Genomic DNA, 455795 nt, shown 5'->3' on the forward strand with positions numbered 1-455795 from the left:
ACCACGCACGCCGTTCTCCCACACCTAGTTTTGATCTTCGACAATCAAAAACCTAGGCCGGAAAGAACGGCGTGCGCTGCTATGACACGCTCAACCCACCCACGGATAAGTCAGAAGAGCCTCATTTAGGTACGTGGTGTTCGAACCAGTCGCCGGCGAGCCGGGAGACTTCTTCTAGGGCTCCGGGTTCCTCGAACAGATGGGTGGCGCCGGGGATCACGGACAGATCCCGCTCGGTCTGCAGCTGCTCGAGAGCGTCCCGGTTGAGCGCGAGCACCGTCGTATCCAGTCCGCCGACGATCAGCAGCGTGGGAGCACGGACCTGCGCCAGGGCGTCCTGCGCCAGGTCGGGCCTGCCGCCGCGGGAGACCACCGCGTACACCCGCTCGGGGTCACTCTGCGCGGCCGCCGACAGCGCGGCAGCGGCGCCGGTGCTCGCGCCGAACAGCCCCAGCGGGAGGTGTTCTGTGCTCGGGTCGTGGGCCAGCCAGTCGCTTGCCACCAGCAGCCGCTCGGTGAGCAGCCCGATGTCGAATCGCAGATGCCGGGTGGTCGCCTCAAGCTGCTCTTCGGCCTCGGTCAGCAGATCGGTCAGCATGGTCGCCAATCCGCGTTCGTTCAGCGCGGCCGCGACCGCCTGGTTGCGCGGGCTGTGCCGGCCGCTTCCGCTGCCGTGCGCGAAGAGCACCACGCCTCGGGCGTCGTCAGGGATCGTCAGGTCACCGGGCGAGCTTCCCCGCCCCATGACATCTACCTCGAAGGACCTCACGACAAGGCGGCTACCCAGCCCGCTCGGGCGCAAACACGGGGCCGTGCTCGTCCGCCGGGGGAAGCGGACGCGAGGTTTCGCCTCCGGCTGGCTGGGTAGCGGCCGGGACATGCGCGTACTACTCACCGGGGCGACCGGCAACGTCGGAACGAGTCTCATCGAAGCGCTGGCTGCGGATGCCGGCGTGGAGGAGATCGTCGCCGTCGCGCGTCGTGCCCCCGAAGACTGGGCACCGGACAAGGTGCGCTTCGTCCCGATGGATGTGCGCTCCGACGGGCTCGTCGAGCTCTGCCGTGGGATGGATGCGGTGGTCCACCTGGCGTGGGCCTTTCAGCCGACCCACGGGCCGGTGAAGACGTGGGACGTCAACGTCGTCGGGAGCATCAACGTGTTCGAGGCGGCGGCAGCGGCCGGTGTCGACGCCGTGGTGTACGCGTCGTCGGTGGGGGCGTACTCGCCCGCACCTGGCCGGCAGGTGGACGAGTCATGGCCGACCCACAGCATTCCCACCGCCGCGTATGGGCGCGAGAAGGCCTACCTGGAGCGGTACCTCGACGCGTTCGAGCTCAAGAAACCCGGAATCCGGGTCGCGCGGATGCGGCCGTGTTTCATCTTCAAACGGGAGTCGGGCAGCGAACAGCGCCGGATCTTCGGCGGGCCGTTGCTGCCGAGAGCGCTGATGCGGCGAGGGCGGCTGCCGGTGATACCGCTGCCCGCAGGCCTGCGGTTCCAGGCATTGCATGCGGCGGACGCGGCGGACGCGTATCGCCGGGCGATCACGGGGGACGCCCGGGGTGCGTACAACGTGGCCGCGGACCCGGTCATCGATGCGGCGGAGCTCGCGGACCTGCTGGGTGCGCGGGCGGTCACGGTTCCGGCCGTCGCGGCGCGGATGGCCGTCGGGGGAGCGTGGCGGCTGCGGCTGGCCCGGGCGGACGACGCGCTCCTGAATCTGATGCTCCAGCTGCCCACGCTGGACGCCGGACGGATCCGGCGTGAGCTCGGATGGGAACCACGGCACTCGGGCCGCGAGGCGCTGCGCGAGATGCTCGACGGGCTCGCCGACGGCGCGGGCGGACCGACCGAACCGTTGCATCCCGACCATCCCCGGCGGATGGCAGCCACCTCAACGTGAGAACGGGAGTGACGACCATGCAGCATGATGAGTTCATCGGCCATGTTCAGCACCGGGCGCAGCTGTCGTCGCGCGGCGACGCGGAACGGGCGACCCGCGCGACACTGGAGACGCTGGGTGAACGTGTGACCGGCGGGCTGGCGACCAATCTGGCGGCGCAGTTGCCGGAGGAGATCGGCGAACATCTCCGGAGGACCGTCCCGTTCGGCGCCGACGACGCTCCGGGCGAGCGATTCGAGGCGGACGAGTTCATCCGCCGGGTGGCGGCGCGGTCCACGACGGACGAACCCCAGGCCGCCTATCTGGCCAGGGTCGTCTTCGAGGTCACCGATGAGGCGACGCAAGGATCGGTGACCTCGAAGGTCGCGGAGACCCTGCCGGACGACATCCGGAGTCTGATCACCGCCGGAAGCTCCGGCCACGCCTAAGCAGCCGCACTGAACGTGAGCGTCGGCGGATGGATCCCTCCAGGGCTTGGCCGGGCATCGGCGTGGGAGGAGCCCCGCGACGACCTCGCCGCCTAGGCGGGTCATGCCACTCCGGCGGCGAGAGGGGGCCGAAGGCCTCCACGAGCCGCCGGAAGACAACAGACGGCGCGCGGAAGCGATCAGCGCTCGTGGCATGACCCGACAACGACATGTGATGGCGGGGAGGGATCCATCCATCGACGTGGTGGCGTGCGTCAGGCGCTGCGCTGGTAGGCGCGGAAGGCCCGGCTGGCCAGCCAGCCCATGACGACGGCGACGCCGACGAGTAGGGCCGTCTGCCCGGCGACGACGCTCCAGTCGGTGTCGCCGTGCAACGCCTCCCGGCTCGCCGTCGCCGCCCAGTCCACCGGGTTGAACGACGCGACCGTGTCCACCCAGTCCGGCACCAGCTGCGGCGCCATCAGCACCGACGACAGGAAGGTGAGCGGCAGGGCGAGGAACATGGACATGCCGATCAGCGACTCCTGGGATCGGACCAGCAGCGCCATCGCGCAGGACAACGCGGCGAAGAAGATCGCGAGCAGGGTCGCCGCGGCCAGCACCACCAGCACGCCGGCGAGCCCGCCGTCGTACCGGGCACCCATCAACAGGCCGACACCGAAGATGATCAGCGACTGCGCGACGGTCACCACCGTCTGGTAGGCGAGTATGCCGTTGACCAGCGCACCACGGCTGAGCGGTGAGGTGAGGTTGCGGTCCATCACCCCGCGGTTCATGTCGTCGATGAAGCTCGTGCCGGCCCAGTTCGCGGTCATGATCGCATTCATGACGATGACGCCGGGCGTCAGGTAGGTGATGTAGGAGACGTCACCGAAGCCGGGGATATCCGTCACCCGCTGGAACAACTGGCTGAACAGCAGCAGCCAGACCATCGGCTGGATCAGGGTGAAGGCGAGGTAGACCGGCTCCCGGCGGAGGATCCGCAGCGAACGGCCGGTCAGATACAGCGAGTGCGTCATGATCGTGCTCATCGGGCGGCCTCCGCGAACTCCGGGCGGTCGGTGGCGGAGCCGGCCGCGCGCTCGGCGGCACGGAACGAACGTCCGGCGTGCCGGAGGTAGACGTCGTCCAGGGACGGCCGGGCGACGGTCACCGAGGTGAGTCCGATGCCATCACTGTCTAGGGCAGCCAGGACCCGGGGCAGGGTGGCCGCCCCGTCGCCGACGCGGGCCAGCAGGGTCGCGTCGTCGACGCTGACCTGGCGGACGCCGTCGGCGGATCCGACCGCCGCCCGGGCCCGGTCGCGCGCGGTGGGATCGGCGAGCTGAACCTCGATGGTGTCGCCGTCGAGCGTCCCCTTGAGCTGCTCCGGGCTCCCGGAGGCGACCACCCGGCCCCGATCGACGATGACCAGCTGGTCGGCGAGGTTGTCGGCCTCTTCCATGTAGTGGGTGGTGAGGAGGACGGTCAGCCCTTCGGTTGCGGTGAGGCCGGAGATCTCCGCCCACATCTCCGCCCGTGCCTCCGGATCCAGGCCGGTGGTGGGCTCGTCCAGGAAGAGCACCTGCGGGCGGTGGATCAACGCGAGGGCGACGTCGAGCTTGCGCTGCATGCCACCGGACCAGGTCTTGCTCACCCGGTCCGCGGCCTCGGTGAGGCCGAACCTGGTCAGTAGCGCGTCGGAGCGCTGCCTGATCTCGTGGGCGGGGAGGCCGTGGATCCGGCCCTGCAAGGTGAGGTTCTCCCGGCCGGTGGCGGTGGGGTCGAAGCATGGCTTCTGCGGGACATAGCCGATGGCGCACCGGACCGCGGCTCCCTCCCGGGCGACGTCGTGACCGGCCACGGTGGCCGTGCCGGAATCCGCGGCGGCGAGCGTGGTCAGGATCTTCGTCGTGGTCGATTTGCCGGCGCCGTTCGGTCCGAGCAGGCCGAAGACGGTGCCGGCGGGCACGGAGAAGGTGACACCGTCGAGCGCCCGCACGGCGGCATCGCCCTTCCCGTAGGTCTTGGTCAGCTCGACGGCCTGGATGGCGGCACCGGATCCGGTGGGTGGCGGCGCCGTGTGACTCTTGTCGAATGTGGGCATGGATCCTCTCCTGGTGTGTGCGGCCGGTGACGGCCGGACGGGGAGGAGCCGAGGCCCGGATCTGCGTGACCTATCCTGAGGAGTGCAGGTCCATGAGGCAGGTCTGGCAGAGCGGGATCGGTCTCCTGGGATGACGGCGGCCCTTTGCGGTGGTGTTGGCGCACCCCGCGAGGGGCCGTTTTGTGTTCCCGGCGGCTGTTCGCCGCCGTGGTCACTGTTCATCGAGCCACGGATACTCCTCGGCGAACTCGTCGCGGATTCTGGCATCGACCTCGTCCATGGACAGGCCGGTCGAACGGAGCTCGTGGATGCGGCGCCAGATCTGAACGCCCGGGAAGGCGCCGGACTTCAGCTCGTCCAGCAGCTCGTCCACGAACTCGATCTCCGCGGTCTGCAGGGCAAGCTCGTATTCGTGCTCGATCGAGAACAGCCTCGGCAGGCCCAACTCCGATGCCTGACGAAGCATGCGGCGGCCGACTTCGTGTTGCCGGCGCAGCTGGTCCAGGCGGCGCTCGAGTAGAGCGATCGCCTGGTCGACCCCGAGCGCGGGCATGAGCGACAGGCCGGCTTCGAACTGGGGGAATTCCTTGGCCGGTGTGCTGAGCAGCTCGCTGAGCCAGTCCACCATGACGTCCCGGCCTTCATCGGTGACCGCGTAGACGGTCCGCTCGGGCCGCTTGCCCTCCCGGGTGGTCTGCTGCACCTCGATCAGCCCGCGCTTGAGCAATGACTCGATGACCGAATACAGCGAGCCGTAGTTGAGCTTGATGCTCTCCTGCTTGCTGCGCTCCTTGAGGGTGCTGGACATCTCGTACGGGTGCATGGGCCGCTCGACCAGGAGCGTCAGGACGGCCAACGCCAGAGGGTTGTTCAGCCGTCGCGCTGCCATTGCTCGCTCCCGAGTGCTCTGAGTCAATTACTCGACTTCGAGTATTCGATGCTGAGCAACGATTGTCAAGTGGGGCGAGCTGGTCCGGAGCGGTAGGTGTGACCGGTCAGCGGTTGGTGTGCAGCGACTGCAGCAGCTCCAGGTCCTTGCCGGTGACCCCGGTCACGCCCAGGCGTCGTGCGTCGGCGAGATCCTCGGCCGTGTCGACCGGCCAGGTGATGACGTGCTCGACGCGGCGTCGCAGCTCCGTCACGATCTCCGGGGTCAGCAACGTGCGATGGACCGAGCAGCCGAATACGCGCCGCTGGTTCGGCCACGCCGGCTGGCCCTTGTGGACGAGTTCGCGCAGCCGCTCGACCATCGGCCAGCTGCCCGCGGAGAGCACGGTCCGGATGTGCGGAAGATCGGCGAACGCCTTGAACATCCACCAATGCGGTGTGCACACCGTGACCGGCACGCCAGGGGCGTGTTCGCGCAGCGCGGCGGCGACGGCAGGAGCCAGGCCCGGCCGGAAGCCTTTCAGGTCCAGCATCAGCCGGTGTGCGTCCTCGGGAAGCGACTCGAGCACCTCGGACAGCGTCGGTACCTCCAACGCATCCCGGCGGATCAGCTCCCCTGGCTCCCAGAGGAGTCTGGGGCCGAGTGTCTTGGTGTGCCGGACCTCCGGAGTGCCTTTGAACAGCCGGACATCCGCTTCGACCAGGTCGACTCGCGCATCCAGCGCGGCCCGGAGTGTGTCCACGTCGTTCGCCGCCCGGTGGGCGATCGTCAGCAACGCTCCGCCGCTGTGACTCTTCGGTTCATTATGCCAGGTCATGACGTTGATCGGCTCCTCTTCCAGTGCCGTCTGCGTTCATTATCACCCCGCGGATGACCGCAGCAAAGACCACCGGCGCACGCAGGTGTCGCCGCTGTGTCGGGCGGCCACACGACGGCGAGCCCAACGAGGGTCAACGGTTGGGGATCGAGGGAGTGAATGATCAAGATCGGCAAAGTCGATGGGCAACTCCGCCCCTATGGCGGGTGCCGCGGAAGAGGCGACCCGGGCCCGGGTATTACGCGCCGGTAGTTTATAGAAGCGGTCTCACTAGGCTCTCGGCAACATCACGATAAGGCTCTTGTGGCACTGCCGGGATTTCATCTGAAGCGTTGCGGTGGAAAGCGAACGCATTCCTCCGGAATGTTGCACGAGCAACGCCGTCGGGAGGAAGATTTTCGGTACCGTCCCGGAATGTCTTCATTTGCGTAACAGAATAGTATCGGTTAGGAAACGGTGTCCGAATGCCGATACGAGGCCTGCTGACGGCCATTTCCGGCTGTCCCGGAGGGGTCTGCGGCCGGTCCGGTCTGTACACGTGTGCGAGCACACCAGGGCCCCCTGCTGCCGAAGGGGGCCCTGGGTCGAGTGCTGGCGCCGGAAGCCCTGAGCGGGCTGGCTGTGTCGGTTATCCGAGCAGGCCAGCGCGGTGAACAACCGGCATGGAACCAGGCCAGTACGTCAGATCGGGCGAACCTGATCGGCCTGCGGCCCCTTCGGGCCCTGGGTGATCTCGAACTCCACCCGCTGGTTCTCATCCAACGTGCGGTAGCCGTCGATCTGGATGGCCGAGTAGTGCACGAAGACGTCGGCGTCGCCGTTGTCCTGCGCAATGAAGCCGAAGCCCTTCTCGGCGTTGAACCACTTGACGGTTCCCTGTGCCATGTGCTTTGTCCTCCTAGGGGACGGTGTGTTGGAGCCGCACCTTGCGACTCCGGCTGCTGCTGCCGTCTCCCGCTACCGTGCTAGGCACAGAGAAGCGAAAAACGCCCGCTATAACAATCCACGGGCTCATCAAGGACGTACGAGGAACTGTTACTGCAACCGCGGAAACAGTACCACCTTGTGCCCGCGACCCGCAGCATACGATGTTCGCTCTATTTGTCAAAGGGCCCTTCCGAACCGTGAGCATCTGCGCCGGTGAGTATGCCCGGCGTTAGCCGATCAGGTTAGGGTAGTTTCCAGTCGACCGGTTCCACTCCGAGCTCACTCAAGAGGCGATTAGCGCGGCTAAAGGGGCGGGAGCCGAAGAAGCCGTTGTGCGCCGACATCGGGCTGGGATGCGCCGACTCAACGAGTGGTGTGTTACCGAGCAGCGGCGCCAGATTGCGGGCGTCGCGCCCCCAGAGAATGGCGACGAAAGGCCTTTCCCGAGCGGCCAGTGCCCGGATCGCCTGTTCGGTCACCGTCTCCCAGCCCTTGCCCCGGTGCGACGCCGGACGGCGTGGAGCGACCGTCAACGCCCGGTTGAGCAACAGCACGCCGTTGTCGGCCCATCGGGACAGGTCGCCGGTGCTCGGAGTCGGGAGGCCGAGGTCGTTGCTGTACTCGGTGAAGATGTTGACCAGGCTCGGCGGCAGCGGACGAACATCCGGCGCCACCGAGAAGCTCAAACCGACAGCGTGGCCCGGAGTCGGATACGGATCCTGTCCCACGATGAGTACCCGCACGTCGTCGAACGGGGTGCCGAAGGCTCGCAGGATGTTCTCGCCCGCGGGGAGATAGGAACGACCGGCGGCGATCTCCTGTCGAAGGAACTCGCCCATGGCCGTGACCTGCCCCGCTACCGGCTCCAGGGCCTGTGCCCAGCCCGGATCCATCAACTCGTGCAGCGGTCGTGCGTCGCTCATGCCCACACACTAGTGCGGCCGAGCGGTTGTGATACGGCGAGGGGCGAGACGCGCGAAGGCTACCCTGGGCGGCGCCTCGGCTCATCCGTGCATCCGGTGCACGGCTTCGAGTACCGGCGGCTTGACGACCAGTGCCGCCAGCGCGATGGCCACCGGGATGGCCGCCGTCACCACCAGCACGTCGGAATACGATCCGGTCCAGTCATGCGCGGTGGCGTAGATCAGCGGGCCGAACGCGGTGGAGCCCACCGACACCGAGACCACGATCCCGCGGATGGAGCCCAGATGTGCGGTGCCGAAGTAGCGCGGGAAGGTGGCCGCCTCCAGCACCCGCATCGAGCCGCCCGCAGCACCGAGGAGTGCACCGAAGGCTACCGCCGTCAGGCCGGGGGTGACGTAGGCGCCGAGGACCAACCCGCCGGTCAGCAGCGCCATGGCGGCGAGGATCAGCCAGCGTGGGTGCGCTCGGTCGACCAGTGCGCCGGTGGCCAATGTGGCCAGCAGCATGGCGATCGTCTGCCAGAGGAAGTTCCCGGCGGCCTCGCCGGGCGTCAGGCCGCGCTCGCCGAGCAGGCTGATCTGGTGAAAGTTGACGGCCGTGGAGAGCAGGCCGCAGGCCGCGACGCCGGCGGTCACCACCCAGAAATACGGCGACCGCACCGTGTGAGCGAGCGTCGCGCCCCACTCGACGTGTGCCCGATCGCCGTCCTCGGGTTTGCGCGCACCATCGGGGATCTGACCGAGTTGAGCGGGCCGGTCTCGCATGCCGAGCAGAGCGATCGGGATCACCACCAGCCAGATGGCGACACCCTCCACCAGCCACGCGGTGCGCCAGCTATGACTGGCGATGAACCCCTCCATCACCAGCGGTGTCATCGAGATGCCGATGGCACCGACTGCGGAGACGATGCCGGTGGCGAAGCCACGCTTCTTGGCGAACCACAGGGCGGTCGCGGTGGTCGCGGTCAGCCCCAGTGCTCCTTGCCCGGCCATGCGGATCCCGGCGAATCCGGCGGTCAGCCCCACGATCTCGGTGACGGCCGACAGCGCGATCAACACCGCGCCGAACACGGCGCCGATGACCGCCATGGTGCGCCGCACACCGAACCGGTCCAGTGCCCGGCCGACCCACGGCATGGCTACCGCCCCGCAGAGCGTGCCGATCAGATAAGCCGTGGAGATCGCGGACCGGGAGACGCCGAGGTCCGCGATCATCGGATCGATGAAGACCGACACCGCCGCGGTCTGGCCGGGGCCGGTAGCCGCCAGCGCGATGGTCGAGTAGACCACGATGTGCCAGCCGTAGAAGCTGTCCGGCTTGCGGTACGAGGAAGGGCGATATGACGACGGGCGGGACAGGGTCGAGTGCGCGGACAACCTGCTGCTTCCTGATCGCGTGCTGCGGACGAGACACCGGTTCACACCGCGTTGTGCGAACGGGCTACCGGAACCCCCGATGCGGAGGTGGTGGGGAACCGATACCCATGTTACGCCATCGTTATGAACGCGAGCGCGGTCGCGTGCGCCAGGGGCGCGGCGCCCGCGCCATGTCCAGCCGACCGGTCGCCCCTGTTGAGATCACCGGCGAGCCAGCGCAGGGATGGCGGATAACAGCAGCTCACGCACCCGATCCAGGTTCGCTTCGAAAACCCTGAAGACCGTCTCCTGAGTGACCGGTTCCACCTCCGGGGCCTCGTCCAGACCGGCGTCGTAGTCGGTGACGAGTGCAATGCCCGCGAACGGGATACCGGCCTCGCGAGCCAGTGCGGCCTCCGGGTACTGGGTCATGTTCACCACATGCCAGCCGGCGGCGCGGTGCCACTGGGATTCCGCGCGGGTGGAGAACCGGGGACCGTTGGTCACCACCACGGTGCCGCCGTCGTGCGCGGTGACACCGGCCGCGGCCGCCGCGTCGAGCAGGATGGCCCGCAGCTTCGCGTCGTACGGCTCGGCCAGCGGCGCGTGCCGGGGCCCCTCGTCGAACTGGTCGTAGAACGTGTCCGCCCGCCCGGAGGTGCGGTCGACGAACTGGTCGACGACGACGAAGTCGCCGGGCTTGATCTCCGGGCGCAACGATCCCGCCGCGAACGGTGACACCAGCGCGCGCACACCGAGCTGCCGCATCGCATCCACGTTGGCGCGATAGTTCACCCGGTGCGGCGGATGCCGATGATCGGGGCCGTGCCGGGGGAGGAACGCGACCCGCACGTCGTCATCGGCGCTGACATGGTCGTCTCCGGAGGTCGCGAGGCCGGCCCTGCCGATCGGCACGCGTCCGATGGTGATCGGGCCGGACGGAGCACCCCAGGCCGTCGAGACCTCGACGCTACGGGCGTCCTCCAGAAACGTGTAGAAGCCGGAGCCCCCGAACACGCCGACATCCGCGACCGGTCCGGCCACTCCGGCCACTCCGGCCGCTCCGGCTCGTCCGGCCGGCGCGGTCTCACCCTCGTGGTCGCCGCTCACCTGAGTCTCCTCGTTCACGCGGTACCTCCTCGCCAGATGCCGCCCGGGCGACCTCGCTGCGCCGCCGCCCGGGCCCGGCGCAGCTGCGTGCGCATGTCCACGATGGCGCGTAGCGTGCCGCGGACCGTACCGGTGACCTTACTCCGGCCGACCCTGCGCCGATAACGGACCGGAACCTCCTGGACGCGCCAGCCGGCCTGGCCGGCGCGGAGTACCATCTCCAGCGGCCACCCGGACCGGCGATCCCGCAGGCCGAGCGCGAGCAGAGCGTCCCGGCGCGCGGCGCGCATCGGGCCGATATCGCTGACCGTGACCCCGCACGTGCGCTCGACCTGCCGGGCGAGGTAGCGGTTGGCGAGCAGGCTGTGCGTGGCGAGAGCGCCGTCGTCGTCCGGGACGCGTGCGCCCAGGACGAGATCGGCGGCGCCGGAGAGCACCGGGTCCGCCACGCGGGGCAGTTCGGCCGGGTCGAGTGAGGCGTCGCAGTCCATGAAGCACACCACGGGTGCGGTCGCGGCGACCAGCCCGGCGTAACACGCAGCCCCGAAACCTCGTTGCGGTTCGTGCGCCACCGCTGCACCGTGTGCGGTCGCGACCTCGGCGGAGCCGTCGTCCGAGCCGTTGTCCACGACGATCGCCCGGTATCCGGCAGGCATCCGCGCCAGCACCCATGGGATGGCGGTCCGCTCGTTCAGGACAGGAAGTACGACGTCGATCACCGCGACTCCTCGCTCCGGCCGCCGACGGCCTCGACCGCCGGCGTAGCCCCGGTTGCCGCGGTTGCCGCCGTTGCCGCGGTGGTCCCGGTCGCTGCGGCGGCGTCGGCCGCTGCGACGGCCGACGCGGTCCGCGAACCGGGGATGATCCGCGCGAGCGCACGTGCGTCGTCGATGTCGTCGAGATCGCGCAACGTGGGCAGGTCGACCACGCGGAGGCCGAGCGCGGACAACTGATCGCGTTGCCGGCGGCCGGTGTCCGGCCGGCTCATCGGAACCCCGCGGAACGCCTCGGGATGCGGACGCCGCAAGGCGAGCGCCCACCACCCGCCGTCCTCGGCCGGCCCGAGCGCGGCGTCGGTACCGCCGCCCGCCTGCCCGCCGGGACCGGCGTCGTCCAGGACCAGGGCAAGCGAATCCTCGAGCAGCTCGGGCGTCACCTGCGGGGTGTCCATGCCGATCTGCACGCCGGGAGCACCGGCATGCGTCCAGGCGGCCGTGAGCCGGTCATTGAGCGACCCGGAGACCTGAGCGATCACCTCGAAACCGGACGGCAGCCACGGCCCCGGCGGCCCATCCAACGCGATGATCTTGCGCGCCGCCCCGCAACCGGCGACCGCCTCCAGGGTGTCGGCGAGCGCCGCGGTTGCGATCGCCGCGGCCTGGTCGGGCCCGAACTCCGGGCTCAGCCGGGTCTTCGCCCGGCCCGGCTCGGGTGCCTTGGCCACCACGAGGATGTGCTCGGCGTGTCCGCCGTGCGGCGAGCCGGCTCGCATCCGCCTGGGGTTCAGCGACATGCCGTGAGAGTAGCCACGGGATGGTCGGGGCAATCATTACGAAGCGCGAAAGTCTGTGCTGCCGAGGCGACGCGGCGTGCGGCGATGCGTCATCGTTGTAGCCATGGACGTCGGTAAACCACCCTCCCCACCGGTGGAAGATCTACGATGAGCGCCGAGTCCGGCTCGCGCGTACTGGTCATCGACGACGACCCCGCACTGGCCGATGTGGTCGGACGCTACCTGCGCCGGGACGGATTCGACGTCGCGTTCGCCACGGACGGCGTCGACGGTCTGAAGCAGGCGCTGGCGACGCTGCCCGACCTGGTGGTGCTCGATCTGATGCTGCCCGGCATGGACGGCCTCGAAGTCTGCCGGCGGCTGCGTCAGGTGGCGCCGATCCCGATCGTGATGCTGACCGCGCTGGGGGAGGAGAGCGACCGGATCGCCGGGCTGGAGATCGGGGCGGACGACTACGTCACCAAGCCGTTCTCGCCCCGGGAACTGGCCGCGCGGGTCCGCGCCGTGCTGCGTCGGTCCGCGGGTGGGGTACGGGCCACCTCCGCGGAGACACTCTCCGGGGGCGGCGTGGAGATCGACGTCGTCGGGCATCAGGCTCGTCGCCACGGTCACGAGGTGCAACTGACCGCGAAGGAGTTCGACCTGCTGGTGCATTTCCTGGCCAACCCGGGCCGGGCGTTCCGCCGGGAGGAATTGTTGGAGGAGGTCTGGGGGTGGCGGTTCGGCGACGTCTCCACCGTGACGGTCCACGTGCGCCGGCTGCGGGAGAAGGTGGAGGACGACCCGTCCGAGCCGAAGCACCTGCTGACCGTCCGCGGCGTCGGATACAGGTTCGAGCCATGACCCGTCGACGATGGCCGACCATCGGGCTGATCACGCTGCTCGGGCTCGCCGCGGCGGGGATCGCGGCGTGGGTCAACGGTGTACCCGCGGACGAGGCGGCGATCCTCCTCGGCACGGCGCTGCTCGGGTCGGGCGCTGCCGGTGTGGTCGGCGCGATGATGGCGCGGCTCTTCCGCGGCCGCCCCATCCACGCTCAGGTTCTGGTGGTGGCGCTGGCGGCGGTGCTGGTCACGGTCGCCGGGGTGGTGGCGGCGGCGCTGGCGATGTTCATCTCCGCCCACGACCTGACCGCGCTGTTCATCGTCTTCCTGGTGGCGGCCGCGGTGGCGATCGGCGCGGCGGTGCAGCTGGGCGACGATATCGACGCCGGTGCCCGTCAGGTGGGCGACTTCGCCCGAACCATGGTGGGTACCGACGGCGCGGTGGTGACCGGGCACGCCCCATATGTGACCGGTCCGGGCGAGCTGACGGCCCTGGCCGAGGAACTGGCGCGTGTCTCCCGGCGGCTCGAGGAGTCGCAGCGCAGGGAGCGTGCGTTGGACGCGTCGCGGCGGGAGCTGATCGCATGGGTCTCGCATGACCTGCGCGCCCCGCTGGCGACGATCCGCGCCATGGCGGAGGCACTCGACGACGACGTGGTCGAGGACTACGCCGCCGTCGCCCGCTACCACCGCCAGATCCGGAACGACGCCGAGCGGCTGACCGGGTTGGTCGATGACCTCTTCGAGCTCTCCCGGATCAACAGCGGCGTGATGCGGCTCGGTGAGGAGCGGGTGGGTCTGGCCGACGCGGTCGCGGACGCTCTCGCGGGTGCCAGCACGCACGCCGAGGTGGAGGGCGTCGAACTGGTCGAGCGGCTGGGCCGGCTACCGGCGGTCGAGGTCTCCGCCCGCGAGTTCTGCCGCGCGCTGGACAACCTCCTGGACAACGCGATCCGGCACACGCCGGAGGGCGGCCGGGTGGTGGTGGAGGCCGCGAGCGTCGACGGTCACGCCGTGCTGAAGGTCTCGGACGAATGCGGCGGGATCCCGGAGCCGGACCTGCCGCGCGTCTTCGACGTCGCGTTCCGCGGGGACAACGCGCGCGGCCGGAACGACGGCGGCGGCGGTCTGGGCCTGGCGATCGCCCGTGGCCTGGTCGAGGCGCACGCCGGTTCGGTCTCGGTGGCGAACCACCCGACCGGCTGCGTATTCACCATCCGGCTGCCGGACGGTTCGGATCGGTGACCTCGCCGCCCTCGCGCGACCGACGCCCGGACGTTGGGATGCGAGTTCAGGGCGCCATAGCGCCCGAAGGCCGCATCCCATCGCGAAGGCCCGAACTGGGCCGGCGCACCGTCGTCGCGCTCGTGGTGTGGGCCGTGCTCTTGATCGGTGTCCGGATCTGGGGTCTGCACATCGTCGCGACCCGCGAGGCGGACCTGAAACTGCGGGCGATTCCCCTGTTCGGGCGGTGGGCCTGGGATCTGACCTGGTGGTTGTTGGTTCCGGTGCTGGTCGGCGCGCTCCTCATCGCCGTGCTGCCACGGATCTCGTCCTTCCGGCCGTGGCCGGCCGTGCTGGCGTCGACGGCCGCCGCGGGAGTGGCGTTCAGCCTTGCCCTTGCCCTGGCGCAGACGCACCCGGAGGTCTGGACGAACATCGACCTCTCGTACGCGCGGCACATCGGCTTCATCGAGACGCAGGGCGTCGGCGGCTTCCTCGGCGACTACACCGAGCGTGCTCCGACCTATCCGGTCCACCTCCAGGGCCATCCACCCGGCCTGGTGCTGCTGTTCTGGGCGGCGGCACAGGCGGGCGTGGCCGGCGTCGGCTTCCAGAATGCGCTCGCGATGCTGGGGGTGGCGGCCGCGGCGGTGGCCGTGCTGGCGGTGGTGCGCGACCTCGCCGGCGAGCGCCCGGCGCGGTCCGCGGCGCCGTTTCTGGTGATCGCGCCGGCCGCCGTCTGGCACACCAACGCCGACGTGATCTTCGGCGGGTTCGGCCTCGCCGGTGTCGCATGCCTGATCCTGGCGACCGATCCGGCGACGAGCCGTGGCCGCCGAGCGGTTCTGACCGGAGCCGGCGGCCTGCTCTTCGGAGCTGCGCTGCTGCTGAGCTTCGGGCTGGCGCTGCTGGTGGTGCCGATCCTGCTGGTGGCCGGGTGGCGGAGTAGAGAGCGGGCGCGCGGCGCGGACGGGTATGAGGGCGAAGCGGGGCGTGGGGCGTGGCGGGACCCGTGGTGGCCGGTGCTGGCCGGCGGGGCCGTGGCGGCCGCTGTGGTGCTGGCCCCGCTGGCCGGCGGCTACTGGTGGCTGGAAGGTCTGCAGGTGACACGCGAGCGGTACTACGCCGGGGTGGCGAGTGCGCGCGGTTACTGGTATTTCCTGGTGGCGAACCTGGCCGTGTTCGCGCTGGCGCTGGGGCCCGCCATCGCCGTCGCTTTGTCTCGGCTCTGGCATCGCCGGCGCCGGGACTACCGGGTCTGGCTGGTGGTCGGTTCCGGCCTGGCCGCCGTCGCCCTGGCGGACCTCTCCGGGATGTCGTCGGGCGAGACGGAGCGGATCTGGCAGCCGTTCATGCCGCTGGTGCTCGCCGCCGGTTGCGCCCTTCGGGACCGTGCGCCCCGCAGGTCGAGCGCCGGGGGTGAGGAACCGCGGGACGTTGCGCGGTGGGGAGGAGCGCGGGCCTGGCTGACGGTGCAACTCGCGGTGGCCGTGCTGCTGGTGGCCGCGCTGAAGGTGCCATGGTGAACGTGTCGTGGCGAAGGTGCCTCGTGACCCGGACCACGATCGTGATCATCGACGTGGTTCCGGTCACGATCGGCCCAACCGTTGACGATCGTGGGAATGGAGGGAGGCGCCGATGCGGGTGCTGGTGACCGGCGGGGCCGGGTTCATCGGGAGCCATGTCGTAGAGCAGCTGGTCGGGCAGGGAGCCGACGTCGTCGTTCTGGACTCGCTCGCCGCGCACGACGACGTCCCGGACTACCTGCCGCCGGGTGTGGATCTCCGGGTCGCGGACCTGACGGACGAGGCGGCGGTCCAGCGCGCGGTCGACGGGGTCGACGCGGTCTGCCACCAGGCGGCCCGGGTGGGACTCGGTGTGGACCTCGAGGACATCACGGCCTACGTCGACGACAACGACGGCGGCACGGCGACGCTGCTCCGGGCGCTGTGGCGACGCTCCTTCCGCGGCCGGCTGGTGGTCGCCTCCTCCATGGTCGTCTACGGAGAGGGCCGCTACCGGTGCCCGGAGCATGGCGACGTCCGTGCGGAACCCCGGCATGTGGAGGACCTGCGAGCCGGCCGGTTCGATCCCCGGTGTGGCCGCTGCGGCAGCCTGCTCGACTGGGCCACCGTCTGTGAGGATGCCCCGCTCGACCCGCGCAACGTCTATGCGGCCACCAAGGTGCATACCGAGCACCTCGCCGCCGTGTACGGGCGCGAGGCCGGAGCCGCCGTCTGCGCCCTGCGCTACCACAACGTCTACGGCCCCCGGATGCCGCGGGACACCCCCTACGCCGGGGTGGCCAGCATATTCCGCAGCGCATACGAGACCGGGCAGGCGCCGCGCGTCTTCGAGGACGGCGGGCAGATGCGCGATTTCGTGCACGTGCGGGATGTCGCCCGGGCCAACCTTCTGGCACTCGACTCCGGTTGGGCCGGCTCGTGCAACATCGCCAGCGGGCAGCCGCACAGCATCCTCGACATGGCCCGCGCCCTACGGAACGGGATGGCAGGGCTGGTGCGCGGGCAGCCGTCCGGACCGGTGCGCGTGCCGGCTCCGGTGGTGACCGGCGAGTTTCGGTTGGGTGATGTCCGTCACGTGGTGGCATCGCCTGATCTTGCCGCCGACGTGCTCGGTTTCCGTGCGCAGGTAGGCTTCACCGAGGGAATGGCGGCCTTCGCTGGTGAACCGCTGCGCTAGTGTTCACCTCGACGCTCTAGCATGCGACCATCGGGCGGCGGAGCTTCGCGCTCCGACACCCGGCCGCTGAGAGGACGACGAAGTCCTCCAGTCTGTGGGAGCCTTATATCGATCTGCTCCTAGTCCAGGTGACCGCACAGTGAGGGAGAAACTCGTGCGATTGCGCATGCGCCTCTCACAGGGTGACAGCGTCTACTATGACCTCTTCACCGCCGCCGCCCAGAACGTGCGGAACGGGGTGGGCGTGTTGTCGGAGGCGCTGGTTCCGGACGCCGATCGCGCGGCGCTGGTTCCTGTGCTGAAGGACATCGAGCACACCGGCGACGAACACACGCACGACATCGTCCGCCGGGTGAACTCGGGGCTGAAGCCACCGTTCCACCGCGATGACATCTACCGGCTCGCGGGCGCACTGGACGACGTGCTCGACGATGTCGAGGCGGCGTTGGATCTGATGGTGCTGTACCGGATCCGGGAGCTTCCGAACGGTATCGCGGCCATGATCGACGTGCTCGACCGCGCGGCCGATCTGACCGCGGAGGCGATGCCGCGGCTGCGGGCGGCGAATGAGCTGACCAAGTACTGGATCGAGATCAACCGCCTGGAGAACGAGGCGGACCAGACTTACCGGCGGCTGCTCGCCAGGATCTTCTCCGGCGAGTACGACGCGCTCACGGTGCACAAGCTCAAGGACGTGATCGAGACCCTGGAATCCGCGGTCGACGGTTTCGAACGGGTCGCCAACGTGGTGGAGCAGATCGCGCTCAAACAGTCGTGAGGTGACGCTCCGCCCTGGCGGCGGAGACCAGCGCCTCGTGCAGGGCGAGGTACCGGGCCGAATCGAGCAGCTCCGGGATCGAACGCGCCGGATCGGTGCCGTGCCGGCGGGCCGCCAGCGCATCGGTGAGCCAGGTCAGCTCGCCGCGGAGCATCTCCGCCTGATCCGCGCCCACGAGTTCGTGGAGTCCGCCGGTCCGGTTGTGCACCTCGTCGCGCAGGCGGGTTGCGGCCGTGCGGAGCCCGTCGCCCCGCGGCCCGTCGTCGTCCCGCGGCCCGTCGTCGTCGACGCGCTCCGCCGACGCCGCGCCGGCTCGCCGATAGGACAGGTCGGCGGCGCGCAGCCCGCGCACGCCGGGCGCGAGCCAGCTCTCGGGATGCGGCGCGGATGCCTCCGCCGTCGGCGGCGGGACCTCCGGCGGACCGGATGCCGCCGGACCGAGCGCGCGTACCACCTTGGCGACGAACTCGCCGCTGACGGCGCCGGCGCCGACGAGCGCGTCGGCCACCGCCGGCACCACCTCGCCACCCGCATGCGCACGGCGGAGCTCCAATTCGCGGAATCGTGCCGTGACGGTCTCGTCCGTGCCCACCACGTGCACCGTGTCGTCCACCACCTCGGCGACCGCGCGATCGGCGTGGTCCCGCAGCTCCCAGGTGCGGCGATGGGTGCGCAAGGTGGAGACACCGACGACCTCGGACGTGCGCACGATCACCCGGACGATGCCGATCAACTTCTCCGGTGGGCGGTCCTGCGCTGCGGACAGCGGCAGCCGGAGCTCGTCCCGCACGCCGGCGACCGACGTGTCCGCGGGGAGCTTCAGGTGCCACCCTTCGTCGTCGCCGCGTCGCCGCCGCAGCGTGATGCCTTCCCTGGCCAACCGCAGATCAGCCGTGTCGAAGTATGCGGACTCCAGATCGACCGCACCGCGATCCAGCACCTCCGCGACGCCGTCCACCTGCCGGAGGTCGGGGAACCGGAACAGGCCATGGACACGGAACTTCTGCTCGATCTCGCGCTCGACGCGGGGCTGTAACGCGGGCTCGGCGGAGTTCACGTAGTGGTCTTCCGACGTCGTTTACGCTCGATCAGTTCGTGCTGCAGATCGGTCAAGGGTGCACCATCGGCGTCGAGGTGGTGCCGCTGCCACGAGCCGTCCGGGCAGAGCTGCCACCGGGACGTCTGCGGGTCGAGCGCGAGATCGAACATCGCCTCCAGCTCACGGTGGTGCTCGGGACGTCTGAGCTGGACCATCGCCTCCACCCGCCGGTCGAGGTTGCGGTGCATCAGGTCGGCCGAGCCGATCCAGTACTCCGGATCCCCGCCGTTCTCGAAGGCGAGGACGCGAGAGTGTTCCAGGAAGCGACCGAGGACGCTGACCACCCGGATGTTCTCCGACAGCCCCGGCACGCCGGCGCGCAGGCTGCAGATACCGCGGATCCACACGTCCACCGGCACCCCCGCCTGGGACGCCTCATAAAGCGCGTCGATGGTCGCCTCGTCCACCAGAGAGTTCAGTTTGAACCGGATCTGGGCGGGCCGTCCTGCGGCGTGGTGCTCGATCTCGCGGTGGATGCGCTCGATGATCCCGGATCGCAGCGCGTGCGGGGCCACCAGCAGCCGCTGGTAGTCCGACTCGATCGAGTAGCCGGAGAGGGTGTTGAACAGCTGGTTGACGTCCTCGGCGACGTCGGTCTCGGCGGTGAGCAGGCCGAGATCCTCGTAGAGCCGGGCGGTTTTCGGGTGGTAGTTGCCGGTTCCGATGTGGGTGTATCGGCGGATTCCGGTGCTCTCGTCCCGGACGACCAGGCACAGCTTGCAGTGTGTCTTCAGCCCCACCAGACCGTAGACGACGTGCACGCCGGCCTGCTCCAGTTTGCGCGCCCAGGTGATGTTCGCCTGCTCGTCGAACCGGGCCTTGATCTCGACGAGCGCCAGCACCTGTTTGCCGGCTTCGGCCGCGTCGACCAGGGCGTCCACGATCGGCGAGTCACCGCTGGTGCGATACAGGGTCTGCTTGATGGCCAGCACTCGCGGGTCGGCCGCCGCCTGCTCGATGAATCGCTGCACGCTGGTGGAGAACGAGTCGTACGGGTGGTGGACCAGCACGTCGCCTTTGGAGATGGCGGCGAACATGTCGGCCGGCGCCGCGGACTCGACGTCGGGGAGGTCCCGGTGGGTGGCCGGCAGGAACGGCCGGTACTTCAGTTCCGCGCGGTCCAGGTCGGCGATGCCGCTCAGACCGGTCAGATCCAGCGGCCCGGGCAGCGAGAACGTCTCGTGGTGGCTGACCCCGAGCTCGCGCTGGAGCAGATCGAGCACATGCGGATCGACCGTCTCCTCCACCTCCAACCGGACGGCGGGCCCGAACCGGCGGCGCATCAGTTCGCGCTCCATCGCGGTGAGCAGGTTCTCGGCGTCGTCCTCCTCGACCTCGACGTCCTCGTTGCGGGTGACCCGGAACGTGTGGTGCTGCTGGATCTCCATCCCGGGGAAGAGCAAGGACAGGTGCGCGGCGATGACGTCCTCCAACGGGACGAAACGCTGCTCGGCGACGGGGAGGAAACGCGGGAAGTTCGGCGGGACCTTCACCCGGGCGAAGTGTTCGGTGCCGTTGCGCGGGTTGCGGACCATCACGGCGAGGTTGAGAGATAACCCCGATATGTACGGGAACGGGTGGGCCGGGTCCACGGCCAGCGGTGTCAGCACCGGGAAGATCCGCTCGCGGAACAGTGTGCGCAACTCCAGATGCTCGGAGTCGGCGAGATCGTCCCACCGGACCAGCTCGATGTCCTCCTTGTGCAGCGCCGGGAGGACGTCGTCCCGGAAGCACCGGGTCTGCCGGGTCATGAGCTCGCGGGAGCGTTCCAGCGTCCGCTCGAGCACCTCCCGCGGGAGCAGCCCGCTGACGGCGGGTACGGCGACGCCGGCGGCGATGCGCCGTTTCAGGCCCGCGACCCGCACCATGTAGAACTCGTCGAGGTTGCTGGAGAAGATCGACAAGAACCGAGTCCGCTCCAGCAGCGGCACGTCGGAGTCCTCCGCGAGCTCGAGGACGCGAGTGTTGAACGCCAGCCAGGACAGCTCGCGATCGAGATACCGATCCTCTCCGGAGTTCTGTTCACCGGCCATACGCCCCATGGTGTCACGGAGATGTGAACTCCGGGTAGCTCACAGGTGCAGGCTCAGCGGCGCCGGAAGACACCCATGATCATGAACGTTTGCCGTGCTATGTGAACGGTAAGTGTTCATGATCATGGGGACCGGCGGTAGGCGACGTCGATGGCGTGGCGGGTGAAGCCCAGCCGCTCGTACACCTTGAGCGCCGCGGCGTTGGCACCCTCGACGTAGAGCATGATCTCCCGCACACCTGGCTGGGCCGCCAGATGGTTCAGGCCCACCGCGGTCAGGTGGGTGCCGAGCCCGTCGGCGGAGCGGGGTCTCGGTATGCCCAGGTGAGCCCAGAGCCGCTCGCCCTGCGCGTGCGGCGCCACACCAAGGACGTACACCTCGCCGACGGCCGAACCGTCCTGCCGGTGGATCTTGGTCCAATGGAAGCCGAGCACCTCGTCGTCCGGGCCGACGGCGAGGAAGAATCCGTCGGGATCGAACCAGGGCTCCGCCTCCGCCGCGCGGATGTCGTCCAGCGTCTGCGCGCCCTGCTCCGGGTGCCAGGCGAAGGCCGCCGCATTGACCGCGACCCAGGCCTGCTCGTCCTGCCCGGGTACGAAGGGGCGGACCCGCACGCCGGGCGGCGGCTGTGTCTCGGGCACCGGCGCTGCGGCGCTGCGGCGCAATTGAAGGAGCTCCCGGGCGCGTTCCAGACCGGCGCGCGCGGCGAGTCGTCGTGCGGCCGGGTGGTCGCCGTGCGACCACAGCCAGAGCTCCCCCGGCACCGCCTCGAGCAACTCGTTCAACAGCGCAGTGCCGTATCCCTGGCCGCGCCGGTCCGGGTCGACGAGCAGCTCGGCGGCGCGCCGGGTCCCTTGCCGTGCAGCGAAGGCGGCACCGACCAGCTCGTCGGCCTCGCCGGTCAGCGTCACGACGACGTCGGCCGCTCCCGACGTGGCGCTGCGCTCGAGATCCTCGGCGAACGGCGGCCTGCCGTCGGTGCGCCGGGCACGTTCGGCGAGGGCGCCCAGCTGCTCGATCTGCCGGGTGCTCAGAGCCGGGACGCGAGAGATCCGCACGCTGGGGTCGATAGAGGCGTTCACACCGGCATCATCGCCGATGCGTCCCGTGCCCGCGATGTCCGGGCACCGGGCGGCGTGCGGACGTCAGGCGTCGATGCGAACGGCGTCGAGTGAGCTCGGCGCTTCGGCGCGAGCGTTGACGCCCTGTGAACGAGCGTCGACGCCCTGTGAATGGGTGTCGTCGGGCAGCTCCACGGGAGGCGTCGTCGTGGTGGTGGTCTGCCGGGAGCCACGCTGCTGCGGTGGTACGAAGCGGTAGCCGACGTTACGCACGGTGCCGATCAGCGCCTCGTGCTCCGCACCGAGCTTGGCGCGCAGTCGCCGGACGTGCACATCGACGGTGCGCGTGCCGCCGAAGTAGTCGTATCCCCACACCTCCTGCAGCAGCTGCGCGCGGGTGAAGACCCGGCCCTGATGCTGCGCGAGGAACTTGAGCAGTTCGAATTCCTTGTACGTCAGCTCCAGCGTGCGCCGTCCCACCCGGGCGGTGTAGGTCGCCTCGTCGATGAGAAGGTCGCCGGATCGGATCTCGTGTGGCTCGTCACTGGTCGCCGCGGCCAGCTTGCCCTGTGCCAACCGGAGCCGAGCCTCCACCTCCGCCGGCCCGGCCGTGTCGAGCAGCACGTCGTCGATGCCCCATTCCGCGGTCACCGCCGCCAGGCCCCCTTCGGTGACGACCGCGAGCAGCGGAGCGTCGACGCCGGTGGTGCGGAGCAGCCGGGTCAGGCTCCGTGCCTGCGAGAGGTCACGGCGTGCATCGACGACGACCACGTCACCGGTGGGCGCGTCGACCAGCGCGGACCCCTCCGCGGGCATGACTCGAACATCGTGCAGCAGGAGCCCCAGCGCGGGGAGAACCTCTTCGGGTGGCTGATGTGCCGGGCTGAGCAGGACGATGGTTGCCATGTCGAGTTCTCCTTCGCCGCCGTCCCTATGAACGCGAAAGGGCCCGGGAGCGTCATCGCCCAGGCCCAACTTGCGGTTAAGAATAGCGGACAATGGTGAATCTGAGGAAACTCGGGTGAGTGTCGTGTGCCTACCCGGGTGAGTACATTGGAGTGATGGGGTTCGTGTGGCAGGGGTTGACATGGCCAAGGTGACGCTGCGCTACTGGGCCGCGCTGCGGGCGGCGGCGGGTGTGAGCGAAGAGTCGTTCGACGCGACGACCTTGGCCGAAGCGCTGCAGGCCGCTCGATCGGCACACGGCGAGAACTCGCGGTTCGGCTCGGTGCTGAGCATCTGTGCCGTGGTGGTGGACGAGACTCCGGCGGGGAGCGCCGATCCGGCGCACGTGGCGCTGCGTGACGGTGCGGTCATCGAGCTGTTACCACCCTATGCTGGCGGTTGACTCAACCGATCGGGCATGGACATGTGGCCGGCATCACGTCGGGCTCGCCAGTGATCGGACTGTTGCCGAGTTGTTGCCGAACCGGCCGATGGCGCGGGCGCGGGTCTGTAAGTATTGACGGGTGCCTTCCTCCCGATTCTCTATGGTGACCGCTGCCTTGGCGGGCGTGCTGGCCTTGGCCTCGGCCTCGGGTGCGTGGTTGCTGGCCGGGGGGATCGCGATCGTCCAGGTGGTGTTCGCGCTGGGTGCCATCCGCTCGTCCGGGGTCGCCTCCGCGCGTCCGGCGGCCTGGCTCGGACTGGTGGTCGGTGCCGGTGCACTCGGCTGGACCCTCGTTGACGAGACGTCCACCCTGACGCCGGTGGCCGCCATCCTGGGACCGGCCGTGCTGGCCGCCTTCATCACCCAGCTGCTGCGCCGGGACGGGCGTCCGCGGTTGAACGCCGCGTTGAGCCTGACCGTCGTGTCCTGCGTGTTGACCGTTCTGCCGGTGATGTGGCTGTCGCTGCGGGCGACGTCCGAAGGGGTGCATGTCGTCGGGCTGGCGCTGCTGGGGGTCGGTGCGGTCGGTGTCACCGAGGCCCTGCCGATATCCCGCGCCGTGCGGAGGGTGCTCGGTGTCCTGGTCGCCAGCATCGCGGCGGCCGTGCTCGTCGTCGCCGTGGAGGGGATCGACGACGCCGTCCCGGCAGTGAGCGCGGTGGTTCTGGCCGCGTTCGCAGGGGTGATGGCGGCGGTCGCCTACGCGATCGAGGATCGGCTGGCCGGCGAGGCCGGTGCCGTTCCTGATCACGTGTTGGTGACCGTGCCGGAGCGGACCCCGGCCACAGGGGGCGGTGCCGATGAGACGGCCACGCTCGGGGACCCGGCGGCCGGATCGCCGGCCGGATCGCCGGCCGGATCGGGTGAGCCGGTCACTGAGTCGCGGGTCCGCCAGGAGGCGCTGGTCCCGCTGCGCATCGCGGCGCCGTTCATCGCCGCCGCACCGGCTGCCTACGTGCTCGGCCAGCTGCTCGTCGGCTGAATCCCGGGCGCTCGATGGCGGGGTCGGACAACTGCCCGGTGGGTTGAACAGTCAGCCGCGCAAGGTTACCGGCGGACGGTTGTCATGTGTTCCGGCCCGCCCGCCGCGCTGCCTTCCAGGTCCGCATGTCACCGTGTGTGCCGCGTGTCACCGGGTGTGCCGCGTGTCACCGGGTGTACCGCGAAAGCCCCGGGCTAAGCGCCAACGCGATACGCACGGTGACATGCGGCACGCACGGTGACATGCAGGAGGCAGACGGGTGTGACGTGAACGCATCAAGGCGAGAGTGATCAGCAGGTGTGATCCGATCCAGCGGTAGCGGAACAATGGAGCCGGGTTGTGCTGTTGTGGTTGCTGTGATCGGTGTCCTCGTCGTTGTCGTCGTGCTGGTACTGGCCACGGGTTTCGGCCTGTGGTGGAAACGGCGCGACGGAAGGGTGCGTGCCATGCCGGACGCGGCTGCTGAGGGTTTGATGATCGGCTGGGACGAGCTCGGGCAGGAGCCCGGCCGGCGAGCCACGCTCGTCCAGTTCTCCTCTGCGTTCTGCCAGCCGTGCCGGGCCACTCGCGGAGTTCTGGCGCACGTCGCCGGCAACGCCGACGGTGTGGCGCACATCGAGGTGGACGCCGAGTCGCGGCTCGATCTGGTCCGCCGGTTGGGCGTGTCCCGCACTCCGACGACGCTCATCGTCGACGCGCAGGGTCGCGTCGTGGGCCGCGCCACGGGTGTGCCGCGGCCGGCGGATGTGTATGGCGTGCTGGAAGCGATCTGAGACGCCGACGCGCGCTGCCGCGGACGTATCCCGCCATTCGGGCACCGATCGGACCGCGACGTGAGACAATAATCTCAACATTTGATACAGACCGTGACGCGGGCGGAATTGGGATTTAACCTCGTAGACGTGTTCCGCACAGAGCTGACTCGCAGGCGCGCCATCGACTATCGGCGCGTCTCCACCATGCTCTGTCGAATGTCCTGACGGGAACGGCCGTCGCCGTGCCATCTGCCGCGGTGCCGTAGCGCCTGTTCCCCACGTGTGCGCCTTTGTACCACTCGTCCGTGTCAGGAGCTTCCCATCATGATCGACCCGCGAGGTCCCCGGTTCGCTGCGGCGGTCACCACCGTCGTGCTGGCGGCCGTTCTCATCACGGGCAGCGCCTGGCTACTGGCGTTGCAGGCCGCCGTCTTCGCACTCGCTGTACTCCGTGGCCCATCCAGGTCGCCGTACGGCTTGCTCTACATCCGGCTGATCCGGCCTCGTCTGAAGCCGCCGGCCGAGCTCGAGGACCCCAGACCACCCCGGTTCGCGCAAGCGGTCGGGTTGGGGTTCAGCATCGTCGGTCTCCTCGGTTACCTGTCCGGCGGGACCGTCATCGCGTATGTCGCAGTCGGCGCGGCGCTGGCTGCGGCGTTCCTCAACGCTGCATTCGGCTTCTGCCTCGGCTGCGAGGTCTATCTGATGTACCGCCGCATCGTTTCCGCCCGCTCCAACAGATCACCGGAGGTCACTCCATGAGCCGCGAATCCGCGCTCGTCTCGGCCGATTGGGTCGAACAGCATCTCGACGATCCCAAGGTCGTCCTGGTCGAGGTCGACGAGGACACCACCGCGTACGACAAGAACCACATCCGTGGCGCGGTCAAGGTCAACTGGAACGAGGATCTGAAGGATCCCGTCCGTCGCGACCTGGTCAACAAGGAGCAGTTCGAGGCGCTGCTCTCCCGCCTCGGCATCTCCAACGATGACACCGTCATCCTCTACGGCGGCAACAACAACTGGTTCGCCGCCTACGCCTACTGGCAGTTCAAGCTCTTCCAGCACCCCGACGTCCGGCTGCTCGACGGAGGCCGGAAGAAGTGGGAGCTGGACGCCCGCGAGCTGGTCGAGGAGGTGCCGGAGCGCACGCCCACCCAGTACCAGGCGCAGGAGGCGGACAACTCCATCCGTGCCTTCCGCGACGAGGTGGTCAACGCCATCGGCAGCAAGAACCTGGTCGACGTACGCTCGCCAGACGAGTATGCCGGCCGGCTGCTCGCCCCGGCGCACCTGCCGCAGGAGGTCTCGCAGGTTCCCGGCCACATCCCGACCGCGGCCAACATCCCGTGGAGCAAGGCGGCCAACGACGACGGCACCTTCCGCTCCGACGACGAGCTCCGCGAGCTCTACGGCGAGCAGGGTGTCGACCTGGACAAGGACACCATCGCGTACTGCCGGATCGGGGAGCGGTCCTCGCACACCTGGTTCGTGCTGCGGGAGATCCTGGGTGTGCAGAACGTGAAGAACTACGACGGTTCGTGGACCGAGTACGGCTCCCTGGTGGGCGTGCCGGTCGCCGTCGGCGACGAGCCCGGGGAGGCCTGAGCACATGTGCGGAGCGACTACCGGCGGCGTCTCGATCGAGGGCGTCGACCTGGCGAAGGAGACCGTGATCCAGGGCGTCGTCTCGCGCGACGACGCACCGCTGGCCGGCGCGTACGTCCGGCTGCTCGACTCCTCCGGTGAGTTCACCGCCGAGGTTCCGACCAGCACCACCGGGCAGTTCCGGTTCTTCGCCGCGCCCGGCACGTGGACCGTGCGCACGCTGGCACCCGGTGCGGAGACCGTCGATCGGTCGATCGTGGCTTCTCAGGGAGCCATCAACACGGTGGACGTCACCGTCGTCTGACCGATGCCGTGGACTCCGGCTGTCTGGAGCACGAGCGGCTATCGGAGCCCTACGACGCCCTCGCGACCTGTGTCGTGGTGGCGTCGTAGGGCTTCTCGCTATCCGCCGTCCGCCGTCCGCTATCCGCTGTCCGCGCGGCCGTACTCGTCCACCTGTGTAGTGAACACGCCCGCTCGTGCGGCGGCAACGGCGGCCTGAGCGGCGCGGTCCGCGTCCGCTTCGACCGGGGCCTGCCCGACGGTGAGGAGCCGGTAATAGAGCGGAGCGGAGACCGCGCGGATGACTTCCCTGCAGTCCGTGCCGGCCAGGAGTTCCCCGCGATCGACGGCTTGTTGTACGCAGGGTGCCCACTCGTCGATGCGCACCTCGTAGAAACGCCGCAGCGCCTCGGCGGTGCGCGTGTCGCACGTGGCCGCCGCGATGATCGCGGTGAACAGCCGACCCTGACGGGGGTCGCTGAGCGTGCGCTGCACAAGCCGCGCGTTGGCTTGCAGGTCGCCCTCGAGCGCTCCGGTCTCGGTGCGCGGCACGGATTGCTCCGCCATCTCCGCCAGGAGGTCGGCGACCAGATTCGGCACGCTTCCCCAGCGTCGATACACGGTGGTCTTGCCGACCCCGGCGCGCCGCGCGATGTCGGCGAGGTCGAGGCGATCGAAGCCCTGCTCCGCCAGGAGATCTCCGGCTGCTGTCAGGACGGCCGCCCGCACCCGGGCGGTGCGCCCGCCCGGTCGCACACGTCCCGGGTCGCCTTCCGCGCTCAAATGGGCCTCCAGTTCCGTTAAGGGCTCGGCAAACTGCTACAGTCCATCTTAACGGAACTACAGAGCCATTAAGGGAGTCCGCATGGAATACCGCAGGCTGGGCGAGTCGGGTCTACAGGTCCCGGTGCTGAGCTTCGGGGCCGGAACGTTCGGCGGTCGAGGGCCACTGTTCTCCGCGTGGGGGAACACCGATGCCGCGGAGGCACGCCGGCTGGTCGACGTGTGCCTGGATGCCGGGGTCACGATGTTCGACACGGCCGACGTCTATTCCGACGGCGCGTCGGAGACCGTGCTCGGTGCGGCGATCAAGGGCCGTCGGGATCAGGTGCTCGTCTCGACCAAGACCACCCTGCCGATGGGTGACGGCCCGGACGACGCGGGCTCATCGAGATCGCGATTGATCAGAGCGTGCGAGGACGCGCTGCGACGGCTCGACACCGACTACATCGACCTGTTCCAGCTGCATGCGTTCGACGCCGGTACGCCGGTCCAGGAGGTCCTGTCGACCCTCGACGATCTGGTCCGGGCCGGGAAGGTGCGTTATGTCGGCGTCTCCAACTTCGCGGGGTGGCAGCTGATGAAGTCACTCGCGGTCGCCGAGCGGCGCGGCTATCCGCGATACGCGGCGCACCAGGTCTACTATTCGCTGGTCGGCCGAGACTATGAGTGGGAGCTTATGCCGCTCGGTGCCGACCAGGGTGTCGGTGCCATCGTCTGGAGTCCGCTCGGCTGGGGCCGGCTGACCGGCAAGATCCGCCGTGGCCATCCGATTCCGGCCGGAAGCCGATTGCACGAGACGGCGGACTACGGGCCGCCGGTGGACGACGAGCATCTCTTCGACGTCGTCGATGTGCTGGAGCAGGTGGCAGCGGAGACCGGCAAGGCCATCCCGCAGGTCGCCATCAACTGGCTGCTGCAGCGTCCCACCGTCTCGTCGGTCATCATCGGCGCCCGGAACGAGGAGCAGCTCCGGCAGAACCTCGGGGCGACGGGCTGGTCACTCACGTCCGACCAAGTGGCCAGGCTCGACGCGGCGAGCACGCGGACGGCCCCCTACCCGTACTTCCCGTACTACCGGCAGGACGGCTTCGCGCGGGTCAACCCGCCGATGGGGCGGCGGGCCGCGTGATATCAGTACACCAGCGCCTGAACGCCGTCGCCGAGGATCTCCTCGACGAACGTCGCCGCTCCGGCGATGCGGACGCCGGGAAGGAGGTCGTCGGGGCCGATCTCGCGGCGGGCGGCACACTGCGTACACAACGTGACGCTGCCACCGGCAAGCAAGGCGTCCAGCAGGTCGGCCAGCGGGGCGGCGTGCGGCAACTCGAACTCCTCGGCCCGGCCGGGCAACGCGAACCACGCCGACTCTCCGGTCAGCCACAACGAGACTGACACGCCGTTGGCCAGCGCGGTCGATGCCACGGTGAACGCCTGCGAGCACCGTTCGGGTGCGTCCGCCCCGGCAGTGACCTTGACCACCAGTGTGTGTGCCATGCGACCAAGCGTACGGAGTCGACGGGGAGAACCGGCGGCGACCGGTGTGCCGCCCGCGGCAGCCGGGCCGCTACACTCGCGGTGTGCTGGAAATCGTCTTTACCTCGCTGATGGTGCTGGTTGCCGTCGGGTCGGGCCTGATGGCCCTGCTCGTCGTGCTGAAGCTCTTCAAGGGCCAGGCCTGACCATCCGTTGAAGAGCCGTATCGAAGGGGATAGAGGCCGTCTACCGTGATCGAGATCCCGAGCGACCTGCATCCCGACTGTGTCCAGCTGGCGTGGCTGCTGGGACGGTGGGAGGGCGCCGGACTCGGTGACTATCCCACCATCGAGGCCTTCCGGTTCGGGCAGGAAGTTCAGTTCGGCTACGTGCCGGGCAAGCCGTTCCTGTCGTACGAAAGCCGCAGCTGGATCCTGGACGACGACGGCAACCTCGTCCGCCCGGCCGCCCGCGAGACCGGGTACTGGCGCCCCCAGCCGGACGAGGAGGTCGAGGTGCTGCTGACGCACCCGACGGGGTTCGTCGAGGTGTATCTCGGCCGGATCGAGTCCGCGCGAGTCGAACTGGCCACCCGTGGCGTGCTGAAGACCGAGACCGCCAAGGACTATCGCAGCGGCCACCGTCTCTACGGCCTGGTCAACGGCAACCTCATGTATGTCTACGAGATGGCGGCCATGGGGCATGATCTGCAGCCGCACCTGTCCGCTGAGCTGAAGCGGGTGGCCGGCGCAGGAGAGGCCGCCGACCAGTAGGCACTAGTGCGTATCGTGCGTTCCGGTTGACCTGCTGGCTCGCTGCCGGGTCAGTCCGGCCGGATGTTCTGGTTGAGCCGGAAGAGATTGCCCGGATCGTAGGTCCGCTTGAGCGCCTTGAGCCGACGATACTTGGCGGAGCCGTAGGCCTGCTCGACCCTCGCCTCGCCCTCCTCCATCAGGAAGTTCACGTAGACACTGGTGTGATACGGCGCCAGCGCCGTCCAGAAGGCACGCGCCCATTCGCGCTCGGCCTCGAACCCCGCGGCGGTCTCGGCGTTGCCGTTGATGTTGAAGCTGTGGCCCGCGCCACGGCCGTTGAACGCGGTCTCGTCGTCGCCGACCCTGGCCACTGCGCCGCCGAGCTGCCACAGCGCCAGACTGGACACGCTTGAGCCGATGCGGCGCCCGAACTCCGCGGTGATCTCGATGACATCGTCGTTGAGCCCGGCGACGTCGCAGGACCTGACGTAGTACCAGCAGCCGGGCCGGAACGACGGATCGAACGTCGCCTGGTGGTCGACGTAGGGCTTCGGGACGCAGAGATCGAGAATCGGTGCGCCGAAGGCCTTCAACGGCGCGAGAGCGGCGGCGCCGTCGTCGACCGGGCCGGCATAACATGCGGCGATGCCGATCAGATGGCGTCCGACCCACTCGGGCGGAACCGCGGGGAGGTCCGGCGCACGCCGCAGGACCGCGATGGTCATCACCTCATCCGGGCACTCGGCTATCCAGTCCCGATAGAACCGAAGCACCCGAGTGGCCTGCTCGATCGGCCAGAACACCGGCCCGGCCATGACGTACGGACCGAGCGGGTTCAGCCGGAACTCGAACTCCGTCACGATGCCGAAGTTCCCACCGCCGCCCCGCACGCCCCAGAACAAGTCCGTGTTGACGTCGTCGCTCGCCGTCACCGACTCGCCGTCGGCCGTGACGACGTCGACCGAGAGCAACTGGTCGATGGTCAGCCCATACTTGCGCATGATCCAGCCGATCCCGCCACCCAACGTCAGCCCGGCCACACCGGTGTGCGTGACGATCCCCGCCGGTACGGCCAGCCCGAACGGCTGCGTCGCGCGATCGAGCTCGCCCAGGAGCGCCCCGGCCTGCACGCGGACGGTCCGGCGTTCCGGATCGACCCGGATGTCCTTCATCATGCCGAGATCGATGACGAGCCCGTCGTCGCAGACCGACAGGCCCGGAAAGCTATGCCCGCCGCCTCGCACGGCGGTGAGCAGCTGATGCTCCCGCGCGAACCGGACCGATTCGATGACGTCCGCGGCGCCGGCGCAACGAGCGATGAGTGCCGGGCGGCGATCGATGGATCCGTTCCAGACCCGGCGATGACGGTCGTAGCTCGGATCGGACGGCCTGACGAGCTCTCCACTCAGCAACGTGGAGAAGTGGCTGACCGATGTGTCGTCGGCCGGAAACGCGGTGGCGAGATCCCCCATGGTGCCCCCTCACAGATGGTGTTCAGCGTGATCCGCCCCGAGCATGAACGCAACGGCCGGGCGTCACGGGCAGGGCCGGCAGCCGTCCCTCAGCCCGAAAACCGCTGCACGTCGGCGGAATCGGACGGCCGGGATGGTCCGCACCACTGTGAGCGTTGACTACTGTCGTGTGTATGGATCCGACGTATCGCAGCCCTCTGCTCGACCTTCCCGGCGCGGTGGCGGCCCAGGAGCCGGACGCCGGTGTGGCCGCACACTACGGCGATCCGCTGCGCGAGCAGCGGCAACTCGTCTCCGGCACCGGCGCGATCGACCTGTCCCACCGGGACGTGGTGCGGGTCAGCGGGCCGGACCGGTTGACCTGGTTGCACCAGCTGACCACTCAGCATCTCGAGCGACTGCAGCCCGGAGAGGCGACCTCCGCCCTGATCCTGGACGTGAACGGCCGGGTCGAGCATGCCCTGTACGGGGTGGACGACGGCGAGGCGATCTGGTTCCACCTGGAACCGGGTGGCGCCGCACCGCTGGTCCAGTACCTCGACTCGATGCGGTTCTGGTCTCAGGTGGAGGTCGCCGACGCGACCGGGGAGGTCGCAGTCGTGTGGCTGCCCGGCGCGTCGTCGTACCCGGACGACGTGGGCGGTGCGTCAGTGGCGGTCCGGGTGACCGACCGGGGCAGGGACGTGTTCGTCCGGCGGGAGCGGCTGCGCGAGTTCGTCGCTGGTGCCGGTTCCCCGGCCGGCGTCTGGGCGCATGAGGCGCTGCGGATCGCAGCGCACGAGGCGCGGCAGGGACGCGACACGGACGAGCGCACCATTCCGCACGAGGTGGGGTGGATCGGTGCCGCGGTCCATCTGGACAAGGGCTGTTACCGCGGTCAAGAGACGGTGGCACGGGTACACACACTCGGCCGGCCGCCGCGCCGGCTCGTCATGCTGCATCTCGACGGCTCCGTCGACTACCTGCCCGAGCACGGGGAGGACGTGGTGGCGGACGGCCGTACCGTGGGGTTCGTCGGCTCGTCGGCCCGGCATTACGAACTGGGTCCGATCGCGCTGGCCGTGGTGAAGCGGAACGTTCCCACCGACGTCGCCCTGACCGCCGGCGGCGTGGCCGCGGCACAGGAGGTCGTCGTCGACCCTGAGATCGGGCTGCACGTCCGCCCGCAGCTGCGCTAGCGCTCCTCTCGCCAGCCGTACCGCGGTTCGTAACCGAGGACGCGGCGCGCCTTGTCGATGGCCAGCAAGGTGTCGTGCACGCCCACGTCGCGTCGGCGCGGCACATCCGGGAAGACGGCGTCGAGCAGCTTGTCGTTCGGGGCCTGCATCACGGTGTCGGCGTTGGCGATCACGAACACCTCGGCGCCGGTGATCTCCGATTCCAGCGCGAGCCGGATGGCCTGGGCGGCGTCGCGCGCGTCGATGTAGCCCCACAGGTTCCACTTGCGCAGCGCCGGGTCGTCTTGGAAGCCGGGGAAGCGTGCATAGTCATCGGGGAGCATGACATTGGACAACCGCAAGCCGATGATCTTCATCTCCGGTTCCCATCGGCAGAACTGCTCCGCCATCTGCTCACCGAGGAGCTTCGACAGCGAGTAGGCGCTCTCCGGACGGCCCGGATACTCCTCGTCCACCGGCACATACGGCGGCGGCACGTCGAACGGCAGGCCGAGCACGGTCTCGCTGGACGCCCAGACGACGTTCCGGATCCCGAGCCGGCGGGCCGCCTCGAACACGTTGTACGTGCTGACCGTGTTGGTGGCGAATGTGACGTGGTTGGGGGCCAGTCCCGGTGCCGGTATGGCGGCAAGGTGGACGACGCCGGTGACGTCGCTGGTCCGCTCGTCGATTCCGGCTAAGGCGGCCATGGTCTGTCCGAAATCGGTCACGTCGGCCACGGTGTGCGGCACGTCGAGATCGGTGGGCTTGGCGACGTCGACCGAGACGACGTCGTATCCGTGCTCCATCAGGTCGGCCATGCAGGCGCGCCCCGCCTTGCCGCTACCGCCGGTTACGACGATCATGCTCGCCTCCGTTGCCGATCAGGCGTCCAGGATAAGGGTGACGGGGCCGTCGTTGACCAGGCTGACCTCCATCTGCGCGCCGAACACTCCGGTCTCGACGTGCGCTCCGAGCGTGCGCAGCGCGGTGGCGAACGATTCCACCAGCGGCTCGGAGATCGACCCGGGCGCGGCCGCGCTCCAGGAGGGACGTCTGCCCTTCCTGGTGTCCGCATACAGGGTGAACTGGCTGACCACGAGCAGCGGCGCGGACACGTCCGACGCCGACCGTTCGCCGTCCAGGATGCGCAGCTCCCACACCTTCCGGGCCAGTTTGGCCGCCGTCGAATCGTCGTCGTCATGGGTGACGCCGAGCAGCACCAGCAGCCCTTGACCGGTGCCGCCGGACCCATCGGCCGCTCCGCCTGGGTCGATCGCCCCGACGGTCTCCCCGTCGACGCGGACGGCGGCGGACGTCACTCGCTGAACCACTGCACGCACACCCCAAATCCTGCCAGCCCCCACCGCCCCACCACCCCCACCCGCCCTAAATGATCATGTGAAGTGGGTTTTCTCGTGCCCTACCATGCCTGCAGACCTCTTACGGCACGAGAAGTCCTGGTGACGCACGACGCACGGACGCCTGCCCGACGCACGGACGCGGGGCCGGACGCACGGATGCGGGGCCGGACGCACGAATGCCGGTCCGGGCATGCGGAGGCGGACCGGAGACGCGGACGCCGTCCGGAGAGGTCCGGACGCGAACGCGATGGCGGATAACCGCCAGCCCTAGGCGGCATCCGCGGGCAGCATCGAAGGCATGGACAACGTTCTCACGAGCAGGCTAGAAGGCAAGGTCGCATTCGTGACGGGTGGCAGCCGAGGGATCGGTGCCGCCACGGTGCGGCGGCTGGCGTCCGAAGGCGCCGACGTCGCGTTCACCTACCTCCGCAACGACGGCAAGGCGGCGGAGGTGGTGGAAGCGGTCAAGGCATACGGCCGCCGGGGCATGGCGTATCGCATCGACAACGCCAACGCCGCCGCGGTGGTGGACACCGTGAACGGGGTGGCGGACACGTTCGGAAGGCTGGACATCCTGGTCAACAACGCCTCGCTGTTTCCGACCGGGTCCATGGTCGACACCGGCCTCGACGATTTCGACCACACCATCGCGGTCAACGTGCGGGCGCCGTTCGCCGCTAGTGCCGCTGCCGCCAGGAGGATGACCGACGGCGGCCGGATCATCACCATCGGCAGCAATGTGGCCGAGCGAGCCCCGGTACCGGGCCTGGGTCTGTACACGCTCAGCAAGACGTCGCTGATCGGCATGGTCAAGGGGCTCGCACGCGAGCTCGGGCCGCGTGGGATCACCGTCAACGTGGTGCACCCCGGGCCCACGGACACCGACCTGAACCCGGCCGACGGCCCGAACGCGGCGTCGTTCGCCGAGCACACCGCACTCGGACGCTACGCCGACCCGGCCGAGGTCGCGGCCACGGTGGCCCACCTGGCGAGCGCGGACGCGGCCTACATCACCGGTGCGTCGATCCTGGCGGATGGCGGCTTCAGTATCTGATCGCCCGGAACGCCGGCAGCGACGATGCGCATGCCCAGGCGGCATCGACGGCGCGTCTGCCTGGGCGACTGCGCCACGGACGGCGGCTCGTGCGACGATCGCCACCATGTCGACACAGACGGTGGTGGTCGCCGAGGTCGTCCGGTCCGGTCTGATCGAATCGAGGCATCACGGTTCGGTCGTCGCGCTCGACGCGGACGGCTCGGTCGCCTTCGCGGCGGGCGTCACCGACAAGCCGATGTACCCGCGTTCGGCGAACAAGCCCGCCCAGGCGGCGGCGATGGTGCGGATGGGGCTGGAGGTCGACGACGAGTCGCTCGCCTTGGCCGCTGCGAGCCATTCCGGGGAGGACTTCCACCTCAAGGGCGTGCGTCGCATCCTCGCCGACGCCGGACTGGACGCGTCGATGTTGCAGAACACGCCGGACTGGCCGCTCGACGAGCAGAGCCGGCACGCGTCCATCCGACGCGGCGACGAACCGTCGTCGCTCGCCGCGAACTGCTCGGGCAAGCACGCCGCCATGCTGGCCACCTGCATGGTGAACGGCTGGCCCACGGACGGCTACCTGGCCCCGGACCACCCGCTGCAGGTGCGGATCGCCGCGACCGTGGGCGAACTCGCGGGCGAACGCATCGCGCACACGGGCGTGGACGGGTGCGGGGCACCCCTGTTCGCGCTGACCCTCACCGGGCTCGCCCGGATGTTCCGGTCGATGGCGGTGGCCGTGCCGGGTACGGCCGAGCGGCGCGTCGTCGGTGCGATTCAGCGGTACCCGGAGCATGTCAGCGGCACCCGGCGCGACGAGGCCACGCTGATCAGGGCTGTGCCGGGGTTGTTCGGCAAGGGCGGCGCAGAAGCCGTGTACGCGGTCGCCCTCGATGACGGACGTGCGGTCGCGGTGAAGATCGACGACGGCGGAGGTCGCGCGCGTCCCGTCGTGATGGCGGCGGTGCTGCGAGTGCTAGGAGTGAGCGCGCCCGGGCTGGACGAGCTGGCGACGGCACCCGTCCTCGGCGGCGGTGCGCCGGTGGGGCAGATCAGGTCCTGCCTGTGACCGGGCGGAACCGGACGACGACGGCACGGAGCAGCAGCAACGCCGCGAGCGTCCCGGCGCCCAGTACCACCATGCGAGCCGGCAGCGAGAGCGCCAAGCCGACGCATAGCACCAGGCCGAGGCCTGCGAGCCAGCGTGGCCAGCGGCGTTGCTCCGGAGCCAGCCGGAGCGCGGAGAGATTCGCCACCGCGTAGTACACGAGCACGGCGAACGAGCTGATCGACAGGGTCTGGACCAGATCACCGGACAGGACGGCGACCGCGGTGATCACTCCGGCGCCGAGTTCGGCCAGGTGCGGCACTCTCCGGGTGGGATGGACGGCGGCGAATGCTCGGGGCAGGTCACGTTCGGCGGCCATCGCGAACGACGTGCGTCCGACGCCGGCGAGCAGGGACAGCAACGCGCCCAAGGCGGCGACGCCCGCGCCCACGGTGACAACCGGGATCAGCCAGTCCGCTCCCGCGTTCTCCACCAGGGTGTGCAACGGCTGGTCGGTGGCGGCGGCTCCCTCGGGGCCGAGTACGGCCAGCACGGTGGCCCCGACGACGAGGTAGACGCCGAACACGATGAGCAGCCCGATCGTGACGGCGCGGGGGATCGTGGTGGGCTCCCGGACCTCCTCCCCGAGCGTGGCGATCCGGGCGTAGCCGGCGAAGGCGTAGAACAGGACGGCCGCTGAGCCGAGCACTCCGAGCGGACCGACGTCGTCGATGGCAACGGTGGCCGCCGGGTCGTTGCCGGCGCCGGCCAGGCCGGTGACCACGGTGACCAGCAGGACGCCGGCTACTCCGGCCAGGATGATCCGGGCGGCGCGTGCGGTTTTCTGCACCCCGGCGAGATTGACACCGGTGATCAGTGCGACGGCGGCGAGCGCGACCGGTGTGGCGTGCTCGGGCCAGAGGTAGGTGCCGACGGCGAGCGCCGCCGTGGCGCATGACGCGGTCTTGCCGACGACGAACGCGTAACCGGCGAGCGCACCCCAGTGCGGACCGAGCCGCTCCCGTCCGTAGTGGTAGGCGCCGCCCGCCTTCGGGTGGACGGCGGCCAGCTGGGCTGTCGACGTCGCGTTGCAGAACGCGACGAGGGCGGCGAGGGCCAGCCCCAGTAGCAGCCACGAGCCGGCCTGTTCCGCGGCCGGTTGCCACACCACGAACACGCCGGTGCCGATCATGGCTCCGACGCCGATGACGACGGCATCGCCGGTGCCCAGCCGGCGCGACAGCCGAGATTGAGGTTGGCTCACGGCGCCATCATGCCCCGCCCAGGTGAACATCGGCACGAGCGGCACGCGCGGTCACGAGCGGCCACGAGCGGCACGTGTTCTCGTTGCCCCATCTCGCGCTCGGGGATACCGCCGCCGCGGGCATGGTGCGGTGAGTGCGCGTCGGCATGCGCTTGCCTCGGCGATCCGGCGGTCACTCAGCGCACCATGGACGACGACTCGGCGCACCATGCTGGCAATCCGTGCGCAGGCGGACCCGGGGCGAGAGGCGTGATCGGGTTCGGAAATAGTGCGCTTGTTTGCAAAACGCTTGCAATTGTTAGCTATAGTGGAGGTATGGCGAAGACGAACATCGGAGAGTTTCTCCGGGAGCAGCGGCGCACAGCCCAGCTCTCGCTGCGGCAGCTCGCCGACATGGCCGGCGTGAGCAACCCTTACCTCAGCCAGATCGAGCGGGGACTGCGCAAACCCTCGGCTGATGTTCTCCAGCAGATCGCCAAGGCGCTGCGGATCTCCTCTGAGGCGCTGTACGTCCGCGCCGGCCTGCTGGACGAGCCGGCGGGGGGTCACAGTGTCAGCGATGCCATCCTGGCCGACCCCTCGCTGAGTGAGCAGCAGAAACGGGCGCTGCTCGAGGTGTACATGTCATTCCGGGCTGCCAACGGCGGCGGCGCGGCCGGTGCCGACGGCAACGGCATGGCTGCCGGAGCGGCTGATGACGAATCCCTCGAGGACGGCACCGTGACCGATGACGCGGGCGAAAGCCCGACAACCAACGACGACGAGAGGTGAGGACCATGTCCCCCGACTCCACCCTTGAATCCAAGCCGGTCCGTGCCCTGGCCGGCGCCGCGGACGCAGCGGTCTCCGGCATCCGCGACCTGTCAGTGCGCGTCGCCGACGCGGTATCGGATGAGCAGTTCAGAGCAGATGTGCGGCGGCGGTTCGAGGAGCTGACGGGACGGGTGTCGTCCGCCGTCAGCGATGAGAACGTCCGTGCGGACGTCCGGCAGCGCGTCGCCGGGCTTCCAGCGGAGGCCCGTACGTGGGGCGAAGATCTGCCTGCATTCTTCAAGCAGCTGCCGGAGAAGGCCGCAGGCCTGTCCGACCGTGCGCGCGAGGCGTTCACCTGGGAGCGCCGGCATGAGCTGATGACGCAGATTCCGGCCCGCGTGCGTGAGGTCGCTGACCAGGCTACTCAGCAGGCGTCGCGGACCTATGACGACTTCGCTGGGCGAGGCGCGGGTGTCGTGACGCGGCTGAAGGATGAGTACGAGCACACCCTCGGTGACCGGGTCGTGGCCATCCGCGGCCGCGTGGCCGACGCCGCCGACGACGTGGCGGACGCCGCGGATAAGGTCGCCGACGACCTGAAGGAGCATCAGCAGTAGGGACGACCTGCCGAGTGCCCTGGCCCTGGCCCCGCGCAAGGATCGATCTTCGCGCGGGTCCAGGGCCTCGTGCGGTCTCCGTCTGCAGGGTGGTCCGTACGGATCTGACGGGGGCGGTGTCCGTCGCTGTACCAGGCGCCGGACGGCGTTCTCATTCGCGTTCCCCGACCGCGTAGAGTGGGTGCTGTGTTCGGCGACTTCCAGGCGCTGTTGATGCTCGGATTGGCGATCGCCGCGTTGGCCATGAAGGCGTACGCGGTGTTCGACGCCATCCGGGTACCGACTGATGCCTTCCCTGCGGCGGGCAAGCTGACCAAGCCGATCTGGCTGGGCATTCTCGCGGTAGCGCTCATTATCGAGCTCGCGGTCTTCCCCAGTCCTCTGTTCTTCGGTAACTTGCTCGGCACGGTCGGGGCCGCGGTATACCTCGTGGACGTGCGGCCGGCTGTACGCGCCATGGGCGGCGGCCGGCGGGGGTCCTCGAACGATGGTCCGTACGGCTCGTGGTAGTGGCGGATCGTCACGCAGAATGACCTGATGCTTCGCCAGCAGCGAACGTGGGCATGTGAAGGGCTCTGGAGTGGAACATCGGGGACCATGCGTGGTGTTCTTGAAGCACCAGACCAGCAGACTGGTACAAGAGTTGGAAGACCACCGCCTGCTCACTCTTAGTGAACAACTGAAGGTATGGCGGGTAGACGGAGATAACATCGAGGGGTCAGCTGGGGGCAAGCCCTCCACAGCCGGCCACTCGGCAAGGGAGCGCCACTGATGTTCGAGAGGTTCACAGACCGCGCAAGGCGCGTCGTCGTCCTGGCTCAAGAAGAGGCCAGGATGCTCAACCACAACTACATCGGCACCGAGCACATCCTCCTCGGGCTCATCCACGAGGGCGAGGGTGTCGCGGCCAAGGCGCTCGAGAGTTTAGGCATCTCGCTTGAAGCCGTGCGCCAGCAGGTCGAGGAGATCATCGGCCAGGGCCAGCAGGCACCGAGCGGGCACATCCCGTTCACTCCGCGCGCCAAGAAGGTGCTGGAGCTCAGCCTGCGTGAGGCCCTGCAGCTTGGCCACAGCTACATCGGTACCGAGCACATCCTGCTCGGACTGATCCGCGAGGGCGAGGGCGTGGCCGCGCAGGTGCTTGTGAAGCTCGGAGCCGACCTGAACCGGGTCCGGCAGCAGGTGATCCAGCTGCTCTCCGGTTACCAGGGAGGCAAGGAAGCCGCCACCGCAGGTGCCGGCCCGCAGGGTGAGGCGCCGTCGAGTTCGCTCGTGCTCGACCAGTTCGGACGTAACCTGACCCAGGCCGCCCGCGAGGGCAAGCTCGACCCGGTCATCGGGCGCGAGAAGGAGATCGAGCGGGTCATGCAGGTGCTGTCCCGCCGCACCAAGAACAACCCGGTGCTGATCGGCGAGCCCGGCGTCGGGAAGACGGCGGTCGTCGAAGGACTGGCGCAGGCCATCGTCAAGGGTGAGGTGCCCGAGACGCTGAAGGACCGGCACGTCTACACGCTGGACCTCGGCGCTCTGGTCGCCGGTTCCCGCTACCGCGGTGACTTCGAGGAACGGCTGAAGAAGGTCCTCAAGGAGATCCGCACGCGTGGTGACATCGTCCTGTTCATCGACGAGATTCATACGCTCGTCGGTGCGGGTGCTGCCGAGGGCGCGATCGACGCCGCGAGCATCCTGAAGCCGATGCTGGCCCGGGGCGAGCTGCAGACGATCGGCGCGACCACGCTGGACGAGTACCGCAAGTACGTCGAGAAGGACGCCGCGCTGGAGCGGCGGTTCCAGCCGATCCAGGTGCAGGAGCCGACGCTTGCCCATACCATCGAGATCCTGAAGGGTCTCCGGGACCGCTACGAGGCTCACCACCGGGTCTCGGTCACCGACGGTGCGTTGGTGGCCGCTGCGCAGCTGGCCGACCGGTACATCTCGGACCGCTACCTGCCGGACAAGGCGATCGACCTGATCGACGAGGCCGGTGCCAGGCTGCGGATCCGCCGGATGACGGCGCCGCCGGACCTGCGCGAGTTCGATGACCGGATCGCCGACGTCCGCCGCGAGAAGGAGGCCGCGATCGATTCGCAGGACTTCGAGAAGGCGGCGTCGCTGCGGGACAAGGAGAAGCAGCTCATCTCGCAGAAGATCGAGCGCGAGAAGCAGTGGAAGGCCGGCGACCTCGACGTGGTCGCCGAGGTCGACGACGAGCTGATCGCTGAGGTGCTGGCGTTCGCCACCGGCATCCCGGTCTTCAAGCTGACCGAGGAGGAGACCTCCCGGCTGCTGCACATGGAAGACGAGCTGCACAAGCGGATCATCGGCCAGGAGGACGCCATCGGGGCGTTGTCCAAGTCGATCCGTCGTACCCGCGCCGGTCTGAAGGACCCGAAGCGTCCCGGAGGTTCGTTCATCTTCGCCGGTCCGTCCGGTGTCGGTAAGACCGAGCTGTCCAAGACGCTGGCGGAGTTCCTCTTCGGTGACGAGGAGGCGCTGATCCAGCTGGACATGTCCGAGTACTCGGAGAAGCACACGGTCTCCCGGCTGTTCGGTTCGCCTCCTGGCTACGTCGGCTACGAGGAAGGCGGTCAGCTGACCGAGAAGGTCCGCCGTCGCCCGTTCTCGGTGGTGCTCTTCGACGAGGTCGAGAAGGCGCACCCGGAGATCTTCAACTCGTTGCTGCAGGTGCTGGAGGATGGGCGCCTGACCGATGCCCAGGGTCGAGTGGTGGACTTCAAGAACACCATCATCATCATGACCACGAACCTCGGTACGCGGGACATCGCCAAGGGCGTCAACCTTGGCTTCTCGGCAGCGAATGACGAGGAGGCCGGCTACGACCGGATGAAGGCCAAGGTGACGGAGGAGCTCAAGCAGCACTTCCGGCCCGAGTTCCTGAACCGTGTGGACGACATCATCGTCTTCCACCAGCTCACGCCGGAGGAGATCATCCGGATCGTCGACCTGATGATGACCGGCGTGGACGAGCGGCTGCGGGACAAGGACATGGGGCTGGAGCTCACTCAGGGCGCCAAGGAGCTGCTCGCGAAGCACGGGTTCGATCCGGTGCTGGGTGCTCGGCCGCTGCGCCGCACCATCCAGCGCGAGATCGAGGACACACTGTCGGAGAAGATCCTCTTCGGCGAGCTGCGCTCCGGACAGATCGTCGTCGTCGATGTCGAAGGTGAGGGCCGCGAGGCCAAGTTCACCTTCACCGGCACGGAGAAGTCCGAGCTTCCCGACCTCGCACCGGTGGAAGCCGGTGCGGCGGCGCCGGGCTCCGCCACCGCCGGGGAGTCCTCGCCGGCAAGCGGCGAGCAGACGAGCTGACGGGTTCACTCTCAACGGTCACTGACTCGGGCCCTCGCCATCCGATCGGATGACGAGGGCCCGAGACGTTCCGGGACTCCGCCGTGCGGCGGCATGGGCCCGATGGACGCTTAAGCGTCTTCCTGAAGGTCGATGTCGCACTCCTCGAGCACGTGTGTTTCGACGCTCTCAGTCGCTGGGTCCATCTGCTCCGACAGTTCCGTCAGTTCGTCCTGGTCCATTTCCGCCATCCCTTCGGGATCGGCGAACGCCTCCATACCGTCGACCAGCGTCTGCCAGTCCTCTTGGACATCGCTCGGCGCGGCGTCGGCGATCTCCTGGAACCTGTCGAGTGCCTCCTGCATGTCGTCGCCTTCCGGCGCATCCGTTCCGCTGTAATCGTCGCGGACACCGCTGATGAGGTCGCAGTAGTCGCCGTCGTCTCCGCCGCATGCGACGAGAGGCAGCGCCAGCGCAGCAGCTCCGGCAACGGCAGTGAATCGCTTCACAATGGTCATGTTCGTCCTTTGCTTCAATCGTTGTGTTGGTCGACCGCAGAGCACCCTACCTGAGGCCTTCAACTGGATTCGGGGGGTCCGGGCGGCCGCCACGGCGCATGTTCCGGTATGCGCTCATGCGCCAGGTTGATCTATTCGCCGAGAGTGATGTCACACTCGGCCTGGACGTGTTCCTCGACGCTCGTACTGGCCGGCTCGGCGTCCGCGCGGAGCTGCACGAGCTCCTCGTCGTTCTCGACCTCCGCCCACGCCTCCGGATCACTGGAGTCGATCTCGGAGTACGCTTCGACCCAGTCGGCGAGCGTCTGCCATTCCGGGGCGATGTCCCCCGGTGCGGCGTCGGCGATGTTTCGGAACGTTCCCACCGCGCCTTCGATCTGTTCTGGGCTCGCGTTGTCCGAGCTGGCGAAGCTGTCCTGCATCTCCTGCACGAGCTCGCAGTAGTCGCCGGTGCTGGCGTTGTCACTGTCATCGCCACAGGCGACCAACGGCAACGCGAGAGTCGCGGTGCCGACGAGCGCGGCGAACCGCGTCATTGTGGTCATTCTCATCCCTTGTCAACGTCGTGCGTGTTAGTGGCCACGGGTGGCCGCAGAGAACCATATATGAGATCGCGGGTGGCGCACCCGGTGTTTCTGACCATGAGACGGAATCTTGTGTGGATCGGGGTGGCCCTCCGTCGTCGTTCAGGAGCGACGTGACCCAGTGTTCACAGCGGCGTTCGGTCTGGCTGCACGACAGCCCGTAAGGTTGACACAGTGAGCGACCACGAGATTGAGTGCTGGCTGACCGACATGGACGGGGTTCTCGTCCACGAGGAGCAGGCGATCCCCGGTGCTTCGGAATTCCTGCAGCGGTTGATCGAGCGCGAGCGGCGATTCCTGGTGCTGACGAACAACTCCATCTTCACCCCGCGCGATCTGGCCGCGCGGCTGGCCGCGACCGGGCTGGAGATCCCGGAGGAGTCGATATGGACGTCGGCTCTGGCCACGGCTCAGTTCCTCGCCGACCAGCAGCCGCGGGGCAGCGCCTACGTCATCGGTGAGGCCGGCCTGACGACGGCGTTGCACGAGATCGGATACGTCATGACCGACGCCAAGCCGGACTACGTCGTGCTCGGGGAGACCCGCACGTACTCGTTCGAGGCGATCACGAAGGCGATCCGGCTGATCAATGGGGGCGCCCGGTTCATCTGCACCAACCCGGACGCCACCGGGCCGTCGCAGGAGGGTCCGCTGCCCGCCACCGGTGCGGTGGCGGCGCTGATCAGCCGGGCGACCAAGCTGGACCCCTACTACGTCGGCAAGCCGAACCCGATGATGTTCCGCAGCGCGCTGAACCGTATCGAGGCGCATTCGGAGACGACCGCCATGGTCGGCGACCGGATGGACACCGACATCGTGGCCGGGATGGAAGCCGGCTTGACCACGTGGCTGGTGCTCACCGGCTCCACCCGGCGGGAGGAGATCGAGCGGTACCCGTACCGGCCCAACCACGTCGTCGATTCCGTCGCCGACCTGATCGACCACGTCTAGCCAAATGATCATGTGAAGTAGGTTTTCTCCAGCACTACCATGCCTGTAGACCTGTTACGGCACGAGAAAACCCACTTCACATGATCATTTAGGTCCCGCCCGGGGTTTAGTTGTCGGTGGGTGGGGTCTGAGTGTCGTCCTCGGGGGCGACGTCGTCGCCGGACTCGGTTCCGCCGGAGAAGTCGATGCCGCATTCGTCCTGCACGTTGGTGGAGATCTCGTTGAAGGCGCTTTCGCTGGTCTCCATCAGCTCGGCGAACTCCCCGTCGCCTTCGAGCTCCTGCAGCGTCTCCGGATCGCTCCAGTCGATCTCCGCGTACTGTTCCATCGCATCCGCGACGTTCGTCCACTGATCCTGGACCTCGCTCGGTGCGGCGTCCCCGATCTCGCGGTAACGGTCGGCGAGATCTTGCAGGACATCGGGATCGGCGGCCGACTCGGCGGAGGCGTCTTCGTACTCTTCCTGGGCATCCTCGATCAGGCCGCAGTAGTCGCCACCATCGGCACTGTCGCTGTCGTCTCCGCAGGCGACGAGCGGAAGTGCGAGAAGGACGGAGCTGGTCAGCGCGGCACGGCGGATCGGTGGAGTCATGGCTTTCCTTGTCACATCGTCAGCAGTAACAGTTTCACCCGCACGTTACCTGAAGTCAGATCTCTAGTTCGGGCCGGTTCGCGGTGATCGACGACGCGGGCCGACGACGGTGCTGACCGCACGGCGACGACACCGACCACACGACGACGACGCGGCTGACGGTCGGCGGCGGGGTGGCGGCGGGGAGGGATCCCGGGGGACTTGATCAGTCAGGATTGCAGGAGGCCAGCACGGTGCCGAGGTATCCGACGTCGGGACGGTAGAGCTCGAGATTCCAACTCGGCTTGTCCGGTTCGGCGATCCGGGCGAACTCGACATGACAGCGGAACTGATCTCGCATGTGCGGGTAGTCGGCGCCCGGTTCCATCCGGACGACCTCGTCCCAGGCTTCCGGCCACTGCGCGGCCGGTGCTTCGTAGCGGCCGTGGTCGGTCGGGTAGACAGCCAGCCGCTCTCCGGCCGGGTCCGGGATCCAGCTCACCCGTTCGATGTAGGTGCCGGCCGCGGCATCGGCGGTCTGGCCGGACTCGATGTCACTCGATTCGATGTCATCGGAATCGATCGAGCCGGCGAGGCGAGCCTCCGCGGAGACGACGCGAGCGCCGATGCGGTGCACAGGGCTGGTGTCCGGCCGCGCAGCCGGCCCCTGGTTCGCATCCGCGACGCCGGCGTGGAGACCGGAGAGCATCAGCGTCAGCAGGCATACACCACCCGCAATGGTGCGTCGCGGCGTGCGCTGCATGCGTGCCTCCCTCACCACGAGTGTGTCGCCGGTACGTCTAATCACAGCATGCCGTAGCGCCGGTTCACGCCGGACCACTGGGCAGCCGGTAGTAGCCCTGCGCCAGCGGCTCGACGAGCCCGTCGGCGACGAGTCCGTCCAAGGCGCGTTCGCGTTGCACGCCGTCGGCCCACACGGCGTCCAGCCGCTCCTTTCCGACCGGTCCGTCGGCGTCGCGCAGGACAGCCATCAACCGACCGCGCACCTGCCGGTCGGTGCCGGCCCAGGCCTGGCCGCGTCGCGGTGGCCCATCGTGCTCCGGAGAACCGGCCAGCCGCCATGCACATGTCTCGGTGAGCGGGCAGTCCCGGCAGCGCGGCGCGCGGGCTGTGCACACCAGGGCGCCCAGTTCCATGATGGCCACCGACCAGGTCGGCGCGTCGTCGTATGGCAACAGCTCCTCGGCGAGCCGACGCTCGGCGGCGGTGGTGGCGTTCGGTGGGTATCGCCGCCCGCTGACGGCGCGAGCCAGGACGCGACGGACGTTGGTGTCCAGCACCGGATGCCGGTGGCCGAACGCGAACGACGCCACCGCCGCCGCGGTGTAATCGCCGATGCCCGGCAGCTCGATCAGCTCCTCGTACGACGACGGGACCCGCCCGTCGTGCTCGTCGACGATGGCCCGAGCAGCACCGTGCAGGCGCAAGGCACGACGTGGATAGCCGAGCCGGCCCCAGGCACGGATCGCCTCGCCCGGCTCCTCCTTCGCCAGATCGGCCGGTTCCGGCCAGCGGCGCACCCACGCGTGCCAGACCGGCTCGACCCGGGCTACCGGGGTCTGCTGCAGCATGATCTCGCTGACGAGCACGCCCCACGGCGTCCGATCCTCGGCACGCCACGGCAGGTCGCGGGCGTGCGTCGTATACCAGGGAATCAGGGCATCAAGCATGGTTCGTCGATGATGGCACATGGTCCGGCGGCGTCGGAGGAGCGCACAGCTAGGGTTATCGGATGGGCGAACGGGAGTTGCGGATCGGGATCGTCGGCGCCGGTGGCATTGTCCGGGAGCGTCACGTGCCGGGGTTCGGTGCGTTATCCGGTGTGCGGCTGGACGCGCTGGTCAACCGTACTCCGGAGTCGAGCCGACGGGCGGCCGCCGAGTTCGGTGTGCCGCGCGTCCACGCGAACTGGCGTGACCTGGTGACCGATCCCGACCTTGACGCCGTCCTCGTCGGAACCTGGCCGTATCTGCACGCGCCGGTCACGCTTGCGGCGCTCGACGCGGGCAAGCACGTGCTCCTTCAGGCTCGCCTGGCGATGGACGCGGAGGAGGGCAGGGCCATCCGGGCGGCTGCTCTCGCTCATCCCGAGCTGGTCACCATGGTGGTGCCGGCGCCCTTCACGCTCTGGGCCGACGCGGCCATCCAGGAGCTCCTCGCTGACGGCGCGATCGGCGAGCTGCGCCTGGTACGTGCGTTCTGGGGCGGTGGCGACGGGGCGATGCGCACCTACCCGGGCTGGCGCCGGCAGCGCCGCTACAGCGGGAACAACGTGATGGAACTCGGGATCGTCTACGAAATGCTGGCGCGCTGGGTCGGCCATGCAGCCTGGGTGCAGGCGAGTGAGCAGACCTTCTCCGCGCGCAGCGAGCTCGGACCGGCGGACGTGCCCGATCTGGTGTCGGTGCACGCAGGCCTGCCGGGCGGAGCGCTGCTCAGCCTGGACATGAGTCCGCATGCGCGGTTCGCGGGGTCCAACGCCGTGCATCTGTTCGGCAGCGACGGCACGCTGGTGGTAGACATCGGCGGGCAGCGTCTCGTGCTGCGCCGGGAGGGTGACACGGGCCCGGTGGAGGAAGACGTCACCCCGGAACCGGATCGGCGTGGCGGCTGGCGCGTCGAAGAGGAATTCCTCGGAGCGGTCCGCGGGACCGAGCAGGTACGGCTCACCGATGTCGACACGGCGGTGCGCTACATGGAGTTCACCGATGCGGCGCGCAGATCGGCCGCCGAGGGGAGACGAGTCACAGTATGACGATGAACGGTGACGACGAGTGGCTGATCGACTGGCGGTGCAAGAGCTTCCCGCCGTTGGCGGAGGGCACGCCCGCGTCGCAGATCGGCGAGGCGAAGTGGGATCTCTTGACCGACTTCACCACTCCGGTGGCGGCCCTCCAGGAGAGCGCGCTGGCGCACAATCTTGACCGCATGCGGAGCTACTGCGCGGAGCATGGCGTCCGGATCGCTCCGCATGGCAAGACCACGATGTCGCCGGAATTGATCCGCCGCCAGCTGGAGCATGGTGCGTGGGCGATGACGGCGGCGACGGCATGGCAGGCGCGCGCGATGCTGACCTTCGGTGTGCCGCGGGTGATCATCGCCAATGAATGCATCGATCCCGTGGGTCTGCAATGGATCGTGCACTACATGTGGGTCAACCGCGACGCCGAGGTCTACGTCTTTGTGGACTCGATCGATGCCGTTGAGGCGATGCGGACGGCGATCCAGGAGAGCGTTGCGCGAGCGCGACGGCCGCGCAACCTGTCGTCCGCAACACCGTCGGAGCTGGCGACGAGCGCTACGGACGGTGCGCGTTCCATGCTGGACCGGATCTCAGCACCGTCGGGCGATCCTGCGTCCGGAGGTTTTCCCGGCTTCCCGGGTTTTCCGCCGGTGGCGCGGCCGATTCCGGTGCTGGTGGAGGTCGGCGTCGTCGGCGGACGGGCTGGGGTGCGGGATGTCAGCACGGCTGTCGCCGTGGGGAGGGCCGTCGCACACGCGCCGGAGCTGGAGCTGGCGGGCGTCGGATGCTTCGAGGGCGTCCTCGGTGGCCGCCGGGTTCCCGAGGTGGTCGAGCCGGTCCGTGAGTTTCTCCGGACGACGCGACGCGTCGGCGAAGAGCTGATGGACGCCGACGCGTTCCGGGCGGAGCGGCCGGTCATCCTGACCGCGGGCGGCAGCGCGTTCTTCGACCAGGTGGTGGACGTCTTCACCGCTGATCGCGAGCAGTACCGGCGGCCGGTGGAGGTGGTGATCCGTTCCGGCTGTTATGTCACGCACGATCACTCGACGTATCGCGAGGCGTCACCCTTCCGGTCCGCCGGCGAGAGCGATTTCGTCCCGGCGATGCAGGTGTGGTCCCGGGTGTTGTCGACGCCCGAACCCGGACTGGCGATCATCGACGCCGGTAAGCGAGACATCTCCACGGACGCGCGGATGCCGCTGGTGCTCGGGCGGTGGCGAGACGGGGTGTACCAGCCCTTCGGTGACGGCACCGGCGACGACGACGCGGGTGGCGCGGCGTCGGTGATCGTCGACCGTTTCAACGATCAGCACGGCTACGTGCAGATGACCGGGGCGGGCACGCCTCCGCTGCGCGTGGGCGATCTGGTGGCTCTGGGCATCTCTCACCCCTGCACCACCTTCGACAAGTGGCGCGTCATACCGGTTGTGGATGACGAACGACACGTGGTCGGTGCGGTGCGAACCTTCTTCTGACGGGCCGCTCCGTGCTGGTCGCGCCGTCTCGGACGTGCGCTGCCGGGCCGCATCGCGTAATCTGCTGGTGAGGCATCGCGGCAGAGGGATTGGATCGGTCTAGTGGCGGGTTCCGGTGGGCGGTCGCGTCGAGTGACGCTCGCCGACGTCGCCGCGCATGCCGGGGTGTCGAGGGCGACGGCCTCACTTGTCCTGCGAGAGAGCCCGCTGGTGGCCGAGCAGACCAGGCAACGGGTTCTGGCCTCGGTCGAGGCGCTCGGTTACGTGTACAACCGGGGTGCGGCCAGCCTGCGTATGCGCAGGACCAACACGATCGGCCTGGTCATCTCGGGGCTGGCGAACCCGTTCTTCGCCGACCTGACCGAAGGCGTGGAGGAGGAACTGCGCCCGGCCGGCTACGTCGTCCTGCTGGCGAACACGTTCGACGATCCGGCGCACCAGGACATGCTGATCCGCTCGATGATGGAGCACCAGATCGACGGGCTGCTGATCGTCGCGGCGGTGGACAGCGACGCCGGATTCGTGACCCCGCTGCGGAACAATGGCGTTCCTCACGTGATGACGACCCGGCGCATCCGGGGTGTGCACGCCAGCTACGTCGGCCCCGATGACGATGCGGGTGCTCGGCTGGCCACGCAGCATCTGCTCGACCACGGTGCCCGGGAACTGGCCTATTTCGGGGGCCCGGAACACGGCGTGGCGCGGATCGATCGCGTCGCGGCGATGGCGGCGCTGCTGGCGGAGAACGGGCTCGAGCCGGAGCCGAGCTGGACCGTACCATCCAGGGTCAGCAGCTCGGAGGGGTACGCGATGGCGCGGAAGCTGCTTGAGCACGGCCCGCCCCCGGAGGCCGTCATCTGTCACAGCGATGCCATCGCGTTCGGGCTCATGCGGGCGCTGCGCGACGTCGGCGTGGAGATCGGTACCGGCTGCCGCGTGATCGGCTACGACGACGTCGAGCACGCTCAGGCCTGGTCACCGTCGCTGACTTCGGTGTCTGTGGCCGCGCGGACTATGGGCCGGCGGGCTGCACGGATGCTGATGGAGCGGATCGAGGCGCCCGGCAGTTCACCCGAAGAGTCCCTGGTGTTGCGCCCATCGCTCGTCGTCCGCGAGTCGTGTGGGTGCCGGCCGTCGTCTGCTCATTGATGCGGCTCCCGCAGGGCCGCTGCCGGGGTTGAGAGCACCGGCCGATCGTGCCGGGGTGACGGCCTGCATCCCGTAAACATGCGATCCCGTCGCGCACCGGATTGCGGGGCTGGGGGTTTGCGCCCGGCCGTGTGTCGATCACGGTGCCGTCCTTGACAGTCCTGCTTCGGTGTGGTGCAGTATGCGGACGATTTAGATCGATCTAAAGGAGGCACGATGACTTCCGCACGATCGACGATGGGCCGCCGAGGGTTTCTCCGTGCGATGGCCGGCGCTGGCCTGTCCGTCCCCGCGCTCGGCGTCCTGTCCGCCTGCGGGGACGGTGGAGGCGGTGGCGGCAGCCTCGGGAGCGGCGGCTCCGGCGGTGGCGACGGCGAGGTGAGCGAGCTGATCGTGCCGACGGCTGAGACGCCATGGCTGCCGAGTTACCGCGACATCGTCGCCGACTACGAGCAGGAGACCGGCGTGAAGGTCACGCTGAAGACGTTCCCGATGGACGGACTCCTCACCCAGCAGGCGAACGCCATCCAGCAGCAGTCCGACGCGTTCGACGTCTTCCAGATCAACGAGCGCTGGAGCGGGCAGTTCTACTCCAACGGCTGGGTGCAATCGCTGGCCGAGATCGATCCGGACTTCTCGTGGGAATCCAACCTCATGAGATTCGACGGCGTCGGGCAATGGGATGCGCAGCGGGCGATGACGTCGCCTGACGGCGAACCGATGGCACTGCCGATCAACGGCAACATCCTGCTCTTCGTCTACCGCAAAGACCTCTACGACGAGCTCGGACTGGAACTCCCGCAGACCTGGGACGAGTTGGTGGCCAACGGTGAGCAGGCGAAGGACGCCGGGGCAGTGGAGCATGGCTACGTGCTGCGTGGGAAGACGCCGACCTTCGACTTCGAGTCGGTTCTCTATTCCTACGGTGGCTCCTGGTTCGCCGACGCGGAGGGCTGGACGCCGGCGATCACGTCGCCGGAGGCAGAGGAGGCTCTGGCCATGTTCGTCCGGATGGCCGAGCTCGGTCCCGCGGAACCGCAGACCGTGGCCCAGGCCGAGGCCGTGTCGGTCATGCAGTCCGGAGAGGCCTTGCAGGCGTGCCTGGTGGTGGCCGCGGCCGCGCCCCTGGAGGATGAGAACGCCTCCCTGACGGCCGGGAAGCTGGGCTATGCGGTCGTTCCAGGCGGGCCGGTCGACCAGACGCCGGTCTCCGGCACTTGGACCTTGGGCGTGCCGGCCGGGATCCCCGAGGAGCGGGCGCGGGCCGCGTACAACTTCATCACGTGGCTGACCGGCCAGGAAGCGATGCAGGCGTGGGCCGGATACGGCGGCGTGCCTACGCGCACCGACGTCTTGACCGAGGAGACGACCGAGCAGCGCCCCGAACTGGCCGCGATGATCGAGTCCGATCCGTTGATCCGTGCGCCGATCCGGTTCCCGTTCCAGGGGCAGATGCTGCAGTCGACGGAGCGGTACTTGGGCGAGGCTGTGGCGAAGTCGAAGACCGTACCGGAGACGCTCGCCGCCATCGAACAAGATCTGCGCAGAATCGTCGACGAGGAAGGACCCGACTCGTGACGCTGGCCGCCGAGACGACGCGGGTGCGCAGTCCGCGTCCCAGCGGCGCCGGACGAGGACGGCGTCCGGTGCCGTGGTTCAAATACCTGTCCGTCGCGCCGCTGGTGATCCTGCTGCTCGCGTTCGTCGGGTATCCCGTTTACGAGCTGGTGAAGACGTCGCTCGGAACGGTGCGGCTGGAGCAAGGCCAGTTCTTGTGGGAGTTCTCCGGCTTCGACAACTTCTCCCGGGTGTTCACCGACGATCTGTTCTTGACGTCGTTGAAGAACTCGCTGATCTTCATCCTGGCGACCGTTGCGCTGACACTGTTGTTCGGAATCGCCCTGGCCTTGATCGTGGACCGGGCGACCGGCCGGCTGCAGCGGGTGGCCCAGAACATCCTGATCTGGCCGGCGATCGTCGCTCCGGTGGTGGTCAGCGTCGTGTGGCTGCTGATCCTCAGCCCGCAGATCGGTCTGCTGAACCGCGTCCTGGATTCGCTGGGCCTGCCCGAACAGGGCTGGCTGGGACAGCCGGTCGGCGCGATGGCCAGCGTGATCGCTGTGGACGTGTGGCACTGGACGCCGATCGTCTTCCTTCTGGTCTACACGGCGCTGCGGGCGATCGACTCCAGTCTGCTGGAGGCGGCGCGGGTGGACGGCGCGACGTACTGGCAGACGCTGCGCTCGATCACGTTACCGATTCTGACGCCGGCGATCATCGGTGCGGCGGTGATCCGGATCATCATGGGGGTCAAGGTCTTCGACGAGATGTACCTGCTGACGTTCGGCGGCCCGGGCACCGCCACCACGGTCATCAGCATCTACATCCGCAGCGTCTTCTTCGAGGACTTCAACTTCGGCTACGGTGCCGCGCTGAGCGTGACCGTGGTCGTCCTGGTGATGGCCGTCTTCCTGGTCGCCGTCGGGGTGCGCCGGATGACGCGGTCGGGAGGCCGCCGTGACTAGTCGAGCCATCGTCCGGTTGCTGCTCATCGCCTCGCTGGTGATCACCGTCGTGCCGGTTGCCTGGATGATCCTGATCGCCTTCCAGACACCCCGCCGGATCATCGATCCGGACTGGGCGCTGGAACCGTCGTTGTACAGCTTCCAGGAGTTGTTCACCGCGGACGCCGTATACGGCCAGCAGGTGATCAACAGCGTGCTGATCGTGCTCGGAGCGACGCTGCTCTGCCTGGTGGTGGGAGCGTTCGCCGGCTATAGCCTCAGCCATCTGGGCTGGTCGAAGCGGACGACCATGGGCTTCCTCGCCGGGGCGGCGATGTTGCAGCTCATCCCGCCGATGACGCTGATTCCGGGGCTGTATGTGGTGATGTCGAACTACGGCCTGCTCGGCAACGTGCAGGGGCTCATTCTGGCCAACACGGTGTTCAACTTGCCGTTCGCCACCATCATGATGAAGTTCTACTTCGATACCGTCCCGAGTGAGCTGCGGGAATCGGCGGCGATGGACGGCGCGAGCGAGTTGAAGACCTTCGCCCGCGTCATGACGCCGCTGGCCGCCCCCGGTATCGCGGCGGTCGGCATCTTCACCGCGATCCAGGTGTGGAACGAGTTCCTCATGGGCTTGGTCTTCACCACCGGGGGGAGCGAGGCGCCGATCACGGTCGGCATCGCCACCCTCATCCAGCCGCAGGAGATCAAGTTCGGTCCGATGGCTGCGGTCGGAGTCATCACCGCGGTCCCGATCATCCTGCTGGTGATCGTCGCCAATCGACAGATCGTCGCCGGTCTGACCCGCGGCGCAGTGAAGGGTTGATCGCTACAACCATGCCGAGTCCGCATATCGTCCTCATCCACTGTCACGACCTGGGAACCTGGCTGAGCTGTTACGACGCGCCGCATGCGCCGACGCCGAACCTGCAGCGCCTGGCCGACGAGGGCGTCGTGTTCGATGCCGCGTTCGCCACGTCTCCGCTGTGCACGCCGGCCCGTTCGGCGTTGTTCACCGGGATGTCCCCGCACCGCAATGGCTTGCAGGGGCTGACTCATCACGGCTGGCGGTACGCCCCGGGGGTCCGGACGCTGCCGGAGCTCGCCCGAGACCGCGGCTATCGCACCACGCTGATCGGCTTGCAGCACGAGGATCCGGACCCGTGCGTGCTGGGGTTCGACGAGGTGGTGGGTCTGGGCTTTCTGCCGCGAGCGCTGCAGGTGGGGCAAGAGAGCGTGGCCTGGTTCGCGCGGAACGGCCGGGGCGGCGACAGGCCCTATCTCGTGACCGTCGGCATGTGGGAGGCGCACCGGCCATGGCCGGTCGAGGACTATCCGCGGCCTCCGCGAGACGAGGTCGACGTCTTGCCGTATCTCCCGGACAACGAACTGACACGGGAGGAGGTGGCCGGGATGTACGGATCGATTCAGCAGATCGACACGGCGGTCGGGATGATCATCGATGCCATCGAACAGCACGGTGATCCGGAGAACACCCTGGTGGTGTTCACCACCGACCACGGTGCCGCCTTCCCGCGCGCGAAAGGCACGTTGTACGACCCGGGCGTCAAGGTAGCGATGATCACGCGCCCGCCCCGATCATGGCGGGTTCCGCCGGCGCGCGTATCGTCACTGGTCAGCCATCTGGATGTGGTGCCGACCGTGCTGGATCTGGCCGGTTCCGCGGTCGGGAGCCACTTTCCCGGCGCCGCGCAGCCTGGTGGTCTGGAGGGCCGTAGCCTGGCGCCCGAACTGCGTGGCGCGTGGTCGGCGGACCCGGATCCGGGCCGGACGCTCTTCCTGCAGAAGACGTACCACGACGGCTACGATCCGATCCGGGCGGTGCGGACCCAGAGGTACAAGTACATCCGCAATTTCACACCGGGCCCGAAACTCCGGCTCAGCAAGGACCTGGAGGAGAGCCTGACCCGAAAGGGCATGGGCGATGCGCATCTTCAGGCGCGTCCGGAGGAGGAACTTTACGTCCTCGAAGCCGACCCGTGGGAACAGTCCAACGTCGCGGACGATCCGGCGTGGGAACATGTCCGCATTCAGCTGGCGGATGAGCTCGATCGGTCGATGAAGGAGCTGAGAGATCCATTGCTCGACGGGCCGATCCCACCGCCGCCCGCACCGAACCGGCATCAGGAATGACGACGACGGCCGCCTCGGCGGCGGCGAGCGGAGAAGGAGGCGGCAGGCGGATGCAGCGGCCGAAGAACGTGATCTGGATCGTCACGGACCAGATGCGGGCGCAGACGACGGGATACGCCGGAGACCCGAACGTGTCGACGCCGAATCTGGACCGGTTGGCCGCCGAAGGCGTGAACTTCACCCGAGCGGTGGCGGGCACCCCGCTGTGTTGTCCGTTCCGCGGCGCGATGGTGACCGGGCGGTATCCGCATAACAACGGCGTGACGGGTCATCGGGTACCCATGCCCGACGGCACCCGCACCGTGGCGCACACGTTCGCCGACGCCGGGTACGCCACCTGCTATATCGGCAAGTGGCACTTGGATGGAGACCGCCCGGAGCTGGGCGACGCGGTGGAGGGCGAGCAGCACCATCGGGTCCGGATGATCCCGACTGAGCGCCGCGCCGGCTTCCAGGACTGGTGGGCGTACGAGAACAACAACCGTCCGTTCGACTGCCTGGTCCACACCGACGAGGGCCGGACACCATCGGGGATGCAGGTGCTCCGCGCGGCCGACGGGATGGAACAGTTCCGGCTGCCCGGTTACGAGGCGGATGCCTTGACCGACATCCTGCTCGGCTGGCTCGACGGCCGCGCCGGGACGGAGCAGCCGTTCTTCGCGGTGCTCTCGATGCAGCCTCCGCATAACCCGTATACCGCGCCGGCATCGGCGATGGCTCGGCACATGCCGGGCGACGTGCGGCTGCGCCCGAACGTCCCGGACATCGCGAAGATCACCGAGCGGGCGCGGCGCGACCTGGCCGGCTACTACGCGGCCATCGAACAGATCGATCACAACATCGGTCGGATCCGATCCCGGCTGCATGGGCTGGGGCTGGAGGAGGACACCTACCTGGTGTTCTTCTCCGACCATGGTGACCTGCACGGTTCGCACGGGCAGTGGCGCAAGACGGCCCCGTGGGAGGAAGCCGTCCGGATTCCGTTCCTGGTGGGCGGACCGAGTCGCGAGCATCAAGACACGTGCCGGCTCGACGCGCCGCTGAACCACGTGGACATCGCACCGACCACGTTGGGCCTGTGTGGGTTGAGCGTGCCGGCAGAGATGGAAGGCATCGATTACAGCCGCGTGATCGACGGCGCGGGCGGACCCTCGTCGCCGACGGACTACCCGGAATCGGCGTACCTGAGCCTTCCGCTACCGACGGGGCACCCGAGCAGTGTGGATCTGCCCTGGCGTGGTGTGGTGACCCGCGACGGGTGGAAGTATGTGCGCCTGGACGGCCGGCCGTGGCTGATGTTCAACCTGAACGATGACCCCTACGAGTGGGTGAATCTTGCCCATGATCCGGCGCACCACGCCGAGCGGACGGAGCTGGAGCTGCTGCTGCGGGAGTGGAGCCTGCATACGGGTGACCGGAGTGCGCTCGCGCGAGAAACCATCCACAGAGGTCAGGGTGGGTAGAAGTAGAGGTTATCCACATTCTTCAACTCGGCCTGGATGTCAGGGTTGAGCTTCGCCAAAATCAAGCAGCATGAAAACAAAGCAAACAGCAGATACAGCAAGGATAAGCTCGCCGGCGGACGTTGTCGGGGTCATACCTGCGATCCTGGGTTTCCATCCCAGCGAGAGTGTCGTTGTGCTCTGCCTGCACATGCCCACCAACCGTGCCGGGCTGGTCATGCGCGTAGATCTCCCGCAGCCGCGGGATTCTGAGCCGTTCGCTGCCGAGATGGCGGCACGGGTCGGGCGGGAGAACGCCGACGCCGTTGTCGTGGTCTGTTACACGGAGGAAGGAGACTCATCCGGCGAGTTGCCTCGCCGGCACCTGATCGACCAATTCCTCGACGAGCTCTTCCTGCGTGATATCGGCTGCACCGAGGCACTTCTGGTCCGAGCGGATCGGTGGTGGTCGTACACATGTCACCGGCCGTGCTGTCCGGACAGTGGTACGCCGCTGCCGACGACGCCGACGGGTGCCGCCGTGGCCATCCAGGCGGAACGCGCCCTGGCCGGCGCAGCCGTATTGCCCGGGAGGGAGGCGCTCGAAGCCAGCGTGGAGGGGCCGGCAGGGGCGCGGAAGGTCAGTCTCGAGCAGCGATTCGCGGCCGCGTGCGCCCAGCTCAGTGAGGAGGTGGGCCAGCGCGGAGCCGCCGCTGTGCGGCGGGATTCGTTGGCGGCGGTCACGGAGATGCGCGATCGTTTCATGCGCGGGGACCGCGAGCTCGACGACGCTGATGCGGTCCGGGTGCTGGCCGGTCTCGAGGACAAGTGGGTCCGGGATGCCCTGGTGACGTGGGGACTCGATCAGCGTGGCGACGAGATTCAGGCGTTTCTGACTGTGCTGGCGCAGCACGCGGTCGATGACAGCTGCGCCGCCATCTGCACGGTCGTCGCAGCGGTCGCGTATCAGCAGGGGCATGGTGCGCTCGCGCTGGTTGCGCTCCAGCGTGCGCTGCGGGCGGAGCCGGAGTACCAGTTCGCGCTCTTGCTGGATTCGCTGCTCGATGCCCAGGTCAATCCGAGGGAGATCCGGGCGATGGCGCAGCGGGTCCGGCGTGAGTTGGTCGACCGTGGCATCGTGCAGGAGGCGAACGCGACGCCGGTGTAGGGACGGCAGGCAGCCTGCCGCGAGGGCACGCGGACCCCGTCCGAGCGTCGCCGATATCGTGGTGAATCAGCTGCCGTGAGGAGACCATGCAGATGACATCGGATGCCGTACGCGAACACGAGTCGGCGGGCCAGGCGCTGGAACCGATGCCGGTGGACCGGGTGGCGGAGCTGGGTGACGCCGTGTTGGCCGAGGTGGGCGGCGCTGTCGTGGGTATGGAGAAGACGCTCCGCATGGCGCTGGCGGCGATCCTCGCCGGTGGGCATGTGCTCTTCGAGGACGTACCCGGCTTGGGGAAGACGCTTGCCGCTCGCAGCCTGTCCGGTGCGCTCGGCCTCGAGTTCCGCCGGCTGCAATGTACGCCCGATCTGCTTCCCGGGGATGTGACCGGCTCATACGTCTGGGACCCGGGGCCGCGCGAGTTCTCCTTCCGGCCAGGGCCGCTGTTCACCGGTTTGCTGCTGGCCGACGAGATCAACCGGACGCCGCCGAAGACGCAGTCCGCGCTACTGGAGGCGATGGCGGAGAAGCAGATCACGGTGGAGGGTACGACGTTCGCGCTTGACCGGCCGTTCCATGTGCTGGCCACCTCGAATCCGGTCGAGTACGAAGGCACGTACCCGCTGCCGGAGGCGCAACTCGACCGCTTCATGCTCCGGTTGTCCGCCGGCTACCTGGACCCGGCTAGGGAGGTGGACGTGCTGGTCCGGCGGGTGGCTCGGCGGCAGGAGGAGACCCACGTCTCGGCTGTCGTCGACGCGCAGACCGTGCTCGCGCTCCAGGCCGGAATCGAGGCCGTGGACGTGGACCCGTCGATCATCGCCTATTGCGTGGATCTCGCCACCGCCACCCGGAGACACCGTGCGGTGGAGGTCGGTGCGTCGCCGCGCGGATCTCAGGCGCTGTTGCTGACGGCCAGATCGCTGGCGGTTCTGGACGGGCGAGACTATGTCGTGCCCGAAGACGTGAAGGAGGTCGCGGTGCCGGCCCTCGCACATCGGCTGACGTTGACGCCCGAGGCGTGGACGACCCAGGTCAGCACGGTGACGATCGTCAACGAGATCCTCGATCAAGTGGCGGGTCCCGCTGCCGATCGATAATGGGCGTATCAGGTGTGGCCCACGGACGAGGAGGGTTGGTGCAGGTGAGGGATGCCGGGACAGTCGTGGCGCTGATCGGGGTGCGCGGCTTCGGGCGCACGTATCTGGGGCCGTTGGAGAATCTGGTGGCGCGGGAAGAGGCCCGGTTCGCGGGCGGCTGTGACATCAATCCGGAGGCCGGCGCAGATCTGCCAGCCGGAACGGTGTTCTACGACGATCACAAGAAGATGCTGGAATCGTGTCACCCGGACATCACGATCGTCGCGACGCCGCCGCACACGCACTTCCAGTTGGCCGTGGACGCTCTCGAGGTGGGCAGCGACGTGCTGTTGGAGAAGCCTCCCGTCGTCTCGACCTCGCAGCACGCGAGACTCGCGGCGGCGGTACGGAGCAGCGGGCGGCTGTGCCAGGTCGGGTTCCAGGCCATGGCCGGGGAACCGATGCAGCGGCTGTTGGCACTGGTCGCGGATGGTGCCATCGGTGCGGTGACGGACATCGCGGTGACCGGGCAGTGGATCCGGCTGGACGAGTACTATCGGCGGTCGCCGTGGGCCGGTCATCGGCACCTGGACGGCATCGTGGTGGCTGACGGTGTGTCGACGAATCCGTTCGCGCATCCGGTCATGAACGCGCTGGCGGTCGCCCAAGCCGACGACCCGGAAGCGACCCCCGTGGCGCTGGAGGTGGAGAGTTACCGGTGCCGGGACATCGCCACGGACGACACCGTGAGCGCCCGCGTGCATCTGAGCAACGGAAAGCGCATTCACATCGCGCTCACGCTGTGCGCGGAGGAGATCGTCGAACCCGTCGTCACGGTGCACGCGACCGGTGGCGTGGCACGGCTGGGGAACACCGGCACCACGCTGACGATCGACGGCGTCGTCCAGGACGTCTCCGCGGAGCGCGGACGCCCGCTGGACAATCTGCTGGCGCACCGCCGGGACCCAGAACGAGCACCGTTGATGGTGTCCCTGGAGCGCACGGCGGCGTTCACCGCTTATCTGGAAGGGATGCTGAACTCACCGGCTCCGCTCCGGGTGCCGTCGGAGTTTCTTCGGCAGCGCCCGGAGGAAGGCTCGCGGCGTGTGATTCTCACCGGCATCAACCAGGCCATATCGACGGCCGGAGAGGAGCTGGCGCTCTTCTCGGAGCTGGGCTTGAAGTGGGCCCGGCCGCCGGCATCGGTTCCACTCGGGCGAGCTGAATGACTCAAGTGCACTCTTGACGTTTGTGTGCGCATATCTCGAATAGGCGAACCGATTTGCGCGATATTTTCCGTCTAGAGTGGACTAGAATATTTAAGTCTAGGCCCCTTTAGTCTGGAAATGCGACGTGCTCGTTGGCATTCTGGATTCATGACTTCCGTGCGCGTCACCGCTGAACAACTCATAGTCCATCCGCATTCTCGCGTTGATTTCCTTGAGGTTGCGGAAATAGGCCTGTACAGATCGGTCGTCCCGCGGGGCGTCTTTCAGACCGGGGAATGGATCATCTACATTCCTGACGGCGTGGTCCTGCCTGACGGGCTGGTCGAGGAGCTCGGCCGGACGGGCCAGCTCGCCGGACCGACACGCACCCTCGTGCAGCCGGTCCGGCTGTACGGTGAGCTCTCGCAGGGCCTGGTATGCCGCCCGAAGGTGCTCTCGAGGGTGGATCTGGAAACCGCCCACGTTGAAGGGCACAACTTTGCCGATGCGCTGCGGGTGACCGCGTGGGTGCCGCCCATTCCCATCCACCTCTCCGGCCAGGTGAGTCCGGCACCCGAACTGGTGATGTGGTGCGATGTGCACGACATCAAGCGATACCGGAAAATGTTCAGCCCCGGGGAGCGTGTGGTGGCGACCGAGAAGGTGCACGGAACGACGTGCATCCATACCTTTTCCCATGGCCGCCACTATGTCTCGTCCAAGGATTTCGGAAAGCGCCGGATGGCGTTCGTCCGCGACGAGAGCAACCTGTATTGGCGGGCCGTTATCGCGCACGGCTTGCCGCGTGTCGCCCAGGAGATCTCCACCATGATGAATGCGGAGCGCGTGGGAATATTCGGCGAGATATTCGGCAAGGGTGTCCAAGATCTGACATATGGTGCGGATGCGCTCGACGGCAAGCCGGGTTATGTCGTCTTCGACATTCGGGTGGAGGCTGCGGCTCAGCAGTGGTGGCTCGATCCCGACGAGCTCGTCCAGGTCATGCGGCAGCTGGGCGACCCGGTGCCCACAGCGCCGCGGCTCTATGCGGGTGCGTACAACGAAGCCACGCTGCTCGAGCTCGCCGAAGGGCGCGAGTCGGTCAGTGGCGAGGCACGCCATGTGCGGGAGGGGCTCGTCGTCCGTCCGCAGCACGAACGGCGCTCCTCACTGACCGGTGGGCGGACGATCGCGAAATTCGTCTCCACCGCGTACCTGACACGGCACGCCGCCACCGACTTCGCGTGATCCGCCCACATCTGAAGGCTCCCGGCAAGAGAGGTGAAGTGGTGCCCCTCTCTTGCCGGGTGTCAAGCCGGCGGGAGGATGTCCCCCTCCGTCCTCTCGCCGGCCTCGGCCCAGGCCCGGCGCCCCGGCCCCGTCTCGGTCCTGGCCGTGTGCCACCGAGGGCTGGCCCGGTCGTGTGTCCCCGGACCGCCTCGCCTATCCCAGCTCCGGCGGTGCGGCGCGGTCCTCGACGACGGGGGAGAGGACGGCGCCGCCCGGTGGACTCGAGCCAGTGCTCGGCGGCCCCCACGCCATAGCCCGCCGGATCCGGTGCCGGGCGTGGATTCGATGGCCCGGCGCGCCCGATGGCATCACAGCGTCGGGCCGTCCAACGCGTCAGGAGGAACGGATGATCGCCTGTCCCGGGTGTGACCTTGCCGCCGATGACCTCTGGCATGCCTATCTGGCCGGTTCGCCGTGTCCGGGTTGCGGCCTGGCAGCTCATGTCATCGAGCTGGTCCAGCTGTATCGCCGGATGCACGTGTCGCTGGACAGTCCATGGCGCTGTGCACACTGCCGCCGGATCAACCCGGGCGATCCGTATCCCCTCGGGCCCAGCCGCGCGGTGTGTGACACGTGCTGTACCCGCTGACCCGTCGGCTATACGGATGCCTCGGCCTTGAGCTGGGCGGCGATGGCCAACTCCATCGCGGTGAAGTACATCTCCTGCGGGTTCGCCGTCTCCGTACGGTTGCGGACGTCGTCGACGAATCGCGGAAAGAACGTCGTCGGCAGGTGGGCGCACTCGATGTAGTGCTCGCCGTCCTTGTCGACCAGGAACAGGTGCTCGCCGCCGGGTCGTCCGGCTGGGTCGACGTTCTTGCGCAGCTCGATGTATCCGTCCGCACCGAGGATCGTGATCCGGCCGTCGCCCCAGCTGGACAGGCCGTCCGGGGTGTACCAGTCGACGCGTATGTAGCCGTGTGCCCGCGGACTCCGCAGCAGGGCCTCGCCGAAGTCCTGAAGCCCGGGGTCCTGCGGATTCGCGTAGTTGCCGACGCTCGCGGCGACGATCTCGGCCGACGAGGATCCGGTCAGGAACAAGAACTGATCCACCTGGTGCGATGCGATGTCGGTGATGATCCCACCGTAGCGGTCGCGCTCGAAGAACCACGGTGCGCGAGTGGCACGGTTCAACCGGTGCGGCCCGAGGCCGATCGTCTGGACGACGGTGCCGATCGCGCCGTCGGCGATCAGTTCGGCCGCCTTGATCGTGGCTGGACTGTTGAAGCGTTCACCGAAGTAGGCGGCCCAGATCCGGCCGGTCTCATGCGCGGTCGCGCGCAGCTCGGCCATCTGCTCCAGGGTCGTCGCGGCGGGCTTGTCCACGAGGACGTCCTTGCCGGCCCGCATCGCCTCTCGTGCGATCCCGGCGCGATCCGCCGGTACCGCCGCCGTGGCGATGACATCGATGCTGACGTCGTCGTACAGGCGTCGCGGATCGTCGACGTTCGGAATCTCCGGGAACGCCTGGGCGAACGCGGCGCATCGCCGCTCGTCGTCGCCACCGAAGACGCCGACGCACATCGCGCCCGCGGCTCGCAGACCGCGCACCATGCCGTCGATGTGACCGTGGTCGACGCCGATCACTGCGAACCTGATCTCGTTAGGGCTAGTCATGGAAAGCGCTTCCTCCGTCTCGACGGTCGTCACGATACCGCCCGCGGTCACGTCCGGACACGGTCGGCCCACTCACTCGCCCATGATCATCGAGGATCCGCGGGGCGATAACCCCGCGGATCCTCGATGATCACGGGGAGGGCTGTGCATAACCGAGCGCGTTGACGGCTGGTTATCCACATTCGTCGTCGCGGGGTGGGCAACGTCGCACGGCACAGCAGGGTCGGCAGATGAGATCTCCCGGACCCGGCCCGCTTGCCGAATCATTCGTGCCGAGGGCTGTGCCCTATCGAGTGAAGCTGGAAGAGCTGCTGGGCGTCCAGCACGGCGTGCTCACCCGCGCACAGGCACTGGCCTGCGGAATCACGCCTGATCAGCTCAGGTGGTTGGCGGCATCGGGCCGGTGGCGCCGGGTCCATGCAGGCGTCTACTCGGCGTTCACCGGACCGATGCCCTTCGAGGCGCAGGTCTGGGCGGCGATCCTGCGTGCGGGACGCGGCGCAGTGGCCAGCCATCGTACGGCCGCGTATCTGGACGGCCTGTGTGACGACCCCGGATCCGCGATCCACGTGACCGTCCCGGCAGACCGGCATATATGCGCTCCGATCGAGGGCGTGCGCGTGCACTATGCCCATCGCCTCGGCCGCACCCGTCATCCCACTCGCCTTCCACCGCGGACGCGGATCGAGGAGACGGTGCTCGATCTGGTGGACGATACCCACGATGCGTCCGAGGTTGAGACGTGGGTGGTCGGAGCCTGTCAACGACGGCGCACCACGCCGGAGAGGATCGCCGCTGCGCTGGCCCTTCGCAAGAAGATCCGGTGGCGGCCCATGCTGGAGAGCATGCTGGTGGACGTAGCCATCGGCGCCGAGTCACCACTTGAGCTGCGTCATCTTCGGCGCGTCGAACGGGCACACGGGCTGCCGAGCGGGGCGCGTCAGCGGCGGGTGAGCGGTAGCCGGGTCATATGGATCGACGTCGACTACGACGAGTACCGGCTCCGCGTCGAACTGGACGGGAGAGTGGGGCACGTCGGAGAGGGCCAGTTCCGTGACCGACGGCGAGACAACCGCACCACGGTCGACGGCCGCGCGACGCTGCGGTACGGGCACGCGGACGTGTTCGGCGATCCGTGCGGCGTCGCGGCGGAGCAGGCACGCGTCTTGCGCGACCGAGGATGGCCGGGCGGCCTGCGCCCCTGCGGCTCGAGCTGTACCGCTGTCCCATGATCATCGAGGATCCGCGGGGGTATAGCGCCCCACATCCTCGATGATCATGGGGAGGTGATGTGCTGGACGCCGATCCGCCGCCGGAAGGTCCAGTACACCCAGCTCTGGTAGGCGAGCACGACCGGCACGAAGGGCACCGCCACCCAGGTCATCACGGTCAGCGTGTAGTCGGTCGACGAGGCGTTGTCCACGGTGAGCGTGCCGGCGGCGTCCGCCGTGGACGGCAGCACATCCGGGTACAGCGCACCGAACAGCGCCGCGCCGACTGCGGCGACGGCGACGAACGACGTGACGAAGGCCCAGCCCTCGCGGCCATCGGCGATGATGCGGTGGCCACCGACGACGAACGCGACCGCGACCGCCCCGGCCAGCCATGCCGCCCAGGTGACCGACCCGGTGTCCCGCTGCGTCACCGTCCAGACCACGAAGCCGGCGATGGCCAGCGCCGTCGGTGCGGCGAGCCGCCCGGACAGCGCCCTGGCGCGGGTACGCAGCTCGCCCACGGTCTTCAGTGCGACGTAATGGGTGCCGTGCAGCAGCGAGAGCGCCAGCGTCACTACCCCGCCGAGCAGGGTGTACGGGGTGAAGACGTCGCCCAAGCCGCCGACGAAGTCGTGTCGGGCATCCAGCGGCAGGCCCTGGGCGAACCCGGCCAGCAGCACGCCCCACAGGAACGCCGGTGCTGCCGAGCCCAAGAAGATCACGCCGTCCCACCGGCGCCGCCAGCTGTCGCTGTCGTGCTTGGCCCGATACTCGAAGGCCAGCCCGCGCAGGATCAGCGCGACGAGGATGGCCGCGAGCGGCAGGTAGTATGCCGACCACGCCGTCGCGTACCACTCTGGGAAGGCTGCGAACGTGGCGCCGACCGCAGTGATCATCCACACTTCGTTGCCGTCCCAGACCGGGCCGATGGTGTTGATCAGCACCCGGCGCTCCCGGTCGTCGTGGGCGAATCGCCGGGTGAGCATCCCCACGCCGAAGTCGAACCCTTCCAGCGCCAGATAGCCGACCCATAGCACGGCGACGAGCACGAACCACACGGTCACCAGTTCCATTTCTCACCCTCCTCGGGGTTGCTCGCACACGTTGCTCGTGCCGCGGCGTCGAAGGTGCGGCCGATCCTGGCGCGACATCTGTCCATCGTTCCCTTCAGTAGGCGAAGATGAGCGGGCGGTCGGCGTCGTCGTCCCCGCTCTCGCGCTCGGTGCTCTCGCGATCGGCGCTCTCGCCGTCCACGTCCTGGTCGTCGGATCCGGCACCGGCACCGGCACCGCCGCCACCACCACCGCCACCGGAGTGCCGCCGTCCCCAGGCCGCCTCGGCGCTCACATCGGGTAGGCCAGGGCGGGCGTGCTTGACCAGCAGCCAGATCCACAGCGCGGTCAGCCCCGCATAGAGGACCGTGAAGACGCTCAGCGTGGCCAGCACGCTCGCGGACGTCGAACCGGGCGTGATTCCAGACGCGGTGGGCATCAGCCCGAACACCAGCCACGGCTGCCGCCCCATCTCGGTGAAGATCCAGCCGAACGTGTTCGCGGCGAGCGGCAGCACGGGCAGGATCAGGGTCGCCCGCAGCGCCCACCGAGAGGTCGGGACGCGTCCCCGCCGGGTGGACCAGAGCTGCCAGGCAGCAATCGCGGCAGCCAGCCCGCCCGCACCGATCATGAATCGGAACGTCCAGTAGGTCACCGGGATGTTCGGTGCGTAGTCGCCCGGACCGTAGATCTCTTCATATTCCTGCTGGATGTCGTTGATCCCCTGGACCGCGCCGTCGAACGAGCCGGTGGAGAGGAAGGAGAGCAGTTGGGGGACCTCGATCGAGTACAGCGCCTCACTGCCGTCCAGGGTGCCGACCGTGAACAGGGAGAAGGGCGCGGGCTGTTCGGTCTCGTAGAGCGCCTCGGCGGCCGCCATCTTCATCGGCTGCACCTCGGTCATGATCTTGCCCTGGATGTCACCGGTGACGGCGGTGCCCACGCCCCCGATCAGGACAGCCGCCGCGCCGATCCGCAACGCACTGCGGAAGGGTGCGGCGTCGCTGGGAGCGCCGGGCTCCGCCAGCGATGGGTCGCGGTTTCCGCGGAGCAGATGCCACATGGCGACGGCGGCGACGACGCCTCCGCCGACCATGATCGCGGCCATGATCGTGTGCGGGAAGGTGACGAGTGTGACCTTGTTGGTCAGCACCGCCCAGATGTCGGTGAGTTCGGCCCGCCCGGCTTCTTCATTGATCTCGTATCCGACCGGGTTCTGCATGAATGAGTTGGCGGCCAGGATGAAGTAGGCGGACAGCAGCGTGGCGCAGGCGGTCACCCAGATGGTGGCCAGGTGGATCTTGGGCGGGATCCGGCCCCAGCCGAAGATCCAGACTCCCACGAAGACGGACTCCAGGTAGAACGCGAGCAGCGCTTCCATGGCCAGCGGAGCACCGAAGATGTCTCCGACGAAGCGGCTGAAGTCGCTCCAGTTCAACCCGAACTGGAACTCCTGCACCAGCCCGGTGACGACGCCGACGGCCAGGTTGATCAGCAGCAGCTTGCCGAAGAACTTGGTGAGTTTCAGCCACCGCTCGTCGCCGGTGCGGATCCACGCCGTCTCCATGATGGCGACCAGGAACGCCATGGAGATGGTGAACGGGACGAAGAAGTAGTGCACGACGGTCGTGATCCCGAACTGCCACCGCGCGAGATCGATGACGTCCATCCACACCTCCAGGCCGAACGACCTCATTACTACGTTACGTCGTAGATACTACATACCGTCGTAAGTTTCTACGACGGGGCGTCGTACTACGGGCGGTAGGTATGCTGGACTGGTGGCTGAAGGACGACGTGCGCACCTGGGTGAGTTGGAACGCTCCGTCATGGATTACCTCTGGTCTGCGGCTCCGGAGGGGAACGGTGGCGGGCCGTCGCCGGTCACCGTCCGGCAGGTGCACGAGGCGCTGAGCGGCTCGCGCGAGATCGCCTACACCACGGTGATGACGGTCCTCGACCGGCTGGCGAAGAAGGGCGCGGTCGAGCAGTTGCGGGACGGTCGCGCCTATCTCTACCGGCCCGCCGTGACCCGGGACGAGCTGACCGCCGAACTGATGCACGAGGCGCTCGGCACGGTCGACGGCGCCGACCGGACGTCGGCCCTGGTCCGGTTCATCGACACGGCCACCCCCGACGACGCCGCGGCTCTCCGGGCCGCGCTCGCACAACTCGAACGACGGGGCGAGGCATGAACGGGTTCGTCCCGAACGTGGCGACGCCGATGGTGCTGGCGGCGCTGGCCCTCGTGCTGTCCGGGCCGGGGCCGGCCTGGTTGGCCCGTGCCCGGTGGCCGCGCCGGGTCCCGCGTGCCGCGCTCGTCCTCTGGCAGGCCCTGGCGCTGGCGGCGCTGCTGTCCGCGGTCGGCGCCGGGCTCTCGGTCGCGACTCTGGCCGTGTTGGAGGCGCGTCCGAACCCGGTGGTGTCGGTGCTGTATGCGGCGGCGCTCGCGATCACCCTCACCGTGCTCGCCCGGTTGCTGTGGTCGGCGCATACGCTGGGCGTCGGGCTGCGTGCGCGCCGGCGCAGGCATCGTGAGCTGGTCGACATCCTCGGACGCCCCGATCGCCGGGCACCGGGCGCCAGGGTCCTGGATGCCGATCCACCGTTCGCCTACTGCGTGCCCGGGCTGCACGCCCGGCTGGTGGTCTCGTCGTCGGCGCTGGAGGCATTGTCCGACGATGAGGTGCGCGCGGTACTCGAGCACGAACGTGCCCATGTGCGCGCCCGCCATGATCTAGTGCTGGAAGGGTTCGCGGCGCTGCGCAACGCCTTTCCCAAGGTGGTGCGCAGCCGCGCCGCGCTCGATTCCGCGGCCGGTCTGGTGGAGATGCTCGCCGACGACGCCGCCCGTCGTCGTGTCGGTGCGCTGCCGCTCGGACGGGCGTTGACCCGCCTGGCCGGAGCGCCGGTGCCCGCGGCGGCGATCGGGGCGGGGAACATCTCGGCCGTCGAGCGGATACATCGGCTCGCGGAACCCCCGGCGCCCTTGTCTCGAGGTCTCGCCGCGGCCACCTACCTGGCGGCCGCGGCGCTCGTCGTCGTTCCTACCCTGACCGTCGCCGCGCCCTGGCTGGCGCGGCTCGCCGCCTACGCGAGCTGAGGGCCTTTCAGCTCAGGCGGCGGCCTGCTGTTGGCGCATCGCCCGCAACGCTCGGGCGGCGTCGGTCACCCGGCCGCCCTGGAACCGGGCAGCTTCGAGCTCTCCCTGTGTCGGGCGGTTCTCGGCGGCGACGACGCTGATGCCGTACGGGTTACCGACGTGCTCGCTCGCGCCGTCGTCGACGTATCCCGGTGGGACGATGACGGCCCCCCAATGCATGAATACCTGGTACAGGCTGATCAGGGTGGACTCGTGCCCTCCGTGAGGTGTCTCCGCGGACGTGAAACCGCTCGCGGCCTTGTCGGCGAGCGCTCCCTCCTGCCAGATCGACGAGGTGGTGTCGATGAACTGGCGGACTTGGGCGGCGACGTTCCCGAACCGGGTGGGTGTGCCGAAGATGAAACCGTCAGCCCATCGCAGGTCATCGTGGGTGACCACGGGAATGTCCCGGGTGGCTTCCAGATGCTGGTGCCAGGCGGGAACGCTGCGCACCACGTCGTCGGGGGCGAGTTCGGCGACTCTGCGCAGCCTGGTCTCGGCACCCGCCTTCTCCGCGCCCTCGGTGATGGCGCGGGCCAGTGCGTGGATGGTGCCGGTCGAGCTGTAGTAGACGACGGTCACGCGTGGATCGGACATCAGAAGCTCCCCATCGATACGACGGTACCGGCTCGTGGTCATACACTAACCGGAGGATTTTCCGGTTAGTGTAAATGGAGAACTCTCCGATTGCCACCGAGCATGTGGTGTTGCACGGCGCCAGGATGGCGACCGCGGCGGGGCGAAACGGCGGTTCGACCCGGCCGGAATGCCCGGTCGCGACGTTCTAAGCTGGCTGTTGCGGAGGTGTGAATGGCAGGCGACGAGGGCGTGATTCCGGAGGTCACGCTGTCCATCCACGGCGCTCCGCGCCCGGAGCGTGCCGACGCCGCGCGGAACCGGCGGATCTTGCTGGAGGCGGCCGGCCGGATTCTGCGGGACAAGGGTGTCGATGCGCTGACCATGGACGCCGTCGCCGCGGAGGCGGGCGTCGGGGTAGGCACCGTCTATCGCAGGTTCTCCGATCGCGGCGGACTCGCCTACGCGCTCCTCGACGATGAAGAGTGCCGGTTTCAGCGTGCGTTCATCTCCGGCCCTCCTCCGCTGGGGCCGGGTACGCCACCGCAGGAGCGGCTCCGCGCCTTCCTGCACAGGTACGTGGAACGGTTACCGGACCACGCCGATCTGCTCGCCGCCGCGGAGGACGGAACGGCCCGGTACCGAGCTGGCGCCTATACGCTGCATCGGCAGCACCTGGCGACGCTGATCGGGCAGATCGATCCCGCGTTGGACGCTGTGTACCTGGCGGATGCACTGCTGGCGGCGTTGTCCGCCCACCTCTTTCTTTACCAGCATCGCGAGTACGGCATGTCACTGGAGCGTCTCAAGACGGGCTTGGACCATCTGCTCAGCGGCATCACCAGTTGAGCTGAAATGCACGACCGGCACCCGGGTGGTGCGTACGCTGGCGATCATGGCTGCAGAACGACGACGCCCACAGCTGGCCGACGCCTTGGGACTCGAACCGCATCCCGAAGGTGGATGGTTCCGGGAGACCTGGCGATCCGACGTGACGTTCCGTCCGCCCGGATACGACGGGGAACGAGCCAGTGCCACCTGTATCTACTTCCTGCTGGCTCCAGGTGAGGAGTCGCAATGGCACACGGTGAAGTCCGCGGAGTTGTGGTTCTGGCACAGCGGCGGTCCGCTCCTGCTCAAACTCGGTGGGGACGGCGCGGCGCCTGACCTGGAACCGAAGACTATGACGCTGGGGCGGCGCGTGGCGGCAGGGGAGTCGCCGCACGCGATCGTCCCGCCCGGCGTGTGGCAGGCGGCGCAGCCCGCGACCGACCAGGAGGTTCTGGTCTCGTGTGTGGTGTCGCCCGGCTTCGATTTCACCGATTTCCACCTGCTGTCCTGACCGCTGTACCGGGCGTCGGCGTGCGCCCGCCCACGGCGTGGACGGCATCCGAGGATCCACAGTTCATCGCAGCGTGAATCCATGTGAGGAGCCGGGGGTTGTGGAGCTACGATCGTGCCCATGCCCGAGGCTTCTTCCAAGGCGTTTTATGTCACCACGCCTATTTACTATGTCAACGACGCGCCCCACATCGGGCACGCGTACACCACGGTCGTCACCGACTTCATCGCCCGGTGGCATCGTCAGCGCCAGGAGCCGGTGTGGTTCCTCACCGGAACCGACGAGCACGGCCAGAAGGTATTGCGAACGGCCGAGGCCAACGGCGTGGACGCCCGGACATGGGCGGACCGGCTGGTGGAGAACTCGTGGAAGCCGGTCTTGGAGACCATCGACGCCTCCAACGACGACTTCATCCGCACTACCGAGCCGCGGCACGTCGAACGCGTCAAGGAGTTCATCCAGGGCCTTCATGACGCAGGAGAGATCTACGAGGGCACCTACGAAGGCGCCTACTGCGTCGCTTGCGAGGAGTACAAACAGCCCGGTGACCTGATCGAGGGGACGGGAGAGTTCGAGGGGCAGCAGCTGTGCCCGATCCACACTCGCCCGGTGGAGATCCTCTCCGAGAAGAACTACTTCTTCCGGATGTCCGATTACACGGACCGGTTGCTCGCCTTCTACGACGAGAACCCGGACTTCGTTCAGCCGGAAAGCGCGCGTAACGAGGTGTACAGCTTCGTCAAGCAGGGCCTGCAGGACCTCTCCATATCCCGGTCCACCTTCGACTGGGGCGTCACCATCCCGTGGAACGAGTCGCACGTCATCTATGTGTGGATCGACGCGCTGCTCAACTACGCGACCGCCGTGGGCTACGGCGCCGACGAGGCGAAGTTCGCGCAGACATGGCCGGCCGACATCCACTTCGTCGGCAAGGACATCCTGCGCTTCCACGCCGTCATCTGGCCGGCCATGCTGATGGCGGCGGGGGTGCCGTTGCCGAAGAAGGTCTTCGCGCACGGATGGCTACTGGTCGGCGGCGAGAAGATGAGCAAGTCGAAGCTCACCGGCATCTCGCCGGAGCAGATCACGGGCACGTTCGGATCGGACGCGTTTCGCTACTACTTCCTGCGCGCCATCGCCTTCGGCAACGACGGCTCCTTCTCCTGGGAGGATATCGCCGCGCGTTACCAGGCCGAGCTCGCCAACGGGCTGGGTAACCTGGCGTCCCGGGTGTCGGCTATGGTCGGCAAGTACTTCGGTGGAACGTTGCCCGAACCGGGGACCGCGACGGAAGCCGAGAACGCGCTCGCGGAGGTGGCCCGGCGCGCGACGGCCGACGCCGACGCCGCTGTGGACCGGGTGGCACCGCACGACGCATTGGCCGCCGTCTGGACCTTGGTGGAGGCCGCCAACGGCTACATCACCGAGCAGCAACCCTGGGCGGTGGCGAAGGACGAGTCGCAACGTGAGCGGTTGGCTACCATCCTGTATTCGTCCGCGGAGGCGCTGCGCGCCCTGGCGGTCCTGCTCAACGCCGCCATGCCGAAGGCGTCGGCGCGGTTGTGGGACTCGCTCGGTGCGGAGGCCGGCCTTGGGAGGCTGGCCGAGCAGCCGCTCTCCAGCGCCGGTGACTGGGGGCGTCTCCCCGCGGGTGCGCAGGTCACCAAGGGCGATGCGCTGTTCCCTCGGCTGGAGCTCGACTGATCGCCGAGGCCATCGAGGGATCACGATGTGGCACGCCACGTGACGTGCCACCGCCAGACACAATGCTGCGTGACGAAGGAAGAGAAGCGATATGAGCCGGATGAAGCGTTCGGCGACGGGCGAGGACGGCCGTCGCCGGGATCGGTCGCGCCCGCCGGCCCCGGAGCCGTTGCCGTCGCCGGTGACGGATGCGCACTGCCACCTCGACATCGCCGATGGCGAAGACGGCGACGCGTTTCCGCCCGACGATGCGCTGGCGGCCGCGGCCAAGGTCGGTGTCGACCGGGTGGTGCAGGTGGGCTGCGACCTGCCGGGCTCGGCCTGGGCCGTGGATGCGGCGCAGCGATACCCGAACGTAGTGGCGACCGTGGCGCTGCACCCCAACGAGGCGCCTCGCTTGGCCGCCACCGGAACGCTCGACGACGCCCTGAGCGAGATCGACCGCCTGGCCGGATCCAGTGATCGGGTGCGCGGGGTCGGGGAGACGGGCCTGGATCACTTCCGCACGACGGCGGAGGGACACGCCGCGCAGGAGGAATCGTTCCGGGCGCACATTGAGATCGCCCGGCGGCGTGGTCTGGCGCTGATGATCCACGACCGGGACGCCCACGCGGACATCTTGCGCATCCTCGACGAGGAGCGACTGCCGGAACGGGTGATCTTCCACTGTTTCTCCGGCGACGCGGCGATGGCGCGGCACTGCGCCGAGCGCGGGTGGTTCATGTCGTTCGCGGGGACGGTGACGTTTACGAACGCGGAATCTTTACGTTCCGCGCTGCGGGAGGTGCCGGCGGGACAGGTCTTGGTGGAAACGGATGCTCCGTTCCTGACGCCGCACCCGTTCCGCGGGCGGCCGAACGCGTCGTACCTGGTCCCGCTGACGGTACGGACGATCGCCGACGCTTTGGAACAGGAATTGGCGGAGACGTGCGAGAACCTGCAAATCAATACAAATCAGGCATTTGGCACATGGTGATTCTTATCACTCAAACTGCCCTATGCCAGGGTATCCACAAGTTTTTCCACAGAAAGCCTGTTGTTGGACTTGACATCCTGCTCAGGTGCGTTACCGTTTCGTGATTGTTAGCCGGGGTCGGAGAAGCTCCGGGTGGCGATGAGGGGGAACCGCAGCCGCGGGAGACCGGACGCGCCATCTGCTCCGTGCCCGGGAGGTACTACATCAGGAGCTTTGTTGCGTCCGTCCGTCAAGACGATCGCGATCAACGCGAGCGTCGTCACCGCCCTTGTGGCCGGTGGCGTCGCGTACATGACGTTCGACAACGCCGTCAGCCTCTCCGTTGACGGAGAAACCGAAACCGTCCATACGTTCGCCGGCAACGTCGAAGACGTGCTGGACGGTCAAGGTATCGAGATCGGGCCCCACGACGAGGTCGTCCCGTCCCTGGACAGCAAGGTCGAAGATGGTACCGAGATCAATGTCCGGTACGGTCGGCAACTCACCGTGACCGTCGACGGCACCGAGCAGACCGTCTGGACGACAGCCCTGTCGGTCGACGAGGCTCTGGCCGAACTCGGCATCCGCCACGAGGGGGCAGAGGTCTCCGTGGCTCGGTCCCGCGACATCGACCGCAGCGGGCTGAATTTCGAGGTGCAGACCCCCAAGGACGTGACTCTCGTCGCCGACGGCGACACGAGAGAGGTCACCACCACGGCGCTCACGGTGCGAGAAGCCCTCGCGGACGTCGACGTGGAGCTGGGTGACCGCGACATCATCGAGCCTTCGCTGGACACCAAGTTGAGCAGCGAGGCGGAGATCGTCGTCAAGCGGGTCACGGTCAAGAAGGACACGGTCGAGAGGGAGATCGACTTCGAGACCGTCGAGAAGGAAGACGACTCGCTCGAGGTGGGCGTCACCCAGGTCGAGACCGAGGGGAAGAAGGGTCTCCTGGAGCGCAGGGTCGAGAAGACCTTCATCGACGGGGAGCTCGACAAGACCAAGAAGCTGTCCGAGAAGGTCGTCGAGGAACCGGTCGACAAGGTGATTCTGGTCGGCACCAAGGAGCCCGAACCCGAGCCGGAGCCCGAGCCGGACCCGCCGGCCGATGACGACGACGGCGGCAGCGATGGCGGTGGCGGCGGTAGCGACGACAACGTCGACGGCGGCGTCTGGGACCGGCTCGCACAGTGTGAGTCCGGCGGAGACTGGTCCATCAACACCGGTAACGGCTACTACGGCGGCCTCCAGTTCAACCTGCAGACGTGGCAGGCATACGGGGGTTCCGGCTACCCGCACGAGAACAGCAAGGCGGAGCAGATCCGGATCGCCGAGAAGCTGCGCGATGACCGTGGCGGCTACGGCGCATGGCCGGCCTGTGCCGCGAAGCTCGGCCTGCCGACGTGACCCGCGGCTGGACACCTATGCTCTGACGTGTGAAGAGCAACGAGACGTCCGCCGGCCCCAGACTGCTGGGGTCGGCGGACGTTCGTCGTCTGGCGGCCTCGGTCGATCTGCGCCCGACCAAGACGCTGGGGCAGAACTTCGTCATCGACCCGAACACGGTCCGCCGGATCGTCCGGGTGGCCGGGGTCGGCCCGGCGGACGTCGTGGTGGAGGTCGGTCCGGGCCTGGGCTCGCTGACCCTGGCGTTGCTGCCGGTCGCCGCTCGCGTGGTCGCGGTCGAGGTGGATCCGGAGCTGGCGGCCAGGCTGCCGTCGACGGTGGCGGAGTACGCACCCGATCTGGCCGGGAGGCTCGACGTGGTGCGTGCGGACGCGATGCGGGTGAGCGAGCTGCCCGGTCCGGATCCCACCGCACTGGTCGCCAACCTGCCGTACAACGTCGCCGTGCCGGTGCTGTTGCACATGCTCGAGACCTTCCCCGGCCTGCGCCGCGCCCTGGTCATGGTGCAGAAGGAGGTCGCCGACCGGCTGGCGGCCGAGCCCGGTTCGCGGACGTACGGGGTGCCGTCGGTCAAAGCGGCGTGGTACGCGGCCGTCAGCCATGCGGGATCGGTCGGACGCTCGGTGTTCTGGCCGGTGCCGAACGTCGACTCGGGCCTGGTGCTGCTGGAACGCCGGGAGCCGCCGACGGATGTGGACCGCTCCGCCGTCTTCGCCGTGATCGACGCCGCGTTCGCGCAACGCCGGAAGACGCTGCGCGCGGCGTTGAAGGGCTGGGCCGGATCGTCGGCCGCAGCCGAGGACGCGCTGCGGTCGGCCGGTGTGGACCCGTCGTCGCGCGGTGAGCAGCTCACCGTCGCCGATTTCGCGCGCATCGCAGCCGTGCGGCCCGCCCGGAGGTGAGGCGGATGCGCGTGACCGTGCGGGTGCCGGCGAAGATCAACGTGGTCCTCCGGGTGGGTCCGCCCCGGGCGGACGGTTTTCACGACCTGGCGACGGTTTTCCACGCCGTCTCGCTGTTCGACGACGTCACGGCGGACGACGTTGCCGACGGCACAGGCGTACGGCTGACGCTGGACGGGCCGTACGCGCGGGGTCTGGCGGCGGACGAGTCGAACCTTGCCGTGCGAGCCGCTCATGCGCTGGCATCCGCCGCCGGAGTCGCGGCGGATGTCCGTTTGCGGGTGCACAAGTCGATACCGGTGGCCGCCGGACTGGCCGGAGGCAGCGCGGACGCCGCCGGGGTGTTGCTGGCCTGCAACCGGCTGTGGGGGCTGCACTGGCCGGTGCCGCGGCTGACGGAGGTGGCGGCGACGCTCGGAAGCGATGTGCCGTTCTCGGTGCTGGGCGGCACCGCGCTGGGAACCGGGCGTGGCGAGCGCCTGGAACCGGTACGTGTCGGCGGCGAGCTGCACTGGGTGCTGGCGGTGGCGGACGGCGAGCTGTCCACACCCGAGGTGTATCGCCGGTTGGACGAGATCCGTGCCGACGCCGGTCCGCCCGAGCTGCCCTCCGGTGTGGTCGCTGCGATGGAGCGCGCCGACGCGCCGGCGGTGGCGGCGTCGATGGCCAACGATATGGAGGCGGCCGCGCTCTCCCTCCGCCCGTCGCTGCGCAGCACGCTGGACGCCGGGAGGGCGGCTGGGGCGCTCGCCGGCATCGTCTCCGGCTCGGGTCCCACGTGCGTGTTCTTGGCGCCCGACGGCCCTGGAGCGGCCGCCTTGGCGCAGGTTCTGAGTGCGTCGGCGCCGTGTCGTACGACCGAGGTGGTGACCGGGCCCGCCGTGCCCACCGTCCACGTCGCGAGCTGACGGACGCCGGACCAGCGCACGGAACGGAACCGGCCCGGACGAGGCATGGACACTGTCCCCTGCCCGGGTCCACGAACCCCGGCTGTTCCGCCCGCCGTCGCCGGGCGCTCAGGCCGCGTTCACCTACTGTGGCGAGGGTGACATGGCATCCGCGAAGGAGGATCGTTCATGTCCACTCGTATCGGCCGCCAGTCCCTGCGTTACGCCGGGCTGATCACCGCCACGCTCGCTGCCGCCACCACGCTTGCCGGCACCGGCTCGGAGACGCGGGACGTCGGCGCCCAGCCGCCCCTGCCGCCCGACCGGTCCCTGGCGATCGGGCACCGTGGCTCCGCGTACAAGGCGCCGGAGGAGACGATGGCAGGCTACCGGCAGGCGGTCCGCGACCGCGCCGACATTCTGGAGGGCGACGTCCAACTGACTGCGGACGGGCACCTGATCCTGATGCACGACGCGACGTTGACGCGGACGACCGACGTCGAGGAACGGTTTCCCGACCGTGAACCCTGGCGTCCGGGCCAGCTCACCCTGGAGGAGATCCGCACCCTGGACGCCAGGTCCTGGTTCGGCGAGGCGTTCGCCGGCGAGCCGGTCGCGGAGCTCGACCAGCTGCTCGACCTGGCCGAGCAGACCCGGACGCCGGTGATGCTGGAACTGAAACAACCCGGCAACAACGCGGGCTTCGAGCAGGCGCTCGCCGATGAGCTCAGGTCCCGCGGCGTCGGCGCGGACGGCGACTCACGCATTCCGTACGTGCTCGTGGCCGGGTTCGACGCGGCGTCGCTGCAGGAATTCCACGAGATCTTCCCCGGCCCCGAGATCGTGTACCAGGTCGGCGACGTTCCGGACGACGAGGCACTGGAGTCCTACCGGGAATGGGCCGACCACCTGATGCTCACTGTCCGCATGTCGTCCGGGGCGGACGTCGCCCGCGTGGAGACGGCCGGCTTCTCCACCATGGCCGGCACCGTCGACAGCGACGTCGACCTGAGGATGGCGATCGGGCAAGGCTACGACTCGATCATCACCAACCACCCGGAGCGGGCGCTGCAGCTCCAGCGCCGGAACTTCCGGGAACCGGTGCCCCAGGTGCAGGTGGAGAGCATCTATGCGAACGCTCCCGGCGACGATATACAGCCGGAGACCGGGGAGCATGTCAGCCTGTTGAATACGACCAGCGCACCGATCGACATGAGCGGATGGACGGTCCGGGACCAGGCCGGCAACATCGTCCGGCTCCCCGACGGGGTGTCGATCGACGCCGGAAGCCTGCTGCGCGTGTACAGCGGGCCGGGCACCGACCGGCCAGGTCACGTCTACGCCGACTACGGCCGGTCCTTCCTGAACAATTCCGGCGGCGAAACAGTGGTGATCTACAACCGGGACGGGGAGATCGTGACCGTCGGTTCGTACCTGGCGTACCCCGGCTGACCAGGGCGCGTCTCGCTCGGGCGAAGGCGGAGAAAACCGGTTGCCGGAGGGTGGCGGGGCACGTAGCGTCGTGACTCAGTCATGGTCACGTCTGCCACCCCCTCCTCCCTCCCCTCCGGTCGCCCTCGCACGCCCGGCGGCGACGACGGTCCGAGCCCGTCCCGGCTTGTGCTGAGCAGCCTGCGCCCGGGCGGACGTGCCGGAGCGGCGCTCGTCGTCGCGATCGCTGCGGCTACCGTGCTGCCGTTGCTCGCGCCGCAGTTCACGAAGCGGTTCGTGGACGGTGCGATCGCCGGCGACAGCGCCGCTGCGCTCGTGCTGCTGGCGCTCGGTTACCTCGGACTGGCCGTCACCGGCCAGCTGGCGCGGATGCTGACCGCGTGGCTTGCCAGCCGGCTCGCCTGGGATGGGACGAACCGCCTGCGGGAGCTGCTCGCCGAGCATGCGCTCGGGCTGGATATGGCGTATCACGGAAAGCGCACTCCAGGGGAGATGATCGAGCGCGTCGACGGGGACGTGGTGGCGTTGGCGCAGTTCGTGGTGGCGTTCCTGCTCGACGTGGTGGTCAGCCTGTTGCTCTTGCTGGGCGTGATCGTCATCGTGCTGTCGGTGGATCTGCGCATCGGCGGGGTGCTGCTGGCCTTCTGCGGCCTGCTGGCGTTGGGCATGGTGCGTGCACAGCGGCTGGCGGTGCCGGCCGCGACCAAGGTCCGGGAGGGGTTCGCCGCGCTCTTCGGGAACCTGGAGGAGCGGCTTGCCGGCGCCGAGGACATCCGGGCCAACGGCGCCGGCGAACACATGGTGAACCGCTTCCACCAGACCAGCGCCCGCCTGTACCGGGCCGACGTGCACGCGCAGAAGATCTCCGGAGGCCTGTTCGCCGGCACGACGGTGGCGTTCGCACTCGGAACGGCGCTGGTACTGGGTCTCGCCGCCTGGAGCCAGCAGGAGGGGGTGCTCACCGTCGGCACGGCCGTGCTGCTGTTCCAGTACACCCAGATGGTGCGCGCGCCGTTCGAGCGGCTCATCGACCAGCTGCAGCAGTACCAGAAGGCGCTGGCCGCGGTGGCCCGGATCGGTGGCCTGCTCGCGGAGCGCCGTACGCTGTCCGAGCCGGCGGACCCGCGCCCGCTCCCGCAGGCCGGCCCGCTCAGCGTGGACCTGGACGGTGTGGCCTTCGCCTATCCGGACGACGATGAGCAGGTGCTCGCCGGCGTCGACCTGCACCTGGCACCCGGCGAGACGCTGGGTCTGGTGGGGCGGACCGGCAGCGGCAAGACGACCATCGCACGGATGGTGCTGCGGCTGTACGACCCGACCGAGGGCTCTGTGCGGGTGGGCGGCGTGGACCTGCGTGACGTCGCGCTCGACGACGTCCATCGCCGAGTCTGCATCGTCACCCAGGATGTCCAGCTCTTCGCCGCGACCGTCCGAGACAACCTGACCCTGTTCCGGTCCGAATCCGACGCCGGCCTGGACGACGAGCGGCTGAGTTCCGTGCTCGGCCAGGTGGGCCTGGGCGGGTGGCTGGAATCCCTGCCGGACGGGCTGGACACCGTCCTCGGGCCGCAGGGCGGCGGCGTGTCGGCGGGCGAGGCTCAGTTACTGGCGTTTGCGCGCGCGTTCCTGACCGATGCCGGAGTGGTGGTGCTCGACGAGGCCTCCAGCCGGCTCGATCCGGCCACCGAGGCGCGGATCGAAGCGGCGATGGACCGTCTGCTTGCGGATCGCACCGGCATCCTGATCGCACACCGGCTGTCGTCGCTGGCGCGGGTCGACCAGATCGCGGTGGTCGACGAAGGGCGGGTGGTGGAGTACGGCCGCCGGGACGAGCTGGCGGCGGATCCGGCCAGCTGGTTCGGTCACCTGCTCGACGCTGCGGGGGTGCGGCGATGAGCAGCGGGCGAGGTGAACCGCAGGAATCCACGGGCCGCGGCCGGCATCGCGCCGTCTGGTTGGTCATCGGGCGCCTGGCCCGGGTCAGTCTGCGGCGCTACGTCGGCGCCGGCCTGCTATGGGTGACGTTCTTCGCCGTCCCGCTGCTGACCGGGTTGGTGCTGCAGGCCGTCTTCGACGCGATCAGCGGCCAGCGGGCCGCGTCGCTGGACTCGACACTGTGGCTGTGCGCCGCGTTCGTGGCGGTCGAGGCGGTCCGCGGCGGGGTGTTCTGGATCGCGATGAGCCTCTGGCCGTACTGGTGGCAAGGCGCGGGTGCGACCCTGCGCGCGAACGCGCTGCGGTCGATCCTGACCGCCCGCGGTCCGGCGGCCAGCCGGCTGCCGCACTCCTCGGGTGAGGCGGTCGCGCGATTCCGGGATGACGCCGAGGACTTGATCATCGCCACCGACAACATCGTCGACCTGATCGGCGCGGCGGTCTTCGCCGCCGGTGCGTTCGCGATCATGGCGAGCATCGACCCGGTCATCACCGTCGTCCTGGTGTTGCCGCTCACCGTCATCGCGGTGCTGAACCGGATGCTGCGCGGCCTGATCACCCGGGTGCACCGGCAGGCGCGGCAGCTCGGCGCCAGCGTGACGGCCTTCGTCGGGGAGACGTTCGCGGGTGTGCTCGCGATCAAGACGGCCGGCGCGGAAGGTGCTGTGCTAGAGCGGCTGCGGGCGCACAACCGGCGCCGGCGGAACGCGGCGGTCAAGGATCGCCTGGTGATGGACATGCTGGATACGGCCAACTCCGCGACCGTGGAGATCAGCATCGGCCTGGTGTTGCTGCTCGCCACGCCGGCGATGCGCAGCGGCGACTTCACGGTCGGCGACTTCGCCCTGTTCACCAGCTACGTCGGGTGGCTGACGATGCTGCCGCGGATTCTCGGGCGGATGCTGTACCGCATCCCGCAAGGCGCGGTGGCGACGGAGCGGTTGACCCGGCTGATGGCCACGTATGAGGACGCGGACGATCTGGCCCGGCTCAGCGGCGTGTGGTTCAGGCAGGACCCGCCACCGGCGCTGACCGAGCTGCCGGAACGGACCGATCCGCTGGAGGTCTTCGAGGCGCGTGACATCACGGTCCACCACGACGATGCCGGGCACGGCGTGACCGGGGTCGATCTGCGCGTCGATCGTAGTTCGTTCACGGTCGTCACCGGCGCCGTCGGGGCGGGCAAGACCACCCTGATCCGCGCGTTGCTGGGCTTGCTGCCGCTGGATAGCGGCTCGGTGACGTGGAACGGGCAGCCGATCGACGATCCGGGCACCTTCCTGGTGCCGGGCCGGGTCGCCTACGCGGGACAGGTGCCGCGGTTGTTCTCCGAGTCGCTGCGGGAGAACCTGCTGCTGGGCTGGCCCGTGGACGACGGCAAGCTCAAGACGGCGATCGAGCTCGCCGCGTTGGAGCGGGACGTGGCGGAGATGCCGGACGGGTTGGAGACGGTCGTCGGCTCACGCGGGGTACGGCTCTCCGGCGGTCAGGTGCAGCGTTCTACGGCGGCGCGGGCGCTGGTGCGCGCACCGGATTTGCTCGTCGTCGACGATCTGTCCTCTGCGCTGGACGTGGAGACCGAACACCTGCTGTGGGACCGGATCGCCGACGCCGCCGGGGCCGGGGACGGACCGTCCACGGTGCTGGTGGTGTCGCACCGGCGCGCCGCACTGGAGCGGGCCGACCAGATCGTGGTCCTGGACCGCGGCCGGGTGGTCGGCGCCGGCGCGCTGGACGAGTTGTTGCGCACCTGCCCGGAGATGCGGCGTCTGTGGGCCGAGGAGAGCGTCGTCGAAGCCGAGGAAGAATCGGTCGACCCCATGATCATGAACAGTAACCGTACTATGTGAACGGTTACTGTTCATGATCATGAGATAGGGGCATGGCACACTCGATGGTGTCATGGCGCCACGAAATCTGATCAACCTCGAATCGGTGTCCCACGCCTACGGGACCCGGCAGATCTTCGACAACCTCTCGTTGGGCATCGGTACCGGCGAACGCATCGGTGTCGTCGGTCGTAACGGCGGCGGCAAGTCGACGTTGCTCCGGCTGCTCGCGGGGAGCGAGCAACCCGACTCCGGCCGGGTGACTCACACGGGCGGCCTGCGCATCGGCACCGTGGGGCAGCGCGATGAGCTCGACCCCGACGCGACCGTGCGGGACTGCGTCGTCGGTGGGCTCGACGACCACGAGTGGGCCGGTGACGCACGCGTGCGCGAGGTACTCGCACACCTGCTCCCGGAGATCGCGCTGGACGCTCGGGTCGGGCCGCTCTCCGGCGGGGAACGACGACGCGTCGCGCTGGCCCGGACCCTGATCACCGACGCCGACCTGCTGCTGCTGGACGAGCCCACGAACCACCTCGACGTTGAGGCCATCGACTGGCTCACCCGGCACCTCGCCTCCGCCGGCCGCGCGCTCGTCCTGGTCACCCACGATCGCTGGCTGCTCGACTCGGTCTGCGAGACCACCTGGGAGGTGGTCGACACCACCGTGCACGCGTACGACGGCGGGTACTCGACGTACGTGCTGGCCCGAGCCGAGCGGGCGCGGATCGCGGCCGCCGACGAGGCGCGGCGGCAGAACCTGCTCCGCAAGGAACTGGCGTGGCTGCGCCGCGGCCCGCCCGCCCGGACGTCGAAGCCCAAGTTCCGGATCGACGCCGCGAACGAGCTGATCGAGAACGAGCCGCCCCCGCGTGACCCGTACGAGCTCGCGCGGATGGCCACCACCAGGCTGGGCAAGAGCGTCTATGACGTCGAGAACGTCAGCGTGCGGCTAGGGGAGAAGACCCTGCTGGACGACGTGACGTGGCGGCTCGGGCCCGGCGACCGGGTCGGCGTCGTCGGCGTCAACGGATCCGGCAAGACCAGCCTGCTGCGGCTGCTGGACGGGAGCCTGATGCCGTCCTCCGGGCACGTGAAGGTGGGGAAGACGGTCGTCGCCGCGCACCTGTCCCAGGAGGTGTCCGAGCTGGACCCGCAGACGCGGGTGCTGCAGGCGGTGGAGGAGGTCCGCAAGGAGGTCCGGCTGGGTGCCGGCGGGGCCGCGACGGCCGGGCAGATGCTGGAGCGGTTCGGATTCGCCAGCCAGCGGCAGTGGACGCCGGTCGGTGATCTGTCCGGCGGCGAGCGTCGTCGTCTGCAGCTGCTACGCCTGCTGATGGGCGAGCCGAACGTCCTGCTGCTCGACGAGCCGACCAACGACCTGGACGTAGAGACGCTCAACGTCCTGGAGGACGTGCTGGACAGCTGGCCCGGCACACTGGTGGTGGTCAGCCACGACCGGTGGTTCCTGGAGCGCGCCACGGACGCGATCTGGGCACTGCTGGGCGACGGACGCCTGGTCCACCTTCCCGGCGGCGTCGACGAGTACCTCGAACGACGACGGGCGGCAGACGCGGACGTGCCGGCGGCGGCCGGCGCAGCGTCGAGCACGGGCGCGAGCGCGGGCACCGGAACCGGCGAGGGCACTGGCGCGGCCCCGGGTGCGGGCGCCGGACTCGGACGGGGAGAGACGCGCCGGGAGAAGCGGGGCGATACGCGTGCGGCGCGCAAGGAACTGGCGCGGGTGGAGCGCGACGTCGAGAAGCTCACCCAGCGGGCGGAGAAGCTGCATGCCGAACTCGCCGAGCATGCCACGGACCATCAGAAGGTGGCCGAACTGGACGCGAAACTCCGCACGGTGACGGCGGAGCGCGAGGCGCTCGAGGAACGGTGGATGGAACTCGCCGACGAAGTCGGCTGAGCCCCCGAATACCGGCCGCGGGGCCGGGGTAATGACACGATATGCCCCGGTTAGCCGAGCCAGAGCGTGTGCGCCGCCTAGGTGTACTCAGCGTCGCGTACAGGGCGCCACCGAGCGCCTGTCGAGCCGCCTAGAGGCTGAGCCCTTGCTCGGAGAGCCAGGCCTGTGGGTTGACGGGATCGCCGTCGTGCGGGCGAACCTCCAGGTGCAGGTGCGGGCCGGTGCTGTTGCCGGTGGATCCCACCCGCCCGATCACGGTGCCGGGTTCCACGCTGCCGGACGCCTGCACAATGCGCGAGAGGTGCCCGTACCACGTCACGGTGCCGTCCCAGTGCCGGATGGCGATCTTCTGGCCGTACGAGCCGTCCCAGCCGGCGAAGATGATCTCTCCGCTGGACACGGCGCGGACCTCGGCTCCGTGCGCGGCCGCCAGATCGACTCCGGTATGGGTTCCGGACCACATCGACCCGGACGAACCGAACCCGGCTGAGATGCGGTAGCTGGCGGTGACCGGGCTGACCCAGCGCTTACGTTCGCGCTCGGCCCGGGCCGCCGCCTCAGCGGCTTCCTGGCGCTGCTGCCGAACGAGGCCGTCATGAGCTTCGGACGCCGTCTCGTTCGCTTCCGACGTCAGCGACTCACCGGCATTGGAAATAGAGTCCAGCGCGCCTGAGTTGGACATCGTCGTCATCGGCCGTTCGGGAACGGCGTCGATGGTCTCCGTGTCCGAACCACTCGTACCCGATGCGTGGGGCATGGCGAGCGCACCGGAGGCGGCGGCTGCCATGGCTACGGATCCCACGACGGAGGGGACGGTGACGTGCCTACGCCGACGATGTCGACCGTGGCCGGCGCTACCTGAGCGACTCGACACCCCTATGAACCTTCCGACGGGAAATGCGGACTCCGGGACTGTAGCCGGTCCGTGCTCCGCACCACAAATGACTCGACGGGGTTTCGACGGATCCATTGCCTGAGGGTGAACCCCTAGGGGAGAGATCGGGTTTCGTGACCTCGCTGTGACCTGCATGGACTCACGCTCCGCAGTGAGGGTCGTCACATTTGTGTGGTTGCTGCTATGACGTGTGATCTTCGTCACATCTGGAAAGCGGTCTCAGCGAACGGGACGTAGAGGAACCGGTCGTTGCCCGGGTAGCCTGCTCATGTGGAGGAGCCGATGACGCATGGGCACCCATTGCGGGTGGTAGTGGCCAAACCAGGGCTGGATGGACACGACCGCGGCGCCAAGGTCGTGGCGCGTGCACTGCGCGACGCGGGCGTGGAAGTCGTCTACACGGGGCTTCACCAGACGCCGGAACAGGTTGTCGAGGCGGCGATCCAAGAGGACGCGCAGGCGATCGGGTTGTCGATCCTCTCCGGCGCACACATGACCTTGTTCAAGCGGGTGCTCGAACTACTGGCCGAGCGGGATGCGACCGACATCGTGGTCTTCGGTGGCGGGATCATCCCGGATGCGGACATCCCGCTGCTAGAAGAGATGGGTGTGGCACGCATCTTCACCCCGGGGGCCAGCACTCAGGAGATCGTGGACTGGGTGAACGGGCTGCGCGAGCGCCAGCCGCACTGACAGCCGAGTTCCGGCGGTTCAAGGCGTCGGGTCGCTTTGCACTCCGCGCGTCGCGCAGCTGGAACGACGCGCCCACCTGAGCTGAGTTGCCGGCCAGACTCAAGGCGCTACCCGGTTACGGCGCTTGGGCTTCAGGACGTTCCCGATGGAGCCTTCGACCGCCTGAGTTTCGGGAGCGGCTCTGGCTTCGAGCGCCGTCGACAACGGTGATGTGGATAGTCGTCATCATGCCGATGGCTGTCGCCATGGGACTGTTGGCGGCGGCGTCGCCGGCGTGCATGCCGTCGTGTGAAGGTGGGCCGGTCAACACGCGCTCGTGAGAGATGCCGTGTGAAGGTGGTCGGCCAAGACGCGCTTGTGTATGCCGTCGTGTGGAGTTGGGCCGGTCAACACGGGCTCGTGTGGGGCGTTGTGAATGTGGGCCGTTGAATGCCGGTTCTGGCCAGTTGAGTTTTCGGTCGTGGGAGGAATAGCTGCTCAGGGCGGTCAGAATTAGCACGGCCCAGCTCACGGGCCATAGACGCGGCCGGAATCTACACGACGAGGCACACGACGGTCCGGGAGCGGGCGGAATCAACACGACGAGGCACACGACGGCGCGCGAGCGGCCGGAATCTACACGACGGACTACATGGCCCGTCATTTCTCAAGGCGGGAGACGATCGTGTCCCTAGGGGATGCCTGACGTCGCCGGCCGGATGTCCGGTCCGCCAAGCGCGGATGCCTGCCTGCCCGGTCAGGGTGCCAGGGCTCCTGGATGAGTGCCTGACACACACCCGCGTGGATGCCCGATCGTGCCCGCGTGAATGCCTGACCTTACCCGTGTGGACGCTCGACCAAGTCCTTGTGGACGCTCGACCAAGTCCTTGTGGATGCCCGACCTTATCCCGCGCGGCTGCCCGGCGTCCTCGACTTTCTGTTGCCGTTCACCGATTCGTCGGCCCTAGGTCTACCAGAGGTCTAGACCTATCCGCTGTAATAGCCCCACCGTCTACGCAAGTGGGGTGAATTTGTGTCCAAACAGTCGTTGCCGACACAGTCCACGCATCATCATGCCGGATCCTTAGCGAGCCAGGCGCGGCAACCTGGCCGCTCCGGCCAGCGCCGCAGACGCGGACGCAGCATGCTCGCCGCGGCCGCCGTCGCCGGCGCGGGGTTGATCCTCGCTCCAGTCGCCGGCGCGTACACCGCCGACCCCGCGCCGGCCGGAGCGGTGATCGGAGCACCCGGGGATTCCGTCCCGGTGCAAAGCGAGGAGCTCTCGATCGCGCCCGGCATGGAGCTCACCACGTTCTCCAGCCTGGAGGCCGACGGCTGGACGTCCGGTTCGGTGCTCGCCATCGACGCCGCCGCGGACGTCACCTTCGACTACCAGTTCTCCGGTGAGGTCACGCAACAGCAGACCGTCCGCGCCGGTGCCGAGCGCGACGGCGCCACCGCCGCGATCAACGGCGACTTCTTCGACATCAACAACTCCTACGCGCCGCTCGGCGTCGGAATGAGCCGGGACCTCGGCGTGGTCAACGGGCCGTCGCCGGGGCGCAACCAGGCCGTCGCCGTCACCGAGAGCGGCGCACTGGAACTCGCCCAGATCTTCCTGGAGGGCGAGGTCGCCGTCGACGGCGACGCCGCCTTCGGCCTGGACGGCGTGAACACCTACCGGCTTCCGGCCGGCGGCGTCGGCGTCTTCACCTCGGTGTGGGGCGACTACACCAGGGCCGAGTCGGTGGGCGGTTCGTCCACCACGGCGGAGGTCACCGTCGTCGACGGTGTCGTCACCGACGTCGGCACCGAGATCGGCGGCGGCGAGATCGCGGAGAACACGCAGGTCTTCGTCGGCCGCGAGGCCGGCGCGGAGGCGCTGCTGGCGCTCGAGCCGGGGATGCGGATCGACGTCACCTACGGGCTGCGCTCCGACGTCGACGACATCGTCGCGGCCGTCGGCGGCAACCAGGTCCTGGTGAAGGACGGAGAGCCGCAGACGTTCTCGGACACGGCCGTGCACCCGCGCACCGCCCTCGGGGTCAGCGAGGACGGCAGCCAGGTCTTCATGGTCGTGATCGACGGCCGCCAGGCCCACGCGCGCGGCATGAGCCTGGCCGAGCTGGGCGAATTCATGCACTCCCTCGGCGCACACGACGCGTTGAACCTCGACGGCGGCGGCTCGTCCACCATGGTGGTCCGCGATCCGGCCACCCCCGACCACGACGTGGTCAACAGTCCGTCGGATGGGTCCGAGCGCCAGGTATCGAACGGTTTGGCGATCTTCGCCGGCGGCGGCACCGGCACCCTCGCCGGGTTCCGGATGTCGACCGAGGCGAACAGTGAACGGGTCTTCCCCGGCCTGTCCCGCACCGTGAGCGCGCTCGGGCACGACGAGGCGCACGACCCGGTCGAGGCGGCCCCGTCGTGGACCGCCGAGGGCGACGCGGTCGAGATCAGCGGCGACGGAGCGACGGCGAAGGTCACCGGTGTGCAGCCCGGCGAGGCGAAGGTCGTCGCCTCCGAGGGGGACGCCGTAGGCGAGCTGGAGATCACCGTGCTGGACGAGCTCGCCTGGATCGACCCGAGCGCCACCCTGGTGCCGCTCGCCGATGCGGACAGCACCGGCCGTATCGAGCTGACCGGTTACGACGCTGCGGGATTCCGTACCACGATCGAACCCGCCGACCTGGAGGTCAGCGGTGGCGACGGCGTGGTGGAACTGATCCCGGACACCACCGGCTACACCGTCGACCCGCTCAGCGACGACGGATCGGCGCTGCTCACCTTTGCCGTCGACGGGGTCGAGGCGCAGGTGGCGGTGACCGTCGGCCTGGTCGAGGAGACCGTCGCCGACTTCTCCGACGCCGCCGACTGGACGGTGAGCTTCGCCCGCGCCAGCGGAACCATCGAGCCCACCGAAGGGCCGGACGGCCGGTCAGGCGTGCGGATGTCATACGACTTCACCGGGCCCAACACTCGCGCCGCATACGCCGCCCCACCGGAGCGGTTCGAGCTGCCGGGTCAGCCGCAGACCGTGAACGCCTGGGTGGAAGGCGACGGCAACGGGTCCTGGATCCGGATGCGGTTGTACGACGCGCAGGGCACCTTGATCACGCTCAACGGCGGGTACACGACCTTCACCGGCTGGCAGAAGCTGAGCTTCTCGGTTCCGGAGGGCACTCAGTACCCGCTGACGTTCCGGGACATCTACTCGGTGGAGCCACGCGGCGACGCCCGGTACAACGGGGAGACGTCCTTCAGCGACATCTCGGTCGAGATCGCACCGGACGTCGAGCTGCCGTCGCCGGAGCGGTTCGAGGACCCGGTGGTGATCACCGATGGCACCAACGACGACGCGACCCAGCGGATCGCGGTGATGAACGACGCCCAGTTCGTCGGACGGAACCCGGACAGCGACATCGTGGCGGCCGCCCGCCGGACGCTGCGAGAGATCGTCGCCGCCGACCCGGATGTGCTGATCATCAACGGCGACTTCGTCGACGAGGCGGCGCCGGAGGACTTCGCGCTGGCGCGGAAGATCCTCGACGAGGAGCTGGGCGAGGCCGACTTCCCCTGGTACTACGTGCCGGGCAACCACGAGATCCAGGGCGGCCCGATCGAGAACTTCATCGAGGAGTTCGGCGACACCCAGCACATCTTCGACATCGACGGGACGCGGGTGGTCACGCTGAACACCGCCTACGGGACGCTGCGTGCCGGCGGGCGCGAGTTCGACCAGATTCTCGCGCTGCGCGAAGCGCTGGACGACGCGGCCGAGGACCCGTCCGTCACGGGCGTCGTCGTCGCCGGTCACCACCCGCCGAACGACCCGCTGCCGACGGCGAACAGCCAGCTGGCCGACCGGATGGAGGCGGCGATGCTGGAGACCTGGCTGGCCGACTTCGAAGCGGAGAGCGGCAAACAGGCGATCTACGTCGGTGGTCACGCCGGGGTCTTCGACGCGTCGTCGGTGGACGGCGTGCCGTACCTGGTGGTCGGCAACTCGGGCAAGGGCCCGGCCAGCACGCCGGACAACGGTGGATTCACCGGCTGGACCTTGCTCGGCATCCAGCCGCAGCATGCGGACCATCCCCAGGGCGGCCGGGCGTCCGGCGGGAGCTCGGGCGGAAAGTGGCTGAGCGTCGAGATTCTGCCGCGGGTGGACACCTTGACGCTGGACGTGCCCGGGCGGCTTCCGGTCGGCCAGACCGGCGAGGTCTCGGCCGAGGTGGTGCAGGACGACGGTGCCCGGACGGTCCCGGTCGAGTGGCCGGTGAGTGCCGACTGGTCCGGACGTGGTGTGCACGTCGGCGACCCGGAGGACGCCGAACCGGGTGACTTCGTCGCGCTGGACCCGGCGACGGGGACGCTGACCGCGCTGAAGGCAGGCGCGACGCAGCTGTCCGTCACGGTCAACGGTGAGACCGCCACCGAGCGGATCCAGGTCAGCCCCAGGTAGCACCCGGGCAGCACTTTCGGTGCTGTCGGCAAGGAACGACATCGTGGTCGCCGGGTGACCGCGGTGTCGTTCCTTGCGGTGCGCGTAACGAACGACATCGGGGTCGCGGACGTGACCGTAATGTCGTTCCGTCCAGGGCGAAGTAGGGGGCGACTACCGGTCGCCACGCCCGCGTCGATAGTCTTCACTTGGCCTTACTGGTGGAATAGGGCCAATTTCCGGCAGAGCGAGAGGTCGGAAACGGGCTCGTCAAGCCGCACGGCGGCACCACTCGCGTGGCTACACATATTTGTACGGACGGACCGCGACAGACACGACAAGGATGTATCCGCGTGGATCTGATGGAGTACCAGGCGAAGGAGCTCTTCGCCAAACACGGAGTCCCGGTGCTGCCGGGCAACGTAGCCGAGACAGCCGACCGGGCGCGTGCCATTGCCGAGGAGATCGGCACCGCGGTGGTGGTCAAGGCTCAGGTGAAGACCGGCGGACGCGGCAAGGCCGGCGGCGTGAAGCTGGCCGAGAACCCGGCCGAGGCGCAGGAGAAGGCCGAGGCGATCCTCGGCATGGACATCAAGGGCCACACGGTGCACCGGGTACTGGTCACCGAGGCGAGCGACATCGCGCAGGAGTATTACGTCTCCTTCCTGCTCGACCGCGCCAACCGCACGTACCTGGCGATGGCCAGCGTGGAGGGCGGCGTCGAGATCGAGCAGCTGGCGGTCGAGCGGCCGGAGGCGCTGGCGAAGATCCCGGTCGACCCGCTGGCCGGTGTGGACGCCGTCAAGGCCGCGGAGATCGCGGACGCGGCCGGCTTCACCGCCGACGTGCGGGACCAGGTGATCGAGGTTCTGCAGAAGCTGTGGACCACCTTCACCGCCGAGGACGCCACGCTGGTCGAGGTCAACCCGCTGGTGAAGACGCCGGATGGGAAGGTGCTCGCGCTCGACGGCAAGGTCAGCCTGGACGAGAACGCCTCGTTCCGGCACGCCGACCACGCCGCGTTCGAGGACAAGGCCGCGGCCGACCCGCTGGAGGCGCGGGCCAAGGAGAAGGACCTCAACTACGTCAAGCTCGACGGCGAGGTCGGCATCATCGGCAACGGTGCCGGCCTGGTCATGTCGACGCTGGACGTCGTTGCGTACGCCGGCGAGGAATTCGGCTCGGTCAAGCCGGCGAACTTCCTCGACATCGGCGGGGGCGCGTCGGCCGAGGTGATGGCCAACGGGCTGGAGATCATCCTCTCCGATGAGGACGTGAAGAGCGTCTTCGTCAACGTCTTCGGTGGGATCACGGCGTGCGACGCCGTCGCGAACGGGATCGTGCACGCCTTCGAGCTGCTCAAGGAGCGTGGCGACGACGTGACCAAGCCGCTCGTCGTCCGTCTGGACGGGAACAACGCGGAGGTCGGCCGGGACATTCTCGACCGGGCGGCGCTGCCACTGCTGGAACGGGTGGACACCATGGATGGTGCCGCGCGCCGCGCGGCTGAGCTCGCGGCGGCGAAGTAAGGACGGCTGAAGACCAATGGCTATCTTCCTCAACGAGAACAGCAAGATCATCGTCCAGGGCATCACCGGCGCCGAAGGCACCAAGCACACGCAGCGCATGCTCAAGTCCGGGGCCAAGGTGGTCGGCGGGGTCAACGCCCGCAAGGCCGGCCAGGAGCTGGACTTCACCGAGTTCGATCCGGACGCGGTGCTGACGGTGTACGGCACGGTCGCCGAAGCGATGGAGAAGACCGGCGCGAACGTGTCGGTGGCCTTCGTACCGCCGAAGTTCACCAAGGACGCCGTGATCGAGGCAGTGGACGCCGGCATCGAACTGCTGGTCGTCATCACCGAGGGCATCCCGGTGCACGACACCGCCGAATTCTGGGCGTACGCGCAGAGCAACGGCAACAAGACGCGGATCGTCGGCCCGAACTGCCCCGGCGTGATCAGTCCGGGCAAGTCCAACGCCGGCATCATCCCGTCAGACATCACGGACTCTGGGCCGATCGGCCTGGTGAGCAAGTCCGGCACGCTGACGTACCAGATGATGTACGAGCTGCGCGACATCGGCTTCTCCACCTGCGTCGGCATCGGTGGTGACCCGGTGATCGGGACGACGCACATCGACGCGCTGGAGGCGTTCGAGGCCGACCCGGACACCAAGGCGATCGTGATGATCGGCGAGATCGGCGGCGACGCCGAGGAGCGGGCAGCCGCCTACATCAAGGAGCACGTGACCAAGCCGGTGGTCGGCTACGTCGCCGGGTTCACCGCGCCGGAGGGCAAGACGATGGGCCACGCCGGCGCGATCGTCTCCGGTTCGTCCGGTACGGCGCAGGCCAAGAAGGAGGCGCTGGAGGCCGCGGGCGTCAAGGTCGGTAAGACACCGTCCGAGACCGCGCGCCTGATGCGCGAGGTGTTCCAGCACGGCTGACGATGATCATCGAGGCTCGTGGGTGTGATGATCCCCCGGATCCTTGATGATCATGGTCGATCAAGCTGAAGTCCGTCGAGGGCCGGATCTCCGTGATGGAGGTCCGGCCCTCGACGCGTTCCACGGGCGCATCTGAGGATCATGGAGCCCGCGGCTCATGATCATCATTGCCGTTGCTGGATGCCGGCGCCCCCGCACGGCCCGAGGCGGCTGCGTTGTCGCAGTGCGGCATGCCCGAGGAGCCTTGGTGCCGCTCCCGAGTTCTTAAGGAACCTTGGTGTCGTCAAGGGGTGCACGAGGAAGCTTGGTGCTGTGGGGGCGACGGCTCAAGGAACCTTGGTGCTGTCGACCTCTGTCGTGCTCAGCCCTCCTCCGACAGGCGGTCGGCGGCGCGGGTGAGTAGGTCCATCATCTGATCCGCTGTGACATCGTGGTCGCTGGCGCTGTCGATACCGTGGTTGACGACGGTGATCGCAGTGCCCTGCAGCGCGATGCCGAAGACGAAGGTGATGCCGAACTCCTGGTCTTCCTCTCGCCAGGTGGAGATCGCCCGGTTCCCTTCGTCGACTGAGCTGGTGTTCTCCAGGTTGCGTCCGTCGTCGTTGTAGGACTCCGCGGCGGCGACCATGTCCTCGTAGTGCGCACGGGCGGTCTCGGCGTCTGGGAACTCGGCGATCTCCTGATCGACGCTTAGGTAGACCGCGCCCGTAGGGTCGCTCTGCTGGTAGAAGCGGCGCTGGAAGAACGTGGCACCTGCGCTCTCCGGGTCGAGCGGCAGGTAGGTGAGCGCCCAGCCTGGTGGGCCGCCGCCGTCGTTGGCCTCGAGCGGCTCAGTGCCTTCGACGATCTCCTCCAAGCCGGTCGCCGCGACGACGTCGTCCACGCGCAGCCAGCCGTCGATATCGCCGATCGGCTCGCGATCGGTCTGCTCGGCCGCGACTTCACCGACACACTCGGTCCCGAACGCAGCGCAAAGCCGCTCGCCGGAGAGCGCAGAATCTTCCGTGTCCATGTTGGCGTTGTCGTCCTGGCCTGGGCCACCCTGGATCACGACGTTCACGTAGTTGCCGGTCCGCATCATTCGGACGGAGACCAGGTTCGCCACGAAGAAGTCGTCGGGTTGCTCCATCTGGTCGAAGTAGTTGGCCATCCAAGCCTCGTCGCCGATGCCGGAGACGTTCCAGGTCTGGCTGATCTGGGTGTACTGGTCCTCGTCGCTCTGTTCCAGATCGCGGACGCAGCGCTCCAGGTCAGCGCGGATCTGCGAGAACCGGGCGACAGGGTCCTCCGTCTCCTCGATGAACTGCAGGAAGTGGCCGTCGCCGTCGTTCTCGTAGGCGCTGTAGTCGGTTCCGTCCGGTGCCACGGGTGCGCAGTCGAACGGCGTCTGACGCGCGTCGGTCGCCGTCCATTCCGGGAAGACGTCGCCCTCCTCGCCGTCGGGCGTGATGTCCTCGACGGTCATGAAGGCATCGTCCGGGATGTCGTCGCCGCCACCGCCGCCGTCCGGTGGCGTCGGGTCGCCGTCCGGCGGGGTCGCGTCGTCGGTCTCATCCGGAGTGTCCGGCGTGGTGGGGGAGACCGTCGGCGTCCTGGTGTCGGTCGGCTCCGCGGGTTCGGGTGCGGTGAACATCTGGTCTTGGGTGATGCCGATGACGCCGATGGCCAGGACGGCGATTCCGGCGAGTGCGCCGGTGGTGATCTGGTTGCGGGTGCGTTGTGCGGCTCGTCGGCGTGCGGCGTGGGGTCCGGGCATGTGGGTGCCGGTGGTGTCGGCGCTGAGAGAGTTCAGCCGTTGTTGTAGTTCGTTGTCGAAGTTGTCGGTCACGGCTGTTCACCTCCCGTCGCGATGCTGGTGTCGTCGGTGAGCAGTTTGGCTAGTGCGGATCTGCCTCTGGAGAGGCGGGCTTTGATGGTGCCGGTGGGTGCGCCGGTTTCGGTGGAGATTTCTTCGACGCTCATGCCGACGAGGTGGTGTAGGACGATGGCGCGTCGTTGGGCTTCGGGTATGTGGCGTAGTGCGGTGACGAGGGCGACGTGGTCGGGGTTGGGTGGTGCGGTGTTCTCGGGTGTGCCGTGGCGGGCCATGGCGGTGACGGCGTTTTTGGCTTTGCGCCAGCGGCTGGCGGCGATGCGCCAGGCGACGGTGCGGACCCAGGCTTCGGGGTTGTCGGCTTGGCTGACGGTTTTCCAGCGTTGCCAGGCTCGGGCGAAGGCTTCTTGGGTGCATTCTTGGGCGTCGGCCAGGTTGCCGGTCATGGCGTACATCTGGTGCAGGACACGACGATTCGACGCGTTGTAGAACGCATCAAACTCGTCTTCCCTACTCATGTCATCCTCTCGTTCTTCTCCGCGGTGTCCCGGGGTTCAGGCGGTGTGGCCACGCCGCTGGTCTCTACACGTCAAGACTCGCGAGTCCCGGTGGCGGTTGCATCGGACTGGGGCATGTTGTCATGCATCCCGCACCATCAGTGGACGGCACGCTCAGGAGCGAGCGAAATCGTCCTGGCGGCGTAGCCTTCCTAGCCGCCGTCGCCGGTATCGCCGTCGTCGGTGCTCGCGTCGCCGCCGAGGCCGTCGTCGAACTCGGGCTGACCGACGCACGTAGTCTCGAATAGCACCTCGCACATCCGCGCCGTCGCCTGTGCCGGGGTCTCGAGGTCGAGCGATCCGTCGTTGGAACGCGTCGGTTCTGTGCGGACCATGACACTGACGACGTCGGCATAACGGACCAGGGTGACAGTGGGAGCTGGGGCATCCTGGTCGGCTGGATCGGTCGAGTAACTCGTGATCCAGCCTTCCTCCCCCACATTTTCGAGGCCACCGACGTTGTATCTCCACGGCTCGCCCTCCACCGGGCTTTCCGGCAGGCACGACTCCATCTCGTCCTGGATATCGTCGAGCAACTCTTCGGCGACCGTCTCCGACTCCGTACGGATGAGGTGCTGCATCATGCCGTTGCCGTCATCGGCCGTGAAATCGATTCCCGCCTCGTCGAGCACAGCCGCTTCGTTGATGGGCGGCCCGCATTCGACGGCCGGATTCGGCTCCTCCGAGACGGTCCAGGTCAGCTCGTCGCCGGAGATGTCGTCTGCGGTCATCAACGCTTCGGAGAGCTCCGCACCGGTCTCTTGCTGTTCGTCGGGCATGGGACTGGGCACGACGGTAGGAATGTCGGTGGGCGCAGGGGTGGGGCTCTGCGTTGGTCCAACGGGTTCGGGCGCGGCGAAGATGCCGTCTTGGGTGGTGCCGATGACGCCGATGGCGATGGCGGCGACGCCGGCCAGGACGGCGCCGGTGACCTGGTTCCGGGTGCGCCGCGCGCCGCGGCGTCGGGCGGCGTGGGGTCCGGGCATGTGGACGTCGGTGAGGTCCGTGCGAAGCGCGTCGAGTTGTTCGTGAAGGGGGTCCTCGGCGTTATTCGTCACGGCTGTTCACCTCCCGTCGCGATGCTGGTGTCGTCGGTGAGCAGTTTGGCTAGTGCGGATCTGCCTCTGGAGAGGCGGGCTTTGATGGTGCCGGTGGGTGCGCCGGTTTCGGTGGAGATTTCTTCGACGCTCATGCCGACGAGGTGGTGTAGGACGATGGCGCGTCGTTGGGCTTCGGGTATGTGGCGTAGTGCGGTGACGAGGGCGACGTGGTCGGGGTTGGGTGGTGCGGTGTTCTCGGGTGTGCCGTGGCGGGCCATGGCGGTGACGGCGTTTTTGGCTTTGCGCCAGCGGCTGGCGGCGATGCGCCAGGCGACGGTGCGGACCCAGGCTTCGGGGTTGTCGGCTTGGCTGACGGTTTTCCAGCGTTGCCAGGCTCGGGCGAAGGCTTCTTGGGTGCATTCTTGGGCGTCGGCCAGGTTGCCGGTCATGGCGTACATCTGGTGCAGGACACGACGATTCGACGCGTTGTAGAACGCATCAAACTCCGTCACCTCCATGAGTTCAGCCACCCCTGCCGACTCCTCCAATCGGTGGCAGCCGCGGCGCGACCACCTCTACTCGATGAAGACCTGTGACCCGGCGGTCGGGTTGCATGGTGCGCCGAAGATGTAGATGTGCAACCGATGGTTGCATAACTCGGCTGGCCGGTCTAGGCTGTTGTGCAACCAAACGTTGCAGGAGGCTGGCATGGAGTTCGGAACCATCGAGCGCGAGATCCACATCGACGCGTCGCCGGAGATCGTCTTCGAGGTGGTGAGCAGTCCGGACCATCTCAAGGAGTGGTGGCCGGACGAGGCGCACTACAGCCCGACGCCTGGATCATCCGGGGAGATCGTCTTCGGCGATCCGGACGCAGGCGGGCAGGCGGTGCAGTTCACCGTGGTCGACGTGCGGCCACCGCGGATGTTCTCGTTCCGCTGGACACACCCGGCCGACGCGGTGGCGGTGGAGGGTAACTCGCTCTTCGTCACGTTCGAGCTGACCCCGTCGGGCAGCGGGACTCTGCTGAAGATGACCGAGACCGGCTTCCGCGAGATGGGCTGGGAGGCCGCCGTCCTTGAGAAGGAGTACCACGAGCACGTCACCGGGTGGGACTACTTCCTATCGCGGCTGGCACCGTACGTCGCGACGCTGGAGCCACGGCCGTGAGTACCGAGATGGCCGAGAGGATCGACGACGACCTCTGGTCCGCCGTCGGCGACCCGACCCGTCGTCGGATGCTCGACCTGCTGCTCATGCAGGGCGAGGGCACCGCGACCACCCTGGGCCAGCAGCTGCCGGTCACCCGGCAGGCGGTCGCGAAACACCTCAGCGTTCTCGACCGGGTCGGCCTGGTGCGGGCGTCGCCGGCAGGTCGGGAGAAGCGGTACCGGGTGGACGAAGCCCAGCTCGCGCGCGCGGTGGCCCAGCTGTCCTCGGTCGGGGCCGCGTGGGACGCCCGGCTACAGCGGATCAAGCGGATCGCCGAGCGGATCCAGAACACACAACAGGAAAAGCGACAAGAAGACTGACGAGATCAAGGAGAGTCGAAATGGTAGATATTCTGCACAGGGTCGGGATCAAGACCTCGAATCCGGAGAAGGTATACGAGGCGTTGACCACTATCGAGGGCCTGGCCGGCTGGTGGACCGACGACACCAAGGGCAGCGCCGAGGTCGGCGGCGTCCTCGAGTTCCGGTTCCCACCGGGCGGCTTCGACATGGAGGTCCTCGAGCAGCGGCCGTCCGAGCGCGTGGTGTGGCGGGTCGTCGACGGGCCGGAGGAGTGGATCGGGACGATCGTCGACTGGGACCTCCGCCAGGACGGCGACTACACGATCGTACTGTTCAAGCACCAGGGCTGGAAGGAACCGGTGGAGTTCATGCACCACTGCAGCACCAAGTGGGCGACGTATCTGATGAGCCTGAAGTCCTTGGTGGAAACGGGCGAGGGTGCGCCGTCGCCGCGTGACGTCCACATCGCCTACCCCGACTGACACCCGAGGCCGCCGCCTAAATGATCATGTGAAGTAGGTCTTCTCCAGCACTACCATGCCTGCAGACCTGGTACGGCACGAGAAAACCCACTTCACATGATCATTTAGGGCTGGGGGATGGATCGGGCCTGATGTGTCGGCGTGGGATGCGGCCGATTCAGGGGCTGACCGGCGACCATGAGAAGGTGTCTGATCTGCTGACCCGTCCGTTGCTCCGTCGTGACGAGCCGGCGTGGGGGTCGCGGGTCCCGTGGCTGGCGTCGGTGCTGGCGGCCGGCTGGGCGCTCGTGGCAGGACTCGCGCTGAGCGTGCTTCCACCGGTGGCGGTCTGGATCTCCGAGGGCGCCGGTAGCCCAGTGGCCGATCCGGTGCGGTTCGGCACGTGGATCTGGCTCGCGTCGCACCGGGTCGGACTGCAGGTCGGCGATGCGGACTTCACCTTCGCGCCGCTGGGTATGACCGTCCTGTTCGTGCTGCTCATGTACCGTTCCGCACGGTGGGCGGCGCATCAGGCGGGTACCGCGACGCCGAAAGGCATGGTCGCCGTGATCGCGCCCGCCATGGTGCTGCACGCCCTGGGCGCCTGGATGTTGGCGATCTTCGCCGGCGCGGGCGACGTATCGGCCGCGCCGTTCGCGGCGGCGGGTGTCGCCGCGCTGTGGGCATTGCTGGCTTTCGGGCTCGGCGTGGTGCACGAAACCGGCTACGACGAGGAATGGCTGGAACGCGTGGCGCCGGAGGTGCGTGCCGCGCTCGCCGGAGCTGCGGTGGCCCTGGCGTGCCTCGCGCTCTGTGGCGTCGTGCTGGTGGTGATCAGCACCGTCAGCAATGCGGGCCAGATCGGTGCGCTCGCCGACGCGCTGGACGCCGGCACGATGGGCGACGCGGTGCTGGCGGTCGGCGGTGCAGTCCTGGTGCCGAACGCGATCCTGTGGGCGACGAGTTTCGCGCTCGGACCCGGGTTCGCGGTAGGGACCGAGACGGTGATCGCGCCCGACGGGGTGCAGGTCGGCATCGTGCCCGCGGTACCGGCGCTGGGGGCGCTGCCCTCCGACGTGCCGAGCCCGTGGATCTGGGCGGTCCTGCTCGGGCCGGTTCTGGCCGGAGTCGTCTCGGGACTCCTGGTGTATCGCCGGCTGGGTCTCTCCGAGGAACCGCTGTCCATCATCATGCTCGCGGCGGGCGGTTCCGGTGCGGCGGCGTCGCTGGCCATGTCGGTGCTGGCGGTGCTGTCCGGGGGATCCGTCGGCGCGATGCGGCTGGCGACGGTCGGCCCGGTCGCGTGGGAGGTCGCCGCGATGACCTTCCTGACCGTCGGCGTGCCGGCGATGGTGACCGTCGCCTTGTTGATGTGGCGGCAGGCCAGGTCGAGGGCGTCCGCGGTCACCTCCACGGATGCGTCCGTGGCGACGTCTACCGCGTCCACGTCGCCGGGTACTGCCTCGGGCGCGGCGGACACCGGTCTGTAGGTTGGTAGGTAGACCTGTCCGGTCTCATCACCTGCGAGGAGAACCGCGTTGCGATATGCCCCTGCCACCGGACGTCCCTGTCGTGTGGTCGTGCTCATCTCCGGCGGCGGGAGCAATCTCGCGGCGCTGCTGCAGGCGTGCGACGAGCCCGGCTACGGCGCGCAGATCGTGGCTGTCGGTGCAGACCGGGAGAGCGCCGGTGGCCTGAAGCTGGCGTCGGACGCGGGCGTACCCACCTTCGTCGACCGTGTCAGCGAGTACCCGGCCCGCGACGCGTGGGACCAGGCCCTGACCGAGCATGTCGCTGCCTACGAACCGGACCTGGTGATCTCCGCCGGCTTCCTGAAGCTGGTCGGCCCGGAGTTCCTGGAGCGGTTCGAAGGCCGGTACATCAACACGCACAACAGCCTGTTGCCTGCGTTTCCGGGCATGAACGGACCGAAAGAAGCGCTGGAGTACGGCGTCAAACTCACCGGCGCGACGTTGTTCTTCGTCGACGCCGGCATGGACACCGGCCCGATCCTCGCTCAGGTGTCGGTGCCGGTGCTGCCGGACGACGACGTGGAGACGCTGACCGAACGGATCAAGGTCGCCGAACGAGCGCAGCTGGTCGAGTGCGTCGGCCGGCTTGCCCGCGACGGCTGGACGCTCGAGGGGCGCCGGGTCACGGTCCCGTAGCCCGGATCGTGGCCGCCGCGTCGGATCGATGGATCGGCTCGCCGGCCTGCCGCTAAGGCACTAGCTCGGTGGCGGAGCCGTGCTCTCCCGCACGATGAGCTCGGTGGCGAGGTCGACCCGCCGCAGTTGCGGGCTGTTGCCCCGCGCGAGGTCGATGAGCAGGTTGGTCGCCGTCGCCGCCATCGCCTGCAGGGGCTGGTTGACCGTGGTCAGCGCGGGGCCGACCCAGCCGGAGAAGGACAGGTTGTCATAGCCGACGACGGAGAGATCCCGCGGCACGTCGAGCCCCAGCTCGCGGGCGGCACGCAGCACACCGAGCGCCTGCATGTCCGAACCGGCGAAGATCGCGGTCGGCCGGTCCGGCCGGCTCAGCAGGTCCTTTCCGTGTTCGTACCCGCCGGCGACGTAGAAGTCGCCGTAGCGCACGAAGGCGGGGTCGACGTGCAACCCGGCCTCGTCGAGTGCGCTGCGGAATCCGTCGACGCGGGCGCGGGAACACAGCACATCCGGCGGTCCGGAGATGACGGCGATCCGCTGATGCCCCAGTCCCAGCAGGTGCCGCGTGGCGGAGAGCCCACCGTTCCAGTTGTTCGAGCCGACCGCGGGAACATCCTCCGGCGGTTCGCCGTCGGTGTCGAGCACGACGTAGGGGATCGAACGGCTCTCCAGTTGGTGCCGCTGGGACTTGCCGAGAGTCGACAACACGAGGAGCACGCCCATCGGGCGACGCGCGAGAACCGCATCCAGCCACTTCTGCTCCGGGCGGTGTCGTCCGCCGAGCTCGGACAGGACGACGCTCACCTCAGCCTCGGCCGCCGCGACCTCCACACCCCTGATGATCTCGATCGACCACGCGGAGTCGAGCTCATGGAAGGCCAGGTCGATCAGCGACGGGCCGGACGTGGCCGGTCCACGGTTGCGGCGCCGGTACTGGTGCCGCTCGAGCGCCTCCTCGATCTTCGCGCGTGTCTCGGCGGCCACGTCGGACCGGCCATTGAGCACCTTGGAGACGGTCGGCACGGATACGCCGGTCTCCGCCGCGATGGACGCGATCGTCACTGAGCTGTTCGAGCGGGGACCGCTCGCCGAGATGTCCGTGGCCATTCCTCGCGTTCTCCTGGGCCGGAGGTGTGGGATAGCGCTGGGCGTTCGCAACTATCGGATTTCGAAGATAACACAGTCCATCTTGCGGACGAGTTCGTTGAAGGTCTCGATCGCTCCCGCCACCAGGAGATTTGCGGCCGTACGAAGGCCTTGTCGGCCCGTTCTCTAGATCTCGGCAGGGGTTGACGGCGATCACATGTGACTTTAGCCTCCCTTGAAACGTTAGATGTCGGATCGATGAACGAAAGTTTCGAGCGTGTGTCGCTCCGGCGGTGCCGTCCGAGACGGAGGAGTTCCATGACCACCGAGACGAGCGCCGCCGCGAGTGACTCGCACACGACCCCACCGCGCTGGCACGACCCCGGCGCCACACCGACCGAGCGCGCCGACGACCTGATCGGCCGGATGACCCTGGCGGAGAAACTGGCGCAGCTGGTGGGGATCTGGGTCGGCGCGAATGCCGACGGCGGCGGGGTCGCCCCGTACCAAGCGGATATGACCAAGAAGCCCTTCGATTGGGAAGGCGCTATCCGTCATGGGCTCGGCCAGCTGACCCGGCCGTTCGGCACCGCCCCGGTGGAACCGGCCACCGGCGCACGGGCGCTCGCGCGATCACAGGCGGAGATCGTGGCGGCCGGCCGGTTCGGCGTCCCGGCACAGGTGCACGAGGAGTGTCTCGCCGGTTTCGCCGCCTGGCAGGCCACGGCGTACCCCATCCCGCTCTCGTGGGGAGCCTCGTTCGATCCCGACCTGGTGGAGGAGATGGCCGGCCGGATCGGCGCGTCGATGCGCGCGGCCGGTGTGCACCAGGGCCTCGCGCCCGTGCTGGACGTGACCCGCGACTACCGCTGGGGCCGCACCGAGGAAACGATCTCCGAAGATCCGTACCTGGTGGGGACGGTCGGCGCGGCCTACGTACGAGGCCTGGAGAATGCAGGCGTCGTCGCGACGCTCAAGCATTTCGCCGGGTACTCGGCGTCGCGATCGGGGCGGAACCTCGCGCCGGTGTCGATGGGGCCGCGCGAACTGGCCGACGTTCTGCTGCCGCCGTTCGAGATGGCGCTGCGGCTCGGTGGCGCCCGGTCGGTGATGCACTCCTACTGCGAGATCGACGGCGTCCCGACGGCGGCCGACCCGGAGCTGCTCACTGAGCTGCTGCGCGGGCGCTGGGGGTTCGAGGGCACCGTCGTCTCGGACTACTTTGGCGTGCGGTTCCTGCAGACCTTGCACCAGGTGGCGGCCGACCCCGCAGCGGCGGCCGCGCTCGCGCTCCGAGCCGGCGTGGACGTCGAACTGCCCAACGCCGACGCCTACGGCGCGCCGCTGCTGGAGGCGGTCACGTCCGGCGACGTAGACGAGGACCTGATCGACCGGGCGCTCCGTCGTGTCCTGGCGCAGAAGGCGGAACTCGGGCTCCTCGACGCCGGCTGGGATCCGACACCCGCCGACATCGACCAGCTGGTGCTCGACGAGCCGGCGAGCCAGGAGCTGGCGCTGCGGCTGGCCCGCGAGTCCGTCGTGTTGCTGAGCAACCCGCAGGAACTGCTACCGCTCACGCCGGGCGCGCGGGTGGCCCTGGTCGGGCCGCTCGCCGATGACCCGATGGCCATGCTCGGCTGCTACTCGTTCCCGGCCCACGTCGGCGTCAAGCATCCAGACCGCCCGATCGGGCTGGACATCCCGACGGTGCTCCAAGCCCTCCGGGACCGTCACAGCACCGTGAGCCATGCCCGCGGCTGCGACGTGACCGACCCGGACCGGTCCGGGTTCGCCGAGGCCGTGGCTGCCGCCGGCGAGGCGGACGTGTGCGTCGTCGCGGTCGGTGACCGGGCCGGAGTGTTCGGCCATGGCACCTCTGGTGAAGGCCGTGACGCCGCCGACCTGCGGCTGCCGGGCGTCCAGCATGACCTGGTGCGCGAGCTGATCGCCACCGGCACCCCGGTGGTGATCGTGTTGCTCACGGGTCGTCCGTACGCGCTGGGTGAGTTCGCCGACTCGGCGGCGGCGATCGTGCAGACGTTCTTCCCGGGGCAGCGCGGCGGCCAGGCGATCGCCGAGGTGCTCACCGGCGCCGTCACACCATCCGGCCGGCTCCCGGTCAGCGTGCCGCGGGAGCCCGGCAGCCAGCCGGGAACCTACCTCTCGGCGCCGCTGGGCCATCGAACGAAGGTCTCCACCATCGACCCGACCCCCGCGTTCCCGTTCGGGCACGGCCTGAGTTACGCCACCTTCGCGTGGGAGGACGCTCGCGTCGTCTCGGATACGGCCGAGTGGCCGGTGGACGGCGAGGCCGGGCTGGCGGTCACCGTCCGCAACGTCGGCGACGTCGCGGGGGCCGACGTCGTCCAGCTCTACCTGCACCAGCCCAGTGCCCAGGTGACCCGGCCCGTCGTACGGCTCATCGGTTACGCACGGGTGACGCTCCAACCGGGCGAACACGCCGACGTGACCTTCGACGTGCCGGCGGATCTGACGGCGTTCACCGGCCTCGCCGGGACCCGCATCGTCGCACCCGGCGACGTGGAACTCCGGCTCGCGCGATCCAGCGCCGAGGACGACGTCCACGCCGCGTTCTCGCTGCGCCTGGTCGGCCCGGAACGCGAGGTGGGTGTCGATCGGCAGCTCGTGAGCAGGTCCAGCGTCCGAGTCACGACGACCCGATAGATGGAGGTGAACGTGGGATGAGTAGCCAGGGGACGGTCGCCGAGCCGCCGCCGACGTCGACATCGATGCCGGCGACGTCGACGCAGGCCGCACCGCCCGGACCGCCGAGGCGGCCACAGAGCCGCGGCGGAAAGACGCCGTGGCGCGTCGCGCTCCGCCGCGACTGGCAGCTGTACTCCCTTGCGGTGCTGCCGCTGCTGTTCTTCCTGATCTTCCGGTACCTGCCGATGGCGGGCAACGTCATCGCGTTCCGCACGTTCCGGCCCGGCGGCTCGATCTTCGGCGAGGAGTGGGTCGGGCTGCGCTACGTGGAGATGTTCCTGAACGATCCAGCATTCTGGAACGTCTTCTGGAACACGATCATCCTCGGCACGCTCACCCTCGTCTTCGTCTTCCCGATGCCGATCATCCTGGCGCTGCTGCTGAACGAGGTGCGCGTCCGGTACTTCAAACGGTTCGTGCAGACGGTCTCCTATCTGCCGCACTTCCTGTCGATCGTGATCATCGCCGGCATGCTCATGCAGCTGCTGTCGCTGGAAGGCACCGTCAACCAGATCGTGACGGCGCTGGGCGGCGACGCCATCCCGTTCCTGCAGCAGCCGGAGTGGTTCCGCACCGTCTACGTCTCCTCGGAGGTCTGGCAGACCGTCGGCTGGGGCACCATCCTCTACCTGGCGGCGCTGACGACGATCGATCCGCAGCTGTACGAGGCGGCCCGGATCGACGGAGCCAACCGCTGGCGGCAGACCTGGCACGTCACGCTGCCCGGCATCCGGCCCACCATGATCGTCCTGCTGATCCTCAACATCGGCACGTTCATGGCGCTGGGCTTCGAGAAGATCCTGTTGATCTACAACCCGCTGACGTATCCGACGGCCGACGTCATCGCGACGTACCTGTACCGCATCGGCCTGGAATCCAACAACTTCAGCTACGCCGCGGCGATCGGCCTGTTCGAGGCGATCATCGGGCTGACCTTGATCCTGTCCGCGAACGCGATCTCGCGTCGAGCAGTGGGGACGAGCCTATGGTGACCGTCGACCCGACCAAGGTGGCTGACCGGATCGCCCGCCCGTCGACCGGCGGCATCCGTGACTCACGCGGCTACCGCATCTTCCAGGTGTTCAATACCGTCGCGTTGCTCGGCGTCGTGGTGATCACGTTGTACCCGTTCGTCAACATCATCGCGCAGTCGTTCAGCGGCGAGTCCTATATCCGCTCCGGCCAGGTCAACCTCATCCCCCGAGGTTTCAACGTCACCACCTACGAGCTGGTCATGAGCGACTCCATGTTCTGGACCAGTTACCGGAACACCGTCGTCTACACGGTGGTGGCGACCCTCATCGCGATGGTGCTGACGACCTGCTACGCGTACGTGTTGTCGAAGAAGCACCTGCGCGGACGGACGTTCCTGATCGGCATCGCGGTGTTCACGATGTTCTTCAACGGCGGGCTGATCCCGAACTACGTCCTCGTCACCAGCCTCGGGCTGAAGAACACGCTGTGGGCGATCGTGCTGCCGAACGCGATCTCCGTGTTCAACCTGCTGGTCATGAAGTCGTTCTTCGAGAATCTTCCGACCGAGTTGGAAGAGGCGGCGAAGATCGACGGGCTCAACACGTACAAGACCTTGTGGTACGTGGTGCTGCCGCTGTCCAAGGCGGTGGTGGCCACGATGGTCCTGTTCTATTCGGTGGCCTACTGGAACTCGTGGTTCCAGGCGTTCCTGTACATGGATCGCGCGGAACTGTTCCCGGTGACCGTCTACCTGCGCAACCTGATCGCCGGCGCGAACGCGTCGGGTGCGGGGCTGGGGAGCAGCGATCTTGCCCAAGTGGCGTCGAACATCCAGGCCGTGACGATGGTCCTCACCGTCCTCCCGATCCTCTTCGTCTACCCGTTCATCCAGCGGTACTTCGTGTCGGGCGTGATGCTCGGCTCGGTCAAGCAATAGCCCTCGCAGCCGTCGCGAAGCACGGCCTGCGAGCCCAACTCGACAACGACGTTCGAGCGAAAGGAAAAGGCATGATCAGACACAGGCGAACATTCACAGCGACATCCGCGATGGTCGCCGCGACCGCACTCGTGCTCGCCGCGTGCGGCAGCGGGGACGACGGGAACAGCGGTAGCGGCGACGGCGACGGCGTCGATCTGGACGGCAAGGACGTCGGCGCGATGGACGACTACGACGTCGGCGTTCAGTTCACCGCCACCGAACCGCTGAACTTCTCCACCCTGTACAACGAGCACCCCAACTATCCGCTCAAGGATGACTGGCTGTTCTGGGAGGAGCTGGAAGAGCGCACGAACGTGACGCTGGACACCACCGTCGTCCCGCTGAGTGATTACGAGGACAAGCGCAGCCTGCTGATCGGCTCCGGCGACGCGCCGCTGATCATGCCGAAGACGTATCCCGGCCAGGAAGAGCCGTTCGTCTCCTCCGGGGCGATCCTGCCGGTGAGCGATTATGTGGATCTGATGCCCAACTTCCAGGCCAAGGTCGAGCAGTGGGGACTCGAGGACAACCTCGACACGCTGCGGCAGGAGGACGGCAAGTATTACGTGCTGCCCGGCCTGCACGAGGCGCCGTGGCAGGACTACACCGTCGCCATGCGCATGGACGTCCTGGAGGACCTGGGGCTGGAGGTGCCGACCGACTGGGACGAGTTCCGCGACGTGCTCGCCGCGATCAAGGAGGAGTACCCGGACAGCTATCCGTTCTCCGGGCGCTGGAACGTCCCCACCCCCGGCGGCAGCATGCTGAACATCGTCGGGATGACGTTCGGGACGTCGGCCGGATGGGGATTCAACCACGAACAGTGGGATGAGGACGCCGGACAGTTCGTCTACACCGGCGCCACCGAGGAGTACCGGGCCATGCTGGAATACCTGCACGGCCTGATGGAAGACGGTCTGATGGACCCCGAGGGCTTCACCCAGGACGACGATCTCGCGCGGCAGAAGTTCTCCAACGGGCGGTCGTTCGCGATCGGTACCAACGCGCAGACGCTGGTGAACGAATACCGGCCGGACCTGGCCGAGACCAACCCCGACGCGGTGGTGGCGAAGATCCCGCTCCCGGCCGGTCCCGCCGGCAACGTGATCAACTCCACCTCGCAGCTGGAAAACGGGATCATGCTCAGTTCGAAAGCCGCCGAGAGTGAGAACTTCGTCGCGATGATGCAGTTCATCGACTGGCTGTGGTACTCCGACGAGGGCCAGGAGTTCGCCAAGTGGGGCGTCGAAGGCGTGACGTACACCAAGGACGGCGACGGCACGTACACACTGGCGGACGACGTGGACTTCGTCGCGCTCAACCCGGATGGCGACAAGCACCTTCAGGAGGACTTCGGGTTCTCCAACGGCGTGTTCGCCTACGGCGGCAGCACGGAGCTGCTGCACTCCACGTTCTCCGAGGAGGAGCAGGAGTTCCAGGAGGCGATGGCGGAGAAGGATCTGCTCCCGCTGGACCCGCCGCACCCGTTCACCGAGGAGGAGCGCGAGCAGGTCACCCTCTGGGAGACGCCGCTGAAGGACCACACCGAGCAGGCGACGCTCCAGTTCATCCTCGGCCAGCGGGACCTGTCCGAGTGGGACGCCTACGTCGCGGAGCTGGAGGCCAAGGGGATGTCGCAGTACGTCGACGTCGTCAACGAAGCATATGAGCGGTACCAGGCGGAGCACGGCTAGTCTGCGCGACCGTTCTGGCAGACGCCAGACCGCTGTGGTTGCGGAGGGTGGGAGGGAGAAGTTCCCCTCCCCGCCGACACCTGGCGTCGTCGGGCCATGCCACGATCGTCGGTCGCGTCGGTTGGTCGTGGCGCGGAGCACCGGCGGCTCAAGGAGGCCTTCGGCCCCCTGTCGCCGCCGGAGTGGCATGGCCCTCCTAGGGGCCAGATCGTCGCGGGGCTCCTCACAGGTCGACGCCCGCGCCTACCCGGGAGGGGAACTTCTCCCTCCCACCTTTCGTGGGTCCGCTGCGGTGTGGGGGTCTCCATCTGCCAGAGCGGCGTAGTCCGCCTTGCTGTGCTCGACTGGAAGAAGGAGTGGGTGAGACGTGCGCGTTGACGTGCCGGTGGAGCCGGTGGGGGTGTTGGGCGAGGCGTGGCGCGAGTGTGTGGGCACGGGGCGGGCTGAGTTGGCGTTGCGCGCCGACTATCTGGAGTCGTTGGCGTTCGTGCAGGAGGCGATCGGGTTCCGGCACGTGCGGGGGCACGGGCTGTTCAGCGATGGCATGGGCGTATATCGGGAGTACGACGGGGCCACGGGGCGGGCAGTGCGGCACTCGTTCACGTATGTGGATCGGGTGGTGGAGGGGTGGCTCTCGCGTGGGATCCGGCCGTTTCTCGAGTTGGGGTTCATGCCGAGTGACCTGGCGTCCGGAGACCAGACCGTGTTCTGGTGGAGAGGCAACGTGACGCCGCCGCGCTCGTATATCGAGTGGGGTGAACTGGTGTCGGCGACGGTTCGGCACCTGGTGGATCGGTATGGCCTGGACGAGGTGCGACGGTGGCCGATCGAGGTCTGGAACGAGCCGAATCTCGACATTTTCTGGCGCGACGCTGATCAGGACGAGTATCACCGGTTGTACGAGGTGACGGCGAGAGCGGTCAAGGACGTCGACGCCGAGCTGCAGGTGGGCGGCCCGTCGCTCGCACCGGGCGGCGACGAATGGTGGGAGCCGTTCGCGGAGTTCGTCACCGCCAAGGACGTACCGATCGATTTCGTCAGCCGGCACGCCTACACGTCCGGGCCGGCACAACCGGTGCCGTTCGGCGTGTACCAGACGCTGCGCCCGCCGTCGTCGTTGCTGGAGCAGTTTGCCGCCCCGCGATGGCACCTGCACGGCACCGCGCTGGCGGACCTGCCGGTGCACATCACCGAGTTCAACTCCTCCTACCGGCCGGACAACCCGATCCATGACACCGCGTACAACGCCGCCTACCTCGCCCCGGTGCTGGCGGGCGGCGGCGAGCTGGTCGACTCGTTCTCTTACTGGACGTTCTGCGACATCTTCGAGGAGGTGGGCGTCCCGACGTCGTTCTTCCACGGCGGGTTCGGGTTGGTGACGCACGGCGGCATCGCCAAGCCGACGTTCCACCTGTACGCGTTCATGGCCCGGTGCGGCCGGCACGTGCTGGCCCGGGGCGACGATCACCTCGTCACCCGGGATGACGACGGCCGCGTCGCGATCCTCGCCTGGCAGCCGGTGGGCGGCTCCGACGACGGTCCGTACGGCAGCGCCCCCGAGCGGCACCGGATCGGTCTCGACGTTCCGGTCGGTGGTCAGCTGCCGGTGACGGTCGTCCGGCGCCGAGTGGACGAGGAACGCGGCAACGCCTGGACGCTGTGGCGTGAACTCGGCGCCCCGCGGCACCCGAGCCGCCGCCGGCTCGAGCTGCTGCGGGAGGCGTCGCAGCCGGGCGTCGAACACTTCTCCCTCGCCCCGGGGCCCGGCGGACGGGTGACTCTCGACCTGACGCTCGCCCGGCATGAGGTCACCCTGGTGGAGCTGCTGCCGGCGGGGATGGAAACCGGTGTTGCGGGGGTCGACGGCGCCGCCATCATCGACGACGGTCGGCTCCTGGGCCACAGTCCGGCGGACTCGGAGGATGCGCGACGATGAGTGCCGTGGCGAGCGATCGAGAGTTCGGCGACGGCCCGCTGGCCCGGGGCGCGGCGGCCGTGTACCACGCGCTGGTGCTCGAGTTCCTGCTGGTGCTGGCGTCGTCGCCGGGGCTCGTTCTGCTGTTCTCACTGGTGCCCGACCGGTCGAACATCCCGCTGGCGGCGCTGGCCCTGGTACCGCTCGGCCCCGCCCTGTCCGCGACGGTCTTCGCCTGGCGTGCGGTGCTCACCAAGGGCGGGCTGGAGCCGGCACGGCACTTCTGGCGCGGATACCGGCTGAACGCGCTGGCCGTGCTGCGCTGGTGGGTGCCCGCCCTGGCGGTGCTCGCGCTGCTGGGGATCGACGTGGCGTACCTCGACGCGGTAGGTGCGCTGGACGGGACCGCGCGCGCCGTGCTCGGGCTGATCCTCGTGCTGCTGGCCGTCGTCGTCATGATCGTCGCGATGCATGCGCTCGTCGTGACGTCGCTGTTCGAGCTGCGCACGCGCGATGCGTTGCGGCTGGCGCTGCACCACGCGGGACGGTTCCCGCTCGCGACGCTCGGTCTGCTCTCGCTCGCGTTGCTGGCGTTGGGCGTCGTCGCGCTGACGTCGGACTGGGTGCTGGTCCTGCTCGGCGCCGTCTTCGCGCTGCTCCTGCTGCACAACGCGAAGCCCATCATCACCGACATCGAGGAGAACTTCACCGCATGACCTCCTCCGCTCCCCATCCGGGTGACCTGATCCGCGACAAGATCCCGTACGGCGGGGACTACAACCCGGAGCAGTGGCCGCGCGCCGTCTGGGACGAGGACCTGGCCGCGTTCAAGCTGGCCCACATCGACACGCTGACCATCGGCGTCTTCGACTGGGCACTGCTCCAGCCGGACGAGGACACCTACGATCTCACCGTCCTCGACGAGATCGTCGAGACCGCGGCCGGAGCCGGAAAACGTCTGGTCATCGCCACCGCCACCGGGGCGATGCCGCCGTGGCTGGCACACCGGCACCCCGAGGTCTGCCGCACCGACTTCGAGGGGCGCCGCCACGTGTACGGGCAGCGGCACAACGCCTGCCCGAGTTCGCCGGTGTTCCGGCGGTTGTCGGCGGCGCTGGCGGACCGGATCGCGCAGCGCTACGCCGGCCATCCGGCGCTGGTCGCCTGGCACGTCGGCAACGAGTATGGCGGCGCGTGCTACTGCGACACCTGCGCCGCCGCATTCCGCGAGTGGCTGCGCGTGCAGCACGGCTCGCTGGAAGCGCTGAACGACGCCTGGAACACCACGTTCTGGTCGCACCGGTTCACCGACTGGGAGCAGATCGTGCCGCCGAATGCGCTCAGCGAGCACTGGCGCGGGCCCAACCACACGGCGTTCCAGGGCATCACCTTGGACTACCTGCGGTTCACCTCGGACGCGATGCTGGCGAACTTCGTGGACGAGAAGGCGGCGATCCGGCGGTACGACGCGACGACACCGGTGACGACCAATTTCATGGGCATGTACCGCCCGATCGACTATCACCGCTGGGCCGCGCACCTGGATTTCGCCTCGTGGGATAACTACCCGCCGGACGATCGCGCGCACGCCCGGATGGCGTTGACGCATGACCTGATGCGGGGGTTGAAGGACGGTGCGCCGTTCTGGTTGATGGAGCAGACGCCGACGATGACCGCGTCGCGTGACGTGAACCCGGTCAAACGGCCCGGCGTGATGCGGCTGTGGTCCTGGCAGGCGGTGGCGCACGGCGCGGATGCGGTGCTGTTCTTCCAGATGCGGCAGTCGCGTGGGGCGTGCGAGAAGTACCACGGTGCGGTGCTCGATCATGCCGGGCGTACGGACACGCGCAGCTTCCGGGAGGTGGCGGCCCTCGGCGAGGAGCTGAAGCGGCTGGGCGACGCGGTGCTGGGCGCGCGGACGCCGGCACGGGTCGCGTTGCTGTTCGACTGGGACAGCTGGTGGGCGGCGGAGATCACCGACGGGCTGAACCGGCACCTGCGGTATCCGGACGTGGTGATGGCGTATCACCGGGCGTTGTGGCAGGCCAACGCCGGAGTCGATGTCGTTCCGGTCACCGCGGACCTGTCCGGCTACGACGTGGTGGTGGCCCCGCTGCTGCACATGATCAAGGGTGACGTGGCCGAGCGTCTGGAGCAGGTGGCGGCGCGCGGCGGCACGGTGCTGACGACGTTCCTGTCGGGGCGTGTGGACGAGCACGACAACGCGTTCTTGGCGGACGTTCCCGGTCCGCTCGCGAGCATGTTCGGGCTGCGGGTGGAGGAGACCGACGCGCAGCCGCCGGACGTCGTCAACCCGGTCCGGCTCGCCGATCCGGACGACGACGCAGCAGCCGGAGCCTCTGCCAACGCCGCCGGTGCATCTGCCGAAGCCGCACACGCCGCCGAGGCCGGCGTGGTGACCTCCGAGGCGCGGCTGACGTTCGAGGTGGTGATCCCGCAGGGTGCGCAGGTGATCGGTACCTACGGCGCGGACTTCTACGCCGGGACCCCCGCGGTGACCCGCAACCGCGTCGGCGACGGTGGCGAGGCCTGGTACGTCGCGACGTCGCTGGACGACGCCGGGGTCGAGTGGGTGGTGCGACGGATCCTGGACCGGCACGGGCTGGTCGGGCCGTACGCGGACGTCGAGGACCTGGAACTGGCCGTGCGCGCCGCCGACGACGGCACCCGTACCGCCTTCCTGCTGCATCACGGTCGCGAGCCGGTCGACGTCACGCTGCACGCCGCCGGCACCGACCTGCTCACCGGGCAGGAGTACGCGCACGGGCAGACGGTGCACCTGGAGCCGACCGATGTGCTCGTGATCCAAGAGCGCCCGGAATCTAGCTGATGGAATGCGACTTTGGGGCGCTACAGCGCCCTGAACTCGCATCTGACAAACCTGTACGTGTCTGGGGAGTGAAATGAGCGGCATCTCGTCCGGCGTCGATATACATCCCGCGTGGTTGCCCAGCGAGGCGTTCGGCGTGCTCGGTTCGAAACGGACGCTCGTCGTCGGGAGCGGTGTACTGGTCGAGACCGTGCGCGATGAAGTGCGCGGCGCGTCGTCGTCGTACGGCGGGCGTCTCCTCGACGGTGACGACGACGGCAGCGGCCACGACGGTGACCACGGCGCCGACGTGGTGCTGGGGACCGGCGCAGCGTTCGGCGACGACGCACGTGCAGCTGCCGGGCCGGAGGCGAAGGCAGCACTGGACGAGGCGATGGCGGTCGCGGGCAGTGCCGGCGATCGGGAACCGCTCGGGCGCGAGGGCTTTGTGGTTGCTCGCCGGGCCGGGGTGACCGTCGTCGTCGGTGGTGACGGACCCGGGCTGCTGTACGGGATGTTCCACCTGCTGCGCTTCCCCGAACTCCTCACCGGCCCGGGCCGGCCGGCCGAACGCCACGAGCCGGCGCACGATCTCCGCATGCTGGACCACTGGGACAACGTGGCCGTGCATCCGGTGATGGGCCAGGTCGAGCGTGGATATGCCGGCGGCTCTATCTTCTACGACGACGGCGAGGTGCGCGCCGACCTCTCCCGCGGCGAGCAATACGCCCGGCTGCTCGCGGCGACGGGCATCAACCGGGTCGCCATCAACAACGTCAACGTCCACGCGCGCGAGGCGCGGCTGCTCACCGAGGACCTGGGCGAGGTGGCCCGGATCGCCGAGGTGTTCCGGCCGTGGAGCATCCGTGTGCATCTGTCGGTCAACTTCGCCTCTCCGATCGTGCTGGGCGGGCTGGAGACGTCCGACCCGCTGGACGAGAAGGTGCAGGCGTGGTGGGCCGATGCCGCCGCTCGCGTGTATCGGGCGGTTCCGGATTTCGGCGGATTCGTCGTCAAGGCGGACTCCGAGGGGCAGCCGGGCCCGTTCGCGTACGGACGCGACCACGCGGACGGTGCCAACCTGCTCGCCCGGGCGCTCGCCCCACACGGCGGCGTGGTGCACTGGCGGGCGTTCGTCTACAACCACCGGCAAGACTGGCGGGATCGGTCGACCGACCGTGCCCGCGCCGCCTACGACCACTTCGCACCGCTGGACGGCCGGTTCGAGGACAACGTCATCGTGCAGGTCAAGCACGGCCCGATGGACTTCCAGGTGCGCGAGCCGGTGTCCCCGGTGCTCGCCGCGATGCCGCGCACCCGGCTGGCGGTAGAGCTGCAGGTCACCCAGGAGTACACCGGCCAGCAGAAGCATGTGTGTTATCTCGGGCCGTACTGGAGCGAGATTCTCCGCTTCCGGCCCTGGGGAGCGGGAGCCCTCGGCAGCGCCGGGATCGCCGTGTCGGACCTGGCACGCGGCGGGCTTGCGGCGGTCTCCAACGTCGGCGACGACCGGTTCTGGACCGGGCATCCGCTGGCGCAGGCCAACCTGTACGCGTTCGGCCGGCTGGCCTGGGAGCCGGAGCTGGACCCGAGCGCGGTGCTCGACGAGTGGATCGGGCTGACCTTCCCGGGCGCGGACGACGCGGTGCGTGCGTCCGTCCACGAGGTCATGGACGGTTCGTGGCGCACGTACGAGAACTACACCGCGCCGATGGGCGTCGGATTCATGGTGCGGCCCGGGCATCATTACGGGCCGGACGTCGACGGCTACGAGTACACGGCGTGGGGGACGTACCACTTCGCGGACCGGGATGGTGTCGGGGTCGACCGGACCCGTGCGACCGGGACCGGCTTCACCGGGCAGTATCCGGCGCCGTGGCGCGACATCTATGAATCGCTCGCGCAGTGCCCGGACGAGCTGCTGCTGTTCTTCCACCACGTCCCGTACGGTCACGTACTGCACAGCGGGACGACGGTGATCCAGCACATCTACGACACCCACTTCGCCGGGTTCGAGGAGGTCGAGCGGATGGCGGAGCGCTGGGAGACACTCAAGGGCCGCATCCCGGATGACGTCTTCGCCCGCGTCGCGGAGCGACTGGACGAGCAGTTGGGCTCCGCCCGGGAGTGGCGGGACCGGCTGTGCACCTACTTCTATCGCAAGTCCGGGGTGCCCGACGCGTGCGGCCGCACCATCTACTGAACGGTGGCGAGAGCGGGCGGGAGCCTCGTACGTCGAGGGTCGGTAGCGGCCCGTCACCTGACGCTGGCGAAGATCGGGTTGGTGTAGAACCAGAGGTCTTCCCACGGGTTAACCTCGCCAGGCACGTCCATCGCGGGTCCGGCCGGGTCGATGTCGGCGCCCAGGAAGCCGGGCTGGCTGCGTTTGCCGTCGGTGCCGCGGATGCGCAGATAGATGTCGTGTTCGACCTCGACGACGTACGTGAGCTCGATCGATCCGGTCTTGCCACTGGTGTCCCAGGACTTCACCACTCTGGTGTCGGGCGCGTAGAGCGTGTCGGGATCGTCGGTGGGGCCGGTCACTCTGCCGAGGATGAGATCGACGCGGGCCAGTTCGGGTAGAAGCCCTGCATAGTTGACTCGGTCGGCAAGGTCGATGGTGACGGTCAGCTCAACTTCGGTTCCGGCCTGGACCGACAGGTTCTCGCCCAACGTCACCTCGCGTCCGCGGCCCCGGTACCTGCTGGAACGCAATTGCACGTCGAGCCCATGAATCAGATCGCCGAAACAGGTCCACATGCGTCCGGCACGCATCGCCTCCATGACGGCCTGGTGGCTGAAGTCGGTGGCTCCGACCCACGTCTTGTTGTAGGCACCGGGCGGGAAGGAGCTGTACTCGGCGACGGGTCGGCCGGTACCGATCGGCGGCGGGTAGACGCCGGTGGTGTTGAACGTGTCGCCGTCGTCGTTGTACGGCAGATTGTCGTAACCGGTCTGATTGAGCGGGTCGACGGGGTTCTTGACCCAATCTCCGCAGCCCTGATGCCCGTCCGACGTGGTGGTGATCCACCACTTGCGGCCTTCGGACAGGAGGCTGTCCCAGAGGCCGCCGACGGTGGCGGTCATCCAGTCATAGCCTCCCCAGGTGCGGTAGCTCTCCTCGGGGTAGCCCGGGAAGGAATGACCACCGGGTCCGCTGTCGTAGAGGCCACGGCCACGCGCCATGCCTGGTGCAGGCAGACCGGCGGCCTGGTGGCCGGGCGCGCCTTCGAAGCCGATGACGATGCCGGGCGCGGCGTCTTGCCAGGCGCGAAGCTCCGCCGGGGAATCGATGCCCTTGCGGGAGGGGTGGTTCGGCAAGATGAGGGCATCGGCCAGCCGTCGGGAGTCGATCATGCTCTGGACGAATCGGATCGCCTCGATCGCCAGCGCCTCGTTCGCGGGAGTGCCGTCACGGGCATCGACCACGCGGGCGTCGTAGGCGTCGACGAACTCCTGAAGGACCTCGGCCTCGGACCGGCCGGGCGCCATCATGAACGTCGTGTGCTCTCCGGCCGGGATGTTCCACTCCAGGCCGTTGAAGATCAGCAGGTTCTCGCCGTAGCGCTCGCGGGCCGCGGCGATGTCGGCGCTCTGGGGCGCGATGCTGTAGGTAGCGAAGGGAACGTTGCCGTGGTCGGTGATGACGATCCAGTCCAGGCCGCCGGCGACGGCCCGGGCAGCCTGGTCATCGATGCGGTACATCGCGTCGTTGCTGTACTGGCTGTGCAGATGGTGGTCGCCGGCAAGCCAGACGTATCGGCCCCGCCGGTCCCTGGCGCGCGTGGCGCCCGGCTCGGCCTCCGCACGCACGGGAGCGCTGGCCAGCCCAGCGCCGACCAGCCCGATGCCGGCGAGCCCGGCTCCGCGCAGGAAGCCACGCCGGCCGGTCTGCGCGACAGAGGCGTCCATCTCGATGTCCTGAGTCGTCACGGGGTTCCTATCGGTGGGATGGCTCCCGGCGCGGCTCGGCCGGAACATCCCCGATGATCGTTACCGCGATGGACTTCCGTCTGAATCGCTACCGACCACGAATTGACCTCACCTTGAATAGTGCCGGTCGGGAGGGATTGGGACGGCGATCCAGCACATCTACGACACCCATGTCGCCGGTGTCGAGGAGGACGAGCGGATGGCGGAGCGGTGGGGAGGTACTGCGTACTAGGACCTACCGCGGATTTCGCGCCAAGTCGAGATTGACCTGATCACTGCCTTCGTCGTGTTCAATGTCGACATAGTCGTCGAGATCGAGGTAGTTGAACACAGCTGCTGCAAGACGCGATAGCTCAGGCGGGGCCAGACGTCCGCGATGCCTGCGCAGCTCGCCTTTGGGCACTGTGTGTATCCCTGTCACGTTGATCCACGACTGTGGATGTCCCGTCAAGCCCGCTTCTGGTCGGACCTCGACATGGGTTGTGACCGGCCCCTCGGATCCAGTGATCTCAGCGACGGTGATCGAACCGAGCCGGGGAATCAAGGCGTTGGTCGTCAGGATCACGCAAGGCCTGGTTCCAACGGGTTGCGGGAACTGTACGGCCCAGACGTCGCCTCGGAACGCTGGTCAGTCCCAGTCGGTCCGAATCTCCGCCCTGGTGCCATCGGGGTTGCAGAAGGCGTGGCGAACGCAGAAGCGCCCAGTCCAGAGGCAGGACTAGGCGCTTCCGTCGCTTTCGGTGACTGCTCTTATCTGCTCCTCGTTCCCGGCTAGGACGAGGACGCGACCTTCCACAGGTAGCCGTCCGGGTCGCTGAAATAGCCGAAGCTTCCCCACTTCGTCGCGGTGGCCTCCTTCACGACGGTGGCACCGGCCGCCACCGCGTCGCGCATGGCCTCGTCGACGGCCTCGGACGTGTCGACGATGAAATGGAGCGAGAAGCCCCGGAAGCCGGACCCCTCGGCGGAGACGCCGGCGTCCTTGGCCACCTGCTCCCACGGGTACAGCGCCAGCGAGGACGACCCCTCGCCGAGGTCCAGCCGGGCGAAGCCGGGGTATTCCTGGGTGACGGTGCCGCCGAGGTCGGCATAGAACTGCTTGGCGCGCGCCAGATCCGAGACGCCGAGCATGATAGCGGTCGCCTGTACGGGCATGGTTACCTCCGTGTCGATTGGTGTCGGTTGGTGTCTGCGTTCGTGGAATCACGCTAGACGCCGCTCGCTGGCTGGTGCTTCTTGATTCCTGACCGGTCTGGTGATTCCTGACAGAGCCCGCCTCGTCGGCGTCGGCGTCACCGTGACCGGTACCGCGGTCGGTCGCACACCTCGCGGCGTCGGAGGCAACCACCCGCAGGACGTTGTGGGTGCTACAGTTGGCGGCGTCGTGACTGGCGCTGGGTGGATCACCACCGGGGAGCGACACACCAGCAGCAGACCGCAGGTCGGACGCCTGGGCCTGGGTCGAACGTCGTCCGCGGCTGACCTCGCGTGGGCCGCTGCTCGCTGAGGAGAGAGATGAGCGCCACCTCCACCCCCGACTTCGCTTCCCCCGGCTCCGCTTCCGCTGGCTCCGCTTCCGCCGGATCCGCTTCGCCAACCTCCCCTGATCCGTCCGCTGCTACCCGCGCGTCTGATGCTCACGGCACATCCGACGGACAGATCCCGGTTGCCCGCGCGCTGATCAGCGTCTATGACAAGACCGGCCTGGAAGATCTCGCGCGTGGACTGGCCGAGGCCGGCGTCGAGATCGTCTCCACCGGATCGACGGCGTCGCGGATCGCCGACGCCGGGGTTCCGGTCACTCGGGTCGAGGAACTCACCGGTTTCCCCGAATGCCTGGACGGCCGGGTCAAGACGCTGCACCCGCGGGTGCATGCCGGGCTGCTGGCGGATCTGCGCCTGCCCGCCCACCGCGACCAGCTTGCTGACCTGGAGATCGATCCGTTCAACCTGGTCGTGTGCAACCTGTACCCGTTCGCCGACACGGTCGCCTCGGGCGCCGGCGCGGACGAGGTGATCGAGCAGATCGACATCGGCGGTCCGTCGATGGTGCGGGCGGCGGCGAAGAACCACGCCAGCGTCGCCGTCGTCGTTGATCCGTCCCGCTACGGCGAGGTACTCGCGGCGGTCCGCGCCGGCGGATTCAGCCAGGCCGAGCGGCAGCGGCTCGCCGCCGACGCGTTCGTGCACACCGCCACCTACGACGTCGCTGTCGCCTCCTGGATGGGCAACGTGCTGACCGACACGTCCGGCGGCAGCGGCTTCCCGGCGTGGGTCGGGGCCACCTGGGACCGGGCGTCGGTGTTGCGGTACGGCGAGAATCCGCACCAGAGCGCGGCGCTCTACCGGTCCGGGCACGGTCCGGCGGGTCTGGCCGGTGCGGAACAGCTGCACGGCAAGGAGATGTCGTATAACAACTACGTAGACGCCGACGCCGCCTGGCGGTCCGCGCACGACTTCGCCGAGCCGGCCGTCGCCGTCATCAAGCATGCCAACCCGTGCGGGATCGCCGTCGGCGCGGACGTCGCCGAGGCCCACCGCAAGGCACACGCGACCGACCCGGTCTCCGCGTTCGGCGGCGTGATCGCGGTGAACCGGCCGCTCACGGGCGCTGCGGCGGAGCAGATCGCCGACGTGTTCACCGAGGTCGTCGTCGCGCCTGAGTTCGATGAGGACGCACTGAAGATCCTCACGCAGAAGAAGAACATCCGGCTGCTGCGGGTCGCCGACGACGCGCGCGGCCCGGTGGAGACCCGGGCGATCTCGGGCGGACTGCTGATGCAGCGTGCCGACCGGGTGGATGCCCCCGGCGACGATCCGTCCTCGTGGACGCTGGCCACCGGTGATCCGGCGGACGAGCGGACGCTGGCCGACCTGGTCTTCGCGTGGCGGGCGGTGCGGTCGGTGAAGTCGAACGCGATCCTGCTGGCGTCCGACGGCGCCGCGGTCGGCGTCGGGATGGGCCAGGTCAACCGGGTCGACTCGGCGCGGCTGGCGGTCGCCCGGGCGGGCGAGCGGGCCGCCGGGTCGGTCGCGTCGTCGGATGCGTTCTTCCCGTTCCCGGACGGGCTGCAGGTACTGATCGACGGCGGGGTACGGGCCGTCGCCCAGCCGGGCGGCTCGGTCCGCGACGACGAGGTCGTCGCCGCCGCGCGCGAGGCCGGCATCACCATGTACCTGACAGGTTCGCGGCATTTCTTCCACTAGGCGCGTGCGCTCTGCGGCATGGTGCGCTGAATGCTTCCACAGATCAGGACAAATGGCGCGTGCCAGCGAGCACTCGGCGCACCATGCTTGCTAGGGCGAGCCTGACCAGCTTCGATGACACTGCTTCCACGATGATGTTGGAGAGACGACGATGACGGCGAAGATTCTTGACGGCAAGGCGACGGCGGCGACCATCAAGGCAGAGCTGAGCGAACGGGTCGCCAAGCTCACGGCGGCGGGCCGGACGCCCGGGCTCGGGACGGTGCTGGTCGGCGACGACCCGGGCTCACAGTGGTACGTCAACGGCAAGCACCGGGACTGTGCCGAGGTCGGGATCAACTCGATCCGTCGCGACCTCCCGGACACCATCACCCAGGCGGAGCTGGAAGCGGTGGTCGACGAGCTGAACGCGGACCCCGCCTGCACCGGCTACATCGTGCAGCTGCCGCTGCCGAAGCACATCGATACCGAGGCGATCCTGGAGCGGGTCGACCCGGACAAGGACGTGGACGGGCTGCACCCGACCAACCTGGGCCGGCTGGCGCTGGGCGTGAACAAGGAGATCACCTCGCCGTTGCCGTGCACGCCGCGCGGCGTCATCGAGCTGATGACGCGGCATGGCATCGAGCTGGCCGGGCGGGACGTCGTCGTCGTCGGGCGCGGGGTGACGGTCGGGCGGTCGCTGCCGCTGCTGCTGACGCGCCGTGCGGTGAACGCGACGGCGACGCTGACGCACACTGGGACCGCCGATCTGAACGCGCACCTGCGCGGCGCCGACGTGATCGTGGCGGCGGCCGGGGTGCCGAGGATCGTGACCGCGGAGAACGTGAAGCCGGGCGCCGTCGTGCTCGACGTCGGCGTGAGCCGGGAGCCGGATCCGGAGACCGGGAAGTCGAAGATCGTGGGCGACGTCGACCCCGGCGTGTACGACGTGGCCGGCTGGGTGTCCCCGAACCCCGGCGGCGTCGGCCCGATGACCCGCGCCATGCTCCTCTCCAACGTCGTCGAAGCCGCCGACCGCCACGCCTAAATGATCATGTGAAGTGGGTTTTCTCCTGCTCTACCATGCCTGCAGACCTGTTGGAGCACGAGAAGACCTACCAAACATGATCATTTAGGTTCCCGGGGGTGGGAGTGTGACAGATGTCCGGCAGTTTCGGCGGGCCGCGCTGTCGCTTCAGGAGGTCGAAGAGCAGAGCGCCGCGCACGGCGTGGTCTCGTTCGCGGTGGCCGACCGCACATTCGCGTCGGCGAACACCGCGGACGTGGACGTGTCACTCCATCTAGGCGAGGAAGAGCAGGCGGATTTCCTGACGTCGCACCCGTCCGCCGAACGTCTGATTGACGGAACGACGCCGATTGGTGTCCGCATCTCGCTTGCGGACATTGACGGCCAGCAGCTCAACCATTGGGTGCGCCGTGCCTGGCTCGCGAACGCTCCGCAGCGGCTCGTCGCACACGCGACTGTTGCGGAAACCGCGACACCCGGGAAGGTCGGTGACTTACCCAAGGCGATTGGGCGGCCCGCGACCCAGGCGCTTGTCGACGCCGGCATCACGTCGCTCGCGCAGGTGGCCGAGTTGACCGAGGCCGAGCTGAAGGCGATGCACGGCGTTGGGCCGAAGGCGATCCGAGTCCTCAAGCAGGAGCTGGACACGACCGGACGTTCGCTGAAGAGCTGACCCCTGGAGCGGCCTGTGCGGTACCCGACGCCGCTCTAAATGATCATGTGAAGTGGGTTTTCTCGTGCTCTACCATGCCTGCAGACCTGTTGGAGCACGAGAAGACCTACCAAACATGATCATTTAGGTGTCGACGGGTGGGCGGGCGACGGAATCGGGCTTACGCTTCGGTAGGGTGGCGGCGACTCCACAGACGAGGAGGTCCCATACCTGATGGCCGACAAATCTTCGCGTGGCCTCGCCGACGTCGTCGCGGCCACTACCTCGATCTCCGATATCGACGGTGAGCAGGGCCGCCTGTTCTATCGCGGCTATGACATCCACGACATCGCGCAGCGCATCTCCTTCGAGGAATGCGTCCATCTGCTGCAGCGAGGCATCCTGCCGAACCGGCAGCAGCTGGACAGCCTGACGGCGGATCTCGCGTCGGACCGCAGAATCGGCCCGACGACGGAGGCCCTGTTGCCGCACGTGTTCCGCAGCGGCACTCCGATGGAGGCGCTGCGCACACTGGTCTCGTCGCTGTCGGTGGACGACCCGGACGCCGCGGATTCCTCTCTCGAGGCGGACCGGCGCAAGGCGACGCGCCTGGTGGCGCAGATGCCGATCCTGGTGGCCCGGTACGAGGCCGCGCGCAACGGCCGCGAGGTCGCAGACCTCGACCCCGAGCTGGGTATTGCGGGCAACTTCCTGCTGCAGATCACCGGTGAGCGGCCGCAACACCGTGCGGTGGAGATCTTCGACGCCTGTCTGGTGCTGCACGCCGACCACACGATGAACGCCTCCACGTTCACCGCCCGGGTCATCGCCGCGACGCTCTCCGACATCCATTCCGCCATCACCGGTGCGATGGGTGCGCTGCGCGGGCCGCTGCACGGGGGCGCCAACGAGGCCGTGATGAAGACGCTGAGCTCGATCGACGGCGACGTCGACCAGGTCGACGGGTTCGTCCGCGGCGAGCTGGAGGCCGGCCGGAAGCTGATGGGCTTCGGCCACCGCGTCTACAAGACCGAGGACCCGCGCGCCACCCATCTGCGCAAGATGAGCGAGGAACTGGCCGAGCTCACCGGTAACCGGCGCTACTTCGACTTCTCCCGCCGCATGGAGGACGTGGTGATGGAGGAGAAGGGGCTATACCCGAACGTCGACTTCTACGCGGCCAGCGTCTACCACGCGCTCGGCATCCCAACCGACCTGTTCACCCCGGTGTTCGCGATCTCCCGGATGAGCGGCTGGACCGCCCACGTCATCGAGCAGCACGAAGACAACCGGTTGATCCGGCCGGCCAGCGAGTACACCGGCCCCCGCGATCAGCGCTGGGTGGAGATTTCGCAGCGGTGACCATGAGCAAAGCGTCCGACGCCGGAAAACGCAGCCGATGGGCCGTCGCTGCGGAACGGCGCATGACGCCGGCCAGCTGGTTCCGTGCCGTGTTCCGGCAGTGGCCGTTCCTGGCCGCGCTGGGGATCGTCGTCGGTGGTCTGGCCGTCGTCGCGAACGACCACTTCAAGCGCGGCACGGTCATCATCGCCGGCGGGATCTGCATCGCCGCGTTCCTGCGACTGGTCCTCCCGAACTCCCGGGCGGGCCTGCTGCTGGTGCGTTCGCGTTTCCTGGACGTGCTCACCCTCGCGTTCCTGGGCGGCGGTACGCTCATTGCCGCCCTTATCGTTCCGCCTCCGAGTTAGCGAGTTTGTAGGAGAACTGCCATGGTTCACGCCCCTGTCACTGTGACGGTCACCGGTGCTGCCGGCCAGATCGGGTACGCCCTGCTGTTCCGGGTCGCGTCCGGTCAGCTGCTCGGCCCGGAGACCCCGGTCAAGCTACGGCTGCTGGAGATCCCGCAGGCGGTGAAGGCGGCCGAGGGCACCGCCATGGAGCTGGACGACTGCGCGTTCCCGCTGTTGAAGGGGATCGACATCAGCGACGACGCGCGCCAGGCGTTCGACGGCGTCAACGTGGCGCTCCTGGTCGGGGCGCGGCCGCGGACCAAGGGCATGGAACGGGGCGACCTGCTGGAGGCCAACGGCGGCATCTTCGGCCCGCAGGGTGAGGCGATCAACGCCGGCGCCGCCGACGACGTCCGGGTCCTCGTCGTCGGTAACCCGGCCAACACGAACGCACTGATCGCGAAGGCGCACGCGCCGGACGTCCCGGCGGACCGGTTCACCGCGATGACGCGGCTGGACCACAATCGGGCGCTGTCGCAGCTGGCGGCCAAGACGGGCGCGGCCGTGGACGAGATCACCAAGCTGACCATCTGGGGCAACCACTCCGCCACCCAGTACCCGGACATCTTCCACGCGGAGATCGGCGGCAAGAACGCGGCCGAGGTCGTCAACGACGAGGCCTGGCTGGCGGACGAGTTCATCCCGACGGTCGCCAAGCGCGGCGCGGCGATCATCGAGGCGCGCGGCGCGTCGTCGGCGGCGTCGGCGGCGAACGCGGCGATCGACCACGTGCATGACTGGGTGCTCGGGACGCCGGAGGGCGACTGGACGTCGGCCGGACTGGTGTCCGACGGCTCGTACGGGGTACCTGAGGGGTTGGTGTCGTCCTTCCCGGTGGTGTCCCGGAACGGCAGCTGGGAGATCGTGCAAGGGCTGGAGATCAACGACTTCTCCCAGCAGCGGATCGACGCGTCGGTGCAGGAGCTGGTGGAGGAGCGGGACACGGTCACGTCTCTGGGCCTGATCTGATCTCTCCGCTGCGGTCCCGGCCGTCGACGATGCCGGCGGTCGGGAGGCCCGCGCAGGTTTGATATCTTGACGTCGAGAGAAATCGTGAATCCAGGAGCGTAGACCCATGGCGAAGATCAAGGTAGCCGGACCCGTCGTCGAACTCGACGGCGACGAGATGACACGGATCATCTGGTCGTTCATCAAGGAGCGGCTGATCCACCCGTACCTCGACGTGGATCTGCGCTACTACGACCTGTCGATCCAGAACCGCGACGCCACCGACGACCAGGTCACCGTCGACGCCGCGAAGGCGATCAAGGAGCACGGCGCCGGTGTGAAGTGCGCGACCATCACGCCGGACGAGGCGCGGGTCGAGGAGTTCGGCCTGAAGAAGATGTGGCTGTCGCCCAACGGGACCATCCGGAACATCCTGGGCGGTGTGGTCTTCCGCGAGCCGATCATCATCTCCAACATCCCACGGCTGGTGCCGGGCTGGACCAAGCCGATCATCATCGGCCGGCACGCGCACGGCGACCAGTACCGCGCGACCAACTTCAAGGTGCCCGGCCCCGGCACGGTGACCATCACCTACACGCCGGCCGACGGCTCGGAGCCGATCGAGCACGAGGTCGTGCAGATGCCCGAGGACGGCGGCGTCGTCATGGGCATGTACAACTTCACCAAGTCGATCGAGGACTTCGCGCGGGCATCGTTCTCCTACGGCCTGCAGCGCGGCTACCCGGTCTACATGTCCACGAAGAACACCATCCTCAAGGCCTACGACGGCGCCTTCAAGGACATCTTCGCCGACGTCTTCGAGCGCGAGTTCAAGGCCGATTTCGAGGCCGCCGGCCTCACCTACGAGCATCGGCTGATCGACGACATGGTCGCCGCCGCGCTGAAGTGGGAGGGCGGCTACGTCTGGGCCTGCAAGAACTACGACGGCGACGTCCAGTCCGACACGGTGGCGCAGGGCTTCGGTTCGCTGGGCCTGATGACCTCGGTGCTGATGACGCCGGACGGCCGGACCGTGGAAGCAGAGGCCGCACACGGCACCGTGACCCGGCACTACCGCCAGCACCAGCAGGGCAAGCCGACTTCCACCAACCCGATCGCCTCGATCTTCGCGTGGACACGCGGCCTGATGCACCGCGGCAAGCTGGACAACACCCCGGAGGTCACCGGTTTTGCGCAGGCCCTCGAGGATGTCGTGATCAAGACGGTCGAGTCCGGCACCATGACCAAGGACCTCGCGCTGCTGGTCGGCGACGACCAGGAGTGGAGCACCACCGAGGACTTCCTCGGCGCGCTCGACGAGAACCTGGCCAAGCGCCTCGCCTGAGGACACTCTCCTCCCCTCGACGCCACGGCACACTTTTCTCCGCACAACGGCCTGCCGACCGAGCACCATCACGCTCGGTCCGCAGGCCGTCGTCCGTTTCCGCCTCGAGTCTCGCGTCACTTTCCGTCTTCGACAGACGCGCGGCTGGGCGACCGTCGCCTACGGCGTTGCCTGTTGGCCGTCGCCCTACGGCGTTGCCTGTTGGGCGGTCGCCTACGGCGTTGAACGCGGTGCCGGCTCGATGTTGTGGTTGAGGTGGAAGACGTTGTCCGGGTCCCACGTGTTCTTCAGCGCGGTGAGCCGGGCCAGGTGCTCGGGCGGGTACGCGCGCTGGACGCCGGCCCGCCCCTCGTCGGTCAGGGCATTGACGTAGGCGCCGCTGGCGTACGGTGCGAGCGACGCGCCGTATCTCCGGGCAGCCGCGATGCGCGCCTCGTCCTCGGCCGGGTCTTCCCACTTCGCCGCCGCGACGAACTCGACCAGAGTGTCACGGTGGCAGAACGCGGTCGCGGCGTCGGCGACGTCCGATATCGCCCCACCGTAGGCCTGCAGGCTGGCGTTCGGCAGCGCCTCCCCGCGCCCGTCCGGCGCCCCACGCATGAGGAACGCGTCGATGGCGGCGTCGGACAGTTCGCGGAGGTAGTGACCCTTCCAATACCGGCGGAAGGTGTGACCTTCGATGTTGTCATCGATCCGTTGCAGGTCCACGTAGTGCAGCTCGTGTGCCTGCTCGGCCATCGGCCGGCCGAGCGAGCGTAGGTCGGCGAGCAGCGACGCGGCGTCGTCGGGGTCGCCCACCCATACGAAACCCACCCCGGCGCATGGTTCGCCCTGCTGGGCGCCCGCCCAGGCGGTCATCGTGGCGGCACGTGGCGCCGTGGCGATGAGATCCCGCCAGCCTCGCATGACGCCGGGAGCGTCATCGAGGCTGAACGTGAGATCGGCCAGGAACGTGCGTCCGGTCACGGGGTGCAGCTGGAACTCGAACTCCGTGACCACCCCGAAGTTCCCGCCGCCGCCGCGCAGGCCCCAATACAGCTCCGGGTTCTGGTCCGCACTGGCTCGCACATTCCGCCCGTCGGCGGTCACGACCGTGAAAGAGACGACGTTGTCACAGGACAGACCATGTTGCCGGGCGAGCCAGCCCATCCCGCCACCGAGGGTCAGACCGCCGACGCCGGTATGCGAGACGTTGCCGGCGGTGGTCGCCAGCCCGTGCGGCAGACTCGCCCGATCGAGCGCGCCCAGCAGCGCTCCGCCCTCGACGCGTGCCCGTCGCCGTGCCGGATCGACGTGCACCTGGTTCATCGTGGTCAGGTCGATCATCAGCCCGTCTTCGGGGACCGCATGGCCGACCACGCTGTGCCCGCCGCAACGCACTGCGACCTCGAGGCCGGCATCCTGGGCGTAACGGACCGCGACGGCCACGTCGTCCGGGCCGGCGCAGCGCACGATGACGCGGGGCTTGCGGTCCACCATTGCGTTCCACACCGCACGAGCGTGGTCATAGCCGTCGTCTCCCGGCATCAGCACCGCGCCGCCGATCCGGTCTCGCAGAGCTGACAGGCTTGTGCCACTCGCGCTGGTCATCGCGGTCCTCCCAGGAGTGAGACGTCGTGCCACACCATGCGAACGGTAGGGCGGCCATGCGTAGAGACACGATCAGCGGGCCGATGGTTGCGTATAGCATCGCACCGATCGCCGCAGGTGCCTATACACGATGGCGAACACTCCTGTTAGGCGCCGTTGCCGTACCAGGAAGCCTGCAGCTGCGCCCAGACCTCGCTCTGGTCGTTGCTCAGCCAACGCTCGGGCCGCATGCGTACCAGGATCGTCCGACGACTCATCTGGGTGTCGACGTAGTTCTGGGTGTCCCCGGGGTTGAGGTAGCGCCCGGCGACGGCGCGGAGCTGGTCCGGCGTCGGCGACTCCTCCCAGGTCGCCGGCCCTTCCACGGTGACGTAGCGGTACGGCAGGTCTTCGGTGTGGACGCTGAGGCTGAATCGTCCGGCCTGGCGCAGGAGCTTGTCCTTCACCGAGCCGGCGTCCATGAACACCTCGACGTCGCCGCCAGGTGTGTATCCGTACCAGACGGGCACGGACAGCGGCGCCCGTTCCCGGTCCGGCCGGGCGACGGTGAAGATGCCGATGCGAGTCTCGGCGAGGAAACGCTCCCGGGCGTCGGCAGCCATGGCCATACTCATGTGAACACCTGATCTTTCACTCGTGCTTCGATGACGGTTACCAGTCAAGGCGGTGGACCCGCGTCCCGCGATGGTTCAGCGTCTCGACCCGATGTCCGGGCGTCGAAAAGCGTTCGCGCCTGGATCCCGGGCCGCGTAACGTCGCAGCTATGGTCGATGTGGAGACGTTCCGGGCGCTGGCGCGGTCGTCGCCGTGGCTGTGGTCGTCAGTCCGTCTGACGCGGACCATAGTGGGGCGCGACGACGGCGAGCAGGTGCGCGCCTGGATCCGCCGCCCCGGCCGGATGCGGGTGGAATACCTCGAACCATCGAAGCGGCCGCCGTACGTGGTGGACGAGCGCCGCAGCGCAGGCCGGGGGCGTAGCCTCATGGTCAGCATGCGTAGCGGCCAAGGCGAGGACGAGGGCGGAGTCGAAGGCGACGGCTACATGCCGCTGGTCTACGCGGATGACGTGCCGGATACGCCGGATGAGGCGCCGCCGGCGGACGTGCACGCGCCGCAGGACCCGGAGGCGCCACAGCCGGTGTGGCGCGCGGACGGACTGGTGGCTCGTCGTGCCGACGACTTCATGGTGTCCTACGACGATCCGATGCACGTCAACTACTACTGGGTCGCCATGCTCGACCCGAGGGAGCTGGCCGACGGTGCCGACCCGGACGAGCCGCCGGAGCGCAACGCCGTTCGTCCCGTCGGTGTGGACGTGCTGGACTTGGAGGAGACGGAGCGGCACGGCCGTCCCACGGTGGTCGCCACGGTACGTCCGGCGCCCACCTATGACCCACGCTGCAGCTGCTGCGCGCTGCTATACAACGACGTCACGGTCGCCATCCTGCAGGAGGAAGGCGGGCCGGTGCCGGAGCCGATGCCGAGATTCGCTGACGCACATCGGGTGGCCCTGGATCGGCAGACCGGCATCTGCGTGAGCATCCGTGACATCGGCGGCGACGCCGACGGCGAGGGCTACGAGGTCGAGGAGGTCGACGCCGCCTACCCGGAGACGCTGTTCCGCTGACGATCCTCAGCGTCCACGCGCCGGTAGTCGCTGCTGCCGCTGCGAGTCAGCAGGCCGGGAGCAGCCGCACGCGCAGCCGTGCTACACGCTCGTGCGTCGCGGCGTCCTCTGGGTACCCCACCAGCCGACCGTTCTTACCGAGGCCTGACGTGCCGCAAACTACCGCCCGATCCGCCGACGTGTCGAAGGCTTTTCAACGACGACGGTGGTCCGCTCAGTCGAGCGAGCGACCTAGTCGCCAGTAACCCATGAAGGTGACCGCGCCCTTGTCGACGCCGCGTTCGCGGACCAGGTGTCGCCGGATGGCCTTCACCGCGCCCGCCTCACCGGCGACCCAGACGTAGATGCTGCTGGTGGCGCCTGCGGCAACCTCCCAGAGCACCTCGAGGTCGATGTCGACGGTGTCGACCGCGGACGCGTCGTCCGATGCCGATCTGGGGGTGCCGAAGTCGGCGGAGGTGACGGCGTCGACCAGGGGCTGCCCGTTGGCCGCGGAGGCGCCGTCCTCGCGGCGCCGCGGCAGCCAGGTGATCTCGGCATGCGCCGGCGCGCGCAAGTCCAAGGCGTCCGCGGCGTCGGGAACCTCCAGGAAGACCCGGACGCGCGGACGTCCGGCGGATGGAGTCTCGTCGCTGTGCGGGCTGTCGCACAGGCGCTCCAGGATGCCCGCGATGGCCGGGACCGCGGTCTCGTCGCCGGCGATGATGATGTCACGTGCGCTGACCGGCGGGTTCCACTCGTACCCGCCGCTGTCGGCCGGGTAGAGGCGGTTGGGTCCGATCAGGACGAGCTCGTCGCCGACGCGCGCACCGGCGGCCCAGGACGCCGCCGGGCAGCTGATCTCGCCGTCGTCGGCGGGCCCGGCGTGCGTGCCGTGCACGTCATGCAGGACGAAGTCGACGTCCAGCTCACGACGGCCGGGACGGACCGCCCGGATGGTGTAGGTGCGGATGAATCCGCGGGTGTCCGGATCGGAGTTGCGGTACTGGGCGTACCAGTCGGTGAGCGAGAACTCGGGTAGACCTTGTCCGGGGCGTGGAATGTAGAGCTTGATTCGCTGGTCCGGGCCGTCGTGGCCGAACTGATCGAGGTCGTCACCGGTGAAGGTGATGCGTAAGAACGACGGGCTGAGCGGCTCCAGGCGGGCGACGGCGACCCGGAAGGGACGCCACGGCAGCGTGCTGGTGTCGGTCGTCGCGGCAGCGTTCAGCGCACCCGGGTCCGCGTCGGCGGTGATCGTCATCGTGTTCCCCGTACGAAGGTCATGTTCTCAGCATAGGCGAAGCTAACTTAGGCGAGCCTAAACGTACACGTCGAGTTTCGCAACGGCTGCATGGCGTGCTCTTCCGCGTGGCTTCACCCCCGGCGCTGTTTCTCCCTCCCACACCTCCGTGATCATCGGCGAACGAACGGCGTCACTGTGCGGTCGGCGGTTGATGATTGCGGAGGTTGAGTCTGGAGGGGGTCGACATGACGTGATTTACTACGTTGTACACAACGTTGAAAATCGGTGGCAAGGAGTTGAGCACGTATCGTGACCGAGGAGACACCACACCCGAGGCCCCTTCTCCGGCGTCCGCGATGGACCGACCTGAACGGAACGTGGCGGTTCGCATTCGACGACACGGATCAGGGCATTGCGCAGCGATGGTTCGACTCGCCGGACGGCGTGTTCGACCGCACCATCGAGGTGCCCTACCCGCCGGAGTCGAAGCTCTCCGGAGTCGCGGACACGTCCTTCCACCCCGTCCTGTGGTACGAGCGGACGTTCGTCGCCGAGATCCGTGCGGACGAGCGGCTACTCCTGCACTTCGGCGCCGTCGACTACCGCGCCACGGTGTGGGTCAACGGTCACAAGGCCGGCGAGCACGAGGGCGGGCACACGCCGTTCACGCTCGACATCACCGAGGTCGTCGACTTGTCCACCGAGTGGCAGACGCTGGTGGTGCGGGCCGAGGATGAGCCCACCGACACAGGGCAGCCGCGCGGCAAACAGACCTGGAACGCCGAGCCGTCGGGCATCTGGTACGACCGGACCAGCGGGATCTGGCAGACGGTCTGGCTGGAGCCCGTGCCGGCCGTCCACATCGATCAGGTCGTCACGGGTCTCGCGGCGGCCGACGGCGCCGTCGACGTCGAGATCGTGATCGACGGCGTCCGCGACGCCACCGGCACCGTCGACGTCACGCTGACCCTCGACGGCGAGCTGCACGCGACCTGCACCGTGCCGGTTCGGAGCAGTCAGGCCCGATGCATCGTCTACGCCCGGCTCTTCCTGCCGTCGCTGCTGAACGATCACCGGCCGCCGATCCTGTGGACACCGGAGTCGCCGACCCTGTTCGACGTCGACGTCCGGCTCAGCACCGAAGCGGGGACCGACGAGGTCACCAGCTATGCCGGTCTCCGAGAGGTCTCGATCGCCGACGGTGCCTTCCGGCTGAACGATCGGCCGTACTACCTGCGCATGGTGCTTGAACAAGGATTCTGGCCGGAGTCGCATCTGGCCGCGCCGAATGACGACGCCCTGCGCCGCGAGGTGGAGCTGATCAAGGAGCTCGGATTCACCGGAGTGCGCATCCATCAGAAGGTCGAAGATCCTCGGTTCCTCTACTGGTGCGACCGTCTCGGGCTGCTCGTGTGGGGCGAGATGGCCAACGCGCAGATGTTCTCGGGCGAGGCGGCCGACCGGTTCACCCGGGAATGGCTGGAGGTCGTCGACCGCGACCGCGGGCACCCGTCGGTCGTCACCTGGGTGCCGCTGAACGAGAGCTGGGGCGTCCCGAAGATCGGCACGTCTGCACGGCAGCAGCACTACGCCCGTGGCCTCTACCACCTGACCAAGGCGATCGACCCGACTCGTCCGGTGATCGCGAACGACGGGTGGGAGCACACCGAGACCGACATCCTCGGCATACACGACTACGCCCCGGACGGTGCCGGTCTACGCAGCCGCTTCGGCGACGCCGACGCGGTCCGCCGCACGCTGGCCGGGGTGGGGCCGGCCGGCAGGAAGCTGATGCTAGATCACACGAATAGCCAAAGCAACAACGGCGCCAACGGCGACGGCTATTCCGACGTCGACGGCCGGCCATTGGTCATCACCGAATACGGCGGCCTGTCCTACACGCCGACCAGCGGCCAGCGGTGGTACGGGTACCGCGCGGTGGACTCGGCGGAGGAGTTCAAGCGCACCTTCGAGGACCTGACCGACGCGTTGTTGCAGAGTCCGCAGGTGGCCGGCTTCTGCTACACCCAGCTCACCGACACCATGCAGGAGCGAAACGGCCTGCTGACCGAGGACCGGGAACCGAAGCTCCCGGTGGAGGTGATCCGCGACATCGTCAGACGGCCGAGCAGCGCGTTCCCGCAAGAGCTGGTCGACGCCCACCGTCGTCGTGCCCGTGAAGCCGCCGAGGAAGGCGGCCCGGCATGAGTGCTCCGTACCTGAATGGTCAGCGAACCGATGCTCCGAACGTCCTCATGGTGATGACCGACCAGCACCGAGCCGACCTGTCCGCGGCGGAGGGGTATCCGCTGGACACGATGCCGTTCCTGGATGGGCTGGCGGCGTCGGGCACCAGGTTCCGGCGCGGGTACACCACCGCGCCGGCCTGTGTGCCCGCGCGCACGAGCCTGGTCACCGGGCGGTTCCCGTCCGCTCATCGAGTGCGGCAGAACTCGGCCGTGCCCGAGGTGCTGCGAGGCGAGGATCTGCTCGACGTCCTCCGCGACGCCGGCTACGGCCTGCACTTCGCCGGAAAGACCCACGTCTACCGCAATGGCGAGGACGATTACGACTCGTTCTCCGGGCCGTACTGGCATGTGCAGGCGCCCGACCGCACGGACGAGGAGGAGCGGTTCAGCGCATGGCTGCGTTCGATCGACCACGGCCCGACGTCGGAGCCGACTCCGTTCCCGCTTGAGGTGCAGTATCCCTACCGGATCGTCTCGGACATGATCGCCTCGCTGCGAGGGCGTGACCGCGACAAGCCGTTCTTCTCCTGGGTCTCACTGCCCGAGCCGCACAACCCCTATCAGGTGCCGGAACCGTACTTCTCGATGTTCGGGGAGCAGGACCTGCCGGATCGCGCGTGTGGCCCGGAGGCCGCCGAGGCGAAGGGCGGGGCGTGGCGGTGGCTGCGCGAGGTGACCGAGGAGAAGAGGCCCGGATACGACGACGGGTGGCGGCGGTACCGGGCGAGCTACCTGGGCATGCTCCGGCTGATCGACGACCAGCTCCGGCGCTTGATCGGTTTCCTCGAAGAGGACGGCGTCCTGCGGGAGACCATCATCGTGTTCATCTCTGACCACGGTGACTACGTGGGTGACTACGGGCTGCAGCGCAAGGGGGCCGGGATGCCGGAGGCGCTGATGCGGATTCCGTTCATGATCACCGGACCCGGGGTCGCAGCCCGAGACAACCATGACGACTTCGTCTCCCTGGTCGACGTCTTCCCCACGCTGTGCGAGGCGGTCGGCCGGCCGATCCCGTACGGCGTCCAGGGCCGGAGCCTGTGGCCGATGCTGACGGGCGAGACGTATCCGGCGGCCGAGTTCGACAGCATCTACGCCGAGCGGGGCTACGGCGGCCTGCCCTACGACGCGGACGAACGCCCCGCGCTGCATTTCTCCTACGACGGTGAGGTGTACGACGAGCTCAACAGCGTCACCCAGAGTGGGACATCGAGGATGCTCCGGCACGATCACTGGAAGCTCATCTACCACGTCACCGGCGACGTCGAGCTGTACGACGTCGATGCGGACCCGATGGAGCTGACCAATCTCGAGGCGGATCCGGCGGTCGCGCATGTCCGTGCCGAATTGATGGAGCGGTTGCTGCGATGGTCGACCCGCGTCGTCGACGATCTACCGGTTGCCGCCTACACGCCGAAGCGCGCGCCGCACAACTGGCACGCCTGACCCCACCAGCCCATGATCATGAACACTAACCGTGCAATATGAACGGTTAGTGTTCATGATCAACGGGGCTTGGTGGATTCGCGTTCGATCAGGGTGAAGTCGGCCACGACTTGGCGGGCCGGACGATCGGAACCGGCGATGCGGTCCGCGAGCATCTCGAGCGCCGTGCGGGCGATGCCGGCCTTGTCCGGCGCGACCGTCGACAGCGACGGCGAGTTCAGCCGCGCGGCCTCGATGTCGTCGATGCCGATCACGGCGATGTCGTCGGGAATCCTTACCCCGCGGTTGAGTAGCGCGCGCATCACGCCGAGTGCCACGCGATCGTTGAAGGCGAAGAACGCGTCGACGTCAGTTGTCGTCCTGAACAGGTCGTCGACGGCTCGTGCGACCGCCTCGGGGGTGTGGTCACCCTCCGGATGGGAGAGCAGGTCCGGGTCGAACGGCACGTCGAAGGCGGCCAGTGCCTCCTCGTAGCCCTTGTGCCGCCGGCCCGGCTCCTGCGGACGTCTGCCGCCCCGGCCGCGCACCTTGGATCCGATCGCGACGATCCTGCGCCGGCCCATTGTGAGCAGGTGCTCGACGGCCGCGTACGCCGCCGCACGGCTGTCGATGGCGACGCTGTCGGCGTTCATGACCCGCCGTTCGCCCAGCAACACCAAAGGTGATCTGTCGCCGCGTTCGCGCAGAGACTGCGCCGAGACCGACCATGGCTGCAGGATCATGCCGTCCAACAGCTGGCTGCGGAACCCGTCGGCCACCAGCTTCTCCCGTTCGAGATCGCCGTCGGTGGCGTCCACCAGGACGGTGAGGTCACGCGCGCCGGCCTCGCCGACGACAAGCTGTGCGATCTCGGCGAAGTACGGACTGCTGAGGTTCGGCAGGGCCAGGGCGATGACGCCGGTACGGCCGCGCCGGAGATTGCGCGCGGCGATGTTGGGGCGATAGTCGAGTTCGGCCATCGCCTTTTCGACCTTCGACTTCGTTGCCTCGGTCAGGTACGGGTACCCGTTGAGGACGTTGGAGACCGTCTTGATCGAGACACCGGCCAGCTTCGCGACGTCCTTGATGGTCGCCCCCATGACATCTTCACCCCTCAGCAGGTCCGCGGCTGAAGCACAAACGCTATAACGTCATGCGGAACGTTTCAGTGTGTCGGAGACATGCGGGAAGACATCGGCGATCTCGCCCGCGAGAAGGTGGCGCAGCCGCCGGCGCTCGGCCCGGCGGGATGGTTCCGCTGCGACGTTATGTTGCTCGCCCGGATCGACCGTGTGGTCGTAGAACTCGTCGATATCGCGGGAACGGTAGATGTAGCGGACGTCGCCGGTGCGGACGGAGACATTGATCGCGTCCGATCCCGGGTCCCATTCGACGGGGTCCACGTATTCGCCGTTGGCGTCGGCATCCATGTTGTACAGAACGGTCTCCGCGGTGACGTGTGATCGCGTCGGCGAAGGGCTCGCCGATCCGACCATGTCCGCGAACGACAGTCCGTCGTCGGCCTCGTTCCATGGCACGCCCGCCAGGTCGCAGAGGCTGCCCGCGACGTCCACCATCGACACCAGGTTCTCGACGCGGGCCGGTGACGTCACGGCGTCCGGGTGGCGCACGAGCAGCGGCACCCGCAGCGCCTCCTCGTAGTGGAGCAGATGGCCCTTCTCCATGAGCCGATGTGCTCCCATCATGTCGCCGTGATCAGTGGTGAAGACGATGATCGTCCGGTCCAGCTGCCCGGTGGTCCTCAGGTACTCGACGATCGATCCGACCTGGCTGTCGACCAGCGCACACATGCCCAGGTAGTGGGCGATCATGTCGACCCAGCCCGGCTCGTCGAGATCCGCGTACTTGGTCGCGAACGTCGACTCCGACACCTCCTTCGGCTTGGTGCCGGTGCCGGTCGCGAAGCTGGCCGGGAGGCTCACCAGATCGCGGTCGATCAGCTGGTCGTAGGGGGCCGGGACGATCATCGGAAAATGCGGCGCGTTGAACGAGCAGGCGGCGAACCACGGCTTATCGGCGGGGGCGCCGTCCAGTGATCGCAGTAGCTCGCCGGTCTGCCACGTCTCCAGGTAGTCGTCGAGAGCGATCTGAGACGTGCCGCGGTGAGGTGCGGTCCGGAGGGTGCCGACGTCGGCCGGGGTGAGGTTCTCGACGTGCCCGGCGACGAGCTCGTAGCCCTGCTCACCGGCGTATCGGCGGTACGCCTCGATGTAGCGCCCCCGGTCGCGGCCGTTCAGGACGGCGGGGATGGCCGAGCAGTCGGTGAAGCCCATGCGGGCCGGCGTAGTGCCGGGTACATGCCACTTGCCGTTGTAGATCGTGTGGTAGCCGGCCTCCCGGAACGCGCGGCCCAGCCCGGCTTCGCGTAGCTCGGGGTTGATCGCGCGCCAGTTGCCCAGGACGTGGTGGTGCCGGGGCATGCGTCCGGTCCAGAGGCTGGCCCGGGAGGGACAGCACAGCGGGAAGGGCGTGTACGCGCCGTCGAAGACGGTCGCCTCGTCGGCGAGACCATCCAGATGTGGTGTCCGTGCGGCGGGGTTTCCCGCGAAGCCCAGCGTGTCCCAGCGCTGCTCGTCGCTGGCGACAAGGAGAACATTGAGTCTGTCGTCGTCCGGCACGTGAACCTCCCGGAGTCACTTGAGTAGCATACTGATACAACGATGTGTACAACGTAGTACAACCATGCCGACCCCGGGGGGACTCGTGGCCTCCAGACCCGCCGTCCTACTGATCACCGCCGACCAGCTCCGGCGCGACGCTCTGGGCTGCTACGGAAACGAAGCCGTGGCGACCCCGAACCTCGACCGCCTTGCCGCCGACGGCACCGTCTTCGACTGCACGTACACCGCCAGCCCGTGGTGTCTGCCCAGCCGTTCTTCCCTGCTCACCGGCCGATACCCGCACAATCACGGCGCGTACAGCAACTTCCGTGACACCCGGCTGTCCGCCGACGTGCCGAATCTCTATCAAGAGTTCGGCGCGCGCGGATACTCCGTCGGTCACATCGGGAAGTGCCATTACGCTCCGGTGCCCTACGGCGACACGCGGCCGGACCGGACGCTTCCGTACGAGGCATTCCGCGAGTACTACATGAGCCTCGGGATCGAGCACCTCGCACTTCAAGACGACAAGCAGGTGTCGGTCTGGTACTACGACGACTACGCCCAGGAGCTGGAGAAGGCCGGCCACCTCGAGGCCTATCGTGACGCGGTCTGGGACCGCGAGGCCCGCAAGGTGTTCCCGTTCCCCGGCCCGGCCGAGTGGCACCCGGACGCCTGGGTCGGCCGCAAGACGTGCGAATGGATCAACGGCGATGACGGCGCCCACGACAGCACTCGCGACGACGACCGGCCGAGGTTCATCTGGGCGTCGTTCAGCGGGCCGCACTTTCCCTTCGACGCGCCCGCCGAGTACCTCTCCCGGGTGGACGAGACGAAGCTGGGTGAGCCACACGTCGTCGCATCCGAGTGGGACGACCCGGCGCGGTTGCACTATCGAAGCTTCCACGGGCCCTCGCAGGGACACATGGAGGGTGGCGGCTATCACGACCGGGACGCCGACTTCTGGCGGCGGCTGCGGCTGAACTATCACGCCAACGTCGCCCTCATCGACGACCAGATCGGTGAGATCATCGCCGCGGCGCAGGCCGCCTTCGGCGACAACCTCGCCGTCGTCTTTACCTGCGACCACGGCGAGATGCTGGGCAACCACGGCTTCTGGGGCAAGAACCGCTGCTTCTACGACGACGTTCTGCGCGTGCCGCTGATTCTGTGCAGGCCCGGACGGGAGGGCGCCGGTACGCGTAGTGACCGGCTCAGCAGTCTGGTGGACGTCTACCCGACGTTGCTCGCCTTCGCCGACGCCGACGGTGCTGCTGCTGGTGCCGACGACGGTGTCGACGGCCGTCATCTCGACGGAGCCGGTCACACTCACGTGCTGGCCGAGGGCGAGCGGTTCCTCACCGTGACGGACGGGCGGTACAAGCTGGTCAACGCGCATGTCGGCGACACCGCCTACGCCGAGATGTTCGACCTCGAGGCGGACCCGCACGAGGTCGACAACATGGCCGGCAGCGATGACCACGCCGCCGCCGAGCGTGATCTCCAGGCGGCGGCCCTCGGCGCACTCGTCAACGCGGCTCTCCCGTGACCCCCCCTCCCATGATCATCGAGTATTCGCGGTGCTATGACGCCGCCTATCCTCGATGATCATGGGCCGTAGTCCTGGATCATGGGACGTAGTCCTGCTTCGGCTTCCAGTCGGGGAACGCATAGTCGCTGGCGTCGACCTTCGCGCCCTTCTTCTTGGCCTCGCCGATGGCGCGATCGCGCTCGGCCATCGCCTTCGCGCTGAGGTCCTTCAGCGCCTGCGCGTAGTCGTCGACATCGCCGCTGAACGCGCCGGACACGATGGCGCCGAAGCTGGGCTCGATGGGCTTGCGCTCGGCCTCGACCATGTCGATCTCCGGGTTCTGCACCACCGGCGTCGGCGCCAGGAAGCTCTGTTCGGCGAACCAGTCCATCTGCTGTGCCCAAGCGGGGTGAACATCGGCGCCTTCGACCGCGGACAGGTCGAGCGGCGGCTGCGCCATGCCTTCAGCGATGCCGATGTAGTACTCCGTGCTCGTCTGGTGGCCCATCAGCTGGGGTGCGACGTCAGCGTGTCGCGACGCCGCGGACAAGAAGTAGACGCCGCTCCCCACGCGCCGATAGGTCACCCGGTCGGACGACGCGTCCGGCACGAGGATCGGTGCCGAGCCGAGTCTGTCCAGGAACTCCGGCGCATCCGACTGAAGGCTGCCGGCACACCACGGACCGTCGAGGTAGAACCCGGCCGCCCCGGCCGCCCAGCGAACCCGGCCCTCCTTGTCGATCAGTGTCTGCGAGCCCGGGAACAACAGGCCGTCTTGCTGAAGCGACAGCAAGAACTCGATGACGTTGAGGTAGGCCTCATGGTGGTAGACGATCTCACCGGAGGCGAACTCGAGACCGTCGAAACCTTCGAACCCCGCGGGCTGGGCCAGGAAATTGACGAGCTCTTGCACCCGTTCGGTCTGGGCGAGGTTGAAGATCCACCCGTATGTGTTGCCGCCGGCGGTGTCTTGTACCGCCTTGGCCGCCGCCCGGAACTCGTCGTACGTCGACGGCGGCTCGACGTCGGCCGCTTCCAGCATCTCGGTGTTGTACCAGGTCGTACACCAGTACTGCCGCTGCGCAAAGATCGGGACGGTGTAGATGTCGCCTCCGAACACGTGAACGCCGTCCATCAGCGCACCCTCGGGCAACCGTGACAGCGCCGCGTCGTCGAAGCGGACCGGCTGCAGCCAGCCCCCGTTGATCAGCGCCGACACCGGAAGGCCGAGCCCGGCAAGGCTATGTACGTCCGGAAGCTGGTCACTCTGCTTGGCCAACTGAAGCGCCTCACCGAGCTCCGGCGGTGGGTAGTTCGTGTAGTCGACCGCGATCCCGGAGTCCTTCTCGAACTGCTCGAAGAACTGTTCGTTGACCGGAATCAGGTTGAGGTTGTGATCCCACCACGTCAACGCGCCGTCGCCGCCGGAGCCCGACGCGCTGCCGCCCCCGACTCCGTCATCGCCCCCACCGCCGGGCGACGTATCGCACGCACCGAGAAGCGTGGCGGCGCCGAGCGCGCCGGCGCCTCGGAAGAGTCCTCTGCGGGAAAGTTCGCTCATATTCGTCTCCTCGTTGAGATGCGGTCACGCGAGTGCTGGGTCTGCCGCGCGAGCACCGGACCGGCCACGCGAGCGCGGGATCAGGACTTGGCGGCGGTCACGTAGTCGGAACCTGGCTGCCAGTCGGGGAACGCCCAGTCGTCCACGCTCACCTCACCGCCGCCTGCCTCGGAGATCGCCGCCTCGCGGACCTTCTCCGATTCGTCGCTGAGCTTCCGCAGAGCGGCTTGAAGATCGTCGACCTGTCCGGTGAAGGCCCCCTGCACGATCGCGCCGAGACCGGGTTCCACCGGCGTGGTCGCAGCCTGCACCTCGGAGACCTTGGCGTTGCGGACCTGCGGTGACGGCCCCAGGAAGACCTGGTCGGTGAAGAGCTGCACCGCCCGCTTGTAGGTCTCATGCGCTTCGGAGTCCGCGACGGCCGCGAGGTCCAGGGGCGGCTGGTCCATTGCGGCGGCCAGGCCCTTCTGATAGTCCTCTGCGACGAACAGCTCCAGGAGCGCGGACGCGTCCTCGACGTTGCTCGTCTGCCCCGAGACCCAGAACGCCCCGCCGGTAGGCGCGCGGGTGATCACGGGTGTGCTGCCGTCCGGAGTGGGGATCGGCCCCACATCGAGCTGTTCAAGGACGTCGGCGAATTCGCCCACCACCACGCCCGCGTTCCAAGGCCCGTCGAAGAAGTAGCCCGCGGCGCCACTGGCCCAGCGTGCCCTGCCCTCCCGCGCGTCCAGCGAGCTGCTTCCCGGGAACAGAGTCTCGTCCTGTTGAAAGGACAGCAGGAACTCGATCGCCTGGACGATCGCCTCGTGGTGGAAGGCGTACTCGCCGGTGGTGAGGTCGATGCCGTCGCTACCACCGAGCTGCGATCCCGGGAATCCGGCGGTCTGAGCGAGTTCGAGGACGAACGTCTGCAGCCGCTCGGGGAACCCGACCGGCAGGAGGATGCCCGCGGCGCCGCTGTCCTGCACCGCAGCGGCGGCGGCGCGGAGGTCGTCCCACGACGCCGGCGGGCTGTCCGGGTCGAGGCCCGCGTTCTCCGCGACGTCGCGGTGGAACCAGTTCAGGGTCCCGTACTGCCGGAACGTGAAGATCGGGAACGAGTACAGCTCGCCGCCGAAGGAATGAAGCCCAGGCGCTAGCGCCCCCTCGGGCAGCGCGGCCCGAATCGCCTCGGCGTTCGGCAGCGGCGAGAACCAGCCCTGCTTGACCAGCACGGACGGGGGCACCGCCACGCCGGCCATGGTGAACACGTCCGGGAGCTGCTCGCTACCGAACGCGATCTGCAGGGCCTCTCCCTGCTCGGCCGGGTTGTACACGGTGTACTCGACCGCGTGGCCGCCGTCCGCGGCGAATTGCTCGAAGACCGAGGTATGGAGGTTCTCCAGCGGTAGGAAATGATCCCACCATGTCAGCCGGCCGCCACTGGCTCCGGCGCCGCTGGGCTCGTCGTCCGATGCATCGTCTCCGCAGGCGCCCAGCGTGACGGCAGCGCCGGCGAGGGCCGCCGAACTGAGAAATGTGCGGCGAGTGAGGTGCTGGGGCATGGTGGTGCTCCTCTCAGACAGACACGTCGCTGTGACCTCTGTGGTGACGTTCACCTCTGTGGTGGAACGGGGCATACCAGTTGTGTGGAGCTCGACGAGGTTCGTAGTTCGCATCGGGCAGGTCATCGGTGAGCCGGGTCGACCACCACAGAAGGCGTTCGACCAGGTCGGTCCGGACATCCCGCAGGCCGGGGTCGTCCCACAGGTCGTCCAGCTCGAGAGGATCGGACGCGAGGTCGTACAGCTCGCCCCGTCCGACGTTGTCATAGGTGAGTTTCCAGTCACCGTGGCGCAGCATCCGGGTCGAACCGCTCTGCGTCACACTGTTGAGGCCGTCGAACGTGGTCCCCTCATACGGGAAGTGCAGCGGCGGCCGCGCGTCGTGGGCGTAGGGAATGCCGCCGTAGCCATGCTCGGCATAGACGCTGTCGAATTCCTCCCGCGGATAGTCGTCACCGGTGAGCAGCGGCCAGAGGCTGCGGCCCTGGACACCCAGCGGCACGTCCTGGCCGACCGCCTCGCAGACGGTCGGAAAGAGATCGGCGAGCGAGACGAAGTCCACGGCATTGTCATGGTCGACGATGCCCGGGCCGACGGCGTGAAACGGAATACGCATCAGGGGTTCCGGAACGCCGGCCCCTTTCCGCTGCAGGCCGTAGTCGGCGAAGTAGTCGCCGTGATCGGCGACGAACATGATGATCGTGTTGGCGAGCAGGCCTCGGCCGTCCAGGTGCTCGACGAGCCTCCGGATCTGATCGTCCAGCAGCCGAAGCATCCCGCAGTAGTTCGCCCGGTACCGACGCCAGAACTCGTCGTAGCCGGGCCGCTTCTCCTCGATCAGCTCACGCAGCCACTCGAACATGCCGCCCTTCGCGTATGCCGCCTCCGGCCCGCCGCCGCGCTCGGGGATCTGCTCCTCACCGAAGAGCGAGAAGTACGGCTCCGGCACCTGGAACGGGTTGTGCGGCTCGGGAAACGACACCCAGCTGAAGAACGGCTTGTCGGTGTCGCGGCCGTCCAGCGCGGAGATGGCGTCCGAGACGATCCGGTACGGAAACTGCACCTCCAGCGGGAACGGGGTCGGCTCGGTGGCCGGGCCATGGTCGATCGACGTCAGCCAGCCAGCGAACGCCCGTTGCTCGTCGGTGGTGTCCGGTCCGCGTTCGTGGCCGTACGGGCCGGCGAAGGAGTCGAAGTCCTGCTTGCCCCGGTACATGTGCGGCTTGCCGTTGAAGTGCACCTCGTAGCCCGCTCGTCTGAGCACGTCCAGCAGGTCGTCGCCGCGGATGACCTCATGCGTAGCGGAGTTCTGCCGTACCCGGTGCGTCGACGGCCAACGTCCCGTCAGCAGGCTGGTACGGGCGGGGACACATGCGGGGGCGGTCGTATAGGCGCGCTGGAACCGTGTGCCGGAGGCGAACAGTGAGTCCGTGAACGGCATCGTGTCCAGCGTGAACCCGTCGGCGGCTGTCAGACCGGCCCGGTGCTGGTCCGTCATCAGGAGCAGGATGTTCGGGTGCGTCACGCCTGACTGCTTCGGCTCCGATCGCGTCACGCCTGACTGCTTCGGCTCCGATCGCGTCACGCCTGACTGCTTCGGCTCCGATCGCGTCACGGCTGTCTCCTTCGGGTCTGACAGCGATAGGCGTCCACCTCTTCGGACGGGACCGCGCGCGACGGCTTGCAGACGATCTCGCGGACGACGTCGGGCGCGATCTTCGCCACCCTGTCCTCGGTCAGCAGGCCGTTCTTCTCCTGCTGGGTGTCGGTGAGCTGGGTGTAACAGAAGCCGGCCAGCTCAGGTGAGTCGACGATGGCGGTCACGAGCTCATCGAACCGCTCGGTGAGCTGATCGATCGTCTCGACGGTGCTGTATCCCGCCCAGGTGCCGTCCAGCTCATGGGTGAAGGCGAGCCCGCCGAATTCGGTGATCATGACCGGCTGGCCGGCGCGTTCGTCGCCCAGCAACATGACCGACCGCCGCCCCGGACCGACGCCGTGCAGGGTGCGATCCAGGGCCTGCGGGGTGTGATAGCGCCGCCGTATGCTCTCGCCGCTAGGCGTGTAGTCATGGACGCTCCAGATGTCGCTGACGGTGTGTTCCCAGCCGTCGTTGGAGATGACCGGCCGGGTGGGGTCCAGCGCCTTCGTGACGTGATAGAGCGAGGTGGCGAAGTCACGCTGCTGCCGCGACGTCGCGATCGTGGGGACGCCCCAGCTCTCGTTGAGCGGGACCCATGCGACGACGCACGGATGGCTGCGGTCGCGCTCCACCGCCTCCATCCATTCGTCGATCGTCCTGGTCACCGCCTTCGGCGAGAACCCGAACGCGGCCGGGAACTCTCCCCACACGACGAGACCGAGCCGGTCGCACCAGTAGAGAAACCTCGGGTCCTCGATCTTCTGGTGGATCCGCGCCCCGTTGAAGCCCAGCTCCTTGATCAGTTCGACCTCGCGCCGCAGCGCTTCGGCACTCGGCGCGGCGAGGTGCGACTCCGGCCAGAACCCCTGCTCGAGGACCATGCGCAGGTAGTACGGCTGACCGTTGAGCAGGAAGATGCCGTCGCGGTAGCCGGCGCTACGCAACCCGAAGTAGCTGTCCACGCGATCCAGCCGATCGCCGTCCGGCGGGTCGCTGCCCTCGATGGTGATCTCGGCGTCGAACAGCGTCGGCGACTCGGGGGACCATCGCACCCCGGCCCCGCCGAGCGCGTCGGTCGACAGCGTCACCCGCACCTGGGCTCCGGCCGCCTGGACCGCGTGCGTGACGACGTCCGCGCCGTCGCGGCTCACCCGCACGCACACGGACCACGTCGTCGCCGGGGCTTCGGAGAGCTCGAGGTCGAGATGCACCTGCCCGGCCTCGAGGTCGGTCGTCCAATGCATGCCCCGGATGTGCGTCTCGGCCACCGTCTCCATCCATACCGGCTGCCAGATGCCGGTCGTGCGGTCGTAGAAGATCCCGCGTGGCTCTTCGGCCGTCACCTGCTTGCCGCGCGGCTGGTGGACGTCGGTCGGCTGGTCCTCCGCTCGCACGACGACGAGCTGCGATCCCTGGTCGGTCCGCAACGCCGGCGTGATGTCGACGCTGAACGGCGTGTGCCCGCCGGTGTGCTCGGCGAGGCGCTCCCCATTGACCCACACCGTCGCCTGGTAGTCGACCGCCCCGAAGTGCAGCAAGGTGCGTTGTCCCGACGTGACCGGCGGAACCGGAACGTCGCGGGCGTACCACACCACTGGGTGGAAAGTGGTGTCGTTGATCTCCGAAAGCTTGGACTCCGGCGGGTACGGCACCTGGATGGAGGCGTTGAACTGGCCCTTGTCGAACCACCTCTGCTCGACGCCGAGGTCGTCGTCGTCGAAGGCGAACCGCCACGTCCCGCACAGATCGTGCCACTGATCGCGCCGGAACTGGGGGCGTGGATGCTCGGCCGCTGTAGCTGTGGTGGCTCGGCGCATTGACTCGGGTTGGTCTGTACTCACCAATCGGCCTCTCGTTCTTGACTGCGGTCTTCCGTTGCGACCAGGACGTCTAGCAGGCGTTCCTGCAGTGATGTCCGGGTGGCGGCATGGGCGGGGTGATCCCACAGGTTCCTCAGCTCGTGGGGGTCAGCGGACAGGTCGTACAGTTCGCCCGTCCGGCGCCGGCTCGTCGCCGGGTCGCCGTGATGGACGACGATCTTCCAGCGGTCGTGCCGGAGCATGGTGGTATGGACCGGTGGGTCATAGGGGTGGCTGCTGTTCCGGTGCTCGCATAGCGCCCAGTCGCGTTGCCAACCGCCGGTGCCGGTGGCCACGGGGAGCAGGCTGTCGCCCTGGTGCGCGCGGCTTGTGGCCAGGCCGGCCGCCTCGAACAGGGTCGGCGCGATGTCGATCCACTGCACCAGGTCCGCGCACCGCCGGCCGGCGGGGATCGTGCCCGGCCAGCGGATGAGCAGCGGTACCCGAACGGCCTCCTCGTACATCATCGGGCCCTTGAGCATGAGCTGGTGATCGCCGAGCATCTCTCCGTGGTCACTGGTGAAGATGACGACGGTGTCGTCGGTCAGACCCTCGTCGTCCAGGGCCTGGAGAATGCGCCCGACCTCGTCGTCGACCAGACTGACCATCGCGTAGTAGGCGGCCTTCGTCTGCTGGAGCTCGTCCGCGCTGTACTCGGTGAACCCCTTGGCGTGGCCGGCGTAGGACTTCTCCGACGCCTCGGTGTAGATCTCCGGTTTACCGTTCAGCTCTCCGGGGGTGGTGACGGGACGGCTGAGAGCGTCGGGGTCGTACCGGTCGAGGTACTCCTTGGGTGCACCGAACCCATGGTGAGGATCGAAGAAGTTCGCGATGAAACAGAACGGTGCGTCCTTGTCGCGTCCAGATCTCAGATAGTCGATGGTCTCGTTCCCTATCCACCGGCTGTAGTGCGCCTCGGTGGGCATGGCGTCGAAGGTGACCGGCGAGTCCGGGTCGAGCGCCGCCTGGTAGAGGTCGGGGCGGCTCGCCTTCAGCCAGCGGTGGTAGGCGTTCTCAGACGATCCCTTGTAGGGGTCGTGCGCCCAGCGGAAGACCCTGAATCCGTCGTCGAGCCGCTGTTCGGTCCGGCCGCTGTGGCATGCCGCAAGGTGCAGCTTGCCGACCAGCCCGCAGTCGTAACCGGCGTCGGCGAGTTCCCTGGTGAACAGCCGCTCGTGCGCCGGGAGCGCGACGCCGTTGGCCCACTCACCATGGGCGTGGACGTAGCGGCCGGTCATCAGGCTGGCCCTGGATGGTCCGCAGACCGGGTTCTGGACGTAGCAGTTCTCGAACAGCACGCCGTCGCCGGCCAGGCGGTCCAGGTGGGGTGTATGGATCTCGGGGTTGTCGTAGGCCGCGAGCGCGCTGAACCGCTGCTGGTCGGTGCAGATCAGCAGAATGTTGGGCCGCGTCGTGCGTGCCGTCGTCGCCGGATCGGTTCCTGCTGTATCGGTCATTGCTTGATCGCCCCCGCGAATCCCTTGACGAAGTGACGCTGGAGTAGAACGAAGAGGATGATCAGCGGAATCAGCGAGATCGTGGCCGCCGCCGCCATGCCGCCCCAGTCGGTGGTGTTCTCCGAGACGAACGCCCGCATTCCGACGCTCAGCGTCCGCAGTTCCGGTCGCGACAGCGAGAACACCAGCGGAATGAAGAAGTTGTTCCACGTCGCCAGGAACGTCATCAACGTGACGGTCGCCGTGATCGGCATGGCCAGTGGCAGCATGATGCGGAAGAAGATCGTGAAGAACCCGGCGCCGTCGACGACGGCGGACTCTTCGAGCTCCTTCGGAATCCCGCGGAAGTAGCCGGCGTAGAGCAGGATGGCGGCGACGTTCCCACCGCCGGACATGGCGATGATCATGCCGGTGAGCGAGTTGAGCAGGCCGAGCTGCTGGGAGATCTCGACGACGGGAATGATCGTGTACCCGGTCGGGACGAAGAACGTCGCGATCAGGATGACCATGACCAGTTTCTTTCCGGCGAACCCATACCTGCCGATCACGTAGCCGGCCATCGCGCATCTCGCCACGACCAGCAGGACGGTGACCGATGTGACGATGATCGTGTTCCACGTGTAGGTGGAGAAGTTCGCCTCGTTCCAGGCTCGGGAGTAGTTCTCCCATTCGGCGGCCTCGGGGATCAGTGACAACCCCGCCCCGAAGATCTCCAGCTGGTTCTTCAGCGAGGCGGAGACCATCCAGAGGAATGGGTAGATCCACAGGAACGCTCCGCCGAGCAACAGTGCCGCCGCGAACCACCATGGCAGCCTTCGTGCGAACCAGCCGCCCGAGTACTTGTTGCTCTCCGCTCGTCGCGGACGGCGAGCGCGAGGCGCGTCGGCATCCGGCTCCGACGCGACGTCCGGCGTCGTGGGGATGGTCATTGCGCAGCCCTCGCTTTCTGGACGGCTCGTACGCCATACAGCTGGAACAGCCCCACGATGCAGACGAACAGGCCGAAGATCACGGCCGCGGCCGAGGCGTAGCCGAGCTGCGGGATGGTCGCGGAGAACGCCCAGCGGTAGATGTAGATCTCGACGACCTCGGTGGCGTAGTACGGGCCGCCATTCGTGAGTGTCAGCATGAGATCGAACACCTTGAGCGCCGCTTCGAATGACAGCAGCGTGATGATGATCATGAAAGGCTTCAGCAGCGGGATCGTGATCCGCCGGAGCAGATGCCAGGCACCGGCGCCGTCGATCCTCGCGGCCTCGTAGACCTCGTCGGGAATCGTCTGCAGCGCGGCGAGCCAGTAGATCATCGTGATGCCGAACCACTTCCAGACGTAGATCCCGGCCGCGGTCCAGAGGGCGGTCGATGAGTCACCGAGGAAGTTGATGCCGCCGTCGGACAGCCCGAGGGTGACGAGCAGCTGGTTGATCGGGCCACTGGCGGGATCGAAGACGAACTGCATCACGACGCCGATGATCGCCGCCGTCGTCACGACCGGCAGGAAGTAGACCGTGCGGAAGAACGTCGAGAACGGCAGCTTCGGCGAGTTCAGTAACAGGGCGAGCAGCAGCGTCAGGATGACCTTCAGCGGAACCACGACCAGCATGAACAAGATCGTGATCTTGAAGGAGTTCCAGAATAGATCGTCCGCCAGCACGTCCTTGTAGTTCTGGACGCCTACCCAGGTCTTCTCGGCCTCGAACCCGTTCCATTCGACGAACGAGTACCAGTAACTGGCGATGATCGGATAGACGGTGTAGGCGCCGTACAGCAGCACCGTCGGCGTCAATAAGAGCCAGATCCACAGCTGCTGCCGACCGAAGCGCTGCTTGCGATTGCGCTTGGTCACATCCGGCGGACGCGCCTCCTGACGACCTCCCAGAGTGAGAGCCATCGGGCGCAAACCTCCAATCTCGGGTCAACCCCGTCGTTGGCCTGCCTCGTAGTATTACGTTGTACACAGCGTTGTACAACCCTCAGGAGGCGAGAACTTCCGCCGCCCCAGGTCACCTCCATGCCACGGCGTGACCCGATCTCGATCGGTCATGATCACGCGCATCGTCCCCTTGACGGGCTGGGTGGTGGCCCTTAACGTTAAGCCAATTCAACGTTGTATTCAACGTTGAACAACGACGTAATCAAACGGTCTACCAACGGAGGCAGCTATGGGCGGCACACTGAGTCGTCGTAGGTTCCTGGGGGTGTCCGGAGCGCTGGCGCTCGGTGCTGGCCTGGGCGGATGTGGCGGAGGTGATGAAGGTAGCAGCGGCGGAGGCGGCGGTGCGCTGACATGGTGGGACCATCAGGTCCAGCTCGAGTCGGCGAAGAAGCGCATCTTCGAAGAGTTCGCCGCGGACCCCGGCGGCATGAAAGTCGACTATCTGTTGGCCAATCCGGAGAAGATGGGCCAGCAGCTACAGATCGCGAAGCAGACCGGCGACCTGCCCGACATCCATTCCAACGCCGGCCTGGGGCCGATCCCGCCGCCACAGCTGATCAGTGAAGGGTGGATCGCCCCGCTCGACCTGAGCGACGAGGCTAAGACGTACCTCGAGGGCAAGGTCATCGACGGACTCCACGTGTTCGACGGGAAGATCTATTCGTTCCCGATATTCAACTTCCGTGTGTATCCGACGGTGAACTGGTTCAACCGGACGCTCGTCGAGCAGGCGGGCCTTGATCCCGACGCTCCGCCGACGTCGTACGACGAGTTCCGTGCCGCCGCCAAGGCGGTTCAGGACAACACCGACGCTGCAGGGTGGACATGGAACGTCGGCATGCCGATTCGGACCAGCGACCAGATCCATTATCTCGCCCAGGCGGCGGGGTTCGAAGGATTCAACGGCCGGCTCTTCCGTACCGGCGAAGTCGCATTCGACTCCGAGCCGTACCTGAATGCCATCGAGTTCTTGCTCTCGCTCAAGCAGGACGGCCTGATGTCACCTGGTGCGGAGTCGTGGGTGGACACCGACGCACGGGGCCGTTGGGCGTCCGGGGCCGCCGGATACTACTTCGACGGGCCGTGGTGCCCCGGAGTGATACTCCCGCAGAGCCCGGAGTTCGGCGAGTCACTTGGGGCCGGTCCCATTCTGACCCCGGAACCGGACATGCCGGTGCGTACGTACCACAACCCGCAGCCCGGAGAGTATTGGCTGACACCGGATATCCAGTATGCCGCCGAAGCGAACCAGCTCCTCAGCGACTACTTCGCCACCCCGGACTATTCACTCGACGTCGCGAACACGATGTCGCAGCCGCCCATCGTCCTCGATGCGGTCGCAGAGTCCGACGCACACCCGGAGTACAAGAAGCTCATCGAGATGTACGCCGAGCAGGTGTTCCTCGCGCCCTACCCGATCGCGCGGAACCTCGAGATCACGAAGGTCCAGCAAGAGGAGAAGCAGGTCAATCCGGACATCGGCACAATCATCCAAGGTGCCTTCACCGGTGACGTCGACGACCTGGCGGGCGCCCTCAAGAAGCTGTCGGATGACACGATGGCCGAGTGGGAGCGTTCGGTCAAGGCGGCCCAAGACAAGGGCGCCGAAGTCGATCTCGACGACTGGGCGTTTCCGGACTGGCGGCCGGGTGCGGACTATGGAGTCTAGCCACGCCACGGATCGACGTTGAGTACAACGCTGTGAGACGCCTGTGGTCACGTAAGATACGCAGGTATCGCTGGGAGGGGCTGTGACAGTCAGGCTCAAGGACGTGGCCGAGCAGGCGGGTGTGTCGATCAAGACCGTCTCGAACGTGGTGCATGGCCACATCCACGTCACCGATGAGACTCGGCTGAAGGTTCAGAAGGCGATCGACGAGCTCGGCTACCGTCCCAACCTGTCGGCCCGCAGCCTGCGGACGGGGCGGACCAACATCATCGCCCTGGCGGTCCCGCGGCTCAGCGAGCCCTATTTCGCCGAGCTCGCCGACCAAGTGGTGCATGCCGCCGACCGGCACGGGTACACCGTGCTGGTCGACCACACCGAGGGGCAACGCGACCGCGAGAGCGCCGTCGTCTCCGGCATCCAGCCGCAGTTCATCGACGGGATACTTTTCAGCCCGCTTGCGCTGGAAACGGCCGATCTCGAGGCGGCGCCGGCGGAGGTGCCGTTCGTCCTGCTGGGTGAGCATGTCGCCGCGACAGGTCGCGCCGACCACGTGTCGATCGACAACGTAGCGGCCGCCCGTGCGGCGACGGACCACCTCATCGCGCTGGGACGTCGTCGGATCGCGGTGATCGGGGCGCGGCGCGCACGACGGGCGCGCACGGTGGCTCCCCGGGTGAAAGGGTTCCGGCAGGCGCACCGCGAGGCGGGTCTCACGGTCGATTCTCGCCTGCTGATCCCCACGGAGCGGCTCGACCGGCCCAACGGGGCCCAGGCGATGGGCCACCTTCTCGACCTGGATGAGCCACCGGATGCGGTCTTCTGCGTCACCGACATGCTTGCGGTCGGAGCGCTGCGGACACTGGCCGATCGTGGTGTGGCGGTGCCGGACGACGTCGCGGTCGTCGGCTTCGACGGCATCGCCGACGGTCTGTACTGCGTGCCCCGGCTGACGACGATCGCACCCGACAAGGAGCAGCTGGCGACCACCGCGATCGACGCCCTGATGCAGCGCATCACGACAAGACGCGACGAGGCACCACGGGAGTTGCACGTCGACTTCGATCTGATGGTCCGGGAGAGCACCGCGGGTCGCGCCGCCGCGTCGTGATCATCGGCCGCCGATCCTGCTGTGCGCCGGCCGACGGTTGATGATCACGGAACACGTGACGACGACGCGACGCTCGCACCCGCCGAGGGGACGGCGACGAACGTGTCCGGCGCGGTGAATCCGTGCCCGGTGAAGGCGTCCCGCACCGCGTCGGCGACCGCGGCGGCGCGCCCGTCGTCTACCAGCGCGATGATCGAACCGCCGAATCCACCGCCGGTCATCCGGGCGCCCAGCGCACCGGCCCGCACCGCGGCGTCGACGGCGACGTCGAGCTCGCGGACCGTCACCTCGTAGTCGTCGCGGAGCGAGGCGTGTGACGCCGTCAGCAGCGGCCCGATCTCGCGCAGCCGACCGGAGCGCAGCAGCTGCACGGTCTGCATCACTCGCTCGTTCTCCGACAGCACGTGCCGCACGCGTCGCCGCATGACGTCGTCGCCGGTCCCACCGGTACCTGCGCCCGCGCCCGCGGACGCGTCCAGGCGGGCCAGCACCTGCTCGACGGGTTCGTCCTGGACATCGCGGAGCGATTCCACGCCGAGCAGTTGCGCCGCGTCCTCACAGGTACGACGGCGCTCGCCGTACTCGCCGTCCGCGTGCCGGTGGTGCACCCGGGTGTCGACGATCAACAGCGACAACCCGGCGGCGGCGAGATCGCACGGGATGGGTTCGGCCGTGATCGCCGCGGCGTCGAACAGCACCACATGACCGGCCCGGCCGTGCATCGAGGCCATCTGGTCCATCAGGCCGGTCGGCGCGCCGACGTAGTGGTTCTCCGCCTGCTGCGCCAGCACTGCCGTCGTCGTCGGGTCCAGGCCGAGCCCGGCCAGTGCGTCCAGCGCCGTCAGCACCGAGCACTCCAGCGCCGCCGACGAAGACAGGCCGGCACCGCTCGGCACATCGCTGTCGATCTGGACGTCCACCCCGGGGAGCTCATGTCCGGCCTCGCGCAGCGCCCAGAAGACGCCGGCGACATAGGCGGCCCACCCTGCCACGTCTCCGGGTTTCGTCTCCACCGTGAACTCGACCGGTTCGACCTCGCGGGAGCTGGACAGCGCGGTGACCGTCCGGTCTGAGCGCCGTCGAAGCGTGGCCGTCGTGCGGTGCGGCAGCGCCAGTGGCAGCGCGAAACCGCCGTTGTAGTCGGTGTGCTCGCCGATCAGGTTCACCCGGCCCGGTGCGGATCCGGTGATCTCGGTGATGGTCACTTACTGTTCTCCTCGCTGCATGAAGGTCCAGGCGTCGGCGACGATGCGGTCCAGGTCGTGTTCGGCGCGCCACCCCAGGTCGGCGCCGATACGCTCGGCCGAGGCGACCAGCGCGGGCGGGTCTCCGGCGCGGCGGTCCCGGTCGACGGCCGGCACCGGATGCCCGGTCACGCGGCGCACCGCGTCGATCACCTCGCGGACGGTGAAGCCGGTTCCGGTGCCGAGGTTGTAGATGCGGTGCTCGCCGCCGCCGCCGCCGGCGCCGTCGACGGCGCTCGCGCTCGCCGCACCGGTCCAGTCGAGTGCCAGCAGGTGTGCCCGTCCCAGGTCCTCGACGTGCAGGTAATCCCGCACCGCGGTTCCGTCGCGGGTGGGATAGTCGGTGCCGAAGACATCGACCGACTCGCGCCGCCCCGCCGGAACGGCCAGCACGTTCGGGATCAGGTGCGTCTCCGGATCGTGCCGTTCGCCGTGCCGCCCGAGCGCGCCGCCGACGTTGAAGTACCGCAGGCTCACCGCGGCCAGGCCGTGCGCCGCCGCCTCGCCGGAGAGGGCGTGGTCGATGGCGAGTTTGCTCTGCCCGTACGGGTTGATCGGCATGGCCGGCGCGTCTTCCCGGATCGGCGTCGTCTCCGGCTCGCCGTAGGCGGCTGCGGTGGAGGAGAAGACCATGCGCCGCACCCCGTGCTCGCGCATCGCGTCCAGCAGGCGCAGCGTGCCGACCGCGTTGTTCCACCAGTACAGTTCGGGCCTCGCCACGGACTCGGCGACCAGCGACTTGGCGGCGAAGTGCAGGACGGCGTCGAACGACGGGTCCAGGACCTTGGCGGCGTCGTCGATGTCGCCCTCGACGAAGCCGGCACCGTCCGGAACTCCGTCCTCGTGGCCGGTGGAGAGGTTGTCCAGCACCACGACGTCGTGTCCGGCCGCCACCAGCTGGGCGCCGACGACGCCCCCGATGTAACCGGCGCCGCCGGTGACCAGCAGCTTGCTCATGCCACGCTCCTCAATCGCTCGGCGACGTCCTCGGGGAGGACATCGGTGATGAATGCGCCCATCGCGGACTCGGAGCCGGCGAGATACTTCAGCTTGTCCGCCGCCCGCTTGATCGAGAACAGCTGCAGGTGCAGGTACGCCACGTCTCGGTCGGCGTGGACGGGGGCCTGCTGCCAGGCCGCGATGTACGGCAGCGGCGCGTCGTACAAAGCGTCGAACCTGCGCAGAACGTCGAGGTAGACGGTGACGAAGTCGTCGCGTTCGTCGTCGGTCAGGGAGGCGATGTCCGGCACCTGGCGATGCGGGAAGAGCTGTACCTCCACCGGCCAACGGGCCGCGGCCGGCACGAACGCGGTCCAGTGCGTGGAGGCGACCACAACCCGCTCGGCGGATCGCTCCGCGGCCAGCACGTCAGCGAACAGGTTGGCACCATCGTGTTCGTCGCGGTATCGGCGCGCCGTTCGCAGCATCTGGGCTGTGCGCGGGGTGACATACGGGTAGGCGTAGATCTGCCCGTGCGGGTGGGAGAGGGTGACGCCGATCTCCTCTCCGCGATTCTCGAAGCAGAACACCTGCGCCACGCCGGGTAGCGCGGAGAGCTCGGCGGTGCGGTCGGCCCACGCGTCGACGACGAGCCGGGCACGTTCCGGGGCGAGCGTGCGGAACGATGCTTGGTGTTCGCTGCTGAAGCAGACCACCTCGCACCGGCCGAGACCGGCCCTGCTGACGCCGACCGGCGTGCCGGGTACGTGGGCGGCTCCTCCGGGGTCGACGGCGCCCATGGACAGGCTGGGGAAGCGGTTCTCGAAGACGACGACGTCGTAATCCGCGGACGGCACCTCGGTCTGTTTGCCGTCGCGGGAGGGGCACAACGGGCACAGGTCCGCGGGCGGCAGGAAGGTCCGGGTCTGCCGGTGCGACGCCATGGCGACCCACTCGTCGAGCAGCGGATCGTGCCTGATCTGCGACGCCGTGCTGACCGGTGGCAGCTCGCGTGGATCGTCGAGGCGGCGGACGGCGTCGTCATCGAGATCGAAGTAGATGATCTCGCGGCCGTCCGCGAGCCGGGCGGAGGTGCGTTTCACGGCGCTCCTTCTTCAGGACGATGCGGTGGCGATGACCAGGTCTCCGACCTGTTCACCCAGCGTGTCGAGGGCGTCGGCGGGGAGTGCGTCGTCGCTGATCAGCACATCCGCCTGGTCGAGACGGGCGATCGTGCTCAGACCGACGGTCCGCCATTTGGTGTGGTCGGCGAGGACGATCAGCCGGCGGGCGGCGGAGATCATGGCCCGGTCGGTTTCCGCTTCGAGGATGTTCGGGGTGGTGAAACCGGCATCGGGGTCGATCCCGTGCACGCCGAGGAAGACGAGGTCGACGTGGAGCTGACTGAGCGCGGCGACGGCGACCGGTCCGACCAGCGCGTCCGACGGGGTGCGTACCCCGCCGGTCAGCACCACGGACGTGTTCGGGGCGGGTGCGGCGTGGAAGACGTCGGCGATCTGGATGGAGTTCGTCACCACCGTGAGATCCGGAATCCCGGTCAGCTGGCGGGCGAGGGTCCACGTGGTGGTCCCGGCGGAGATGCCGATGGACGATCCGGGAGTGATGAGCTCGACGGCGGCGCGGGCGATGGCGTCCTTCTCGGCTTGTTGCCGCGCTGACTTGGCGGCGAAGCCGGGTTCCTCGGTGCGGGACGCGCGGCTGGTGGCGCCGCCGTGCACCTTGTCCAGCGCGCCGCGTTCCGCCAGCGCATCCAGGTCGCGCCGGATGGTCATCTCGGACACCTTGAAGAGTTCGGCCAGGTCGGCCACCCGGGCCGCGCCGTACTCGCTGACCCGGCGGAGAATCCGCACCCGTCGCTCTTCGGCTAGCACTGAACATTACCTCCCAAAATCAAACACTACCGCACACGTGTGGTGCGATGCTAGGCGGGCGGGCGCCGTGGTGCTGGCGCGTGTGCACGTCCATGCTGCGGTGCGTCCCAGGTATCCGTGTCATCGGGTCGTCACGGTGGGGTGGCTTGTTCGATGTCGGTGTGATCGGTCGCGACGCCGAAAGGCATGGTCGCCGTGATCGGTGGCGACGGCGCGGTGGCTCTGGTGTCGGGGATCGGTGGCGACGGCGGGGTTGCATGCCTGGTGTCGCCGTGATCGGTCGCGACGGCGGGGTTGCATGCCTGGTGTCGCCGTGATCGGTCGGCGCGAGATCTGCAGCCCATGCCCGGGGGGTGTGGCGTGTGATCTGTCGTGTTGATTCCGGCCGCTATGAAGAGTCGAGTGCTCAGTCGTGGTAAGTATGACCGCTTGGGGCGGCAGTTCCTTGCACGACCGTGAACACGGTACGAGAAGGCCGGCGATTAGCCGCTAGAACTCACACGACACGTGTCACGAGCACGCCTCATCGGCTGAAAGTCACACGAGTGCCTACACAACGGCGGCGTGGGTGGTTGCTTCTCACACGGCTGCCTGCACGAGGGCGGCGTGGGCGGTTGCTTGTCACACGGCTGCTAACACGACAGCGGCGTGGGCGGCTGGTCGTCACACGGCTGCCTGCACGAGGGCGGCGTGGGCGGTTGCCCGTCACACGACTGTTCGCACGACGCTGGCGCGCGGCGGGACCCGCCCAATCTGCCGGCACACTCGGCGGACTCGGTGGCCGCTGCCGCAGAACCGCTACCTCAGCCCTGCAGAACGGCGTCGACGACGGCGCGCGCCTCCGCCTGGATCTGGGCCAGATGCTCCTCACCGCGGAAGCTCTCGGCGTAGATCTTGTAGACATCCTCAGTGCCGGACGGCCGCGCGGCGAACCAGCCCGACTCGGTGGTCACCTTGAGCCCGCCGATGGGCACGTCGTTACCCGGCGCCCGGGTCAGCTTGGCGGTGATCGGCTCGCCGGCCAGCTCCGTCGCCGTCACCTGGTCCGGGGAGAGGCCGGAGAGCGCGGCCTTCTGCTCCCGGCTCGCCGGCGCGTCCACCCGGGCATACACCGGCCGCCCGTGCTGCTCCGCGAGTGCCTCGTACCGCTGGCTCGGCGTCGTGCCGGTGGTCGCGATGATCTCCGCCGCCAGCAGGCAGGCGATGATCCCATCCTTGTCCGTGCTCCAGGCCCGGCCGTCGCGCCGCAGGAACGACGCGCCGGCGGACTCTTCCCCACCGAAACCGACCGAGGAGTCCAGCAGGCCCGGGACGAACCACTTGAACCCGACCGGGACCTCCACCAGCGGACGCCCGAGCGACGACGCGACGCGGTCGATCATCGATGAGCTCACCAGGGTCTTTCCTACGGCCGCGTCGCCGGGCCAGCCGTCCCGTCGCTCGAAGAGGTAGCCGATGGCGACCGCGAGGAAATGGTTCGGGTTCATCAGGCCCGCGTCCGGGGTGACGATGCCGTGCCGGTCCGCGTCGGCGTCGTTGCCGGTCGCCACGTCGAACGACGCGTCGTCGCCGCCGCGCATGCGACCGATCAATGACGCCATCGCCGACGGCGACGAGCAATCCATCCGGATCTTGCCGTCCCAGTCCAGTGTCATGAACCGCCACGTGGGATCGGTCAGCGGGTTGACGACGGTGAGATCCAACCGGTGCCGCTCGGCGATCGCCGCCCAGTAGTCCACCGACGCGCCACCCAGCGGGTCGGCGCCGATCCGCACCCCGGAGGCCCGGATCGCGTCGATGTCGATGACGGACGGCAGGTCGTCGACGTAGTGGCCCAGGAAGTCGTAGGTCGAGGTCGTCTCCGCGGCGAGCGCACGGCTCAGCGGGACGCGCTGGACGCCTTTCAGGCCGGACTCGATATAGCGATTGGCCGCGGCCTGGATCCAGCCGGTGATCTCGGAGCCCGCCGGACCGCCGTCCGGTGGGTTGTACTTGAATCCGCCATCTGCCGGCGGGTTGTGCGAGGGGGTCACCACCACACCGTCGGCGCGGTGCACGGCTCCCTGCCCGACGGCCACCGGCACGCCGGAGGCGCTCGCCGCGGCCACCATCGACGCGCTGACCTCGGCGTCGGCGCCGGCGTTGTGCTTCAGAATGGCGTGCGAGACGGCCGGCGTCGGGGTATACCGGTCGGCAGCGTCCACCAGCAGCACAACACCGTTGGCGGCGAACACCTCCACCGCGGTCGCCCACGCCGGCTCGGACAGGGCGTGCGTGTCCTTACCCAGGAAGAGCGGACCGTCGATGCCGTTCTCTCGCCGGTAGTCACAGATGGCCTGAGACGTGGCGGCGATGTGATCGTCGTTGAACGCCGTATTGAGGGCCGAGCCTCGGTGTCCGGAGGTGCCGAAGCTGACCTGCTGGGCGGGATCGCCCGCGTCCGGATGCCCGGTGTAGTAGGCCGTGACCAGACGAGCGACGTCGACGAGATCGGCGGGTTCGGCCGGCTGGCCGGCACGCGGGTGATCAGGCATCAGGGGGCGCTCCTTCGACGCGGCACCGGGCGGGCTGATTCCTCGTGTGACCAAGCTTGCCATGGCGACGTCGGCATGCCGCCGACGGTGCCGTGGTTGCAGCGGTGTCCGCGGCCGTGGCGGCAACCGTTCCCGTACCGTTCCCGTACCCGCGGCTGCAGCCTTGCCGGCGGCCGTGCTCCGGTCCGGCAGACCTGGGCGGACGTGGCGTAGGCGGACATATGCACGGTCTGGACCTAGGCAGTCGGCGGAAGCTGCCAGAATAGGTGTCATGACCACCAACGCCTCTTCGCGTCGTCCCCGAGTGCTGTCGGGCATGCAGCCAACCAACGCGTCCCTGCATCTCGGTAACTACCTGGGGGCATTGCGACAGTGGGCGACCATGCAAGACGAGTACGACGCGTTCTACTGCGTCGTCGATCTGCATGCCATCACGGCTGGTCACGATCCCGCACAGCTGCGTGAACGCACGCGGGTCACGGCCGCGCAATACATCGCCGGCGGCGTCGACCCGGAACGCAGCACGCTGTTCGTGCAGAGCCACGTTCCCGAGCATCCGCAGCTGGCCTGGGTGCTCAGCTGTATCACCGGTTTCGGTGAAGCGAGCCGGATGACGCAGTTCAAGGACAAGGCCGCCCGTCAAGGAACCGAGGCGACAACCGTCGGGCTGTTCACCTATCCGGTGCTGCAGGCCGCCGACATCCTGCTCTACGACGCGGATATGGTTCCGGTCGGCGAAGACCAGCGTCAGCACATCGAGCTGACCAGAGATATCGGCGGACGGTTCAACTCCCGCTTCGGTGAGACGTTCGTGCTGCCGAAGGCGTTCATCCCGGAGGCCACGGCCAAGATCCAGGACCTGCAGGATCCGACAGTGAAGATGAGCAAGAGCATCGGCGGGGCCGGCCTGATCGAGATGCTCGAGGAGCCGAAGGTGATCGAGAAGCGGATCAAGAGCGCGGTCACCGACTCCGGCCGGGAGATCACGGTTGACCCGGAAAGCAAGCCGGGCGTCACGAATCTCATTACTATTCTGTCCGCACTCACCATGCGTCCCGTGGGCCAGATCGTGCAGGACTTCGAGGGACGAGGCTATGGGGATCTGAAGAAGGAGGTTGCGTCCGCCGTGCTGGACACAGTCATTCCGTTCCAGAAACGCGTACGTGAGTTGCTCGACGACCCTGCTCAGCTCGACGCCCTGCTGGCGACCGGTGCGGAGAAGGCACACGACGTCGCGTCCGCCACCCTGCGGAAGGTCTACGATCGTGTCGGTTTCCTTCAGCCCATGACGGCGCGGTGAGACGGTGTCGCCCCACGGAGATGGCCATAGTCGCACCATCGGCGTAGCAGTGCCGGTCCCGGAACCGTATGGCAGCGAGTTGCAGGACTGGCGCCGGTCGTTCGGGGATCCGCTTGCCGACGCCATACCGTCACATATCACCCTGATCCCGCCGACCGAGGTCAAGGACGGCGAGGACGGCCAGTACGCTCAGGTGCGCGAACACCTGGAGAGCGTCGCCGCCCAGTTCCCTCCGTTCCGGGTGCACCTGCGCGGCACGGCGACGTTCATGCCGGTGTCTCCGGTGGTCTTCGTCGCGCTGTCCGAGGGGATCTCGGCCTGCGAGCGGCTGTCGATGGCGATCCGCACCGGGCCGCTTTCACTTGAGCTGTCCTTCCCGTACCACCCGCACGTGACAGTGGCGCACTACCTGTCCGATGAGGCGATGAAGACCGCGTTCAAGACCCTCGCCGGTTATGAGGCCGTCTTCGATGTGCATGCGTTCAGCCTCTACGAGCACGGTGACGACGGCTTCTGGCGGCGAGAGCGCGACTTCAAGCTGACGGCCGAAGGCGAGTTCATGACGGCACGGCCCGGCGGCGAGGCACGGCTGAAAGCGGCGCAGCGCCTGGCAGGTGGTGACGCGCCGCCTCCGAACGGGCCGTCGCGTTGATGGCCTTCTTCCGGGCCGTCGTCGCACGTGTCAAGGAGCTCGTTTCTCGTGCGCAGGCGGTGTGGAGACGGCTGCAGCCGACGCTTCCGGTGCGCGCCTGGAACCGGTACGGGGACCTGCGTGGAGACCGGTTGGCGGGGGCGGCGAGCTTCTACGGGTTCAGCTCGCTCTTTCCGCTGCTGGCCCTGTCTGCGGCGATCGCGAGCACGGTGGCCGGAGATTCGGGCGTTGAGACCGTGCAGAACCTCGTCGACGACAACTTCCCCGAGATGGGCCTGGACGTTTCGGCTTTCCGTCGCAGAGCAGGGGCCGTCGGTGCGGTGGGCGCGCTGCTGCTGATGTACTCCGGCCTGCGGTGGGTGGACGCGATGCGGGCGGCGGTCCGGTCTATGTGGGGGATGGACGACCAGCCCGGGAACGTGGTGGTGCGCAAGCTGCTCGATGCGGCCTCGCTGGCGGGCCTCGGGGTGCTACTGGCGATCTCCTGGGGAGCGAGCGTCGTCGTGCGGCGGTTCACGCGTGACCTGCTGGACTGGCTCGGCGTCGAAGGGCTGGGCGCGCAGGGCACCCTGGAGGCGCTCAGCTGGGTGCTGTCGATCGCGGTCAACGCGATGATCTTCGCCTACCTGCTGGCCGGCCTGCCCAGGATTCTGGTGCCGGCGCGGCTCCAGGCGATGACCGCGCTGGTGGGTGCGGTGATCTTCGAGATCCTGAAGACCTTCCTGGTGGAGTACGTGGCGGGCCCGGGAAGCCAGTCGTATGGCGCGTTCGCGACGCCGCTGATCGTGATCGGCTGGATCTACATCGTCACCCGGCTGCTGATGGTGCTGGCGGCGGTGACGGCGGAGAGCGCCATCGACCACCTGGAGGAGGCGGAACGCGCGCAGGTTCTGGCGGAGCATGAACAGATGACCAAGCAGGGAAGTGCCACCGTCGGGCCGCGGGAGCGGGAACGAGTGGCGGCCGCCTATGCCCGGCGCCCGGGTCCGCAGGAGCGTGTCGCCGCCGGCGAGGCCGTCACAGAGCCACCTCGCCAAACGGGCGCGGAACGTGCCGAGACGGGCGCGCACGCCAGAGATGTTGCCGCTGCTCGTGGTCGGCGGGATGACGGCCGGCCGTCCGCGCCCGGACCGTCGGTAGTGGTGACCCCGTCGGCGCGGCAGGCGCGCAGGGTGGGCCTGGCTGCCGGCGCCGTCTTGGGCGCGGCAGGAACCGGCCTGGCGATCCTCACCGGACGGGCGGTGCGAACCTTGCGGTCGGCGATCGGGAGCGGGCGAAGCGGCGGTGCGACGAGGTCGCCCGACGACGACGCGAACTGAGCAACGCTCAGGGTCTTCTTGGGGAGGCCGGGCCGAAAAGGCATGTGGGATGCCGGCGTGGCGGCAGGTGCGTGCCGGCACTGACCCGGTGCGCGCACTGTGGAGGCTCGGTGTCGCTGCGGGGGCTACGTGGAGGCTTGGTGAGTCACCCGCGAGGGGCCGACCGGCGTGAGAGGGCGTGAGGGGGGGGCGGCAGGCCTGTGTCGTCAGTCGTCGACGTCGTCGAACGGCAGCACGAGAGTGCGCAGCAGACGGGCCAGGCTTCGCCGGTCGGCGTCGCCGATGTCGGCGAGGATCTGGCGCTCGTGAGCAAGGAGGCTCTCCAGCGCGGCGTCGACCGCGGCTCGTCCGTCGTCGGTGAGTGCGACCTGGACGGCGCGCCGGTCCTGTTCGTCGCGCCGCCGTGTGACCAGTCCGCGGGCGGTGAGCTTGTCCACCCGCGTCGTCATGGTGCCGCTCGTCACCAGTGTCTGCGCCAGCAACGTGCCGGGTGAGAGTTCGTACGGCGGGCCGGAACGGCGCAACGCGGCGAGCACGTCGAACTCCCAGGGCTCCAGTCCGTGTGCGGCGAACGCGGAACGACGCGCGCGGTCCAGGTGACGGGCCAGCCGACTGACCCGGGACAGCACCTCCATCGGTGCGACGTCCAGGTCAGGGCGCTCGCGGCGCCATGCCTGGACGAGCCGGTCGACCTCGTCTGTGGACACACTATGGACTGTACGGGTCAAGAATCTTGACATCAAGGAAGTTCGCGTCAAGAATGTATCTTGACGTCAAGATAAACGCGCGTGTCGGTGGATGCGAAGTCCGGCGATGCGCAGGCGTGGCGGAAATTCTGTCGTGCCTGAGGCCGCGCAGGGAAGGTAGGAATGCTCCATGTGGGATCCGCAGCAATACCTCGTCTACGCCGACCAGCGCGCTCGTCCGTTCCACGACCTCGTCGACCGGGTCGACGCGCAGGACCCGCAGGTGGTGGTGGACCTCGGTTGCGGACCAGGTGGATTGACGGCCGGGCTCGCCGACCGCTGGCGGCAGGCGCGCGTGGTCGGCGTCGACTCGTCGGCGGAGATGATCGAGCGGGCGCGGCAGTACGAGCGCGATCGAGTCGAGTTCGTCCAGGCCGATCTGCGCCTCTGGACGCCGGCCGAGCCGGTCGACGTGCTGCTCAGCAACGCCACACTGCAGTGGGTGCCCGGGCACCTGGAGCTGCTGGCGAGGCTGGCGCCGTACGTGGCGCCGGGCGGCTGGTTCGCCTTCCAGATCCCCGGGAACTTCGCCGAGCCGACGCACGTCGAGCTGCGCGACCTGGCCGCCTCGTCACCGTGGGCCGAGCGGCTGGACGTGACGTGGCCGTACGCGCACGATCCGCGCGACTATGCCGAAGCGCTACTGGACGCCGGCCTTGCCGTGGACGTGTGGGAGACGACGTATCACCACCTGCTGGCCGGCCCGGACGACGTGCTGGAATGGCTGCGCGGGAGCGCGCTGCGGCCGATCGTGAACCAGCTCGGCGAGGCGGACTCGGCGGCGTTCGTGGAGCAGTTCCGGGAGCGGCTGCACCGTGCCTACCCCGCGGGCCGGCACGGCAGCATCATGCCCTACCGCCGCATCTTCGCCGTGGCTCAACGCCCGCGTCCATGACGCCCATCAACGACGGTCAGCCGGCCATGACGCGGCCGGCGCTTGATGATCATGGGTGCGAGGGGTCGGTGGAGCCGTTGAGGGCGGGTGTGTGCTCGAGCCCGGCCAGCCCGTTCCAGGCCAGATTGACCAGGTGCGCGGCGACCTCGGTCTTGTCCGGCTGCCGTACGTCGAGCCACCACTGGCCGGTCAGGGCCACCATGCCGACCAGCATCTGCGAGTACATCGGCGCGTGCGCGGCGTCGAAGCCGCGGGACGTGAACTCGGCGGCCAGCAGGTACTCCACCTGGCTCGCGGCGTCCGAGATCAAGCTGGCGAATCCGCCGGTCGATTGGGCGACCGGCGAGTCCCGCACCAGGATGCGGAAACCGTCCGTCGAAGTCTCGATGTAGTCGAGCAGCGCGAGCGCGGCACGTTCCAGCAACGCTCGGGGGTGACTGTCCGAACCCAGCGCCGTCGTGATGCTGTGCAGCAGCCGCTCCATCTCGCGGTCCACGACGACGGCGTAGAGCCCTTCCTTGCCGCCGAAATGCTCGTAGACGACGGGTTTGGACACCCGTGCGCGGGTGGCGATCTCCTCGATGGACGTGCCGTCGAACCCCCGTTCGGCGAAGAGTGCGCGCCCGATATCGAGCAACTGCTCGCGCCGCTGTTTGCCGGTCATCCGGACCCGGCTGCTGGTCGTCCGTTCTCCCGCCACGCCATCGCTGTCCACGCCCCCCATCATGCCCGATGTCCAGGAACATCGCCGGGCCGCAGAACCGGGCGCACCCTGGGCGAGACTTTGACCACACCGCTGTCGCACGGGTAACCTTGTGAAGGTTTTGCTGCTGACGGGTGTCCCGTTAGGTGAGGCGTCTGACGTGTATGCGTCTGCTGCCCAGAAAAATCGAGAGATTCCAATGGGTTGAACAGGCCGCGACCGAATCAAGGTCCGGCTTAATGCAGACCGGTGGCCCTCGGGTCGCCTAGACGTGCAGTGCTGAAGCTCTGACGTAGGGATGCGCTGGCCGGTGTGCCGCGTGCCCGGTCATGGCTTCTCGCCTCTCCGCATGGAACGTCCGCAGGGAACGATGCGTGCTGCGAAGGAGGTGGGGCGGATGCGACATCGATCATCTATGACCGATGCGGAGCCATGTCATAGTTGCCGGCTCCCTCGACGTATCGAGGCTGTCCTCATCTCATCCTCACCCGCGCGCGTCGTCGTGGACACTGATCGTTCACGCCAGGGGTACATACTCTAAAATCGCGTCGGGTGTGCGGTGTGACTCGAACCTGAAGGAGCGCACCCATGCGCGTTGGTACGGATTTCTTGGTCGCGCGTCATGCGCCTGACACAGCGATGCCTGTGGTGACACTGTGGTCGGCGGTGTGGTGGCCGGCGGTGTGCCCGCACATCTCGGTGGATCGTAGGGCGGTGACTCGTGGGCAGTGAAGAATTCCTGGAGTTCGTGAAGGAGCAGGACCTTCCGTTCTTGAAGGACTGGCTCAGCACACAGCCTCCGCACGCGATCGCCGCGGAGCTGGTGCGTGTCGACGCGGCGGGCATGGCGCTGGTCTTCCGGTTGCTGGACAAGGGCAAGGCGCTGGCTGTCTTCGAGGAGCTTGATCCGTCCGATCAGCAGGCGATCCTGGAGGGTCTCCGCGATCGCGCGTTCCGCGAGCTCGTGGAGGAGATGGATCCGGACGACCGCGCCCGGCTCATCGGCGAGGTCCCGGCCAAGGTGGCGCGCCGCGTGCTGGCGGGCCTGAGCCCGTACGAGCGGCAGATGACCGCCGCCCTGCTGGGCTACCCCGAGGGATCGGTGGGGCGGATCATGACCCCCGAGGTCGTGGTGATCCACCGGAACCTGACCGCGGCGGACGCCATCGACGTGATCCGGACCAAGGGCGGAAGCGCGGAGACGGTCTACACGCTGCCGGTGGTCGACGACGGCCGGAAGCTGGTGGGCGTCGCGTCGCTGCGGGATCTGGTGACCGCGGACCGGGACGAGCTGGTGGACGCACTGGCCGAGAAGGACTACGTCTCGGTGCGCGCCACGGACGAGGCCGAGTACGCCGCGCGGCTGATGCGCGAGGCGAACCTGCTCGACCTCCCGATCGTCGACAGCGAGGATCGGGTGCTCGGCTTCCTGACCATTGACGACGCGATGGAGGTCGTCGAGGCCGCGGACACCGAAGACGTCTACCGGCAGTCCGGTTCGGAGCCGCTCGCCGGTGCCTACCTGCTGGCGGGGATCCGGACGCTCGCATCGCGCCGCGCGCCGTGGCTGCTGCTGCTGTTCGTGGCGGCGATCCTCACGATCAACGTACTCGACGTCTTCGAGGAGAATCTCGCCGAGGTGACGGCGCTCGCGCTGTTCATCCCGATGATCACCGGGGCCGGTGGGAACACCGGCGCCCAGTCCTCGACGGCCGTGGTGCGTGCCTTGGCGCTGAGCGATGTCCGGCCGCGCGACCTGCCGCGCGTGCTATGGCGGGAAGCGCGGGTGGGCGCCTTTCTCGGCTTGACGCTCGCGATGGCCGGCATCGGGGTGGGCATGATGTTCGCCGACTTCGACCTGGCTCTCGTCGTCGCCATTGCGCTACTGGCCGTGTGCACGTGGGCCGCGATCGTCGGCGGGAGCATGCCGCTGCTGGCGAAGAAGCTGGGCATCGACCCGGCGGTCGTGTCGGCACCGATGGTGACGACGCTTGTCGACGCGACGGGGCTGGTCATCTACTTCACGACCGCCCGCATCGTGCTGGGCATCTGACACGCCACGACCGCGACCTCAGTGCGGTGTGGCCAGCAGGTCACGGAGCGATGAGCGTCTTCTCGCCGCCGTAGTCGTCGACCCGCTTGCCCTCGATGCGCTCCGGGCTCGGCCAGCGGACGTCGCGGGCCCAGCCGAGCTTCTCGAAGATCCAGATGATGCGGGCGCTGGAGTCGATCTGCCCCTTCAGCACGCCGTGCCGGGCGCTCGTGGGGTCGGCGTGGTGCAGGTTGTGCCAGGACTCGCCCATGGACAGGAACGCCAGCCACCAGACGTTGCCGGACTTGTCGCGGCTGTTGAACGGCCGGTCGCCGACGGCGTGGCAGATCGAGTTGATCGACCAGGTGACGTGGTGCAACAGGCCGATGCGGACCAGCGTGGCCCAGAAGAAGGCGGTCAACGCGCCGTGCCAGGACCAGGTGACCAGGCCGCCTACCAGCGGCGGGAAGAGCAGTGAGAAGGCCACCAAGGCGGGGAACGCCTTGCTGATGCGGGTGATGTCCTTGTCTTTGAGCAGGTCTGGAACGTACTTGCTCTGGTCGGTCCGCTCGACGTCGAACATCCACCCCATGTGGGCGAAGAACATGCCCTTGATGAGCGCGGGGACGGAATGGCCGTAGCGCCACGGCGAGTGCGGGTCACCCTCCCGGTCCGAGTACTTGTGATGCCGGCGGTGGTCGGCTACCCAGCGGTTGACCGGCATCTCGATGGCGAGGCTGCCCGCGATCGCCATGGCGATCTTCAAGCCCCGGTTCGCCTTGAACGCCCGGTGCGTGAAATGCCGATGGAAGCCGACGGTGATGCCGTGGCCGGCGATGGCATACATCACGACGGCGAGGACGATGTCCAGCCAGCCGAGCCACCCGCCCATCCAGGCCAGCGGGATCGCGACGATCAGTGCCACGAAGGGCACGAAGATGAACGCGGCGAGCGTGATGCGGCGCCCGGTGGAGGGGGTGTCACCCTCGAAGACTCCGAACGCATTGGGTTGTGGCTCGGTGATGGTGGAAGCGTCAGGCTCGGACGACGAAGTCTGCCTGCTTTCGGCGGTGTCGGTGGGAGCCATGGCGGTTCCTCCGGATCTTAGGGATACCTTTCCTACGCCACCGTAACCTACGACGCCGTAGGTATCGAAATCAGTCCGAATTGTGGTGTTCTCTGCTCCGGCGCGAGGTCGGCGTTGGCGATCTATACCCCGAGGCGCGCGAGTCATTCTGGGCGAGGGTGTACGCAGTTTCATTGGCACCTGTTTGAGGCTTATGTCGCCGCAGAGGTGGGCTTGGTCTGTACCAACTTCAGCTCACCGCTGAACATGATTCTGAATCGAACAAAGGTATGCTTTTGAGTCTGTTAGCTCGTAGTATTGAGTCATGAAAACAACACGCTTAGTCGATGATGACGAACTTGTTGCCACGGTTCGCGCGATGCGCGAATCTGGGGCCACCTATGCCCAGATCAAAGCTGAACTGGGCATAGGGGCCACGACCATCAGCCGCATCCTCGGTGTCTACGGCAAGGGTCGTAGGCGGCCGCGAATCTCGGACGATGTCCGCGGGCGCGCACGCGCGCTGCGCGTAGGCGGGTATTCCATCCCGGAGATCGCCGAGGAGCTGGGCATTGCTAAGAGCACGGTGTGGCTGATCACCAAGGACATCTCCTGGGAGCCGACGCCCGACCGCGTAGAGCGGGGGAAGCGCGCCGCCCGCATGCGCTGGGATCGATACAACGAACGACGTGCCGCGGAGCGCGAGCAGCTCATCAAGGAGATGGCCGCTGAGGTCGGTGACCTGAGCGACCGTGAGCTCATGCTCATAGGTGCTGTCATGTACTGGGCTGAGGGCCAGAAAATGAAGCCCTGGAACAGGACTGAGACGCTACGGTTCATTAACAGTGATCCGGACGTGATCCTCTTGCACCTTGTATGGCTGGCGCATCTCGGTGTCGCTCCGGACAGACTGACGTTCAGGGTGCATATTCACGAGAGTGCCGATGTGGCCGCCGCGGAGCGTTACTGGGCGGGCGTCGTGGGGGTTCCGGTTGACAGCTTCGGCCGAACGACGCTGAAGAAGCACAATCCGAAGACCGTCCGCAAGAACGTGGGTGACAGTTATAAGGGTTGCCTCATCGTTGGCGTTCGGAGAAGCTCTCGCGATTACCGGGCGATGAATGCTGTGTGGCGTGGGATATGTCAGGCAATCGAGCGGCGTGCAGCAGTTCTGCGGTGATGCTCGGGACGGAGGTGCTGTGGCGCGGGTGGTGGCCCGCAGGGCTGGCCGCCACCCGTAGCATGATGCCGGAGACGTTATGCTTGCTATGGATTGGTCGAGTGCTGTTGTTGGAGTCGGAGAATCGACTTGACAATCAGTCCGCTGTGGTGTAATAGGCAACACGCAACACTTTGGATGTTGAGTTTCAGGTTCGAGCCCTGGCAGCGGAGCCATATTCGTACATGCGTTCGGCCTAGGCCTCACTAGATTCTGTTAGTGATCGCGCGCCACCGTAGACCTGTCTAGTCGACTGGTCGCCTTTGCGGCGGGTTCGTGTGGGGCGCGGCGGGGGAGTATCGTCAGGAGCGTTCCCGCCCATCGATGCTCAGGAGCGAGCCCGCGTGACTCAGCGTCCCGCAGCCGTCGTCGTCCTCGCCGCGGGCGAGGGCACTCGCATGAAATCGTCCACCCCGAAGGTCTTACACGAACTCGCTGGCAGGACGCTTGTCGGCCATGCCGTCGCCGCGGCGCAGTCGTTAGAGCCCGATCACCTCACCGTCGTCGTCGGGCACGGGCGCGATCAGGTCGCCGCACACATCGCCGACGTGGCGCCCACGGTCACCACCGCCGTGCAGGAGGAGCAGCTCGGCACCGGCCATGCGGTGCAATGTGCGCTGGAGACGCTGCCCGAGTTGACGGGCGTCGTCGTCGTCACATACGGCGACGTGCCGCTGCTGTCCACCGACACCCTCCGCGCGCTGATCGAACAGCACCTTGCGGACGGCAACGGAGCGACGGTGCTGACTGCGGAGCTCGACGATCCGTCCGGATACGGTCGCATCGTCCGCGGCGACGACGGAGCGGTGCACGGCATCGTCGAGCACAAGGACGCCGACGACGCGACGCTGCGGATCAACGAGATCAACTCGGGTATCTACGCCTTCGACGCGGAGGTCCTCCGTGCCGGCCTGAGCAGGCTGACAACCGACAACGCCCAAGGCGAGCTGTACCTCACCGACGTGCTCGGTTTCGCGCGCGGTGACGGCAGGCGCGTCGGCGCGCTGGTGACCGACGACGTGTGGCAGACCGAGGGTGTCAACGACCGCGTCCAGCTGGCGGCCCTGCATCGTGAGCTCAACCGTCGCATCACCACCCGTTGGATGCGCGCCGGGGTGACCATCGTCGACCCGGCGACCACCTGGATCGACGTCACTGTCACCCTCGGCCGGGACGTGACCGTCCGGCCCGGGGTGCAACTGCACGGCGCCACCAGCATCGGCGAGGGGGCACAGATCGGTCCGGACAGCACGTTGCGGGACACCACCGTGGGTCCGGGCGCCGAGGTGGTCCGCACGCATGCGATCGGTGCCGAGATCGGCGCCCGTGCCACCGTCGGGCCGTTCTCGTACCTGCGCGCAGGCACGAGGTTGGGCGAGAAGGGCAAGATCGGTGGCTTCGTCGAGACCAAGAAGGCGGAGATCGGCGAGGGTTCCAAGGTGCCGCACCTGTCCTATGTCGGCGACGCCACCATCGGCGACGGCGTCAACATCGGCGCCGGCACGATCGTCGCGAACTACGACGGCGTGGATAAGCACCAGACCACCATCGGCGACCACACCTTCGTCGGGAGCGATTCGGTGCTCGTGGCGCCGGTCGAGCTCGCCGACGGAAGCTACGTGGCGGCCGGGTCCACTGTGACATCCCGCACGGAGCCGGGCGAACTTGCCGTCGCCCGCGCACGTCAGCGCAACATCCCCGGATGGGTCGAGCGGAAACGCCCGGGCACGGCCACGGACGAGGCTGCACGACGCGCGAACGCAAGGCAGACTAAAGATGACGCCCGTGTGGAGGGGAGCGACCAGTGAACGGCCTGCGAGCAAGCGGCACCAAGACCCTGATGCTTTTCGGGGGCAGGTCGCATCCGGAGCTGAACGACGAGGTCGCCGAGCGGCTCGGCGTCGACCTGGTCCCGATGAAGGCGCACGAGTTCGCCAACGGTGAGATCTACGTCCGATTCGACGAGAGTGTGCGCGGATGTGACGCGTTCGTCCTCCAGAGCCACACCGATCCGATCAACGACTGGGTCATGGAGCAGTTGATCATGGTTGACGCGCTCAAGCGGGCGTCGGCCAAGCGGATCACCGTGGTGGCCCCGTTCTACGGCTACGCCCGGCAGGACAAAAAGCATCAGGGCCGCGAGCCCATCTCTGCGCGGCTGATCGCGGACATGTTCAAGACCGCAGGCGCACACCGCCTGATGGCGGTCGACCTGCACACCGCGCAGATTCAGGGCTTCTTCGACGGCCCGGTCGACCACTTGTGGGCGCTTCCGCTCCTGGCCGGCTACATCAACGAGCACTACGACTCGGCGAACATGACCGTCGTCTCGCCGGACGCCGGCCGGGTCCGGGTGGCCGACGTCTGGGCGGACCGTCTCGGCACCCCGCTGGCGATCATCCACAAGCGACGCGACCCGAACGTGGCCAACCAGGTCAAGGTGCACGAGGTGGTCGGGGACGTCGCCGGGCGTACCTGCCTGCTGGTCGACGACATGATCGACACCGCCGGCACCATCACCCAGGCGGCCGGGGCGCTGATCGCGAAGGGCGCGGCGAACGTCGTCGTCGCGGCGACGCACGCGGTGTTGTCCGGACCGGCGGTGGATCGGCTGAAGAACTCCGGCATCCGCGAGTTGGTGGTGACCAACACGCTGCCCATCCCGGAGGAGCGGCGGTTCGACACCCTCACCGTGCTGTCGATCGCACCCTTGCTGGCGCGGGCGATCCGTGAGGTCTTCGAGGACGGCTCCGTCACCAGCCTCTTCAACGGCAACGTCTAGGCTGCGTTGGTGTATAGCGGCTCGTAAGACGCCGTGCGTCAACCATCCGAGCGGCTGGGTGAGCGGATTATTCGACCAGGGTGGGCCGGGCATCGGAGGTGTGAGGAGCCCTGCGACGATCTCGCCGCGGGCGAGGGCGAATAATCCGCTCACGCAGCCGAGGGCCCCGGTTCGCATGTAGGTGTCTAGGGCGAGTAGAATCGCGTGGTTGCCTCGGCGAGGGCGCCCATTCGATTGGGCACCGTGATCGACGCGGTGCGCTATCGGCGCGCGCTCGTCGCCGGACGCCACCTTGACGCTTTACGATCGCATTTCGCCCTGGAGGAGTTTCACCGTGTCCGATGTCAAGATTGCCGCCGAGCTTCGCACCGAGTTCGGTAAGGGTGCCGCGCGGCGGTTGCGTCGTGCCGACAAGGTGCCTGCGGTCCTCTACGGCCACGGCACCGATCCGATCCACCTGGCGCTTCCGGGGCATGACACCATGCTCGCCCTGAAGAACCCCAACGCCCTGGTGACGCTCGACATCGCCGGCGGCGGCAACGAGATGGCGCTGCCCAAGCACATCCAGCGTGACCCGCTGAAGGGTTTCATCGAGCACGTCGACTTCCTCCTGGTGAGGCGCGGCGAGAAGGTCGTCGTCGACATTCCGGTGGTGCTCGAGGGTGACCCGATCTCCGGTTCCATGGTGAGCCTGGACCAGCCGACCATCTCCATCGAGGCTGAGGCGACGCACCTGCCGGAGAGCATCCACGTCTCCATCGAAGGCATGGACATCGGCACCCAGATCCATGCCAAGGATCTGCAGCTGCCGAAGGGTTCCACGCTCGCCGCCGACGAGGAGCTCCTCGTCGTCAACATCACGGCCGAGACGGCTGCCGAGCCTGCGCCGGAAGAGGCCGAGGAAGAAGCCGGCGAGGGCGCCGAGACCGCCGAGGCCCAAGCGGCCGAGAGCGGCGAGTCCGACTCCGAGTAACGCACCGGTCCGAGCCGCCGACCGCGCGTCGAAATTCCAGAGTCCGGATTGTTCCTCGGCAGGAAGCGTGACCGGGAGACAGAGGTGACATCGAGCGACGCCTGGCTCGTCGTCGGACTGCGTAACCCGGGTCCGAAGTACGCCGACACCCGGCACAACGTCGGTGGCATGGTGGTCGAAACGCTCGCCGCCCGCGTCGGAGCGCCGCTGAAGGCGAACCGGCGCCGGCGGGCCGACGTGGCGGAGGCCCGGCTGGGTGACCAGCCGGGCGTGCGCACCATCCTGGCGCTCCCGCATTCGTACATGAACGAGTCCGGTGGTCCAGTGGCCGGCCTGTGTGCGTTCTACAAGGTGCCCCCGGAGCGCTTGGTCGTCGTTCACGACGAGATCGACCTGCCGCTCGGCAGCGTGCGCGTGAAGTTCGGCGGCGGCGACAACGGACACAACGGCCTGCGCTCGGTCCGTGCCTCGCTCGGTACCGGCGACTATCTCCGGGTCCGGTTCGGCGTGGGGCGCCCGCCCGGCCGGATGGACCCGGCTGCCTACGTGTTGAAGTCGCTGTCTGCCGCGGAGCGCCGCGACGTCGACGTCGAGGTGGAGCGGGTGGCGGACGCAGTGGAGGCGCTCGTCGTCGACGGCCTGACCTACGCGCAGAACACCTACAACAGCTAGCGGGCCAGACATACGTCCGGTTACGCGGGGGTTACGTCGATCTACGTCCGGGCGCATTCCACCCTGTGGACTAGCGCCGCATTGGTACAGCGCGTATAGTCGCGAATCAGCTACATCGGTTCGTGATAGGGGGGCCGGTGGCTGTTAAGCCTTGGGGGGGCCATGGCTACGGTCGGCATATCGCCGACCGGTGCGCGCACGAGTGCGCACCGGCGTGTAAAGACAAGGCACAGAAGAGGGAAGTCCGGTCACGGTGATGACGGGCGGGCGCGGCCGATTCCGCTGACGCGGCATGTGGCCGTGGTCAGCGGCTCGATCGCCAGACTGGTCGCTATCGGAACGGTGTGGGGCCTGGGCCTGCAGCTTCTGATCGACCTGCTGGTCCGTCCGGGCGGCGATCCGATGCGGTACGCATGGTTCGTCGCCGCGTCCGTGAGCATCCTCACAACGACGCTGATCGTACGTCGGGTGGCGTGGCGTCGGCTCCGCGTGATGAGGCAGCACGGCCTGGCCGTGTGTCGCACTCTGGCGGTGGGTTCGGGTGCGCAGATCAACGCCGTGATGGACCGGTTCGCGGCGGACACCGAGCACCCGTACGTGGTGGTTGGGGCGTGCGTCGAAGGCGAGAACGGCCTGGTCGAGGACGTGCCGCAGGTGGAGCGGTTGCCCCTGGCGGCGGGCAGCGACAAGCAGGCCGGGGATGACCTCGTCGTGGGCCGGGTGCTGGCCGCTGTGGAGCAGGTAGGTGCGACCGCCGTCTGCATCGCGCCCGGGTCCCAGTTCACCGGGGATCGGCTGCGCGCGCTGAGCTGGGCGCTGAACGAGCGGGGCGTCGCGCTGGTCACGGATCTTGGCACGAACGACGTCTCCCCGCACCGGCTCTGGCTCCGCCGGGCCGGCGCGTCGACGCTGCTGCATCTGCGGCCGGTGCCGTTCCGCGGCCCGCGGCGCGCGCTGAAGTCGGCGTTCGACCGGGTGGCCGCGGCGCTGCTGGTGGTCTTGCTGGCGCCGGTGATGCTGACGCTCGCGGCCGCGGTCAAGGGTTCCAGCCCGGGGCCGGCCATCTACCGGCAAACCAGGATCGGGCGCGGCGGTAAGCCGTTCACCATGCTGAAGTTCCGCAGCATGCACGTCGACGCTGACGTGCGCCGTGAGGCGCTGCTGGACTCGGTCCAGGTCGACGGGCCGATGTTCAAGATGTACGACGATCCGCGCATCACCCGGATCGGACGCATGCTGCGCCGGTACTCACTCGACGAGCTGCCGCAGCTGTTCAACGTCATCCGTGGCGACATGTCGCTGGTGGGCCCGCGGCCGCCACTGCCGGAAGAGGTCGCCAGCTACAGCCAGGTGGAGTCTCACCGGCTGCTGGTGACGCCGGGCATGACCGGGTTGTGGCAGGTCAGCGGCCGCTCGAATCTGACCTGGGAAGAGACCGTCCGGCTGGACCTGAGCTACGTCGATAACTGGACGCTCGGCGGCGACATGCGGCTGCTGGGTCGCACGGCGGGCGCGGTGATCCGTAGCACCGGAGCGTACTGAAGCTGCGACCTCTTGGCATCGTCTAGGCCATGGCCTGGACGATGTCAAGAGAGTGGCGCGCAGATTCATGAAGACGTGCGGCTCGTCGTCCTGCGAGGGCTCTGCTACGGTCGGTCCGGGCGATTATCGTGGTAATACGGTCGGATTGGTGGGGAATCGTCGCCGGGGCGTGTTTGAGACCGGTTCGGTGCGCGTATCCTTCCAACCATCAGCCGTAGCGTGGCGCGTACGTGTGCAATCTGGCGCGTAACCTTGCTCAGAATGTGGACACTAATCTCGTATTTTGAGCGGATGGTTATCGATACGTGATTCACGCCTAGGCTGGATCGCTGGTGTACCCGATCCCACGAGCTGGGGGACCTGTGACAGTGACCGACGCGGCACTCGCCACCCGCCTCGCCCGCGAGGCGGGCGCGTTGCTGCTTGAGCTGCGGGGTCGGCATCAGGCATCGGAACCCGTTGACCAGCGAGAACTGCGGGCGGCGGGGGACCGCGGCGCGCAGGAATACCTGGCGAAGGCCCTGGCCGCCGAGCGCCCCGATGACATGGTCCTGAGTGAAGAGGCCGACGACGACGAGCGCCGCCTCGATGCCGACCGCGTGTGGATCATCGATCCGCTGGACGGTACCCGGGAGTACGCGGAGGGACGTTCTGACTGGGCCGTGCACGTCGCGCTCTGGCAACGGGCCGACGCCGACACAGCACGGGCGTCCGCCGGCGGGGCACCGGCCGGTCGTCTGGTGGCGGGCGCGGTCGCGCTGCCCGGGCGTGCCACGACGCTGTCCACCGACACCGTCCAGCCACCTGTGCCCCCATCTCCGTTGCCGGGTACGCCAGGGGCCGACCGTCGGTGGCGGATCGCGGTGAGCCGCAGCCGCGCTCCGGAAGTCGCCGAACGGGCCGCCGCGGCCTTGGACGCCGAGCTGGTGCCGATGGGCTCCGCCGGGTACAAGGTCGCATCCGTGGTGTTGGGAGAGGTCGACGCGTACGTCCACGCCGGCGGCCAATACCAGTGGGACTCGGCCGCGCCGGTGGCCGTCGCGCACGCCGCCGGTCTGCACGCTACCCGGTTGGACGGGTCCCCGTTACGCTATAACGACGTTGACAGATACCTGCCCGATCTGCTGGTCGCTCGCCCGGAGCTCGCCGACGCACTCCTGGCGGCCTGCTCCGACGCGGCAGCTGCCGTCCCGAGGTCACACACATGACGTTCCATGACTACCAACTGACCCAGATCGACATCCTCGAAGCCGAGTCGATCCACATCATCCGCGAGGTCACGGCCGAGCTGGAGCGGCCCGCGCTGCTGTTCTCCGGCGGCAAGGACTCCATCGTCATGCTCCGGCTGGCGGAGAAGGCGTTCTGGCCCGCTCCGATCCCGTTCCCGGTGATGCACGTGGACACCGGGCACAATTTCCCGGAGGTGCTGGACTTCCGGGACCGGCGGGTGGAAGAGCTCGGCGTCAACCTGGTGGTGGCGTCGGTGCAGGACGCGATCGATCGTGGGCTGGTGCGCGAGGAGCCCAACGGTTCGCGCAACCGGATCCAGACCCCGGTGTTGCTGGAGGCGGTGGAGAAGAACCGCTTCACGGCGCTGTTCGGTGGTGCGCGCCGGGATGAGGAGAAGGCCAGGGCCAAGGAGCGGGTGTTCTCGTTCCGGGACGAGTTCGGGCAGTGGGACCCGAAGGATCAGCGCCCGGAGCTGTGGAACCTGTACAACGGGCGGATCCACCTGGGTGAGAGCATCCGGATCTTCCCGCTGTCCAACTGGACCGAGCTGGACGTGTGGCAGTACATCGCCCGGGAGCAGATCGAGGTGCCCTCGATCTACTACGCGCACGAGCGTGAGGTCTTCGAACGCGACGGGATGTACTTTGCCAGCAACGAGTTCTGCCGCCCGCGTGACGGCGAGGCGACGTTCACCAAGAAGGTCCGCTACCGCACCGTGGGCGATGCCACGCTGACCGCCGCGGTGGCCTCCGATGCCGACACGATCGAGAAGATCATCGAGGAGATCGCGGCGACGCGCCTGACCGAGCGCGGCGCCACCCGTGGTGATGACCGGGTGAGCGAAGCGGCGATGGAGGACCGGAAGAAAGAGGGGTACTTCTAGATGACGACGGCAACGCGAGAGACGACGCTGGTGGAGCCGTCGGCCAACATGGATCTGCTGCGCTTCGCCACGGCCGGCTCGGTCGACGACGGCAAGAGCACGCTGATCGGGCGGCTGCTGTTCGACTCCAAGTCGATCTTCACCGACCAGCTGGAGAGCGTGGAGCGCACCAGCCAGGAGCGTGGTGACGAGTACACGAACCTGGCGCTGCTGACCGACGGCCTGCGGGCCGAGCGGGAGCAAGGCATCACCATCGACGTGGCGTACCGCTACTTCGCCACCCCGAGGCGGAAGTTCATCATCGCCGACACCCCGGGGCACATCCAGTACACCCGGAACATGGTGACCGGTGCGTCCACGGCCGACCTGGCGATCGTGCTGGTCGACGCCCGCAAGGGCCTGGTCGAGCAGAGCCGCCGGCACGCGTTCATCGTCTCGCTGCTGCGAGTGCCGCACCTGGTGCTGGCGGTGAACAAGATGGACCTGGTGGACTGGTCGGAAGAGGTCTTCGACGAGATTCAGCGCGACTTCACGAACTTCGCGACCAAGCTCGACATCCCCGACCTGACGGCGGTCCCGATCTCCGCGCTGCTCGGTGACAACATCGTCACCCGGTCGGAGAACATGCCTTGGTACGACGGGTCGTCATTGCTGCACCATCTGGAGCACGTGCATCACGCCAGCGACCGCAATCTGGTGGATGTCCGGTTCCCGGTGCAGTACGTGATCCGGCCGCAGTCGCTGCAGTACGCCGACTACCGCGGCTACGCCGGACAGGTCGCCGGCGGCGTGCTGAAGAAAGGCGACGAGGTCATGGTGTTGCCGAGTGGCCTCACCACACGCATCGCCGAGATCGAGACGGCCGACGGGCCGGTGGCCGAGGCCTACGCGCCGATGTCGGTCACCATCCGGCTGGAGGACGAACTGGATGTGTCCCGCGGCGACATGATCTGCCGCCCGCACAACCAGCCCTGCGTGGCGCAGGACATCGACGCGATGGTCTGCTGGATGACGGACGCGCCGCTGGTGCCAGGTCAGAAGCTGGCCATCAAGCACACCACCCGCTCCGCGCGGACCGTGATCAAGGACGTGCAGTACCGGCTGGACGTGAACACCCTGCACCGGGACGAGAGCGCCGGTCAGCTGGGCCTCAACGACGTCGGCCGGGTCCGGCTGCGCACGACGGCGCCGCTCCTCGCCGACGAGTACCGGCGCAACCGCATCACCGGTGGGTTCATCCTGGTCGACGAGTCGACCAACCGCACCGTCGGCGCCGGCATGATCACCGGAGCCAACTGACCTTCCGCACAACGCAGCGTCCTGCAACGCGTGGCCGATGGCGCACCCGCTGCAGGACGCTGCGGCGGTGAGATTCCCTAGCGGCCGGCGTAGGCGGCGTCGAGGGTGGGGACGTCGATCTTCACCATCTTCAGCATCGCCTCCATGACCCGCTGCGCCTTCTCTTGGTCCGGGTCGTTCATGTAACGACGCAACGCCTCGGGGATCACCTGCCAGGAGACGCCGAACTTGTCCTTGAGCCAGCCGCACTGGGTGGGCTGACCGCCGCCGGCGAGCAGCGCGTCCCAGTAGCGGTCGACCTCCTCCTGCGTCTCGCATTCGATGTAGAACGAGACGGCGTCGTTGAACGCGTCGTGCGGGCCGCCGTTGAGCACCATGAACTGCTGCCCGGCGAGTTCGAGCGTGCCCATGAGCAGGGTGCCTGCGGTGAACGGGCCGCCCTCACCATAGCGGCTGACCGACGTCACGCGTGCGTCGTCGAAGATGGACGTGTAGAACTCCAGGGCCTCCTCGGCGTTGTCCTCGAACCAGAGGCACGGGGTGATCTTCTGGGACATGGCGGTTCCTTTCTGTTGCCGGTGCGCACAGGTTCCGGGAGCCTTGCTGCTCCCATCGGGCGCTTTCACTGAGACATCGGAGCCGTCCATCGGTTCTCGACGTCCGCACCGACACTTCTGCCAAGATTTTCCGTCGACCCGATTGCGTGGACAACCGGCGCAAGGGGTACTGACATCAGCTCTTGATCGCTAGGCTTTGGTGGCGTGGGCTTACACGTGGCAGAAGAAGGACCGGCGAACGCGGATCCCGTGGTCTTCTTGCACAGTGTCGCTACCACCGGCTGGATGTGGCGGCGCCAGGTCCGCGATCTGCGTGGCGCGATGCGTTGCATCACCATCGACCTGCCTGGGCACGGCGAAAGCGCCGGCATGGCGTGGGAGTCGCTGGACGAGACCGTCAAGCACGTAGCCGAGCTCATCGAGAATCGGGCCGGCGGCCGTGCCGGCGTGGTGGGGATGTCGCTCGGCGGTTGCGTCGCGGCACGGCTTGCCGCGGCCCGGCCCGAACTGGTCACCGCGGCGATCGTCTCCGGCGTCAGCGTCATTCCGGCGTCGATGTCGAAGCGGATGTGGCGGCGGAGCCAGCTTCTCATGCAATACACCACCGTCGGTCCGGCGGTGCGGGCAAGCGCTGAAGCGTACGGCGTGCCGGAGGAGGACATCGCCGGCTTCCGTCAGTCGCACAGGTTCGCCTCCCGCCAGACGTTGATCCGGATGGGAACGGAAATCCTCAACTTCACCGTTCCGGACGGGGCGGCCGACGCCGAATGTCCGGTGCTGGTCGTGGCCGGTGAGCGTGAGAGCGAGCTGGTGATGCGGTCGTTGCCGGTGTTGGCGCGGGCTTTCGGCCGGGGAGAGGCGCGGTACGCACCGAACGCGGGGGCCAGATGGAACGGTGAGGCACCCGAGCTGTTCAGCGTCATGGTACAGAGCTGGATCACCGAACAGCGCCTTCCTCCGCGGCTCCGGGATCCGGAGGGCTGGGTTCGATGAACGACCATCAGGCTGCACGGAGGCGCATCCCAGATAGAACTCACGCCCATGCCAGGTCTCAGCGCACTTGTTCGCCCGTGACCAGTTCGGCGTTCTCGGCGAGGAACGCGTTCATCTCGTCCTCGGCCAGCGCGGTCCACAACTCGGTGGCGAGTGCGTCATCGTAGTTGACGATACTCTGCTGGCCCGCCCTGCCAGTGCCGCGAGTGGGGACAGTAAGAAACGTGACGTCGCCGGCGCGCAGGTCACGCATCGACCATGCCATCCGAGCCATGTCCAGCGCCGACAGGTTTTCGTCCACCCGCACCGCGTCACCGACGGCGTCGGCGATGTCGGTGACCCGCCCGAAGCTCGAAATGCGGCCATTCGCGATGACCTCGTTCATGAGCGACCGGAGGAAATTCTGCTGCCGTTTGACGCGGTCGAAGTCGCCGTTCGGCAGCGACTTGCGCACACGAACGTACTCGAGTGCCTGCTCGCCATCGAGGACGTGGCGACCAGGCGGCAGCTCACTTCCGTCGTTGAGGATGGTCGTCTCGCTGAATTCCATCGGCACTCCGCCGACGGCGTCGGTGAGTCCAGTGAATCCGGTCCAGTCGATCAGCATGAGATGATCCATCCTCAGATCGGTGAGTTGCTCGACGGTCTGTACGAACAGTGCGGGACCACCGAAAGAGTACGCCGCATTGATCTTGTTCGGTCCGTGCCCGGGAATATCGATATAGGTGTCCCTGGGAATCGACACCACGTAACCGCGGTCTCTCCCTTCTGGGAAATGCACCATCATGATCGTATCGGTACGGGCGGCGCCGGGCTGATCGTCGTCGACGACGGTGCCCCCGTCGAGGCCGCCGAGCAAGATCGTGAGGCTGTCCTTAGTGGTCTCCGACGGTCGATCCGTTTCTGGGATATCGAAGGCATTCGGAATCCGTTCGATGTTCCCGGCTCCGAGGTAACGGTTGACGAGCCACAGACCGCCGCCCGCGACGGCCACCACGATGCCGAGCAGCATAGCGAGGACGGTGAGCAGGATGATCCGGTTACGGCGCCGCCGGCGTTTCTCTTTGGTAGTGCTGTCGCGCCCGGAGCCGTCGTTATCGCCTGACCCCATGAGGTCATCGATCGGCATCGTCATATAGGTGGAGGGTACAGCGGATCAATGTCGGCTACTGGCAAAAGGGCAAATTTATGACGCGTCGGCCATAGCGCACGTATGTGACTCTGATCAGGGTCGCCGCCACCAGCGTGTGACAGCCACGCGAAGCCCAGTAGGTGTACGCTGACGGACACGGTCGCTGCGGAGGCGGCCGGCTCCGTTTCCGGTGGGAGGAAACGGCGACGTTGTTAGGGGGGAAGATGAAGCTTCGGACGGAGAGCGTCAGCTGGCGGGAGATCGACGGCGAGATGGTCATTCTTGACCTGGAGTCGTCGACGTACATGAAGACCAACGAGTCCGGATCGACGTTGATACGCATGCTGGTCGAGGAGCGTTCGATGGACGAGTTGGTACAGAGCCTTGTGGACGCCTATGACGTTCCGGCCGAGGAGGCCAGTGAGGACGCTGGGGCATTCGTGGCGATGCTACGAGAGCGGAACCTGCTGGAAACCACCGCGTGAACACTTCGGCGGACGGATAGCCTGCGCCCGATGCGCCCGTTATGCTGCCCTTCGGTGGGAAATGACAGGACGCTACGGCCGTCGTGCGTGCCCGCCATCACAAGGGGAAAGGGGGGTCGGTCTCGTGACGTATGAGCCGCCCGTGTTGGAAGAGGTCGGGACTGTCCGCGATCTCACTCTCGCACAGTCCGGACGCGGAGACTCGGACCACATTGCATGGTTCAGGTACACGCCACCCAATACCGGTTTATCGTGACGAACCGGTCGGATCGCGTATGCGGTGCGACCGGAAGTCACGGAGTATGATCATTACAGTTCAGGGCTGCGGAGAAGTTTTTGCTCTTGAAACCTTCCGCCAGTGGGCGATCCGGCGGTACGCTTCGGTTCACGCGGTGACAGGGCACCGCAGATGTCCTGCGCCGTGCGCCCTCGGGTAGGGCGCACAGGGGAAGGGGGGTGCGGCTATGACTTACCAGCCGCCAGTACTGGAGGAAGTCGGTTCTGTTCGGGAGCTGACGCTCACCGGAAAGAGCTACGGTCATTCGGATTACTACGTCTGGCGCCGGAAGGATGACGGCGGCGGCGGAATGTCCTGATCCACCATTGCAGCTCTTTCTCACTCGAGGAAAAGAGTCGGGCATCGCGGGCCGGCCGTACCGAGCCGGCCCGCGTTAGCCCGTATGTGCCGGAGCCGACTATTCAGCGCGTGCGGTTCGTGTTCGTGTGCGATAGTCACGGCTGAGTTATTGATGTCGGTGAGAGTGTGTGCGCAGTGGAGCCTATTCTGGAAAACAATTCCGGATTTCATCATCCATCCGCGTTCGAGGTCGCGACGTCATGGGTGCACGGAACGCTCGCTTTCTCACCCATACCTCGAGTAGCGGTGACGCCTCGCGATGCGTTTGAACGAGCTATCATGCCGGCGCTGCACAAGCCGCCGTGCTTCGTCGCGTTCTCCGGCGGGCGAGATTCCTCCGCTGTGCTCGCGGCGGCGACATCGCTGGCGCGGCAGAAAGGGCTGCCCGAGCCGGTGCCTGTCACCGAGATCTACCCGGACGTTGCCGAGGCCGACGAGGAAGCGTGGCAGCGGCTGGTGATCGAGCACCTCGGCCTGGCCGAGTGGATCCGGATTCGTATCGACGGCGAGAACGACCTCCTCGGCGACGACGCGCGCTCCGGATTGCTCCGGCATGGTCTTGTCTGGCCGGCGGCGTTCCAGGTGAAGCACCGGATGATGAGCAACGTCTCCGGAGGCTCGTTGCTGACCGGTGAAGGCGGCGACGAGTCCCTGTCGCCGCGGCGCATCACGCCCCTGATGCTGCTGCTGCGCAAGCGTCGTCGGCGGTCGCGGAAGCTGCTCACGGCATGCGCGTGGTCCATGGCCCCGGCGCCGGTACGCCGGGCGCGTACCCGGACGGCCGTCGTGCGCGAAGACGACCGGCCATGGCTGACGCCGTCGGCGCGCCGCGACCACGTGCGACGGATCGCCGACGACGACGCCGCAGAGCCGTTGCGCTGGGACCGTGCAACCTGGTGGGTCGGGCACCAGCGAGCCTCGTCGGTGCTGTTCGACAACTACGCGGCGTTGGCTGCTGAGTACGACGTGTCGGTGCACCATCCGCTTGCCGATGCGACGTTTCTGGCGTCGCTGGCGCGAACGGGCGGATACTGGGGCTACCCCGGAAGGACCGCACTGATGCGTATGCTCTTCTCCGATCTGCTGCCGGACGAGATCCTGCGTCGTACCAGCAAGGCCGGCTTCGACCGTGCGTTCATGGGTGAGACGACCCGCGAATTCGCGCGGGTGTGGGACGGTTCGGGTGTGAACGCGGCGCTGGTGGATCCGGACGCGCTCCGTGCATCCTGGCTGTCCGAACGCCCGTCGACCATGAGCGGCCTGTTGCTGCAGTCCGCATGGCTGCACGGGCAACGTCTCGGCCCTGCGGCGCCGGACGGCGGCCGGGTAATCGGCGAAGAGGCCGGTGATCGGCTATGAGGTCGCCGCTGAGCCTGGCTCGACGGGTACCGGTCCGGGAGATACCTGCCGTGTTGGCCGCCGCGGGTGCGGCGGTCTTCGTCGAGGTGGGCCTGCGCGTGACGACACTCCCGCGCCTGGCACGTCTGGTCGGCACGCCGCTCCGGCTGGACACTGACGCCGCGATCGCGGAACCGGCGAGCGCGACGGCGGCGGGACTTCGACTCCCGCCGGCGGCCATCCGACGGCTGCGGGCGGTGCGCCGGGTGATGCGGCACTGGCCGTTCGGTGATACCTGCTTGCGGCGGGCGCTCGTCTCCGGCCAGCTGTTGCGGGGCTCGCACCCCGAGCTCCGGGTGGGGGTGGCGAAGATCGACGGGAAGATACAGGCGCACGCATGGTTGGAGATCGGCGGTACCAGCCTCGATCCCGGGGGAGCGGCGGCACATCTGCCGTTGGAGTCGGTTCCCAGGCCCGCCGGCGACGGCCCTTCGGGAGGAGAGCGATGAGCCCGGACGGCACAGGGAGGCAGGGCACTCAGCTGCTCTACGGGTTGCGCGTCGCGTCGGAGATTCCGCTCTACCAGGACCGGTCCGCCGCCGACGACGGTGAGCCGGACGTCACCATGCGCATGGGCGAACCGATTCCAGAGCAGCAGGCCCGGCCGCCCGGCCGGGAGCTTGCGCACATGGAGACCGACCGCCCGTACTACACCTTCACGGTCACCGACACCGGGGACTATGCCCTGCGGTTCTACCGGACCTGCGACTTCGTCGTCGACTCAGCGCTGCGGACGGTGACGATGCACGTGGTGGAAGGCGCGGATCCGGGCGTTGCTGGGGTGCTGGCAGCCGGCGCGGCGCTTTCCTTCGTGCTGACCATGCGTCGGCACACGGTGCTGCATGCCAGCGCGGTGCAGATCGGCGACGCGGCGCTGGCTTTCGTCGGATACTCCGGCATGGGCAAGTCCACCATGGCGGCGTTGATGTGCGCCGACGGCGCCCGGCTGATCACCGATGACGTGCTCCGGGTGGATCCGGACGGAGACGCGATGCGGTGCCGTCTGGGCGCGACCGAGCTGCGGCTGCGCAAGGCCGCCTCCGAGCTGGCGGAACGGTTCTCCGATCGGCCGCCTGGCCGGGTGACCAGCGACGACCGCGACGCTCTGCGGATGGTGGAGTCCACCGAGGACCGACTGCCCCTGGCCGCCATCGTCGTCCCATGGCCGGATCGGGACCGTACCTGGACCGAGCTCGAGCGGCTGTCCACGATGGACGCGCTGGTGACGTTGCTGCGGTTTCCGCGGCTGCTCGGCTGGACGGATTCGGCGGTGCTGGACCGGCAGTTCAGCGACGTGGGCGACGTCGTCGAACGGGTGCCCGTGTATCGGGCGCAGGTGCCGTGGGGGCCGCCGTTCGGCGAGGACATCGCGGAGACTGTGGCCGCTGTCGTCGGGTTGAGCCAGGATCTGATCTAGCGAGCGCGATCGTAGGCCACGTTCGCTCGGGCTGGGCGGTTTACGTTGGCAACTCTCGAGAGCGCACTCGCCAAGCGTTACCCTTCGGTCAACGTTGAGGCGTTGATCTGAATCCTCCCGGGTCGCTTCGAGCCGGACGACGTCTCCGGCCGAGGGCGCCGATCGGCCGCTCAGCGGGTTCGGTCATAGACGAGTGCCAACTCGCCGTACTCGCCGACCGCCTCGCTGACCAGCGTCCACTGCCCGGTCGGTAGGCCGTCGTCGAACAGGCGCGGCCCGCCCCCGAGGAAGACCGGGAAGATCATGATCGCCAGCCGGTCGACCTGGTCGGCCGCAAGCAGTGCCTTGATCACGCTAGCGCTGGAGAGCACGAGGATGTCGCCGCCCTCGGTTGCCTTGAGGTCCGCGACCAATTCTGCGGTCGGCTTGTCGACTATCGTGGCCCGTTCCCACGGCGCCCGATCGAGAGTGGAGGAGAGCACCACCTTCTCGGTGTCGACGAGCCACTTCGCAAAGCTTTCGTCGCGCGGGTCGGCACCCTCCATGCCGATGACGGTGGGCCAGAAGCCGAGGAATCCTTCGGCGTTGATACGCCCCAGCAGGGCCGTCGTGGCCGGTTCCCAGAGTCTGGTCAGGTGGTCCCGGGCGACGTCGCTGACGGCGTACGGCATCACCCAGCTCATGTCCGTCGGGTCGGTCGCGGCGTAGTGGCCGTCGAGCGAAAGGCTCATGTTGGTGACCACTCTGCGGCCGGCGGTTGGCTTTGTCATGGTGTGCTCCTTGGGTCGGTGTCGTGCTCGGTGTCGGCGGTGCTGGAGGATTCCGCGACGAGGATGGCTGCGAGCGTGTCGAGACTCTGGCCGAAGCCGATCTCGATGCCTGCGATGAAGTCCGCGGAGTCGATTGTGCTGTCGGCGATCCGGTAGTGGACGTCGAGATCCGTCCGGCCGTCGTCGGTGGGTCGGAGGCCGACGTCGACGTGCGCCGTAAAGGCGAGGGTGCCGTCGGGTAGTCGTGGGGAGAGCCGGTAGGCAAGGTGTTCACCGGGGCGCACCTCGTCGACCACACCCTCCGCGCGCCCGGCGACCGGCTCAGCGTGTTGATCATCCTCGGCGTCGCGGTACTCCAGGACCACCCGCCCACCCGGTCGAGCCTCGAATACGAGCTCGGAGACGCGGAGGTCATTGGGTGTCCACCACCGGGCGAGCAACTCGGCGTCAGTGAGGTGGTGCCAGACCGGCCCTGGAGGCCCCGCCAGGCGCCGGACGAACTTGAAGGACCGGCCGTCGGCCCACCCAGCCTTCTCCGCGGCGAGCTGCTCTGCCTGAAGGCTTAGCCCGTAGCGGTCATAGGTCTCCCGTGGGCCGCCCGCCTGGTCCGCGGTATCCGCGAGCCGGGTGAGCGCAGCTGCCAGATCCCGTAAAGGAGCGGACCGCAGCGCGTAGATGCGGCGCTGGCCAGTGCGTTGGGATGTGACGACGCCTGCGTGCTCGAGTGTCTGCAGGTGCTTAGTCGTCTGTGGCTGGCGCGCCTCGGCGAGCTGGGCGAGGACGCCGACCGAGCGGGGTCGTTCGGCTAGCAGGCACACGAGCCGCCAGCGGGCCGGGTCGGCCAGCGCGGTGAGGAGTGCGTCCATGAGAAGAAGCATTCCCCACAACGAATATTCGTGTCAAGGAATATCTTACGAACGGAGGTGGTACAACGCGGCCCAGGCGCACGTTCAGGAGTCTGCGGGCGACAGGTATGCGGCGGCCTGCAGGCGGAACAGCTCGGCGTAGTGCCCGTCCAGATCCATCAGCTGGTCATGGCTGCCGTGTTCGATCACCTCGCCACCGTGCAGAACATAGATCCGGTCCGCGGTTCGCACGGTGGAGAACCGGTGCGAGATGAACAGTACGGTGCGCCCACCCAGCAGGTCTCGCAGCGACTGGAAGAGCTCGTGCTCGGCGCGCGCGTCGAGAGACGCCGATGGCTCGTCGAGGATCACGAACGGGGCGTTGCGGAAGAACGCGCGCGCCAGTGCGATCCGCTGCCATTGTCCGCCGGACAGGTCCCTGCCACCCTTGAACATCTTGGTCAAAGGCGTGTCCAGTCCGGCGGGTAAGGCAGCGATGGCGTCGTCGATGCCGGCTCTGCGGGCCGCGGCCAGGATCGCCGCCTCGTCGTCGAGCCGTTCGGCGCGACCCAGGCCGATGTTCTCCCGGGCAGACAGGAAGTAGCGGACGAAGTCCTGGAAGACGACGGCGATCGACGAGCGCACGCTGGCCCGCGAGTAGGACGCGACGTCGGTGCCGTCCCACCGGATGTTTCCGCCGTCTGGTTCGTAGAGCGCGGCGAGCAGCTTGGCCAGCGTCGTCTTGCCGGACCCGTTCTCGCCGACCAGCGCGACGACCTCGCCCGCGTTGACGTTGATGGACACGTCGCGCAGGACCGGCGCCGTGCTGCCTGGATAGGTGAACGTCAGCCCGTCGGCGGTGAGCGAACCGAAGGATGCCGGAGCCGGGCCGCCCGCTTCCGCCTTCTCAGCGGCGGGCTGCATCGCGACGAAGTCGTCGAGATCGTTCAGGAACAACCCGGATTCGAAGATCTGCTGCGCGCTCTTGAACAGCATGTTCACCTGTTGCGCGAGAATCCGGATAGCGACGATCGCGGCGCCGGCCTCCGCCAGGCCGACCCGGCCACGGCTGACCAGCCAGACCAGTGCGAGCAACGTGAGCGCCAGGAACGCGGCCGACGCGGCGTTCCCGGCGACGGCGAGTTTGGTGCGTCGGCGCAGGTGTACCCGGAGATCATCGACGAACGCGTCGTAGACACGGTCGAACCGCTCGCGCAGGGCACCGGCCAACCCGTAGGCGCGGACCTCCTTGGCCTCGTCTCGTCCGGTCTGCACTGTGCCGAGGTACTCCCGCATGCGCAGCCGGGGAGCCTGAGTGACGGCGAACTCGAACTCCAGCCGGCTGCCCCGGCGCGTGGTGAAGTACAGCGGTACCCCCGCCAGTAGTAACAGCGGGAGCAGCACCGGCTCCAGGCTGATGATCGCGGCGGACAGCCCGATGCAGCCCGCCGCGCCGCCGATCAGCCCGATCAGCCCCTGGGTGAGCTGGAACGGGCGGGTGAGCGCATTGGTTTCTACTCGTTGTAGCCGGTTGTAGAAGTCCGGCGATTCGAACGCGCGGAGGCCGACGGCGCCGGCGACGTCCAGCATGCGCTGCCACGTCGTCCGCATCACCAGCTCGGACAGCAGACGCTGCTGGTTGGCCTGGACCGCCGCGGATACGGCGACCAGCGCCGTGACCGCGGCCAGCAGCATTACCGGGACGAGCACCCGGCCGACGTCGGCGTCGTTGTCGGTGACGTCCAGGATCGCCTCGAGGACGGCCTTGACGATCAGGACCTGGGCAGCGATGATCAACGCGCCGAGCAGCTGCAGAACGGTCGTGATGACAAAGGCGCGCCGGTCGGCGGACCAGGAGAGCTTGACGCTGTCCCGGATCAGTGATCGCAGGCGCCGCACCGACTTGGGTTGCCGCCGCGCTGAGGCGGCGAGCTCGACATAGTCGTGGTTGGCGGGTGCTTCCACCTCGCCAGCATCGGGCCTCTTCGCCGTCACCGTGTCACGCCCGCGTGAGTCTCTACCGCTCGGAGGTACGCCTCGAGCGCCGCGGTGTCCGCGGGCTCGCGGTGAAGGTGGGTAGGCTGGCGGCGGGACGTTGCCAGCCTGTGCGCGACGCCCTGAATGCCCCGGGTGCCAACGGCGGTCAGAGTTCCACCGCTGCCAGGACGTGAGGATCGGGCCACCAGCCGTGCTAACGATGCTTCTCGCCGCAAGGCAGGGACTGGTGCGATCCGGTCTACGGCATTGGTGACCATGCGGAGCCCGGTGGAGATGCCCAGCGCTCCGTCCAGGTTTTCGGGCACAGGCGTGTTCAGTAGGGCCGACGAGCGGGCCAGCACGATGGCGAGCGCCGTTTGCGCGCCCCAATGGTGGGCGCGGGCGACGACGCTGTCCCAGTCCGCAGTCTGACGCGCGAGCTGGTCCGCGTCGAGTATGAGAAGCATCCGGTGTGCGCCGGTGAGCGCTGCATGGAGGCATACGTGTGTGAGAGCGTCGGTGTGATCGAGTGCCCACGTCGACGAGAGGCCAAGCGGGACAGTGACTCGCCGTTCGAGGATCTCGTATGTCGATACCGAAAACTGTCGGCGGGTAGACGCCATATTGATCATGGACCAGTGCAGGTCGATCAGAGTTCCGGACGGACTGATGAAATGCATCTCGCCAGGAGTGTCGACGTTGCGGAGCATGTCGCGGAAGTCGGCCACCGTCCATCCGGCGTCCAGTAGCCGAGTCGCTGCCTGGCGAAGCTCGTGTGGGGATACGAGGATGTCGATGTCGTGGTAGATGCGTAAACCAGGGACGGGGTGTGCATGCTCAGAGAGGACCGGACCTTTGAACGTGGCCCAGGCGAGCCCGTCGAGAATCTGCCCTATGGCGTCGAGGGTGATCGAGGTGCTGACGTGGTTGGCTATTGCGGTGTCCCGGTCAATCTTGAACTCGGTGGCGAGGTCCGGCTCCAACTCTCTGAGCAGGACATGCGCCAGCGGCCCGACGCGGTGATGGCGGGCCGTCTCGACGAACAGAGCACGGGTGGCCTCATGCGCTGGAAGATCTGGCACGGTGTTCCGGCATACGTCGACAATTGCCGCGGGCACGGCGCGACGCGGCCGGGTCTCCCGTATGCCATGTCCTTTGGCCGAACCACCCCTGGAACCGACCATCTTTCCCCCAGATGTTTACAGCCGAAACCCCCATCATCGGCCGAATGCCTCATCCTAGACCGTGTTTGCATCCCGTGGACAGTGACTCGCTCTTGGACCGTCTGCCTGCGCCGCTCCAGTTCGCCATCCAAGGTGTGGCGACAAGGCGGTCTCCAAGTGCCGCAACCTGTAACGGCCGTCGCCCGCCACCGCCTCCGTCGATGCGCCACAGCGCCCCGATGGCGCCGATGACTACAAAGAGCACCCCGACGAACGTCGCGAAAGAGAAGGAGTCGAATGTGCCGCTCGCAAGTAAGCTGACCGGCAAGACGACGGCGAGTGCCTGAGCAAGGTGACGAGTCTCCTGATCCGCTCCCCGCAATCGAAGGCTTCGCGCGACGAAATACGGCGCCAGGAAGAAGACGACAAGGGCGGCCAGACCGACCGCACCACCTTCGAGCAGTGTCATATAGAGCTGGTTATCCAGAAGAATGTAACGTTCGGGCATGAACGTGCCGGCGCCCCTGCCGATCCACGGGCGCTCGGCCCAGAGCTCAAACACGTAATCGGTCCGTGCGATCCGATCTTGGACGCTTGGATCGTTCTCGACGTTGGCGAAGAGGGACTTGATGGTTCCTAACACTCCCCGCTGGACGACGTGGAACATTGCGATGGCGCAAGCTGCGATGACGAGCGCGTTGTACCGCTGCCGCCATGGCCACACACTGAGCATCAGCACCAGCGCCAACCCCACCGCGAGCGTCGCGGAACGGGAGATGGAGAAGGGAATGCCGACCGCGATGACGGCGACGGCCAGCCAGCGCCACACTCGCTGTCGCCGGACCGTGGCGAACAGCGCGTAGTGCAAGGCGAGCGGCAGCACCATTGCTAGGACTACGCCGAACTCGATGTAGTGCGTTGCTGTCGAGGCGACCCGCGGGAATCCAGGTCCTCCGCGCTCAGCCACACCGATGAGCGCCGCGTTGAGCCGGAGCCCAGGAATTCTCACATACTGGGTGATGTCCACCACCTGGGTGAACTGCAGTCCGCCGATCACCCCCATGACGGCCGCGAAGCCGACCAACGCTCTGAGTAAGCGGTCCAGCTCGTGGCGTGTGCGCATCCCGTCGGCGGTGGCTAGGGCGACGCCAGCCATCGCAAACGTGAAGATGATCCACCGATCGGCGCTGCTCGCCTCAATCTCTGGTAGTCCTCGATCGATTCCGACGGCATAGCCGAACAGCTGGAACGCTACGTATCCGCCGATGATCCAGCGGACAGGCTGTGCGCCGTCCGGGAGTCCTCGTCGAGTCAGGAATGCGAGCGTCCAGAGGAAGAAGAGAAGCAACCCGATCGCGACAGATGGCCGTCCGATGGCGCCCATACCACCGATGACGAGGCGCGCAGGGATGAGGAACTGCAGTGCCAGAAATATGACCAGCAAAATGAGGGCGGTCAGCGGACGTGATCCGATGATCATGGGCTGCCAGTTATCGGAGCGCGTGGTCTTCGCCTTAGGCAACGATCGAAGGAGACTTGGCTGCCAGGCCGAGTAGCGGCCTTCGATCACGTGCGTGGTTGTATACCGTCCCCGATCGATTGTTTTGGCCAACAGGCTCGACCGCAACCCCATCATGACGGCTTGTTCAATCCCGGCTGTGAGGATTCGCCATGTTTCCGGGCTGCCGCCGGCTCCCAGTCTGCGTTCAGCTCAGATTCGGAGGCGTCGCTCGATGGCTCCTCCTCGACGGCCGCCGGGTGCTCCTCGTCGGACGGCTTCGAAGGACCTGTGTGGAAGTTCGCCTCGGCATATGCCTCCGCCAACAGCGAGGAGTGCGAACGGCTGGGGCTCAGCCGTGCGGGCCGGGCGATATGCGCAGGCGTCGTTGCGCCATTGTCCGTGGAGTGGGTGTTCCGAGGTTTCTCTGTGGCGTCGGAGTCGGGCTTGACTAGTTCCAGTTCGACTACCGGAATGTCGTCGAGGGTGAGCTGGTCTGGATTCTCCTCAGGGGTCTCGGTGAGCTTTCTGCTCGCTCGTCTGCGTCGCTTTGCGCGCGATCTGCGGTACAACCCGATGATGTCGTCGAAGACGACAGCAACGAGGATGGACAGGCCCGCGCCGAGGACACCGACGACTGCCTGTACTCGCACTTGGCTGGTCTCTACGGTCGCGATGACAGTCGGCGTCTCGAGCACTTCTAGCGTGTATTGCTCGCTCTCGGGCACCTCGGCCTCGTCTTGCCTGGTGGACAGTTCTTGCGCTGCCTTGTCAATAACAGCCTGGCCGACCTCTTCGGTGGCTCCTGGTGTCTCTCCGCGGGTCGTGATGTGGATGATCGTGCTTCGTGGAGGAGCGGCGACTTCGTAGCTCGCAGTGAGACCATCGCTGGCGATCTGTCGCCTGGTCTCTGTTGCGTTCAGCACCAGGGGTAATGCCTCTTGCGCCCCGTTGATACTGCTGTACGGATTGGGAGCCTCCGGAAAGCCTCTTGAGGGCGACAGCATCACCGAGGCGCGTCCCTCGTACTCGGGTGCCGCCTGACCCTCCGCGGCCATCACAGCGAACCCGGTGAGCGCTAAGAGTGGAAAGAGAACGTACCAGCGCCGTAGCGCGGCAATGGTGATTCGCCAGACATCCACGTGCCCCCCTAGCGCGTAGCAGCTGCGCCCCCAAGCGTCCTGCGCTGCTACGCGGTACCGATCAGACTGAATGTGCGCATTCGCGTTCATAGTACGCTTCAAGTGCGTAGTCGGCTAGCGGAGCTGTATCGCGCAAACGGGATAGGTCAGGCATACTGTCCAGCATGGGGGGCATACAACTGTGCCTTGCCGGTGCCTCAATCGGCAATGGCAATCGAGGGGTGGAGGCGCTCGGGCGATCAGTGCTCGACGTCATCGACACGGAGGCGCCCGGCTCCCGGCTGAGCGCTTTCGACGACGGGTGGGGTGTCCGGCCGGACAACTCCGGTCGTTACCGGCGGGCCGACGTCGAGTTCGTCGGCGTGCGCCTCTCGCGCCGATGGCATCGGTCAGAGAGCTGGGCGCAGATCCGAGTCGCTCAGCGACTGGGAGTACTGGGCAACCCGGCCGCCACACGGATAGCTCATGCCGACGCGGTGCTCGACATCAGTGGTGGAGACAGCTTCACGGACCTATATGGGCGGAGTCGGCTTCGTGCCGTCTCTGCGCCGAAAGAGGCGGCATTACGTGTGGGCCGCCCGCTGGTCCTGTTACCACAGACGTACGGGCCGTTTGACACGCCTGATGGGCGGCAGCGGGCGGAGAGGCTTGTACGGTCCGCAGCTCTCGCCTATGCACGCGACGCCGCGAGCTACGAGCGTCTTCTTGAGCTCGCCGGGTCGGCCGCTGATTTCTCGCGACTTCGCAGTGGTGTCGACGTGGCGTTCGCGCTCGAGCCCAGGAGACCCATGAACGGAGTCGTGGAGCAGATTGAGGAGTTGACCGACGGCCCGATAGCCGGAGTGAACATCAGCGGTCTCCTTCGGGATGACGCGGCGGTCGGCCGATTCGGTCTGGCGGGTAATTACATCTCAACGATGACCGACCTGGTCCATGCGCTGGTCGATACGGGAGCCCGGGTCCTACTGGTGCCGCATGTGCACGTGCCTGGCGGTGGTGGGGAGAGCGACGTCGCGGCGATCGAGGCGGTCCTGGCCCGGCTTCCCGACGGCGTTAGCGCGCGGATCACAGTGGTACCCGCCGAGCTTGATGCTGCGGAGTTGAAATGGTGCATAGGTCAGTGCGACTGGTTCGTCGGAAGCCGCATGCATGCCACCATCGGAGCGCTGTCCTCGCGCGTACCGGCGTGCGGTTACGCGTACAGCGACAAGACCCGCGGAGTTTTTGAGACATGCGGCATGGGCGACCACGTGGTAGACGCCCGGACCGTGTCCGGGGCGGCGGCGGTCGAAGCCATGACCGCTTCGTTCGCCATCCGTGCCGACGTCAAGCCTAAGCTCGACGCGCGGGTACCGAAGGTGGTCCGGCAGGCACGTGGCCAGATGATCGACATTCTCGCCGACGTGCGGGCCTGGAAATCCGGGCGAGCGTTGGGGGCCATCGCGTGACGCCGCGAAACCTTGCCACCATCCAGGATGTCGTGGACGCGCACCTGTGCACCGGGTGCGGCGCCTGCGCGTATTTGGAACCGGACGCGCTACGGATGGTGGACGTCCCTGAGTTCGGCCGACGGCCGCTGCCGGTCGTTTCCGTCAACGGCGCGAACGGAAATGGCATCGGTGCGTGTCCGGGGGCGCGGCTCCAGCACGACAAGGACGCGTTAGACGATGCTCCGTTCCGCGGGGAGTGGGGGCCGATCCTCGAGTTGTACGAATGCTGGTCCACGGATCCCGAGGTGCGGCACCGCGGTTCGTCCGGAGGAGTGATCAGTGCCTTGTCGGCTCATGCCGTTGCTTCCGGTTCGGCTGTAGGGGCGCTCCAGGTCCAGGCGAAGAAGGACGCTCCGTTGGAGAACGAGACGGTCCTCAACCGCGGCTACGACGAGATCATCGGCGCTGCGGGTTCGCGCTACTCACCGGCCAGCCCGTGTGAACGGCTGGACTTGGTCGAATCAGCCGATGGGCGGTGCGTCGTGGTCGGCAAGCCGTGCGACATCGCGGCTACCGTTTCGGCGTCGAAAGCCCGGCCCGCTCTTAGCGATAAACTTGCCCTCACCATCGGCATCTTCTGCGCAGGCACGCCATCGACCCGTGGCACCGAGGAGGTCGTCCGGCGCCTGAAAACCGATCCGGCCGATGTCCGGCGCGTGGACTACCGTGGCGAAGGCTGGCCCGGACGGTTCCGAATCACGACCAAGAACGGCGAGACCAAGTCTTTCAGCTACGAGGAGTCCTGGGGCGAGACGCTGCAGAAGCATCGACAGTGGCGTTGCATGATCTGCCCCGACCACACCGGTGAGTTCGCCGACCTGTCGGTGGGTGACCCGTGGTACCGGAAGCTCGAAGAAGGCGAACCGGGCCGTTCCCTGGTGGTAGTGCGGACTGAGAATGGTCGAGAGGCCCTGCACTCAGCGCTGAGAGACGGAGCGCTCGAGGGCCACCCGATTCCGCTCGAGCGGCTGCCACAGTCTCAGCCGAACCTCGCGAGCACCCGCGGCGCGGTATGGGCGCGCGTCTTGACGATGCGGCTCGTCGGGCTACCGGCGCCAACGTTCTCTGGGCTCCCTTCCTTCCGCCCGTGGCTTCGGCTGGACCTTCGTACCAAGATTTCCTCGGTTGGTGGAACATTGAAGCGAATTAAGCGGCGCGGTTTGCGCGTACCGGAATCCAGGGCCGGTCAAGCGTCCGCTGAGGATGGGGCCGGCCGATGAGCGCCTCGACGACGAAAACGCAGGATACGACACGCACGGCCGCCGTCGTGGCCCCCGACGCCGTGCGAGCTGCTGATGACCTGGGCGTGGATTCCGAGCCGGACGTCGTGGTAGTGGCGGTCACGTACAACAGCGCGACGATTGTCGAGCCGTTCCTCCGGGCATTGCCGGCCGCATTGGAAGGGATCAGCACAGCCAGGGTGATCATCGTCGACAACGACTCCTCTGACGCGACCGTGCGGTTGGTGCGAGAAATCGCGCCCTGGGCCACTGTTCTGAAAGCCGGTGGGAACATCGGTTACGGTGCAGGGATCAACCTCGGTATGCGATGCTCGAACGGATCGCAGGGCGTCCTTGTCTTGAACCCTGACACCGTTCCCGCTCCGGAGTCCGTGAGCCGCTTGCTCGCGGCGACGCAAGCTGCTGGCGACGTGGGTATAGCTGTACCACGGATTGTGGATCCCGACGGGCTGTTGTCATTCTCCCTGCGGCGCGAACCCACCCTTCTGCGTGCCCTCGGCGAAGCGGTACTTGGCGGCAGACGGGCCGGACGGTTCTCGTCGTTCGGCGAGATGATCAACGATCGTGAGTATTACACCGACGGTGCGCGATCGGACTGGGCTACCGGCGCCGCCATGTTCGTGTCCAGGGCGGCGATCGACGCCGCTGGGTGGTGGGCCGAAGACTTCTTCCTCTACTCGGAGGAGACTGAGTACGCGCTTCGAGTGCGTGATGCCGGCTTCGGGCTGCGTTTCGTTGCGGATGCGGTGGTCGCGCATCAGGGCGGCGATATGCAGCGTTCGCCGTGGCTGTGGAGTCTTCAGGCGGTTAACAGGACGAGGCTGTACCGGCGCCGGCACGGGCGGGTGGCGAGCGCGGCATTCTGGTGCGTTGTCACGCTCAACGAGGCGCTCCGCGCGATCTTGGGTCGGCCAAAACACCGAGCCGCACTGCGAGCTCTCCTCCGCGGACACGAGGCGTTCGCACCGCACCGTTTCCAGAGTTCAGGCTCATAGATGCCGGCACGACGGCGGGTGTGGCTGGCCGTGGCGCTGGTCCTCGTGGCCGTCGTGCAGATTCGCGTATTCCTACTCCCGCCGACTGACGAGTCCGGCCAGGCCGACGCGATAGTGGTCTTCGGTGGACCGGGTGATCGCCTCGGATACGCCGCCGAGCTGATGGCCGACGGTTTGGCTCCCACATTGGTGATATCGACTGAGGACGTCAACAGATGCCCACCTGGTGCGGCCGGGGCCGAGGTTCTGTGCCTGACACCAGACCCTTTGACCACTCGTGGTGAGGCTCGGGCTTTCGCGGAGCTTGCCCGGGAACGGGGCTGGGAGGAACTTCTAGTGGTGTCGACGGCGACGCAGAGCGTACGCGCTCGGATGCGGCTCGATCGATGCTACGCGGGCCATGCGACTTATGTGGCTATGCGGGAGAACTTCCTCAAGCAGATGTACCGGGTGGTCTACGAGAACGGCGCTATGGTGAAGGCGCTGTTCGTCGAGCGTGACTGTTGACGGCGTCGTCGGGCGTTACGGGCCCTTGGTGAGCGCGGCCGCATTTAGTCGATGGTGGTTCCGGTGTCTGTGTGGTTGTTGTTCCAGGTCCAGTTTGGGCCTTGGTCGGTGGAGGTGGGTCCGTAGGCCCAGGAGTTGTTGGTCCAGGTGTTGTTGGTGACGGTGATGTTGCGTGGGGCGCCGTGGCCGGTGCCTTTGTCGCGGAGGTAGAGGGTGTAGGTGCCTCCGGAGAGGAGGTTGTTTTCGATGGTGTAGGTGTCGACGGGGCCGTTGTTGCTTTGGATGATGATGGCTGAGGTTTGGCCTTGCCAGGGTCCTTCGATGCGGTTGCCGCGGATGGTGACGTTGGTTCCGCCGGTGGATTGGATGCCGTCGGAGTGTGATCCGGGTGGTGTGTGCAGGTCGTGGATCCAGGAGTTTTCGATGGTTTGGTTGCTGCCGACTTTGATGCCGTCTTCGAATGCGGAGATGTCGAGGTGGCGGGCTGTCCAGGAGCCGAAGGGTGCTATTCCGGCTGATCGTTCTCCTGAGACGCCGATCAGTTCGGAGTGTTCGATCACCAGACCTGATACGTTGCCGGCGCGGGCTGCGGGTATCGAGATTCCGTAGTGTCCGGTGCTGTGGATGCGGACGTTGCGGATGGTGACGTTGTTGTGTTCGACGGTGATGGATCCGGTGATCTCCAAGTTCTCGATGACTTGGCCGTCACGTGTTGATGTGAGTGATCCGCTCGGTTTGAGTTGGGTGTCGTCTTGAACGCCTGTGTTCGACTCGTCGGGGAAGCCGTTCACCGACGGGGGGTTTGGGTTGTCCGGTGGTTCCGGATCCGGGTCGGGGTCCGTGGTCGGGTCCGGGTCGGGGTCCGTGGTCGGGTCCGGGTCGGGGTCCGTTGTCGGGGGCTGTGTAGCCGTGGGCGACGGGTTCGGGCCTGTTGGACTCGGCGTCGGAATAGCGGTCGGATCAGTCGGAGGACTCGATCGCGTGGGGATCGGGCTCGGCGATGCGGTACTTGTGGGGCTTGGGCTGCCCGAGGGTGTCGGGGTCCTCGTCGCCTCCGGCAGTGGCGGTTCGGGGAGCACGTTGACCTCGTCGCCGTCGGCACGGCTGTCAACGATCACCGCAGGACTGCTTCCGGAGTACATGAACGAGTTGCGGCAGCCAGTCACGTCTACACGGCGGGCGGTATAATTTCCGAAGACTAGACCATTGGTGCGTGATGGATCGCCGCACTCAATTTCTGAGTCCTCGATGATTGTGCCACTCACGCCAGGAAAAACTCTGACGCTGTGGTATCCGCGGTGCACAACTCTCGTTCGCTTGATCGTCACGTTGTCGGCTTTGATCAATATGTACCCGTGCACTTCGAGTGCGTCGATGACCGTACCGGGTTCTGTAACGATGATCTGTTCACTCGGCGTGAGGTCGACGTCGTTGGGGACGCCGATCGCTTCCGCTTGTTGAGGCAGGATAGCTGTTCCGGCCAGGATTGTTGCGGCAACAACAGCGAGGATCGCCAATATCCGGAACCTGCGGCGACTGCGCTGTCTGGCGATACGAGCCGATTTCCGCGAGCTGGCGTGTTGGGACAAGGGAACCCCTAGGCCTCGAGTACAAATCGCCCGTAACGTTATACGATCGTTGTGAAAGATCGCTAGTGGGGAATGTAAAAGTCGAGAGTGGTTGTATGTCCAACAATATTGGCGTGATTCTGATGGTGGATGAACGTCGTTTAGTCGATGGTGGTTCCGGTGTCTGTGTGGTTGTTGTTCCAGGTCCAGTTTGGGCCTTGGTCGGTGGAGGTGGGTCCGTAGGCCCAGGAGTTGTTGGTCCAGGTGTTGTTGGTGACGGTGATGTTGCGTGGGGCGCCGTGGCCGGTGCCTTTGTCGCGGAGGTAGAGGGTGTAGGTGCCTCCGGAGAGGAGGTTGTTTTCGATGGTGTAGGTGTCGACGGGGCCGTTGTTGCTTTGGATGATGATGGCTGAGGTTTGGCCTTGCCAGGGTCCTTCGATGCGGTTGCCGCGGATGGTGACGTTGGTTCCGCCGGTGGATTGGATGCCGTCGGAGTGTGATCCGGGTGGTGTGTGCAGGTCGTGGATCCAGGAGTTTTCGATGGTTTGGTTGCTGCCGACTTTGATGCCGTCTTCGAATGCGGAGATGTCGAGGTGGCGGGCTGTCCAGGAGCCGAAGGGTGCTATTCCGGCTGATCGTTCTCCTGAGACGCCGATCAGTTCGGAGTGTTCGATCACCAGACCAGAGATCTCTTCGGAGAGTTCATGCGGCACGGCTATCGCGTAGTTGCCGGCGCCATGAACGCGGACGTTGCGGATGGTGACGTTGTTGTGTTCGACGATGATGGATCCGGTGATCTCCAAGTTCTCGATCACCTCACTGTCGCGTGAGGACGTCACCGGCTCGCTCTGTTCGAGGAGCGACTCGTCCGTCACACCCGTTGTGGACTCATCCGGAAAAGCACTGGCGTCCGCCGTCGCTGGAGACTGACCCCCGGACGCTGCTCCGCTGGCACCGTCTGCGTCGGACGGAGTGCCGGGGTTCTGGTCTTCGTTCGCGCCGCCACCGGCGCAGCCGATTGGCACGGCGAGAAGCAGCACCGCCACAAGCGACGTCAAGCCGCGCATTGCATGAGCCTGCCCGCCATCGCTGGTCTTGCTCATCCGTATCCCCCTCGTGCATCCTCGATGACGGCCGCCGAGCTGCTCTAGGACGCGTCAGAGCAGATTCGCGGATCACGGGCCGGCGTCAAGGTCCGCCGGATGTTACGCCCGGTGTGTGGACGGGCCCGGTGGCGCGGCCTCGTCTATGGCGCCCCGTGGACTTGGGCTTGAAGACCGTGGGCCATAAGACCGTGAACGGCCGACGGGCCAAGGGCTCGAACAGGACGGCCGTGCCGCCGATCACCACGACGGCCAGCGCTGCGACGACGATCGCGGACATCCATGCATTGCCGCCGGTGAAAGGTGACGTTGTCGAGATCAGCCAGGCGACCGACGCCCCGAGCGTCGTTGCTGCGAGCACGGGAACGACGGACTTGAGAACGTCTCGCACGGACAACCCGATCGTCTTGCGCCAGAGCGGGAACAGGATCAGTACCGTCATGGCGGTGAACGTCAGTAGGCGGCTGCCAGCTATGCCGAGCACCTGTTCCTGCGTGCCGGTGCCCTGCAGAAGGAGTCCTGGAATGATGAAGGACGCTGCGCTGAGCAATCCGGCTACCCACGTGGTCGCCGCGAGTACCCCCGGGCGGCCCATGGCCTGCAGAAGGGGGCCGGTATATGTGGCGAACGCTAAGGTCACTCCGAGGGCGCACAGAAGCTTCATGGGTCCGGCCGCGGCTGCCCACTCTGGTCCGATCAGGCGCATGAGCGGCTCGCTGCAGACAGCCAGCACCCCCAGCATCGGCACCGTGATAGTTGTCCCGAGCCGGATGATGGAGAGCGCCCGGTCCCGGAACGCGTGTGGATTCTCCTGATACCGCGACAGCTCCGATAGTGAGGTCGTCATCATGGCGCCGGTGGTGAGTTCAAGGACCATTTCGGTGAACCGCAGCGCCATTCGGTACAAGCCGACGGCGATAGGGCCGAAGAACAGGCCGATCAGCAAGGCGTCGGCGCGCTGGTAGAGAAATACACCGAACCCGGCGAGGGCTGAGTGGCCCGAGAATCCGAGCAGTTCCCGGGCTGCGGACCGGGAGAACCGTGGGTGCGGTCGCCAGTCGCTGACCACCCAGAGCAACGCGACCTCAACCGCGGCGGCAGCGAGCTGTTGGGCGACAAGGGCCCAGTACCCGGCGCCCGCAAATGCGGAGCCGACGCCGACTGCTCCGCCAAGCAGGACGGCGGCGTTGGCGCGAATAGCCAGCAGCCGGAACTCCATCTGGCGGCGCATGAGCGCCTCTGGAACAACGGACAGGCCCTTCATGATGAGCAACGGCGACAGCCCGACGACGACGGCTTGGAGGTCAGGCAGCCCGTTGACGGCCGCCCACCAGGGACTGAGCACTAGGGTGATGGGAATGAGCACGACCATCGCCGCCAGCGTCATCCAGAACGCGGCGTCGAGGTGCAGATTGGTCAGGTTCGGGCGTTGGACGATTGCCGCCACCAGGCCCTGGCGTACCACCATTTCGACAAAGAAGACGTAGACGAGGGCGATCGCGACCAACCCGTAGGCCTCGGGGCCGAGCAAGGCAGCGAGCACCAGAGAGACGACGAGGTTGACCACGACTCGGCCGCCCGAGAGCAGGTAAGACCACGAGAGCGCCCGGCCGAACGTCGTGGTGGGACGGGCGATCTCGGGGGCGTCACTCGTGACCCGTGGCGGGTCAGGCATCGGCCGCGACCGCCAAGAGCGTGTTGCCCGTCAGCTTCGACGTGAGCCCTCCTGTGCCAAGCGGCTCACGTCGGCTGGCGTGCCGTCGATCCAAGGTGGTGATCCGGTATCCGGCGGACTCGAGCCACCCTCTTAGGGCCCGGGCGTCGGTCCTGTGCATACCGTCGCGTTGCCAGGTCTCGGGAAGAACCCTTGCAGACCGCGGCATCAGTCGGTTGCGAAGCGCATAACGGCGATGATCGGGAACAGTGGTGACTATCGTCCCCCCAGCGCGCAGTATGGGTTTGACAGCTCGTAGGACCGCCACCGGATCCTCGAAATATGCGAGAACATCGAGAGCAAGGATCGTGTCGACCAAGGGCAGAGATCGGATCTCCACCTCAGTCGGGACACGGGGCGGGAGGACGTCGACACCGCGGCTCGCGGCGAGCTCCCCCTGTATGCAATCCACCGGGATCGCCGTGACGGCGATACCGGCCGCTGCCAATGTACTTTCGGTGACCCCAGACACCGTGCCCAGCGACAGGATTCGCTTTGGTTGCGTGCGCAGAACGCTGAGCACCGGCGAAGCGGGTTGCGGGTACGTGTGCTTGCTCCAGGAGACGACGTGCGCCGGAAGCTGTGGTTCGATGAGCTGCGCGTCGTCGAGGTCACCACGGCCGAGCTTGATGGCCGCCTCGATCTCGAGCCGGAAGTCTTCCTCAGGAATGCCCAGCTTGCCCAGGTATACATCGGGGAGGTGGTGAATCAGGAGATCGTCGATCTCTTCCAGGCACAGGACCTTCGTTAGACCGCAGGTGGTGTACGGATCGGTGGCGGCCGAGACGAGCATGTCGTACTCGCCTTCGTGTGGCGCCATCGGGTAGCCGCCCGAGTCCATGATCCGGCCCAGGTGTTCCCGGGTCAGCATGTAGCAGGCCGCATGATCGTTGGTGAAGCGCGCGAAAGTCCGGTTGTCCTTGACGAACACCGAACTGGGGTCCCACCGGTAGTAGCTGTGCACGGTGGACATTGAGCGACGGCCATCCGGCCATTCCTCGAACCGCATGAAGCCAGGGATGTAGGCGGCGGGGAGAGCCTCGGACAGTCGCAGGAACGCATCGACGTGGCGCTGTTCGATGAGCGTGTCGTCTTCGGCGTAGATGAACAGGTCATAGTCGTCGCGACGCTCGCGGAACAAGCTACGATGGGCGAAGGGAAGTGACCATGGGTTGGCGTTGGGCAGGCCGACCCGGACTTCGACGTCGTCCGCGATGTCCTTGGCGGTCTCCGCCAGTATGACCATGGTGACGTCGATATCCATGGACCGGAACTCCGCCAGCATGCGGTCGAGGTGGCGCCGATTCTTGGTTCCGTGATGCGCAATGGCTACGAGAGCGCGCACTGTTCCCCCCTGGACAGACCGCCTCGCCCGCGATGGCGGGCATTGGCAGCGTATCTCACTCAGGGAGTATTCATCCACACTCGTCGGTTGGGAGATGAAAATCCGTATAGCGGCTAGAGTGTGACCTAGCGGGTAGGCGTTGTACCGCTGCGGGATAACTTTGCTGGGGGGCAATGATCGTGGGGGACTCTCCAATGCGCCGGCGCGCTGCGTTTCGCGGGGCGTTGTCGCTTGATGAACTGGCCGGCTTACTCGGCGCCGGTTCGGTTCGGCCGGACGTGTTGTCGGTCGATGTCTTCGACACGGTGTTGACACGTGCGTGCGGTGAGCCGTTCGATCTCTTCCACTGGCTGGGCCGCCGCCTCCGTCAGCGTGGCGTCCTGACGGTTGACGCGGAGGTCTTCGCTCGCGCACGTGTCGCCGCAGAACGCGCCGTGTGGCGCCGAGACGGAGGCCTCGACTCGCACGCCGGCCTGGGCGAGTTCTACGAGGAGACAGTTCACCGGTTGGGTATGGACCCATCGCTGGTGACGTCGATGGTCGAGGCAGAGTTGGAACTCGAGGCGGAGATCTCCCGCCCGGTACCCGCGGCGAAGTGGCTCCTGAAACTCTGCGTGGAGCAGAAACAGAAGATTGTGTTCACGTCGGACACTTACTTTCCGAGGGCCTTCATCGAGTCCCGTCTGCAGACCGCGGGCGTGTTCTCGTCGAATGCCCGCTGCCTTCTCTCCTCTGAATTGGCCGAGTCCAAGGCCTCAGGCCGACTGTTCACCCGGATGCTGACCGACGGCCAGCCTGCCTCGGGCGTGTTGCATGTGGGTGACCATCCGCACTCGGATGTGGCGATGCCGATCAAGACCGGCATGCACGCGAGGTGGATTCCAGACGGGCGGCTGAACCGGTACGAGAAGAGCCTCGCCACCAGCTCGTATGGCACGGCGGGCCTAGGCTCAGCATTCGCGGGCGCGAGCCGCCTGGCCCGGCTCTCCACCGACGCCGGCAACCCACACGAGCGGGCCATCCGGGACGTCGCGGCCGGTGTCGCCGCCCCGGCTCTGGTCGGATACGTGCTGTGGATCCTGCTCCGCGCGCAGCGGCTGTCGTTGCGCCGAGTGGTCTTTCTCGCCCGCGACGGCCAGGTCATATTGGATATCGCCCGCCGCCTGGTGAAGGCGTTGGACCTGCCGATCGAGCTCACATATCTCTACGTGAGCCGAAGATCCACGAACCTGGCCGCGACCTTCGGGGCCACCGAGGAAGAGACCGGCTGGGTCTTCCGTGACCTGAGTGTTCTGTCCCCGGACGAAGTCCTCGACCGGTTCGATCTCCAGTGGGACGATGTGCGCCATCTGCTGAGCGTCGATCGCACCGTGACGAGGCCGGTCTCCGGTGCCGCCGTCGGCGAGGCGATGCGGGAGCACCTGAAATACGACGGTCCGGTCAGGCAGATGGTTCTGGACCGTGCCGCCGCGCGCCGGGAGCTGGTGCTCGACTATCTGAAGCAAGACGGCCTGCTCGATGGCGAGCCCTACGGCATCGTCGATTTCGGCGGCGTGGGTAGTCAGGTAAGAGCGGTCCACGCGCTTGTCAGCGCGGCGGGAGCCGCTCCGCCCCGAATCTTCATGATGGGTCTTGACCGTCCGGAGGATGCCGGCCTGGTGACGCCGGACGACGAGCCGGCGTGGGTCCGGGACACGGAATGCTATCTGTACGATCACCGACGCGGACGCGGCATACGTCGTGCGCGGGGGTTCGGGACCTGCGTCCAGATGTTCTGTGCGGCCGATCACGGCACGGTGGTCGGCTATGGCAGAGAGAACGGGCGGGTGATCCCTGAGCTGGCGACACCGAGCGACGACGCCACAATGAGCTGGGGACTGCTCACCATGCGCGCCGCTATCGCGAACTTCGTGGACAACCTGGTTCTGAATGAGGATCTGGTGGACCCGTATGCCGACGTCAGAGATGCCTCCTGCGACGTGCTGGAAATGTTCTGGACCAGCCCGAGCGCGGGCGAGGCCGGGGCCTGGGGCTCCTTCCCGTTCGAGGGCGCGCAGGCTTCCGGGTCGGCTCCGCGGCCCCTTGCATATCGCTATACCTGGCGAACGGTCGGGAGCGAGATCGCGAGCGGGCGCTTCCCCAATCTCGGATGGCAGCACTGGTACGAAGGATCGCTCGCCTTGAGTTCACCTTTGGTCCGCTCGGCCGTGGAACGAGCGGAGACCATGTACCGGCGGTTCGAGCATACGGACAAACCAGGCGTATCTGCATTGATCGGGACAGTCCGACGATTGGCAGGTCGATGAGAGCGCGTGTCAAAAAGGCAGCGGATCTGTTACTGCCGTCTGGCGTGCGGTACGTTTTGTCCCGCCGCCGTCTGAGGAGGCAATTCGGCCTTCGTTCCCTGGGGCCGGACTTCGGCTATGGCATAGCCGAGAACACGGCGTTCGAACCCAACTGCAGGATTGGTGGCCCGGCCTATATCGCAGGCTCTCATATCGGAGCCTTCACATACATCGAGGTCGGATCCCGCATTAGCCTGACTGATGTCGGCAGGTTCTGCTCGATCGCTCCTTACTGCATCATCGGGCTCGCGGAACATCCGACCGACTTCGTCTCCACACACCCGGCCTTCTACCGTCACCTTCCGGCATACGGCTGGGACCTGGTCGCCGAGGACCAGCACCATGAGCTGACCAGGACGACGGTCGGAAGCGACGTGTGGATCGGAGCGGGCGCTGTTGTGAAGGGTGGCGTCACCATCGGCCACGGAGCCATCATCGGCGCAGGAGCCGTCGTGACCCGGGACGTCCCGCCCTACGCGATCGTCGGTGGGGTCCCGGCACAGATCATCCGTTACCGGTTCGATCCTGCACAGATCAATGATCTCTTGGAGTCCCGCTGGTGGGAGCGGGACCTGAACTGGCTCCGGACTCACGCCGCCGACATGCGAGATGTCGCGAAGTTCATCGAGGTCACCCGGGGCAGGCTCAACTCTCGCCCGAGATGACAGCGGGGCTGTTGAGGGACTCCCCGCGTAGCCGCCGCTTCAGTCGGCCGCCATGGAAACGGATCAGCCGAGTCCAGTACACCCGGGGGACCACCATCCAAGCGCGTACACGCTGCCGCCGTCCAAGAGGTGCCCTGGCCGCCGCGCGGAACAACGCATAGGAGGTGCGTACGTCGAACGGAACCAAGGTTCTAAGCCGCACCCGGCGCGTGTCCCACCAAGCGACCGTTTCGCGCCTGCCTCCACCTCTGAGCTTGATGGCGCGCAGCGAAGCGTCGTCATGGATTCGCCGCTCGAACAGGACGTCGTCAAGGCAGACAATCGGTCCGTTGAGCGCGATCTCGGCGAGAAGGATCCAGTCGCTGGCCTCGTGCGGCGCAATGAGCTGCGTCTTCTCGAGCACATTTCGTGGGAACAGCCCGAAGACGGTGTTGGCGGCCCGCACGTTGCGGATCACATGCCTGAACCGTGTCACGGGATCCTCGGCGTCAAGGGCCAGTTCGTCGGTGTCGGCGCGGATGAGTTCCCCCGATTCGTCGATGAGAACGGCCTTCGGATGCACCACTGCCGGCGTGTTCCCGCCTGCCTCGTCGAACGCGGCCATGCACTCTTCAAGGAACCGCGGTCGGCAGAGGTCGTCGTGTGCTGACCATTTGAAGAACTCACCAGTCCCGAGTTCGAATGTGCGGTTGTAGTTCGCCGCAGCTCCGACGTTTTCTGATTGACGCTCGTAGCGAATTCGGCTGTCCTTGGCCGCGTACTCCTTGCAGATCTGTGGCGTGTCGTCCGTCGATGCGTTATCACAGATGATGAGCTCGAAGTCTTCGAAGGTTTGGGCTAGGAGGCTGTCGAGTGTCTCTCGCAGGAAGCGCGCACCGTTGTAGACCGGGAGACCGACGGTCACCCTGGGGCGGTCGACTGGCGTCATGTGTGGGCTCCTTGGTACTTCGTTCGTCGCTGGTTCATTGAATGGGCTCGATGACCACGTTGCCGAAAGAGGCGTCGACGTGATGGGCGATCAGTGCGACGGCTCCGGAGGCCGTGCCGCCGTCGTAGACGATCTCCATCTGCCATCCGGGTTCGGGCTCCGCAGCGGGCCACATCTTGTATCGGTATCGGTAGCCGCCGGTCACGGTTTCCACGGATGCCTTCATCACGTGTGGCACACCGAGTGGCAGTGATACGTGATTGATCCGGTGCAGTGGCGTACCTCCGCTGCCCGTCAGTTCAGTACGCCCAGTCAGCTGCCACCGATACCAGGCGTATGCACCGACCGGATAGAAGCCCGTACTGGGCTGGCCGGAGCTGCCCGTAGTGTGACCGGGCCAGCGCAGACCCATGCCAACAAGCGGGGCACCGCTCTGCGGGGTACCGCTGTCGGGTCCGAGTGCGTGCACGGTCAGCGGCACTGTGACCTGATAGTCCGTCCACGAAATGTCGCCGAGCGCGACCACCCTGTCGTAGCCGAGCTCCGTCGGCCGCAGAGCACCCGAGTTGATAGACCACTTGCCGTCGACAATCTGTGCGACGTCGTTGATCGCGGCGGCGTCGCTCCAGTCCACCTGGAACGGAAGACTCGGAACAGTGCTGGATTCCTTTGTCACGGTCACGGTGCGAGAGTTCTCGACACCTGAGGTGCTACGAGCAATGAGCTCCACCGTGTTCGCCCCTCCCGCCAGTTCCGCGTAGTCGAGCTCGACGTTGAAATCGCCCGCGAACTGCAGTCGCTGCAAGTCCGGCCCGATCTTCAGGTTGCGCAGCGGGCCGCCATTGAGGCGGAAACGCAGCCATGAGAGCCCGTCTGGGTGGCTGACGTTGCCGAGGACGTTCACCCACCGTTGGGGTCGACCGTTGGCGCCGAATGTCTGCTGGTTACCGTTCCACACGTCGATGGCAGGGCCGTCTCCTGGATCGGGTTCTTGGCCATCTTCGACGAAGGTGGCGGACACCGTGGTGTGGGAGCTCATCGTGACCGAGGCAGGATTCGACGCGCCTGACAGCGCGCCGGACCACCCGGTGAAGGACCAGCCGTCCGCCGGCACGGCCTCCAGCTCCACCATGGCGCCGGCTGGATACGAAGTCTCGTCAGGGGTCGACACGATGCTGCCCTGGCCGATGGTCTGGGTGGTGAGCGTGTAATTCCCCGGTTCTGGCGGGTCGGGGTCCTCCGTATCGATCACGTAGTTGACACGTGCGGTGAACGCGGGCGACGCTGACGCTGGTGAATTGTGATTCGCTGCGAACGGACCGACGGATGTGACGTTGAGGGCGCGGGTGAACGAACCCGCCTCCGTCCACGAGACCCCATTGGCCGACCAGCTGTACGTCCAGGTCGAGCCGGTCCGCTTAACCCGCAGCCACATGGACGTGGCCCCCGCCGGGATCACCTTGCTTATCTTGGCCGCTGAGCTGCCGCCTGTGGTCGACGCGGCGAACACGCGCAGGGACGTGCCGTCGAAGTATGTGTCGAAGCGGATCCAGTTGCTGGCGTCCTGCTGGACGATGACTCCCTGCATTTGGTATTTCGAGCTGGGCACGGAGTCGAAACGTACCTCTGCCTCGAAATCCTCGTTGGTTACGTCCTGCATCGCCCGCAGCGAGCGATTCGCACCCCAGGCGTCGTGAGACGTACTGGCGGGCACCGTCAGCTCGAGATGTGCGTCGTCGGTTCCCTGGCCGGCTACCTGCCAGGACCCATCGCCAATCGGGTCGACGACCGTCCAGACGGCGTCGTCGAGCCCGTTGGAGAAGTCATCCGAGCGAATGACGGAGGACGAGGCATGCGGCCCCTCGTCGGGCGTCGTGAATGTCGCGTCGGCTGTGGTGGCGATATTGCCGGACTCGTCGGTGGAGATCACCTGATAGTGGTAAGTCGACGATGGTTGCAGGTCTGGGAGTGTAACGGTGTGGTCCGTGACCAGCGAATCGGCAGAGATGGTGCCGCTGCCGTAGGCCGCAGTGGCGCCGTGCGCCACTGCGGAGGTCGCAGGTTCGTTGGTCTGCCAAGTGATCGTAGCGGTTCCCGGCGCCATATCAACGTCGACGGTGGAGATGACCGGGGGAGTGGAGTCGCCCGTCTCGGGCGGCCCGTCGCCGACGTCCAGGAAGGTGTCCAGCGCCTCGGCCCACCGATCGGCTATGAGCCGGTCGCCCACGGCGTTGGGGTGGAGACCGTCGTAGGCATGTACCGCAACCTCGTAGCCGGTGTTCATATCGACCGTATGGATCGGGGACGCGCCCGAGGTGCGGTTTGCTGCCAACGTACGCAGCTCAGCGTTGTACGCGGTGACTTTGGCCGTATTCATCGAGTCCGGGGGGATTTCGGCGATCAGTATCGCGAGATCGGGCTTGACGTTGCGGGCTCTCGCGATCGCGGTATCGACCCGTTCGGCCGCGATTTCTGGCGTGATCGTGGCACCGCGGAGGTCATTGATGCCGATCAGCAGAAGAACGACGTCGGGATCGTGGTCCGTAACCCCGGCGGCGATGTTGTCGCGTAAGTGACCGGTGGTCCACCCCTGAACGGAGAGCGAATCGTGATCCCACTCGCCCTCAGCGAGGTGGTCGCCCGCCGGATGAGAATCGTAAGGACCGACGAAATCGAAATCGACCTCGCTGTCGTTCAGGTGATCGTCGAGGTAGTAGCGGTAGGTCCCTTGGATGCCACTGCCCGCGCTCGTGGCGCCGCGCGTGATGGAGTCGCCGACGGGCATGATGCGCACGACGTCTGGGTCGGGTTCTGGGTCGGTCGTGGGGTCTGGGTCGGGTTCTGGGTCCGTGGTGGGGTCTGGGTCGGGTTCTGGGTCCGTGGTGGGGTCTGGGTCGGGTTCTGGGTCGGTCGTGGGGTCTGGGTCGGGTTCTGGGTCCGGTTGGATCGGCGCGGAGGTATCGATGACGTAGTCGACCTCAGCGGCGAACGCCGGCGAGGCTGACTTGGGTGAATTGTGGTTGGCGGCGAAAGGACCGATGGACGTGACGTTCATCGATCGGGAGAAACTGCCCGCAGTGTTGAAGTTCTCGCCGTCGGCAGACCACTTGTAGGTCCACGTCGAGCCCGAGCGCGTCACACGAAGCCAGATTGAATCGGGCGAGGTCGTGATCGCTTTGCTGAGCATGCTCTTCGAACTGCCTGCCGTTGTGGAGGCGGCGAAGACGTAGAGCGACGAGCCATTGTGGTATGTGTCGAAACGTAGCCAGTTGCCGGCGTCCTGTTCGAATAACAGACCTTGCATCTGGAACTTGCCAGACGGGACGGAGTCGAACTTCGCTTCGATCTCGACGTCACCGTCTGGAACGTTCTGGACGGCACGCAGAGCGCGGTTGGTGCCCCATGGGTCGTGGGAAGTGCCCGCGGGCAAGGACAGTTCCAGTCGTGCGCTGGTTCCCGCACCAGCTACCCCTGACGTGCCGTCGCCGACAGGGTCGACGACTGTCCAGACTTCAGAATCGAGGCCCGCCGAGAAATCGTCCGACACGAATCCGGTGGTTGCCGCCGCGTTCGTGCTGTTCGCGATGAGCGCCGCTGCTGGAAGGAGCAGAGAGAGCACCAGCGCCGACGAGCGTCGTCTGAAGGTAGCCATGATTTACCGTTTCCTCCCACACATGCGGGGCCAGGCGGTCATCAGACCGTCACCACCTTAGCGACGACACCCAGCTGGGCGACTTGATCGCAGATCTCGGCGTAGTAGACCGGGTTGGTGATCAGTACCTGGGATACCGCGCGGCCGGCCAGAGACTCGGGTAGCCCGACGCGGTGTCCAGCACCAGGCAGGTAGTGCCCGTCCTTGCGCGGATTCAGATCGACGACGGTGACCTGGCCATCGGGATCGACGGCGTTGACGAAGTTCACGCCCTTGGAGCCGGCACCCCACACCGCCAAGGACTCGCCGCGCTCTCGCAGTGTGACGACCTCGTCCTGCCAGCGGGCGACGGTCGACCGCCAGCGCTCGGCGAAGCTTCGAACCAGCGCGAGATGTGTCTCGACGTCGCCCGTGCGGCCGCTCGAGGACACGTCGGCACCGGTCCAGGTGGTGTCGGATGTGGTGATGCTGGACGAAGCGGCGTCGGGACGAGCACGCGCCTCGAGGGAGAGGAACTGCCCGTGGAAGGATCGGCGGAGCGAGACGATCTCGAAACCGCTACGCCTCACCAGTGCAGACAGTGATTCGGTGGAGAAGTACGAGACGTGCGGGTAGATGCAGTCCCAGAGCCCGTCAGGGCCGAAGTTGAACTCCGCCGACGGTACTTCGAAGTAGAACAACGCCTCTTGCGGAGCGGACTCCGCGAGTGACGCCAGCATCGCGGCCGGATGGTCCAGGTGCTCCAGCACATGCCGGCAGGCCAGCAGTTCATACTTCTCGACCTGGTCTCCTGGACTGAAGTAGTCCTGTACCAGTGTGACGCCCGGGATGGTGGTGTCTGGTGCGACGGTCGGGTCGTATCCGATTCCGGTGTTCCCGCCGGCCTCGCTCAGCGACGCGAGGAAGTCACCCTTGCCGGAGCCGATCTCCACCACGTGCTTGCCGCGGATGCCGCACTCGTCCACCAGCCGCGCCACCAGCTCGTCCGAGTACTGCTGGAACGTGGCGGAGAAGTGCAGCGAGTTGTCATAGCTGACGTCGTACTGGACGAGCGCCGGATCGAACGCAACGTTCTGCACATGGCCGCAGTCGAGGCATACGGCGAGGTCGAGGCGGCCACACACGGCGCCGCGCGCGGCCTCGCGCGTCGGGAAGAGCGCGCCGGTCAGCACCGGGGCGTCGCCCAGGTCGGCGACGGGATCCAGCCGGTCGTCACCGCATGCCAGACACGACGTCTGTGCCGTCACACCGCCTCCAAAGTGGTCTGCAGGTCCAGCCCGGCGAGGTCGTGGCCGATCTCGTCGAGGTATGCCGGGTTCATCGCGATCACCAGGTCAGGCTGGATCTCGGTCAGCTCCTTGGGCGCCACGATGCGGTGCCCGCTACCGGCCATGTACCGGCCGTGCTTGAACGGGTTGATGTCGACGGCGGCGTCGACCAGCGGAGCGTCGTCGCCCAGCGCGGCCAGGAACGCGACACCCTTGGAGCCGGATCCCCAGATGACGCTGCGACCGCCGGCGTCGGCCACCTCGCGCAGCCGCGTCTGCCAGCGGCCGATCATCTCCGCGTGCGCGGCGGCGAACCGATCGGCGGCCTCCGACACCGCTGCGATGTCGTCCTCGATGAGCGCGAACACCGGGCTCAGGCCGCCCTCGCCGCTCGTCGTCGGGCGTGCCTCGATGATCAGGTACTGCTCGTCGTACGCGGTCCACTCGCGCAGGATCTCGAACCCGGTGCGCCGGAACAGCCGGGCCAGCGAGCCGGTGGTGAAGTACGAGCAGTGCTCGTAGTACACGTCCCAGAACGCGCCCTCGTCCAGCACCCGTCGCACGTCGGGCAGCTCGAACAACACGGCCGTGTCGGTGCGGTCCCCAATGGCGGCCCGCACCGTCCGCATCCACTCCGCCACCGGTGCGATGTGCTCGAGGGTGTGCCGGCAGATCACCGCGTCGGCGTCGAGCTCGGGGTAGTCCTCCGGGAAGAACCCCTTCACCCAGGTCAATTTCTCCGCGACGTCGGCGTCGATGCGTTCCGGATGCACGCCCGGATCCACGCCGACGCCCGAGGCGACACCGGCCCGCACCATCTCGGCGAGGAACTCGCCCTTGCCGCAGCCGATCTCCACGACGCGCTTGCCGGCCAGGTCGTATCGCTGCACCCACTGTGCGGCCAGGTCGGCGATGAACTCCCGGAACAGTGGGGAGAACCCCTGCGTCTCCTCGTAGTCCGAGGAGTAGGCGTTGTGCGACGGATCGAACAGCCGGTTGAAGACGAAGCCGCACTCGGTGCACAGCGCCAGGTCCAGCTCACCGCGCGGGAACTCCAGCGCGGTCTGCTGGTCGTCCACCAGCAGGCAGCTGTGCACGGGGACGTCGCCGCACCGGTAGAACGCCCGTGTCGCGCCCGATCCGCACGCCGGACACGCCCCATGATCCTGAGCGCCGTGATCATGAGCACTTTCCGTGCTATATGGACGGTTACTGTTCATGATCATGGGATCACTTCCGGGGTTGGGACGGGGCGGATGAACCGGCCGCCGCGCTGCCGGTACTCGTCCTGCTGCGCGAGGATCTCGTCGAGGAAGTTCCACGCCAGCACCAGCACGTAGTCCGGCTGCTCCTCCAGCAGCGCCTCCACCGGCCGGATCGGCACGTGCACACCCGGCATGAACTTGCCCTGCTTCCAGGTGTTCCGGTCGACGACGAAGTCCAGGATCTCGGTCCCGACGCCCAGGTAGTTCAGCATGGTGCTGCCCTTGGCCGCCGCCCCGTACGCCGCGATCGACGCGCCGTCGGCCTTGAGCCGGTCCAGCAACGTCAGCAGTTCGGACCTCGCGTCCTCCACCCGGTCGGCGAAGTCGGCGTAGTAGGCGAACCCCGCCACGCCTGCCGCCCGCTCCTCCGCCAGCATCCGGCGCGCGTCGGCCGAGATGTCCTCCCGCTTGCCGATATGCCAGCGCAGCGTGCCGCCGTGCAGGTCCGGGAAGTACTCCACGTGGTTGAGGTACATGCCGTGCCGCCGCACCAGCGCGTCCACCGACGTGCACGAGTAGTAGCAGAAGTGCTCGTGGTAGATGGTGTCGAACTCGCCGTGGTCCACCAGGTCCTTCACCCACGGGTTCTCCACAGTGATCACGCCGTCGTCGGCGAGCAGCTCCGCCATGCCGCCGACGAAGTCGTTGAGCGCCGGCACGTGCGCCATCACATTGTTCGCGATGATCACGTCCGCCGGCCCATGCTCGGCGCGGATCCGTTTCGCCAGCTCCACGCCGAAGAACTCCTCGACGGTCGGCACACCGGCTTCGCGGGCGGCGGCCGCCTGGTCCGGCGCCGGGTCGACGCCCAGCACCCGCACCCCGTGCGGTGCGAAGTTGCGCAGCAGGTATCCGTCGTTGCTGGCCAGCTCCACGACGAAGCTCTCCGGTCCGAGCCCGCGGGCGGCGACCAGCCCGTCGACGTGCTCCCGTGCATGCCGCAACAGATGGTCGGAGAACGACGAGAAGTACAGATAGTTGTCCACGAACAGCCGCTCCGCCGGCACCTCCTCCAGGATCTGCACCAGCGCGCAGCCTGGGCAGAACGCGACGTCCAGCGGGAACGCCGGATCGACCTGGTCCAGTTGGTCCGCGGAAACGAGCGCGTCCGCCAGCGGCGTCTTACCCAGGGACAGGAACGGCTTGAGCCCGGCACCGCCGCAGGAGCGGCACGGTGGCACCCGGTCATACATGGTCGGCCCCCTTCTGCTGCACCACGCGCAGCTCGGAGTCGACCAACCCCTGCTCCTGCTGGGCGAGAATGTGCTTGATCCGCTGCAGATGCCCGCCGGTCAGCGTCGCCTCATTCAGCTCCACCTGCAGGTAGGCGTCGTACAGCTCCTCCACGCCGCGTCGCACCGTCCACTGCGGCTGGAACGTGGGCAACTCCCGCTCGATCAGCGAGCAGTCCACTCGGTAGTTGCGCTTGTCCGGGCCGGCCCCATCGGCGAAACTCACCGTCGATCCGGGGATGACGTCGGCGACGATCTCGGCGACGTCGCGGATCCGGTACGTCTCATCGGTGCGCCCCACGTTGTACGCCTTGAGGTGCACGAGCTCACGCGGCGCCTCGACGACGGCGAGGAACGCACGCGAGATGTCCTCGATGTGCACCAGCGGCCGCCACGGGCTGCCGTCGCTCTTGAGCAGCACCTGGCCGGTGGTGACGGCGTAGCCGACCAGGTTGTTCACCACCAGGTCTCCACGCAGCCGCGGCGAGACCCCGTAGGCGGTCGCGTTGCGCAGGAACGTCGGGCTGAAATCGTCGTCGGCGAGCTCGGTCAGGTCCCGCTCGCTGAACACCTTCGACTCGCCGTACGGCGTGACCGGCAGGAACTCGGCCGTCTCGTCCAGCACGTCGTCGCCGTGCGCGCCGTAGATGCTGCACGACGACGAGAACGCGAACCGCGTCACGCCGGCGGCCTTGGCCATCCGGGCGACGTGCAGCGTGGCGAGATGGTTGATGTCGTAGGTGGTCTCGGGGTTGAGGTCGCCCAACGGGTCGTTGGAGATCCCGGCCAGGTGGATCACCGCGTCGACGCCCTCGAAATGCTCTTCGCGCAGGTCGCGGATATCCAGCCACAGCTCGTGGTCGGGGCGCTCGAGCTCCGGGGTGAACCGGCACCGCGAGAACAGGCCGCTGTCGACGCCGACCACCTCGTGGCCGGCGAGCTTGAACAGAGGCACCAGGACGGTGCCGATGTAGCCGTCGTGGCCGGTGACAAGAACACGCATTGCTGTCCTACTCCCAGGTCTTCCAGGGCGCGTTCTCGGTGCGCCACAACTCTTCGAGGATGTGCTTCTCGCGCATGGTGTCCATGCACTGCCAGAAGCCGTAGTGCCGGTAGGCCATGAGCTGCCCGTCCTTGGCCAGCTCTTCGAGCGGTTCCTTCTCGAACTGGGTGTCGTCGCCGGCGATGTAGTCGAAGACGGCCGGCTCCAGGACGAAGAACGCGCCGTTGATCCAGCCCTCACCGATCTGCGGCTTCTCTGAGAACTCGACGATCTGATCGCCGTCGGTCACCAGGTGCCCGTAGCGGGCCGGCGGGCGGACCGCGGTGAGCGTGGCGATCTTGCCGTGTGAGCGGTGGAACTCCAGCAACGTGTCGATGTTCACGTCGCTGACGCCGTCACCCCAGGTGAGCAGGAACGTCTCGTCGCCCACCCACGGCTGCAGCCGCTTGATCCGGCCGCCGGTGTTGGTCGACTCGCCGGTGTCGACGACGTTGACCGTCCAGTCCTCGTCGGTGTCGCGGCGGTGCAGCGTCACCTCGCCGTGCCGTGGCCGGACCGTCACGTCCGAGGCGAGCGTCGCGTAGTCCAGCATCCAGCGCTTGATGACCTCGCCCTTGTAACCGGCGGCGATGACGAACTCGCTGTACCCGTAGCGCAGGTAGTGGCGCATGATGTGCCAGAGGATGGGCCGTCCGCCGATCTCCACCATCGGTTTCGGCTTGATCACCGTCTCCTCGGCGAGGCGGCTACCCAGGCCACCCGCAAGTATCCCCGTTTTCATTGTCCCCCCTCCGTGGCTCCGGCCGGCGGAACCCGTCCGGCCGTCGGAGCCGCTGTCAGTTCGTGATACATCGCGACATAGGCCCGCGCCTGCTCAGGCCAGGCGAAGAGCCGCTCGATGCGCAGCCGTCCGATCAATGCCATCTGGCGGCGGCGGTTCGGATCGTCCACGAGTGCGGCGATGGTCTTGGCCATCGCGTCCGGGTCGCCGTCCGGCACGTACTCGGCCGCCGGGCCGGCGCACCGGCGCGTCTCGCGGAGATCGGTGCTGACCACCGGCACGCCGTGCGCCATGTACTCCAGCGTCTTGTTCATGGTGGAGCGGTGGTTGAACTCGCACGGCGGATCCGGTGTGACGCCGATGTCCGCAGTGGACAGCCAGCGGCCCAGTTCGGCCTGGTCGACCCGTCCGGTGAAGGTGGTGAACTCCTGGACGCCCAGCCGTTCGCGCTGCTGCAGCAGGGCATCCAGGCTGTCCCCGTAGCCCAGCAACGCGAAGTGGCAGTCGTCGCGGCCGAGGTTGTGGACGTAGTGCGCGATCGCGTCGAGCAGCCGGTCCACGCCGTCCTGCGGTCCCATGATCCCGACGTAGCAGACCAGTCGGCGCCGACCGTTCCGCAGCGACGGGTCGATCGGTCCACGGACCATCGCGGCCGGATCCGGCGAGCTCATGACGACGGCGGTCCGCTCGGGCGGGACGTGTCCGCGCTCGACGGCGATCTCCTGGTACGACGGGTTGGGGGAGACCACCCGGTCAGCGACGGCGTAGGTGGCCCGCTCCAGCAGGAGCAGCACCCGATGCAGCAGACCGCGCCGGCCGAACCTGGCCTCGTACACCTCGGGGCAGAGATCGTGCTGGTCATAGACGAACTTCTTGCCGCGCAGCTTCCAGAGCAGGCCGAGCAGCCAGTAGGTGTCCGGCGGGTTGCAGGCCTGCAGGACGTCGAAACCTTCGGCGCGCGCGGTGCGGACCGACAGCCGTGCCGTCCGCAGCCAGCAGACCACGAACTCGCGGACGTAGCTGAGCAGCCCCGACGTCGCCGGCGGCGCCGGATAGGAGCGGACCGTCGCGCCGTCGAGGTCGAACTCGTCCGGTTCCTCCGGCCCTTCCTTCGGGCAGATGACGGTGACGTCGTAGCCCGCACTGATCAGCGCCCGGCACTCCGACCGCACACGGCGATCGAAGCGCAGCGGGATGTTCTGCACGACGATCAGCACGCGTGGGCGGCGTCGTCCGCCGTCGCCGCCCACCGGTGTGTCGACCGCTTCTGGTCCGCGTCGCTGTCCGCGTATCGCGGTGACCAAACCCCCCATGGTGCCCCCCTCGACAGGCCTGGAGCGTCCTAGCCGCTGAGCGGCTCCTCAGACTCCGCGCCGGCTCTTCGAGACATGGCGTATGCGACCGCGCCCCCCAGCGCGAGTGCACCGCCGATGCCGGCGACGGTGGCGGCGTCGGAAGCACCCGTGTCCGGGAGCGCCGCCGTCGTGTCGTCGTCGCTCGGCTTGTCGCCGGGCTTCTTGCCTTCCGGCTTGTCCGGCTTGTCCGGCGGCTTGGTCGATGGAGGCTGCGTGCCCGGCGGCTGCGTCGACGGTGGCTGCGTGCCCGGCGGCTTGGTCGACGGTGGCTGCGTGCCCGGCGGCTCGCTTGGTGGCGGCTCAGTCCGTGGCGGCTCGCTCGGTGGCGGCGGCGGTGGTTTGGGCGGTTCGGTCGGCGGCGGCTGCGGGCCGCTCGGCGACGCAGCGTGTGCCGGCGTCAGCGCGATGGCCGTCACCGTCGGCGCCACCCATGCGGCCCCACCGGCCGTAAGTCCGGTGGCCAGCACCCTTCTCCGGCTAATACCAGAAGAACTCGTATCTGCCATTTACTCATGCCCCCCAAGGCAATATCGCACGCCCCCCGTGCGACGCGAGTCATGCTACGGCAAACGAGGGCATTTGTCGCCACAAGTCCTTTCACGGCCCATTTCGTTTGCGCAAGCGTGACGTTCTCGGACGACTTGGCCGTATGCTGCTGGTTATGGCAGACAGTGTGCCTATGGCCGACCCCTCGGTCCGTGAGATGGAGATCGATGGGGATATCACGCTGTTTCACGCCGCCACGCAGACCGCCCTTGTGCTCAACGGGACCGCCAGCGATGTGTGGCGGCTGATCGACGGCGAACGCACGCTGGAGGAGATCGTCGCGGCGCTCGACCAGGCGTATGACGCGGACCCGGAAACCGTCCGCGCCGGTGTCGACTCCGCGCTGACGCAACTGCGCGAGCACGGCCTGCTCGCCAGCGGCAACTCCAGCATCAGCACCAACACCAGCAGCGGACGCTGAGAGGCGTCGTCTGTGCACTCGCTCGCGTCGGCCATCGAGGAATCCGCCGATCTGTTGCTGCACGCCGGAGCGGTGGAGCGGGCCGGTCAAGCCGTGCTCTTCCCCGGCGAGTCCGGCGTCGGTAAGAGCACGCTGACGGCGGCGTGCCTGATCCGTGGGTTCGGCTACATCACGGACGAGGCGGTGGCGCTCGACCCGGACACCGGCCGCGTCACCGGGTTGGCGCGGCCGTTGATGCTCACGCCATGGTCCACCGAGGCGCTCGGGCTCGATCCGGCGCTCGGCGGCTGGTCCGACGAGTCCGCGGACAAGCTCGCGTTCACCGCGCAGTCCATCGGGGCGCGCGCGGTGACCGAACCCGTCGCGGTCGGCCACGTTGTGCTGGTACGCAGGAGCGGCGCGCGCTCGAACCCGGTGATCGAGCCGGTCGCGGCCGGGGAAGTGCTGGCGGCGGTACTCGCCGCGTCGTTCAACCACTACCGGCTGGGCGAGCGGGCCTGGGAGGCGGCGGCACGGCTGTCGACGCAGGTCCAGGGGTGGCGGTTGGACGCCGACGAGCCGGTGGCCGCCGCCGACGCGATCCTACGACTCCTGCCTCAGCGGCTAGAGGCCCCCACCACTGCCGTAGAGGCCTCACCGGCACTGTAGACAGCGGTGATGAAGACGATTCTGTGGCGCTGCTACGCCACAAAACCGTCTTCATAGGGTCGCGCGCGGCTTCACCGGGTGGCGCGCGCCGGGTCGAGTGCGGATACTGCACCCATGCCTAGCATCGTCGTGCCTGCGCACAACGAAGAACCCGTCATCTCCCGGCTGCTCGACGCCCTCGCCGCGCCGACGACGGACGACGGTCCGTCCGTGCACCACAGAGAGCCGGACGCGGAAACCGAAGTCTCGGGTGCGGGCGCCGAAAAGCCGGAAGCGAGTGTCGGGGGTGTGGGTGTGGGTGCCGAAGGTCTGGGTGAAGAGCTCGAGATCATCGTCGTGCCGAACGGCTGTACCGATGCGACCGCCGACGTCGCTGCCGGCTACCCAGGTGTGCGGGTGGTGCAGACTCCGGTGGCCTCGAAGGCCGAGGCGCTACGGCTCGGCGACGAGGCCGCGACCGGCTTCCCCCGGCTGTACGTCGACGCGGACGTCGTGCTCGGCCGGGACGACGTGGTGCGGCTCTGCCAGGCGCTGAGCACCACCGGCGTGCACGGGGCCGGACCCGCCCGAGTGCTGCCGATGGCCGGCGTGGCGTGGCCGGTCCGCTGGTATTACGACGTGTGGCAACGGCTCCCGGCGGTCCGCGAGGAACTGTTCGGCCGTGGTGTCATCGCCGTCGATGAGGCCGGGCACGCCCGCGTGGCCAAGTTCTTCACCGGCGACGAGCAGGTGATGGCGGACGACCTCGCGATCGCGTTGGCGTTCGACGCGTCCGAGCGCGTCGTCGTGCCGTCGGCCCGGGCTCAGATCCGGCCGCCGCGGACGACGGCCGACTTGCTGCGCCGCCGGGTCCGGGCGATGACCGGGAACGCGCGGCTGGCGGCGGCAGCCGACGGTCGGGCGCCCCGCACCGGTTCTGCCGACGGTCGGGCACCGCGCACGGGTCCGGTCGGCCGTGCGGCACCACGCACCGGCCTGGCCGAGTTGCGAGGCGTCGTTGCACGTGAGCGAAGCGTGCTCCGACGGGCCCGGATGGTGCCCAAGGTGGTGCTCTTCCTGACGGTTGCCGTCGTCGCCCGGCTGCGGGGGCGCCGCGCGATGGGCAGGAACGACACGAGATGGTTGCGCGACGAGAGCAGCCGTCAGCCCGGGCAACCGCGAACGTGACGGCCGGAACGTCACCACTGCGACATCACGGTTGCGAACGACATTGTGGTCACGATCGCAGCCACGATGCATGCTCCTTGCCGTCGGCACGTCCTTGACGTCAGGAGCTGCCGTGCTTGAGCGGCTCCCACCAGTCGCGGTTCGCGCGGTACCAGGCGACCGTGTCGGCCAGGCCCTGATCGAACGGGGTCTTCGGGGCATAGCCGAGCTCGGTGCTGATCTTGGTGATGTCGACCGAGTAACGCAGGTCATGCCCGAGCCGGTCCGCCACGTACTCGACCCGGTCCCAGCCGGCGCCGCACGCCTCCAGCAGCAGCTTGGTGAGCTGCCGGTTGGTCAGCTCGGTGCCGCCACCGATGTTGTAGACCTCTCCGGCACGCCCACCGGCGCGCACTAGCTCAATGCCGCGGCAGTGGTCGTCGACGTGCAGCCAGTCGCGGACGTTGGCGCCCTCGCCGTACAGCGGCACCGGCAGGCCGTCCAGCAGGTTGGTGACGAACAGCGGGATGACCTTCTCCGGGAACTGGTACGGGCCGTAGTTGTTCGAGCACCGGGTGATCACCACCGGCAGGCCGTGGGTGCGATGGTAGGCACGGGCGAGCAGGTCACCGGAGGCCTTGCTGGCGCTGTACGGCGAGTTCGGCTCCAGCGGATGGTCCTCCGGCCAGGACCCCTGCTCGATCGAACCGTAGACCTCGTCCGTGGACACCAGCACGAACCGCTCCACCTCGTGCCGCAGCGCAGCGTCGAGCAACGTCTGCGTGCCGACCACGTTGGTCACCACGAAGTCGCCCGGGCCGACGATCGAGCGGTCCACGTGGCTCTCGGCCGCGAAGTGCACCACTTGATCGACCTGGGCCATCAAGGCGTCGACCGTCGGCCCGTCGCAGATGTCCCCCTCGACGAACCGCAACCGCGGCGAATCCGCCACCGGCGCCAGGTTGGCCTGGTTGCCCGCGTAGGTCAGCTTGTCCAGCACGACGACATCGGCGTCGGCGAGCTCGGCATAGTCTCCGGCCAGGGCGGAACGCACGTAGTGCGAGCCGATGAATCCCGCTCCACCGGTCACCAGAATCCGCATGTGTCGCATGCCCCCCATCGTCAGCCAGCGACCGCATCGGCAGCAGGAGGCGACTTTCCCGCGCACCTCGCGCTGCACGAACATCTTGCCTATCCGTCTCATTTGGGGCAAGGTGTCTTAGTCTGCATCCTATTCTGTCCCATGATCATCAACCGTGATGCCGATGACGATGCGGCACACAGTTGATGATCACCACGGGGTTCTGTGGGTGGGGTGCACGCTCTGAGGGGGGCTGAGCACGCATGAAGGGGATCATTCTGGCCGGCGGTACCGGCAGCCGGCTGCATCCGCTGACCATCGGGGTCAGCAAGCAGCTCATGCCGGTCTATGACAAGCCGATGATCTACTACCCGCTGACCACGTTGATGCTGGCCGGCGTCGTCGACATCCTGATCATCACCACACCGGAGGACGCGGATGCGTTCCGTCGCCTGCTGGGTGACGGTTCGCAGTTCGGCGTCTCCATCCGCTACGCCAGCCAGCCGGAGCCGGACGGCCTGGCGCAGGCGTTCCTGATCGGCGCCGAGCACATCGGGCACGAGTCGGTGGCGTTGGTGTTGGGGGACAACATCTTCCACGGCCCCGGGCTCGGTACACAGCTGACCAAACACGCCGACCCGGACGGCGGGGTCATCTTCGCCTATCACGTCGCCGACCCGCGGGCGTACGGCGTGGTCGAGTTCGACGCCGAGGGCCGCGCCGTCTCGCTGGCGGAGAAGCCGGCCCAGCCGCGGAGCAACTACGCCGTACCCGGCCTGTACTTCTACGACAACCAGGTGGTCGAGATCGCCCGGCAGCTGCGGCCGTCCGAGCGCGGCGAGCTGGAGATCACCGACGTCAACTGGGCCTACCTGCGCAGCGGCGCGCTGCGGGTGGAGGTGCTGCCACGCGGGACCGCCTGGCTGGATACCGGGACGTTCGACACCTTGATGGCGGCCGCGGACTATGTTCGGGTGATCGAGGCCCGGCAGGGGCAGAAGATCGGATGCCCGGAAGAGGTCGCCTGGCGGCTGGGGCTGATCGACGACGATCATCTGTGCCGACGGGGCGAGGAGCTCGGGCGGTCCGGCTACGGGGCCTACCTGCTGGACCTGCTCGACGCTGCGCCGTCACCGTCCGGAGCGTCGTGACGCGCGTGGCGGGACCAGTGGCCGGAACCGCGGTCGGATCGGCGCGGAGTGCGAGTTGCGGAGTGCGAGTTGAGGTGAGCCCGACGTGAGCAATGAGACTCCCAAGCTGGAGCCGATGGCGATCGGCGGAGCGTGGACGTTCACGCCCAGGCTCTTCGGCGACGCACGCGGCACCTTCCTGGAGTGGTTCCGTCAGGACGTGCTCGAGGCCGAGCTGGGGCACCCGCTGGATCTGCGGCAGGCGAACTGCTCCGTATCCGCCGCCGGGGTGGTGCGCGGCGTGCACTTCGCCGACGTTCCGCCCGGCCAGGCCAAGTACGTCACCTGCCTGTCCGGCTCGGTGCTGGACGTCGTGGTCGATCTGCGACGTGGGTCGCCGACGTTCGGGGAGTGGGACTCGGTGATGCTGGATGACGTGGACCGCCGCGCCGTCTACATCTCGGAAGGTCTGGGGCACGCGTTCATGTCACTGGCCGACTCGTCGACGGTGGCGTACCTGTGCTCGACGGAATACGCGCCGCAGCGCGAGCACGGCATCAACCCGCTCGATCCGCAGCTGGCCATCATGTGGCCGTCGGTGAACCGGGACGGGCTGATCATCCAGCATCGGTTGTCGTCCAAGGACGCGGACGCGCCATCGCTGGCGGACGCCGAGCGGCAGGGGTTGCTGCCGGAGTACGCCGCCACCGAGGCGTACCGGGCCGCATTGGTCGAGAAGCGCTGCGGCCGCCGGTCAGGGGGTGCGTAGCAGCGTGCGGGCCGCGTCGTCGAACGCGTCTCGCCAATGCCGCATCGGCGGCAGCGACGCACGCGCCCAGCCGTCGTGCGACAGCACCGAGTAGGCCGGACGGGGAGCGGGACGGACGAACCGATCCGAGGTGGTCGGGCGGACCCGCTCCGGATCGTGGCCGAGCGCGGCGAACACCGCGCGGGCCAACTCATACCAGGTGGTCGCCCCTGCGTTGGTGGCGTGGTAGATCCCGCCGGGCGCGTCGGCCCGCACGACCTCGACGATCCGCCCGGCGAGATCACGGGTCCACGTCGGCTGGCCCTGCTGGTCGTCGACGACGTCAACGTGGTCGCGGGTCTCGGCGAGGTGCCGCATGGTGGCCACGAAGTTCTTGCCGTGTTCCCCGTAGAGCCACGCGGTGCGGAGGATGATCCCGGCGTCGGGCAGATGTTCACGGACCGCCCGCTCAGCGGCCGCCTTGCTTCGGCCGTAGGCGGACACCGGGTCGACCGGCTCGTCTTCCGGGTAGGGCTCGCGTGCCGTCCCGTCGAAGACGTAGTCGGTGGAGATGTGCACCAGCCGGGCTCCGTGGGTGCGGCATGCGCGGGCGACGTTGGCGGTGCCGGTCCCGTTCACTGACATCGCACCGTCCGGGTCGGACTCCGCACCGTCGACGTCGGTCCAGGCGGCGAGGTGGGCGACGACATCGTGGCCGCGGACCGCGTCGTGGACAGTGTCCGCGTCCGTCACGTCCAGTTCCCGGTGGGTCGGCGCCGTGACAGCGTCGGCGGGCAACAGCGCCAGCAGGTCATGGCCGAGCATTCCGCCCGCGCCGGTCACGAGCCAGCGGATCATGGACAGAACCGTATCGCCCGGCCGACGCCGCGTCCATGTGTGTCGTTCCGTTCTCGCACGGCACCAAGGTCATGCACACGGCCTTCGGGGCAACGTGCGATGGTCGGCGTCGGCCTGAACCTCACCTTCGGCCCGCGGCGCGATCCTTCGAGTCGGTCGTGCGTTCCGGACTGGCGTGCGCATCGTATTTCTCGCGGTTGGCGAGCACCTCGTCCATATGCGCCTCGGCCCATCGCTTGATGCCGCGGATCGTCTCGTGCAGCGACAGGCCGAGTTCGGTCAACTCGTAGGTGACCGTCACCGGCACGGTCGGCGTCACTGTCCGGGTGAGCAGGCCGTCGCGCTCCAGCGAGCGTAGCGTCTGCGTGAGCATCTTCTGGCTGACGCCGGCCAGCCGGCGCGACAGTTCGGAGTAACGCATCGACCGCGGCTCACCGGCGCAGTCTTCCCCGGGATGGGGGCCGTCGCTGCCGAGCGCGGCCAGGATCAGCGCCACCCATTTGTCGGAGATCCGGTCCAGGAGCTGGCGACTGGGACAGCCCGCCAGGAACGCGTCGTACTGCTCTTTGGCCTGCTGCCGCTGCTGCGCCGCCGTCATCGTCGGCATGGCTCGCTCCTTCGTACCCGGTGGTGACATACGCACTTCAAAGTGCCTACTTCCCATTGGAGAGTAACCCATCCATTGTGGAGCGGGAAGGAACGAAACTCCAGAGGAGGAACCATGTCCGCCACTTTCCGCACCGCGGTCGTCCGGGTTCCGGGCGGTCCGGACTCCATCGAGATCATCGACGTGCCGGTGCGCGAGCCCGGCCCGGGCCAGATCCGGGTCGATATCGCCGGCGCCGCGGTCAACCCCGTCGACCTCGGCGTCGCCGCCGGGTTCTTTCACCGGATGGGCCTGATCAACCAGCCCGAGCACACCGGAATGGGCTGGGACTTCGCCGGCGTCGTCAGCGCAGCCGGCCCGGGCGTCGATCTCCCGGTGGGCAGCCGCGTCGCCGGACTCGTCGGCGGGTTCGACCGTGACTTCGGCACGTACGCCGAGCAGCTCATCGTGCCGGTGCGCGACGCCGCGCTCGTCCCCGATGGTCTCGATCTGGGCGAGGCCGCCACGGTCCCGCTCAACGGCCTCACCGCAGCTCAGATCGTCGACCTGCTCGGCGACGGGGCGGGCCGGAAGCTGCTGGTGACCGGCGCCGCGGGTGCTGTCGGCGGCCACATCCTCTCGCTCGCTCAGGAACGGGGATGGCAGGTCACGGGATTGGCCCGGGCGCAGGACGAGGCGTTCGTGCGTGGTCTCGGCGCCGGCTTCACCACCGAGGCGGCACCCGGCTGGGACGCGGTGGCCGACACCGCCACGCTGCAGGAGGAGGGTCTGGCACTCGTCCGCGACGGCGGTGTCTTCGTCGGTGTGCGACCGAACGCGGACCCGGCCGCGGAGCGCGGCATCACCGTCCGGGCGGTGGAAGTGCAGGCCGACGGTGCCCGGCTCGCCCGGCTTCTCGACGCCACGGCGAGCGGCCGGCTGCCGGCACGGGTGCACGCGTTCCTTCCGCTCGACCAGGTTGCCGTCGCGCACCGCGCCGTCGCCAAGGGCGGGGTGCGCGGAAGGTACGTCCTGCAGCCCTGACATCCATCAGTCTGGTGTCTCGATCGGTCAGTGGATCTGGTGTACCGACGTCTCCTGGTCAGCCCGCACCACCAGGTACCGCTCGCCGCGGCCGACCTTCCGCCCGATCGGAAGATTCTGCCGGCCGCTGCCGAGCCGACCGGCGAAGATCGGTGTCTGATGCATCCGGTAGAGCGGATCGAGCCGGTGCATCATGACGCCGACTTCCGCCGGACGGGTCATCATCAGCACCACGCGATTGTTGACCTGCTCGTACATTGCACTGGCAACTATCTTTTGGCCGCCGGATGGTATGCTTATTGCTTCTTGAATCTGCGCCACAATCAATGGCGGTATAGGCGCGAGCCCATCTACCACCTTGAGTGCCGGATTCTGGTCTTTAAGCGCCGTCACGACTGTTTCTCTCTTCGCGCCGCGCACGGCACGCCCGAGCGCCAGAACATCTACCGTTGTGGCATCGATACTGCTGGCTCGGTCGAGGTCTGTCTCCTGGATGACATCCATGCCGAGGTGCGTTAACGTGCGCCCCAGCTCATCGAGTACCCGGGCGCGCTTGCCGAGAAGTAGCACTCGCGCCACCTGCTGTTCTGCCTCCGCCGTCATAGGCCACCCCTGCCTGCGCCGCATTCCGCCGTCCCTTGACAAAAATCATGGGCATCCGTTTAGCCGAAAGTCACGACCCCATCTCTCATGCTGAGACTCGTTCCCATTGCCGGGTCAATCGACGTCTGATGGTTACCGTTCATTCACGTTGGCATCGCCACGTCGCCATCGGCGGACCACAGCGTATATGTCATGCGCGTCGCGATCATTACGGAGTCGTTTCTGCCGCAGATCAACGGGGTCACCAACTCCGTTTGCCGGGTGGTCGAGCAGCTCACCCGGCGCGGGCACGACGCATTGGTCGTCGCTCCCGGTGACGGGATCACCGAGTACCTGGGCGCGCCGGTGGTGCGGGTGCGCTCGGCCACGCTGCCCGGAAACCAGGACAGCGTCGTGGGGCTGGCGACGTGGCGCCGGGTGCGTGGCCCGCTCCGCGACTTCCAGCCCGACGTGGTGCACCTGGCGTCGCCGGCGTGGCTCGGCAAGGCCGGCATGCGAGCGGCGGCGAGCCTGGACATACCGACCGTGGCGGTGTTCCAGACCGACCTCGCCGGATTCGCCCGCGGGTATCGCCTGTGGCGGCTGGTGGGCGACGGCATGATCTGGTCCTGGCTGGGCCGGATTCACGAACAGGCCGACCGGACGCTGGCCCCGTCGTCGGCGACGATGCAGCAACTCGCGGCTCACGGCTTTCCGCGGCTGGCCCGGTGGGGCAGGGGAGTCGACCTGATCCGGTTCCACCCGAGCCACCGGGACGAGCGACTACGCCGGGAGATCGCCGGCCCGGGAGAGGTCATCGTGGGTTACGTCGGGCGCCTCGCGCCGGAGAAGCGGGTTTCCGCGCTGTCGGTGCTCCGCGACCTTCCCGGTGTCCGGTTGGCGATCGTCGGCGGCGGGCCGAGCGAGTCCGCACTGCGCAGGGAGCTTCCCGACGCCGCGTTTCTAGGGTTCCGCACCGGCGAGGACCTGTCCCGGGCATATGCCAGCCTGGACGTCTTCGTGCACACCGGGCCGGCGGAGACGTTCTGCCAGACCGTCCAAGAGGCGCTGGCGTCGGGCGTTCCGGTGGTCGGCCCCAACTCCGGCGGGCCGGTGGATCTGATCACCCCGGGCCGCAACGGCTTCCTCGCCGACCCGGACGATCCCGCGCAGCTACGCGCCGCGGTGCAGAAGCTGGCGACCGATCCGGAGCTACGTGCCGGCATGTCCACCGCCGCCCGCAGGTCGGTGCAGGGACGTTCCTGGGCGGCGATCTGTGACGAACTGCTCGGGCACTACACCGCGGCGATCGCTCGCCACACCGCGCAGCGCGCCTCTTCCGCACCCCCGACCGGGGCCGTCGGTACTGCGGCGGAGACGCACGACGCGCAAGAGCTGACGCGGCCGCGCACGGTGCAGGCTTCGCACCGTGCACAGAGCGCGCGGGTACGCAGGACGCAGCGCGCGTAGGGACTCGCGTAGGGACTTATGTCACACGGCAGAGGTGAGATTCACCACGGATCTCGCCTCTATGGCCAGCTACGATGAACGCCGGTCGCAGCCAGATTGCTGCGGCTGGGCGTACTCGGACGAGCTACCCGGCGGCGTACACGGGGAGGGCGTTCCCCTCGATGCGGCGCGGCCGGAGTCCATGATGGTGCGCCCCGAACTCGAGACATGCGAAAGGTGACCTCCCGTGCCCAAAGCGCCGGCAGGCACGCTCTATCGCGGCCGTGAAGGCATGTGGTCGTGGGTGGCCCACCGGGTCACCGGCATCGGCATCTTCTTCTTCCTCTTCGTCCACGTGCTCGACACCGCGTTGGTCCGGGTCTCCCCAGAGGCCTATAACGACGTGATCCACACGTACCAGACGCCGATCGTCGGCCTGCTGGAGGTCGGTCTGGTCGGTGCGGTGATCTTCCACGCCTTCAACGGCGTCCGGATCATCCTGGTGGACTTCTGGGGCAAGGGCCCGCGGTATCAACGGCAGATGCTGGCCGGGGTGCTGATCATCTGGGTCGTCCTGATGGTGCCGTTCATGATCCGTCACCTCTCTCACGTGTTCGGAGGCTGATCACCCATGGCTGCTACCACGATCGCCGCGCCACGTTCCCCGCGCTCGCCACGTTCTCCGCGCCGGATGCGTGGCCGCACCAACACCGAGCTGTACGCCTGGCTGTTCATGCGAGTCTCCGGTGTGCTGCTGATGGTGCTGGTCTTCGGGCACCTCTTCGTCAACCTGATGGTCGGCGAGGGCATCAACGCACTCGACTTCGCGTTCGTCGCCGGTAAGTGGGCCGATCCGTTCTGGCAGGTCTGGGACCTGCTCATGTTGTGGCTGGCGATGATCCACGGATCCAACGGGCTGCGCACCATCATCAACGACTACGCCGAGCGCGACCAGCTTCGGATGTGGCTGAAGGTCGGGCTGTACACGGCCGCGGCGATCACCATCGTCCTCGGCACGCTGGTCATCTTCACCTTCGACCCGTGCCCCGCCGACGCGGCGGCCGAGCTCCTGCCGTCGTTCTGCCCGGCGCCGTAGTCGCGCGAGAGAGTAAGGACATCTGATGCAGACACACCAATATGACGTGGTGATCGTCGGAGCCGGGGGAGCGGGGATGCGCGCCGCCCTGGAGGCCGGGCAGCGGGCTCGCACCGCCGTGATCACCAAGCTGTACCCGACCCGTTCGCACACCGGCGCCGCCCAGGGCGGTATGTGCGCCGCGCTGGCCAACGTCGAGGAGGACAGCCCGGAGTGGCACACCTTCGACACGGTGAAGGGTGGCGACTTCCTGGTCGACCAGGACGCCGCGGAGATCATGGCCAAGGAAGCCATCGACGCGGTCCTGGACCTGGAGAAGATGGGGTTGCCGTTCAACCGCACCCCGGACGGCACCATCGACCAGCGCCGGTTCGGCGGGCACACCCGTAACCACGGCGAGGCGGCCGTGCGGCGCGCGTGCTACTCGGCGGACCGCACCGGCCACATGATTCTGCAGACGCTCTACCAGCAGTGCATCAAGCACAACGTGGACTTCTTCAGCGAGTTCTACGTGCTGGACCTCATCTTCAACGAGGTCGACGGGGAGCGGCGCACCGCCGGCGTGGTCGCCTACGACCTGGCCAGCGGCGAGATCCACGTGGTGCGGGCCAAGTCCGTCGTCTTCGCCACCGGCGGCGCCGGCAAGGTCTACAAGACGACGTCCAACGCGCACACCCTGACCGGTGACGGCATGGCGATCGCGTACCGGCGCGGGGTGCCGCTGGAGGACATGGAGTTCTTCCAATTCCACCCGACAGGGCTGGCCGGGCTGGGCATCCTGCTCTCCGAGGCGGCGCGCGGCGAGGGCGCGATCCTGCGTAACTGCGACGGCGAGCGGTTCATGGAGCGGTACGCGCCGACGCTGAAGGACCTGGCCCCGCGCGACGTCGTCGCTCGTGCGATGGCGAACGAGGTGCGCGAGGGTCGTGGCGCCGGGCCGAACAAGGACTACGTGCTGCTCGACCTGACCCACCTGGAGCCGGCGCACATCGATGCGAAGCTCCCGGACATCACCGAGTTCGCCCGGACCTACCTGGGCATCGAGCCGTACACCGAGCCGGTACCGGTGTTCCCGACGGCGCACTACGCCATGGGAGGCATCCCGACGACGGTGGAGACCGAGGTGCTGGCGGACAACGAGCGGGTGATCCCGGGGATGTTCGCCGCCGGTGAGGTGGCGTGTGTCAGCGTGCACGGCGCGAATCGGCTGGGCACGAACTCGCTGCTGGACATCAACGTCTTCGGGCGTCGGGCCGGGATCGCGGCCGCGGCGTTCGCGGCGAAGGCGCCGTGGGTGGAGCTTCCAGAGTCGCCCGAGGCGGACACGGTTGCTCTGCTGGAGGGCATGCGCGAGCGCGAAGACGGGGAGCGTATCGCCGACATCCGGCGCGCCTTGCAGGAGACGATGGACGCCAACGCGCAGGTCTTCCGGTCCGAGGCGACGCTGAAGCAGGCGCTGGCCGACATCGCGTCGTTGCGTGAGCGGTATGACCGCGCGTCGGTGCAGGACAAGGGGCGGCGGTTCAACACCGACCTGCTGGAGGCGGTCGAGCTCGGCTTCCTGCTGGATCTGGCCGAGGTGATCGTCACCGGTGCGCTGGAGCGCAAGGAGTCCCGCGGCGGGCACTTCCGTGAGGACTACCAGAACCGTGACGACGTCAACTACATGCGCCACACCATGGCGTACCGCACCGAGAACGCCGACGGAGGAGCCGCGGTCCGGCTGGACTTCAAGCCCGTCGTCGTCACCCGTTACCAGCCGATGGAGCGTAAGTTCTGATGACCGTGACCACCGAGGCTCCCGTCAAGGAGACGCCTGATGCCGGCGGTGTGCCGTCGTTCCAGGTGACGATGCGGCTGCGGCGCTTCAACCCGGAGTCGGACACCGAACCGCGCTGGGAGGACCACACCCTCACCATGCACGGCACCGACCGGGTGCTGGACGCGCTGCACAAGATCAAGTGGGAGATCGACGGCTCGCTGACGTTCCGGCGCTCCTGTGCACACGGCATCTGCGGCTCGGATGCAATGCGGATCAACGGTCGCAACCGGTTGGCCTGCAAGACGCTGCTGAAGGATCTGCCCCTGGACAAGCCGATCAGCGTCGAGCCGATCAAGGGTCTGGCGGTGATGAAGGACCTGGTGGTCGACATGGAGCCGTTCTACGCGGCGTACAAGTCGATCATGCCGTTCCTCATCACCACCGGGAACGATCCGAGCCGGGAGCGGCGGCAGTCGCCGGAGGAGCGGGAGCGCTTCGATGACACCACCAAGTGCATCCTGTGCGCGGCGTGCACCACGTCGTGCCCGGTGTACTGGTCCGACGGGCAGTACTTCGGGCCGCAGGCCATCGTCGGGGCGCACAGGTTCATCTTCGACAGCCGGGACGAGGGCGCCGAGGAGCGGCTGGAGATCCTCAACGACCGCGAGGGCGTGTGGCGCTGTCGGACCACGTTCAACTGCACCGATGCCTGCCCGCGCGGCATCGAGGTGACCAAGGCGATCCAGGAGGTCAAGCAGGCGCTGCTGTTCCGCCGCGTCTGACGTCGCGTCGGTCGGTGCCGCGCCCACTTCCTGAGCGTAGGTAACGTATAGGGCCCGTGTTGGGTGCCCGACGCGTTACGTACGCTCAGGAAGTCCGACCAGCCCGGGTTCAGGTGGGGCTGGCTGAGGAACTCGGCGCGGGCAGCAGCCTTGCGTAGCAGGAGCGTGCAGAGCGCATGCGGGCCAATGGTCAGCCTTGCAAACGTGGCCTAGGACATCGGCGAGGCGCCGTTGGCGCGCCGAAGTTCGGTAAGGTCATTTAGCTGTTCGTTTGGTATACCAAACTGGCCGCTGCCAGGCCATCGAGGTGACCAAGGCGATACAGGAAGTCCTCGGCCGTCGACGATGTCCGCGCGCCGGCGCGATTCCTCTGGGTCGTTTCCCTGGTCCATATATGTGTGACCCCCACACACGTACAGAATCGAGAAGCGGCGACGCCGGATGACGGCGAGTTCGCTGCTCGCACCGAACCGTTCCGGCGCGAGCTCCTTGCGCATTGCTATCGCATGCTGGGCTCGGTGGATGAGGCCGAAGACCTGGTCCAGGAGACGTACCTGCGAGCGTGGCGGTCGTACGGCGGCTTCGAGGGCCGGTCGTCGCTGCGCAGCTGGCTCTATCGGATCGCGACCAACGTATGCCTGACAGCGCTTGAACGCCGCGATCGACGCCCACTTCCATCCGGCCTTGGCGATCCGACCGAGGACGCCGCCGGCGTGTCCCTCGAACCGGTGCGCGACGGCGTGACCTGGCTTCAGCCGGCACCGGATGAGTGGCGGAGTCCCCTGACCGCGGATCCGGCGGCGGTCACCAGCATGCGAGGCAGCCTCCGGCTGGCGCTCGTCGCCGCCTTTCAGCATCTATTGCCCCGGCAACGGGCCGTGCTGATCCTGCGGGACGTGCTCGACTGGCCGGCGGCCGACGTCGCGGACATGCTCGGCACCACGACGACGGCCGTCAAGAGCACCCTGCAACGAGCCAGAGCACAGCTGAACGCGGTGTCCCCGGCCGAGGACGGGATCGTTGAACCGCCGCGGACAGATACCCGTGAGCTGCTGGAGCGGTACATGAAGGCGTTCGAAAACGCCGACGTCGATGGGCTGACGCGGCTCCTCCGCAAGGAAGCCACCTTCGAGATGCCGCCGTTCTCGGAGTGGTTGGTGGGACGGGATGCAATAGGGCGGTTCGCCGCAGCGCGAATCTTGGGCTCGCCTGGCACGGTTCGCATGGTCGCCACGGCCGCCAACGGTCAGCCGGCCGCCGCGGCCTACCGGCTGGCCGACGACGGCGCCTACCGCGCTCATGCGCTTCACGTGCTGACCGCGACGCCGACGGCGATCGCCGGGGTGGTGGCATTTCTTGAGCCAGGGCTGTTCGCGCATTTCGGCCTGCCCCCGAGGTTGCCGTCAGCATCAGCCTCGGCTCTGGCCGCCGCGGCGAACCCGGAGCCGAGCGCTGTGGCGAATCCGGAGCCGTCGCGGTGACCGCGCCATCTGCCCAGACGGGCGTGGTGTCGGACGTCGCTCGCGGCGGCACCGTGCGTTCGCGTCCCGGATGGACGCTGGTCCTGGCCGGGCTCGGGGCGTTCCTCGCGTCGCTCGACGTCGTCGTTGTTGCCACGGCCCTGCCGACGCTGCGGGTCGATTTGGGTGCGAGCCTGTCGGACCTCGAGTGGACGATCAACGCCTACAACCTGGCCTTCGCCTGCCTGATGCTGACCGGCTCGGCGATGGGGGACCGCTTCGGCCGGCGCCGGATCTACGTCGTCGGCCTGGCCGTCTTCAGCCTCGCCTCCGCTGCGTGCGCGCTGTCGACCGGGGCCGACGCGCTCATCATGGCGCGAACCGTCCAAGGTGCCGGAGCGGCTCTGGTCTTGCCGTTGACGCTGACCCTCATCAGCGACGCCTTCCCGATCGAGAAGCGAGGCGCGGCGATCGGTGTCTGGGGCGGCATCACCGGCCTCGGCGTGGCGGGCGGGCCGGTGCTCGGCGGTGCGATCACCGAAGGTATCGCCTGGCAGTGGATCTTCTGGATCAACGTACCGATCGGCATCGCGGTGATCCCGGCGTGCATGCTGTGGCTGCGTGAAAGCCGTGGTCCCCGCCCGCACCTGGACATCACCGGTCTTGTGCTGGTGGCACTCGGGCTGTTCGCCCTGACCTGGGCGCCGGTGAGAGCCCCGGTCGTCGGCTGGAGCAGTCTGGAAGTCGTCGGCTCGCTGGTGGCCGGAACGCTTCTGATGGTCGCGTTCCTGCGATGGGAACGGAGGGTGCCGCATCCGATGTTGCCGTTGGCGTACTTCCGGCTTCGTGGCTTCTCCGCCGCGAACGCGGTGATCTTCTTCCAGTTCCTCTCTCTTCTGGGTGCGCTGTTCATGATCAGTCAGCTGTTCCAGGTCGGGCTCGGCAACAGTCCCTGGGAGGCCGGCCTGCGCATCCTGGTCTGGACGGGCATGCCCATGCTGGTCGCGCCGATCGCCGGTGCGCTGGCCGACCGCCTCGGCGCCAAGCCGTTCATGCTGAGCGGCCTGATCCTGCAGTCGGTCGGGTTGGGTTGGCTGGCAATCGTGGCGGAACCGGGAGTGGCGTACGGCACCTTGGTTCCGTCCCTGGTCATCGCCGGCGCCGGCATCGGGATGATCTTCGCCACGACGGCGAGCGCCGCGACGTCCGCCGTCCCGATCGACGACACCGGTGTGGCGGCCGGGACCAACACCGCGCTGCGGGAGGTCGGCGGCGTATTCGGCGTCGCGATCCTCGCGGCCGTGTTCGCCCACTACGGCGGGTACGCGTCGCCGGAGGCGTTCATCGACGGGTTCACGTCCGCCATGTGGGTCGCTGCGGCCGTGCCGCTCGCCGGCGTCGTCGCGGCCCTGTTCGCGCCGTCGAGGTCCGAGGGCACGCACCCCACTCAGCTGCGGCGGTGACGTGGATACCTCCGCTCTCACGGGCGCTGAGCTGAGCGGCGTTCACCCTGGCAGATGAGCCCGTACGTCGGCCAGGCGCCGGGTGAGAAACGCGTGCTCGACGTCGTTGCCGGTGAGCGCGAGTGCCTCTTCGTAGGCGGCCGCGGCTTGGCTCCACTGGCCGAGCCGGCGGAGAAGATCGGCACGGGCGGCGCTGAGGTAGCTGTAGGTGGCCAGCGCCGGCTCGGCCGCAAGCGGGGCGAGCGCATCCAGGCCGGCTTGAGGGCCATCGCGTAGCCCGATCGCGACGGCGCGGTTGAGCCGGACAACCGGGGAGGGCCACATCCGCAGCAGCGTGTCGTACAGCCCGACGATCTCGGACCAGTCGGTCTCCTTCCAGCTCGGAGCCTCGGCGTGCACGGCGGCGATTGCGGCTTCCACGGCGTAACGCGTGGGTGGCCGGCGGCGTAGCGCGCCGGTCAGCAGGGTGACGCCCTCATCGATGAGCGTGCGGTTCCAGCGTGTCCGGTCCTGCTCGGACAGGAGCAGCAGCCGACCGTCGGGTGACAGACGGGTGTCGGCACGAGCGTCGTTGAGCAGCAGGAGCGCGAGCAACGCGGCCACGTCGGCGTCGACCGGCATCAGCAGATGCAGCATGCGTGCCAGGCCGATGGCGCTGCCGGCCATGTCCCGGCGGGTCAGCCGTTCGCCGGATGGAGCGGTATGGCCGGTGGTGAAGATCAGGTAGACCACCTCGAGGACGGCGCTGACGCGCTCCGGCAACTCGTCCGGAGACGGGACGCGGTACGGGATCCGCGCGGTCGTGATCTTCTTCTTGGCGCGGGTGATCCGCGCAGCCATCGTCGGCTCCGACACCAAGAACGCGTGCGCCACGTCCGCGGTGGACAGGCCGCAGACGAGCCGCAGGGTCAACGCGACCTGTGCCTCCCTGGACAAGGCGGGATGGCAGCAGGTGAAGATCAGGCGCAGCCGGTCGTCGTCGAGGGTGTCTTCCGGAGCGGGCGCCGACGTGTCGGTGGCCAGCAGCGGCATCGCCCGCCGGAACGCCGACTCTCTTCGCAGCACGTCACGAGCCCGGTTGCGCGCGATCGTCGTCAACCACGCGCCCGGCCGTGCCGGAATGCCCGTCTGCGGCCAGGTCTGTAGCGCCTGAGCGAACGCGTCCTGGGTGCACTCCTCCGCCAGATCCAGATCCCGGGTCAGTCGCGCGGTCGTCGCGAAGACTTGGGGCCAGTCGCGGCGGTGCGCCAGCTCCACCGCCGCGACAACCTTAGGGTTCATCGGTGCTGCACCGTTCGTTATCCGTGGACCAGCGCTATCCGTGGTCCACGACCGGACGGATCTCTACCCCGCTGTGCGAGGCGTGCGCCTCCGGCAGCTGCGACGCCAAGCCGATCACCTCGTCGAGGTCGGCCGCCTCGAGCAGGTAGAACCCGCCCAGTGCCTCCTTCGTCTCCAGGAACGGCCCGTCCGTCGTGGTCACCCGACCGGCTTCGTCCGAACGCAACGACGTCGCCGTCGTAGACAGTTCCAGCTCCTCGCCGCCGACGATCTTCGAGCCGGCCTTGGTTCTGAAGGCGGCGTGTGCGGCCTCGTGAGACTCCCGCTGCGCCGAGGTCATCGCCCCCCACTCCTGGGCGTCTCCGTAGATCAGGACCATGTACTTCGTCATGTCTCCATCCCATCACTCCGCGGCCCCGGTTGGGACCTTCTACCTCACCGACGAACGGCACTGACGCTGGATCGACAGCCGGTTGCGGGATTCTGGCGCCTGGACTCACGTAGCCCTTGGGTCGTGTCGGCGTCGAGCGCTCCAGGCGAGCGATTACGGGGTGAGCGGCCACATGCCGTTGGCTTTGGCCGCGTCGATCATGGCTTGACCGCGCTCGGTCATCAGGCCGAGTCCGATCAACTTCTCCGCTCGCTCACGGTTGAGGGGGCTCCACGAACTGCGCTTCCGCCGCGGAGTGAACCGCAGCCTTGAGCTGGTGGCGTCGTGCTTGCGGTGCAGGCCGTCGATCCACCCGAAGCACAGTGCCTGCTCTACGGCTTCGTGGTAGCGCGGGCTCGGAATATCGCTGTTCTTGTGCTGGATCACGAGCCAGACCTCGTTCTCGGTCGCACTGTTCTGAGCGAGCCATTCGCGCCATTCGGCGGCCGTGCGCACAGTTATAGTCGTCATCTCACGCACCCGCCTGCGCTGTGCGGACGTCCAGATAGTGCTGGCTATGCATCACTCCGAGGACGTTGCCGAACGGGTCAACCACGGAGGCGGTGGTGAAGCCGGGTCCTCGTTCGATCGGCTCCTGATGGACGGTGGCGCCGAGGGACAGCAGCCGCTGGTAGCTTGCCTGAACATCGTCCACGGCCCAGTACATCACCGCGCCGCCGGCCTCGCCCGATCGACTGTGCGGTGCGAATCGGCTGTCGAGGATGCCGAGCTCGTGTTGGTAGTCGCCGACGCGGAACTCGACGTACGCGGGCGTTCCGTCGACAGGGCGGGCGAAGTACGGCTCGATGCCGAGTACGTCGGTGTACCAGGCGACGGCCGCCGGCACGTCGTCGGCGAAGTAGGTGATGGTGGTGAGTCCTCGCAACATCGTTGCTCCTCTTTGCGTCTGAGGCCCTGGTCGTGGACCACTCGGATGGCGGTGTCGCGTCGGCTCTCGGGCCCATGATCATCGAGGATCTGGGGCGTGTGGACCCCCTGGATCCTCGATGATCATCGGACGTGGGAGCCGACGCTGTGTTGATTTCCATCATTGGCCCTAAAGTGCTCACCAACTGAGCACTTTTTCTGCCAGTCTTGAATCATGCGTGCGGATCGGCTCGTAGCGGCCTTGTTGCTGATGCAGTCTCGTGGGCGGGTGACAGCGGCTGAGCTGGCCGACGAGCTCGAGGTCTCGGTCGCGACGGCGCGCCGGGACCTGGAAGCGATGTCGGCCGCCGGAATCCCGGTGTACCCGCAGCCGGGTCGGGGCGGCGGCTGGGCCCTGGTGGGCGGCGCGCGGACCGATCTCAGCGGCTTGTCGGCGCCGGAGGCTCAGGCGCTGTTCCTGCTGGTCGGCCCAGCCGCGGCCGTCTCCGATGAGGCGAAGGCCGCGCTGCGCAAACTGGTGCGTGCACTGCCGCAGACCTTCCGGGCCGATGCCGAGGCCGCCGCGAGCACCACGATGATCGACCCCACGCGGTGGGGCGAGCGTGACCGTCGGCGCCCGGAGGTGGTGGACCTGTTGCAGTCGGCCGTCGTCCGCCGGCGCAAGGTGCGTCTGGCCTACACCAGCGGTTCGCGGGAGCGGAGCGAACGGCTGGTGGATCCGTGGGGTCTGGTCGACAAGGACGAGGTCTGGTACCTGATCGCGGGTACCGAGCGCGGACAACGCACCTTCCGGGTTGACCGGATCGACCATGCGGAGCCGACGGACGAACCCGCCGAGCGGCCGGACGACTTCGAGCTCGCCGCCGCCTGGAACAGGGTCGTCGGCGAGATGGAGCAGCTGCGCTCGCGCACTTGGGCGACCGTGCTGATCGAGGAGCGATACGTGCCGATTCTGCGTGACCATTTCGGGCGGCACTGCGAGGTCGACGGAGCGGGCGGCCGCGATATCGACGACGGGCGCACCCGGGTCCGCGTCGGCGCACCGACCCCGCTGGACATCGCCCGCAACCTGGCCGGCTGGGGCGGGGCGGTCGAGGTCCTCGACCCGCCGTCGGTCCAGGACGAACTGGGCCGGATCGGTGCTGAACTGGTCAGCCGTTACGGCAGCGAAGCGGGGCGGAAAGGCTGAGAATGCCTACTGTTCGGGTGGGTCTGGACCCAGTAGGGTGTGTTGCGCCGATCGCGCGATTCCTGCTGAGCTGCACGACGAAAGGGCTGCCGGGTGAGACGATTCCTCGTTGGCGTTGCGGCGGTAGTGGCCTTGCTGGTCGGGGTGGCCCCGATGGCCCATGGCGGTGGAAACTCCACACTGCCGTCGCCGAATCCGAACGCGGTGCTGCTGGCCGGTCCGTGCGGCTCGTCGTACAGCCACACCGGCCATTACGCGATCAAAGCGTCGGGTACCACGATCGGCCATCTGGACGTGTACTGGTCGTCAAGCGCCAAGCGGAACTGTCTGGTGACCAACCACTCCGGGCCGTCATACGGGGTGCGCGCGTACACGGAGGCGAGGATCCGTCCGAGCGGGTACAGCTGGCCGAGCTGCCCGTCGAGCACCGGCTGTGACGGGGGCTTCTACTCGTACTATGCGGGCCCGGTGTACACGCCGCGGGGCGTCGACATGTCGAACCGATGCATCGACATCACCGGAACCGTCGACTGGTCGTCACGGACGCTCACCCGGGTGCACTGCGGCTGACGCCCGTCACCGGCGGCCCGTTGCCCGGGCGGCTACAGGCGCCGGGCGGGGCCGTCCCCTAGAGCTTCTCGATCGGGGCGAAACGCAGCATCAGCGTCTTGAGCCCCTCGTCGCCGAAGTCGACCGTGACCTGAGCCTGTTCACCCTCACCCGAGGTCGCGACGACGGTGCCGAGACCGAAGGCATCGTGGTTGACGCGGTCTCCGGCGGAGAGCATCGGTACCGCACGGGCCGGCGCGCTGTTCCGGCCCAGACGGGGCGCCCTCGGTGTGGTCCAGCGGGACTGATCCGCTTCGGTGCGCTTCCAGTCGATCAACTCGTCCGGAATCTCGCCGAGGAACCGCGACGCCGGGTTGTGGCTCGGCGCACCCCAGGCGCTGCGCACCGTCGCACGAGAGAGATAGAGCCGCTCGCGCGCCCGGGTGATCCCGACGTAGGCCAGGCGGCGCTCCTCCTCCAGCTCGCGCGGTTCGCCCAGAGCCCGTTGGTGCGGGAAGACGCCGTCCTCCATGCCGGTGAGGAACACCACCGGAAACTCCAGACCCTTGGCCGTGTGCAGCGTCATGAGTGTGACGACGCCCTCATGGTCGTCGCCTTCGGGGATCTCGTCGGCGTCGGCCACCAGGCTGACCCGCTCCAGGAACCCGGTGAGCGTGCCCACCTCCTCGTCGGCCTGGCTGACGTCGTACTCGGCGGCGACGGCGATGAGCTCGCGGAGGTTGTCCACCCTGGTCTCGTCCTGCGGATCGTCCGACTCGTCGAGCTCGGCCATGTAGCCGGTCCGCTCCAGCACGGCCTCCAAGATCGCCGCGGGGTCATGGTCGTCGTCGACCATCCGTCGTAGTTCGTCGGCGAGTGAGACGAAGCCCTCGATCGCCTTGACCGACCGTGCCGCGATGCCGGGGGCGTCGGCCGCACGTCGCAACGCCTGCCAGAACGTGATCCGCTCGCGCTGCGCGAGGGCGTCGATCATCGCTTCCGCCCGGTCCCCGATGCCACGCTTCGGGACGTTGAGAATGCGCCGCAGCGAGACCGTGTCTTCCGGGTTCGAGAGGAAGCGCAGGTAGGCGAGGGCGTCCTTGATTTCTTTGCGCTCGTAGAAGCGGACCCCGCCGACGACCCGGTACGGCAGCCCGACGCGGATCAGGATCTCTTCCAGTACCCGCGACTGCGCGTTCGTCCGGTAGAAGATGGCGACATCGCCCGGATTGGCCTGCCCCTCGTCGCTGAGCCGGTCGATCTCCTCCGCGATGAACTGCGCTTCGCTGTGCTCGTCGTCGGCGACGTATCCGACGATCTTCGCACCGTCGCCGCTCTCGCTCCACAACCGCTTCGGCTTGCGACCCTCATTGCGCGAGATCACCGCGTTGGCGGCGGAGAGGATGGTCTGCGTGGAGCGGTAGTTCTGCTCCAGCATCACGACGTGCGCGTCCGGATAGTCCTTCTCGAACTCCTCGATGTTGCGGATGGTGGCGCCGCGGAAGGCATAGATCGACTGATCCGCGTCGCCGACCACACACAACTCGGCCGGCTCCACCGCGTGCGCGTCCGCGTCGCCGGAGCCACCCGGGGCGGCCGCCGTCCCTGCGCCGCCTACCAGCTCACGCACCAGCACATACTGGGCGTGGTTGGTGTCCTGATACTCGTCGACCAGGATGTGCCGGAATCGGCGGCGGTAGTGCTCGGCGACGTCCGGGAACACCTGCAGCAGGTTGACCGTGGTCATGATGAGGTCGTCGAAGTCGAACGCGTTCGCGTCGGTCAGCCGCTGCTGATACATCGCGTAGGCCTCGGCGATGGTGCGCTCGTGGTGGTTGCTCGCCTGGGCTGCCGCCGTCTCGTGATCGATCAACTCGTTCTTGAAGTCACTGACGGCGTAGCTGAACTTCTTCGGCGGGTACCGCCGCGGATCCAGGTCGAGGTCGCGGCAGACCAGCGCCATGAGCCGCTGCGAGTCCGCCTGATCATAGATGGTGAACGACGAGGTGAACCCGAACCGCTTGGCCTCGCGGCGCAGGATGCGCACGCAGGCGGAGTGGAACGTGGAGACCCACATGATCTGTGCGCGTCGCCCGACCAGTTCGGTGACCCGCTCCTTCATCTCACCGGCGGCCTTGTTGGTGAAGGTGATGGCCAGGATCGAACCCGGATGGACGTTGCGCTCCGCCAGTAGGTAGGCGATGCGGCGGGTGAGTACCCGTGTCTTGCCCGACCCGGCTCCCGCGACGATCAGCAGCGGGGGACCGTGGTGCGAGACCGCCTCGCGCTGTTGCGGGTTGAGCCCGTCCAAGATGGACTCCGGGTCGGCGCGCCGCCCCTCACCACCGCCGCCGTCGGACGACTTCCCCGACGGCCCGGCCGTTGTCGCGGCTCGCGAGCGGGCAGGGGACGGCTCCTTTCCGGGCACCGGAACGGATGCCGGGGGCGGCAACAGCGCGGGCTGTTCTGTGGGTGTGCTCATCGTGAGAACTACCCTATGCGGACGGACCGACAGCGACGAGTCGGCCGGTTGGCGGCGGGCGCGGCGCCAGCGCCGTGCCGTTCACTCCCGGTCCCCGCCCCGGCACCTCTCCGCACGACAGACGACACGGTCTGGCGGGAACCGGCACGATGTCGCACGACAGACCGCACGGTCTGCCGCAGGCCGGTTCCAGGTCACACGACAGACGACACGGTCTGCATGGTGAGCGGCCGTCCGTCACACGACGGCTCACACAGAGGGGTCGTGTGGGCGGTTGTGCGCGTGCCGGCCGATAGACACCGGGTTGTGTGAGCGGTCGTGCGAACCGGGGCCGCTAAATGCCGCGTACCCACGACTGTGCGAGCTGTCGTGTGCGTCTTGACCGCCCAGAGCGGTCAGACTGATCACGACACAGTTCACGACTCGATCGAGCGGCCGAAACTGACACAACTAATCGCACGACAACGGCGACGCGGCCGGTCGGCGACCACAACGACGATGCGGCTGGCCCGGGGGCGACGACGATGCGGCTGGCCCGGGGGCGACGACGATGCGGCTGGCCGGACGACAGCGACAACGACGCATCCGGCCGCACGGCTCGAGTGACGGCGTCCGCCTACGCCACACGCCGTCGCACTTGCCGTGGTGGCTGATCTGCCGGAGTTGGCACACGCTGCCACGGGACTCGAGTCGCGACGCCACCCCGCATGTGACCTGCGCAAACGCACCGTAAGGAGCAGAACACGCCAGAGAGGGTACACACACGCACTTTGCCGCTAGCCAGCCGTTGATCCGGCGACACCGCTTGCGCGGGTGCCAACGTGAAAGGCCCCGGTCGGATCTGATCCGGCCGGGGCCTTGACGGTGGAGCCTGACGATCAGGAGAAGCCGCCGTTGTCTCCGTTGGCGGAGCATTCCCCATGCTGGTCGATGTGGTGCGGCACGTCAGGGCTGTCCTTGGGCGGCGGGCCCGACAGCGACGGGTTGCACCGGCTGAGCGTGAGCTCGACGACCGATCCGATGACGGTGATCTCTGGGCGCTGATACATGGAGCGCCTCCCCCCTTTGCGAGACTGCGTTGTCCCGCCCTCACTCCTCGAGGCATTCGATGCCTCCTCTAATGGAGGCGGATACTATCATGTCGCCAAGGGGTTGGCGACTGAGGGGGATGTCATGGCGGTCGGGGCGATTGCTGGTGCGATATCGCGGCAGGTCAAACTCGATCCGGGAGTCGTCGTCCGGATGCTTGACGAGGTGCCGCACCGCGGCACCGTGGTCCAGACATTGGAGCGTGGCAACGCGGCTCTGGGCGTGGTGGGCGACGGGATCCACAGCGTATCGAGCCTTGGTGTCCACGGGCGTATGTCGTGCGCCCTGTTGGGCCCGCTCGACAACGTCGCCGAACTCGGGCGCGAACTCGGGCTGCACGGCGAACCCTTGGGGCAGCAGGACGCCGCACGGGTGGTGGCGGCTGCGTTCGTGCGCTGGGGAGCGGCCGCCGCGGGCAAGCTCCGAGGCGCGTTCGCGTGCATCGTCACCGACGGTGAGCGTGCATGGTCGTTCCGGGACCATATCGGCGGCCGGCCGTTCTTCTTCCGCGACGACGGCCACACGTGGTGGGGAGCCAGCGAAGCCAAGCAGGTGGTGGCCGGCGCCGGACTCGACCGGCGACCGGACCTGGACGCGATCGCCACGACGTACTTTCGGGGCGTCTCCTCCGACGCCGCGCTGAAGGGCGTGTCCAGGCTGCGTTACGGCAGCATCCAGACGGTCGGTCCGCACGGCAGCACCGAGGACCTGCACTGGAACCCGGGACCCGAGATGCTGGAGACTGCACGGCTGTCCGTCGACGACGCCGTGGATGAGCTCACTGAGGTGATGCGGCGCGCGGTGGAACGTACCGTGCACGGCGCGGACGCGGTGGCGCTCAGCGGCGGGATCGACTCACCGGCGGTCGCGGCGTTCGCGGCACCGCGGCACCAAGAGCTGGCAGGGATTCCGCTGCACGCGTACACCTACGTGTATCCGCATCAGTCGACGGTCGACGAGAGCCCGTACACCAGGGCGGTGGCCGAGCAGCTGGGCATTCCGCTGAAGGAGTTCGAGGTGACCTCCGGTCCGCTGGACGAACTGGACACGTGGGTGGCGCTCGCCGACGGGCCGTGGGACAGCCTGCCGATGGCCACGGCGGCCTACGGGTACCGGGTGGCGGCTGGGTTCGGTGCGACCCAGGTGCTGACGGGCACGCTCGCGGAGTACGTGTTCACGATCAACTCGTTCCTGCTCGGGCATCTCGCCTCGCACGGCCGCTGGCGAGCCCTGGCCGACCAGATGTCGAAACGGCGGGCCGCTGGGATGGGCCGGCGGCGGCTCGCCCGGCGGCTGGTATGGGAGCTGACGCCCGCTCCGGCCGGAAAGTTCAAGGCGTGGGCGGTCCGCAGACGGTCGAACTTCTTCCCGCTCTGGACGGACATGACGGTGGTCGGTGGCTACCGGTACGAGACTGCGCTGCTGAACCCGGTGCGGAAACGATGGACGACGCCCACCCTGCAAGCGGCTCGGGGCACCACCACGACCTCGGAGGCGATGGAGATCTGCGCCGCTGCGGAAGGCGTGACGGTGCGTCAGCCGCTGGCTGACCGGGACCTGTGGGAGTGGTTCCTGCGGCTGCCGGCAGAGGTTAAGTTCCCCGATACGGTGCCGAAGTCGATCGTGCGCAGGGCGCTGCGCGGGCGGGTGCCTGATACGGTGCTGGACCGTCGTGACAAGACGTTGTTCGACGAACACGTCATGGACACGGTGCCGTGGGATCGGCTGCGGCATTACCTCAGCGACACCGACTACCGGATGCCAGGGATCGACTATGCGATGCTGCTCGACCGGGTGGATCGCAAAGCGCTCCGCCCGGTCGAGCTCATCTGGGCCTACGACCTGTGCGGCGTGCACGCGTTCGTCAAGACGTTCTAGCTGCCAGTCGGGGCGTGTCACCTGTCCGGCGGCGGTGATTGTCCGGCGACGCCGGCCGTCAGGCGTGCCGGCCGTCAGGCGTGCCGGCCGTCAGGCGTAGGGGGTGACGTGCTCGGCCGGCCGTGCCCGCGCCGCGCCCGGACCAGGAGCAGCGCGATCAACCCGTACACCGCGGCCCATCCGGCGAACAGCGTGCCATGGCTTGCCACCGTCGACGCCGCACCGTAGACGACGAAAACGCCGATGGTCGCCACCTCGGTTCCCAGCCCTGCCACCGAGGTGACGGTCGAGCGAGCCGCGCCGCTGATCGTGCGCTGAAGCCGGGCGTCGGCGGCGATCTGCACCATCTGGAACACACAGAAGGCGGCACCGATCAGCGCGAACCCGACGAGCGCGGCGGTCGCAACGGTCGTCCCGGCCGCCGCTGATACGCCATCTGCCGACGCCCCGCCCGCCGGCACGCTGCCCGCCAGCGCCCTGCCTGCCAGCACCCCGCCCGCCGCCAGCGTCGCTGCCGCGAGCGTGAGTGTGCCGGCGATCAATGGACGCGGCAGACGCCCGGCGACCTCGCCCAGCAAACCTCCCGCGGCTACTCCGGCGTAGACAAGCAACAGGAGCAACGGGACCGACGCGGTCGACACGCCCGCGTCGACGGCGAGCAGCGCGAGAAACTCGTCGAGCGCGCCCCAGACCGCGGCGACCGCCACCAGGAACACGATGGCGACACGGACGCTGCGTCGGGTGCGGACCTCAACCATGCCGGCCCGAAACACCTGCGCGAAGCCTGGGCCGGTGCTCTGTACCGGGTCGCGGTCACGGTGCTCCGGTAGTCTCGTTGCGACCATCGCGCAGGCCAGGCAGGCCGCCACGCTGGCGGCGCCCACCGCGGGGTAGCCACCGACGGCGAAGACGGGCCCTGCCGATGCCATCGCCACCGCGGCTGCCACCGTGCTCGCGGTCTGCGTGCGTCCGATCACCCTCGCGTACCGGTCGGCGGATTCGAGCCGTTCCAGCTCGGTGTAGACCAGCGCCTCGAACGCCCCGGACCGCAGAGCGCTGTGCGCACCCCACAGGACGAAGCCGACGGCGAACGCGGGATAGGAGGGTGCCAGGACCCAGAGCGCGTATCCGGTGCCGGCCAGCAACGGTCCGATCGTGAGCAGGGTGCGCCGGGAGACGGCGTCGGCCAACACACCGGAGGGGACCTCCAGCAGGATGTTGGCTGCCGACCAGATGACGAACAACGACGATATCTGCGCGGTGGACAGCCCAGATTCGGCGAACAGGACCGCGTACAGCGGATAGAGCAGGATGAACTCTTCCAAGAACGCGTACAGGTAAAGACGACGAGCCAACCGGGCCGCGGACACACCACGGCCACGTGAAATGCGAGCGAGCATGAGACCTTCCTGATGAGGAGCCGGAGCGGACGCGGAGCGTGCGAGCTCGGAGGTCCGCGGGCTCTCGCACCGGGGAGGTCTATCGGCTCAGATCAACATCGCCAGGTCATGCCAGACATCATAGCCAGACACCGCCATGGCGCCGAGCGGCTTTCGGCGTCGCCGCCGTGTGGTTTCGGGGTCGCTGGGCGGCTTCGGCCGTCGGTGGCGAGACCAGCCGGCGATCGCCGTATCCACCGATCGGTTGATACGGCAATCTACCGATCGCTGACCTCGGTGGGCGATCCGTCATCGCGCCGCGACGGCGATTCTCGAGTCATGGCGATCATCGAGGTAACCAACCTGCATAAACGCTACGGCGACACGGTGGCTGTCGACGACGTCTCGTTCAGTGTCGACGAAGGCGAGATCTTCGGGATCCTCGGCCCCAACGGCGCGGGCAAGACCACGACGGTCGAGTGTGTGGAAGGTCTGCGCGTGCCCGATCGGGGCACGGTCACCGTGCTCGGCCATGACCCGATTCAGGACCGAGGAGAACTCCGGCAGCAGGTCGGCGCGCAGCTTCAGGAGAGCCGGCTGCAGGACAAGCTGACGGTGGCGGAGGCGTTGGACCTGTACAGCTCGTTCTACCGGCAGCCCGCGGACTGGAACCGGCTGCTCGAGGTACTCGGGCTCGCCGACAAGCGGAACACCCAGTACCGGAAGCTGTCCGGCGGCCAGAAACAGCGTCTCTCGATCGCGTTGGCCCTGGTGGGGAACCCGAAGATAGCGGTGCTCGATGAGCTGACCACCGGCCTGGATCCACAGGCGCGCCGGGACACCTGGGATCTGATCGAACAGGTCAGGAACTCGGGCGTCACGATCGTGCTGGTCACGCACTTCATGGACGAGGCCGAGCGGTTGTGCGACCGGCTCGCCCTGATCGACTCCGGGCGGATCGCCGCATTGGACACGCCGGCCGGGCTGGTGTCCCGGGCTGCGCAGGAGCAGCGGGTGCGGTTCCGTCCCTCCGCGCCGCTGGACGATGACCTTCTGACCGGATTGCCCGAGGTGACGGCGGTCCAGCACAGCGGTCAGCAGACAATCGTGACCGGAACCGGGAACCTGTTGCATGCCGTGACGTCGGTCCTTGCGCGGAACCAGATCGTGGCGGCCGACCTGCGTGTCGAACAGACCACTCTCGACGACGCGTTCATCGCCCTCACCGGTCGCCGGCTCGACACGGAGTGACGGCCCCGCCGGACCGGACCGCTGAGTGACAGCACGATCGACCACTGACCGTGGAACAACTGATCCGTAGAACAGGAGCAACGTCCATGTCCACGCTGCAGAACATGTCCACCCTGCAGAAGGTGACCCTCGTCGAGGGCAAGCTCTTTCTCCGTGAGCCGATGTCAGTGATCTTCGGCGTATTCTTCCCCACCGCCCTCCTGCTCGGCTTGGGCGCGATCCCCGCGCTACGCGAGCCCTCGGAGGAGTTCGACGGCGCACGCTTCGTCGAGGTCTGGGCTCCGACCGCCTTGGTCCTGGGGATCGGGATCTTGGGGCTTCAGCACATCCCGAACGTCGTCTCCTCGTACCGGGAGAACCGCATCCTGCGTCGGATCTCCACAACGCCGGTGCACCCCGCCACGCTGCTGGTCGCGCAGCTCATCGTCGCCCTGGCGGCTGCGGTCGCGGCCGCGGTGCTGCTCATCGTCGCGGCATGGCTGGTACTCGACGTTCCGTTGCCGCAGGAGCCGTTGTGGTTCACGGTGGCCTTCCTCGTCGGTTTCGCCGCGGTGCTGGCGATCGGCATGCTCATCGCCGCTGTCGCCCCGAACACGCGCCTCGCCAACGGCTTGGCGATGGTCGCCTACATGGTCGCGATGTTCGCCGGCGGCGTCTTCCTGCCGCGATTCCTGTTGCCGGACGCCCTGGTACGCATCGGCGACTACACTCCGCCCGGGGTTCAGGCGCTGCTGGATGCATGGTCGGGGGACGAGGCGGTGGCGAGCGCCGTCGGCGTTTCGTCGGCTGGACCTCCTGAGCTCCTGCAGCTGGGGATAATGGCCCTGATCGCGGTGGTGGCCGGTTGGGCAGCGGCCCGGCTGTTCCGCTGGGAATGAGGACCGGGAGCATGGGACGATGAGCAGCGAGCAGGTGCGGGAGAAGTGCACTCCCGACTGGGACCGGTGGTGGGGGAGGGTGCTGTTCTACATCCCCTGGGTGCTGCTTGCTCCGCCGACCGTGATCAGCCAGCTGCCCACTGACCAGACCTGGTCCGAGCGGGCCGTCACGCTCGGTCTGGTCGCCGTCGCCGCCGGTTGGGTGTTCTTCGGGAACACCCGGGTTCCGCAGGCTCGCCGGGATCGCGGGTACCTGTCGATGGTGTACTTCGCCGGTTTGCTGGTGCTCTTCGTCGCCCTGATGAGCCGCGACCTCGTGTTCGTGCTCTTCACCATCACCGGCTTCTTCCACGCCTACCTGTTGAAGCCGTGGCCGCGAGGCGTGGCGGCGATCTTCGGCACGTCCGTGGTGCTGAACACGATGACGATGGGCCCTCCGGAGGCGAGCGCCGAATGGATCGGGACGTACGTGGGCGTGATCGCCATCCAGACGGGAGCGATCGGTCTCGGGATCGTGTTCTCCGAGAAAGGAGCCGAACACGACCGCAAGCGCGACGAGCTGGTGACGAAACTGGAGGCAGCGCTGGAGGAGAACGCCGGGTTGCACGCCCAGCTGCTGACCCAGGCACGCGAGGCCGGTGTGCTCGACGAGCGGCAGCGCATGGCTGGTGAGATCCACGACACGCTGGCTCAGGGTCTGACCGGCATCGTCACTCAGGTACAGGCTGCGCAACAGGTATGGGACCGTCCGGATCAGGCGCGACCGCACCTGGACCGTGCGTTGAACCTGGCCAGGGAGAGTCTCACCGAAGCCCGCCGCTCGGTGCAGGCGCTCCGACCGCAGGAGCTCGACGAAGCCCACCTACCGGACGCGCTCGGCGATCTGGCCAAGCGATGGGCAGAGGACACGGATGTTGCCATGCACGTCGACGTCACGGGCGACCGGGTCCCGCTCAGTCCGGCGATCGAGGTCGCCATCTTCCGGGTCGCTCAGGAAGCCCTGACCAACGTGGCCAAACACGCCAACGCCTCGCGCGTCGGGCTCACGCTCTCGTACCTGGGCGACGTCGTCCTGCTCGACGTCCGCGACGACGGCACGGGCATGCCGAGCGGAGACAGCCGCGGCTTCGGGCTGAACAGCATGACGCACCGGATCAGGAGTGTGGGAGGCACACTGGAGATCGAGAGCGCACCGGGCGACGGGACGGCCATCAGCGCCAGCGTGCCGGCGATCACGGTGTCGGAATGGAACGGTGCGACGCCATGATCCGGGTGCTGATCGTCGACGACCATCCGATCGTCCGTGACGGCCTGCGCGGTGCGCTGACCAGCGAGCCGGACATCGAAGTGGCCGGTGAAGCCGCCAACGGACGTGAGGCCGTCGACCGAGCGATCGGCATGGGGGTCGATCTGGTGCTCATGGACCTGCGGATGCCGCAGATGGACGGCGTCCAGGCGATCGCCGCCTTGCGGGAGCGATCGCCCGACACCCGCGTGCTCGTCCTCACCACGTTCGACAGCGAGAGCGACGTGTTGCCCGCGATAGAAGCGGGCGCGACGGGTTACCTGCTCAAAGACGCGCCGGCCGCGGAACTGCTGCGCGCGGTACGGGCGGCATATCGTGGCGAGTCGGTGCTGTCGCCATCGGTTGTCGGCACGCTGATGGGTCAGGTTCGTAAGCCGTCCGGCCTTGCCCTCAGCGACCGCGAACTCGAGGTTCTGCAGCTGGTCGCCGATGGTGCGTCGAACCGGGAGGCCGCGTCACGCCTGTTCATCAGCGAGGCGAGCATCAAGACGCACCTGCAGCACATCTACGACAAGCTGGGCGTGCGTGACCGCGCCGCAGCTGTGGGCGAAGCCTACCGTCGCGGATTGTTCGGCTGACGTCGCCCGGACGTCGCCGATACCCCGGTCACTGCCGGTTGACGACGGGCGTCCGATGCGCGAGGTCTCTACCAGAAGACGGCGACGATGACGTTGCCGACGGACAGGCCGAAGATCAGGTAGTACAGGCCGTCCGGGATGCTGGAGCGGCTGCGGTTGATCCAGGCGAGCACGGTGACGACGAGCGCAACGACCAGCTTGACGCCGATCCGCCCGTGGTTCGGATCGATGTCCAGGGAGTCCGCCATCTCCTGCATGGCTACCAGCAGCAAGCCGCTGACCACCTGCGTGAGCGCGCCGTGCAGCATGGCCATGTTGATCACACGTTCGCCGCCGGCCGTTCTCATCTGCACCAGGGCGCCGCCGATCAGGCTCGCCAGCCCGAGGAAATGCAGGACCACCAGCAGGTTGTACAGGAAGTCGACCATCGCCATCCTTACCATCGAGCGTGCGTCAGGGCACACGCTACTACGTCGCGTCGTACGACTGTCCGACCGGCACAGGCGCGTCGCGCGAGAGATATCGACGAGGGCATCCTCGGGAGGCCGCGGTGGTGGGCAGAACCGTGGTTATGGGCAAGAGTTGCGCGAGCCGCTCGCCCGGATCGTCGCCAGTTTCGGTGCTCGCCCGCGTGACCTCGCCGGTCGCCGGCTCCCCGTCGCCGTCGCTTAGCGGCCCGCCGATGCTTGGTCACGAAACAGGGATTTCCGCTGCAAGCGGAACCAGACGTTTCCTAGAAGACACTGCTAGATCAAGCGACGATCGGTGGCCCAGCGGGTGAGCTCGTAGCGGTTGGACAGCTGCAGCTTGCGCAACACCGCCGAGACGTGCGTCTCCACCGTCTTGACCGAGATGAACAGCTCCTTGGCGATCTCCTTGTACGCGTACCCGCGCGCGATCAACCGCAGCACCTCGCGTTCCCGCTGGGTGAGGCGATCCAGATCGTCGTCGACACTCGGCGCCTCGGAGCCGGCGAACGCATCCAGCACGAACCCCGCCAACCGCGGCGAGAAGACAGCGTCGCCGTCGGCCACCCGGGCGATCGCGTCCACCAGGTCCTCACCGGTGATGGTCTTGGTCACGTACCCGCGGGCGCCGGCACGGATGGTGCCGATGACATCCTCGGCAGCATCGGACACGGACAGCGCCAGGAACTTGACCTCGGGCAACTTCGCATGCAGCTGCTGCAAGACCTCGACGCCGCCACCACCCGGGAGGTGCACGTCGAGCAGCACCACGTCGGGACGTGTCTGGGCGATGACTGTGATGGCCTCGGCGGTGTCCGCCGCTTCCGCCACGACGTCGACGACGTCGCTCGATTGGCCGAGCTCAGCACGGACGCCGGTGCGGAACATCGCGTGGTCGTCGACCAACACGACTCGGACCGGTTCCGTCCGGGCGCCGCCGTTGCCGCTGTCGTTGCCGGCACCGGGCTCGCTCATGTTGGCCTCCACTACTCGTCACCTCTCCGGTGTTCTCACCGTACCGGCTGCGGGCCGCCTCGACCCACGCAGGCAAGGTCCGCTGCGGAACGAATGACGGTGTGGTCGCCGGAGCGACCAGAATGTCGCTTCGTTGTCGGACGGCTTCCCACCTGTCGACGGCCCGTCGGTCCGCATCCCACTCCTCATGTCGTGGTCGAGAACAGCCGGACCTCCGTGCCCTCTCCGGGCGCGGACCTGATCTGGGCGCTTCCGCCATGGCGCTCCATCCGGTCGATGATCGAGCGCCGTACCCCCAGTCGATCCTCAGGGATCTGATCCATGTCGAAGCCGGCCCCGCGGTCCCGGACGAACACCTCGACGCCGTCCTCGGTCGCCTCGAAGAAGATGTCGATCTTGTCCGCGCCGGAATGCTTGGCGGCGTTGACGGCCGCCTCGCGCGCCGCCTTGAGCAGGGCGTTCCCGATGCCGTCGATGGGTGCATCGCCGACCGTCACGACTTCGACCGGGACACCGAACGAGTCCTCTACCTCGGCCCCGGCCTTGGTCAGCGCCGCCGCCAGGGAGGACTCGTCCTCGCCCTGGTCGCCGTAGAGCCAGCTGCGCAGGTCCCGTTCCTGGCTGCGTGCGAGCTTGACGACGGCACGCGGATCGTTCGCCTGCTTCTGGATCAGTGCCAGTGTCTGCAGCACCGAGTCGTGCAGGTGAGCGGCCATGTCGGCGCGTTCTTGGGTGACGATGCGTTGACGCCGTTCCGTCTCCGCCGTACGCCATAGCTGCCACAGCCACGGCCCGAGGATCAGCGCGATGCCGACCAGGAGCACCACGATGCCGGACAGCGCGTTGACCGTCGCGTCCAGCTCACCCTGTCCCGCCAGGAAGACGACGGTACCGATGACCACCACGAGCACACCCGCGGTGACCCGCAGCAGGGCGATCCGCCCACCGGCGCTGATCGCACCCAGCAGCGGGAACCGGGGCGACAACGCCGCCATACGCTGCCGCTCCTTGGCGTCGGCAGTTCGCCACATGAGCGTGAGGCCGCCCGCCACCAGCATCATCGGTACGACGTACTCCGGGCTAATGCCGAGTGGAGTCTGGCCGAACGCGAAGATCGTTCCGGTACCGAGGATGACGAGCGCGGCCAGCTGCCCGAGATCCCCGGAGCGTTGTGCCAGACTCCGGCGGCGGCGCATGTTCGCGCGGCTGGCGGCGGCGATCCCCGCGGGTGCGGCGTCTTCGGCCTGCTTGGCCAGCGTCTGGTCCGACGGAGTGAAGATCCACAACGCCAGGTAGAGCACGATGCCGAACCCGGAGAACGAGGTCAGCAGCGTGAACGCGATCCGCACCGTGATCGGCTGCAGCCCGAAATGCCGGGCCACCCCGGACGCGACCCCGGCCACGAGCCTGCCGTCGGAACGGCGAGCGAACCTCGGTGTGGTGGTGCCGCGCCCGCCGCCATGGCCTCCCGCACCGGTGGTACCTGCCGCGCCTGCCGTACCCGCGGTGCCTGCCGTACCCGCGGTGCCTGCCGTACCCGCGGTGCCTGCCGTACCTGAGCGTGCGCCGGTGCCGTCCGACCTGGAGGCAGACGACGGTTGAGGTGCAGCGCTCATATCTCGATACTCACATGCCGAAGCGCCCGTTGCCATGAGGGAAGCCCCTGAGGTCTTCCGGGTGTCTTCAGGGTGATCCCCGATGGTGAACGGCCGTTCCACGAGGCAGTATCGATGTCATGAGCGAGATGCCATCCCAACCGTCGCAACCGGGGCGCTCCGGCACCGCCACCGCCGGCATGACGGAGGAGCTGCGGACGCTGCGGCGTAGCCAGGAGAACCGGGTGATCGCCGGTGTGCTCGGTGGCCTGGGCCGTCGACTCGGCGTGGACCCGCTGGTCCTGCGGATCATCACCGGCGTGCTGGCCCTCTTCGGCGGCGTCGGGCTCTTGCTGTACGCGCTGGGGTGGCTGTTCATCCCTGCCGAGGAAGAACCGGCATCCGTGCTCGACCAGGCCATCGGGAGGCGTGACGTGCGCGATGCCGCGTCCGTCCCGCTGGCTTTGGCGCTGGGTGCCGTGATCGTCATCTCGTCCGGTGTGATCATCGGCTCCTCCTGGAACTCCTGGTTCCTGTTGCTGCTGGCGGCGTGCGGGCTGTATCTGCTGGTGAAGCGGAGGAACGACGACGGGGCCACGCCGGATCCGGCGCCCGACCTCGGATACGAACCGCCGGTCGGACCGGTATACGAGCCATGGTCGACGCTGCACGAGCCCGGTACCGCGCCGACCGGTTCGCCGTATCCCGGAGCGGCAGGCGCTGTGCCCGGAGATACTCCTCCCGGTGATGCCGCGTCCGGCGATGCCGCGCCCGGTTGGGGAGAACCCGTGCCTGAGACGGAACCAGAGGCCGGCGGGGGCCCGGGACGCGTCGGCGTGGACGGTCGCGCATGGCTTCCGCCCGGTACCGATCAGCCGACCGCGCCTGACGACGAAGACGCCGGCGCCGCCGCCGACGACGAGGCCGGCTCGGGTTCCGCAGTGGGAGGAACCACCGAGAGTTCGCATCCAGACGCACGTGCCGGCCACGCAGGTCCCGCCGGGCCAGCCGGGCCAGCCGGGCCAGCCGGGCCAGCCGGGCCCAGGGTGTCCACTGGGCCGATTGTGCCGCCCGGGCCCGCCGGTCCGGTGGGGCCACGTGGTCCGGTAGGGCCGCGCGGTCCGTACACCGGTTCCGGATGGCCCGAAGGACCTGACTGGAATGCGCCGGGTGGCCCGCGCTCCCCGTACGACGACATATATGCCGTTCCCGGTGAGGGTCCGATGCGGCCCGCGCAACCGGTCAAGAAAGAGAAGACCCGCTCGGTACTCGGGCTGCTGACGGTCTGCTGCGCTCTGATCTCTGTGGGCATCGTGGCGCTCGTCGAGCACGCGGGCGGCGTCGACCCGGGTCCGGCGTACATCGCCGTGCCGCTGGGCGTCGTGGCGCTCGGACTGATCGTCGGAACCTGGTTCGGTCGTTCCCGCGGTCTGATCTTCCTGGGCTTCCTGCTCATCCTGGCGCTCATCCCGGCGACGATCTTCACTCGCTGGGACGTCACCGCCGGCGAACGAGAGTTGCCGCCGCCCACCACGGTCGCCGAACTGCCGACGGAGACGGTCAGCCACGGCGCCGGGCCATTCAGTTACGACCTCTCCGGCCTGGTGCTGGCCGACTCCGACGATGTCAGCATCTCGATGGAGCTCGGCATGGGAGAACTGAGCGTGGTCGTCCCGGAGGACGCCGACGTGGTGGTCAACAGCAACGTCGGCATGGGGTCGGTCGAGGTCTTCGACTATTCGGGCGGTGGCGTCGGCTTGGACAACCAGACGACCGACTACGGCGCTGACGGACCAGGCCAAGGCGGTCGCATCGAACTCAACCTCGATCTCGGCATGGGCAACGTGACGGTCACTCGCGCCGACGGCACCGCGCTCGATACAGTCCCAGGCGGCGACCAGCCCACACCGGGCGCACGTGAGACGCAGGAGGTCCGATGAAGCGCCACGAGGCGGACGTCACGTCCCTGGTCTTCGGCCTGCTCTTCTTCGGCGTCTTCGTGGTCTGGGTGCTCGTGCACGCCGGTGCCATGGGGATCGAAGGTATCGGTCAGGCGGTGCCCATCCTGTTCGTCGCCGTCGGCCTGGCCGGCCTGGCCGCGTCCATCAGCAAGTTGCGCCGCAACCGCGAGAACTGACGCGGCCGCCTGCGCCGGGCCGGCATCGGGGCCGGCGCCGCCGCGTCAGTGCGCCGGGACCAGCGCGGCGAACTCGTTGCGGGCCGTGATCGCCGTGTCGGGATGGTCGGTGAACACGCCGTCGACGCCCGCGTTGAAGTAGGCGGCGTACTCGGCGAACGCATCGCCGAACATGGCGGCCTGTGCGCCCCGGCGATGCTCGGACGGGAGGAACGCGTTCTCGTTCCGGAACGTCCACGCGTGCACGGCCAACCCGGCGTCGTGGGCGTGTGCCACCAGGCCGTTCGAGCGAGCCAGCCGTCCATCCGGATCCCGCGGGATGACCAATGACTTGTGCACGCCGATGGCCGACGCGTATCGGGATACCTCCTGCAGGCCGGCCGGCGTCAGCAGGTCGGCGAAGGTGCGACCGTGGCCGTGGTGTTCCCAGTCGTACGGCCGGCCGTTCAGGTTGACCAGCTGCACCAGTGGTGCGCTGGTCCGGGTGGACAGCCGGTGCAGCGCCGAAGGCTCGAAGCACTGGATGAACAGCTGGCTGGTATCCAGGCCGGCGGCGGCGACGTCCCGCAGTATCGCGTTGTCGTGCCACAAGCCGTGCGTGGCGAAGTGCGTCGGGTGTTTCATCTCCGGATAGACACCGATGGGACGGCCGAGCCGGCGCGTCGCCTCAGCCGCCAGGGCGGTGATCTCGGCGAACGTGGGGATCCGGAACCGATCGTCGTACATCGAGCTCTGCTGACGGATGTCGACCAGGCGCTCGCGCGCCCATAGCGTCTTGATCTCGTCGAGGGTGAAGTCCTCGACGAACCATCCGGTCACCTCTGTGCCGTCCAGCGCCTTGGTACGACGGCGGTCGGCGAACTCTGGGCGCTGCGACACGTCGGTGGACGTGGACAGTTCCGCTTCGTGCCGGGCGACCAGCGCGCCGTCGGCGGTGATCACCAAGTCCGGCTCGATGAAGTCGGCACCGAGGTCGATGGCGAGGCGATATGCCTCGAGGGTGTGTTCGGGCCGATAGCCGCTGGCACCCCGGTGGGCCACCACCAGGGGTCGTCGAATATGTGTAGCCGACCGTCTGCCCAACAACCCTGGTGGGCGGCCGAGTAGTGCTCTCATGAGGACTACGTCACGCCGCTCACATGTCGCGATTCCAACGGTGAGTCGAACGAGACGTGACGTGTCGACGACAAATCGACACTGGAATGACAAGTCACATGACTAGTAGTGGAAGGCAAAGCGTCGGATCATTCCCATTCGATGGTCGCGGGCGGCTTACTGGTGACATCCAATACCACGCGGTTGACCTCGCGCACCTCATTGGTGATGCGGGTAGAGATACGTTCAAGCAGCTCGAAGGGGAGCCGGGACCAATCGGCCGTCATGGCATCTTCACTGCTCACCGGGCGAAGCACGACCGGATGGCCGTAGGTGCGCTCATCACCTTGGACACCGACCGAATGCACGTTGGCGAGCAGAACCACCGGGAACTGCCACACGTGCCGATCCAAACCGGCTTCGGTGAGTTCGGCCCGCGCGATCGCGTCGGCGCGGCGGAGAACCTCCAGCCGTTCCCGGTCCACCGAGCCGATGATCCGGATCGCCAGACCCGGCCCGGGGAATGGGTGCCGCCAGACGATATCGGCCGGAATGCCGAGCTGCTCGCCGACGGCGCGTACCTCGTCCTTGAACAGCCAGCGCAACGGCTCGACCAGCGTGAACTGCAGGTCGTCGGGCAGGCCGCCCACGTTGTGGTGGCTCTTGATGTTGGCCGCGCCCTCGCCGCCGCCCGATTCGACGACGTCCGGGTAGAGCGTGCCCTGGACCAGGAACTCGACCTCGTCGCCCTCGGCTCCGGCCTTCGCGACGATCTCGCGCGCGGCGTCCTCGAATACGCGGATGAACTCGCGGCCGATGATCTTGCGCTTCTCTTCGGGATCCTCGACGCCCTTCAGCGCGCTGAGGAATCGCTCCTGGGCGTCCACGACGTGCAGGTCCACCCCGGTGGCGGCGACGAAATCCCGCTCCACCTGCTCGGCTTCGCCCTCGCGCAGCAGGCCGTGATCGACGAAGACGCAGGTCAGTTGGTCGCCGACGGCACGCTGCACGAGCGCCGCCGCGACCGACGAGTCGACGCCGCCGGACAGCCCGCAGACGATCTGCTTGCTACCGACCTGTGCCCGGATGTCTTCGACGGCCTCGTCGACGATGTTGACCATGGTCCAGGTCGGCCGGGCGCCGGCGATGTCGAACAGGAACCGCTCGAGCACAGCCTGGCCGTGCTCGGTGTGCAGTACCTCGGGATGCCACTGCACGCCGGCCAGACCGCGCTGCGGATCCTCGAACGCGGCGACGGGCGTGGCGTCGCTGAACGCGAGCACGTCGAACCCGTCGGGGGCCTGGGTGACCGAGTCGTTGTGGCTCATCCACACCGTGCTGCCGGCCGGCACGCCGTGCAGCAGCGTCCCAGGGTGCTCGACGTCGACCGGCGTGCGCCCGAACTCGGAGAGCCCGGTGCGAGCCACCTGGCCACCGAGGGCGACGGCCATGGCCTGGAAGCCGTAACAGATGCCGAACGTGGCGACGCCGGACGTGAACAGGTCAGGATCCACGCCGGGTGCGTCGTCGGCATAGACGCTGGCCGGACCGCCGGAGAGGATGATGGCCTTCGGGTTCTTGGCGAGCATCTGCTGCACCGGCATGGTGTGCGGCACGATCTCGGAGTAGACCTTGGCTTCGCGCACCCGGCGCGCGATCAGCTGTGCGTACTGCGCGCCGAAGTCGACCACGAGCACAGTGTCATGCGATGTCTCAACCACCCGCACGAGCCTAGCCGACATGCGCTCCGTGGACAGCACGCCGGGCTCTCGGTGGGAGGAGCGATCGGCGTTGCGCGGGCTCGTTGCGTCCTGAGCGCGTGCTCATGCCGGCCCCGTGCCGACGCGGGGCAGACAGGCGACAGCAGCGCCGATAGCCACGGCTCGGGCGCCGAGCGTGCCCGGTGTGACGACGACGGGTTGATCGGAGACCGGCGGCTCCGCCGAGATCTCCGTCTTCAACGCCGGCTCGAGGAGATCCCAGGCCCCGATGAGCCCGCCGCCGATCACCACGTGCGTGACGTCGATCAACGTCGCGACCATGACCGCTGCCTGGCCGATCGCGCGGCCCGCGTCCTCGAACACCGCTGCCGCACGGGCGTCGCCGGCACGCGCTCGCGCCGCGACGTCGGCGGCGGTCACCGAGGCGGGTCGCCCGTCGTCTGTGCGCTCCAGGTATCTCGCCGCGATCGAGCGGCCCGACGCCAGCGTCTCCAGGTGGCCGGTCCGGCCACACGAACACGGCAGATCACCGAAGCCGGGAACGTGCCCGATCTCGCCGGCCGCGCCGTTCGGTCCCGCGTACAGCTCGCCACCGAGCACCAGGGCACCGCCGACACCGGTGCCGAGGGTGACGCCGAGGACGTCGTCGTACCCCTGCACGGCGCCGAACCGGCGCTCGCCCTGGACGAACGCGTTGACGTCGTTCTCTACGACGGCCGGGACGCCGAACGCCGCCCGCAGCTCGTCGGCGAGCGGGAATCCCGCCCACTTGTGGAACGAGTCCGACGCCGCGACGATCGTGCCGGTGCGCCGGTCCACCACCCCGGCGGCTCCGGCCCCGACCGCGGCCAGCCGGTAAGCCCGCCCCTGCTGAACGGATGCGGAGGCCAGCGCGCGTCGTACCACGTCGACGGCCGTGGTCAGCATCGCCGTCCCACCGTCCTGGGCGGGCGTGGCCGCCGACACGTGGCCCACGACGGTCGCCGCGTCGTCCATCACCACCGCCGACGTCGTCGTACCCCCGATGTCGATACCGGCGACGACCGGCGCCTGTTGCGGATCGCCCACTCAGCGCCCTCCCAGACCGGCGGTCGCGATCCCCTTGACCAGGTGCTTCTGCAAGGCGATGACGAGGATGGTGGTGGGGATCATGGAGATGATCGCCGCCGCCATCTGCAGATCCCAGCGGGTCCCGTTCTGACCGGAGAACGACGCCAGACCGATCGGCAGCGTGCCGTGCGCGTCGTAGTCGACGACGGTGATCAGCGGCCACAGGTAGCTGTTCCAGAAGGACAGGAACGTGAACACCGCGAGGACCGCCACCGCGGGTTTCGCCAGCGGCAAGATGATCTGTGCGAACGCACGGAACGCGCCGGCACCGTCGACCCGGGCGGCCTCGTCCAGCTCGTACGGGATGCCGCGGAAGAACTGCCGCATCAGGAACGTGCCGAAGGCCGTGAACGCGAACGGGAAGATCAGCGACTGGTAGCTGTCCACCCATCCGAACCACTGCATCAGGATGAACATCGGGACGACCAGCACCTCCTGCGGCACCATCAGCGTCGCGAGGAACAGGACGAACACCAGGTCGCGGCCGGGCCAGCGCAGCCGTCCGAAGGCGTATCCGGCAGTGGTGGAGACGACGAGGACGACGAGCGTGCCGGCCGTGGCCACGAAGAACGAGTTGGTGATGTACGTGGTGAACGGCCCGTAGCTGAACACGTCGGCGAAGTTGCTCCACCGCACCTCGGAGGCGAGCAGCCGCGGCGGCATGGAGAACACCTCGGTGTTCGGCTTCAGCGCGGAGAAGAACGCGTAGACCAGCGGCAGGGCGAAGAGGACGGCGGCGATGACCACGCCGACGTGGGCGAGGACGGTGCGTACTGCGCCGCGGGACTCTCCGGCGACGCGGGTGTCCAGCGCCTCGCGGCGTCGCTGGGCCTTGCGGGCCGGGCGGTCGCCGCTGCGGCCACGTCCGATGCCGCGGCGGCGGCCCTGGCGATCGTCGCCGGGGGCGGTCGTAGTGGTGAGCTCAGTGCTCATAGTGCACCCACCGTTTCTGTGCCTTGAACTGCACCGCCGTGACCATGATGATCAGCACGAACAGCACCCACGCGGCCGACGCCGCCAGGCCGAGATCCTGGAACTTGAACCCCTGGTTGTAGATGAACTGGACCAGCGGCATCGTGGCGTTGCCCGGGCCGCCGCCGGTCAGCAGCTGCGGCTGGGCGAACACCTGCAGCGAGGTGATGATGGTCATCACGGTGGCGAAGAAGATGGCCGGGGAGAGCATCGGCAGCACGACGCTGCGGATCATCCGCCATCCGCGCGCACCGTCGATCCGGGCCGCCTCAACGACCGACGTGGGCAGCTGCTCCAGTGCGGCCGAGAAGATCAGCATGTTGTAACCCATGCCTTGCCACACCGACATGACGACCACCATGATCATCGCCCACTGCGGATGCGCCAGGAAGTTCGGTAGCTGGATGTCGAACAAGGAGACCGAGACGCCGTTGAACAGCCCTTGCGGCTGCAGCAGCATCTTCCAGACCAGTGCGTTCGCGACGATCGGGGTCACCACCGGGATGAAGAACAGCACCCGGAAGGCGCCCCGGCCACGGATCCGTGGGGACAGCGAGAGTGCGAGCGCGAGCGCCACGACCAGGTTGATCGGCACGTAGAGCAGGGTGAAGACGGCCGAGTTGCGCAGCGCGGGCCAGAAGTCCGGGTGCTGGGTGAAGAGGTTCCGGTAGTTGTCGAACCCGGCGAACGACCGTTCGCCGAACGCCGGCCAGTTGTGCAGGCTCATCACGATCGAGACCACGACCGGGATGACCGTGAACAGGGCGAGCCCCGCCAGGGCCGGGCTGATGAAGCCCAGCGCCTGGCGGGTCTCCGCCTTCTTCAGGCCGCTGACCCGGCGGCGCCGTGGACGCGCGGTCAGCATCGCGGGTGTCGGCATGCGGCTGCTCAGTTGCCGAACTGCTGCTGGACCTGCTCGAGCATGTCGCCCATTCCTGCCTGGCCGGTGTACACGCTGACCAGTTGCGGCTGGATGGCGGTGTTGACCTGGTCCCAGTCGTCCGTGGAGCGCTGGCCCTCGACGTCGGCGAATGCGGCCTCGAATGCGGCCTGGACCTCGTCGCGGACCGCGTCGTCGAGCGATTCGAAGTACAGCGGCTGCGATTCCGCGCGCGCCGGGTAGCTACGTCCGGAGGAGGCCATCGCGTCCTGTGCGTCCTTGCCGAGCAGCGATCCCAGGACCTGCAACGCGGCCTCCTTGTCGGCACAGTCCGCGGCGATGCCGTAGCCGGAGCCGAGCACGAGCGCGGTGCTGCCGGCGTCCCCGGCGGGCAGGTTGGTCATGCCGGCGGCGAAGCCGGTGTCGTTGTTGAGGTAGGTGACCGCGTTCCAGGTGCCGTCGACGGCCATCGCTACGTTGCCGGCGGCGTACTCCGTCTCACCCCAGCCGGTCTCGGACGCCGACGGCGGCGGCGCGGCGACTTCCTGCTCGGTGACGAGCCCGGCGTACCAGGTGGCGGCGTCGACGAAGTCCGGGTCGGTGAGCGCGAGGTTGCCCTCCTCGTCCACGGGCTGCTTGCCCGACATGGCGATCGGCAGCGACATCCATTGGAACTCGGCCATGCCGATGCCGAACCCCTTGTGGTCGTCGGTGCTGACCGACTGCGCGGCGGACTCGAAATCCTCGAAGCTCCAGCCGATCTGGGGCTCTGGTGCACCGGAGTCGGCGAACATGTCCTTGTTGTAGTAGACGAGCATGGTCGCCACGTCGAACGGCAGTCCGTAGAGCTGGCCGTCGTGGGTCATGATGTCCAGCGCACCGTCGACGAAGTCGTCCTCGGAGAGGCCGGCCGTCTCCAGATCCTCCGGGGTGAGCGGCATGAACGCCTCCGCGTACGACGAGAGCCGCTGGCCGTTCATCGACGTCACGCAGGCGACGTTCCCGGCGGAGAGGTTGGTCGTAAGCTTGGTGAAGTAGTCGTTCCACGGCGCCGTCTGCAGCTGGACGTCGATGTCCGGGTTCTCCGCCCGGACGATCTCCAGCGTGTCGTTCAGAAACGCCGTGTCTTCTTCGCTGCCGGCCCACATGTCCCAGACGATGCTCGATGTCCCGCTGCTGGAATCGTCGCCTCCGTCGCCGTCGTCCGAGCCGCATGCGGCGAGCATCACGGCGGCGAGTGCCGTGGCCGTGGCCGTGGTTGTGGTGATCCTCATGATCGCAAGTCCTTCCGGTCGGTTCCCGCTGAGCGCGGTGATGTCTGACGAGATCCGATGTGCTGAGACTCGGTGCGCCGAGACCGATGCGCCGAGACCCGACATGCCGAGCGTCGATGTGCTGAGCGTCACGCGAGCAACTTAAGTCGGTAGTAGACCACAAGATCGCAATTATCGAATAAAGTCTCCGAATGAAGTTATCGACATGTAATCGTCGTCCTGGCTTTTCGTCCGAGGACACGCTTGCTCTGTGCCGTGCGATTCGGCCATGATGGGCGCGGAGCTACTTAATTCGACGTCGAAGGAAAGAAGTCCACCTATGGCCTCCGACAGTGCGGCGCCCATCGCCTCTGCGGCGGTGCGAACCGGAACGCGAGACGAGCGGGCCGTGGCGTCCCGCATCGTCGCGCTGATCTCCGCGGGTGTCGCCACTTCCCGTGCCGACCTGGCACGATCGCTGGGCGTCTCCCCGTCGACGGTCTCGTTGCACGTCCAGGAGCTGATCGAGGCCGGAGTGATCGACGAAGGCGGGATCGGCGACTCCCGGGGCGGCCGGAAACCCCGATTGCTGCGCATCCGGGACGAGGGCGGATACGTCCTGGTCGCGGATCTCGGCGGCACGCACGTCCGGATCGCCGTGATCTCGCTGGCGAGCGAGCTTCGGGCGGTCCGGGAGATCCCGGTCGACGTGGCTGAGGGGCCTGAGGTGGCACTGGACGCCATCGTCGCCGAGTGGGCCGAGCTGGCCGAGCCGTGGTCACAGACCGGGCGGCTGCGCGGCGTCGCGCTCGGCCTGCCGGGGCCGGTGGACGTGGCCTCCGGGCGGGTCGAGCTTCCGGCTCGCATGCCCGGCTGGCATCAGTTCGGGGTGCGCGATTACGTCGCCGAGCGGCTCGGGGTTCCGGTCCTGGTGGACAACGATGTGAACCTGATGGCGCTCGGCGAGCACTTCGCGGCCCAGCAGCCGATCGAGCACAGTGTCACGGTCAAGGCGGGCACCGCGATCGGAAGCGGTCTGATCACGTCCGGCCGGCTGCACCGCGGCGCCACCGGTGCGGCCGGGGACATCACCCACTCGCGCGTCTCCGCGGCCGGCTCGACGCCGTGTTCATGCGGCAAGCTGGGATGCCTGGAGACGATCGCCTCCGGCGCGGCGATCGTCCGCCGGCTCCGTGAGCGCGGCGTCGACGTGCACTCCACGGCCGACGTGGTCAGGCGCACCCGGGACGCCGAACCCGAGGTGACCTCGATGGTGCGGGAGGCCGGCGGGCACCTGGGCGAGGTGCTGTGCACAGTGGTGAACTTCGTCAACCCGGACGCGGTCTTCCTGGGCGGTGCGCTGTCCACGCTGGAGCCGTTCGTGGCGATGGTGCGCAGCCAGCTCTACGACGGATGCCACCCGCTGATCACGCAGCACCTGATCATCGCGCGCACCGCGACCGGAGCGGAGGCGGGGGTGATCGGCGCCGGCCGGCTGATCCTCCAGCACGTCCTGGCCGACCACACCGTCCCATGATCATGAACACTAACCCGTGTTATTTGAACGGCTAGTGTTCATGATCATGGGGAGGTCGGGTTGTGACGGTGCAGGGCGGGGCGTAGCTCGGGGTCGGGCATGTCCGGGTCGAACGGGAACATCGGCCGCTCGATGTGCTGGTGTCCCAGACGCAGCAGGTCCTGGTCGACGCCGCCGGGCGTGAGGGCGAGACGCCAGTCCGCCGCCATCTCGTACAGCTCCGGCTCCAGGTATCCGATCTTCACGACGACGACGTCCGCGGCGTGCGGGTCGAGGCCCAGCCCGGTGAAGTCGGACACCAGATGGAAGGGCTTGCGACGTTCGGTGATGATCGCGTGCACGGCACCGCTGCGCAGCACGGCGACGGTCCCGGCCACCGGATCGTTGTACGTGATCGAGAAGACGTCCCCGCTCAGCGGGACGGGACCGCGCGGACGGGCGTCGACGCGGCCGCCGACGTGCACCTCCACCCGGCCGCCGACGCCGGCGCGGACGGCTTCGGCGACCGCATCCGGGTCGAAGATGGAGGCGTGGATCACCGTGCGGGCCGGGTCGCGGAGTTCCGGCCTGGCGAGCAGTTCGCCGAGCGTCCACGAGACGTCGCCCGCGCCGCCCGCGGTGGGGTTGTCCCCGGAGTCGGAGATGACGAACGGTGTCGCCGCGCCGGGACCGCGGCCGAGCGCGATGTCCAGGCATTCGTCCAGGGTGCCGGTAGGGGCGACGAAGGCGAAGTCGTGCCGGGCGTCCCAGAAGGCGCGCGCCAGCTCGGCGGCCTGGGTGCGGGCGAGCTCGGCGTCGTCTCCGGTGACAACGATGGCGGCCTGGCAGCGCGGCTCGTCAGCCCAGGCGTAGCCGATCCAGATGGCGGCGTCCACGATGCCGTCCAAGGCTTCGATCTGCGGCAGCCGCCCGTACAGGCTGCGGGCCGGCTCCAGCCGGGTGCTCGTCTTCTCCCCGGGCAGTAACACGGGGACCTGCACCCAGGCCTGCCAGGGACGGCGCGCGACCGGGTCGCGACCGTGCGGGCCGCGCAGGCGTTCGAGGAGATTGTGTACGGCACGCTCGCGGGTGTTCCAGGCGTCCTCGTGCGGCGCCATCCGGTAACAGGTGATCAGGTCGACGGCCTGGGAGAATTCGGCGGAGACGTTGCCGTGCAGGTCCATCGACGTGGAGATCAGCGTGTCCGGGCCGGCGGCCGCTCGGATCGCCCGGGCCAGGTCCGCCTCCGCGTCCTCGAGTCCGACGACGCTCATCGCCCCATGGATGTCGAGGAAGAGCCCGTCGAACGGACCCTCGGACCTCACCGACTCGACGATCTCATCCCGCATCCGGCGATAGGTTCCAGCGTCCACGGCGCCGCCGGGCAGGGCCGTGGCCTGCAGGATAGGGACCCAGTCCGCGGCGTCGCCGCGTTCGGTGCCGACCGCGAGGAACGGATAGCGACGACGCAGATCGGCGCCGCGCAACACGGTGAAAGCCTCTGGGCCGCTGATGTGCGGGGAGAACGTCGACGACTCGATGGCGATGCCCGCGATCGCGACCCTCGCGCGTGCGATGCCCGAGGGATCCACAGGCCTCAACGGTGGCGACCAGATGGCGGAGGCTAGTGTCACGGGGCACCTTCTTCAAAATCGAATTAAGTTCCTACGTATGTTTCATCAACGCACATGATAGTGGCGGTCGCGGAGACAGCCGCGTCGCCCGGCAGCGGGCCGCAGATCTTCTCAAACGGGTGACGGCAGGAGAGGCCCGGTGACGCGCGCGGCGCGGCCAGGCGATCGTGGCGATCGAGGAGAGGGCTGAGGTGCTCGACCCCGCGGTAGTTGTCGCTTACGGTTGAGTACGAGGTGACGACAATATGAGTTCCGTAGCATCGTCCAATGCTGACGAGCGCCGCCGGCGGCGACGGCTCGCCGGCACGGTCAAGGATGCGCTGCGCGAGCTGAATCTCCAGCTGTCACTGCTCAACCACCACATCGGCGGGCGTGTCGCGCTCCGGGGCGTCGACTTCGACTGCCTGGACATGATCGGCCAGCACGGACCGCTCAGCCCGAGCGCGCTCGCGCACCGGGCGGGGCTGCATCCCGCCACGATCACGGGGATTGTGGACCGGCTCGAGAAGGGTGGATGGGTCACCCGGGAGCGTCATCCGACGGATCGTCGCGCCGTCGTCATCCGTGCCATCCCCGGCCGCAACGCGGAACTCTTCCGCCTCTATGCGGGGATGAATGCATCGCTGGATGCGCTGTGCGCCGAGTATGGCGACGATCAGCTCGAGGTCATCGCGGACTTCTTGCGCCGAACGACCGAAGCCGGGCGCGCGGCCGCGGACGACTTGGCCGACGGTTGACGCGTCAAGCGGTCACCGCCGCAGCCAGGCGTCTGGCCGCGGCGCTCGGGTCGATCGCGCCCGCGCTGCGCTCGGGTCGGTCACGGCCGCGCTGCCCTCGTGGGGTTGATCATGTCCCGGACAGCATCTCGACGACGGGCGCGAAGTCTTCGATGGACCATTGCGGGACCGTCACGTAGGAGATGCCGAACTCGTCGCGATTGCGGCGCAAGGCGTTCGCCATCTGTGCGGGTGTGCCGGTGAGCCGGCCATAGGAGTGTGCAGGGAGTTCGCGGAATTTCGGCGGCACCCATTCCGGCAGCTCGTTGTCACCGATGATCAGCAGGTTCACGGCCAGCTCGAGATCGTCGAACGACGGGTCCGTGCCGGCGCGCAGCTCCTTGACCTTGGCGGCCAGGTCGTCGCGAGTCTGCTGGTACGGCACCGGGATGGTCAGCGTGTCCGCCTCGGCCACGGCGAGTTCCACCAGCTTGGGCCCGATCCCACCGAGCAGGATCCGGGGGGTGGGCTGGTGGCTGGCGGCGAAATGCTCCTTGACCGCGGCGATGGTGGCGGCGAGGTGGGCGCGTCGCTCGGTGGCAGTGCCGAACGGCATGCCGAGCCGCTCGGCGTCGGCGGCGGCGTCGGGCGTGCCGATGCCGAGCCCGAGCTCGAATCGGTGATCGGAGATCATGTCGATCGTCGCGGTCTCGTGCGCGACCGTCGCCGGAGAACGGAAGGGTGCCGCGAGAACCTGTGTCCCCAGGCGGAGCGACGACGTCGCGGCTGCCACCGCGCTCAGAGCGGGGAACGGTGACGGCAGCCACAGGCCGTCGGCCATCACCATCGTGGAGAAACCGAGCTGTTCGATACGCGCGGCGACGCCGAGCAGGTCCTTCGATGTGGGGACGAGGCCGACTGCGGCCCCGAATCGGAACTCTTTGGCAGGCATGTGGGCCCTTTTCCGCGCTGGTGCGCTGTCTATCGCAGAGACGCCTGAAATACTACTGAGTCGAGATTATCAAGAAATCATAATATCGCCAATGCTGAGCATCACCGTGATGCGGGTCGTTGCGGGTCGCAGGAAATTCAGATGCGGAGTGGCAGTGCCGCTCCGTAGCGTGGTGTCACGTGCGCACGCTTCCCTACCCCGATCCCGGCACTCCCGATACCCGGTCTCCCCAGCGATTTCTTCTGTGGCTCGCTCGTGGGCAGGCCGGTGCGATCGTGCTGGCGACCGTCTACGGCGCGATCTGGATGGCCGCGCAGGCGCTGATGCCGTGGGCCATCGGCCAGGGCGTCGACGAGATCGCCGCGGCCGACACCGGCGCGGCCGTGCAGTGGGCGCTGTTGATCGGTGGTCTGGGCGTCATCCAGGCGCTGGTCGGCATCGTGCGGCACCGTGCCGCGCTGGCGAACTGGCTGTACTCGGCGCTGCGCACCATGCAGATTGTCAACCGGCACGCGGCCCGCACCGGGCCGGCCGTCTCCTCCACCATGCCGACGGGTGAGGTCGTCGCCACGTCCTCCAGCGACGCGCCGCACATCGGCCACATGTTCGAGGTGATCTCCCGGTTCGCCGGCGCGATCGTCTCGTACATCGTGGTCGCCGTCATCGTGCTGACGATCTCGATGCCGCTCGGGCTGATGGTGCTGATCGGAGTGCCGGTTCTGGTCGCCGCGTCGGCGCCGATCATCCGGCCGTTGCAGAACCGGCAGCGGGTACAGCGGGAGGCGCTGGGCAAGCTGACCGCGCTCGGCGCGGACACCGTCGGCGGGCTGCGGGTGTTGCGCGGGATCGGCGGTGAGCAGGTCTTCCTGAACCGCTACGCCGAGCGGTCGGCGAGGGTCCGGTCGGCGGGCAACCGGCTGGCGACGACGCATTCCCTGCTCGACGGACTCATGGTGCTCTTGCCCGGCGCCTTCCTTGTGCTGCTCACGTGGGTGGGAGCGAGGTTGGTGCTCGAGGGCACGGTCGACCCGGGTGACCTGGTGGCGATGTACGGTTTCGCGTTCTTCCTCGTCATCCCGGTACGTACCGCCGGGGAGATGGCGTTCGTCGGCGCCCGCGCGATTGTGGCGGCTCGACGGGTCCTCACCCTGCTCGCGATCGACCGTGACGTCGTCGACCGTGACGTCGCCGGCAGTGACGTCGCCGGCAGTGACGTCGTCGGCAATGCGACCGAAGGCGAGGACGACGCCGACGATGAGCAGGCGAAGGACGCGGACACGGGGCCGGTCATGACCGATGCGGCGGCTGGACTCGTCGTCGAGCCGGGGAAGCTGACGATGCTGGTGGCGGACGATCCGGCGGTGACCGCACGCGTCGCCGATCGGCTCGGCCGGTTGGTGCCCGAGAACGGGGTCACGCTGGACGGGATCCCCATCGACTCGCTGCCACTGGCCGAGGTGCGGCGGCGCGTCGTCGTCAGCGATCCGGAGCCGACGCTGTTCACCGGCACGCTGCGGTCCAACCTGGATCCCCGCGAACAGCACGATGACGCTGAGCTCATGCGGGCCATGGAGGTGGCCTCCGGGCACGACATCCTGGAGACGCTCCGGCACGGGTTCGACTCGGTGGTCGAGGAACGCGGTCGCTCGCTGTCCGGCGGCCAACGTCAGCGAGTCGCGCTGGCGCGCGTGGTGCTGACCGACCCGGAGATCTTGATCCTGGTCGAGCCGACCAGCGCGGTCGACGCGCACACCGAGGCCGCCGTCGCGGAACGGCTGCGCGCGGCGCGTCAGGGCCGGACGACGGTGGTCGTCACCGCCAGCCCGCTGATGCTGGCGCAGGCGGACACGGTGGTCTGGTTCGACGACGGCCGCGTGACCGCCGTCGGGACGCACGAAGATCTGCTGGCCACGACGGTGGACTACCGGCGCACCGTGATCCGCGAGGAGCAACTGGTGTCGGCCGACACGGACGGAGAGACACGATGAGAACGCGACGTACCGTCGACGAGAGCGCCCGGCTTCCGGTCGCCACGCCCGCCGACGTGCGTGCCGAGGCGACCGGACTGTTCCGGCAGCATCGCGGCCCGTTGAGCGTCACGCTGGCATTGCATGTGCTGGCGGCGGCGTTCGGGCTGGCCGGACCGTTCCTGTTGGGGCGGATGGTGGACGGTGTGGTGGAGGGAACCTCGACCACACGGATCGACGTGCTCGCCGCCACGCTGGCCGGATTCATCATCGCCCAGGCGGTGCTGACCAGGCTCGCCATCCGGCGCGCGCTGGTGCTGGGCGAGGAGGTGTTCGCGCAGCTGCGGGAGACGTTCATCGCGCGGGTCCTGGCGCTGCCGCTGTCCACGGTGGAACGCGCCGGAACCGGTGACCTGGTGGCGCGGACCACCGGGGACATCGATGCGCTGTCGCGCACGGTCCGGTTCGCCGTGCCGGAGATCCTGGTGGCCTTCGTCACCACGGTGCTCACGCTGGGTGCGGCGATCATCGCCGGGCCGCTGGTCGCCGCCGGCGCCATCGTCGGTGTCCCGCTGCTGTATCTCGGCACGCGCTGGTACCTGAAACGGGCGCGAGACGGTTACCTGTGGGAGCGGGCGGCCTACGCCTCGCTCGACGGTTCTGTCACCGAGACCGTGGACGGGCTGCGCACCGTCGAGGCTCTGAACATGGCCGACGTGCGGATCAGGCGCACCGAGGACGACGTGGCCGAGGCGTACGCTGCGGAGCGCCGGACCCTGTTCCTGCGCAGCGTATGGTTCCCGACCGCGGAGATGTCCTACGTGCTGCCCGTCGTCGGCACGCTGGCCTGGGGTGCGTGGCTGGTATCGGGCGGGCACGCCACGGTCGGGCAGGTCGCCGCGGTGGTGCTGTACATGGTGCAGATCGCCGACCCGGTGGATCGGTTGGTGTCGTGGCTGGACGAGCTGCAGGTGGGCACGTCGTCGCTGGCGCGCGTGGTCGGCATCGCGAAGGTGCCGGAGGACCGGGCGGCCACCGGCGCGACGCCGGACGGCGAGGACATCCGCGCGGACAGCGTCCGCTACGCCTACGTCGACGGCCAAGACGTCCTGCACGGGATCTCGCTTGAGCTGCGACCGGGGGAGCGGCTGGCCATGGTGGGCCCGTCCGGTGCCGGGAAGTCGACGCTCGGCCGGCTGCTCGCGGGCATCCATCCGACCCGGGCCGGCCGCGTCGAGGTGGGCGACGTGCCGCTGGTGGATCTGGAGCTCGACCGGCTCCGCCGCGAGGTGGTGCTGGTGACCCAGGAACACCACGTCTTCGTCGGCACCATGCGGGACAATCTCGCGCTGGCCGCTCCGGACGCGACCGACGACGAGCTGCGCCGGGCGCTGGACGCCGTGGATGCGCTGGAATGGGCGGAGGCCTTACCGGACGGCCTCGACACGGTGGTCGGCTCCGGCGGTCACCCGATCGGGCCCGCACAGGCGCAGCAGATCGCGCTCGCCCGGATCGTGCTAGCCGATCCGCACACGCTGGTGCTAGATGAGGCGACGTCGCTGCTCGACCCGCGGGCGGCGCGGCACCTGGAGCGGTCGCTGTCCGCGGTGCTGTCGGGGCGGACCGTCGTCGCGATCGCGCACCGGCTGCACACCGCGCACGACGCGGACCGCGTGGCCGTCGTCGAGGACGGGCGGATCAGCGAGCTCGGCAGCCACCACGAACTGGTGGAGCACGGCGAGGCCTACGCCGCCCTCTGGGAGTCCTGGCACGGCCGCCCCGCGCGGGAGAGCACGCACCAGTCCTAGGTGATCACGTCCGCGGGCTTCGGTGGGAGTAACCGGACGGCGCGTCGTTCGAGGCGTCGCCTCGCCTCGTGGGCTCATGTAACGGTTGGGACGTTGCCTGGCACGGCAAACGTGACGTGAGCCCACGACGCCGCCGATCGACGCGCGCCTCCCGCCCAGCGGCAGAAGGGCTGCCCTTGCCGTTCGTTGAGCGAGAGCATGTGGGCGTGGACGGCCATACCGCGCAGGAAGGGTGACACCGTGCTGATCCTTTGCGAGAAGGTGCAGAACGACGCTCCCGCTTCGGGTTCCGGACTCGTCGCGACCGGGGCGGTGGACCGATGAGGGCGGCCATCCTGCCGGCCGTGGACGGTGCCCTCACCGTGCGCGACGTGCCCAGGCCGGAGCCCAAAGGTGGAGAAGTCCTGGTGGAGGTCGCCGCGTGCGGGGTCTGCCACACCGACTTACATGTGATCCGCGGTGAGGTGGCGTTTCCGACGCCGTGCGTGCTCGGGCACGAGATCACCGGGCGGGTCGCCCAGCTGGGCGACGGCGTCGGCGGCGGCAGTGCCGGCGTCGGTGGCGACGGTGCTGGCAGTGATACGGGCGGCGGTGCCGGTCACGGGCTGGAGATCGGGACGCCGGTGGTGTGCGGCTTCATCATGCCGTGTGGAACGTGCCGGCACTGCGTGCGCGGGTGGGACGACCTGTGCGAGACCTTCTTCACGTACAACAGGCTGGCCGGCACGCTCTACGACGGGACGTCACGGCTGGTGGACGACGACGGCTCGAGCCTCGCCATGTACTCGATGGCCGGCCTCGCCGAGTACGCCGTCGTCCCCGCGACCGACGTCTTCCCGCTGCCGGACTCGATCGATCTGCACGACGCCGCCATCCTCGGCTGCAGCGTGTTCACCAGCTACGGCGCCGTGAAGAACGTCGCCCGGGTCGTCCCGTCGGACACGGTGGCGGTGGTCGCGGTCGGCGGCATCGGTCTGAACATCGTCCAGGTCGCGGCCGCGTTCGGGGCGCGCACGATCATCGCCGTCGATCTCAGTGAGGAGAAGCTCGCGCTGGCGAAGGAGCTGGGTGCCACGCACACCGTCAACGCCGGCGACACGGACGCGGTGGCGGCCGTCCGGGACCTCACCGGCGGCCGCGGCGTCGACGTCGCGTTCGAAGCGCTCGGCAGCGCACCTACCGTCGAGACCGCCATCGGTGCCGTTGACGACGGTGGGCGGGTCGTCTTGGTCGGCATCGCACCGGCCGGGGTTTCGGCGAAGCTCGACATCGCCCACGTGGTCCGCCGGAAGATCAGCGTCATGGGATCGTACGGGGCCAGGACCCGCACCGACATGCCCGATCTCCTCGCCCTCGTCGAGGCCGGCAAGATCCGGCTCGACCGGCTGATCACCGACCGGCTCACGCTCGACGACGTCGACGACGCCTATCGGCGGCTCGGTCGGCGCGAGATCGTCGGGCGCGCCGTCATCGAGCTGACTCCAACCCCATGATCATGAACACTAACCGTCCACATGGCACGGTTAATGTTCATGATCATGGGATTCGGCGTCGTGGACGGCGGTGACGTAGCGACGGGTGGCGTCGCGCAGTGCCTGCTCCGGATCGACGCCCAGCCGACGGGCGGCGTCGACGACGGCCATCAGGTGGTCGCCGACGTCCTCGGCACCGGTCAGCTGGGGCACCTCCGACCTCGGCGGCTGCACGTCGACGCCCGCCTTCTCGGCCCGGTTCATCAGCTTGGCCGCCAGGGAGAGCGCGGGCTGCGCCAGCGGGACGCCGTCGACGGCCGACGCGCGCTGCTTCTCGGCCTGCTTCAGCTGCTCCCAGCGGCCCTCGACGTGTGCCGCGGTCGGAGCCTCGGCGTCGCCGAACACGTGCGGATGGCGGCGGACCAGCTTCTCCGCGATCCCGGCCGCGACGTCGTCGATCGACCAGGGCTCACCCGGCCGCTCCTCCGCGATCCGGGCGTGGAACATCACCTGGAGCAGCAGGTCACCGAGTTCCTCGCGAAGATCGTCGTCGTCGCCGGACTCGATCGCCTCCAGCGTCTCGTACGTCTCCTCGAGCAGGTAGGTGGCGAGACTGCGATGGGTCTGCTCCGCGTCCCACGGGCAGCCGCCCGGCGAGCGCAACCGGTCCATGACGGCGACCAGCTCCAGCAGGCGGTGGCCGGGGGCGTGGTGCGCTCCCGCCGCTGTCACCGGCCGCGCGTCCGCGGTGGGCTCGTCACTGGGGCTGTGCGGGGGCATCCAGCGCGTCGCCTTCGAACGGCTGCGAGACCGAACCGCTCTCCGGGCTGAGGCCGGTCTCGGTCCACGTGCCGTAGCGCGGGTTCACGTCGATCTCCAGCTGCTCCATGACCTCGTTGATGACCTGCTGCGCCGCGGCCTGGTCTCCGTCGCTGCCGGTCAGCTCCTGGTAGATCAGCGTCTTGCGTACCTCGGCGCGCAACGACTCGGGGGTGAAGTTCTCCTGCGCGTAGAACGGGCTGAAGTCGCCGTTCTCGAACTGCTGGCTCCACTCGGCGAGGAAGTCGTCCACGTCGGCCTCGGAGACGTCGATGTCCTGCTCCGCCGCTACGGCGTCGAACATGCGGTTCTCGATCCAGCGGCCGAGGACGGTGTTCTGCAGCTCAGTGACGTCGCCGCCTTCCGCGGGCAGCGGTGGGACGTCGAGCTCGTACTGAGCGGCCACCTCGTTGTGGGTGTCGATGGTGTCGGTGACCTCGTCCTGCAGCTCGTCGACGGTCAGCCGGTCATCGTCGACGATCGCCGCGGCGCCGACCTGGTCGGGGTCGCACGCCGCCACAAGCGAGGCAGCGGCCACAACTGCGGTCACGGCAAGGACTCGGCGGGACATGGACACGGGTTTGTTCCTCATTCGTCGTCGACGGCAGACCAGATGCATCGTACCGTCGCACGCCGTGGCCACATCCGACGCCCCGGCTGTCGCCACGTCGCGGCTAGCCCGCGGATGGCGTGGCTGCGGGCTCGTGTGCCAGGACCTCGTCCACCACCTTGTCGACCCACGCCAGGAGCTCCATGCCGCGCAGCGGAGTCCCGCCGATCGTGTTCGGCAGCGGACGCGGTACCAAGACACTGTCGACGGCGTCCTTGACCAGGGCCTTCGGGTAGAGCCGCTTGAGCCGGACGCGTTGCCAGTCGGCCAGCTTGATCTGCGCGAACCGGACATAGTTGCCCTGCAGCGTGATCTCCGTCAGGCCCACCCTGCGGGCCTTGGCCCGGAACCTGGCGATCGCCAGCAGATTCTCGACTTCCTCCGGCGGCTGACCGTAGCGGTCCTCGAGCTCCTCGCGGACCGCCGCCACCGCGTCGTCGTCGACGGCTTCGGACAGCGCCCGGTAGACCTCGAGCCGCAGCCGTTCGCTGGCCACGTAGTCGTGCGGAACGTGGGCGTCGATGGGCAGATCGATCCGCACCTCGGCGGTCTCGTCCCCCTTGTCTCCCCGGTACTCGGCGACGGCCTCGCCGACCAGCCGGACGTACAGGTCGAACCCGACGTTGGCGATATGCCCCGACTGCTCGCCGCCGAGCAGGTTGCCGGCACCGCGGATCTCCAGGTCCTTCATCGCCACCTGCATGCCGGCGCCGAGGTCCGAGTGCTGCGCGATGGTCGCCAGCCGCTCGTGTGCCTCCTCGGTCAGCGGGTTCTGCGGCGGGTAGAAGAAGTAGGCATACGCCCGCTCCCGCCCGCGGCCGACTCGTCCGCGCAGCTGATGCAGCTGGGACAGCCCGAGTCGCTCGCTGTGGTCGACGACGAGCGTGTTCGCGTTGGAGATGTCCAGGCCGGTCTCGACGATCGTCGTGCAGACCAGGACGTCGACGTCGCGCTGCCAGAACGCGCTGATCACCCGCTCCAGCGCGTGCTCGCCCATCTGACCGTGCGCGGTCTCCACCCGTGCCTCGGGCACCAGCTCGCGCAGGTGTGCGGCGACCTTCTCGATCGTCTCCACCCGGTTGTGCACGAAGAAGATCTGGCCGTCGCGCATCAGCTCGCGGCGGATGGCGGCGCCGATCTGCTTCTCCTCGTACGGGCCGACGTACGTCAGCACCGGGTGCCGCTCCTCCGGCGGGGTAGCGATGACGGACATGTCCCGGATGCCGGTGATCGACATCTCCAGCGTCCGCGGGATCGGCGTCGCCGACATGGTCAGCACGTCGACGTTGGCGCGCAGATGCTTCAGCTTCTCCTTGTGCTCGACGCCGAAGCGCTGCTCCTCGTCGACGATCAGCAACCCCAGGTTCTTGAACCGGACGTCGCCGGTGATGAGCCGGTGCGTGCCGATGACGACGTCGATCGAGCCCTCCGCCAGGCCGCGGATGATCTCCGCCGCCTCCTGGTCGGTCTGGAACCGCGACAATGCGCGCACCGTGATCGGGAACTGCGCGTAGCGTTCGGCGAAGGTGGCGAAATGCTGCTGGACCAGCAGGGTGGTCGGCACCAGGACGCCGACCTGCTTGCCGTCCTGTACCGCCTTGAACGCCGCCCGGACCGCGATCTCGGTCTTGCCATAGCCGACGTCCCCGCAGATCACCCGGTCCATCGGGGTCGAGCGCTCCATGTCGGCCTTGACCTCGTTGATGGTGGAGAGCTGATCGATGGTCTCGACGTAGGGGAAGGCGTCCTCCAGTTCGCGCTGCCACGGGGTGTCCGGACCGAACGCGTGCCCGGGCGCCGCCTGCCGCGCCGCGTAGAGCTTGATCAGTTCGGCGGCGATCTCCTTGACCGCCTTGCGCGCCCGGCCCTTGCGTTTGGCCCAGTCCGAGCCGCCGATGCGGTCCAGGCCGGGCGAGTCGCCGCCGACATATTTCGTGACCTGTTCCAGCTGGTCGGTGGGGACGTACAGCCGGTCCGGCGGCTGCCCGCGCTTGCCCGGTGCGTACTCGACCACCAGGTACTCGCGGGTGGCGCCCTGGACGGTGCGGCTGGTCATCTCGATGTAGCGGCCGACCCCGTGCTGGTCGTGCACGATGAAGTCGCCGGGCTTCAGCTGCAGCGGGTCGACCTGGTTGCGCCGGCGGCTGGGCATCCGCCGGTTGCCCTTCTCCGACGTGCGCTGGCCGGTGATGTCGTCCTCGGTGAGCACCACCAGCCCGGCGTCGTCCGCGATGAAACCGTGCTGCACGGTGCCGGTGGTGACGTGGACGACGCCCGACTCCGGCGCGACCGTCAGATCCTCGACCAGGCGAGCCGGCACCTCGGACTCGCCGAACAGCTCGACGGTGCGTTGCGCCGTGCCGTGCCCTCCGGTGACGACGACGGCCCGCCGGCCGGCCGCGACCCATCCCTTCAGGTCGGCGACGGCGCGGCCGGTGTCGCCGCGATAGGCGTCGGCCGCGCGCGCGTCGATGGACCTGCTGTCCACCGCGCCGGTCACCACCATCTCGTCACCGAGATCGACGGCGTACAGGTCCGCGTCGAGGTCCTCGCGTTCGCGCCGCTCGCCGCCGGTGGCCGCCGCGGCCCTGCCACCTGCGCCGTCGCCGCTTCCGCCGCTCGTTCCGTCGCCCGCTCGGTCGCCTGGGGTCCGGCCCCCGCCGAGCCCGAACGGACTCAGGCTCCACCACGGCAGGCCGAGGTTCATCGCGTGTTCGCGCACGTCGGCCAGGGACCGGTAGGCGGCGGCGCCCAGGTCGATCGGCGCAGTGCCGCCGCCGGCGGCCGCCGCCCAGGACGCGTCGAGGAACTCCTGGCTGGTGGCGACGAGGTCGTGCGCGCGGGCCCGGATCCGCTCCGGGTCGCACGCCAGCACGTGGGTGCCCGCGGGCAGCAGGTCGATGAGCATCTCCATCTCATCCACCAGGACCGGAGCGAGCGACTCCATCCCCTCCACGGCGACGCCCGAGGCGATCTTGTCAAGCATCTCGGCCAGCTCCGGGTGCTGGCGGGCGAGGCTCGCCGCGCGCTTGCGCACGTCGTCGGTGAGCAGCAGTTCCCGGCACGGCGGCGCCCACAAGCCGTGCTCGGCGAGGTCGCCGGAACGCTGGTCGGCGACGGTGAAGTAGCGGATCTCCTCGACCGTGTCGCCCCAGAAGTCGATCCGCAGCGGGTGCTCCTCCGTGGGTGGGAAGACATCGACGATGCCGCCGCGGACGGCGAACTCGCCTCGCCGCTCGACCAGATCCACCCGGGTATAGGCCGCGGCGGCCAGCTGCTCCACCAGGTCGTCCAGCGCGACGTCGTCGTTCGTGTGCAGACGGACGGGTCGCAACTCGGCCAGCCCGGCCACCTGAGGTTGCAGCACGCTGCGTACCGGCGCGACGACGACGCGTACCGGGGTGTCGTCCTCGGCGGGGTGGACCAGCCGGCGCAGCACCGCCAGCCGGCGGCCCACGGTGTCGCTGCGCGGCGAGAGGCGTTCGTGCGGCAGCGTCTCCCACGCCGGATACTCGACGACGGAGTCCGGGTCCATCAGGCAGTGCAGCGCGGTGACCAGGTCCTCGGCCTCGCGCCCGGTGGCGGTGACGGCCAGCACCGGCCGCCCGGCGCCGACGTCGCCGTCGGCGAGCGCCGTGACCGTGAACGGCCGCATCGCCGCGGGCGCCGTGAGGTCCAGCGCTGAGACGGCACCGGCGCGGGCGTCGGTGACCGCCGAGCGCAGTGCGGCGTCGCCGCCGTCGTCGTCCAGGAGGGCATGGAGGAGGCCTGTCAGCGTCATGATCCTTCGTCCGTCATCGGATGAACCGGATGAGCTCTACCGCGCGCCGCACCACGCCACACCGGGAAGAGACCAGAGACCAGCGTTTCGACGGGGCCGGCTCAGAGGTGTCAGCGGCGGACGGGCACGCAGCATCGCCCCCGACCGCACAGCGGTGGGGGTGACCGACTCAAGTGTAATCGCCTCGGGACTTCCGCGGCTTCTTGAGCGTACGTGCCGTCGACGACCGCCTCACGGGCCGTCAACCGCAACGGACGCTCAAGAAGCGCACGCTCCACATCCGCCGGACGCGGCTGACCTACCGGGTGCGCACCCGGTGCACGCCGCCGTCGACGGTCCCCGCGAACAGCCAACGGCCGTCCGGGCTCACCTCCAAGGTGACGACGTCGAGATTCTGCAGCCCGGCGGAGACGTTGGTCCACGTCTGCCCTCCGTCGGTGCTGCGCAGCACGCCGCGCCCACCCTTGACCAGCCCGTTGGCCGTGAACGGTCCGGAGGCGGCGTACCAGGTGTCCGGATCGGCGGGGGAGACCAGCAGGTCGCCCACCAGCATCGGTACGTCGCCGGTGGCCGCGCCGGCGAACGTCTGGCCGCCGTCGTCGCTGACCCTGATCTCCGGACCGGCCGCGACGACGCGGGAGCCGGACACGGCCACCGACGTCACCTGCCCGTCGAGCACCTTCTCCACCGTCTCGCCGAAGTCATCGGAGCGGAACAGCCCTGACGAGCTGCCCAGCCACAGCCGATCCGGATCGGCCGGATCAGACGCCGCTGTGGTGAAGACCTCGTCGTGGAAGAGCTTGCGCCACTCCTCGCCGGCGTCCGCGGTCACGTACAGTCCGGAGCCGGCCAGGCTCCAGAACGGCACCGCCACGCGGTTCGGATCCGCCGGTGCCACCACCAGGTCGAACGGTGTCTCCACCGTCCGCCCGCGCAGCTCCCACCCGGTGCCGCCGTCGGTGCTGCGGTAGACCCAGAACTGCGACAGCGCGTCCTTGCGGATCTTCCACACCGTGCTGGGCTCGTCTTCGACGACGGCCAGCTGCCCGACCCGGGTCCCGACGTGCGCCTCGGACCCGGACAGTCCCCATTCGGCGACGTCGGCGTCGAGCCTCGGCCGCAGCGGCAGGTCGGTGTCGAACACGTCCAGGTCGGTGCCGGCCAACAGCTGCGGTGTGCCGCGCTCGTCGACGGAGACAGCCAGGTCGTGGACGGTCTCGCCGGGCACGCCGATCCGGCGTGGATCGCCGCCCTCGTCATCGGTGTGGAACAGACCGGCACCGGGTGAGGACCACAGCAGGCCGCCTCCGGGCCAATGGGCGACGTCGTCCTCGACGGCGCCCGGCACCGGCTGCGGCACCCGTGTCCAGGACGTGCCGTGGTCCCGCCCGATGTGATTCTCCGGCCGGTAGGTGGCCACCATGATGTCGCCACCGTCCATGGAGATGGTCATTCCTCCGCCGTCGAAGCCGTAGAGCTCCGGCCAGTTCGCGCCGGCGTCGCTCGAGCCGAGGACCCGGTCGCCCCCGATCAGCAGGGCCACCAGCTCGTCGTCCGCGGCGATCCCGGCGATGCGCTCGGCGTATCCGTCGCCGGCCCGATAGACCCGTTCGGTCCCGCTCGGGCTGCCGGTGAGCAGGCCGCGGACCGTCCAGACGGCCGACGACGTCGCCAGGTACAGGTCGTCTCCGGACACCGCCGCGCCGAGCGGGTCGCCGCCGGCGGGGTTGGGATGTGCCGTCCAGCTCTCGCCTCCGTCCAGGCTGACCATGAGCGCATCGGCGGTGACGGCGACAAGCCCGCGGGTCCCGGAGTCGCCGAGCAACGCGATGACATGAGTGTCCGGGAAATCCAGCACCCGCCACGTCGCGCCGCCGTCGTCGCTGCGCAGGATCCGGCCCTGGTAGGTCGGGTCCATGACGGCGTTGAGCACGCCGCCGGTGGAGCCGTTGACCGCGTACCAGATGGTGTCCGCGTCGTGCGCGTCCACCACTGCCTCGCCGGTGCCGGCCGCGACGGGTAGCCGGGTGTGCTGGGACCAGCTGGCCCCGCCGTCGTCGGTGCGCCACGGGCCGGCCTTGGTGTACTGGGCGACCACCGCGACGTCGTCGTCGGCGGGCGTCGTGCTGATCGGCCCGGCGGCGCTGTTCGGCCCGATCGGCTGCCATCTCATCGGGCTGGGCGAACCGGTCCGCCCGTCCGATACCTCGAACGACGACGCCCCGGTCAGACGTTGGCCGTCCTGTGCCGTCGCTTCGGCGGTCACCTGGTAAGCACCGGCCCGATCGCCGGAGAGGTCCGCGCGGTACCAGCGGTCATGGTTGTGCGTGGCGGTCACCCGGTACGGGGCGCCGCGCGGCGGCGTCACGGTGACGACGGGTGGCTCGGTGAGCGGCGCCGGGCTCCAGATGAAGGCCGCCGACGTGCCGTCGCTGGGGTCGGGCGAGGTCTGAACCACCAGCGGGCGTACCGCCAGCAGATACGGCACCCGCACCGTTGCCTGGCGGGCTGTCGATTCGGGAGCCGGGTCGTCCGTGTCGGCTGCCGAGCCGGCTTCCGGGTCGGGTGCGGCGTCGCCGTCCACCAGGTCAGCGACGATCCAGCCGGCGAGGTCGGCGTCGTTCGCGGGGAGCTCACCATCCACCATGAGCTGCACCTCGAGCTCGCCGCCCGCCGGGACCGTGGCGACGGACGGGGTGACGGTGGCCGTCCCGGCGCTGCCCGGCGCGGCCTGCGTGCGCACCTTCACCTGGGCGTCGGCGGCACCGTCGTTGCGCAGCACGACGACGCCGTCCGCGGACACCCCGCCGTCGTCGTCGGCGGCCATGTCGGCGAGGCCCAGGGAGAGCGAGGCCGGTGACGCGACGATGGCGGCGGAGGCGGCCGCTTCCACGTCGAGCCGGCCCGCTCCCGCCGTGGCGGGTGCCACGTCGTCGAGGGCGACGGCAGACCCGATCAGGCGCGCGGTGACGGTGCCCGCGTCGGCCTCCGGGTCGAGCTGGCGCAGCAGCGCCGCGGAGCCGGCGACGTGCGGGGCGGCCATGCTCGTGCCGGAGGTGCGATACACCCCCGGCCCCCACTGTGCGGTGGGCCAGGCGGAACGGATCTCCACGCCGGGTGCCACCAGGTCAGGCTTGAGCGAGAAGTCCGACGTCGGGCCGCGCGAGGAGAACGAGGCGACCCGGTCGGTGACATCCTCACCGGAGACCGCGATCCGCACCGGCCCGTCGGCCAGGTCCCGGCTCAGCCGCTCCCACTGCAGCTCCTGCAGCCCGAGGACGACGATCGAGTCCACCCGGAAGCTGTCACCCGACTCCTGCCCGGGCAGCGGCACGTCGACCGTGCCGTCGTCGGCGGCCGCGTCAGCGGCCGTGCTGTCGTCCGTGGTCTGCGACCCATCGGCCGTCTCCGGGGCCCGGAACGGACCGGACGACGCGCCGCGATACGCCAGCAGGGCGATGGCGCCGCGTTCCTCGGCGAGTCTGGCCTGCTCCAGCATGTACGGCTGAACGTTGGCCAGATCCTGCGGGATGGACGCCCGATAGGCGACGACCTTACCGGTGACGTCCCCGACCCGCTCGTAGTCCTCCTCCGTTCCGGCACCGACATCCACCAGGTCGCCGGTCACGGTTTCGGTCGGCGGGGATGCCGAGTACGGTGCCCGGAACGTCTCCAGCGGTTCCTCCCGCGGTGCCACCATGTGTGCGGTGGGCAGGGTCAGGCCGCTGGCCGAGGCGCCGACGGCGAGGACACCGTCAGCCACCGCGGGCGAGAGCACCGTCTGCGCACCGGGACCGGCGTTGCCGGCGGCCGCGACCACGACGACGCCCCGCTCGGCGGCGGCCGTCGCGGCCCGGCCGATGGGATCGGAGCCGTCGCCCGGTCCGCCGAGGCTGAGGTTGACGACGTCCGCGCGGTGTGGGTTGGCCGGGTCGACGGCGGCTTCGAGCCCGGCGATGATGTCCGACTCCCAGCCGCCGCCGCCCGCGTCGAGCACCTTGTAGGCGCTGATGGACGCGTCGGGGGCCACACCGAGGACCTCGTGGTCCGAATCGGTCGCGCCACCGCCGTCGCTGCTGCCGCCGCCTTCACCGGCGATGACGCCGGCGACGTGGGTGCCGTGACCGTTGTCGTCCATCGGGTCGCCGTCGTCGTTGACGAAGTCGTACCCGTCCACCACTTTGTGCTCAGCGCCGAAGCCCTCGCCGAGGGAGTGATGCGTGTAATCCACGCCGGTGTCCAGCACGGCCACCGTCGTCCCCGCACCGCGTGCGGGCGAACCGCCGGGGTCGGTGCGGTCCCAGACGTCGGGTGCCCCGATCAGCTCGACGCTGATGTCGGTGAGTGCCCGCAACCGTTGCTCGCGCGCCACGCTGTGCACGCCGGGGAGATCGGCGAGCCGGTCCACGTCGGATTCGGCCACGGTCATGGCGACACCGTTGAGCAGGTCGGTGAACTGCTGCTCAGGGTCCACGGCCAGGCCCGCGTCGTCGGCGGCGCCGAAGAGGTCGTCCTGGGCCGAGCGAAGTGCGGCGCGGCGTTCCTCGACGCGCGCCCGCAGCCGGCGGTCGGTCGCCAGCGCGTCGATGCCGACCTTGCCGTCCGACGTGGCGTCGCGCCGGCCGTCGTCATCCGAGGTGACATCGTCGGTGCTGGCCTCGTCGGCGCTGGTCTCGTCGGCGACGGCGAACGCCGGCTCACCGCTGAGTTCCACGATCACCCGGACCGTTGCTTCGCCGGCCGGCGGCGTTCCGGTGGCCTCCAGTGAGACGGCGGCGAGCGCGAGCGATGCGCTGAGCGCCAGGAACGACGCTGGGCGAGTCAGACGTGCAGGCCCGGAATGTCGGCGGCGGTTCCGCGGGTGGGGGCGTGGCATTTCAGACTCCTGACGGTCGGGGGCGGACGACGGAGAATGCGTCGCCACGGTGCGGCGCTGTCGAAGTGGTTTGGACCATTTCTAACGGGACGGTCGCGGCCCCACAACGATCACGGCTGGCCTCTTGTGGCCGATGGCACAATGCGGCCACGATCGCGCCCTGTGCGTACCGACGACGAACCGGCGACTCCCCGGCCGGCCGGAGCCCGCGGATTCGAGCGGCCGGACGGCACGGCCCGTCCGGCCGGCGGCGACGGCTACTCGCTCACGCCCGTCGGCGTGGGCGAGTTCGACGAGCACGTCTACCGCACCCTGCTCACCCGCACCGATGCGACACCGGCCGACCTCGCCGAACAGCTGGGCAGCCCGCCCGCACGGGTAGACCGGGCATTCGCGCGGCTGCGGTCGCTCGGTCTGGTCACCCGGATGTCGGGAAGGCATCCGCGGTACACGGCGGTCGATCCGGAGGCCGCCGTCGAGTCGCTGGTGCGGGCCCGGTCCACCGAGCTGGAGCAGGTCCGCTCGTCGGTGCTGGCGCTGTCGGCCATGTTCCACGCGGTGCGGCGGCAAGAAGGCGCCGGCGGAACCATCGAAGTGCTCAACGGCCCAGAGGAGCTCGGCCGCTGGTTCGTCCGCCTGCAGCATCAGGTGCGCGACGAGATGCTCGCCCTGGACCGGCCGCCGTATGCACTGGCCGCCGCGAACCCGGTGGAGCCGCTTACTCTGGACGCCGGGGTGCGGTGGAGAGCGATCTATGCGCCCGAGTCCCTGGAGATTCCGGGTGCCCTGCAGGAGATCGAGTCGCTGGGCGCCCGCGGGGAGCAGAGCCGGGTGCTCGCCGGGTTGCCGATGAAGCTGGCGATCGCCGACCGACGCATCGCGCTGCTGCCGCTGCACCTGGACGTCGCGCATGCCCAGGCCGCGGTGATCCGCGAGTCCACCCTGCTGGACGCGCTCGTGGCGCTGTTCGAGTTCTACTGGAAGCGCGCCGTGCCGATCGGGGACAGCGGCGGAGACCGCAGCGGCAGGAGCGATTCCGGCGACGGCCGTCCCGGCGACGGCAGACCAAGCGACGGCGGTCCTGGCGACGGCGGTCCTGGCGACGGCGACGAGGGCACGGCGGACGACCGCGAACTGGCCCGGTTGCTGGCCAGCGGCCTCACCGACAGCGCGATAGCCCGGCAGCTGGGGCTGTCCACACGGACGATGCGACGCCGGACGCGGCGGCTGTTCGACGAGTTGGCGGCCAGCAACCGCTTCCAGGCCGGCGTGCAGGCGGCCAGGCGAGGCTGGCTCTAGGTCGGGCGGGCAAGACGTGCGTGCCGGGCAGATGGACGGTTGGAGCCGCGTGCCGCCGCTCGCGTCGATCATCACGTACGGTGTTGTCCATGCGAGTGGTGATCGCGGGCGGACACGGGAAAATCGCACTGCGACTGGAACGGCTGCTGACACTCCGCGGGGACGAGGCGATCGGTCTGGTGCGTAACCCGGACCACGCCGCCGACCTCGCCGACGTCGGGGCGACCGCCGTCGTCCTCGACCTCGAGCAGGCGTCCGTCGACGATGTCGCGGCCGAGCTGGGTGGTGTGGACGCGGTGGTGTTCGCCGCCGGTGCCGGCCCGGGAAGTGGGGCGGCGCGCAAGGACACCGTCGACCGGGCGGCGGCGGTGCTGCTGGCCGATGCGGCCGAGCAGGCCGGTGTCCGCCGATACATCCTGATCTCATCGATGGGGGCGGGGGCGGAACCGCCACCCGGCACCGACGATGTGTTCGCGGCATACCTGCGGGCGAAGCGGGCCAGCGAGGAGGACCTGCGGGGCCGGCCGCTGGACTGGACCATCCTGCGTCCCGGGCGGCTGACCGACGACGACGGCACGGGCCGGGTCACGCTGGACGAGTCGGTGGAGCGCGGCGCCGTGTCCCGCGAGGATGTCGCCGCGGTGGTGGTCGCATTGCTGGACACGCCGTCCACGACCGGTGCCACGCTCGAGCTGGTCGGGGGTGAGGCGCCGATCGACGATGCGATCGCCCACCTCGCTTAGTGATCGTTCGTACTCTCGGCGAAGAATTCAGTGAGCGCCGGCGCGAGGATCTCATCCGGAACCACATGCCCCTGGCCTTCGAGGCTCTGGTGGCGCCCGTTCGCCAATGCGGACGCGATTTCCCGGCCCGCGTCGACCATCCAGTCCAGGGTCTCTCCGCCGGTCAGGACCAACCCGGGTATGGACACGCCACGAGCCTGCTCGGCGGGCGTGAGGCCAGCCCTGCTCCGAGGACTCATGACTTCGAAGGGATCGTAGGCCAAGGTAGGTGCGTTGGCGATCATCGCCGGGTCCTGGCTCACATGCGCGATGACCTCCTCCGGCAGTCCGGTCTGGGAGAGGAATGTCTCGATCGCCTCGCTTCTACGGTCCTGGGTGAGCAGCATTCTGATCTCTTCGCCCTGCTCTTCCTCGAATTGTCGCTGCTCAGGGGTATCGGGGCCGAACGGTGGCTCGTGCAGAACGAACCGGTCGATCCGGAGGCCGCGTTCCGCCGCGTGGAGGACCAGGCCGGCGCCGGAGGAATGGCCGTATACCGACGCCGCCCCGCCTGACGCGGAGATCAAAGCGTCGAGATCCTCGATCTCACGCTCCACGGCGTACGGGGCCGTATCACCGCTGTCACCCCGGCCGCGCCGATCGTAGTTGACGACGGTGAAGCGCTCGGCCAGCCGTTCAGCGAGGGATCGGTACGTCGTCCGGCCCTGGAGTGCGCCCGCGACGAGGATAACCGTCCGGCCGGTTCCGAAACGGTCGAAGACGATCGGGGTGCCATCCTTCGACGTGACCTGTTCCTCCGACATGGTGCCTCCTGGAGCCGTCCTAAGAAACTAAACTAAACGGTACGGTAGCAGCGAGGGTAGGTCAGCACAATACTGAACCGTTTAGTAATATGCTGGCCAAGGAGGCCGACGATGGACAAGGTAACGACGGAGTCTGGCGCCGATCGTTCCGCGCACAAGCGGGCGACGATTCTCGAGGCCGCGCGCGCGGTGTTCCTCAGCAAGGGATATGCCGGCGCCAGCATGGACGAGATCGCCGCGCGCGCGGCCGTGTCCAAGCCGACCGTCTACAAGAATTTCGGCGACAAACAGGCGTTATTCGCGGCCATCATCACCAGCGACATCTCGGACGCCGAGGAGCGTTCGCAGACGCTCGTCGAGGCGCTGCCGCACGGCGAGGACATCGAAGGGAGTCTACGCAAGTTCGCGCGCCGTCATGTCACCGTGGTGACGCAGCCACATCTGATCAAGATCCGCCGCCTGATCATCGCCGAGGCCGATCGCTTCCCCGAACTAGCCCGAACGTGGTACGAAGCCGCACCGGGCCGCGCCCACGCGAACCTCGCCGAGCTGTTCCAGGAGATCGCCGCGCAAGGACGCTTGAACATTTCCGACCCGATGCTCGCGGCCGAGTACTTCAACTGGCTGGTGCTGTCTATCCCGCTCAACAAGGCGATGTTTCTTGGCAGTAACACCCAATTCAGCCGTGCCGCTTTGCACCGCTATGCCGATGAGGCCGTCCGCATCTTTCTCGCCGCCTACGGGCCCTGATCACCGCGTTGGCGGCCTGGTCATCTCGAGGTAGCGCACTAAGACCGCCAGCCGGGTTGATCAGCATGTCTGTGCGCGGCCACCGACGGCAGCTGAGCTCACGTGAGCGGTGATGAGTATCCACGTAGGCTTGGGCGCGTGAACGACGCGCCCGTGACCACCTCGCCCAGCGTCACGCCGGACCCGGTGACGCTGGCCGAGGTCGAGTTCGCCCTGTTCGGTATCGGGCCGGCGAAGGTGGCCGTCCGGGTCCCGACCAAGATTGGCGTGGAGGCGGTGCAGACCGGTCGGCTCGTCATCACCGACCGTGAGGGCGCACCGGTGGCCGGGCTGAGCGTTGAGGATATGCGGGACGGAGCCGCCGTGGCGGCCCCTTCGGCAGGCGACGTGGCGTCCGAGGACGCCGACCTGGAGGAGGCGGTCCCGGTCTCCGGCGTGGTGGAGCCGCTTGCGCGCACTGCCGATGGTGATAGCGACGGCGAACACCGCTCCGGCCCTTACTCGTGGCTGCGGCTCGCTCCTGGCCAGGTGAGATTCGACGGTGCAGCGGCCGTCGTCGGGCACGACCCTATCGATGCACCCAACCTGGACGCCGTCCCGCCTGGGCAGGCCGTGCTGCTGGCGGTGCTGGACGGTCCGCGTGCGTGGCCTGGGCCGGACGGGGCGACGGTCGCACGGTCGGCGCTCGCGGTGCGTGACGAGTTGCGTGAGCAAGGCCTCTCCGTCGACGTGGTGCTCGTGCCTGCTCCGCAGTACGGCGACGCGCGCGACGACGCCGTGGCCGACGCCGTCGCGCGGGCCTACGGTGCGCAGCGGGTGCGGCCCGAGCGGACACCGGACCGGGACCGGTTACTGGCTGCGCTGGATGGGCAGGCGGACATGCCGGTCGCCGACTGGCCGGCGGCGAGCCTGACCGCGTGGCGGCGGTGGCGGCCGGTGCGAAGCGAACGTGGTGTGGTGGTCTTCTTCACCGGGCTGTCGGGGTCGGGCAAATCGACCGTGGCCAGGGCCGTCGTCGATCGGCTCACCGAGATCACCGACCGTACTGTGACACTGCTGGATGGGGACATCGTGCGGCGTCATCTCTCCGCCGGCCTGGGATTCTCCCGGATCGACCGGGACCGGAACATCGAGCGGATCGGCTTTGTCGCGGCCGAGATCGCGCGGCACGGTGGGATCACCGTCTGTGCGCCGATCGCGCCGTTCGCGGCGACGCGTGCCCGGGTGCGGGCGATGGCCGAGGCGGGTGGGGACTTCCTGCTGGTGCACGTGGCCACGCCGCTGGAGGAGTGCGAGCGTCGGGACCGTAAAGGGCTGTATGCGCGCGCCCGCCGAGGCGAGATCCCGGACTTCACGGGGATCTCCAGTCCGTACGAGGCCCCCGAGGACGCTGACCTGGTGCTCGACACGACGCACGTCACGATCCAGCAGGCCCGCGATACGGTCCTGGATCTGCTTACCACCGGTGGATGGGTCCAGCCAAACGTCCCATGATCATGAACACTAACCCGTGTTATTTGAACGGCTAGTGTTCATGATCACTCGAAGAGGTGTCGGTGGGTGCGAGTCCAGTCGAGGCGCTGGTTGAGTTCGTCGAGATGGCCGTCGGCGACCCATTGGGTCTGAGGCTGTCGCCCCGCCTCCGCCAGGGTGTGAACCAGTCCGATCAGCTCTTGCTGCATGTCGATCACCGCGTCGACCAGTCCCGAGGTGGACGTGAGGCCGTACTCGTCGGCGAACACCTCCATGCGGTGTCGCCGGTTGGGTACAGACCTGTAGGGCCGAAACCGACCATGTCGATCATGTCGGGCGACGGCCGACAAAAGTACGGCCCCGGCGACATGGTCAGAAGACCAGGGGCCAACCGAGGCGACTAAGGCTCAGATTAACTCAAGCGGGCCGTCGTCGCATCCTGATGTGCTGTTAAGAGTGACCTATCGTGGCGGCTTCGAATCATCCGGAAGCATGGATCGAGAGTTCGCTCAGTGCGCCGCGATTTCAGAAGTACCTCGACGCGGTTGGCGGCGACCGTGCCGTGGCGCTTGATCTCTATGACTGGAACGCCGAGGCTGCGGCCGCGGTCGTGCATGACCTCGCACACCTGGAGGTCGCGCTCCGAAACGCGTATGACCGAGCACTGTCGCGTGCCGACAGATTGATGCACTAGACGGATCCGGCTTCTGACCTGTATCGCCGAGCTGATGTTGGGTTTCTGACGCTACCTCACAACGGCCGCTCATCATGATTCGTTGTGGATCCCGTACCTGCGGCATGCGTTCCCTGCCGGTACCGATAGGCGGGATGTCCATGGTCGCATCAACCGGCTGCATAAGCTTCGCAACCGCGCTGCGCATCATGAACCTGTCCTCTCTGCGAATCTGCCTGTGTATCTCGCGGACTTGCTCCACGTCGCCAACCTGCTTGATCAAGAGATCGGTAGCCATATCGCGGCGCACTCCAAGATCGATCAGCTTCCCCCGAGGCAGGCGCCAAAGCCGGTTACAGGCGTGCTGGCGTCCGCGGATGTGTGAACGTCACCTGTGTTTGCTGTTCGGTTGTATTCGCGTGCTACTCGTCGGTGTGCATTGTCGGGCAGGCTAGAGGAATGGACGTCGACGAAGCCGCGGCTGAGCTCTACGGGTTGACGCCCGACGAGTTCGTGGCGGCACGCAACGCAATGGTGAAGCGCGCTAAGGCGGAGGACGGGCGAGAGGCAGCCGCGCAGATCCAGGCGCTGCGCAAGCCCACACTCGCGGCCTGGCTGGTGAATCAGCTGGTGCGGGCGCACCGCTCCGAGGTGAGCGATCTGCTGGCCGTCGGCGACGGGATGCGTGAGGCGACCGCCGCATCGGAGGGAGCGCGGCTGCGCGAGCTGACCTCGCGTCGCAAGGAGCTCATCGACGGCCTGATCACGCGGGTTCGCAGCCTGGCGGACGACGCCGGAGTCCGCGCCGGGGACGACGCCGTTGACGCGGTCAATGAGACGCTGCTCGCGGCGACCGCCGATCCGCGGGCGGCGTCGCAGGTCGAGGCGGGAACCCTGACGCACCCGTTGCAGCATGTCGGCTTCGGACCGTTCGGGGCGTTCGGGGCGGGCGACGGCGAGGATGGCGCGGACGTGATCTCGTTGAGCGAGATCCGGCAGGCCCGCGGGCGGAGCGCCGGGACCGCGGGCGCGCGAGCACCGGAGAAGGCCGGCGGCGGTGAGCGCGATCGTCGTCGGGCGACGGGGCGCACGGCTGCCGAGCGGACGAAGACAGAGGCCGCCGACCAGGCGGCGGATCAGGCCGGCCAGGAACGGCGGGAACGCGAGCGCGAGCAAGCCGAGCGTGAGGAGGCGGAGCGTGAGCTGCGCGCGGCCGAGGAAGCCGTCGAATCCGCATCCGAACGTGTCGAAGAGGTCCTGGCCAAGGTCGACGAGCGACGTGAGGAAGCCGAGCGGGCCGAGTCGGAGGTGGAGCGGCTCACCGCGGAATTGGAATCGGCGCGCAACGCTCTTGACAGCGCCCGGAGCGATCTCGACGGTGCGGAGCGCGAACTGGACGAGGTGCGGGCCGAGGCGGAGGCCGCGCTGCGTCGCCGGCAGGCCGCCAAGCGCCGCCTCTCCTGAACTCAACTCGATCATGATCATGAACACAAACCGTGCTATGTGAACGGCAAGTGTTCATGATCATGGAAGGGGGGCGGGCGCGCGCCGGGGGAGGTCTGCGGGTGTGAAGTATCTCCTGTTGTGCACGGTCTCGTGGCCGTACCATCCGAGACGTCACTACGGTGGAACGACGATCCGTGGTGATGCGCGTATGCCACAGCGGTCCGTGACCTCGACCCCCGGCCACCCACCAACGGCTCACGCAGAGGTCGCACGACGTCCCGACCCGGCGGTGGAGAAATGAGGCGATCATGAGCGCGACAACGGAGTCCGGTCTACCGATCGAGCCCGTGTACGGCCCGGATGCGCTGGAAGGATGGGACCCCACCCAGCAGCTCGGCGAACCCGGGGCGTTCCCCTTCACCCGCGGTGTGTACCCGAACATGTATACCGGACGCCCGTGGACGATGCGCCAATACGCCGGGTTCGGCACGGCGGCGGAGTCTAACCGGCGCTACCACCAGCTCGTCGAGGCCGGCACTGGTGGGCTGTCCGTCGCGTTCGACCTGCCCACTCAGATGGGTTACGACTCGGACGCACCGCTGGCCAAGGGTGAGGTCGGCAAGGTGGGCGTAGCGATCGACTCGGTCGAGGACATGCGGGTGCTGTTCGACGGCATCCCGATGGACAAGGTGTCCACGTCGATGACGATCAACGCCCCCGCCGCACTGCTGCTCCTGATGTACCAGCTGGTCGGCGACGAGCAGGGGATCGCCGGTGACCAGCTCACCGGGACCATCCAGAACGACGTGCTCAAGGAGTACATCGCCCGCGGCACCTACATCTTCCCGGCGGCCGCGTCGCTGCGGCTGGTCAGTGACATCTTCGCGTACTGCCGGCAGGAGATCCCGCGGTGGAACATGATCTCGATCTCCGGCTATCACATGGCCGAGGCCGGGGCGACGCCCGCGCAGGAGGTGGCGTTCACCCTGGCCAATGCGCGCGAGTACGTGCGCGCCGCGCTTTCGGCGGGCCTGGATGTAGACGAGTTCGCGCCGCGGCTGTCCTTCTTCTTCGTCTCGCGCACCTCGATCCTGGAGGAGGTCGCCAAGTTCCGCGCCGCCCGGCGGATCTGGGCGCAGATGATGCGCGACGAGTTCGGCGCGCGGAACCCGAAATCGCAGATGCTCCGTTTTCACACGCAGACCGCCGGCGTCCAGCTCACCGCCCAGCAGCCGGAGGTGAACCTGGTCCGGGTGGCGGTTCAGGCGCTGGCCGCCGTCTTCGGCGGGACGCAGTCGCTGCACACCAACGCCTACGACGAGGCGATCGCGCTGCCGACGGAGAAGGCCGCCCGGCTGGCGCTGCGCACCCAGCAGGTGCTGGCTCACGAGACCGACGTCACCCGGACGGTGGACCCCTTCGCCGGCTCGTACGCCGTCGAGTCGATGACCGACGATCTGGAGGAGGCCGCACGCGACCTGATGCGGCAGGTGGAGGAGATCGGCGGTGCGGTGGCGGCGATCGAGCGCGGCTTCCAGAAGCGGGAGATCGAGAAGTCCGCGTACGCCATCGCCCAGCAGATCGACTCGGGTGAGCGCAAGGTCGTCGGGGTCAACGCGTTCACCGGGAACGGCGAAGAGGAGCCGTACCAGCCGCTTCGCGTCGACCCTGAGCTGGAGGCCGCCCAAGTGGAGCGGCTGGCGCGGCTGCGCGAAACACGGGACGGGGCCGCTGTCACGCGTGCCCTGGATGCGCTGCGCACGGCAGCATCCGGGAACGACAACGTCATGCTGCCGATGCGAGAGGCGCTGGCCGCCCGGGCCACGGTAGGTGAGGTATGCGACGCGCTCCGCGAGGTGTGGGGGACGTACCAGCCGCCGGCGACCGTGTGATCAAGTGGTCACTTCCGTGCGATATGGTCAGCCGCGATGCGGGAGGCGCCCGGACCGTCGCCTTTGACTCCTGACGCGGGCGACTGGCGTGCGAACCGTGTCGCTGTCTGTGGAGGAAGGAACCGAGGGTGCCAGTCATGAGGGCGACCAGACGTACTGCGGCGGTGTTGTCTGCCGTGATCGTCGTCGTCCTGGCGGGCTGTGGTGGCGGTGGTGAGGAACCGGTCGGTCTGGCAACGGAGACGGGTGACGCGCCCACCGCGCCGTCGTCGGAAGGCGGAGACGAGCCGGGCTCGACGGGAGAGCCGACGTCGACAGCGCAGCCCACGCCGACCGGGCCCGACGACGGTGGTGACCAGCCGGAACCGGGGCCGACGTTCACGCAGCCGTACATTCCAGGCGACGAGCCGTCTGTGATCAACCTTCCCGAGGAGTTGGACGTCGAGCCGCCTGACCAGGTCGGCGACGACGAGCGGGAGGTGCTGCGGGCCGTGGGCCGGTTCATGGCGAGCTGGCAGGCGATCTTGTTCGGCGCCGACGCGGAGTTGTCCGGCATCGAGGAGACCGCCACCGGGAGCATCCGCGACAGCCTGGTCAGTTTCATCGCGCAGGCCGAGGACGAGCAGTGGGTGTTCACCGGGGAGCCGATGCAGCTCACGGCGCGCTCGGTCTCGGTGGACGGCGACCAGGCGGAGGTGGGACTGTGCCTGGTGTTTCCTGGCTGGGTGGAGTTCCGCGGGGGATCGGTGTCGCCCTACCCGTCGCCCGAGCGATATGCCGTTGAGCTCGAGCGAACGGGCGACCGCTGGGTGGTGTCCAGCGCGCAGGAGCAAGACGCCGCGCCATGTGACCGGTAGGCAAACCAGGCGTGACCGTCTGGACTACATTCTGTCCAGATTGGGCAAGATCCTGTTACTCTGCCGATGTTCGACTGCTTGTGACTACAAGAGGTATGCGACCTGATGCGCGTGAGGTTTCGACTGGGTACGGCTGCGGCTTGTGCTGCCGCGGCGCTGTTGGTTCCGACGACGGCCCTCGCTCTTCCCCCCGACGACGACGGCAGTGGCGACGGTGGTGGCGGAGACGGCTCTGGCTACTCGGTCGAGGTCCGATTCACGGACGACGGCGGAGGTGGCGATGGCGACGGCGGGTACACCGACTACGTCCCGGCGGCGTGCTGGTGGGTACCGATCGACTATTGGCCGGGTATTGACCCGAGCGATCCCGAAGAGTTCAAGGAGTACTTCTACGAAGAGGTCTACCCGTTGTTGAGGGGCCACGCCGAAGCGGGGCAGATCGCGTGGCCCGATATGGACGTCTTCGACTGGGCCATTGAGCTTCACGAGGACGGCCACGACGTCATGTGGTACGAGATCGAATGCCGAGACTCGCATAACCCTACCGAGCTGGGCTACAACATGGGTGGCGAGACCGAGTACTACGGGGAGACGCTCGGAATTACCAATCACCCTTTCATTCTCGGTGAGCAGCCCGAACCCGGGGTTGATCCGGAGGAACTCGCCGAGGAAGCGCGGGACCGCATGGTCATCGAGGAGCCGGAGATCGAGCGTAATCCCAAGGGCACCGGCACCCTGGCCGGCGCAACGCTGGTGAATCTCCCGACCTGGTTCTGGGCGACCAATCCCGAGGAGAGCATCGGCGGGCCGGACGGCGAGCGCACGATCCGCGCCGAGGTGGTGGGCGGCGACGTCTGGGCCGAGGTAACTGCCCGGACCGATGGTTTGTCTATCGCGTCGCCGGCAGGAAGCACCTTCTGCGAACCGGCGCTCGCCATCGTCGAGTGGACACCGGGTGCCGATGACAGCGCCGGCTGCACGGTCGAGTTCAGTAAAGCGTCGGTGCAGTACGCCGAGGGCTACCCAGTGGCGGCGTCAACTGAATGGTCCGCCACCTGGGAAGGTGTCTTGGAGAACGGTGAACAGGTCGGCGGAGACCTGGAGCCGCTCGCGCGCGAGATCACCGTCGACGTGCCGGTGGCGGAGTCGCAAGCCACCGTCCGGCAGTCCGACTGAGCCGGGTTGACGCGACCGACCGAGACGCGACTGTGCGAATCGGCGGCACGTGCGTCCGTCGTCGTTCTAGCCTGGTGCTGACGGCGGGAGAATTTCTCGCCGACACAGTCAGATCACGGGAGGCTTTCCATCCGAGCGTCCGTACCGACGTGCAGGTTCCGTTCCGGTAACGACGGCCCGTTGAGCTCGCTGGAACCGGGGCGTAACGGATACGCTCTAGCGTCTTCGTGGTGACAGGATTTGGATGAGGGAGGGCCCGTGCGCCGGGTAATGAAACTTGCCGCGGGATTTGCTACCGCGGCTCTGCTGCTCACAGCGTGCGCAGAGGACGATGACGGGGGCTCGGAGGACACCACCGAGTCGGGTGAAGACGGCGGTTCCGGCGACGGCCTCCAGGTTGGTCTGGCGTTCGACGTCGGCGGTCGTGGCGACCGGTCGTTCAACGACTCGGCGGCGGCGGGCATCGAGCGTGCCCAGGACGAACTCGGCATCGAGTTCAACGAGCTGTCGCCGAACCCGGACGGCTCGAACCGCGACGAGTTGTTGCGTGAGCTGGCCGACGGGGGCCACGAGATCATCTTCGGCATCGGATACGCGTTCGGCGAGGATATGGACACCGTCGCCGACGAGTACCCCGACGTGCAGTTCGTGCGGATCGACGGCGCGCCCAGCGACAAGGAGAACGTCGCCGTCATGAATTTCGCCGACCATCAGGGCTCGTTCCTGGTCGGCGTGGCCGCTGCGCTCATGTCCGAGAGCGGGCAGATCGGCTTCGTCGGCGGTAACGAGGGCGTGGTGATCAACGCGTTCGGTGCCGGTTTCAAGCAGGGCGTCGCGGCCGTCGACGACTCCATCGAGGTGGAGGACCACCGGCTCGCGGCGGGTGAGGACCCCAGCGGGTTCGACGACGCCGCCGGTGGCCGGGTGGCCGCCGAAGCCATGTACGACCGCGGCGTCGAGGTCGTCTTCACCGCCGCCGGCGACTCGAACGTCGGCGTGTTCCAGGCAGCCGCGGATGCGGGCGCGTGGGCTGCGGGTACCGACTCTGACCAATATGAGACGGTCGGCGACCCGGAGCTGCAAGAGGTGATCTTCACCTCGATGCTCAAGCGCGTCGATAACGCCGTCTTCGAGAGCATCGACACCTACATCAGCGAGGGCGACGTGGAGTCGACCGTCTATGACCTCTCCGACGACGGCGTCGGCTACAGCACCAGTGGTGACCACATGTCCGAGGACATCATCGCGCAGCTGGAAGACTACAAGCAGCAGATCATCGACGGTGAGATCGAAGTCAGCTCCGAGGAGTGACCGAGAACGCTGCGCCGGTCATCGAGCTGACCGGCATCACGAAGCGCTTCCCCGGGGTGGTCGCCAACAGTGACGTCCACCTCGCGGTGAAGCCGGGTGAGGTGCACGCCGTCGTCGGTGAGAACGGCGCCGGCAAGTCCACGCTGATGAAGATCCTCTATGGCATGTACCAGCCGGACGAGGGCACCATCAGCGTGGACGGTGCGCCGGTCGAGTTCGGCAGCCCGCGGGATGCGATCTCGGCCGGCATAGGCATGGTGCATCAGCATTTCATGCTGGCGGACAACTTCACGGTCCTGGAGAACATCGTCCTCGGCGCGGAGCCGACGTCCGGCGGGCGGCTGGACTTCGGCGCGGCCCGGACGAAGATCCAGGAGATCTCCGACCGGTACGGCCTCGGCCTGCGTCCGGACCGGATGGTCGAGGAGCTCTCCGTCGCCGACCGGCAGCGGATCGAGATCGCCAAGGTGCTGTACCGCGGCGCCCGGGTGCTCATTCTCGACGAGCCGACCGCCGTCCTGGTGCCGCAGGAGGTCGACGCGCTCTTCGAGAATCTGGCCGAGCTGCGCAGCGCTGGGCTCTCGGTGATCTTCATCAGCCACAAGCTGGACGAGGTGCTGCAGGTGGCGGACCGGATCACAGTGATCCGGCGCGGAGCCACTGTCGGCACCGTCGATCCACAGGCCACGACGTCGCGGCAGCTCGCCGAGTTGATGGTCGGCAGCGAACTGCCCACCCCGGAGACCACAGAGTCGACGGTGACCGAGGTGGTCGAGCTCGCCGTCGCCGACCTGCGGATCTGCTCCGATGGCGAGCGCGACCTGCTCAGCGACATCACATTCGACGCGCGGCAGGGCGAGATCGTCGGATTCGCCGGCGTCGAGGGCAACGGCCAGAGTGAGCTGGTCGAAGCGATCATGGGTCTGCGCAAGCCGGACGCGGGCACCATCACGCTCGGAAGTCAGGACATGACCGCGTGGTCTGCGCAGGATCGCCGCGCGGCGGGCATCGGCTTCATCCCGGAAGACCGGCACCGTCAGGCGCTCCTGCTCGATGCGCCGTTGTGGGAGAACCGGCTGCTGGGCTGGCAGACCAAGGCACCCGCCGGGGGTCGATACTGGATCCGGCCACGACTCGCCCGCCAGGAGGCGGCGGCGATCATGACCGAGTACGACGTGCGGGCGCCCGGCCCGGACACCATGGCGGACGCCCTCTCCGGCGGTAACCAGCAGAAGTTCGTCATCGGCCGGGAGATGAGCACCAAGTTGCGGGTTCTGGTCGCGGCCCACCCGACGCGCGGCGTCGACGTCGGTGCTCAGGCCGCCATCTGGGACCGGCTGCGGGAGGCGCGGGCCGCCGGCCTGGCGACCGTCCTGATCTCCGCCGACCTGGAGGAGCTGCTCGGGCTCTCGGACACGCTGTACGTGCTCCTGCGCGGCCGGATCGTGGCGAAGCTGGATCCGGCTGACGTCACGCCGGAAATCCTCGGCGGGTACATGACCGGCGCGGTGACCGCTAACGGTGAGGCGGCGGAGCGATGACCTGGTTGCTCCAGCTGGCGCGCCGGATCGCGCCGACGCTCGTCGCGCTGGTCATGGCGCTGCTCATCACCGGCGTCTTCATCCTGATCATCGGCGAGAACCCGTTGGCTGCGCTGGGTGCGCTGTTCGACTTCGGCGACTCCGCGACGGCGCAGGCGAACTCGATCGGGGTGTGGATCAACCGCGCCACGCCGCTGTTCCTGTCCGGGCTGGCCGTCAGCATCGGCTTCCGGATGGGGCTGTTCAACATCGGCGTCGAGGGACAGTACCGGGTGGCGACGGTCATCGCCGCGGGTGTAGGCGCGGCCATCGTCCTACCGGCACCGCTGCACATCCTGGTGATCGTCCTGGTGGCGATGGCCGCGGGAGCCGCCTACGCGGCGATCCCGGCGGTCCTGAAGACCACGCGGGGTGTGAGCGAGGTCATCTCCACCATCATGCTCAATTCGATCGCGATCGGGCTGGCCGCGTGGTTCGTGCGGTCGCCGTTCGCGGATCCGGACCTCGGCGCGGGGGAGACCGCGGCCACCCGGCCGATCGACGAGTCGGGCCACTTCCCGGGCCTGAACGACCTGTTCGGCACGCTTGGCCTGGAGGAGCCGCGGCGGCCCGTGCATGGCTTCGTCGTTGTCGCGATCGTCGTCGGGATCGTGATGGCCGTCGTCCTGTCCCGCTCGCGGTTCGGGTTCGAGCTGCGGGCGAGCGGTCTGAACGCGCTGGCCGCGGCGGCGAACGGCATCTCGTCGAAGGCCATGGTGATCAAGGCGATGCTGCTCTCCGGCGCGCTGGCGGGGCTGGTCGGGCTGCCGGATCTGCTGGGGTCGGCGCATCGGTTCCAGACGGACTCGTTCGTGGCGGGCTACGGCTTCACCGGCATCGCGGTGGCGCTGCTCGGGCGTAACCGCCCGGGCGGGATCGCGCTGGCGGCGTTGCTCTTCGCCTTCCTGGACCGGGCGGGCCCGCGTCTGCAGTCGGAAGGTATTCCGCCGGCCGCGGTCACCATCATGCAGGGCATCGTCGTGCTGTCGGTGCTGATCGTCGACGAGGTGGCGCGGCGCCGGCTTCGTCGTCGGGAGGAACGTCGCGCCCGGGCTCAGGACCCGGCGACCCGATCCGAGGAATCCGCCGCCCAGCCGGAGGTGAGCTCGTGAGTCGCACGGAGGAGCCACGGCTGGCCGACATCGACGGACGGCTGACCCGGGTGTCGCGGACACAGCGGATCCTGCTCATCATCGCGCTCGGGTTCATCGCTCTGTCCACCGTCCGCGCCATCACCGGTGAGGACGTGCTGACCAGCAGCGGGACAGCCCGGGCCATGCTCATCCTGGCGTTGCCGATCGCGATGTGTGCGCTCGGTGGCCTGGTGGCGGAGCGGGCAGGTGTGATCAACATCGGTCTCGAGGGGATGATGATTCTCGGCACCTGGGGGGCCGGGTTCGGCGGCTGGCATTACGGTCCCTGGGGTGCGCTGCTCGGAGCCGTCATCGGTGGCGCTCTCGGCGGGTTGGTGCACGCCCTGGCCACGGTCACGTTCGGGGTCGACCATATCGTCAGCGGCGTCGCGATCAACCTGGTGGCGGCGGGGCTGGTCCGGTTCCTGTCGGAGGCGGTGTACGCCGAAGGCGAGCAGGGCGGCGGCCCGACGCAGTCCCCGCCGATCGGCGCGGCCAGATCGTTCGACGTGCCGATCCTGTCCTCCGGGCCGGACCTGCTGGGACGGCTGGAACGGACCGACGTCATCGTCCTCTCCGACATCGGCGGCGTGCTGCGTGGTCTGACCAGCGGCCTGACGGTTTTCGCCTTGATCGCGCTGGCGCTGCTGCCGCTGGCGTGGTTCGTGCTGTGGCGAACCGCGCTGGGGCTGCGCTGGCGCTCGGCCGGGGAGAACCCGGTGGCGGCCGAGTCGCTCGGGGTCAACGTCTACCGGATGAAATACCTCGCGGTCATCACCAGCGGTGCGCTCGCCGGGATGGGCGGACTGATGCTCGTGCTGTTCACCGGCTCCTACCGGGAGGGCATGACCGGGGGCCGCGGGTTCATCGGCCTGGCGGCGATGATCTTCGGCAACTGGCGGCCCACCGGCCTGGCCATGGGGTCGGGGCTGTTCGGCTACTCCGACGCGGTGCGGCTGCGGGCGCAGACGTCGGCGGCGGTGCTGGCGTTGCTGTTACTGGTCGGTCTCATCCTGGCGGCCGTGGGTGTGTGGGATCTGTACCGGCGACGTTTCGTGCTCAGTGCCGTGCTGTTGGTGCTGGCCGGCGCCGCGGTGCTCGGCTGGGCGACGTTGGACTATCTGCCGAACGAGATCACCACCATGACTCCGTACCTGGTGACGCTAGCGGTGCTGGCGACGGCGTCACAGCGGCTGCGACCGCCGGCCGCCGACGGCATGCGCTATCGCCGCGGCGAAGAACACTAACGGCACCGCGCACCCTAAATGATCATGTGAAGTAGGTTTCCTCGTGCTCTACCATGTCTGCAGCCCTGTTGCGGCACGAGAAGACCTACTTCACATGATCATTTAGGCGGGGTGTGGGTGATGAGGGTGAGTGAGCGGGTGGACTGGGCCGCGCTGCGGGCGGCGGCGGTCGAGGTCGCTGAGCGCGCGTACGCGCCGTATTCGGCGTTCCCCGTGGGCGCAGCCGCGCTCGTCGACGACGGCCGGGTGGTCACCGGCTGCAACGTGGAGAACGCCTCGTACGGGCTGACGCTGTGTGCCGAGTGCGGGCTGGTGTCGTCGCTCGTGGCGACCGGAGGCGGCCGGCTGGTGGCGTTCACCTGCGTGGGCGGAGAGGACCGGCGCCTGACGATGCCATGCGGCCGCTGCAGGCAACTGCTCTGGGAGCACGGCGGAGCCGAGCTGCTGGTCGAGACGCCCGAAGGCGTTCTGCCGATGACCGAGGTGCTGCCGCAGGCGTTCGCCGCGGACGACCTCGGCCCGCAACCGCCTGCAGCGGACGACCTCGGCCCGCAATCGCCCGCCACGCCGCCACAAGGTGCGTGGTGACGGGCCGAACCGTCGTGGTGGAACGCACAGAGCTTTCCGTCCGGTTCTGGTGATCTTGCCCGTGGTCGACCCGTAGGGTGGGGGACTGTGCCAGTGGTGACGGGATTCGTGGCGGACTTGCGCACCCTGCTGCGCCGCCCGGACTTCCGCAAGCTCTTCGCGGTCCGCATCACCGGCCAGCTGGGGGACGGCGTCCTGCAGGTGGCGCTGGCCTCGTACGTCTTCTTCTCACCTGAACGGCAGACGACGGCACCGGCTGCGGCCGCGGCGTTCGCGGTGTTGCTGCTGCCGTATTCGATCGTCGGGCCGTTCGCCGGCGTGCTGCTGGACCGGTGGCAGCGGCGACAGGTGCTGCTTGTCGCCAATCTGCTGCGCATGGTGCTGACGTTCCTGGTGGCGTGGCAGATCTCGGCGGACGACGTCGGCCCGGTGTTCTTCACCACGGTGCTGGTCATGCTGTCGGTGAACAGGTTCGTGCTGGCCGGCCTGAGCGCATCGGTGCCGCGGGTGGTGCCGCGCAGCGAGCTGGTGATGGCGAACTCGGTCACGCCCACCGCCGGGGCCGTGGCGGTGATCGCGGGCGTGGGCGTCGGCTACCTGACCCAGCGGCTGGTGCTCGGCACCGCCGCCGAGAGCTCGACGGACAGCTCGCTGGCGCTGGCCGCGACGACGGTGTACCTGGTGGCGGCGTTGCTGCCGCTGCGCCTGGACCGCCGCCGGCTGGGGCCGGACGACACGGTGGAGCGGATCACCGTCCGTCAGGCGGTGCGCCAGGTGGCGGCGGGCATGGTCCAGGGGGCGCAGCACATCCACGACCGCAAGCCGGCCCTGTGGGCGATGCTGGCGCTGTCGGCGACCAGGTTCTTCTACGGCGTGACGTTGATCGCCGCGATCCTGCTGTCCCGCAACTACTTCCATGAGGACGACGTCGACGGCGGCCTCGGGACCTTGGCGATGTTCCTGGGCGTGTCCGGCGCCGGTTTCGCCGCGGCGGCCGCGCTGACGCCGCTGGTCAGCCGACGGGTGCGCAAGGAGCGGTGGGCGGCGCTGGCGCTCGCGCTGGCGGCGGTGGTCGTGGTGCTGCCCGGGGCATTTTTCCAGGTTCCGGCGTTGGTGGTGCTCTCGTTCGTGCTGGGCGTAGCGACGCAGAGCGTGAAGATCGTCGTCGATACCGTGGTGCACGAGCGCGTCGACGACGACTACCGGGGTCGCGTCTTCTCCTTCTGCGACGTCGCGTTCAACATCAGCTTTGTCGCGGCGGCGGCGACCGCGGCGGCGTTCCTGCCCTCGACCGGCAAGTCGTACCTGATGGTGGGCGTGGTCTCGGCCGGCTTCGCGCTGACCGCGTTCGGATATCTGCGGGCGGATCGCCGCACCGTGCGTCTCGACGAAGAACTGAGCGCCGAACTCGACGCCCGACTGGATGCCGAGCTCGACGCCGAGCTCAGCGCTGGGCTGGACGGCGGGCCGAACGCGGGCCCCGACGGCGAGCCGAACGCCCGCCTCGACGGTGTGCCGAGCACCCGCCCCGACGGTGTGCCGAGCACCCGCCCCGACGGTGAGTCGACCGTCGCTGGGCTGGACGGTGAGTCGGCCGTAGCGAGACGGCCGGGTATCGGGCAGGATCGTCTCACCCGAACTAAGGACGAGTGGCGAAGCGGACGTGAGCGATGACGAGCACCGGTGAGAACAGGTTCGACGCGGTGGACATCATCCGCGTCAAGCGGGACGGCGACGAGCTCTCGGACGCCCAGATCGACTGGGTGATCGCCGCCTACACCGCGGGTGAGATCGCTGATGAGCAGATGTCCGCCCTGGCGATGGCGATCCTGCTGAACGGAATGTCGCGGCAGGAGATCGCTCGGTGGACCGATGCCATGGTTCGCTCCGGTGTCCGGATGGACTGGTCGAGCGTCGATCGGCCGACCACGGACAAGCATTCCACCGGCGGCGTGGGAGACAAGATCACCCTTCCACTCGCGCCGCTGGTGGCAGCATGTGGTGCGGCCGTTCCGCAGCTGTCCGGTCGCGGGCTGGGGCACACCGGTGGCACGCTGGACAAGCTGGAGTCCATTCCGGGCTGGCGGGCGGCTCTCTCCGGTGAGGAGATGCTGAAAGTGGTGCGGGACGCCGGCGCCGTGGTCTGCGCCGCGACGGCCGACCTGGCCCCGGCGGACAAGAAGCTGTATGCGTTGCGCGACGTGACCGGTACGGTCGAGGCGATCCCGCTGATCGCCAGCTCCATCATGAGCAAGAAGATCGCGGAGGGAACCGGCGCGCTGGTTCTGGACGTCAAGGTGGGATCGGGTGCGTTCATGAAGGACGTCGCCTCGGCGCGGGAGCTGGCGCGCACCATGGTCGAGCTCGGCACGGATGCGGGCGTCACCACGGTCGCGCTGTTGACGAACATGGCGACCCCGCTGGGACTGACCGTGGGCAATGCACTGGAGGTCCGGGAGGCGGTCGAGGTGCTGGCCGGCGGCGGTCCCCCGGACGTCGTCGAGCTGACCACGACGCTCGCTCGCGAGATGCTGGCGGCCGCCGGCGTCGACGGCGCTGATCCGGCCGCGGCCCTGTACGACGGCTCCGCCATGGACGTCTGGCGGACCATGGTGTCGGCGCAGGGCGGGGACCCGGACGCGGCGCTGCCCACCGCGCGGGAGACCCACACGGTCCTGGCTCCGAGCACGGGCATGCTGACCGAACTCGACGCCTACCGGGTCGGTGTAGCCGCATGGCGACTCGGCGCGGGCCGTGCGCGCAAGGAGGACGCCGTCCAGGCTGCGGCCGGCGTGGAGCTGCACGCGAAGCCAGGCGCCTCGGTGCGCGGAGGCGAGCCGCTGCTGACCCTGCATACGGACGAGCCGGAACGGTTCGAGCGGGCGCTGCAGATCCTGGACGGCGCCTACACGATCGCTCCTGACGGCGCACGCCCCGATCTTCCGCCGCTGGTGATCGACCGCGTCGCCGTGTAGGCAAGGCGCGGGAACGACGTCGCTGGTGCCCGAGGGGGCCGGCGCGCAACGACGTCGTACGCGCCTACGTCGTACGCACCGCTTAGCCGCGGACCACGGCGAGCGACTGGCGGGCGATCTCCAGCTCCTCGTTGGTCGGGACCACCAGCACCGCCGTCTGCGCACCGTCCGCCGAGATCAGCCTGGCCCTGCCACCGCGAGAGGCGTTGCGGACATGGTCGATCGCGATGCCGAACCGCTGCAGCCCGGCGAGCGCGTGTGAGCGGACCCAGGCGTCGTTCTCCCCCACGCCACCGGTGAAGACGAGGGCGTGCGCCTCTCCCAGCGCGGCGAGATACGCACCGATGTAGTGCCGGATCCGGTAGCAGTACACGTCGCGAGCCAGCTTCGCGTCCATGTCGCCGTCGGTCGCCATGCGGTGCACCTCGCGCATGTCGCGCACGCCGGTGAGCCCGAGCATCCCGCTGCGCTGGTTGAGGAACTGGTCGAGCTCGTCGACCGACATGCCGGCCTCGCGACGCAGGTGGAACACCGCGCCGGGGTCGATGTCGCCACTGCGCGACCCCATCACCAGGCCCTCGAGCGGGGTCAATCCCATCGACGTGTCGATCGACTCGCCGCCGCGCACGGCCGTGATGGACGCGCCGTTGCCCAGGTGGAGGACGATGAGATTGCTGCGTGCGGGGTCACGTTCCAGGATCCGGCAGGTCTCTCGGGAGACGTAGGCGACCGAGGTGCCGTGGAAGCCGTAGCGGCGGATGCCGTGCTGTCGCGCGACGTCACGGTCGATCGCGTAGGTGTAGGCGCGCGCCGGCAGCGTCTGGTGGAAGGCGGTGTCGAAGACGGCCACATGTGGCACATCGGGCAGCACCTCGCGGGCGACCCGGATACCGGCCAGGTTCGGCGGGTTGTGCAGCGGCGCCAGCGCGGACAGCTGATCGATGGTCTGTTCCAGCTCGTCGTCGATGACGACGGGCTCGGAGAAGCGGTCGCCGCCGTGCACCACACGGTGCCCGACGGCGGCCAGCCCGACATCGGACAACGGGGGCCCGTGCTGGTCGAGGACGTCCAGAACGGTCTTCAGGCCGGCGTCGTGGTCAGGCAGGTCGAGTTTGAGGTCGACCGGCTCGCCGTCGCCCTGGTGCTGGACGTGGCCGCCGTCTTCGCCGATCCGCTCCACCAGGCCCCGGGCCGCCACGTGAGCGTTCTCGGCGTCGATGAGCTGGTACTTGATCGACGACGACCCGCAGTTCAGTACGAGTACCGCTGCACTCATCTCACACCCCGTCGTACCGTTCTCAGATCTCGGTCAGATTGCTGTCCACCGTGGTGCCAGTCCGGACCGGCACCACGCTGCGGAGGGAGCCGCACGTTCGCATATCCGTCATCTTTCCAGTGTCCTCCGGCATGTGTCAGTGCCCCCGTGTACCGTGCCGACATGGAGACGAAACGAGCCCATATCGGTATGTGCTTCGATCGGACCTTCCCCGCGGCACAGGTCACCGACTTCGCCCGGCGGCTGGACGGTGGAGCGGACCAGCTGTGGATCATCGAGGACTGTTTTTACACCGCAGGTGCCAGTCTTGCGGCTGCGGCGCTCGCCGTCAGTGACCGACTCACAGTAGGCACCGGAATTCTTCCGGCTGTGGTCCGTACCACAGCCGTGACGGCGATGGAGATCGCCACCCTCTGCGACCTCGGACCGGGCCGAGTGCTGCCCGGCATCGGGCATGGAGTCCAATCCTGGATGGGGCAGATGGGCGTACGTCCTGCGTCTCCGTTGACCGCACTGGAGGAGGTCCTCACCGGCGTGCGGCGGCTGCTGGCGGGCGAGCGCGTCACGATGCACGGGAGTCATGTCTATCTCGACGACGTCCAGCTGTACCACCCGCCACAGGAAGTGCCGCCGTTGTTGGCCGGCGTTCGAGGGCCGAAATCGATGGCCTTGGCGGGACGGGCGGCCGACGGCGTCGTGCTGGCGGAACCGGCCGGCCCGGCCTACGTCCGGTGGGCATTCGAACAGGCGGGGCATCCCGAGAGGTTCCGGGTGGTCACGTTCTCCATGCTCTGCATCGAACGGGACCGCCGCACCGCCTACACCCAGATGGCGCCGTGGCTGGCGACGTTGCTGGACGACCCGAAGCCGGGCATACAGACACTGCCCTTCTCCGACGAGCTCATCGCCCGCTACCGCGAGCACGGCGTGGAAGGCCTGGTCACGATGCCGCCGGAGTGGTGGACCGAGCTGGGCCCGATCGGCACTCTGGATGACGCGCTGGAGCATGTCGCCGCGCTGGAGGCCGCCGGTGCCGACAGCATCGCGATGTTCCCGTCCTCGAACCTGGAGACGGCGCGGAAGCAGATCGACGACGTGCTCCGCATCGCCGCCCGTTGAGATTCCCTTAAGCGTGTGGAGAGCGCGGCTCGATGGAATCCTCCCGGGTAGGCTCGGGCATCGGCGTGGGAGGAGCCCTGCGACGACCTTGCCGCGGGCGGGGAGGATTCCATCGAGCCGCACTCTCAGAAGACGCTGGCCTGTGCCTGGATGGCGGTGATCGCGATGGTGTTGACGATGTCTCGCACCAGCGCTCCACGCGACAGGTCGTTGACCGGCTTGCGCAGGCCCTGCAGGACCGGGCCGATCGCCACGGCTCCGGCGCTGCGCTGCACCGCCTTGTAGGTGTTGTTGCCGGTGTTGAGGTCGGGGAAGATGAACACCGTCGCCCGGCCCGCGACGTCGCTGTCGGGCAGCTTGGTCCGGGCCACACCCGCGTCCACGGCGGCGTCGTACTGGATCGGCCCCTCGATGGACAGATCGGGACGGCGCTGACGTGCCAGCGCGGTGGCGGCGCGCACCTTGTCCACCTCTGCCCCGGAACCGGATTCGCCGGTGGAGTAGGAGAGCATCGCCACCCGCGGCTCCACCCCGAATGCCTCGGCGGTCTGCGCCGATGAGATGGCGATGTCCGCGAGCTGCTCGGCGGTCGGATCCGGGTTGACCGCGCAGTCGCCGTAGACCAGGACACGATCGCGCAGGCACATGAAGAAGACACTGGACACGGTCGACACACCGGAGCTGGTCTTGATCACCTCGAACGCGGGCCGGATGGTGTGTGCAGTGGTATGCGCCGCCCCGGAGACCATGCCGTCGGCGAGCCCGAGCAGCACCATCATGGTGCCGAAGTAGGACACGTCGGCGACTTGGTCGTGCGCGAGCTCCAGGGTGACGCCCTTGTGGGCGCGGCGGGACGCGTACTCCTCGGCGAAGCGTTCCCGCCACTCGCTGTCCGCCGGGTTGACGATGCGTGCGGCGCCGATGTCCACGCCGACGTTGGTGGCCACCGCCTGGATCCGGTCCGGATCGCCGAGCAGGGTGAGCTCGGCGATGCCGCGGCGTAGCACCGTATCGGCCGCCCGGAGCACGCGCTCCTCCTCGCCTTCGGGTAGGACGATATGCCGGGTTCCGCCCCTGGCCCGGTCCACCAGGCGGTGTTCGAACATCAGCGGTGTGACCACGTCGCTGCGGGTGACGTCGAGCTGGCCGAGCAGTTCGACGTCATCGACGTGCTGCTCGAACACCGTCAGCGCCGTCTGCACCTTTCGGGTCGCATCCCGGGTCAGCCGTCCCCGGACCGCGGCCAGCGCCGTGGCGGTGGCGAAGGTGTCGCCGCTGGTGGTGATGATCGGCAGGTTGACATTGAGGCCGTCGATCAGTTGCACGATCTGGGGAGGCAGGCCGAACCCGCCGTTCAGGACGATGGCGGCGAGGCTGGGGAAGGTCCGCGACGCGTGCGCCATCAGCACCCCAAGCAGCACATCGGAGCGGTCGGCCGGAGTGATCACCACGGCGTCCTCGGTCAGCCGATCCAGGACGTTCGGGAGCGTCATCCCGGCGACGACGAATCCCCTGACCTCGCGGCCGAGCCGTTCGGCGTCCCCGCGGTACAACTCGCCGCCCACATCCACCAGGTCGGCGACCGTGGGCGCGGACAGCAGCGGCTCCTCCGGCAGCGTGTAGACCGGCGACAGCGGCTTGAGCGCGTCGCGGACATCGGCCAGGCGTGCCGGCTCCACCCGGTTGACCATCGTCCCGAGCAGATGGCCGGAGTTGGCGGCCAGCTCGGCGATAGCCGCGTCCGCCGCGGTGCGGATGTTGTCCGGCGTCCGGTTGCGGCCGTTGAGGACCAGCAGTGCCGGCGCACCGAGGTTGGCCGCGATGCGCGCGTTGAAGGAGAACTCGGTCGGGTTGTCGACGTCGGTGTAGTCGCTGCCGACGATGACGACGGCGTCGCACTGGCGGGCGACCTCGTGGTAGCGGTCGATGATGGTGCCGAGCGCGGCGTCCGGGTCGGCGTGCACGTCGTCGTAGGTGACGCCGGCGCACGCGTCGTACGGCAGGTCGGTGCCGTCGTGTTCCAGCAGGAGTTCGAGCACGTAGTCGGGGCGTCGTTCCGGGCGCACGATCGGCCGGAAGACGCCGACGCGGCCGATGCGGCGCGTGAGTGCGGTGAGCACGCCGAGGGCGACGGTCGACTTGCCGGTTTCTCCGGTCACCGAGGCGATATAGACATTCCGGGCCACACCACCGAGACTATCGGCGCGGGCGGCGCTGTGCCCCCATGCAGGTCGCGTATGTGGGGCACGCCTCATGCGGGGTCGCCCTGACGTGGTGGGCACGCTGGAGTAGCGTGGCGAGCATGGCGCCGACACAGGCCGAGATCCTGGCCGCTCCGAAGGTGTTACTCCACGACCATCTCGACGGCGGCCTGCGCCCGGAGACGGTCGTCGAGCTCGCGGCGGAGATCGGTCACGAGCTGCCCGCCGACGACGCCGGAGAGCTGCGCCGGTGGTTCGTGGAGTCGGCGGACTCCGGTTCGCTGGAGCGGTACCTGGAGACGTTCGTGCACACGGTGGCCGTGATGCAGACCGCTGAGGCGCTGACGCGCGTGGCGGCCGAGTGTGCTGAGGACCTCGCCGCCGACGGTGTGGTGTACGCCGAGGTGCGGTACGCGCCGGAGCTGCACTTGGGCGGCGGACTGACGCTCGACGAGGTGGTCGAGGCGGTCGAGACCGGCTTCCGGCTGGGGGAGCAGCGCGCGGCCGAGGCGGGGCGGCCCATCCGGGTGGCGACGCTGCTGACGGCGATGCGGCACGCCGCTCGGTCGAGTGAGATCGCCGAGCTGGTGATCCGGTACCGGGAGAGCGGTGTGGTCGGCTTCGACATCGCGGGGGCGGAAGCCGGGTTTCCACCGACGCGGCATCTGGACGCGTTCGAGTACCTGCGCCGGGAGAACGCCCACTTCACTATTCACGCCGGTGAGGCGTTCGGGCTGCCGTCCATCTGGGAGGCGCTGCAGTGGTGCGGCGCCGACCGGCTCGGCCACGGCGTCCGGATCGTCGATGACATCTCGGTCGATTCGGAGGGACACACCCGGCTCGGGCGGCTTGCGGCATATGTGCGGGACAAGCGGATCCCGCTGGAGCTGTGTCCGTCGTCGAACATCCAGACCGGAGCCGCCGAATCGATCGCGGAGCACCCGTTCGGGTTGCTTGCGCGGCTCCGTTTCCGGGTCACGGTGAACACGGACAACCGGCTGATGAGCGACACTTCCATGTCGCGCGAGCTGACGCTGCTGTCGGAGGCGTTCGGCTACGATCTGGGCGAGTTCCAGTGGTTCGCGGTGAACGCGCTGAAAAGTGCGTTCATCCCGTTCGACGAGCGGCTCGCGCTCATCAACGACGTGGTCAAACCGGGATACGCGGCGCTGACGGCGCAGCGGACGCTGGCCGGTCTGCGTCCGGACCGGGTCAGTCCTCGTTCGGCATGATGAACCACAGCGCGATGTAGATCAGGAACTGGGGTCCGGGTAGCAGGCAGGACAGCAGGGCGATGATGCGCACGCGGGTGGGCGTGGTGCCGAAGCGCCGCGCCAGCCCGGCGCAGACACCGGCGAAGATGCGGCCCTCGCGGGGGCGGACCAGGCCGCGCCGCTTGGTGGGACGGTAGTAACTAGTGCTCATACCTCCACGGTAGGGATCCCGGCCGGTCGTGAACATCCAGTAAGCCCCCGGTTTCCGGCTCAGGGTCCCCTGACACTCCCCATGATCATGAACACTAACCGTGCTATGTGAACGGTAAGTGTTCATGATCATGGGAGGTTGAGGGGTGTGTCGCGCTTTGCGGAGTACTGTGCAAAGCGTAATACTGGTGACGTGGCCCGAGGGAGGGACAGCCATGGATACCAGTCAGCTCCTCAAAGGAGTGCTCGACGTCGCCGTGCTCGCGGTACTCCGTGAAGCGGACGGCTACGGCTATGAGATCGTCCGGCGCCTGCGTGCTGCCGGATTCGACGAGGTCGGTGACGCCTCGGTGTACGGAACGCTGCGCCGCCTGTACAACTCGGGAGCGCTGACCACCTACGTGGTGCCCTCCGAGGAAGGCCCCAACCGCAAGTACTACAGCGTGAACGGCACCGGCATCGACCTGCTCAACCGGTCCGCGAAGACGTGGCGTGAGTTCACGGCGGCGATGTCCGACCTGATCGACCACGGCAGCAAGGAGGCAACGTGACAGATCCACAATGGCCGGGTGACGAGGTCGCGGCGAGATACGCGTCCGCCGTCCGCGACGAACTGGCCGATCTGCCGCCCGGAGAGCTCGCGGAGATCATGGACGAGGTCCGCGACCATCTCGCCCACGTGGTGGCCGAGTTCGGCGACCAGGCCACGGACGAAGCCCTGATCGACCGCCTCGGTCCGCCCGCGACGTATGCGCGGGAGTTGCGAGCCGGTGCCGGAATGGCCGAGCCTGCACCACCGGTGCCGACGTCTCAGCTTGTGGAACAGCCTGGGTTCTTCCGTCGCCTGGGGCGGTTCACGGCGGCGGTCTTCGGTTGGGCAGCCGTTGCCTTCGCGATTGCGACCGTGCTTGACGCGTTATTCGTGACCCACGGGTCCCCCGCTCTCGTGGGGGCCGCCACGGTGTCCGCGGTTGCGGCCGCGGCGTGTACCGGTCTGCTCGTGGCGGGGCGAGATCCAGCGACCGAACTGCGAGAGATCCCCGGCGTCGGAGTGGCCGTGCGCGGCTACGAAAAGATCCGGAGCGAACCGTGGGGCGGGTCCGCCATCGGCTTCGTCCAGTCGCTGGGCCCGGCCTGGTGGGTGCTACGTGCGGTGATCTTCGGCGTCCTGGTGGCCCGTGTCACCACCGTCGCGATGGGTGCCGTGGCGTTCCTGGCGGCGCTCGTGCCGTCCGTGGTGTTGGGCCTGCGGACCGCGTCCGGGCAGATCGCCGACGGCGGTCGGCGTGCGGTGTACGCGACGAACGCGGCGCTGGTGGTCGGCGGGGCAGCGGTCTCGATCGGCCTGGTCGCGGAGACGAGGATGCCGGCCGTCGACTACGTCTCGTACGACGCTGAGGGCGCCGAGTATGACGAGGGCTACCACGTCGGCTACAACGACGCCCAGCGTGAACTCAACGACGGGTACGGCGAGGTCGTGGAGGAAGGCGGTGACGTGTACGTGGACCATGGGGTGGACACAGCTGAAGGACTGGCGGGCACCAACATCTTCGTCTACGGTCCGGACGGTGCCCTGCTGCGCGACGTGATGCTGTTCGACGAGGACGGCCGTCCCATCGAACTGGGGACGCCCGGGGCATGCGTGGACGGCGCCGTCCCTGGTGAGACCTTTACGGTGCCGAACCCGTGGGGCGGACACGTCTATCCGCGGCTCACGGTCGAGGTGGGCGAGTCGGGGGTGTGCGGCGAGCCGAGACTGGACGCGCCGTACGGTGCGCAGCTCCCATGATCATGAACACTTGCCGTGCTATGTGAACGGTAAGTGTTCATGATCATGGGAGGTTGAGGGGTTGCAGGTTGGTGCACTCACGCAGCTCGGTGAATTCCTCGCGCATCCGCTCGGCCCTCGCGCCGGACGCGAACTCGGGCAGGCCGTCGGGCTGGATCGTCGCCGGCGCCCAGGACTCCCGCGTGACGTGCCCGTCCGCCACGGTGAGGGTGAGGACGCCGGTGGTCGACGTCGCCTCTGAACTCTGCGTGTACCAGGCGAAATTGCCCAGGCCGTAGGCGACATACGTGCTGTCCAGCATGCCGGCCCCCTGCAGCTGGTGGGTATGGCTGCCGGCGACGACGTCAGCCCCGGCGGCCGCCAGCTCGGTGGCCAGCTCCGTCTGCGAGTCGCTGGGGCAGGCGTCGCCCTGCACACCCCAGTGCATGTAGACCACGACGACGTCGGCCTGGCGCTGTGCCGCCTCGACGGCGTCGAGCAGCGGCTCCGGGTCCAGCGCCACGGCGACGCCGGGCCGATTCTCCGTGGCGGCCCACTGCTCGGTCGGGTCGGCGGTCGGGTCGTCCGGCGTCGACGCCCCGATGACGGCGACCGTCGTACCGCCGACGTCGTGGACGGCCGCAGCGAAGGCATCGTCCCGGTCGCCGCCGATGCCGACGACCGAGAGCGGCGGATCGGCGGCAGCGGCTCGTCGCCGCGCGTCGAAGGTCTCGGCCAGACCGGCTGATCCGTAGTCCATCGCATGGTTGTTCGCCATGGTGACGACGTCGACACCCGCGGCTGCGAGCGCGTCGAACGCGGCCGGCGGCGCCTGGAACAGGTATCGCTTCGGCTCCGGGTCGCCCCCGGTGCCCACCGCCGACTCGAGGTTGGCGACGGTGAGGTCCGCCTCCGCGAGCTGTCCGGAGATCGGGGCGAGCGCGCCGCGTGGGTCGTCCAGCCGGGAGCGGAGCTCACCCTCGAAGTGCATGTCGCCGACGAACGAGATCGTGACGGGCTCCTGGTCGGGTTTCGGCGACACCGTGCCCGTGGCGGTCGACGGATCGCCGCCCCCGGTCGCGTCCGCCGGCGCTTCGGAACCGTGTTCTTCCGGACTGCTCACCTGGCCGCCGGGGGACGAGCCGGTGCGCGAGTCAGACGGCACTGGCGCGCCAGACTGCGCGGGTGCACCAGACGGCGGCGCCGCGGTCGGCTCGTCGGGCCCGCCGCACGCCGTCGTCACCAGGACGGCGGTGACGGCGAGCGCCGTGAGCGCGAGGAAGCGGCGCCGGGGCCGGTGCGGAGACATCCCGTCGAGAGTACTGTCCGAGCCGTCCCGACTCACAACGTCGCGCCGGCCACGACCCGCCCCGCGTACGGACGCCGTCGGGGTGCTCGGTTTAGCAGTCCGTCGTCGGGGCGTGGTAGTAGCCGGCGTTCTGGTCCGCGATGGCGTTGCGGATGACGTAGCGGAGGAACACCTTCATGTCGGCCGTGCTGCTCAGCGGGTTGTACGTCTGGCAGCCGCCCGAGCCGGTCGTCATCTTGAACCGCGACATGAGCGTGTTGTACGCCGACTGGGTGATAGGGCCCCAGATGCCGTCGAGCACGATGTCGCTGTTGACGCCCAGGTATCGCGCGGCCGCCTGCACGATGGTGGTGTCACCCTTGTGGCCGGTCCTGATGTTGGTCCCGCCGGAGTTGTTGCCGCCGTCGTCGACGTGCACGTGGTTCACGTGCGAGCCGTCCGTGTCGTACCACGCGGTGAAGACGTTGCGGAAGTAGCGCCGGCACGACGCCACGACCGCGAGGTACCGCCGCTTGACGACCCTGGTCTCCGGCCCCCGCCAGTGCTTGTTCAGGTCCACGTAGCCGCCGTCCCACTGGACCCGGGAGATGTCGAGTGCGCGCCCGGTACCGTGCTGTCCGGTCTTGCAGACGCCCGCACCGATGTCGCCGAGCCATTGGATTCCCCAGCTGGTGCTGGTGCTCGGCCGGCTGATGCGCGCGATGGCGTCGAGGTTCTGCAGCCAGGTGTTGCACCGGTCGTGAAAGGTCGCGTTGAACTGCTCGGAGTGGCGCCCGCCGTGTACGCCGAGCTGTCCGTTCCATCCCGTCCGGTGCCGCAGATCCCAGCCGGACTCGCCGACCCACGCGCGGCTCACGTAGGGGTTTCCGGCGCACACGGCCATCGTTCCCAGCTCCGGTTCGCCGTCGTCCGCGGCGTGTGCCGGCAGCGCGTGGCTGATCGGCGCCAAGAATCCGGCCGCCACCGTCAACCCACCCGCTCGCAACAGGCTACGGCGATCAAGGCCGTCGCCGTGCATGGCATCTTCCCTGCTCATTCGCGGCATCGTTGCCTCCCCTTGCGCGGCCCCCAGCCGATGTAGCGGACTATATCCGCCTCCGGCGGAGCCGGCTATGGAATGAGTTGGGGCTGACTGCGACGACGCTCGCAGGCCGCTCGCCCACTGCTCGCGACGACGCTCGCGCGCGCTGGTCGGACGCTGTACGCACGCCGGGTTGCCCGCCGGTTGCACGCGGGCTGCGCGACGCTCGAACGCCGGTCGCTGTCCGGTTGCTGGGCGGTCCGATGGCAGATGCGCCTGTGTAGGGTCGGAACGTCAGCGTTCGGTCCGAAGGGAGCAGGCAGGGAAGATGACGCGCGGACCCAACATCGTTCTGATCACGACGGACCAGCAACGCTACGACACGGTGGGCCCGCGTGCGCCGGATTTCCTGCGGACACCGCACCTCGATCACATGGCGCGCGAGGGCATCACATACTCGTCCGCGTACGCACAGTGTCCGATGTGCGTGCCGTCCCGGGTCTCGATCATGACCGGGCGCACCGTGGCCGGCCACGGCATGGCGCACAATGGCCACTCGTCGGAGGTCGTCGACCGGGAGACGTCGCTGCCGAGCATGCTTCGCCAGGCCGGGTACCAGACGGCGGCGATCGGGAAGATGCACTTCACCCCGGAGCGGGCCCGGCACGGGTTCGACGAGATGCTTCTCCCGGCGGACTACTACACCGAGATGACGCGGCGCGGGCACGACGTGCAGCCGATGCGGCACGGGCTCGGGCAGAACGAACTGTACCCAGGGATGGCGACAGTACCGGAGAGCCTCACGCTGACGTCCTGGACCGCCGAGCGCTGCGTCGACTACATACGCGAGCGGCGGGACCCGACGGTCCCGTTCTTCCTGTGGTGTTCGTTCTCCAAGCCGCATCCTCCGCTGGATCCGCCCGAGCCGTACTACTCGATGTATCTGAACAGCCCGATTCCGGAGCCGGTGTTCGGTGACTGGAGCGAGGACGAGCGTTGCCCGGAGGCGTTCCGGCGGGCTCGGGAGAAGTGGTCGCTCGACCTTATCCCGCCGGAGGTGATCCGGGCCGCCCGTGCCGCCTACTACGGCCTGGTCACCCACATCGACTACGCCATCGGCCGCGTGTTCGCCGCGCTGCAGGACCTGCGGATGTTCGACGACACGCTGCTGGTGTTCACCTCCGACCACGGCGAGTACCTCGGAGACCATCACACCGGTGCGAAGACCTTCTTCCACGAGGCGTCCGCACACGTGCCGTTCATCGTGCGCTTGCCGAAGTCCTGGGACGACCGGCGTCACGGCACGACCGTCGCCGATCCGGTGACACATGCCGACATCATGCCGACACTGCTGGCCGCCGCCGGCCAGCCGGCACCCGGGCAGTGCGACGGGCAGGACCTGTTCGCGCTGGCCCGGGGCGAGCTCGACAGCCCGCGCCGGTACGTCGACGGGGTTGGGCGTGTGCCGGACGCGACGTATCACGCCATCACCGACGGCCGGTGGAAGTACATCCACTACCCCGAGGGTGACACCGAGCAGCTGTTCGACGTGGAGAACGACCCGGACGAGCGGACGGACCTGAGCGGATCGTCCGAGCATGAGAAGCGCCGGGCGGACCTGCGGCAGGAGCTGATCGACCTGCTGGAGCGCCGGGGCTCGGAATGGGTGCGGGATGGTCGGCTGGTGAGCCAGGAGCCGTTCGGCGATACGACGCGGGACCGGCGGAACGAGTCGTGGCCCGGCTACCACACGGAACGTCACGACGTCGACGTCCGCCATTAGCCACCCCACCCCCATGATCATGAACACTTTCCGTTCACATAGCACGGTTAGTGTTCATGATCATGAGGTGGTGCGGGATCGGGTCTGGGTGATCACGACGACGGCGGCCAGCACCGCTCCGACGGCGTCGGTCAGGCCCGACGGAGCGAGCAACAACCCGGTGGCGGCGACGGCGGCCAGCCGCTCCAGCAGTGTCGTCGGGCGCAGCCAGTACCCTTCGATCGCCACCGCGAAGGTCAGCAGACCGATGAGGCCGGTCACCACGGCCGCGACGATCTCCGTGACGCTCCCGTTGAGCAGCAGCGGCGAGTACGCCATCAGCAGCGGGATCAGGTACAGGCCCTTGGCGAACTTCCAGGCCGCGACGCCGGTGCGCATCGGAGGAGAGCCCGCGATGCCGGATGCGGCGAATCCGGCGAGGGCCACCGGCGGCGTCACATTCGAGTCCTGGCTGTACCAGTAGACGATCATGTGGACCACGATCACGGGCAAGCCGAACTCCAGCAGCGCCGGCCCGGCCAGCACGATGAGCACGATGTAGGACGCCGTCACCGGCAGTCCCATCCCGAGCACCAGCGACGCCAGCGCCACCATCAGCAGCGTCGGCAACAGATGGCCACCGCCGACGCTGACGACGAGGCTGGAGAACTTCAGTCCGAGCGCCGTCAGGCCGACCATGCCGACGACGATTCCCGCCGCGGCCGTCGCTACCGAGACACCCACCGCGTTCTTCGCGGCGAGCATGAAGACCTCGGCGAGATCCTTGGCGTTCAGCCGGCTGCCGGCGCGCAGCATGGCGACCACGAACAGCGCGGTGGTCGCATACAGGCCGGCCAGCAGCGGGGTGACGTACTGCGTGAGCAGGTAGACCAGCAGGACGAACGGCACCAGAAAGTGGAATCCTCCGGTGAGCACGGCCTTCAGCCGGGGCAGGCTCTCTTTCGGCAGGCCCTCGATGCCGTGCTTGCGGGCCAGGATGTCGACGAACAGGAAGACCACGGCGAAGTACATCAGGGCCGGGATGATCGCCACTTTCACGATCTCGGTGTACGGCACGCCGATGTACTCGGCCATGACGAACGCCCCGGCGCCCATGATCGGCGGGAGCAACTGCCCGCCGGTGGACGCGGCCGCCTCCACGCCTCCCGCCTCGTGTGGCTTATAGCCGACCTTCTTCATCAGCGGGATGGTGAACGCGCCGGTGGTGACCGTGTTGGCGATGGCACTTCCGGAGACCGAGCCCATCATGGCGCTGCCGACGACGGCGCCCTTCGCCGGACCGCCCCGGTATCGGCCGGTGAGCACATAGGCGATGTCGATGAAGAACGCGCCGCCGCCGGTCTTCTGCAGCATGGCGCCGAACAGGATGAACATGAAGACGAACGTCGCCGCGACGCCCAGCGCCAGCCCGAAGATACCCTCCTGGGAGAGATAGCTGTGGTAGACGATGCGCTGGAACGTGTACCCGTCGTGGTAGAGGTCTCCGGGCATGAACGGACCGGTCCACGCGTAGAGCATGAAGCTGAAGACCAGCACGGCCATGAACAGGCCGATCGCGCGCCGGCACGCCTCCAGGAGCAGCACGATGGCGACAGTGCCCATTGCGAGGTCGAGGTCGGTCGGGGCGCCGAAGCGGGTCACGATCTCGTCGAAGTACACCACCGGGTAGACGCTGACGGTCACGGCGGCGACGCAGAGGCTCAGGTCGACCACGGCCATAGGCCACCGGCGCGCCCACGAGCCCTGACCGGCTGGGCGGATCAGGAAGACGAGGACGAGGATGAACATCAGGTGCAGCACCCGTTGCAGGTACGCATCCAGCTCCAGGCTGATCGCGGTGTAGATCTGGAAACCGCCGAGCCCGAGCGAGATGAGCAGCAGGGCGACGCCGGCGACCAGACCGGAGCGACCTTCGCCCCAACGAGCGGCCGCCAGCTGGCGCCACAACGGATCCGGCCCGCCCGTCTCCCCGGACGGGTCGACGAACCGATCCGGTCCGGCCGCGGTCGGCATCGCCGATGTGGCCGATGTGGCCGGTGCTGTCGGCCGCGATGCGTGCGTGCCCATGCGTTCCTCCATCTGCCAGAACGAACTATTCGCCGCAGCTCACGCCGTCGATCGACGACGTCATCAGCTGCAGGGTGGAGACCCGGACCGGCCGGACGGTGACGCGCTGTCGCTCCCAGCAGCGCGACAGCGCTACGTGCGTATCGCCGACCTGCAAGCGGTGGTCCACCGCGGCACTGCCGACCCGCAGCACGAGGTCACCGATCTCCCGCTCCAGGCCCCGGATCTCCCACCAGTCGCCCGCGTCGTGCCCGGTGCCCACACCGGGCATGTGCCCCATGCCCGCGCCGAACTGCACCAACCGGGTCGAGTCCTGGACGATCCGCCCGTCCTCGACGTGGTACCAGTCCTGGATCGGGAGGTGATCCACGGAATGCACGAACGTCAGGCCGAACGCCTCGCCGTCGTCGAGCCGCACGTAGCCTGCGGTGCCGCCGTCCGGAGCGATCGAGAGCGCCGGCCAGACCGGCCAGGCCAGGGCGATCAAGACCAGCGCGGGCGCGGCGGCCGCCGCGAGGGCGATCCGCGCAACCCGGCTGATACGTGAGCGGTTCATCGACGATCCTGAGACGGTCGGACGGTCTGACACGGTCGGACGGGTTGCCGGACGGTCGGCCGGCCGGTCAGGGACGCAGCTCGTCGGGGATCTCGACCCCCTGCTCCTCCGCGTACCTGATCAGGCCGGGGTGCAGCGGAACCGGGCTGTTCTCCAGGGTCTCCAGGGTGAGGTAGTCGGCCGCGCCCGCGTATACCTGGCTGATCGTCTCGACGTTCTCGTAGAGGGCCGACGCCAGCTCGTAGCCGCGATCCTCGGACATGTCGGAACTGACCGAGACGACGTTCCACAACGCGATCGTCGAGACGTCGTCGTCGATGGTGGAATACGTGTCCGCGCTGATCGTGTGCGGCGTGTAGAACGGGTACTGGTCGGTGACGGCGGCGACCTCGTCATCGCACATCGGGATCAGATGGATCGGGTCGGTGGCCTCCAGCTCACTGAGCGAGCCGTGCCCCTCGCCGACCACCCAGGACCCGGCGTCCAGTTGCCCCTCGCGTAGCGCACGGGCGGTCTCGGCGTAGGCGTAGCGCTGCCGCGAGATGTCGCTGTCGGTGGACATGCCGAGCGCGTCGAAGACGAGGTTGGTGGCGAGCTCATTGCCGCTGCCCGGCGCCCCGACCGAGAACCGGTGACCGGCCACGTCGCCGAAGCAGTCCAGGCCGAGGTCCTCGTCGATCGCTGCGAGCGACACGGCGTGATACACGTTCGGGTACAGCACCATCAGCGTGTTGGTCTCCACCGCCGCGTCGGAGAACTCGCCGTCGCCGTGGTAGGCCTGGTAGACCACATCGCCCTGGGCGATCGCCAGGTCGCTGTCGCCGGCGTCGAGCAGCCGGATGTTCTCCACCGAGGCGCCGGTCGATTCGGCGCTGGCGTTGACGCCGTCCACGGAGTCCTTGATGATCTCCGCCATGGCCCCGCCGATCGGGTAGTACAGGCCGGACGTGGTGCCGGTGGCGATGGACAGACTGCCCGACTCGCCGTCGTCGTCGTCACTGCTGTTGGCCGGCTGCGAGCACGCGGCGAGAACCAGCCCGGCGGTGACGGTGCCGATGCAGGCGGCGTACCGATGTCGAGGTCGCATGGAGCGCTCCTTCTCGTCGTCGAGGTCTTCGGTGCGCGGATGGCGGTGTGTGACCGGTGGGTGCCCGGTGTGACCGCCGTCACCGTGGTGCCAGGGACGGTAACGGCCAATCGCGGCGCGTTGCGGATCCGCGGACCGGAGTTGAGGAAGCTCTGAGGTTCATCCCCGGCCGCTGGACCGCTATGGTCGGCGCATGCGACGGTTCCTGGCGAAGCTCGCGGCGGGCGTTGCGGCGTTCGCCTTGCTGCTGGCCGCGTGCTCGGACGAGGGTCCGGAGGGCCCGTTGCGGATCGCCACCGGCGGCAGCGGAGGCGTGTACTACGAGTACGGGAACGGCCTGGCCGACGTCGTCGACGCACACCTGCCGGACCTGCAGCCGGAGGTGCTGACCACGGCGGCGTCGCTGGAGAACATCCGGATGGTGGTCGCGGGCGAGGCTGAGATCGGGTTCAGCCTGGCCGACTCGGTCGAACTGGCCGTGATCGGTGCCGAGCCGTTCGACCAGCCGCAGCCGATCCGGGCGCTGGCCCGCCTCTATGACAACTACGTCCATCTGGCCGTGACGGCCGACTCCGATATCCGGACCCTCGCGGACCTGCGGGGACATCCGGTCTCGACGGGCGCCGCAGACTCCGGCACCGAGGTGATCGTCAACCGCCTGCTCCAGGTGGCGGAGATGGACCCGGCCGTGGACCTGCAGCGGCATCGGCTGAATATCGACGAGTCGGCGGCGGCGTTGATGAACGGTGAGATCACCGCGTTCTTCTTCTCCGCCGGATTGCCGACCGAGGCGATCCGGCGCCTCGCCGACGAGGACGAGATCAGGCTGATCGACCTGGCGGAGATGGCGCCGGTGATGCGGTCCGAGTACGGCGAGCTCTATTCGGAGCGGAGCATCCCGCACTCGGTGTATGGGCTGTTGCCGATCACCACCATCGGCGTACCCAATTACCTGGTGGTCTCGGCGGAGATGGACGACTCGCTGGCGTATGCGCTGACCGAGCTGCTGTTCAGCGCGCGGGACGAGCTTGCCGAGGCGCACCCGGAGGCGCGCCGCCTCAACCTGCGCGCCGCGTTCTCCACCTATCCGGTGGAGTTACACCCCGGCGCCGTGGAGTACTACCGGGATGCGCGCAGGTCCTGATCCGGGCATGGCACGCTCGGGGCCTCCACATACGTGGACAAGACGGACGCGATCACGTGCGCTCGGCGTGCCATGCCGGGGCGCGGGCGTCGTCGGCGGTCGTTCCATTCACGACGAGCCGCAGTCGGAGCCGGGCGTCGATGCCTCCGGTATCGGCGGGTAGCAGCGTCAGATCGCCCTCGCACGCATCGGCGAGTTCCCGGACGATGGCCAGGCCGAGGCCGGAGCCGGGCGTGTTCTGGTGGTCCGGGCTGCGCCAGAACCGGGTGCCCGCCTGCTCGCGTTCGTCCTCGCTCAACCCCGGCCCCTCATCGATGACGTGGATCTCGGCCGTGTCGCCGTCGCGGCGTAGATCGACGACGACGTGGCCCCCGCTCGGGGTGAACTTCAACGCGTTGTCGAGCAGCGCGTCCAAGCACTGCCCGACGACGTCGTCGGTGGCGAGTACCCGGTGGCCGAGGCGGGCACCACGTGCCAGCAGGACCCCGCTCTCGGAGGCCATCGGTTGCCAGCCGGCGATCCGGTCGTCCACCAGCCGGTCGACGTCCACCTCCGTGAGCTGCAGCGGTGTGCCCTCCGCACGGGCCAGGGTGAGCAGGCCGCTGAGGATCTGTGCCAGCCGGTTGATCTCGGCGACGGTGAGGCTGTGCTCCCGCTGGCCGCTGGGCCGCACGTGCTCGGCCAGGTTCTCCAGCCGGAGCCGCAGCACACCCAGGGGGGTGCGCATCTGGTGACTCGCCTGGGAGACGAACGCCTTCTGCCGGTTCAACGTCCCGGTGACCGTGTCCGCCATCGCGTTGAAGGACGCCGCGAGCCGGCGCAACTCGCTTGGGCCCTCGTCCTCGGGAACCCGGGCGTCCAAGGCGCCGGCGCTGATGTCGTGCGCCACGGTATCGAGGTCATGTACCGGGCGGAGTGTCCAGCGTGCCAGCCCGAGCGCGACCAGCGACGCGGCGGCCATCGCCGCGCACCCGACCCCGCCCAGCACGATCCATTGGTTGCGGATGTGACCGCTGAGCTCGTCGGTCGGCGCGACCGTGAGCGCCACCCCGATCACCTCGCCGCCCCGGCCGACCGGTTCCACCAGCACCAGCGGGCGGGTCGTCCACGGCCACACGACCTGCTCGATGCCGGAACGTTCACCGGCTAATCCGGCGTTCATCCGGCGCCGCACCTCGTCGTCGGCGAGCGGCAGGTCGTCTCGGGAGGCCGCGATCACTTCGCCGTTGATATCCAGGACGGCCGCGCCGACGTCGAACAGCTCGTCGTAGCGGGAGATCTCGTCCTGCAGCGTCACCGTCTCGTTGGAGCGCAGTGCCGGGTCCGCCATCGACGCGAACCGCGCGGTGTCGTTCAGCTGGTCGATGAAGACGGCCTGCGTCTCGCGGGTCGCGATCGACACCGCGTACGGAACCGCCACCGCCAGCAGGACCGCGGCGGCCATCAACAGGTAGACGACGAGTAGCCGGCGCCGCATGCGCGATCAGTCCGGCATCTCGGGGACCACGGCCAGCCGGTAGCCCACACCGCGGACGGTCTCGATCAGTTGTGGGGCGCCGAGCTTGGCGCGCAGGCTGGCGACGTGCACCTCGAGGGTGCGGCCGACACCGCGCCAGCTGGTCTGCCACACCTGGGCCAGGATGTGTTCGCGGGAGAGCACCGCACCTTCGGCGCGCACCAGCGCAGTGAGCAGGTCGAACTCTTTGCGGGTCAGGTTCACCGGTGTGCCGTTCCGATAGACGGCGTGCTCGGCGAGGTCGATCTCCAGGCTGCCGACGCGGATCCGCTGCCCGGGCGGGGGAGCGGCGGAATGGGCCCTGCGCAGGACGGCGTCCATCCTGGCTGAGAGCTCGGCCATGCCGAACGGTTTGACGACGTAGTCATCCGCGCCGTTGCGTAGCCCCAGCACCCGCTGCGGCTCGTCGCCGCGTGCCGTCACGGCGATCACCCCGACGGGACTGCGCTGCCGGATCTTGCGTAACACGTCGATGCCGTCCATGTCCGGAAGACCGAGGTCGAGCAGGACCAGATCCACGGTGGGTGCGGTGAGGGCCTGTTCGCCGGAGGCGGCTCGCAGCACTTCGTGGCCGTGCCGGCGCAGCGCTGTCGTCAGCGCGTCGGCAAAGCTGTTGTCATCCTCGACCAGCAGCACCCGCATGGTGACGTTGATGGTACTGGGTCATCCCGGCTCGGCCGGAACGGCTCGCGCTCGGCCTCGCGTGCTGGCCCCGCGTGCTGGCCTCGTGCGCTGGCCTCGCGCCCGTTCGGAGCTGGATGGGATACGCGTTTGGTGGGTTACAGCGCCCCAAACGCGCATCCCATCAGTCATGACCGGGCCGGAATGGGTATCCCTTCGGCGGGGTATCCGGGGCTCAGAACGATGCTCCACCGGGGGTGATCCGGATGCCGACAGGCACAGTGAAATGGTTCGACAGCGGTAAGGGTTACGGCTTCATCGCACCCGACGAGGGCGACGACGACGTCTTCGTGCACTACACCGCCATCGTGAGCACCGGCGGCTTCCGTACGCTGGAGGACGGTCAGCGCGTGCAGTTCGACGTCACGCGCGGTGATCGGGGCAATCAAGCGGACAACGTCAGCCCGATCAGTTGACCAGGCGGGTTAGCCAGGTCGGTACGCCGCGTACGCTGAGCGTTCAGACAACCGGCGGCAGAGGTCAGGAGAGCGTTGATGACGGTGAGCGAGACCGAGGCAACGGATGGTTTCGCGGAGCTGGCGCTGCGACCAGAGCTGCTGGGGGCCCTGTCGAGCCTGGGCTACGAAGAACCCACGCCCATCCAGCGAGAGGCGATACCGCCGCTGGTGCACGGTCGTGACCTGCTCGGTCAGGCCGCGACCGGAACCGGGAAGACGGCGGCGTTCGCCTTGCCCGCGTTGCAGCGCATGGCCGAAGCGCCGCGCTCGCCGGAACCCACGACCCTGGTGCTGGTGCCCACGCGTGAGCTGGCGATGCAGGTCTCCGAGGCGTTCCACCGCTACGGTCGAGAGCTGGGTGTCCGGGTGCTGCCGATCTATGGTGGGCAACCCATCGGCACCCAGCTGAGATCGCTCGACCGCGGCGTCGATGTGGTGGTCGCGACGCCTGGGCGCGCACTCGACCACATCGCCCGCGGCTCGCTACGCCTGGACGACGTGCGGACGGTCGTGCTGGACGAGGCGGACGAGATGCTCGACATGGGGTTCGCCGAGGACATCGAGGCCCTGCTCGATCAGACGCCGACGAGCCGGCAGACGGTGCTCTTCTCGGCCACGATGCCGCACCGGATTGAGCGGATCGCGCAGCGCCACCTGCGGGACCCGGTGCGGATCGAGATGGGGCGCGCATCGGCGCCGTCGGGCGAACCGCCGCGGGTCCGGCAGACCGCCTACGTGGTCGCTCGCCAGTACAAGTCCGCCGCGCTCGGCCGGATTCTGGACCTCGAGGCGCCGTCCGCGGCGATCGTCTTCTGCCGAACCCGGGAGGAAGTGGATCAGCTCACGGAGACGTTGAGCGGCCGCGGCTACCGTGCGGAGGCGCTGCACGGCGGGATGAGCCAGGAACAGCGGGACAAGGTCATGGGACGGCTACGCCGGGAGGCGGCCGACCTGTTGGTGGCCACCGACGTGGCGGCACGCGGGCTCGACGTCGAACACCTCACGCACGTCGTCAACTACAACGTCCCGTCGGACCCGGACGCGTACGTGCACCGCGTGGGCCGGGTCGGCCGTGCCGGTCGGGAGGGCGTGGCGATCACGCTCGTGGAACCCCGCGAGCACCGGATGCTGAAGTCGATCGAGCGGACGGCGAAGCAGCGGATCCGGGTGGAGCAGCTGCCCACCGTCGCGGATCTGCGTATCCGGCGGCTCGAGCTGACCAGGGGCGCGCTGCAGGAAGCCCTGATGGACGGCGATGATCTGGAACGTTTCCGGGTGGTCGTGGAGGGCCTCGCCGAGGAATTCGACGTCATGGACGTGGCCCTGGCGGCGGTCAAGCTGGCGCACGACGCCAGCGGCGAGACGGCCGACGAGGTGGAGATCCCGGACGCCGCCGACGTCGCGACGAGGTCGAAGCCACGACGTCGCGGGGCCGACGGAGGCGACGGATGGCGACGCCGCACGGACGGCATGACACGGATCTTCGTCGGCGGCGGACGCCATGCCGGGGTGCGGCCGCAGGATCTGGTCGGCGCCATCGCGGGTGAGTCGCAGCTCAGCGGCCGGGAGATCGGTGCCATCGACATCGCGGACCGGTTCTCCCTGGTGGAGGTCCCCGAGTCCGCCGCCGACGACGTGATCGCGGCGCTGCGGCGGACCACCATCAAGGGGCGGAAGATCACCGTGCGCCGTGAGCGTGACGCGGGAGGCGGTACGCGAGGCGTAGGACGCGCGCAGCGTGACACAGGGCGCGACGAACGAGGGGCAGGACGCGGCGAACGTGACTCGGGCCGCCGTGGAGGCACCGCCGGGAAACCTCGCCGGTAGCGGAGCCTGTTCGCTTCCGTCCGGCGCGGACGGACCGGGGCAGTCAGATCCCCACGGGATGCCAGACGGTCTTGGTCTCTAGGAACGACGCGATCCGCCCCAGGCCGGGCTCGGGCGTGAAGTCGGGTTCCTCGCCCGGGGCGCGTACCACCCGTTTGAGGTTCTCGGCGGCGGCCAGCTCGAGCTCGGCGGCGTGCGCATGGTCACCGGCGGCTCCGGTGAGGTCGATCGCGTTGACGTCCATGTGCGAGGCGAGGGTCGGCGCCGTATCGGCGAGCCGGCCGGTGAGAATGTTAGCCACACCGCCCGGCACGTCGGAGGTGGCGAGCACCTCGCTGAGCGTGATCGCCGGCAACGGGCGTTCGTATGACGAGGCGACGACGGCGGTGTTACCGCTGACCAGCACCGGCGCGAGGACGGACACCAAGCCGAGCAGCGACGACCGCTGGGGTGCGAGCACGGCCACGACGCCGGTCGGCTCGGGTACCGAGAAATCGAAGTACGGCCCGGCGACGGGGTTGCTGGACCCGATCACCTGCGCGATCTTGTCCGACCAGCCCGCGTACCAGACCCAGCGGTCGATCGCCTCGTCCACGGACTTCTCCGCCTTGCCCCGGCTCAGCCCCTCGCCGGCGGCGACCTCGTCGACGAACTGCGCGCGCCGGCCCTCCATCACCTCGGCGACCCGATACAGGACCTGGCCGCGGTTGTAGGCGGTGGCCCCGGACCAGCCGGGGAACGCCTTCCGGGCCGCGGCCACCGCATCGCGCGCGTCCTTGCGGGAGGCGTACGCGGCGTTCGCGAGGAAGTTCCCCTTCGCGTCGGCGACCTGGTATGAGCGGCCGGACTCGGACCTCGGAAACTTCCCGCCGATGTACAGCTTGTACGTCTTCTTCACGGCCAACCGTTCGCTCATATGGTCACGCTCAGCTTCTCGCTCGTGCCTCGCTCGGCGCTTCGCCGTTCGGTCATCACGCGGCTTCATCCACCTTCAGGTACGCCTGCAGGCCATGGCGGCCGCCTTCTCGGCCGTAGCCGGACTCCTTGTAGCCGCCGAACGGCGACGTGGGGTCGAACCGGTTGAACGTGTTGGCCCACACGACACCGGCTCTGAGCTGCTGCGACATCCACAGGATCCGGGAGCCCTTGTCCGTCCACACACCGGCGGAGAGCCCGTATGGCGTGTTGTTCGCCTTCTCGACCGCCTCGGCGGGTGTGCGGAACGTCAGCACGGAGAGCACGGGCCCGAAGATCTCCTCGCGGGCGATCCGGTGCGCCTGCGAGACGCCGGTGAAGACGGTGGGCGGGAACCAGAATCCGCGCTCGGGCAGCTCGCATTCCGGTGACCACCGCTCGGCTCCCTCGGCTTCGCCCACCTCGGAGAGCTCACGGATGCGCGTCAGCTGCTCGGCCGAGTTGATCGCGCCGACGTCGGTGTTCTTGTCCAGTGGATCGCCGACGCGCAGCGTGCCGAGGCGGCGCTTCAGGCTGGTCAGCACGTCGTCGTAGATCGATTCCTGAACGAGCAGCCGGGAGCCGGCGCAGCAGACATGGCCTTGGTTGAAGAAGATGCCGTTGACGATGCCTTCGATGGCCTGGTCGATCGGCGCGTCGTCGAAGATGATGTTGGCCGCCTTGCCGCCCAGCTCCAACGTGGCCTTCTTCTCGGTGCCGGCGACGCTGCGCGCGATGGCCTTTCCGACCTCGGTGGACCCGGTGAACGCGACCTTGTCGACGCCGGGGTGCTCGACGAGAAGCCGGCCGGTGTCGCCGGCGCCGGTCACGATGTTGACGACCCCGGGTGGCAGATCCGCCTGCTGGCAGATCTCGGCGAACAGCAGCGCCGTCAACGGGGTGGTCTCGGCCGGTTTGAGCACCACCGTGTTGCCGGTGGCCAGGGCGGGCGCGATCTTCCAGGCCAGCATGAGCATCGGGAAGTTCCACGGGATGATCTGGCCGGCGACGCCGTACGGCTTCGGATCCGGCCCGAATCCCGCGTAGTCGAGTTTGTCCGCCCAGCCGGCGTAGTAGAAGAAGTGCGCCGCGACCAGCGGGATGTCCACGTCCCTGGACTCGCGGATGGGTTTGCCGTTGTCCAGCGACTCCAGCACGGCCAGCTCGCGGGCGCGTTCCTGGATGATCCGGGCGATGCGGAACAGGTACTTGCCCCGGTCGCGTCCGGACAACTTCGCCCAGGTCCGCGTGTGCGCGTCGCGGGCGGCCTTCACCGCGGCGTCGATGTCCGCCTGACGGGCTTCAGCGATGTCCGCGAGGACCTCCTCGTTGGACGGATTAATCGACTTGAACGACGTACCGTCGGCGGGATCGACGAACTCACCGCCGATGAACAGCCCGTACGAGCTCTTGATGTCGACGACGGCGCGCGACTCCGGTGCCGGCGCGTACTCGAACTTCGCCATGCCCCCAGGCTACCGGCGATGTCGCCGCCACGTACGCGTCGGACGGCGACCATCCGTTCAGACGAGGGGCAAGCCCTACATCAGGTAGTACGTGGACCATCGCCCCGCGGACAAACTGTCCTCTGACCGGTTTCGGCCGAGTTAGGCACCGCGGGGCTTTGCTACGCTCCAGCGTTTCGTGTCAGAGCTGGACGCCGCGGGTGAGTGCTCCGTCGACGACGAGGTTCGTCCCGGATATGAACGACGCCCGCGGGCTGGCGAGCATGGTGATCGCGTACGCCATCTCCTCGGGTGTGCCCATGCGCCCGGTCGGATTCAGCGCGAGTGCCTGATCGTAGAGGTCGCGGTTGCCGTCCTTGATCTGGTTCCAGACGCCGCCCTCGAAGAACGTGTTCCCCGGCGAGACGCTATTGGCTCGTATGCCCTTGGGCGCCAGTTGGTACGCAAGGCTCTGCGCGTAGTGCACGATTGCGGCCTTCATCGGTCCGTAGGCGGGGGCTGCGAAGTCGACTTCGCGGCCGGACACGCTGGACACCGCGACGATCGAGGCGGCCTCGCTGCGTTCCAGATACGGCATGGCGGCGTTCACCGCGCGCACGGTGTGCATGAGGTCGACCTCGAAACTGGCTTGCCAGTTCTCCTCCTCGGGGCCGATCGAGAGCGCACTGACGTTGGCGACGACGATGTCGATTCCGCCGAGCTCGGTGGCCGAACGCTCAACCCACCCGGCCAGTGCGTCGCCGTCGCGGACATCGACCGCCTCGCCACGCACGCGGTGGCCGGCCGTTTCGGCCTCACGGCAGGTGGCCTTGACGTCGTCGTCGGTGCGCGCGCAGAAGGACACCGCGGCGCCCTCGGCGGCGAGCATTTCGACGGTGGCCCGTCCGATGCCCTTGGTGCCGCCGGTCACCAGCGCCTTCATTCCGGATAGGTGCAGGTCCATCGCTCGTCTCCTCGTCGTTGGGGATGTGGCGCGGCAACAGGATCGCTACACCGTGGCCGCCTGGCCACGTAAGTGGCGATGCATGCCGTTGTACGCGTCACCGGTCGGGAGGAGCCGCTTGGCGACCTTGGTGACCGCGCTGTAGTTCGCGTCGACGACGTTGGCGAGTGGGGACTCGCTGATCTGCGTGAGTAGCTGGTAGGCGTCGAGCCGATCGAGCCCGTACAGCTCACCCAGCCACGCGACCATCCCGGCCTGGCTGGCCCGCCATGCGTCTTCGAGCGGACGCGACGAGGCGACCACGACGTAATGACCATCCTGCTCGATGCGTGGCCACACTGGGGCGTGCCCCTTGATGAGCTCGACGATCAGGGTCACGTTCATCGCGCCCTCGACGGCCGTGCCGCAGGACTCGCCTTCACCTTGCCGATAGTGCCCGTCGCCGACGGAGAACAGGGCACCTTCGACGTTGACCCCCAGGTAGCAGGTCGCTCCGGCGCGCATCTCCGGGGTGTCCATGTTTCCGCCGAACATGTCCGGAACCAGCGATGTACGCACCTCCCGCGCGCCGGGAGCCACGCCGACGGTGCCCAGCATCGGCGCCACGGGCAGGTCAAGCTGCAGCTCACCGCGCAGCGCCTCGAACCGCACTGTCTGGCGTTCCCGGTCCAGCTGGTAGATCCAGGTCAGTTCGGGCAGCGCGTCTTGCAGCGTGACCGTGCGGTCGGTGCTGGTGAGTCCACCGAACAAGGGGATCGTCGCGGACGCCGCCCAGTCCCTGGCCGGTTCCAGATCGACGATGTGCAGCGCGAGTGTGTCGCCGGGCTCGGCACCTTCGACGTAGAACGGTCCCGTCTGCGGGTTGACCTCCCGCATGTCCAGCTTTTCGCTCGGCCGATCGGATGCGCTTTGCAGGCGTCCACTGAACGCGTCCTCCGTCCACAGCCGCATGAGCGTACCCGGCGTGACCGTGCGGACCGGCGGCACTCCGCCGAAGGTCCAGGCGTACTGCTCGCGCTCGGGGATGAATTCGATGATCTCCATAGCGGCTGCCTCTCCGGCCCAGGATCATGGACGTGCCGACGAGGATATCGTCAGGGCGTGCGTGGGCGCGATGTCGACATCGGGTGCCGCGGGGCTACACCCGTCGCCCACGTCGATCAGCCGCACTCGGTGTCGATGTGCCGTTTGAGCCGCTCGATGATGGGGCCGAATTCCTCGTCGTTCTCCAACGCCTGGAATTCGTCGGGGACCGAATCGGTGTGCATCCGGCCGGCCATAGATCCCACCCGACCTGCGAGGTTGGTCCAGTCTTCCGCTATCGCGTCGTCTGGTGCGGTGGCGGCGATGTCGAGGAACATGCTGGCGAGATAGGTACCAAGGTGGACCCCGTTGGGCTGACGCACTTCCTCGACATCGCTGACGAGGTTGTGGCTGAGCGGTCGCACCTGGTCGCAGTATTCGTTGGCGGGCTCTGCACCAAGGTCAGCGTCGCCGGTCTGGGACTCGCTGAACGTGCACCCGTTCTCAAGATGTGCGTTGAGTCGCGCCGGGACCGCTTCGATGTCTCCGAACCGGTCGGCCTCGTTGATGGAGAGCTCGAACAGCGCGTTTTCGAGGTCACCGGGGTAGCTCATATCCAGGTCGGCGACTTCCTCGATGACGTCCGCCATGGCGTTCCAGTCGTTCGCCACGGCGTCGTCCGGTGCAGCGTGCGCGATCGCACGGAATGAGTCGATGATCTCGGTTGCTCGCCATCGGGCGTCGAACTGGGCGTCGGTGAGCAGGTCGTTGCCGAACTCTTCTGCCAGGTCGCAATACTCGCTTGAGGGCTGGGGGTCCTCGCGGTTCCCGGCACCTTGCTGCGTTGTGTCCGAGTCTCCTTCAGCCGGCTGGGACTCCGCGTTCTCCGCGAGGAACGGTGACTCGTCGTCGCCACCGCATCCGGTGAGCGCCACCGCTAGCGCAGCGCCGAGCAGGGGGATCAGGGTCTTCTTGCCGGTCATCGATGTGGTCTCCATATAGTGATGTGCTCGCGTCGACCCGCGTCAATCGGGGACGTCGACGACGCCCGTCGTGTCAGCCGGGGCAGTCTTCGACTCCGTGGTTCCTTGCAGCCGGCACGACAGCGTGCCGACCACAGACCATGACAGACGCCGGAATATGTGCACTACACATCAGCCCTTGACTCGAAGAACGCTGAGTGCTGTGCACGTATGTGTCAGCCGAGGCCGGGTGACCTGTCGATGTGTCCAGGCAGGTAGGCGATACACCTGGCCTAGTCGAGGGTGAAGTAGTCCGGGCCCGCGTAGTAGCCGGTCTTCAGCTTCTGGCGTTGCATGAGCAGGTCGTTGAGCAAGCTGGAGGCACCGATGCGGAACCAGTCCGGGCTGAGCCAGTCCTCACCCGCGGTCTCGTTCACCAGGACCAGGTATCGGATCGCGTCCTTGCTGGTCCGGATCCCGCCCGCAGGTTTGACGCCGACCTGACGACCGGTGGCGACGCGGAAGTCGCGGACTGCTTCCAGCATCACCAGGGTGACCGGGAGCGTCGCGGCGGGGGAGACCTTGCCCGTGCTGGTCTTGATGAAATCGGCGCCGGCCAGCATCGCCAGCCACGAGGCGCGGCGGACATTGTCGTACGTGACGAGTTCACCCGTCTCGAGGATGACCTTGAGATGCGCGCCCTGTCCCTCGACAGCATCGGCGCGGCCGCAGGCTTCCTTCACGGCGACGATCTCGTCGAAGACCTGCCCATACCGTCCGGACAGGAATGCGCCGCGGTCGATCACCATGTCCACCTCGTCGGCGCCGGCGGCGACCGCGTCCCGGGTGTCCGCCTGCTTGACGGCGAGGCTGGTGCGCCCGGACGGAAAGGCGGTGGCCACGCTGGCGACCTTGATTCCGCTCGCGCCGAGCGCCTCCTTGGCGACGGGTACGAGGTCGGGGTAGACGCAGATGGCCGCCACCTGGGGAACACTCGCATCGGTGGGGTCGGGGCGCTGTGCCTTCGAACACAACGCCCGCACCTTTCCGGGCGTGTCCTGGCCCTCCAGGGTCGTGAGATCGATCATCGAGATCGCCAGGTCGATCGCGAACTCCTTGGCCGTCGTCTTGATCGACCGCGTCGCCAGCGTTGCGGCCCGCGCATCCGCACCCACCTGGTCCACGCTGGGCAGCCCGTGCAGGAACCGGCGTAACGACGCCTCCGACGACGCGGCGTCGGCCAACCGGGTGTCTTCGAAGACCGTCATCTCCCCGAGTCTAGGCCGCCCGCGCCTCCACGTCGTCCGGCCGTCGCGAGCTGCGTGCGCCAGTGATGTCCGCTTCGGGGCGGACGGCCACTGCGAGCCCTCACAGCCGTGGCAGGATCGCCTCGGCGATGGCGGCGCCGGTGTCCAGCATGTCCTCGTTCGGTTGGCCCTTCATCCACATGAACAGCAGCACGACGGAATCCGACCGGCGTTCGGCGACGGCGATCGCGACGTGCGTGCCGCCGGAGACCGAGCCGTACCGCGCAGCGTCGCCCCAGCCGTACAGCTGGTCGCTGTAGTCCCACATCTCCGCTGTCTGTTTCTGGATGTACGCCGCCGGGTCGGTGCGAGCGTCTCCGTAGTACGCCTGTATGGAGGCGATCGCCTCGCCGTCCACGTCGAACAGGCATTCCTCTGCCGGGAAGTCGGCCGTGAGGGTGGTGGCGATGTCATAGCCGAGGAGCTGACTCATCTCGGATGCGCTGACCACGTCACACATGTTCTGCGGCGGCTTGCCGGGTTCAGTGGGTTGGTCGGTGGTGCCGTCGTCGTTCGGGTCGTCGCCGTGTCCCGTGCCATCGCTGGAAGGATCGGCAGGTTCCTCGCCGGAGAGCTCGGAGAGGTCTTCCGGCAGGTCTGCCGATGACTGGTCGTCACCGGCGAGCCCACCGCCGGAGCCGCCGCCGAGCAGAGAGTCCCCGCCCGCGTCGTCGTCCCCGCACGCGCTGGCGGCGAAAACGATGACCGCCGCGGCGGCGGTGAGCGCGCGGCGGGCGGTGGGTCGTTTCGTCGTCGGCACGGCCAGTGACGGTACCAGAGGCCGTGGTCAAGGGATGGTGAGTCCCAGCGCCTCCGACACATCCTGCCGGAGTGCGGCCAGCCTGGATTCCGCCGTGGTGCGAGCCGCGGCGACGTCACCTCCGGCCACGTTGACCACGGCTTCGAGGTAACACTTGAGCTTCGGTTCCGTTCCGCTCGGCCGGATGATGACGCGGGAGTCATCGCCGGTCAGATAGCGCAGGCCGTCTGTGGGAGGCAGGCCGTCGAGCCCGGCGTTGAGGTCGTGGACGGCGGTGACGGGCGCCCCGCCGAGCTTGGTGGGGCGATGGCGCCGCAGCCGGCGCATGGCATCGACGATGATCTTCGGATCCTCGACACGGACCGAGACCTGGTCGGTCGCGTGCAGCCCGTGCGTGCGGGCGAGATCATCGAGAACGTCCCACAAGGTGCGGCCGGCCGCCTTGGTGTCGGCGGCGAGTTCGGCGAACAGGACGGCCGCTGAGATGCCGTCCTTGTCCCGCACGGAGTCCGGATCGACGACGTAGCCGAGCGCCTCCTCGTAACCGTAGGTGAGCCCGGGCACGCGAGAGATCCATTTGAAACCGGTGAGTGTCTCGACATGCCGGATGCCATGATCGGCCGCGATCCTACCGAGCAGCCGGGACGAGACGATCGAGTTCACGAACACCGGCGTACCGCCGTGCCCTGGTGCAACGTCCGCTGCCACATCGTCCGGCGCCGCGTCGTCCTGCGCCGCTCCGTCGAGTTTGCCGGCCAGATGATGCCCGAGCAGTGCTCCGACCTCGTCGCCGTGCAGCATCCGCCAGGAGAGGTCGCCGGTGGCGGAGGGCGCCGGGAGCGCGACGGCCAGCCGGTCCGCGTCCGGGTCGTTGGCGAGCACCACGTCAGCGCCGGTGTCGGCCGCCAATCCGAGCGCCAGGTCGATCGCCCCCGGCTCCTCCGGGTTCGGGAACGCTACCGTCGAGAAGTCCGGGTCCGGCTCGGCCTGCTCCGGCACGGGCAGCACGTCGGTGAAGCCGGCGCGCCGCAGCGCCTCGACGACTGTGCCTCCGCCGACGCCATGCAACGACGTGAGCACGATGCGCAGATCTCGCCCGTCTTCGCCCGGCGGCTCGGCCACGTGCGCGGCCGAGGCGATGTAGGCGTCGATGACGTCTTCGCCGATGATGCTCCAGCCCTCTGCGGCTCTGCGGACACGCGAGGTGAAATGGACGTCCTTGATGTAGGAGGCGATCTCCGCGTCGATCGGCGCCACGATCTGCGACCCTCCGTCGGCGCCGCCCAGGTACACCTTGTATCCGTTGTCACGGGGCGGGTTGTGACTCGCGGTGACCATGACGCCGGCGTCTGCGTGCAGGTATCGGAGGGCGAACGCCAGCACCGGCGTCGGCAGGACTCGGGGCATGAGCATGGCGTCGATGCCGGCCGCGGTCATGACCGCGGCAGTGTCGACGGCGAAGGTGTGCGAGCCGTGCCGGGCGTCGTAGCCGATCACCACCCGATGGCGCCCGTCATTGACCGGTTCGCGGAGGGCGTTCAGATATCCGGCCAAGCCCGCCGCGGCGCGGATGACGACCGCCCGGTTCATCCTGTTCGGCCCTGCGCCGAGTTCCCCGCGGAGCCCGGCGGTGCCGAAGGTCAAGAAGCCGGAGAAGCGGTCACCGAGATCGGCGAGCGCGTCGGTGTCGCCGGTGTCGGCGCGTGTGATCAGCTCGTGCAGCTCGGCGCGGGTCGCCGGGTCGGGGTCGTCGGCCAGCCAGTTCTGAGCCTCGAAGAGCACGTCGTTCATCGGCGCCGTCCCCTGTTCTCGCGCATCTCCGGGTGGATGCGACGTTTCGTCCGGAACATCAAGGTTCCTCGATGCCTGCCTCGCGTGGCAATGTGGAACCTCGATGTCGGCCTTGCGACCTTGTGGAAGCTTGGTGCCGGAAGCGGCTCACGCCAGCCGGCTCACGATCTCGGCAAGGAGCGCGCTGATCCGTGGCGCAGCTGCCTGGCCTGCCTCGATGACCTCTGTATGACTCAGCGGAGCCGGACTGATGCCGGCCGCGAGGTTGGTGACCAGCGAGATGCCCAGCACCTCGACGCCGGCTTCGCGCGCCGCGATCGCTTCCAGCGCGGTCGACATTCCGATCAGGTCGCCGCCGATGCGTTTCAGGTACTGGATCTCGGCCGGCGTCTCGTAGTGCGGACCGCGCAGCTGTACGTACACGCCCTCGCCGAGCGACGGGTCCACCTGTCGGGCCAGGGTGCGCAGCCGGGTGGAATAGAGATCGGTCAGGTCGACGAACGTGGCCCCCTCCAGCGGAGACGCGGCCGTGAGATTGATGTGATCGCTGATCAGGACGGGTGTGCCGGCCTGCCATTCCTCCCGCAGCCCGCCGCATCCGTTGGTGAGGACCAGCGTCGATACGCCGGCGGCGGCCGCGGTGCGCACGCCGTGGACCACGGCCCGTACACCGCGCCCCTCGTACAGGTGCGTCCGTGCGCCCAAGACCAGGGCATGACGGTCGCCGCCTGTGTCGACGGCGGTGTCGATCCGGATCGAGCGGATGGTGCCGACGTGTCCCTCGACGGCCGGTGCGCTGAAACCGGGGATGTCGGTGGCCGGGACTTCGGCCACGGTCTCGCCGATCAGCTCGGCGGCGCCTCCCCAGCCCGAGCCGAGAACCAGTGCGACATCGTGCCGGGGCACGCCGGTGGCTTTCGCGATGTGCTCGGCGGCCGCCTGCGCGACTGCCTGTGGGTCGTCCGTTGCGGTGCTCTCGCTCACCGGCCGACTGTATCGCGGGCCGGGAGGTGTACGACGGGATGACGGCGACGCGAGGCGCGGTAAGGTAGGTCAGTAACCGGTTTCTCAACCCGCCCCGCCATCGTGGCGGGACACTCTGAGACTCCGCGCACCTGTACCGCTGTTGGCGAGGGAGATTCCGATGACGGCAGACAAGCGGCTGCTCCGGCTCCGCCCGGACGACTCCGTGGCGGTGACGCTCGACGGTCTGGAAGCGGGCACCGCACTCCCGTACGGAGACATCGCCGTCCGCGAGACCATCCCGCCCGGGCACAAGGTCGCCGTCGTGTCCGTCGCGGAGGGCGCGCCCGTGCGGAAGTACGGCCAGGTGATCGGCTACGCGGCGCGGCCGATCGAGGCCGGAGACCACGTGCATGTCCACAACGTCGGTTTCGCCGACACCAGTGACGCGGCGGTGACCACCGGGCAGGTGCCCGCGCCGGAACCGGTCGAGCCGGAGACGTTCGCCGGCATCGTCCGTCCCGACGGCCGCGTCGGGACACGCAATTACGTCGGCATCATCACCTCGGTCAACTGTTCGGCCACGGTGGCGAAGCTGGTCGCCGAGCGGGTGCGGATCTCGGGCATGCTGGCGGCACAGCCCAGCGTCGACGGTGTCGTCGCCATCACGCACCAGACCGGGTGCGGGCTGGCCTCCGACGGGGAAGGGCTCGAGCTGCTCCGTCGCACGCTGTCCGGGTACGCCGACCACCCCAATTTCGGCGGCATCGTCGTGGTGGGGCTCGGCTGCGAGGTGAACCAGATCGCTGAACTCGACCTGCCCACGTCGACGCCGTACACGAGCATGACCATCCAGGATGCCGGCGGGACGGCGGCAGCCGTGCGCGCCGGCGTGGAGGGCGTGGAGAAGCTGCTCGCGTCGATGGAGATCGAGCGGCAGCCGGTGCCGGTGTCTGAGCTGGTGCTCGGGCTCCAGTGCGGCGGGTCCGACGGCTACTCCGGCATCACCGCCAATCCGGCTCTGGGTGTCGCGTCGGACATGCTGGTCGCGCGTGGCGGCACGTCGATCCTCGGGGAGACGCCGGAGATCTACGGGGCGGAACACCTGCTGGCCGAACGGGCAGTCGACGACGACGTCGCCGCTCGGCTGTACCAGCGCATCGCCTGGTGGCGCGAGTACACCGCCGCGCACGGCGGAAGCATGGACAACAACCCGTCGCCGGGCAACAAGGAAGGCGGGATCAGTACCATCCTGGAGAAATCGCTCGGTGCGGTGGCGAAGGCGGGCACGGCGCCGCTCTCCGACGTCCGGCTCTTCGCCGAGCAGGGCACGTCGCGAGGGATGGTGTTCATGGACACACCCGGCTATGACCCGGTGTCGGCGACGGGGATGGTGGCGGGCGGGGCGAATCTCATCTGCTTCACCACCGGACGCGGTTCGGTCTACGGCTGCAAACCCGTGCCCAGCCTGAAACTGGCCACCAACTCCGAGATGTACCGGCGGATGTCCGATGACATGGACATCAACTGTGGCGTGATCGCGGATGGGGAGGCGAGCGTGGAGGAGATCGGCCGGCAGATCTTCGAGCGGATCGTCGCGACCGCCTCCGGCGAGCAGACCGCCAGCGAGATCCTCGGCTTCGGTGACGAGGAGTTCGCACCTTGGCAGCTGGGCGCCGTGATGTGACATCTGTTGCCGGCACGCGTTCGCGGCTGTCTACCCGCCGCGTCCGTGTCGGCCCTGGTCACCGTCCCTCCCACGGACGCTTTGCAATGCACACATATACGCATCGGGTCTGCGACGGCTGGCCGGCCCGGTCTCGAATGGCTGCGTCTAAGTCAGGGCCGAGGAACCCATGTCCGCACGTCGCACGCGTGATGCGTATATGTGTGCATTGCAAAGGGGCGCGTGGGTCGTGGGTGGGAAGGCACAGCGCGAGGGCTGTGGGGCCGGCCGCACGTATGCGCAACAATGGCGTACGTGACTCGTGTGGCGATACTCGGTGGCGGTCCCGGCGGATATGAAGCGGCGCTGGTGGCCGCGCAGCTCGGAGCGGAGGTCATCCTCGTCGACCGGGACGGTATCGGCGGTTCGACGGTTCTCACCGACTGCGTGCCCAGCAAGACGCTGATCGCGACCGCGGAGGTGGTCACCGACCAGGAGGAGTCGTCCGAGCTCGGCGTGACACACGGCGAGGAGGTGCGAGTCGACCTCGCCCGCGTGAACGCCCGGGTGCGCCGCCTCGCGATGGCTCAGTCGGCCGACACGACCGCCAGCGTCGAGCGCGCCGGTGTCCGGATCCTGCGCGGAGTCGGACGGCTGGCGCCTGGGGACCGCGTCGTCGTCGATCTCGCCGACGGCGGCACGGAGGAGTTCACCGCCGACGTGGCGCTGCTCGCCACCGGAGCGCGGCCGCGGATCCTGCCCGACGCCCAGCCGGACGGCGAACGCATCCTCACCTGGGAGCAGGTATATGACCTGCAGGACCTGCCCGAGCGGCTGATCGTGGTCGGATCCGGTGTGACCGGCGCGGAGTTCGCCAGCGCGTACAACGCGCTCGGCTCAGACGTGGTGCTGGTGTCGTCGCGGGACCGGGTGCTACCCGGGGAAGACGCCGACGCCGCACTGGTGCTGGAGGACGTGTTCGCCCGGCGTGGCCTGAATGTGCTGTCGCGTTCCCGGGCGTCGTCGGTGAAACGGTCCGGGGACGGCGTCGTGGTGACCCTGTCCGACGGGCGCACGGTGGAAGGGTCGCACTGCCTGATGGCGGTCGGATCGGTACCGAACACGGACAACCTCGGCCTCGCCGAATGCGGGGTGGAGGTCGACGATCGCGGGTTCGTCGTCGTCGACCGCGTGTCCCGCACGACGGCCCGCGGCGTGTACGCGGCCGGGGACTGTACAGGTGTGTTGATGCTGGCCTCGGTGGCCGCGATGCAGGGCCGGACGGCCATGTGGCATTTCTTGGGCGATACGGTCCACCCGTTGGACATGAAGACGGTCGCGGCGAACGTCTTCACCTCGCCGGAGATCGCCACCGTGGGCTGGAACCAGGCCACCATCGACGCGCGCGAGATCGATGCCCGCGCGATCAAGCTGCCGCTGGCGACCAACGCACGGGCCAAGATGCACGGGATCACCGACGGCTTCGTGAAGCTGTTCTGCCGCGCCGGCACCGGGATCGTCATCGGCGGTGTCGTGGTCGCGCCGCGGGCGAGCGAACTGATCCATCCGATCTCGCTGGCGGTCGAGGGCTCGCTGACGGTGGACCAGATGGCGCGTGCGTTCACCGTGTATCCGTCGCTGTCCGGGTCGATCGCCGAGGCCGCTCGCCGCCTGCACCTGCGCGACTGACCTTATTTGACACCGCGCCGCCTGGTGTCATACTTCACCGCATCAAAGGCTTGGCCGATGTCCCCTTGTGGGACACCCTAGGGGGCGCCAGGTGAACGAGCTCTTGTCGCGGGCGCATGCGGCATACCAGCGCCATGACTGGCAGCGCGCCGAGGAACTCTTCGACGAGGCGCGCGCCCGCGGTGGCTTGGGCGCGGATGATCTACATGCGGTCGCCGATGCCTCGTGGTGGCTCGGGCACCTGGATCGGTCCTTGGAGACGGCAGCAGAGGCGTACCGCTGCTATCTCGACGACACGCAGCCACGTCGAGCGGCGATGGAAGCGCTGGGCATCGCCTATCTGCACGCCCTTCGCGGGGATGAAGCGGAGGCTTCGGGATGGATGAGCCGGGCGGCTGGTCTGCTCTCCGGCGAACCGGACTGCCCCGAGCAGGCCTACCTGGCGTATCTGGTCGACGTTGAGGGCGGCCTCGACCGGTGGGAGCTGGATAGCGTGCTCACCGCGGCGGACGTCGTCCGGGAGTCCGGCCGCCGGCACAGTGACACGACTCTGGTTGCGCTGGGCCTGACCGGACGGGGACACGCGTTGATCCGGCAAGGCCGGGTTGCCGACGGGATGGCTGCGCTGGACGACGCGATGACCACCTCGCTGCACGACGGCCTCAGTCCTGACTGGGTCGGCAACGTCTACTGCCACTTGATGAGTGCCTGTCATGAAGTCGCCGACGTTCCGCGGGCACGGCATTGGACAGCTGCGGCCTCCCGCTGGGTGGATTCCTTCTCCGCGGCTGTGCTCTTCGCCGGTATCTGCCGTGTGCACCGCGCACAGATCCTGCAAGAAGCGGGCGCCTGGGAAGAGGCCGAACGCGAGGCGGCGCGGGTGTGCACCGACGTGGAACACCTGGCCGTGGGCACTGCGGCCGAAGCGCACTACCAGGTGGGGGAGGTCCGTCGGCTGCGCGGCGATTACGACGGTGCGCTCGCCGAATACCAGCGTGCACGCGAGCTGGGACGTGATCCTCAGCCCGGCTCCGCGCTCGTCCGGCTGGCGCAGGGACAGGCGGACGCCGCGTCGTCGTCGATCCGCGCGGCACTGCTCGCCGAGACCGGGGACCGGCTGGTCCGCGCCCGGTTACTCGCGGCGCAGGTGGAGATCGCGCTGAGCGCGGGCGACATCGAAACCGCTCGGGCGGCGAGTGCCGAACTCAGCGAGACCGCGGCGAGGTATGGCAGCGCAGGGTTGAACGCCCTCGCCCGGCAGGCGGAGGGCCTCGTCAGCCTGGCCGACGGCGGTGCGGAAGAGGCGCTGCCCATCTTGCGCGACGCGTGCCGGCTTTGGCGCGAACTGGACGCGCCCTATGAATGCGCTCGGGTACGGCTGGTGCTGGCGCAGGCATACATGGCACTGGGCGACGACGACGCGGCCGCGGCCGAGCAGAGCGTTGCCGCCGACGTGTTCAAACGCCTCGGTGCAGCGCCCGACAGCCCGAAGCCGCCCCGGTGGGGCGTCGGCCCGCCCCTGCCCGACGGGCTCACCAGGCGTGAGGTCGAGGTCCTCGGTCTCGTCGCCCATGGCCGGACCAACCGACAGATCGCCACATCGCTGACGCTCAGCGAGAAGACGGTAGCCCGGCATCTGTCCAACATCTTCGCGAAGACCGGCGTGTCTTCACGGACCGAGGCGGCGGCGTACGCCTTCCAGCACCGCCTCGCCCCATGATCGGGTCCGCACCCCATGATCGGGTCTGCGCGCCATGATCGGGTCTGCGCGGCGCCGCTGGCTGACGTACTTCCGCTGCGGACCTTACAGGCGAGCCGCGGCGGAAGCGAACAGGCCCGTCGGATCGTAGGTGCTGAGCACGCCCTCCAGCCGGGAGGTGTCCGCTCCCTGGATGGCCTCCCGGCTGACGTCGTCCTCGTCGGAAAGGCCGGCGAAGTTGATATAGACGCCGCCGGAGGCGAACGGCTTCATGGCCCGCCACGTCTGGCGTGCCCATCCGACGACCCGGTCGTCGTCCGCGGGTTCGGTCCACAGGCAGTCGATGCTCAGGTTGAACCGAGCGCCACGGTGCGCATAGGCGCTCTCCGCACGCGACACCCGGTCGATCGCGCCACCGAGGGTGCGGATCACGATCAGCGTCTCCGGTGTCGGCCGGTTCCGATCGCAGTCGAGCAGCGTCGTGATCGCCTCGTCCCTGAGCTCGTCCATGAAGTGCGACTTGAAGTAATAGCGGCCGCCGTCGGGCACGAGCTCATCGAGCGCGCTCTGCACGGCGACATAGGGAACGGTGCCGCTCTGATCGACCATGGGAGTCCCGAGCCGACGGTAAGGGGTGAGCGCCTCGCCGGACTCCGCCGGATCGCCGGCGTAGAGCGCCGCCGCCATGAAGACCTTGGTGCCGTGCAGCTCGGCGGGTATCTCCGGATCCGGTGGAATGCTCCACAACGCAGCTTCCGGGCTCACCGTCTCCGGCGCCACGAGCGTCGCATCACGCCATCGCCGCAGCGCGGTCGCGGCCTCGTCGTACGGATAGATGACCTGCGCGACGGCGGCGTCCGGGCCGAATGGGTGCAGACCGAACTCGAACGCGGTCACCACACCGAGCCCGCGTCCCGCGCCGCGAGCCGCCCAGAATAGGTCCGGATTCTCGGTGGTGCTGGCCGTCCGCACCTGTCCGTCGGCGGTGACGACCTCGATGGAGCGCAGGTTGTCGCAGGCGAGGCCGAAGGCGCGGTGCAGCAGGCCCATGCCGCCGCCGAGCGTCAGTCCAGCGACGCCGGTGCGCGAGACCTCGCCGCCCGTGGTGACCAGGCCGTGGCGCTGCGTGGCTCCGTCGACGTCTGCCCAGCGGGCCCCGCCCTGCACCCGCGCGGTGCGGGTGACCGGGTCAACGGTCACCCCGTCCATCCGAGAGAGGTCGATGACCAGGCCATCGTCGCAGACGGCGCTGCCTGCCACCTGGTGGCCACCGCCGCGGACGCTGATCTCGGGGCGGTGCCGGCCGGCGATGCGGACCGTCGCAGCGACGTCGTCGGTGCTGTCGCATTGGACGATGACCGCCGGGCGACGGTCGATGACGCCGTTCCAGACGCGCCGGGCGTCGTCGTATCCGGCGTCGCCTGCTGCGAGAACCGTGCAGCCGACGGCCCCGCGGAGGTCGTCGAGAAGTTCGGTGGCAGGTCCCGCAGGTCGGCTGTGCATGGTGGTCATGGAGCCCCCTAAGTCGGCGATGACGCGACGTTAGGGCCTGCACACCGGTGAGTTCATCGGGAGAACGATGCAACGTGAGCAGTCCGTGGTGGGTGGTTCTACCCATGCGACGTTCAGAAGCCGCCGAAGTCTCCGAAGCCGCCCCCGAAGTCGCCGCCACCGCCACCATCGCCGAAGCCGCCGCCGAAGTCACCTCCGCCGCCGCCCCCGAAGCCGCCCCCGAAGTCGCCGCCACCGCCGTCGGCTCCGGCGCCCGCGTCTGCGGCGCCGTAGGCCAGCGGGGCGGTCATGGTCGTGCCGAGCATGGTGCCGACCATCATCGCCGGGAGGACGGCGCCGTAGTATCCGGCCGCCCACGCACCGTAGGCCGGGCCGGCATCCCAGTACGGACGCCGCTCGCCGTCGACGGTGACCATCCGGGTGTCCGGGTTCTCGCCGTCGCGGATCCGGGTGGCATCGGCGGCGCAGACCGGGACCGTGCGGTTCACGCCACCTGGCGGCGCCCACAGCACATCGTCGACGGACGGGCCGTGCCGCGGATCGAAGAAGCACGGCGGGCGGCGCTCCGGCAGCGGCTCATTCTTCATCCGGGCGTCCACGCAGCCGAGCAGCCAGCGCCCCTCCTCCAGGGCGTTGGTGACGGCCTTCAGGTCCATGGGTTTCTCGGCGCGGTCCGCGTAGAGCTTGGCGTTCTCGTACAGGTCGAGGGCGCGGCCGTACTCGTGGCGTGCCTCTATCGGCACCTTGGAGTCGGCCTGCACGTCGAGGTCGAGTTCCGAGAGTCGCTCACCGTAGGCGGTGATGTCCTCGTCCAGCGCGCCGCGCACCTGTTCCAGCTGGACGCGCTCACGATTGCGCTTGTTCCGCCGGTAGAGCAGGAACCCACCACCGCCGGCCGCGGCCAAGATGGCCAGGGGCAGCAGCCCGCCGCCACCGTCCGGCTCGCTCGTTCCGGTGCCGTTGCCGCCGGCACCACTCGCACCGCCGTCGGCCGTGTCGGCCATACTCTCGTAGCGCTCCACGATCCCGTCTATGAGCTCCGGCATGTCCTCAGCGATGTTCGATACCGACACGGCCGTACTGCGGGCATCGCTGAGGATGGTGGATACGGCGTCGGCCCCACCATTACTCAGCAGGGCGACATACGAGCCATCCTGACGGACGAGGTTAGCCAGATCTTCCACAGAGGCCCGGGCATCTTGGGCGGCAAGGGGTAGAACCGCGATCCAGATGGGCGTGGACGCCCCGTCTAGCAGCAGCCGGGCTTCTTCCTGCTGGGCCGACGTGAACGGAATACCGGCCTCCTCGAGCTCGGCCTCCGCTTCGGGATGCACGAAGAGACGCACGTCTTCGCTGAGTTCTCTGCCCGCTTCATCCCACACGCTCGACATATCTCCATCATCCACTCCTCACCCCTGGTGTGCCATACCTGTTCCTGGCGACGCTCGATGAGGCACCGATGGTCGTGCGGAGGACCGGTCGCCCGTCGACGACTTCCGGCTGCAGCGTACGCCGCGTCTCGGACGAAACGTGTATGTAGAACCTCGTGATTGACTGGGCCCCGATGAGTTGCGACACACATCTGGATCGTCGGCGAGTGAACGGTTCGGCTCTCGTCGTCATCGGTGCATCCGCGCTGATGATGACGGCATGCGGAGACGACGGGGAGGCAACCGGCGGCGAGGAGGAGAGCGTCGAAACGTGGAGTTACGTCACCCGCCCGGACTTGACGCCGCCGGTCATCAGTGTGGAGACGACTGGTGCGACGGCCGACGGGCTGCTGTTCATGGCCCCGAAGAAGGCCGGCGCCCAGACAGGACCGCTGATCGTGGACGGCGAGGGTGAGATGGTCTGGTCATCTCCCAGGGAGGACATGAACGTCGCCGACTTCCGAGTTCAGGAGTACGACGGCGAGCCCGTGCTCACGTGGTGGGAGGGCGAGTCGCACGAGGGCCACGGCGACGGGGAGTTCGTGATCATGGACTCTTCGTACGAGGAGATCGCCCGCATCGGTGGGGGTGATGGCCGCCCGGGCGATCTGCACGAGTTCGAGCTCACCGACGACGGCACTGCGCTGGTCCTGGCCTACGAGACCGAGCCGGCCGACCTGCGGCCGTTCGGTGGTGAGGCGGACGGCGAGATGCTCAACAACTATGTCCAGGAGATCGACATCGAGACCGGTGAAGTCCTTCTCGAATGGGACGCGAGCGAGCATGTCGAGATGTCCGACACGTACGACGACCTGGGCGGCGACGATGAGGACGCTGACGAGGGAGAGGACGAGGACGAGCCGTTCGATTGGTTCCATGTGAACTCCGTGGTCGAAGACGACGACGGAGGCCTGCTCATCTCCGCACGCAACACCCACGCCGTCTACTACATCGACCGCGAGACCGGCGAGATCCGGTGGGTGCTCGGCGGCAGGAGCAGCGACTTCACCATGACCGACGAGACCACGTTCGCGTGGCAGCACGACGCCCGATGGACCGAGGACGGCTTGCTGAGCCTCTTCGACAACCAGGCCGCCCCGTCGCCGAGGGACGAGTCCCGGGCGATCGTGCTCGATCTCGATGAGGAGCGGGGGACGGTGCAGCTCGTCGAGGAACGCACGAACCCGGAGCGGATCAGGGCGTTCAGCCAGGGCAACGCGCAGCGGCTCGACGACGGAGGCGTGCTCGTGGGCTGGGGCAGCGGATCGGCCATGACCGAGTTCGACGCCGACGGGGCCGCCGTCATGCAGGCGATCCTCGCGCCGGCCGAGACATACCGCGCGTACCGGATGCCGTGGACGGGCGATCCGGCCTCACCACCCGACGTCGCGGCACAGGCGTCCGGCGACGGGCAGGTCGTCGTGTACATGAGCTGGAACGGCAGCACCGAGGTCACCCAATGGCGTGTCCTTGGTGGCGACGCCGAGGACCGCCTTCGACCGGTGACGACCGTCGGCAAGGACGGGTTCGAGACCGCGGTCGCCGTGGACGACGCGGACTACGTGGACTACGTGGCCGTGGAGGCGCTGGACTCCTCCGGCGCAGTGCTCGGCACCTCGGACGTCGTCCCCACAGGTTGAGGTGCCCGCGGCTCGGACGAGCGACGCGGCTTCTTGAGCGCCAGTGGCGAACAGAGGTCGCTGCGGGCGCCGTTGACGCAACGGGCGCTCAAGAAGCGACGGCGATGAGCGACGTCACGCGCCGGGCCGGGCGGGACCGGCGAGTACGCGCTCGACGAGATCGGCGCGGAGCGCCCCATAACCCGTCGAGGACCACGGCTCCGCGCCGGATTCGTAGTAGGGCACGTCCCGTGCACCGACGGTCACCATCAGCGTGTCCGGCTCGACGTCGTCGTCAACGTGCCGCGCACACACCGCACACGCGCCCACCCGGACGTGCGACGTGCTGTGCCCGGGGAGCGTGACGTCCCGGGTGGCCGCGCCGTGCAGCGGGTTGAAGAAGCACGGCCGAGGCAGCGGCCGGCGTCGCAGCGACTCGCGCCCGGTGGCCCGCCGCAGGTGTGCCGTGCCCGTCTCGGCCAGCACCAGCGCACCGACCAGGTCGGCGATCGAGCCGCCGCTCCGGTCGAGCGTGCGGCCCGCCGCGTCGTAGGCGTCCAGCGCGGCGCGATACTCGGTGACCGCGCTGGTGCCGCTGCCGCTCCCGCCGCCGGCCGGAACGTCGGTCCGGTCCAGCGCCTCGCCCAGCTCCAGCACAGCCGCTCTGGCTTGCTCTTCCAGGGCCTCCGAACGGGCCTCGCGTACCGCATCCAGCACGTGCGGCGGCACCGAGAACGCCCTGGCCACCTGATTCTGGTCCCGGCGGGTGCGGGCGCGGTAGGTGAAGACCAGCGCCGCGACGAGTGCGACGAACAGTCCGATCATGATCACCGCCGCGAGCATCTCGGCAGCGTCGTCGGAAGACGAGGAGGTCGACGAGCCGTCGTCGGATCGCAGCTGCTCGTACGCTTCCTCCCCGGTGCCGGTCGCGACCAGCTCGACGAACCGTTCCAGCGTGGCGCCCGGATCGTCGTCGGGGTCTTCGGCCGCCCAGACGGCGTCGCTCTGGTTGGCCACCCCGTGCTCGCGCACGGTAAGCATCCCGCCCGGATTGACCGAGACGTAGACGCCGTCATCACCGAGCTGGTCCCAGACGAGCGCGAGGAGCTGGCCGGGGCGTCCGTTGAACTCGTCGTCGACGTCGAGTTGCGTGTACACGACATAGATGGGAACCGGGGACTCCTCGACCATGGCGGTCAGGTCCTCGACCTGACCGTCCGGCAGCAGCCCCTGGTCGACGTAGACCGGGGAGTCGCCCAGTTCGTCGACGATGGTCGTCACCCGCTCACTGGACATCGACGCTCCTCAACCTTCCTCAGCTCAGCTCAGTCAGCTCGCCTCGCCGCGCCCGCCGCCGCCGAACATCCGGATCAGCGAGTCGGCCATCGGTCCCTCCGGGAGGGAGACGACCGGCCAGCTGATCTGGTCGCCGGTGCGCTGGATGCCGGCGTCGTAGCGACGCTGATCGATGATGACGTAGCGGCCGTCCTCACCCACCTGGTCCGCGAGCGCGATGACGGCCGCCTCGATGTTCCCGCCCATCCCGTCCTCCTCGTGGAACGGCATAACGACGACGAAGGTAGGCTCGCCGCCGCGCAGGACGTCGACCACATCCTCCCGCTCGCTCTCCGGCAGCAGGTAGGCGAGGGCGGGATCGACGTACAGCGGCGACTCCGCCAGTCGCGCCGCGGCGTCGCGCAGCCGGTCGTCGGCCGGCGGCACGTTCGCCACCTGCTCGATCTCGGTGCGCGTGGTCCAGTCCTTGCGGGTGCCGTCGTCGGAGAGCCAGAGTGCGACGTTGCGCGTCACCACGGCGGCGATGATCCCGATGAGCAACGCCAGCAGCACGCGCATGCCGCGGCTCAGCCGTGGCCTGGGCGCGGCGACGTCCCTACCGCCGCCGGTCATGGGCGAACCTCCCGGGAAGCGCGGTACCGGCGCGAGCACCCGCCAGCACCAGATCGGCGGCGTCGGCGCGGAGGGACCCGAACCCGGTGAACGCCCAGACGTCGTCGCGACGGTAGTACGGGACCACCTTCCGGCCCTGCCGGAGACGGAGCACGTCGGGGTGGCGCCCTTCCCGCAGGTCCAGCTCGCACCGCGGGCACACGGGCACTCGCGGCGAGCTCGCGTCGCCGGGCAGTGGTGCGGTGGTCGAATGCTCCCCGTGCATGGGATTGAGATAACACGGGCGTGGCGGCTCGGCCGGTCGATGTCCGATGGACGTGTCGGCGGCGTACTCGGCGAGCACCATCGCTCCCACCACGTCGGCCGGGTCGGTGCTGTCCTGCAGGGCGTGTGCGGCGTCGGCGGCGTTGCGGAGTGCCTGCTGGAGGTCGGGGTCGACGTCGTCGGCAGCGTTCCACTGGCTCTCGTCGATCACCGCCAGCGCGTCGCGGAGCCGGCGCCGCGCTGCGGAGACGTCGGAAGGCTGTCGCGGCGCCGAGGATCTGGAGCGCGTGCCCACCAGGGCGAAGACGACGGCCGCGAGTATCGCCGACGCCGCGCCGACGACGAAGCCCAGACCCAGCGCCCCATCCTCGGTCATGCCGTTGGTGGGGCCGAGCTCGGTCAGCTCGATGCGGACCCGCGTCTCGCTGAAGTCCACGTGGGTGCGGTTCATCAAGGGGTCGCCGCCGAGATCGGAGGAGATCTCCGCCGCGGCCGCCTCGCCCTCCGGTCCGTACCAGCCGCCGGACTCGACGATCGGTGCGACGCGCAGGAAGGCGCGGGCGTCGGCGACGGGGGTGGAGTCGAACGCTTCGGTGCCGGCGAAGCCGGCGTTCGCCAGTGTCAGGTCGTCGATGCCGTCGAGGCCGGGCGAGATGGCCTCCACCCAGTCGCCGATGCCGACGACGTAGAGGCCGTCCTCGCCCACCCGGCGATGGATCAGGGTGGCGAGCTCGCCGGGCACATCGGGCAGATCGTCGCCTGGCACCTTGTGCACCAGGACGACGTAGGCCGGATACGTAGAGCCGGCGATCTCGTCGTGCAGGATCTCCCGCACGGCCTCGACGTCGCCGTTCGCCATCGACCGGTCGACGACGAGGGGGTCGGTGCGCAGCCGCTCGGCGATCTGGTCGACGCGGGCGCCCGGCTCGGCGATCTGGAGATCCTGGGTGGCGCGTGCCGGCGCGGCGGCGACGAACATGCCGATGGCGGCGGCCAGGATCGCGCAGATGAGACCGGCTATGCGGGCTGGGTGCCGCGCTGATCGGTGATCCGTCACGGTCCTATTTCATCAAGTGTTGGGTAACTGCGCGGCGGGCGGGCTACCTAATCCTTGATCTCGCAGATCACGGCTCCGTTGGCGACCGTCGCGCCGACCTGGGCGGACAACCCGGACACGGTGCCGGCTTTGTGCGCGTTCAACGGCTGTTCCATCTTCATCGCCTCCAGGACGACGATGGGTTCGCCCTCGGCCACCTGCTGACCGTCCTCGGCCACCACCTTGATGATGGTGCCCTGCATCGGAGAGACGAGGGCGTCGCCGCTGACGGCGGTGGTTCCGGCGCTACCCGCCTGCCGGCGCACCGGCTTGCGGGCGGCGGGTGCGGCGGCGGAGGAGGACGACGACGCTCCGAGCCCTTCCGGCAGCACCACCTCGAGCCGCTTGCCGTTCACCTCGACCGTGATCCGTTCCCGAGCCGCTGCCTCGCCCGGCTCCGCCTGACCTGCGCGGAAAGGCTGGACCGTGTTCTGCCATTCGGTCTCGATCCACCGGGTGTGCACCTCGAACGGCTTGTCCGGCTCCTGCGGGGCGAAGGCGGGGTCGTCGAGCACCGCCCGGTGGAACGGGATGACCGTGGCCAGACCGTCGACCTCGAACTCGGCAAGCGCGCGCCGGGCCCGCTGGATCGCCTGCCTTCGGTCGGCGCCGGTGACGACCAGCTTCGCCAGCAACGAGTCGAAGTTCTGCCCGATGACGCTGCCGGCCACCACACCCGCATCGAGCCGGACACCCGGACCCGACGGCGGATCGAACCTGGTCACCGGCCCTGGAGTAGGCAAGAAGTTCTGCCCGGCATCCTCGCCGTTGATGCGGAACTCGATCGAATGCCCGCGCACCTGCGGGTCGTCGTAGCCGAGCTCTTCCCCTTCGGCGACGCGGAACATCTCACGCACCAGGTCGATCCCGGTGACCTCTTCGGTGACCGGGTGTTCGACCTGCAGCCGGGTGTTGACCTCCAGAAAGGAGATCGTGCCGTCGGCGCCGACCAGGAACTCGCAGGTCCCCGCGCCGACGTAGCCGGCACCGCGCAGGATCGCCTTCGACGCCCGGTACAGCTGAGCGTTCTGTGCCTCGGTGAGGAACGGTGCCGGCGCCTCTTCCACCAGCTTCTGGTGCCGACGCTGCAGCGAGCAGTCACGAGTGGAGACCACCACGACGTTGCCGTGCTGGTCGGCCAGGCACTGGGTCTCCACATGGCGGGGCCGGTCCAGGTAGCGCTCGACGAAGCACTCGCCGCGGCCGAACGCGGCCACCGCCTCACGCACCGCCGACTCGTACTGGGAGGCGACCTCGTCCAGCGTGCGCGCCACCTTCAACCCACGGCCGCCGCCGCCGAAGGCCGCCTTGATCGCGATCGGAAGCCCGTGCTCCTCGGCGAAGGCCACCACCTCGTCGGCACCGGAGACCGGGTCGGCGGTGCCGGCCACCAGCGGCGCGCCGGCCCGTTGCGCGATGTGCCGGGCGCTCACCTTGTCGCCCAGCGCGCGGATCGCCTCCGGCGGCGGCCCGATCCAGGTCAGTCCGGCGTCGATCACCGCCTGCGCGAAGTCCGCGTTCTCGGCCAGGAAGCCGTAGCCGGGATGGACCGAGTCGGCACCGGAGCGGGCGGCGACATCCAACAGCTTCTGGATATCCAGGTAGGTCTCGGCCGCGGTCTCACCGCCCAGGGCATACGCCTCGTCCGCCAGCCGGGTGTGAACAGCGTCGCGATCGGAGTCGGCGTAGACAGCCACGCTGCCACGGCCGGCGTCCTTGCACGCACGGATCACCCGCACCGCGATCTCACCGCGATTGGCGATCAGCACCTTGGTGACGCTGCGATTCACGACCTCTCCCTTCCATCGCCTGCGCAACAGGCTATCTGACCGGGACGCGGCGATTCGTACTCATGCGTCCTCGCCGCCGCTGCCCGCCTCGATGACGGTGACCCGCAGCGGCGAGGATACTGCTACCGCACGCGCGCGCGAGATGGCGTAACGTCGGCTGCAGAGGTGGCCAGGCCCTGCGGCGGCGTGCGATCGACCATCGGCTCGCCGGCGCCGTGCCCGACGCCGTTCAACCGAGCCGACATGGGCCACAAGCCCAGGCGTGCAGGAAGGTAGGGACAATGCCGTTCGAGCTTTCCGCCGAGCATGAGGACTTCCGCAAGGTCGTGCGTGACTTCGCCGAGGGCGAGGTGGCTCCGCACGCGGCGCAATGGGACGCCGAGCACAGATTCCCGCTGGGAACCGTGCAGGCGATGGGTGCGCTCGGGTTGTTCGGCCTGACCGCACCCGAGGAATACGGGGGTTCCGGTGGGGACCTGACCAGCCTGTGCGTGGCGATCGAAGAGATCGGCCGGGTCGATCAGTCGCTCGGCATCACGCTGGAGGCCGCGGTGGGTCTCGGAATCAACCCCATCCTGACGTACGGCACCGATGAGCAGAAGCAGCGCTGGCTGCCGGATCTGGTGACCGGGCGCGCGCTGGCCGGCTTCGGGTTGACCGAGCCGGGTTCCGGTTCCGACGCGGGAGCGACCGCCACCCGAGCGGTGCTGGACGGCGACGAGTGGGTCATCGACGGCGCCAAGCAGTTCATCACCAACTCCGGCACCGAGATCACCTCGTGTGTGACCGTCACCGCCGTCACCGGCGAGGAGGAATCGGGCAGGCCGGAGATCTCCACCATCATCGTGCCGTCCGGCACCGCCGGCTTCACCGTGGAGCCCGCCTACGACAAGCTGGGCTGGCGCGCGTCGGACACCCACCCGCTGACGTTCACCGGCTGCCGGGTGCCCGCCGACCACCTCCTGGGCGTCCGCGGCCAGGGCTTCGCGCAGTTCCTGGCGAGCCTCGACGACGGCCGGATCGCGATCGCGGCGCTCGCGGTTGGCTGCATCCAGGCGATGGTGGACGCGTCGCTCGGCTACGCCAAGGAACGTGTGGCGTTCGGCCGACCGATCGGGAGTAACCAGGGGCTGGCCTTCCAGATCGCCGACCTCGAGGTCATGGCGGAGTCGGCGCGGCTGCTCACCTACCGGGCCGCCGCGATGCGCGATGCGGGCCGGCCCCGAGACGACGTCAAACGGGCTGCGGCCGTGGCGAAGCTGCACGCCACCGAGTCGGCCGTGACCGCCACCCGGATCGCGACCCAGGTGCACGGCGGATACGGCTTCATGGAGGAATACCCGGTGGCCCGGTTCTACCGGGACGCGAAGATCCTGGAGATCGGGGAGGGCACCAGCGAGATCCAACGGCTGCTGATCGCCCGCGGCCTCGGGCTGCCGGTCGAATGACGCAACCACCCTTCCCCATGATCATGAACACTTACCGTTCACATAGCACGGTTAATGTTCATGATCATGGGAGACGTGAGACGGAGGTGCGCGTCCGTGGGTGAGGACCATTACGCCGACGTCGCTGCCGCGCGCGACGCGACGCTCACGCCGTCCGACGCGGGCGCGGTGAAGCTGCGGTCGCAGGGCAAGCTTTATGTCCGCGACCGGCTCGCCCTGCTGTTCGACGACGGCACCTTCGTCGAGGACGGTCAGCTGGCGAACGCGAGCGCCGCCGGGTTGCCGGCGGACGGCGTCGTGACCGGGCGCGGCCTGGTGGACGGCCGACCCGCCCTGGTGGTCGCGAACGACCCCACGGTCAAGGCCGGATCCTGGGGCGCACGGACGGTGGAGAAGATCGTCCGGATCACTGAGCTGGCGCTGCGGGAAGAACTGCCGATCTTCTGGTTCGTCGACTCCGGCGGGGCGCGGATCACCGACCAGGTCGAGCTGTTTCCGGGGCGGCGCGGTGCCGGGCGGATCTTCCACAACCAGGTCGCACTGTCCGGAAAGGTCCCGCAGATCTGTTGTCTGTTCGGCCCGAGCGCGGCCGGAGGCGCCTACATTCCGTCGTTCTGCGACGTGGTGATCATGGTGGAGGGCAACGCGTCGATGTATCTGGGTTCGCCGCGGATGGCCGAGATGGTCGTCGGCGAGCGCGTGACCCTGGAGGAGATGGGGGGCGCCCGGATGCACGCCACCGTCTCCGGCTGCGGGGACAACCTCGCCGCCGACGACGCCGACGCGATCGAGCAGGCCAAGGCGGTTTTCTCGTACCTGCCCGGCTCGTGGCGATCGGATCCTCCGTCGTACGCGGCGTCCGCGCCGGTGCGGGCGTTCGACCGTGACCTGGTACCGGAGGACGACGCCACCGGGTACGACATCCACGACGTGCTCGGCGCGTTGCTGGATGAGGACTCGTTCTTCGAGCTCAAACCGCTGTTCGCAGCTGAACTGGTGGTCGGATTCGGGTTGCTGGAGGGGCAGGTGGTGGGCGTCGTCGCCAACCAGCCCGCCGTGAAGGGCGGGGTGTTGTTCGTCGACTCCGCGGACAAGGCGGCCCGGTTCATCTGGATGTGCGACGCGTACAACATCCCGCTGATCTACCTGGCCGACGTGCCCGGCTTCATGATCGGCTCAGCGGTGGAACGCGAAGGCATCATCCGGCATGGCGCCAAGATGATCACCGCGGTGTCGGAGGCGACGGTGCCGACGGTTTCGGTGATCGTCCGCAAGGCCTACGGTGCGGGCCTCTACGCGATGTGCGGCCCGGGGTTCTCGCCGGACGCCTGCCTGGCTCTGCCGACGGCGAAGATCGCGGTCATGGGGCCGGAGGCGGCGATCAACGCGGTGTACTTCAACAAGATCGCCGCCATCGAGGATGAGACCGAGCGCGCCGCCTACGTAGAGAAACTACGTCAGGAGTATGAGGCCGACATCGACATCCTGCGGCTGGCGTCCGATCTGGTGATCGACGCGATCGTCGAACCAGAGCGGCTGCGCGGCGAACTCGTGGCCAGGTTGGCGGCAGCGGCGCGCAAGGACCGGACCTTCTCCGCGCGCCGGCACGGAATCCCGCCGGTGTGAGCAGGCCGGGGCCGCTTTGCGGCTAGCCGTCGGAAGGACGCCGTGGACTCACCGGGCCGTCTGCCATGGTGGGCTTCAGCTCTTCCCGTTTGTCACTGCGCCACAGGCTGGTGATGCCGACGCCGAGGTCAGCGAGCAGGTGGCGCAGCAGTGGGAGGGAGAGGCCGACGACGTTGTGGTGGTCGCCTTCCAGCGTGGTGACGAAGGGGCCGCCCAGCCCGTCGATGGTGAACGCGCCCGCTACCCTGAGCGGCTCGCCGGTGGCGACGTAGGTGTCGATCTCGGCGTCGGAGAGTTCAGCGAACTGGACCTTGGTCGACGCGGTCGAGCCGAGAGCGCCGCCGGTGCCTCCACTCGCGGCCGGGCGCACGTCGACGAGCCAGTGGCCGGTGTGCAGGATCCCGGTCTTGCCGCGCATATTGCGCCACCGCTGGGTGGCCTCGGCGGCGTCGCGTGGCTTCCCGTAGATGGCGCCGCCGAGTTCCAACAGCGAGTCGCAGCCGAGCACCAGGTAGTCACCGGGCATGGCTCCGCTGACCGCCTCACACTTGGCGCGGGCCAGCGTGAGGGCGGCGTCCGGGGGCGTCAGTGGACCGTGCGTGCGTTCGGCGTCCGCCAGCGCACGTTCCTCGTCGACCCCGGGGGCCTGTACGACGGGCTCGATGCCGGCCGAGCGCAGCGTCGCGAGGCGGGCACGTGAGGTGGAGGCGAGTAACAGGCGTGTCACACAACCACACACTACCGAAAAGATGATCACTTCGGGGCGGCAGGGGAGAGAGCTCTGCGGGCAGAATCGGGCCATTGTGGGAGGTATTTCTCGCCAGGTCGCGGGAATCGACCCGCAGAGCTCATTCCCTATCGGTGTGAACCGGCTTGGGCCGGATCGGCAGGAGGTCTAGAGCCGGGCGAGCGCCTCCTGCAGCGGGTCGAGTCCGAGCGTGCCGAGGCTGAGCGCTTGGCGGTGGAACTCCTTGAGGTCGAAGTCGGCTCCCTTGCGACGTCGGGCGTCCTCGCGGGCGGCTATCCAGATCCGCTCGCCGATCTTGTACGACGGCGCCTGACCGGGCCATCCCAGGTAACGGGTGATCTCGAACCGGTTCACCTCGTCGGGCTGGCGGGTGTGGGTGCGGAGGAACTCGTACGCCGCCTCCCCGCTCCACGGCCCAGCTGGCAGCCCGTCGCGCCGCACCACCTCATCGGGAACGTCGAGCTGGAGATGGACGCCGATGTCGATGACGACCCGGGCCGCCCGCAACGCCTGCGCGTCCAGCATGCCCAGCCGGTCTCCCGGGTCGTCGAGGTAGCCGAGGTCGGACATCAGCCGCTCGGCGTACAGCGCCCAGCCCTCGCCGTGTCCGGAGATCCAGCAGAACAGCCGCTGCCACCGGTTGAGTTGCTCCTTGAGGTACGCGACCTGGGCCACCTGCAGGTGGTGGCCGGGAACGCCCTCGTGGAAGACGGTGGTCGTCTCCTGCCAGGTGGAGAACGAGTCGATGCCCTCGGGCACGGACCACCACATCTGGCCGGGGCGGGAGAAGTCCTCGCTCGGTCCGGTGTAGTACATGACCCCGTCCTTGGTCGGGGCGATGCGGCACTCCAGCGTCTGGATGGGCTCGGGAATGTCGAAATGCGTGCCGTTCAGTTCCGCGATGGTCTTGTCCGAAAGGGCCTGCATCCAGGTCCGGAACGGCTCCGCACCGGTGATGTTGCGGGCCGGGTCGGCATCCAGCGCCGCGACGGCGTCGTCGACCGAGCCGCCGGGGACGATCTGGTTCGCCACCTCGGCCATCTCCGCCTCGATCCGATTGAGCTCGGCCAGGCCCCAGGCGTAGGTCTCGTCCAGATCCACCTCGGCGCCCAGGAAGAACCGGCTGGCGATCCGGTACGTGTCGCGCCCGGCATGATCGTGTTGGCGTGCCCGGCCCATCACCTCGTCCGCGAGGTAGCCGGCGAAGTCGGTGAACGCCCCGGACGCGTCTGCGGCAAGCCGGTCGAACTCGGACTTCCTGGCTTCGGGTGCCGGGCCGACGAGCTCGGTGAAGAGCCCATCGGTCGCGACCTGCTTGGCCTGTTCGATCACCGCCTGGACCTGGCGACGCGCGGGCGGCAGTCCGGCGGCGATGTCCGCCTCGATGGTCTGCCGGTAGCGGTCCAGGTTCGGGCCCACGTCTCGCAGCCTGGACGCGATCGCGGCCCACTGCTCGTCGGTGTCCGTCGGCATCAAGTCGAACGCCTCGCGAATGGCGTGCATCGGGCTGGCGATGTTGCTCAGGGTGCGATCCAGCCCGGCGTCATACATCTCCAACGACAGGCCGAGCCGTTCGCGCAGCGCCTCGCCGGCGACACGTTCTCTTTCGTCGCGAGCCACGGCGTCGTCAAGCGCGGCGAGGGTGCGTTTGGCCAGCTCCGCTCGCTCGGCGTATCCGTCCGGGGAGAGGTCGGTCGACTCGGCGTCGTGCCCGGCGACGCCGGCGTATGTCGCCTCGAAGGGATCGAGGCGGACGAGTTCGTCGACGTATCGATCGGCGACGTCGTCGACGGTCACTCGGTTCGCGGTGGTGGAAGGCTGCGAGGGAGCATCGTTCATGCAGGCACACTACGTGTCCCCGACCTGCCCGTCATCCGCATTTCCGCGCCGACGGGAGCGGTCTGCAGCGGCGTAAACGACGTCTAGTGAAGGTGTGGACAGCTGAATGCGTTCATGCACGGTTATCCACAGTCATGCGTAGCTGGTTGCACGTCATCCGTGCGGTGGGAGATCGTCGTACCATGAGAAACGAAAGGAGCGGCGCCTCATGAACGACGCGCAGATCTGGACGGTCATCGGCGGTTTCCTGGCCGTGGCCGTCGCCATGTCCGGGATGGTCGTGCGCACGGTCGGCAGCGAGATCCGGGCGGTACGTGGCGACATCAGGGGGCTGCGCGGTGAGATGAACGCCCAACTGGGCGGTCTGCGTGGAGAGATGCATGCGGAGATCGGCGGCCTGCGTAGCGAAATGCATGCGGAGATCGGCGGCTTACGCAGTGAGGTGCATGCGGAGATCGGCGGTCTACGCAGTGAGGTGCATGCGGAGATCGGCGGTCTACGCAGTGAGATGCGCGCCGGGATCGGTGGTCTGCGCGGTGAGATGAATGCCCGCTTCGAAGCTGTCGACGTTCGGTTCAATTCCGTGGACCGCAGGCTGGACGGGCTCGATAGCGATGTCCAGGCGCTCACCCGGCGAGTACGGGATGACGGCCCATGACGCCTCTGGAGCCTGCATACGGTCCTTGAGACAGCGCGCTCATGGGCATTGAAGCGAAGCTCCCAGCGACGGTCTGCGCACCCGCTTCGGGTCGCGTATGCACTGCCGGCTGTGGTCCTCGGTTCGCGGGACGTTCGCGGGCTCACCGTGGGAGGGCACTGGCACGCCAAGCGCCCGGGCCCGGACGCGGTGGCGTGCGGACGGTGCGCCAGTAGGCGGCCCAGGTCGACGGCCGCGCCCGCGAAGCGTCGGCGGGTGAGACAGCCGCGGCTTTGGCGGCCAGGACGGCGGTCAGCGCGGCGACCTCCTCGTCCGTCGGCTCACCCTTGACCACGCGCACCAACGGTTCCGCCGGGCTGGACACGTCCGCTTCCTTGCTCATACCGAAGAAGTCTAGGACGCCGACCAGGTCGAGGAGACGCGCCGGGCAGCGTAGTGATGAGTTTCGCCGGCGACCGTGGTCAGACTCTGCGCCAGGTACTTCATGACTCGCGAGGAGAAGACATGGGCAAGGTTGTGTACTCGATGAACGTCTCAGCCGATGGTTACATTGAGGATCCGGACGGGACCATCGGGTTCACCGCGCCGGACGACGAGATTCACCAGATGTGGAACGAGCAGACGCGGCAGACATCCGCGTTCCTGTTCGGCCGTCGCCTCTACGAGATGATGGAGGAGCCATGGAGGACCGTGGCGAGCCGCGACGACGCGTCCGAGGTCGAGAAGGAGTTCGCCCGGATTTACCTGGACACTCCGCGGATCGTGTTCTCCGACACGATCGAGGCCGTCCCCGACGGGGTACGCCTGGTGCGCAGCGGGGATGCCGTCGCCGAAGCGGCACGGTTGAAAGAGCAGGTCGATGGCGAACTCGATCTGGGCGGCCCCGGACTCGCCGCGTCGTTGATCGACCTGATCGACGAGTTCCGGCTCTGCGTCGTGCCGATCACGGTGGGCGGCGGCAAGCCGTTCTTCCCGGTCGGTAAGAAGCTCAACCTGCGGTTGGCCGAGCAGCGCGTATTCGCCTCTGGCGCCGTCTACCTGTGTTACGAGCACCTCGGCCGAGGTTGATCGGCGAAAACCGGAACACGCGCATGTCGTCGACGGCTCGACATCTCCTCGGGCCGGTGACCCAGAGTCGCTTGTGCACCTGCGTCGGGCAATGCGGCGGCCGGTCAGAGGGGGATGTTGCCGTGCTTCTTCGGTGGCAATGTCTCCCGCTTGGTACGCAGCGCGCGTAGTGCCTGGGCGACGGCGGAGCGGGTGCGCGACGGTTCGATGACGGCGTCGACGTAGCCGTACTCGGCCGCGGTGTACGGGTTGGCGAGCGTGTCCTCGTACTCGGTGATGAGCTCGGCGCGGCGCGCGTCCGGGTCCTCGTGTTCGGCGAGCTCACGCCGGTAGAGGATGTTCACCGCGCCCTGCGCGCCCATCACGGCGATCTGCGCCGTCGGCCACGCCAGGTTCACATCGGCGCCGAGGTGCTTGGATCCCATCACGTCGTAGGCGCCGCCGTATGCCTTGCGGGTGATCACCGTGACCAGCGGCACGGTCGCCTCCGCGTAGGCGTAGATCAGCTTGGCGCCGCGCCGGATGATGCCGCTGAACTCCTGGTTCGTCCCGGGCAGGAATCCGGGCACGTCGACGAAGGTCAACACCGGGATGTTGAACGCATCACAGGTGCGCACGAACCGCGCCGCCTTCTCCGAGGCGTCGATGTCCAGTGTGCCGGCCAGATGCATCGGCTGATTGGCCACGATGCCGACCGAGTGCCCGCCGATGCGCCCGAACCCGACCACGATGTTCGCCGCGAACAGCGGCTGCACCTCGAGGAATTCGTCATCGTCCAAGACAGTCTCGATCACCTGGTGCATGTCGTACGGCTGGTTCGGGCTGTCCGGGATCAGCGTGTCCAGCGTCCGGTCGTGGTCGGTGACCTCGTAGACCGGTTCGGAGACCTCGTACGTCGGCGGCTCGTCCAGGTTGTTCTGCGGCAGATAGGACAGCAGCTCCTTGACGTAATCGATGGCGTCCGCCTCGTCCGAGCCCATGTAGTGCGCGTTGCCGCTGCGGGTGTTGTGCGTGTGCGCCCCGCCCAGCTCCTCCATGGTGACGTCCTCGCCGGTCACCGCCCGGATCACGTCCGGACCGGTGATGAACATCTGTGAGGTCTGATCCACCATCACGGTGAAGTCGGTCAGCGCCGGTGAATAGACGTGTCCGCCGGCGGCTGCGCCCATGATCAGCGAGATCTGCGGGATGACCCCGGAGGCGAGCGTGTTGCGCCGGAAGATCTCCCCGTACAGGCCGAGGGAGACCACGCCCTCCTGGATCCGTGCCCCGCCGCCCTCGTTGATCCCGATCAGCGGGCACCCGGTCTTCAGGGCGAAATCGATGATCTTGACGATCTTCTCCCCGTACACCTGACCCAGGCTGCCGCCGAACACGGTCACGTCCTGGCTGAACACCGCCACCTGGCGGCCGTCGACGGTGCCGATGCCGGTGACCACCCCGTCCCCGTACGGGCGGTTCTTCTCCATCCCGAACATGGTGGAGCGGTGCCGGGCCAGCTCGTCGAACTCCACGAACGACCCCTCGTCCAGCAGCATCGCGATCCGCTCGCGGGCCGTCTGCTTGCCCCGCGCATGCTGCTTCTCGACGGCGCGCGCCGAGCCCGCATGTACCGCTTCCTCCATGCGGTTGCGTAGGTCGGCGATCTTGCCCGCGGTGGTGTGGATGTCCGGGCCGTCGTGGCTGGCGGTCATGGATCCCTCCGGTCGCTGGTCCCCCAGCAGGGTAGACCAGAACACGACGGCGGCGTTGCGACGAACCTCACGCGCTGCGCGTATGACCCAGTGACCTCGAACACTCGTGCAGCGCGCGGCCTCTCAACCGGCGGACGGGTACCCGAGTGCCAAACCGGGGAGATCATCGGTCATCGCCATCTGGAAGATGGTGATCGCGAACGCCTCCGGTGTCAGGCTCATCTCCACCCGCGCGATGTGCTCGTCGTCCACGACGGTCACCTCGGGCTCGGTGAAGTAGTCCGAGTACGGCCGCCGATTCGACGTGGTCTCGCCCGATGCCACCGCCTGTTCCATGTCGGCGCCGATGTCCTCTGCTTCCTCGGGGGAGCCGGTCACTGCGCACACGACGCCGACCGGGACGTCCGGGTCATCACCCTCCTGCCGAACGCCGACGGCGGCCGGTGTCGGGTCAGCCTGGATGAACTGGGCGGCCAGCACGTCGCCGAGGCAATCGGCGAGGCTGCCGACGGTCGGTTCGTCGGTCAAACTGGTCCCGTCCGAGTCGACGACGGAGAGGTCCGCGTCGATGCCGCCCACAACGACGTCGGCGTCGACGGCCCTGACCTGGGGCGCGGCCAGGGTGACCGGTTGCGTGACATCGTTCTCGGCGGCGAGAACGTCGTCGCCGGACCAGCCGGCGGCAGTGGCCGCGGAGGCGACGTCGTCCGCGTCCTGGCCGCCGATCACCATCGAGACGAAGGACGGCGGTGCACCTACGGTGACGAGGGCGTCGGCCGAGTCCAGATCGATCCCGAGCACCTCCGGTAGCTGATCACGGTGCTGGTAGAGCGCGTCCGCGCCCCAGCCCGTGAGGCTGCCCCAGACGCCCTCGAAGGTGCCGCCGGAGGCTTCGGCGATGCGGGCGGCGTCCCCGAAGCTGATGAACGTCGCGGTCGACGACGTCGCTTCGATCCGGTCGAGAGCCTGGTGCAGGGCCGTTCCTGTAGAGCGGCGCTCGCCGTCGCCGCCTGTAGAACCGGGCGCGCCATCGTCGTCATCACCGCATGCTGTCACTGTGGCGGCCAGCAACAGCGGGACCGTCAGCACGATGCTCCGGCGCCGGTCGCGGCTGGAGGCCCTGGTTGTCCTGCGCTTCGAACTCACGGCGAGAACCCTAGCGTGCCGCCCGGACGGGGCAGCGCCGTCTCCAGCGCGCCCGATTCCGTCCACCATCTCACCGCCTTTGCAATGCACACATATACGCAACACCCGCCGCGCTTCGTATATGGATCGTCGTGCGCGCACGTATAGCGGCCACCGGATGCTCACGTGTACATACGCCAAGCGCACGCACCCGTATGCGGACCATCGGGTGCCCAACATGCGGAACGTCAACCGTTGCGTATATGTGTGCATTGCAAAGGCACGCGAACCCGCAGTGTCACTGTGGAGCGGGTGCTGCAGCCGGATCTGGACCGTCGGGGTGCCCGGCTGACTTTAGGGCCGGACGGTCGAAGCCGTACGCTAGGCGCGTGTCTCCTACCGCAACCGGTTCCCGCGAGGCTGCCCGCTTTGAGATGCCGGACGCACTCCGTGCTGACGTCCGCGCACTCGGCGAGGCCCTCGGACAAGTGCTACGTGAGTACGGCGGCCAAGCTCTGCTCGATGACGTCGAGCATCTGCGCGAGCTGGTCATAGCCTCACACCACGAGGATCAAACCGTCGCCGACGACGCAGCCACTCAGGCGGAGCGGCTGGTCGATTCGTGGCCGCTTGAGCGGTGCGAGGAAGTCGCCCGGGCCTTCACCGTCTACTTCCACCTGGTCAACGCCGCCGAGGAATACCACCGCATCCGTGCCCTGCGCGCGGGCGACAGCGGCGACACCAGGGCGTCCGGCGCCACGGCACAGGCCATAGCCGAGATCTCCGCGAAGGCCGGAGAAGACGAGGTCGGCGCGTTGCTCGCCGGACTGGAGTTCCGGCCCGTCCTGACCGCACATCCGACAGAGGCGCGCAGACGTGCCATCGTGAACGCGATCCGCAACGTCGCGCAGCTCCTCGAGCGCCGGGACGATCCACGCCTCGGCACCTCGGAGGCCGCCGAGACGCACCGCCTGATGCTGGAAAGCGTCGACGTCCTGTGGCGCACGGCTCCGTTGCGGGCGGAGCGCCCGGGTCCGCTGGACGAGGTCCGCACCGCGATGTCGGCCTTCGACGACGTTCTCTTCCACGTGGTGCCGCAGGTGTACCGCCGGGCCAACGCCGCGCTGGGTGACGATGCCGAGGTGCGCGCACCCCGGGTGCCGGCATTCGTGCGGCTCGGCTCGTGGATCGGCGGCGATCGGGACGGCAACCCGAACGTGACCTCGTCGATCACCCGGCAGGCGATGGCGATCCAGTCCGACCACGTGCTCGACGCACTGGAGTCGGCCTGTGCCCGGGTGGGCCGCGGGCTGACGCTGGATGCGTCGACGACGCCGCCGTCGCCGGAGGTCAGCCGGATGCTGACGGACGCGGAGGCGAGCCAGCCGGAGCTGTATGCGGATCTGGCGGCCCGCTCGCCGAACGAGCCGCACCGGATCGCGCTGCTGTATGCCGCGGCGCGCGTGGCGGCGACCAAACGGCGCGACGCGGACCTCGCCTATGAGGGTGCGTCGGAGCTCCTCGAGGAGCTCCGCACAGTGCAGGCGAGCCTGGTTCAGGCGGGCGCGGCCCGGCAGGCCTATGGCGAACTGCAGAGCCTGGTCTGGCAGGTGGAGTCGTTCGGCTTCCACCTCGCCGAGCTCGAGGTCCGGCAGCACAGCGCCGTACACCGGGCAGCGCTGCAGGAGATCGAGGCCGGCGGGGAGTTGTCCGAGCGCACCCAGGAGGTGCTGGCGACCATCCGGGTGATGGCGCAGATCCAGGCCCGCTTCGGCGCGGACGCCTGCCGTCGTTACGTGGTCTCCTTCACCCAGTCCGCCGAGGACGTGGCCACGGTGTACACACTGGTCCGGCACGCCCTGGACGGCAGGGCCATGGCGCTGGACGTCGTTCCGCTCTTCGAGACCGGTGCCGACCTGGAGGCGTCGGTATCGGTGCTGGAGGGTGTCCTGGAGCTCCCGCAGGTGCAGGCCCGGTTGGACGAGACCGACCGCCGGTACGAAGTGATGCTCGGATACTCCGACTCGGCGAAGGACGTCGGCCCGGTCTCGGCGACGCTGAAGCTGTACGACGCCCAGGCGAGGCTGGCCGAGTGGGCCGCGCGGAACAAGATCACGCTGACCATGTTCCACGGTCGTGGCGGCGCACTCGGTCGCGGCGGAGGCCCGGCCAACCGCGCCGTGCTGGCACAGGCGCCCGGCTCCGTCGACGGCCGGTTCAAGCTGACCGAACAGGGTGAGGTCATCTTCGCTCGGTATGGCAACCGGGCCATCGCCCGCCGGCACATCGAGCAGGTGACCTCGGCGGTGCTGCTGGCCTCGACTCCGAACGTGGAGGAACGGGCACGGGACGCCGCCGTGGAGTTCGCCGAATTGGCCGCTACCCTGGACGCCGCCGCCAAGGACGCGTATCACGCCCTGGTACGCAGCGAAGGCTTCCCGGAGTGGTTCGCGCGGGTAACCCCATTGGAGGAAGTGGGCGCCCTGCCGCTGGGCTCCCGTCCGGCGAGGCGCGGATTGACCGTGTCGTCGCTGGATGACCTGCGCGCCATCCCGTGGGTCTTCTCCTGGGCACAGACCCGGGCCAACCTTCCGGGCTGGTTCGGCCTCGGCACCGGTCTGGCGGCCGTGGGCGACCTGGACCTGCTCCGCCGCGCCCGCGACACCTGGCCGCTGTTCACCGTGATGCTGGAGAACGCCGAGATGTCACTGGCCAAGACGGACCGGCGGATCGCGGCGCAGTATCTCGCCCTGGGCAACCGCCCGGAGCTGACCGAGATGATCCTCGCCGAGCATGCACTGACCACGGAGTGGGTGCTGAACGTCACCGAGCACAGCCGGCTGCTGGAAGACCGGCGCGTGCTCAGCCGCGCGGTCGCGTTGCGCAACCCGTACGTGGATGCGCTGAGTTACCTCCAGGTGCGCGCACTGCGCACGCTGCGCTCCGGAGAGGACGGCGCGGTCGACGAACACCGCGTGCGCCAGTTGCTCCAGATCAGCGTGAACGGCGTCGCCGCCGGCCTGCAGAACACCGGCTGACCCGCCGCCGCTCCCCGATGATCATGAACGGTTGCCGTGCTATATGAACGGCAACCGTTCATGATCATGGGGTGTGTCCCTAGGTGAGGATGCCCGCGAGGATGAGCCCGACCGCGACGACGGCGGCGACGATCCCGCCCGCCAGGGCGAATCGTTCCTTCTTCCTGGCGGCCGCCAGCAACGCCTCCTCGTCCTTGGTGGACACCAGGGACAGGTCCTCGACCGCCAGTTCGCCGCCGCCGTCGCCCGCCGTGCCGAGGACATAGACCGGGGTGTCCGGCGTGAGCACCCACTCGGTGTATTTGTAGCCGATGGTGCCCTCGCGTCGCGTCGCCGGCAGGGTGAAGCTGAAGCTGCCTAGCGAGAGCGTCGTCCCCTCCGCCGAGTCGTCATGCGGTTCGAATCGGTCGACCACCTGGCGCATGTGTTCGAACGTCCCGGCCTTTGGGCGCACGAGGATGGTGCCGGTGTGGTCCCGGACGTGGAAGGGCTCCTCCGACTCCCGTGTGGCGACGGTCTCCTCGCGTTCGACGCGACGGGTGCGGTAATTGCCGTTGGAGTCGCGTCGACGTTCGGTGGTCCAGTACTTCCTGGTGATCACATGCCGGTGCCAGACGCATTCGGTTGTGGAGATCTCCGACGTGATGGTGCCGGCCGGCCCTGGCTCGGCCTTCCCGACCACTTCGCATTTCTGCTGGAAATAGCCGGCACCCGCAGCCTCGGCCGCGGCGTCGCGCAGCGTCTGTAGCTCCTGTGCCGTCAGCGTCTCGGTGGTGATCATCTCGTGCTGCCGCCGACGAGACGTGTACACGAGGTATCCGCAGTATCCGGCGACGACCAGGGCGACGAGCCCGGCGATCCACAACATTTGAGTCCCTTCACCGTCATGTGACTCGGCGGACACTAATGAATCACGGCGGGGCGGTCAATGCGTGCGCTGACACTGCGCAGGCGTTGACCGCTCGTCGAGTGGCCCGGCGGCGCGACGCTTGGCGTCCGGCCGCGGGTAATGTCAAGCACGGCAGCACAGCCATCGGAGCGGCAGAGGAGTGGCGGTATGTGGACCATGCAGCGAGTCGCGCGGACCGCGTCGACGAACGCCGACGTCAGCGTGCTCGCCCAGGACGGAGCTCCGGAGGGGACGGCTGTCGTCGCGGATCATCAGACGTCCGGGCGGGGCCGGCTCGAGCGGACATGGCAGACACCGGCGGGCACCAGCCTGACCGTCTCTTTTCTGCTGCGCCCGGACGACGTGCCGGTGAACCGTTGGCCGTGGCTGCCGCTGCTGGCGGGTGTCGCGGTGGTGGACGCGATCGGCGATCTGATGGATATCGAAGCCGGGCTGAAGTGGCCGAACGATGTGCTCGTGGGCGACCGCAAGCTCGCCGGAATACTGGTCGAACGGGTGGAGACGCCGGACGGAGCCGCCGCGGTCGTCGGTATCGGACTCAACATCCGGCAGCGGGATGAGGAACTGCCCGAGGGGGGCACGTCCCTGCGGCTCCAGGTGGGCGCCGACACCCCGCCCCCCGCCCGGGACGCACTCCTCGACGCGCTGTGCGACCGGTTGGCCGAGCGCTACCTCGCCTGGCGCCGCTCCGCCGCCGGGCCGGCGTCAGCGCCGGCGTCACCGCCGGGGACAGACGCGTCGACGACGACAGGCACGTCGAGCGCCGGGGAGCAGCCCCTGCGGGAGGCTTACCGGGACCGGTGCGTCACTCTCGGCCGCCGGGTGGGGGTCGAGCTGCCCGGCCGACAACGAGTCGAGGGCAGCGCCGTCGACGTCGACCATGATGGACGGCTGCTGGTCGACACCGGTGCCGGGGTGGAGGCCTTCGGCGCCGGCGAGATCGTCCACCTGCGGCCGCTGTGATCGTCGTTCCCAGCGTGATGACGAAGGACCTGGTGGTCCGGGGAACAGCGATCCGTCTTCCGCCGCGAAGCGCGCCGGGAACGCGGCGCGCCGAGCAGTCCGGACCCAATCGTGGGTACCGGGCCACAGAACATGTCAGGATTCGGATATGGGCTTTCCAGAGAAGCACCTCAGCGAGGGTGAGGTCGTCGAGTTCCACCTGCGTACTCACGTCAAGGAGCTGTTCCTGCCGGTACTGATCCTGCTGGTGACCGGGGCCGCGGCAGGGTTCGGGCTGGGGGTGATGCCGGACGACGACAGCACGACGGTGACGGTCGGCCGATGGGCGATCGTGATCGCCGCTGTGCTGATCGTGCTCATCTGGTCGTTCTGGCCGTTCCTGAACTGGCTGACGACGACGTTCACGGTGACCAACTCGCGGTTGATCACCCGCACGGGCGTGATCTCCCGCACTGGGCGTAACATCCCGCTGCGCCGGATCAACGATGCGGCGTTCGAGCAGGGTCTGACCGATCGTTTCCTGCGGTGCGGTACGTTGATCGTCTCCGCGGCCAGTGAGGAGGGCCAGATCCGGTTGCATGATGTACCGCGAGTGCACGCCGTGCAGTTGCGGCTCAGCGAGCTGGTCGGGGAGGCCCACGAGGACGGCTGGCCACGCGACGACACGGAGGAGGAGACCGACCACCCGTGACGGCCGAACGCCCCACAGCAGACGACTTGGAGCGTCTGCTGCTCGGTGCTTCTCGTCGATACACGTTTGAGCAGGTCGCGGACGCCGCAGGGCTGAGCGTGGAGGACGCCAGGCGGTACTGGCTGGCGCTCGGGTTCCCCGACGTGGGGGAGGAGAAGGCCTTCACCGTCTGGGACCTGGAAGCGTTGCGCGGCGTCGTCGAGCTGGTCGAGTCCAAGGCGGTGAACGAGGAGACCGCCGTACAGATGGTCCGTGCGCTGGGGCGGATGACCGGCCGGCTGGCCGAGTGGCACGTGGAGACACTCGCCGAGATCATCGAGGATGCCGCGGAAGCCGGAGGCCTCGCCCCGAGCAGTCGGCTGACCTCGGCGTATCAGATGGCACAGCGGCTGCTTCCGGAGTTCGAGCGGCTGCTCATCTACGCGTGGCGGCGCAAGCTCGCCTCGTCCGCGAACCGGCTCATCGCCATCGCCGAACTGGGCGAGTCTCCGCTGCTGGCAGCCCCGGCGTCGGTGGGTTTCGCGGACCTGGTGTCGTTCACCAGGCTGTCGCGCGGGCTGAGCGTGGAAGCGCTCGGTGAACTGGTCGAACGGTTCGAAGCCATGACCAACGACGTCATCTTCGGCTGCGGAGGCCGGGTGGTCAAGACGCTCGGCGACGAGGTCGTGTTCGTGGCCGAGACGGCGTCCGTCGCTGCCGAGATCGGCTGTGAGCTGGTCGAACAGATCGGCGTCAACCCCGCCCTGCCGGACATCCGGGTCGGGATCGCGACCGGACCGGTGGTGGCCCGGCTCGGCGACGTGTTCGGCACCCCCACCAATCTGGCGGCCCGGCTGACCGCGGTGGCGGAGCGGAACTCGGTGCTGGTCGACGCGGAGACGGCCGAAGCGCTGCGGGACGAGCCGCGGGTGGCGCTGCGTGCGCTGCCGCCGACGACGGTCCGGGGCATCGGGGCGGTCGAGGTGTTCACTGTCTCCCGCCGCCCCTGACCAAGTGATGGGATGCGCCTTTGGTGCGCTCTGACCCACCAAAGGCGCATCCCATCTGCGGCTGGATTACCGGTCGTCGCCGACCAGGCGTATCCGCTGCTGTTCCGTCGTGCCGTTGACCGTCACCGACATGGTGACCTGGCCTGGTCGTAGCGCCGTCAGGTCCCGCGTCACCGGGTCGTAAGCGGCCGCGTATCGCGGCTCGGCCTCGTCGGCGGGCCCGACGTAGACCTTCGGATCCCAGCCCCAGGACGAGCTGACCGGATACACCACCGGGATATCTCGGTTGCCCTGTGTCACGCTCGCCGACAGCGACACGGTGTCGCCCACCGTGACCTGCTGCGGAACGTCGAGCGCGAGCTGATCGGTGTGTGGCCGGAGCTCGGCGGTGATCCAGTCCGGACCGCCGTCGTACGGCGCTTGCCGCGCTTCCTCCTGCTCCTTCGGGGTGACCCGGTCAACGCCGACCATTGACCAGCCGGTGAAGCCACCGTCCGACGATCCGCTCGATGGCGACTTGGCGGAGTTGCCGATGACCACGTACGGCACGCCGTCCACCGACGAGGCGTGGAATGTGCCGACGTGGCCGGCGATGAAGGCGGCACCCTTGCCGGTGTCGTGCTGGAACTCGGCGAGCCAGGATTCCAGCAGCGCGGCTTCGCGCCGGTCGGCGAGCTGGCTGTTCTTGGACGGTGTCGGATCACGCGGCGGGTGGTGCTCGATCACGACGACGGACCGGATCGAGTCGTCCTCTGCGGCCTCGTCCAATGCCCGCCGTAGCATGGCGATCTGCTCGAAGCCGCCACCGCGGAGCGTGCCGAGGGACGTGTCGAGCGTCACGAACCGGGTGCCCTTGTGGTCGAACGTCCGGTGGGTCTCGCCGAAGTAGGTCTCGAAATTGGTGATGTCGGCGCCCATCACCTCATGGTTGCCAGGCACGTAGTAGTACGGGACGGCTTCGCCGATCTCCTCGTCGAGGATCCGCTGGGCCAGCTGGAAGTCCGCCTCCGACGCCTCGTCCACCAGGTCACCGGCGATGACGAAGAAGTCGGGGTCGGCTGCCTTGATCTCGCGTAGCGTGCGGCGGGCGCCCTCGACCAGAGACGAGTCCGGGTTGCGCGCGACGAACTGGGCGTCGTTGAAGACGGCGAAGTTCCATTCCGCGTCGCCGATCTCGCCGTCCTGGGCGACGACGGGGTCGGCCACCTCCGGTTCCGGTGGGACATCGACGGTGGGTGCGGCGTTGACGTACAGGTTGTCGATGATCACGTCGCCGGTGTACTGGGCGGAGGCCTTGGTCTCGATGATCGTCAGCCGCCGGAAGTACACCTCCTGCGGGTAGCCCTCCGGCACCTGCAGCTCTACGGTCCGCCAGCCTTCCCAGGTGATGTAGGGACCGTAGACCGCGGGGAGCGTCCGGCCGTCGGCGTCGACGAAGGTGAACGCGGTCCATTCGCCCTGCCCGCTGCCGTAGATCGAGAGCCCGAAGGAGCGGGACTGACCCTCGACGCCGAGCGGCTCGGAGAGCGAGGCGACCCCGAGCCGGGTGGCGGTGGCCTGGGTGAAGTCGTACGACAGCCGCAGTCCAGCGCCGTCCTCGCCGTCCGGGGTGGGCTCGACCTCGGCCGTTGCCCGGGTGCCGTAGGCGTACCAGCCGGACGGGTCGTCGAACGTGTCCAGGACGTGCTTCTCCACGCCGATGCTGACGCCGACGGAGGTCTCGGCGTCCCCGACGCGCAGCGTGACCAGGCCGCCGACGCCGTCCTGCTGTGGCACGACCTCGAAGCCGCGGACACCGTCGGTGCGGACCTCGAACAGGGACGTGTCGTACTCGAGCTCGACGTCGGCGGGCTCGATCGGTGCGGAGTTGCCGTGCTCGTCATAGCCGAGCACACCGAATGTGGCCGTGTCGTCGAGCGAGGGCACATTGACGGAGCGCTCGGTCGCGGTGATCCGGGTGGGCGCACGGAGCACTTCCAAGGTCACTTCGGCTCCCGCCGGCCCGGCTGCGGCTGTGATCGTCGTGGTGCCCGGCTCGGAAGGTACGACGACGCCGGTGCGGCCGTCGTCTCCGGAGGTGACGGTGCCGTTGGTGGTGTCCCACGTCAGCGAGGGGTTGTCGGAGACCGGGCCGAAGGCGGCGTCGTGCGGGGTCGCGGTGATGGAGCGGCTGAGCCCGGCGAAAACCCGGTCCGGGCGGCCGTCGCCGACCGGAGCGTCGGTTGCGGCCTGGCCGGGCGACAGCGTGGTCTCGGCCCAGATCCCGCTGGTGTCGTGGCCGGTGTCGGGCGCGAAGATGCCCAGCCCGTTGGGCACGCTGCGCAGCTCACCGTCGCTCAGGTCGTTGTCGACCTGCAGGGTGTCCGTGCCGGGGGTGCGCGCCACCATGGTGGAGGAGCCGCCGCCGTCGATCTCGACCGCGGTGTGCACGCCGCGCTCCGCCATGAGCCGGCCCATCTCGGCCAGAGTGGCGCCGCGGCTGTGGCTGTAATTGTCGCCGTCGGCGCTGAGGACGGTGATCTGCGTGCCGTCCGCGGAGAAACCGATGGCCGTGCGGGCGGCGTAGGTGGAGTCGTTGACGTCCTGCGGCTGTCCGTCCGCGACCAGCAGCGCGCGGGAGCCGATGGCGGTGTGCACCGGCCGGCCGTCGGCGGCTTCGGCGGTCCAGTCGACGGCCACCTGGTCACCAGGTTCCAGGTCGGAGAGGAGGTCGGCGCTCTGGCCGCGGCCGACGAGTGCGACCGTGTCCTCGCCGAGGGTGCCCTCGCCCGGGGCGTCGTTGACCTGCTGCACGACGTCGTCGGTGATGATCACTTCGGTGACGTCCGGTTCGTTCTGCACCGCCCGGGTGCGGGGGAATGCGCCCCAGTGCTCGTCGTACGCGCCGATACCGTCCGCGGGCAGGTCCGAGCTGTTCAGCCGGGCCAGCGGCCGGTCGCCGCCGGGCAATTCCACGGTGCCGGTGAACTCGATCTCGGTGATCCGGCCGGTGCTGTCCTCGTCGAAGGCGACGATGCGGGTGGAGTTCCCGGTGGGCGACTTCAGCAGCTCGCCGTCGGCGATCACGGCTCCCATCGGCGACCCGGAGTTGTTGATGTCGTAGAAGTCGCCGTTCACCGCGGCGACCGCGCCGGCGGCGGCGGCCTGCTCGGTGATGGGCGCGATCTCGGTGAGACGGCCGGCCGAGATGTATCCGACGTCGGCGCCCTGGGTGGTGTCCACGGTGACGGCGTTGGTGACCTGCCAGCCCCGCGGGCCGAGGGTCTCCGACTCCTCGGCGGTCACGCCGGGTGCGACCGGCCGGGAACCGGTCGCGGTCTGGATCGGTTCGGCCGTATCGGCGGCCGGCGCGGCTTCGGCGACGGTCGCGGTGGAGTGCAGCGGGGCGACGGCGATCACCAGGACCGCGGCCAGGCTGAGCATGGCCGGCAACAGTGGGGACTTCCGGGTGCGTGGAGCGCTGCGAGCGGGTGGGCCGCTGCGCGTGGACCCGGAACGAGGGTCGGTCGGCAGGGTGCCGTGGGCGGGCATGGACACGTGGAGACCTCCGTAGGCCATTGGTCTATATCGGAATCATCGTGTCCGACATGAGCGGAATGCCCGTTAACGCGCACTGACGTCTACACGAACCCGCCGTTGCTGCACACCTGCGGGTTTGATTCGATGTGACGGAGGAGACGATGGGGTGGAGTCCGGCGTGGCCGGTCGTGCGCTCTAAGCTTCTTCAGTACGCGCGTGCGGTGTGGTCGCAGCGTGGCGATCGGCCGCGTACAACTCGCCCAGATGAGGACGTCCACAACCACAGGAGAACGACGTGGCCACGATTGAAGCAATTGGAGCGCGCGAGATTCTGGACTCTCGCGGGAACCCCACCGTCGAGGTCGAGGTGGCGCTCGACGACGGCACCATCGCCCGGGCCGCTGTTCCGTCCGGTGCGTCGACCGGACAGTTCGAGGCCGTAGAGCTGCGCGACGGCGACAAGGGACGGTACCTCGGCAAGGGCGTGCAGAAGGCGGTCACCGCCGTGATGGACGACATCGCGCCGCAGCTGCTGGGGTTCGACGCGACCGACCAGCGCCTGATCGACCAGGAGATGAGCGACCTCGACGGTACACCGAACAAGGCGAAGTTCGGTGCCAACGCCATCCTCGGTGTCTCGCTGGCCGTGGCCAAGGCGGCGGCCAAATCGGCCGACCTCCCGCTGTTCCGGTACCTGGGCGGCCCGAACGCGCACACGCTGCCGGTGCCGATGATGAACATCCTCAACGGCGGCGCGCACGCCGACAGCAACGTCGACATCCAGGAGTTCATGATCGCGCCGATCGGCGCGGAGACCTTCGCCGACGCGCTGCGCTGCGGCGCCGAGGTCTACCACTCGCTGAAGAAGGTGCTCAAGTCCAAGGGCCTGGCCACCGGACTGGGCGACGAGGGCGGCTTCGCGCCGGACCTGCCCAGCAACCGGGAGGCCCTGGACCTGATCCTGCAGGCCATCGAGGAGGCCGGATACACGCCCGGCTCGGAGGTGGCGCTGGCGCTGGACGTCGCCGCGACTGAGTTCTTCTCCGACGGCAGCTACGCGTTCGAGGGAGCGACGAAGAGCGCTGCCGAGATGAGCGAGTACTACAGCCAGCTGGTCGCCGACTACCCGCTGGTCTCCATCGAGGACCCGCTGGCCGAGGACGACTGGTCCGGCTGGGCCACTCTCACCGGGGCGATCGGCGGCCGGGTGCAGATCGTCGGTGACGACCTGTTCGTGACGAACCCGGAGCGCCTGGCCCGTGGCATCAAGGAGGGTGCGGCGAACTCGCTGCTGGTGAAGGTCAACCAGATCGGTTCGCTCAGCGAGACCTTCGATGCGGTGTCGATGGCCACCCGGGCCGGGTACACCAGCATGATCAGCCACCGGTCCGGGGAGACCGAGGACACCACCATCGCGGACATCGCCGTGGCGACCAACGCGGGCCAGATCAAGACCGGTGCCCCGGCACGGTCCGAGCGGGTGGCGAAGTACAACCAGCTGCTGCGGATCGAAGAAGAGCTGGACGACGCCGCGCGTTACGCCGGTTCTGCGGCATTCCCGCGGTTTAATAGGTAACCATGCCGCCAGCTCGCCGCTCTCCTGGCGCTCGCCCGACGGGGAGCGCCGAGACGAGACGGCGTCCTGCACCGCGGACCGCTCGAGGCGGCCCCCGGCCCGGTACCGGGTCGGGGCGCCCCCGCGCCGGCGTGGAGCGGCCTCGCCCGGCCGGCGCCTCGGGTGGTCCGGGCGGTCGCCGTCCCGTGCGCGGACGTGGCGCCCGACCGTCGGTGACCGGACGTGCGGCGCTGCTCGCGTTGGTGCTCGCCGTCCTTCTGGTCTCGTACTCCTACCCGTTGCGTACCTGGTATGACCAGCACAACGAGCGGCGGCAATTGGAGCAGGAAGCGGCGGCCCTGCGGGATCGGGTGCAAGAGCTGGAGACCGAGCTGGAGCTGTGGGAGGACCCCGCGTACGTGGCATCGCAGGCGCGCGAACGGCTGCACTACGTCATGCCGGGCGAGGAGGGCTACATCGTCGTCTCGGAAGAGGACGAGAGCGACGAGGAGGAGGGTCCGGAAGGGGTGCCTCCGGTCGGCGAGGGCGAGTGGCACGAGCGGCTGTGGAACTCGGTGCAGGCGGCGGACGAGATCAGCGAGGACGAGCTGCCGTGAGCCGGGAGGTCGGCGGAAAGGGAGAATTTCCCGTCCTCGCCCGCGGCCAGATCGTCGCGGGGCTCCTCACAGGCCGATGCCCGAGCCTACCCGGGACGGGAAATTCTCCCTTTCCGCCTCGCCTTGGGCCGAGCCTGCTGGAGAGGTGTAACGAGTAGTGGAGTCGCTGGTGGCGACCGAGGATGACCTGGACACGTTGAAGCAGCAGTTGGGACGGCCGTTGCGTGGGGTGCGGGCGGTGATGCACCGCTGCCTGACCGGGCATCCGACCGTCGTGGAGACCGAACCGAGGCTCGACGACGGTACGCCGTTCCCGACGTTGTACTACCTGACCTGCCCGCGTGCGGTGGCGGCCGCATCGACGCTGGAATCGTTGGGTGTGATGGCCGAGATGAGCGATCGGCTGGAGCGGGACGAGGCGCTGGCGGCCGCGTATCGGGCGGCGCACGAGGACTATCTGCAGCGGCGAGAACGGATCGCGCACGTCGAGGAGGTGGCCGGCGTCTCCGCCGGGGGCATGCCCACTCGGGTGAAATGCCTGCACGTGCTGGTGGCGCACAGCCTGGCGGTGGGCCGCGGGGTGAATCCACTCGGTGACGAGGCGCTGGGGCTGATGGCCCGGTTGGAGGAGAAGCCGTGGACGTCGGCGTCGTGTGCGTGGCGGCCGGAGAACTGAGGCGAGGAGAAGCAGCGTGAACCGAGTGGCGGCCGTCGACTGCGGGACGAACTCGATCCGGCTCCTGGTCACCGAGATCGACGCCGAGGCCGGACAGCAGCATGACCTCGATCGCCGGCTGCGCATCGTCCGCCTCGGGCAAGGTGTGGACGCTACCGGCCGGCTCGCCGACGAGGCACTGGACCGCACCATGTCGGCGTTGAACGAGTACGTCGACATCGTGCGGCGTTTCGGCGTCGAACAGGTCCGGATGGTGGCCACCAGCGCCACCCGGGACGCGTCAAACGCGCATCGGTTCGTCGACGGGGTCCGCGACATTCTGGGCGTCGACCCGGAGGTGGTCTCCGGCGACGAGGAGGCCGCGCTGTCCTTCGCCGGCGCCACCCGGGAGCTCGGAAGCGAACACCCGCACCCGTATCTGGTGGTCGACATCGGCGGGGGCTCGACGGAGTTCGTCTCCGGCCGGACGGAACTTGAGGCGGCACGCAGCGTGGACATCGGCTCGGTGCGGATCACCGAGCGTCACTTCGCCGCCGATCCGCCGACAGCAGAGCAGGTCGCCGCCGCGCGTGCCGACATCGACGTGGCGCTGGACGAGGCCGCGCGCACCGTTCCGTTGCGAGAGGCCCGGACCGTGGTGGGACTCGCCGGGACGATCACGACCATCGGCGCGATCCAGCTAGGGCTGTCCGAGTACGACTCCACGAAGGTGCACCATGCCCGGATGCCGGCCGATGCGGTTGCGGAGATCAGCGACCGGTTGCTGGCGGCGTCGCACGAGGAGCGTGCCGCGATCCCGGTGATCCATCCCGGCCGGCTGGACGTGATCGCCGCCGGCTCGCTGATCCTCCGGCGCGTCGTCGAGCGCAGCGGCGCCGGCGAGGTCCTCGTCAGTGAGCGAGACATCCTGGACGGCATCGCCTGGAGCATCGCCGGCTGAGCAGGGGGCATCCGTGACCTCGACACCATCGAGCGGATGGAGCAGCCCGGCGTCCAGCGCTTCGGCATGAACGCCGCCGCGGCCGTGGCCGCCGTCGTTGCAGACCGGGAATGAGGAGCGAACGGATGACCGTCCCGACCATGACCAGCCAGACCCTGCGGCCCGCCGACCGTCCCACGCTGTACTTCATCGGCGTGACCACCGGCCGGTCATCGATCCAGCGAGTGTTTCCCCGCTGGGCGGAGCATCTCGGGCTGGGCGATGTACACCTGCAAGGCGTCGATCTGCCGCTGCACGCGGACCCGGATCAGTACCGGCGGGTGGTGGAGTTCATCGCATCCGATGAGCTCAGCCGTGGCGCCCTGATCACCACGCACAAGATCGACCTGTACCGGGCGTGTGCCGACCTGTTCGACACGGTGGACGCGCACGCGCGGATGATGGGTGAGGCGAGCTGCCTGACCAAGACCGAGAGCGGGCTGCACGTTCAGGCGAAGGATCCGGTCACGTGCGGGCTGGCGCTGGACGCGTTCATCCCGCCCGGATACTGGAAGGACACCGGCGCCGAGGTGCTCAGCATGGGTGCGGGCGGCTCGACCACAGCCATCAGCTGGTACCTGAGTCAGCCCGAGCGCGGCGCGGACCGCCCGGTGCGCTTCACCGTCACCGACACGTCGGCCGAACGCCTCCACCATTTACATGCCGTGCACGCGCGATTGCCGAATCACACCCCCTTCGACTACGTGTTCGCTCCGACCTTGGAGCACAACGACCGGGCACTCGGGCGGCTGCCGGCCGGGTCGCTCGTCGTCAACGCCACCGGACTCGGCAAGGACGGACCGGGCTCGCCGATCACCGCCGCCGCCCGGTTTCCGGAGCAGGGCCGGGTCTGGGAGCTGAACTACCGCGGCGACCTGGTCTTCCTCGACCAAGCCCGAGCCCAGCAGGAGGAACGACAGCTGCGAATCGAGGACGGGTGGGTGTATTTCCTGCACGGGTGGATGCAGCACATCGCCGAGGTATTCGACATTGCGATCCCGGCATTCGGCGAGGAGTTCGATGCCTTGTCCGATCTGGCCCGGGCGGCACGATAGGACCGAGAGCCATGAACGCAGCCGAACCGGTCCCCTTGACGTCCGCTGACGGCTACCGTGCTTGTTGAGCGCCAGTGTCGCATCGCGCCGCGAAATCGGCTGTTTGACGACACTGGCACTCAACAAGCCGGCCCTCGTGGTCAGGGCTGGGGAGCGTTGCGGCTCGCCGGGAAGACGTCCACGTCGTCGGCGTCGACGAACATCACCCGGTGGCCGAACTGGATCTGGATGTACTCCATGTCGCCGCGGATCACCGTCCAGTCGCCCGGTGACGAGCCGTCATACGTGGTGGCACGGTAGTACTCGCCCTGAAGCGTCGGGCCCGCCGCGTAGCGTTCGCCGGCGGAGAGTTCGTACTGCAGCGGCACGATCGGCTGGACTGGGACGCCATCGGGGAACGCGGCCGGTTCCGGGTACGCGCGGCCGTAAACCGGCACGGAGTCGAGCCCTTCCTTCGGCGTGACGACCAGGCCGCGGGACCACACCGCCGCCGGCGCATCGGACGGGTTGTAGAACCAGGCCTTCTGTCCCAGGTACCAGATCGCGGTCCAATCGCCGTCGTGGTCGGCGATGGCGTAGGTCTGCCCGGCCGAGGCACGTGCACCGTGGTCGGAGATATGCATGGTGGACGGCGATCCGTCCGGGTGCAGACCGATATCCGTCACCAGCGGAGCGTCGTGGCTCGGCTCGCTGTGCAGGATCACCGCCGACGAGCCGCGCTCCGGGCACGGCACGCCACGCTCCTCGCATCCGGTGAACGCCGGCCGGTTGGCGGCGAAGTCCGGATCGATGGTGACCAGACCGGTCCGCGGGGTGCCGGTCGAGCGGGCCGGAGCGCCGAGCAGGTCGAAGTAGTGCGACCAGTCCCAGTACGGACCCGGATCCCAGTGCATCCCGGCGACGTAGGCGGGGGTGATGCCGGGGATGTTGTCGTGGCCGATGATGTGCTCGCGGTCGATCGGGATGTCGAACTTCTCGGCCAGGTGACGGACCAGCTTGGCCGACGTCCGGTACATCGCCTCGGTGTACCAGGTGCCCTGCGCCGCGAACCCCTCGTGTTCCAGGCCGATCGACTTGGCGTTGACGAACCAGTTGCCCGCGTGCCAGCCGACGTTCTTGGACTCCAGGTGCTGGGCGATGTGCCCGTCGGAGGAACGCAGCGTGTAGTGCCAGCTGACCCAGTTCTTGTCCTGGGCCAGCTCGGTGGTCGGCCCGAAGTAACCCTCGGCGTCGTGGATGATGATGTACTCGATCTTCTGCTGCTCCGGCCGGTTGCCCAGATCGTGGTTGCCGTAGCTGTTGACGTTGGTGCCGTCGCCGCGCAGCTCGTACGGAGCCGGGAGCCACTCGCAGGAGAGCGCGCGCGGGCACTCGATCTCGTCCGGCCGCTCGGTGTCGTCCAGCCCGAGGGCCTCGATCCAGGCGCGGTCCGGTTCCAGGCCACGGTGGGCGGCGAGGGTGACCAGCTGGCCGTCGTCGGTGACGCGTTCGGCGCCGGCGCGGATGGTGGCGTAGACCTCGTCCGCGAAGAACCGGGCAGCGTCGGCGGTGTCCGCACCGCTGTACCGGGCGACGGCGCCGTACCAGTCGGCCGGATCGGTATCGCTGCCGAGTGGCGCACCCAGGTCGCGCTGGTACCGGGCGAGCAGCGCGGCGCCACCGCGGATGTTGGCGGCCGGGTCGCTGCGCAGCTCGGCCTCAGCCGCTCCGGTGAGCGTCGCCGCGGCGTCGAGCGTCTGCAGGGATTCCTCGTCGGGTGGCTCGACGTCGGGGTGGGTCACGGTCAGCGTGTCGCGGGCATCGTCGCCGCGCGGGTCTTCGTCGGTTCCGTGGTGGTGGCCGCCGGCGGGCAATCCGGCGACGTACTGGGCGTCGGTGAGGTGCATCGGTCCGAAACCGCCGCTGGTGCTGGGCGAGCCGCCGTTCACGTCCCACCGGGACTGCAGGTAGGAGACGCCGAGCAGAACCGATTCCGGCACGCCGTACTCCTCGGCGGCGGCCTCGTACTGGTGCTGCCGGTCGTCGCCGTCGGGCCCGGGCGTCGCGCCGGAGGGAAGAACGGCGACCGAGGCGAGCGCCGCAAGCACGGTCAGTCCGGCAAGGGTGGTCGAACGTGCAGTCAGGGATGGACGTCGAGGACGGGATCGTCGCATGTGGCCTCCAGAACACCGGCCGCTGGGCACCGCGGCGTCGCGGTAGCGGTGTGGGCAAGGTGACGATCATCCTGCCGGAAGCGAAAATGACAAGTCAAGGGAAAGGCAAAGCCCTCGTTGGATGAAAATGTTTCACAATCTGGCGCCACTCCTTCGCCTTGCTTGTTGAGCTTCTGTGCCGCTTCATGCCCTGAAGTCGGCCGTGTGGCGACACTGGCGCTCAACAAGCGGGTTCGGGGGGTCAGAACGGCGCGGCGACGCTGGTGACCTCCATCGCGATTCCGGCCGACACGACCACGGGGACGCCGTCGAGCTCGGTCAACGCCACGGTCCGCACCGGAAAGCTGTGGCTGGTCAGCGGGTCGTCGCCGATGTGCTGGAACGTTTCCAGGTTCCACGCCCGCACGGAGCGGTCACCGTCGTCGCTGCCGGAGACGGCGAGCGGCACGCCGTCCACCTCGCCGACGGCCACCGTTGTCACGGCTCCGCTGTGGCCCTGCAGAGGTGTACCGACCGGTTCGCCGTCCGTGAGATCCCAGACGCGGACCGTGCGGTCGGTGCTTCCGGTGACGGCGATCGGCCGGCCGTCCAGGTCGCCGACGGCGACGGTGAGCACCTCGGCGGCATGACCGGCCAGCGGCTCGCCGATCTGCTCCCCGTTGCTGAGGTCCCACCTGCGCACGGTGCTGTCCTCGCCGCCGGAGACGGCTACGGTGCGGCCGTCCACGTCGGTGAGCTGGACCGCGTAGACAGCGCCGTCGTGCCCGCTGAGCGTCGAACCCACCTGGTCCCGGCTCTCCATGTCCCAGACACGGATGAGTCCGTCGAACCCGGCCGAGACCGCGACGGCCCGCCCGTCCAGCACGCCGGCGGCGACCGCGGTGACCCCCTCGGGGTGCACGTTGAACGGGTCCCCGATCTGGTCACGCGCACCGAGGTCCCACAGGCGGACGGCTCCGTCGTAGTCACCGGAGACGGCGACCGGAGTTCCGTCTAGTTCGCCGATCGCGATCGAGGTCACGTCACTGGTGTGGCCGGAGAGCGGCGCGCCGATCTCGAAGCCTTCCGCGGGATCCCACGGCACCAGGTCGGTGTCGACGTTGGCGTGCAGCAGCCAGGGGCGCTCGTCCGGGACGATGGCGAACTGGCCGCCGTGGCCCGGGAAATGGTCGAGGTGGGTGCCGAACGCAGGCCGAGTGTCCTCGTCGGGTTCATCCGGCGGATCCGCTGGCACATCCTCCGGCGTATCCGCCGGCGTTTCCTGCGCTGGCTCCCCCGGTGACCCCTCCGGTGACGCGTCCTGCGCCCCGTCCGCGGCGTCGTCGACCGGATCCGGGGTCGGCGCCGGCAAACCCGTCGTGGTGTCGCCGCCTGTGCCGTCGTCGGCCCCGTCGGTGGCGACGACGACGATCGTGAGCACACCGGTCAACAGGATGACCACGGCGGACGTGAGCAGAGCCCAGACCGGCACATCGACCATCCGCGGGCCGCCTTCGGCAGGCGGTGGGGGCGGTGGCTGTTCCCCCGGCGGCGGAGGCGGCGGGGGCTGCTGCGGAGGCGGCGGGGCGGTCAACGGATCTCTCCGATCGGTGTCAGATCCCAACGGTGCAGGGCGCCGTGTTCACCGGCCGACACCGCGATGGGGACGCCGTCGAGCTCACCCAGGGCGACGGCGTTGACGCTGCCGAGGTGAGCGATGAACGGATCGCCGATCTGCTCGTGGTTCTCCAGATCCCACGCGCGGATCTCCTGTTCGCCGGCCGACACGGCGATCGGAACTCCGCCGACCTCGCCCACGGCGACCGACCGGACGGGGCCGGTGTGCTCTTCCAGCGGGTCGCCGACCTGTTCGAGGGCGGCAAGGTCGAATACCCGAAGGGCACCGTCGTCGCTGCCGGTGACGGCGACAGCGGTGCCATCGACGTCGCCCATCGCCACCGCCCGCACCCACTCTCGGTGCCAGGTGTCGATCGGGTCGCCGATGGGCTCGCGCGCCGACAGGTCCCACACGCGCAACCGCCGGTCGTCTCCGGTGGTCACCGCCACCGGCACGCCGTCCATCAGACCGGTGGCGACCGCTTCGACATCGTCCTTGTGCGAACCGAGCTCGTCGCCGATCTGGTCGCCGGTGGCGAGATCCCACATCCGCACCGTGCGGTCCACGCCGGCACTGCCGGTCACAGCTACCGGCACGCCGTCCACTTCGGCGGTGGCGACCGCCTGGAGGAAGGTCAAGACCCCACCCGACACGGGATCGTTGACCTGTTCCCCGGTGCGGAGGTTCCACAGGCCTGGACTCTTGCTATCCGTGCCGGCAGTGGCGGCGTACAGCGTGCCGTCGACGTCGCCGACGGCGATGGAGCCTGCCCCGCCCAGATAGCCCGACAATGGCTCGCCGATCTGCTCGCCGGTCTCCAGGTTCCACACGGTCGGTGCGCTGGCACCGACGGTGACGGCGACGAGCGAACCGTCGAGCTCGCCGAGCGCCACTCCGGAGATCGACTCGGCACCGGTCAGCGGCGTGCCGATCTCCGCCGCGACAAGCTCGGACGGTGCGCTCTCACCGCTGCCGGGAGCGTCGGCGTCGGGATTCGCCGTGGCCGGAGAAGGCGTGGGCTCGCTGCCGGTGTCATCGTCCGGGACGGCCTCCGTCGGCGACGCGGTCGCGGGACCGGCCGTGTCCGCAGGGTCTGCCGGCGCCTCGGCGACTGTGGGCTCGTCGTCACCGCCCCAGGTGATGAGGATGACGGTGATCATCGTGGCCACCAGCGCCACCGCGACGAACGCCAGCGTGGCCGCGACCGTGAGCGGCATCCGCACGGTGCGGTTTCGCGTGGACGCTCCCGGTGGCTGTGTCATCGAGCACCTCGCCTGAGTGAGTGACCATGATCGTATTCGGCGGTCATGACCGGCTCAACCCCTTGGCCCATCGGCCGGGTATCTACCACCGTGGGTCTACCGCGGCGCCGGGCACAATGGGAGCCGTGCCGGTCGAAGATACGAACACGTCGGCGGATCGCCCAGATCCGCCAGTGGAGCCGTTGCCGCACCCGGTCACCGGGGTTGCGTTCTCCAGCCCGGTTCCGCCGGGCACCGGTTGGCCGGACGACGAGGCCGGCCCGGACACGCCGGTGGCGGCAGGGCCGGAGGATGTGGCCAAGCTGGCGGCCGGCGCCTCGCTGACCGAGGTCGCGGCGCGCTCGTCGGTATGCCGCGCCTGCCCCCGTCTGGTGCGATGGCGCGAGGACGTCGCCGCAACCAAACGACGCTCCTTCGCGGGCCAGCCCTACTGGGGCCGGCCGACACCAGGCTGGGGTGACCCGGAGCCGCGAGTCATGGTCGTCGGCCTGGCGCCGGCGGCCAACGGCGGCAATCGGACCGGCCGCATTTTCACCGGTGATCGCAGCGGCGACTGGCTGTTCGCCGCGCTGCACCGGGTCGGCTTGGCGAACCAGCCGACGTCCGAGCACGCCGGCGACGGGCTGCGCCTAGCCGGTGTCCGGATCGCCGCCGCCGTGCGGTGCGCCCCGCCGGACAACAAACCGTCCCCGGCCGAACGGGACACGTGCGCGCATTGGATCGACCGGGAGGTCGCTCTGGTGCTGCCGACACTGCGTGCGGTGGTGGCGCTCGGCTCGTTCGCCTGGACCGCCGCGCTGGGGACGCTGGCCCGCGCCGGAGTGGAGGTGCCGCGGCCGCGGCCGAAGTTCGGTCACGGTGCCGAGGTCCGGCTCGAGTATCGCCCGGACGAGGCGGCGACGGGCCCGGGCGAGAGCGTCGTCGGCGAGAGCGTCGTCGGCGAGAACGCCGCCGGCGAGAACGCCGCCGGGACGGTGCCCGTGGCGGGTGACCCGCGTTCGATCACCGTGATCGGTTCGTATCACCCCAGCCAGCAGAACACCTTCACCGGCCGGCTCACCGCCGACATGCTCGACGACGTGCTCGCCCGCGCGGCGGCCGCCTGAGACATGCGCTACAACGACGCGCCGCCGTCGACGAGCAGATCGTGGCCGACCAGGTAGCCCGCACCGTCGGACGCGGCCCACAGCACGGTGGAGGCGATCTCGTCCTGCGAGCCGATGCGGCCGACCGGGATCATGGCGGCGAACCGCTCGGCCCGCTGCTCCGGCGTCTCGCCCGGCAGGAGCGACATCGGAGCGTCCACGGCGCCGGGGCTGACCACGTTGATGCGGATCCCGCCGGAGATGTTCTCCAGCGCGGCGGCCTTGCTGAGCGCGCTGACCGCGGCCTTGGTGGCCCCGTAGGCGCCCACCCCGGGCGCCTGCGTATGCGCACCGAGGTTGGAGCCGATGTTGACGATGGCTCCGCCTCCGGCCGCGCGCATGGCGGCGATCTCATGCTTCATGGCCAGGAAGACGCCGGTGACGTTCACCTCGAGCATCCGGGCCCAGTCCTCGGCGCCCAACTCGGCGATCGGGCCGCCCGCGAGCACACCGGCGTTGTTGACCGCGACGTCCAGCCTGCCGAACCGCTCGACCGTGACGGCGACGAGGCGGCGCACCTCGTCGTCGACGGTGACATCGGTCGGGACGGCGAGGCCGTTACCCCCGTCCTGCTCGATGAGCTTCACCGTCTGTTCCAATGTGTCCGGACTGCGACCGGCGACGACGACGGTCGCGCCCGCGCGTGCGAAGGCCCGGGCGACGCCGCGCCCGATCCCGGACCCGGCACCGGTGACGATCGCGGTCCGGCCATCGAATCGGGGCGTGTGCTCGGTATGCGCCCGGGAGCTCCCGGACACGGCCGGAGTCGTGCCGGAGCCGGAGCCGGTAGCGGCGGTGGCCCGGGTGACGGTGATGTCGCTGTCGGTCATCGTGATGCATCCTTTCTGACGGTGAACTGGACAACCGCCGCCGTGACGAGGAACGCCCCGGCGGTGGCGGCGAAGGCGGCGGCATAGCCGCCGGTGGCGGCCGCGGCGGTAGTGACGCCGTCGACGGCCAACGAGTCGGTGCGGGCCGACGAGAGCGCCAGCAGGAGAGCCAGGCCTACAGTGGGCCCGACCTCCATCGACGTGTTGACGACGCCGCCCGCGACCCCGCTGTGTTCGGCGGAGACGTCGGTGAACGCGGTGACGGTCGCGCCGGCGAACGCCATTCCGGCGCCGAGGGGGAAGAGCAGCAGTGCGACGAGGATGCCGCCCGGATACTCCGAGTCGACGTCGATGAACGCCAGCAGCGCCATCGAGGCGGCGACTAGCAGGAGTCCGACGGTCGTGACCTGGCGCGCCCCATGTCGCCGGGTCAGTCGGGAACTGACCGGGCCCATCACGATCACCAGCAGGAACGGCAGGAACGCGGCGCTGGTCACGGACTGCGACCAGCCGTGGATCTGCTGGAAATAGAGGCTGAGGAAGAACTGCGCCGCGGTGCTGGCCGCCGCCGTCAGCCAGATCACCAGCAGGGCGGTGGTGCGGCCGCGGTGTGTGACCAGCCCCAGCGGGAGCAACGGCTCGACGCCGCGGGCCTGGCGCAGGACGAACCCGGCCAGCACGGCCAGCCCCAGTGCCACCGTCACCGGCGCCTCGTCCAGCACGCCGTGGCTGAGGGTGACCAGACCGGCGGTGACCAGCGCACCATCAAGCAACCGGAGCCGGGTGCCGCGTACGGGTGCGGCAGCCGGAAGACGCCGTACGCCCGCGAGGGTGACAGCGGCGACGGCGATGGGAATGGCGAACGTCCAGCGCCAGGAGGTCACGGCGGCGATCAGGCCGGAGACGACGCTGCCGGACACCGCTCCGGCGACGGAGAGCGTGCCCCACACGGCGAGCACCCGTGCCCGCTCCCGGGCGTCGGGATAGAGCCGGTAGAGCAGGGCGACCGCCGCGGGCGCGACGAGTGCCGCGCCGATGCCCTGGGCGAAGCGGGCGGCGAGCAGCACCTCGTAGTGCGGTGCCACCGCGCCGAGCATAGAGCTGATCCCGAACACGGCCATGCCGACGACGAACATGCGCCGCGCCCCGATGTGGTCGGCCAGCCGCCCACCGACCAGGAGTAATCCGCCGAAGGAGAGCCCGTACGCGGCGGTCAGCAGCGCGAGGTCGGGGGCGGAGACACCGAACTCGCGCTGGATCGCGGGCAGCGGAACAGTGATGAGCGTGATCGCCGCGATGAGCCCGGCCTGCGCGGTGCCGAGGAGAACGAACTGCCGACTAATTTTGGACTGAACAGTCAATAATTGGCTCATGCGAATCCCTTGTGTGGGCGCGTCGGGGCGGGTGGTGCGCCGCGGTGGGCGGAGTTGCGGTGACCGGGAGCGGAGCGGGGAGATGGAGCGGGCGGCTGGAGCGGGGAGCTGGAGAGGGCCGGCGTGTTGAGGCGTCCGGGTGCGGGTCAGGTCAGCATGGACAGCGCCTGGTCGGCGGCGTCGCGCAGGCGTGCGGCGCCCATCGGGCCCTTCCCGACCAGGCGCACACCCTGGAGGAAGACGACCAGGAACCGGGCCGTGGCGATGGGGTCGGCATCGGGGCCGATCTCGTCCTGTGCCCGGGCACGTGTGAGAGCTCCGGTCAGGGCGGCTTCGAGGGCACTCCAGGAGGTCTCGACGTGCTGAGCGACCTGGTGATCGTGCGGCATGAGCTCGGCGGCGGCATTCACGATCATGCAGCCGCGATGCCGCTCGTCGTTGATGGACTCCGCCACGTAGCTCTCCACCAGTGTTCGCACCGCGGGTAGTGCGGGCCCGGGCTGGGAGAGCAAGGCGATCGGATCCGGGTCCCTGGTTTCCAGGTAGCGACGGAGCGCCTTGAGGTATAGCTCGTGTTTGCTGTCGAAGGTGGCGTAGAGACTGGCGCGGCCGATCTCGAGGTGTTCGACGAGGTCGGCCATGGACGTCGCCTCATAGCCTCGCTCCCAGAACAGCTCCAGCGCGCGGGCCAGCGCGGCGTCGGGGTCGAACTCCTTGGTCCGTGCCATGGTTCAGACCCTAGCGTAATTGGAACGAACGGTCAATTAAGCGTCACCGTCCCCATGATCATGAACATTAACCGTGGAAATAGCACGGTTAATGTTCATGATCATGGGGCGGAGGTGATGGGGCTCACGTGTGCTCCGAGTCACATTCCGAGCGTTGAATGCCCTGGTGAGATGGCACATTGGGGCCAGGTGTCCGCGGTGAGCTTCTCTACATGGGGCTGTTGAGGTGCCTGTCGGGCACCTGCGAACAGGGATGTCTCGCTATATGGTCACTTTTCGTCCAGAATGTAAGATGATGCGCTCATCGATTTGAAGACCAGAGGTCCAGTGCCCATGATGAGGCTTATGTCTCGCGCCCAGTTCGACGCCGCCCGGACCATGCCGTCAGCTCACTGCTGCGGCATGTCCATGTGTGGGACGAGCATGCGCCGCTGTTGCATGTGACGGCGCGGCGTCGGCCCGGGGCGTTCGAACTCGGCGAGGATCGCCGAGCCTGACCCGTTGCTCAGTGCGTTGTGGTGGCCACCGGCCTCGCCAGGCGCGGTCGAGTGCGGGCGTGGCTCGCACCGGCGTATGCGGGCATCGCGTCATCGACCACGATTCGTGGCACCGGCGTTGGGGTGAGCCGCCGGCTCCGTCGTCGCTGGGTTGTATGTCGCGCGTTCCACCCGGCGCGGCGCGTATCCCGCGATTCCATCTGAAGTCCCAATGATCACATCTGTCCAACCGTGGCGTCAGGGCTACCTGACGTGCCCAGGTATGAGAGGAAACCGCTCATGTTCCGCTTCACATCCACCGCCCGCCGCACGTCCGGCGGGGACCGCCCGCGCGGTCGCCATTCCGCGGCCGCTCGCATCGGCGGACTGCTGGCCGGGCTTGCCGCGCTCAGCCTGCTGACGGCCTGCGGAGGCGACGGCGACACCGCCGTCGCCTCCGGCGAGAGCGGCGACCCGATCAAGATCGGCGTCGTCGGTGCCAGCGAGGATTACTGGAAGATCTTCACCGATCTCGCCGCCGAGGAGGGGATCGACGTCGAGCTGGTCAACTTCACCGACTACACGCAGCCCAACCCGGCACTCTCCCAGGGGCAGCTCGACCTCAACCAGTTCCAGCATCTGCAGTACCTGGCCGCGTACAACGTGGCCAACGACGACGATCTCACGCCGATCGGCGCCACCGCGATCTACCCGCTGGCGCTGTACTCCAAGGAGCACGCGTCGCTCGAGGACATCCCCGAGGGCGCCGAGATCGCCATTCCGAACGATGAGACCAACCAGGCTCGCGCGTTGCTGGTGCTGCAGGACGCCGGGCTGCTCACGCTGGAGAACGGCGGCGACTCGACCTCGCTGCCGTCGGACATCGTGGCGGAGGAGTCGAAGGTCACCGTCACGCCGGTCGCCGCGGAGCAGACCGCGGTCGCGCTGAACAGCGTCGATGCGTCGATCATCAACAACGACTTCGTCGCCGACGCCGGTCTGGAGCCCGAGGATGCGCTCTACCAGGACCAGGCGGACAGCCCGGCGGCCCGCCCGTACATCAACGTGTGGGTGGCGCGCTCCGGTGAGGAGGACAACGAGACCTTCCAGCGGCTGGTGGAGCTGTACCACACCGCCGAGGTGGAGGAGGCGTCCAGCCAAGCCTCCGGCGGTACCGCCGTGTTCACCGACAACCCCGCCGACGAACTGCAGGGCATCCTCGACGAGATCGAGGGCAATCTGGCGGCGCAGGGCTGAGGCGCGGCAGATGACGTCGGTGATCAGCTTTCGCGACGCCACCAAGGTGTTCGGCGGCGGGCCGGACGCCGTGCGCGCTGTCGACTCGGTCACGCTGGACATCGCCCGTGGTGAGATCTTCGGCGTGATCGGTTACTCGGGTGCGGGTAAGAGCACCCTGGTCCGGCTGATCAATGCGCTGGAGACGGCGACGTCGGGACAGGTGATCGTCGACGGCCAGGATGTCACCACGCTCCGGGAGGCTGAACTGCGGAAGGTCAGGGCCGGCATCGGGATGATCTTCCAGCAGTTCAACCTGATGAACTCGCGGACCGTCGCGGGCAACGTGGGCTACCCGTTGAAGGTGGCCGGATGGTCGAAGCAGGACCGCAGGCGGCGCGTCGGGGAGCTGCTGGAGTTCGTCGGGCTGACGGACAAGGCGCGCAGCTACCCGGCGAAGCTCTCGGGCGGGCAGAAGCAGCGGGTCGGCATCGCGCGGGCGCTGGCGACGTCGCCGTCTATCCTGCTCGCCGACGAGGCGACGAGCGCGCTGGATCCGGACACCACGCAGGATGTGCTCGCGCTGCTGCGGCGGGTCAATCGCGAGCTGGGCGTCACCATCGTGGTGATCACCCATGAGATGGACGTGGTGCGCTCGATCGCGCATCGCGTCGCGGTGATGGAACACGGAAAGGTGATTGAGCACGGCCGGGCTTACGACGTGTTCGCCGCGCCGCGTGAACGCGCCACCCAGCGGTTCGTCGCGTCGACGTTGCAGGACCGGCCCAGCCCGGACGTGCTCGACCGGCTGCGGCACCGCCATCCGGGCCGGATGATCACGGTGACCGTCCGGGAGGGCGACGGCTACGGCACCGGCGATTCCCGTGTCGACGGCGTCGGCGGTTCCGGCGGATCCGGCGTCGACGTGCTCGCCGCGCTGCGCCGGCATGGGGTGGACGGCACGATCGTCTTCGGCGGCATCACCGAGATCGACGAGCGGCCGTTCGGCAGCCTCACCGTCGAACTCACCGGCGACGACGCGGCGATCGACGCGCTGATCGCCGACCTGCGCCGGGCCACCGACGTCCACGATCTGGGTATCGGCGACGCGCCGAGTGACCGGACGACGGCGGACGTCGTCGGCGGCAGTCCGCCCGAGGCGTCCACAGGTGAGGGCGACGAGCCGGACGCGGATCCGTACGGCTTCGCCATGGATGCCATCCGACGACACGGAGGGCCCCGATGAACCGCGACTGGTCCACGCTCGGGCCGATCCTGCTGGAGTCGGTCCGCGAGACCCTGTACATGGTGTCCATCACCATCGGTGTCGGTGGCTTCCTCGGCCTCGTCTTCGGCGTGCTGCTCTACGCGACGCGCAAGGGCAACCTCCTGCAGAACGCGGTCGTCTTCACGGTCCTGAACGTCGCGGTCAACATCGTCCGGCCGATCCCGTTCATCATCTTCATCACCGCGGTGGGGCCTCTCACGCTGGCGACCATCGGGACGACGATCGGGAACAACGCGGTCATCTTCGCGATGTCGATCATGGCGGCGTTCGTGACGGCGCGGATCGTGGAACAGAACCTGGTGGCCACGGATCCGGGCGTGATCGAGGCGGCGCGGGCGATGGGGGCCTCCCGGCTGCGGATCATCGTCACGGTGCTCATCCCGGAGGCGCTCGCTCCGCTGATCCTCGGGTACACGTTCCTGCTGATCGGCATCATCGACATGTCGGCGCTGGCCGGGTACGTCGGCGGCGGGGGTCTGGGCAACTTTGCGATCGTGTACGGATATCAGCGGTTCAACTGGGAGGTCACGTTCGTGACGGTCCTGGTGATCATCGCGATCGTCCAGCTCGCCCAGCTGCTCGGCAACTGGTTCGCCCGCAAAGCCCTGCACCGCTGACCATCTTTCCCTCCTGTGATCACCGACGGTGGGATCGATGATGGTCGGTCTCACCGTCGATGATCATTGAGGCGGGGCAAGAGGCGTTCGTCTCTTTCGGTGGCGGCGTTGGTCACATGAGCTTGTGAATGCATTCACAAAGTCGATAGAATGACTCATACGAGCCGAGAGACGTCCCGCGCGTCACCCGGCTTCCTCGTGAGAAGATTCGACGTCTCGATGGCGTACCGATTCGGGCGACGGGGAACAGGAACGAAGGAGCGGGAACGCACGGACAGCGGACAGCAATGGCGCGCCGAATCGAGCCTGATGACGAACGGACGTGAGGTGAAGGCGTGAACACCCAGCACAAGGCTCCGCACATTCTCATTCTGGGCGGCGGGTATGTCGGCATGTACACGGCACTCGGCCTGCAGAAGAAGCTACGCAACGGGCAGGCCACGGTCACCGTCGTCGACCCGCGCTCCTACATGACGTACCAGCCGTTCCTCCCCGAGGCGGCAGCCGGTGCGCTGGAGCCGCGGCACGTCGTCGTCCCGCTCCGCAAGGTGCTGCGCCGGTGCAACATCATCACCGGCCGGGTGGCCTCGATCGCGCATCAAGACCGGAAGGTCACGGTCGAGCCGGAGGCCGGCGAGCCCTACGACATCGACTACGACATTCTGGTCGTCGCGCTCGGATCGATCGCGCGCACGCTGCCGATTCCCGGCCTGGCCGACTGCGGCATCGGGTTCAAACAGGTCGAGGAAGCCATCGCACTGCGTAACCACGTGCTCGAGCAGTTCGACATCGCGGCCTCCACCACCGACGAAGAGGTCCGACGGCGCGCGTTGACGTTCGTCGTGGTGGGTGGCGGTTTCGCCGGTGCGGAGGCGTTGGGTGAGCTGGAGAACATGGCGCAGTACGCCCGCCGGTACTACCCCCGGATCGGCAAGGGCGACATGCGCTGGGTGCTGGTAGACGCGGCGGAGCGGATCCTGCCCGAGGTCGGCGACGAGATGGGCGTCTACGCGGTCGAGGAGCTCAGCAACCGCGGCGTCGAGATCAGACTGAAGACCTTCCTCAATTCGTGCGAGAACGGACACGTGGTGCTGTCGAAGGGCAAACCGTTCGACTCCAACACGATCGTCTGGACCGCCGGCGTCAAGGCCAACCCGGTGCTGGCCGACAGCGACCTCCCGCTCGACGGGCGCGGCCGGGTCACCTGCACCGCCGATATGCGGGTCGCCGGGACCGACGACGCGTGGGCTGCCGGCGACAACGCCGCCGTCCCGGACCTGACCGCCGACGACCCGGACGCCGTCTGCGCGCCGAACGCGCAGCACGCGGTTCGCCAGGCGAAGCTGCTGGCGAAGAACATCGTGGCCACGCTGAACGGCGAGCAGCCCAAGGAGTACCGGCACAAATACGTGGGCTCGGTCGCGAGCCTCGGCCTCTACCGCGGCGTCGCGCACGTGTACGGCGTCAAGGTCAAGGGTTTCCCCGCCTGGTTCATGCACCGGACGTACCACATGAGCAAGATGCCGACGTTCAACCGCAAGGCTCGCGTGCTCGTCGACTGGACGATGGCGTTGCTGTTCCGTCGCGAGGTGGTGACGCTCGGGCGGATGCGCATGCCGCGCGATGAGTTCCGCCGTGCCGCGGCTCCGAAGGATTGAGGTTCTGCGGAGGTTCCTGCCCGGCTACGGTCCGGCCATGATCGCGTCGGTTCTGGCCGGCGTGCCCGTGGTGTTGTGGCGCGTGCACTCATCCGCCGGCCTGTACCCGTCGTCGATGTAGAGGGAGGCGCGTCCTCCGAGTCGTCTCGGCATCAACGCCGGATGCAACCGGAGAAGCCGGCCAGGCGTAGTACGGATGAGATGCGTCACGTGAACGGAGGCCGGTTGTGGATCCTGCGGCGTTCGACACCTTCTACAGTGCGTCCTTTCCACGCGTCGTCGGTCAGATCTATGCGATGTGCGGAGATCTGACCGAGGCCCAGGACTGTGTCCAGGAGGCGTTCATCCGGGCGTGGGATCACCGACGCCAGCTAGATCGTGCCCGCTCGCCCGAGGCCTGGGTGCGGACCGTCGCGTGGCGGCTGGCAGTCAGCCGCTGGCGGAAGATCCGAAGGTCCGTCGCGCTAACGGACCGATCGAGATTGCCGGCGCCGCCGCAGGAACCCGACGTAGAGCATGCGGCCCTGACTGCGGCCTTGAGACGGATACCCGAAGAGCAGCGTCGCGCGATCGTGTTGCACCACCTGTGTGACATGTCGGTGGAGGAGGTGGCCGCCGAGACTGGAGCTCCGGCAGGCACGGTCAAGGCGCGCCTGTCACGCGGGCGTGCGGCGCTGGCGGTGCTGCTCGGCGACGGCGAAGCGAAGGAGACCCGTGATGCCTGAGAACACCTCTAATGAGGCGCTGGAACAGCTGCGCTCGCTGGCCGACGCCGCGGGCCGTGCGGCGTCGAGACTCCCAGGTCAGCAGGTCCGGGCTCGTGGCGCGCGCCGGCATCGACGGCGTGCCACGGCTGGCGCCGCGGCAGCCGTCGCGGTGATCGTCGCGTTCGTCGGCGGCGGATACGCGGTGATCGGAGAGCCGCGGAGCTCGTCCGTGCAACCCGCTGACCAGTCGCCATCACCGACGGTCGTCCCGTCCCCGTCGTCGCCGACGGCCGATCCGTCCACATTTCCGACGGCGATCCCCTCGGATTTCCCGATCGACCGGGACTTGCCCGATTACGGAAGCGACGGCGAACAGCAAGGTCCAGCTGCGGATGTCGAGATCCGCGAGTTCGCGCCGTGCGGTGTGCCTGGTTTCCCGGTCGATATCGTACCGATCGACCGGCTGGGCGTGCGATACGCAGCTCCTGAGCTTGAACAGTTCCGCCTGGTCCATCTGTACGCAAACACCCGCGAGGCGGACGTGGCGCTCGCACAGGTTGCCGACGCCGTAGCCGAGTGTCCGCAGGAGGAACGCGACAGTGGGTCGGTGGCCGGGCACAGCCTCGGGCGCACGTCGCTGGGCGATGACAGTCTGGTCGTGGTAACTCGCTACGCCACGGATGCCGTGCCACAGCTCGGTGTCGACCAACTGCACATCGTCCGGACCGGCCCGGCGGTGCTCGTGGTGACCGCCTTCGGCGCGTATGAGCCGCGCTCTGACCTTGAAGGCGAGTGGATCGATGAGACGACCGACCTGGTCCGTTCGCTGGCCGACGATCTGCAAGCTCGCCTGTGACCCTCGTGGCCGAGTCTTTGCGGCCGCAGCAGGCGGCGCCCCGGGCTGGACGACCAAGGCACGGCGCCTGCTACCCCTGCCAGGGCCCATCAGATGCCCGAGAGGGTGTATAAGGGGACTCGAGGAGGGCTGCAGCGACGTTGGGGCTGAGTCGCGGACGATGGGTAGGAGGGCGAAGAACTGATGGTGCCTGGTGGGGGAGCGGCAGCACGGATCGCGGCCCTGGTGGAGCGGGTGCTGGGGCAGCCGTCGCCGCTGGCGCTGCGCACCTGGGACGGTACCCAGGTCGGGCGGGATGACGGTCCGGTGCTGGTGATCAGATCTCGGCGGGCGATTCGCCGGGTGCTGTGGCAGCCGGACGAACTGGGGCTCGCCCGTGCGTGGGTGGCAGGCGAGCTCGACGTCGACGGTGACCTGGAAGAGGCGTTGGCCCGGCTGGACGACGTCCTCAACGGCCTCGACTCGCGTCCCAAGCTGAGTGCCGCGGACCGGGCGGAGGCGTTGCGGGCAGCGATCCTGCTCGGCGCCGTCGGTCCGCAACCCAAACCGCCCGCGATCGAGGCGGAGCTCGGTGGGCGGCGGCACAGCAAGAGCCGGGATCGTCACGCCGTCACCCATCACTACGATGTCGGCAACGACTTCTACGAGCTGGTGCTCGGACCGTCCATGGTGTATTCGTGTGCCTACTGGACAGGTGGCGACGACCCGTCGTACACGTTGGAAGACGCCCAGCGGGACAAACACGAGATGATCTGCCGCAAGCTCGGCTTGGAGCCCGGCATGCGGTTGCTGGACGTCGGGTGCGGCTGGGGCTCGTTGGTCATCCACGCTGCGCGTGAGTACGGCGTGCAGGCGGTGGGTGTCACTCTCTCGCAGGCGCAGGCGGAGTTCGCGAAACGCCGCATCGCCGACGCCGGTCTGGCTGATCGGGTCGAGGTGCGGGTCCAGGACTGGCGGGACGTCGACGACGGCCCGTACGACGCGATCAGCAGCGTCGGCATGGCCGAGCATCTGGGCGCCGAGATGTGGAACCACTATGCGTCGCACCTGCACGACCTGCTGGCGCCTGGCGGGCGGTTGCTCAACCATCAGATCGTGCGGGCGCCGCGGCAGCGTCCGGGCACGACGCCGGCGCCCGGACGCTCGCGCGGTCGGACGTTCATCGACGCGTACGTCTTCCCGGACGGGGAGCTGATCCCGGTCGGAGAGGTCGCCGGCCGCCTGGAGCAGGGAGGCTTGGAGGTCAGGGACGCGCAGAACCTGCGCGAGCACTATGCCCGGACGCTGCGTGCCTGGGTGGCCAACCTGGAGGGCGGCTGGGATCGTGCGGTTTCACTGGCCGGGGCCGCTCGGGCGCGGGTGTGGCGGCTGTACATGACCGGCTCCGCGCTGTCCTTCGACGCCGGGCGGATCGGCATCCACCAGGTGCTGGCCGTGCGACCCGACGCCCATGGAGTCAGCGACATGCCGATGGTGCGCACGATCTGACGACGGGCGTCGCCGGGGACCGGTTCACAGGTATGTCTTGCGCGGAAATATGGCGTGCGCTCCGGCGACGCGATCGAGAAAGAGGAAGCCCTCGCAGTGGTCGACCTCGTGCTGCAGCGCCCGTGCCTCGAAGGCGTCCGTCTCAACCGTGACCTCCTCTGCGGACCCCGGCAGCTGGCCGACGACGGTCAGCCGGGTGGCTCGCTTGACGTCGCCGGTCAGGTCGGGCACCGACATGCAGCCCTCGCGACCCTTCTCCTTCCGGCTGGCCTCGACGACGCGTGCGTTGCACAGGGCGAAGGTGCCGTGCGTCGTCCGTGCCTTCGGATGACCGACGACGTCGACGCAGAACACGTGCAGGCCGATGCCCACCTGGCTGGCGGCCAGTCCGACGCACCCCGGGGAGACGCGCATGGTGGCGACCAGATCCGCGGCGAGCTGCACGACCGCGCTGTCCATCGGATCGACCTTGACCGACGCCGCCGACAGCACACCGGCCGGCGCACGGACGACCTCCAGCACGCGCCCGTCGACGCCGAGATCGGCCTCGGACCAGTCGCGGACCACGTCAGACGTGCTCACAGAACGTCCGCTTCCTGGGGATGGAACGCCACGTCGACCTCGAGCTCACGGCCGATCCGCCGCAGCTCGTCCACGAGTGCGTGTTCGTCGGCCGTGGCGGGCAGATCCACCTCGGCGGCGACGACGTAAAGGTCGCCGCTGAGCCGGGTGGTGAGGTCGGTGATGTTGCCGCCGGCGTCGGCGACCGCACGGGTCAGCGCCGCCACGATCCCGAGCCGGTCGCCCCCGTGCACGGTCAGCAGGTACGGCCGCGCCGACGCGGCGGACGGATCCTCCGGCGCGACCTCGCGTGCCGAGACTTGCAGGGTGCCGTCCGCTGTCAGGGGCGACAGCGCCTGCTCGACGTTCTCGGCGGAGACCTGGCCGGCGCAGAGCAGCATCATCGCGAAATGCCCGCGCAGCCGGGTCATGGTCGAGTCTTCGAGGTTGACACCGAGGTCGGCGAGGGTGCCGGTGGCTTCGGCGATGATGCCGGGACGGTCGTGTCCGATGACGGTGATGGCGATCAGGCTCACAGACCTATCAAACCGTACGCACCGTTGGCGTGCTGCTCCGGCTCGGTTTAGTGCCGGCGCGCCATCCGGGTTCCGCGCACGGCCCAGAACCAACCGGCCGATGGCGCGTTATCCGTGCTGGCGCTTGACAGTGTCGGCGAATCTACGCGCGACGACGCGCCAATGCCGGGTCGAGTCAGGCTCGTCGGCCAGCGCCTGCCGGTAGAGGTGTTGCCGGTCGAATCCCTGATTGCGGAGCTCGTCCTCGTCCCACTCCAGGATCCGATCGGCCGAGGCCTCCGGATGGAACTGCACGCCCCAAGCGAGTTCGCCGACCCGGAACGCCTGGTATGGGCAGCGCTCGGTGGAGGCCAGCCAGGTGGCGCCGACGGGCAGCGCGGTGACCGCGTCGACGTGATGCTCGACGGCGTTCACGACACTCGGAAGGTCGCGGAACAGCGCGTCGTCGCGAGCCTCCGCACGCAGGGTGAGCGGTATGCTGCCCTGTTCCGGCGCGCCGGCATCGGCCAGCACCTTGCCTCCGGCGACGTGCGCCAGCAGCTGTCCGCCGAGGCAGATCCCGAACATCGGGCGGTGCCGCTCGAGCGCCTGTGTGGTGAGCGCGCGGGTTTTCGGCAACCACGTCGCGCGTGTGTCGTCGTCGGGCATGTAACCTCCACCCAGGACGATGAGTGCGTCGTGTTCGAGCCGGTCCGGCAGGGTTGCCCCGTCGAACGCCCGGACGACGTCGAGGTCCAGCCCATCGGCGGCGAGCCAGTCACCGAGCCTGCGTGGGCTGCCCTTGGGGGTGTTCTGAACGACGAGCACGCGCGGAGAGGTCATCCGTCGAGGATAGAAGGATCACCGACGCGGCGCATCCAAGGGACGCGCTGGGACGCTCTCGGGGCCGGTGCCAGCGTGGCGGCTGTGCGAGGCTCCAGGCATGACCTTATGGCGTAGAGTCTTTGTCGGAAATGCCCGTGTAGCCCAATCGGCAGAGGCAGCGGACTTAAAATCCGTTCAGTGTGGGTTCGAGTCCCACCGCGGGCACCCCGATCGACTACCGGTCGCCGATGGAGGCGTCCAAGAAGCGCGACCGGCGGCACTTGGAGTCATGCTCAGGCCCGTGTCATACAGATGGGCGCCGTGTCGAACGGCCCGGCGGCGCGAGATCACGACGCGTCGTGCTGTACTCCGGCCTTGACCCATTCCAACACTGCACGGACGAATTCCTGGAGATCTTGGAGACGGCCCAACGACGCTACCACGGCGTTGTCGTCGATCTCACCGTATTGATGGACGAGCAGGTTTCGGAATCCGGCGGCCTTCGCCATGGCCGACGCCCAGTTCGTTGCTGATCACGGCGTGCTCCGCAAGGCCTCGCATGGCTGCCGCATTGGTTTCGGGCGCCGCCCAACCTTCGGAAGCGAGTATGTGATGTGCGATGCTCGTGCACCCTTCGATCGCGGTGATGAACCGGTACTTCACCGCGTCGAGCTGATCGGGTAGTTGAGTCAACTCGCCGGCATGAGAAAGACCGCGTAGGCGTGCGACGTCCCTCGTGATCTCTCCCGCGAGTCGAATCACTCGTTCTTCGTCAACCATGGCTCAGTACAGCCTCGCGCCACTCTTTTTGCCGCTGCAACAGGTACGGGCGCTCGTCCAGCCAGATCCTGCGAGTGTCGGACTGCCACCGCACCCGGGCTGGAGGGTTGTCGTCGAACAACAGCCGACCGTGCAGCGCGATCCGGCCGGCCAGCCACAACGGTGCGCTGTTCAGCACGACAAGGTCCACGCCATCGGGAAGATCAACCTCCCACGGCTGCGGTGGCGTCCCGGCCCACCAGGCGCCGACGTCGAGGTCACTGTCGATCCGGGCGGTCTGCCCGGCCGTCCGGCTGCCGTGGACGAACGCGAACTGCGCGCCGGCGCGACGCAACGCTGCGCCGACCTGCGACTCGTCCGGAGGCAACGTACTCACAGATGCCATTGTGCCGTACCTGCGCGCGTGGTGGCACGGCCACGGCAACGACGGATCTCCGCCACCTCCGCCACCTGCGCAGCGGAAGTGGCGGAGGTCCGTCGGACGGTCGTCGGTCAGTCGTCCGGGTCGTAGCCGAGGTTCGGGGACAGCCACGTCTCCGCCTCGGTGAGCGACCAGCCCTTGCGCTCGGCGTAGTCGGCGACCTGGTCCCTGCCCAGCCGGCCCACGACGAAGTACTGCGACTCGGGGTGGCTGTAGTACAGGCCGGAGACCGACGCGCCGGGCCACATCGCCATCGATTCGGTGAGCTTGATCCCGGTCGCGGACTCGACGTCCAGCAACTCCCAGATCGTCTGCTTCTCGGTGTGGTCCGGGCACGCCGGGTAACCCGGCGCGGGCCGGATGCCGGTGTAGCGCTCCGCGATCAGTTCCTCGTTGGACAGCGACTCGTCGGAGTAGCCCCAGAACTCGGTACGTACCCGCTGGTGCAGCCGCTCCGCGAATGCTTCGGCAAGCCGGTCGGCGAGTGACTCCAGCAGAATCGCCGAGTAGTCGTCCAAGGCTTCCTTGAACTCCGCGACCTTCTCCGGCGCGCCGATGCCGGCCGTCACCGCGAAGGCGCCGACCCAGTCGCCGTCCGCCGCCTCGCCGTCGACGGGCGCCACGTAATCGGCGATCGACCGGTTCGGGATACCCGAGCGGTGTTCGCCCTGCTGGCGCAGCTGGTACAGGGTCGTGCGCACCTCGGACCGCTCGTCGTCGGTGTAGACCAGGATGTCCTCACCGGTGCTGGCGGCCGGGAAGAGGCCGAAGACGCCGCGAGCGGTGACCCACTTCTCGGCGATCATCCGGTCCAGCATCGCCTGCGCGTCGTCGTACAGCTTGCGGGCGGCCTCACTCGTCGCCGGGTTGTTCAGGATGTCGGGGAACTTCCCCTTCATCTCCCAGGCGTTGAAGAAGGGCTGCCAGTCGATGTACTCCCGCAGCTCGGCGATGTCGTAGTCGTCGAGCACATGCACACCGGGCGAGTTCGGCTCCGGCGGCTTGTAACCTGCCCAGTCGATCGGCGTGGCGTTGGCCTTCGCGGCGTCGAACGACAGCTGCGGACGTTCCGACTTCTGCGCATGGCGAGCGCGCAGCGAGTCGTAGTCCGATTTCACCTCGGCGAGCAGATCGTTGCGATGCTCTTCGTGCAGCAACGCGGCCGCGGTCGGCACAGACCGGGAGGCGTCCTTCACCCACACCACCGGCCCGTCGTACTTCGGGTCGACCTTCACCGCCGTGTGCGCGCGCGACGTCGTCGCCCCGCCGATCAGCAGCGGGACGTCCAGACCGAGCCGCTGCATCTCGTTGGCGAAGTTGACCATCTCGTCCAGGCTCGGCGTGATCAGCCCGGACAGGCCGATGATGTCCGCGCCGACCTCCTGAGCCGTGTCCAAAATCTTCTGCGCCGGCACCATCACACCGAGGTCGATGACCTCGTAGTTGTTGCACTGCAGCACCACACCGACGATGTTCTTGCCGATGTCGTGCACGTCGCCCTTCACGGTGGCGAGCACGATCGTGCCGTTGGTGTCCTTCTCGCCGACCGTGCCGTTGTCCACCTTCTCCTGCTCGATGAACGGGATCAGGTAGGCGACGGCCTTCTTCATCACCCGCGCGGATTTGACCACCTGCGGCAGGAACATCTTGCCGGCGCCGAACAGGTCGCCGACGACGTTCATGCCGTCCATCAGCGGTCCCTCGATCACCTCGATCGGGCGACCGCCTCGAGCGGCGATCTCGGCGCGCAACTCCTCGGTATCCGCCTCGGTGTACGTGTCGATGCCCTTGACCAGCGCGTGCGTGATGCGCTCCCCGACGGGCAGCTCGCGCCACTCCTCGACGGCGTCCTCGGCCTTCTCCCCGGATCCGCGATGCTGCTCGGCCAACTCGAGCAGACGCTCGGTGGCCGCCTGCGGATCGTCGGTGCGGTTGAGCACGACGTCCTCGATCGCGTCCCGCAGCTCGCGGTCGACCTCGTCGTAGACGGTCAGCGCCCCCGCGTTCACGATGCCCATATCGAGGCCGGCGTCGACCGCGTGGTAGAGGAAGACCGCGTGAATCGCCTCGCGAACCGGGTTGTTGCCGCGGAAGCTGAAGCTCACGTTGGAGATGCCGCCGGACACCTTGGCACCCGGCAGGTTCTGCTTGATCCACCGGGTGGCCTCGATGAAGTCCACGCCGTAGTTCGCGTGCTCCTCGATCCCGGTGGCGACGGCGAAGACGTTCGGGTCGAAGATGATCTCCGTCGGTTCGAAACCCACCTGATCCACGAGGATCCGGTAGGCCCGCTCACAGATCGTGGTCCGCCGCTCGTAGTTGTCCGCCTGGCCGTCCTCGTCGAACGCCATCACGACCACGGACGCGCCGTACTTCTTGCACAGCCGCGCCTGCTCGACGAACTTCTCCTCGCCCTCCTTCATGGAGATCGAGTTGACGATCGGCTTGCCCTGGACGTTCTTCAGTCCGGCCTCGATGACCTCCCACTTGGACGAGTCGACCATCACCGGGACCCGGCTGATGTCGGGCTCGGACGAGACCAGCTTGAGGAAACGATCCATCGCGGCGACGCCGTCGATCATGCCCTCGTCCATGTTGACGTCGATGACCTGCGCGCCGTTCTCCACCTGCTGTGCCGCGACGGAGAGCGCGGTGTCGTAATCGCCGTCCTTGATCAGGTTGCGGAACTTCGCCGAGCCGGTGATGTTGGTGCGCTCGCCGACGTTGACGAACAGGGTGTCGTCGGTGACGACGAACGGTTCCAGCCCGGACAGGCGGAGCGCCGGAGCGTTGACGGCCGGCTCGCGCCGCTGCTTGCCGTCGACGGCGGCCGCGATCGCGGCGATGTGCTCCGGGGTGGTGCCGCAGCAACCGCCGACGAGGTTGACCAAGCCGGCTTCGGCGAACTCGGCGAGCACCGCGGCGGTATCGGCCGGTGCCTCGTCGTACTCGCCGAACGCGTTCGGCAGGCCCGCGTTGGGGTAGGCGTGCACGAACGTGTCGGCGATCCGCCCGAGATCGGCGAGGTAGGGCCGCATCTCCTTGGCGCCCAGCGCGCAGTTCAGACCGACGACGAGCGGCTGCGCATGCCGCACCGAGTACCAGAACGCCTCGGTGACCTGCCCGGAAAGGGTACGCCCGGAGGCGTCCGTGATCGTTCCGGAGATGACGACGGGCCAGCGCCGACCGGTCTCGTCGAACAGGGTCTGCAGGGCGAAGACGGCGGCCTTCGCGTTGAGAGTGTCGAAGATCGTCTCGATGAACAGGAGGTCGGCGCCGCCGTCGACCAGGCCGCGAGCGGCGGTCAGGTAGGCCTCGACCAGCTCGTCGAAGCTGACGTTGCGTGCCCCGGGATCGTTGACGTCGGGGCTGATCGACGCGGTCCGCGTGGTGGGGCCGAGCGCCCCGGCGACATATCGCTTCCGGCCGGAGGCAGCGCCGACCTCGTCGGCGACGTCGCGGGCGAGCCGCGCCGAGACGTGGTTGAGCTCGTAGGCGAGTTCCTCCATGCCGTAGTCGGCGAGCGAGATCGCGTTGGAGCTGAACGTGTTGGTCTCGACGATGTCGGCGCCGGCGTCCAGGTATTCCCGGTGGATGCCGGCGATGAGTTGCGGCTGGGTGATGGACAGCAGGTCGTTGTTGCCGGCCAGATCGCTGGGCCAGTCGGCGAAACGCTCGCCGCGGTAGCCCGCCTCGTCGGGGCGGTCGCGCTGGATCGCGGTGCCCATCGCCCCGTCGAGAATGACGATCCGCTCGTTCAGTAGAGCAGTGAGCTCATCGGTCGCGTCCGGACTCCAATGCTGCTCTGCGGCCATGCCGGTCCTTCCGTTGTCGCGGAAGGCGCCCTTGTTGGTACCGGCCGAGCGTGGCGGGACTCCCATCGTCGCGAGGCCCGTTGCAGCGCCTCTCGGCACCCTCGATGCTAACGCGGATCCGTGCGTCTGTCGGCTGGGTGGTCGAAGGCTGGACACTGTTGAATGCGTTCCCGCTCCTCGTACGGTGTGTTGCCGTCGTCCCGGTATCGGGGCGTTGACCTGCGGCGTGGTGCTGCTGGGGGTGCGCCCCGAGCGTGGCGCGCACCCCCTGTGTCCGTCCGTCGGATTCAGCGGCGAGCGCTGATGTCAACCGCTCGGGATTGTGCGGCCGCGCGGACGATGGCGGACCGCTCCCTTGCCGTGATCAGGCCGTCGGCGCGGAACCGGTCGGCGACGGCGGTGACCTGACGGACGAACGCACCGTGATTGGCGAACGGGGCCTCGGCCCAGATCAGGTCGAGGATCGTGCATCCGTCGCCACGCTCGACGTTGCCGACGCCGGAGTCGACGCCGTCGAACGCCACGGTCTCTTCCGGCGAGTAGCCGTCCGGACACGCATCGGGCGGGGTACCGTCTGCCTCGCGGCGCAACAGGGTGATCCGGTCGATCGCGATCGTGCCCGGATCGAGTCGCAGGCTGAAGGTCGGCGCCCAGCCGGTGATCTGCTTCTCCGACATGGTGAGGGAGAGCAGGCCCGACCGGATCCGCTGCCACTCGCCGTCTTTCTCGATCCACGAGGTGAGTTCGCCGTGGTCGACGACAGTAGCGAGGCGGTCACCCGGTTCCCACGACACGGCGAGCGGACCGGGGCCCGCGGACAGACCCTGCGCGGATCCGTCCACGACGACGTCGATCCCGCTCTCGGACCGCGAGTTGTTGAACCAGCTGTGCGCTCGGTTGCCGATGCCGTCGGTGAGGCCGATGAACAGGCTGTCCTCTGCCGCGCCGGTGCCGGTGAAGTCGGCCGGCTCGACGATCAGCGCGAAGCTCTCCCCGGCCTCGAGCGGCAGGGCGACATGGCTCCACCGACGTCCGTCGGCTGTCGCTTCGAGGACGCCCGCGTCCGTGTCGACCGAGAGCTCGGCCGCGGACTCCGCCGAATCTCCGTGCGCGATGTACTCGCTCAACCGGTCGGTGGTGAAGTCGTCGTCCCAGGCCACGTCGCCGTAGGAGGCGTCGTCGAACGGTTCGTTCGTCGGCCGGTCGATGTTGACCGGGTCCACGGTCTCATCCGGCACCTCGGCACCGGCCTCCGTGACCCACTTCGCGCCGTCGTCGCGCTTGGTGATCGTGAACGAGTCGAGCACGTCGCCCACCTCGGACTCGGCGGCGCCGCCGTCCCGTGTGTGCGTGACCACCGACTCGAAGGTCAGCGTGTCGTCGTCGACCGTGATCGCCTGGTACGTCGAGGTGTCCTGCGCCCGCACCACGGGTACCGCACCGTTCTGCGTCCAGACGTTGTCCTCGCCGGTCAGTGTGTACTGCTTCTGACCAGCGTTGGCGACGACGTACACCGGGCCGGCGGTCACGCCCTCCATGTCGCTGCCGGTCGAGCCGTGGTAGCCGCGGCCGTAGGTGTGGTCGTGGCCCTGGAGCACGAGATCGACGTTGTTGCGCTCGATGATCGGCAGGATGTACTGGCGCCAGTCCGCCTCATTGCGGCCTTGCGCATTGGAGAAGATCGGCTGATGCTCCTGAACGACGCTCCAGCCGTGCGGGTTCTCCCGCAGCACCCGGTCCAGCCAGTTCGCCTGCATCGTCATCCAGGCTCGGCGCGCGGTGTCGCAGTTGTACGAGGCCAGCCCCGGCGGTTCGGCGATCGGGCAGATGTCGTCCCGGTTCGCGTTCAGGTTGACGAAGCGCACGCCCTGGTAGTCGGTGACGTACACGGTGTCCTTCAGGACACCTGCCAGATGGTCGCCGTAGTCGGCGGCGTACTCTGCGGCGTCGGCCGCTACGGGGCCGTTCGGGTCGTACTCGAAGCTGTCGATGAAGTTCTCGATGAACGGCTGGCCGCCGATCTCGTGGTTTCCGAGCACGGCGAGCGCGTTGATCGACTCCACCACGCCCTCGACCCCGGCGAACCAGTCGGTCCACTCTCGGTCCGACGAGCCGTTGTTCACCAGGTCACCGGCGAACAGCGCCAGTTCGGCGTCGGGATGGGCCTCGACCGCGGCGTCGACCGTGTGATGCCAGACGCTGTCGATGCCCTCCTGCGCGTCACCGAAATACAGGAAAGTGAACGGTTCGGCCTCGGCCGACGCGGTGGTGAACGAGTACCAGGCGCTCCAGTTGTTCCCGGAGGACACCCGGTACTGATACTCCATGCCGGGTTCGAGGCCCTCCAGCAACGCCGAGTGGCTGCGTGCGGCATAGCCGCCGATGGCGCGTTCGGGTTTCTGCTCGGCCTCGACGGTGACCGTGTCACCGCCGTTCGCCGTCCGCAGCTCCACCTTCCCTGCCAGCGGCAGCGCGCTGCGCGATCGCCAGGTGACGTACTGCGAGGTGGACGGTTCCTCGGTCGCGGTCAGCACGATCCGCTCCGGATTCCCAGCCGGTGCGTCCGGGTCGACGTACTCCTGGTCGGTGACAGCCACGTCGAAGATGTGCATGATGCCCCGGTCGGTGCCTTCCGGCAGGATGACCGCCTCGACCGTCTTCTCCGGGTCCAGGGCTGCCGGGCGCGTGCCGAACACGCGGAACTCCCCGCCGCCGATGCTGCCGCTGGCGTTCACCCGGCCGGAGATCCCGAGCAGGGTGCTGTTGCCCCCGCCCGGCTGCTGTGCCCAGTCGGTCAGTTCGACGTGGACACTCTGGGTCGAGCCGTCGGAGTACTCGACGACGGCGTTACCGCGGGACGGGCCGTTGGTGGCCAGGCCGAGGAAGGAGATCGCGGCCGCTTGCTGCGGCTCGAGCTCGATGCGCTGACCGTGGGGGATCCAGTTGTCGGGTTCGCCCGGCTCGGTCTCGGGCCAGGTGAAGACGATCCCGGTGTCACCGTGCGGGATCTGCTCGCCCGGTGCGGCGCCCGCGGCCTCGAGGCTATCGCGCGAGAACGCCCAGTCGCTCAGATCCATCGAACCCATGAGGGTCGCGCCGTGCGGGACGGTGCCGACGTTGTTGCGGGCATCCGACCCGTCGGTCCACGACGGCGGCACGTCCTCGGTGCCGGTGCCCCAGTCCCCTGGGGTATCGGACATCTCGAAGTCCAGACGTCCGCCGTCGCGGGCGAAGCTCTCGTCGAGCCAAGAGGCCGAACGGGCCTCGCCGTCGACGCTCAGGCCCGTGGTGTACCGGGCGCCGTCGGAGACGCCGGGAGCGTGGATCTCGTAGGTGCGCTCGTCGTCGTCGTCGGCGCTGGTGATTCGGATCTCGTCGAACATCGGGGCGGTCACCACGAGGTTCGCCGTGCCGTAGACGACCGGCGCGATACCGAGGTTCGCGAAGATGTACCAGCTGCTCAGCGACCCTTGATCGTCGTTCCCGGGCAGGCCTGAGGGGGTCGTGTCGTACATCTCGTCCACCGCGCGGTACAGCACGTCGGTGGCCTTGTGCGGCTTGCCGAGCCAGTTGTACACCCAGGGGGTGCTCATCGCGGGCTGGTTGGAGAGGTAATTGCCGGTCTTGGTATAGGCACCGGCGTCGAGTTCCTCCATCAGGACGTCGAGATCCGCCTCCGCGGCCGCAGGGCCACCACGCATGTCGATCAGTGAGCCAAGGTTGTGCTGCACGTGCCAGCCCCACTGGTAGCCGGTGGACTGGTGGAACTGGTTGCCCCGGTCCCGCAGGTCGAAGCCCCGGTCGAAGCCGTGCCGCGAGCGCGGCCGGATATGCCCGGTCTCCGGGTCGAACACGTTCTGCCAGCTCTGGGCGCGCACCATGAAGCGGTTGTAGGCCTCCTCATCGCCGAGACGATCGGCCAGCTGCGCGATGGCGAAGTCGGTGACCGCGTGGTCGAGCACCCGCGAGGTGGCGTCGCCGCCCTTGCCGTTCTCGATCATGCCGGTGGCGAAGTACTGGAAGGCGTTGAAGCGATGGGAGCGGTCGGACGGCAGAGCCTGGGTCTCGACCATGGACGCCAGGGCGCCTTCGCGGTCGTAGTCGGTGGCGCCGAAGGCGTCCAGCGTGCCGACCAGGTTCTGCAGGCTGTCCACGCCGCGGAAGGCGGGCCAGCCGCCGTACTGCTCGACCTGGTCCAGAATCGACTGGTTGATGTCTCTGGCGACGTCGGGATAGAGCATGCCGATCAGCTGCGCCTGGCTGCGGACCATGTCCCAGCCGCCGCCGGCGAAGTTGACGTAGTGGTTCCGTCCCTGAGTGACGGTGTGGATCTCGTCGTCGACACCGCGGTACCGGCCGTCGACGTCCTGCCGGATATTCGGATGCAGCAGGGAATGGTAGAGCGCGGTGTAGAACTTCACCCGTTGCTCATCCGAGCCGCCGGCGACGTCGATCAGGCCGAGGGCGTCCTCCCAGGAGGCACGCGCCTCGGCGCGCACGTCGTCGAAGCTCTTGCCTTCCGACTCCGCCTCCCGGTTGGCGGCGGCGTTCTCGACGCTGACGTAGCTGAAGCCGGTCCTGGCGGTGACCTCGGCGCCGTCGGCGAAGGTCAGCCAGGCCCCGACCTGCTGACGGTGATCGGCGCCGGTGTCGCCGGTGATCCGCTCGGCAGCTGTGCCGCCCGCGGTCATCTCGGCTCCGTCCCAGACGCCGTAGGACTCGAAGGGCTGGTCGTAGGTGGTGGAGAAGTAGGCGCGGTAGTGGGTGCCGTCATCGCAGAGGTCGGCGCCGTACATCTCGCCGCTGACGGTGCGCGTCTCGGGGTCGATCTCGACGACGACGTCGTGGACCCGGTTGTTCGCGCCGGATGCGTTGACCAGCAGGGTCGCGTCGCCGTCCGCGGGGAAATCGAACCGGCTCACACCGGTGCGGGTCGTGGCGGTGAGCTCTGTCTGCACCCCGTTGTCCGTCGTGACCGCGTAGTACCCGGGCTGGGCCAGCTCGTCGTCGTGGCTGAAGTTCAGAAAGTACGAGCGATGGTCCACCGCGGGGCTGTGCGGCAGGGTGCCGTCGTCGCTCAGGGCACCGGCGAACGGCGTCGTCGGGAACTCGTACCCTCCGAACCGGCCGTGGCAGCCGGAGCCGGAGTACCGGGTCATCCCGAATCCACGGATCTGATCGGCGGTGTACTCGTAGCCGCCTTTCTCCCGGACCAGGTCGTTGTCCTCGTCCGTCTTGTACGTCGTCGGACTCGGCTGGACCATCCCGAACGGAACCGCCGCACCGGGGTACGTGTTGCCGTACGCATCGTTGCTCTTGTTCTGCGTCGTGTCCAGCTCGGTGCCGATGAACAGGTTCACGGCGTCGAACGCCGGGACCTCGTCGGCGGCGCTCGCGGGGAGGGCACCGAGGAACGTCGTGGGCAGCAGCCCGATCAGGGTTGTGGCCAGGACGGCCGATGTGTGGCGGCGGGCTCGATCGTGCATGGTTGCGGAGCCGGCTGCGCGGGTACTACGCCACCAGGGCATGCGTGGTCCTTCCGACGGAAAAGGAAGACGAGAAGATGCGCAAGCAGCGAACTATGCGCCGGTTGCGCCTACCTCACGCATGAATGAAGCAATAGCGAAGGAATTACGACGATTGCGTCCATGTGGGTGTGATATGCCCGGGATATTGCTGTGGCGCCGCGCAGGTGAGTGTCGCCCAGCCGTTCCCTACTCCGACGGCTCGGGAAGGTCGCACTCGTCGACCTTCGGATTCACACCGACGTAATTGAGCGGCCCGGCGATGATAGTCACCGCGATGGTGCTGGCTCGCTCGCAACTCGGGTCGGTCTCACCGGTGAAATAGCCACGTTGCCACGTGGCCAGCACGCCGATGAGCAGCCAGATGAGTACGATCACCGTTCCGATCCGCATGGCACCCTCCGCTCCTGCCGGTACCCGGCGGAAGAGCTCGCAAACGCCAGCGGGGTCGCAGCCGCGGAATACACGGTGTCCGCGGAGACTTGCTCATTGGCATGACGCGCGAGAAGGGACGTGGTGGGCCTTGGCCAGCAACTCCGCGATGATCGGTATCGCCCTGGTGGCGTTGGGTCTGGTGCTGACGCCGGGTCCGAACATGCTGTACCTCGTCTCTCGATCGATCACTCAAGGCCGACGGGCGGGGCTGATCTCGCTGCTCGGCGTGGCCGCGGGCTTCTTGATCTACCTGGCCGCGGCGACTGCCGGTCTCACGGCGGTCTTCGCCGCGGTGCCGGCCGCGTACACGGTGCTGAAGATCGCGGGCGCGGCCTACCTGCTGTATCTGGCCTGGCAGGCGCTGCGGCCAGGGGGCGTATCCGTGTTCGCGCCCCGGGACGTACCGGTCGATTCCGCGCGCCGTTTGTTCGCCATGGGACTGCTCACCAACGTGCTCAACCCGAAGATCGCCGTGCTCTATGTCTCGCTGCTTCCGCAGTTCATCGAGCCCGGGCGCGGAACTGTGGCACTGCAGAGCCTGACCCTGGGGGCGGTCCAGATCAGCATCGCGTTGATGGTCAACGCGTTGATCGTGGTCTTTGCCGGAGGGCTCGCCGTCTTCCTGGGAAGACGGCCGACGTGGCTGCGCATCCAGCGGTACTTCATGGGAACCGTGCTCGGAGGGCTCGCGGTCAAGCTGGCGCTGGATCGCGGCCGACCGGCCACCGCCGGATAGCGCTCGTCGCCGACCATGCGCTACGTGCGCAGGTTGCGTACGACGCACTGAACGCCCGGTGTGCGCGCGAGTTTGCCGTCGAGCGTGCACAGCTCGGCGTCCAGCGACTCGGCGAGCGCGACGTACGCGGCATCGTACGGCCACATGTTCTGTCGTAACTGCCAGATGCGCTCGAGAAGTGGAGGGTGGGGATACCGTCGCACACCCATGGCACCGAGCAGCTCGAGCGCACGCTTGGCTTCGTCCGCGGGCAACTTGTTCCCGAGTACGAGGCCGCGAAGAGTCGACGCACACTCGAGATCGACCGCATGTGGTGCGGCCAGACTCTGGCCGATGGTGGCGACACGGACATTCTCAGCCGTGGCGTCGGTGCCGATCAGAAAGGCGACGAGGGCCGACGTATCGAGAACGATCATGCACGGGCCTGACGCATCTCGGCGATGACGCTCAGCACATCGTCACTGGTCGCTGAGGAACGAGCGGCGATGCTCCGGGCTTGAACGGCTGCCTCCTCAGGCGTCAGCGCGGCGGCTTCGTCCTCGAGCAGCTTGTTGACGTAGGCCTGCAGCGACTGTCCGGCGCGGGCAGCCCGGACCTTAAGGATGGTCAGAGTCTCGTCGGAGACATCGCGCACGGATATCGTTGCCATGCCAGCATTTTAATGTCAATCCTTGCATTTTGCTGCACACGGCCCCGTCATTGACTCCGGGTGAGCGTCACGGCCAGCGCTAGGCGCAAGCCGACGAGCATCGGCCGGGCGAAATGCGCGCGCGTTTTGTCAGTGAGTTCCGGTAGAACTGCATCAGCACCACCGAGCGCTGGGGAGTTCACTGTGTCCGCCGTAACGGCAGAGTTCACCGTCGCCGGTCAGCACCGTTCTGACCGGCGCGGACCTGTGCGATGGATCGCATCACACCTGCGGCGGCACCCGCTCGTGCTGTTCGCCTTCCTCGGTGGCTCCGTCGTGATGGTGGTGCTGAACTCCATGGTTCCCGCGCTCACGGGTGCGGCGTTCGATGCGGTGCTCGGCGACGGCGATGGTCGGGCGCGAGAACTGGCGATCGTCTCCGCGGCGCTGCTCGGTGTGATCGTGCTGCGCGGTGCATTCGACTTGGTCGCGCGGCTCGGCAGCGAGACGCTCGCCAAACGGCTGGAACGCGAAGCCCGCGACGAGCTCTACGTCAGCCTGCTGGGCAAGAGTCAGACGTTCCACAACCGGCAACGAGTCGGCGACCTGATGGCCAGGGCGGCCAACGACATCCGGCAGCTGTCGCACATGGTCAATCCGGGCATCGATCTGATCGTCGATTCGGGCACCCAGGGCATCATCCCGCTGTTCTTCATCGCCGTGATCGACCCTCGGCTGCTGTTGGTGCCGTGTCTGTTCGCGGTGGCCTTCGTCGTCGCGCTGTGGCATTACATGCGCCAGCTCAACCCGGTCTCCACACGGATGAGAGAGCAGTTCGGTGACCTCAACGCAGGTCTGAACGAGGCGGTGCGCGGCATCGAGGTCATCAAGGTCACGGCACAGGAACCGCACGAGCGGCGGCGTTTCGCCGTCAACGCGACGCGCTACCGGGACTCGTTCGTCCGCAACGGGCTGATCCAGGCTCGTTACCTGCCGCCGCTGCTGCTGGCGGTGGCGATGGCCGGTGCCCTGTGGCACAGCCTGACGTTGTACGGCGCCGGCGACCTGACGCTGGGCGACGTGGTCGCGTTCATGGGACTGATGGGGCTGCTGGGCTTTCCGACGTTCATCTCCATCTTCGCCTACTCGCTGGTGCAGCTGGGCATCGTCTCCGCACGGCGGATCCTGACGATCATGAACACCGAGACGGAGCTCGACCGCAATGCGGACGGTCATTCCGGGACTATGCGCGGCGAGATCGTCTTCGAGAACGTGACCTTCCGATACGACGACGGCGAGCCGGCGTTGCGCGGCGTGACGTTCACGGCGCGGCCGGGCGAGACCGTCGCCGTCGTCGGCGAGACCGGATCCGGGAAGAGCACCCTGACCAAACTGGTACCGAGGATCTACGACGTCGACTCCGGTCGGATCTTGGTGGACGGCGTCGATGTACGCAACTGGAACCTCGACTCGCTGCGGTCGCAGATATCCACCATCGAGCAGGACATCGTGCTCTTCTCCCGATCGGTCGCGGAGAACATCGCGTTCAGCCTCGGTCAGCGGGCCGATCGTGCCGATGTCGTGCAGGCTGCACAGGACGCCCAGGCCGACGAGTTCATCTCCGAACTCGACGACGGGTACGACACCGTCATAGGGGAACGGGGCGTGACGCTCTCCGGTGGTCAGCGTCAGCGGCTCGCGATCGCGCGTGCGCTGCTGACCGACCCTGCGGTGCTGATCCTGGATGACTCCACCAGCGCCATCGACTCCGCGACCGAGGACAAGATCCAAGCCGCCATCGGTCGGATCCTGCAGGGGCGGACCACGCTGCTGATCACGCACCGGCTATCGCAGATCCGGTGGGCGGACAAGGTGGTCCTGTTGCGCCGTGGCGAGCTCGTCGACAGCGGGACGCACGACGAGTTGCTGTCGCGGTGCGCGTTGTATCGGCGGATCTTCGCCCACTACGACGAGGTCGACGTGCCCGCACCAGTCGACGGCGTGGAGGCGACCGGCGAGGTGCCCGGTGAGATGACCGTCGACACAGACGGCGAGGCGGGCCGACGAACGTCCGCGAACTCCGAGAAGGCAGTGGCCGGCGACACGGATGGCCCGGAAGAGGCAGTGGTGGTCTGATGGGTTTCATCCTGGATGGTCTCGACGTCGAGGACTATGACCGTTCGTACGGAGATCGGGAGCTGCTCCGGCGGATCGGACGTTACTTCCGGCCCAAGCTGCCCGCGATGGTGCTGGTGGCCGCCATGATCGTGTTGCACTCGCTGACCCAGTCCGCGATCCCGCTGCTGATCAGTTGGGGAGTGGACCGGATGGAGCAAGGCTCGGTCAGCGACATCGGATGGCCGCTGGCGGGTGCGCTGCTCGGCATCGGTGTGCTGGCGTGGGTGTTCAACTTCTTCCGGCAGTGGTTCAGCGCGAAGGTGACCGGCGACGTCGTACTCGGCCTGCGCACAGACGCGTTCGATGCGGTGCTCGAGCGGGACATGTCGTTCTACGACGAGCATCCGTCCGGCAAGATCGTCAGCCGGGTCACGTCGGACACGGACGAGTTCGCCAATGTCGTCACGCTCACCATGAACCTGCTCAGCCAGGTGCTGCTGGTGGGGTTCGTCACCGCACTGCTGTTCTTCCGCGACGTCCAGCTGGCGCTGCTGACCATGGCGGTGACACCCATCGTGATGGGGACGGCGCTCGCCTTCCGGCGGGTCGCTCGTCGGACCACCCAGCATGCGCAGCGCTCGCTGGCGCGGGTCAACGCCAATCTGCAGGAGACGATGGGCGGGATCTCGGTGGCGAAGAACTTCCGGCAGGAAGCGACCGTCTACTCCGAGTTCCGCCCGATCAACCGGCAGAACTATGCGGTCACCCTGCGCCAGGGGTTCGTGTTCTCCGGCATCTTTCCGGTGCTGTTCCTGGTGGCAGGGTTGGCCACCGTCGTGCTGGTGCAGGTAGGCGGCAGCTCCGTCCTCGGCGGCCGGCTGAGCGCCGGTGACTGGTACCTGTTCCTGCAGGCCGTGGGGTTGTTCTGGCTGCCGCTGACGTCGATCGCCGCGTTCTGGTCGCAGTTCCAGCAGGGTCTGGCCGCGTCGGAACGGGTGTTCGCGCTGATCGACGCGTCGCCGAGGGTGGTCCAGGAGGATGCGCAACCGGTGGGCAGGCTGGCCGGGCGGATCGAGTTCCGGGACCTCACGTTCGGCTACGAGCCCGCGCATCCGGTCCTGACCAGGTTCAACTTGACGATCGAGGCCGGCGAGTCGGTAGCGCTGGTCGGCCACACGGGTGCGGGGAAGTCGACGCTGTCGAAGTTGATCACCCGGTTCTATGAGTACTCCGGTGGGCAGTTGCTGATCGACGGCCGGGACATCCGCAGCTTCGACCTGCGCGAGTATCGACGGCAGATCGGGGCGGTGCCGCAGCAGCCGTTCCTCTTCTCCGGGACGGTGGCGGACAACATCCGTTATCCCCGCCCGGACGCGTCCGACGAGGAGGTCCGGCTGGCGGCTATGCGAGTTGCCGGAGGCGACTGGCTGGAAGCGCTACCGGACGGTCTGGGTACCGACGTCGGCGAGCACGGGCGAGCCCTGTCCATGGGGCAGCGGCAGCTGGTCGCGCTGGCCCGTCTGCTGGTGCAGGATCCGGCGATCGTCGTTCTGGATGAGGCGACCGCCAGCGTCGACCCGCTGACCGAGGCGCAGATCTCCGAGGGACTGGACGTCGTCCTGGCCGGGAGGACCTCGATCGTCATCGCGCACCGGCTGTCCACTATCGAACACGTCGACCGGATCATCGTCCTCGATCATGGCCGCATCATCGAGGAAGGCGACCATGCCGCGCTGCTCAAGGCGGGTGGACGGTACTGCGAGGTCTACAACACCTACTTCCGCCATCAATCCCCCGATTACCAACCCGGCACCGGCTTCGTCCCAGTCGCCAAATGATCATGTGAAGTGGGTTTTCTCGTGCCCTACCATGTCTGCAGACCTGTTGAGGCGCGAGAAAACCCACTTCACATGATCATTTAGGCGGCGCGGGTGGTGGGCGGGTCGTGGCGGTAGGGGATGTGGCCCGGGCTTTGGTAAGCTGTTCCAGCGGTCGCTGTTTTGTATTCGTGTGTTCAACACGCCTGCATTTCATTCGACGTGTGGGCGTGATGCTTGCCTTCAGGAATCTGGAGACGTCGCGTCTAGAAACCGGCCCCGAGGCCTGCACGGTGTAGGCCTCGTATCCAGCCCCTGTAAGGAGCAGAGCATGACACAAGGTGCAGTCAAGTGGTTCAACGCCGAAAAGGGCTTCGGCTTCATCGAGCGTGAGGACGGACCGGACGTGTTCGTCCACTACTCGGAGATCCAGGGCGGCGGGTTCCGCAGCCTCGAGGAGAACCAGCGCGTGGAGTTCGAGGTGACCCAGGGCCCGAAGGGCCCGCAGGCCACTGGCGTGCGCGTCATCTAGCGTCCGGGCGGGCTCACCCGCCACAGAGCGCTTCACAACCGGGGTCGGCACACACGTTGTGCCGGCCCCGGTTCATTTTCTGCCGACACACATGTCGCGACGCCCCCGGTTTCCCGGAGTGACGCGGCGTCGTACGTGCGCATGGTGGCGGAGCGAATGGGTAGCTCGCCGGTTATGAAGGTCCCGGGAACCACACACCTGGACGAACCGCGTGATCGAGCGCCGGACAGCACGCTGATGCTGGTGAACGATGGCTACCGGTTCTTTCTCAACCGACTCAACCACCATCATCAGGACGTCTTCGAGACGAGACTGTTCGGCGAGCGGGCGATCTGCATGCACGGACCGGAGGCCGCCCGCGTCTTCTACGACCCGGAACGGTTCGGCCGAAGCCACGCGGTGCCGTCGCGGGTGCAGAAGACCCTGCAGGGACAGGGCGGTGTGCAGGGCCTGGACGGCGACGCGCACCGGCATCGCAAGGCGGCGTTCATGCGGCTGATGACCGAAGACCGCGTCGCTGACCTGGTGGACCTGTTCGAGCGGGGATGGCGCGACGTACTGCCGCGGTGGGAGCTGAGTGACCGCGTCGTCCTCTTCGAAGAAGCGCAGGAGCTGCTGTGCCGGGCAGCGTGCACATGGGCCGGCATACCGTTGCATGACGACGAGGTTCCGCACCGCGCCCAGGACATGGCGGCGATGGTCGACGCCTTCGGTGCCGTCGGGCCGCGGCACTGGCGGGGACGTCTCGCCAGGCTGCGGTCGGAGACCTGGATGAAGAGGATCGTGGCCGCGGCGCGCTCGGGTCATGTCGAGACGTTCGAGCCGTCGGCACTGCACACCTTCGCCTACCACCGCGACCTGGACGGGGAACTGCTGGACACTCGGGTCGCAGCGGTCGAGGTGCTCAACGTGCTGCGACCGATCGTCGCGATCAGCTGGTACGTCGCGTTCATCGCGGTGGCCCTGCGCGACCACCCGGAGTGGCGCGATCGCATCCGTTCCGACGCCGGCGGACACGAGTCTGAACTCTTCGTTCAAGAAGTGCGACGCGTATACCCGCTCACCCCGTTCGTCGGCGCGAGGGTGCGGCGCAGCTTCGAGTGGCATGGACACCGATTCGACGAGGGCACGTTGGTGTTGCTGGACGTCTACGGCGCACACCGCGACGGTAGGGTATGGGAGCGTCCAGGTGAGTTCGATCCGGAGCGGTTCCGCGGCTGGAGCTCGGATGGTTTCGACCTGATCCCGCAAGGCGGCGGCGACCACTATCGGGACCACCGGTGCGCCGGGGAATGGATCACCATCGCGTTGATGAAGTCGGCGGCGCGCCTGTTGTGTACGACGATCAAGTACCAAGTGCCCAAGCAGGACCTGCACATCGATCTTCGGCGGATGCCCACCGCGCCGCGCAGCGGTGTCGTGATCGACCGGGTGGAGCGAGTGGCCTAGCGATACGCGGCACCAAGCATCCGATAGTTCATCATCGGACGCTAAGCGACCCGCGAAACATCTGATCACGACCTATCCGATTTCTTGATCCGGCGTCCTGTATCGGGGCACCGTGACGCCGTGAAAGAACGGTGTAAGCGTCGGCGCTTAGCCTGGCTGCCGGTCAACGAGTGTGATCGGGCCACAAGGCCCGCCCGTCACTAGAGCCGATAGGTCAAGGAGTAGATGTGCCCGCTGACGACGTGACCCGCGCCCGCGCCAGGTGGGCCCGGATGCGCGGGCGCCGCCGCAAGGGAAGCCGGCGCGCGGCGCCCGCGGCCACAGCCGCCGGTGCGCTGCTGACCACCATCACGACCCTGATCACGGTCGGCGCCGCGCCGGGCACGGCGTCGCAGGCGTCAGCGCCACGTCCGGACAGCCAGCAGCAGGAGAGTGGGGTGTCGGCCTACTCCGCTCTGGCCACGGTCCACGACGCCATGGTCGAGCAGGCCGCGGACGCCCTCGCGGCCGAGGACGCGGAGCCGCTCCCCCTCGTCGAGCTGGTGTCCAAGGGCGGAAGCGGCCGGCTTTACACGGCCGACGCGGCCGAGGCCCGCGGGGCGGCCGCGAACGGCATGACCCGTACCCCCGGGCAGATCGGCTACCTGCCGCGAGAGCCGTTCACCGGGTCCAAGCCTATGTATCGCCTCAAACCCAGCCCCACCGCCTCGAAATGGCTGTTCACGGCCGGCAAGGCGGAGCGGGACCGGCTCATCAGACAGGGCTGGGTGTACGAAGGCATCGCTGCGCACCTCTACACCGAGCCAGGGCCGGGCCTGGTGGAGCTGCGCAGGTTCACCAACGGCAAGGAATGGCGGCTCGCGCTCAAGCCGCGTACGGCCGAGTTGCAGAACGCCGGCTACACACTGGACGGTCCGGTCGGCTACGTACACGAGAACTGGGTCCGCGCCGGGGCGGTGTATTTCGGCATGTTCAACATCGATGGCCACCAGAACACCATCCGACGCACGGAAGAGGTGTACGGGCGCGAGGGTGACTGGTGGGGCGGCGTCCGCGATTTCTACGACGGTCACCACTACGCCACCGACAACTGGCCGGACACGGACTTCTCCTACCTCAAACCGTCGATCGGCTACTACGACGACTCCCACCCGGAGACGCTGGAGAAACACATCGACCAGGCCACGTCCTCCGGACTGAGCTTCTTCAGCTTCTACTGGTACTGGAACTCCCAGACACAGCAGGGGCAGGTCACCGACGCCGCGCTCGACGCCTTCCTCGCCGCGGACAACAAGGACGAGATCGATTTCACCGTCGGCCTGTGCGCGCACCCCTTCGGCGGTCTGCGCATCCCGCCCGAGCAGTTCGGTGCCGTTGCCGACGTTCTGGTGGACACGTACCTGTCGCAGGAGAACACGCTGCGTACCAACGACGACCGCAAGATCCTGAACATCTGCGACGCTCGCGGCATCGGCGACGGCAGCAACGCGCAGATCTCGCAGTTCATATCGACGGTCCGGCAGAAGGCCCGGCAGCGGCTGGACGAGAACATCTACGTGATGATCAACCAGGGCGGCTTCGATCCGCGACAGGTGCGCAACGCGGGCGGCGATGCGGCGTACTGCACCACGGATGGACCGGCGGTCGAGGCGGAATCGTACCGGCGCTACCTCGAGCGGCAACGTTCGTTCTACGACGCTGCCCCCGGCGCCTACGGGCGGTGCGTGATGTCCGACTTCGACGAACGCCCGCGATACCCGATCGAGACGCCGAACGTGGACGACATCCGCTGGATGCCGGACCACACGATGGACGGGTTCCGGCAGGCGGTCCACAACGTCCGCGCCGACATGCAGGCGTCGACGCGGCCGCCTGAGGTGGACAACCTGCTCTACGTGTACGCCTGGAACGAATGGCACGAGGGCGGCGCGATCGAGCCGAACGAGCGCGACGGCTGCGCGTATCTCGATATCCTTCGAGAAGAGTTGAGGATGTCGCAGGGTTCCGGCTGCGTAGCGGTCCCGCCGTCCTAGGTGCGCAGTGAGCGTTCGCGCTCGCTGAGCGCGAACGACGGTTGTCCGTTCCCGCGGGCACTGTGATGATCACTCCATGGTCGCGAGCGTAGCTGTTCTGTCCGACGTCCACGGCGCTCTGCCCGCGCTGGAAGCGGTGCTGGCCGAACCCGACGTGGCGACGGTCGACCGGATCGTCCTCACCGGAGACATCGCCGCCGGACCGGTGCCGGTCGAGACACTCGACACGCTGGTCTCGCTGGGCGAGCGGGTGGTCTGGGTCCGGGGCAATGCCGATCGTGAACTGGTCCGGGTCGCCGAGGGCGAACCCTGCGACATCGACGTGTCGCAGTGGGCCGGGCGGCAGCTCCGCGCCGACCAGGTGGAACTGTTGCGTGCGCTGGAGCATCCGGTACGCCTCGACGTCGATGGATTCGGCCCGGTGGTGTTCTGCCACGGCACGCCGCGCGACGACGACGAGGTCGTGCTCGTGGACAGCTCGCTGGCGCGATGGTCCGAGGTCTTCGGTGCGCTCGACGACGACGTGCACACGGTGGTCTGCGGGCACACGCACATGCCGTTCCAGCGCCTGGTCGACCGTCGACTGGTGGTCAACCCCGGGAGCGTAGGGATGCCGTACGGCCGGCCGGGCCCGCAGTGGGCGTTGTTGCGCGATGGCGTCGTGGAACTCCGGCGTACGAGCGTGGACCTGGAGTGGCTGGCGGAGCGGACCGTCGCCGCCAGCGGCTATCCGGATGTCCGCAGCTGGGTCGAGGACTACGTTCTCGCGGTCGCCTCGGACGCAGAGGCGGTCACCGTCTTCGGACCGCGTGACGGCCGCCCGTCGGACGGTTGATCGCGCCGGGCGGCGGCGCGCACGCATCTGCCGTGGCATAGCGCTGTCAAGATCCGGGTTGCGCCCGTTGTGTGCCGCGCGACCCGGCGAAACGCGGCCAGGCGCGGTCCGCCGAACCTCCCCGCGGACCTCCGCGGCAGGACGTTCTCCCTGCGTAAGGGCGGAAAACCCACTGGGTAGGCTTCGCCCGTGGCGACTCTGAGAGAGGTGGCGCAGAGGGCGGGCGTTTCCGTGCCCGTGGTCTCGGCCTACTTGCGTGGGAGCAAAAGCGTCCGGATGAGTGTGGACACCCGACGCCGGGTGGCGGAGGCGATCGAGGAGCTCGGTTACAGCCCGAATCCGACGTCTCGATCCACCCGGGCACAGCGGACGAATGTCATGGCCGTCGTCGTGCCGGAGCTCGGCGATCCGGTTCTGGCGGATGTGTTGCGCGGAATCTATGACAGCGCCGAGCAGCGAGGGATCGCGATCGTGCTCGGCGACGCCGGACAGCGGGCGTCGGGCGGGGTGATGCTGGAGCGCCTGCTTGCGCACAACAGCATGGACGGTGTCATCGCACGCCGTGGGTCGGCTCTGGAACCGGCGGTGCTGTCCGACGTCGCCGGGCGCCGGATTCCGGTCGTCTTCCTCGACCCGGAAGCCCCCGGTGACCTGCACTGGCTGGCTGTGGACGATGCCGACGGGGTCCAGGCCGCGACGGCGCATCTGATCGGGCTCGGGCATGAGCAGATCGACTTTCTGGGCGGACAAGACGTGCGTCCGGACCCCTCGGGTGGTCGGCGCCGCTATCAGGGCTATGTGGCGGCGCTGCAGTCGCACGGTCTGGCGCCTCGTCCACCGGTGCTCTGCGAGCACGCCGCGGAGCACGGATACGAGGCGTTCTCGACCATGGTCGCTCCGCGCGTCGTGCAGCGTCGCCGGGATGCCCCGACCGCGCTCGTCGTCGACGACGGTACGACGGCGATCGGTGTGCTTGCCGCGGCGCGGGATGCCGGCATCGTGGTGCCCCGCGACGTCTCTGTGATCGGTTACCACGAGACGGTGGCGACCGCGATGGTCCGGCCGCGGCTGACCGTGGTGCGGATGCCGATGTACGAGCTGGGATCGCGGGCGGTGACGATGCTCGACGCGATCGTCGATGGGGAATTCGTGCCGTCCGGAGTGGTGGAGGGCCCAGCGCCGCGGGTGATCGCGGGCGAGACCACCGCTGCTCCGTGATCACCATGTCGGGAATGGAACACCGTCGTGGAGCATTCATACAGATGTGTAGGGCGCCTAGGGAAACGGGAACCGTTGTCTGTACAGTAGAAACGGACACGTTAAGTGCCTTGAGGCGCGCGTTGGAGGAGATCGATGCAGAGTAGTAATCCGGTATTCGGGCGGGCCGCGGCCTTCAACGGCCGTTCGGCTGCCTACGAGGCCCCCGCGCCCAGTGCGGAGCGGCTTGAGGAGATGTATGCCGCGCCGTCGGCCACGCCGACCCAGACGGGGCGGATGACCTATGACGACGTGGTGATGCGCACCGGCGCGACTCTTGGCGTGCTGGTCGCCTTCGCGGTTGTGGGGTGGTGGCAGCCGCAGCTGTTCTTCGTCGGCTTCATCGGCGGCCTCGTCCTGGGTCTGGTCAACGCGTTCAAGAAGGAGCCGAGCCCGCCGCTGATCCTCGCCTACGCCGCCCTGCAGGGGCTGTTCGTCGGCGGAATCAGCTGGATGTTCGAGTCCATGAGCTTCGAGCAGGGCGGATCGAACCTGCAGGGCATCGTCGCGCAGGCGGTGATGGGCACGGTCGGAGTGTTCGCCGTCTCGCTGTTCCTGTACCGCAGCGGCAGGGTGCGGGTGACGCCGAAGTTCCAGCGTGGCGCCATGATGGCGCTCGGCGGCTACCTCGTCTTCGTGGTGTTCAACCTGTTCGCCCAGATCTTCGGTTTCGCCGACGGTACCTTCGGCTTCCGGAGCGGCTGGCTCGGAGTGGCGATCGGCCTGTTCGCCGTGACGCTGGCGGCGGTCATGCTGATCATGGACTTCGACTTCATCGAGAAGGGCGTTCAGCAGGGCATTCCATCGAAGTACGCATGGACCGCGGCGTTCGGCCTGACGGTCACGTTGGTCTGGCTGTACATCGAGATGCTGCGTCTGCTGGCCATTCTTCGAGGCGAGTAACGCCTCCACCCGGCCGCCGGTGCTCCCGCGCGGCCAGTCCACTCCATCGCACCGAAGCACGGCGGGTGTCTCCCGGTTACCGGGGGCACCCGCCGTTGTCGTGTGAGCCTGCCCGTTTCGCGCACGGCCCACCCGAAACACGTGCGCTCGCGGGCCGGACGCCGCACCCTGTTTGGCCGGAAGTCATGACGACGACGATCGGCCGCGCAAGCCGCGCATGATAGCCATAGCCGCTGCGGCCCAGGACGGGTGGCGGCTGCTGGTGCGGCGGTGGTTTTACTCGAACGAGCGCGCCGCGCGGCGCAGCGCGTGCTCGTGCACAATGGCGGTCGCGTGGCCGTGCGAGAGTCCGTGCTCGCTGCGGAGCCAGCGCACTCGATCATCGAATCGGAGGAACGACGGGCCGTCCTCTAGTGCCGTGAACCATTCGCGTAGCTCACGCCCGGTCGCGCTGGGGACGCGGGCGACGAGGTTTCGATGGGTTTCCTCGGAGTGGTTCAGGCTCATAGCGGCCTCCGTTGTCTCGTGAGGGCTCCGTAACACGACTCTGCCTCACTGGACGAGTCCACACAAGCCCAATCGGGCGATCCTTACGTGCGAAACAACAAGGATCGCTCCCGCATTGGACGTCGCCACGGACGGACCCACCGAGCGAGCGACGCGTGAACGGCAGGTGGGAGGTAGCGTGCTGTGGAGCGACACCGATGTGGACGAGGAGATTCATCTGTGTGTGCGCCGACGGTGCGGCTCGCGGAACCGGTCGATGTGGGTGCGCTGGCCCAGACCTTGACCCGTGCTTTTGCCGACTACTCCTTCACCCGGCATGTGATCAGCGCGGATGATCATCTTCATCGCTTGGAGAAGTTCAACCGGCTGTTCGTCGAGCGGATCGGGATCCCGTACGGCCGGGTGTGGATGACCGACGACGCCGCGGCCGTGTCGGTGTGGACGACGCCGCAAACCGCTGAGACCGCCGGGCAGGTGTTCACTGAGCTGGCTCCGTTGTTCGCCGACCTCGCAGGTGACCGAGCCGGGACGTACGCCGCCTGTGATGACGAGATGGCTCGACATCGGCCGGGTGTCCCGACCTGGTTCCTCGGATCGGTCGGTGTCGCACCGGACCGGCAGGGTCAGGGGCTGGGCCGCGCCGTCATCGAACCGGGACTGCGGGCGGCGGAATCCGCGGGGACACCGGCGTTCTTGGAGACATCCGACCCGCGCAATGTCGAGCTGTATGCGCGGCTCGGATTCACCGTCATGTCCGAATACGTGCTGCCCCACGGCGGGCCGCGCACGTGGTCGATGATCCGACCGGCCGTGCGCGGCACGACGGACACCCGTTAGCGCACGACGACATCCGTCGGCTCGTCGCCGGCGGGTCCGGCCGACGGGGCATCGTCCCCGGCGCCGGCCCGGCCGCGGTTGCGTAGCAGTGCCCATGGGCCGCGCGGGCCGCTGCCGCGTCCGTCGACGGTGGTCGCCGCGACCTCCGTCCCGGCCTCGTCCGCCGCGGCGGCAGCCGCGACCGAGACCGGCAGCACGCTGTCGCCACGCACAGGCTCGAGCGCTTCTTCCTCTTCCGACCATAGGCCGAGCGCGGCGGCGAGGGACGGCAGCATGGCCGCGGCGGCATGGGCGTAACCGGCCGATGACGGATGGAACTGATCGTCGCTGAACAACTCCGCCGGCGAGGCGGCGAACTCGGGCCCGAGGATGGAACCGAGTGAGACCGTCCTTCCCCCCGCCTCGACCACCGCGACGGTCTGCGCAGCCGCGAGGTTCCGGCTCGACCGGCGTGCCAGCCAGCGCAGCGGCGGCTGAATCGGCTTGATCGTGCCGAGGTCCGGGCAGGTGCCGACGACCACCTCGCAGCCGTTGTCGTGTAGCCGGCGCACCGCCTGGATCAGGCTGCGAACCGCTTCCGCCGGCGGAACCTTGTTCGTGACGTCGTTGCCGCCGACGATGATCAGCGCCACCTGCGGGTCGGCGACGAGTGCCTTGTCCACTTGGTCGGAGAGGTCCGCACTGCGGGCACCCACCTTGGCAACGGTAGTGAGCTGCACCGGCCGCTCCGCGATCTCGGCCAACCCGGAGGCGAGCAGCGCCCCGGGCGTCTCTTCCGGGGTGGGCGCGCCGTATCCTGCCGCGCACGAGTCGCCGAGCACGACGAACGAGATCGGCTGGCCCTGGTACATGCCATACACGGCATCCGGTTGCGGCGGGCCGCTCAGTGGTACGCCGGTGATGGTCCGCCGCGCCACCCGTGCCTGCAGCCGCAGCAGTCCGTAGAAGGACGCGCTGAGAAGACTGACGCCGCCGCCACCGTACGCGGCGGCCCGTGCGATACGTCGTGCATTGTGCGCATTGATCAGGCCCGCCATGCAGCAAATCTAGCTCGCTGTGCCGACAACTCATATCCGTCCGGACGGTCAGCTGGATCACATCCGTCCGATGCCGTGTCATCGCGTCTGTCGCGACGCGCGGGATCGACGGGCGCGGCGGCCGACTGAAGCCGTAGAGTCGGAGCGTGGAGTACTACGAGAACGTCGTCGATCTCATCGGCCATACGCCGCTCGTGCGGCTGGGGACCCTTGCCGCGGACATCCCTCCCTTGGTGCTTGCGAAGGTCGAGTACTTCAACCCGGGTGGGTCGGTGAAGGACCGCATCGCACGGCGCATGGTGGAAGCCGCGGAAGAGGCCGGCCAGATCGGCCCGGGTGGCACCATCGTCGAACCGACCAGTGGGAACACCGGGGTCGGCCTGGCGCTGATCGCCCAGCGTCGCGGCTACAAGTGCATCTTCGTATGCCCGGACAAGGTGAGCGAGGACAAGCGGAACGTCCTGAAAGCGTACGGCGCGGAGGTCGTGGTCTGCCCGACGGCGGTGCCACCGGAGGACCCCGACTCGTACTACTCGGTCTCCGACCGCCTGGTGAAGGAGATCCCCGGCGCGTGGAAACCCGACCAGTACTCCAACCCTGCCAACCCCCGGTCGCATTACGAGACGACCGGGCCCGAGCTGTGGGAACAGACCGAGGGCAGGATCACGCACTTCGTCGCCGGCATCGGCACCGGGGGCACCATCAGCGGTACCGGCCGCTATCTCAAGGAGGTGTCCGGCGGCAGGGTGCGGATCGTCGGCGTCGATCCGGAGGGCTCGGTGTACTCCGGTGGCAGCGGCCGCCCGTACCTGGTGGAAGGTGTCGGCGAGGATTTCTGGCCCGCCACCTATGACCGGGAGATCTGCGACGAGATCGTCGCGGTCTCCGACCAGGCTTCGTTCGCCTGCACCCGCCGCCTCGCCAGAGAGGAAGGTCTGCTGGTGGGCGGGTCGTGCGGGATGGCGGTCGAGGGAGCACTCCGGGTCGGCCGGAACGCGTCACCCGACGACGTCATCGTCACGCTCCTCCCGGACAGCGGCCGCGGGTACATGTCGAAGATCTTCGATGACAACTGGATGATGTCCTACGGTTTCCTGCCGCCGGCAGACGGCACCACGGTGGGCGACGTCATCCGCGGCAAGGGCGGAGACATGCCTGCCCTGGTGCACACCCACCCCAACGAGACAGTGGCGGACGCGGTCGGGATCCTCCGTGAGTACGGCGTCTCCCAGATGCCGGTGGTGCGAGCCGAGCCGCCGGTGATGGCCGCCGAGGTGGCCGGTTCGGTGGTGGAGCGTGATCTGATGGACGCCCTGTTCACCGGCGTGGCGTCGCTGACGGACAGGGTGGAGATGCACATGTCGCCGCCGTTGCCAATGCTCGGCTCGGGAGAACCGGTGTCCAAGGCGTTCGAGCAGCTCAAGTCCTGCGACGCATTGATGGTGGTCGAGGACGGAAAGCCCGCCGGAGTCGTGACCCGGGCGGACCTGCTCGGCCATATGGCGGGCTAGCGCGCCGCGGGCGGGTTCCCGTCGAGGAGTTCTCTCTTCTTCGCCTGGAACTCTTCTTCGGTGAGGATTCCCGCGTCGCGGAGCGCGGCGAGTTCCTTGAGGTCATGCACCAGCTGGGACACCGGCGAGGGTGGAGGCGGCGGCGGTGGGGGCCCGCCTGGGGTGCTGGGTGCCGCGGACGGCACGTCCTGTTTGAGGGCTCCTGCCACGATGATGAAGATCAGGACGAAGGCAGCCGAGACGCAGGCGAGAATGAAGATCACCCAGCCGCCGGTCTCATACGAATCCTGCACCGATCGGCAATGCGTCGATCCGAAGCCCAGCGACGGACATGAAGCCTGCCCGGCGGCGCTGGTCATGAACAGGCCGAGCAGGACGTAGCCGGCCAGCACGAGGAAGACCAGGACTGCCCCGGTGCGCAAGCGTGCCACGCTGGTCAGCCTGAACAAGACACCGAAGGCGAGTACGGCGACGACAGTGAGGACGACCGCGACGGCGGCGAAGTCAGCATCCGTCGCGCCGGCTTCGTCCACCAGCCGGTCGTAGTCACGCGAGTCGGAGGCGGCGAGTCCGACGCCGAGCAGGATCCAGACCAGCGTCACCACTACGAGCCATGCTCGTAGTTGCCTGGTTGCCCGGCTCGGCTTGTCACGCATGACGCTATCCGCGCGAGGACGAAGCGAACATGGGCACCGTCTCCTGGCCACGGCAATCCCGAGAACCGGGATGCAGGCGAGTGGGAGCCGGAAATCTATCCAGTGGGCGATCTTGTTGTCAAGATCGCCCACCGCTGCGGAGCGGTATTCTTCCTGCCGCCGTGCGTCTGCGTGTGCGGACGCCGCGCGTCGGCTAGGACTCCTGGACGCCGAGTCCGACCGGGCAGGATACGCCGGTGCCGGCGAGGCCGCAGTAGCCGTTCGGGTTCTTCGCGTCGGAGAGGTACTGCTGGTGGTAGTCCTCGGCGTAGTAGAACTCGCCGAGGCGGGCGATCTCTGTGGTGATGGCGCCGTGGCCGGCGTCGGCGAGGCGCTGGGCATAAGCGTCACGCGACGCGAGGGCCGTGTCGCGCTGCGCCTCGGTGGTCCAGTAGATCGTGGAGCGGTACTGGGTGCCGATATCGTTCCCCTGGCGCATTCCCTGAGTGGGATCGTGGGCTTCCCAGAACGTCTTCAGCAGGTCGGCGTAGCTGACCTGGGCGGGATCGAAGACGACGCGGACCACCTCGGCGTGGCCGGTCTGCGCCGAGCAGACCTCCTCGTACGTCGGGTTCGGTGTGTACCCGCCGGCGTAGCCGACCGCCGTCGTCCACACCCCCGGAATCTGCCAGAACTCACGCTCCGCGCCCCAGAAACAGCCCATGCCGAACACCGCTTCCGCGTAGCCCGCCGGGGGTTCGGCGTCGATCTGCGTGCCGAGGACCGTATGGGTGCCGGCGAGAGCAAACGGGCGCGTGTCGCGGCCGGGGAGCGCCTCGTCGGCGCTGATCTGACGGGCCTTGGCGGACAAGCCGAACAGGGACAATCCGATCACCTCTCTACGTCACAGCGGCGTCGGTTCCACTCTGACACCGAGCCTCTGCGATACCGCCAAGTACCTGCTGATCGGACCGGACCACCGGCCGCCGCGTACCCCCGCGGCATCGCAGTCACTTCCAGCAACGTATCCCGGGCAGAGGTTGTTCCGGGTACGGTGGCGATCAGGCGACCAGGTCGCCGAGCCCATCGGTGACGTGGCCGGTGCTGTCCGCGACGGCGGCGTAGGCCCGCGCGATGATCGGAACCGCGTGGCGCAAGGTCTCCACGGGCAAGGAGTACGGCAGCCGCAGCCGTCGCTCGAAGGCGCCGTCGATCCCGAACCGAGGGCCTGCGGCGAGCCGGATGCCATACCGTTCCACCTCGGTCACCAGGCGGGTCGAGACCGGGGCGCCGATGTCGTACCAGAGGACCAGGCCGCCACACGGAGTCCTGGCCCGCCATTCGGGCAATGCCTGCCCCATCGCGGCCATCAGAGCATCGCGACGTGTGCGGATGTCCTCGCGGCGTGTCGCCAGCACGTCGTCGGCTCGTTTGAGCAGCTCGACGGCGATCAGCTGGTTCAGCACCGGGGAGGAGATGTCGAACGAGGCGCGGACCGCGGCCAGCCGGCGGATGATCGACGCCTCGGCCCGGATCCATCCGACCCTGAGTCCGCCCCACAGCGTCTTGCTCATGGTCCCGATGGTGATCGTGAGACCGTTGTCGACATAGGTCGCGAACGGGGCCGGCGGCTCGCCGTCGGCGGGACCGAGCGGCAACTCGGCCAGTGTCTCGTCCACGACGGTCAGAGTGCGGCCGCGGCGCAGCGGTATGGCCAGCGCCCGGCGGACGTCGTCGTCGGCCAGGTGCCCGGTCGGGTTGTTGAAGTCCGGCACGAGATAGGCGAGATTCGGAGCGGTCTGACGCACCGAGGCGGCGAATGCCTCGATGTCCCAGCCGTCGTCGGTCAGTGCAACGGGCACGGCGCGGGCAGCGGCGCGATGGATCGCGTCGATCGCGTTCGGGTAGGTCGGGTGGTCGATCAGCACGCGGTCGCCTGGATGGACCAACAGCGACAGCACCATCGAGAAGGCGTGCTGCGCGCCTGAGGCGATGAAGATCTGCTCGGGCGTCGTGGGCAGGCCGCGCGCCGTGAAGCGATCGGCGACGGCACGACGGAGCTCGGGGAGGCCGAAGACGTTGTAGCCGCTGCTGGTCAAGAAGCGGGGCAGTTGCTCGGTAGCGGCGGCATGCGCCTCGTTCAAGGCCTGCAGGGGAGCCTCCGGGGCCGCGTGGGCGAGGTCCACCACTGCGGAGCCGTCCGGCGCGAACGGCGCGAAGTACCCGCCGGCAGGATCGGTGCCGCCGGTCTCCGGCAACGTGGTCCGGGTGCCGGAACCCTGCCGGCTGCGGGCGTAGCCGCTGTCGCGGAGCAGGTCGTACGCCGCGGTGACGGTGGTGCGGCTGACGCCGAGGGCGGTCGCCAGCTCTCGCTCCCCGGGGAGCCTGGCTTCGAGCGGGAGCCGACCGTCGAAGATCAGCATGCGCACGGCCGAGGCGAGCCGGACATAGGCGGGTCCGCTGGCGTCGGCGCGGGACCAGTCACCGAGTGCCCGGGCCAGATGATGGCCACTTATGGTTCGCATGATGCCACTATTTCACAACTGGCTATAGAATTTAAGGCCAATATCCGGCACTGTGGCGATGTGCAGGAGAACAACGCTGATGACAATCCCACGTCCGGCCGCGGCCCGGACGACGGCCCGCAAGGGGGCGTGGAGCCCGTACCGGTGGACCATGGCCGCAGGCTGACGCGTCGGCTCGTGCAACTCTATCTCGGCCTCGTCCTCTACGGGTTCAGCATGGCGCTGCTGATCGAGTCCACCCTGGGCCTGGACCCGTGGGATGTGCTCCATCAGGGCATCGCCATCTGGACACCGATGTCGATCGGGATCGTCACGATTCTCGTCGGGGCGGTGGTGTTGCTCGCGTGGATACCGTTGCGCCAGCGTCCCGGTCTGGGCACGGTCAGCAATGTCGTCGTGATCGGGCTCGCGGTCGATGCGTCGCTGTGGTTCCTTCCCCAGCCGGACGCCCTGGCGCTACGTGCCACGTTCATGGTGGCAGGTGTCGTGTTGAACGCCGTGGCGACCGCGGCGTACATCGGCGCCTGGTTCGGGCCGGGGCCGCGGGACGGCCTGATGACCGGTCTGGTGGCGCGTACCGGTGGGTCGGTGCGTGTGGTCCGGACCTCGATCGAGATGACTGTGCTGGCCGTCGGGTGGCTCCTGGGCGGGACCGTCGGCGTCGGGACCGTGCTGTACGCGGTCAGCATCGGGCCGTTGGTGCATGCCCTGCTCCCGCGATTGGCCGTACGTCCGTCGTCATACGAGGCGAAACGGTCGACGCGCGGTGGAATCGAGCCGAGTGATGTGCACGCCGAGGCGCCGACGGCGTAGTGTCCACCTCGTGCACGAATTCGAGACGCGAGCCATTCACGCTGGACAGGAGCCGGACCCGCAGACTGGCGCGGTCGTTCCCCCGATCTACGCGACCAGCACGTACGCCCAGGACGGTGTCGGCGGTCTGCGCGGTGGATACGAGTACAGCCGATCCGCGAACCCCACGCGCACGGCGCTGGAGGAGTGTCTGGCCTCCCTCGAGGACGGCTCCCGTGGTCTCGCCTTCGCGAGTGGGATGGCGGCGGAGGACACGCTGTTGCGGACGGTGCTCAATCCGGGCGATCACATCATCATCCCGGACGACGCCTACGGAGGCACGTACCGCCTGATCAGCCGCGTGGTTGAGCGTTGGGGGGTGTCCTGGTCGGCCGTCGCGGTGTCCGACGTGGACGCGGTCCGGGCGGCGCTGCGGCCGGAGACCAAGGTGGTCTGGATCGAGACTCCGACCAACCCGCTGCTCAACATCGCCGACATCGCCGTTCTCGCGGGCATCGCACACGACGCGGGGGCGCTCCTGGTGGTGGACAACACGTTCGCGACGCCGTATCTGCAGCGGCCGCTGCGGCTGGGGGCGGACGTCGTCGTCCATTCGACCACCAAGTACTGCGGTGGCCACTCGGACGTCGTCGGTGGCGCGCTGGTCGCCGCCAGCGCCGAATTGGGCGATGAGCTCGCTTACCACCAGAACGCCATCGGGGCGGTCGCCGGCCCGTTCGACGCGTGGCTGGTGCTGCGCGGGCTGAAGACGCTGGCGGTGCGGATGGATCGTCACTGCGACAACGCCGAGCGGATCGTCCAGGTACTGCAGGGGCATCCCCGCGTCCGCGAGGTGCTCTACCCCGGCCTGGTCAGCCACCCTGGACACGATGTGGCGGGGCGGCAGATGCGCCGCTTCGGCGGCATGATCTCGTTCCGGGTCGCGGATGGTGAGGACGCCGCCGTCGAAGTGTGCAACCGCGCGCGTGTGTTCACGCTGGGGGAGTCGCTGGGCGGCGTCGAGTCGTTGATCGAGCATCCGGGACGGATGACGCACGCCAGCGCGGCTGGGTCTCCTCTCGAAGTGCCGGGCGACTTGGTTCGGCTGTCGGTCGGGATCGAGAACGTCGACGATCTCCTCACCGACCTGGATCAGGCGTTGAAGTAGCGACTCTGGCGGTGATCGTCAACCGTCGACCGCGCCGTACGCGGTCCTGCGGTTGATGATCACCGAATGTCGAAATCCGCCGATTTCGGGCCTTGATCACCTTTGCCCTTTGATGAGAAGCTCTGGGGCGGTCAACGTGGCCTCACCGGGACTTGTCGGTGCCGAGGCGCGCGCGAAGAGACGGGTACGGGAGGCGGGACGGCGTGGACGAGTATCGGGCCGGTGGAACGTGGGGGATGGCGGACGGACCCGGAGCCCAGTATCAGTGGCCGCATCACCCGCCTGCGCCGAACCTGCGCAGATACTCGCTGCGCGGCCTTGTGACGGCTTTGACCACGCTGCTGGTGATCGCCGTCGTGGTCGATCTCGCCGCTGCCGGGTCGATGTTCAACCGCGCGTTGTTGTTAGATGACGCCGTTGCCGGGGCATTCATCGACGAGCGGACCGGGAAACGCGCGGACGACCTGGTGGCCGGGCTCGGGTTCGCACAGTTGGGCATGATCGTCGTCATCGCCGTGCTGTTCATCATCTGGCAGTTCCGCCATGCCAAGAACGCTCAGTTCCTCGGCTCGCGGCGCAAGCTGGGGCCGGGTTGGGCGATCGGTGGTTGGTTCGTACCCGTGGCCAACCTGTTCCTCCCCGCCATGCAGCTCTTCGGCGCGAGTCGGTTCTCTGACCCAGCGCAGAACCATGGCCGGCCACACGGAGCCGGCGCGGGCGCCGGCGCGGGCATCGTGGTGGTGTGGGCCGTCGTGTTCGGTCTGGCGAACACGCTCTCGAGGGCGACACGTATCGTTCCGGACCAGAGTGACATCGACGAGTATCTCCGCCAGGCGGCCACGCTGGACCGGATCGTGGCCGCCAGTGATGCTCTCTCGGCGGCTGCCGCCGTGCTTGCACTCGTCATGGTCCGCGAACTGTCGCGGCGGCAGGAACTCGCTCTGGACAGGGCCGGATCCCCGCAACCGGCGGTCGGGCTACCCGTGTCGCCGTCCCGGGCGACGTGGGGACCACCGCCGCGGCCGCGGACAGCTCAGCCGCGGGCGGCGGGCGAGCCGCAGGTTGCTCGGCCGGACCCGGGCACTGATGGTGGATCGCCGGCGTTCCCGCCGCCCCGCTGAACGACGTACGGGGCGCTAGCTGTCGGCCCAGTCGCGGAGCGCCGGCAGCACCTGCGAACCGATCTGCTTGATCGTGTCGGCCGGGTCGGCGCTCGCGACCTGGATGGCGACGTAGTCCGCGCCCACGTCGTGCACGAGTGGCTTGTACGCCTCGGCCAGCTGATCCAGATCCCGGACGATGGTGTACTTCTCCAGGATCTCCCGGCGGTCCATGGCGTCGGCGCGTTCGCGTAGCACCATCGGGTCGGCGACCTCGAGCCTCCCGGGCGCGCGTAGCCCGCGCATCGCGGCGAGCGCCTCCCACGCCTCGTCGTCGCTGCCTGCGAGCACCACCCACCGCGTGGCCATGATCGTCGTCGACGCCCCGCGCGCGGCGGCGGCTTCCCGGTACGGCCGGATCACCCGCTCCAGCGCGTCAGCCGGATCCTTGACGCTGGTGATCAACCCTTCGGCCTTCTGCCCGGCGAACGTCGCGGACTTCGGTCCGCCGGCGGCCATCCACACCGGCACACCAGTGGTGGGCGGGCTGTACAACTTGGCCGTGCGCGCCTGGTAGTACTCGCCGTCGATGTCGAGTTTCTCGCCGGCGAGAAGTCCATGGATGATGTCCAGTGCCTCATCCATGCGCGCGATGCGCTCTTTGTAGCCGGGGAACTCGTAGCCCAGCGGTGCCTCGTTGATCGCCTCGCCGGTGCCCACACCGAGGATGAACCGGCCGCCGGACAGCCGGTCCAAGGTGGCCGCGGCCTGCGCGATGAGGCCAGGATGGTAGCGGAAGAGCGGAGCCGTCACGCTGGTGGCGAGCTCGACCCGCGACGTCGCGTGTGCGACCGCGCCGAACCAGCTCCACACGTAGCTGGCCGCGGACGCGTCGTCCACCCACGGATGGAAGTGGTCCGCTCCGGTGACCACGTCGAAGCCGGACTGCTCAGCGAGGACAGCGTGCTCGAGGAGCGTCTCCGGCTGATAGGACTCATGACTGCACAACCATGCAAGCTTCACGAGCATCACCCTACCGAGCACGCTCCGTCCGATGCTCGTGAAGGACACCGGCACTGCGCCCGTTCCGCCGCCCGCGAACGCCGGGACCCCGGGTGCACCAGGATGCCGCGTGCGCAAGCACACAACCAGTGACAGGATCTAAGACCATGGACCTGACGTTGGACGAGGTGAAGGCAGCCCGCGAGCTCCTGAACGATGTGGTGCGGCCGACACCGCTGGAAGACTCCCGTTGGCTGGGCGGCAAGGTGGGCGGCCCGGTGTATCTGAAATGCGAGAACCTGCAACGCGCCGGCTCATTCAAGATCCGTGGTGCCTACGTGCGTATCGCGCGTCTGACGGCGGAGGAGCGCAGGCTCGGCGTCGTGGCGGCCAGCGCCGGTAACCATGCCCAGGGTGTCGCGCTGGCGGCGAGCATGCTGGACGCACGTGCGACGGTGTTCATGCCGGAAGGCGCGGCGATCGTCAAGGAGCGAGCAACCCAGGCGTATGGCGCGGATGTCCGGTTCGCCGGGTCCACCGTCGATGAGGCGCTGCTGGCCGCTCGAGCGTTCGCGGCGGAGACGGGGGCCGTGTTCATTCATCCGTTCGACCACCCGGACATCGTGGCCGGACAGGCGAGTGTGGGTATCGAGATCCTGGAGCAATGTCCGGACGTGCGCACGATCATGGTGGGCACCGGCGGCGGTGGTCTGCTGGCGGGGATCTCGCTGGCGGTGCATCACATCCGGCCCGACGTCCGCGTGGTCGGGGTGCAAGCGGAAGGGGCCGCGGCGTATCCGGCATCGTTGAAAGCGGGTGCGCCGGTCTCGCTGGAGCGGCTGTCCACGATGGCGGACGGTATCGCCGTCGGCCGGCCGGGCGAGGTGCCGTTCGAGATCATCCAGCAGTACGTCGACAGTGTGGTGACGGTCTCTGAGGAGGGCCTGTCACGGGCCCTGGTGTCGTTGCTGGAGCGGGCCAAGCAGGTGGTCGAGCCGGCCGGTGCGGCTGCGGTGGCCGCCCTGCTGGAGAACGCCGGTGCCTATCAACCGCCGGTCGTCGCCGTGCTCTCCGGTGGCAACATCGACCCGCTCCTGCTGATGCGGGTGATCCGGCACGGTATGGCGGCCGCCGGGCGCTACCTGTCCATCCGGGTGCGCGTGCCGGACGCCCCGGGTGCGCTGGCGCAGTTGCTGGGCGAACTCGCGTCGGTGGACGCGAACGTGCTCGATGTGGTCCACGAGCGGACAGGTGCGTCCTTGCCGATCGACCAGGTCGAGGTCTCTCTACAGCTGGAGACGCGGGGGCCGGAGCATCGGGCCCGCGTGCTCGCGCGGCTGCGGCAAGCCGACTATCCGCTCTCCATCCCGGAGAGCTGATCGACTTTAACTTTTGTAAAAGGGCATTGACGATATAGAAATTCTCGCGCATCATCGGTTACGTGAACGACGACGATGAGACCCGCGAGATCCTGGAGAAGGTAGCCGCCGGCGAACTCGACCCGTCCGCGGCGGCCCAATTGCTGGAGGAGCGTGCCTCCGGGCAGGTAGCCCCGTACCAGGCGGAACCTGTCGAAGGCCGGGCGCTGCCGAGCATGCCGGAGATCAACCGGCTGCTCGTCCGCGCCACGTCGAGACGTGTGCGGGTGATCGGAGACCCATCGGTCTCCACCGTGGCCATCGAGGGCCCGCACACCATCCGCCGGGACGGAACCACTCTCATGGTCACCGGTGAGACGGAGTTCGTCCCGACGGACAATGCCTTCACCCTGCTCGCCGGCGGCCGCTGGAGAGAGATGGCTGACCGGGTGCAGGCCGGCTTCGGTCAGAACCTGGAGTTGCGGGTCCGGATCCGGCCCGATCTCCCGCTTGGGGTCGAGGTGATCGCCGGATCGCTGGAGGTCGACGGGGCACGAGCGGTGGACCACGTGCGCATGACCGCCGGCTCATTGCGGCTGCGTGGCGCCGAGGCACCCATCGACCTGCTGATGCAGGCAGGATCGGCACAGGTCGACATGGTGCAGACACACGGCCAGTCCCGGTTGCGCTGTGAGTCCGGAGCGCTGCAGCTGACGCTGGGGGACGGCACCGACGCCCGGGTACGGTCGGACGTCCAGTTGGGCCGCCTCTCGGTCGTGCCTGAGCCGAAGGATCGCCACCGGGATGTGGTGGTGGGCCTGGGCGCAGCGGAAATAGATCTCGAGGTGGTCATGGGTGCGGTGACGCTCAAGACACCGGACCGTGGGGACATGCGGTGACCGTCGACGGCCATGGCGCGCATCACCCGCCGCACCCAGACGGCTACCAGCCGCCGAGAGATTGTCCTGTCTGCGGCGATCTGTTGATGGTCACCCGGCTGGGCTGCGGTTCCTGCGGGTCGGAGCTTTCCGGACGGTTCACCGGCTGTCCGTACTGTTCGCTTCCCGCACAAGAACGGAAAATGCTTAGCGTCTTCCTGGCATCCCGGGGCAATATGAAGGAACTCGCTCGGGAGCTGGGCGTAAGTTATCCGACGGCCCGGATCCGTTATGCGGAGATGCTGGCCCGTCTCGGCATAGAGGAGGTAGGAGCAGTGGACGCGACACCGGCGTCCGTCGACCGGGAGGACGTGCTAAGGCGGTTGGCGGCCGGTGAACTCGACCTGGATGAGGCTACTGAGCTGCTGCAGTAGCCGGCGGCCGTTGCGGGCCGTCGGCAGGCGCCATGGCGCTGAGTTGCTCGGACGTCGGTACGGTGTGGGCTGAGCGGCGCTTGACTCTCCCCCTGCAGGAGAAGCCAGCGTTCGGGCGAGGACATCGCAGCGAGCATGACTGATCTGATGACACCGGACTCTGTCGGTGACGGCTGCCAAGATGCGGTCACGCTCGTGGGGCGATGATCAGGACGGGGCCGGTCAGCAGAGTGCGTGCCGACCGGCTGTGTTGGGGTTGACAACGCGGTGCACCGCGGTTCGGAAAGGACTAGGACGTTGAATGCGATCATCGCCGAGGGTCTGACCAAGACCTTCGGCTCTGGAGAGAAGGCGGTCAAGGCGGTCAGCGGAGTCGACTTATCGGTCGACGAAGGAACCGTCGTCGGTATCCTCGGGCCGAACGGCGCCGGTAAGACGACGACCGTCCGGATGCTCACCACCTTGCTGCCGTTGGACAGTGGTCGTGCCACGGTGGCCGGTCATGACGTGGTCCGCGAGCCGCAGGCGGTGCGCGCCAGCATCGGGCTGTCGGGACAGTTCGCCGCGGTCGATGAGAACCTGACCGGCCGGGAGAACCTGTGGATGTTCGGGCGGCTCTACCAGCTGTCGAGCAAGGAGGCGAAGAAGCGAGCAGACGAGCTGCTGGAACAGTTCTCACTGACAGACGCCGCGGACCGTCCGTCGAAGACATACTCGGGCGGCATGCGTCGCCGGCTCGACCTGGCCGGCAGCCTGGTGATCCACCCACGGGTGCTCTTCCTCGACGAGCCCACCACTGGGCTCGACCCAGCTAGCAGACTCGACCTCTGGGACGTCATCCGCGAGCGTGTCAGCGGCGGGGCTACCATCCTGCTGACCACCCAGTACCTGGAAGAGGCGGACGTGCTTGCGGACCGCATCGTCGTCATCGATCAGGGCCGGATCATCGCCGAGGGGACCGCGGATGAGTTGAAGGCCAAGGTCGGCGGCGAGCGGATCGAGGTCGTGGTGCACGATCCAGACATGCTGCATCGAGCGACCGAGATCCTGCAGCGCGGGAGCGGTGGGCAGTGTCAGGTCGACGAGCACACGCGCCGGCTGACGGTGCCTAGCACGGCCGGGTCGAAGGGCCTGGTCCAGGTGATCCGTGACTTGGACGAGCAGCAGGTCGACATCGATGACATCGCCCTGCGCCGCCCCACGCTCGATGACGTGTTCCTCGAGCTCACCGGCCACAAGGCGGAGGAAAAAGAGACGAAGGATGACCAGCAATCAGCCGACAGCGTGGCGACGCAGGGAGGTGCCAAGTGACAGCGGTGCAGACGAGCCCCGGTGAGCTGGCGCCGAAGAGCGCCGGGCTGAAGCAGGTCTTCCAGGACACTATGGTGATCGCCTGGCGGAACATCCGTGGTGGGCTACGGGTTCCGGACACCCAGATCTACATGTTCATCCAGCCGATCATGTTCGTGGTGCTGTTCGCTTACGTGTTCGGCGGAGCCATCCCGGTGCAGGGCGTGAACTATCGCGAATACCTGATGGCCGGCATCTTCGTACAGACGATGGCGTTCGCGGTGGCACCGGCCAGCGTGGGGCTGTCAGACGACATGCACAAGGGCCTGATCGACCGATTCCGGTCGTTACCGATGGCCCGCTCGGGCGTCATCGCCGGCCGGGTGATATCTGATCTGGCCAGTCAGTTCGTCGTCCTGATCATCATGATGATCTGTGGCGTCATCGTGGGCTGGCGGGTACACAACGGCATCGGCCCCTTCCTCGGCGGAGTCGGCCTGATGCTGCTCTTCGCGTTCGCGATGCTGTGGGTCGGCGCACTCATCGGGTTGGCCGTCGGCAACCCACAGGTGGCCGCGTCGGCGGGTCTGATCTGGTTGTTCCCGGTCATCTTCTTGTCGAATGCGTTCGTGCCGCCGGAGACGATGCCTACGGTGGTGCAGACGATGGCCGAGTGGAACCCGATCAGCGCCATAGTGGCCGCCGGGCGGGAACTCTTCGGAAACGAGAGCATCATCGTCTCCGACGCGTGGCCGATGCAGCACCCCGTGCCCGCAGCCTTGCTGTGGTGCGTGCTGATCACCGTGGTCTTCGCGCCGCTGGCGGTCCGCAAGTACAAGGCCGCGGCCAGCAAGTGACCAGCGCCGTGTGGGGTGTGCGCCGGCGAACGACTCCGGTCGAGCGCCGCACGTGATTGCGGGCGCCGCACACGAAGCGGGCCGGGAGGAGTGCTCCTCCCGGCCCGCTTCTTTCATGTCTGTTCGCCCCTGCGCCGCCAGAGCGCCGATCCCGCCCGCCGCGCTGGATCCATGTGTGGATTCACCGCCAGGCGGACGGGCTCGTTCAGGGCGTGTACGGCTTCGCGCTGACGATCTCGACCGTCACGTTGCGGCCGTTGGGGGCCTCGTAGGAGACGGTCGCACCGGCCTTCTGGCCGTTGATGGCCGCGCCGAGCGGAGACTGGGGCGAGTACACCTCGAGATCGACCGATTCGTCCAGGGACAACAGCTCCCGCGAGCCGAGCAGGAAACGCTCGATCTCGTCGTCGCCGGAGAACTTGATCTCGACGATCATCCCCGGGCCGACGACACCCGTGTCGGCCTGCGTCTCGCCGACCTTGGCTCGCTGCAGGAGCTGCTGTAGCTGGTGGATACGGGCCTCCTGCTTGCCCTGCTCCTCCTTGGCTGCGTGGTAACCGCCGTTCTCCGAGAGATCGCCCTCGGCACGGGCCGCCTCGATACGCTTCGCGATCTCGGCACGGGCCGGTCCCATCAGATGCTCCAGCTCCTCCTGGAGTTTGTCATAAGCATCCTGGGTGAGCCAGGCGACATTGTCGCTTGTAGCGGTCACGGCATCTGCTCCTTGCCTATTAGTCGTCGGACCACACCCGACGTCGGGTGTGGTCCTGTTGTTCGTCCGGGCCGGAGCCCGGTAGATGTCCAGCTCGGGGCGAAACAACAAGATTAGCAAGCCAACCCGGTTTGCGGCGATGATGCGAAGGTCAACGCCACCGCGATCGGCGCGAGTACTGCCGGTCCGCGGACGCCGGGCGGCCCGCGCACAATCCGAGCGGGGACCGGTTGAGCTGCTCAGTCGTCGACGGTGCAGCCGATCAGTTCGGGAGCGATCCCATCGCCGCGCAGTGGTATATCTGCGTCGATGCGCTGTCTGCGATCGCCGCCTGGCGGGATCTCCAGATCGAGCTGCCCGACGATGATCTGCCGGTCGTCGACGGCGATCAATTCACAGGTTAACGCGGTGTCCGGGTCCCGATCCACCTCTACGGTCACCGGCAGGACGCCGTCCGCAGGGTTGTCGTACGAGTGGATCGCGGCCTGCCCCTTGCTCTGCTGCTGCCGATCCACTGCGAACCAGCCGACGACGGCCGTCAACACCACCGCGACCACGATCAGCGCGATCGTCTGACCGCGCCCGCCGGTGCGGCCGGTGTCGGGACGTTCGCCGGTAGAAGAGTCGGGCACGAGGGGCTCCGGTCGCTGTGCTGGACGGTCGGTACGGCACTATTGTCTCTCACGGGGTATCCGTGGTGACGAGGTGGCGCGAAGACGCACACTCTACCGGTGTTGTACACCGCGTGGCGGAACATGCGCCACCCGGAGCCGCGTTGCCGTGGGTGGAGATATCTGACGAGGTGATCATGGTCGACACGCTGAGGCTGATGCATGTGCATGCGCACCCGGACGACGAGTCGAGCAAAGGCGCCGCCTCGACAGCCCGATACGTCGCCGAGGGGGTTGAGGTCCTGGTCGTGACCTGTACCGGCGGCGAACGTGGCTCGATCCTCAATCCGAACATGGATCGCCCGGACGTCCTGGAGAACATCGGCCGGATCCGGATACAGGAGATGGACGCCGCGCGCGAGATCCTCGGTATCCAGCAGGAATGGCTCGGCTTCGTCGATTCTGGGTTCCCCGAAGGAGATCCGGCGCCCCCGCTGCCGGACGGCTGCTTTGCGTTGGAGCCGGTGGAAAAGGCAGCCGCCCCGCTCGTGGAGATCGTCCGTCGGTTTCGCCCGCACGTGATGACCACCTACGACGAGAACGGCGGTTACCCGCATCCCGACCACATCATGTGCCACAAGGTGAGCGTCGCTGCGTTCGACGCGGCCGGCGACCCGGGGATGTATCCGGACGCCGGCCTCCCGTGGCAGCCGAAGAAGTTGTACTACCACCACTCCTTCCACCGTCAGCGACTCGTCGCGTTGCACGAGGAGATGGAGCGACGCGGGCTGACCTCGCCGTATGCGGAGCGGCTGCAGGAGTGGAAGCCGAACCCGGAGTGGGATCGCCGGGTGACGACGCGGGTCGAGTGCGCCGAGTACTTCCCCACACGAGACAAGGCGCTGCTGGCGCACGCCACGCAGATCGACCCGGAAGGACCATGGTTCGCGGTCCCGTTGGACGTGCATCAGCAAGCCTGGCCAACGGAAGACTACGAACTGGTGCGCTCTCTGGTCGACTCCAGCCTGCCGGAGGATGATCTGTTCGCCGGCCTGCGGAGGGCTGAAGACGATCTGCCGACAGGGGTACAGTGATCGGTGTGGAGGTCATAGCAGCCCTGGGCATGTTCCGCGATGGGCGTACCGACGACGGGGGCGGCTTTCCGATCAGTGCCGGCTCGGCCGGTTTCTGGATCGTGATCGCGCTGGCCCTGGCGCTGGTCGTGCTGTATCGGAGTATGCGCAAGCAGCTGCGCAGGGTGGACTTCGACGAGTCGGCCAGCACGGACGAGGAACGGGTCCGCAGCCACGAGGAGCGTCCGGACCAAGGTTGACGCCACGTGGGCAGGTTCTGCCCAGAGCCGGCACCCGGGATCGGGTGCGCTTCCGGCTCGCGTTGTCGCCGGTAGAGGTCACTCGTGCTGTCGTTGAGGATACGTAGGATGCCCGCATGGGCACACGTCCCGCCGCCCCAGATTTCCAGTCGTTGAGCGCCGTGCGCCGGGCGCACGATCTGATCGATCGCTGTTACGCCGAACCTCTCGATCTGGACCGGATCGCCGGTGCAGCCGGGTACTCCCGCTACCACTTCATCCGGGCGTTCCGTGCTGCCTACGGGGAGACCCCGGGCCGCTATCTGACCCGTCGGCGCGTGGAGCGGGCGCAGGACCTGCTGCGGTCGGTGAACTTGACCGTCACCGAGGTCTGTCACCTGGTGGGATTCTCCAGTTTGGGATCATTCAGCACGCTGTTCACCGAGCTTGTCGGCATGTCACCGTCCGAGTTCCAGCGCCGGGCACGCGCATCCGGGCGGCCGCCGATTCCAGGCTGCTACGTGCTGATGTGGGGCGCGCCCACCGCGGCGCGGAGGCGGTCCTGACGACGCACCATCACTGCCTTTGCAATGCACACATATACGCAACACCACGTGCGCACCTAGACCGGCCATCACATGCACATGTATGCGGACCATCAGTCGTGCGGCAAGCGAACGCCAAGTGCTGCGTGTATTTGTGCATTGCAAAGGCAGCAATGACGGAGAAGCCAAGGCAGCACGGTGCGCACTAGCGTCGTGCCGACGCACACGTTCCGGTGTGCGTCGGCTGACCGGCCGCCCCTGCGATGATCGGCGTCGCACGCAAAGCGGCCGCACGACCGAAAGGACGGACATGATCACAAAGTTGGGCGTTGCCAGCGTCTTTGTGAACGATTATGAGGAGGCCAAGGCGTTCTTCATCGACAAGCTCGGCTTCGAGTTACGACAGGACGTCACGATGGAGAACGGGTTTCGCTGGCTCACCGTCGGCCCGCCTGCCAGCCCGGAGTTCCAGCTGTCCCTCACCGTCCCCGGGCCACCCATGCACGACGAGGAGACGGCGGCCAGCATCAAGGCGCTGATGGCCAAGGGAGCTTTGAGCGCGGGAGCGTGGAACACCGACGACTGCCGCAAGACATTCGCGGAGTACTCCGCCCGTGGTGTGGAGTTCCTGCAGGAGCCGGCGGTCCGTCCGTACGGGGTGGAGGCGGTGTTCCGGGATGATTCGGGGAACTGGTACAGCCTCAACGAGCTCAACGAGCAGGCTCTCGACCAGGACGCGATGGCTGAGGTGTTCGGCTCGCAGAGTCCCTGATCAGGCAGACCGCCGTCGCTCTCAGGCCGAGCGTACGCAGCGGAAGCCGATGTTCCCGGCAGAGCTGTCCGGCGTGTTGGAGCTGCGGGCGTCCACCCGGTAGCGGTAGCAGTAGCTCGCGTGGCACATATGTGAGCCGCCGCGCATCGACTTGCGTCCGGTGCGCGGCGGACCGCCCGGGTCCACCCGCGGTCCGGTAAGGTGCCAGGCCGGATCGAACCAGTCCGAGCACCATTCCCACACATTCCCAGTCATGTTGTAGAGGCCGAATCCGTTGGGCTGGTAAGCATCGACCGGGGCGGTCCCGACGTAACCGTCGGCGCCGGTGTCTTTGGCGGGAAAGGTGCCTTGCCAGACGTTCATCCGATGCTCACCGCCGGGCTCGCGTTCGTTCCCCCACGGATAGCGGTTCTGCACAAGGCCGCCGCGAGCGGCGTACTCCCATTCCGCCTCGGTGGGCAGCCGCTTGCCGGCCCACTTCGCGTACGCACGGGCGTCGCGCCAGGTCATATGGACGACGGGATGCTCCATCCGATCCTCGATGGAGGAATGCGGCCCTTCCGGGTGCCTCCAGTCGGCGCCACCAACCTCTCGCCACCACGGCGCCTCAGCGACGCCCCGGGTGGCGGGGAAGTCGTCCGGGAGATAACCGCCGAACACGAACGACGTGCCGAGACGTTCGGCCACGGTGATCCACCCGGTGGCCTCGGTGAATGCGGCGAAATCGGCGTTGCTGACCGTCGTCGTGTCGACCCAGAACGGGCTGAGCGTCACCTCGCGCGCTGGGCCCTCGCCGTCGGCCGGGTACCCGTCCTGCTCATCGGTCCCCATGATGAACGTGCCTCCCGGCAGTTCCACCATGCCGGCGGTGTCGGTCTGGCCGGGCGAGGGGCCGGACGGCGTGGGCGGTGCGAGATCCATCGCGACGGTGTCGCCGGCGGGTCGAGCGGCCGCGCAGCACGCAGGTTGATCGGTCACGACATGTACCTCCCGCTCCATGACTCTACCCGCCGTCGTCCGGTCCACTGTTGACAGGCCATGATCACCGGACTAGGAAAAGTCATCACTCTGTGAGATGCCTGCCTCAGATGGCATCTCAACTGACCGAACCAGGGGGGAACGGTCATGGGTTGGATTCACGCACGCACTCGCGCGCCGGGAGTTGCGGTGGCACTGGCTTCCGCGGTGGTACTGGTAGCCGGGGGCACCCAGGCAGCTGCCGACGACGGCCTGGTCACCGTCGTCGACGGCCTTGACGGCCCGCGTGGGGTGGCGACAGGACCTGCGGGAAGGGTGGTGTTCGCTGAGGCCGACGGCAGCATCAGCGAACTGACGACGAAGGGACGTCACGCCGGAAGTGTCGCGGACCTCGGCGCCGTCCCAGCGACGTTCATCGCACCGGCCGTGGCGATGCACGGGCGCGGCAACACGTTCGCGCTGACGGCGGCCGGTGCGCCGGGCAGCGGTGCCGCCACTCTCTACAAGTCGAATCCCGGCCAGGGGGTCCGCGCGGTGGCTGACATAGCGGCCTACCAAGAGATCGATCCGGACCCGTACGACGTGGAAGATCATCCTGAGGAATCGAACCCGTTCGGTGTAGCTGCGCTTCCGGACGGCAGCGCTCTGGTCGCGGACGCCGCCGGTAACGATCTGCTGCGCGTCTTCCCCGATGGGGAGATCGTGACCGTGGCCCGGAACAAGCCGCGCGTGGTCGAGACGCCGGAAGGGCTGCCGGACGAGTTCGAGGGCGAACCCCTGCCGCCGGCGGGAACGCCCATCCCGTCCGAGGGCGTCGCCACGTCGGTCACCGTGGGGCCGGACGGGTATTACTACGTGGGCGAGCTGCGCGGCTTCCCGGGGACGCCGGGCACGTCACAGATCTGGCGGATCGCACCGGACTCGGTCGACGCCGTGTGCGACCCCGACGCACCGGATACCGGCGCGTGCCAACGCCACGCCGACGGGTTCACCTCGATCGTCGACCTCGACTTCGGGCCGGACGGCAGCCTCTATGTCGTCGAGCTCGTGGCGGAGGGTTGGTTCCCATGGGAACTCGGTCTGGTGCCGCCCATAGGTGCGCTGCATCGCGTGTCGCCCGACGGCGGGACGACGGTGGAACTGGCGGCTGGCGAGCTGATCCTGCCCGGTGGCGTCGCTGTGGACCACAAGGGCACGGTGTACGTCACAGGCCCGGTCTTCGGCCCGGGAGAGCTGGCTCGCGTCCAGTGAGCCAGCGAACTCGCCTCCGTGGCCCGGTGCTCCGGTGGCCCGGTGGATCGGCATGAGCCGGCCTGATCCAGCCTGATCCGGCCCATCGCGCCCGATGATCGCGGGGCCATGCGCTCCGCGATCACCGAGCTTCTTCGAAACCGCCGACGAAGGGTAGCGTGGGCTGGTATGGGTAGTGCATGCCCTTGGGAATGCGACGAAGGATCTGGGTGAACCGTCTCAGCGCAGCCTCGAGCCCATACCTCCTGCAGCATCGGGAGAATCCGGTGGACTGGTGGGAGTGGGGTGACGACGCGTTCGATGAGGCGGCACGGCGTGATGTGCCGGTGCTGTTGAGCGTCGGCTACGCGGCGTGTCACTGGTGCCACGTCATGGCGCACGAGTCCTTCGAGGACGAGGCGATCGCGGCGTACATGAACGAGCACTTCGTGTCGGTCAAGGTCGATCGCGAAGAGCGGCCGGATGTGGACGCCGTGTACATGGAGGCGGTGCAGGCGCTGACCGGTCAGGGCGGTTGGCCGATGACGGTGTTCCTCACCCCGGACGGGAAGCCGTTCTACGCCGGCACCTATTACCCGCCCGAACCGCGACACGGCATGCCGTCGTTCCCACAGGTGTTGGCCGCCGTCAACGATGCGTGGCGGGACCGCCGGGACGCTGTCAACGACGCCTCCCGTCAGATCGCCGAGCGGCTCGACGGGCCGCGGGCGAGCGCCAACACGTCCGCGCCGACGGCCGAGCGGATGGACCTGGCGGTGCAGCGGCTGGCCTCGACGTTCGACGCCGAGCACGGTGGTTTCGGCGGTGCTCCCAAGTTCCCGCCGTCGATGGTGCTGGAGTTCCTGTTGCGGCATCACGCTCGCACCGGCGATGAACGGTCGCTGGCCATGGTGGAGCGGACGTGCGAGCAGATGGCTCGGGGCGGCATCTACGACCAGCTCGGTGGCGGTTTCGCCCGGTACAGCGTGGATCAGTCCTGGACTGTGCCGCATTTCGAGAAGATGCTCTACGACAATGCGCAGCTGCTACGCGTCTATGTGCACCTGTGGAGGGTCACGGGTTCACCTCTGGCGCAACGGGTGGTACGCGAGACGGTGGAGTTTCTGTTACGTGACCTGCGCACCCCCGAGGGCGCGTTCGCCAGCGCGATCGACGCCGATGCCCCGGACGAGCAGACAGGTGAGCCCGCGGAGGGCGCCTCGTACGTGTGGACGCCCGGGCAACTGCGCCAGGTCCTGGACCCGGAGGATGCCGAATGGGCGATTCGGCTCTTCGGCGTCACCGAGTCCGGCACCTTTGAGCACGGCACGTCGACGTTGCGGCTGCCGGATGATCCCGGTGACTGGACACGCTACGCGGAGGTCCGGGAGGCGCTGCTCGCCGCGCGTGAGAGGCGTCCGCAGCCGTCGTGTGACGACAAGGTCGTCGCCGCCTGGAACGGGCTCGCCATCGCCGCGCTGGCGGAGGCCGGCGCGGTCTTCGACGAACCGACCTGGGTGGATGCCGCCACCCGGTGTGCCGATCTGCTCGTGCAGTTGCACCTCGATGAGCAAGGCCGCCTGCGCCGCGTCTCCCGTGGCGGCGAGGCCGGCGTGCCCAGCGGTGTGCTGGAGGACTACGGCGACGTCGCCGAGGGTTTCCTGACGCTGTTGAAGGTCGCCGGGGAGCCGGCGTGGTTGTCGTTCTCCGAGCAGCTGCTCGAGGTCATACTGAACCGGTTCCCCGCGGACGGTGGCGGGTTCTACGACACCGCCGACGACGCGACCGACGCCCGGCTGGCCGGGGTTCGCCGTCCGCAGGACCCGACCGACAACGCTGCTCCGTCCGGGTGGTCCGCCGCTACGGGCGCGCTGTTGACCTATTCCGCCTACACGGGGTCGACGCGTCATCGAGAGGCGGCCGAGGCCGCGCTGGGTATCTACGACGCGCTGGCCGCTCAAGCGCCGCGGTTCGGTGGCTGGGGCATGGCCGTGACCGAAGCGCTGCTTGCGGGTCCGGTGGAGGTAGCCGTCGTCGGACGTGCGGGCGACGCGCGTACGGGCGAGCTGCATCGTGCGGCGCTGCGGCACCCGTCGCCCGGTGCGGCGGTCGTCGTCGGCGATCCGTCGGATCCGAGCGCCGAGTCGGTGCCGTTGCTGCGAGACCGGCCGCTTGTCGACGACGCGCCGTCGGCCTACGTCTGCCGACACTTCGTCTGCGACCGACCGACCAGCGATCCCACCGAACTCGCCGCACAGATGTCGCGGTAGAACCGCGGACGCTGAACTGGCGGCGCGCAGGGGGAGGGTCCTGGGCGCCGGCCCGCCTTTGCAATGCACACACATACGCAACACGCGTCTACGCGTCACGCGTCGGCATGTGTGCTCAGCAGGGCACGTCTACCCGGGGTGCAATGCGCAATCGCCCCGATGCGTATATGTGTGCATTGCAAAGGCGCGTGGAAGGGCCGCCGTGCCGGGCCGCGGACGCGACGTGCGTGCTGGAGCCCCGGGGTGGTGGGGCGGAGTCGGCGCGGGATGATGGGATCCATGAGCGACGACGCCACGAACACCGAGTACCGCATCGAACACGACACGATGGGTGAGGTCCGGGTGCCCGCCTGGGCGAAATACCGCGCGCAGACACAGCGGGCCGTCGAGAACTTCCCCGTCTCCGGCATGCGTATCGAGAACTCGCTGATCCATGCTCTGGCTTCCATCAAGGGCATCGCGGCCAGCGTCAACGCCGAGCTGGGCGTCCTGGACGGGGAGATCGCCAAGGCGATCCACGACGCGGCGGCCGACGTCGCCCAGGGAACGTACAACGACCACTTCCCGATCGACGTCTTCCAAACCGGGTCCGGGACGTCGAGCAACATGAACACGAACGAGGTCATCGCGACCCTCGCCACGGAGCGACTGGGGTCGCCGGTCCACCCGAACGATCACGTCAACGCTTCGCAGTCCAGCAACGACGTGTTCCCGTCCGCGATTCACGTCGCCGCTACGCGCGCCGTCGTCCGGGATCTGGTCCCGGCACTGCAGCACCTGCAGGACGCGCTGTCCGCCAAAGCGGACGAATTCGCATCCGTGGTGAAGAGCGGCCGCACGCACCTGATGGACGCCACGCCGGTGACGCTCGGCCAGGAATTCGGCGGCTACGCCGCGCAGATCAGCTACGGCATCGAACGGCTGGAGTCCGCGTTGCCCCGGGTGGCGGAGCTGCCGCTGGGCGGCACCGCCGTCGGTACGGGCATCAACACGCCGCCCGGGTTCGCGGAGAAGGTCATCGGCCGGCTGGCATCCGACTCCGGACTGCCGTTCACCGAGGCCCGCAATCACTTCGAGGCGCAGGGTGCGAGGGACGGGCTGGTGGAGCTCTCCGGACAGCTGCGCACCATAGCGGTGTCGTTGACGAAGATCTCCAACGACGTGCGCTGGATGGGGTCCGGACCGCGCACGGGTCTCTCCGAGCTGGCGCTGCCGGATCTGCAGCCGGGGTCGTCGATCATGCCCGGCAAGGTCAACCCGGTCATCCCGGAGGCGCTGTGCATGGTCTCGGCCCAGGTGGTCGGCAACGACGCCGCGGTGGCGTTCGCCGGCGCCTCCGGCACCTTCGAGCTCAACGTGATGCTGCCGGTGATCGCCCGCAACGTGCTGGAGTCGATCCGGCTGCTGGCCAACATCAGCCGGCTGTTCGCGGACCGCTGCGTGAGCGGTCTGGCCGCCAACGAGGAGCGGTGCCGCGAGTACGCCGAGTCGTCGCCGTCGGTCGTCACGCCGCTCAACCGCTACATCGGGTACGAAGAGGCGGCCAAGGTCGCCAAGCAATCCCTTGCGGAGCGGAAGACGATCCGGCAGGTCGTGCTGGAGCGTGGATACATCGAGCAGGGCAAGCTCACCGAGACGCAGCTCGACGAGGCGCTCGACGTGCTGCGCATGACGCATCCCTGATGTGGAAAGGGCAGACATTGTGGTCGCAGGTGCGACCACAATGTCTGCCCTTCAGCCGTGAGACGGCTATGGCGTCGAACTTTCCAGCATCTCGGTGACCAGGGCCGCGATCGGCGAACGCTCGGACCGGGTCAGGGTGATGTGAGCGAACAGCGGGTGCCCCTTCAGCTTCTCGACCACGGCGACGATGCCGTCGTGGCGCCCGACGCGCAGGTTGTCCCGCTGCCCGACGTCGTGCGTCAGTACCACGCGGGAATTGCTGCCCACCCGGGACAACACGGTCAATAGGACGTTCCGCTCCAGCGACTGTGCCTCGTCGACGATGACGAACGCGTCGTGGAGCGAGCGTCCCCGGATGTGAGTCAGCGGCAACACCTCGAACATGTCCCGCTCGATCACCTCGTCGACGACGTCCTGCGTGGTCAGCGCGCCAAGGGTGTCATAGACCGCCTGTGCCCACGGGTTCATCTTCTCGGATTCGCTGCCGGGCAGGTAGCCGAGGTCCTGCCCGCCCACCGCGTAGAGCGGCCGGAAGACCAGCACCTTCTTGTGCAGTCTGCGTTCCAGTACCGCCTCCAGGCCGGCGCACAGCGCCAGCGCGGACTTGCCGGTGCCGGCGCGCCCGCCCAGCGAGACGATGCCGACCTCCTCGTCGAGCAGGAGGTCGAGGGCGATTCGCTGTTCGGCGGAACGCCCGTGCAGGCCGAAGGCCTCGCGGTCACCTCGGACGAGCCGGACCGACTTGTCCGGGGCCACCCGACCGAGTGCGCTCCCGCGTTCGCTGTGCATCACCAGGCCGGTGTGGCACGGCAGCTCGCGGGCTTCTTCCAGGTCGGCGGTGTTGTTCTGGAAGAGGGAGTCCAGCGCCGAGCCGGCTACCTCGAGCTCCGCCATGCCGGTCCAACCCGACTCGACGACCGCCTCGGCGCGGTACTCCTCGGCACGTATGCCGACCGACGACGCCTTGACCCGCATCGGTAGGTCCTTGGAGACCAGGACCACATCACTACCTTCCGCGGCCAGGTTGAGCGCCACGGCAAGGATGCGCGAATCGTTGTCACCGAGCCGGAACCCGACCGGCAGCACCTCCGGATCCGTGTGGTTCAGCTCGACCCGTACCGAGCCACCGTCGTCGCCGACGGGTAACGGCTGGTCGAGGCGGCCATGTTCGAGCCGGAGCTCATCCAGAAGGCGTAAGGCGCTGCGAGCGAAGTAACCGAGTTCGGGGTGGTGCCGTTTGGCCTCCAGTTCGGTGATGACGACGATCGGCATCACGACGTCGTGCTCGGCGAAGCGCAAGATCGCGTACGGATCCGCGAGCAAGACGCTGGTGTCGAGGACGTAGGTGATGCGATCGGCCGGCGGCGGGCTGGGGTGAAGACCGGTCTGAGTCTTGGAAGCGGCCACGTCCGTCTCCCTCGGCCTGAGTGCACCCTGACGACTCAGGCTTTCCTAGTCGCGTGAAGGACCGGGACCGGGCCCACAGGGCCGGGTGCCGGCCCTCCCTTCGCGCCGTGGTCGCAGCACGTTGGACGGGCCTCCCGAACGGCTGGCTTCCCCAACCAACCGTTGAGAACCAGCGTACATGTCACCCCCATGCGCGCACCCGGACACGCCCAAACCCCTGGTTAACGTTGCGTTGCAATCACCCATGATCATGAACACTTACCGTGCTATGTGAACGGGAAGTGTTCATGATCATGGGGGCGGGGCGAGGGCGAGGTGACGGCGGGCGGAGCGCTTACCGGCCGTAGCGACGCTCGCGCTCGCTGTAGGAGCGCAGCGCGCGCAGGAAGTCGACGTGCCGGAAGTCCGGCCATAGCGCCTCACAGAAGTAGTACTCGGAGTTGGCGCTCTGCCAGAGCAGGAAGCCGGATTGGCGCTGTTCTCCGCTGGCACGGATGACAAGGTCCGGATCCGGTTGCCCCTTGGTGTAGAGGTTCCGCGAGATGTCCTCGGCCGTCACCATGCTCGCAAGCTCGGACAGGGACGTGCCCTTCTCGGCGTGTTCCTGAAGCAACGCGCGCACCGCGTCGGCGATCTCGCGTCTGCCGCCGTAGCCGACGGCCACGTTGACGTGCATGCCGGAGACGTCGCGGGTCGCATCGGAGGCCTCCTTCAGCACCGTGGCGGTCCGGTCCGGCAGCAGGTCGAGTGCGCCCACCGGATGCACCCGCCATCGCCCCGCGGCGGCGAGATCCTTGATCAGACCCTCGATGATGCCGAGCAACGGCACCAGTTCGTCTTCGGGGCGGTGCAGGTTGTCCGTAGAGAGCAGAAAGACGGTCACGACGCGGATGTGGAGCTCGTCACACCAACGGAGGAACTCCTGGGCCTTCTCAGCGCCCGCCTGATGCCCGCTGGCGGTCGGCGCGCCGAAAGCCCGTGCCCAGCGACGGTTGCCGTCGAGAATGACGGCGACATGATCCGGAAGCCGCTCGGGTTCGAGCTGTCTCTGGAGGTTGCGCCCATAGAGCCGGTAGACCACGTCCGTCAGGCCCATGGGCGTTCCTTCCCGAATGACTCGAATCTCCTCGTGTCCCCGGACGAGAAGACTACCCCGAATCGCCGCGCAACACGTGGCGAACATCATGTGTTCCGCTGTCTCATACTTCCGTACATGCGGTAGACGTCACGGCGGCGTTTCTGGTTTACCGTGGATGCATGTCGGTCGACGCGCAGCAGCTCAAGGACGCCTTTGCCGCAGTGAAGCCTAAGCTCCGCGGCTGGCTGCACGCCGGTACGTTCCCGGTGGCGGTCGTCGCCGGATTGACGCTGATCGCGCTGGCTCCGTCGCAGGTGGTCCGGATCACCGCGGCGGTCTACACGCTGACGGCGGCGCTGTTGTTCGGGGTCAGCGCCGTCTACCACCGCGGCCGGTGGTCCCCGCCGGTGCAAGCGGTGTTGAAGCGGCTGGATCATGCGAACATCTTTCTGATCATCGCCGGGACGTACACGCCGTTCACCCTTCTGGTGTTGCCCTCCGAGCAGGCGCGGGTGTTGCTCACGCTGGTGTGGGCGGGCGCGGTGCTGGGTGTGGGGTTCCGGGTGTTCTGGGTGAACGCGCCGCGGTGGTTGTACGTCCCCATCTATGTGGCGCTGGGGTGGTCGGCGGTGTTCTGGCTGCCTCAGTTCGCCTCGTACGGGGGCACGACCATCGTCGCGCTGATCATCACCGGTGGGTTGATGTACACGCTCGGGGCGCTCGTCTACGGGATGAAGAGGCCCAACCCGTCGCCGCGGTGGTTCGGTTTCCACGAGGTCTTCCACGCCTTCACGTTGGCGGGCTTCGCCAGCCACCACGTCGGGATCTGGCTGGCGGCCTTCGGCGCCGGCGCCGTCGCGGCCGCCTGACCCGCGCCCGCCGATCACACCGACTGAAACAGATCACCGGGGTTGACGTGGCGGGCGCGTGCAGGCGCCCGGCTCACTGACTCATCGTGGGCGGCGCTGAGCCAGGTAGATGTGGTAGTCCACCTCGCGCCCTTGCCGGGTGACCGTCCGCACCAACTCGGTGACGTCGCCTACGCTGTCCGCCAACGCGACGGCCAGCCGGTCCGACGGCGCTGCGGACCACAACGCCAATACCCCGCCTACCGCCAAGGCGTCGGCGGCGGCCCGGAGAGCCGGCGGTTCGTACACTCGAGCGTTCTCGTCCCGAACCAGGAAACCCGGGCCGTTGTCGGTGTCGAGCAGGATCCCGTCGTAGAGCTCCGGTGCCGCGTCGTCGAGGGCGTCCCGGATGTCGGCCACCTCGATGTGCACCCGCGGATCGTTCATCACGACGTCGGCCGCCGGCACCATCCCGTCGCGGAGCCAATCGACCAGCAATGGCTCGAGTTCGACGACGTCGACCCGATCGACTCGTGCGTCCCCGAGCAGGGTGTCGACGGTGAAACCGAAACCGAGTCCGCCGACCAACACCCGGCGTGGCGAGTCGTGCCGATCGAGCAGTACATCGGCGAGCAGGCGCTCGGTGGACGTCTCGGCGGTGTCCATCAGGAAGGTGCCGTTGACGATCAACTCGTAGACGCCGTCCTGGCCACCACGCCGGCGCAGCGCCAGCTCGCCGGCGATGCCGTCGCCGCGCGCCAAGGTCTCCGGAAGGTCGTCCACCACCTACCAGGGTGCCACGTCTTCAGAGATGAAGAATCCCCAAGACGGGTGCGGCGTGTTCTGTGCTGGCAGACCTGACGGGAAGCCGGTCGAGCTGTGGCTCTTGTCCGCCATGACACGCATGGTCACGTGTCGAAGAGTGAATGTCAGTACGGATACCTCGGTGGGCGAAACGATTCAGTCCGCGCAGGGGGCATCGTCGTGACAACGGCGACCGACTGTTTCGAATGACGCCCGAAATGCCGGTCGTCAGGTGACGTGTCACCAGCTGAACGAAGGATCGGGGATGAAGTTGGGCGGCAGGGTCGCCAAATCTCGCGTCAGCTGTTCTACTAATCATCACTTAAGTCACAACGTCGCCCCGGAGCCGTGGCGACCACCTTCCGGTGGCGGCGCGAAGAGCAGAGTCATCGGGAGGCATATGTGGGCAAGACGAGCGCCATCTGGGCCGTTGCACTCGCCACGATGACGGCGTTGGCCGCATGCGGAAGCGACGACGGCGACACGCCGACCCTGACGTGGTACATCAACAGCGATAACGGCGGTCAGGCGGAGATCGCCAGGCGGTGCACCGAGGAGGCGGGCGGCGCCTACCGGATCGAGACAAGCCTGTTGCCCCGCGAGGCGTCCGCCCAGCGAGAGCAGCTCGCTCGCCGGCTGGCCGCCAACGACAGCTCGATCGACCTGATGAGCCTGGATCCGCCGTTCATTCCGGAGTTCGCGGAGGCCGGATTCCTGGCCGAGATACCCGAGGACGTCGCCGCGGCGGTCACCGACGGCACCGTCCAGGGGGCGATCGACAGTGCGACGTGGAAGGACGAACTCGTCGCCGTTCCGTTCTGGGCGAACACCCAGATCCTCTGGTATCGCCGATCGGTGGCCGAAGAGGCCGGGCTCGATCCGGAGAACCAGCCGGTCACCTGGGAACAGATCATCGAGGCCGCGCGCGACCAGGACCGATACATCGGCGCCCAGGGGATCCGGGCCGAGGCGCTCACGGTGTGGATCAACGCGCTTGTGGAGTCCGCCGGCGGGCAGATCATCTCCAACCCGGACGCTCCGGTGGAGGACGTCGAGTTCGGCCTGGACAGCGACGCGGGCCGGGCCGCGGCCGAGATCATGGAGACGATCGGACGAGAGGGGCTGGGCGGGCCCGGCTTCCCGAACCAGGACGAGAGCGCGTCCATGTTCCAGTTCCAGGGCGATCGCGGCTCGTTCATGGTCAACTGGCCGTTCGTCTGGCCGGCCACCCTGGCCGCCGTCGACGACGGCTCGCTCGACCAGTCACTGGTGGACGACATCGGCTGGGCCAAGTACCCGGCGGTGGATGCGGACACTCCGTCCCGGCCACCGATCGGCGGCATCAATCTCGGCATCGGAGCGTTCAGCGACCACCTGGACGAGACATATGACGCGGTGCAGTGCATCGTGTCGGTGGAGAATCAGGCCTTCTACTTCGTCAACGACGGGAACCCGGCGTCGCACGCGGACGCCTACGACGACCCGGAAGTGCTGGACGTCTTCCCGATGGCGCCGGTGATCCGGGAATCGCTGGAGGATGCGGCGCCGCGCCCGATGACGCCGTACTACAACGAGGTCTCCACCGGGCTGCAGGACACGTGGCACCCTCCGGGGTCGGTCCGTCCGGATTCCACCCCTGAATCGTCGACCGAGCTGATCTCCAGCGTGCTGCGAGGGGAGAAGTTGCTGTGACCGCGACACCAGCTGCCGCAGGCAAGCTTCAAGTGGAGAAGACCGCACCTCCGCCGACGTCGGACAGGGCCAGGTCGGAACGACGCCTGGGTTGGCTGCTGGCGGGCCCGGCATTCGTGGTGATGCTGCTGGTCACGGCGTACCCGATCGCACAGGCCTTCTACGAGTCGCTGTTCAAGTACCGCCTCACCGACCCGGATGCCCGCGCGTTCAACGGCCTGGGCAACTACGCCGTCGTGCTGACCGACAGCGTCTGGTGGCAGGCGGTGGGCGTCACGGTGCTGATCACGGCCATCACGGTGGCCGTCGAGGCGGTGATCGGGTTCGCCCTCGCGCTGGTCATGCACCGGGCGATCACGACGCTGCGCCCGGTGCTGCGCACCGCCATTCTGATCCCGTATGCGATCATCACCGTCGTCTCGGCGTTCGCCTGGTTGTACGCGTTCGACCTGCAGACCGGATTCGTCAATTCGTGGTTCAGCTGGCTGCCGGCCATCAGTGAGGAGACGAACTGGTTCGGCGGCTTCGGCACCTCGGTGACCGTCATCATCATGTCGGAGATCTGGAAGACGACGCCGTTCATCTCGTTGCTCCTGCTGGCCGGACTCGCCCAGGTGCCGGAGGACCTGCAAGAGGCCGCCAAGGTGGACGGCGCGACCTGGTGGCAGCGGATGTACAAGGTCACCATCCCGAACATGAAGGCCGCGATCATGGTTGCCCTGCTGTTCCGGACCTTGGACGCATTCCGGATCTTCGACAACGTGTTCATCATGACCCAGGGATCGCAGAACACCGAGGTGGTCTCCTTCCTCGCCTATAGACAGACGATCGGGCGGCTGGAGATCGGGCTCGGTTCCGCGGTGTCGGTCTTGCTCTTCCTCTGCGTCGTCCTGATCAGCGTGGCCTTCATCAAGCTGTTCCGGGTCGATCTCTCCAGTGCGAGAGGGGGGAACTGAGATGGAACGGGAGCAGACCGCTCGGCAGAAGAGTCTGTGGTGGGTCGCCGGCGTCATCGTCATCGTGTATGCCCTGTTCCCGGTGGCCTGGATCGTGTCGCTGTCGTTCAAACGGGCGAGCGACCTGAGCAGCCGGGAGTTCCTGCCGACCACGTGGACGTGGGACAACTATGACCTGATCCTGCGGGGAGATTTCCAGGACCTGTTCCTGTCGGCGCTGCGCAACTCGATCGGCATCACGCTGATCGCGACGTTCATCGCCGTCGTTCTCTCCACGTTCTGCGCCTACGCGATCGCCCGGCTCGACTTCCCCGGGAAGAAGCTCATTCTCACCACCGCGCTGGCGGTGTCGATCTTTCCGGTGATCTCGATCGTGACGCCGCTGTTCAACCTCTGGCGGAACATCGGGCTGTACGACACCTGGCCGGGTCTGATCATCCCGTACCTGTCGCTGACGCTTCCGCTGTCCATCTGGACGCTGTCCGCATTCTTCCGGCAGATCCCGTGGGAGCTGGAACAGGCGGCGCAGGTGGACGGGGCGACGACCTGGCAGGCGTTCCGGCGGGTGATCGTGCCGCTCGCCACGCCGGGGGTGTTCACCACGGCGATCATCTCGTTCTTCATCGCGTGGAACGACTTCGTCTACGGGATCTCGCTGACGTCGACGGAGGCGGCTCGCCCGGTTCCGGCCGCGCTGGCCTTCTTCACCGGAGCGTCGCAGTTCGAGCAGCCCGCGGGGGCGATCTCGGCGGCGGCCGTCATCGTCACGATCCCCGTCGTCATTTTGGTCGTGCTGTTCCAGCGGCGCATCGTCGCCGGCCTGACCCAGGGTGCGGTCAAGGGCTGACCACCGTCTCGAGCACAGGAGAACTCATATGGCTGCCATCACCATGAAGAACATCGTCAAGACCTATGGAGACGGTTTCCAAGCGGTCAAGGACATCAACCTGGAGATCGCCGACGGCGAGTTCATGATCCTCGTCGGGCCTTCCGGCTGCGGCAAGTCCACGCTGCTGCGGATGATCGTCGGGCTGGAGGACATCAGCGGTGGCGAGATGCTCATCGGCGACGAGCGGGTCAACGAGAAGGCACCGCGTGACCGCAACCTCGCCATGGTCTTCCAGAACTACGCGCTCTACCCGCACCTGACCGTCTTCGAGAACATCGCCTTCCCGCTGCGCCTGGCGAAGACGCCGGACGCGGAGGTCAAGGAGCGGGTGAATCACGCCGCCGAGCTGCTGGAGCTGACCGAACACCTGGAGCGCAAGCCCGCCAACCTCTCCGGTGGCCAGCGCCAGCGGGTGGCCATGGGGCGGGCGATCGTCCGCAACGCCCAGGCGTTCCTGTTCGATGAGCCGCTGTCCAACCTCGACGCCAAGCTTCGCGGCCAGATGCGCACGGAGATCTCCCGGCTGCAGAAGCGGCTCGGGATCACCACCGTCTACGTCACCCACGATCAGGTGGAGGCGATGACGTTGGGGGACCGGGTGGCGGTGCTGCGTGCGGGCGTGCTGCAGCAGGTGGACTCGCCACGGCGGCTCTACCAGAACCCGGCCAATCTCTTCGTCGCCGGTTTCATCGGTTCGCCGCCGATGAACTTCATTCCGGCGACCGTCACCGACGACGGGCTGAGCACGCCGTTCGGTGATATCCAGCTGCCACCTGGACGGTCGGTGGATCTGAGCGGCAAGGAGATCGTGCTGCTGGGTGCGCGACCCGAGTCGTTCGAGGACGCGGACGTGGTCTCGGACACCGTCCGCGAGCACGGCATGGTGTTCGACGCGCAGATCGATGTCATCGAGTGGCTCGGTAACGAGCAGTACGCCTACGTGCCGTACGAGGCTCCCGAACAGATCCGCCAGCAGCTGGCGGATCTGGAACGCGAACTGGACAGCGAGGCCATGCGGACGCAGCTGGTCGTGTCGCTGGATGCGTCGAGCCAGATCGAGGAGAGCAGCACCGCCTCGGTCTGGATGGACCTGCGTCAGGTGCACGTCTTCGACCCGGGTACCGGTGAGAACCTGACGGCCGAACCGGCACCGGTGAGCGACGAGACCGCGGAAGGCCAGCCGGCATAGCCCTCGCTCCCTCGATCATCAACCGTGAGCCGGTCCATGACCGGATCACGGTTGGTGATCATGGGGAGGAGCAGAGAGGGCGCGGCATTGTAAGGTCGCTGTGTGAACGACAGCCAGGATCAGCGTGCGCTGCGGGCATCCGATGCGGACCGTGATCGGATCGCCGAACGGCTCCGGGAAGCGGCAGCTGAGGGCCGGCTTAGCCTGAGCGAGCTCGAGGAACGTATCGAGGAGCTGTATTCGACCCGGACGTACGGCGAGCTCGAGCATGTCGTCGAGGACCTTCCCGGGATCGACTCGTCGCTGTCGCCGCGTGCGGCGACGGCCCCGTCGCCGACGTCGTCCCCCGCACCGCGGCCCGGACGTGTCGGCGGCCACGCCGGTGCGCGCCGGGCCAAGGCGGTCTTCGGTGGCCTGGTCCGGCGCGGCCATTGGGTGGTGCCGTCGCGCTACTACGTCAAGCTGGTCTTCGGCGGAGGCAAACTGGACCTGCGCGAGGCGCAGCTCGAGTCGGACGAGGTGCAGATCCGCGTCAAGGCGGTGTTCGGCGGTGCTGAGATCCTGGTTCCGGACGATGTGCATGTCGTCGTGGACGGCGACGGGATCTTCGGCGCATTCGACGATCAGGCGAGCACACGCCAGCCGCCGGCCGGCGCTCCGCTGGTCCGCATCGTCGGCAAGGCCGTCTTCGGAGGTGTGGTTGTGAAGCGGGGACCAGGGGCCACATCATGAGTGGCGAAGCGTACGAGACACCGGAGAAGCGGCCGGCGGATCGCCCGGTCGACGTCAACAGCCCGGCTGAGCTGCGATGCTCCGACGTAGACCGGGAACGTGTGGCGGAGGCCCTGCGGCAGGCCGCCGGTGAGGGCCGGCTGACGTTGACCGAGCTGGAGGAGCGCCTCGACGCGACCTTCAAGGCACGGACGTACGGCGATCTGCAGCCGATCACCCGGGATCTTCCGCAGGGTCCGTACCCGATGCCCAGCGCACCGACATCCAGCGCGCCGGCGTCCGGTGCGGCGTCGCCGGAGCAGCAGTGGCATGGGCATCCGGGGGCGGCGCCGTCACCGCCGACCGGGCAACCGCGCCCGATGGCGCCCAGACCGGGGCCCGGTGTGCCGGCGCGGAAAGAGCAGATCAACGCGATCCTGGGGGAGGAGAAGCGTCGAGGCCGCTGGGAGGTTCCGGCTCGCCTGGACGTCGTCCCCATCCTGGGGAGCGTGGAACTGGACTTCACCGAGGCGGTTGTCCGCGCTCCGGAGGTGGAGATCAGGATAGGTGTCGTGTTGGGAGGCGTGACGATCGTCGTGCCCGAGGGCATCGACGTGCGCATGGACTCCATCACGAATGTCCTCGGCGAACGGAAGATGAAACTGGACGCTCCGGTCACGCCGGGTGCTCCGGTCTTGAGGATCAGCGGCTTCGTCATGCTCGGCGAGGTCACGGTCCGCCCGCCCAAGAAGGGGTTGTTCCGCTGACGCGACGGCGTTAGGCCGATTCTCGTCGCGGCATCGTACTCAGTGCTGTGGCCGTGCCCAGTACTTCGGATGCTCCCGGTTAGGTGGACGCGGCCGGGTCCGTCGGCATGGTCGTCTCATACATGGCGATGTACATGCCCATGGCATCGTCGACCGCGGCCCGGTCGCCGGTGGCGAGCAGGTCGAGCAGCAGGCCGCGGGCGACGGCCAGCCCTAGCCGCGCGTGTGCGCGTGCCTGCGCGGGATCTACGCCGGCCTGGTGCAGAGCGTGGGCCAGGGGTTCGATCCACGTCTCGACGATGCCGTCCAGGACCGGGCGCACCGCCGGGTCCCCGTGCAGCGCTCTGCCGTAGATCTCGAAGAACAGTCGCTCGTGTGGCCAGAGCGCCGGATCGGTGACGCGCTCCCAGAACACCCGCGCCACCTCGGTCGGGGAATCGTGTCGCTGCCGGCTGAGCTCGTCCAGCACCGCGCGCTGGCGGCGTTCCATGGTCCGGACGATCTCGACGAGCAACCCTTCCTTGGACCCGAAGTGGTAGATGAGCATCCGGTGGCTGCTGCCCAGACCTGCGGCGATCTCGCGCAGGCTGCGGTCTCGTATCCCGTTGGCCGCGACGTAGTCGATCGCGGCGTCCAGCAACGCTTGCTTCCCGCGGATACCTGCTGTCACGTACCAGATGGTACATGTACCATCTGGTACATCCGAAGGAGGTTCCATGTCTGTGCAGCGAATCGATGTATCGGTCACCACGCCGGCGAAGGCGGCCACTGTGTATGCATTGCTCCGCGACGGCGCCGGCTGGCCGTCGTGGTCCCCTATTGAACGGTTCGAGTTACTGCGTGCGAGCGACGACGACGGCGGCGAGGGCGTCGGGGCCGTCCGTCTCTTCCGCACCGGCCGGATCCGCAGCGTGGAGCGGATCGTCGAATTGGTGCCGGAGCGCAGGCTGAGCTACACACTGGAGAAAGGGCTGGCGATCCGCGGCTACCGCGCCGACATCGATCTGGCCGAGGGGCCGGAGGGCACCACCATCCGGTGGCGATCTTCGTTCCGGGCCAAGGTGCCCGGAACAGGCTGGCTGTACCGGCGGACGCTGGCCACGTTCATCAGGCGGTGCGCTGACGGACTCGCCGAGCATGCCTCGGGGATGGCACGTTGAACGCCTCCACAAACCAGACAAAACACGCGCCATAGCGTGCCTTCAGCGAGCCATGCCCACGCGTCCAGCGTGCCATGGCGCTTGCACCGACGTTCTGCGGCGTTGTGGCGTGCTCTCCGAGTCATGCGACAGCGACCATAAGTTCGCAGATGCGGTTGTATTCTCTTCATCATGCCGTATTTTCGGATATCTGAGGCGGCTCGGCTGCTCGGCGTGAGCGATGACTCGGTGCGGCGCTGGGCCGACCAGGAACGCCTGTCGATCGTGCAGGACGGCGCGGGCCGGATGGTCATCGACGGCGTCGAACTCGCCCGTGTGGCGCAGCAGCTCGTACCGTCCGAGGCCGCGCTTCCCGCACCGGCCGAGTCCGCCCGGAACCACTTCCCGGGTCTGGTCACCTCGGTGCGGAAAGACGGCGTGATGGCCCAGGTGGAGATCCAGGCCGGGCCGCATCGAGTGGTGTCCCTGATGAGCAGGGAAGCGGCGGAGGAACTGGGGCTCGACGTCGGCGTGGCCGCGATCGCATCGGTCAAAGCGACCAACGTCGTCGTGGATCTTCCACGGGAGCGGCCATGAGCCGCGGCCGTGCCTGGTGGGCACGCGCGGCGGGCTGCATCGCCGGCCTCGCCCTGGTGGCGTGCTCAGCGGCCGACGACGGCGGCGGCGACGTCGGCGATGGGGGCGACGTCGGCCGGGACGGAACGCGGAACTCCAGGGGGATGTCGTCCGAGACGGCGGTGGGCGGCACCGTCACGGTGCTCGCGGCGGCGTCCCTGACGGAGGCGTTCGAGGAGGTCGGGGATCGATTGGCCGACGAGTACCCGGATCTCGAGGTCACCTTCTCATTCGGTCCTAGCTCGGGCCTGGCCGAGCAGGTCATCGCCGGGGCACCGGCGGACGTGCTGGCCACCGCTGACGTCGCCACGATGCAGAAGGTGGTCGACTCCGGCGAGGCCACGGGGGAGCCGGCGGTCTTCGCCACGAACACGCTGACGCTCGTCGTCCCGCCCGGCAACCCGGGCGAGGTGACCGAGCTGAGGGACCTGGGCAGGGATGACCTGCGGGTGGCCATCTGCGAGCCCCGGGTACCGTGCGGCGCGGCCGCGGAGAAGCTGCTCTCCGCCGCCGGAGTGCATGCGGCTCCGGACACCCTCACCACGGACGTCAAGGAGGCGCTGGCCCTGGTCACCCTCGGCGAAGCCGACGCGGCCCTGGTCTATGGCTCGGACGTGACGGCGGCGGGGAACCAGGTCGAGCCGGTTCCGTTCGAGAACGTGGATCCGGTGGTCAACGAGTACCCGATCGCGTTGCTCCGGGGTGCTCCGAACCCCGACGGTGCCCGGATCGTCATGGACGCGATCACCGGCGAGATCGGCCGCTCGGCCCTGGCCGCGGCGGGTTTCGCGGCGCCATGAGCCGGGCGCGGACCTCCGCCGGGCCCGGAGCGGACCGGCGAGTCCCGGTGGTCCTGCTCGTTCCGGCGCTGGTGGGCCTGGCCCTGCTCGTGGTGCCGATGGCGGGACTGGCGTGGCGGGCGCCGTGGGGGCGGTTTCCAGAACTGCTGACGTCGGACAGTGTGCTCACCGCGCTGCGGCTCTCGGTGACCACGGCCACGTCGGCCACCGTGCTCTCCGTGCTGTGTGGCGTGCCGCTGGCGTGGCTGCTGGCCCGCGGGGACTTTCCCGGCCGGGCGCTGCTGCGCGGACTGGTGACGGTACCCCTGGTGCTACCGCCCGTCATCGGCGGTGTCGCGCTGCTGGTCGCTTTCGGTCGGCAGGGCGTCATCGGTGGCTGGCTGGACCGGACCTTCGGGTTGAGCCTGCCGTTCACCACCGGCGCGGTCGTGCTCTCACAGGCGTTCGTGGCCATGCCGTACCTGGTGATCGCCGTGGAGGGCGCGTTCCGTGGCGCGGACCGGCGCTATGAGGATGTGGCGGCCACCCTGGGCGCGTCGGCCTGGACCGTCTTCCGCCGGATCACGCTGCCGGCCGTGCTACCTGGCGTCGCGGCCGGTGCGGTGTTGTGCTGGGCGAGGGCGCTCGGTGAGTTCGGGGCCACCATCACGTTCGCCGGCAGCTTCCCGGGGACCACGCGGACGCTGCCGTTGGAAGCGTACGTCGCGATCGGTGCCGGAGACACCGACATGGCGATCGTGCTCAGCCTGATGATGATCGTCGTCAGCGTGGTCATCCTGGTCGGTCTCCGGGAGCGGTGGGTGAACGTGCGATGAGCCCCGAGGGCCTGGAGATGGACGTGGTGGTCGACCGTGGGCCGTTCGTCCTCGACGTCTCGGTGCGGATCGACGCCGGCGAGGTCGTCGCTTTGCTCGGCCCCAACGGCGCGGGCAAGTCGACGTTGCTCGGCGTGCTGGCCGGCCTGATCCGGCCGACGGCCGGTCGGGTCGCGCTGGCCGGCGTCACGCTGGATGACGTCGCGACCGGCCAGCACGTGCCCGCCCGCGGACGTCGGGTCGGGCTCGTCGTCCAGGATTACCTCCTGTTCGGACACATGACCGTGGTGGAGAATGTCGCGTTCGGGCTGCGAGCACGTGGGATACCCCGCCGGCGTGCGAGGGAGAGCGCCGCGCGGACATTGGAACGCGTGGGACTGGGCGGGCTGGACGGGCGGAAGCCGCGCGAGCTCTCCGGTGGGCAGGCCCAGCGCGTGGCGCTGGCGCGGGCGCTGGTGGTCGAGCCGCGATTGCTCCTGCTCGACGAGCCGTTGGCGGCGCTGGACGCCGGCACGCGTCCGGCGGTGCGCGCGGAACTCCGTCGTCATCTGGCCGGATACTCCGGGTGTGCGATCGTGGTGACGCACGACCCGCTGGAGGCGATGGTTCTGGGCGATCGGCTCGTCGTCGTGGAGGACGGACGAGTGGTGCAGGCCGGCCCCCCGGCGGAGGTCGCACGCCATCCAGGCACTGACTACGTCGCTCGGCTGGTAGGCCTGAACCTGCTGCAGGGGACGGCGCGGGGCAGAACCGCCGACGTGGGCGCCGGCACCGTGATCGCGCTGGCACACGAAGAACACGGGCCGGTGCACATCGCGTTCTCTCCGTCGGCGGTGGTGCTGAGCCCACACCGGCCCGACGGTTCGGCGCGCAACGTGTGGCCGGGCACGGTGCAGGATCTGGAGACCCACGGCGACCTGGTCCGGGTGACGGTGTCCGGTGCCCTTCCGGTGCTGGCGGATGTGACTCCGTTGGCGATCGCGGACCTTCAGCTGGCGCCCGGCATGCCGGTCTGGGCGTCGGTCAAGGCGAGCGAGATCACCGCATACCCGGCCTGACGCGCGGCGTACAGCGCCACGGGTGTGTCAGGGCACTCACGGCACTGCGCAGCGAAGCTGCGATGATGGGTACCGTGGCGAGCAGTACTCGGGGACGCGAGACGACCGGTGACGTGGTCCGGACGGTGACGATCATGTTCGGGCTGTTGGCGCTGGTGGTGGGGTTCTTCGCGATGAACCGTCCGGAGGCGCGCACGCCGGAGCCGGTCGACTACGCCCGGGTCGTGGAGCTGGTGCGCCGCGAGTACCCGTACGACGTGCTCTCTCCGGCGTCGCTGCCGGAGAACTGGCGCGCCACCAGCGTGGACCATGCGCAGCAGGCCGGCGGCAACCGGTGGCGTGTCGGCTTTCTGATCGACGACGAACACTTCGTCGGACTCGAACAGGCCGATGGGGAGATCGAGGCCTACCAGCGGGACCGGCTGCGGGACTTCTCCGACGACGGTGAGAGCCGGATCGGTGGTCAGAGCTGGTCACGCCTGGTGGAACAGGGCGACAACGCGGACCGGGCGCTGGTGCGCGTCGACGACGGCGTGGTGACCATCGTGCGCGGTACCCCTTCCTACGAGACTCTGGAAGAGTTCGTCTCGTGGCTGGAGTGAGTCATCCGTCGTCGTTCTGGTCCTCGCCCTGCGTCACGGCCTCCAGCTTGCTGCGGGCCCCTTCCAGGTAGCGCTCGCAGAGCGCAGCCAGTTTCTCGCCCCGTTGCCACAGGCTCAGCGATTCCTCGAGGGTGGTACCGCCGGCCTCGAGCCGGGTGACGATCTGGACGAGTTCGTCCCGCGCCTCCTCGTAGCTGGGTTCACCGTCGCTCATGCTGCGTCAACCTACCAGTGTCACGGCTGCCCATCCGCCTCGCCGTCCGGCTTCGCGAGGGCAGGGAACTCGCCGGCGGCCACCGTGATCCGCAGCCGTTCGCCGGCAGCCACGTCGTCCGGGGTGCGCACGACCGAACCGTCGGACGCGTCGGCGCGCTGCACCACCGCATACCCTCGCTCGAGGGTCGCGGCGGGTGACAACGCTCGGATGCGGGCACGAGTGTGCTCGACGTCCACCGAGGCCCGGTCCAGCAGATGCCGGACTGTTCGCCGAGCCCGCTCCCTGAGCAGCGCGAGCTCGTCGGCACGGATCCTGATGCCGTGGGCGGCATCGGCCAGTGCGGGACGTGACCGGGTGGCGTCGAGCCCGGCCTGCTCCCGGTCGATCCACTGGCGCAGGTAGGAACGGAGTCGTTCGCGCGCCTGGCGGACCCGGGTCAGCTCTTCGATGACATCGGGCACCACATGTTTGCCTGCGTCGGTCGGTGTCGAGGCGCGCACGTCGGCGACCAGGTCGAGCAGTGGGCTGTCGCCCTCGTGCCCGATGGCGCTGACGACGGGTGTGCGGGCCGCGGCGACCGCGCGCAGCAGGGCCTCGTCGGAGAACGGCAAGAGATCCTCCACCGATCCGCCGCCCCGGGCGATGATGATCACGTCGACCTCGGTGTGCTGATCGAGCACGCGCAGCGCCTCCATCACCTGTCCTGCCGCGGAAGGGCCCTGTACGGCCACGGTCTTCAGTTCGAATCGCACACCGGGCCAGCGTCGTCGGGCGTTCTCCAGCACATCGTGCTCCGCCTTCGAGTCACGTCCGCAGATCAGGCCGATGACATTCGGCAGGAACGGCAACGCACGCTTGCGCTCAGCGGCGAACAGTCCTTCCGCGGCGAGTATCTTGCGCAGCCGCTCGATCCTGGCGAGCAGCTCACCCAGTCCGACCGGCCGGATCTCCGCGGCCGCCAACGAGAGGGTTCCGCGGGTGAAGTACCACGATGGCTTCGCGTGGACGACGATCCGGGCCCCGTCCGTGATCGGGGCGTCGACCGCGTCCAGCACCCGTGCTGGGCATGTCACCTGAAGCGACACCTCGGCCGCGGGATCTCGCAAGGTGAGGAAGGCCGTCTGCGTTCCGGGGCGCCGAGAGAGCTGGGTGACCTGGCCTTCCACCCATACCGGCCCGAGACGGTTGATCCACTGGCCGATGAGCTGCGAGATAACCCGGACCGGTGCCGGCTTCTCCGGGGACGTGTCGAGGGCCATACCGGCACCGTACTCGCGACGCGCGAAGGAGCGGTGAGCGAGGTCGAGCCGCCTGCCACGGCGCGCTTCGGCGGCCGGCCGGGGTGGCTCATACGATGGAGACCATGACCGCCGAAGGACGTGTGCTATTAGCCGCACCCCGTGGCTACTGCGCGGGTGTGGACCGCGCCGTGGTGACCGTGGAGAAGGCTCTCGACCATTACGGACCGCCCGTCTACGTGCGCAAGCAGATCGTGCACAACCGCCATGTGGTGGAGACGCTGGAGAAACGGGGGGCGATCTTCGTCGAGGAACTGGACGAGGTCCCGGAGGGTTCGCTGGTGGTCTTCTCCGCGCATGGTGTCTCTCCAACGGTGCACGCGGAGGCATCCGAGCGGGGGCTGCGCACCATCGACGCCACCTGCCCGCTGGTCACCAAGGTGCACAACGAGGCTCGGCGGTTCGCGAAGGACGATCTCGACATCATCCTCATCGGCCACGAGGGACACGAGGAGGTGGAAGGCACCTCCGGCGAGGCCCCGGAGCACATCCAGCTGGTGCAGAGTCCGGACGATGTGGGGAACGTCCAGGTACGCGATCCGTCCCGGGTGGTGTGGTTGTCTCAGACCACGCTGTCGGTGGACGAGACCTATCAGACGGTCGAGCGGTTGCGGGAGAAGTTCCCGGACCTGATGAGCCCTCCCAGCGATGACATCTGTTACGCGACGCAGAACCGTCAGGTCGCGATCAAGGAGGTCGCGGCCGAGTCCGAACTGGTTCTCGTCGTCGGATCAGCCAACTCGTCGAACTCCGTGCGCCTGGTCGAGGTTGCGCTGGAGGCCGGCGCGAATGCCGCGTACCGGGTCGACCGTGCGTCAGAGATCGACGAGGCGTGGCTGACGGGTGTCTCGACGGTCGGCGTGACGAGCGGCGCCTCGGTTCCGGAAGAACTGGTGGCCGGGGTCGTGGAGTGGTTGGCGGAGCATGGCTATCCGAACGTCGAAGAGCATCGCACGACGGAGGAGTCGTTGATCTTCTCGCTCCCGCGTGAGCTGCGGAAAGACATGAAGTCACCGGACTCTGCGGCATCGTGAGCGCCTCGGTTGGGGCGGCTCGCCGAGGACCCGGCGCAGGGCGATCGGATATTGGTCCGACGGACGACTTGACTCTGCGCCCGCAAGGTCGTAAGTTTCTCTAGGCTCGCAGGGAGCGGGACGCCGGGAACGGCGGCCGACCTGCGGATCATCCTCCGACTCGATCATGGTTTGCGCGCCTTTAGCGTGCGCGGGACATGGGACGGTCGGGAGCTTCCAACGGACTGGGGAGCGGTTTGAACCGGGCCACAGGATGTTGTAAGCTAGAAGGGTTGCCCCGGAGCGGGTCCGTAAGGATCTCAGGGCAAATTCAGGCGACAATCTGAATTTGACTCGAACTTCCGGGAAAGCCTAAAGTAAAGAACGAAGCGAACGCCCCGGTGCGGGATCTGGGAACGGGTCTTGTGTGGTGTGCGTCCGATTCTTGAGAACTCAACAGTGTGCCAATTGTTTTATTGATGCCAATTGTTTGGTGTCCCTGGCCTGCAGTGCCTGGTTTGGGTGTTGTAGGTGTTTGGGATTTCTTTGGTAGAGCGGCATGGTTTTGGCGGGTGGCGTGCTCATCGTTGTGGTGGGTGTGTTGCTTGTTGGGATTGTGTTGTTTTGCTGGGATTGTTTCTTTTTTGATGTGGTGAT

395 protein-coding genes, 2 tRNA genes, 1 pseudogene and 2 riboswitches are annotated in these 455795 nt (G+C 68.2%); of the genes and pseudogenes, 225 read left to right on the forward strand and 173 right to left on the reverse strand.

What is annotated here, in order from left to right; genetic code table 11:
• Positions 1–121: 121 nt before the first annotated feature.
• Positions 122–745, reverse strand: a complete 624-nt coding sequence (locus G1H10_RS04600; protein ID WP_163733420.1) for a dienelactone hydrolase family protein — start codon at positions 743–745, stop codon at positions 122–124.
• A 133-nt stretch (positions 746–878) separates the two neighbouring features.
• On the opposite strand from G1H10_RS04600, the gene G1H10_RS04605 reads away from it, so the two are divergent.
• Together G1H10_RS04605 and G1H10_RS04610 are read left to right on the forward strand one after the other, a co-directional pair.
• Entirely contained in the window at positions 879–1904 is a 1026-nt protein-coding gene (locus tag G1H10_RS04605; protein ID WP_163734367.1) for an NAD-dependent epimerase/dehydratase family protein, read from the forward strand.
• Positions 1905–1921: 17 nt separating this feature from the next.
• Positions 1922–2332, forward strand: coding sequence for a DUF2267 domain-containing protein (locus G1H10_RS04610; protein ID WP_163733423.1), 411 nt, complete (start codon positions 1922–1924; stop codon positions 2330–2332).
• A gap of 254 nt (positions 2333–2586) precedes the next feature.
• Here the strand turns inward: G1H10_RS04610 and G1H10_RS04615 are convergent, their stop codons facing one another.
• The 10 genes from G1H10_RS04615 to G1H10_RS32275 form a co-directional block, all read right to left on the reverse strand.
• Positions 2587–3363 (reverse strand): ABC transporter permease, encoded by a 777-nt coding sequence (locus G1H10_RS04615; RefSeq protein ID WP_163733426.1) that lies wholly within the window; start codon positions 3361–3363, stop codon positions 2587–2589.
• Positions 3360–4418: an ATP-binding cassette domain-containing protein gene (locus tag G1H10_RS04620; protein ID WP_163733429.1), complete on the reverse strand. Its 1059-nt coding sequence runs from the start codon at positions 4416–4418 to the stop codon at positions 3360–3362. The genes G1H10_RS04615 and G1H10_RS04620 overlap by 4 nt, the downstream gene beginning before the upstream one ends.
• 211 nt (positions 4419–4629) lie before the next feature.
• A complete protein-coding gene (locus tag G1H10_RS04625) occupies positions 4630–5307 on the reverse strand; it encodes a PadR family transcriptional regulator (protein ID WP_163733432.1) in 678 nt (225 codons plus the stop codon).
• Between the two features lie 106 nt (positions 5308–5413).
• A complete protein-coding gene (locus G1H10_RS04630) occupies positions 5414–6124 on the reverse strand; it encodes a glycerophosphodiester phosphodiesterase (protein WP_216852902.1) in 711 nt (236 codons plus the stop codon).
• 681 nt (positions 6125–6805) lie between these two features.
• On the reverse strand, positions 6806–7009 hold the full coding sequence (locus G1H10_RS04635; protein WP_163733435.1) for a cold-shock protein: 204 nt from the start codon (positions 7007–7009) through the stop codon (positions 6806–6808).
• Between the two features lie 284 nt (positions 7010–7293).
• Complete coding sequence (locus G1H10_RS04640; RefSeq protein ID WP_163733438.1) at positions 7294–7974, reverse strand: uracil-DNA glycosylase; 681 nt, start codon at positions 7972–7974, stop codon at positions 7294–7296.
• 81 nt (positions 7975–8055) lie between these two features.
• Positions 8056–9351 carry an MFS transporter gene (locus G1H10_RS04645; RefSeq protein ID WP_216852903.1) on the reverse strand — a complete coding sequence of 432 codons (1296 nt, stop codon included), beginning with the start codon at positions 9349–9351 and terminating at the stop codon, positions 8056–8058.
• Between the two features lie 201 nt (positions 9352–9552).
• Complete coding sequence (locus G1H10_RS04650; protein WP_163734375.1) at positions 9553–10374, reverse strand: MTAP family purine nucleoside phosphorylase; 822 nt, start codon at positions 10372–10374, stop codon at positions 9553–9555.
• A gap of 80 nt (positions 10375–10454) precedes the next feature.
• Positions 10455–11156: a glycosyltransferase family 2 protein gene (locus tag G1H10_RS32270; protein ID WP_163734380.1), complete on the reverse strand. Its 702-nt coding sequence runs from the start codon at positions 11154–11156 to the stop codon at positions 10455–10457.
• On the reverse strand, positions 11156–11953 hold the full coding sequence (locus G1H10_RS32275; protein ID WP_216852906.1) for a TIGR04282 family arsenosugar biosynthesis glycosyltransferase: 798 nt from the start codon (positions 11951–11953) through the stop codon (positions 11156–11158). The genes G1H10_RS32270 and G1H10_RS32275 overlap by 1 nt, the downstream gene beginning before the upstream one ends.
• A gap of 147 nt (positions 11954–12100) precedes the next feature.
• Between G1H10_RS32275 and G1H10_RS04665 the strand changes: the two genes are divergently transcribed.
• The 5 genes from G1H10_RS04665 (at position 12101) to G1H10_RS04685 (ending at position 17482) form a co-directional block, all read left to right on the forward strand.
• Complete coding sequence (locus G1H10_RS04665; RefSeq protein ID WP_163733441.1) at positions 12101–12796, forward strand: response regulator; 696 nt, start codon at positions 12101–12103, stop codon at positions 12794–12796.
• On the forward strand, positions 12793–14022 hold the full coding sequence (locus G1H10_RS04670; protein ID WP_163733444.1) for a sensor histidine kinase: 1230 nt from the start codon (positions 12793–12795) through the stop codon (positions 14020–14022). The genes G1H10_RS04665 and G1H10_RS04670 overlap by 4 nt, the downstream gene beginning before the upstream one ends.
• A 134-nt stretch (positions 14023–14156) precedes the next feature.
• A complete protein-coding gene (locus tag G1H10_RS04675) occupies positions 14157–15527 on the forward strand; it encodes a hypothetical protein (RefSeq protein ID WP_163733447.1) in 1371 nt (456 codons plus the stop codon).
• Positions 15528–15639: 112 nt separating this feature from the next.
• A complete protein-coding gene (locus G1H10_RS04680; RefSeq protein WP_163733450.1) occupies positions 15640–16704 on the forward strand; it encodes an NAD-dependent epimerase/dehydratase family protein in 1065 nt (354 codons plus the stop codon).
• Between the two features lie 160 nt (positions 16705–16864).
• Positions 16865–17482, forward strand: a complete 618-nt coding sequence (locus G1H10_RS04685) for a DUF47 domain-containing protein (protein ID WP_163734383.1) — start codon at positions 16865–16867, stop codon at positions 17480–17482.
• On the opposite strand, the gene G1H10_RS04690 is transcribed toward G1H10_RS04685, so the two are convergent.
• From G1H10_RS04690 to G1H10_RS04705, 4 genes are all read right to left on the reverse strand, one after another.
• Positions 17469–18539 carry a CYTH domain-containing protein gene (locus G1H10_RS04690; protein WP_163733452.1) on the reverse strand — a complete coding sequence of 357 codons (1071 nt, stop codon included), beginning with the start codon at positions 18537–18539 and terminating at the stop codon, positions 17469–17471. The genes G1H10_RS04685 and G1H10_RS04690 overlap by 14 nt on opposite strands.
• Positions 18536–20614 (reverse strand): RNA degradosome polyphosphate kinase, encoded by a 2079-nt coding sequence (locus G1H10_RS04695; RefSeq protein WP_246219179.1) that lies wholly within the window; start codon positions 20612–20614, stop codon positions 18536–18538. The genes G1H10_RS04690 and G1H10_RS04695 overlap by 4 nt, the downstream gene beginning before the upstream one ends.
• 122 nt (positions 20615–20736) lie before the next feature.
• Complete coding sequence (gene mshD, locus G1H10_RS04700; RefSeq protein WP_163733458.1) at positions 20737–21696, reverse strand: mycothiol synthase; 960 nt, start codon at positions 21694–21696, stop codon at positions 20737–20739.
• A 63-nt stretch (positions 21697–21759) separates the two neighbouring features.
• On the reverse strand, positions 21760–22581 hold the full coding sequence (locus G1H10_RS04705) for a winged helix-turn-helix transcriptional regulator (protein WP_163733461.1): 822 nt from the start codon (positions 22579–22581) through the stop codon (positions 21760–21762).
• A 166-nt stretch (positions 22582–22747) separates the two neighbouring features.
• On the opposite strand from G1H10_RS04705, the gene G1H10_RS04710 reads away from it, so the two are divergent.
• From G1H10_RS04710 to G1H10_RS04735, 6 genes are all read left to right on the forward strand, one after another.
• Positions 22748–23023, forward strand: coding sequence for a MoaD/ThiS family protein (locus G1H10_RS04710; protein ID WP_216852908.1), 276 nt, complete (start codon positions 22748–22750; stop codon positions 23021–23023).
• A 121-nt stretch (positions 23024–23144) separates the two neighbouring features.
• The gene (locus G1H10_RS04715; RefSeq protein ID WP_163733464.1) at positions 23145–24047 is read left to right on the forward strand and encodes a hypothetical protein; all 903 of its coding nucleotides are present in this window, start codon (positions 23145–23147) and stop codon (positions 24045–24047) included.
• Between the two features lie 356 nt (positions 24048–24403).
• A complete protein-coding gene (locus tag G1H10_RS04720; protein WP_163734389.1) occupies positions 24404–24820 on the forward strand; it encodes a TlpA family protein disulfide reductase in 417 nt (138 codons plus the stop codon).
• Positions 24821–25126: 306 nt separating this feature from the next.
• On the forward strand, positions 25127–25564 hold the full coding sequence (locus G1H10_RS04725) for a DUF4395 domain-containing protein (RefSeq protein WP_174264079.1): 438 nt from the start codon (positions 25127–25129) through the stop codon (positions 25562–25564).
• Positions 25561–26409 (forward strand): sulfurtransferase, encoded by an 849-nt coding sequence (locus G1H10_RS04730; RefSeq protein WP_163733467.1) that lies wholly within the window; start codon positions 25561–25563, stop codon positions 26407–26409. Before G1H10_RS04725 ends, G1H10_RS04730 begins: the two co-directional genes overlap by 4 nt.
• Positions 26410–26413: 4 nt before the next feature.
• Positions 26414–26713 (forward strand): DUF1416 domain-containing protein, encoded by a 300-nt coding sequence (locus tag G1H10_RS04735; protein WP_163733470.1) that lies wholly within the window; start codon positions 26414–26416, stop codon positions 26711–26713.
• 119 nt (positions 26714–26832) lie between these two features.
• On the opposite strand, the gene G1H10_RS04740 is transcribed toward G1H10_RS04735, so the two are convergent.
• Positions 26833–27474 (reverse strand): TetR/AcrR family transcriptional regulator, encoded by a 642-nt coding sequence (locus tag G1H10_RS04740; protein ID WP_163733474.1) that lies wholly within the window; start codon positions 27472–27474, stop codon positions 26833–26835.
• 82 nt (positions 27475–27556) lie between these two features.
• Between G1H10_RS04740 and G1H10_RS04745 the strand changes: the two genes are divergently transcribed.
• Complete coding sequence (locus G1H10_RS04745) at positions 27557–28603, forward strand: aldo/keto reductase (RefSeq protein ID WP_163733477.1); 1047 nt, start codon at positions 27557–27559, stop codon at positions 28601–28603.
• Between the two features lie 2 nt (positions 28604–28605).
• Here G1H10_RS04745 and G1H10_RS04750 read toward each other — a convergent pair whose 3' ends face one another.
• Positions 28606–28968, reverse strand: coding sequence for a DsrE family protein (locus tag G1H10_RS04750; protein ID WP_163733479.1), 363 nt, complete (start codon positions 28966–28968; stop codon positions 28606–28608).
• Between the two features lie 230 nt (positions 28969–29198).
• On the opposite strand from G1H10_RS04750, the gene G1H10_RS04755 reads away from it, so the two are divergent.
• Complete coding sequence (locus G1H10_RS04755) at positions 29199–29720, forward strand: heme-binding beta-barrel domain-containing protein (RefSeq protein WP_163733482.1); 522 nt, start codon at positions 29199–29201, stop codon at positions 29718–29720.
• Positions 29721–29770: 50 nt separating this feature from the next.
• On the opposite strand, the gene G1H10_RS04760 is transcribed toward G1H10_RS04755, so the two are convergent.
• Positions 29771–31174, reverse strand: coding sequence for an FAD-binding oxidoreductase (locus G1H10_RS04760; protein ID WP_163733485.1), 1404 nt, complete (start codon positions 31172–31174; stop codon positions 29771–29773).
• A gap of 173 nt (positions 31175–31347) precedes the next feature.
• Between G1H10_RS04760 and ygfZ the strand changes: the two genes are divergently transcribed.
• Entirely contained in the window at positions 31348–32352 is a 1005-nt protein-coding gene (ygfZ, locus tag G1H10_RS04765; RefSeq protein ID WP_163733488.1) for a CAF17-like 4Fe-4S cluster assembly/insertion protein YgfZ, read from the forward strand.
• Here the strand turns inward: ygfZ and G1H10_RS04770 are convergent.
• Entirely contained in the window at positions 32349–33197 is an 849-nt protein-coding gene (locus G1H10_RS04770; RefSeq protein WP_163733491.1) for an NAD-dependent epimerase/dehydratase family protein, read from the reverse strand. The two genes, ygfZ and G1H10_RS04770, sit on opposite strands and share 4 nt — an antisense overlap.
• A gap of 18 nt (positions 33198–33215) precedes the next feature.
• Positions 33216–33674: a D-aminoacyl-tRNA deacylase gene (gene dtd, locus G1H10_RS04775; protein ID WP_163733494.1), complete on the reverse strand. Its 459-nt coding sequence runs from the start codon at positions 33672–33674 to the stop codon at positions 33216–33218.
• Positions 33675–33993: 319 nt separating this feature from the next.
• Between dtd and G1H10_RS04780 the strand changes: the two genes are divergently transcribed.
• Both G1H10_RS04780 and G1H10_RS04785 read left to right on the forward strand, forming a co-directional pair.
• Positions 33994–34749: an SDR family NAD(P)-dependent oxidoreductase gene (locus G1H10_RS04780; RefSeq protein ID WP_163733497.1), complete on the forward strand. Its 756-nt coding sequence runs from the start codon at positions 33994–33996 to the stop codon at positions 34747–34749.
• Between the two features lie 106 nt (positions 34750–34855).
• On the forward strand, positions 34856–35803 hold the full coding sequence (locus G1H10_RS04785; RefSeq protein ID WP_163733500.1) for an asparaginase: 948 nt from the start codon (positions 34856–34858) through the stop codon (positions 35801–35803).
• On the opposite strand, the gene G1H10_RS04790 is transcribed toward G1H10_RS04785, so the two are convergent.
• On the reverse strand, positions 35787–37046 hold the full coding sequence (locus G1H10_RS04790; RefSeq protein ID WP_163733503.1) for an APC family permease: 1260 nt from the start codon (positions 37044–37046) through the stop codon (positions 35787–35789). The genes G1H10_RS04785 and G1H10_RS04790 overlap by 17 nt on opposite strands.
• Before the next feature lie 315 nt (positions 37047–37361).
• Here G1H10_RS04790 and G1H10_RS04795 point away from each other — a divergent pair, with 315 nt between their 5' ends.
• From G1H10_RS04795 to G1H10_RS04810, 4 genes are all read left to right on the forward strand, one after another.
• On the forward strand, positions 37362–37817 hold the full coding sequence (locus tag G1H10_RS04795) for a helix-turn-helix domain-containing protein (protein WP_163733506.1): 456 nt from the start codon (positions 37362–37364) through the stop codon (positions 37815–37817).
• Positions 37818–37822: 5 nt separating this feature from the next.
• The gene (locus tag G1H10_RS04800; protein ID WP_163733509.1) at positions 37823–38416 is read left to right on the forward strand and encodes a hypothetical protein; all 594 of its coding nucleotides are present in this window, start codon (positions 37823–37825) and stop codon (positions 38414–38416) included.
• Positions 38417–38602: 186 nt separating this feature from the next.
• Positions 38603–38926: a DUF2516 family protein gene (locus tag G1H10_RS04805; RefSeq protein ID WP_216852910.1), complete on the forward strand. Its 324-nt coding sequence runs from the start codon at positions 38603–38605 to the stop codon at positions 38924–38926.
• 261 nt (positions 38927–39187) lie between these two features.
• Complete coding sequence (locus tag G1H10_RS04810; RefSeq protein ID WP_163733511.1) at positions 39188–41746, forward strand: ATP-dependent Clp protease ATP-binding subunit; 2559 nt, start codon at positions 39188–39190, stop codon at positions 41744–41746.
• A 110-nt stretch (positions 41747–41856) separates the two neighbouring features.
• Here G1H10_RS04810 and G1H10_RS04815 read toward each other — a convergent pair whose 3' ends face one another.
• Positions 41857–42243 (reverse strand): hypothetical protein, encoded by a 387-nt coding sequence (locus tag G1H10_RS04815; protein ID WP_163733513.1) that lies wholly within the window; start codon positions 42241–42243, stop codon positions 41857–41859.
• Between the two features lie 131 nt (positions 42244–42374).
• Entirely contained in the window at positions 42375–42788 is a 414-nt protein-coding gene (locus G1H10_RS04820) for a hypothetical protein (RefSeq protein WP_163733516.1), read from the reverse strand.
• A 249-nt stretch (positions 42789–43037) separates the two neighbouring features.
• On the opposite strand from G1H10_RS04820, the gene G1H10_RS04825 reads away from it, so the two are divergent.
• Complete coding sequence (locus tag G1H10_RS04825; protein WP_163734397.1) at positions 43038–43778, forward strand: HAD-IIA family hydrolase; 741 nt, start codon at positions 43038–43040, stop codon at positions 43776–43778.
• A 106-nt stretch (positions 43779–43884) separates the two neighbouring features.
• Here the strand turns inward: G1H10_RS04825 and G1H10_RS04830 are convergent, their stop codons facing one another.
• The 3 genes from G1H10_RS04830 to G1H10_RS04840 form a co-directional block, all read right to left on the reverse strand.
• The gene (locus G1H10_RS04830) at positions 43885–44370 is read right to left on the reverse strand and encodes a hypothetical protein (protein WP_163733519.1); all 486 of its coding nucleotides are present in this window, start codon (positions 44368–44370) and stop codon (positions 43885–43887) included.
• Between the two features lie 205 nt (positions 44371–44575).
• On the reverse strand, positions 44576–45112 hold the full coding sequence (locus tag G1H10_RS04835; protein ID WP_246219180.1) for a DUF2599 domain-containing protein: 537 nt from the start codon (positions 45110–45112) through the stop codon (positions 44576–44578).
• A 64-nt stretch (positions 45113–45176) separates the two neighbouring features.
• Positions 45177–46040 carry an HhH-GPD family protein gene (locus G1H10_RS04840; RefSeq protein ID WP_163733523.1) on the reverse strand — a complete coding sequence of 288 codons (864 nt, stop codon included), beginning with the start codon at positions 46038–46040 and terminating at the stop codon, positions 45177–45179.
• Between the two features lie 62 nt (positions 46041–46102).
• Here G1H10_RS04840 and G1H10_RS04845 point away from each other — a divergent pair, with 62 nt between their 5' ends.
• From G1H10_RS04845 to G1H10_RS04900, 12 genes are all read left to right on the forward strand, one after another.
• On the forward strand, positions 46103–47125 hold the full coding sequence (locus G1H10_RS04845) for a Gfo/Idh/MocA family protein (protein ID WP_163733526.1): 1023 nt from the start codon (positions 46103–46105) through the stop codon (positions 47123–47125).
• Positions 47122–48588 (forward strand): type III PLP-dependent enzyme domain-containing protein, encoded by a 1467-nt coding sequence (locus G1H10_RS04850; RefSeq protein WP_163733528.1) that lies wholly within the window; start codon positions 47122–47124, stop codon positions 48586–48588. Before G1H10_RS04845 ends, G1H10_RS04850 begins: the two co-directional genes overlap by 4 nt.
• Positions 48589–48720: 132 nt before the next feature.
• The gene (locus tag G1H10_RS04855) at positions 48721–49737 is read left to right on the forward strand and encodes a LacI family DNA-binding transcriptional regulator (protein WP_163733530.1); all 1017 of its coding nucleotides are present in this window, start codon (positions 48721–48723) and stop codon (positions 49735–49737) included.
• A 216-nt stretch (positions 49738–49953) separates the two neighbouring features.
• On the forward strand, positions 49954–51315 hold the full coding sequence (locus G1H10_RS04860; RefSeq protein WP_163733533.1) for an extracellular solute-binding protein: 1362 nt from the start codon (positions 49954–49956) through the stop codon (positions 51313–51315).
• The gene (locus tag G1H10_RS04865; protein WP_163733536.1) at positions 51312–52262 is read left to right on the forward strand and encodes a carbohydrate ABC transporter permease; all 951 of its coding nucleotides are present in this window, start codon (positions 51312–51314) and stop codon (positions 52260–52262) included. Before G1H10_RS04860 ends, G1H10_RS04865 begins: the two co-directional genes overlap by 4 nt.
• Complete coding sequence (locus G1H10_RS32735; RefSeq protein ID WP_216852911.1) at positions 52255–53073, forward strand: carbohydrate ABC transporter permease; 819 nt, start codon at positions 52255–52257, stop codon at positions 53071–53073. Before G1H10_RS04865 ends, G1H10_RS32735 begins: the two co-directional genes overlap by 8 nt.
• An 11-nt stretch (positions 53074–53084) precedes the next feature.
• Complete coding sequence (locus G1H10_RS04875; protein ID WP_163733539.1) at positions 53085–54401, forward strand: sulfatase family protein; 1317 nt, start codon at positions 53085–53087, stop codon at positions 54399–54401.
• A gap of 50 nt (positions 54402–54451) precedes the next feature.
• A complete protein-coding gene (locus G1H10_RS04880) occupies positions 54452–55864 on the forward strand; it encodes a sulfatase family protein (protein ID WP_163733541.1) in 1413 nt (470 codons plus the stop codon).
• A gap of 70 nt (positions 55865–55934) precedes the next feature.
• On the forward strand, positions 55935–57011 hold the full coding sequence (locus G1H10_RS04885) for a DUF4192 domain-containing protein (RefSeq protein ID WP_163733544.1): 1077 nt from the start codon (positions 55935–55937) through the stop codon (positions 57009–57011).
• 86 nt (positions 57012–57097) lie between these two features.
• Positions 57098–58111 carry an AAA family ATPase gene (locus G1H10_RS04890; RefSeq protein WP_163733547.1) on the forward strand — a complete coding sequence of 338 codons (1014 nt, stop codon included), beginning with the start codon at positions 57098–57100 and terminating at the stop codon, positions 58109–58111.
• A gap of 38 nt (positions 58112–58149) precedes the next feature.
• Positions 58150–59319, forward strand: coding sequence for a Gfo/Idh/MocA family protein (locus G1H10_RS04895; RefSeq protein ID WP_163733550.1), 1170 nt, complete (start codon positions 58150–58152; stop codon positions 59317–59319).
• Between the two features lie 147 nt (positions 59320–59466).
• Entirely contained in the window at positions 59467–60546 is a 1080-nt protein-coding gene (locus G1H10_RS04900) for an RNA ligase (ATP) (RefSeq protein WP_163733552.1), read from the forward strand.
• A gap of 639 nt (positions 60547–61185) precedes the next feature.
• Here the strand turns inward: G1H10_RS04900 and G1H10_RS04905 are convergent.
• Positions 61186–62205, reverse strand: coding sequence for a Gfo/Idh/MocA family protein (locus G1H10_RS04905; RefSeq protein ID WP_163733555.1), 1020 nt, complete (start codon positions 62203–62205; stop codon positions 61186–61188).
• A 230-nt stretch (positions 62206–62435) separates the two neighbouring features.
• Between G1H10_RS04905 and G1H10_RS04910 the strand changes: the two genes are divergently transcribed.
• Complete coding sequence (locus tag G1H10_RS04910) at positions 62436–63437, forward strand: type IV toxin-antitoxin system AbiEi family antitoxin domain-containing protein (protein WP_216852912.1); 1002 nt, start codon at positions 62436–62438, stop codon at positions 63435–63437.
• A 44-nt stretch (positions 63438–63481) separates the two neighbouring features.
• On the opposite strand, the gene cydB is transcribed toward G1H10_RS04910, so the two are convergent.
• Both cydB and G1H10_RS04920 read right to left on the reverse strand, forming a co-directional pair.
• A complete protein-coding gene (gene cydB, locus G1H10_RS04915; RefSeq protein ID WP_163733558.1) occupies positions 63482–64492 on the reverse strand; it encodes a cytochrome d ubiquinol oxidase subunit II in 1011 nt (336 codons plus the stop codon).
• 94 nt (positions 64493–64586) lie between these two features.
• Positions 64587–66140: a cytochrome ubiquinol oxidase subunit I gene (locus G1H10_RS04920; RefSeq protein WP_216852913.1), complete on the reverse strand. Its 1554-nt coding sequence runs from the start codon at positions 66138–66140 to the stop codon at positions 64587–64589.
• Between the two features lie 112 nt (positions 66141–66252).
• Between G1H10_RS04920 and G1H10_RS04925 the strand changes: the two genes are divergently transcribed.
• Both G1H10_RS04925 and G1H10_RS04930 read left to right on the forward strand, forming a co-directional pair.
• Complete coding sequence (locus tag G1H10_RS04925) at positions 66253–66666, forward strand: BlaI/MecI/CopY family transcriptional regulator (protein WP_312856530.1); 414 nt, start codon at positions 66253–66255, stop codon at positions 66664–66666.
• Positions 66663–67574 (forward strand): M56 family metallopeptidase, encoded by a 912-nt coding sequence (locus tag G1H10_RS04930; RefSeq protein WP_216852914.1) that lies wholly within the window; start codon positions 66663–66665, stop codon positions 67572–67574. The genes G1H10_RS04925 and G1H10_RS04930 overlap by 4 nt, the downstream gene beginning before the upstream one ends.
• 12 nt (positions 67575–67586) lie before the next feature.
• On the opposite strand, the gene wrbA is transcribed toward G1H10_RS04930, so the two are convergent.
• Positions 67587–68210 carry an NAD(P)H:quinone oxidoreductase gene (wrbA, locus tag G1H10_RS04935; RefSeq protein WP_163733561.1) on the reverse strand — a complete coding sequence of 208 codons (624 nt, stop codon included), beginning with the start codon at positions 68208–68210 and terminating at the stop codon, positions 67587–67589.
• A gap of 213 nt (positions 68211–68423) precedes the next feature.
• Here wrbA and G1H10_RS04940 point away from each other — a divergent pair, with 213 nt between their 5' ends.
• The 11 genes from G1H10_RS04940 (at position 68424) to G1H10_RS04990 (ending at position 82523) form a co-directional block, all read left to right on the forward strand.
• Positions 68424–69038: a TetR/AcrR family transcriptional regulator gene (locus G1H10_RS04940; RefSeq protein ID WP_163733564.1), complete on the forward strand. Its 615-nt coding sequence runs from the start codon at positions 68424–68426 to the stop codon at positions 69036–69038.
• A gap of 46 nt (positions 69039–69084) precedes the next feature.
• Positions 69085–69531 (forward strand): cupin domain-containing protein, encoded by a 447-nt coding sequence (locus G1H10_RS04945; protein WP_163733567.1) that lies wholly within the window; start codon positions 69085–69087, stop codon positions 69529–69531.
• A 120-nt stretch (positions 69532–69651) separates the two neighbouring features.
• Positions 69652–71235: a methionine--tRNA ligase gene (gene metG, locus G1H10_RS04950; RefSeq protein WP_163733570.1), complete on the forward strand. Its 1584-nt coding sequence runs from the start codon at positions 69652–69654 to the stop codon at positions 71233–71235.
• A gap of 91 nt (positions 71236–71326) precedes the next feature.
• Positions 71327–72211: a TatD family hydrolase gene (locus tag G1H10_RS04955; protein ID WP_163733573.1), complete on the forward strand. Its 885-nt coding sequence runs from the start codon at positions 71327–71329 to the stop codon at positions 72209–72211.
• A gap of 216 nt (positions 72212–72427) precedes the next feature.
• Entirely contained in the window at positions 72428–73597 is a 1170-nt protein-coding gene (locus tag G1H10_RS33815; RefSeq protein ID WP_163733577.1) for a resuscitation-promoting factor, read from the forward strand.
• 29 nt (positions 73598–73626) lie between these two features.
• Complete coding sequence (gene rsmA, locus G1H10_RS04965) at positions 73627–74499, forward strand: 16S rRNA (adenine(1518)-N(6)/adenine(1519)-N(6))-dimethyltransferase RsmA (RefSeq protein ID WP_163733580.1); 873 nt, start codon at positions 73627–73629, stop codon at positions 74497–74499.
• 5 nt (positions 74500–74504) lie between these two features.
• Positions 74505–75407, forward strand: coding sequence for a 4-(cytidine 5'-diphospho)-2-C-methyl-D-erythritol kinase (locus G1H10_RS04970; protein WP_163733582.1), 903 nt, complete (start codon positions 74505–74507; stop codon positions 75405–75407).
• A gap of 168 nt (positions 75408–75575) precedes the next feature.
• Positions 75576–76838: a glycerophosphodiester phosphodiesterase family protein gene (locus tag G1H10_RS04975; RefSeq protein WP_163733585.1), complete on the forward strand. Its 1263-nt coding sequence runs from the start codon at positions 75576–75578 to the stop codon at positions 76836–76838.
• 81 nt (positions 76839–76919) lie between these two features.
• Positions 76920–78734 carry an ABC transporter ATP-binding protein gene (locus G1H10_RS04980; RefSeq protein WP_163733588.1) on the forward strand — a complete coding sequence of 605 codons (1815 nt, stop codon included), beginning with the start codon at positions 76920–76922 and terminating at the stop codon, positions 78732–78734.
• Entirely contained in the window at positions 78731–80623 is a 1893-nt protein-coding gene (locus G1H10_RS04985) for an ABC transporter ATP-binding protein (protein WP_216852915.1), read from the forward strand. The genes G1H10_RS04980 and G1H10_RS04985 overlap by 4 nt, the downstream gene beginning before the upstream one ends.
• 52 nt (positions 80624–80675) lie before the next feature.
• Positions 80676–82523 carry an ABC-F family ATP-binding cassette domain-containing protein gene (locus G1H10_RS04990; protein WP_163733591.1) on the forward strand — a complete coding sequence of 616 codons (1848 nt, stop codon included), beginning with the start codon at positions 80676–80678 and terminating at the stop codon, positions 82521–82523.
• Positions 82524–82653: 130 nt separating this feature from the next.
• Here the strand turns inward: G1H10_RS04990 and G1H10_RS04995 are convergent, their stop codons facing one another.
• The gene (locus tag G1H10_RS04995; RefSeq protein WP_163733595.1) at positions 82654–83310 is read right to left on the reverse strand and encodes a M23 family metallopeptidase; all 657 of its coding nucleotides are present in this window, start codon (positions 83308–83310) and stop codon (positions 82654–82656) included.
• 390 nt (positions 83311–83700) lie between these two features.
• Here G1H10_RS04995 and icmB point away from each other — a divergent pair, with 390 nt between their 5' ends.
• From icmB to sucD, 4 genes are all read left to right on the forward strand, one after another.
• Entirely contained in the window at positions 83701–84111 is a 411-nt protein-coding gene (icmB, locus tag G1H10_RS05000) for a coenzyme B12-dependent isobutyryl CoA mutase small subunit (protein ID WP_163733598.1), read from the forward strand.
• Between the two features lie 1123 nt (positions 84112–85234).
• Positions 85235–88555 (forward strand): phosphodiester glycosidase family protein, encoded by a 3321-nt coding sequence (locus G1H10_RS05005; protein WP_163733601.1) that lies wholly within the window; start codon positions 85235–85237, stop codon positions 88553–88555.
• 332 nt (positions 88556–88887) lie between these two features.
• Positions 88888–90063 carry an ADP-forming succinate--CoA ligase subunit beta gene (gene sucC / locus G1H10_RS05010; RefSeq protein WP_163733606.1) on the forward strand — a complete coding sequence of 392 codons (1176 nt, stop codon included), beginning with the start codon at positions 88888–88890 and terminating at the stop codon, positions 90061–90063.
• A 16-nt stretch (positions 90064–90079) separates the two neighbouring features.
• Positions 90080–90979, forward strand: a complete 900-nt coding sequence (sucD, locus tag G1H10_RS05015) for a succinate--CoA ligase subunit alpha (RefSeq protein WP_163733610.1) — start codon at positions 90080–90082, stop codon at positions 90977–90979.
• 361 nt (positions 90980–91340) lie between these two features.
• On the opposite strand, the gene G1H10_RS05020 is transcribed toward sucD, so the two are convergent.
• The 4 genes from G1H10_RS05020 to G1H10_RS05035 form a co-directional block, all read right to left on the reverse strand.
• Positions 91341–92807 (reverse strand): hypothetical protein, encoded by a 1467-nt coding sequence (locus G1H10_RS05020; RefSeq protein WP_163733613.1) that lies wholly within the window; start codon positions 92805–92807, stop codon positions 91341–91343.
• On the reverse strand, positions 92804–93310 hold the full coding sequence (locus G1H10_RS05025) for a SigE family RNA polymerase sigma factor (protein WP_163733615.1): 507 nt from the start codon (positions 93308–93310) through the stop codon (positions 92804–92806). Before G1H10_RS05025 ends, G1H10_RS05020 begins: the two co-directional genes overlap by 4 nt.
• 191 nt (positions 93311–93501) lie before the next feature.
• A complete protein-coding gene (locus G1H10_RS05030; RefSeq protein ID WP_163733618.1) occupies positions 93502–94407 on the reverse strand; it encodes a hypothetical protein in 906 nt (301 codons plus the stop codon).
• Positions 94404–94907: a SigE family RNA polymerase sigma factor gene (locus tag G1H10_RS05035; protein WP_163734420.1), complete on the reverse strand. Its 504-nt coding sequence runs from the start codon at positions 94905–94907 to the stop codon at positions 94404–94406. The genes G1H10_RS05030 and G1H10_RS05035 overlap by 4 nt, the downstream gene beginning before the upstream one ends.
• A 190-nt stretch (positions 94908–95097) precedes the next feature.
• Here G1H10_RS05035 and G1H10_RS05040 point away from each other — a divergent pair, with 190 nt between their 5' ends.
• The 5 genes from G1H10_RS05040 to purN all read left to right on the forward strand — a co-directional run bounded on the left by G1H10_RS05040 (position 95098) and on the right by purN (position 98532).
• Positions 95098–95559, forward strand: coding sequence for an SRPBCC family protein (locus G1H10_RS05040; RefSeq protein WP_163733619.1), 462 nt, complete (start codon positions 95098–95100; stop codon positions 95557–95559).
• Positions 95556–95921 carry an ArsR/SmtB family transcription factor gene (locus tag G1H10_RS05045; protein ID WP_163733622.1) on the forward strand — a complete coding sequence of 122 codons (366 nt, stop codon included), beginning with the start codon at positions 95556–95558 and terminating at the stop codon, positions 95919–95921. The genes G1H10_RS05040 and G1H10_RS05045 overlap by 4 nt, the downstream gene beginning before the upstream one ends.
• Before the next feature lie 20 nt (positions 95922–95941).
• The gene (locus G1H10_RS05050; protein ID WP_163733624.1) at positions 95942–96385 is read left to right on the forward strand and encodes an SRPBCC family protein; all 444 of its coding nucleotides are present in this window, start codon (positions 95942–95944) and stop codon (positions 96383–96385) included.
• A gap of 185 nt (positions 96386–96570) precedes the next feature.
• Positions 96571–97854, forward strand: a complete 1284-nt coding sequence (locus G1H10_RS05055) for a cell division protein PerM (RefSeq protein ID WP_163733627.1) — start codon at positions 96571–96573, stop codon at positions 97852–97854.
• 90 nt (positions 97855–97944) lie between these two features.
• A complete protein-coding gene (gene purN / locus G1H10_RS05060) occupies positions 97945–98532 on the forward strand; it encodes a phosphoribosylglycinamide formyltransferase (RefSeq protein WP_312856531.1) in 588 nt (195 codons plus the stop codon).
• Positions 98533–98592: 60 nt separating this feature from the next.
• On the opposite strand, the gene G1H10_RS05065 is transcribed toward purN, so the two are convergent.
• The gene (locus tag G1H10_RS05065; protein WP_163733633.1) at positions 98593–99636 is read right to left on the reverse strand and encodes a LacI family DNA-binding transcriptional regulator; all 1044 of its coding nucleotides are present in this window, start codon (positions 99634–99636) and stop codon (positions 98593–98595) included.
• 297 nt (positions 99637–99933) lie between these two features.
• On the opposite strand from G1H10_RS05065, the gene G1H10_RS05070 reads away from it, so the two are divergent.
• From G1H10_RS05070 to G1H10_RS05105, 8 genes are all read left to right on the forward strand, one after another.
• Positions 99934–102300, forward strand: a complete 2367-nt coding sequence (locus G1H10_RS05070) for a beta-xylosidase/alpha-l-arabinosidase (RefSeq protein ID WP_163733635.1) — start codon at positions 99934–99936, stop codon at positions 102298–102300.
• Positions 102301–102317: 17 nt separating this feature from the next.
• Entirely contained in the window at positions 102318–103334 is a 1017-nt protein-coding gene (locus G1H10_RS05075; protein WP_163733638.1) for an ABC transporter permease, read from the forward strand.
• Positions 103328–104254 (forward strand): carbohydrate ABC transporter permease, encoded by a 927-nt coding sequence (locus tag G1H10_RS05080; protein ID WP_163733641.1) that lies wholly within the window; start codon positions 103328–103330, stop codon positions 104252–104254. The genes G1H10_RS05075 and G1H10_RS05080 overlap by 7 nt, the downstream gene beginning before the upstream one ends.
• Positions 104255–104325: 71 nt before the next feature.
• The gene (locus G1H10_RS05085; RefSeq protein ID WP_163733644.1) at positions 104326–105990 is read left to right on the forward strand and encodes an ABC transporter substrate-binding protein; all 1665 of its coding nucleotides are present in this window, start codon (positions 104326–104328) and stop codon (positions 105988–105990) included.
• Between the two features lie 367 nt (positions 105991–106357).
• Positions 106358–107926, forward strand: a complete 1569-nt coding sequence (locus tag G1H10_RS05090; RefSeq protein WP_163733647.1) for a GH39 family glycosyl hydrolase — start codon at positions 106358–106360, stop codon at positions 107924–107926.
• A gap of 5 nt (positions 107927–107931) precedes the next feature.
• The gene (locus tag G1H10_RS05095; RefSeq protein ID WP_216852917.1) at positions 107932–108621 is read left to right on the forward strand and encodes a hypothetical protein; all 690 of its coding nucleotides are present in this window, start codon (positions 107932–107934) and stop codon (positions 108619–108621) included.
• Positions 108618–110756 (forward strand): beta-galactosidase, encoded by a 2139-nt coding sequence (locus tag G1H10_RS05100; protein WP_163733652.1) that lies wholly within the window; start codon positions 108618–108620, stop codon positions 110754–110756. The genes G1H10_RS05095 and G1H10_RS05100 overlap by 4 nt, the downstream gene beginning before the upstream one ends.
• Before the next feature lie 73 nt (positions 110757–110829).
• On the forward strand, positions 110830–112938 hold the full coding sequence (locus G1H10_RS05105; protein ID WP_163733655.1) for an alpha-glucuronidase: 2109 nt from the start codon (positions 110830–110832) through the stop codon (positions 112936–112938).
• Positions 112939–112991: 53 nt separating this feature from the next.
• On the opposite strand, the gene G1H10_RS05110 is transcribed toward G1H10_RS05105, so the two are convergent.
• The 3 genes and pseudogenes from G1H10_RS05110 to G1H10_RS05120 form a co-directional block, all read right to left on the reverse strand.
• A complete protein-coding gene (locus tag G1H10_RS05110; protein WP_216852918.1) occupies positions 112992–114668 on the reverse strand; it encodes a PHP domain-containing protein in 1677 nt (558 codons plus the stop codon).
• Positions 114669–114903: 235 nt separating this feature from the next.
• Positions 114904–115275 (reverse strand): annotated as a pseudogene (locus G1H10_RS05115) (type II toxin-antitoxin system PemK/MazF family toxin); the annotation flags it as partial.
• Between the two features lie 164 nt (positions 115276–115439).
• The gene (locus tag G1H10_RS05120) at positions 115440–115823 is read right to left on the reverse strand and encodes a VOC family protein (protein WP_163733658.1); all 384 of its coding nucleotides are present in this window, start codon (positions 115821–115823) and stop codon (positions 115440–115442) included.
• A 219-nt stretch (positions 115824–116042) separates the two neighbouring features.
• A riboswitch (ZMP/ZTP riboswitch) is annotated at positions 116043–116131 on the forward strand.
• 52 nt (positions 116132–116183) lie between these two features.
• On the opposite strand from G1H10_RS05120, the gene purH reads away from it, so the two are divergent.
• The 7 genes from purH to G1H10_RS05155 all read left to right on the forward strand — a co-directional run bounded on the left by purH (position 116184) and on the right by G1H10_RS05155 (position 123580).
• The gene (gene purH / locus G1H10_RS05125) at positions 116184–117875 is read left to right on the forward strand and encodes a bifunctional phosphoribosylaminoimidazolecarboxamide formyltransferase/IMP cyclohydrolase (protein ID WP_163733660.1); all 1692 of its coding nucleotides are present in this window, start codon (positions 116184–116186) and stop codon (positions 117873–117875) included.
• Positions 117876–118026: 151 nt separating this feature from the next.
• Positions 118027–118905 (forward strand): bifunctional methylenetetrahydrofolate dehydrogenase/methenyltetrahydrofolate cyclohydrolase, encoded by an 879-nt coding sequence (locus G1H10_RS05130; RefSeq protein ID WP_163733663.1) that lies wholly within the window; start codon positions 118027–118029, stop codon positions 118903–118905.
• 106 nt (positions 118906–119011) lie between these two features.
• Positions 119012–119557: a helix-hairpin-helix domain-containing protein gene (locus G1H10_RS34415; RefSeq protein WP_163733665.1), complete on the forward strand. Its 546-nt coding sequence runs from the start codon at positions 119012–119014 to the stop codon at positions 119555–119557.
• Positions 119558–119770: 213 nt separating this feature from the next.
• On the forward strand, positions 119771–120898 hold the full coding sequence (locus tag G1H10_RS05140; RefSeq protein WP_163733668.1) for a citrate/2-methylcitrate synthase: 1128 nt from the start codon (positions 119771–119773) through the stop codon (positions 120896–120898).
• A 2-nt stretch (positions 120899–120900) separates the two neighbouring features.
• Positions 120901–121245, forward strand: coding sequence for a DUF3017 domain-containing protein (locus tag G1H10_RS05145; protein WP_246219208.1), 345 nt, complete (start codon positions 120901–120903; stop codon positions 121243–121245).
• Positions 121246–121266: 21 nt separating this feature from the next.
• Positions 121267–122256 (forward strand): malate dehydrogenase, encoded by a 990-nt coding sequence (locus G1H10_RS05150; RefSeq protein ID WP_163733671.1) that lies wholly within the window; start codon positions 121267–121269, stop codon positions 122254–122256.
• A 106-nt stretch (positions 122257–122362) separates the two neighbouring features.
• Entirely contained in the window at positions 122363–123580 is a 1218-nt protein-coding gene (locus G1H10_RS05155; protein ID WP_163733674.1) for an NADP-dependent isocitrate dehydrogenase, read from the forward strand.
• Between the two features lie 213 nt (positions 123581–123793).
• Here the strand turns inward: G1H10_RS05155 and G1H10_RS05160 are convergent, their stop codons facing one another.
• Together G1H10_RS05160 and G1H10_RS05165 are read right to left on the reverse strand one after the other, a co-directional pair.
• Entirely contained in the window at positions 123794–125170 is a 1377-nt protein-coding gene (locus tag G1H10_RS05160; protein ID WP_163733677.1) for an FAD-binding oxidoreductase, read from the reverse strand.
• Between the two features lie 146 nt (positions 125171–125316).
• On the reverse strand, positions 125317–125784 hold the full coding sequence (locus G1H10_RS05165; RefSeq protein WP_163733680.1) for a pyridoxamine 5'-phosphate oxidase family protein: 468 nt from the start codon (positions 125782–125784) through the stop codon (positions 125317–125319).
• Positions 125785–125933: 149 nt separating this feature from the next.
• Here G1H10_RS05165 and G1H10_RS05170 point away from each other — a divergent pair, with 149 nt between their 5' ends.
• The gene (locus tag G1H10_RS05170; RefSeq protein WP_163733683.1) at positions 125934–126797 is read left to right on the forward strand and encodes a hypothetical protein; all 864 of its coding nucleotides are present in this window, start codon (positions 125934–125936) and stop codon (positions 126795–126797) included.
• 214 nt (positions 126798–127011) lie between these two features.
• Here the strand turns inward: G1H10_RS05170 and G1H10_RS05175 are convergent, their stop codons facing one another.
• Positions 127012–128040 (reverse strand): siderophore-interacting protein, encoded by a 1029-nt coding sequence (locus G1H10_RS05175; protein WP_163733686.1) that lies wholly within the window; start codon positions 128038–128040, stop codon positions 127012–127014.
• A 291-nt stretch (positions 128041–128331) separates the two neighbouring features.
• Between G1H10_RS05175 and G1H10_RS05180 the strand changes: the two genes are divergently transcribed.
• Together G1H10_RS05180 and G1H10_RS05185 are read left to right on the forward strand one after the other, a co-directional pair.
• Positions 128332–130230 carry a glycoside hydrolase family 2 protein gene (locus G1H10_RS05180; RefSeq protein ID WP_216852920.1) on the forward strand — a complete coding sequence of 633 codons (1899 nt, stop codon included), beginning with the start codon at positions 128332–128334 and terminating at the stop codon, positions 130228–130230.
• Positions 130227–131717, forward strand: a complete 1491-nt coding sequence (locus G1H10_RS05185; RefSeq protein WP_163733688.1) for a sulfatase-like hydrolase/transferase — start codon at positions 130227–130229, stop codon at positions 131715–131717. Before G1H10_RS05180 ends, G1H10_RS05185 begins: the two co-directional genes overlap by 4 nt.
• A gap of 59 nt (positions 131718–131776) precedes the next feature.
• Here the strand turns inward: G1H10_RS05185 and G1H10_RS05190 are convergent, their stop codons facing one another.
• On the reverse strand, positions 131777–132796 hold the full coding sequence (locus tag G1H10_RS05190) for a LacI family DNA-binding transcriptional regulator (RefSeq protein WP_163733692.1): 1020 nt from the start codon (positions 132794–132796) through the stop codon (positions 131777–131779).
• Positions 132797–132847: 51 nt separating this feature from the next.
• Positions 132848–134335: a sulfatase-like hydrolase/transferase gene (locus tag G1H10_RS05195; RefSeq protein WP_163733695.1), complete on the reverse strand. Its 1488-nt coding sequence runs from the start codon at positions 134333–134335 to the stop codon at positions 132848–132850.
• Positions 134336–134420: 85 nt separating this feature from the next.
• Here G1H10_RS05195 and G1H10_RS05200 point away from each other — a divergent pair, with 85 nt between their 5' ends.
• The gene (locus G1H10_RS05200) at positions 134421–135866 is read left to right on the forward strand and encodes a sulfatase family protein (RefSeq protein ID WP_163733698.1); all 1446 of its coding nucleotides are present in this window, start codon (positions 134421–134423) and stop codon (positions 135864–135866) included.
• A gap of 79 nt (positions 135867–135945) precedes the next feature.
• On the opposite strand, the gene G1H10_RS05205 is transcribed toward G1H10_RS05200, so the two are convergent.
• The 7 genes from G1H10_RS05205 to G1H10_RS05235 all read right to left on the reverse strand — a co-directional run bounded on the left by G1H10_RS05205 (position 135946) and on the right by G1H10_RS05235 (position 145802).
• Positions 135946–137409 (reverse strand): ABC transporter substrate-binding protein, encoded by a 1464-nt coding sequence (locus G1H10_RS05205; protein ID WP_163733701.1) that lies wholly within the window; start codon positions 137407–137409, stop codon positions 135946–135948.
• Positions 137410–137489: 80 nt separating this feature from the next.
• Positions 137490–138953, reverse strand: a complete 1464-nt coding sequence (locus G1H10_RS05210) for a sugar ABC transporter substrate-binding protein (RefSeq protein WP_163733704.1) — start codon at positions 138951–138953, stop codon at positions 137490–137492.
• Positions 138954–138966: 13 nt separating this feature from the next.
• Positions 138967–140478 carry a sulfatase-like hydrolase/transferase gene (locus G1H10_RS05215; protein WP_216852921.1) on the reverse strand — a complete coding sequence of 504 codons (1512 nt, stop codon included), beginning with the start codon at positions 140476–140478 and terminating at the stop codon, positions 138967–138969.
• Between the two features lie 86 nt (positions 140479–140564).
• The gene (locus G1H10_RS05220; protein ID WP_216852922.1) at positions 140565–142436 is read right to left on the reverse strand and encodes a glycoside hydrolase family 2 protein; all 1872 of its coding nucleotides are present in this window, start codon (positions 142434–142436) and stop codon (positions 140565–140567) included.
• On the reverse strand, positions 142433–143911 hold the full coding sequence (locus G1H10_RS05225; RefSeq protein WP_163733707.1) for a sulfatase-like hydrolase/transferase: 1479 nt from the start codon (positions 143909–143911) through the stop codon (positions 142433–142435). The genes G1H10_RS05220 and G1H10_RS05225 overlap by 4 nt, the downstream gene beginning before the upstream one ends.
• The gene (locus G1H10_RS05230) at positions 143908–144840 is read right to left on the reverse strand and encodes a carbohydrate ABC transporter permease (RefSeq protein ID WP_163733710.1); all 933 of its coding nucleotides are present in this window, start codon (positions 144838–144840) and stop codon (positions 143908–143910) included. The genes G1H10_RS05225 and G1H10_RS05230 overlap by 4 nt, the downstream gene beginning before the upstream one ends.
• Positions 144837–145802 carry a carbohydrate ABC transporter permease gene (locus tag G1H10_RS05235; protein ID WP_163733712.1) on the reverse strand — a complete coding sequence of 322 codons (966 nt, stop codon included), beginning with the start codon at positions 145800–145802 and terminating at the stop codon, positions 144837–144839. Before G1H10_RS05235 ends, G1H10_RS05230 begins: the two co-directional genes overlap by 4 nt.
• Positions 145803–146073: 271 nt before the next feature.
• Between G1H10_RS05235 and G1H10_RS05240 the strand changes: the two genes are divergently transcribed.
• Together G1H10_RS05240 and G1H10_RS05245 are read left to right on the forward strand one after the other, a co-directional pair.
• Positions 146074–147516 (forward strand): ABC transporter substrate-binding protein, encoded by a 1443-nt coding sequence (locus tag G1H10_RS05240; RefSeq protein ID WP_163733715.1) that lies wholly within the window; start codon positions 146074–146076, stop codon positions 147514–147516.
• An 82-nt stretch (positions 147517–147598) separates the two neighbouring features.
• A complete protein-coding gene (locus G1H10_RS05245; protein ID WP_163733718.1) occupies positions 147599–148624 on the forward strand; it encodes a LacI family DNA-binding transcriptional regulator in 1026 nt (341 codons plus the stop codon).
• A gap of 44 nt (positions 148625–148668) precedes the next feature.
• Here G1H10_RS05245 and galK read toward each other — a convergent pair whose 3' ends face one another.
• The 5 genes from galK to G1H10_RS05270 all read right to left on the reverse strand — a co-directional run bounded on the left by galK (position 148669) and on the right by G1H10_RS05270 (position 155233).
• A complete protein-coding gene (gene galK / locus G1H10_RS05250) occupies positions 148669–149829 on the reverse strand; it encodes a galactokinase (protein WP_163733721.1) in 1161 nt (386 codons plus the stop codon).
• A complete protein-coding gene (gene galE, locus G1H10_RS05255) occupies positions 149830–150825 on the reverse strand; it encodes a UDP-glucose 4-epimerase GalE (RefSeq protein ID WP_163733724.1) in 996 nt (331 codons plus the stop codon).
• Positions 150822–151910, reverse strand: a complete 1089-nt coding sequence (galT, locus tag G1H10_RS05260) for a galactose-1-phosphate uridylyltransferase (RefSeq protein WP_163733727.1) — start codon at positions 151908–151910, stop codon at positions 150822–150824. The genes galE and galT overlap by 4 nt, the downstream gene beginning before the upstream one ends.
• Positions 151911–151922: 12 nt before the next feature.
• Positions 151923–152678, reverse strand: coding sequence for a DeoR/GlpR family DNA-binding transcription regulator (locus tag G1H10_RS05265; RefSeq protein ID WP_312856532.1), 756 nt, complete (start codon positions 152676–152678; stop codon positions 151923–151925).
• Positions 152679–153502: 824 nt separating this feature from the next.
• A complete protein-coding gene (locus G1H10_RS05270) occupies positions 153503–155233 on the reverse strand; it encodes a phosphoglucomutase (RefSeq protein WP_163733733.1) in 1731 nt (576 codons plus the stop codon).
• Positions 155234–155504: 271 nt separating this feature from the next.
• Here G1H10_RS05270 and trpS point away from each other — a divergent pair, with 271 nt between their 5' ends.
• From trpS to G1H10_RS05285, 3 genes are read left to right on the forward strand one after another with little or no spacing between them, the layout of a single operon-like run.
• The gene (trpS, locus tag G1H10_RS05275) at positions 155505–156533 is read left to right on the forward strand and encodes a tryptophan--tRNA ligase (protein WP_163733737.1); all 1029 of its coding nucleotides are present in this window, start codon (positions 155505–155507) and stop codon (positions 156531–156533) included.
• A gap of 49 nt (positions 156534–156582) precedes the next feature.
• Positions 156583–157185 (forward strand): 2'-5' RNA ligase family protein, encoded by a 603-nt coding sequence (locus G1H10_RS05280; protein WP_216852923.1) that lies wholly within the window; start codon positions 156583–156585, stop codon positions 157183–157185.
• Positions 157185–158504: a YihY/virulence factor BrkB family protein gene (locus tag G1H10_RS05285; protein ID WP_163733744.1), complete on the forward strand. Its 1320-nt coding sequence runs from the start codon at positions 157185–157187 to the stop codon at positions 158502–158504. Before G1H10_RS05280 ends, G1H10_RS05285 begins: the two co-directional genes overlap by 1 nt.
• Before the next feature lie 206 nt (positions 158505–158710).
• Here G1H10_RS05285 and G1H10_RS05290 read toward each other — a convergent pair whose 3' ends face one another.
• Positions 158711–159244: a MarR family winged helix-turn-helix transcriptional regulator gene (locus G1H10_RS05290; protein WP_163733747.1), complete on the reverse strand. Its 534-nt coding sequence runs from the start codon at positions 159242–159244 to the stop codon at positions 158711–158713.
• A gap of 136 nt (positions 159245–159380) precedes the next feature.
• Here G1H10_RS05290 and G1H10_RS05295 point away from each other — a divergent pair, with 136 nt between their 5' ends.
• Positions 159381–160145 carry a methyltransferase domain-containing protein gene (locus G1H10_RS05295; protein WP_163733750.1) on the forward strand — a complete coding sequence of 255 codons (765 nt, stop codon included), beginning with the start codon at positions 159381–159383 and terminating at the stop codon, positions 160143–160145.
• 49 nt (positions 160146–160194) lie between these two features.
• Here G1H10_RS05295 and G1H10_RS05300 read toward each other — a convergent pair whose 3' ends face one another.
• A complete protein-coding gene (locus tag G1H10_RS05300) occupies positions 160195–160869 on the reverse strand; it encodes a TetR/AcrR family transcriptional regulator (RefSeq protein WP_376778574.1) in 675 nt (224 codons plus the stop codon).
• 110 nt (positions 160870–160979) lie between these two features.
• Positions 160980–161153: riboswitch (M-box (ykoK) riboswitch) on the forward strand.
• 416 nt (positions 161154–161569) lie between these two features.
• Between G1H10_RS05300 and mgtE the strand changes: the two genes are divergently transcribed.
• The gene (gene mgtE / locus G1H10_RS05305; RefSeq protein ID WP_163733757.1) at positions 161570–162901 is read left to right on the forward strand and encodes a magnesium transporter; all 1332 of its coding nucleotides are present in this window, start codon (positions 161570–161572) and stop codon (positions 162899–162901) included.
• Positions 162902–162941: 40 nt separating this feature from the next.
• Here mgtE and G1H10_RS05310 read toward each other — a convergent pair whose 3' ends face one another.
• Positions 162942–163967, reverse strand: a complete 1026-nt coding sequence (locus tag G1H10_RS05310; protein WP_163733760.1) for an acyl-CoA desaturase — start codon at positions 163965–163967, stop codon at positions 162942–162944.
• Positions 163968–164271: 304 nt separating this feature from the next.
• Between G1H10_RS05310 and G1H10_RS05315 the strand changes: the two genes are divergently transcribed.
• The 10 genes from G1H10_RS05315 (at position 164272) to cysN (ending at position 174546) form a co-directional block, all read left to right on the forward strand.
• Complete coding sequence (locus G1H10_RS05315) at positions 164272–165126, forward strand: terminase gpP N-terminus-related DNA-binding protein (RefSeq protein WP_163733763.1); 855 nt, start codon at positions 164272–164274, stop codon at positions 165124–165126.
• Between the two features lie 140 nt (positions 165127–165266).
• Positions 165267–165341, forward strand: a tRNA-Gln gene (locus G1H10_RS05320).
• A 168-nt stretch (positions 165342–165509) separates the two neighbouring features.
• Positions 165510–166973 carry a bifunctional UDP-N-acetylglucosamine diphosphorylase/glucosamine-1-phosphate N-acetyltransferase GlmU gene (glmU, locus tag G1H10_RS05325; RefSeq protein ID WP_163733766.1) on the forward strand — a complete coding sequence of 488 codons (1464 nt, stop codon included), beginning with the start codon at positions 165510–165512 and terminating at the stop codon, positions 166971–166973.
• Positions 166970–167947 carry a ribose-phosphate diphosphokinase gene (locus tag G1H10_RS05330; protein ID WP_163733769.1) on the forward strand — a complete coding sequence of 326 codons (978 nt, stop codon included), beginning with the start codon at positions 166970–166972 and terminating at the stop codon, positions 167945–167947. Before glmU ends, G1H10_RS05330 begins: the two co-directional genes overlap by 4 nt.
• A gap of 334 nt (positions 167948–168281) precedes the next feature.
• On the forward strand, positions 168282–168920 hold the full coding sequence (locus tag G1H10_RS05335; protein WP_163733772.1) for a 50S ribosomal protein L25/general stress protein Ctc: 639 nt from the start codon (positions 168282–168284) through the stop codon (positions 168918–168920).
• An 84-nt stretch (positions 168921–169004) separates the two neighbouring features.
• Positions 169005–169592: an aminoacyl-tRNA hydrolase gene (gene pth, locus G1H10_RS05340; protein WP_163733775.1), complete on the forward strand. Its 588-nt coding sequence runs from the start codon at positions 169005–169007 to the stop codon at positions 169590–169592.
• Positions 169593–169886: 294 nt separating this feature from the next.
• Positions 169887–171134: a sugar transferase gene (locus tag G1H10_RS05345; protein ID WP_163733778.1), complete on the forward strand. Its 1248-nt coding sequence runs from the start codon at positions 169887–169889 to the stop codon at positions 171132–171134.
• Positions 171135–171502: 368 nt separating this feature from the next.
• Positions 171503–172342 carry a 3'(2'),5'-bisphosphate nucleotidase CysQ gene (locus tag G1H10_RS05350; protein WP_163734438.1) on the forward strand — a complete coding sequence of 280 codons (840 nt, stop codon included), beginning with the start codon at positions 171503–171505 and terminating at the stop codon, positions 172340–172342.
• The gene (cysD, locus tag G1H10_RS05355) at positions 172339–173247 is read left to right on the forward strand and encodes a sulfate adenylyltransferase subunit CysD (RefSeq protein ID WP_163733781.1); all 909 of its coding nucleotides are present in this window, start codon (positions 172339–172341) and stop codon (positions 173245–173247) included. Before G1H10_RS05350 ends, cysD begins: the two co-directional genes overlap by 4 nt.
• Complete coding sequence (cysN, locus tag G1H10_RS05360; RefSeq protein ID WP_163733783.1) at positions 173248–174546, forward strand: sulfate adenylyltransferase subunit CysN; 1299 nt, start codon at positions 173248–173250, stop codon at positions 174544–174546.
• 77 nt (positions 174547–174623) lie between these two features.
• Here cysN and G1H10_RS05365 read toward each other — a convergent pair whose 3' ends face one another.
• Positions 174624–175103 carry a VOC family protein gene (locus G1H10_RS05365; RefSeq protein ID WP_163733786.1) on the reverse strand — a complete coding sequence of 160 codons (480 nt, stop codon included), beginning with the start codon at positions 175101–175103 and terminating at the stop codon, positions 174624–174626.
• 204 nt (positions 175104–175307) lie between these two features.
• Between G1H10_RS05365 and G1H10_RS05370 the strand changes: the two genes are divergently transcribed.
• A complete protein-coding gene (locus tag G1H10_RS05370; RefSeq protein ID WP_163733789.1) occupies positions 175308–176096 on the forward strand; it encodes an alpha/beta fold hydrolase in 789 nt (262 codons plus the stop codon).
• 58 nt (positions 176097–176154) lie between these two features.
• On the opposite strand, the gene G1H10_RS05375 is transcribed toward G1H10_RS05370, so the two are convergent.
• Positions 176155–177231: an LCP family protein gene (locus G1H10_RS05375; RefSeq protein WP_163733792.1), complete on the reverse strand. Its 1077-nt coding sequence runs from the start codon at positions 177229–177231 to the stop codon at positions 176155–176157.
• A 221-nt stretch (positions 177232–177452) separates the two neighbouring features.
• On the opposite strand from G1H10_RS05375, the gene G1H10_RS05380 reads away from it, so the two are divergent.
• From G1H10_RS05380 to G1H10_RS05405, 6 genes are all read left to right on the forward strand, one after another.
• On the forward strand, positions 177453–177713 hold the full coding sequence (locus G1H10_RS05380; protein WP_163733795.1) for a PqqD family protein: 261 nt from the start codon (positions 177453–177455) through the stop codon (positions 177711–177713).
• A gap of 61 nt (positions 177714–177774) precedes the next feature.
• Entirely contained in the window at positions 177775–177969 is a 195-nt protein-coding gene (locus G1H10_RS34945; RefSeq protein ID WP_376778573.1) for a lasso RiPP family leader peptide-containing protein, read from the forward strand.
• Between the two features lie 208 nt (positions 177970–178177).
• Entirely contained in the window at positions 178178–178309 is a 132-nt protein-coding gene (locus tag G1H10_RS05390; protein WP_163733800.1) for a lasso RiPP family leader peptide-containing protein, read from the forward strand.
• Between the two features lie 320 nt (positions 178310–178629).
• Positions 178630–179709 carry an asparagine synthase-related protein gene (locus G1H10_RS05395; RefSeq protein ID WP_163733803.1) on the forward strand — a complete coding sequence of 360 codons (1080 nt, stop codon included), beginning with the start codon at positions 178630–178632 and terminating at the stop codon, positions 179707–179709.
• Positions 179706–180197 (forward strand): lasso peptide biosynthesis B2 protein, encoded by a 492-nt coding sequence (locus G1H10_RS05400; RefSeq protein ID WP_163733806.1) that lies wholly within the window; start codon positions 179706–179708, stop codon positions 180195–180197. The genes G1H10_RS05395 and G1H10_RS05400 overlap by 4 nt, the downstream gene beginning before the upstream one ends.
• The gene (locus G1H10_RS05405) at positions 180194–181165 is read left to right on the forward strand and encodes a phosphoenolpyruvate carboxykinase (ATP) (protein ID WP_163733809.1); all 972 of its coding nucleotides are present in this window, start codon (positions 180194–180196) and stop codon (positions 181163–181165) included. Before G1H10_RS05400 ends, G1H10_RS05405 begins: the two co-directional genes overlap by 4 nt.
• Positions 181166–181335: 170 nt before the next feature.
• Here the strand turns inward: G1H10_RS05405 and G1H10_RS05410 are convergent, their stop codons facing one another.
• From G1H10_RS05410 to G1H10_RS05435, 6 genes are all read right to left on the reverse strand, one after another.
• Positions 181336–181935 (reverse strand): dihydrofolate reductase family protein, encoded by a 600-nt coding sequence (locus G1H10_RS05410; protein ID WP_163733812.1) that lies wholly within the window; start codon positions 181933–181935, stop codon positions 181336–181338.
• Positions 181932–182801, reverse strand: coding sequence for a metalloregulator ArsR/SmtB family transcription factor (locus G1H10_RS05415; protein ID WP_163733814.1), 870 nt, complete (start codon positions 182799–182801; stop codon positions 181932–181934). Before G1H10_RS05415 ends, G1H10_RS05410 begins: the two co-directional genes overlap by 4 nt.
• Positions 182802–182885: 84 nt before the next feature.
• A complete protein-coding gene (locus tag G1H10_RS34420; protein ID WP_216852925.1) occupies positions 182886–184745 on the reverse strand; it encodes an ABC transporter ATP-binding protein in 1860 nt (619 codons plus the stop codon).
• Positions 184746–184771: 26 nt separating this feature from the next.
• Positions 184772–185839: a nucleotidyltransferase family protein gene (locus G1H10_RS05425; protein WP_163733817.1), complete on the reverse strand. Its 1068-nt coding sequence runs from the start codon at positions 185837–185839 to the stop codon at positions 184772–184774.
• Between the two features lie 151 nt (positions 185840–185990).
• Positions 185991–187490 (reverse strand): O-antigen ligase family protein, encoded by a 1500-nt coding sequence (locus G1H10_RS34425; RefSeq protein WP_216852926.1) that lies wholly within the window; start codon positions 187488–187490, stop codon positions 185991–185993.
• A 62-nt stretch (positions 187491–187552) separates the two neighbouring features.
• Positions 187553–188560 (reverse strand): YveK family protein, encoded by a 1008-nt coding sequence (locus G1H10_RS05435; RefSeq protein WP_163733819.1) that lies wholly within the window; start codon positions 188558–188560, stop codon positions 187553–187555.
• A gap of 164 nt (positions 188561–188724) precedes the next feature.
• Here G1H10_RS05435 and G1H10_RS05440 point away from each other — a divergent pair, with 164 nt between their 5' ends.
• The 4 genes from G1H10_RS05440 to G1H10_RS05455 are packed head-to-tail and all read left to right on the forward strand — an operon-like array spanning position 188725 to position 192793.
• Positions 188725–190008, forward strand: a complete 1284-nt coding sequence (locus G1H10_RS05440; RefSeq protein WP_163733823.1) for a polysaccharide pyruvyl transferase family protein — start codon at positions 188725–188727, stop codon at positions 190006–190008.
• A gap of 32 nt (positions 190009–190040) precedes the next feature.
• Positions 190041–191270, forward strand: a complete 1230-nt coding sequence (locus G1H10_RS05445; protein ID WP_216852927.1) for a Coenzyme F420 hydrogenase/dehydrogenase, beta subunit C-terminal domain — start codon at positions 190041–190043, stop codon at positions 191268–191270.
• The gene (locus tag G1H10_RS05450) at positions 191267–192286 is read left to right on the forward strand and encodes a glycosyltransferase (protein WP_163733828.1); all 1020 of its coding nucleotides are present in this window, start codon (positions 191267–191269) and stop codon (positions 192284–192286) included. Before G1H10_RS05445 ends, G1H10_RS05450 begins: the two co-directional genes overlap by 4 nt.
• Complete coding sequence (locus G1H10_RS05455; RefSeq protein ID WP_163733831.1) at positions 192287–192793, forward strand: YdcF family protein; 507 nt, start codon at positions 192287–192289, stop codon at positions 192791–192793.
• 44 nt (positions 192794–192837) lie between these two features.
• Here the strand turns inward: G1H10_RS05455 and G1H10_RS05460 are convergent, their stop codons facing one another.
• From G1H10_RS05460 to G1H10_RS05475, 4 genes are all read right to left on the reverse strand, one after another.
• Positions 192838–194310, reverse strand: coding sequence for a right-handed parallel beta-helix repeat-containing protein (locus G1H10_RS05460; protein WP_163733834.1), 1473 nt, complete (start codon positions 194308–194310; stop codon positions 192838–192840).
• A gap of 212 nt (positions 194311–194522) precedes the next feature.
• A complete protein-coding gene (locus tag G1H10_RS05465; protein ID WP_163733837.1) occupies positions 194523–195464 on the reverse strand; it encodes a right-handed parallel beta-helix repeat-containing protein in 942 nt (313 codons plus the stop codon).
• An 85-nt stretch (positions 195465–195549) separates the two neighbouring features.
• Positions 195550–197139, reverse strand: a complete 1590-nt coding sequence (locus G1H10_RS05470) for a lipopolysaccharide biosynthesis protein (protein WP_163733841.1) — start codon at positions 197137–197139, stop codon at positions 195550–195552.
• Positions 197132–198442 carry a class I SAM-dependent methyltransferase gene (locus G1H10_RS05475; protein ID WP_163733844.1) on the reverse strand — a complete coding sequence of 437 codons (1311 nt, stop codon included), beginning with the start codon at positions 198440–198442 and terminating at the stop codon, positions 197132–197134. Before G1H10_RS05475 ends, G1H10_RS05470 begins: the two co-directional genes overlap by 8 nt.
• A gap of 275 nt (positions 198443–198717) precedes the next feature.
• Between G1H10_RS05475 and G1H10_RS05480 the strand changes: the two genes are divergently transcribed.
• Positions 198718–200829 (forward strand): hypothetical protein, encoded by a 2112-nt coding sequence (locus G1H10_RS05480; protein ID WP_163733847.1) that lies wholly within the window; start codon positions 198718–198720, stop codon positions 200827–200829.
• Positions 200830–200873: 44 nt separating this feature from the next.
• Positions 200874–201533 (forward strand): CatB-related O-acetyltransferase, encoded by a 660-nt coding sequence (locus G1H10_RS33825; RefSeq protein ID WP_312856536.1) that lies wholly within the window; start codon positions 200874–200876, stop codon positions 201531–201533.
• Here G1H10_RS33825 and G1H10_RS05490 read toward each other — a convergent pair.
• The 9 genes from G1H10_RS05490 to G1H10_RS05530 all read right to left on the reverse strand — a co-directional run bounded on the left by G1H10_RS05490 (position 201514) and on the right by G1H10_RS05530 (position 213484).
• Positions 201514–202461: a glycosyltransferase gene (locus G1H10_RS05490; protein ID WP_163733853.1), complete on the reverse strand. Its 948-nt coding sequence runs from the start codon at positions 202459–202461 to the stop codon at positions 201514–201516. The two genes, G1H10_RS33825 and G1H10_RS05490, sit on opposite strands and share 20 nt — an antisense overlap.
• Positions 202462–202495: 34 nt before the next feature.
• Positions 202496–206113: a DUF1349 domain-containing protein gene (locus G1H10_RS05495; protein ID WP_163733856.1), complete on the reverse strand. Its 3618-nt coding sequence runs from the start codon at positions 206111–206113 to the stop codon at positions 202496–202498.
• A gap of 41 nt (positions 206114–206154) precedes the next feature.
• Positions 206155–207360 (reverse strand): class I SAM-dependent methyltransferase, encoded by a 1206-nt coding sequence (locus G1H10_RS05500; protein WP_163733859.1) that lies wholly within the window; start codon positions 207358–207360, stop codon positions 206155–206157.
• Positions 207357–208478 carry a class I SAM-dependent methyltransferase gene (locus G1H10_RS05505; protein ID WP_216852928.1) on the reverse strand — a complete coding sequence of 374 codons (1122 nt, stop codon included), beginning with the start codon at positions 208476–208478 and terminating at the stop codon, positions 207357–207359. Before G1H10_RS05505 ends, G1H10_RS05500 begins: the two co-directional genes overlap by 4 nt.
• Positions 208479–208603: 125 nt before the next feature.
• The gene (locus G1H10_RS05510) at positions 208604–209839 is read right to left on the reverse strand and encodes a class I SAM-dependent methyltransferase (RefSeq protein WP_163733864.1); all 1236 of its coding nucleotides are present in this window, start codon (positions 209837–209839) and stop codon (positions 208604–208606) included.
• Positions 209832–210881, reverse strand: coding sequence for an NAD-dependent epimerase/dehydratase family protein (locus G1H10_RS05515; protein ID WP_163733867.1), 1050 nt, complete (start codon positions 210879–210881; stop codon positions 209832–209834). Before G1H10_RS05515 ends, G1H10_RS05510 begins: the two co-directional genes overlap by 8 nt.
• 7 nt (positions 210882–210888) lie before the next feature.
• Positions 210889–211662: a glucose-1-phosphate cytidylyltransferase gene (gene rfbF, locus G1H10_RS05520; RefSeq protein WP_163733870.1), complete on the reverse strand. Its 774-nt coding sequence runs from the start codon at positions 211660–211662 to the stop codon at positions 210889–210891.
• The gene (locus G1H10_RS05525) at positions 211659–212975 is read right to left on the reverse strand and encodes a glycosyltransferase family 4 protein (protein WP_174264084.1); all 1317 of its coding nucleotides are present in this window, start codon (positions 212973–212975) and stop codon (positions 211659–211661) included. Before G1H10_RS05525 ends, rfbF begins: the two co-directional genes overlap by 4 nt.
• Positions 212976–213004: 29 nt before the next feature.
• The gene (locus tag G1H10_RS05530) at positions 213005–213484 is read right to left on the reverse strand and encodes an LPXTG cell wall anchor domain-containing protein (RefSeq protein ID WP_163733872.1); all 480 of its coding nucleotides are present in this window, start codon (positions 213482–213484) and stop codon (positions 213005–213007) included.
• Between the two features lie 194 nt (positions 213485–213678).
• Here G1H10_RS05530 and G1H10_RS05535 point away from each other — a divergent pair, with 194 nt between their 5' ends.
• The 3 genes from G1H10_RS05535 to G1H10_RS05545 all read left to right on the forward strand — a co-directional run bounded on the left by G1H10_RS05535 (position 213679) and on the right by G1H10_RS05545 (position 215799).
• A complete protein-coding gene (locus tag G1H10_RS05535) occupies positions 213679–213984 on the forward strand; it encodes a PqqD family protein (protein WP_163733875.1) in 306 nt (101 codons plus the stop codon).
• Between the two features lie 12 nt (positions 213985–213996).
• Complete coding sequence (locus tag G1H10_RS05540; protein WP_163733878.1) at positions 213997–214632, forward strand: hypothetical protein; 636 nt, start codon at positions 213997–213999, stop codon at positions 214630–214632.
• Positions 214633–214746: 114 nt separating this feature from the next.
• Complete coding sequence (locus G1H10_RS05545) at positions 214747–215799, forward strand: glycosyltransferase family 2 protein (protein WP_163733881.1); 1053 nt, start codon at positions 214747–214749, stop codon at positions 215797–215799.
• Between the two features lie 100 nt (positions 215800–215899).
• Here G1H10_RS05545 and rfbB read toward each other — a convergent pair whose 3' ends face one another.
• Positions 215900–216880 (reverse strand): dTDP-glucose 4,6-dehydratase, encoded by a 981-nt coding sequence (gene rfbB / locus G1H10_RS05550; protein ID WP_163734449.1) that lies wholly within the window; start codon positions 216878–216880, stop codon positions 215900–215902.
• A 242-nt stretch (positions 216881–217122) separates the two neighbouring features.
• Here rfbB and rfbA point away from each other — a divergent pair, with 242 nt between their 5' ends.
• Both rfbA and G1H10_RS05560 read left to right on the forward strand, forming a co-directional pair.
• Positions 217123–218010, forward strand: a complete 888-nt coding sequence (gene rfbA, locus G1H10_RS05555) for a glucose-1-phosphate thymidylyltransferase RfbA (protein ID WP_163733884.1) — start codon at positions 217123–217125, stop codon at positions 218008–218010.
• A gap of 115 nt (positions 218011–218125) precedes the next feature.
• Positions 218126–218758, forward strand: coding sequence for a dTDP-4-dehydrorhamnose 3,5-epimerase family protein (locus G1H10_RS05560; protein ID WP_163734453.1), 633 nt, complete (start codon positions 218126–218128; stop codon positions 218756–218758).
• Here the strand turns inward: G1H10_RS05560 and rfbD are convergent.
• Together rfbD and G1H10_RS05570 are read right to left on the reverse strand one after the other, a co-directional pair.
• The gene (gene rfbD, locus G1H10_RS05565; protein WP_163733886.1) at positions 218744–219595 is read right to left on the reverse strand and encodes a dTDP-4-dehydrorhamnose reductase; all 852 of its coding nucleotides are present in this window, start codon (positions 219593–219595) and stop codon (positions 218744–218746) included. The two genes, G1H10_RS05560 and rfbD, sit on opposite strands and share 15 nt — an antisense overlap.
• A 121-nt stretch (positions 219596–219716) precedes the next feature.
• Positions 219717–220202, reverse strand: coding sequence for a winged helix-turn-helix transcriptional regulator (locus G1H10_RS05570; RefSeq protein WP_163733889.1), 486 nt, complete (start codon positions 220200–220202; stop codon positions 219717–219719).
• 114 nt (positions 220203–220316) lie between these two features.
• Here G1H10_RS05570 and G1H10_RS05575 point away from each other — a divergent pair, with 114 nt between their 5' ends.
• A complete protein-coding gene (locus tag G1H10_RS05575; protein WP_163733892.1) occupies positions 220317–221225 on the forward strand; it encodes an NADP-dependent oxidoreductase in 909 nt (302 codons plus the stop codon).
• Positions 221226–221252: 27 nt separating this feature from the next.
• Here G1H10_RS05575 and G1H10_RS05580 read toward each other — a convergent pair whose 3' ends face one another.
• Positions 221253–221828, reverse strand: a complete 576-nt coding sequence (locus tag G1H10_RS05580) for a hypothetical protein (RefSeq protein WP_163733895.1) — start codon at positions 221826–221828, stop codon at positions 221253–221255.
• Positions 221829–222020: 192 nt separating this feature from the next.
• Between G1H10_RS05580 and G1H10_RS05585 the strand changes: the two genes are divergently transcribed.
• The 7 genes from G1H10_RS05585 (at position 222021) to G1H10_RS05615 (ending at position 229819) form a co-directional block, all read left to right on the forward strand.
• Entirely contained in the window at positions 222021–223277 is a 1257-nt protein-coding gene (locus tag G1H10_RS05585) for a glycosyltransferase family 4 protein (protein ID WP_163733898.1), read from the forward strand.
• Positions 223278–223503: 226 nt separating this feature from the next.
• Positions 223504–223881: a succinate dehydrogenase, cytochrome b556 subunit gene (gene sdhC / locus G1H10_RS05590; protein WP_163733901.1), complete on the forward strand. Its 378-nt coding sequence runs from the start codon at positions 223504–223506 to the stop codon at positions 223879–223881.
• A gap of 6 nt (positions 223882–223887) precedes the next feature.
• Positions 223888–224352, forward strand: a complete 465-nt coding sequence (locus tag G1H10_RS05595; protein ID WP_163733904.1) for a succinate dehydrogenase hydrophobic membrane anchor subunit — start codon at positions 223888–223890, stop codon at positions 224350–224352.
• A 25-nt stretch (positions 224353–224377) separates the two neighbouring features.
• Positions 224378–226132: a succinate dehydrogenase flavoprotein subunit gene (sdhA, locus tag G1H10_RS05600; protein WP_163733906.1), complete on the forward strand. Its 1755-nt coding sequence runs from the start codon at positions 224378–224380 to the stop codon at positions 226130–226132.
• Complete coding sequence (locus G1H10_RS05605) at positions 226132–226896, forward strand: succinate dehydrogenase iron-sulfur subunit (RefSeq protein ID WP_163733909.1); 765 nt, start codon at positions 226132–226134, stop codon at positions 226894–226896. The genes sdhA and G1H10_RS05605 overlap by 1 nt, the downstream gene beginning before the upstream one ends.
• A 398-nt stretch (positions 226897–227294) precedes the next feature.
• Entirely contained in the window at positions 227295–228377 is a 1083-nt protein-coding gene (locus G1H10_RS05610) for a sigma-70 family RNA polymerase sigma factor (protein WP_163733912.1), read from the forward strand.
• Positions 228374–229819 (forward strand): MFS transporter, encoded by a 1446-nt coding sequence (locus G1H10_RS05615; RefSeq protein WP_216852930.1) that lies wholly within the window; start codon positions 228374–228376, stop codon positions 229817–229819. The genes G1H10_RS05610 and G1H10_RS05615 overlap by 4 nt, the downstream gene beginning before the upstream one ends.
• A gap of 42 nt (positions 229820–229861) precedes the next feature.
• On the opposite strand, the gene G1H10_RS05620 is transcribed toward G1H10_RS05615, so the two are convergent.
• From G1H10_RS05620 to G1H10_RS05635, 4 genes are all read right to left on the reverse strand, one after another.
• Entirely contained in the window at positions 229862–231100 is a 1239-nt protein-coding gene (locus G1H10_RS05620) for an RNA polymerase sigma factor (RefSeq protein ID WP_163733915.1), read from the reverse strand.
• Between the two features lie 34 nt (positions 231101–231134).
• Positions 231135–231491 carry a YciI family protein gene (locus tag G1H10_RS05625; RefSeq protein WP_163733918.1) on the reverse strand — a complete coding sequence of 119 codons (357 nt, stop codon included), beginning with the start codon at positions 231489–231491 and terminating at the stop codon, positions 231135–231137.
• Positions 231492–231644: 153 nt separating this feature from the next.
• Positions 231645–232001 carry a YdeI/OmpD-associated family protein gene (locus G1H10_RS05630; RefSeq protein WP_163733921.1) on the reverse strand — a complete coding sequence of 119 codons (357 nt, stop codon included), beginning with the start codon at positions 231999–232001 and terminating at the stop codon, positions 231645–231647.
• Position 232002: 1 nt separating this feature from the next.
• Complete coding sequence (locus tag G1H10_RS05635) at positions 232003–232419, reverse strand: VOC family protein (RefSeq protein ID WP_163733923.1); 417 nt, start codon at positions 232417–232419, stop codon at positions 232003–232005.
• Positions 232420–232632: 213 nt separating this feature from the next.
• Here G1H10_RS05635 and G1H10_RS05640 point away from each other — a divergent pair, with 213 nt between their 5' ends.
• Complete coding sequence (locus G1H10_RS05640) at positions 232633–233607, forward strand: helix-turn-helix transcriptional regulator (protein ID WP_163733927.1); 975 nt, start codon at positions 232633–232635, stop codon at positions 233605–233607.
• A 153-nt stretch (positions 233608–233760) separates the two neighbouring features.
• Positions 233761–234177, forward strand: a complete 417-nt coding sequence (locus G1H10_RS05645) for a hypothetical protein (protein WP_163733930.1) — start codon at positions 233761–233763, stop codon at positions 234175–234177.
• 58 nt (positions 234178–234235) lie between these two features.
• Here G1H10_RS05645 and pcrA read toward each other — a convergent pair whose 3' ends face one another.
• Positions 234236–236638, reverse strand: coding sequence for a DNA helicase PcrA (pcrA, locus tag G1H10_RS05650; RefSeq protein ID WP_163733932.1), 2403 nt, complete (start codon positions 236636–236638; stop codon positions 234236–234238).
• A gap of 878 nt (positions 236639–237516) precedes the next feature.
• Entirely contained in the window at positions 237517–237687 is a 171-nt protein-coding gene (locus G1H10_RS05655) for a hypothetical protein (RefSeq protein WP_163733935.1), read from the reverse strand.
• 124 nt (positions 237688–237811) lie between these two features.
• Here G1H10_RS05655 and G1H10_RS05660 point away from each other — a divergent pair, with 124 nt between their 5' ends.
• Positions 237812–239605, forward strand: coding sequence for an asparagine synthase-related protein (locus G1H10_RS05660; protein WP_163733938.1), 1794 nt, complete (start codon positions 237812–237814; stop codon positions 239603–239605).
• Positions 239606–239679: 74 nt separating this feature from the next.
• Here the strand turns inward: G1H10_RS05660 and G1H10_RS05665 are convergent, their stop codons facing one another.
• The gene (locus G1H10_RS05665; protein WP_163733941.1) at positions 239680–241005 is read right to left on the reverse strand and encodes an MFS transporter; all 1326 of its coding nucleotides are present in this window, start codon (positions 241003–241005) and stop codon (positions 239680–239682) included.
• A gap of 318 nt (positions 241006–241323) precedes the next feature.
• On the opposite strand from G1H10_RS05665, the gene G1H10_RS05670 reads away from it, so the two are divergent.
• The 4 genes from G1H10_RS05670 (at position 241324) to G1H10_RS05685 (ending at position 244997) form a co-directional block, all read left to right on the forward strand.
• On the forward strand, positions 241324–242235 hold the full coding sequence (locus G1H10_RS05670) for an ABC transporter ATP-binding protein (protein WP_163733943.1): 912 nt from the start codon (positions 241324–241326) through the stop codon (positions 242233–242235).
• A gap of 86 nt (positions 242236–242321) precedes the next feature.
• Positions 242322–243113 carry an ABC transporter permease gene (locus G1H10_RS05675; protein ID WP_216852932.1) on the forward strand — a complete coding sequence of 264 codons (792 nt, stop codon included), beginning with the start codon at positions 242322–242324 and terminating at the stop codon, positions 243111–243113.
• A gap of 19 nt (positions 243114–243132) precedes the next feature.
• Positions 243133–244380: a sensor histidine kinase gene (locus tag G1H10_RS05680; RefSeq protein ID WP_163733946.1), complete on the forward strand. Its 1248-nt coding sequence runs from the start codon at positions 243133–243135 to the stop codon at positions 244378–244380.
• A complete protein-coding gene (locus G1H10_RS05685; protein ID WP_163734463.1) occupies positions 244377–244997 on the forward strand; it encodes a response regulator in 621 nt (206 codons plus the stop codon). The genes G1H10_RS05680 and G1H10_RS05685 overlap by 4 nt, the downstream gene beginning before the upstream one ends.
• Before the next feature lie 68 nt (positions 244998–245065).
• Here G1H10_RS05685 and G1H10_RS05690 read toward each other — a convergent pair whose 3' ends face one another.
• The 3 genes from G1H10_RS05690 to G1H10_RS05700 all read right to left on the reverse strand — a co-directional run bounded on the left by G1H10_RS05690 (position 245066) and on the right by G1H10_RS05700 (position 248055).
• On the reverse strand, positions 245066–245425 hold the full coding sequence (locus G1H10_RS05690; RefSeq protein ID WP_163733948.1) for a hypothetical protein: 360 nt from the start codon (positions 245423–245425) through the stop codon (positions 245066–245068).
• A 318-nt stretch (positions 245426–245743) separates the two neighbouring features.
• Positions 245744–246439 (reverse strand): response regulator, encoded by a 696-nt coding sequence (locus tag G1H10_RS05695; protein WP_163733951.1) that lies wholly within the window; start codon positions 246437–246439, stop codon positions 245744–245746.
• A gap of 185 nt (positions 246440–246624) precedes the next feature.
• The gene (locus G1H10_RS05700; protein ID WP_216852933.1) at positions 246625–248055 is read right to left on the reverse strand and encodes an ATP-binding protein; all 1431 of its coding nucleotides are present in this window, start codon (positions 248053–248055) and stop codon (positions 246625–246627) included.
• A gap of 119 nt (positions 248056–248174) precedes the next feature.
• Between G1H10_RS05700 and G1H10_RS33830 the strand changes: the two genes are divergently transcribed.
• Together G1H10_RS33830 and G1H10_RS05710 are read left to right on the forward strand one after the other, a co-directional pair.
• Positions 248175–249974: a PspC domain-containing protein gene (locus G1H10_RS33830; RefSeq protein ID WP_163733954.1), complete on the forward strand. Its 1800-nt coding sequence runs from the start codon at positions 248175–248177 to the stop codon at positions 249972–249974.
• Positions 249971–250171 (forward strand): hypothetical protein, encoded by a 201-nt coding sequence (locus G1H10_RS05710; RefSeq protein ID WP_163733957.1) that lies wholly within the window; start codon positions 249971–249973, stop codon positions 250169–250171. Before G1H10_RS33830 ends, G1H10_RS05710 begins: the two co-directional genes overlap by 4 nt.
• A 45-nt stretch (positions 250172–250216) precedes the next feature.
• Here the strand turns inward: G1H10_RS05710 and G1H10_RS05715 are convergent, their stop codons facing one another.
• The 6 genes from G1H10_RS05715 to G1H10_RS05740 form a co-directional block, all read right to left on the reverse strand.
• Positions 250217–251215, reverse strand: a complete 999-nt coding sequence (locus G1H10_RS05715) for a glycerophosphodiester phosphodiesterase (RefSeq protein WP_163733960.1) — start codon at positions 251213–251215, stop codon at positions 250217–250219.
• 200 nt (positions 251216–251415) lie between these two features.
• A complete protein-coding gene (gene guaA / locus G1H10_RS05720) occupies positions 251416–252987 on the reverse strand; it encodes a glutamine-hydrolyzing GMP synthase (protein WP_312856537.1) in 1572 nt (523 codons plus the stop codon).
• A gap of 102 nt (positions 252988–253089) precedes the next feature.
• Positions 253090–254055 (reverse strand): ROK family protein, encoded by a 966-nt coding sequence (locus tag G1H10_RS05725; RefSeq protein ID WP_216852934.1) that lies wholly within the window; start codon positions 254053–254055, stop codon positions 253090–253092.
• Positions 254056–255030: a carbohydrate ABC transporter permease gene (locus tag G1H10_RS05730; protein WP_163733965.1), complete on the reverse strand. Its 975-nt coding sequence runs from the start codon at positions 255028–255030 to the stop codon at positions 254056–254058.
• Positions 255020–255949 (reverse strand): carbohydrate ABC transporter permease, encoded by a 930-nt coding sequence (locus G1H10_RS05735; protein ID WP_216852935.1) that lies wholly within the window; start codon positions 255947–255949, stop codon positions 255020–255022. The genes G1H10_RS05730 and G1H10_RS05735 overlap by 11 nt, the downstream gene beginning before the upstream one ends.
• A gap of 8 nt (positions 255950–255957) precedes the next feature.
• Entirely contained in the window at positions 255958–257223 is a 1266-nt protein-coding gene (locus G1H10_RS05740) for an ABC transporter substrate-binding protein (protein WP_163733968.1), read from the reverse strand.
• A 319-nt stretch (positions 257224–257542) separates the two neighbouring features.
• Between G1H10_RS05740 and G1H10_RS05745 the strand changes: the two genes are divergently transcribed.
• Positions 257543–258739 (forward strand): ROK family transcriptional regulator, encoded by a 1197-nt coding sequence (locus tag G1H10_RS05745; RefSeq protein WP_163733971.1) that lies wholly within the window; start codon positions 257543–257545, stop codon positions 258737–258739.
• A 44-nt stretch (positions 258740–258783) separates the two neighbouring features.
• On the opposite strand, the gene G1H10_RS05750 is transcribed toward G1H10_RS05745, so the two are convergent.
• The gene (locus G1H10_RS05750) at positions 258784–260310 is read right to left on the reverse strand and encodes a M81 family metallopeptidase (RefSeq protein WP_216852936.1); all 1527 of its coding nucleotides are present in this window, start codon (positions 260308–260310) and stop codon (positions 258784–258786) included.
• A 287-nt stretch (positions 260311–260597) separates the two neighbouring features.
• On the opposite strand from G1H10_RS05750, the gene G1H10_RS05755 reads away from it, so the two are divergent.
• Positions 260598–261089 (forward strand): MarR family transcriptional regulator, encoded by a 492-nt coding sequence (locus tag G1H10_RS05755; protein WP_163733974.1) that lies wholly within the window; start codon positions 260598–260600, stop codon positions 261087–261089.
• 109 nt (positions 261090–261198) lie between these two features.
• On the opposite strand, the gene G1H10_RS05760 is transcribed toward G1H10_RS05755, so the two are convergent.
• The gene (locus G1H10_RS05760) at positions 261199–262020 is read right to left on the reverse strand and encodes an LLM class flavin-dependent oxidoreductase (protein ID WP_163733978.1); all 822 of its coding nucleotides are present in this window, start codon (positions 262018–262020) and stop codon (positions 261199–261201) included.
• 179 nt (positions 262021–262199) lie between these two features.
• Between G1H10_RS05760 and G1H10_RS05765 the strand changes: the two genes are divergently transcribed.
• From G1H10_RS05765 to G1H10_RS05775, 3 genes are all read left to right on the forward strand, one after another.
• A complete protein-coding gene (locus tag G1H10_RS05765; RefSeq protein ID WP_163733982.1) occupies positions 262200–264008 on the forward strand; it encodes an ABC transporter ATP-binding protein in 1809 nt (602 codons plus the stop codon).
• Entirely contained in the window at positions 264005–265795 is a 1791-nt protein-coding gene (locus G1H10_RS05770; RefSeq protein ID WP_163733985.1) for an ABC transporter ATP-binding protein, read from the forward strand. The genes G1H10_RS05765 and G1H10_RS05770 overlap by 4 nt, the downstream gene beginning before the upstream one ends.
• 320 nt (positions 265796–266115) lie before the next feature.
• A complete protein-coding gene (locus tag G1H10_RS05775) occupies positions 266116–267288 on the forward strand; it encodes a zinc-binding dehydrogenase (RefSeq protein ID WP_163733988.1) in 1173 nt (390 codons plus the stop codon).
• Between the two features lie 30 nt (positions 267289–267318).
• On the opposite strand, the gene G1H10_RS05780 is transcribed toward G1H10_RS05775, so the two are convergent.
• The 4 genes from G1H10_RS05780 to G1H10_RS05795 all read right to left on the reverse strand — a co-directional run bounded on the left by G1H10_RS05780 (position 267319) and on the right by G1H10_RS05795 (position 277353).
• A complete protein-coding gene (locus G1H10_RS05780; protein WP_163733991.1) occupies positions 267319–268047 on the reverse strand; it encodes a nucleoside triphosphate pyrophosphohydrolase in 729 nt (242 codons plus the stop codon).
• Positions 268025–268636 carry a SurA N-terminal domain-containing protein gene (locus tag G1H10_RS05785; protein ID WP_163733994.1) on the reverse strand — a complete coding sequence of 204 codons (612 nt, stop codon included), beginning with the start codon at positions 268634–268636 and terminating at the stop codon, positions 268025–268027. The genes G1H10_RS05780 and G1H10_RS05785 overlap by 23 nt, the downstream gene beginning before the upstream one ends.
• Positions 268637–268760: 124 nt before the next feature.
• Positions 268761–272477: a transcription-repair coupling factor gene (gene mfd / locus G1H10_RS05790; protein ID WP_163733997.1), complete on the reverse strand. Its 3717-nt coding sequence runs from the start codon at positions 272475–272477 to the stop codon at positions 268761–268763.
• A 298-nt stretch (positions 272478–272775) separates the two neighbouring features.
• Positions 272776–277353, reverse strand: a complete 4578-nt coding sequence (locus G1H10_RS05795; protein WP_163734000.1) for a S8 family serine peptidase — start codon at positions 277351–277353, stop codon at positions 272776–272778.
• Positions 277354–277515: 162 nt separating this feature from the next.
• Here G1H10_RS05795 and G1H10_RS05800 point away from each other — a divergent pair, with 162 nt between their 5' ends.
• A complete protein-coding gene (locus G1H10_RS05800; RefSeq protein ID WP_216852937.1) occupies positions 277516–278652 on the forward strand; it encodes a helix-turn-helix domain-containing protein in 1137 nt (378 codons plus the stop codon).
• Positions 278653–278741: 89 nt separating this feature from the next.
• Entirely contained in the window at positions 278742–279395 is a 654-nt protein-coding gene (locus G1H10_RS05805) for an NAD(P)H-binding protein (RefSeq protein WP_163734004.1), read from the forward strand.
• Here G1H10_RS05805 and G1H10_RS05810 read toward each other — a convergent pair.
• On the reverse strand, positions 279392–280198 hold the full coding sequence (locus tag G1H10_RS05810) for an alpha/beta fold hydrolase (RefSeq protein ID WP_163734007.1): 807 nt from the start codon (positions 280196–280198) through the stop codon (positions 279392–279394). The genes G1H10_RS05805 and G1H10_RS05810 overlap by 4 nt on opposite strands.
• Before the next feature lie 111 nt (positions 280199–280309).
• On the opposite strand from G1H10_RS05810, the gene G1H10_RS05815 reads away from it, so the two are divergent.
• A complete protein-coding gene (locus G1H10_RS05815) occupies positions 280310–280948 on the forward strand; it encodes a TetR/AcrR family transcriptional regulator (RefSeq protein ID WP_163734010.1) in 639 nt (212 codons plus the stop codon).
• 138 nt (positions 280949–281086) lie between these two features.
• Positions 281087–282442 carry an adenylyl-sulfate kinase gene (cysC, locus tag G1H10_RS34430; protein ID WP_216852938.1) on the forward strand — a complete coding sequence of 452 codons (1356 nt, stop codon included), beginning with the start codon at positions 281087–281089 and terminating at the stop codon, positions 282440–282442.
• A gap of 44 nt (positions 282443–282486) precedes the next feature.
• On the opposite strand, the gene G1H10_RS05825 is transcribed toward cysC, so the two are convergent.
• Positions 282487–282690, reverse strand: a complete 204-nt coding sequence (locus G1H10_RS05825; protein ID WP_163734013.1) for a hypothetical protein — start codon at positions 282688–282690, stop codon at positions 282487–282489.
• 197 nt (positions 282691–282887) lie between these two features.
• Here G1H10_RS05825 and G1H10_RS32280 point away from each other — a divergent pair, with 197 nt between their 5' ends.
• The 12 genes from G1H10_RS32280 (at position 282888) to G1H10_RS05885 (ending at position 297299) form a co-directional block, all read left to right on the forward strand.
• Positions 282888–283115 (forward strand): hypothetical protein, encoded by a 228-nt coding sequence (locus G1H10_RS32280; protein ID WP_216852939.1) that lies wholly within the window; start codon positions 282888–282890, stop codon positions 283113–283115.
• Between the two features lie 438 nt (positions 283116–283553).
• On the forward strand, positions 283554–284558 hold the full coding sequence (locus G1H10_RS05835; protein WP_163734016.1) for a hypothetical protein: 1005 nt from the start codon (positions 283554–283556) through the stop codon (positions 284556–284558).
• A gap of 290 nt (positions 284559–284848) precedes the next feature.
• Positions 284849–286432: an acyl-CoA mutase large subunit family protein gene (locus tag G1H10_RS05840; RefSeq protein WP_163734019.1), complete on the forward strand. Its 1584-nt coding sequence runs from the start codon at positions 284849–284851 to the stop codon at positions 286430–286432.
• Positions 286433–286569: 137 nt separating this feature from the next.
• A complete protein-coding gene (locus G1H10_RS05845; RefSeq protein ID WP_163734022.1) occupies positions 286570–287289 on the forward strand; it encodes a hypothetical protein in 720 nt (239 codons plus the stop codon).
• A gap of 105 nt (positions 287290–287394) precedes the next feature.
• A complete protein-coding gene (locus G1H10_RS05850; protein WP_163734025.1) occupies positions 287395–288465 on the forward strand; it encodes a hypothetical protein in 1071 nt (356 codons plus the stop codon).
• 258 nt (positions 288466–288723) lie between these two features.
• Positions 288724–289776 carry a BMP family lipoprotein gene (locus tag G1H10_RS05855; protein ID WP_216852940.1) on the forward strand — a complete coding sequence of 351 codons (1053 nt, stop codon included), beginning with the start codon at positions 288724–288726 and terminating at the stop codon, positions 289774–289776.
• Complete coding sequence (locus G1H10_RS05860; protein WP_163734028.1) at positions 289773–291317, forward strand: ABC transporter ATP-binding protein; 1545 nt, start codon at positions 289773–289775, stop codon at positions 291315–291317. The genes G1H10_RS05855 and G1H10_RS05860 overlap by 4 nt, the downstream gene beginning before the upstream one ends.
• Positions 291314–292468: an ABC transporter permease gene (locus tag G1H10_RS05865; RefSeq protein WP_163734030.1), complete on the forward strand. Its 1155-nt coding sequence runs from the start codon at positions 291314–291316 to the stop codon at positions 292466–292468. The genes G1H10_RS05860 and G1H10_RS05865 overlap by 4 nt, the downstream gene beginning before the upstream one ends.
• Positions 292465–293736, forward strand: a complete 1272-nt coding sequence (locus G1H10_RS05870) for an ABC transporter permease (protein WP_216852941.1) — start codon at positions 292465–292467, stop codon at positions 293734–293736. The genes G1H10_RS05865 and G1H10_RS05870 overlap by 4 nt, the downstream gene beginning before the upstream one ends.
• A gap of 120 nt (positions 293737–293856) precedes the next feature.
• Positions 293857–294324: a cytidine deaminase gene (locus G1H10_RS05875; RefSeq protein ID WP_163734033.1), complete on the forward strand. Its 468-nt coding sequence runs from the start codon at positions 293857–293859 to the stop codon at positions 294322–294324.
• Positions 294325–294411: 87 nt separating this feature from the next.
• The gene (locus G1H10_RS05880; protein ID WP_216852942.1) at positions 294412–295998 is read left to right on the forward strand and encodes an MFS transporter; all 1587 of its coding nucleotides are present in this window, start codon (positions 294412–294414) and stop codon (positions 295996–295998) included.
• A complete protein-coding gene (locus G1H10_RS05885) occupies positions 295995–297299 on the forward strand; it encodes a thymidine phosphorylase (RefSeq protein ID WP_163734036.1) in 1305 nt (434 codons plus the stop codon). The genes G1H10_RS05880 and G1H10_RS05885 overlap by 4 nt, the downstream gene beginning before the upstream one ends.
• 82 nt (positions 297300–297381) lie before the next feature.
• On the opposite strand, the gene G1H10_RS05890 is transcribed toward G1H10_RS05885, so the two are convergent.
• Positions 297382–298575 (reverse strand): acetate/propionate family kinase, encoded by a 1194-nt coding sequence (locus G1H10_RS05890; RefSeq protein ID WP_163734039.1) that lies wholly within the window; start codon positions 298573–298575, stop codon positions 297382–297384.
• A 162-nt stretch (positions 298576–298737) separates the two neighbouring features.
• On the opposite strand from G1H10_RS05890, the gene G1H10_RS05895 reads away from it, so the two are divergent.
• Positions 298738–299694 (forward strand): LLM class flavin-dependent oxidoreductase, encoded by a 957-nt coding sequence (locus G1H10_RS05895; protein WP_216852943.1) that lies wholly within the window; start codon positions 298738–298740, stop codon positions 299692–299694.
• 125 nt (positions 299695–299819) lie between these two features.
• Here the strand turns inward: G1H10_RS05895 and pta are convergent, their stop codons facing one another.
• Entirely contained in the window at positions 299820–301880 is a 2061-nt protein-coding gene (gene pta, locus G1H10_RS05900; protein WP_163734042.1) for a phosphate acetyltransferase, read from the reverse strand.
• Positions 301881–301996: 116 nt separating this feature from the next.
• Here pta and G1H10_RS05905 point away from each other — a divergent pair, with 116 nt between their 5' ends.
• Positions 301997–303127: an adenosine deaminase gene (locus G1H10_RS05905; protein ID WP_163734044.1), complete on the forward strand. Its 1131-nt coding sequence runs from the start codon at positions 301997–301999 to the stop codon at positions 303125–303127.
• Here the strand turns inward: G1H10_RS05905 and G1H10_RS05910 are convergent.
• On the reverse strand, positions 303108–303320 hold the full coding sequence (locus G1H10_RS05910; RefSeq protein ID WP_163734048.1) for a PspC domain-containing protein: 213 nt from the start codon (positions 303318–303320) through the stop codon (positions 303108–303110). The genes G1H10_RS05905 and G1H10_RS05910 overlap by 20 nt on opposite strands.
• A 214-nt stretch (positions 303321–303534) precedes the next feature.
• Between G1H10_RS05910 and G1H10_RS05915 the strand changes: the two genes are divergently transcribed.
• Together G1H10_RS05915 and G1H10_RS05920 are read left to right on the forward strand one after the other, a co-directional pair.
• Positions 303535–303870 (forward strand): PadR family transcriptional regulator, encoded by a 336-nt coding sequence (locus tag G1H10_RS05915; RefSeq protein ID WP_163734049.1) that lies wholly within the window; start codon positions 303535–303537, stop codon positions 303868–303870.
• Positions 303867–305108: an HAAS signaling domain-containing protein gene (locus tag G1H10_RS05920; protein ID WP_163734052.1), complete on the forward strand. Its 1242-nt coding sequence runs from the start codon at positions 303867–303869 to the stop codon at positions 305106–305108. The genes G1H10_RS05915 and G1H10_RS05920 overlap by 4 nt, the downstream gene beginning before the upstream one ends.
• Before the next feature lie 43 nt (positions 305109–305151).
• Here G1H10_RS05920 and G1H10_RS05925 read toward each other — a convergent pair whose 3' ends face one another.
• Complete coding sequence (locus tag G1H10_RS05925; RefSeq protein WP_163734055.1) at positions 305152–306396, reverse strand: CapA family protein; 1245 nt, start codon at positions 306394–306396, stop codon at positions 305152–305154.
• 91 nt (positions 306397–306487) lie between these two features.
• A complete protein-coding gene (locus tag G1H10_RS05930) occupies positions 306488–307432 on the reverse strand; it encodes an extensin family protein (protein ID WP_163734059.1) in 945 nt (314 codons plus the stop codon).
• Between the two features lie 313 nt (positions 307433–307745).
• Between G1H10_RS05930 and G1H10_RS05935 the strand changes: the two genes are divergently transcribed.
• On the forward strand, positions 307746–309200 hold the full coding sequence (locus G1H10_RS05935; protein ID WP_163734061.1) for a sulfatase-like hydrolase/transferase: 1455 nt from the start codon (positions 307746–307748) through the stop codon (positions 309198–309200).
• Positions 309201–309260: 60 nt separating this feature from the next.
• Here G1H10_RS05935 and G1H10_RS05940 read toward each other — a convergent pair whose 3' ends face one another.
• The 3 genes from G1H10_RS05940 to G1H10_RS05950 all read right to left on the reverse strand — a co-directional run bounded on the left by G1H10_RS05940 (position 309261) and on the right by G1H10_RS05950 (position 312910).
• The gene (locus tag G1H10_RS05940; RefSeq protein WP_216852944.1) at positions 309261–311267 is read right to left on the reverse strand and encodes a TRAP transporter permease; all 2007 of its coding nucleotides are present in this window, start codon (positions 311265–311267) and stop codon (positions 309261–309263) included.
• A gap of 25 nt (positions 311268–311292) precedes the next feature.
• Positions 311293–311823: a DUF1850 domain-containing protein gene (locus tag G1H10_RS05945; RefSeq protein ID WP_163734067.1), complete on the reverse strand. Its 531-nt coding sequence runs from the start codon at positions 311821–311823 to the stop codon at positions 311293–311295.
• Between the two features lie 67 nt (positions 311824–311890).
• Entirely contained in the window at positions 311891–312910 is a 1020-nt protein-coding gene (locus G1H10_RS05950; RefSeq protein WP_163734070.1) for a TAXI family TRAP transporter solute-binding subunit, read from the reverse strand.
• Between G1H10_RS05950 and G1H10_RS05955 the strand changes: the two genes are divergently transcribed.
• Complete coding sequence (locus G1H10_RS05955; protein WP_163734073.1) at positions 312896–313066, forward strand: hypothetical protein; 171 nt, start codon at positions 312896–312898, stop codon at positions 313064–313066. The two genes, G1H10_RS05950 and G1H10_RS05955, sit on opposite strands and share 15 nt — an antisense overlap.
• A gap of 37 nt (positions 313067–313103) precedes the next feature.
• The gene (locus G1H10_RS05960) at positions 313104–314054 is read left to right on the forward strand and encodes a TAXI family TRAP transporter solute-binding subunit (RefSeq protein WP_163734076.1); all 951 of its coding nucleotides are present in this window, start codon (positions 313104–313106) and stop codon (positions 314052–314054) included.
• Positions 314055–314106: 52 nt separating this feature from the next.
• Here G1H10_RS05960 and G1H10_RS05965 read toward each other — a convergent pair whose 3' ends face one another.
• Positions 314107–315531, reverse strand: coding sequence for a sensor histidine kinase (locus G1H10_RS05965; RefSeq protein ID WP_163734079.1), 1425 nt, complete (start codon positions 315529–315531; stop codon positions 314107–314109).
• Between the two features lie 6 nt (positions 315532–315537).
• Positions 315538–316212, reverse strand: coding sequence for a response regulator transcription factor (locus G1H10_RS05970; RefSeq protein ID WP_163734082.1), 675 nt, complete (start codon positions 316210–316212; stop codon positions 315538–315540).
• Between the two features lie 245 nt (positions 316213–316457).
• On the opposite strand from G1H10_RS05970, the gene G1H10_RS05975 reads away from it, so the two are divergent.
• The gene (locus tag G1H10_RS05975) at positions 316458–316667 is read left to right on the forward strand and encodes a cold-shock protein (RefSeq protein ID WP_163734085.1); all 210 of its coding nucleotides are present in this window, start codon (positions 316458–316460) and stop codon (positions 316665–316667) included.
• 78 nt (positions 316668–316745) lie between these two features.
• Positions 316746–318536 (forward strand): DEAD/DEAH box helicase, encoded by a 1791-nt coding sequence (locus G1H10_RS05980; protein WP_163734088.1) that lies wholly within the window; start codon positions 316746–316748, stop codon positions 318534–318536.
• Positions 318537–318579: 43 nt separating this feature from the next.
• On the opposite strand, the gene G1H10_RS05985 is transcribed toward G1H10_RS05980, so the two are convergent.
• The 9 genes from G1H10_RS05985 to G1H10_RS06025 form a co-directional block, all read right to left on the reverse strand.
• Positions 318580–319452 (reverse strand): aldehyde dehydrogenase family protein, encoded by an 873-nt coding sequence (locus tag G1H10_RS05985; protein ID WP_163734090.1) that lies wholly within the window; start codon positions 319450–319452, stop codon positions 318580–318582.
• A 55-nt stretch (positions 319453–319507) separates the two neighbouring features.
• Positions 319508–320956, reverse strand: a complete 1449-nt coding sequence (locus G1H10_RS05990) for an aldehyde dehydrogenase family protein (protein ID WP_163734093.1) — start codon at positions 320954–320956, stop codon at positions 319508–319510.
• A gap of 181 nt (positions 320957–321137) precedes the next feature.
• Complete coding sequence (locus G1H10_RS05995) at positions 321138–321899, reverse strand: SDR family NAD(P)-dependent oxidoreductase (protein WP_163734096.1); 762 nt, start codon at positions 321897–321899, stop codon at positions 321138–321140.
• 45 nt (positions 321900–321944) lie between these two features.
• Positions 321945–322943 (reverse strand): acetamidase/formamidase family protein, encoded by a 999-nt coding sequence (locus G1H10_RS06000; protein ID WP_163734098.1) that lies wholly within the window; start codon positions 322941–322943, stop codon positions 321945–321947.
• A 116-nt stretch (positions 322944–323059) separates the two neighbouring features.
• Positions 323060–323905: a hypothetical protein gene (locus G1H10_RS06005; protein WP_163734100.1), complete on the reverse strand. Its 846-nt coding sequence runs from the start codon at positions 323903–323905 to the stop codon at positions 323060–323062.
• Positions 323906–324177: 272 nt separating this feature from the next.
• On the reverse strand, positions 324178–325152 hold the full coding sequence (gene deoC, locus G1H10_RS06010; RefSeq protein ID WP_174264087.1) for a deoxyribose-phosphate aldolase: 975 nt from the start codon (positions 325150–325152) through the stop codon (positions 324178–324180).
• A 100-nt stretch (positions 325153–325252) separates the two neighbouring features.
• Positions 325253–325951: a hypothetical protein gene (locus tag G1H10_RS06015; RefSeq protein WP_163734103.1), complete on the reverse strand. Its 699-nt coding sequence runs from the start codon at positions 325949–325951 to the stop codon at positions 325253–325255.
• Between the two features lie 27 nt (positions 325952–325978).
• On the reverse strand, positions 325979–327742 hold the full coding sequence (locus G1H10_RS06020) for a phospho-sugar mutase (protein WP_163734106.1): 1764 nt from the start codon (positions 327740–327742) through the stop codon (positions 325979–325981).
• A gap of 147 nt (positions 327743–327889) precedes the next feature.
• A complete protein-coding gene (locus tag G1H10_RS06025; protein ID WP_163734108.1) occupies positions 327890–328726 on the reverse strand; it encodes a purine-nucleoside phosphorylase in 837 nt (278 codons plus the stop codon).
• Positions 328727–328886: 160 nt separating this feature from the next.
• Here G1H10_RS06025 and G1H10_RS06030 point away from each other — a divergent pair, with 160 nt between their 5' ends.
• From G1H10_RS06030 to G1H10_RS34435, 3 genes are all read left to right on the forward strand, one after another.
• A complete protein-coding gene (locus tag G1H10_RS06030; RefSeq protein ID WP_163734111.1) occupies positions 328887–330392 on the forward strand; it encodes a D-arabinonate dehydratase in 1506 nt (501 codons plus the stop codon).
• Positions 330393–330677: 285 nt separating this feature from the next.
• Positions 330678–332060 carry an NAD(P)H-quinone dehydrogenase gene (locus tag G1H10_RS06035; RefSeq protein ID WP_163734114.1) on the forward strand — a complete coding sequence of 461 codons (1383 nt, stop codon included), beginning with the start codon at positions 330678–330680 and terminating at the stop codon, positions 332058–332060.
• Positions 332061–332151: 91 nt separating this feature from the next.
• Entirely contained in the window at positions 332152–333780 is a 1629-nt protein-coding gene (locus tag G1H10_RS34435; protein ID WP_163734116.1) for a LuxR family transcriptional regulator, read from the forward strand.
• Between the two features lie 84 nt (positions 333781–333864).
• Here G1H10_RS34435 and G1H10_RS06045 read toward each other — a convergent pair whose 3' ends face one another.
• Together G1H10_RS06045 and G1H10_RS06050 are read right to left on the reverse strand one after the other, a co-directional pair.
• A complete protein-coding gene (locus G1H10_RS06045) occupies positions 333865–335271 on the reverse strand; it encodes an FAD-binding oxidoreductase (RefSeq protein ID WP_163734118.1) in 1407 nt (468 codons plus the stop codon).
• Between the two features lie 113 nt (positions 335272–335384).
• Entirely contained in the window at positions 335385–336662 is a 1278-nt protein-coding gene (locus G1H10_RS06050; protein ID WP_163734122.1) for a hypothetical protein, read from the reverse strand.
• 206 nt (positions 336663–336868) lie between these two features.
• Between G1H10_RS06050 and G1H10_RS06055 the strand changes: the two genes are divergently transcribed.
• Entirely contained in the window at positions 336869–338341 is a 1473-nt protein-coding gene (locus G1H10_RS06055) for an arylsulfotransferase family protein (RefSeq protein ID WP_163734125.1), read from the forward strand.
• Between the two features lie 114 nt (positions 338342–338455).
• Here G1H10_RS06055 and G1H10_RS06060 read toward each other — a convergent pair whose 3' ends face one another.
• Genes G1H10_RS06060 through G1H10_RS06075 form a run of 4 tightly spaced genes read right to left on the reverse strand, consistent with a single transcriptional unit; the run spans position 338456 to position 343378 of the window.
• Positions 338456–339616 carry a hypothetical protein gene (locus G1H10_RS06060; RefSeq protein WP_163734127.1) on the reverse strand — a complete coding sequence of 387 codons (1161 nt, stop codon included), beginning with the start codon at positions 339614–339616 and terminating at the stop codon, positions 338456–338458.
• 33 nt (positions 339617–339649) lie between these two features.
• A complete protein-coding gene (locus tag G1H10_RS06065) occupies positions 339650–340228 on the reverse strand; it encodes a hypothetical protein (RefSeq protein ID WP_163734129.1) in 579 nt (192 codons plus the stop codon).
• On the reverse strand, positions 340212–341549 hold the full coding sequence (locus G1H10_RS06070) for a hypothetical protein (protein WP_163734132.1): 1338 nt from the start codon (positions 341547–341549) through the stop codon (positions 340212–340214). The genes G1H10_RS06065 and G1H10_RS06070 overlap by 17 nt, the downstream gene beginning before the upstream one ends.
• Before the next feature lie 47 nt (positions 341550–341596).
• Positions 341597–343378, reverse strand: a complete 1782-nt coding sequence (locus G1H10_RS06075; protein WP_216852946.1) for an acetyl/propionyl/methylcrotonyl-CoA carboxylase subunit alpha — start codon at positions 343376–343378, stop codon at positions 341597–341599.
• Positions 343379–343659: 281 nt separating this feature from the next.
• Between G1H10_RS06075 and G1H10_RS06080 the strand changes: the two genes are divergently transcribed.
• Both G1H10_RS06080 and G1H10_RS06085 read left to right on the forward strand, forming a co-directional pair.
• On the forward strand, positions 343660–344826 hold the full coding sequence (locus G1H10_RS06080) for an acyl-CoA dehydrogenase family protein (RefSeq protein WP_163734135.1): 1167 nt from the start codon (positions 343660–343662) through the stop codon (positions 344824–344826).
• Positions 344827–344892: 66 nt separating this feature from the next.
• On the forward strand, positions 344893–346452 hold the full coding sequence (locus G1H10_RS06085) for an acyl-CoA carboxylase subunit beta (RefSeq protein ID WP_174264089.1): 1560 nt from the start codon (positions 344893–344895) through the stop codon (positions 346450–346452).
• Positions 346453–346474: 22 nt separating this feature from the next.
• On the opposite strand, the gene G1H10_RS06090 is transcribed toward G1H10_RS06085, so the two are convergent.
• Entirely contained in the window at positions 346475–347179 is a 705-nt protein-coding gene (locus G1H10_RS06090; RefSeq protein ID WP_163734141.1) for a Maf family protein, read from the reverse strand.
• Between the two features lie 168 nt (positions 347180–347347).
• On the reverse strand, positions 347348–349039 hold the full coding sequence (locus G1H10_RS06095) for a DUF885 domain-containing protein (RefSeq protein WP_163734144.1): 1692 nt from the start codon (positions 349037–349039) through the stop codon (positions 347348–347350).
• A gap of 208 nt (positions 349040–349247) precedes the next feature.
• Here G1H10_RS06095 and G1H10_RS06100 point away from each other — a divergent pair, with 208 nt between their 5' ends.
• Positions 349248–349697 (forward strand): hypothetical protein, encoded by a 450-nt coding sequence (locus tag G1H10_RS06100; RefSeq protein ID WP_163734147.1) that lies wholly within the window; start codon positions 349248–349250, stop codon positions 349695–349697.
• A gap of 142 nt (positions 349698–349839) precedes the next feature.
• On the opposite strand, the gene G1H10_RS06105 is transcribed toward G1H10_RS06100, so the two are convergent.
• A complete protein-coding gene (locus G1H10_RS06105) occupies positions 349840–350079 on the reverse strand; it encodes an acyl-CoA carboxylase subunit epsilon (RefSeq protein WP_174264091.1) in 240 nt (79 codons plus the stop codon).
• Positions 350080–350201: 122 nt separating this feature from the next.
• Between G1H10_RS06105 and G1H10_RS06110 the strand changes: the two genes are divergently transcribed.
• Positions 350202–350765: a dihydrofolate reductase family protein gene (locus G1H10_RS06110; protein WP_163734150.1), complete on the forward strand. Its 564-nt coding sequence runs from the start codon at positions 350202–350204 to the stop codon at positions 350763–350765.
• A gap of 104 nt (positions 350766–350869) precedes the next feature.
• On the opposite strand, the gene G1H10_RS06115 is transcribed toward G1H10_RS06110, so the two are convergent.
• Positions 350870–352459, reverse strand: a complete 1590-nt coding sequence (locus G1H10_RS06115; protein WP_163734153.1) for an acyl-CoA carboxylase subunit beta — start codon at positions 352457–352459, stop codon at positions 350870–350872.
• 123 nt (positions 352460–352582) lie between these two features.
• Positions 352583–353605: a hypothetical protein gene (locus tag G1H10_RS06120; RefSeq protein WP_163734156.1), complete on the reverse strand. Its 1023-nt coding sequence runs from the start codon at positions 353603–353605 to the stop codon at positions 352583–352585.
• 413 nt (positions 353606–354018) lie between these two features.
• Between G1H10_RS06120 and G1H10_RS06125 the strand changes: the two genes are divergently transcribed.
• Positions 354019–356622, forward strand: a complete 2604-nt coding sequence (locus tag G1H10_RS06125) for a phosphoenolpyruvate carboxylase (protein ID WP_163734496.1) — start codon at positions 354019–354021, stop codon at positions 356620–356622.
• A gap of 79 nt (positions 356623–356701) precedes the next feature.
• Here G1H10_RS06125 and G1H10_RS06130 read toward each other — a convergent pair whose 3' ends face one another.
• Positions 356702–357490: an E3 ubiquitin ligase family protein gene (locus G1H10_RS06130; protein WP_163734158.1), complete on the reverse strand. Its 789-nt coding sequence runs from the start codon at positions 357488–357490 to the stop codon at positions 356702–356704.
• A 189-nt stretch (positions 357491–357679) separates the two neighbouring features.
• On the opposite strand from G1H10_RS06130, the gene G1H10_RS06135 reads away from it, so the two are divergent.
• The 3 genes from G1H10_RS06135 (at position 357680) to G1H10_RS34440 (ending at position 360175) form a co-directional block, all read left to right on the forward strand.
• Positions 357680–358495, forward strand: a complete 816-nt coding sequence (locus tag G1H10_RS06135; RefSeq protein WP_216852948.1) for a biotin--[acetyl-CoA-carboxylase] ligase — start codon at positions 357680–357682, stop codon at positions 358493–358495.
• Between the two features lie 148 nt (positions 358496–358643).
• On the forward strand, positions 358644–359186 hold the full coding sequence (locus G1H10_RS06140; protein ID WP_163734163.1) for a PH domain-containing protein: 543 nt from the start codon (positions 358644–358646) through the stop codon (positions 359184–359186).
• The gene (locus G1H10_RS34440; protein WP_163734166.1) at positions 359183–360175 is read left to right on the forward strand and encodes an adenylate/guanylate cyclase domain-containing protein; all 993 of its coding nucleotides are present in this window, start codon (positions 359183–359185) and stop codon (positions 360173–360175) included. Before G1H10_RS06140 ends, G1H10_RS34440 begins: the two co-directional genes overlap by 4 nt.
• Before the next feature lie 66 nt (positions 360176–360241).
• On the opposite strand, the gene G1H10_RS06150 is transcribed toward G1H10_RS34440, so the two are convergent.
• A complete protein-coding gene (locus tag G1H10_RS06150) occupies positions 360242–363706 on the reverse strand; it encodes a phosphodiester glycosidase family protein (protein ID WP_246219235.1) in 3465 nt (1154 codons plus the stop codon).
• A gap of 283 nt (positions 363707–363989) precedes the next feature.
• Here G1H10_RS06150 and eno point away from each other — a divergent pair, with 283 nt between their 5' ends.
• The 5 genes from eno (at position 363990) to G1H10_RS06175 (ending at position 368576) form a co-directional block, all read left to right on the forward strand.
• Entirely contained in the window at positions 363990–365270 is a 1281-nt protein-coding gene (gene eno / locus G1H10_RS06155) for a phosphopyruvate hydratase (RefSeq protein ID WP_163734172.1), read from the forward strand.
• 212 nt (positions 365271–365482) lie between these two features.
• Positions 365483–365866, forward strand: coding sequence for an FtsB family cell division protein (locus tag G1H10_RS34445; protein ID WP_163734175.1), 384 nt, complete (start codon positions 365483–365485; stop codon positions 365864–365866).
• 169 nt (positions 365867–366035) lie between these two features.
• Positions 366036–366542 carry a DUF501 domain-containing protein gene (locus G1H10_RS06165; RefSeq protein ID WP_216852949.1) on the forward strand — a complete coding sequence of 169 codons (507 nt, stop codon included), beginning with the start codon at positions 366036–366038 and terminating at the stop codon, positions 366540–366542.
• A 16-nt stretch (positions 366543–366558) separates the two neighbouring features.
• A complete protein-coding gene (locus tag G1H10_RS06170) occupies positions 366559–367482 on the forward strand; it encodes a Ppx/GppA phosphatase family protein (RefSeq protein WP_163734177.1) in 924 nt (307 codons plus the stop codon).
• Positions 367483–367607: 125 nt separating this feature from the next.
• The gene (locus G1H10_RS06175) at positions 367608–368576 is read left to right on the forward strand and encodes a shikimate dehydrogenase family protein (RefSeq protein ID WP_163734180.1); all 969 of its coding nucleotides are present in this window, start codon (positions 367608–367610) and stop codon (positions 368574–368576) included.
• Positions 368577–368716: 140 nt separating this feature from the next.
• On the opposite strand, the gene G1H10_RS06180 is transcribed toward G1H10_RS06175, so the two are convergent.
• The 3 genes from G1H10_RS06180 to G1H10_RS06190 form a co-directional block, all read right to left on the reverse strand.
• Positions 368717–370729, reverse strand: a complete 2013-nt coding sequence (locus G1H10_RS06180; RefSeq protein WP_163734183.1) for an N-acetylmuramoyl-L-alanine amidase — start codon at positions 370727–370729, stop codon at positions 368717–368719.
• A 241-nt stretch (positions 370730–370970) separates the two neighbouring features.
• Positions 370971–372209 carry a WD40 repeat domain-containing protein gene (locus tag G1H10_RS06185; RefSeq protein WP_163734185.1) on the reverse strand — a complete coding sequence of 413 codons (1239 nt, stop codon included), beginning with the start codon at positions 372207–372209 and terminating at the stop codon, positions 370971–370973.
• 89 nt (positions 372210–372298) lie between these two features.
• Positions 372299–373588, reverse strand: a complete 1290-nt coding sequence (locus G1H10_RS06190; protein ID WP_163734188.1) for a WD40 repeat domain-containing protein — start codon at positions 373586–373588, stop codon at positions 372299–372301.
• Positions 373589–373713: 125 nt separating this feature from the next.
• Between G1H10_RS06190 and G1H10_RS33835 the strand changes: the two genes are divergently transcribed.
• Positions 373714–374694, forward strand: coding sequence for a uracil-DNA glycosylase (locus G1H10_RS33835; protein WP_216852950.1), 981 nt, complete (start codon positions 373714–373716; stop codon positions 374692–374694).
• An 8-nt stretch (positions 374695–374702) separates the two neighbouring features.
• On the opposite strand, the gene G1H10_RS06200 is transcribed toward G1H10_RS33835, so the two are convergent.
• The 3 genes from G1H10_RS06200 to G1H10_RS06210 form a co-directional block, all read right to left on the reverse strand.
• Complete coding sequence (locus G1H10_RS06200) at positions 374703–375563, reverse strand: SDR family NAD(P)-dependent oxidoreductase (RefSeq protein ID WP_163734191.1); 861 nt, start codon at positions 375561–375563, stop codon at positions 374703–374705.
• Positions 375560–376936 carry an MFS transporter gene (locus tag G1H10_RS06205; RefSeq protein ID WP_163734194.1) on the reverse strand — a complete coding sequence of 459 codons (1377 nt, stop codon included), beginning with the start codon at positions 376934–376936 and terminating at the stop codon, positions 375560–375562. Before G1H10_RS06205 ends, G1H10_RS06200 begins: the two co-directional genes overlap by 4 nt.
• A gap of 146 nt (positions 376937–377082) precedes the next feature.
• Entirely contained in the window at positions 377083–377664 is a 582-nt protein-coding gene (locus tag G1H10_RS06210; RefSeq protein ID WP_163734197.1) for a TetR/AcrR family transcriptional regulator, read from the reverse strand.
• 776 nt (positions 377665–378440) lie between these two features.
• Between G1H10_RS06210 and G1H10_RS06215 the strand changes: the two genes are divergently transcribed.
• From G1H10_RS06215 to G1H10_RS06245, 7 genes are all read left to right on the forward strand, one after another.
• On the forward strand, positions 378441–379397 hold the full coding sequence (locus G1H10_RS06215) for a MetQ/NlpA family ABC transporter substrate-binding protein (protein WP_163734199.1): 957 nt from the start codon (positions 378441–378443) through the stop codon (positions 379395–379397).
• A 10-nt stretch (positions 379398–379407) separates the two neighbouring features.
• Positions 379408–380622, forward strand: coding sequence for a methionine ABC transporter ATP-binding protein (locus G1H10_RS06220; protein ID WP_163734202.1), 1215 nt, complete (start codon positions 379408–379410; stop codon positions 380620–380622).
• On the forward strand, positions 380619–381281 hold the full coding sequence (locus G1H10_RS06225) for a methionine ABC transporter permease (protein WP_163734205.1): 663 nt from the start codon (positions 380619–380621) through the stop codon (positions 381279–381281). The genes G1H10_RS06220 and G1H10_RS06225 overlap by 4 nt, the downstream gene beginning before the upstream one ends.
• A gap of 335 nt (positions 381282–381616) precedes the next feature.
• Positions 381617–382939, forward strand: a complete 1323-nt coding sequence (locus G1H10_RS06230; protein ID WP_216852951.1) for an NAD(P)/FAD-dependent oxidoreductase — start codon at positions 381617–381619, stop codon at positions 382937–382939.
• Positions 382940–383166: 227 nt separating this feature from the next.
• Positions 383167–383664, forward strand: coding sequence for an RNA polymerase sigma factor (locus G1H10_RS06235; RefSeq protein WP_163734208.1), 498 nt, complete (start codon positions 383167–383169; stop codon positions 383662–383664).
• Positions 383657–384502 carry a hypothetical protein gene (locus tag G1H10_RS06240; protein ID WP_163734210.1) on the forward strand — a complete coding sequence of 282 codons (846 nt, stop codon included), beginning with the start codon at positions 383657–383659 and terminating at the stop codon, positions 384500–384502. The genes G1H10_RS06235 and G1H10_RS06240 overlap by 8 nt, the downstream gene beginning before the upstream one ends.
• A gap of 183 nt (positions 384503–384685) precedes the next feature.
• Positions 384686–385990: an SAM-dependent methyltransferase gene (locus tag G1H10_RS06245; RefSeq protein WP_163734213.1), complete on the forward strand. Its 1305-nt coding sequence runs from the start codon at positions 384686–384688 to the stop codon at positions 385988–385990.
• A gap of 24 nt (positions 385991–386014) precedes the next feature.
• Here the strand turns inward: G1H10_RS06245 and G1H10_RS06250 are convergent, their stop codons facing one another.
• The 3 genes from G1H10_RS06250 to G1H10_RS06260 all read right to left on the reverse strand — a co-directional run bounded on the left by G1H10_RS06250 (position 386015) and on the right by G1H10_RS06260 (position 387909).
• Positions 386015–386572, reverse strand: coding sequence for a peptide deformylase (locus tag G1H10_RS06250; protein ID WP_163734216.1), 558 nt, complete (start codon positions 386570–386572; stop codon positions 386015–386017).
• Positions 386569–387087 carry a glycine cleavage system transcriptional repressor gene (locus G1H10_RS06255; RefSeq protein WP_163734217.1) on the reverse strand — a complete coding sequence of 173 codons (519 nt, stop codon included), beginning with the start codon at positions 387085–387087 and terminating at the stop codon, positions 386569–386571. Before G1H10_RS06255 ends, G1H10_RS06250 begins: the two co-directional genes overlap by 4 nt.
• 108 nt (positions 387088–387195) lie before the next feature.
• Entirely contained in the window at positions 387196–387909 is a 714-nt protein-coding gene (locus G1H10_RS06260) for a type 1 glutamine amidotransferase (protein ID WP_163734220.1), read from the reverse strand.
• Between the two features lie 133 nt (positions 387910–388042).
• Between G1H10_RS06260 and G1H10_RS06265 the strand changes: the two genes are divergently transcribed.
• Positions 388043–388116 (forward strand) — tRNA-Leu (locus G1H10_RS06265).
• A gap of 122 nt (positions 388117–388238) precedes the next feature.
• Here G1H10_RS06265 and G1H10_RS34950 read toward each other — a convergent pair.
• From G1H10_RS34950 to G1H10_RS06295, 6 genes are all read right to left on the reverse strand, one after another.
• Positions 388239–388400 carry a HepT-like ribonuclease domain-containing protein gene (locus G1H10_RS34950; protein ID WP_163734222.1) on the reverse strand — a complete coding sequence of 54 codons (162 nt, stop codon included), beginning with the start codon at positions 388398–388400 and terminating at the stop codon, positions 388239–388241.
• A complete protein-coding gene (locus G1H10_RS06275; protein ID WP_163734225.1) occupies positions 388351–388671 on the reverse strand; it encodes a DUF86 domain-containing protein in 321 nt (106 codons plus the stop codon). Before G1H10_RS06275 ends, G1H10_RS34950 begins: the two co-directional genes overlap by 50 nt.
• The gene (locus tag G1H10_RS06280; RefSeq protein ID WP_216852952.1) at positions 388664–389047 is read right to left on the reverse strand and encodes a nucleotidyltransferase domain-containing protein; all 384 of its coding nucleotides are present in this window, start codon (positions 389045–389047) and stop codon (positions 388664–388666) included. The genes G1H10_RS06275 and G1H10_RS06280 overlap by 8 nt, the downstream gene beginning before the upstream one ends.
• 116 nt (positions 389048–389163) lie before the next feature.
• Complete coding sequence (metH, locus tag G1H10_RS06285) at positions 389164–392907, reverse strand: methionine synthase (protein WP_163734231.1); 3744 nt, start codon at positions 392905–392907, stop codon at positions 389164–389166.
• A gap of 287 nt (positions 392908–393194) precedes the next feature.
• On the reverse strand, positions 393195–398393 hold the full coding sequence (locus tag G1H10_RS06290) for a GH92 family glycosyl hydrolase (protein ID WP_163734233.1): 5199 nt from the start codon (positions 398391–398393) through the stop codon (positions 393195–393197).
• 228 nt (positions 398394–398621) lie between these two features.
• Positions 398622–398825, reverse strand: coding sequence for a hypothetical protein (locus G1H10_RS06295; protein ID WP_163734236.1), 204 nt, complete (start codon positions 398823–398825; stop codon positions 398622–398624).
• 148 nt (positions 398826–398973) lie between these two features.
• Between G1H10_RS06295 and G1H10_RS06300 the strand changes: the two genes are divergently transcribed.
• A complete protein-coding gene (locus G1H10_RS06300; protein WP_376778575.1) occupies positions 398974–399603 on the forward strand; it encodes a LysE family translocator in 630 nt (209 codons plus the stop codon).
• A 20-nt stretch (positions 399604–399623) separates the two neighbouring features.
• On the opposite strand, the gene G1H10_RS06305 is transcribed toward G1H10_RS06300, so the two are convergent.
• Positions 399624–400019 carry a type II toxin-antitoxin system VapC family toxin gene (locus G1H10_RS06305; RefSeq protein ID WP_163734240.1) on the reverse strand — a complete coding sequence of 132 codons (396 nt, stop codon included), beginning with the start codon at positions 400017–400019 and terminating at the stop codon, positions 399624–399626.
• On the reverse strand, positions 400016–400252 hold the full coding sequence (locus G1H10_RS06310; protein ID WP_163734243.1) for a FitA-like ribbon-helix-helix domain-containing protein: 237 nt from the start codon (positions 400250–400252) through the stop codon (positions 400016–400018). The genes G1H10_RS06305 and G1H10_RS06310 overlap by 4 nt, the downstream gene beginning before the upstream one ends.
• 183 nt (positions 400253–400435) lie before the next feature.
• On the opposite strand from G1H10_RS06310, the gene G1H10_RS06315 reads away from it, so the two are divergent.
• The 8 genes from G1H10_RS06315 (at position 400436) to G1H10_RS06350 (ending at position 411175) form a co-directional block, all read left to right on the forward strand.
• Positions 400436–402367, forward strand: coding sequence for an ABC transporter ATP-binding protein (locus G1H10_RS06315; RefSeq protein ID WP_216852953.1), 1932 nt, complete (start codon positions 400436–400438; stop codon positions 402365–402367).
• Positions 402367–404187: an ABC transporter ATP-binding protein gene (locus tag G1H10_RS06320; RefSeq protein ID WP_163734246.1), complete on the forward strand. Its 1821-nt coding sequence runs from the start codon at positions 402367–402369 to the stop codon at positions 404185–404187. The genes G1H10_RS06315 and G1H10_RS06320 overlap by 1 nt, the downstream gene beginning before the upstream one ends.
• 310 nt (positions 404188–404497) lie before the next feature.
• The gene (locus G1H10_RS06325) at positions 404498–404698 is read left to right on the forward strand and encodes a cold-shock protein (RefSeq protein WP_163734248.1); all 201 of its coding nucleotides are present in this window, start codon (positions 404498–404500) and stop codon (positions 404696–404698) included.
• 174 nt (positions 404699–404872) lie between these two features.
• Positions 404873–406147, forward strand: a complete 1275-nt coding sequence (locus G1H10_RS06330) for a cytochrome P450 (RefSeq protein WP_163734251.1) — start codon at positions 404873–404875, stop codon at positions 406145–406147.
• A gap of 227 nt (positions 406148–406374) precedes the next feature.
• Positions 406375–408180 (forward strand): glycoside hydrolase family 99-like domain-containing protein, encoded by a 1806-nt coding sequence (locus G1H10_RS06335; protein WP_163734254.1) that lies wholly within the window; start codon positions 406375–406377, stop codon positions 408178–408180.
• 76 nt (positions 408181–408256) lie between these two features.
• Positions 408257–409015, forward strand: coding sequence for a metallophosphoesterase family protein (locus G1H10_RS06340; protein ID WP_163734256.1), 759 nt, complete (start codon positions 408257–408259; stop codon positions 409013–409015).
• Positions 409016–409222: 207 nt separating this feature from the next.
• On the forward strand, positions 409223–410233 hold the full coding sequence (locus G1H10_RS06345) for a LacI family DNA-binding transcriptional regulator (protein ID WP_312856541.1): 1011 nt from the start codon (positions 409223–409225) through the stop codon (positions 410231–410233).
• Between the two features lie 135 nt (positions 410234–410368).
• Positions 410369–411175 (forward strand): Bax inhibitor-1/YccA family protein, encoded by an 807-nt coding sequence (locus G1H10_RS06350; protein ID WP_163734263.1) that lies wholly within the window; start codon positions 410369–410371, stop codon positions 411173–411175.
• 276 nt (positions 411176–411451) lie between these two features.
• Here G1H10_RS06350 and G1H10_RS06355 read toward each other — a convergent pair whose 3' ends face one another.
• On the reverse strand, positions 411452–411682 hold the full coding sequence (locus G1H10_RS06355) for a DUF4287 domain-containing protein (RefSeq protein WP_163734266.1): 231 nt from the start codon (positions 411680–411682) through the stop codon (positions 411452–411454).
• Positions 411683–411901: 219 nt separating this feature from the next.
• Between G1H10_RS06355 and G1H10_RS32805 the strand changes: the two genes are divergently transcribed.
• Entirely contained in the window at positions 411902–412519 is a 618-nt protein-coding gene (locus tag G1H10_RS32805) for a GNAT family N-acetyltransferase (RefSeq protein ID WP_216852954.1), read from the forward strand.
• Here the strand turns inward: G1H10_RS32805 and G1H10_RS06365 are convergent.
• A complete protein-coding gene (locus tag G1H10_RS06365; RefSeq protein WP_163734269.1) occupies positions 412516–413556 on the reverse strand; it encodes an SGNH/GDSL hydrolase family protein in 1041 nt (346 codons plus the stop codon). The two genes, G1H10_RS32805 and G1H10_RS06365, sit on opposite strands and share 4 nt — an antisense overlap.
• A 146-nt stretch (positions 413557–413702) precedes the next feature.
• Between G1H10_RS06365 and G1H10_RS06370 the strand changes: the two genes are divergently transcribed.
• Complete coding sequence (locus G1H10_RS06370) at positions 413703–415067, forward strand: cystathionine beta-synthase (RefSeq protein ID WP_163734272.1); 1365 nt, start codon at positions 413703–413705, stop codon at positions 415065–415067.
• Here the strand turns inward: G1H10_RS06370 and G1H10_RS06375 are convergent.
• The 3 genes from G1H10_RS06375 to yczR all read right to left on the reverse strand — a co-directional run bounded on the left by G1H10_RS06375 (position 415064) and on the right by yczR (position 418227).
• Entirely contained in the window at positions 415064–415723 is a 660-nt protein-coding gene (locus G1H10_RS06375; RefSeq protein ID WP_163734276.1) for an SHOCT domain-containing protein, read from the reverse strand. The genes G1H10_RS06370 and G1H10_RS06375 overlap by 4 nt on opposite strands.
• Before the next feature lie 193 nt (positions 415724–415916).
• Positions 415917–416597, reverse strand: a complete 681-nt coding sequence (gene msrA / locus G1H10_RS06380) for a peptide-methionine (S)-S-oxide reductase MsrA (protein ID WP_216852955.1) — start codon at positions 416595–416597, stop codon at positions 415917–415919.
• A 166-nt stretch (positions 416598–416763) separates the two neighbouring features.
• Complete coding sequence (gene yczR, locus G1H10_RS06385) at positions 416764–418227, reverse strand: MocR-like transcription factor YczR (protein WP_163734280.1); 1464 nt, start codon at positions 418225–418227, stop codon at positions 416764–416766.
• 216 nt (positions 418228–418443) lie between these two features.
• On the opposite strand from yczR, the gene yczE reads away from it, so the two are divergent.
• From yczE to G1H10_RS06400, 3 genes are all read left to right on the forward strand, one after another.
• Positions 418444–419040 carry a membrane protein YczE gene (gene yczE / locus G1H10_RS06390; protein WP_376778576.1) on the forward strand — a complete coding sequence of 199 codons (597 nt, stop codon included), beginning with the start codon at positions 418444–418446 and terminating at the stop codon, positions 419038–419040.
• On the forward strand, positions 419012–420187 hold the full coding sequence (locus G1H10_RS06395; RefSeq protein ID WP_163734281.1) for a cystathionine gamma-synthase: 1176 nt from the start codon (positions 419012–419014) through the stop codon (positions 420185–420187). Before yczE ends, G1H10_RS06395 begins: the two co-directional genes overlap by 29 nt.
• A 203-nt stretch (positions 420188–420390) precedes the next feature.
• A complete protein-coding gene (locus G1H10_RS06400; RefSeq protein WP_163734284.1) occupies positions 420391–421308 on the forward strand; it encodes a DUF4328 domain-containing protein in 918 nt (305 codons plus the stop codon).
• A 15-nt stretch (positions 421309–421323) separates the two neighbouring features.
• On the opposite strand, the gene G1H10_RS06405 is transcribed toward G1H10_RS06400, so the two are convergent.
• On the reverse strand, positions 421324–422316 hold the full coding sequence (locus G1H10_RS06405) for a TIGR03557 family F420-dependent LLM class oxidoreductase (protein WP_163734287.1): 993 nt from the start codon (positions 422314–422316) through the stop codon (positions 421324–421326).
• A gap of 140 nt (positions 422317–422456) precedes the next feature.
• Here G1H10_RS06405 and ilvA point away from each other — a divergent pair, with 140 nt between their 5' ends.
• The 5 genes from ilvA (at position 422457) to G1H10_RS06430 (ending at position 427106) form a co-directional block, all read left to right on the forward strand.
• Positions 422457–423668: a threonine ammonia-lyase gene (gene ilvA / locus G1H10_RS06410; RefSeq protein ID WP_163734289.1), complete on the forward strand. Its 1212-nt coding sequence runs from the start codon at positions 422457–422459 to the stop codon at positions 423666–423668.
• Between the two features lie 62 nt (positions 423669–423730).
• Complete coding sequence (locus tag G1H10_RS06415; RefSeq protein ID WP_163734292.1) at positions 423731–424546, forward strand: hypothetical protein; 816 nt, start codon at positions 423731–423733, stop codon at positions 424544–424546.
• Positions 424543–424959: a DUF2089 domain-containing protein gene (locus G1H10_RS06420; RefSeq protein WP_216852958.1), complete on the forward strand. Its 417-nt coding sequence runs from the start codon at positions 424543–424545 to the stop codon at positions 424957–424959. The genes G1H10_RS06415 and G1H10_RS06420 overlap by 4 nt, the downstream gene beginning before the upstream one ends.
• A gap of 297 nt (positions 424960–425256) precedes the next feature.
• On the forward strand, positions 425257–426270 hold the full coding sequence (locus G1H10_RS06425) for an ATP-binding cassette domain-containing protein (RefSeq protein ID WP_163734295.1): 1014 nt from the start codon (positions 425257–425259) through the stop codon (positions 426268–426270).
• Positions 426267–427106 carry an ABC transporter permease gene (locus G1H10_RS06430; RefSeq protein ID WP_216852959.1) on the forward strand — a complete coding sequence of 280 codons (840 nt, stop codon included), beginning with the start codon at positions 426267–426269 and terminating at the stop codon, positions 427104–427106. The genes G1H10_RS06425 and G1H10_RS06430 overlap by 4 nt, the downstream gene beginning before the upstream one ends.
• Before the next feature lie 205 nt (positions 427107–427311).
• Here the strand turns inward: G1H10_RS06430 and greA are convergent, their stop codons facing one another.
• A complete protein-coding gene (gene greA, locus G1H10_RS06435; RefSeq protein WP_163734299.1) occupies positions 427312–427818 on the reverse strand; it encodes a transcription elongation factor GreA in 507 nt (168 codons plus the stop codon).
• Between the two features lie 239 nt (positions 427819–428057).
• Positions 428058–428450 carry a DUF4307 domain-containing protein gene (locus G1H10_RS06440; RefSeq protein ID WP_163734301.1) on the reverse strand — a complete coding sequence of 131 codons (393 nt, stop codon included), beginning with the start codon at positions 428448–428450 and terminating at the stop codon, positions 428058–428060.
• 176 nt (positions 428451–428626) lie between these two features.
• Here G1H10_RS06440 and mca point away from each other — a divergent pair, with 176 nt between their 5' ends.
• From mca to G1H10_RS06460, 4 genes are all read left to right on the forward strand, one after another.
• On the forward strand, positions 428627–429523 hold the full coding sequence (gene mca, locus G1H10_RS06445; RefSeq protein WP_163734521.1) for a mycothiol conjugate amidase Mca: 897 nt from the start codon (positions 428627–428629) through the stop codon (positions 429521–429523).
• A 5-nt stretch (positions 429524–429528) separates the two neighbouring features.
• On the forward strand, positions 429529–429762 hold the full coding sequence (locus G1H10_RS06450) for a hypothetical protein (RefSeq protein ID WP_163734304.1): 234 nt from the start codon (positions 429529–429531) through the stop codon (positions 429760–429762).
• 116 nt (positions 429763–429878) lie between these two features.
• A complete protein-coding gene (locus G1H10_RS06455; RefSeq protein ID WP_163734307.1) occupies positions 429879–430307 on the forward strand; it encodes a helix-turn-helix domain-containing protein in 429 nt (142 codons plus the stop codon).
• Positions 430308–430596: 289 nt separating this feature from the next.
• A complete protein-coding gene (locus G1H10_RS06460; protein WP_163734309.1) occupies positions 430597–431058 on the forward strand; it encodes a VOC family protein in 462 nt (153 codons plus the stop codon).
• A gap of 21 nt (positions 431059–431079) precedes the next feature.
• Here G1H10_RS06460 and G1H10_RS06465 read toward each other — a convergent pair whose 3' ends face one another.
• Positions 431080–431979, reverse strand: a complete 900-nt coding sequence (locus G1H10_RS06465; RefSeq protein ID WP_376778577.1) for a formylglycine-generating enzyme family protein — start codon at positions 431977–431979, stop codon at positions 431080–431082.
• A 246-nt stretch (positions 431980–432225) separates the two neighbouring features.
• Between G1H10_RS06465 and G1H10_RS06470 the strand changes: the two genes are divergently transcribed.
• The 3 genes from G1H10_RS06470 (at position 432226) to G1H10_RS06480 (ending at position 437219) form a co-directional block, all read left to right on the forward strand.
• Complete coding sequence (locus G1H10_RS06470; protein ID WP_163734312.1) at positions 432226–433287, forward strand: ScyD/ScyE family protein; 1062 nt, start codon at positions 432226–432228, stop codon at positions 433285–433287.
• A 191-nt stretch (positions 433288–433478) separates the two neighbouring features.
• A complete protein-coding gene (locus G1H10_RS06475) occupies positions 433479–435536 on the forward strand; it encodes a thioredoxin domain-containing protein (protein ID WP_174264093.1) in 2058 nt (685 codons plus the stop codon).
• Positions 435537–435815: 279 nt separating this feature from the next.
• Positions 435816–437219 carry a class II fumarate hydratase gene (locus G1H10_RS06480; RefSeq protein WP_163734318.1) on the forward strand — a complete coding sequence of 468 codons (1404 nt, stop codon included), beginning with the start codon at positions 435816–435818 and terminating at the stop codon, positions 437217–437219.
• A 66-nt stretch (positions 437220–437285) separates the two neighbouring features.
• On the opposite strand, the gene phoH2 is transcribed toward G1H10_RS06480, so the two are convergent.
• Positions 437286–438626 (reverse strand): RNA 5'-3' helicase PhoH2, encoded by a 1341-nt coding sequence (phoH2, locus tag G1H10_RS06485; RefSeq protein WP_163734321.1) that lies wholly within the window; start codon positions 438624–438626, stop codon positions 437286–437288.
• A gap of 334 nt (positions 438627–438960) precedes the next feature.
• Positions 438961–439722 (reverse strand): isoprenyl transferase, encoded by a 762-nt coding sequence (locus G1H10_RS06490; RefSeq protein WP_163734324.1) that lies wholly within the window; start codon positions 439720–439722, stop codon positions 438961–438963.
• A 161-nt stretch (positions 439723–439883) separates the two neighbouring features.
• Between G1H10_RS06490 and trhA the strand changes: the two genes are divergently transcribed.
• Positions 439884–440573: a PAQR family membrane homeostasis protein TrhA gene (trhA, locus tag G1H10_RS06495; RefSeq protein WP_163734326.1), complete on the forward strand. Its 690-nt coding sequence runs from the start codon at positions 439884–439886 to the stop codon at positions 440571–440573.
• An 81-nt stretch (positions 440574–440654) separates the two neighbouring features.
• Here the strand turns inward: trhA and G1H10_RS06500 are convergent, their stop codons facing one another.
• A complete protein-coding gene (locus G1H10_RS06500) occupies positions 440655–441335 on the reverse strand; it encodes a spermine/spermidine synthase domain-containing protein (RefSeq protein WP_163734329.1) in 681 nt (226 codons plus the stop codon).
• 465 nt (positions 441336–441800) lie between these two features.
• Between G1H10_RS06500 and G1H10_RS06505 the strand changes: the two genes are divergently transcribed.
• From G1H10_RS06505 to G1H10_RS06530, 6 genes are all read left to right on the forward strand, one after another.
• Positions 441801–443048: an extracellular solute-binding protein gene (locus G1H10_RS06505; RefSeq protein ID WP_163734529.1), complete on the forward strand. Its 1248-nt coding sequence runs from the start codon at positions 441801–441803 to the stop codon at positions 443046–443048.
• On the forward strand, positions 443045–444004 hold the full coding sequence (locus tag G1H10_RS06510; protein WP_312856540.1) for a carbohydrate ABC transporter permease: 960 nt from the start codon (positions 443045–443047) through the stop codon (positions 444002–444004). Before G1H10_RS06505 ends, G1H10_RS06510 begins: the two co-directional genes overlap by 4 nt.
• A gap of 1 nt (position 444005) precedes the next feature.
• Entirely contained in the window at positions 444006–444851 is an 846-nt protein-coding gene (locus G1H10_RS06515; RefSeq protein ID WP_163734332.1) for a carbohydrate ABC transporter permease, read from the forward strand.
• A gap of 28 nt (positions 444852–444879) precedes the next feature.
• Positions 444880–446082, forward strand: a complete 1203-nt coding sequence (locus G1H10_RS06520) for an ABC transporter ATP-binding protein (RefSeq protein ID WP_163734335.1) — start codon at positions 444880–444882, stop codon at positions 446080–446082.
• 102 nt (positions 446083–446184) lie between these two features.
• Positions 446185–446814 (forward strand): DUF1707 SHOCT-like domain-containing protein, encoded by a 630-nt coding sequence (locus G1H10_RS06525; RefSeq protein ID WP_163734337.1) that lies wholly within the window; start codon positions 446185–446187, stop codon positions 446812–446814.
• Complete coding sequence (locus G1H10_RS06530; RefSeq protein ID WP_163734339.1) at positions 446811–447560, forward strand: DUF1707 SHOCT-like domain-containing protein; 750 nt, start codon at positions 446811–446813, stop codon at positions 447558–447560. Before G1H10_RS06525 ends, G1H10_RS06530 begins: the two co-directional genes overlap by 4 nt.
• A 79-nt stretch (positions 447561–447639) precedes the next feature.
• On the opposite strand, the gene G1H10_RS06535 is transcribed toward G1H10_RS06530, so the two are convergent.
• Positions 447640–448230 (reverse strand): TetR/AcrR family transcriptional regulator, encoded by a 591-nt coding sequence (locus tag G1H10_RS06535; protein ID WP_216852962.1) that lies wholly within the window; start codon positions 448228–448230, stop codon positions 447640–447642.
• 46 nt (positions 448231–448276) lie between these two features.
• On the opposite strand from G1H10_RS06535, the gene G1H10_RS06540 reads away from it, so the two are divergent.
• From G1H10_RS06540 to G1H10_RS06565, 6 genes are all read left to right on the forward strand, one after another.
• Entirely contained in the window at positions 448277–448720 is a 444-nt protein-coding gene (locus tag G1H10_RS06540) for an SRPBCC family protein (RefSeq protein ID WP_163734345.1), read from the forward strand.
• Between the two features lie 171 nt (positions 448721–448891).
• On the forward strand, positions 448892–449296 hold the full coding sequence (locus G1H10_RS06545; RefSeq protein ID WP_163734347.1) for a TOBE domain-containing protein: 405 nt from the start codon (positions 448892–448894) through the stop codon (positions 449294–449296).
• A complete protein-coding gene (gene modA, locus G1H10_RS06550) occupies positions 449293–450135 on the forward strand; it encodes a molybdate ABC transporter substrate-binding protein (RefSeq protein WP_163734350.1) in 843 nt (280 codons plus the stop codon). Before G1H10_RS06545 ends, modA begins: the two co-directional genes overlap by 4 nt.
• On the forward strand, positions 450132–450950 hold the full coding sequence (locus tag G1H10_RS06555; RefSeq protein ID WP_163734353.1) for an ABC transporter permease: 819 nt from the start codon (positions 450132–450134) through the stop codon (positions 450948–450950). The genes modA and G1H10_RS06555 overlap by 4 nt, the downstream gene beginning before the upstream one ends.
• The gene (locus tag G1H10_RS06560; RefSeq protein ID WP_163734534.1) at positions 450947–452008 is read left to right on the forward strand and encodes an ABC transporter ATP-binding protein; all 1062 of its coding nucleotides are present in this window, start codon (positions 450947–450949) and stop codon (positions 452006–452008) included. The genes G1H10_RS06555 and G1H10_RS06560 overlap by 4 nt, the downstream gene beginning before the upstream one ends.
• Positions 452009–452082: 74 nt before the next feature.
• Positions 452083–452610, forward strand: coding sequence for a DUF4245 domain-containing protein (locus tag G1H10_RS06565; protein ID WP_163734356.1), 528 nt, complete (start codon positions 452083–452085; stop codon positions 452608–452610).
• Position 452611: 1 nt separating this feature from the next.
• Here G1H10_RS06565 and G1H10_RS06570 read toward each other — a convergent pair whose 3' ends face one another.
• Together G1H10_RS06570 and xseA are read right to left on the reverse strand one after the other, a co-directional pair.
• Entirely contained in the window at positions 452612–452824 is a 213-nt protein-coding gene (locus tag G1H10_RS06570; RefSeq protein ID WP_163734359.1) for an exodeoxyribonuclease VII small subunit, read from the reverse strand.
• Between the two features lie 20 nt (positions 452825–452844).
• Complete coding sequence (gene xseA / locus G1H10_RS06575; RefSeq protein ID WP_163734361.1) at positions 452845–454086, reverse strand: exodeoxyribonuclease VII large subunit; 1242 nt, start codon at positions 454084–454086, stop codon at positions 452845–452847.
• 95 nt (positions 454087–454181) lie between these two features.
• Here xseA and G1H10_RS06580 point away from each other — a divergent pair, with 95 nt between their 5' ends.
• A complete protein-coding gene (locus G1H10_RS06580) occupies positions 454182–455159 on the forward strand; it encodes a 4-hydroxy-3-methylbut-2-enyl diphosphate reductase (protein ID WP_216852964.1) in 978 nt (325 codons plus the stop codon).
• 310 nt (positions 455160–455469) lie between these two features.
• Here G1H10_RS06580 and G1H10_RS32285 read toward each other — a convergent pair.
• A partial coding sequence (locus G1H10_RS32285; protein WP_216852965.1) for a hypothetical protein occupies positions 455470–455795 on the reverse strand: 326 nt, incomplete at its 5' end.

The sequence above is a fragment of the Phytoactinopolyspora halotolerans genome (assembly GCF_010550675.1).
Taxonomy (GTDB): domain Bacteria; phylum Actinomycetota; class Actinomycetes; order Jiangellales; family Jiangellaceae; genus Phytoactinopolyspora; species Phytoactinopolyspora halotolerans.

Excerpts from the sequence above, each read along its gene's own strand:
- G1H10_RS04600 (WP_163733420.1), bottom strand. The coding sequence starts at position 745 with ATGGGGCGGGGAAGCTCGCCCGGTGACCTGACGATCCCTGACGACGCC.
- G1H10_RS04605 (WP_163734367.1), top strand. The coding sequence starts at position 879 with ATGCGCGTACTACTCACCGGGGCGACCGGCAACGTCGGAACGAGTCTC.
- G1H10_RS04610 (WP_163733423.1), top strand. The coding sequence starts at position 1,922 with ATGCAGCATGATGAGTTCATCGGCCATGTTCAGCACCGGGCGCAGCTG.
- G1H10_RS04615 (WP_163733426.1), bottom strand. The coding sequence starts at position 3,363 with ATGAGCACGATCATGACGCACTCGCTGTATCTGACCGGCCGTTCGCTG.
- G1H10_RS04620 (WP_163733429.1), bottom strand. The coding sequence starts at position 4,418 with ATGCCCACATTCGACAAGAGTCACACGGCGCCGCCACCCACCGGATCC.
- G1H10_RS04625 (WP_163733432.1), bottom strand. The coding sequence starts at position 5,307 with ATGGCAGCGCGACGGCTGAACAACCCTCTGGCGTTGGCCGTCCTGACG.
- G1H10_RS04630 (WP_216852902.1), bottom strand. The coding sequence starts at position 6,124 with ATGACCTGGCATAATGAACCGAAGAGTCACAGCGGCGGAGCGTTGCTG.
- G1H10_RS04635 (WP_163733435.1), bottom strand. The coding sequence starts at position 7,009 with ATGGCACAGGGAACCGTCAAGTGGTTCAACGCCGAGAAGGGCTTCGGC.
- G1H10_RS04640 (WP_163733438.1), bottom strand. The coding sequence starts at position 7,974 with ATGAGCGACGCACGACCGCTGCACGAGTTGATGGATCCGGGCTGGGCA.
- G1H10_RS32275 (WP_216852906.1), bottom strand. The coding sequence starts at position 11,953 with ATGTCGCTGAACCCCAGGCGGATGCGAGCCGGCTCGCCGCACGGCGGA.
- G1H10_RS04665 (WP_163733441.1), top strand. The coding sequence starts at position 12,101 with ATGAGCGCCGAGTCCGGCTCGCGCGTACTGGTCATCGACGACGACCCC.
- G1H10_RS04670 (WP_163733444.1), top strand. The coding sequence starts at position 12,793 with ATGACCCGTCGACGATGGCCGACCATCGGGCTGATCACGCTGCTCGGG.
- G1H10_RS04680 (WP_163733450.1), top strand. The coding sequence starts at position 15,640 with ATGCGGGTGCTGGTGACCGGCGGGGCCGGGTTCATCGGGAGCCATGTC.
- G1H10_RS04695 (WP_246219179.1), bottom strand. The coding sequence starts at position 20,614 with ATGGCCGGTGAACAGAACTCCGGAGAGGATCGGTATCTCGATCGCGAG.
- G1H10_RS04705 (WP_163733461.1), bottom strand. The coding sequence starts at position 22,581 with ATGGCAACCATCGTCCTGCTCAGCCCGGCACATCAGCCACCCGAAGAG.
- G1H10_RS04725 (WP_174264079.1), top strand. The coding sequence starts at position 25,127 with ATGATCGACCCGCGAGGTCCCCGGTTCGCTGCGGCGGTCACCACCGTC.
- G1H10_RS04730 (WP_163733467.1), top strand. The coding sequence starts at position 25,561 with ATGAGCCGCGAATCCGCGCTCGTCTCGGCCGATTGGGTCGAACAGCAT.
- G1H10_RS04735 (WP_163733470.1), top strand. The coding sequence starts at position 26,414 with ATGTGCGGAGCGACTACCGGCGGCGTCTCGATCGAGGGCGTCGACCTG.
- G1H10_RS04745 (WP_163733477.1), top strand. The coding sequence starts at position 27,557 with ATGGAATACCGCAGGCTGGGCGAGTCGGGTCTACAGGTCCCGGTGCTG.
- G1H10_RS04750 (WP_163733479.1), bottom strand. The coding sequence starts at position 28,968 with ATGGCACACACACTGGTGGTCAAGGTCACTGCCGGGGCGGACGCACCC.
- G1H10_RS04760 (WP_163733485.1), bottom strand. The coding sequence starts at position 31,174 with ATGGGGGATCTCGCCACCGCGTTTCCGGCCGACGACACATCGGTCAGC.
- ygfZ (WP_163733488.1), top strand. The coding sequence starts at position 31,348 with ATGGATCCGACGTATCGCAGCCCTCTGCTCGACCTTCCCGGCGCGGTG.
- G1H10_RS04770 (WP_163733491.1), bottom strand. The coding sequence starts at position 33,197 with ATGATCGTCGTAACCGGCGGTAGCGGCAAGGCGGGGCGCGCCTGCATG.
- G1H10_RS04780 (WP_163733497.1), top strand. The coding sequence starts at position 33,994 with ATGGACAACGTTCTCACGAGCAGGCTAGAAGGCAAGGTCGCATTCGTG.
- G1H10_RS04785 (WP_163733500.1), top strand. The coding sequence starts at position 34,856 with ATGTCGACACAGACGGTGGTGGTCGCCGAGGTCGTCCGGTCCGGTCTG.
- G1H10_RS04795 (WP_163733506.1), top strand. The coding sequence starts at position 37,362 with ATGGCGAAGACGAACATCGGAGAGTTTCTCCGGGAGCAGCGGCGCACA.
- G1H10_RS04800 (WP_163733509.1), top strand. The coding sequence starts at position 37,823 with ATGTCCCCCGACTCCACCCTTGAATCCAAGCCGGTCCGTGCCCTGGCC.
- G1H10_RS04810 (WP_163733511.1), top strand. The coding sequence starts at position 39,188 with ATGTTCGAGAGGTTCACAGACCGCGCAAGGCGCGTCGTCGTCCTGGCT.
- G1H10_RS04815 (WP_163733513.1), bottom strand. The coding sequence starts at position 42,243 with ATGACCATTGTGAAGCGATTCACTGCCGTTGCCGGAGCTGCTGCGCTG.
- G1H10_RS04820 (WP_163733516.1), bottom strand. The coding sequence starts at position 42,788 with ATGACCACAATGACGCGGTTCGCCGCGCTCGTCGGCACCGCGACTCTC.
- G1H10_RS04825 (WP_163734397.1), top strand. The coding sequence starts at position 43,038 with ATGGACGGGGTTCTCGTCCACGAGGAGCAGGCGATCCCCGGTGCTTCG.
- G1H10_RS04830 (WP_163733519.1), bottom strand. The coding sequence starts at position 44,370 with ATGACTCCACCGATCCGCCGTGCCGCGCTGACCAGCTCCGTCCTTCTC.
- G1H10_RS04835 (WP_246219180.1), bottom strand. The coding sequence starts at position 45,112 with ATGCAGCGCACGCCGCGACGCACCATTGCGGGTGGTGTATGCCTGCTG.
- G1H10_RS04840 (WP_163733523.1), bottom strand. The coding sequence starts at position 46,040 with ATGCTTGATGCCCTGATTCCCTGGTATACGACGCACGCCCGCGACCTG.
- G1H10_RS04845 (WP_163733526.1), top strand. The coding sequence starts at position 46,103 with ATGGGCGAACGGGAGTTGCGGATCGGGATCGTCGGCGCCGGTGGCATT.
- G1H10_RS04850 (WP_163733528.1), top strand. The coding sequence starts at position 47,122 with ATGACGATGAACGGTGACGACGAGTGGCTGATCGACTGGCGGTGCAAG.
- G1H10_RS04860 (WP_163733533.1), top strand. The coding sequence starts at position 49,954 with ATGACTTCCGCACGATCGACGATGGGCCGCCGAGGGTTTCTCCGTGCG.
- G1H10_RS04875 (WP_163733539.1), top strand. The coding sequence starts at position 53,085 with ATGCCGAGTCCGCATATCGTCCTCATCCACTGTCACGACCTGGGAACC.
- G1H10_RS04880 (WP_163733541.1), top strand. The coding sequence starts at position 54,452 with ATGCAGCGGCCGAAGAACGTGATCTGGATCGTCACGGACCAGATGCGG.
- G1H10_RS04885 (WP_163733544.1), top strand. The coding sequence starts at position 55,935 with ATGAAAACAAAGCAAACAGCAGATACAGCAAGGATAAGCTCGCCGGCG.
- G1H10_RS04890 (WP_163733547.1), top strand. The coding sequence starts at position 57,098 with ATGCAGATGACATCGGATGCCGTACGCGAACACGAGTCGGCGGGCCAG.
- G1H10_RS04900 (WP_163733552.1), top strand. The coding sequence starts at position 59,467 with ATGACTTCCGTGCGCGTCACCGCTGAACAACTCATAGTCCATCCGCAT.
- G1H10_RS04905 (WP_163733555.1), bottom strand. The coding sequence starts at position 62,205 with ATGACTAGCCCTAACGAGATCAGGTTCGCAGTGATCGGCGTCGACCAC.
- G1H10_RS04910 (WP_216852912.1), top strand. The coding sequence starts at position 62,436 with ATGAGATCTCCCGGACCCGGCCCGCTTGCCGAATCATTCGTGCCGAGG.
- cydB (WP_163733558.1), bottom strand. The coding sequence starts at position 64,492 with ATGGAACTGGTGACCGTGTGGTTCGTGCTCGTCGCCGTGCTATGGGTC.
- G1H10_RS04920 (WP_216852913.1), bottom strand. The coding sequence starts at position 66,140 with ATGGACGTCATCGATCTCGCGCGGTGGCAGTTCGGGATCACGACCGTC.
- G1H10_RS04930 (WP_216852914.1), top strand. The coding sequence starts at position 66,663 with ATGAACGGGTTCGTCCCGAACGTGGCGACGCCGATGGTGCTGGCGGCG.
- wrbA (WP_163733561.1), bottom strand. The coding sequence starts at position 68,210 with ATGTCCGATCCACGCGTGACCGTCGTCTACTACAGCTCGACCGGCACC.
- G1H10_RS04940 (WP_163733564.1), top strand. The coding sequence starts at position 68,424 with ATGGCAGGCGACGAGGGCGTGATTCCGGAGGTCACGCTGTCCATCCAC.
- G1H10_RS04945 (WP_163733567.1), top strand. The coding sequence starts at position 69,085 with ATGGCTGCAGAACGACGACGCCCACAGCTGGCCGACGCCTTGGGACTC.
- metG (WP_163733570.1), top strand. The coding sequence starts at position 69,652 with ATGCCCGAGGCTTCTTCCAAGGCGTTTTATGTCACCACGCCTATTTAC.
- G1H10_RS04955 (WP_163733573.1), top strand. The coding sequence starts at position 71,327 with ATGAGCCGGATGAAGCGTTCGGCGACGGGCGAGGACGGCCGTCGCCGG.
- G1H10_RS04970 (WP_163733582.1), top strand. The coding sequence starts at position 74,505 with ATGCGCGTGACCGTGCGGGTGCCGGCGAAGATCAACGTGGTCCTCCGG.
- G1H10_RS04975 (WP_163733585.1), top strand. The coding sequence starts at position 75,576 with ATGTCCACTCGTATCGGCCGCCAGTCCCTGCGTTACGCCGGGCTGATC.
- G1H10_RS04980 (WP_163733588.1), top strand. The coding sequence starts at position 76,920 with ATGGTCACGTCTGCCACCCCCTCCTCCCTCCCCTCCGGTCGCCCTCGC.
- G1H10_RS04985 (WP_216852915.1), top strand. The coding sequence starts at position 78,731 with ATGAGCAGCGGGCGAGGTGAACCGCAGGAATCCACGGGCCGCGGCCGG.
- G1H10_RS04990 (WP_163733591.1), top strand. The coding sequence starts at position 80,676 with ATGGCGCCACGAAATCTGATCAACCTCGAATCGGTGTCCCACGCCTAC.
- G1H10_RS04995 (WP_163733595.1), bottom strand. The coding sequence starts at position 83,310 with ATGGCAGCCGCCGCCTCCGGTGCGCTCGCCATGCCCCACGCATCGGGT.
- icmB (WP_163733598.1), top strand. The coding sequence starts at position 83,701 with ATGACGCATGGGCACCCATTGCGGGTGGTAGTGGCCAAACCAGGGCTG.
- G1H10_RS05005 (WP_163733601.1), top strand. The coding sequence starts at position 85,235 with ATGCTCGCCGCGGCCGCCGTCGCCGGCGCGGGGTTGATCCTCGCTCCA.
- sucD (WP_163733610.1), top strand. The coding sequence starts at position 90,080 with ATGGCTATCTTCCTCAACGAGAACAGCAAGATCATCGTCCAGGGCATC.
- G1H10_RS05025 (WP_163733615.1), bottom strand. The coding sequence starts at position 93,310 with ATGAGTAGGGAAGACGAGTTTGATGCGTTCTACAACGCGTCGAATCGT.
- G1H10_RS05035 (WP_163734420.1), bottom strand. The coding sequence starts at position 94,907 with ATGGAGGTGACGGAGTTTGATGCGTTCTACAACGCGTCGAATCGTCGT.
- G1H10_RS05040 (WP_163733619.1), top strand. The coding sequence starts at position 95,098 with ATGGAGTTCGGAACCATCGAGCGCGAGATCCACATCGACGCGTCGCCG.
- G1H10_RS05050 (WP_163733624.1), top strand. The coding sequence starts at position 95,942 with ATGGTAGATATTCTGCACAGGGTCGGGATCAAGACCTCGAATCCGGAG.
- G1H10_RS05065 (WP_163733633.1), bottom strand. The coding sequence starts at position 99,636 with ATGGCCACGGACATCTCGGCGAGCGGTCCCCGCTCGAACAGCTCAGTG.
- G1H10_RS05070 (WP_163733635.1), top strand. The coding sequence starts at position 99,934 with ATGACCACCGAGACGAGCGCCGCCGCGAGTGACTCGCACACGACCCCA.
- G1H10_RS05075 (WP_163733638.1), top strand. The coding sequence starts at position 102,318 with ATGAGTAGCCAGGGGACGGTCGCCGAGCCGCCGCCGACGTCGACATCG.
- G1H10_RS05080 (WP_163733641.1), top strand. The coding sequence starts at position 103,328 with ATGGTGACCGTCGACCCGACCAAGGTGGCTGACCGGATCGCCCGCCCG.
- G1H10_RS05085 (WP_163733644.1), top strand. The coding sequence starts at position 104,326 with ATGATCAGACACAGGCGAACATTCACAGCGACATCCGCGATGGTCGCC.
- G1H10_RS05100 (WP_163733652.1), top strand. The coding sequence starts at position 108,618 with ATGACCTCCTCCGCTCCCCATCCGGGTGACCTGATCCGCGACAAGATC.
- G1H10_RS05105 (WP_163733655.1), top strand. The coding sequence starts at position 110,830 with ATGAGCGGCATCTCGTCCGGCGTCGATATACATCCCGCGTGGTTGCCC.
- G1H10_RS05120 (WP_163733658.1), bottom strand. The coding sequence starts at position 115,823 with ATGCCCGTACAGGCGACCGCTATCATGCTCGGCGTCTCGGATCTGGCG.
- purH (WP_163733660.1), top strand. The coding sequence starts at position 116,184 with ATGAGCGCCACCTCCACCCCCGACTTCGCTTCCCCCGGCTCCGCTTCC.
- G1H10_RS05130 (WP_163733663.1), top strand. The coding sequence starts at position 118,027 with ATGACGGCGAAGATTCTTGACGGCAAGGCGACGGCGGCGACCATCAAG.
- G1H10_RS05140 (WP_163733668.1), top strand. The coding sequence starts at position 119,771 with ATGGCCGACAAATCTTCGCGTGGCCTCGCCGACGTCGTCGCGGCCACT.
- G1H10_RS05145 (WP_246219208.1), top strand. The coding sequence starts at position 120,901 with ATGAGCAAAGCGTCCGACGCCGGAAAACGCAGCCGATGGGCCGTCGCT.
- G1H10_RS05150 (WP_163733671.1), top strand. The coding sequence starts at position 121,267 with ATGGTTCACGCCCCTGTCACTGTGACGGTCACCGGTGCTGCCGGCCAG.
- G1H10_RS05155 (WP_163733674.1), top strand. The coding sequence starts at position 122,363 with ATGGCGAAGATCAAGGTAGCCGGACCCGTCGTCGAACTCGACGGCGAC.
- G1H10_RS05160 (WP_163733677.1), bottom strand. The coding sequence starts at position 125,170 with ATGACCAGCGCGAGTGGCACAAGCCTGTCAGCTCTGCGAGACCGGATC.
- G1H10_RS05165 (WP_163733680.1), bottom strand. The coding sequence starts at position 125,784 with ATGAGTATGGCCATGGCTGCCGACGCCCGGGAGCGTTTCCTCGCCGAG.
- G1H10_RS05170 (WP_163733683.1), top strand. The coding sequence starts at position 125,934 with ATGGTCGATGTGGAGACGTTCCGGGCGCTGGCGCGGTCGTCGCCGTGG.
- G1H10_RS05175 (WP_163733686.1), bottom strand. The coding sequence starts at position 128,040 with ATGACGATCACCGCCGACGCGGACCCGGGTGCGCTGAACGCTGCCGCG.
- G1H10_RS05185 (WP_163733688.1), top strand. The coding sequence starts at position 130,227 with ATGAGTGCTCCGTACCTGAATGGTCAGCGAACCGATGCTCCGAACGTC.
- G1H10_RS05190 (WP_163733692.1), bottom strand. The coding sequence starts at position 132,796 with ATGGGGGCGACCATCAAGGACGTCGCGAAGCTGGCCGGTGTCTCGATC.
- G1H10_RS05205 (WP_163733701.1), bottom strand. The coding sequence starts at position 137,409 with ATGAGCGAACTTTCCCGCAGAGGACTCTTCCGAGGCGCCGGCGCGCTC.
- G1H10_RS05210 (WP_163733704.1), bottom strand. The coding sequence starts at position 138,953 with ATGCCCCAGCACCTCACTCGCCGCACATTTCTCAGTTCGGCGGCCCTC.
- G1H10_RS05225 (WP_163733707.1), bottom strand. The coding sequence starts at position 143,911 with ATGACCGATACAGCAGGAACCGATCCGGCGACGACGGCACGCACGACG.
- G1H10_RS05230 (WP_163733710.1), bottom strand. The coding sequence starts at position 144,840 with ATGACCATCCCCACGACGCCGGACGTCGCGTCGGAGCCGGATGCCGAC.
- G1H10_RS05235 (WP_163733712.1), bottom strand. The coding sequence starts at position 145,802 with ATGGCTCTCACTCTGGGAGGTCGTCAGGAGGCGCGTCCGCCGGATGTG.
- G1H10_RS05240 (WP_163733715.1), top strand. The coding sequence starts at position 146,074 with ATGGGCGGCACACTGAGTCGTCGTAGGTTCCTGGGGGTGTCCGGAGCG.
- galE (WP_163733724.1), bottom strand. The coding sequence starts at position 150,825 with ATGAGCAAGCTGCTGGTCACCGGCGGCGCCGGTTACATCGGGGGCGTC.
- G1H10_RS05270 (WP_163733733.1), bottom strand. The coding sequence starts at position 155,233 with ATGCCTGATCACCCGCGTGCCGGCCAGCCGGCCGAACCCGCCGATCTC.
- trpS (WP_163733737.1), top strand. The coding sequence starts at position 155,505 with ATGACCACCAACGCCTCTTCGCGTCGTCCCCGAGTGCTGTCGGGCATG.
- G1H10_RS05285 (WP_163733744.1), top strand. The coding sequence starts at position 157,185 with ATGGCCTTCTTCCGGGCCGTCGTCGCACGTGTCAAGGAGCTCGTTTCT.
- G1H10_RS05290 (WP_163733747.1), bottom strand. The coding sequence starts at position 159,244 with ATGTCAAGATTCTTGACCCGTACAGTCCATAGTGTGTCCACAGACGAG.
- G1H10_RS05295 (WP_163733750.1), top strand. The coding sequence starts at position 159,381 with ATGTGGGATCCGCAGCAATACCTCGTCTACGCCGACCAGCGCGCTCGT.
- G1H10_RS05300 (WP_376778574.1), bottom strand. The coding sequence starts at position 160,869 with ATGGGGGGCGTGGACAGCGATGGCGTGGCGGGAGAACGGACGACCAGC.
- G1H10_RS05310 (WP_163733760.1), bottom strand. The coding sequence starts at position 163,967 with ATGGCTCCCACCGACACCGCCGAAAGCAGGCAGACTTCGTCGTCCGAG.
- G1H10_RS05315 (WP_163733763.1), top strand. The coding sequence starts at position 164,272 with ATGAAAACAACACGCTTAGTCGATGATGACGAACTTGTTGCCACGGTT.
- cysD (WP_163733781.1), top strand. The coding sequence starts at position 172,339 with ATGACGTTCCATGACTACCAACTGACCCAGATCGACATCCTCGAAGCC.
- cysN (WP_163733783.1), top strand. The coding sequence starts at position 173,248 with ATGACGACGGCAACGCGAGAGACGACGCTGGTGGAGCCGTCGGCCAAC.
- G1H10_RS05365 (WP_163733786.1), bottom strand. The coding sequence starts at position 175,103 with ATGTCCCAGAAGATCACCCCGTGCCTCTGGTTCGAGGACAACGCCGAG.
- G1H10_RS05375 (WP_163733792.1), bottom strand. The coding sequence starts at position 177,231 with ATGACGATGCCGATCGATGACCTCATGGGGTCAGGCGATAACGACGGC.
- G1H10_RS05380 (WP_163733795.1), top strand. The coding sequence starts at position 177,453 with ATGAAGCTTCGGACGGAGAGCGTCAGCTGGCGGGAGATCGACGGCGAG.
- G1H10_RS34945 (WP_376778573.1), top strand. The coding sequence starts at position 177,775 with ATGACAGGACGCTACGGCCGTCGTGCGTGCCCGCCATCACAAGGGGAA.
- G1H10_RS05390 (WP_163733800.1), top strand. The coding sequence starts at position 178,178 with ATGACTTACCAGCCGCCAGTACTGGAGGAAGTCGGTTCTGTTCGGGAG.
- G1H10_RS05395 (WP_163733803.1), top strand. The coding sequence starts at position 178,630 with ATGCCGGCGCTGCACAAGCCGCCGTGCTTCGTCGCGTTCTCCGGCGGG.
- G1H10_RS05400 (WP_163733806.1), top strand. The coding sequence starts at position 179,706 with ATGAGGTCGCCGCTGAGCCTGGCTCGACGGGTACCGGTCCGGGAGATA.
- G1H10_RS05405 (WP_163733809.1), top strand. The coding sequence starts at position 180,194 with ATGAGCCCGGACGGCACAGGGAGGCAGGGCACTCAGCTGCTCTACGGG.
- G1H10_RS05410 (WP_163733812.1), bottom strand. The coding sequence starts at position 181,935 with ATGACAAAGCCAACCGCCGGCCGCAGAGTGGTCACCAACATGAGCCTT.
- G1H10_RS05415 (WP_163733814.1), bottom strand. The coding sequence starts at position 182,801 with ATGGACGCACTCCTCACCGCGCTGGCCGACCCGGCCCGCTGGCGGCTC.
- G1H10_RS05440 (WP_163733823.1), top strand. The coding sequence starts at position 188,725 with ATGGGGGGCATACAACTGTGCCTTGCCGGTGCCTCAATCGGCAATGGC.
- G1H10_RS05450 (WP_163733828.1), top strand. The coding sequence starts at position 191,267 with ATGAGCGCCTCGACGACGAAAACGCAGGATACGACACGCACGGCCGCC.
- G1H10_RS05455 (WP_163733831.1), top strand. The coding sequence starts at position 192,287 with ATGCCGGCACGACGGCGGGTGTGGCTGGCCGTGGCGCTGGTCCTCGTG.
- G1H10_RS05465 (WP_163733837.1), bottom strand. The coding sequence starts at position 195,464 with ATGAGCAAGACCAGCGATGGCGGGCAGGCTCATGCAATGCGCGGCTTG.
- G1H10_RS05470 (WP_163733841.1), bottom strand. The coding sequence starts at position 197,139 with ATGCCTGACCCGCCACGGGTCACGAGTGACGCCCCCGAGATCGCCCGT.
- G1H10_RS05475 (WP_163733844.1), bottom strand. The coding sequence starts at position 198,442 with ATGGATATCGACGTCACCATGGTCATACTGGCGGAGACCGCCAAGGAC.
- G1H10_RS05480 (WP_163733847.1), top strand. The coding sequence starts at position 198,718 with ATGCGCCGGCGCGCTGCGTTTCGCGGGGCGTTGTCGCTTGATGAACTG.
- G1H10_RS05490 (WP_163733853.1), bottom strand. The coding sequence starts at position 202,461 with ATGACGCCAGTCGACCGCCCCAGGGTGACCGTCGGTCTCCCGGTCTAC.
- G1H10_RS05495 (WP_163733856.1), bottom strand. The coding sequence starts at position 206,113 with ATGGCTACCTTCAGACGACGCTCGTCGGCGCTGGTGCTCTCTCTGCTC.
- G1H10_RS05510 (WP_163733864.1), bottom strand. The coding sequence starts at position 209,839 with ATGTATGACCGGGTGCCACCGTGCCGCTCCTGCGGCGGTGCCGGGCTC.
- G1H10_RS05515 (WP_163733867.1), bottom strand. The coding sequence starts at position 210,881 with ATGCGTGTTCTTGTCACCGGCCACGACGGCTACATCGGCACCGTCCTG.
- rfbF (WP_163733870.1), bottom strand. The coding sequence starts at position 211,662 with ATGAAAACGGGGATACTTGCGGGTGGCCTGGGTAGCCGCCTCGCCGAG.
- G1H10_RS05525 (WP_174264084.1), bottom strand. The coding sequence starts at position 212,975 with ATGGGGGGTTTGGTCACCGCGATACGCGGACAGCGACGCGGACCAGAA.
- G1H10_RS05535 (WP_163733875.1), top strand. The coding sequence starts at position 213,679 with ATGGCAGACAGTGTGCCTATGGCCGACCCCTCGGTCCGTGAGATGGAG.
- G1H10_RS05545 (WP_163733881.1), top strand. The coding sequence starts at position 214,747 with ATGCCTAGCATCGTCGTGCCTGCGCACAACGAAGAACCCGTCATCTCC.
- rfbB (WP_163734449.1), bottom strand. The coding sequence starts at position 216,880 with ATGCGGATTCTGGTGACCGGTGGAGCGGGATTCATCGGCTCGCACTAC.
- rfbA (WP_163733884.1), top strand. The coding sequence starts at position 217,123 with ATGAAGGGGATCATTCTGGCCGGCGGTACCGGCAGCCGGCTGCATCCG.
- G1H10_RS05560 (WP_163734453.1), top strand. The coding sequence starts at position 218,126 with ATGGCGATCGGCGGAGCGTGGACGTTCACGCCCAGGCTCTTCGGCGAC.
- rfbD (WP_163733886.1), bottom strand. The coding sequence starts at position 219,595 with ATGATCCGCTGGCTCGTGACCGGCGCGGGCGGAATGCTCGGCCATGAC.
- G1H10_RS05570 (WP_163733889.1), bottom strand. The coding sequence starts at position 220,202 with ATGCCGACGATGACGGCGGCGCAGCAGCGGCAGCAGGCCAAAGAGCAG.
- G1H10_RS05575 (WP_163733892.1), top strand. The coding sequence starts at position 220,317 with ATGTCCGCCACTTTCCGCACCGCGGTCGTCCGGGTTCCGGGCGGTCCG.
- G1H10_RS05580 (WP_163733895.1), bottom strand. The coding sequence starts at position 221,828 with ATGACGGCGGAGGCAGAACAGCAGGTGGCGCGAGTGCTACTTCTCGGC.
- G1H10_RS05585 (WP_163733898.1), top strand. The coding sequence starts at position 222,021 with ATGCGCGTCGCGATCATTACGGAGTCGTTTCTGCCGCAGATCAACGGG.
- G1H10_RS05595 (WP_163733904.1), top strand. The coding sequence starts at position 223,888 with ATGGCTGCTACCACGATCGCCGCGCCACGTTCCCCGCGCTCGCCACGT.
- sdhA (WP_163733906.1), top strand. The coding sequence starts at position 224,378 with ATGCAGACACACCAATATGACGTGGTGATCGTCGGAGCCGGGGGAGCG.
- G1H10_RS05605 (WP_163733909.1), top strand. The coding sequence starts at position 226,132 with ATGACCGTGACCACCGAGGCTCCCGTCAAGGAGACGCCTGATGCCGGC.
- G1H10_RS05620 (WP_163733915.1), bottom strand. The coding sequence starts at position 231,100 with ATGAACCCTAAGGTTGTCGCGGCGGTGGAGCTGGCGCACCGCCGCGAC.
- G1H10_RS05625 (WP_163733918.1), bottom strand. The coding sequence starts at position 231,491 with ATGACGAAGTACATGGTCCTGATCTACGGAGACGCCCAGGAGTGGGGG.
- G1H10_RS05630 (WP_163733921.1), bottom strand. The coding sequence starts at position 232,001 with ATGACGACTATAACTGTGCGCACGGCCGCCGAATGGCGCGAATGGCTC.
- G1H10_RS05635 (WP_163733923.1), bottom strand. The coding sequence starts at position 232,419 with ATGTTGCGAGGACTCACCACCATCACCTACTTCGCCGACGACGTGCCG.
- G1H10_RS05640 (WP_163733927.1), top strand. The coding sequence starts at position 232,633 with ATGCGTGCGGATCGGCTCGTAGCGGCCTTGTTGCTGATGCAGTCTCGT.
- G1H10_RS05645 (WP_163733930.1), top strand. The coding sequence starts at position 233,761 with ATGGCCCATGGCGGTGGAAACTCCACACTGCCGTCGCCGAATCCGAAC.
- pcrA (WP_163733932.1), bottom strand. The coding sequence starts at position 236,638 with ATGAGCACACCCACAGAACAGCCCGCGCTGTTGCCGCCCCCGGCATCC.
- G1H10_RS05655 (WP_163733935.1), bottom strand. The coding sequence starts at position 237,687 with ATGTATCAGCGCCCAGAGATCACCGTCATCGGATCGGTCGTCGAGCTC.
- G1H10_RS05660 (WP_163733938.1), top strand. The coding sequence starts at position 237,812 with ATGGCGGTCGGGGCGATTGCTGGTGCGATATCGCGGCAGGTCAAACTC.
- G1H10_RS05665 (WP_163733941.1), bottom strand. The coding sequence starts at position 241,005 with ATGCTCGCTCGCATTTCACGTGGCCGTGGTGTGTCCGCGGCCCGGTTG.
- G1H10_RS05670 (WP_163733943.1), top strand. The coding sequence starts at position 241,324 with ATGGCGATCATCGAGGTAACCAACCTGCATAAACGCTACGGCGACACG.
- G1H10_RS05675 (WP_216852932.1), top strand. The coding sequence starts at position 242,322 with ATGTCCACGCTGCAGAACATGTCCACCCTGCAGAAGGTGACCCTCGTC.
- G1H10_RS05680 (WP_163733946.1), top strand. The coding sequence starts at position 243,133 with ATGAGCAGCGAGCAGGTGCGGGAGAAGTGCACTCCCGACTGGGACCGG.
- G1H10_RS05685 (WP_163734463.1), top strand. The coding sequence starts at position 244,377 with ATGATCCGGGTGCTGATCGTCGACGACCATCCGATCGTCCGTGACGGC.
- G1H10_RS05690 (WP_163733948.1), bottom strand. The coding sequence starts at position 245,425 with ATGGTCGACTTCCTGTACAACCTGCTGGTGGTCCTGCATTTCCTCGGG.
- G1H10_RS05695 (WP_163733951.1), bottom strand. The coding sequence starts at position 246,439 with ATGAGCGAGCCCGGTGCCGGCAACGACAGCGGCAACGGCGGCGCCCGG.
- G1H10_RS05700 (WP_216852933.1), bottom strand. The coding sequence starts at position 248,055 with ATGAGCGCTGCACCTCAACCGTCGTCTGCCTCCAGGTCGGACGGCACC.
- G1H10_RS33830 (WP_163733954.1), top strand. The coding sequence starts at position 248,175 with ATGAGCGAGATGCCATCCCAACCGTCGCAACCGGGGCGCTCCGGCACC.
- G1H10_RS05710 (WP_163733957.1), top strand. The coding sequence starts at position 249,971 with ATGAAGCGCCACGAGGCGGACGTCACGTCCCTGGTCTTCGGCCTGCTC.
- G1H10_RS05730 (WP_163733965.1), bottom strand. The coding sequence starts at position 255,030 with ATGAGCACTGAGCTCACCACTACGACCGCCCCCGGCGACGATCGCCAG.
- G1H10_RS05735 (WP_216852935.1), bottom strand. The coding sequence starts at position 255,949 with ATGCCGACACCCGCGATGCTGACCGCGCGTCCACGGCGCCGCCGGGTC.
- G1H10_RS05740 (WP_163733968.1), bottom strand. The coding sequence starts at position 257,223 with ATGAGGATCACCACAACCACGGCCACGGCCACGGCACTCGCCGCCGTG.
- G1H10_RS05745 (WP_163733971.1), top strand. The coding sequence starts at position 257,543 with ATGGCCTCCGACAGTGCGGCGCCCATCGCCTCTGCGGCGGTGCGAACC.
- G1H10_RS05755 (WP_163733974.1), top strand. The coding sequence starts at position 260,598 with ATGAGTTCCGTAGCATCGTCCAATGCTGACGAGCGCCGCCGGCGGCGA.
- G1H10_RS05760 (WP_163733978.1), bottom strand. The coding sequence starts at position 262,020 with ATGCCTGCCAAAGAGTTCCGATTCGGGGCCGCAGTCGGCCTCGTCCCC.
- G1H10_RS05770 (WP_163733985.1), top strand. The coding sequence starts at position 264,005 with ATGAGAACGCGACGTACCGTCGACGAGAGCGCCCGGCTTCCGGTCGCC.
- G1H10_RS05775 (WP_163733988.1), top strand. The coding sequence starts at position 266,116 with ATGAGGGCGGCCATCCTGCCGGCCGTGGACGGTGCCCTCACCGTGCGC.
- G1H10_RS05780 (WP_163733991.1), bottom strand. The coding sequence starts at position 268,047 with ATGCCCCCGCACAGCCCCAGTGACGAGCCCACCGCGGACGCGCGGCCG.
- mfd (WP_163733997.1), bottom strand. The coding sequence starts at position 272,477 with ATGACGCTGACAGGCCTCCTCCATGCCCTCCTGGACGACGACGGCGGC.
- G1H10_RS05795 (WP_163734000.1), bottom strand. The coding sequence starts at position 277,353 with ATGCCACGCCCCCACCCGCGGAACCGCCGCCGACATTCCGGGCCTGCA.
- G1H10_RS05805 (WP_163734004.1), top strand. The coding sequence starts at position 278,742 with ATGCGAGTGGTGATCGCGGGCGGACACGGGAAAATCGCACTGCGACTG.
- G1H10_RS05810 (WP_163734007.1), bottom strand. The coding sequence starts at position 280,198 with ATGTCGGAGGAACAGGTCACGTCGAAGGATGGCACCCCGATCGTCTTC.
- G1H10_RS05815 (WP_163734010.1), top strand. The coding sequence starts at position 280,310 with ATGGACAAGGTAACGACGGAGTCTGGCGCCGATCGTTCCGCGCACAAG.
- G1H10_RS05835 (WP_163734016.1), top strand. The coding sequence starts at position 283,554 with ATGGACGTCGACGAAGCCGCGGCTGAGCTCTACGGGTTGACGCCCGAC.
- G1H10_RS05840 (WP_163734019.1), top strand. The coding sequence starts at position 284,849 with ATGAGCGCGACAACGGAGTCCGGTCTACCGATCGAGCCCGTGTACGGC.
- G1H10_RS05845 (WP_163734022.1), top strand. The coding sequence starts at position 286,570 with ATGAGGGCGACCAGACGTACTGCGGCGGTGTTGTCTGCCGTGATCGTC.
- G1H10_RS05850 (WP_163734025.1), top strand. The coding sequence starts at position 287,395 with ATGCGCGTGAGGTTTCGACTGGGTACGGCTGCGGCTTGTGCTGCCGCG.
- G1H10_RS05865 (WP_163734030.1), top strand. The coding sequence starts at position 291,314 with ATGACCTGGTTGCTCCAGCTGGCGCGCCGGATCGCGCCGACGCTCGTC.
- G1H10_RS05875 (WP_163734033.1), top strand. The coding sequence starts at position 293,857 with ATGAGGGTGAGTGAGCGGGTGGACTGGGCCGCGCTGCGGGCGGCGGCG.
- G1H10_RS05885 (WP_163734036.1), top strand. The coding sequence starts at position 295,995 with ATGACGAGCACCGGTGAGAACAGGTTCGACGCGGTGGACATCATCCGC.
- G1H10_RS05890 (WP_163734039.1), bottom strand. The coding sequence starts at position 298,575 with ATGAGTGCAGCGGTACTCGTACTGAACTGCGGGTCGTCGTCGATCAAG.
- G1H10_RS05895 (WP_216852943.1), top strand. The coding sequence starts at position 298,738 with ATGGAGACGAAACGAGCCCATATCGGTATGTGCTTCGATCGGACCTTC.
- G1H10_RS05905 (WP_163734044.1), top strand. The coding sequence starts at position 301,997 with ATGGCGCCGACACAGGCCGAGATCCTGGCCGCTCCGAAGGTGTTACTC.
- G1H10_RS05910 (WP_163734048.1), bottom strand. The coding sequence starts at position 303,320 with ATGAGCACTAGTTACTACCGTCCCACCAAGCGGCGCGGCCTGGTCCGC.
- G1H10_RS05915 (WP_163734049.1), top strand. The coding sequence starts at position 303,535 with ATGGATACCAGTCAGCTCCTCAAAGGAGTGCTCGACGTCGCCGTGCTC.
- G1H10_RS05925 (WP_163734055.1), bottom strand. The coding sequence starts at position 306,396 with ATGTCTCCGCACCGGCCCCGGCGCCGCTTCCTCGCGCTCACGGCGCTC.
- G1H10_RS05930 (WP_163734059.1), bottom strand. The coding sequence starts at position 307,432 with ATGAGCAGGGAAGATGCCATGCACGGCGACGGCCTTGATCGCCGTAGC.
- G1H10_RS05935 (WP_163734061.1), top strand. The coding sequence starts at position 307,746 with ATGACGCGCGGACCCAACATCGTTCTGATCACGACGGACCAGCAACGC.
- G1H10_RS05940 (WP_216852944.1), bottom strand. The coding sequence starts at position 311,267 with ATGGGCACGCACGCATCGCGGCCGACAGCACCGGCCACATCGGCCACA.
- G1H10_RS05945 (WP_163734067.1), bottom strand. The coding sequence starts at position 311,823 with ATGAACCGCTCACGTATCAGCCGGGTTGCGCGGATCGCCCTCGCGGCG.
- G1H10_RS05955 (WP_163734073.1), top strand. The coding sequence starts at position 312,896 with ATGTCGAGGTCGCATGGAGCGCTCCTTCTCGTCGTCGAGGTCTTCGGT.
- G1H10_RS05950 (WP_163734070.1), bottom strand. The coding sequence starts at position 312,910 with ATGCGACCTCGACATCGGTACGCCGCCTGCATCGGCACCGTCACCGCC.
- G1H10_RS05960 (WP_163734076.1), top strand. The coding sequence starts at position 313,104 with ATGCGACGGTTCCTGGCGAAGCTCGCGGCGGGCGTTGCGGCGTTCGCC.
- G1H10_RS05965 (WP_163734079.1), bottom strand. The coding sequence starts at position 315,531 with ATGCGGCGCCGGCTACTCGTCGTCTACCTGTTGATGGCCGCCGCGGTC.
- G1H10_RS05970 (WP_163734082.1), bottom strand. The coding sequence starts at position 316,212 with ATGCGGGTGCTGCTGGTCGAGGATGACAACAGCTTTGCCGACGCGCTG.
- G1H10_RS05975 (WP_163734085.1), top strand. The coding sequence starts at position 316,458 with ATGCCGACAGGCACAGTGAAATGGTTCGACAGCGGTAAGGGTTACGGC.
- G1H10_RS05980 (WP_163734088.1), top strand. The coding sequence starts at position 316,746 with ATGACGGTGAGCGAGACCGAGGCAACGGATGGTTTCGCGGAGCTGGCG.
- G1H10_RS05985 (WP_163734090.1), bottom strand. The coding sequence starts at position 319,452 with ATGAGCGAACGGTTGGCCGTGAAGAAGACGTACAAGCTGTACATCGGC.
- G1H10_RS05990 (WP_163734093.1), bottom strand. The coding sequence starts at position 320,956 with ATGGCGAAGTTCGAGTACGCGCCGGCACCGGAGTCGCGCGCCGTCGTC.
- G1H10_RS05995 (WP_163734096.1), bottom strand. The coding sequence starts at position 321,899 with ATGGACCTGCACCTATCCGGAATGAAGGCGCTGGTGACCGGCGGCACC.
- G1H10_RS06000 (WP_163734098.1), bottom strand. The coding sequence starts at position 322,943 with ATGGAGATCATCGAATTCATCCCCGAGCGCGAGCAGTACGCCTGGACC.
- G1H10_RS06005 (WP_163734100.1), bottom strand. The coding sequence starts at position 323,905 with ATGACCGGCAAGAAGACCCTGATCCCCCTGCTCGGCGCTGCGCTAGCG.
- deoC (WP_174264087.1), bottom strand. The coding sequence starts at position 325,152 with ATGACGGTCTTCGAAGACACCCGGTTGGCCGACGCCGCGTCGTCGGAG.
- G1H10_RS06020 (WP_163734106.1), bottom strand. The coding sequence starts at position 327,742 with ATGAACGACGTGCTCTTCGAGGCTCAGAACTGGCTGGCCGACGACCCC.
- G1H10_RS06030 (WP_163734111.1), top strand. The coding sequence starts at position 328,887 with ATGACGGCAGACAAGCGGCTGCTCCGGCTCCGCCCGGACGACTCCGTG.
- G1H10_RS06035 (WP_163734114.1), top strand. The coding sequence starts at position 330,678 with ATGGCGTACGTGACTCGTGTGGCGATACTCGGTGGCGGTCCCGGCGGA.
- G1H10_RS06045 (WP_163734118.1), bottom strand. The coding sequence starts at position 335,271 with ATGACCACCATGCACAGCCGACCTGCGGGACCTGCCACCGAACTTCTC.
- G1H10_RS06050 (WP_163734122.1), bottom strand. The coding sequence starts at position 336,662 with ATGTCGAGCGTGTGGGATGAAGCGGGCAGAGAACTCAGCGAAGACGTG.
- G1H10_RS06060 (WP_163734127.1), bottom strand. The coding sequence starts at position 339,616 with ATGTCCAGTGAGCGGGTGACGACCATCGTCGACGAACTGGGCGACTCC.
- G1H10_RS06065 (WP_163734129.1), bottom strand. The coding sequence starts at position 340,228 with ATGACCGGCGGCGGTAGGGACGTCGCCGCGCCCAGGCCACGGCTGAGC.
- G1H10_RS06080 (WP_163734135.1), top strand. The coding sequence starts at position 343,660 with ATGCCGTTCGAGCTTTCCGCCGAGCATGAGGACTTCCGCAAGGTCGTG.
- G1H10_RS06085 (WP_174264089.1), top strand. The coding sequence starts at position 344,893 with ATGGGAGACGTGAGACGGAGGTGCGCGTCCGTGGGTGAGGACCATTAC.
- G1H10_RS06095 (WP_163734144.1), bottom strand. The coding sequence starts at position 349,039 with ATGAACGATGCTCCCTCGCAGCCTTCCACCACCGCGAACCGAGTGACC.
- G1H10_RS06100 (WP_163734147.1), top strand. The coding sequence starts at position 349,248 with ATGAACGACGCGCAGATCTGGACGGTCATCGGCGGTTTCCTGGCCGTG.
- G1H10_RS06105 (WP_174264091.1), bottom strand. The coding sequence starts at position 350,079 with ATGAGCAAGGAAGCGGACGTGTCCAGCCCGGCGGAACCGTTGGTGCGC.
- G1H10_RS06110 (WP_163734150.1), top strand. The coding sequence starts at position 350,202 with ATGGGCAAGGTTGTGTACTCGATGAACGTCTCAGCCGATGGTTACATT.
- G1H10_RS06115 (WP_163734153.1), bottom strand. The coding sequence starts at position 352,459 with ATGACCGCCAGCCACGACGGCCCGGACATCCACACCACCGCGGGCAAG.
- G1H10_RS06125 (WP_163734496.1), top strand. The coding sequence starts at position 354,019 with ATGCCGGACGCACTCCGTGCTGACGTCCGCGCACTCGGCGAGGCCCTC.
- G1H10_RS06130 (WP_163734158.1), bottom strand. The coding sequence starts at position 357,490 with ATGTTGTGGATCGCCGGGCTCGTCGCCCTGGTCGTCGCCGGATACTGC.
- G1H10_RS06135 (WP_216852948.1), top strand. The coding sequence starts at position 357,680 with ATGTGGACCATGCAGCGAGTCGCGCGGACCGCGTCGACGAACGCCGAC.
- G1H10_RS06140 (WP_163734163.1), top strand. The coding sequence starts at position 358,644 with ATGGGCTTTCCAGAGAAGCACCTCAGCGAGGGTGAGGTCGTCGAGTTC.
- G1H10_RS06150 (WP_246219235.1), bottom strand. The coding sequence starts at position 363,706 with ATGCCCGCCCACGGCACCCTGCCGACCGACCCTCGTTCCGGGTCCACG.
- G1H10_RS06175 (WP_163734180.1), top strand. The coding sequence starts at position 367,608 with ATGACCGTCCCGACCATGACCAGCCAGACCCTGCGGCCCGCCGACCGT.
- G1H10_RS06180 (WP_163734183.1), bottom strand. The coding sequence starts at position 370,729 with ATGCGACGATCCCGTCCTCGACGTCCATCCCTGACTGCACGTTCGACC.
- G1H10_RS06185 (WP_163734185.1), bottom strand. The coding sequence starts at position 372,209 with ATGGTCGATGTGCCGGTCTGGGCTCTGCTCACGTCCGCCGTGGTCATC.
- G1H10_RS06190 (WP_163734188.1), bottom strand. The coding sequence starts at position 373,588 with ATGACACAGCCACCGGGAGCGTCCACGCGAAACCGCACCGTGCGGATG.
- G1H10_RS06200 (WP_163734191.1), bottom strand. The coding sequence starts at position 375,563 with ATGACCGACAGCGACATCACCGTCACCCGGGCCACCGCCGCTACCGGC.
- G1H10_RS06205 (WP_163734194.1), bottom strand. The coding sequence starts at position 376,936 with ATGAGCCAATTATTGACTGTTCAGTCCAAAATTAGTCGGCAGTTCGTT.
- G1H10_RS06210 (WP_163734197.1), bottom strand. The coding sequence starts at position 377,664 with ATGGCACGGACCAAGGAGTTCGACCCCGACGCCGCGCTGGCCCGCGCG.
- G1H10_RS06215 (WP_163734199.1), top strand. The coding sequence starts at position 378,441 with ATGTTCCGCTTCACATCCACCGCCCGCCGCACGTCCGGCGGGGACCGC.
- G1H10_RS06220 (WP_163734202.1), top strand. The coding sequence starts at position 379,408 with ATGACGTCGGTGATCAGCTTTCGCGACGCCACCAAGGTGTTCGGCGGC.
- G1H10_RS06225 (WP_163734205.1), top strand. The coding sequence starts at position 380,619 with ATGAACCGCGACTGGTCCACGCTCGGGCCGATCCTGCTGGAGTCGGTC.
- G1H10_RS06240 (WP_163734210.1), top strand. The coding sequence starts at position 383,657 with ATGCCTGAGAACACCTCTAATGAGGCGCTGGAACAGCTGCGCTCGCTG.
- G1H10_RS06245 (WP_163734213.1), top strand. The coding sequence starts at position 384,686 with ATGGTGCCTGGTGGGGGAGCGGCAGCACGGATCGCGGCCCTGGTGGAG.
- G1H10_RS06260 (WP_163734220.1), bottom strand. The coding sequence starts at position 387,909 with ATGACCTCTCCGCGCGTGCTCGTCGTTCAGAACACCCCCAAGGGCAGC.
- G1H10_RS34950 (WP_163734222.1), bottom strand. The coding sequence starts at position 388,400 with ATGGCGAAGGCCGCCGGATTCCGAAACCTGCTCGTCCATCAATACGGT.
- G1H10_RS06275 (WP_163734225.1), bottom strand. The coding sequence starts at position 388,671 with ATGGTTGACGAAGAACGAGTGATTCGACTCGCGGGAGAGATCACGAGG.
- metH (WP_163734231.1), bottom strand. The coding sequence starts at position 392,907 with ATGGCCGCAGAGCAGCATTGGAGTCCGGACGCGACCGATGAGCTCACT.
- G1H10_RS06290 (WP_163734233.1), bottom strand. The coding sequence starts at position 398,393 with ATGCACGATCGAGCCCGCCGCCACACATCGGCCGTCCTGGCCACAACC.
- G1H10_RS06295 (WP_163734236.1), bottom strand. The coding sequence starts at position 398,825 with ATGCGGATCGGAACGGTGATCGTACTCATCTGGCTGCTCATCGGCGTG.
- G1H10_RS06300 (WP_376778575.1), top strand. The coding sequence starts at position 398,974 with ATGATCGGTATCGCCCTGGTGGCGTTGGGTCTGGTGCTGACGCCGGGT.
- G1H10_RS06305 (WP_163734240.1), bottom strand. The coding sequence starts at position 400,019 with ATGATCGTTCTCGATACGTCGGCCCTCGTCGCCTTTCTGATCGGCACC.
- G1H10_RS06310 (WP_163734243.1), bottom strand. The coding sequence starts at position 400,252 with ATGGCAACGATATCCGTGCGCGATGTCTCCGACGAGACTCTGACCATC.
- G1H10_RS06320 (WP_163734246.1), top strand. The coding sequence starts at position 402,367 with ATGGGTTTCATCCTGGATGGTCTCGACGTCGAGGACTATGACCGTTCG.
- G1H10_RS06325 (WP_163734248.1), top strand. The coding sequence starts at position 404,498 with ATGACACAAGGTGCAGTCAAGTGGTTCAACGCCGAAAAGGGCTTCGGC.
- G1H10_RS06330 (WP_163734251.1), top strand. The coding sequence starts at position 404,873 with ATGAAGGTCCCGGGAACCACACACCTGGACGAACCGCGTGATCGAGCG.
- G1H10_RS06340 (WP_163734256.1), top strand. The coding sequence starts at position 408,257 with ATGGTCGCGAGCGTAGCTGTTCTGTCCGACGTCCACGGCGCTCTGCCC.
- G1H10_RS06350 (WP_163734263.1), top strand. The coding sequence starts at position 410,369 with ATGCAGAGTAGTAATCCGGTATTCGGGCGGGCCGCGGCCTTCAACGGC.
- G1H10_RS06355 (WP_163734266.1), bottom strand. The coding sequence starts at position 411,682 with ATGAGCCTGAACCACTCCGAGGAAACCCATCGAAACCTCGTCGCCCGC.
- G1H10_RS06365 (WP_163734269.1), bottom strand. The coding sequence starts at position 413,556 with ATGGCGGGCCTGATCAATGCGCACAATGCACGACGTATCGCACGGGCC.
- G1H10_RS06375 (WP_163734276.1), bottom strand. The coding sequence starts at position 415,723 with ATGCGTGACAAGCCGAGCCGGGCAACCAGGCAACTACGAGCATGGCTC.
- yczR (WP_163734280.1), bottom strand. The coding sequence starts at position 418,227 with ATGCGAACCATAAGTGGCCATCATCTGGCCCGGGCACTCGGTGACTGG.
- yczE (WP_376778576.1), top strand. The coding sequence starts at position 418,444 with ATGGCGCTGCTGATCGAGTCCACCCTGGGCCTGGACCCGTGGGATGTG.
- G1H10_RS06395 (WP_163734281.1), top strand. The coding sequence starts at position 419,012 with ATGTGCACGCCGAGGCGCCGACGGCGTAGTGTCCACCTCGTGCACGAA.
- G1H10_RS06405 (WP_163734287.1), bottom strand. The coding sequence starts at position 422,316 with ATGCTCGTGAAGCTTGCATGGTTGTGCAGTCATGAGTCCTATCAGCCG.
- ilvA (WP_163734289.1), top strand. The coding sequence starts at position 422,457 with ATGGACCTGACGTTGGACGAGGTGAAGGCAGCCCGCGAGCTCCTGAAC.
- mca (WP_163734521.1), top strand. The coding sequence starts at position 428,627 with ATGGTCGACACGCTGAGGCTGATGCATGTGCATGCGCACCCGGACGAC.
- G1H10_RS06455 (WP_163734307.1), top strand. The coding sequence starts at position 429,879 with ATGGGCACACGTCCCGCCGCCCCAGATTTCCAGTCGTTGAGCGCCGTG.
- G1H10_RS06460 (WP_163734309.1), top strand. The coding sequence starts at position 430,597 with ATGATCACAAAGTTGGGCGTTGCCAGCGTCTTTGTGAACGATTATGAG.
- G1H10_RS06465 (WP_376778577.1), bottom strand. The coding sequence starts at position 431,979 with ATGGATCTCGCACCGCCCACGCCGTCCGGCCCCTCGCCCGGCCAGACC.
- G1H10_RS06475 (WP_174264093.1), top strand. The coding sequence starts at position 433,479 with ATGCGACGAAGGATCTGGGTGAACCGTCTCAGCGCAGCCTCGAGCCCA.
- G1H10_RS06480 (WP_163734318.1), top strand. The coding sequence starts at position 435,816 with ATGAGCGACGACGCCACGAACACCGAGTACCGCATCGAACACGACACG.
- G1H10_RS06490 (WP_163734324.1), bottom strand. The coding sequence starts at position 439,722 with ATGGGCCTGACGGACGTGGTCTACCGGCTCTATGGGCGCAACCTCCAG.
- trhA (WP_163734326.1), top strand. The coding sequence starts at position 439,884 with ATGTCGGTCGACGCGCAGCAGCTCAAGGACGCCTTTGCCGCAGTGAAG.
- G1H10_RS06505 (WP_163734529.1), top strand. The coding sequence starts at position 441,801 with ATGACGGCGTTGGCCGCATGCGGAAGCGACGACGGCGACACGCCGACC.
- G1H10_RS06515 (WP_163734332.1), top strand. The coding sequence starts at position 444,006 with ATGGAACGGGAGCAGACCGCTCGGCAGAAGAGTCTGTGGTGGGTCGCC.
- G1H10_RS06520 (WP_163734335.1), top strand. The coding sequence starts at position 444,880 with ATGGCTGCCATCACCATGAAGAACATCGTCAAGACCTATGGAGACGGT.
- G1H10_RS06530 (WP_163734339.1), top strand. The coding sequence starts at position 446,811 with ATGAGTGGCGAAGCGTACGAGACACCGGAGAAGCGGCCGGCGGATCGC.
- G1H10_RS06540 (WP_163734345.1), top strand. The coding sequence starts at position 448,277 with ATGTCTGTGCAGCGAATCGATGTATCGGTCACCACGCCGGCGAAGGCG.
- G1H10_RS06545 (WP_163734347.1), top strand. The coding sequence starts at position 448,892 with ATGCCGTATTTTCGGATATCTGAGGCGGCTCGGCTGCTCGGCGTGAGC.
- modA (WP_163734350.1), top strand. The coding sequence starts at position 449,293 with ATGAGCCGCGGCCGTGCCTGGTGGGCACGCGCGGCGGGCTGCATCGCC.
- G1H10_RS06555 (WP_163734353.1), top strand. The coding sequence starts at position 450,132 with ATGAGCCGGGCGCGGACCTCCGCCGGGCCCGGAGCGGACCGGCGAGTC.
- G1H10_RS06560 (WP_163734534.1), top strand. The coding sequence starts at position 450,947 with ATGAGCCCCGAGGGCCTGGAGATGGACGTGGTGGTCGACCGTGGGCCG.
- G1H10_RS06570 (WP_163734359.1), bottom strand. The coding sequence starts at position 452,824 with ATGAGCGACGGTGAACCCAGCTACGAGGAGGCGCGGGACGAACTCGTC.
- xseA (WP_163734361.1), bottom strand. The coding sequence starts at position 454,086 with ATGGCCCTCGACACGTCCCCGGAGAAGCCGGCACCGGTCCGGGTTATC.
- G1H10_RS06580 (WP_216852964.1), top strand. The coding sequence starts at position 454,182 with ATGGAGACCATGACCGCCGAAGGACGTGTGCTATTAGCCGCACCCCGT.